At 58.3% G+C, this 461,373-nt stretch carries 375 protein-coding genes, 4 tRNA genes and 12 pseudogenes (2 of these 391 running past the window's edge); 181 read left to right on the top strand and 210 right to left on the bottom strand.

The genetic code is table 11. From position 1 onward, the window contains the following. The 3 genes from ACZ89R_RS04080 to ACZ89R_RS04070 form a co-directional block, all read right to left on the bottom strand. Window positions 1-344, bottom strand: partial view of a helix-turn-helix transcriptional regulator gene (locus ACZ89R_RS04080; RefSeq protein WP_429546607.1) — the 5' portion only. It extends 160 nt beyond the left edge of the window; the window shows 344 of its 504 coding nt (coding positions 1-344); the start codon lies at window positions 342-344; its stop codon lies off the left edge, out of view. 142 nt (window positions 345-486) lie between these two features. Then, window positions 487-684 (bottom strand): hypothetical protein, encoded by a 198-nt coding sequence (locus ACZ89R_RS04075; RefSeq protein WP_223570258.1) that lies wholly within the window; start codon window positions 682-684, stop codon window positions 487-489. A 35-nt stretch (window positions 685-719) separates the two neighbouring features. Then, window positions 720-1,175, bottom strand: a complete 456-nt coding sequence (locus ACZ89R_RS04070) for a GNAT family N-acetyltransferase (protein WP_429546608.1) — start codon at window positions 1,173-1,175, stop codon at window positions 720-722. Between the two features lie 187 nt (window positions 1,176-1,362). Here ACZ89R_RS04070 and ACZ89R_RS04065 point away from each other — a divergent pair, with 187 nt between their 5' ends. The 4 genes from ACZ89R_RS04065 to istB all read left to right on the top strand — a co-directional run bounded on the left by ACZ89R_RS04065 (window position 1,363) and on the right by istB (window position 4,846). Then, window positions 1,363-1,851 (top strand): P-loop nucleotide/nucleoside kinase family protein, encoded by a 489-nt coding sequence (locus ACZ89R_RS04065; RefSeq protein ID WP_429546609.1) that lies wholly within the window; start codon window positions 1,363-1,365, stop codon window positions 1,849-1,851. After that, window positions 1,844-2,266, top strand: coding sequence for a MarR family winged helix-turn-helix transcriptional regulator (locus tag ACZ89R_RS04060; protein WP_429546610.1), 423 nt, complete (start codon window positions 1,844-1,846; stop codon window positions 2,264-2,266). The genes ACZ89R_RS04065 and ACZ89R_RS04060 overlap by 8 nt, the downstream gene beginning before the upstream one ends. Window positions 2,267-2,561: 295 nt before the next feature. Then, entirely contained in the window at window positions 2,562-4,076 is a 1,515-nt protein-coding gene (istA, locus tag ACZ89R_RS04055) for an IS21 family transposase (RefSeq protein WP_429545484.1), read from the top strand. A gap of 20 nt (window positions 4,077-4,096) precedes the next feature. Continuing rightward, window positions 4,097-4,846 (top strand): IS21-like element ISPsy14 family helper ATPase IstB, encoded by a 750-nt coding sequence (istB, locus tag ACZ89R_RS04050; RefSeq protein WP_429545483.1) that lies wholly within the window; start codon window positions 4,097-4,099, stop codon window positions 4,844-4,846. Between the two features lie 207 nt (window positions 4,847-5,053). Here the strand turns inward: istB and tssI are convergent, their stop codons facing one another. Next, window positions 5,054-6,607, bottom strand: coding sequence for a type VI secretion system tip protein TssI/VgrG (tssI, locus tag ACZ89R_RS04045; protein WP_429546611.1), 1,554 nt, complete (start codon window positions 6,605-6,607; stop codon window positions 5,054-5,056). Here tssI and ACZ89R_RS04040 point away from each other — a divergent pair. Then, window positions 6,600-6,804: pseudogene (locus ACZ89R_RS04040) on the top strand (helix-turn-helix domain-containing protein); the annotation flags it as partial. The gene tssI and the pseudogene ACZ89R_RS04040 overlap by 8 nt on opposite strands. Before the next feature lie 211 nt (window positions 6,805-7,015). Here the strand turns inward: ACZ89R_RS04040 and ACZ89R_RS04035 are convergent. Continuing rightward, window positions 7,016-8,119 (bottom strand): polyamine ABC transporter substrate-binding protein, encoded by a 1,104-nt coding sequence (locus tag ACZ89R_RS04035; RefSeq protein ID WP_429546612.1) that lies wholly within the window; start codon window positions 8,117-8,119, stop codon window positions 7,016-7,018. 134 nt (window positions 8,120-8,253) lie between these two features. On the opposite strand from ACZ89R_RS04035, the gene ACZ89R_RS04030 reads away from it, so the two are divergent. The 3 genes from ACZ89R_RS04030 (at window position 8,254) to ACZ89R_RS04020 (ending at window position 11,205) form a co-directional block, all read left to right on the top strand. After that, window positions 8,254-9,045, top strand: coding sequence for a response regulator transcription factor (locus ACZ89R_RS04030; RefSeq protein ID WP_429546613.1), 792 nt, complete (start codon window positions 8,254-8,256; stop codon window positions 9,043-9,045). 320 nt (window positions 9,046-9,365) lie between these two features. Further along, window positions 9,366-10,064 carry a hypothetical protein gene (locus tag ACZ89R_RS04025; protein ID WP_008075467.1) on the top strand — a complete coding sequence of 233 codons (699 nt, stop codon included), beginning with the start codon at window positions 9,366-9,368 and terminating at the stop codon, window positions 10,062-10,064. Window positions 10,065-10,425: 361 nt separating this feature from the next. Then, complete coding sequence (locus tag ACZ89R_RS04020) at window positions 10,426-11,205, top strand: SDR family NAD(P)-dependent oxidoreductase (RefSeq protein WP_429546614.1); 780 nt, start codon at window positions 10,426-10,428, stop codon at window positions 11,203-11,205. Window positions 11,206-11,435: 230 nt separating this feature from the next. On the opposite strand, the gene ACZ89R_RS04015 is transcribed toward ACZ89R_RS04020, so the two are convergent. Then, window positions 11,436-11,735, bottom strand: coding sequence for an alpha/beta fold hydrolase (locus ACZ89R_RS04015; RefSeq protein WP_429546615.1), 300 nt, complete (start codon window positions 11,733-11,735; stop codon window positions 11,436-11,438). A 29-nt stretch (window positions 11,736-11,764) separates the two neighbouring features. Further along, window positions 11,765-12,049, bottom strand: coding sequence for an alpha/beta fold hydrolase (locus ACZ89R_RS04010; protein ID WP_429546616.1), 285 nt, complete (start codon window positions 12,047-12,049; stop codon window positions 11,765-11,767). A gap of 165 nt (window positions 12,050-12,214) precedes the next feature. On the opposite strand from ACZ89R_RS04010, the pseudogene ACZ89R_RS04005 reads away from it, so the two are divergent. Beyond that, a pseudogene (locus tag ACZ89R_RS04005) lies at window positions 12,215-12,424 on the top strand (IS66 family transposase); the annotation flags it as partial. A 38-nt stretch (window positions 12,425-12,462) separates the two neighbouring features. On the opposite strand, the gene ACZ89R_RS04000 reads toward ACZ89R_RS04005, so the two are convergent. Then, a complete protein-coding gene (locus ACZ89R_RS04000) occupies window positions 12,463-12,945 on the bottom strand; it encodes a GNAT family N-acetyltransferase (RefSeq protein ID WP_032830703.1) in 483 nt (160 codons plus the stop codon). Window positions 12,946-13,288: 343 nt separating this feature from the next. Then, window positions 13,289-13,678 (bottom strand): MerR family transcriptional regulator, encoded by a 390-nt coding sequence (locus ACZ89R_RS03995; RefSeq protein ID WP_429546617.1) that lies wholly within the window; start codon window positions 13,676-13,678, stop codon window positions 13,289-13,291. Between the two features lie 74 nt (window positions 13,679-13,752). Here ACZ89R_RS03995 and ACZ89R_RS03990 point away from each other — a divergent pair, with 74 nt between their 5' ends. The 3 genes from ACZ89R_RS03990 to ACZ89R_RS03980 all read left to right on the top strand — a co-directional run bounded on the left by ACZ89R_RS03990 (window position 13,753) and on the right by ACZ89R_RS03980 (window position 16,211). Further along, window positions 13,753-14,832 (top strand): SDR family oxidoreductase, encoded by a 1,080-nt coding sequence (locus ACZ89R_RS03990; RefSeq protein WP_429546618.1) that lies wholly within the window; start codon window positions 13,753-13,755, stop codon window positions 14,830-14,832. Between the two features lie 167 nt (window positions 14,833-14,999). Continuing rightward, complete coding sequence (locus ACZ89R_RS03985; protein ID WP_008075485.1) at window positions 15,000-15,899, top strand: DMT family transporter; 900 nt, start codon at window positions 15,000-15,002, stop codon at window positions 15,897-15,899. A gap of 33 nt (window positions 15,900-15,932) precedes the next feature. Beyond that, entirely contained in the window at window positions 15,933-16,211 is a 279-nt protein-coding gene (locus ACZ89R_RS03980) for an NIPSNAP family protein (protein ID WP_429546619.1), read from the top strand. 215 nt (window positions 16,212-16,426) lie between these two features. On the opposite strand, the gene ACZ89R_RS03975 is transcribed toward ACZ89R_RS03980, so the two are convergent. Next, a complete protein-coding gene (locus ACZ89R_RS03975; protein WP_256348550.1) occupies window positions 16,427-16,825 on the bottom strand; it encodes a hypothetical protein in 399 nt (132 codons plus the stop codon). A 399-nt stretch (window positions 16,826-17,224) separates the two neighbouring features. On the opposite strand from ACZ89R_RS03975, the gene ACZ89R_RS03970 reads away from it, so the two are divergent. After that, window positions 17,225-17,989: a tetratricopeptide repeat protein gene (locus ACZ89R_RS03970; RefSeq protein WP_429546620.1), complete on the top strand. Its 765-nt coding sequence runs from the start codon at window positions 17,225-17,227 to the stop codon at window positions 17,987-17,989. A 174-nt stretch (window positions 17,990-18,163) separates the two neighbouring features. Further along, on the top strand, window positions 18,164-18,937 hold the full coding sequence (locus ACZ89R_RS03965) for a nuclease-related domain-containing protein (RefSeq protein ID WP_429546621.1): 774 nt from the start codon (window positions 18,164-18,166) through the stop codon (window positions 18,935-18,937). Between the two features lie 162 nt (window positions 18,938-19,099). On the opposite strand, the gene ACZ89R_RS03960 is transcribed toward ACZ89R_RS03965, so the two are convergent. Beyond that, window positions 19,100-19,762, bottom strand: a complete 663-nt coding sequence (locus tag ACZ89R_RS03960) for an NADPH-dependent F420 reductase (RefSeq protein ID WP_427624708.1) — start codon at window positions 19,760-19,762, stop codon at window positions 19,100-19,102. A gap of 100 nt (window positions 19,763-19,862) precedes the next feature. On the opposite strand from ACZ89R_RS03960, the gene ACZ89R_RS03955 reads away from it, so the two are divergent. Then, window positions 19,863-20,759: a LysR family transcriptional regulator gene (locus ACZ89R_RS03955; RefSeq protein WP_401171038.1), complete on the top strand. Its 897-nt coding sequence runs from the start codon at window positions 19,863-19,865 to the stop codon at window positions 20,757-20,759. 451 nt (window positions 20,760-21,210) lie between these two features. Here the strand turns inward: ACZ89R_RS03955 and ACZ89R_RS03950 are convergent, their stop codons facing one another. Beyond that, a complete protein-coding gene (locus ACZ89R_RS03950; protein WP_429546622.1) occupies window positions 21,211-21,588 on the bottom strand; it encodes a c-type cytochrome in 378 nt (125 codons plus the stop codon). A 439-nt stretch (window positions 21,589-22,027) separates the two neighbouring features. Further along, a complete protein-coding gene (locus ACZ89R_RS03945; RefSeq protein WP_429546623.1) occupies window positions 22,028-22,357 on the bottom strand; it encodes a GFA family protein in 330 nt (109 codons plus the stop codon). A gap of 26 nt (window positions 22,358-22,383) precedes the next feature. Between ACZ89R_RS03945 and ACZ89R_RS03940 the strand changes: the two genes are divergently transcribed. Continuing rightward, on the top strand, window positions 22,384-22,605 hold the full coding sequence (locus ACZ89R_RS03940; protein WP_429547910.1) for a helix-turn-helix domain-containing protein: 222 nt from the start codon (window positions 22,384-22,386) through the stop codon (window positions 22,603-22,605). A 276-nt stretch (window positions 22,606-22,881) separates the two neighbouring features. Here the strand turns inward: ACZ89R_RS03940 and ACZ89R_RS03935 are convergent, their stop codons facing one another. The 7 genes from ACZ89R_RS03935 to ACZ89R_RS03905 form a co-directional block, all read right to left on the bottom strand. Continuing rightward, a complete protein-coding gene (locus ACZ89R_RS03935; RefSeq protein WP_429546624.1) occupies window positions 22,882-23,409 on the bottom strand; it encodes a hypothetical protein in 528 nt (175 codons plus the stop codon). A gap of 864 nt (window positions 23,410-24,273) precedes the next feature. Further along, window positions 24,274-25,731, bottom strand: coding sequence for an aldehyde dehydrogenase family protein (locus ACZ89R_RS03930; RefSeq protein WP_429546625.1), 1,458 nt, complete (start codon window positions 25,729-25,731; stop codon window positions 24,274-24,276). A gap of 153 nt (window positions 25,732-25,884) precedes the next feature. Continuing rightward, window positions 25,885-26,112: a twin-arginine translocase TatA/TatE family subunit gene (gene tatA / locus ACZ89R_RS03925; protein WP_429547911.1), complete on the bottom strand. Its 228-nt coding sequence runs from the start codon at window positions 26,110-26,112 to the stop codon at window positions 25,885-25,887. Between the two features lie 125 nt (window positions 26,113-26,237). Continuing rightward, entirely contained in the window at window positions 26,238-26,948 is a 711-nt protein-coding gene (locus ACZ89R_RS03920; RefSeq protein ID WP_429546626.1) for a cupin domain-containing protein, read from the bottom strand. Between the two features lie 52 nt (window positions 26,949-27,000). Then, the gene (locus tag ACZ89R_RS03915) at window positions 27,001-27,846 is read right to left on the bottom strand and encodes a GNAT family N-acetyltransferase (RefSeq protein ID WP_429546627.1); all 846 of its coding nucleotides are present in this window, start codon (window positions 27,844-27,846) and stop codon (window positions 27,001-27,003) included. 337 nt (window positions 27,847-28,183) lie between these two features. Beyond that, window positions 28,184-29,524, bottom strand: a complete 1,341-nt coding sequence (locus ACZ89R_RS03910) for an OprD family porin (protein WP_429546628.1) — start codon at window positions 29,522-29,524, stop codon at window positions 28,184-28,186. A gap of 584 nt (window positions 29,525-30,108) precedes the next feature. Further along, a complete protein-coding gene (locus ACZ89R_RS03905; RefSeq protein ID WP_429547912.1) occupies window positions 30,109-31,434 on the bottom strand; it encodes an NAD(P)/FAD-dependent oxidoreductase in 1,326 nt (441 codons plus the stop codon). A 514-nt stretch (window positions 31,435-31,948) separates the two neighbouring features. Between ACZ89R_RS03905 and ACZ89R_RS03900 the strand changes: the two genes are divergently transcribed. From ACZ89R_RS03900 to ACZ89R_RS03785, 24 genes and pseudogenes are all read left to right on the top strand, one after another. After that, a complete protein-coding gene (locus tag ACZ89R_RS03900) occupies window positions 31,949-32,938 on the top strand; it encodes an ornithine cyclodeaminase family protein (RefSeq protein ID WP_429546629.1) in 990 nt (329 codons plus the stop codon). Between the two features lie 26 nt (window positions 32,939-32,964). After that, the gene (locus ACZ89R_RS03895) at window positions 32,965-33,936 is read left to right on the top strand and encodes a threonine/serine dehydratase (RefSeq protein ID WP_429546630.1); all 972 of its coding nucleotides are present in this window, start codon (window positions 32,965-32,967) and stop codon (window positions 33,934-33,936) included. Window positions 33,937-34,365: 429 nt separating this feature from the next. Next, entirely contained in the window at window positions 34,366-35,070 is a 705-nt protein-coding gene (locus ACZ89R_RS03890) for a haloacid dehalogenase type II (RefSeq protein ID WP_429546631.1), read from the top strand. Continuing rightward, window positions 35,070-36,119, top strand: a complete 1,050-nt coding sequence (locus tag ACZ89R_RS03885; protein ID WP_429546632.1) for a phosphotransferase — start codon at window positions 35,070-35,072, stop codon at window positions 36,117-36,119. Before ACZ89R_RS03890 ends, ACZ89R_RS03885 begins: the two co-directional genes overlap by 1 nt. Before the next feature lie 10 nt (window positions 36,120-36,129). Then, entirely contained in the window at window positions 36,130-37,473 is a 1,344-nt protein-coding gene (locus ACZ89R_RS03880; protein WP_429546633.1) for an aspartate aminotransferase family protein, read from the top strand. 37 nt (window positions 37,474-37,510) lie between these two features. Then, the gene (locus tag ACZ89R_RS03875) at window positions 37,511-38,014 is read left to right on the top strand and encodes an Lrp/AsnC family transcriptional regulator (protein WP_429546634.1); all 504 of its coding nucleotides are present in this window, start codon (window positions 37,511-37,513) and stop codon (window positions 38,012-38,014) included. A gap of 219 nt (window positions 38,015-38,233) precedes the next feature. After that, on the top strand, window positions 38,234-38,902 hold the full coding sequence (locus tag ACZ89R_RS03870) for a haloacid dehalogenase type II (protein WP_429546635.1): 669 nt from the start codon (window positions 38,234-38,236) through the stop codon (window positions 38,900-38,902). Between the two features lie 115 nt (window positions 38,903-39,017). Next, complete coding sequence (locus tag ACZ89R_RS03865; protein ID WP_429546636.1) at window positions 39,018-40,775, top strand: dihydroxy-acid dehydratase; 1,758 nt, start codon at window positions 39,018-39,020, stop codon at window positions 40,773-40,775. An 8-nt stretch (window positions 40,776-40,783) separates the two neighbouring features. Beyond that, a complete protein-coding gene (locus tag ACZ89R_RS03860) occupies window positions 40,784-41,710 on the top strand; it encodes a 2-hydroxyacid dehydrogenase (protein ID WP_429546637.1) in 927 nt (308 codons plus the stop codon). A 525-nt stretch (window positions 41,711-42,235) separates the two neighbouring features. Beyond that, window positions 42,236-42,904: a haloacid dehalogenase type II gene (locus ACZ89R_RS03855; RefSeq protein WP_429546635.1), complete on the top strand. Its 669-nt coding sequence runs from the start codon at window positions 42,236-42,238 to the stop codon at window positions 42,902-42,904. Between the two features lie 38 nt (window positions 42,905-42,942). Next, window positions 42,943-44,217, top strand: a complete 1,275-nt coding sequence (locus ACZ89R_RS03850) for an NAD(P)/FAD-dependent oxidoreductase (RefSeq protein ID WP_429546638.1) — start codon at window positions 42,943-42,945, stop codon at window positions 44,215-44,217. 148 nt (window positions 44,218-44,365) lie between these two features. Next, entirely contained in the window at window positions 44,366-46,021 is a 1,656-nt protein-coding gene (locus tag ACZ89R_RS03845) for an ABC transporter substrate-binding protein (protein ID WP_429546639.1), read from the top strand. Between the two features lie 82 nt (window positions 46,022-46,103). Continuing rightward, on the top strand, window positions 46,104-47,057 hold the full coding sequence (locus tag ACZ89R_RS03840) for an ABC transporter permease (RefSeq protein WP_429546640.1): 954 nt from the start codon (window positions 46,104-46,106) through the stop codon (window positions 47,055-47,057). Further along, window positions 47,054-47,959 carry an ABC transporter permease gene (locus ACZ89R_RS03835; protein ID WP_429546641.1) on the top strand — a complete coding sequence of 302 codons (906 nt, stop codon included), beginning with the start codon at window positions 47,054-47,056 and terminating at the stop codon, window positions 47,957-47,959. The genes ACZ89R_RS03840 and ACZ89R_RS03835 overlap by 4 nt, the downstream gene beginning before the upstream one ends. Before the next feature lies 1 nt (window position 47,960). Further along, window positions 47,961-49,793 (top strand): ABC transporter ATP-binding protein, encoded by a 1,833-nt coding sequence (locus ACZ89R_RS03830; RefSeq protein WP_429546642.1) that lies wholly within the window; start codon window positions 47,961-47,963, stop codon window positions 49,791-49,793. Further along, the gene (locus ACZ89R_RS03825; protein ID WP_429546643.1) at window positions 49,790-50,098 is read left to right on the top strand and encodes a (2Fe-2S)-binding protein; all 309 of its coding nucleotides are present in this window, start codon (window positions 49,790-49,792) and stop codon (window positions 50,096-50,098) included. The genes ACZ89R_RS03830 and ACZ89R_RS03825 overlap by 4 nt, the downstream gene beginning before the upstream one ends. After that, window positions 50,080-51,504, top strand: coding sequence for an FAD/NAD(P)-dependent oxidoreductase (locus tag ACZ89R_RS03820; protein WP_429546644.1), 1,425 nt, complete (start codon window positions 50,080-50,082; stop codon window positions 51,502-51,504). Before ACZ89R_RS03825 ends, ACZ89R_RS03820 begins: the two co-directional genes overlap by 19 nt. After that, window positions 51,501-52,655: an NAD(P)/FAD-dependent oxidoreductase gene (locus ACZ89R_RS03815; RefSeq protein ID WP_429546645.1), complete on the top strand. Its 1,155-nt coding sequence runs from the start codon at window positions 51,501-51,503 to the stop codon at window positions 52,653-52,655. Before ACZ89R_RS03820 ends, ACZ89R_RS03815 begins: the two co-directional genes overlap by 4 nt. Next, the gene (argE, locus tag ACZ89R_RS03810) at window positions 52,652-53,809 is read left to right on the top strand and encodes an acetylornithine deacetylase (protein ID WP_429546646.1); all 1,158 of its coding nucleotides are present in this window, start codon (window positions 52,652-52,654) and stop codon (window positions 53,807-53,809) included. The genes ACZ89R_RS03815 and argE overlap by 4 nt, the downstream gene beginning before the upstream one ends. A 198-nt stretch (window positions 53,810-54,007) precedes the next feature. Continuing rightward, window positions 54,008-55,192 (top strand): annotated as a pseudogene (locus tag ACZ89R_RS03805) (nitrate- and nitrite sensing domain-containing protein); the annotation flags it as partial. After that, window positions 55,187-56,050, top strand: a complete 864-nt coding sequence (locus ACZ89R_RS03800) for a methyl-accepting chemotaxis protein (RefSeq protein ID WP_476241489.1) — start codon at window positions 55,187-55,189, stop codon at window positions 56,048-56,050. The pseudogene ACZ89R_RS03805 and the gene ACZ89R_RS03800, both read left to right, overlap by 6 nt. A gap of 188 nt (window positions 56,051-56,238) precedes the next feature. Continuing rightward, the gene (locus ACZ89R_RS03795; protein ID WP_429546648.1) at window positions 56,239-57,696 is read left to right on the top strand and encodes an NAD-dependent succinate-semialdehyde dehydrogenase; all 1,458 of its coding nucleotides are present in this window, start codon (window positions 56,239-56,241) and stop codon (window positions 57,694-57,696) included. 53 nt (window positions 57,697-57,749) lie between these two features. After that, on the top strand, window positions 57,750-58,829 hold the full coding sequence (locus tag ACZ89R_RS03790; protein ID WP_429546649.1) for a tartrate dehydrogenase: 1,080 nt from the start codon (window positions 57,750-57,752) through the stop codon (window positions 58,827-58,829). 74 nt (window positions 58,830-58,903) lie between these two features. Continuing rightward, window positions 58,904-59,749: a substrate-binding periplasmic protein gene (locus tag ACZ89R_RS03785; protein ID WP_429546650.1), complete on the top strand. Its 846-nt coding sequence runs from the start codon at window positions 58,904-58,906 to the stop codon at window positions 59,747-59,749. A gap of 106 nt (window positions 59,750-59,855) precedes the next feature. On the opposite strand, the gene ACZ89R_RS03780 is transcribed toward ACZ89R_RS03785, so the two are convergent. Beyond that, window positions 59,856-60,782: a 2-hydroxyacid dehydrogenase gene (locus tag ACZ89R_RS03780; protein WP_429546651.1), complete on the bottom strand. Its 927-nt coding sequence runs from the start codon at window positions 60,780-60,782 to the stop codon at window positions 59,856-59,858. Between the two features lie 282 nt (window positions 60,783-61,064). Here ACZ89R_RS03780 and gabT point away from each other — a divergent pair, with 282 nt between their 5' ends. The 5 genes from gabT to acs all read left to right on the top strand — a co-directional run bounded on the left by gabT (window position 61,065) and on the right by acs (window position 68,293). Next, window positions 61,065-62,360 carry a 4-aminobutyrate--2-oxoglutarate transaminase gene (gene gabT, locus ACZ89R_RS03775; RefSeq protein WP_429546652.1) on the top strand — a complete coding sequence of 432 codons (1,296 nt, stop codon included), beginning with the start codon at window positions 61,065-61,067 and terminating at the stop codon, window positions 62,358-62,360. 102 nt (window positions 62,361-62,462) lie between these two features. Then, entirely contained in the window at window positions 62,463-63,116 is a 654-nt protein-coding gene (locus tag ACZ89R_RS03770; protein ID WP_429546653.1) for an HAD family hydrolase, read from the top strand. A gap of 41 nt (window positions 63,117-63,157) precedes the next feature. Next, window positions 63,158-63,646: an Lrp/AsnC family transcriptional regulator gene (locus ACZ89R_RS03765; protein ID WP_429546654.1), complete on the top strand. Its 489-nt coding sequence runs from the start codon at window positions 63,158-63,160 to the stop codon at window positions 63,644-63,646. Window positions 63,647-64,133: 487 nt separating this feature from the next. Continuing rightward, the gene (locus ACZ89R_RS03760) at window positions 64,134-66,257 is read left to right on the top strand and encodes a TonB-dependent siderophore receptor (protein WP_429546655.1); all 2,124 of its coding nucleotides are present in this window, start codon (window positions 64,134-64,136) and stop codon (window positions 66,255-66,257) included. Window positions 66,258-66,337: 80 nt separating this feature from the next. After that, a complete protein-coding gene (acs, locus tag ACZ89R_RS03755; protein WP_429546656.1) occupies window positions 66,338-68,293 on the top strand; it encodes an acetate--CoA ligase in 1,956 nt (651 codons plus the stop codon). Between the two features lie 570 nt (window positions 68,294-68,863). Here acs and ACZ89R_RS03750 read toward each other — a convergent pair. The 3 genes from ACZ89R_RS03750 to ACZ89R_RS03740 all read right to left on the bottom strand — a co-directional run bounded on the left by ACZ89R_RS03750 (window position 68,864) and on the right by ACZ89R_RS03740 (window position 70,888). Further along, complete coding sequence (locus tag ACZ89R_RS03750) at window positions 68,864-69,265, bottom strand: GFA family protein (protein ID WP_429546657.1); 402 nt, start codon at window positions 69,263-69,265, stop codon at window positions 68,864-68,866. 45 nt (window positions 69,266-69,310) lie between these two features. Next, window positions 69,311-69,742 carry a hypothetical protein gene (locus tag ACZ89R_RS03745; protein WP_429546658.1) on the bottom strand — a complete coding sequence of 144 codons (432 nt, stop codon included), beginning with the start codon at window positions 69,740-69,742 and terminating at the stop codon, window positions 69,311-69,313. Between the two features lie 591 nt (window positions 69,743-70,333). Beyond that, window positions 70,334-70,888 carry a TetR/AcrR family transcriptional regulator gene (locus ACZ89R_RS03740; protein WP_429546659.1) on the bottom strand — a complete coding sequence of 185 codons (555 nt, stop codon included), beginning with the start codon at window positions 70,886-70,888 and terminating at the stop codon, window positions 70,334-70,336. Between the two features lie 126 nt (window positions 70,889-71,014). On the opposite strand from ACZ89R_RS03740, the gene ACZ89R_RS03735 reads away from it, so the two are divergent. After that, window positions 71,015-71,653 carry a DJ-1/PfpI family protein gene (locus ACZ89R_RS03735; protein WP_429546660.1) on the top strand — a complete coding sequence of 213 codons (639 nt, stop codon included), beginning with the start codon at window positions 71,015-71,017 and terminating at the stop codon, window positions 71,651-71,653. 397 nt (window positions 71,654-72,050) lie between these two features. Then, the gene (locus ACZ89R_RS03730; RefSeq protein ID WP_429546661.1) at window positions 72,051-72,581 is read left to right on the top strand and encodes a DUF2867 domain-containing protein; all 531 of its coding nucleotides are present in this window, start codon (window positions 72,051-72,053) and stop codon (window positions 72,579-72,581) included. Between the two features lie 303 nt (window positions 72,582-72,884). On the opposite strand, the gene ACZ89R_RS03725 is transcribed toward ACZ89R_RS03730, so the two are convergent. Then, the gene (locus ACZ89R_RS03725) at window positions 72,885-73,574 is read right to left on the bottom strand and encodes an SOS response-associated peptidase family protein (protein ID WP_429546662.1); all 690 of its coding nucleotides are present in this window, start codon (window positions 73,572-73,574) and stop codon (window positions 72,885-72,887) included. A gap of 430 nt (window positions 73,575-74,004) precedes the next feature. Here ACZ89R_RS03725 and gabP point away from each other — a divergent pair, with 430 nt between their 5' ends. The 4 genes from gabP (at window position 74,005) to ACZ89R_RS03705 (ending at window position 79,215) form a co-directional block, all read left to right on the top strand. After that, the gene (gene gabP, locus ACZ89R_RS03720; RefSeq protein ID WP_429546663.1) at window positions 74,005-75,411 is read left to right on the top strand and encodes a GABA permease; all 1,407 of its coding nucleotides are present in this window, start codon (window positions 74,005-74,007) and stop codon (window positions 75,409-75,411) included. A gap of 112 nt (window positions 75,412-75,523) precedes the next feature. Continuing rightward, complete coding sequence (gene gbdR / locus ACZ89R_RS03715) at window positions 75,524-76,615, top strand: choline metabolism transcriptional regulator GbdR (RefSeq protein ID WP_429546664.1); 1,092 nt, start codon at window positions 75,524-75,526, stop codon at window positions 76,613-76,615. Between the two features lie 239 nt (window positions 76,616-76,854). After that, window positions 76,855-77,952 (top strand): carboxynorspermidine decarboxylase, encoded by a 1,098-nt coding sequence (gene nspC / locus ACZ89R_RS03710; protein WP_429546665.1) that lies wholly within the window; start codon window positions 76,855-76,857, stop codon window positions 77,950-77,952. A gap of 27 nt (window positions 77,953-77,979) precedes the next feature. After that, a complete protein-coding gene (locus ACZ89R_RS03705) occupies window positions 77,980-79,215 on the top strand; it encodes a saccharopine dehydrogenase family protein (RefSeq protein ID WP_033036557.1) in 1,236 nt (411 codons plus the stop codon). 121 nt (window positions 79,216-79,336) lie between these two features. Here the strand turns inward: ACZ89R_RS03705 and ACZ89R_RS03700 are convergent, their stop codons facing one another. From ACZ89R_RS03700 to ACZ89R_RS03690, 3 genes are read right to left on the bottom strand one after another with little or no spacing between them, the layout of a single operon-like run. Then, entirely contained in the window at window positions 79,337-79,990 is a 654-nt protein-coding gene (locus ACZ89R_RS03700) for a TetR/AcrR family transcriptional regulator (RefSeq protein ID WP_123494919.1), read from the bottom strand. After that, window positions 79,977-80,828: a 3-hydroxybutyryl-CoA dehydrogenase gene (locus ACZ89R_RS03695; RefSeq protein ID WP_429546666.1), complete on the bottom strand. Its 852-nt coding sequence runs from the start codon at window positions 80,826-80,828 to the stop codon at window positions 79,977-79,979. Before ACZ89R_RS03695 ends, ACZ89R_RS03700 begins: the two co-directional genes overlap by 14 nt. A gap of 13 nt (window positions 80,829-80,841) precedes the next feature. Next, a complete protein-coding gene (locus tag ACZ89R_RS03690; protein WP_095631998.1) occupies window positions 80,842-82,026 on the bottom strand; it encodes an acetyl-CoA C-acyltransferase family protein in 1,185 nt (394 codons plus the stop codon). Window positions 82,027-82,157: 131 nt separating this feature from the next. Here ACZ89R_RS03690 and ACZ89R_RS03685 point away from each other — a divergent pair. Then, window positions 82,158-83,182 (top strand): annotated as a pseudogene (locus ACZ89R_RS03685) (AraC family transcriptional regulator). A gap of 127 nt (window positions 83,183-83,309) precedes the next feature. Here the strand turns inward: ACZ89R_RS03685 and ACZ89R_RS03680 are convergent. Then, window positions 83,310-84,236 carry a LysR family transcriptional regulator gene (locus tag ACZ89R_RS03680; protein WP_429546667.1) on the bottom strand — a complete coding sequence of 309 codons (927 nt, stop codon included), beginning with the start codon at window positions 84,234-84,236 and terminating at the stop codon, window positions 83,310-83,312. 128 nt (window positions 84,237-84,364) lie between these two features. On the opposite strand from ACZ89R_RS03680, the gene ACZ89R_RS03675 reads away from it, so the two are divergent. Beyond that, a complete protein-coding gene (locus ACZ89R_RS03675) occupies window positions 84,365-84,628 on the top strand; it encodes a DUF2798 domain-containing protein (RefSeq protein WP_429546668.1) in 264 nt (87 codons plus the stop codon). 520 nt (window positions 84,629-85,148) lie between these two features. Further along, window positions 85,149-86,552: an MFS transporter gene (locus ACZ89R_RS03670; protein ID WP_429546669.1), complete on the top strand. Its 1,404-nt coding sequence runs from the start codon at window positions 85,149-85,151 to the stop codon at window positions 86,550-86,552. Window positions 86,553-86,812: 260 nt separating this feature from the next. Here the strand turns inward: ACZ89R_RS03670 and ACZ89R_RS03665 are convergent, their stop codons facing one another. Further along, window positions 86,813-87,061, bottom strand: a complete 249-nt coding sequence (locus ACZ89R_RS03665; RefSeq protein WP_429378250.1) for a hypothetical protein — start codon at window positions 87,059-87,061, stop codon at window positions 86,813-86,815. Here ACZ89R_RS03665 and ACZ89R_RS03660 point away from each other — a divergent pair. From ACZ89R_RS03660 to ACZ89R_RS03645, 4 genes are all read left to right on the top strand, one after another. Continuing rightward, window positions 86,961-88,742 (top strand): type I secretion system permease/ATPase, encoded by a 1,782-nt coding sequence (locus tag ACZ89R_RS03660; protein WP_123494912.1) that lies wholly within the window; start codon window positions 86,961-86,963, stop codon window positions 88,740-88,742. The genes ACZ89R_RS03665 and ACZ89R_RS03660 overlap by 101 nt on opposite strands. After that, window positions 88,723-90,036, top strand: coding sequence for an HlyD family type I secretion periplasmic adaptor subunit (locus tag ACZ89R_RS03655; RefSeq protein ID WP_429546670.1), 1,314 nt, complete (start codon window positions 88,723-88,725; stop codon window positions 90,034-90,036). The genes ACZ89R_RS03660 and ACZ89R_RS03655 overlap by 20 nt, the downstream gene beginning before the upstream one ends. Before the next feature lie 2 nt (window positions 90,037-90,038). Beyond that, window positions 90,039-91,418 carry a TolC family outer membrane protein gene (locus tag ACZ89R_RS03650; RefSeq protein WP_123494909.1) on the top strand — a complete coding sequence of 460 codons (1,380 nt, stop codon included), beginning with the start codon at window positions 90,039-90,041 and terminating at the stop codon, window positions 91,416-91,418. 538 nt (window positions 91,419-91,956) lie between these two features. Next, the gene (locus tag ACZ89R_RS03645; protein ID WP_123494908.1) at window positions 91,957-92,700 is read left to right on the top strand and encodes a response regulator transcription factor; all 744 of its coding nucleotides are present in this window, start codon (window positions 91,957-91,959) and stop codon (window positions 92,698-92,700) included. A 127-nt stretch (window positions 92,701-92,827) separates the two neighbouring features. Here ACZ89R_RS03645 and ACZ89R_RS03640 read toward each other — a convergent pair whose 3' ends face one another. The 10 genes from ACZ89R_RS03640 to ACZ89R_RS03595 form a co-directional block, all read right to left on the bottom strand. After that, entirely contained in the window at window positions 92,828-98,776 is a 5,949-nt protein-coding gene (locus tag ACZ89R_RS03640; protein WP_429546671.1) for a DUF5801 repeats-in-toxin domain-containing protein, read from the bottom strand. 245 nt (window positions 98,777-99,021) lie between these two features. Continuing rightward, the gene (locus ACZ89R_RS03635) at window positions 99,022-101,763 is read right to left on the bottom strand and encodes a DUF5801 repeats-in-toxin domain-containing protein (protein WP_429546672.1); all 2,742 of its coding nucleotides are present in this window, start codon (window positions 101,761-101,763) and stop codon (window positions 99,022-99,024) included. Window positions 101,764-102,068: 305 nt separating this feature from the next. After that, window positions 102,069-106,364, bottom strand: coding sequence for a beta strand repeat-containing protein (locus ACZ89R_RS03630; protein WP_429546673.1), 4,296 nt, complete (start codon window positions 106,362-106,364; stop codon window positions 102,069-102,071). Window positions 106,365-106,843: 479 nt separating this feature from the next. Beyond that, window positions 106,844-114,217: a beta strand repeat-containing protein gene (locus ACZ89R_RS03625; protein WP_429546674.1), complete on the bottom strand. Its 7,374-nt coding sequence runs from the start codon at window positions 114,215-114,217 to the stop codon at window positions 106,844-106,846. A 298-nt stretch (window positions 114,218-114,515) separates the two neighbouring features. Continuing rightward, complete coding sequence (locus tag ACZ89R_RS03620; RefSeq protein ID WP_123494905.1) at window positions 114,516-115,508, bottom strand: LacI family DNA-binding transcriptional regulator; 993 nt, start codon at window positions 115,506-115,508, stop codon at window positions 114,516-114,518. A gap of 75 nt (window positions 115,509-115,583) precedes the next feature. Next, complete coding sequence (locus ACZ89R_RS03615; protein ID WP_429546675.1) at window positions 115,584-117,086, bottom strand: glycoside hydrolase family 32 protein; 1,503 nt, start codon at window positions 117,084-117,086, stop codon at window positions 115,584-115,586. Continuing rightward, a complete protein-coding gene (locus ACZ89R_RS03610; protein WP_429546676.1) occupies window positions 117,083-118,228 on the bottom strand; it encodes an ABC transporter ATP-binding protein in 1,146 nt (381 codons plus the stop codon). The genes ACZ89R_RS03615 and ACZ89R_RS03610 overlap by 4 nt, the downstream gene beginning before the upstream one ends. A 27-nt stretch (window positions 118,229-118,255) precedes the next feature. Continuing rightward, on the bottom strand, window positions 118,256-119,098 hold the full coding sequence (locus tag ACZ89R_RS03605; protein WP_123494902.1) for a carbohydrate ABC transporter permease: 843 nt from the start codon (window positions 119,096-119,098) through the stop codon (window positions 118,256-118,258). Beyond that, entirely contained in the window at window positions 119,095-120,057 is a 963-nt protein-coding gene (locus tag ACZ89R_RS03600) for a carbohydrate ABC transporter permease (protein ID WP_123494900.1), read from the bottom strand. Before ACZ89R_RS03600 ends, ACZ89R_RS03605 begins: the two co-directional genes overlap by 4 nt. 21 nt (window positions 120,058-120,078) lie before the next feature. Continuing rightward, complete coding sequence (locus ACZ89R_RS03595) at window positions 120,079-121,353, bottom strand: ABC transporter substrate-binding protein (protein ID WP_429546677.1); 1,275 nt, start codon at window positions 121,351-121,353, stop codon at window positions 120,079-120,081. A 168-nt stretch (window positions 121,354-121,521) separates the two neighbouring features. Here ACZ89R_RS03595 and ACZ89R_RS03590 point away from each other — a divergent pair, with 168 nt between their 5' ends. Beyond that, window positions 121,522-123,087: a carbohydrate porin gene (locus tag ACZ89R_RS03590; protein ID WP_429546678.1), complete on the top strand. Its 1,566-nt coding sequence runs from the start codon at window positions 121,522-121,524 to the stop codon at window positions 123,085-123,087. A gap of 136 nt (window positions 123,088-123,223) precedes the next feature. Here the strand turns inward: ACZ89R_RS03590 and ACZ89R_RS03585 are convergent, their stop codons facing one another. The 3 genes from ACZ89R_RS03585 to ACZ89R_RS03575 all read right to left on the bottom strand — a co-directional run bounded on the left by ACZ89R_RS03585 (window position 123,224) and on the right by ACZ89R_RS03575 (window position 128,558). Next, a complete protein-coding gene (locus ACZ89R_RS03585) occupies window positions 123,224-125,188 on the bottom strand; it encodes a preprotein translocase subunit YajC (RefSeq protein WP_429547913.1) in 1,965 nt (654 codons plus the stop codon). Between the two features lie 182 nt (window positions 125,189-125,370). Beyond that, the gene (locus tag ACZ89R_RS03580; protein WP_429546679.1) at window positions 125,371-127,110 is read right to left on the bottom strand and encodes a dipeptidase; all 1,740 of its coding nucleotides are present in this window, start codon (window positions 127,108-127,110) and stop codon (window positions 125,371-125,373) included. Between the two features lie 335 nt (window positions 127,111-127,445). Further along, on the bottom strand, window positions 127,446-128,558 hold the full coding sequence (locus ACZ89R_RS03575) for a CapA family protein (RefSeq protein ID WP_429546680.1): 1,113 nt from the start codon (window positions 128,556-128,558) through the stop codon (window positions 127,446-127,448). Window positions 128,559-128,710: 152 nt separating this feature from the next. Between ACZ89R_RS03575 and ACZ89R_RS03570 the strand changes: the two genes are divergently transcribed. After that, a tRNA-Gln gene (locus tag ACZ89R_RS03570) sits at window positions 128,711-128,785 on the top strand. A 199-nt stretch (window positions 128,786-128,984) separates the two neighbouring features. Here ACZ89R_RS03570 and ACZ89R_RS03565 read toward each other — a convergent pair. Continuing rightward, the gene (locus ACZ89R_RS03565; protein WP_429546681.1) at window positions 128,985-130,985 is read right to left on the bottom strand and encodes a peptidase U32 family protein; all 2,001 of its coding nucleotides are present in this window, start codon (window positions 130,983-130,985) and stop codon (window positions 128,985-128,987) included. A 109-nt stretch (window positions 130,986-131,094) separates the two neighbouring features. Continuing rightward, window positions 131,095-132,981, bottom strand: coding sequence for a sigma-54-dependent Fis family transcriptional regulator (locus tag ACZ89R_RS03560; RefSeq protein ID WP_429546682.1), 1,887 nt, complete (start codon window positions 132,979-132,981; stop codon window positions 131,095-131,097). Window positions 132,982-133,355: 374 nt separating this feature from the next. Between ACZ89R_RS03560 and ACZ89R_RS03555 the strand changes: the two genes are divergently transcribed. From ACZ89R_RS03555 to ACZ89R_RS03495, 13 genes are all read left to right on the top strand, one after another. Then, a complete protein-coding gene (locus tag ACZ89R_RS03555; RefSeq protein ID WP_429546683.1) occupies window positions 133,356-134,414 on the top strand; it encodes an ATP-NAD kinase family protein in 1,059 nt (352 codons plus the stop codon). Window positions 134,415-134,447: 33 nt separating this feature from the next. Beyond that, the gene (locus ACZ89R_RS03550; protein ID WP_429546684.1) at window positions 134,448-135,425 is read left to right on the top strand and encodes a thiamine pyrophosphate-dependent dehydrogenase E1 component subunit alpha; all 978 of its coding nucleotides are present in this window, start codon (window positions 134,448-134,450) and stop codon (window positions 135,423-135,425) included. 33 nt (window positions 135,426-135,458) lie between these two features. Next, window positions 135,459-136,478 carry an alpha-ketoacid dehydrogenase subunit beta gene (locus ACZ89R_RS03545; RefSeq protein WP_429546685.1) on the top strand — a complete coding sequence of 340 codons (1,020 nt, stop codon included), beginning with the start codon at window positions 135,459-135,461 and terminating at the stop codon, window positions 136,476-136,478. Continuing rightward, window positions 136,475-137,587 carry an acetoin dehydrogenase dihydrolipoyllysine-residue acetyltransferase subunit gene (locus ACZ89R_RS03540; protein ID WP_429546686.1) on the top strand — a complete coding sequence of 371 codons (1,113 nt, stop codon included), beginning with the start codon at window positions 136,475-136,477 and terminating at the stop codon, window positions 137,585-137,587. The genes ACZ89R_RS03545 and ACZ89R_RS03540 overlap by 4 nt, the downstream gene beginning before the upstream one ends. Window positions 137,588-137,676: 89 nt before the next feature. After that, window positions 137,677-138,741 (top strand): 2,3-butanediol dehydrogenase, encoded by a 1,065-nt coding sequence (locus tag ACZ89R_RS03535; RefSeq protein ID WP_429547914.1) that lies wholly within the window; start codon window positions 137,677-137,679, stop codon window positions 138,739-138,741. Window positions 138,742-138,955: 214 nt separating this feature from the next. After that, window positions 138,956-139,453 carry a Csu type fimbrial protein gene (locus tag ACZ89R_RS03530; RefSeq protein WP_429546687.1) on the top strand — a complete coding sequence of 166 codons (498 nt, stop codon included), beginning with the start codon at window positions 138,956-138,958 and terminating at the stop codon, window positions 139,451-139,453. Between the two features lie 192 nt (window positions 139,454-139,645). Next, window positions 139,646-140,146, top strand: coding sequence for a Csu type fimbrial protein (locus ACZ89R_RS03525; protein ID WP_192344530.1), 501 nt, complete (start codon window positions 139,646-139,648; stop codon window positions 140,144-140,146). Window positions 140,147-140,256: 110 nt separating this feature from the next. Further along, window positions 140,257-140,790 (top strand): Csu type fimbrial protein, encoded by a 534-nt coding sequence (locus ACZ89R_RS03520; RefSeq protein WP_429546688.1) that lies wholly within the window; start codon window positions 140,257-140,259, stop codon window positions 140,788-140,790. A gap of 18 nt (window positions 140,791-140,808) precedes the next feature. Beyond that, window positions 140,809-141,342 (top strand): Csu type fimbrial protein, encoded by a 534-nt coding sequence (locus ACZ89R_RS03515; RefSeq protein ID WP_429546689.1) that lies wholly within the window; start codon window positions 140,809-140,811, stop codon window positions 141,340-141,342. Continuing rightward, window positions 141,342-141,839, top strand: coding sequence for a Csu type fimbrial protein (locus ACZ89R_RS03510; protein ID WP_429546690.1), 498 nt, complete (start codon window positions 141,342-141,344; stop codon window positions 141,837-141,839). Before ACZ89R_RS03515 ends, ACZ89R_RS03510 begins: the two co-directional genes overlap by 1 nt. 30 nt (window positions 141,840-141,869) lie before the next feature. Further along, window positions 141,870-142,658, top strand: coding sequence for a fimbrial biogenesis chaperone (locus ACZ89R_RS03505; RefSeq protein ID WP_429546691.1), 789 nt, complete (start codon window positions 141,870-141,872; stop codon window positions 142,656-142,658). Window positions 142,659-142,876: 218 nt separating this feature from the next. Continuing rightward, the gene (locus tag ACZ89R_RS03500; RefSeq protein WP_429547915.1) at window positions 142,877-145,234 is read left to right on the top strand and encodes a fimbria/pilus outer membrane usher protein; all 2,358 of its coding nucleotides are present in this window, start codon (window positions 142,877-142,879) and stop codon (window positions 145,232-145,234) included. A gap of 72 nt (window positions 145,235-145,306) precedes the next feature. Beyond that, complete coding sequence (locus ACZ89R_RS03495) at window positions 145,307-146,254, top strand: Csu type fimbrial protein (RefSeq protein WP_429546692.1); 948 nt, start codon at window positions 145,307-145,309, stop codon at window positions 146,252-146,254. Window positions 146,255-146,330: 76 nt separating this feature from the next. Here the strand turns inward: ACZ89R_RS03495 and ACZ89R_RS03490 are convergent, their stop codons facing one another. Genes ACZ89R_RS03490 through ACZ89R_RS03465 form a run of 6 tightly spaced genes read right to left on the bottom strand, consistent with a single transcriptional unit; the run spans window position 146,331 to window position 152,519 of the window. Then, a complete protein-coding gene (locus ACZ89R_RS03490) occupies window positions 146,331-147,845 on the bottom strand; it encodes an ABC transporter substrate-binding protein (RefSeq protein WP_429546693.1) in 1,515 nt (504 codons plus the stop codon). A gap of 33 nt (window positions 147,846-147,878) precedes the next feature. Beyond that, window positions 147,879-148,850, bottom strand: coding sequence for an ABC transporter ATP-binding protein (locus ACZ89R_RS03485; RefSeq protein ID WP_429546694.1), 972 nt, complete (start codon window positions 148,848-148,850; stop codon window positions 147,879-147,881). After that, the gene (locus tag ACZ89R_RS03480) at window positions 148,847-149,833 is read right to left on the bottom strand and encodes an ABC transporter ATP-binding protein (RefSeq protein ID WP_429546695.1); all 987 of its coding nucleotides are present in this window, start codon (window positions 149,831-149,833) and stop codon (window positions 148,847-148,849) included. The genes ACZ89R_RS03485 and ACZ89R_RS03480 overlap by 4 nt, the downstream gene beginning before the upstream one ends. Then, window positions 149,830-150,684: an ABC transporter permease gene (locus tag ACZ89R_RS03475; protein ID WP_429546696.1), complete on the bottom strand. Its 855-nt coding sequence runs from the start codon at window positions 150,682-150,684 to the stop codon at window positions 149,830-149,832. The genes ACZ89R_RS03480 and ACZ89R_RS03475 overlap by 4 nt, the downstream gene beginning before the upstream one ends. Further along, the gene (locus tag ACZ89R_RS03470; protein WP_429546697.1) at window positions 150,681-151,628 is read right to left on the bottom strand and encodes an ABC transporter permease; all 948 of its coding nucleotides are present in this window, start codon (window positions 151,626-151,628) and stop codon (window positions 150,681-150,683) included. The genes ACZ89R_RS03475 and ACZ89R_RS03470 overlap by 4 nt, the downstream gene beginning before the upstream one ends. Before the next feature lie 3 nt (window positions 151,629-151,631). Then, on the bottom strand, window positions 151,632-152,519 hold the full coding sequence (locus tag ACZ89R_RS03465; protein ID WP_429546698.1) for a proline iminopeptidase-family hydrolase: 888 nt from the start codon (window positions 152,517-152,519) through the stop codon (window positions 151,632-151,634). Between the two features lie 180 nt (window positions 152,520-152,699). On the opposite strand from ACZ89R_RS03465, the gene ACZ89R_RS03460 reads away from it, so the two are divergent. Continuing rightward, on the top strand, window positions 152,700-153,458 hold the full coding sequence (locus ACZ89R_RS03460) for a LuxR family transcriptional regulator (protein WP_123494874.1): 759 nt from the start codon (window positions 152,700-152,702) through the stop codon (window positions 153,456-153,458). A 93-nt stretch (window positions 153,459-153,551) separates the two neighbouring features. Beyond that, window positions 153,552-154,496, top strand: a complete 945-nt coding sequence (locus tag ACZ89R_RS03455) for a proline iminopeptidase-family hydrolase (RefSeq protein ID WP_192344539.1) — start codon at window positions 153,552-153,554, stop codon at window positions 154,494-154,496. A gap of 120 nt (window positions 154,497-154,616) precedes the next feature. Here ACZ89R_RS03455 and ACZ89R_RS03450 read toward each other — a convergent pair whose 3' ends face one another. The 19 genes from ACZ89R_RS03450 to rfaH all read right to left on the bottom strand — a co-directional run bounded on the left by ACZ89R_RS03450 (window position 154,617) and on the right by rfaH (window position 177,148). After that, a complete protein-coding gene (locus tag ACZ89R_RS03450; protein WP_429546699.1) occupies window positions 154,617-155,408 on the bottom strand; it encodes an ABC transporter ATP-binding protein in 792 nt (263 codons plus the stop codon). 65 nt (window positions 155,409-155,473) lie between these two features. Next, window positions 155,474-156,325 carry a nitrate ABC transporter permease gene (gene ntrB / locus ACZ89R_RS03445; protein ID WP_123494872.1) on the bottom strand — a complete coding sequence of 284 codons (852 nt, stop codon included), beginning with the start codon at window positions 156,323-156,325 and terminating at the stop codon, window positions 155,474-155,476. Between the two features lie 15 nt (window positions 156,326-156,340). After that, window positions 156,341-157,627 (bottom strand): CmpA/NrtA family ABC transporter substrate-binding protein, encoded by a 1,287-nt coding sequence (locus ACZ89R_RS03440; protein ID WP_218395050.1) that lies wholly within the window; start codon window positions 157,625-157,627, stop codon window positions 156,341-156,343. Window positions 157,628-157,984: 357 nt separating this feature from the next. After that, window positions 157,985-158,632, bottom strand: a complete 648-nt coding sequence (locus ACZ89R_RS03435; protein WP_429546700.1) for a hypothetical protein — start codon at window positions 158,630-158,632, stop codon at window positions 157,985-157,987. Then, on the bottom strand, window positions 158,629-159,195 hold the full coding sequence (locus ACZ89R_RS03430) for a methyl-accepting chemotaxis protein (protein WP_476241488.1): 567 nt from the start codon (window positions 159,193-159,195) through the stop codon (window positions 158,629-158,631). Before ACZ89R_RS03430 ends, ACZ89R_RS03435 begins: the two co-directional genes overlap by 4 nt. A 973-nt stretch (window positions 159,196-160,168) precedes the next feature. Further along, the gene (locus ACZ89R_RS03425) at window positions 160,169-160,474 is read right to left on the bottom strand and encodes a hypothetical protein (protein WP_429546702.1); all 306 of its coding nucleotides are present in this window, start codon (window positions 160,472-160,474) and stop codon (window positions 160,169-160,171) included. Between the two features lie 101 nt (window positions 160,475-160,575). Then, window positions 160,576-162,048 (bottom strand): LamG domain-containing protein; glycoside hydrolase family 16 protein, encoded by a 1,473-nt coding sequence (locus ACZ89R_RS03420; RefSeq protein ID WP_429546703.1) that lies wholly within the window; start codon window positions 162,046-162,048, stop codon window positions 160,576-160,578. Then, window positions 162,045-163,109 carry a UDP-glucose 4-epimerase GalE gene (gene galE / locus ACZ89R_RS03415; RefSeq protein WP_429546704.1) on the bottom strand — a complete coding sequence of 355 codons (1,065 nt, stop codon included), beginning with the start codon at window positions 163,107-163,109 and terminating at the stop codon, window positions 162,045-162,047. The genes ACZ89R_RS03420 and galE overlap by 4 nt, the downstream gene beginning before the upstream one ends. Before the next feature lie 83 nt (window positions 163,110-163,192). Continuing rightward, a complete protein-coding gene (locus ACZ89R_RS03410; protein ID WP_429546705.1) occupies window positions 163,193-164,611 on the bottom strand; it encodes an oligosaccharide flippase family protein in 1,419 nt (472 codons plus the stop codon). A 13-nt stretch (window positions 164,612-164,624) separates the two neighbouring features. Then, on the bottom strand, window positions 164,625-165,578 hold the full coding sequence (locus ACZ89R_RS03405) for a glycosyltransferase family 2 protein (RefSeq protein WP_429546706.1): 954 nt from the start codon (window positions 165,576-165,578) through the stop codon (window positions 164,625-164,627). 16 nt (window positions 165,579-165,594) lie between these two features. Then, entirely contained in the window at window positions 165,595-166,908 is a 1,314-nt protein-coding gene (locus ACZ89R_RS03400) for an O-antigen ligase family protein (protein ID WP_429546707.1), read from the bottom strand. Window positions 166,909-167,967: 1,059 nt separating this feature from the next. After that, complete coding sequence (locus ACZ89R_RS03395) at window positions 167,968-169,074, bottom strand: glycosyltransferase (RefSeq protein WP_429546708.1); 1,107 nt, start codon at window positions 169,072-169,074, stop codon at window positions 167,968-167,970. After that, the gene (locus ACZ89R_RS03390; protein WP_429546709.1) at window positions 169,071-170,150 is read right to left on the bottom strand and encodes a glycosyltransferase; all 1,080 of its coding nucleotides are present in this window, start codon (window positions 170,148-170,150) and stop codon (window positions 169,071-169,073) included. Before ACZ89R_RS03390 ends, ACZ89R_RS03395 begins: the two co-directional genes overlap by 4 nt. A 23-nt stretch (window positions 170,151-170,173) precedes the next feature. Continuing rightward, window positions 170,174-170,881: a WecB/TagA/CpsF family glycosyltransferase gene (locus tag ACZ89R_RS03385; RefSeq protein WP_429546710.1), complete on the bottom strand. Its 708-nt coding sequence runs from the start codon at window positions 170,879-170,881 to the stop codon at window positions 170,174-170,176. 29 nt (window positions 170,882-170,910) lie between these two features. Then, window positions 170,911-172,302 carry an undecaprenyl-phosphate glucose phosphotransferase gene (locus tag ACZ89R_RS03380; protein ID WP_429546711.1) on the bottom strand — a complete coding sequence of 464 codons (1,392 nt, stop codon included), beginning with the start codon at window positions 172,300-172,302 and terminating at the stop codon, window positions 170,911-170,913. A gap of 144 nt (window positions 172,303-172,446) precedes the next feature. Beyond that, window positions 172,447-174,693: a GumC family protein gene (locus ACZ89R_RS03375; RefSeq protein ID WP_429546712.1), complete on the bottom strand. Its 2,247-nt coding sequence runs from the start codon at window positions 174,691-174,693 to the stop codon at window positions 172,447-172,449. A 2-nt stretch (window positions 174,694-174,695) separates the two neighbouring features. Next, window positions 174,696-175,229 (bottom strand): polysaccharide biosynthesis/export family protein, encoded by a 534-nt coding sequence (locus tag ACZ89R_RS03370; protein ID WP_401170893.1) that lies wholly within the window; start codon window positions 175,227-175,229, stop codon window positions 174,696-174,698. A 17-nt stretch (window positions 175,230-175,246) separates the two neighbouring features. Then, window positions 175,247-176,401 carry an outer membrane beta-barrel protein gene (locus ACZ89R_RS03365; RefSeq protein ID WP_429546713.1) on the bottom strand — a complete coding sequence of 385 codons (1,155 nt, stop codon included), beginning with the start codon at window positions 176,399-176,401 and terminating at the stop codon, window positions 175,247-175,249. 225 nt (window positions 176,402-176,626) lie between these two features. Continuing rightward, window positions 176,627-177,148 (bottom strand): transcription/translation regulatory transformer protein RfaH, encoded by a 522-nt coding sequence (gene rfaH / locus ACZ89R_RS03360; RefSeq protein ID WP_429547916.1) that lies wholly within the window; start codon window positions 177,146-177,148, stop codon window positions 176,627-176,629. Window positions 177,149-177,873: 725 nt separating this feature from the next. Between rfaH and ACZ89R_RS03355 the strand changes: the two genes are divergently transcribed. The 8 genes from ACZ89R_RS03355 to otnI all read left to right on the top strand — a co-directional run bounded on the left by ACZ89R_RS03355 (window position 177,874) and on the right by otnI (window position 188,830). Then, window positions 177,874-180,000 carry a TonB-dependent siderophore receptor gene (locus ACZ89R_RS03355; RefSeq protein ID WP_429546714.1) on the top strand — a complete coding sequence of 709 codons (2,127 nt, stop codon included), beginning with the start codon at window positions 177,874-177,876 and terminating at the stop codon, window positions 179,998-180,000. Between the two features lie 120 nt (window positions 180,001-180,120). After that, window positions 180,121-182,244 carry a TonB-dependent siderophore receptor gene (locus ACZ89R_RS03350; protein ID WP_429546715.1) on the top strand — a complete coding sequence of 708 codons (2,124 nt, stop codon included), beginning with the start codon at window positions 180,121-180,123 and terminating at the stop codon, window positions 182,242-182,244. A 535-nt stretch (window positions 182,245-182,779) separates the two neighbouring features. After that, complete coding sequence (locus ACZ89R_RS03345; RefSeq protein ID WP_063343794.1) at window positions 182,780-183,484, top strand: FadR/GntR family transcriptional regulator; 705 nt, start codon at window positions 182,780-182,782, stop codon at window positions 183,482-183,484. 41 nt (window positions 183,485-183,525) lie between these two features. Next, on the top strand, window positions 183,526-184,431 hold the full coding sequence (ltnD, locus tag ACZ89R_RS03340) for an L-threonate dehydrogenase (RefSeq protein WP_429546716.1): 906 nt from the start codon (window positions 183,526-183,528) through the stop codon (window positions 184,429-184,431). A gap of 10 nt (window positions 184,432-184,441) precedes the next feature. Further along, window positions 184,442-185,734 (top strand): 3-oxo-tetronate kinase, encoded by a 1,293-nt coding sequence (otnK, locus tag ACZ89R_RS03335; protein WP_429546717.1) that lies wholly within the window; start codon window positions 184,442-184,444, stop codon window positions 185,732-185,734. A gap of 8 nt (window positions 185,735-185,742) precedes the next feature. Beyond that, complete coding sequence (gene otnC / locus ACZ89R_RS03330; RefSeq protein ID WP_185022088.1) at window positions 185,743-186,381, top strand: 3-oxo-tetronate 4-phosphate decarboxylase; 639 nt, start codon at window positions 185,743-185,745, stop codon at window positions 186,379-186,381. A gap of 184 nt (window positions 186,382-186,565) precedes the next feature. Next, window positions 186,566-188,026 carry a GntP family transporter gene (locus ACZ89R_RS03325; RefSeq protein WP_007906158.1) on the top strand — a complete coding sequence of 487 codons (1,461 nt, stop codon included), beginning with the start codon at window positions 186,566-186,568 and terminating at the stop codon, window positions 188,024-188,026. A 21-nt stretch (window positions 188,027-188,047) separates the two neighbouring features. Beyond that, window positions 188,048-188,830, top strand: coding sequence for a 2-oxo-tetronate isomerase (gene otnI / locus ACZ89R_RS03320; RefSeq protein ID WP_429546718.1), 783 nt, complete (start codon window positions 188,048-188,050; stop codon window positions 188,828-188,830). A gap of 4 nt (window positions 188,831-188,834) precedes the next feature. Here the strand turns inward: otnI and ACZ89R_RS03315 are convergent, their stop codons facing one another. From ACZ89R_RS03315 to ACZ89R_RS03300, 4 genes are all read right to left on the bottom strand, one after another. Further along, window positions 188,835-189,653 (bottom strand): DeoR/GlpR family DNA-binding transcription regulator, encoded by an 819-nt coding sequence (locus ACZ89R_RS03315; protein WP_429546719.1) that lies wholly within the window; start codon window positions 189,651-189,653, stop codon window positions 188,835-188,837. 90 nt (window positions 189,654-189,743) lie between these two features. Further along, a complete protein-coding gene (locus ACZ89R_RS03310) occupies window positions 189,744-190,508 on the bottom strand; it encodes a substrate-binding periplasmic protein (protein WP_429547917.1) in 765 nt (254 codons plus the stop codon). Window positions 190,509-190,637: 129 nt separating this feature from the next. Next, on the bottom strand, window positions 190,638-191,543 hold the full coding sequence (locus tag ACZ89R_RS03305) for an alpha/beta hydrolase (protein WP_429546720.1): 906 nt from the start codon (window positions 191,541-191,543) through the stop codon (window positions 190,638-190,640). A 131-nt stretch (window positions 191,544-191,674) separates the two neighbouring features. Then, window positions 191,675-193,450 (bottom strand): sigma 54-interacting transcriptional regulator, encoded by a 1,776-nt coding sequence (locus ACZ89R_RS03300; protein WP_429546721.1) that lies wholly within the window; start codon window positions 193,448-193,450, stop codon window positions 191,675-191,677. 286 nt (window positions 193,451-193,736) lie between these two features. Here ACZ89R_RS03300 and ACZ89R_RS03295 point away from each other — a divergent pair, with 286 nt between their 5' ends. From ACZ89R_RS03295 to ACZ89R_RS03270, 6 genes are all read left to right on the top strand, one after another. After that, a complete protein-coding gene (locus ACZ89R_RS03295; RefSeq protein ID WP_429546722.1) occupies window positions 193,737-195,212 on the top strand; it encodes a benzaldehyde dehydrogenase in 1,476 nt (491 codons plus the stop codon). A 59-nt stretch (window positions 195,213-195,271) separates the two neighbouring features. Next, window positions 195,272-196,039, top strand: a complete 768-nt coding sequence (locus ACZ89R_RS03290) for a coniferyl-alcohol dehydrogenase (RefSeq protein WP_429546723.1) — start codon at window positions 195,272-195,274, stop codon at window positions 196,037-196,039. Between the two features lie 101 nt (window positions 196,040-196,140). Then, window positions 196,141-197,790, top strand: coding sequence for a DUF1302 domain-containing protein (locus ACZ89R_RS03285; protein ID WP_429546724.1), 1,650 nt, complete (start codon window positions 196,141-196,143; stop codon window positions 197,788-197,790). Between the two features lie 15 nt (window positions 197,791-197,805). Further along, window positions 197,806-199,167 (top strand): DUF1329 domain-containing protein, encoded by a 1,362-nt coding sequence (locus tag ACZ89R_RS03280; RefSeq protein WP_429543244.1) that lies wholly within the window; start codon window positions 197,806-197,808, stop codon window positions 199,165-199,167. A gap of 69 nt (window positions 199,168-199,236) precedes the next feature. Next, a complete protein-coding gene (locus ACZ89R_RS03275) occupies window positions 199,237-200,340 on the top strand; it encodes a WD40/YVTN/BNR-like repeat-containing protein (RefSeq protein ID WP_429546725.1) in 1,104 nt (367 codons plus the stop codon). Window positions 200,341-200,392: 52 nt separating this feature from the next. After that, complete coding sequence (locus ACZ89R_RS03270) at window positions 200,393-202,816, top strand: efflux RND transporter permease subunit (RefSeq protein WP_429546726.1); 2,424 nt, start codon at window positions 200,393-200,395, stop codon at window positions 202,814-202,816. Between the two features lie 74 nt (window positions 202,817-202,890). Here ACZ89R_RS03270 and mhpT read toward each other — a convergent pair whose 3' ends face one another. After that, entirely contained in the window at window positions 202,891-204,108 is a 1,218-nt protein-coding gene (gene mhpT / locus ACZ89R_RS03265) for a 3-(3-hydroxy-phenyl)propionate transporter MhpT (protein WP_429546727.1), read from the bottom strand. 334 nt (window positions 204,109-204,442) lie between these two features. Between mhpT and ACZ89R_RS03260 the strand changes: the two genes are divergently transcribed. Next, window positions 204,443-205,753 (top strand): OprD family porin, encoded by a 1,311-nt coding sequence (locus tag ACZ89R_RS03260; protein WP_429546728.1) that lies wholly within the window; start codon window positions 204,443-204,445, stop codon window positions 205,751-205,753. A 58-nt stretch (window positions 205,754-205,811) separates the two neighbouring features. Here the strand turns inward: ACZ89R_RS03260 and ACZ89R_RS03255 are convergent, their stop codons facing one another. After that, on the bottom strand, window positions 205,812-206,300 hold the full coding sequence (locus ACZ89R_RS03255; RefSeq protein WP_429546729.1) for a MarR family winged helix-turn-helix transcriptional regulator: 489 nt from the start codon (window positions 206,298-206,300) through the stop codon (window positions 205,812-205,814). 212 nt (window positions 206,301-206,512) lie between these two features. Between ACZ89R_RS03255 and ACZ89R_RS03250 the strand changes: the two genes are divergently transcribed. From ACZ89R_RS03250 to ACZ89R_RS03230, 5 genes are all read left to right on the top strand, one after another. Beyond that, window positions 206,513-207,343, top strand: coding sequence for a p-hydroxycinnamoyl CoA hydratase/lyase (locus ACZ89R_RS03250; protein WP_007895816.1), 831 nt, complete (start codon window positions 206,513-206,515; stop codon window positions 207,341-207,343). Window positions 207,344-207,471: 128 nt separating this feature from the next. Beyond that, window positions 207,472-208,920 carry an aldehyde dehydrogenase gene (locus tag ACZ89R_RS03245; RefSeq protein ID WP_429546730.1) on the top strand — a complete coding sequence of 483 codons (1,449 nt, stop codon included), beginning with the start codon at window positions 207,472-207,474 and terminating at the stop codon, window positions 208,918-208,920. A gap of 155 nt (window positions 208,921-209,075) precedes the next feature. Continuing rightward, a complete protein-coding gene (locus tag ACZ89R_RS03240) occupies window positions 209,076-210,959 on the top strand; it encodes a feruloyl-CoA synthase (protein ID WP_429546731.1) in 1,884 nt (627 codons plus the stop codon). Continuing rightward, a complete protein-coding gene (locus ACZ89R_RS03235) occupies window positions 210,956-212,197 on the top strand; it encodes a thiolase family protein (protein ID WP_429546732.1) in 1,242 nt (413 codons plus the stop codon). The genes ACZ89R_RS03240 and ACZ89R_RS03235 overlap by 4 nt, the downstream gene beginning before the upstream one ends. 93 nt (window positions 212,198-212,290) lie before the next feature. Further along, window positions 212,291-213,004 carry a GntR family transcriptional regulator gene (locus tag ACZ89R_RS03230; RefSeq protein ID WP_007895809.1) on the top strand — a complete coding sequence of 238 codons (714 nt, stop codon included), beginning with the start codon at window positions 212,291-212,293 and terminating at the stop codon, window positions 213,002-213,004. An 11-nt stretch (window positions 213,005-213,015) separates the two neighbouring features. On the opposite strand, the gene ACZ89R_RS03225 is transcribed toward ACZ89R_RS03230, so the two are convergent. The 7 genes from ACZ89R_RS03225 to ACZ89R_RS03195 form a co-directional block, all read right to left on the bottom strand. After that, complete coding sequence (locus ACZ89R_RS03225) at window positions 213,016-213,966, bottom strand: PDR/VanB family oxidoreductase (RefSeq protein WP_429546733.1); 951 nt, start codon at window positions 213,964-213,966, stop codon at window positions 213,016-213,018. Next, window positions 213,963-215,009: a Rieske 2Fe-2S domain-containing protein gene (locus ACZ89R_RS03220; RefSeq protein ID WP_429546734.1), complete on the bottom strand. Its 1,047-nt coding sequence runs from the start codon at window positions 215,007-215,009 to the stop codon at window positions 213,963-213,965. Before ACZ89R_RS03220 ends, ACZ89R_RS03225 begins: the two co-directional genes overlap by 4 nt. Window positions 215,010-215,207: 198 nt before the next feature. Then, window positions 215,208-216,431: a DUF3422 domain-containing protein gene (locus ACZ89R_RS03215; protein WP_429546735.1), complete on the bottom strand. Its 1,224-nt coding sequence runs from the start codon at window positions 216,429-216,431 to the stop codon at window positions 215,208-215,210. Between the two features lie 201 nt (window positions 216,432-216,632). Continuing rightward, on the bottom strand, window positions 216,633-217,847 hold the full coding sequence (locus ACZ89R_RS03210; RefSeq protein ID WP_429546736.1) for a pyridoxal phosphate-dependent aminotransferase: 1,215 nt from the start codon (window positions 217,845-217,847) through the stop codon (window positions 216,633-216,635). Next, a complete protein-coding gene (locus tag ACZ89R_RS03205; protein WP_123494801.1) occupies window positions 217,844-218,482 on the bottom strand; it encodes an RraA family protein in 639 nt (212 codons plus the stop codon). Before ACZ89R_RS03205 ends, ACZ89R_RS03210 begins: the two co-directional genes overlap by 4 nt. Then, window positions 218,482-219,144, bottom strand: coding sequence for an RraA family protein (locus tag ACZ89R_RS03200; RefSeq protein WP_429546737.1), 663 nt, complete (start codon window positions 219,142-219,144; stop codon window positions 218,482-218,484). Before ACZ89R_RS03200 ends, ACZ89R_RS03205 begins: the two co-directional genes overlap by 1 nt. Next, window positions 219,144-219,809 (bottom strand): RraA family protein, encoded by a 666-nt coding sequence (locus ACZ89R_RS03195; protein ID WP_429546738.1) that lies wholly within the window; start codon window positions 219,807-219,809, stop codon window positions 219,144-219,146. Before ACZ89R_RS03195 ends, ACZ89R_RS03200 begins: the two co-directional genes overlap by 1 nt. Window positions 219,810-219,914: 105 nt before the next feature. Between ACZ89R_RS03195 and ACZ89R_RS03190 the strand changes: the two genes are divergently transcribed. The 4 genes from ACZ89R_RS03190 (at window position 219,915) to ACZ89R_RS03175 (ending at window position 223,674) form a co-directional block, all read left to right on the top strand. Further along, entirely contained in the window at window positions 219,915-220,808 is an 894-nt protein-coding gene (locus ACZ89R_RS03190) for a LysR family transcriptional regulator (RefSeq protein WP_429546739.1), read from the top strand. A 198-nt stretch (window positions 220,809-221,006) separates the two neighbouring features. Continuing rightward, window positions 221,007-221,825 carry an alpha/beta fold hydrolase gene (locus tag ACZ89R_RS03185; RefSeq protein WP_429546740.1) on the top strand — a complete coding sequence of 273 codons (819 nt, stop codon included), beginning with the start codon at window positions 221,007-221,009 and terminating at the stop codon, window positions 221,823-221,825. Window positions 221,826-222,000: 175 nt separating this feature from the next. Next, window positions 222,001-222,888: a universal stress protein gene (locus ACZ89R_RS03180; protein WP_429546741.1), complete on the top strand. Its 888-nt coding sequence runs from the start codon at window positions 222,001-222,003 to the stop codon at window positions 222,886-222,888. A gap of 81 nt (window positions 222,889-222,969) precedes the next feature. Beyond that, on the top strand, window positions 222,970-223,674 hold the full coding sequence (locus ACZ89R_RS03175) for a phosphoribosyltransferase (protein ID WP_192344575.1): 705 nt from the start codon (window positions 222,970-222,972) through the stop codon (window positions 223,672-223,674). 36 nt (window positions 223,675-223,710) lie between these two features. On the opposite strand, the gene ACZ89R_RS03170 is transcribed toward ACZ89R_RS03175, so the two are convergent. Continuing rightward, the gene (locus tag ACZ89R_RS03170; RefSeq protein WP_429546742.1) at window positions 223,711-225,135 is read right to left on the bottom strand and encodes a homospermidine synthase; all 1,425 of its coding nucleotides are present in this window, start codon (window positions 225,133-225,135) and stop codon (window positions 223,711-223,713) included. A gap of 242 nt (window positions 225,136-225,377) precedes the next feature. Between ACZ89R_RS03170 and ACZ89R_RS03165 the strand changes: the two genes are divergently transcribed. Then, entirely contained in the window at window positions 225,378-225,704 is a 327-nt protein-coding gene (locus ACZ89R_RS03165) for a hypothetical protein (protein WP_123494792.1), read from the top strand. Here the strand turns inward: ACZ89R_RS03165 and ACZ89R_RS03160 are convergent. Beyond that, window positions 225,701-227,896 (bottom strand): TonB-dependent siderophore receptor, encoded by a 2,196-nt coding sequence (locus ACZ89R_RS03160; protein ID WP_429546743.1) that lies wholly within the window; start codon window positions 227,894-227,896, stop codon window positions 225,701-225,703. The genes ACZ89R_RS03165 and ACZ89R_RS03160 overlap by 4 nt on opposite strands. 241 nt (window positions 227,897-228,137) lie before the next feature. After that, the gene (locus tag ACZ89R_RS03155) at window positions 228,138-229,040 is read right to left on the bottom strand and encodes a LysR family transcriptional regulator (protein WP_429546744.1); all 903 of its coding nucleotides are present in this window, start codon (window positions 229,038-229,040) and stop codon (window positions 228,138-228,140) included. Between the two features lie 106 nt (window positions 229,041-229,146). Between ACZ89R_RS03155 and ACZ89R_RS03150 the strand changes: the two genes are divergently transcribed. Then, the gene (locus ACZ89R_RS03150; RefSeq protein ID WP_429546745.1) at window positions 229,147-230,544 is read left to right on the top strand and encodes an MFS transporter; all 1,398 of its coding nucleotides are present in this window, start codon (window positions 229,147-229,149) and stop codon (window positions 230,542-230,544) included. Continuing rightward, window positions 230,541-231,815 (top strand): glucarate dehydratase family protein, encoded by a 1,275-nt coding sequence (locus ACZ89R_RS03145; RefSeq protein ID WP_429546746.1) that lies wholly within the window; start codon window positions 230,541-230,543, stop codon window positions 231,813-231,815. Before ACZ89R_RS03150 ends, ACZ89R_RS03145 begins: the two co-directional genes overlap by 4 nt. Before the next feature lie 81 nt (window positions 231,816-231,896). Here the strand turns inward: ACZ89R_RS03145 and ACZ89R_RS03140 are convergent, their stop codons facing one another. Then, window positions 231,897-232,577 carry a glutathione S-transferase family protein gene (locus ACZ89R_RS03140; RefSeq protein WP_429546747.1) on the bottom strand — a complete coding sequence of 227 codons (681 nt, stop codon included), beginning with the start codon at window positions 232,575-232,577 and terminating at the stop codon, window positions 231,897-231,899. Window positions 232,578-232,884: 307 nt separating this feature from the next. On the opposite strand from ACZ89R_RS03140, the gene ACZ89R_RS03135 reads away from it, so the two are divergent. Further along, a complete protein-coding gene (locus ACZ89R_RS03135) occupies window positions 232,885-233,802 on the top strand; it encodes an alpha/beta fold hydrolase (protein ID WP_192344582.1) in 918 nt (305 codons plus the stop codon). Here ACZ89R_RS03135 and ACZ89R_RS03130 read toward each other — a convergent pair. From ACZ89R_RS03130 to ACZ89R_RS03115, 4 genes are read right to left on the bottom strand one after another with little or no spacing between them, the layout of a single operon-like run. Next, window positions 233,779-234,243 (bottom strand): response regulator, encoded by a 465-nt coding sequence (locus tag ACZ89R_RS03130; protein ID WP_007901111.1) that lies wholly within the window; start codon window positions 234,241-234,243, stop codon window positions 233,779-233,781. The genes ACZ89R_RS03135 and ACZ89R_RS03130 overlap by 24 nt on opposite strands. Next, on the bottom strand, window positions 234,240-236,567 hold the full coding sequence (locus ACZ89R_RS03125) for an ATP-binding protein (protein ID WP_429546748.1): 2,328 nt from the start codon (window positions 236,565-236,567) through the stop codon (window positions 234,240-234,242). The genes ACZ89R_RS03130 and ACZ89R_RS03125 overlap by 4 nt, the downstream gene beginning before the upstream one ends. After that, window positions 236,564-237,217: a response regulator gene (locus tag ACZ89R_RS03120; protein ID WP_192344584.1), complete on the bottom strand. Its 654-nt coding sequence runs from the start codon at window positions 237,215-237,217 to the stop codon at window positions 236,564-236,566. Before ACZ89R_RS03120 ends, ACZ89R_RS03125 begins: the two co-directional genes overlap by 4 nt. Further along, window positions 237,214-238,398: a sensor histidine kinase gene (locus ACZ89R_RS03115; RefSeq protein ID WP_429546749.1), complete on the bottom strand. Its 1,185-nt coding sequence runs from the start codon at window positions 238,396-238,398 to the stop codon at window positions 237,214-237,216. The genes ACZ89R_RS03120 and ACZ89R_RS03115 overlap by 4 nt, the downstream gene beginning before the upstream one ends. Window positions 238,399-238,566: 168 nt before the next feature. Here ACZ89R_RS03115 and ACZ89R_RS03110 point away from each other — a divergent pair, with 168 nt between their 5' ends. Beyond that, complete coding sequence (locus ACZ89R_RS03110) at window positions 238,567-239,085, top strand: SgcJ/EcaC family oxidoreductase (RefSeq protein ID WP_192344586.1); 519 nt, start codon at window positions 238,567-238,569, stop codon at window positions 239,083-239,085. Between the two features lie 98 nt (window positions 239,086-239,183). On the opposite strand, the gene ACZ89R_RS03105 is transcribed toward ACZ89R_RS03110, so the two are convergent. The 5 genes from ACZ89R_RS03105 to ACZ89R_RS03085 form a co-directional block, all read right to left on the bottom strand. Next, a complete protein-coding gene (locus ACZ89R_RS03105) occupies window positions 239,184-240,152 on the bottom strand; it encodes a bifunctional 5,10-methylenetetrahydrofolate dehydrogenase/5,10-methenyltetrahydrofolate cyclohydrolase (protein ID WP_256348544.1) in 969 nt (322 codons plus the stop codon). A 205-nt stretch (window positions 240,153-240,357) separates the two neighbouring features. Beyond that, complete coding sequence (locus ACZ89R_RS03100) at window positions 240,358-241,329, bottom strand: TerC family protein (RefSeq protein ID WP_429546750.1); 972 nt, start codon at window positions 241,327-241,329, stop codon at window positions 240,358-240,360. A gap of 184 nt (window positions 241,330-241,513) precedes the next feature. Beyond that, window positions 241,514-241,987 (bottom strand): copper chaperone PCu(A)C, encoded by a 474-nt coding sequence (locus ACZ89R_RS03095; RefSeq protein ID WP_429546751.1) that lies wholly within the window; start codon window positions 241,985-241,987, stop codon window positions 241,514-241,516. After that, entirely contained in the window at window positions 241,987-242,592 is a 606-nt protein-coding gene (locus ACZ89R_RS03090; protein WP_007901123.1) for an SCO family protein, read from the bottom strand. The genes ACZ89R_RS03095 and ACZ89R_RS03090 overlap by 1 nt, the downstream gene beginning before the upstream one ends. Before the next feature lie 278 nt (window positions 242,593-242,870). After that, on the bottom strand, window positions 242,871-243,230 hold the full coding sequence (locus ACZ89R_RS03085) for a DUF6124 family protein (RefSeq protein WP_429546752.1): 360 nt from the start codon (window positions 243,228-243,230) through the stop codon (window positions 242,871-242,873). Between the two features lie 871 nt (window positions 243,231-244,101). Between ACZ89R_RS03085 and nirB the strand changes: the two genes are divergently transcribed. From nirB to ACZ89R_RS03070, 3 genes are read left to right on the top strand one after another with little or no spacing between them, the layout of a single operon-like run. Then, on the top strand, window positions 244,102-246,663 hold the full coding sequence (gene nirB, locus ACZ89R_RS03080; protein WP_429546753.1) for a nitrite reductase large subunit NirB: 2,562 nt from the start codon (window positions 244,102-244,104) through the stop codon (window positions 246,661-246,663). Further along, entirely contained in the window at window positions 246,663-247,049 is a 387-nt protein-coding gene (gene nirD, locus ACZ89R_RS03075) for a nitrite reductase small subunit NirD (protein WP_123358847.1), read from the top strand. Before nirB ends, nirD begins: the two co-directional genes overlap by 1 nt. 31 nt (window positions 247,050-247,080) lie before the next feature. Then, window positions 247,081-247,521: a CBS domain-containing protein gene (locus ACZ89R_RS03070; protein WP_008071340.1), complete on the top strand. Its 441-nt coding sequence runs from the start codon at window positions 247,081-247,083 to the stop codon at window positions 247,519-247,521. Between the two features lie 86 nt (window positions 247,522-247,607). On the opposite strand, the gene ACZ89R_RS03065 is transcribed toward ACZ89R_RS03070, so the two are convergent. Together ACZ89R_RS03065 and ACZ89R_RS03060 are read right to left on the bottom strand one after the other, a co-directional pair. Beyond that, window positions 247,608-248,381, bottom strand: coding sequence for an L-iditol 2-dehydrogenase (locus ACZ89R_RS03065; protein WP_429546754.1), 774 nt, complete (start codon window positions 248,379-248,381; stop codon window positions 247,608-247,610). Between the two features lie 179 nt (window positions 248,382-248,560). Then, window positions 248,561-249,871: an ABC transporter substrate-binding protein gene (locus ACZ89R_RS03060; RefSeq protein WP_429546755.1), complete on the bottom strand. Its 1,311-nt coding sequence runs from the start codon at window positions 249,869-249,871 to the stop codon at window positions 248,561-248,563. Between the two features lie 323 nt (window positions 249,872-250,194). Here ACZ89R_RS03060 and ACZ89R_RS03055 point away from each other — a divergent pair, with 323 nt between their 5' ends. From ACZ89R_RS03055 to ACZ89R_RS03010, 10 genes are all read left to right on the top strand, one after another. Further along, window positions 250,195-251,100 (top strand): helix-turn-helix domain-containing protein, encoded by a 906-nt coding sequence (locus ACZ89R_RS03055; protein WP_429546756.1) that lies wholly within the window; start codon window positions 250,195-250,197, stop codon window positions 251,098-251,100. Window positions 251,101-251,464: 364 nt separating this feature from the next. Beyond that, window positions 251,465-251,538: transfer RNA gene (locus ACZ89R_RS03050), tRNA-Cys, on the top strand. A 195-nt stretch (window positions 251,539-251,733) separates the two neighbouring features. Further along, window positions 251,734-251,820, top strand: a tRNA-Leu gene (locus tag ACZ89R_RS03045). A 160-nt stretch (window positions 251,821-251,980) separates the two neighbouring features. Then, window positions 251,981-253,303 carry a tyrosine-type recombinase/integrase gene (locus ACZ89R_RS03040; RefSeq protein WP_429546757.1) on the top strand — a complete coding sequence of 441 codons (1,323 nt, stop codon included), beginning with the start codon at window positions 251,981-251,983 and terminating at the stop codon, window positions 253,301-253,303. Continuing rightward, window positions 253,291-253,956: a hypothetical protein gene (locus ACZ89R_RS03035; RefSeq protein ID WP_429546758.1), complete on the top strand. Its 666-nt coding sequence runs from the start codon at window positions 253,291-253,293 to the stop codon at window positions 253,954-253,956. Before ACZ89R_RS03040 ends, ACZ89R_RS03035 begins: the two co-directional genes overlap by 13 nt. A 72-nt stretch (window positions 253,957-254,028) precedes the next feature. After that, window positions 254,029-254,250 (top strand): helix-turn-helix transcriptional regulator, encoded by a 222-nt coding sequence (locus tag ACZ89R_RS03030; RefSeq protein WP_429546759.1) that lies wholly within the window; start codon window positions 254,029-254,031, stop codon window positions 254,248-254,250. A 265-nt stretch (window positions 254,251-254,515) separates the two neighbouring features. After that, window positions 254,516-254,908 carry a virulence-associated protein E gene (locus tag ACZ89R_RS03025; RefSeq protein WP_429546760.1) on the top strand — a complete coding sequence of 131 codons (393 nt, stop codon included), beginning with the start codon at window positions 254,516-254,518 and terminating at the stop codon, window positions 254,906-254,908. Further along, window positions 254,905-256,017 (top strand): AAA family ATPase, encoded by a 1,113-nt coding sequence (locus ACZ89R_RS03020; RefSeq protein ID WP_429546761.1) that lies wholly within the window; start codon window positions 254,905-254,907, stop codon window positions 256,015-256,017. The genes ACZ89R_RS03025 and ACZ89R_RS03020 overlap by 4 nt, the downstream gene beginning before the upstream one ends. A gap of 443 nt (window positions 256,018-256,460) precedes the next feature. Continuing rightward, window positions 256,461-256,856 (top strand): hypothetical protein, encoded by a 396-nt coding sequence (locus tag ACZ89R_RS03015; RefSeq protein WP_429546762.1) that lies wholly within the window; start codon window positions 256,461-256,463, stop codon window positions 256,854-256,856. Between the two features lie 440 nt (window positions 256,857-257,296). Then, window positions 257,297-258,727 carry an IS1182 family transposase gene (locus ACZ89R_RS03010; RefSeq protein WP_429545981.1) on the top strand — a complete coding sequence of 477 codons (1,431 nt, stop codon included), beginning with the start codon at window positions 257,297-257,299 and terminating at the stop codon, window positions 258,725-258,727. Window positions 258,728-258,955: 228 nt separating this feature from the next. On the opposite strand, the gene ACZ89R_RS03005 is transcribed toward ACZ89R_RS03010, so the two are convergent. The 15 genes from ACZ89R_RS03005 to ACZ89R_RS02935 form a co-directional block, all read right to left on the bottom strand. Then, window positions 258,956-259,816 (bottom strand): hypothetical protein, encoded by an 861-nt coding sequence (locus ACZ89R_RS03005; protein WP_429546763.1) that lies wholly within the window; start codon window positions 259,814-259,816, stop codon window positions 258,956-258,958. After that, window positions 259,813-261,390, bottom strand: a complete 1,578-nt coding sequence (locus ACZ89R_RS03000) for an AAA family ATPase (protein ID WP_429546764.1) — start codon at window positions 261,388-261,390, stop codon at window positions 259,813-259,815. Before ACZ89R_RS03000 ends, ACZ89R_RS03005 begins: the two co-directional genes overlap by 4 nt. Before the next feature lie 282 nt (window positions 261,391-261,672). Next, window positions 261,673-262,698 (bottom strand): restriction endonuclease, encoded by a 1,026-nt coding sequence (locus ACZ89R_RS02995; RefSeq protein WP_429546765.1) that lies wholly within the window; start codon window positions 262,696-262,698, stop codon window positions 261,673-261,675. Window positions 262,699-262,878: 180 nt separating this feature from the next. Further along, on the bottom strand, window positions 262,879-263,589 hold the full coding sequence (locus ACZ89R_RS02990) for a hypothetical protein (protein WP_429546766.1): 711 nt from the start codon (window positions 263,587-263,589) through the stop codon (window positions 262,879-262,881). A 477-nt stretch (window positions 263,590-264,066) separates the two neighbouring features. After that, complete coding sequence (locus ACZ89R_RS02985; RefSeq protein ID WP_429546767.1) at window positions 264,067-264,339, bottom strand: hypothetical protein; 273 nt, start codon at window positions 264,337-264,339, stop codon at window positions 264,067-264,069. Then, the gene (locus tag ACZ89R_RS02980; protein WP_429546768.1) at window positions 264,339-264,614 is read right to left on the bottom strand and encodes a hypothetical protein; all 276 of its coding nucleotides are present in this window, start codon (window positions 264,612-264,614) and stop codon (window positions 264,339-264,341) included. The genes ACZ89R_RS02985 and ACZ89R_RS02980 overlap by 1 nt, the downstream gene beginning before the upstream one ends. A gap of 1,005 nt (window positions 264,615-265,619) precedes the next feature. Continuing rightward, window positions 265,620-266,045 (bottom strand): hypothetical protein, encoded by a 426-nt coding sequence (locus ACZ89R_RS02975; RefSeq protein WP_123494769.1) that lies wholly within the window; start codon window positions 266,043-266,045, stop codon window positions 265,620-265,622. A gap of 46 nt (window positions 266,046-266,091) precedes the next feature. Then, complete coding sequence (locus ACZ89R_RS02970; RefSeq protein ID WP_008012834.1) at window positions 266,092-266,376, bottom strand: hypothetical protein; 285 nt, start codon at window positions 266,374-266,376, stop codon at window positions 266,092-266,094. 312 nt (window positions 266,377-266,688) lie between these two features. Continuing rightward, window positions 266,689-266,919, bottom strand: coding sequence for a hypothetical protein (locus ACZ89R_RS02965; protein WP_008012835.1), 231 nt, complete (start codon window positions 266,917-266,919; stop codon window positions 266,689-266,691). 130 nt (window positions 266,920-267,049) lie between these two features. Beyond that, on the bottom strand, window positions 267,050-267,307 hold the full coding sequence (locus ACZ89R_RS02960; RefSeq protein ID WP_007900018.1) for a hypothetical protein: 258 nt from the start codon (window positions 267,305-267,307) through the stop codon (window positions 267,050-267,052). 69 nt (window positions 267,308-267,376) lie between these two features. After that, window positions 267,377-268,414, bottom strand: coding sequence for a DNA topoisomerase IB (locus ACZ89R_RS02955; RefSeq protein ID WP_429546769.1), 1,038 nt, complete (start codon window positions 268,412-268,414; stop codon window positions 267,377-267,379). Window positions 268,415-268,489: 75 nt separating this feature from the next. Continuing rightward, window positions 268,490-269,569, bottom strand: a complete 1,080-nt coding sequence (gene modC / locus ACZ89R_RS02950) for a molybdenum ABC transporter ATP-binding protein (protein WP_429546770.1) — start codon at window positions 269,567-269,569, stop codon at window positions 268,490-268,492. Window positions 269,570-269,572: 3 nt separating this feature from the next. After that, complete coding sequence (gene modB / locus ACZ89R_RS02945; RefSeq protein WP_429546771.1) at window positions 269,573-270,253, bottom strand: molybdate ABC transporter permease subunit; 681 nt, start codon at window positions 270,251-270,253, stop codon at window positions 269,573-269,575. Further along, on the bottom strand, window positions 270,254-271,012 hold the full coding sequence (modA, locus tag ACZ89R_RS02940; protein ID WP_429546772.1) for a molybdate ABC transporter substrate-binding protein: 759 nt from the start codon (window positions 271,010-271,012) through the stop codon (window positions 270,254-270,256). Between the two features lie 229 nt (window positions 271,013-271,241). Continuing rightward, window positions 271,242-272,306 carry an NAD(P)H-dependent flavin oxidoreductase gene (locus ACZ89R_RS02935; RefSeq protein ID WP_429546773.1) on the bottom strand — a complete coding sequence of 355 codons (1,065 nt, stop codon included), beginning with the start codon at window positions 272,304-272,306 and terminating at the stop codon, window positions 271,242-271,244. A gap of 160 nt (window positions 272,307-272,466) precedes the next feature. Between ACZ89R_RS02935 and acuI the strand changes: the two genes are divergently transcribed. Together acuI and ACZ89R_RS02925 are read left to right on the top strand one after the other, a co-directional pair. After that, window positions 272,467-273,450: an acrylyl-CoA reductase (NADPH) gene (gene acuI, locus ACZ89R_RS02930; RefSeq protein ID WP_429546774.1), complete on the top strand. Its 984-nt coding sequence runs from the start codon at window positions 272,467-272,469 to the stop codon at window positions 273,448-273,450. 53 nt (window positions 273,451-273,503) lie between these two features. Further along, window positions 273,504-273,992 (top strand): GyrI-like domain-containing protein, encoded by a 489-nt coding sequence (locus ACZ89R_RS02925; protein WP_429546775.1) that lies wholly within the window; start codon window positions 273,504-273,506, stop codon window positions 273,990-273,992. Here ACZ89R_RS02925 and ada read toward each other — a convergent pair. The 5 genes from ada to ACZ89R_RS02900 form a co-directional block, all read right to left on the bottom strand. Continuing rightward, window positions 273,956-275,029 (bottom strand): bifunctional DNA-binding transcriptional regulator/O6-methylguanine-DNA methyltransferase Ada, encoded by a 1,074-nt coding sequence (gene ada / locus ACZ89R_RS02920; protein WP_429546776.1) that lies wholly within the window; start codon window positions 275,027-275,029, stop codon window positions 273,956-273,958. The genes ACZ89R_RS02925 and ada overlap by 37 nt on opposite strands. 87 nt (window positions 275,030-275,116) lie before the next feature. Further along, the gene (gene alkB / locus ACZ89R_RS02915) at window positions 275,117-275,797 is read right to left on the bottom strand and encodes a DNA oxidative demethylase AlkB (protein ID WP_429546777.1); all 681 of its coding nucleotides are present in this window, start codon (window positions 275,795-275,797) and stop codon (window positions 275,117-275,119) included. Beyond that, the gene (locus ACZ89R_RS02910) at window positions 275,787-276,497 is read right to left on the bottom strand and encodes a 2OG-Fe(II) oxygenase (RefSeq protein ID WP_429546778.1); all 711 of its coding nucleotides are present in this window, start codon (window positions 276,495-276,497) and stop codon (window positions 275,787-275,789) included. The genes alkB and ACZ89R_RS02910 overlap by 11 nt, the downstream gene beginning before the upstream one ends. A 126-nt stretch (window positions 276,498-276,623) precedes the next feature. Then, window positions 276,624-276,794, bottom strand: a complete 171-nt coding sequence (locus tag ACZ89R_RS02905) for a hypothetical protein (RefSeq protein WP_162130638.1) — start codon at window positions 276,792-276,794, stop codon at window positions 276,624-276,626. Between the two features lie 28 nt (window positions 276,795-276,822). Next, window positions 276,823-277,125 carry a DUF1883 domain-containing protein gene (locus ACZ89R_RS02900; protein WP_007900033.1) on the bottom strand — a complete coding sequence of 101 codons (303 nt, stop codon included), beginning with the start codon at window positions 277,123-277,125 and terminating at the stop codon, window positions 276,823-276,825. A 212-nt stretch (window positions 277,126-277,337) separates the two neighbouring features. Here ACZ89R_RS02900 and ACZ89R_RS02895 point away from each other — a divergent pair, with 212 nt between their 5' ends. Both ACZ89R_RS02895 and ACZ89R_RS02890 read left to right on the top strand, forming a co-directional pair. Then, on the top strand, window positions 277,338-277,694 hold the full coding sequence (locus tag ACZ89R_RS02895) for a hypothetical protein (protein WP_123494758.1): 357 nt from the start codon (window positions 277,338-277,340) through the stop codon (window positions 277,692-277,694). A gap of 72 nt (window positions 277,695-277,766) precedes the next feature. Further along, window positions 277,767-277,997, top strand: a complete 231-nt coding sequence (locus ACZ89R_RS02890; RefSeq protein WP_007935641.1) for a hypothetical protein — start codon at window positions 277,767-277,769, stop codon at window positions 277,995-277,997. A 23-nt stretch (window positions 277,998-278,020) separates the two neighbouring features. Here ACZ89R_RS02890 and ACZ89R_RS02885 read toward each other — a convergent pair whose 3' ends face one another. Further along, window positions 278,021-278,302, bottom strand: coding sequence for a hypothetical protein (locus tag ACZ89R_RS02885; protein ID WP_192344603.1), 282 nt, complete (start codon window positions 278,300-278,302; stop codon window positions 278,021-278,023). A 139-nt stretch (window positions 278,303-278,441) separates the two neighbouring features. Further along, on the bottom strand, window positions 278,442-278,630 hold the full coding sequence (locus tag ACZ89R_RS02880; RefSeq protein WP_007900038.1) for a hypothetical protein: 189 nt from the start codon (window positions 278,628-278,630) through the stop codon (window positions 278,442-278,444). 280 nt (window positions 278,631-278,910) lie between these two features. Here ACZ89R_RS02880 and galU point away from each other — a divergent pair, with 280 nt between their 5' ends. Beyond that, the gene (gene galU / locus ACZ89R_RS02875) at window positions 278,911-279,750 is read left to right on the top strand and encodes a UTP--glucose-1-phosphate uridylyltransferase GalU (RefSeq protein ID WP_007900040.1); all 840 of its coding nucleotides are present in this window, start codon (window positions 278,911-278,913) and stop codon (window positions 279,748-279,750) included. Window positions 279,751-279,879: 129 nt separating this feature from the next. Then, a complete protein-coding gene (gorA, locus tag ACZ89R_RS02870) occupies window positions 279,880-281,238 on the top strand; it encodes a glutathione-disulfide reductase (RefSeq protein WP_429546779.1) in 1,359 nt (452 codons plus the stop codon). Here the strand turns inward: gorA and ACZ89R_RS02865 are convergent. Next, window positions 281,235-282,254 carry a DNA-binding protein gene (locus tag ACZ89R_RS02865; RefSeq protein ID WP_429546780.1) on the bottom strand — a complete coding sequence of 340 codons (1,020 nt, stop codon included), beginning with the start codon at window positions 282,252-282,254 and terminating at the stop codon, window positions 281,235-281,237. The two genes, gorA and ACZ89R_RS02865, sit on opposite strands and share 4 nt — an antisense overlap. A gap of 178 nt (window positions 282,255-282,432) precedes the next feature. On the opposite strand from ACZ89R_RS02865, the gene ACZ89R_RS02860 reads away from it, so the two are divergent. The 3 genes from ACZ89R_RS02860 to ahpF all read left to right on the top strand — a co-directional run bounded on the left by ACZ89R_RS02860 (window position 282,433) and on the right by ahpF (window position 285,761). Further along, window positions 282,433-283,371, top strand: coding sequence for a site-specific integrase (locus ACZ89R_RS02860; protein WP_123494755.1), 939 nt, complete (start codon window positions 282,433-282,435; stop codon window positions 283,369-283,371). A 138-nt stretch (window positions 283,372-283,509) separates the two neighbouring features. Next, entirely contained in the window at window positions 283,510-284,073 is a 564-nt protein-coding gene (ahpC, locus tag ACZ89R_RS02855) for an alkyl hydroperoxide reductase subunit C (protein WP_007900047.1), read from the top strand. 125 nt (window positions 284,074-284,198) lie between these two features. Next, window positions 284,199-285,761 carry an alkyl hydroperoxide reductase subunit F gene (gene ahpF, locus ACZ89R_RS02850; RefSeq protein ID WP_401170768.1) on the top strand — a complete coding sequence of 521 codons (1,563 nt, stop codon included), beginning with the start codon at window positions 284,199-284,201 and terminating at the stop codon, window positions 285,759-285,761. Between the two features lie 142 nt (window positions 285,762-285,903). Here ahpF and gloA read toward each other — a convergent pair whose 3' ends face one another. Then, window positions 285,904-286,425: a lactoylglutathione lyase gene (gloA, locus tag ACZ89R_RS02845; protein ID WP_429546781.1), complete on the bottom strand. Its 522-nt coding sequence runs from the start codon at window positions 286,423-286,425 to the stop codon at window positions 285,904-285,906. A gap of 156 nt (window positions 286,426-286,581) precedes the next feature. Here gloA and ACZ89R_RS02840 point away from each other — a divergent pair, with 156 nt between their 5' ends. After that, entirely contained in the window at window positions 286,582-287,085 is a 504-nt protein-coding gene (locus ACZ89R_RS02840; protein WP_404943006.1) for a DUF4946 domain-containing protein, read from the top strand. Between the two features lie 172 nt (window positions 287,086-287,257). On the opposite strand, the gene ACZ89R_RS02835 is transcribed toward ACZ89R_RS02840, so the two are convergent. The 3 genes from ACZ89R_RS02835 to ACZ89R_RS02825 form a co-directional block, all read right to left on the bottom strand. Further along, complete coding sequence (locus ACZ89R_RS02835) at window positions 287,258-287,623, bottom strand: histone-like nucleoid-structuring protein, MvaT/MvaU family (protein WP_008075430.1); 366 nt, start codon at window positions 287,621-287,623, stop codon at window positions 287,258-287,260. A gap of 233 nt (window positions 287,624-287,856) precedes the next feature. Beyond that, a complete protein-coding gene (locus tag ACZ89R_RS02830; protein WP_429546782.1) occupies window positions 287,857-289,392 on the bottom strand; it encodes an EAL domain-containing protein in 1,536 nt (511 codons plus the stop codon). Between the two features lie 103 nt (window positions 289,393-289,495). Continuing rightward, window positions 289,496-290,368, bottom strand: a complete 873-nt coding sequence (locus tag ACZ89R_RS02825) for a LysR family transcriptional regulator (RefSeq protein WP_429546783.1) — start codon at window positions 290,366-290,368, stop codon at window positions 289,496-289,498. 78 nt (window positions 290,369-290,446) lie between these two features. On the opposite strand from ACZ89R_RS02825, the gene ACZ89R_RS02820 reads away from it, so the two are divergent. Together ACZ89R_RS02820 and hppD are read left to right on the top strand one after the other, a co-directional pair. Continuing rightward, the gene (locus tag ACZ89R_RS02820; RefSeq protein ID WP_429546784.1) at window positions 290,447-291,394 is read left to right on the top strand and encodes a DMT family transporter; all 948 of its coding nucleotides are present in this window, start codon (window positions 290,447-290,449) and stop codon (window positions 291,392-291,394) included. Between the two features lie 248 nt (window positions 291,395-291,642). Next, the gene (gene hppD / locus ACZ89R_RS02815) at window positions 291,643-292,719 is read left to right on the top strand and encodes a 4-hydroxyphenylpyruvate dioxygenase (RefSeq protein ID WP_429546785.1); all 1,077 of its coding nucleotides are present in this window, start codon (window positions 291,643-291,645) and stop codon (window positions 292,717-292,719) included. A 156-nt stretch (window positions 292,720-292,875) separates the two neighbouring features. Here the strand turns inward: hppD and rarD are convergent, their stop codons facing one another. The 3 genes from rarD to ACZ89R_RS02800 form a co-directional block, all read right to left on the bottom strand. Further along, the gene (gene rarD, locus ACZ89R_RS02810) at window positions 292,876-293,757 is read right to left on the bottom strand and encodes an EamA family transporter RarD (protein ID WP_429546786.1); all 882 of its coding nucleotides are present in this window, start codon (window positions 293,755-293,757) and stop codon (window positions 292,876-292,878) included. A 300-nt stretch (window positions 293,758-294,057) separates the two neighbouring features. Then, a complete protein-coding gene (locus ACZ89R_RS02805) occupies window positions 294,058-295,071 on the bottom strand; it encodes an aldo/keto reductase (RefSeq protein ID WP_429376416.1) in 1,014 nt (337 codons plus the stop codon). A gap of 342 nt (window positions 295,072-295,413) precedes the next feature. Beyond that, complete coding sequence (locus ACZ89R_RS02800; RefSeq protein ID WP_429546787.1) at window positions 295,414-296,724, bottom strand: MFS transporter; 1,311 nt, start codon at window positions 296,722-296,724, stop codon at window positions 295,414-295,416. A 169-nt stretch (window positions 296,725-296,893) separates the two neighbouring features. Between ACZ89R_RS02800 and ACZ89R_RS02795 the strand changes: the two genes are divergently transcribed. From ACZ89R_RS02795 to ACZ89R_RS02780, 4 genes are all read left to right on the top strand, one after another. Continuing rightward, the gene (locus tag ACZ89R_RS02795) at window positions 296,894-298,006 is read left to right on the top strand and encodes a sugar diacid recognition domain-containing protein (RefSeq protein WP_429546788.1); all 1,113 of its coding nucleotides are present in this window, start codon (window positions 296,894-296,896) and stop codon (window positions 298,004-298,006) included. Window positions 298,007-298,302: 296 nt separating this feature from the next. Next, window positions 298,303-299,445, top strand: a complete 1,143-nt coding sequence (locus tag ACZ89R_RS02790; protein WP_429546789.1) for a glycerate kinase — start codon at window positions 298,303-298,305, stop codon at window positions 299,443-299,445. Window positions 299,446-299,786: 341 nt separating this feature from the next. Next, a complete protein-coding gene (locus ACZ89R_RS02785; protein WP_429546790.1) occupies window positions 299,787-301,412 on the top strand; it encodes a methyl-accepting chemotaxis protein in 1,626 nt (541 codons plus the stop codon). A gap of 40 nt (window positions 301,413-301,452) precedes the next feature. Next, window positions 301,453-302,640, top strand: a complete 1,188-nt coding sequence (locus ACZ89R_RS02780) for a pyridoxal phosphate-dependent aminotransferase (RefSeq protein ID WP_063343735.1) — start codon at window positions 301,453-301,455, stop codon at window positions 302,638-302,640. Window positions 302,641-302,766: 126 nt separating this feature from the next. Here the strand turns inward: ACZ89R_RS02780 and ACZ89R_RS02775 are convergent, their stop codons facing one another. Next, entirely contained in the window at window positions 302,767-303,672 is a 906-nt protein-coding gene (locus tag ACZ89R_RS02775; RefSeq protein ID WP_429546791.1) for an amino acid ABC transporter substrate-binding protein, read from the bottom strand. 49 nt (window positions 303,673-303,721) lie between these two features. Further along, the gene (gene potE / locus ACZ89R_RS02770; protein WP_123494737.1) at window positions 303,722-305,062 is read right to left on the bottom strand and encodes a putrescine-ornithine antiporter; all 1,341 of its coding nucleotides are present in this window, start codon (window positions 305,060-305,062) and stop codon (window positions 303,722-303,724) included. 234 nt (window positions 305,063-305,296) lie between these two features. Here potE and ACZ89R_RS02765 point away from each other — a divergent pair, with 234 nt between their 5' ends. Then, window positions 305,297-305,662 carry a histone-like nucleoid-structuring protein, MvaT/MvaU family gene (locus ACZ89R_RS02765; protein ID WP_429546792.1) on the top strand — a complete coding sequence of 122 codons (366 nt, stop codon included), beginning with the start codon at window positions 305,297-305,299 and terminating at the stop codon, window positions 305,660-305,662. Window positions 305,663-305,773: 111 nt separating this feature from the next. Here ACZ89R_RS02765 and ACZ89R_RS02760 read toward each other — a convergent pair. Beyond that, a pseudogene (locus ACZ89R_RS02760) lies at window positions 305,774-306,975 on the bottom strand (MFS transporter). Window positions 306,976-307,061: 86 nt separating this feature from the next. Continuing rightward, window positions 307,062-308,021, bottom strand: a pseudogene (locus ACZ89R_RS02755) (alpha/beta hydrolase). A 331-nt stretch (window positions 308,022-308,352) separates the two neighbouring features. On the opposite strand from ACZ89R_RS02755, the gene ACZ89R_RS02750 reads away from it, so the two are divergent. The 3 genes from ACZ89R_RS02750 (at window position 308,353) to ACZ89R_RS02740 (ending at window position 311,379) form a co-directional block, all read left to right on the top strand. Then, a complete protein-coding gene (locus ACZ89R_RS02750; RefSeq protein ID WP_429546793.1) occupies window positions 308,353-309,270 on the top strand; it encodes an AraC family transcriptional regulator in 918 nt (305 codons plus the stop codon). A gap of 143 nt (window positions 309,271-309,413) precedes the next feature. Continuing rightward, a complete protein-coding gene (locus ACZ89R_RS02745; RefSeq protein WP_429546794.1) occupies window positions 309,414-309,938 on the top strand; it encodes a cupin domain-containing protein in 525 nt (174 codons plus the stop codon). Window positions 309,939-310,509: 571 nt separating this feature from the next. Next, window positions 310,510-311,379, top strand: a complete 870-nt coding sequence (locus tag ACZ89R_RS02740) for an integrase (protein WP_429546795.1) — start codon at window positions 310,510-310,512, stop codon at window positions 311,377-311,379. Window positions 311,380-311,719: 340 nt separating this feature from the next. Here ACZ89R_RS02740 and ACZ89R_RS02735 read toward each other — a convergent pair whose 3' ends face one another. Beyond that, window positions 311,720-312,223, bottom strand: a complete 504-nt coding sequence (locus ACZ89R_RS02735) for a hypothetical protein (protein WP_429546796.1) — start codon at window positions 312,221-312,223, stop codon at window positions 311,720-311,722. A gap of 1,083 nt (window positions 312,224-313,306) precedes the next feature. Between ACZ89R_RS02735 and ACZ89R_RS02730 the strand changes: the two genes are divergently transcribed. Both ACZ89R_RS02730 and ACZ89R_RS02725 read left to right on the top strand, forming a co-directional pair. Then, the gene (locus ACZ89R_RS02730; protein ID WP_429546797.1) at window positions 313,307-317,767 is read left to right on the top strand and encodes a tetratricopeptide repeat protein; all 4,461 of its coding nucleotides are present in this window, start codon (window positions 313,307-313,309) and stop codon (window positions 317,765-317,767) included. 116 nt (window positions 317,768-317,883) lie between these two features. Further along, complete coding sequence (locus tag ACZ89R_RS02725; protein ID WP_429546798.1) at window positions 317,884-319,179, top strand: ImmA/IrrE family metallo-endopeptidase; 1,296 nt, start codon at window positions 317,884-317,886, stop codon at window positions 319,177-319,179. Window positions 319,180-319,299: 120 nt separating this feature from the next. Here the strand turns inward: ACZ89R_RS02725 and ACZ89R_RS02720 are convergent, their stop codons facing one another. After that, window positions 319,300-319,719 (bottom strand): ImmA/IrrE family metallo-endopeptidase, encoded by a 420-nt coding sequence (locus ACZ89R_RS02720; protein ID WP_262409490.1) that lies wholly within the window; start codon window positions 319,717-319,719, stop codon window positions 319,300-319,302. 566 nt (window positions 319,720-320,285) lie between these two features. Between ACZ89R_RS02720 and ACZ89R_RS02715 the strand changes: the two genes are divergently transcribed. Further along, entirely contained in the window at window positions 320,286-320,879 is a 594-nt protein-coding gene (locus ACZ89R_RS02715) for an MFS transporter (protein WP_429546799.1), read from the top strand. An 82-nt stretch (window positions 320,880-320,961) separates the two neighbouring features. Here the strand turns inward: ACZ89R_RS02715 and ACZ89R_RS02710 are convergent, their stop codons facing one another. After that, window positions 320,962-321,345: an MFS transporter gene (locus ACZ89R_RS02710; protein WP_429546800.1), complete on the bottom strand. Its 384-nt coding sequence runs from the start codon at window positions 321,343-321,345 to the stop codon at window positions 320,962-320,964. 190 nt (window positions 321,346-321,535) lie between these two features. Here ACZ89R_RS02710 and ACZ89R_RS02705 point away from each other — a divergent pair, with 190 nt between their 5' ends. The 8 genes from ACZ89R_RS02705 (at window position 321,536) to ACZ89R_RS02670 (ending at window position 327,805) form a co-directional block, all read left to right on the top strand. Continuing rightward, window positions 321,536-322,216 (top strand): DUF3313 domain-containing protein, encoded by a 681-nt coding sequence (locus ACZ89R_RS02705; RefSeq protein WP_429544284.1) that lies wholly within the window; start codon window positions 321,536-321,538, stop codon window positions 322,214-322,216. Window positions 322,217-322,378: 162 nt separating this feature from the next. After that, window positions 322,379-322,840, top strand: coding sequence for a hypothetical protein (locus tag ACZ89R_RS02700; protein ID WP_095630491.1), 462 nt, complete (start codon window positions 322,379-322,381; stop codon window positions 322,838-322,840). Window positions 322,841-323,212: 372 nt separating this feature from the next. After that, window positions 323,213-324,037, top strand: a complete 825-nt coding sequence (locus ACZ89R_RS02695) for a winged helix-turn-helix domain-containing protein (RefSeq protein ID WP_429543186.1) — start codon at window positions 323,213-323,215, stop codon at window positions 324,035-324,037. Beyond that, window positions 324,034-324,516 carry a hypothetical protein gene (locus ACZ89R_RS02690; protein ID WP_429543185.1) on the top strand — a complete coding sequence of 161 codons (483 nt, stop codon included), beginning with the start codon at window positions 324,034-324,036 and terminating at the stop codon, window positions 324,514-324,516. Before ACZ89R_RS02695 ends, ACZ89R_RS02690 begins: the two co-directional genes overlap by 4 nt. 287 nt (window positions 324,517-324,803) lie before the next feature. Further along, entirely contained in the window at window positions 324,804-325,130 is a 327-nt protein-coding gene (locus tag ACZ89R_RS02685; RefSeq protein ID WP_429543184.1) for a hypothetical protein, read from the top strand. Between the two features lie 57 nt (window positions 325,131-325,187). Then, entirely contained in the window at window positions 325,188-326,150 is a 963-nt protein-coding gene (locus ACZ89R_RS02680) for a helix-turn-helix domain-containing protein (RefSeq protein WP_429543183.1), read from the top strand. A 245-nt stretch (window positions 326,151-326,395) separates the two neighbouring features. Next, window positions 326,396-327,196, top strand: coding sequence for an EAL domain-containing protein (locus tag ACZ89R_RS02675; protein WP_429546801.1), 801 nt, complete (start codon window positions 326,396-326,398; stop codon window positions 327,194-327,196). Window positions 327,197-327,304: 108 nt separating this feature from the next. Then, window positions 327,305-327,805: an outer membrane beta-barrel protein gene (locus ACZ89R_RS02670; protein ID WP_429543181.1), complete on the top strand. Its 501-nt coding sequence runs from the start codon at window positions 327,305-327,307 to the stop codon at window positions 327,803-327,805. A 79-nt stretch (window positions 327,806-327,884) separates the two neighbouring features. On the opposite strand, the gene ACZ89R_RS02665 is transcribed toward ACZ89R_RS02670, so the two are convergent. Next, window positions 327,885-328,526: a dTMP kinase gene (locus ACZ89R_RS02665; protein WP_429546802.1), complete on the bottom strand. Its 642-nt coding sequence runs from the start codon at window positions 328,524-328,526 to the stop codon at window positions 327,885-327,887. Window positions 328,527-328,933: 407 nt separating this feature from the next. Between ACZ89R_RS02665 and ACZ89R_RS02660 the strand changes: the two genes are divergently transcribed. Next, the gene (locus ACZ89R_RS02660) at window positions 328,934-333,766 is read left to right on the top strand and encodes a M10 family metallopeptidase C-terminal domain-containing protein (protein WP_429546803.1); all 4,833 of its coding nucleotides are present in this window, start codon (window positions 328,934-328,936) and stop codon (window positions 333,764-333,766) included. Window positions 333,767-333,827: 61 nt separating this feature from the next. Here ACZ89R_RS02660 and ACZ89R_RS02655 read toward each other — a convergent pair whose 3' ends face one another. From ACZ89R_RS02655 to ACZ89R_RS02635, 5 genes and pseudogenes are all read right to left on the bottom strand, one after another. Beyond that, window positions 333,828-334,715, bottom strand: coding sequence for a DUF2950 domain-containing protein (locus ACZ89R_RS02655; protein WP_429546804.1), 888 nt, complete (start codon window positions 334,713-334,715; stop codon window positions 333,828-333,830). Window positions 334,716-334,741: 26 nt separating this feature from the next. Continuing rightward, window positions 334,742-336,214, bottom strand: a complete 1,473-nt coding sequence (locus ACZ89R_RS02650) for a DUF3300 domain-containing protein (RefSeq protein ID WP_429546805.1) — start codon at window positions 336,212-336,214, stop codon at window positions 334,742-334,744. A gap of 28 nt (window positions 336,215-336,242) precedes the next feature. Continuing rightward, window positions 336,243-336,317: pseudogene (locus tag ACZ89R_RS02645) on the bottom strand (hypothetical protein); the annotation flags it as partial. 46 nt (window positions 336,318-336,363) lie between these two features. Next, a complete protein-coding gene (locus tag ACZ89R_RS02640) occupies window positions 336,364-336,819 on the bottom strand; it encodes a hypothetical protein (protein ID WP_429376438.1) in 456 nt (151 codons plus the stop codon). A gap of 174 nt (window positions 336,820-336,993) precedes the next feature. Next, on the bottom strand, window positions 336,994-338,751 hold the full coding sequence (locus ACZ89R_RS02635) for an alpha/beta fold hydrolase (RefSeq protein ID WP_429546806.1): 1,758 nt from the start codon (window positions 338,749-338,751) through the stop codon (window positions 336,994-336,996). A 178-nt stretch (window positions 338,752-338,929) separates the two neighbouring features. Here ACZ89R_RS02635 and ACZ89R_RS02630 point away from each other — a divergent pair, with 178 nt between their 5' ends. Then, window positions 338,930-339,934, top strand: a complete 1,005-nt coding sequence (locus tag ACZ89R_RS02630) for an AraC family transcriptional regulator (protein ID WP_429546807.1) — start codon at window positions 338,930-338,932, stop codon at window positions 339,932-339,934. Between the two features lie 86 nt (window positions 339,935-340,020). After that, complete coding sequence (locus ACZ89R_RS02625) at window positions 340,021-340,674, top strand: MliC family protein (protein ID WP_429546808.1); 654 nt, start codon at window positions 340,021-340,023, stop codon at window positions 340,672-340,674. A gap of 9 nt (window positions 340,675-340,683) precedes the next feature. Here ACZ89R_RS02625 and ACZ89R_RS02620 read toward each other — a convergent pair whose 3' ends face one another. From ACZ89R_RS02620 to ACZ89R_RS02610, 3 genes are all read right to left on the bottom strand, one after another. Continuing rightward, a complete protein-coding gene (locus ACZ89R_RS02620) occupies window positions 340,684-341,826 on the bottom strand; it encodes a patatin-like phospholipase family protein (RefSeq protein WP_429546809.1) in 1,143 nt (380 codons plus the stop codon). Window positions 341,827-342,063: 237 nt separating this feature from the next. Next, the gene (locus ACZ89R_RS02615; protein WP_074876618.1) at window positions 342,064-342,699 is read right to left on the bottom strand and encodes a response regulator transcription factor; all 636 of its coding nucleotides are present in this window, start codon (window positions 342,697-342,699) and stop codon (window positions 342,064-342,066) included. Window positions 342,700-342,703: 4 nt separating this feature from the next. Next, a complete protein-coding gene (locus ACZ89R_RS02610; protein WP_429546810.1) occupies window positions 342,704-344,980 on the bottom strand; it encodes a PAS domain-containing sensor histidine kinase in 2,277 nt (758 codons plus the stop codon). A 230-nt stretch (window positions 344,981-345,210) separates the two neighbouring features. Here ACZ89R_RS02610 and ACZ89R_RS02605 point away from each other — a divergent pair, with 230 nt between their 5' ends. The 6 genes from ACZ89R_RS02605 (at window position 345,211) to phaR (ending at window position 352,882) form a co-directional block, all read left to right on the top strand. Then, the gene (locus ACZ89R_RS02605; RefSeq protein WP_192344637.1) at window positions 345,211-346,833 is read left to right on the top strand and encodes an acyl-CoA synthetase; all 1,623 of its coding nucleotides are present in this window, start codon (window positions 345,211-345,213) and stop codon (window positions 346,831-346,833) included. 122 nt (window positions 346,834-346,955) lie between these two features. Then, a complete protein-coding gene (locus ACZ89R_RS02600) occupies window positions 346,956-347,282 on the top strand; it encodes a DUF485 domain-containing protein (protein WP_008146418.1) in 327 nt (108 codons plus the stop codon). Further along, window positions 347,282-348,952, top strand: coding sequence for a cation acetate symporter (locus ACZ89R_RS02595; RefSeq protein ID WP_429546811.1), 1,671 nt, complete (start codon window positions 347,282-347,284; stop codon window positions 348,950-348,952). The genes ACZ89R_RS02600 and ACZ89R_RS02595 overlap by 1 nt, the downstream gene beginning before the upstream one ends. A 64-nt stretch (window positions 348,953-349,016) precedes the next feature. After that, entirely contained in the window at window positions 349,017-350,789 is a 1,773-nt protein-coding gene (locus ACZ89R_RS02590; RefSeq protein ID WP_429546812.1) for an acyl-CoA dehydrogenase C-terminal domain-containing protein, read from the top strand. A 128-nt stretch (window positions 350,790-350,917) separates the two neighbouring features. Continuing rightward, window positions 350,918-352,186, top strand: coding sequence for an OprD family porin (locus ACZ89R_RS02585; RefSeq protein ID WP_429546813.1), 1,269 nt, complete (start codon window positions 350,918-350,920; stop codon window positions 352,184-352,186). Between the two features lie 147 nt (window positions 352,187-352,333). After that, on the top strand, window positions 352,334-352,882 hold the full coding sequence (phaR, locus tag ACZ89R_RS02580) for a polyhydroxyalkanoate synthesis repressor PhaR (RefSeq protein WP_429546814.1): 549 nt from the start codon (window positions 352,334-352,336) through the stop codon (window positions 352,880-352,882). Between the two features lie 35 nt (window positions 352,883-352,917). Here the strand turns inward: phaR and phaP are convergent, their stop codons facing one another. Beyond that, window positions 352,918-353,487 (bottom strand): TIGR01841 family phasin, encoded by a 570-nt coding sequence (gene phaP, locus ACZ89R_RS02575; protein WP_050682011.1) that lies wholly within the window; start codon window positions 353,485-353,487, stop codon window positions 352,918-352,920. A gap of 255 nt (window positions 353,488-353,742) precedes the next feature. Between phaP and ACZ89R_RS02570 the strand changes: the two genes are divergently transcribed. Beyond that, window positions 353,743-356,208, top strand: coding sequence for a DUF3141 domain-containing protein (locus ACZ89R_RS02570; protein WP_429546815.1), 2,466 nt, complete (start codon window positions 353,743-353,745; stop codon window positions 356,206-356,208). Between the two features lie 25 nt (window positions 356,209-356,233). Here the strand turns inward: ACZ89R_RS02570 and ACZ89R_RS02565 are convergent, their stop codons facing one another. Continuing rightward, window positions 356,234-357,271, bottom strand: coding sequence for an AraC family transcriptional regulator (locus tag ACZ89R_RS02565; protein ID WP_427623917.1), 1,038 nt, complete (start codon window positions 357,269-357,271; stop codon window positions 356,234-356,236). A gap of 257 nt (window positions 357,272-357,528) precedes the next feature. Between ACZ89R_RS02565 and phbB the strand changes: the two genes are divergently transcribed. From phbB to phaC, 3 genes are all read left to right on the top strand, one after another. Continuing rightward, window positions 357,529-358,275, top strand: a complete 747-nt coding sequence (gene phbB, locus ACZ89R_RS02560) for an acetoacetyl-CoA reductase (protein WP_192344645.1) — start codon at window positions 357,529-357,531, stop codon at window positions 358,273-358,275. Between the two features lie 57 nt (window positions 358,276-358,332). Next, window positions 358,333-359,511, top strand: coding sequence for an acetyl-CoA C-acetyltransferase (locus ACZ89R_RS02555; protein WP_429546816.1), 1,179 nt, complete (start codon window positions 358,333-358,335; stop codon window positions 359,509-359,511). A gap of 87 nt (window positions 359,512-359,598) precedes the next feature. Next, window positions 359,599-361,299 (top strand): class I poly(R)-hydroxyalkanoic acid synthase, encoded by a 1,701-nt coding sequence (gene phaC, locus ACZ89R_RS02550; RefSeq protein ID WP_429546817.1) that lies wholly within the window; start codon window positions 359,599-359,601, stop codon window positions 361,297-361,299. A gap of 116 nt (window positions 361,300-361,415) precedes the next feature. Here the strand turns inward: phaC and ACZ89R_RS02545 are convergent, their stop codons facing one another. Both ACZ89R_RS02545 and ACZ89R_RS02540 read right to left on the bottom strand, forming a co-directional pair. Further along, window positions 361,416-361,757: a hypothetical protein gene (locus tag ACZ89R_RS02545; protein ID WP_429546818.1), complete on the bottom strand. Its 342-nt coding sequence runs from the start codon at window positions 361,755-361,757 to the stop codon at window positions 361,416-361,418. 146 nt (window positions 361,758-361,903) lie between these two features. After that, on the bottom strand, window positions 361,904-362,308 hold the full coding sequence (locus ACZ89R_RS02540) for a RidA family protein (protein WP_429546819.1): 405 nt from the start codon (window positions 362,306-362,308) through the stop codon (window positions 361,904-361,906). 144 nt (window positions 362,309-362,452) lie between these two features. Between ACZ89R_RS02540 and ACZ89R_RS02535 the strand changes: the two genes are divergently transcribed. Next, on the top strand, window positions 362,453-363,379 hold the full coding sequence (locus ACZ89R_RS02535) for a LysR family transcriptional regulator (protein ID WP_429546820.1): 927 nt from the start codon (window positions 362,453-362,455) through the stop codon (window positions 363,377-363,379). Window positions 363,380-363,449: 70 nt separating this feature from the next. Here ACZ89R_RS02535 and ACZ89R_RS02530 read toward each other — a convergent pair whose 3' ends face one another. Then, window positions 363,450-363,749, bottom strand: a complete 300-nt coding sequence (locus ACZ89R_RS02530; protein ID WP_429546821.1) for a con-10 family general stress protein — start codon at window positions 363,747-363,749, stop codon at window positions 363,450-363,452. A gap of 290 nt (window positions 363,750-364,039) precedes the next feature. Between ACZ89R_RS02530 and ACZ89R_RS02525 the strand changes: the two genes are divergently transcribed. Then, complete coding sequence (locus ACZ89R_RS02525) at window positions 364,040-364,597, top strand: ATP-dependent Clp protease proteolytic subunit (RefSeq protein WP_123494699.1); 558 nt, start codon at window positions 364,040-364,042, stop codon at window positions 364,595-364,597. 32 nt (window positions 364,598-364,629) lie between these two features. On the opposite strand, the gene ACZ89R_RS02520 is transcribed toward ACZ89R_RS02525, so the two are convergent. The 4 genes from ACZ89R_RS02520 to ACZ89R_RS02505 all read right to left on the bottom strand — a co-directional run bounded on the left by ACZ89R_RS02520 (window position 364,630) and on the right by ACZ89R_RS02505 (window position 366,913). Beyond that, entirely contained in the window at window positions 364,630-364,914 is a 285-nt protein-coding gene (locus ACZ89R_RS02520; RefSeq protein ID WP_429546822.1) for a hypothetical protein, read from the bottom strand. A gap of 93 nt (window positions 364,915-365,007) precedes the next feature. Beyond that, a complete protein-coding gene (locus tag ACZ89R_RS02515; protein ID WP_429546823.1) occupies window positions 365,008-365,832 on the bottom strand; it encodes a DUF3618 domain-containing protein in 825 nt (274 codons plus the stop codon). Continuing rightward, window positions 365,829-366,272, bottom strand: coding sequence for a phage holin family protein (locus tag ACZ89R_RS02510; RefSeq protein ID WP_123494695.1), 444 nt, complete (start codon window positions 366,270-366,272; stop codon window positions 365,829-365,831). The genes ACZ89R_RS02515 and ACZ89R_RS02510 overlap by 4 nt, the downstream gene beginning before the upstream one ends. Continuing rightward, window positions 366,272-366,913 (bottom strand): hypothetical protein, encoded by a 642-nt coding sequence (locus ACZ89R_RS02505; protein ID WP_429546824.1) that lies wholly within the window; start codon window positions 366,911-366,913, stop codon window positions 366,272-366,274. Before ACZ89R_RS02505 ends, ACZ89R_RS02510 begins: the two co-directional genes overlap by 1 nt. Before the next feature lie 362 nt (window positions 366,914-367,275). Between ACZ89R_RS02505 and ACZ89R_RS02500 the strand changes: the two genes are divergently transcribed. Continuing rightward, complete coding sequence (locus ACZ89R_RS02500) at window positions 367,276-367,707, top strand: nuclear transport factor 2 family protein (protein WP_192344654.1); 432 nt, start codon at window positions 367,276-367,278, stop codon at window positions 367,705-367,707. Window positions 367,708-367,895: 188 nt separating this feature from the next. On the opposite strand, the gene ACZ89R_RS02495 is transcribed toward ACZ89R_RS02500, so the two are convergent. From ACZ89R_RS02495 to fdnG, 11 genes are all read right to left on the bottom strand, one after another. Beyond that, window positions 367,896-369,404, bottom strand: coding sequence for a tripartite tricarboxylate transporter permease (locus ACZ89R_RS02495; protein WP_123494692.1), 1,509 nt, complete (start codon window positions 369,402-369,404; stop codon window positions 367,896-367,898). Between the two features lie 24 nt (window positions 369,405-369,428). After that, on the bottom strand, window positions 369,429-369,920 hold the full coding sequence (locus ACZ89R_RS02490) for a tripartite tricarboxylate transporter TctB family protein (RefSeq protein WP_429546825.1): 492 nt from the start codon (window positions 369,918-369,920) through the stop codon (window positions 369,429-369,431). 1 nt (window position 369,921) lies between these two features. Beyond that, window positions 369,922-370,887 carry a tripartite tricarboxylate transporter substrate binding protein gene (locus ACZ89R_RS02485; protein ID WP_429546826.1) on the bottom strand — a complete coding sequence of 322 codons (966 nt, stop codon included), beginning with the start codon at window positions 370,885-370,887 and terminating at the stop codon, window positions 369,922-369,924. Between the two features lie 228 nt (window positions 370,888-371,115). Continuing rightward, window positions 371,116-371,211 (bottom strand) — tRNA-Sec (locus tag ACZ89R_RS02480). Between the two features lie 6 nt (window positions 371,212-371,217). After that, entirely contained in the window at window positions 371,218-373,137 is a 1,920-nt protein-coding gene (gene selB, locus ACZ89R_RS02475; RefSeq protein WP_429547919.1) for a selenocysteine-specific translation elongation factor, read from the bottom strand. Further along, entirely contained in the window at window positions 373,134-374,564 is a 1,431-nt protein-coding gene (gene selA / locus ACZ89R_RS02470; protein WP_429546827.1) for an L-seryl-tRNA(Sec) selenium transferase, read from the bottom strand. The genes selB and selA overlap by 4 nt, the downstream gene beginning before the upstream one ends. A gap of 115 nt (window positions 374,565-374,679) precedes the next feature. Further along, window positions 374,680-377,004 (bottom strand): hypothetical protein, encoded by a 2,325-nt coding sequence (locus tag ACZ89R_RS02465; RefSeq protein ID WP_429546828.1) that lies wholly within the window; start codon window positions 377,002-377,004, stop codon window positions 374,680-374,682. 344 nt (window positions 377,005-377,348) lie between these two features. After that, window positions 377,349-378,275 (bottom strand): formate dehydrogenase accessory protein FdhE, encoded by a 927-nt coding sequence (gene fdhE / locus ACZ89R_RS02460; RefSeq protein ID WP_429546829.1) that lies wholly within the window; start codon window positions 378,273-378,275, stop codon window positions 377,349-377,351. A gap of 4 nt (window positions 378,276-378,279) precedes the next feature. Beyond that, window positions 378,280-378,933 (bottom strand): formate dehydrogenase subunit gamma, encoded by a 654-nt coding sequence (locus tag ACZ89R_RS02455; protein WP_429546830.1) that lies wholly within the window; start codon window positions 378,931-378,933, stop codon window positions 378,280-378,282. Next, window positions 378,930-379,874, bottom strand: coding sequence for a formate dehydrogenase subunit beta (gene fdxH, locus ACZ89R_RS02450; RefSeq protein WP_429546831.1), 945 nt, complete (start codon window positions 379,872-379,874; stop codon window positions 378,930-378,932). The genes ACZ89R_RS02455 and fdxH overlap by 4 nt, the downstream gene beginning before the upstream one ends. Beyond that, a complete protein-coding gene (gene fdnG / locus ACZ89R_RS02445) occupies window positions 379,875-382,940 on the bottom strand; it encodes a formate dehydrogenase-N subunit alpha (RefSeq protein WP_429546832.1) in 3,066 nt (1,021 codons plus the stop codon). Window positions 382,941-383,384: 444 nt separating this feature from the next. Here fdnG and ACZ89R_RS02440 point away from each other — a divergent pair, with 444 nt between their 5' ends. Continuing rightward, the gene (locus tag ACZ89R_RS02440; protein WP_429546833.1) at window positions 383,385-384,539 is read left to right on the top strand and encodes a MalY/PatB family protein; all 1,155 of its coding nucleotides are present in this window, start codon (window positions 383,385-383,387) and stop codon (window positions 384,537-384,539) included. Window positions 384,540-384,617: 78 nt separating this feature from the next. Here the strand turns inward: ACZ89R_RS02440 and trbK are convergent, their stop codons facing one another. Continuing rightward, window positions 384,618-384,791 carry an entry exclusion lipoprotein TrbK gene (trbK, locus tag ACZ89R_RS02435; protein ID WP_429546834.1) on the bottom strand — a complete coding sequence of 58 codons (174 nt, stop codon included), beginning with the start codon at window positions 384,789-384,791 and terminating at the stop codon, window positions 384,618-384,620. A 195-nt stretch (window positions 384,792-384,986) separates the two neighbouring features. On the opposite strand from trbK, the gene ACZ89R_RS02430 reads away from it, so the two are divergent. Beyond that, window positions 384,987-385,844, top strand: coding sequence for an SDR family oxidoreductase (locus tag ACZ89R_RS02430; protein WP_429546835.1), 858 nt, complete (start codon window positions 384,987-384,989; stop codon window positions 385,842-385,844). A gap of 128 nt (window positions 385,845-385,972) precedes the next feature. Here the strand turns inward: ACZ89R_RS02430 and ACZ89R_RS02425 are convergent, their stop codons facing one another. The 3 genes from ACZ89R_RS02425 to ACZ89R_RS02415 are packed head-to-tail and all read right to left on the bottom strand — an operon-like array spanning window position 385,973 to window position 387,454. Then, window positions 385,973-386,419: a DUF421 domain-containing protein gene (locus ACZ89R_RS02425; protein WP_429546836.1), complete on the bottom strand. Its 447-nt coding sequence runs from the start codon at window positions 386,417-386,419 to the stop codon at window positions 385,973-385,975. Between the two features lie 7 nt (window positions 386,420-386,426). Then, a complete protein-coding gene (locus tag ACZ89R_RS02420; RefSeq protein WP_429546837.1) occupies window positions 386,427-386,945 on the bottom strand; it encodes a hypothetical protein in 519 nt (172 codons plus the stop codon). Further along, window positions 386,942-387,454, bottom strand: coding sequence for a CinA family protein (locus ACZ89R_RS02415; protein WP_007902338.1), 513 nt, complete (start codon window positions 387,452-387,454; stop codon window positions 386,942-386,944). Before ACZ89R_RS02415 ends, ACZ89R_RS02420 begins: the two co-directional genes overlap by 4 nt. Window positions 387,455-387,626: 172 nt before the next feature. On the opposite strand from ACZ89R_RS02415, the gene ACZ89R_RS02410 reads away from it, so the two are divergent. The 3 genes from ACZ89R_RS02410 (at window position 387,627) to ACZ89R_RS02400 (ending at window position 390,340) form a co-directional block, all read left to right on the top strand. Next, window positions 387,627-388,238: a Yip1 family protein gene (locus ACZ89R_RS02410; protein WP_429543159.1), complete on the top strand. Its 612-nt coding sequence runs from the start codon at window positions 387,627-387,629 to the stop codon at window positions 388,236-388,238. 55 nt (window positions 388,239-388,293) lie between these two features. Continuing rightward, window positions 388,294-389,640 (top strand): cation:proton antiporter, encoded by a 1,347-nt coding sequence (locus ACZ89R_RS02405; protein ID WP_123494675.1) that lies wholly within the window; start codon window positions 388,294-388,296, stop codon window positions 389,638-389,640. A 223-nt stretch (window positions 389,641-389,863) separates the two neighbouring features. Continuing rightward, window positions 389,864-390,340: a hemerythrin domain-containing protein gene (locus tag ACZ89R_RS02400; protein WP_192344671.1), complete on the top strand. Its 477-nt coding sequence runs from the start codon at window positions 389,864-389,866 to the stop codon at window positions 390,338-390,340. Between the two features lie 133 nt (window positions 390,341-390,473). Here the strand turns inward: ACZ89R_RS02400 and ACZ89R_RS02395 are convergent, their stop codons facing one another. From ACZ89R_RS02395 to ACZ89R_RS02385, 3 genes are all read right to left on the bottom strand, one after another. Continuing rightward, window positions 390,474-392,396: a hybrid sensor histidine kinase/response regulator gene (locus tag ACZ89R_RS02395; protein WP_123494673.1), complete on the bottom strand. Its 1,923-nt coding sequence runs from the start codon at window positions 392,394-392,396 to the stop codon at window positions 390,474-390,476. Between the two features lie 99 nt (window positions 392,397-392,495). Continuing rightward, entirely contained in the window at window positions 392,496-394,763 is a 2,268-nt protein-coding gene (locus ACZ89R_RS02390; protein WP_429546838.1) for an ATP-dependent DNA helicase, read from the bottom strand. Further along, a complete protein-coding gene (locus tag ACZ89R_RS02385; RefSeq protein WP_123494671.1) occupies window positions 394,760-396,427 on the bottom strand; it encodes a VRR-NUC domain-containing protein in 1,668 nt (555 codons plus the stop codon). The genes ACZ89R_RS02390 and ACZ89R_RS02385 overlap by 4 nt, the downstream gene beginning before the upstream one ends. Before the next feature lie 208 nt (window positions 396,428-396,635). On the opposite strand from ACZ89R_RS02385, the gene ACZ89R_RS02380 reads away from it, so the two are divergent. Beyond that, window positions 396,636-396,860 carry a YgdI/YgdR family lipoprotein gene (locus ACZ89R_RS02380; protein ID WP_123494670.1) on the top strand — a complete coding sequence of 75 codons (225 nt, stop codon included), beginning with the start codon at window positions 396,636-396,638 and terminating at the stop codon, window positions 396,858-396,860. A 162-nt stretch (window positions 396,861-397,022) separates the two neighbouring features. Here the strand turns inward: ACZ89R_RS02380 and ACZ89R_RS02375 are convergent, their stop codons facing one another. From ACZ89R_RS02375 to ACZ89R_RS02315, 13 genes and pseudogenes are all read right to left on the bottom strand, one after another. Next, window positions 397,023-398,228: an acetyltransferase domain-containing protein gene (locus ACZ89R_RS02375; RefSeq protein WP_429376493.1), complete on the bottom strand. Its 1,206-nt coding sequence runs from the start codon at window positions 398,226-398,228 to the stop codon at window positions 397,023-397,025. Between the two features lie 74 nt (window positions 398,229-398,302). Beyond that, a complete protein-coding gene (locus tag ACZ89R_RS02370) occupies window positions 398,303-398,668 on the bottom strand; it encodes a hypothetical protein (protein WP_123494668.1) in 366 nt (121 codons plus the stop codon). Between the two features lie 282 nt (window positions 398,669-398,950). Further along, on the bottom strand, window positions 398,951-400,804 hold the full coding sequence (locus ACZ89R_RS02365; protein ID WP_429546839.1) for a polyurethane esterase: 1,854 nt from the start codon (window positions 400,802-400,804) through the stop codon (window positions 398,951-398,953). A 97-nt stretch (window positions 400,805-400,901) separates the two neighbouring features. Beyond that, window positions 400,902-402,614: a polyurethane esterase gene (locus tag ACZ89R_RS02360; protein ID WP_429546840.1), complete on the bottom strand. Its 1,713-nt coding sequence runs from the start codon at window positions 402,612-402,614 to the stop codon at window positions 400,902-400,904. A gap of 23 nt (window positions 402,615-402,637) precedes the next feature. Next, a complete protein-coding gene (locus tag ACZ89R_RS02355) occupies window positions 402,638-405,685 on the bottom strand; it encodes an autotransporter domain-containing protein (RefSeq protein WP_429546841.1) in 3,048 nt (1,015 codons plus the stop codon). 308 nt (window positions 405,686-405,993) lie between these two features. After that, window positions 405,994-408,951, bottom strand: a complete 2,958-nt coding sequence (gene eprS / locus ACZ89R_RS02350) for an autotransporter serine peptidase EprS (protein ID WP_429547920.1) — start codon at window positions 408,949-408,951, stop codon at window positions 405,994-405,996. Between the two features lie 146 nt (window positions 408,952-409,097). Further along, window positions 409,098-410,462 carry a TolC family outer membrane protein gene (locus tag ACZ89R_RS02345; RefSeq protein WP_429546842.1) on the bottom strand — a complete coding sequence of 455 codons (1,365 nt, stop codon included), beginning with the start codon at window positions 410,460-410,462 and terminating at the stop codon, window positions 409,098-409,100. 2 nt (window positions 410,463-410,464) lie between these two features. Then, window positions 410,465-411,814 (bottom strand): HlyD family type I secretion periplasmic adaptor subunit, encoded by a 1,350-nt coding sequence (locus ACZ89R_RS02340; protein ID WP_429546843.1) that lies wholly within the window; start codon window positions 411,812-411,814, stop codon window positions 410,465-410,467. Then, window positions 411,811-413,598: a type I secretion system permease/ATPase gene (locus ACZ89R_RS02335; RefSeq protein ID WP_429546844.1), complete on the bottom strand. Its 1,788-nt coding sequence runs from the start codon at window positions 413,596-413,598 to the stop codon at window positions 411,811-411,813. The genes ACZ89R_RS02340 and ACZ89R_RS02335 overlap by 4 nt, the downstream gene beginning before the upstream one ends. 212 nt (window positions 413,599-413,810) lie before the next feature. Next, window positions 413,811-414,233, bottom strand: coding sequence for an AprI/Inh family metalloprotease inhibitor (locus tag ACZ89R_RS02330; protein WP_429546845.1), 423 nt, complete (start codon window positions 414,231-414,233; stop codon window positions 413,811-413,813). A 97-nt stretch (window positions 414,234-414,330) separates the two neighbouring features. Beyond that, window positions 414,331-415,788, bottom strand: coding sequence for a serralysin family metalloprotease (locus ACZ89R_RS02325; RefSeq protein WP_429543149.1), 1,458 nt, complete (start codon window positions 415,786-415,788; stop codon window positions 414,331-414,333). A 381-nt stretch (window positions 415,789-416,169) separates the two neighbouring features. After that, entirely contained in the window at window positions 416,170-417,576 is a 1,407-nt protein-coding gene (locus tag ACZ89R_RS02320; RefSeq protein WP_429546846.1) for an NAD(P)/FAD-dependent oxidoreductase, read from the bottom strand. 53 nt (window positions 417,577-417,629) lie between these two features. Beyond that, window positions 417,630-417,761 (bottom strand): annotated as a pseudogene (locus ACZ89R_RS02315) (DUF4440 domain-containing protein); the annotation flags it as partial. Window positions 417,762-417,984: 223 nt separating this feature from the next. On the opposite strand from ACZ89R_RS02315, the gene ACZ89R_RS02310 reads away from it, so the two are divergent. Then, complete coding sequence (locus ACZ89R_RS02310) at window positions 417,985-418,260, top strand: DUF1652 domain-containing protein (protein ID WP_429546847.1); 276 nt, start codon at window positions 417,985-417,987, stop codon at window positions 418,258-418,260. A 66-nt stretch (window positions 418,261-418,326) separates the two neighbouring features. Here ACZ89R_RS02310 and ACZ89R_RS02305 read toward each other — a convergent pair whose 3' ends face one another. The 3 genes from ACZ89R_RS02305 to ACZ89R_RS02295 form a co-directional block, all read right to left on the bottom strand. Next, on the bottom strand, window positions 418,327-419,508 hold the full coding sequence (locus ACZ89R_RS02305) for a cystathionine gamma-synthase (RefSeq protein ID WP_429546848.1): 1,182 nt from the start codon (window positions 419,506-419,508) through the stop codon (window positions 418,327-418,329). Continuing rightward, window positions 419,505-420,881, bottom strand: a complete 1,377-nt coding sequence (locus ACZ89R_RS02300; RefSeq protein WP_429546849.1) for a pyridoxal-phosphate dependent enzyme — start codon at window positions 420,879-420,881, stop codon at window positions 419,505-419,507. Before ACZ89R_RS02300 ends, ACZ89R_RS02305 begins: the two co-directional genes overlap by 4 nt. A gap of 303 nt (window positions 420,882-421,184) precedes the next feature. Beyond that, a complete protein-coding gene (locus ACZ89R_RS02295) occupies window positions 421,185-423,659 on the bottom strand; it encodes a UvrD-helicase domain-containing protein (RefSeq protein ID WP_429546850.1) in 2,475 nt (824 codons plus the stop codon). A 279-nt stretch (window positions 423,660-423,938) separates the two neighbouring features. Between ACZ89R_RS02295 and ACZ89R_RS02290 the strand changes: the two genes are divergently transcribed. Then, window positions 423,939-424,634 carry a pirin family protein gene (locus ACZ89R_RS02290; protein WP_123494653.1) on the top strand — a complete coding sequence of 232 codons (696 nt, stop codon included), beginning with the start codon at window positions 423,939-423,941 and terminating at the stop codon, window positions 424,632-424,634. 204 nt (window positions 424,635-424,838) lie between these two features. Here ACZ89R_RS02290 and pgm read toward each other — a convergent pair whose 3' ends face one another. The 4 genes from pgm to ACZ89R_RS02270 all read right to left on the bottom strand — a co-directional run bounded on the left by pgm (window position 424,839) and on the right by ACZ89R_RS02270 (window position 431,144). After that, window positions 424,839-426,485: a phosphoglucomutase (alpha-D-glucose-1,6-bisphosphate-dependent) gene (pgm, locus tag ACZ89R_RS02285; RefSeq protein ID WP_008006056.1), complete on the bottom strand. Its 1,647-nt coding sequence runs from the start codon at window positions 426,483-426,485 to the stop codon at window positions 424,839-424,841. Window positions 426,486-426,595: 110 nt separating this feature from the next. After that, window positions 426,596-427,996 (bottom strand): aminotransferase-like domain-containing protein, encoded by a 1,401-nt coding sequence (locus ACZ89R_RS02280; RefSeq protein WP_429546851.1) that lies wholly within the window; start codon window positions 427,994-427,996, stop codon window positions 426,596-426,598. A gap of 67 nt (window positions 427,997-428,063) precedes the next feature. After that, the gene (locus ACZ89R_RS02275; RefSeq protein WP_429546852.1) at window positions 428,064-429,554 is read right to left on the bottom strand and encodes a hypothetical protein; all 1,491 of its coding nucleotides are present in this window, start codon (window positions 429,552-429,554) and stop codon (window positions 428,064-428,066) included. Between the two features lie 567 nt (window positions 429,555-430,121). Further along, on the bottom strand, window positions 430,122-431,144 hold the full coding sequence (locus tag ACZ89R_RS02270; RefSeq protein ID WP_429546853.1) for a zinc-dependent alcohol dehydrogenase family protein: 1,023 nt from the start codon (window positions 431,142-431,144) through the stop codon (window positions 430,122-430,124). A 269-nt stretch (window positions 431,145-431,413) separates the two neighbouring features. Between ACZ89R_RS02270 and ACZ89R_RS02265 the strand changes: the two genes are divergently transcribed. Beyond that, on the top strand, window positions 431,414-432,328 hold the full coding sequence (locus ACZ89R_RS02265; RefSeq protein WP_095631404.1) for a LysR family transcriptional regulator: 915 nt from the start codon (window positions 431,414-431,416) through the stop codon (window positions 432,326-432,328). Window positions 432,329-432,447: 119 nt separating this feature from the next. Here the strand turns inward: ACZ89R_RS02265 and ACZ89R_RS02260 are convergent, their stop codons facing one another. The 5 genes from ACZ89R_RS02260 to ACZ89R_RS02240 form a co-directional block, all read right to left on the bottom strand. Further along, complete coding sequence (locus ACZ89R_RS02260; protein ID WP_429546854.1) at window positions 432,448-434,058, bottom strand: gamma-glutamyltransferase family protein; 1,611 nt, start codon at window positions 434,056-434,058, stop codon at window positions 432,448-432,450. An 84-nt stretch (window positions 434,059-434,142) separates the two neighbouring features. Then, on the bottom strand, window positions 434,143-434,922 hold the full coding sequence (locus tag ACZ89R_RS02255; RefSeq protein WP_429546855.1) for an amino acid ABC transporter ATP-binding protein: 780 nt from the start codon (window positions 434,920-434,922) through the stop codon (window positions 434,143-434,145). 2 nt (window positions 434,923-434,924) lie between these two features. Then, complete coding sequence (locus tag ACZ89R_RS02250; protein ID WP_429543140.1) at window positions 434,925-435,698, bottom strand: amino acid ABC transporter permease; 774 nt, start codon at window positions 435,696-435,698, stop codon at window positions 434,925-434,927. 12 nt (window positions 435,699-435,710) lie between these two features. Then, window positions 435,711-436,517, bottom strand: coding sequence for an ABC transporter substrate-binding protein (locus ACZ89R_RS02245; protein WP_429546856.1), 807 nt, complete (start codon window positions 436,515-436,517; stop codon window positions 435,711-435,713). Window positions 436,518-436,589: 72 nt separating this feature from the next. Next, complete coding sequence (locus ACZ89R_RS02240; RefSeq protein ID WP_123496903.1) at window positions 436,590-437,258, bottom strand: GntR family transcriptional regulator; 669 nt, start codon at window positions 437,256-437,258, stop codon at window positions 436,590-436,592. 360 nt (window positions 437,259-437,618) lie between these two features. Here ACZ89R_RS02240 and ACZ89R_RS02235 point away from each other — a divergent pair, with 360 nt between their 5' ends. Further along, the gene (locus tag ACZ89R_RS02235) at window positions 437,619-438,230 is read left to right on the top strand and encodes a TetR/AcrR family transcriptional regulator (RefSeq protein WP_123496905.1); all 612 of its coding nucleotides are present in this window, start codon (window positions 437,619-437,621) and stop codon (window positions 438,228-438,230) included. 89 nt (window positions 438,231-438,319) lie between these two features. Beyond that, window positions 438,320-439,273: an aldo/keto reductase gene (locus tag ACZ89R_RS02230; protein ID WP_429546857.1), complete on the top strand. Its 954-nt coding sequence runs from the start codon at window positions 438,320-438,322 to the stop codon at window positions 439,271-439,273. 62 nt (window positions 439,274-439,335) lie between these two features. Here the strand turns inward: ACZ89R_RS02230 and ACZ89R_RS02225 are convergent, their stop codons facing one another. The 6 genes and pseudogenes from ACZ89R_RS02225 to ACZ89R_RS02200 form a co-directional block, all read right to left on the bottom strand. After that, on the bottom strand, window positions 439,336-440,091 hold the full coding sequence (locus ACZ89R_RS02225; protein WP_429441288.1) for a methyl-accepting chemotaxis protein: 756 nt from the start codon (window positions 440,089-440,091) through the stop codon (window positions 439,336-439,338). Between the two features lie 102 nt (window positions 440,092-440,193). After that, window positions 440,194-441,186 (bottom strand): annotated as a pseudogene (locus tag ACZ89R_RS02220) (PDC sensor domain-containing protein); the annotation flags it as partial. Window positions 441,187-441,628: 442 nt separating this feature from the next. After that, window positions 441,629-441,889, bottom strand: coding sequence for a DUF3237 family protein (locus ACZ89R_RS02215; RefSeq protein WP_429546858.1), 261 nt, complete (start codon window positions 441,887-441,889; stop codon window positions 441,629-441,631). 48 nt (window positions 441,890-441,937) lie between these two features. After that, window positions 441,938-443,041, bottom strand: coding sequence for a polyamine ABC transporter substrate-binding protein (locus tag ACZ89R_RS02210; RefSeq protein WP_429546859.1), 1,104 nt, complete (start codon window positions 443,039-443,041; stop codon window positions 441,938-441,940). A 38-nt stretch (window positions 443,042-443,079) separates the two neighbouring features. Beyond that, the gene (locus tag ACZ89R_RS02205) at window positions 443,080-444,417 is read right to left on the bottom strand and encodes an alginate export family protein (RefSeq protein ID WP_429546860.1); all 1,338 of its coding nucleotides are present in this window, start codon (window positions 444,415-444,417) and stop codon (window positions 443,080-443,082) included. Between the two features lie 118 nt (window positions 444,418-444,535). Then, entirely contained in the window at window positions 444,536-445,798 is a 1,263-nt protein-coding gene (locus ACZ89R_RS02200) for a serine hydrolase domain-containing protein (RefSeq protein ID WP_429546861.1), read from the bottom strand. A gap of 285 nt (window positions 445,799-446,083) precedes the next feature. On the opposite strand from ACZ89R_RS02200, the pseudogene ACZ89R_RS02195 reads away from it, so the two are divergent. Continuing rightward, window positions 446,084-446,199: pseudogene (locus ACZ89R_RS02195) on the top strand (transposase); the annotation flags it as partial. Between the two features lie 287 nt (window positions 446,200-446,486). Here ACZ89R_RS02195 and ACZ89R_RS02190 read toward each other — a convergent pair. From ACZ89R_RS02190 to ACZ89R_RS02180, 3 genes are all read right to left on the bottom strand, one after another. Further along, window positions 446,487-447,854, bottom strand: coding sequence for a glutamine synthetase family protein (locus tag ACZ89R_RS02190; RefSeq protein ID WP_429546862.1), 1,368 nt, complete (start codon window positions 447,852-447,854; stop codon window positions 446,487-446,489). Between the two features lie 70 nt (window positions 447,855-447,924). Continuing rightward, the gene (locus ACZ89R_RS02185; RefSeq protein ID WP_429546863.1) at window positions 447,925-449,325 is read right to left on the bottom strand and encodes an aspartate aminotransferase family protein; all 1,401 of its coding nucleotides are present in this window, start codon (window positions 449,323-449,325) and stop codon (window positions 447,925-447,927) included. A gap of 284 nt (window positions 449,326-449,609) precedes the next feature. Beyond that, window positions 449,610-450,395, bottom strand: coding sequence for an SDR family NAD(P)-dependent oxidoreductase (locus ACZ89R_RS02180; protein ID WP_429546864.1), 786 nt, complete (start codon window positions 450,393-450,395; stop codon window positions 449,610-449,612). 97 nt (window positions 450,396-450,492) lie between these two features. Between ACZ89R_RS02180 and ACZ89R_RS02175 the strand changes: the two genes are divergently transcribed. Further along, window positions 450,493-451,398: a LysR family transcriptional regulator gene (locus tag ACZ89R_RS02175; protein WP_429546865.1), complete on the top strand. Its 906-nt coding sequence runs from the start codon at window positions 450,493-450,495 to the stop codon at window positions 451,396-451,398. 60 nt (window positions 451,399-451,458) lie between these two features. Beyond that, window positions 451,459-451,641, top strand: a pseudogene (locus ACZ89R_RS02170) (IS256 family transposase); the annotation flags it as partial. Window positions 451,642-451,908: 267 nt separating this feature from the next. Here the strand turns inward: ACZ89R_RS02170 and ACZ89R_RS02165 are convergent. Continuing rightward, window positions 451,909-452,052, bottom strand: a pseudogene (locus ACZ89R_RS02165) (transposase domain-containing protein); the annotation flags it as partial. 570 nt (window positions 452,053-452,622) lie between these two features. On the opposite strand from ACZ89R_RS02165, the gene ACZ89R_RS02160 reads away from it, so the two are divergent. Further along, on the top strand, window positions 452,623-453,354 hold the full coding sequence (locus ACZ89R_RS02160) for a helix-turn-helix transcriptional regulator (RefSeq protein WP_429546866.1): 732 nt from the start codon (window positions 452,623-452,625) through the stop codon (window positions 453,352-453,354). Window positions 453,355-453,485: 131 nt separating this feature from the next. On the opposite strand, the gene ACZ89R_RS02155 is transcribed toward ACZ89R_RS02160, so the two are convergent. After that, window positions 453,486-454,097 (bottom strand): LysE family translocator, encoded by a 612-nt coding sequence (locus ACZ89R_RS02155; protein WP_429546867.1) that lies wholly within the window; start codon window positions 454,095-454,097, stop codon window positions 453,486-453,488. A gap of 424 nt (window positions 454,098-454,521) precedes the next feature. On the opposite strand from ACZ89R_RS02155, the gene ACZ89R_RS02150 reads away from it, so the two are divergent. Together ACZ89R_RS02150 and ACZ89R_RS02145 are read left to right on the top strand one after the other, a co-directional pair. Beyond that, entirely contained in the window at window positions 454,522-455,211 is a 690-nt protein-coding gene (locus ACZ89R_RS02150; protein ID WP_429546868.1) for an acyl-homoserine-lactone synthase, read from the top strand. A 146-nt stretch (window positions 455,212-455,357) separates the two neighbouring features. Further along, a complete protein-coding gene (locus ACZ89R_RS02145) occupies window positions 455,358-456,221 on the top strand; it encodes a helix-turn-helix domain-containing protein (protein WP_429546869.1) in 864 nt (287 codons plus the stop codon). Window positions 456,222-456,289: 68 nt separating this feature from the next. Here ACZ89R_RS02145 and ACZ89R_RS02140 read toward each other — a convergent pair whose 3' ends face one another. The 3 genes in view from ACZ89R_RS02140 to ACZ89R_RS02130 are tightly spaced (at most 8 nt apart) and all read right to left on the bottom strand, a layout consistent with a single transcriptional unit that may run on beyond the window. Further along, the gene (locus ACZ89R_RS02140) at window positions 456,290-459,364 is read right to left on the bottom strand and encodes an efflux RND transporter permease subunit (RefSeq protein ID WP_429546870.1); all 3,075 of its coding nucleotides are present in this window, start codon (window positions 459,362-459,364) and stop codon (window positions 456,290-456,292) included. Then, window positions 459,361-460,455, bottom strand: coding sequence for an efflux RND transporter periplasmic adaptor subunit (locus ACZ89R_RS02135; RefSeq protein WP_429546871.1), 1,095 nt, complete (start codon window positions 460,453-460,455; stop codon window positions 459,361-459,363). Before ACZ89R_RS02135 ends, ACZ89R_RS02140 begins: the two co-directional genes overlap by 4 nt. Before the next feature lie 8 nt (window positions 460,456-460,463). Beyond that, window positions 460,464-461,373, bottom strand: the 3' portion of a protein-coding gene (locus tag ACZ89R_RS02130) for an efflux transporter outer membrane subunit (RefSeq protein WP_429546872.1). 521 nt of this gene lie beyond the right edge of the window; the window shows 910 of its 1,431 coding nt (coding positions 522-1,431); its start codon lies off the right edge, out of view; its stop codon occupies window positions 460,464-460,466.

The raw sequence follows: 461,373 nt of genomic DNA, 5'->3' as shown, positions 1-461,373 counted from the left end.
CCTTCCAGGCGGCTGAAGGTGCGGGTGAAATGCGAGTGGTCCGCAAAACCGCATTCATAGACCACCTCGGTAATCGGTATTGAGGTGATTAGCAGGGTTTTGGCTTTTTTGATCTTCATCCTCATCAGCCAGCCTTGAGGCGAGTAGCCAGTAACCTTTTTAAATGCCCGGGAAAAATGGCTGCGTGACAGGTTGCAGTGTTCGGCAATATCGCCGATGCGCACGCAGCTGCTCATGTCACGCAGCATCAGTTCCTTGGCGCGGCGCTCCTGCCAGTTGGACAGGGCACCCAGCGGTCGCGCAAGGGTACGTGGGATGTCTGAATCTACCGTTTGCGGGTTCATGGCAGCTCTCCTGATCGTTCAGGAAAGTCTGTCCGCCGACGACATTTAAAGTCCTTAAGCAAACCTTAAGAGTTATGAAACACTGCGCCCAATATCTATTCAGTGTGTTTTCACACGGCCTGGACCCGTAGCAGTCATCACCTCACCCCCCACTGGTATGGATGAGCAAGGCTATAAAAATCACGAAAGGTGCGAACAGCACCAAGCCGCCGACGGCGACTGCCCAACCCCAGGCAAAACCGCTTTCTCCCTTGAAACGACCGCCACTGAGCAAGCCAAGCACGTAAACGCCAATCCGATGAGCCAACATGTTGATCAAGATATCAAAGATGAAATCCATTTTTTGATCCTAGCGTTTCCTTGGACGCTGTAGCGCTACAGGTCCAATGTCTTCGCCATGATGATCGTGCGCTCTGATTCGTGAAACTCGTCCCGGATTTTTTTAAAGCCAAGTGAAGCATAAAAGCCTTCTGCGGTGATTGAAGAGGGAACACGTAGCAGGTTCAGGCCTGCATTTATGGCGATCGATTGAATCCTCTCCACCAGGTGTCTTCCGATCCCTTTCCTTTGATAGGTCGGATCGACAAACACGCTTCGGACAACGTCCTGATCAAGACTTGCAGTTGCGACGATATGACTGTCGACTATTGCTACGAGTACCTGACGCTGAGACAACAATTGAAGAATTGCCGGGGGAGAAAAGCTTTGCGTCACTTGATCGATGATCTTGGATGAGTAGTCCTGAGCATTGGACTCGCGGAGGGTTTTGATGATCGTTCGACTGATAGCCGGGGCGTCTGCGTTTATAGCGATTCGAATCAGGTAATCCACCAAGGTAGCTCCTTCCGTGTAATCGCTTGATCCTAGAAGGATTAGGCTTCACTGACCAAAACAAAAGGCGCAATAGCGGTTGTTGGTCGGATAGCGACGGTCAAACATCGACCGTCACTGTGGATTGACAACGCCAGTCTGATGTCCAGATACTGTACAAGTAAAGTACTTGGACGCAAGGTGACAGATGAACGCCGTACACATTGTTTCTGGCCCACTCGGGGCCGGTAAGTCGACACTAGCTCGGCAGATAACGGCCGAGCTAAACGCTGTCAGCTTCTCTATTGATGAATGGATGCAGCGTCTATACGGCCCGGATCTGCCTCAGCCCCTTAGCCTGGAATGGGTGCTTCCCCGTGTTAGACGTTGCGAGGCGCAAATATGGGAAACGTGCGTGCAGGTTCTAGCGTCGGGCAAGGATGTGGTGCTGGATCAAGGCTTTATGACGAAAGCAGACCGCACTCAAATCCGACTGCAGGCTCACAACGCGGGCTATGAGGTGCTTAGCCACTTCGTAAATGCCGATAAGCCGCTACGCCGTGAGCGCGTGTTGCAACGGAACCTGGAAAAAGGCGCGGGGTATTCGTTCGAAATAACAGCCCAAATGTTCGAAGCAATGGATGCACGCTTTGAACACCCATCCCCATCCGAACTGAAGGAGTGTTGCAATGTCTGACCACAAACCGGGTGCGGAAGGCACTTCGCCCTCAACACTTGAACGCTATATCCGTATATCCCGGGCATACACTGCCGCCACTCGGCGTATCGACGCCAAACTCTCTGCCGTGCATGGGTTGAGCTTTAGCGACTTCATGATTTTGCATCATCTTAAACTAGCCCATGGCGGCAGGCTTCGTCGTGCAGATTTGGCAGAGTGCATGGGCTTAACCGCGTCAGCCGTAACCAAATCCCTTCTGCCCTTGGAAAAAATAGGTTGGGTATCTCGCCAAAGCGATCCGCGCGATGCGCGCGTTGGTTATGCGTGCTTAACCCCCGCGGGCGCGCAGCTCGTTGACGACGCGGAGTTGACTGCAGAGAGCTCGTGCCAGGAGGCTTACCAAGCCATTTTTGGCGAGATGACAGGCGCTTGAATGTACTCGCCTACAACCTGAAACGGCTCATGAAAATCATCGGCACCACTGGCTTGATAAAGTCTTTAACGGCGTAAAAACCAATATTTTTACCATCCAAAAGGACTCCAAGAGTGCGGATTCCACGGCCATCCGGCCACCTATTCCATGAACATCCGGCCACTGATTCCACGGTGATCCGGCCACCCATTCCACGCTCATCCGGCCACCCTTAAGGCAGGCAGCAACGCAGGATTAATTCACTACCATCGACCTCTTTTATCGAAGCAGAGAGGTCGTCGTGGAGCGGTTATCCATGCGTAAGATTCGAGAAGTGCTACGTCTCAAATTCGAGGTCGGCCTATCTGCCCGCCAGGTCGCTATCAGCTTGCAAGTAGGTCGAGCTAGCGTCGGTGAGTACCTCAATCGCTTTGCTGCCAGCGGCCTGACCTGGCCCTCTGCGCTGACTGACGCCGAGTTGCAACGGCATCTTTTTCCGCCGCCGCCCGCTGTCCCCAGTGATCAACGTCCGGTACCAGACTGGGCTCATGTCCACGCCGAGTTGCGCCGCCCCGGCGTAACGCTGGCTTTGCTTTGGCAGGAATATCGACTCGCTCACCCGCAAGGCTTCCAGTACAGCTGGTTCTGCGAGCACTACCGCCTCTGGGCCGCCAAGGTCGACGTGGTCATGCGCCAGGAACATCGAGCTGGCGAGAAGCTGTTCGTCGATTACGCCGGACAGACCGCGCCGGTCATCGACCGGCGAACCGGAGAGATCCGTCAGGCCCAGATCTTCGTCGCCGTGCTGGGGGCATCGAGCTACACCTTTGCCGAAGCCACCTGGTCGCAGAAACTGCCCGACTGGCTGGGCTCACACGTCCGATGTTTTGCCTTTCTCGGCGGTACGTCGCAGATCCTGGTGCCCGATAATCTGCGCAGCGGCGTCACCAAAGCGCACCGTTACGAGCCGGATATCAACCCCAGCTACCGCGACTTGGCCGAGCATTACGGCATCGCCGTATTACCTGCTCGCTCACGAAAACCCAAGGACAAAGCCAAGGTAGAAGTCGGCGTGCAAGTGGTCGAGCGCTGGATATTGGCGGTCTTGCGCAACCGCCAGTTCTTCTCGCTGGGCGAACTCAACACGGCGATCGGCGTGCTGCTGGAGCGGCTCAACAACAAGCCCTTCAAAAAGCTGCCCGGCTCACGCCGATCAGCCTTCGAAAGCATCGACCAACCGGCACTGCAAGCGCTGCCGGAACGCCCATACATCTACGCGGAATGGAAAAAAGTGCGAGTCCATATCGACTACCACGTCGAGGTCGATGGCCACTTTTACTCGGTACCGTACCAGTTGGTGAAGCACCAACTCGAAGTGCGGCTGACCGAGAAGACCGTCGAGTGCTTCCACGCCAACCAGCGCGTGGCCAGCCATCTGCGCTCGCAGCACAAAGGTCGCCACACCACCCAAACCGAGCACATGCCCAAGAGCCACCGAGAACATGCAGAGTGGACGCCGCAACGGTTGATCCGCTGGGCGGAGCAAACTGGGCCCAACACTGCTGGCGTCATCGCCTACATCCTCGAACGCCGAATCCACCCGCAGCAGGGCTTCCGCGCCTGCCTGGGCATCCTGCGCCTGAGCAAACAGCACGGCGAAGAGCGGCTGGAAGCCGCTTGTCAGCGTGCGCTGGCACTGGGCGCGTGCAGTTACAAAAGCCTCGAATCGATCCTGCGCCAAGGGCTGGAACGGCTGCCGCTGGCCCAGCAAAACCTGCCGCTGTTGCCCGACGAACACATCAACCTGCGCGGCCCCGGCTACTACCACTGACCTGAAAAAGGAGCTTCGAAATGCTACCGAATCCGACCTTGGACAAGCTGCAAACCCTTCGCCTGCACGGCATGATCAAGGCGCTTGGCGAACAACATGCGACACCGGACATCAACGATCTCAGCTTCGATGAACGCCTGGGCTTGATGGTCGACCGGGAGCTAACCGAGCGTGAAAATGCGCGCCTGAGCACTCGTCTCAAAGCCGCCCGACTGCGCCACAACGCTTGCCTGGAAGACATCGATTACCGCAGCCCGCGTGGCCTGGACAAGTCCATGATCCTGCAACTGGGCAGCGGCCAGTGGCTGCGCGATGGCTTGAACCTGATCATCGGCGGCCCGACCGGTGTAGGCAAAACCTGGCTCGCCTGCGCGCTGGCCCACAAGGCCTGCCGGGACGGCTACAGCGTGCGCTACTTGCGTCTGCCGCGCCTGATGGAGGAACTGGGCCTGGCCCACGGAGACGGTCGCTTCGCCAAATTAATGGCCGGCTATGCCAAGACCGACCTGCTGATCTTGGACGACTGGGGCCTAGCGCCGTTTACCGCTGCACAAAGGCGCGACATGCTTGAACTGCTGGACGACCGTTACGGCAACCGCTCGACGCTGGTGACAAGCCAGATGCCGGTGGACAAATGGCACGCGCTGATCGGCGATCCGACCTTGGGCGATGCGATCCTCGACAGGCTGGTGCACAACGCTTATCGGATCGAACTGAAGGGTGAATCGATGCGCAGGCGCGCAACGAAATTGACGGCGGCAGGGGCTTAAGACTAACAATGCAAACCTGCGTCGCTGCGCTCCGACTGCCTGGCCGGATGAGCGTGGAACAGGTGGCCGGATGTTGGTGGGCTGGGTGGCCGGATGGCATGGAATGCGCACTCCAAGAGTCAGCTGAGCCATTTCAACTGTTCTTGGAAACGACAGCCACTGATGCGACAGCTACATGCCACCCTCGACCATTCCACTCGTTTGCGGTTAGCAACAACACAGGCAACCGCTGATCAGCGGTTGATCGGGGTCGTTTTCGAGAAATGTGACCATGACTTCCATTCCCGTTCGGGGGGACGTAATTTCACAACTCCAATTGGAGGCCCCCCCCAGCCAACAACTACTTTTGTCGTCAAATCTACCTTCGCGGTCCCAGGGGAGCTTGACCTTGACCCTTCCGAGGCGCCGATCACACTGGATCTCCTCGTCTTCCAGAGCGATGACCACAGCGGTCTGGTTGCTTGGCACCTGAGGTTTCATGTGAGCCAAAGGCGGACGATAGAACACGTCCCACGGAAGAACAATAAAGCGGTTGCGGTAACCCTGATGAAAGTCATCCTCGTTGTCAGTGTTGCCACTGGCGACGTTCTCACTCAATACTTGTGGTTGCTTGCCTTCGTGGATGACCTGAGTCAGTAGCCATAGGTCGTTCCACTCTTGGCGCGGGTGGCCTGAGATTTCCAGAACATGGCCGCTGACTAACCGCGTCTGGTCACCTTGCCCTTCAGCTTGACGATAAGCAGCGTGGCGGCGCTCCATAGCACGCAGAGTTATCTGCTTGCCGTGCTCATGACCTGTGAAACGCTCCAGCTTGTCATCGTTTTCGATGTCTAGGTGTTGCTCGTTTCTCCCTAGGCGAAAGGTCGACTCCAACTGCAAACGCTGTTGCTCAAAATCATAGTCACTGTGCGAGATACGACTGGTGAGGGGCCCCAGACGCAGGTTGAAGCGCTTGATCAGTGGCTCGTTGGCCACCATATCGCTCTCTTGTCTATAAGCAGTGGGTTGCCCAATCTTGGGAAAAACCGCTTGGTCATCGCCAAAGACCAGCACGTGGCCTTGAGCGCTGTGTTGGAAGTGGAAGTGGATACCCTCTTCTTCGCACAAGCGCTGAATAAAGTGCAAATCCGTTTCGTCGTACTGGGTACAGTAGTCACGCTCGGGATAGGTCGACCCCAGATAAAACCGATAAGAGTCGCCCAAGATCCCATGCTCTTCCAGTATCAATGCGACGATTTTCGGCACTGAGAACTGTTGATAGATCCTCTGGTTGATGCGGTGGCGCAAGTAGGACAGGTGCGGTACGAGGGTCAGGTTGTAGCGCGTCAAACGCTGACCATTACCGCTTTGAGCGATGTGATAGACCCGTCCATGAATGCCGTTGACCTGCGTGTCGAAGTTCAGAAAAGCCTCTTTGTCGAAGAGGCTTTCGAGATCCAGGTCAGACCGCTCGCTAACAAGCTCCACGTTGAAGAAGTAAGGCCTGCTGATCGCCTCCTCTCCGGTGAATGCGAGCACTTGAAAATCGTGCTCAAAACCGTCGATTGTCAAACTGAAATGCGTCTGATTGGCTGGGCTGAACATCCGTTGTTCTCTTCTTCCACAAGGTGTTGAATTGACGCTGTCGCAGACAGCAATGTCAGGAAGCTGGGTAAATCCAGCCCCAGGGCAAGAACCTATAGCCGGGAGGGGCTTAGCAGCCACTTTTAAAAACAGCTGCGCGAATGCCGTTACGAGCAATAGAGCAAGGGCCATCAGCATCGGCAGCTTCCGACGCCAACTCCAACGCGAGGGGTTCTCCTTCCAGGAACTGGGGGTGAAGTGCGCGAGACTATCGCCTTCGAGTGTCTGCGCAATAACGATTGAGTATCCTGTCCATTGCTGAAAAAGCCGGATTCCGCGAGGAGAGTGCGTTTCACCGGGCTTTTAAACAATGGACCGGAGAGAGCTCTGGGTAATACTGGGAAAAATGGAGTACAGGCACTAACCCACTAGCTCAGCACTCCCTATATATCGGCGTTTGTGTCTTACTTTCCGGACATAAATTGCCTCAACCTGCTGCCCGCCCCAGGCTCACGTCTATGGCCAGGACGAAAGGCTAATGATGTGGCGGCGGGCATCGATCTTCTTAAAATTTACATAGAGCAGCAGGCGACAAATCAAGTCAGATTACATGCCACTCTTCACTTTGGTCCAAATCCGTGTGCGGATTCGCTCTAACTTCAATGGCAGTGGCTCAAGTGGAACAAATGTAGCAATAGTCTTTTTGTCTGGATAAATCCAAAGATTGTCTCGCAGCTTCTGTTCGACAAACTCAGTGGCATCTTTATTGGCGTTAGGATATAGAGTGTGATTTGAGGTCTTGGCAATAATTTTTGGTTGTAGCATATAATTAATAAACGCCATGCCTTCCTTTGGGTGGGGAGCGTCTTTTAGTAGAACCAGATTTTCCGACCAGACCAGCGCCCCTTCGCGAGGAAGGCTGTAGGTAATCTTGCGTCCAGTGTTGGCCTTCTCGTTTATGGCCTGTGCAGCAAGGGCACCATTAGCCCATCCCACAACTGCACAAATATTGCCGTCGGCCAGATCAGCGTCAATTCTGGATGAATCGAAATAGAGGACGTAAGGACGGATTTTTAACAGCAGGGCTTGAGCTTTCTGGTAATCATCCGGATTCCTACTGTTGCTGGGGAGCCCAAGGTAATGCAAAGCAATCGAAATGATCTCACTTGGAGAGTCGAGCATTGCCACACCACACGACTGGAGCTTACTGATGTTTTCTTCTTTGAAGATCAAATCCCAGCTATTCACCGGAGCATTATCACCCAATGCCGCTTTGACTTTGTCAACGTTATAGCCAATGCCGGTGGTGCCCCATAAATAGGGCACAGCATAGCGATTACCAGGATCATTGATCGCGACCTGGGACAAGATATCAGGATCGATATGTGAAAAATTACTCAGTTGATCACGATCCAGCGGCTGAAGTACTCCCGCCTGGATCAGGCTTGGCAACACATTGGAGGTAGCCACAACCACGTCATACCCCGTGCGCCCAGCCATTATCTTGCTCTGCATGATTTCGGCGCTGTCGAACGCATCCATATGCACTCTGGTGCCGGTTTCCTGCTCGAACTCCTTTGGGGTCTCCGGTGCGATAAACCCGAACCAGTTATACAGATACAACCCAGGCTCTACAGCCCCCACTGATGTGCTTATCCCTACACAGAGAAGCGAGGCTGAAAAAACGGTTCGCAAATGTGATTTTCTCATGCAACATCCTTGTCAAGGCGATGTGCCCTCATGGCCATCGTAAGCTCTGATAGTGAATATACCGGGCATTACCGAATAGTAAATACCTACGAATACTTACCTCTGGCCTACGAATAACCCTAAAGGGGTAGAAAATGCCGTTCGACCTTCATAGCCTGGCTTGGCACCGCTCGATTGGAAAGCTGATCATGCAGTTGAACCGTCCAGAATTCTGGAGTTCACTTGTTCGTATATTGAATGAATATGTGCAAATCGATAATTGGGTTGTATTGATTTTTAGCAATCAACAAGTGCGAGTTGTTAGTCTTCCTGAGATAGCAGATGCGGAAGAGATAGACGCGTTCACTCATCGCTATGTGAAGGGGCTTTATCTGCTGGATCCATTTTATATAGCTAATCGAGAAAACCCACAGAGCGGTTTCTTTCATCTGCTGGATATTGCGCCGGAGTACTTTCTTGAGACTGAGTATTACCATCAATATTTTGCACGATATATTTCTGTGGATGAGGCGCAGTACAATGTTCAGCTCGACTCCGATAGAACGTTATGCATTTCTTTTGGTAGCAAAGTCCGTTTTAATCAAGAGCAAATAACAATGCTTGATATTATCAAGCCATGGGTGACTGCATTAATGCATCAGCGCATGTGCTTTGAAATTGACGTAGAGAAAAATCTCACCGAACCACCTCTATGGCCAGAAACGATTGCCCAGCTTGGCACGCAAATAACAGCGCGCGAAAGTGATGTGCTCAGATTATTGCTTAGTGGCTTCTCCAATAAAGAGATCGCCGGAAAACTTTCCCTCTCAGTAGAAACGATAAAGGTTCACCGCCGCAATATTTACGCCAAATTAAACATCAAGTCACAATCCGAGCTATTTGCCCGATTTTTTATGCCAAGACAGGATATTTTTCCTACAAGTTGAAACCGGCGTTTTAGTCTGGGCATTACCTCTAAATGGGGTCACAGCTTCAGGTACGAACCTGGCCTGACCACAACTTCATCTGTCTGGTCATTGCGAGGCAGTTCCTGAGTTGACTCATCATACCAACGGTACTGCCTCTAATCCCGGTGGTGGTCGTGCCTGAGTTCAGGCGATCTGAAAATCCGACTGTTTTCAACAGAGTCGGCCGAATGATGCCTGCTGCCGCAATAGCATTCGCGATCAGCACTTCTCATTTACCCTTCAGAATTTCCTGCCGGTGACGACAAACTCCGCACATTCCTTTGGGTCGTGAGTTGTTCATGAAGAAGATTGCTGTCCTGATGTTTGCCGTTCTTTTCCTTGCCGGATGTGCCAACCAGAAATTCAAGCCCGAATACCGTACCCAGATCCACACGGTAAAGATTCTCCCGGTTGCATGGAAGCCCAAGGAAATGAGTTACATGGGACGTGAACAGGCATGGGGCGCTGCATTGGGCGCAGGTGTCGGTGCTGGAGTAGGGATGGCAGCTGGTGCATCGAACCTGACCAAGGCTGCTTTGGGAGGGGCTGGATTTGCCGCAGGTCTGAAGGCAGGTGACCTGGCTTCGATGTCGACGGTTGATGCGATTCTGTACAACATGGAAACAGCGGATATCAATCTGGGCGAGTTGGTCAAAAAGAGTTTCGAGGAGCAATTGACCGCCACCGGCCGTTTCAAGATCGTGGGTGAAAACGAACCGGCCGATGCGCAGATCGAATTGACCGTCCTTAACTGGGGTTTCGCACTGACTCAAGGCTTCAGCAGTGTGGTCTACCCGACGATTGCCGTGAGCGCTGTCATGAAACGCGGCGAGGAACTAATCTGGCAGCGCAATGAACCGATCACCGCATTCAACGGCGCCAATACCTATGGCTATACGCCGTTGCGCTATCGCACTGAACCGGAGTTGCTGCGTACTGCGTTGACGGGCGTTTCGCAAATCGTAGATAGCTATCTGGTCAAAAACTTGAACGAGTGATCGCCGGTCTGATTGCATCCATGTTCAAGTGTTTTATCGCCTGACGGATTATCGGCAGCTTTAATCGCGTGGAGATAGGGAAGAACCAGTTCGCTCTGAGATACGGATAGCCGTTGCAGGTCAGCCAGTGTCATCGGGATATCCTTGTGTCATGCGTTCGTTGTTGCGTGTGGAGCCTGAGTAGTTCATGAGGTAAAGGCCTACTCGACTGAGCGCGCATACAGGCTATCAATGCATCACAGTATCGTCAGCTTCTGGCCGAATGCTGCCGCTCACAATCCTTAGTGCATCGATGCGGGCGGCTAGCGTCTAGTCTGGACTGTCAGACAGTACTTCCTGTGTAACCCTGTGGAGCATTGCAATGTTCAAAAACTGGAGTGGTCAGGTCGCATTGGTCAGTGGAGCTGGCAGCGAACATGGGATTGGTCTCGCCATCGCGCGACGGCTTGGGGACTCGGGCGCAAAGCTGATCATCACCGGCAGCAGTGCCCGTATCCATGATCGCGTCGCGCAACTGACCGCGGCAGGTTATGAGGTGCAAGGACGCGCTGCAGATCTCACTCAGCCGGCTCAGGTCGTCGAACTGGTGACTTGGGCGGAATCGCTATGGGGGCGAATCGATGTACTCGTGAACAACGCTGGTATGGCGATTCAGGGTGAAGCCGAAACGTTTTCTGAAGTGGCCAACATGAGCGTCGATATATGGAACACTTCGATTGCCCGTAATCTGACCACTGTATTTTTGCTGACCCGCGCTGTATTGCCGGGGATGCAGAATCGTCGTTACGGACGCATCGTCCATATCAGTTCTACGACCGGCACCCGCGTCAGCAACCCTGGCGAGGCCGCGTATGCGGCGGCGAAAGCGGGGATTGTGGGGATGAACATGAGCTTGGCGCTGGAAGTCGCACCATATGGTATCACCGTGAACTCTGTTGCCCCTGGGTGGATCGCAACGCAGTCCAGCACACCTGAGGAAGTGATCGCAGCGCAGTATGTTCCCGTCGGGCGTGCCGGTAGACCAGAGGAGGTCGCTGCGGCGGTAGCTTTTCTTGCTTCTCCAGAGTCCAGCTACATTACGGGCGAGCTTCTCGTGGTCGACGGGGGCAACTGCCTCTCTGAGAACAAAAGCCCCCGTTGAGGGCAGGGGAGCTTAAGTCTGCAGTTTGAGGAAGCGATATTTGAATACCGGCGCCGCCAAGTAAAAAGATGTGAAAGGCTAGTGTGCTTTGATTTTTTTTTCATCTCTACGCGGTTTGCGCAGAGTATCCGGCGAGGTTAGAGCGATATGCCTAAGGTTGTTTGTCCACCAGGTCTTGAAACGCACGGTGTCGCACAATCAGTCCGACGCGATGGCAACAAGTGTTCCGCTTACCAGCAGGCCAGATGTCTCTCGATCAACCTCGCCACTTCGGCTGCGTGAGTAAAGCCCAGATTGTGATCGGCGCCAGGGAAAACGTGTAGTTCAGCACGAGGTAACAGTTGAGCAAGGCGCTGGCCGACGCGAATGGGGCTGATCGGATCAGAATCTCCCCAGAGGAGCAGGACTGGCATGCGCAACTCGATCAACCGGAGCGTGAGGTCGGTGCGGTCGTCGAGAAACCAACTCGGCAGTGTCGGGTTGGTGGCAGCAAAATCCGGGCGCCAGTCATGCGCGCCCAGAGCAGACATATTCACCCCGCCAGAGGTGACGGTCAGCGTCAGGTGCTGATCAGTTCAGGGCGTTCAAGCGCTGCAAGCACAGCGACTATGCCGCCCATGGACTGTGCCTCCAGCGCTGTGGGCCGGTCGATCTTGGCCAGCACGCGAGCCACCAGATCATGCATGCCAGTCACGCTAGGCAATGGCGGAGTGTCTCCAAAGCCGGGCCAGCCGATATGGACATGCTGCGCAGGGTGGGCCAAGCGCTCAGCAACCGGATGCCAAAACCGGGTGTTACCTGAGGCTCCGGGCAGGAAGAGGAGTTTGGCGGGGGATGCGATCACAGGTTCGGTCCTTGAAGGTGGGATTGAAAGAGTCAGCAGGAGGAAAAAATGGATGCCACGAGGTTCGATGATCACTTCGGAACGAGAGCCGCCGGTAGTGAAGGGCAACCCGCGACCCAAAGCGGACATCATGTGTCTAGCAAATCTGGAGCAATTCACTGATGTGAAAATCAAATCCGGCCATGGGCTTCCGGGCGTTCAAACTGGCTATTCGCCGGCTCCTTACGCAGCGGCAAACGAGCGGCGGCGATCATGAGCTTGATCCAGTCTGAGCGGCTGAATGGTCATGATCTGAAGGATGTTCTCACGCGCCTGCCGACGCAGCGGGCGAATGAGATTACCGACCTACTGCCCTACAGGTGTATGCCCATCTAACGGTGCAACCTCTGACGGGGCACCGTATCAAGATTTGCCTAGTCGCCCAAATTAACGGCATTACCGTTAATCCGGACATAATAATTATCGAATTCACCGCTTTCGACGAACACAAAGCCATGGCGAGTGTAAAAACGATTTGAAGCGCTTTCCTTGAGAGCACCAACCTTGATGGGACGCCCGATCTCATCAGCCTCTCTGAAAATCTGAGTAAGAACTTCAGAACCGATTCCTGCTCCTTGAGCACTGGGTATCACATACAAGTGGTCAAGCAGAAGCTCGCTCTGATGGTCTTTGATAACGACAAAACCGACCAGATCACCTGATACTTCTATGCGGCGTGTGCTGTTAGCGTCGAACCCACCAAGAAATCGTTCGCGCGCACGATCTGGGTTAAATCGTCCAAGCCGCTCAAGGCTCTCGCGCATGGCCTCAATCCTGATGGCTACCAGATCTTCCAGGTCGTTATTGGAAGCTGCGCATAAAACGACAGCGGAGTTTTGATCAGCGGAGGCTGGCATAACAAGCACCCTAAACATGGCCGGTCAGTCATTATAGAAAACAGAATCCGCATAACCACTACTGCCTCGGTTTAATGGAGGCGATGGCTCCATATCAGCTTCAGGGGATGTGTTCGCCGGAGGCTTACTGCATATTTAAGGGGCGTGTTCACGCGACTGCCGATGCGGCGGCCGAGCGAGATTATCGAGTAGCTGTCGCGTAGACGGGCGCCCGTTTAACCACGCAAGGTCTGTTGGGCGGACGCTTACTGTCCAGGGCCAGGCCAGAAGGTTTTAGAAAATGCGTAATGGGGGCTTGAAACTGGAAGCAGGCTGCAGCTTCCGTTTTCTAGATGCTGACAGCTCAGTTTGAAGAGTTGTTCAGCTGCTGAAGCTCAAGTTGCTTGGCAGCACTGGCTTCGAGGTTTGCACGCTCTTCATCCAGATACCGATAAATGCTTTGGAGGTTGGCGATTTTCTGTTTGATCTCTGCCATCTTTTTTTCAATTAGCTTGGCGCCGTCAGCACAATCGATCAGCTTGTTCCGCTGCGCATCCAGAATCTCGCCTATTTCCCCCAGGGAAAACCCCATGCTTTGCGCACGCTGGATAAAGTCCAGATCCTGCAGAGTTTGCGCTGTGTAAACGCGATAATTGTTAGTTCGCCGCAGCGGTGAGATCAGGCCGATTTGCTCGTAGTAACGCAGCGTATGGCGGCTGGCGCCGCTGCGGGCCTCGAGTTCGCCGATTTTCATGAAAACACCGCTTGACTATAGAGTTGGGTCGATAGTTTACGCTTGATTTCTCACCTTAAACAAGGAGCAGGGAAATGAGCGTGGAGTGCTTTGTCACGGGGGGTACCGGCTTCGTCGGTCAACATTTGGTGGCGTACCTGAGTGCAAAAGGTCACACCATTCGGGTGTTGATGCGTCGCCCAGAGCGACTAGCTGCACTGCGGGAGCAAGTCGATAATTTGGGAGGGTGCGCAACCCTGGTATTTGCCGTAGCTGGCGATCTGGAACGGGACAACCTCGGGCTGAGTCTTGCTGACCGAGAAGTGCTACGGCACGCCAGAGTCATATTCCACCTGGGCGCCCACTTCGCATGGGGGCTTTCAGTGGAGCATTCTCGTGCGGTGAATGTGGAAGGGGCAAAGCGCGTGGCGCTGTTGGCGGCTGAGCAAAAAAGCCGTTTAGTGATGATCGGCGGCTACATGCTGAAAAATCATGAACATCTGCAACGCATCGGAATTGATCCTCGTCATCCGGAGTTGACGAATTGGCCTGCCGTCTACCGACATGTCGGTGGTTATGAGGGAAGCAAGCTGGAGGCGCATTTTGCGACCCTGGAGGTCATGTCCGCCAAGGGCGGGGAGATTACCGTTGTCCACCCTGCGACTGTCTGTGGCCACAGCCGCACGGGGCATATCCTTGACGGTCAGCCGCTGGTGGAGCTGATACGCAACCTTGTTCAGGGAAAGCTGACTGCAGTGCCCGGTACCGCCGAGCACTGGCTGCCACTGGTCACCGTGGATTACCTGGTTGAGCTGGTGGCAGTTTGTGCTTTTGATCCTGCCATGGTGGGCCAGGAACTGCTGGCGCTTGATGACCAAACTCCAAACTTGCGAGAACTCCTGATACAGGTGGCACAACCTTTGGGCTTAAAGTCTCCCAAGCATCACATTTCACTCCGATTGCTGAAGTTGCTACTGAGTATTCCTCCCGTCGCGTGGTTTTTGAATACAAAACCCGAAGCCTTGGACTTTATCCAGACCACTCGTTTTGATACAGCGGCGGTCGAGCAATTTGCCAACAGGCATGGAATAGCCAAACCGGATATACGTCAGTCTTTGCAGCACACTGCAGCGTTCGTCAACTCATATTGCATAGCCAAGGGCCAGGCCCTCTGACTTCTCCCTTGGCGGCGACAAGAAGGCGAATAGCATCCTACTGGGCGATCCAGCTTATGCCACAATAAATACTGGGGTTGGTGGGATCTTCGTATCCTCAAACTTTGCGCCGTCGATATAGGGCGGCATTCTATCGAACGACAATTCAGCGACAGGGATCGTCATCAATGCAATCTACTTTCAGCAAAGGCGTCATATTTGCACTCTCCGCTGCGGCACTGAATGCAACGATCGGTGTACTCAGCAAAATACTCATGAGTAATGGTTTCACCGCTAGCAGTGTCGCTGTCATCAAGACCGTACTGGGTTGCGTGCTGCTCTCGATCTTATTGTTTTTCCTCAAGCGCCCGGCGGCGTCGACCAAATGGACTCAGGCGGCTATCTGCGCATTCCTTGGGATCTTTGTGCTGTTCCATTTCGAAACGTCCGCCTATCGACACTACGCTGCGGCAGGTGTGGTGGTGGTGCTGATGGCCAGTGCCTCAATTTCCTCGATCATTCTGGGGCGCATTTTCCTCAAGGATGCCATCACCGCGAACGCTACCGTTGGTGCCGCACTGGCTATCGCTGGGATCTCGGTGATCTTCGGCGGCGACCTGCAGCAGGGCTTTACCCTGCAAGGTGCTGCGCTCGCCTCCATGGCCGGCTCCGGCTATGGGGCCTTTTCGGTTGCCATGAAGCGTATGGGGGTGTCTGGGGGGCTGCACTTCACCCGACAATTGTTGTTCTTTGGCAGCCTGTACTTGCTGATGCCGGCTGCGGCCGATGGTTTCGCGATGGGTGAGCTGTCGCCGCTGGCGATCGCCGCGCTGCTGGCGCTGGCCACGCTGCCGACAATCCTGGGCTTCTTCTGCACCACCAAAGCCATCGAGTATCTCAAGCCATCCCAAGTGCAAGCGCTGGAGCTGACCGAGCCACTGTTCGCCGCGCTGCTGGCGTTTGTGGCGCTCAACGAAGTACCGCGCGAAAGCCTGTACGCGGGAGCGGCACTGATCATCGTCGGCCTGTGTTTCTCCAATGAACTAATCCGCTTGGGTAGCAAAGCATCCGTCCCTTCGACCGAGTGAGCTATTTTCGGATCCTGATTACTTTAGCAATCAGTGGTTTTTAAGTGTTTTGAGCCTTTCGAAAACTATTCTCGTCATTGGATTCGTGTGGTGACTCGTATGGGAGGAAACCACCACGGCTACTTTCTCCCAGCCGAAGGCGCCAACAACATCGCTTACTGTCTATTCAGCTTTTCCAGCCTGGCAGATTATGAGCAGTACCGTAGGGAGGCCGGAGTTGATCCTGAGTGCGTTCAATTGGTGACGCAGGCTACCGAGCAAAAATTCATCCTGAGCTACGAGCGCAGTTTCCTTCGTCCCATTCTTGATTGAACTGACGTGTTTGCGGCCGCGCCAAGGAGGCTACTTTTGGCCCAGAGTGTGAAAAAACCCAGATACCGTATTGAAGTACGTGTTTCTACGTTAAATCTGCCGGCGTTCGTCAATGTGGGCGAGCACTGCTATTTCGGACCGATTTGAGTCTTGATTTTGCAGGCTGGCAGTATCGCCCCCGTGTTATTGCAGGTGGATTGTTCCGGGGCTTCGCACTAGCGACGATAATAACCGTGATCATCCTTGTAACGGTGCCGCATGGCTCGATCCTGGTGGCGTTCCCAATCACGATGGCGTTCAGCTTCCCGGCGGGCTTGCTCTCTACGCCACTGATCTCTGCGCCAGTCGTCTCGGCGCCAATTGTCCCTACGATCATGCCAACGGCCGTCATGCCAGTATCGGTCGTCATGGGCAAGCAACGGCCCTGGCTGCTTGCCGGCCATACTCGCCAAGGTCGGCCAAGGGTTGCCGGCGGCCTGAACAGGAGCCTGTACGGCTGGGGCTTCAGTTGCGAAAACAGGGGTTGAGGTTTTCATCTGTGTGGCTGATGCCGAGCCCACTGCCGCGAACGCGAACAGGCCGAAGAGCACCATCCGTGGGACATGGAATTTCATGAGCGAAGACAACCTCTGATTGACAATAGGGCGTGTGGCCATCTGGCGGTGGGAAGCCTGCTGGGAGGCGTGCTTACCTAGCGAATGTACCTATCCACATAGACCGATAAATAGGGAAAAGTTCTAGGGAGCCGTTGCTTAAATAGCCAACGTGTTCGACCACTTTTGAAGTTTGCTTTCTCGATGCTCACTTCTGGCCGTTCTCTGCTCTGCGCGAAGTGCAGCAATCGCTCATGCTTAGATGTTGGGCTGGTAAAAATGATGCTGGTTGCGACGGCCGTTGCTGCAGGAACTTCAGGGTATTGCCCAGGTCAATAGCGGCCCGGTATTGGATTGCCGAGCAGCGCTGTGGTCTGTTTTACGGCAGTGCCGTCCGAATTCACTCGAGTCCGCCCCCTGATGCCAACCAAGAGTTTTCTGCCGGGTCTCATTCTGGTGTCCTGCGCCGTCGCGTCGCTTTATTCGTTTGCTGCCGAGCGAAGAGCGCCCGCGCAAAGCAACAGCGCATCAACGACCCTGATCGAAACCGCCTCGCGGCAGTATGAAAATGGCCGACTGGATCAGGCCGCCGCCACGCTGGAGCGTGCCCTGCATATCCAGCCGAACAATCCCGCGACGCTGCATTACCTCGGTGTGTTGCGTCTTCAGCAGGGGCAGTACCAGCAGGCTGAAACCTTGGCGGTGCGCTCGAACATGCGGGTGGGTCGCAACGTCGAGTTGCGCAACCGCAACTTCCAATTGATCCAGGCGGCGCAGCAGGCCCAGTCTTCAGGTACCTCACCCAATGCCCAAAAGGATCTGGTCGCAGTACAGAAGGGGTTAACACAGGAGACCCAAAGGCGCCGCGAAGCGGAAATGGCGGTTGTTGAGCAATCCACTCAGAGCACTGGGCGCGACGCTGACAACTTCACTCGCGTAGAGGCAAATCGGGTTTCGGATGCACCGACGGCTGGCAGAGCCGGGCCCGAAGGACAATTGCAAATGGTTAATGTCGAGCCAGAGCCTGCGTACGGTGAGGTTGAGATTCCCCGCGGCCATATGCCACCTCCGGGTAAATGCCGTATCTGGTTTCCTGATCGTCCGCCGGGGCATCAGCCTGCACCGGGCAAATGCAAGAAGCTGCGATATCGGGTTCCATCAGGGGCCTACCTGGTGCGCGGTTGAGTTGCTGGTGTCCATTTTCGTTCCAGTTCTGACTGTCAAACCTGCTCTAAAACGTTTTTACACAGCAGGGCCGAAAGCAGACGCCAGTTACCTCACCTAAGCTAGAAAGGAACAAAAAGGGTGAAGGCGTGGCCTCATCCGGTGTACGGACACCCTCGCAACGCAAAGGAAGCGATGAATATTTTTGTGATGCTCCAGCCGCTGTTCGACATGCTGAAGTGGCTGCTGCCATTGTTGGTCCTAGTCATCATCATCAAGACACCCTGGTTCAAGGGCTGGTGCGGTGAGTTGCTGGTGCGGACATTCGCCCACTATGGGCTGGATAGCCAGGTCTACCGCCGGTTGCACAACATCACACTGGATACGCCCGATGGCACTACCCAGATCGATCATGTGTTCCTGTCGCCTTTTGGCATTTTCGTGCTGGAGACCAAAAATATGGGCGGCTGGATTTTCGGAGGTGAGCGCCAGGCCCAGTGGACACAACAGATCCTCCGGCATCGCCTCAGGTTCCAGAACCCGCTGCGGCAGAATTACAAGCACTTGAAGGTGCTAGAAGCGCTGCTCAGCGTTCCGCCCGAGCACATCCATTCTGTAATCGCCTTCGTCGGCGGCAGCAGCTTCAAGACCATCATGCCGGACAATGTCACCCAAGGCGTCAGCTGCATCCGCTATATCAAGTCCTTTCAGCTGCCTGTGTTTAGCGAAGCGCAGGTGAGTGTAATGGTGAAGGCACTGGAGAGCGGGAAGAGGGACAGTACGCTCACTACCCACTATGAGCATGTACAACGCCTGAAACAGCGAAATGACCCTTTGGCGAAACGCCGTTGCCCGCGTTGTGGAAGTGCTTTCGAAATTCGTATCCGTAATACAGGCGATAGAGCAGGAGAGCGATTCTGGAGCTGCAGCGCCTACCCAAAATGTCGAGCGAAACAGGATTTGGATTAGTCCTCCAGCTACTTCGTCCCGTGAAGACGCGAATGAGAGCAACTGGCTCGTCATCCGTTTCCCGGCAAAAGCGGCCGCTCACGAATCGCCCGTATCGACCCAAAGCTGACATTGCCCTCAGTCAGCTCCAAGTCTTCTCTCGATCCAGTAGGTTGTGGGTATTCAGCGACGCCACGCTCCCTCGGGCAATTCGACCTGCCGCTGGGCCGCAGCCAATGCAACCTTCAACCCCTCTTTATCCAGCGGTACGCAGTAGGCGGGTTTGGCCCGTTCGAATCGCCAGCTTTCATCAAGGCTGCCCGCATCTACCGCGTCGAATCCAATCTCATCCAGCAACGTGATCACCAGCGCTTTCGCCGCCAGGTCATCCGCCGCAATTGGTAGTGCACGCCGGTCGGGCGCCGCTTTCAGGCGCGAGTCCAGCAGCAGGTCCTGGGCGAGGATTGCATTGAACACCTTGACCACGCTGGAGCGGGGCAGATGCTCGGCGAGCAGGCGGCTGGTGGTGGTTTCGAATCGGTCGAGAGCGGCAATGTGACCGTCGCGTTCCGGGTAGTAATTGTTGGCATCCAGAACGGTTTTGCCCTCTAGCCACTTGGCCGGCACGCTTCGGTAATGCTCAAGAGGAATGGCCACGAGTACAACTTCGCCAAATTGTGCTGCGTCCTCGACAGTGCCGACCTGACTGCCAGGAATGCCGCTGAGCACGCTGCTCATGGTCCGTGGCCCACGTGAATTGCTGAGCATCGCCTCGTGTCCTGCCGCGATGACCAATTGCGCCACTGCACGTCCGATGAAGCCTGCCCCAATAATGCCGATACGCATGTCCTTGCTCCGTTGGTTAGTAAGAAGAAACTATGATGATTGCCAACCAGGAGCAGATAAATAATCATCGGCTACTTAGTCTCGTTACCAGGAGTGTTGAATGATGGATCGCCTGACGAGCATGGGGGCGTTTGTGATGGCGGCGGAATCCGGCTCCTATGCCAGCGCCGCCGAGCGATTGGGCCTGTCGCCGCAAATGGTGGCCAAGCATGTTGCCGCGCTTGAGCAACGTCTAGGTGCGCGGCTGCTGAACCGTACCACCCGACGCCAGAGCCTGACTGAGTTGGGCAGCGCTTACTACGAACGCTGCAAGCACATTTTGAGCGAAGCTCAGGCTGCCGACTCCCTTGCGCAGATCATGAATGACACCCCGCGTGGCAAACTGAAAATCAGCGCGCCCGTAACATTCGGCTCCTATAGCCTCATGCCGTTTGTGACGGAGTTTTTGCGTCAACACCCGGAGGTCGAAATTGATCTGCATTTGACCGATCGCTTCGTCGATCTGGTGGAAGAGGGGTACGAAGTGGCTTTCAGGATCGGCCCGTTGGTTACGTCCAGTTTGACCGCCAGGCCGTTGGCGCCTTATCGATTGGTAACCTGTGCGGCACCGAGCTATCTCACCGAACGTGGAGTGCCGCAAATTCCGGGTGATCTCAAGAGCCATGAGTGTCTGGGCTATTCCTATTGGTCCCGGCCGGCCGACCGCGAATGGGTATTGTGCAAAGGTTCCGCGGTTGAACGGGTACAGGTCGCCAGTCGGTTGCAGGTCAACGAGAGCAAAGCATTGCTGTCAGCAGCACTGGACGGGTTCGGGATTGTCCTTGGCCCCGAAGACTTTCTTGAGCCGGCATTGCGCAGCGGCGAGTTAGTTCGAGTATTAGCTGATTACCAGGCCCCAAGCCGACAAATGCATTTGCTCTACACGGCCAATCGTCAGAGAACCGCTAAACTGCGACGTTTTATCGACGCTGCGCTCGCCCGCTTTGGTGCTCCTTGAGCAGGCTTTTGAGTTGTCTCAGCCGCATTGACCTGTGACTGATCTCGGTCGCAGGCTACTGCTTTATTGACTGTCTGCTTTTGGCCGATTCTGTTGAAAAAGTCGGTCCTTCCAGACTGCCCGCATACGGACTACTGAAAAACGCCTTTTTGCTCGCAGCCACGCGAAATCTGAGCCCGGAATCTTCTACTCAAAGTAAAGATTTCAATCTTAAGCGTGTACTTTTCTAGCATGGAAATCATGGCCGATTTTTTCAACAGAATCGGCCGTTACTCGCCTGTCACGACCGCAGCCGACTGATGCTGGATGCGAAGAGCCGCCCGAGCTTGTATTAATCCGAGATTGTTCATTAGCGTGCCCGCAAGAGGTCGACTGGCTCACCGGCATTGCCCCACAAGCCCTCAAACCTGAAATGGCTTTTAGATTTCGTGCCTACCTCTGATCTCAAAAATCATCGATTTTTTGAGATCACACCACCCATGTATTCATTTAAATCGCGCAGATCTTTAATCCTCCATGAGTACGGCGATAGCTTTACACCATTCTCTCGCAAAGTTTTTGGAATCAAGTCTCCATTTGGACGAAGTATTATCGATGATACAATTACACCCGGATAATCATTTAATCGTTTTTTGAAAGCGGATGTTGTTAGATTAGGTGTAGGAGGGTTGCTTTTATTAGCCAATGGTCCGGTTGCTTTGAGATCTATTCCGTGGCACATGGTGCATCGCTGTAAATAGAGATTTTTTCCATTAACATTATCCGCGAAGGATAGTGATGTTTGAATTAGCGATAAAATTCCTAGCGAAACGATGAGTAATATTTTCATTGTTTTTATCTTCCTTGATGGGATCAGCGTCGACTGGACGCGATTTTGTGCGCGGGAAAGATATCAGCCATCGTGTCGGCACACACAGTAATTTCTGATGCCCATTGAATCAACTCGTTTTCCAGGCGCATCCCGGTGACCGCTTCTGGCCGGACAGCGACCGCCACTTATTGTGACTGATCCACCCTTGTCCTCCCTCAATATGGAGGACAAGCCATGAACACTATCGCTACATACAGCCGCCCGAATAGTCAAAGCGTGGATGGCAGCCATTGGGCTTTGAGAGCAGTTCAACTCTTGCTTGGGCATACGAAGCTTGGAGTACCGTCAGATACCTAGGAATCGAAGTCGATGATGCCCTGGAATGGCAGAACAGACGGAAGTCTGACCACCCATCGCGACGGTCGACGCTAGGCCGTCGCTATCCGACCCGAAGCAGTCAGTCGACCAGGGGACATAATTTGAATGGCGTGTACCAGTGGACTGCGGCGTCGACATAAACATGTTTTTGTTTTTGAGGCATGAAGGGCGTGTCGAGCGTGCCCAATGCTATCGAAACCCAGTCAGCAAATTCGCCTTGAGATTGTGACCAGAATAACGTCGAACCACAGTGCGCGCAGAACTCGCGTAACACCGTCTCTGAGGAAGCATAGGTTTTGATGCTAGTGACGCCACCAAGTATCCGTAGCGTGTTGCGGGGAACGCTGCCGTACGAAGCGAATGCTGCTGCGTGACCTTTGCGACATTGGCTGCAATGACAATGACTCACAACTTTTGGGGGCGTGAGGCTTGAAAATGGGGTTGTCGCAGGAGACGTTAGCCCCCAGCCAAGCGTATGTAAGCGACGTTGAGAATGGAAAAAAAAGCCCATCAATCGAAAAGGTTGAAGATCTCGCGAAGGCCTTAGGCATCCACCCAGTTACACTTTTGGCAAAAAGTTACTTGCTGGAGGGGGAAGATATCACCGCCTTTTTGAAGTGTGTTGAGTTGGAGCTTAATAACCTGGCTTCAAGCTGACCAAGGGTTCTGGAATTATTACCGATCTTGGTGATGATCAATAAAAACCGCCGGATTATGCACTGAGGCTCTTGACTACCGCTGTTGCGCAAAATTGAAGCTGTCCACATTCCATGAAATGTGGACAGCTTCAAATGAAGGCTGGAGAAATAGTCAACTGATTTGAGAGATGGGAATCCCTGAGGGCTGCCCCTCCAAGGTTCCGAATCAATCTATGGGGTGGCATCGGCGGTAACGAACGCTTGACCTTCGCACCTATTTCACCCGTGCGGGATACTATGGGGTTGCCTGAAACTCACCTTCGGCAAACCAGTTGCTTTCCTTGATTCTAGCCAGTGCCGCTGCAGGGTCAGACGACCAAAGTACAAGGGCGAGCGAATCCTGGGCGCGACTGCAGGTTACGTAAAGCAGCCGCAAGGTGCGGTCGATAGTCGTCTCTTTGCCCAGTTCTACGTTCTCTTTGTCCCGCTTGCTATGCTCCACACTACCAAAAATCTTGTCGTAGGAAATAAGGAAACCACCAGCAAGGGCGTCATCCATCACAACCATGACGTGCATAAACTCGGAACCCTCGACCACCTGATGCGTTGCAAGAACTGAATTCCCGGCGAGGTAAGTTCGGTACAATCTAAGGTGACTCCAAGGTGCGGCAAACAGCGCACACCACCCGCGCCGCATCCTGGCCTGTTTGGATTCCTCCTCCCCTCGACCCGCTGCCGGAAGGGGTAGCGACTTGTCGGCATAAGCTTCCGAGAGGCGATGATCGATTTCAAATAAGTTTGCGCTCAAGACCGGAGTGAGCACTTCCTTTTGTCGCTGATGCGGAATTGATCCTGCTGCCGGCGTAACGCTGACCCAGCAGCAATCAGCTCATAGTCAGCACCGATAATGCTTTACGAAGCAGAAGCTTGGGTCAGTGAAATTTCGTTAGTTGGGTCAATTCAGCGTCGGCGTAAACAGCCTGAGCAATCCCCGCAGTTCGTCGAGGGTGTCTATCTGCTGAAGAGGTCATTGGTGGTGAACGAAGCGTCTGACGTAGGGCCGAACGATTTAGGGCATCTGTTCCTCCATCCCCGGGGCTACCGGCAAATGACCTGATGGCGTCGAACGACGCCAGCAAGCAGAACGCCGATACGCACGGTCAAGCCTTGGTCAGTCCTTGAAACGGGGCCTGCCGAAGGGGCAGGCTTGACTGGGCGCTGACAATTCGGCAAGAGTCGGGAGCTGACCGCGTTGCGCAAGCGAGTTGAGAAGGTGAACTCCTGACGTCGTTTGCTTTTCGACGCTCGCCTATGAAGGCCCGCCAAAGATTGACAGGCCTTTTGTTGCCTCTATTACTGAACGGTCAGTAAGACTTTTCGTGAACATCTAACATGATCTGTCGTTTAACTGTGGTCGATGTAATCTGTTCATAGATGTTTCGACAAACCCAGAGTGTGTACAGACAGCGTTGATGCGTTCCAGATCGCGGGCGATGTGGTCCCTCCATTTAACGTGGGTTTCACTCACCGGGCGGAAGGATCGATGATTTAGAACGTGAGGCCACCGCGTTTACGCATTGGTACGGTTGGTGCCTAAATCATCGCTACCTTTTGTTTTGCGCTACAAAGCGCTAGCCGATTGGACTGACTTAGAACAGCGAAACGAGTCTAAGGTGCGAAGAGGATTTTAAAGTGGTACGGAAAATCCAATGATCGCCTTGGTTTCCAGATATTCCTCGAAACCGTAAACACCATACTCTCGACCATTGCCAGAACGCTTGTACCCGCCGAAGGGGGCCATTGGATCCCAGGCTGGGTAATTCAAATGCACTTGCCCTGCGCGTATACGTGAGGCGACCGCGCGTGCAAGATCCAGGTTCTGAGACTGAACATGAGCACCCAGCCCATACACGGTGTCGTTTGCGATTTCGACAGCTTCATCGACGGTTTCATAAGGAATGATGCACAGCACTGGACCGAAAATTTCTTCCTGCGCGATCCGCATGGCCGAATCAACCTCCGAGAACACAGTCGGTCGGGCGTAGAAGCCTTTTTCATAACCTTGAGCGCGACCTGGTCCACCGCAAACCAATTTTGCGCCTTCTTTCAGGCCCGTCTCGATCATTGCCTGGACTCGATTGAACTGGGCCTCGTTGGCGATGGGGCCAAGCACGGTATCCTCCGAGCACGGATCGCCGACAATGATCGCATTGGCGGTTGCGGCAGCCACCGCTTCAACCTGCGCCAGTCTGTCCTTGGGTACGATCATTCTTGTCGGGGCGCTGCAGGACTGTCCGACGTTGCGAAACGCCGACATCACCCCTAGGGGCACGGCTTTGGCAAAGTCGGCGTCGGGAAGCAGAATATTCGGAGACTTGCCTCCCAGTTCCTGGGTGACTCGCTTGACTGTATGCGCGGCCGCCTGCGCAACCAGCGCGCCTGCGCGGTTTGATCCGGTGATCGAAATCATATCGATGTCAGGATGCGCAGACATCGCTGCGCCGACCTCGTGGCCACTGCCATTCACCAAATTAAAAACACCTGGTGGAAGGCCCGCGTCGTGGACCAATTGTGCGAACAGAAGAGCGCTCAAAGGCGAAAGTTCGCTTGGTTTAAGGACCACGGTGCATCCGGCCGCGATGGCCGGGGCGACCTTCGCAGTGATTTGATAAAGCGGCCAGTTCCATGGAGTTATGAGACCACAGACGCCAATTGGCTCGCGCTCAATCGCGGTCCCACCTTGAACCGTCTGAAAGCGATAAGTGGACAGCAGATCGCGGGCGACCCGAACGTGTTCAGCGGCGAGAGGAACCTGCATTGCCCGGGCGGAGCTGATGGCAGCGCCCATTTCGTGCGATAGAGTCTGCGCCAGCAGTTCTTTCCGCTCGAGCATCAGCTCATGGAGCTTTCCCAAGACAAGCGCACGCGCCTGAGGAGGAGTAGTGGACCAGCCCGCAAACGCTGCTCGCGCCGCCGCAACCGCACGGTCGACGTCTGCAGAGGTGCCTTGTGCGACTTCGGCAACAATCTCCTCGGTAGCCGGATTGATTACTGGCAGCGTGGCCGCATTACTCGGAACCGACCAGCCCCCATTGATGTAAAGCTGTCGGGCGGTTTGCGGGTCAATCAAAAATGGGGTTGTCATCCAACGGGCTCCTATAGAGCGGTACCGGCAATACCAGCAACAGAATCGTGATGCCATTTACTGTCAGCGAATCTGCCGGGATGTGCTGTTGTTCAAGTTGGCTAAGGAAACCAATGTCTATGTCGAACCAACTTCAAGTAGATGTAGCTGGGTTCAGCGCTTTTTCGTCGGTTCTTCCAACATGTGCGATTGAGCGCCGGTAGCCTGGCGCGCGGGCTCGTCGATGGCTGACTTGTCGTCGTTTTCCATGGACTTACGGAACCCCTTTATCGTGTCACCGATATCCGAGCCCAAACCCTTCAGGCGTTTGGTACCGAACAGCATGATCACGATCAATAGAATGATCAGGAACTTCCAGATACTGATGCCGCCTATTCCCATGATGTGCTCTCCGAAGTAAGTGGTCATCCCTGGCGAAACGCTATTCACCGAGTGCGTCGCGTGCCCGGCCGATACGAATGGCGCCTGCAGAATGATGGTTTGCAGGCACCAGCTACTTTTCGCGTTTATTTAACGGCGTAGAGCTTGCGAACGTAGACCGTGCTCTTCCAGGCGCAAGGCACGCCTTTGGGCACGAATACTGTATCGCCGGTGTTGACCGTCAATTCACTCCCGTCCGCCGCCTGCAGGGTGACGCGGCCTTCGATTAAGTGCATCAGCTCATGCAGCTTGTGCGGGCGCCCCCGGCGCGTGTAAGGCGTTGAGTCCCAGACACCAATGTTCAGCTTGGTCGGTTCTTCAATGAACATATTGTTCGAGCGGCATTGTGGCGCAGGGCTGAGCAGAATCGCGGCGTCCAGCCCCTGGGAAGGCGACAGCGCGGCGAGCGGGTTGAGTTCAGTGAGTCCGGGACTGCGTTCATCGATGCTCTGGATATCGGCGCAGAATGCCCAACGGGAATTCGCGTGTGCTTCGACCTGAAGCTGCGAACCACGGCCGATCACGGCGCTGGCACCTGGGCCCAGTTCCAGCGTGCTGCCCAGGCTCTGCAGGATGACTCGTCCGGAATGGACCACGATCATTTCGGAGTAAGGATAATCATCGATGCTGAATTGTCCGCTGGCTTCGACCAGGCCGGCTGCGATTTCCGGACTTGCATAGGCCGTTTTTCGCTGCGCGCCGAAAGGATCCCCTGCACCCAAAGGTCCACGAGTAAATATTGTCGAGACAGGGTTGCCGTCGGCGCGTGCCAGCAGCACTGTGGTGGGTTCTGACATCAGGGTTCTCCATGTAGAGGTAGGTCAAGAAGCAGGATGTGTGCGTTGGTGGTCAGCCCATCGCTTGGGTTACCAGGGCGAATTGACTAACGCCGCCGGCAGACTGAGGTGGGGTTCCGCGGGCCATTTGCGCGACTTTGTCGACCTGTTTCAAACCCGCTGTTTCGAGCCAATCGGACAGGCCGCAATCGGCCGGTATATCAATGCGTACGAACGTATCCGGCACTTGCGCCAGCAAGGCTCCGATCAGGTGTTTGGCCTGATCGGCCGTCTGCGCGATGACCGGGCCGACACAATAACCGCGGCCGAAGGAGCGCAGGATCGCGAAGGCGCACAGCTGACCGTCGCGCTCGATACCGACGGCGTGCTCGGTGACATCGAGCAATACGTTGAGTACGGCTTCCCGGTCCAGTCCGCTGCCGGCGTTGGCCAGTTCGAGTTGGCGCGCCCGATCGGACACGGTCAAAGGGCGAGACCGTTCGTTCACTGGCAGGGCAGGGCTATCGCTGGCTTGTGCCAGGCCCTGATGTTGTTGGATAAGACCGAACTCGACAAATCCCTGGCTGATGTACAGCGGGGCACCGGCCAATGTGGCGTTGAGGATGGCGGTGCGTGGCGTGCACGCTTCGAGCGCCAGCTCCATCAGTTTGCGACCAATGCCCTGGCCCTGGTAATCGTCGCTGACGATGACCAGGCCGATGGTGGCGAACGCCCCCTGGGGACACGTGAATGCGGTACCGATCAAGTGCTCGCCGTCTTCGGCGACGAAGCCTTCAGCGATGCGCTGCAACATGGCCCAATCTTCCAGGCGATGCGGCCACTTCAATCGGACCGACAAGGCGTGGGCCGCAGGCACATCGGCACTGGTCATTGGGCGGTAGCGAAGCGAGACGGACATGGCATATCTCCGTTAATGGGCTTGTCGGTGTGAAATTTTCACCGACGATAAGGCTTGTATCCCACTTGCGATGGGACCTGACAAGGGGTTGGAGTCAATTCGGCAGATTCACCAAGCGACCGCTCCAGGAGCCCAATTTTTGACTTAAACGGGGCTCGCTATCGGCAATAAATACTTGCCTGTTTTTTCCAGATGGAGGCAACGAAAGGGTCTTTGGCAAGATCACCAAGAATGAAAAAAGGCGCCGAAAGGGCGCCTCAAGGCTAAGGGAACGTGGAGAAAGCCTTAAAGAAAACCGACCGGCCCGAAGAAGGAAAAGCCGACCGGGGGAATACCGTTACAGGATGCTCAGTGGATACTCGATGATCAGGCGCACTTCGTCCACGTCGCTCTCATACGAGCTTGCGCGATGGGTGGCCTGGCGCACGCGGAAGGACAAATCCTTGGCCGAGCCCGACTGGACCACGTATTTGGCTTCAATGTTGCGCTCCCATTCCTTCTCGTCGTCAGCACCGGTACGGTAATAGGCCCCCGAGGGATCGGCCTTGGTGAAATCGATCTGGTCGCCCTTGATGTAGCGGGTCATAAACGTCAGGCCCGGCACGCCGAAGCTGGCCATGTCAATGTCGTACCGAATCTGAACGGACCGTTCGTTCGGGCTGTTGAAATCTGAGTACTGCACAGAGTTGGCCAACCAGATGGAATCGACACCGATATAGTCGAAGGTCTCGTCACCATCAATCTTCTGATAGGCCAGGCTGACTTTGTGCGGGCCGTAAGTGTAAGCGGCCTTGGCGGACCAGCTGGTGGTGTCGATCTTGCCGGCGCGAGCCTCGCCTTCATCGTTGGTCTTGTAGGCAAGCAAACCGAAGTTCAATGATTGCTTTTCGGCCAGCGGGATGGTGTAGGAAGCGCTGCCGAAGTACTGGCGCCAGACCTCTTCGGCACGACTGGTGTAGGCCATCAGGCGGAGGTTGTCGCTGACCTTGTAGGAGCCGCCGAGGAAGTCGACGCTGTCGGCTTCGACACCTGCGTAGCTGGTGGTCAGCTTGTCATTGGAATTGGTCGAATTTCTACCGTTGTATGCGGTGAAGTGACCGGCTTCGAGGAAAAGATCATCGAACTCTTTGCTCGACAGCTGGAAACCAGTGGCTACCTCCGGCAGCAAGCGGTTGTCCCCCATGGCGAAAACCGGTGCGGTCGGCCGCTGTTCGCCGAACTTCAGCACAGTGGAGGAAACACGTACCTTCACTGCTCCGCCAATCTCACCGTATGAGTCCGGCACATTGGCGTCGGAAGTTTTATTGTTACTGATGGGCAGCAGCCCGTTGCCGACCCGGCCCCGACCAGTATCAAGTTTGACCCCGCCGTAAGCGAAGGCATCAGTACCGAAGCCGATGGTGCCTTGAGTGAAGCCTGAGGCGAAGTTCAGCATTGCACCCTGCGCCCACTCTTCTCGGTAGCCGTTGCGCTCGCTGGCTGGCTTGGCGCCATTGGTGCCCTGGCTGTTACTGCCGCCGTTGCGCAAGTCGCGGTTCATGTAGAAGTTACGGTTGAGCAGACTCAGGCTGCTGTCCTCGATAAAACCTTTAGCTTCCTCCTGCTGGCTAGCGATCGCCAGTTGCGAGGCCGTGGCGGTGACCGCCAGGAAAAGGCAGCTGTGTTTCACGACGTTCATGGGGTGCTCCATTGAATTTTTATTAGGTGTCGTTGCCCCTGCAGCGGACAACGCTTTTGCGGCAGACCGGTGAACTGCCCCAGGGCAAATCCGAGGATGTGACTCATCGTCGGCAATGCCTCATGGCGTCAGCGAACCGCACTCGATGCCCTGGCGGCGGTGGCTGTATCGCAGCTGCTGCTAGGCCTGACAAGAGGCCAAAACCAATTCGGTAGATTGCATAAAAAATGGCAAACCAGACCGCATCTACGGCTCAAATCGGGACCAAAGTCGGCAGCAAATATCGACTGAATTTTTAGGGGCGCACCCCTGACAATCACCACAAAGAACGGCAATTGGGTAGGTATGGGAACAAAATGTATGGGCGAGTTTTTCTTCAGGCATCGTCTAGGCGACCGATCTGCTTTTCGCAGCTGGAGGTGTCTCGAAGTCTTACCGCGTTACAAGCGGTAGCTATCCGGAAAACGGTTGGCGCGAAGAAGGGGAGGCTGCGGACGGAACTTCCAGAATGACGTCCGTCCCCATCAGTAGTGCGATGGAAAAAAGGCGGAAGCTAGCTCCCGCCAAACAACGAAGAAGTAGGTTCAGAAATCAGAAACCTTGCCCCAAACCCCTTTGTTCAAACGGGCAAGCGTGTATTGGGTGTGGTCTACAAATGGCGTCGTACCCGTCACCAGTTCGGCAATGAGCCGCCCGGCACCAGGGCCGATGCCGAAGCCGTGACCCGAAAAGCCGGCGGCGAGAATGAAACCGGGCAAGTTTTGCGCTTCGTCGATGACCGGGACACCGTCGGGTGTGCTGTCGATATAGCCTGCCCAACCAGCCTGAACGGGCACGCTACCCAACGCGGGCAACAGGCGCCTTGCTCGTGCAAGGGTTTCCCTCAGGATTGCCTCTGACGGGCGAGGGTCGAGGATACGAACGCGCTCCATCGGTGTAGGTCGGTCGAGCGCCCACTTGCGCAGTGTCTCGTGTCCGTACTGCCAACCCTGCAGGTCGCCGGGAGAGAGCATTTGCCAACGCTTGGCGAACATCGGAAGGAAGTAGGGGGAGAACCGAAGTTGCTGAGGCGTCGGGTCCACGCAGGCCCGTCCGGAAATGGCCAGAGTATAGCCGCCATCCCCACGCCGCGTGACAGTCACGTTGCTGGTATGAAGCGCATCGGGAAGTCCTTTGGCACCTGGCATGACTGACAGGATGCTCGATCGCACTGACGCCTGCGGAAAGCGTATGCCGAGCTGAGCACAAAAGGAGGAGGCCCAGGCACCGCCTGCCATAATTACCTGACGGGTTTTGATCGTACCCTTTTCAGTAATGACCCCCGACACCCGCCCAGCTTCGGTCTCGACGCCGCGTGCGGCACAGAATTGGTGTATCGAACCGCCATGTTTGAGTACACCCTTAGCAATCAGCGGTGCCGCCCGCGACGGATCGGCAATGCCATCGGACGGCGAAAAAACCCCTCCCAACCAGGGCTTGCCCGTTGCCGCGCCGCGTTGCGTGGCTTCGGCGCTGCTCAGCATATGCGTCGTAACCCCTTGGGTAAGCGCAAAATCGCGCCATTTCGCCCAACCATCCAGTTCGGCCTGGTTATCCGAAAGATAGAACAAACCGCAGCGACGAAAACCGAGGTCTTCGTCAAGGTCGGCAGTAATCTCTTCCCAGAGCGCGAGGCTTTTGGTCGATAACGGCAGTTCACGTGCGTCGCGATTCTGCTGGCGGCACCAGCCCCAGTTGCGGCTGGACTGCTCGGCGCCTATGCGGCCCTTCTCGATGACAGCGACATTCATACCCTGACGGGCCATGAAATAGGCGGCACATACACCGATGATACCGCCGCCGATGACGACAGCATCGGCACTTTTCGGCAGCTCCGGTGTGGACGCAATGGTGATCAAGGGAGCCGGCATTCTAGTCTCCAGGCCTTTAAAGTAAGTGTGTACGGATTGCGCCGTTTCGTAATTTCGGATGTAGTCGATACGCAACGGTCGAGCGGGCGGCGCGTGTTTCAGTCCGGTCATGGGCCACTTTGCGTTGGTCTCATAATAGTCCGCGCGGTCCGAAGTGGACTGTTGTATTGAGGGCGTGTGATCGCAGAATCGGGCGTTTTCGAAGGTGCCCTCGGAAGTTTCTGCTGCTGTAGACGGAGCATACAACGCACTAAAACTCAGCCTGATCGCGGATGGTTTGCCCTCACCCATGATGCCTCTCAGGGGAGACGACGGTGCAAGTGACGTTAACTATTCACCCAGGCTCAACCTACCGGGACATGGCGTTATATTTCGCTGCTGGCGGTAGAAAATTATCGAAAAAATCGCGTATGCAGGGCGGATTCGGAGTTTTCTGCTGGGTGCTCGGTACCATACTTAGGTGTAGATAAACCGGTAATGCGCTGCCGCAGGCCGTCACCCGAGAGGTCATGTAATGAAAACACTGCTGCTAAAAAAAGAAGAAGTAAGCAGATTGATATCCATGAGGGAAGTCATCGGTACTGTAGAAGAGGCCTATAAAGCCTTTAACAGTAATCAAGTGGAACAGCCTGACTATATAGGGATCCATCTTCCACCCCCTCGGGGGGAAATTGACTTCAAACTTGGCTACTACAAAGCCAATGAAGTGATCTCAATGAAAGCCTCTTCTGGAGGGTTCAACGATAATCCAACAGTCTATGGCGTGCCGAGCGGGATGGGTACCATTCTGCTGTTCGATGCCAAGAGCTGCGCGTTGATTTGCGTCATGGATGGAAGTTTGATCACTGGCCTCAGAACGGGTGCAGCCGGAGCGGTTTCAGTAAAAGCGCTGGCAAGAAAGAACTCGAGAAAAGTGACCTCTATCGGCACGGGCAATCAGGCAAGAATGCAAATCCGGGCAATCAATGAAGTAATGAACATTGAGGAAATCCATGCATGGGACAATTTTCCGGATACGCTGGCCAAATATAAGACGGATATCGAAGGTGAGTTTGGTATCCCCGTCATCATGGCCCGTTCAAAAAAGGAAGCGGTTGAGCAGGCGGACATTTTGATTACTACGACCCGTGGCACAGGGTCGCTAGTAGAAGCGGAGTGGGTAAAGCCAGGTACTCACATTGTTGCAATTGGTACAGACCAGCAAGGCAAGCAAGAACTGGACCCTGAAATTTTCAGGCATGCAAAAATTGTCAACGATTCAACGGGGCAGTGCATAGAAAAAGGCGAGACCTGGCACCCATTGAATAAAAAGATCATTACCCAAAACGATATTCATGGAGAAATCGGCGAGATACTGCTGGGTAATAAGCCGGGGAGAGAAAATGACGAAGAAATTACCATCTTCGACTCCACGGGGATGGCCATACAAGACAACACTACAGCCGAAAAAATATACAGCAATGCCTTGGACAATGGCGTTGGGGCTTTCTTTGAATTTTGTTGAATGCATTCACTAGAAGGATAATCACTGTGCGTAACTACCCGACCATTCAGGATATTCGAGAAGCCCAGGAACGGCTGAAGCCCCACATCAAACACACACCGTTGCTGCGAGCGGAAAAAATAGAGAAGGCCATCGGCTGCCAACTCTACCTTAAGCCTGAAACCTTGCAGATCACGGGTGCCTTTAAGATTCGCGGAGCTTTGAACAAGGCGCTGTCGCTTTCCAAGGAAGAGATCGCAAACGGCATCATTGCCACGTCTTCGGGAAACCATGCCCAAGGGCTCGCTTACGCCGCCAGAATGCTGGGTGTAAAAGCATTTTTAGTACTTCCGGTAACCGCGCGACAAATCAAGATCGAGAACACAAAAGCCCTTGGCGCAGAAGTCATCCTTTTCGATGGTGATACGGCTGCGAGATGGAAGAGGGTGTGTGAAATAGCTGAAGAAAACAAATACGCCGTTGTGCATGCTTTCGAAGACCCTGTGGTAATGGCAGGTCAGGGAACGATAGGCTGTGAAATATTGGAAGATCTGCAGGATGTCGACACGGTCATCATTCCTATGGGCGGTGGCGGGCTTATTTCAGGAATCGCCACCGCCATCAAGGAAACGAAACCATCTGTTCGTGTTATCGGCGCAGAGCCTGCCTTGACACCGAAGTATTATCATAGCCGGATAAATAAAGAGCGGACATCGCTTCCTTTGAAAGATACGATTGCGGACGGTCTGAGAATAAGTGTTCCAGGTCAAAACCCGTACCCCATCATCGAGAAGTATGTCGACGAAATCGTCCTGGTTGAAGACGAACATATCATCGAGGGTATGCGTGCTCTTGCCAAAGATGCGAAATTGATAGCTGAACCGGCCGCCTCAATTGGTATTGGTGCACTGTTGGCTGGCAGCATAAAAGTCCGACCGGATGAAAAGGTTTGCGTGGTGTTGTCTGGCGGCAATTGGGACCTGTGTGACCTTGCCGAAATATACAAAGCTGACGAGTAATCGCTCACAGCTGATAGTAATGTGGACTATCGGTGACTATTCGCTGATTAACGCCCTTCCTGGATGGAAGGGCGTTTTTGTTTGTGCTGAATAAAGTTGACTCTGACGACTGGCACGGTCTGGCAACCCTCTAAAAAACTGGCATCATCCTGCAAAACACCCTATTGGCGCGCAACACAACAATCTCAATTGCGTCCTCTGGGCGCTGCATCCTATCGCACCTAATCTGAAAGCAGAGCCTGGTCCAGCCTGATAACCGGACCCTGGACGATAATGCTGCCCATTAAAGATTGCCGCAGATTATGTCAGGCATGCTCCAGATGTAAAAGGAATCTGCCCGAGTTGCCAGGTGATTAAGCATTTCCGTCGATTTGATACCCATAGACTAATAATCAGCAACCTTTCATCAATAGAGCGGAGATCGACCCAATGACTCATAAACCGAAATTCATCAGCTTTGACTGTTATGGAACTCTCATCAACTTTGAAATGGGGCCGACTGCAAAGTTGCTTTTCGAAGACCGTGTTTCGCGTGATCGGATGCCGGCTTTCCTGGATAGTTTTCGATTCTATCGTCTCGATGAAGTATTAGGAGAGTGGAAGCCATTTTTTGATGTCGTGGAAAGCTCCATTCAAAGGACATGCAAGAAACATGGTGTCGAATATCGTCCATCCGATGCGCTCGCATTGTACGAGGCCGTTCCGACTTGGCAGCCTCACCCCAACGTAGTCGAGACCCTGCAAGCAATTGCTCCGCATATACCGCTGGTCATTCTTTCGAACTCGATGGTCGATCTGATTCCGCATAGTGTCGCCCACCTCAAAGCACCCTTCCATGCGGTTTATACGGCCGAGGAGGCTCGCGCTTACAAGCCAAGGGGGCAGATGTTCGAATATATGTTCGATCAACTCGGCTGTGGGCCCGAGCAAATGATGCATGTCTCGTCGAGCTTTCGCTATGACCTCATGACAGCGTCAGACTTCGGCTTCATGGCCAAGGCTTTCATCGATCGCGGTCATGAACCCGCGTGCGACGGCTATGGTGTCAACAGGTTGACTGATATTCGCCAACTTCCCGGTTTACTTGGCCACGATTGTCTTGCCCAAGATGCTATGAGGAAACGGGGCGCGTGATGACGGCGAATGATTCGATGGAGACGGCGGCGTTGAGCACGGCGGCCCCCAGCCTTACCTTGGAAGAGGTAAGCGCCTTGGTCTGTCGTCTCTATGGTATCAATGGAAGCGTTAAATCACTGGTGGGCGAGCGCGACCAGAACTGTTGCATAGAGACCGGGGATGGCATGCGGTACGTGTTCAAGATCAGCAACTCATCCGAGCCGGTTTCGGTCGTGGATTTTCAGGTTGCTGCGCTTGAGCACATTGCCCATGTAGCGCCCGACCTACCGGTTCCCCGCGTGGTACGGACATTGGATGGAGGTACGCGCGACTCCGTGAGACTCACCAACGGGGTCCAAACCACGGTGCGGATGCTGACCTATCTCGAAGGCGTCCAGATTCGTGAGACTCCGCGGACAACTGCGCAGTGTCGGGCAATGGGCGGCGTACTGGCCAGGTTGAACCTCGCGCTGCGCGATTTCGCGCATCCTGCGGCGACGCACGATCTACTCTGGAACGTTTCCACAGCACACCGGCTGGCAGCAAAGCTTGATGCCATCGTGGACCCCCCGCGTCGCTCGCTGGCGGAGTTATTCATGGCTCGCTTCAACGAGTATGTGCTACAGCGGTTAGCCTCGGTGAGGTCGCAGGTGATCCATAATGATTACCACCTCTACAACGTGCTTGTTGACCCCCACGATCATGAGCGAGTCGTCGGGATCATCGACTTCGGCGACATGCTGCATGCGCCGCTAGTCGGTGAGGTTGCGACGGCGGCCGCTTTCCACATGACTGGCAACGCCGATCCCTTCGAGGGACCGTCTCAGTTTGTAGGGGCCTATCATGCGACGCTGCCGCTTAGCAACGAAGAACAGGAAATCGTTGCCGACCTCATGGCGACACGCCATCTGATCACTGCATTGATTTCGGAGTGGCGTGCCAAGCGTTATCCAGAAAATCGCGCCTACATCATGCGTCACAACCCTGCTGCTTGGGAGGCTTTGTCTCAGATGGCCGCTCTTTCCCGAGCTGAGGTGCGCGACCGACTACTGACCGATGTACGATAAGGATTAGCCAATGAAAAGCACGACTGACCTAAACATGGTCAACGCTTATATTCCCGGACGCGCCAACCTCGCGCCCGTTACCGCGGCGATGATCGAGCGGCGCGACGCGCTGCTCGGCCCGGCCTATCGCCTCATGTACGAACATCCCCTGCACATAGTGGGTGGCGAAGGCGTGTGGTTGATTGACCCGGAAGGTCGCCGTTATCTGGATGCATACAACAACGTGGCCTCACTTGGACATTGTCACCCGGCCGTGACCGAGGCGATATGCAAGCAAGTGCGTACCCTTGCCACCAATACCCGGTACCTGCACGACACCATTCTGGAGCTGGCAGAACGTTTGATCGCGACAGTGCCTGAGACCGAGCTTGCGCACCTCATGCTGACCTGTACGGGAAGCGAGGCAAACGATCTTGCTTATCGTATTGCTCAAGTTCGTACGGGAGGCACGGGTGTAATCGTGACTGAAACCGCTTATCACGGCTTCACCGATGCGGTGTCGAAATTTTCGCCATCTCTCGGTGTAACGGTCGATCTTGGTGCGCACGTTCGCATAGTGCCGGCGCCGCGCCTTTATCATGCCGAGGGTGCCGACCTTCCCCAACGCTTCACCCGGAATGTAGAGGCGGCGATCGCCGACCTTCAGCGTCATGGCATCAAGCCGGCGGCACTGATCGTCGATTCGCTGTTCACTAGCGACGGCATACTTCCTGAGCCAGCGGGCTTGTTAAAAGGCGCTGTCGAGGCGATCAAGCGGGCCGGCGGCCTGTTCATCGCCGATGAGGTCCAGCCTGGCTTCGGAAGGACGGGAGAGCATATGTGGGGCTTTCAACGTCACGGCGTCATACCTGACATCGTCACCCTAGGTAAGCCGATGGGCAATGGGCAACCTATCGCGGGGTTGCTGGCCACCGCTGACGCGCTGGCGAAGTTCGGTAAGGATTCGAGGTACTTCAACACCTTTGCCGGCAACACCGTATCGTGCGCGGCTGCCCTGGCAGTGTTGGACACGATCGAAAAAGAAGGTCTGGTGGAGCATGCCGCCAAGGTCGGGAAAATTCTGCGCGACGGCATTTCGGCACTTGCTAACCGGCACGAGGCTATCGGCGATGTGCGCGGCGCAGGCATGTTCGTTGGCGTTGAGTTGGTCTCGGATCGCGTAACGCGAGCACCGGCCCGCGATCTCACCACCCGTGTAGTGAACCGAATGCGCGAGATGGGCGTCCTGCTCAGTGCCTGTGGTATGGGGCACAATGTGCTGAAGATTCGACCGCCGCTGGTGTTGTCAGCGGAGGAAGCCCATATAGTCATCAATACGCTCGACGAAGCGCTAACCGCAGCGCAATCTGCTTAGGGTGGTAACCGGCCCAGGCATTGAAGGTGATCGACTTATGCAAACTTCAGCTCCCCTCGACCAGTTCGATATCAAGATTCTTGAGCATCTCCAGCGTGAGGGGCGTTGTTCCAATGTAGATTTGTCCGCGAACATTGCCCTCAGTGAAAGCCCGTGCCTTCTGCGAACGAAACGGCTTCAGGATACCGGCGTTATCCAGGGCTACCATGCGAGGATTGCATTGGAAAAACTGGGCGGCCACGTCACGGTCTTTTCCGAGGTGACTATCAGCAGTCAGCGACCTCGGGACTTCCGTAAATTCGAAGCAGGGATCGGCAAATACCAGGAGATTGTCGAGTGCTACAACGTGAGTGGTGGTTACGATTACCTTCTGAAAATCGTCACGCCTGGTATTTCCTACTTCCAGGCGCTGATGGATCGCCTGCTCGAGGATGATATCGGAATCGAGAAGTTCGCCAGCCGAATAGTACTGCGCCAACCGCTCGATCAACGCGGATATCCCCTGAGTATCATCGCATCCGGTAAACCAGGTTGGGGTTGATGTGACGATGCGGGCGCACAGGTGCGTAGCGCGCCGCAAAGTCTGTTGCGGGTAGGTTTAAAAACGGCGGTTTGTGTCGAGCATTGGGCGCTTTAAGCGTCATGTGCTGGGTTGGCGGTGCTGTAATGAAGCTGTGACTGCAACGCATTAGGCGCTCCTTCAAGCGCTGGGAAAATGCTTGGCAGAACACGACTTCAACGAACCTTCAGGACTACCCAAATGAGCATCATGCGCCCCAAGTACATCACTTTCGACTGTTACGGCACGCTGACCAACTTCCAGATGGGCCCGCTGACCCGCGAGCTGTTCGCTGATCGCGTTGCCCCTGAGCAGATGGACCAGTTCGTGAAGGATTTCACCGCTTATCGCCTGGATCAGGTGATGGGTGACTGGCGGCCATATGATGAAATCCTCGATACCGCCATGTCGCGCCTGTGCAAGCGCTGGGGTATCGAATATCGCGGCGAAGGGCAGCTTTACTACAACGCCGTGCCGACCTGGGGTCCGCATCCCGACGTGACCGCCGGCCTGGCGAAAATCGCCGACAAGATCCCGCTGGTGATCTTCTCCAATGCGATGGACGAACAGATCATGTCCAACGTCGACAAGCTGGGGGTGCCTTTCCACAAGGTCTACACCGCCCAACAGGCCCAGGCCTACAAACCGCGCCTGCAAGCCTTCGAATTCATGCTCGACAACCTTGGCTGCGGTCCGGAAGACGTGCTGCACGTGTCTTCCAGCTTCCGCTACGACCTGATGCCGGCCGAAGACATGAAGATCAAGAACAAGGCCTTCGTCGCTCGCGGTCACGAACAGCCGGGTAACGCCTGCTACAGCTACCGTCAGATCGCGGATATCGGCGGACTGGCCGGACTGGTCGGCCTCTGAGAAACATTCACCGCACCGCCTCGTTAAGAGGCGGTGCGTCGCTGTGCCGTATCCACGGCATGCGAAAAAAACTGTCTCATCAATCATTCCGAACATAGGCCCAGAAGGTGACCTCATGAGCGATAACGAAACAAAAGACGGTCGGCCGCTCCGTAGCGCGCGCTGGTTTCGCAAGGATGACCTGCCTGGCTTCGTGCATCGTTCGACCTTGTCGACCGCCGGCTGGAGCCGAGAAGACCTGATGGAGCGCCCCGTCGTCGGCATTCTGAACACCTGGTCCGAGATCAATCCGTGCAATCTCAATCTGCGCACGCTTGCCGAAGAGGTGAAAGTCGGGATTCTCGAGGCGGGCGGAATCCCGTTCGAAGTCCCGTTGATGTCAATCAGCGAAAACATCATCAAGCCGACGTCCTTCCCGTTTCGAAATTTGCTCGCAATGGAAGCCGAGGAGACCATTCGCGGCTATCCCTTCGATGCAGTGGTACTGCTCGGCGGATGTGACAAGACACAGCCAGCCCTCCTGATGGGGGCCGCAAGCGCGGGTGTTCCGTTCATATTCCTTGCCAGCGGCCCGGCGACCCCCCGCTCGGCGACTGGTGGCAATCTGGCGAACGCTACTGGTGTCTGGCGTCTGGTCGACCAGCTGCGTGCCGGTGAGCGCACCGAAGGAGATTTCGCTGCGTTCGAGCGTAGCGTGATGGGGACCGCCGGTCATTGCGCGGAGATGGGTACCGCTTCTTCGATGGCGGTCATCTGTGAGGCCCTTGGAGTGTCGCTGCCTGGCAGCAGCCTGGTTCCGGCAGTCGATCGACGTCGTCATCAGATCGCCCGCGAAGTGGGACGTCGTAGCGTCCGCATGGCCGGCGATGGCAATCCCCGCCCGAATGAAGTGCTCGATGCGCGAGCCTTCGACAATGCCATTACCTTGCTGTGCGCGGTAGGAGGATCGACCAACGTCATCATCCACCTTTTGGCACTCGCCGGCCGCGTCGGCGTGCCGCTGACGCTGGAGCGTTTCGACGAAATCGCAAGGCGTGTGCCGCTGATCGCCAACGTCCAGCCCGCCGGCGAACACCTGACTGAAAGACTCATGGCCGCAGGTGGAGTACCGGCTCTGCTTAAAGTCCTCGAGCCTTTACTGCATCTTGATGCACGCACCGTCGATGGCCGCACGGTCGGCGAAATACTCGAGACGGCCGAGGTTTTCGATAGCGACGTGATCCGTCCTTTGGACAGACCGGTCAAGCCTGGCGAGACGATGGTGGTGGTCAAGGGCAACCTGGCGCCGGACGGGGCGGTGATGAAGACCTGTGCGGCAGATCCCAAGCTTTTCCGACATCGCGGCCGGGCTGTGGTGTTCGAAGACGTGCAGACGATCGCCGACCAGATTGACAACCCTGCACTTGGCATTGACGAGAACAGCGTGCTGATTCTGCGCAATGCCGGGCCTGTGGGCGCGGCGATGCCGGAGTGGGGCATGCTGCCCCTGCCGCGGCATCTGATGGAACGCGGCGTATGCGACATGCTGCGCATCTCGGATGCTCGAATGAGTGGCACTGCTTATGGTGCCGCTGTGCTGCATGTTTCTCCAGAGGCTGCGATCGGCGGTCCGCTGGCCTTGGTTCGAGACGGGGATATCATCGAGCTCGATGTTGGGGCGCGGCGACTGGAGCTTTGCGTCGAACCGCAAGAGCTCGAACGTCGGCGCCAGGAATGGCAGCCGCCTCTCTCCCAGCACGTACGTGGCTACCGAAATCTATACAACCAACACATCGAGCAGGCTCATCTGGGCTGCGACTTCGATTTTCTCCGTGGCGCAAACGAAGAAACCCTTCCTGAAGGGCTCTTCGACGGCTGGGTAGGAGGCTGGTAGGACCTGATATGAGCATTCTTTATAGATCTGATGCCCCGCGCGCGGCCGCGTGGGCGCGTTATTTTGCCGAGTACGCACCCGACCTCGATTTTCGGGTCTGGCCCGATGCAGGCAACCTTGACGAGGTCGAATATCTTATCGCCTGGCAGGCGCCAGCGGAGTTCATCGCCATGCTGCCTGGGCTGAAGGTGTTCTTCTCATCCGGAGCTGGAGTCGACCATGTCGATTTTTCCGCGCTGCCCGAGCACGTCCCCATTGTCAGGATGGTCGAGCCAGGGATCATCAATGGCATGGTGGAATATGTGAGCCTTGCAGCTCTGGCGCTGCATCGTGACTTTTTCGACTATGTAGCGGCGAAGGCGGTACGCGTCTGGAATCCGCTGGAAGTACCCTCTGCCTCGGCCCGCACGATCGGTGTGATGGGTATGGGCGCCTTGGGGCGTGCCGTGCTGGAGCGGCTGGCAAGCTATGGCTTCGACCTGCGTGGCTGGAACCGCTCGCTGCGTGAAATGGACGGCGTGGAAAGTTTCGCAGGCCCGGACCAGTTGCAACCCTTTCTTTCGGGGTGCGATGTGCTGGTCTGCCTGTTGCCACTGACTCCTGCCACCCGGGGTATTCTGAACCGCGAATTGTTTTCGCTACTGCCTGTCGGTACTGCGCTGGTCAATGTCGGGCGAGGTCCGCATCTTGTCGATAAGGATCTGCTCGAAGCGTTGGATACGGGACAACTATCGCGCGTTATTCTCGACGTGACCGATCCTGAACCCCTGCCTGCAGAGCACCCTTTCTGGGCCCATCCGCGAATATTCCTGACGCCTCACGTGGCGAGCATGACGCAGCCCGAATCGGCTGCGCCAATCTTGCTGGAGAATGTTCGCAAACACCAACGGGGGGAGCCGCTCCTGGACGTTATTGATCGCTCTCGCGGCTATTGAGGCGGGCGATCCAATTTGGGGCCGAGACAGCGGATAAGGATATACCTGTAGATTGGAATGCTCCCGATTTCACCCGCTACTGCGATAGTCGGGGGTGTGTCTTTGTCCTGGCTGCGGGAAGTGCCTCCAGGAGGCTGGAAGAAGAGGGTAACGGAACCCCTTGAGGCGTTGGTGCGGATGACCGCAGAAAATGCCGTCGAAGCCGGCGTGCAAGACAGTCATGACTAAAACGGGCGTTTCCTTCGGGGCGCCCGTTTGACGTTTATGCCTTGAAGCACCTTCTTCCAACGTCATGTTTTAGAGCGGATTCTACAGGCGGTCCGGGACGTTCAGGGGAGCATCAGGTCTGCATCTGGCCTGCTATGGAGGGCTCCGCAAAGTCTGCTGGAGGCGGCAGATAAAACGGTGGTTTATGTCGGATGGCTCGCGCTTTTAACGTCATATGCTGGCTTCTTGGTGCTGTAATGAAGGTGTGTTGCTGCGACGTATCGTCGCCCCAATCTACGAATCTTCAGGACTATCCAAATGAGCATCATGCGCCCCAAGTACATCACCTTCGACTGTTACGGCACGCTGACCAACTTCCAGATGGGCCCGCTGACCCGCGAGCTGTTCGCTGATCGCGTTGCCCCTGAGCAGATGGACCAGTTCGTGAAGGATTTCACCGCTTATCGCCTGGATCAGGTGATGGGTGACTGGCGGCCATATGATGAAATCCTCGATACCGCCATGTCGCGCCTGTGCAAGCGCTGGGGTATCGAATATCGCGGCGAAGGGCAGCTTTACTACAACGCCGTGCCGACCTGGGGTCCGCATCCCGACGTGACCGCCGGCCTGGCGAAAATCGCCGACAAGATCCCGCTGGTGATCTTCTCCAATGCGATGGACGAACAGATCATGTCCAACGTCGACAAGCTGGGGGTGCCTTTCCACAAGGTCTACACCGCCCAACAGGCCCAGGCCTACAAACCGCGCCTGCAAGCCTTCGAATTCATGCTCGACAACCTTGGCTGCGGTCCGGAAGACGTGCTGCACGTGTCTTCCAGCTTCCGCTACGACCTGATGCCGGCCGAAGACATGAAGATCAAGAACAAGGCCTTCGTCGCTCGCGGTCACGAACAGCCGGGTAACGCTTGCTACAGCTACCGTCAGATCGCGGATATCGGCGGACTGGCCGGACTGGTCGGTCTCTGATCCTTAACGGTCGGTTTTCAAGGCGCAAGGGGTTGCACATGCACAGTGAATCTTACTGGCTCGATACCGCACCGGTGTTCACCGGGGCTCAGACTGGCGCGCTGCCGGCGCGAGTCGACGTTGTAGTCGTCGGCGGCGGTTTTACCGGTCTATCGGCGGCCCGGGCGCTGGCCCTTAAGGGCGCGAGTGTAGCGGTACTGGAGGCTGGCCGGGTGGTCGGCGAGGCGTCAGGGCGTAACGGTGGGCATTGCAACACCGGTGTTGCCCAGGATTACGGCAGCCTGGTCGCCAGCCTCGGGGCCGAGCAGGCCCGCGCCTATTACCGTGCGTATGAAAGCGCGGTAAAGAGTGTGGTTACGCTAGTAGAGGAGGAGGGGATCGCTTGCGATATGCGGCGCAGCGGCAAGCTCAAGCTGGCTGCCAAACCCCAGCATTACGAGGGGTTGGCGAGGACCTGCGAGATCATCCGTCGCGAAGTGGACGCTGAGGTCGAGCTGCTGTCCGCCGAACAGGCCCGAGCCGAAGTCGACTCGGCCCAGTTCCACGGTGGTCTTCTCCAGCGCAACGGCGTGCAGATGCATGTTGGCCGCTTTGGCGTTGGTCTGGCTGAAGTGGCGGCGCGGCACGGTGCACTTATCTACCAGCAGACCACCGTGCAGGGCTGGAAGGCCGAGGCCGGTGGCTATAGGGTCGATACCAGTCGAGGCAGCCTGCACGCCGGGCAAGTACTGATGGCCACCGGCGCAAGCCAGCACGGCGGCCTGGGTTGGTACCGTCGTCGAATAGTACCGGTGGGCAGCTTCATCGTGACCACCGAGGTTCTACCCAAGACATTGGTCGAACGCCTGTTGCCGCAACAGCGTTCATACGTCACCAGCCGCATGATCGGTAATTACTTCCGGATTACCCCGGACAACCGTCTGCTGTTCGGTGGTCGGGCCCGCTTCGCAATGTCCGGAGGAAGCTCCGACGCGAAGAGCGGCAAGATCCTGCACGCGGCGATGGTGCAAATGTTTCCGCAGTTGGCCCAAGTGAAAATCGACTACTGCTGGGGGGGATTGGTGGATATGACCTCCGACCGCCTGCCACGCGCCGGTCAACATGGAGGTGTCTACCACTCCATGGGCTACAGCGGCCACGGGGTGCAAATGTCGGTGCATATGGGCCAGGTCATGGCCGAGGTCATGGACGGCAAGGCCGACGCCAACCCTTGGGGTGAACTGGATTGGCCGGCGATTCCGGGACATTTCGGCAAGCCCTGGTTCTTGCCGGCAGTGGGCCTCTATTACCGGCTGCAGGATTATTTGCATTGAAGCTGTCTGGTGTCCGCGTGCAGTGGCGTGCACGGACATCGTTGCTCGAACTACTGAGTTTGTTGCTTGACCGTCGTTTGCGTTAACAGGTCGCTCAGGCTTGACCGTGAGCATTTGAGCCTTCTCATTATCGACAGGTAGAACCGATATGACTGACAACCAGAATAAAACGGACTCCCCACTGATCACCGGCGAACAAAGCCTGCGTGTCTTTGAGGGACTCAATCGGGGCATGTCACGCCGTGATGCGTTGCGTATGCTGGGCATGGCCGGGGTGGCCGTTGCAGGTGCCAGCAGTCTGTTTGGCCCGGCCGGCAAGTTGTTCGCCGCGGAGGCTGGCGCGACAGCTGGCGCGACGGGTAAAGGCAAACGGGGCGGACGCATCAAGGTCGCCAGTTCGACCAGCTCGACTGCCGACACGCTGGACCCGGCAAAAGGCTCCAACTACACCGATTACTGCCGTCACAACATGTTCTATAACGGCCTGACCACGTTGGATGATGCACTGGTACCGCGCATGGCCCTGGCGGAATCGTTTGATACCACTGACGCGACTTCATGGACAATCAAGTTGCGCAAGGATGTCGTCTTTCACGACGGTAAGCCGTTCACCTCAGCTGATGTTGTCTATTCGCTGAATCGTCACAAGAACCCGCAGGTCGGCTCCAAAGCGCTGACCACCGCGCAACAGTTGGATGAAGTGAAAGCCACCGGGCCGGATGAGGTGCTGATTCGCTTGACCAGCCCGAACGCCGACCTGCCGGCCATTCTCGCCACTACGCATTTTCTCATCGTGCGTGACGGGACCACTGATTTTACTACTGCTAACGGGACCGGTCCTTTCAAATGTAAGGAGTTCCAGCCGGGTGTGCGCTCGATCGGTGCACGCAACGATAGCTACTGGAAGCCGGGTCTGCCGTACTTGGACGAAATCGAGTTTTTCTCGATCCCGGACGAGGCCGCCCGGATCAGTGCCTTGCTCGCTGGCGACGTGGACCTCATCAACCCGGTCAACCCTCGTTCGACTTCGCGCATCCTGGAGAGTACCAAGGTGGCGCTGATGGAGTCCCGAACCGGTGGTTATACCAATCTGGTGATGCGCGATGAGCTTGGCCCTGGCCAGAATCCGGACTTCGTCTTGGCGATGAAGTATCTGCTGGACCGTAAACAGATCAATCGTGCCGCCTTCCGTGGCTACGGCGCCATTGCCAATGACCAGCCCATCGCCTCGAGTAACCGCTACTACTTCGCCGGCCTGCCGCAGCGCCAGTTCGACCCAGAGAAGGCCAAGTTCCACCTGCAGAAGTCCGGCATGGCCGGTCGCACTCTGCCTTTGGTAGCTTCCGAAGCTGCTACCGGTTCGTTGGACATCGCCCAGTTATTGCAGCTTTCGGCTCAGCAGATCGGACTCAAGTTCGACATCAAGCGGGTGCCGGCGGATGGCTACTGGTCCAATCATTGGATGAAGCATCCACTGGGTTTCGGAAACATCGGTGCGCGACCAACCGCTGACTTGATGTTCAGCCTGTTTTACCAGTCCAGCGCCAGCATGAACGAGTCGGGATGGAAAAATGAGCAATTCGACCAATTGCTCGTCGCTGCACGCGGGGAGACCGACGATGCCAAACGCAAGCAGATGTACGCCGATATGCAGGTGCTGGTGCATGAAAAATGCGGGATCGGTATCCCGCAATTCACCAGCAGTCTCGATGGGCACAATGCCAAGTTGAAAGGTCTGGTTCCTCATCCACTCGGTGGATTGATGGGTTACATGTTTGCCGAACACGTATGGCTGGATGCCTGAGCGAATAGTGCAACGATTGCTCAATAACCAAGGCGCGCCTGCGGGTCGATGCAGGCGTCGTCATCAAGTGAAGGTATCCATTATGAACAGCACTATTGCGCGCCTGGTTTCCAGTCGGTTGGCTGTAGGCGTGCTTACGCTGCTTATCGTATCGCTCGTGGTGTTTTTTCTTACCAGCCTGTTGCCGGGTGACGCGGTCCAGGAACAGCTCGGTCAGGACGCAACGCCGGAAGCGGTGGCAGCAATGCGCACGTTATTAGGCCTGGACCAACCCGTGTACCTAAGGTACGTGCATTGGCTCGGCGGGTTGATTACCGGCAATCCCGGGGTTTCTTTGGTCAATGGCATGCCGGTCGACGAAATGATCGCGAGCCGTCTGCCCAACACCCTGCGCCTGGCATCGATCGCTGCGCTGGTCTCGGTGCCGTTGGCCCTGACGATAGGCATTTTGTCAGCGATGTACCGCGGCTCAATTTTTGACCGCTACAGCAACATGCTGGCGGTTTTCGCCGTCTCCGTGCCGGAGTTCCTGATTGCCACCGTCGCGGTACTGATCTTCGCGGTCAAGCTGGGTTGGCTGTCGGCCCTGTCACGTGACGTTGAGGTCGAGTCCTTCGGGCAACTGGTGCGCGTCTACGCAATGCCCGTGCTGACTCTGTGCTGTGTATTGGTAGCGCAGATGGCACGTATGACGCGGGCTGCGCTGATCGACCAGTTGAGCAGTCCCTATGTCGAAATGGCGGTGCTCAAGGGCGCGCGACCGATACGGGTGGTGCTTCGTCATGCGCTGCCCAATGCAATCGGACCGATCGCCAACGCCATCGCACTCAGCCTTTCGTACCTGCTGGGTGGTGTCGTCATCGTCGAGTCGATCTTCAATTACCCGGGAATCGCGACCCTGATGGTAAACGGTGTAGTCACTCGTGACATGCCGCTGGTTCAGGCGTGCGTAATGTTGTTTTGCCTGGGTTTCCTGGTGCTGGTACTGCTGGCCGACCTCTGTGCAATTCTGTCCAACCCGAGGCTGCGCAAATGAAACTTGATATAACTCCCCCAAAGCCGGGCGCAGGGAACGGCATCAATCAGGATGGACTGAAACAGACTGTTGCGCTCCCTCATCGTCGTCGGCTCAAGTTGACTCTGGGCGGCTTTATCGGCTTGCTGATCGTGAGCTTCTGGGCGCTGATGGCCATCGCCGGCCCACTGTTGGCACCCTACGATGCCAACGCCATGGCCAGCGAAGGCTTCTTTGGCCCGCTCAGCCGGCAATTTCCGTTGGGCACCGACTACCTGGGTCGGGACATCCTCAGCCGGTTATTGCATGGCGCACCCTACACTATCGGCGTCGCGTTGGCGGCGACCGTGCTCGCCTGCACGGCGGGCGTGGTGCTTGGGCTGGTGGCGGCTGCCTCCGGTGGTTGGGTCGACGCACTCATATGCCGTACCGAAGATGCATTGATCTCCATCCCGAACAAGATTTTCGCTCTGTTGATGGTGGCCTCGTTCGGCTCCTCCGTGCCGTTGCTGTTGTTCATGGCCGCATTTGCCTACATGCCGGGCTCTTTCCGTATTGCACGTGCGGTGGCGGTTAACGTCATGACCATGGACTTCGTCCGGGTCGCTCGCACTCGGGGTGAGGCCATGCCCTACATCATCTTCATCGAGGTGCTGCCGAACATGCTTCGTCCGGTGCTGACCGATTTTGGCCTGCGCTTTGTGTACGTGGTGCTGCTGCTGAGTGCGATGAGCTTCCTTGGACTGGGCATACAACCGCCGGACGCGGATTGGGGCTCTCTGGTGCGAGAAAACATCCAGGGGCTGGAGGAGGGGGCTCCGGCCGTATTGGTGCCGGCGCTTGCCATCGCCACCCTGACCATGGGGGTCAACTTGCTCATCGACAGCTTCGGCGGTCGATCCAAGCGCGGGACGGAGAAGTGAAATGAACGAAATCGTCAAGGTAAGTGGCCTGCGCGTGGCCGCGCGCAATGAAGAGGGCGTCGACGTACCGATCGTACACGGTGCGGATTTCAGCCTGAACAAGGGCGAAGTACTGGCGCTGATCGGTGAGTCCGGTTCCGGCAAAAGCACCATAGCGCTGTCACTGATGGGTTACGCCCGCAGTGGCTGCTGCATCGTAGGTGGCTCGGTACGCATCGGCGATGTGGATGTGCTCAAACTGTCGAATGCCGAACTTGCAAAGCTGCGCGGGCGCACTGTGGCTTATATCGCACAGAGCGCGGCGGCGGCATTCAATCCATCCAAGTGCATCATGGATCAAGTGATTGAAAGCGCGTTAATCCATGGCACGCTGCCGCGGCACGAGGCGCAGGCCAAGGCCGTCGGGTTGTTTCGGGCGCTGGCGTTGCCGGACCCTGAGGGCATAGGTGCGCGCTATCCGCATCAGGTCTCGGGTGGCCAACTGCAACGGTTGATGGCGGCGATGGCGCTGATCACTGATCCGGCACTGGTGATCCTCGACGAGCCGACCACGGCGCTGGACGTCACCACACAGATCGAAGTGTTGCGGGCTTTCAAGCAGGTGGTTCGTGAGCTAGGTACAACAGCCGTATACGTCTCGCACGATCTGGCGGTGGTGGCGCAGATGGCCGACCGTATCGTAGTGCTGCGCAATGGTCAGATTCAGGAAAACAGCAGCACCGAGCAGATTCTGATAGAACCCGAACATCCCTACACCCGTAGCCTGCTGTCGGCGATGAAACCGTCGGCGACCCGGGGCACGGTTGATAAAGGCGAGGCCCCTTCGGGTAATGATCTGCTGCTCGACGTCAGAGGCCTGGAGATTTGCTATGGCGTCAAAAAGGTCCTGCAGGATGTGGATCTGCAGGTTCGTAGAGGTTCGGCAGTCGGTGTGATCGGCGAGTCGGGATCAGGGAAAACCACTCTCGCTCAGGCAATCGCCGGCTTGGCGGAGCCGTCAGCCGGGCGGATCCTGCTGGACGGCCAGCCGCTCAGCAAAACGCTGGCCGGTCGCACCCGCGAGCAGTTCCGACGTGTTCAGTTCGTATTCCAGAATGCCGATACCGCGCTGAATCCTCGCCACAGCATCGAAGAGATCCTGGGCCGGCCGTTGCGGTTCTACCACGGGATGAAGGGCGCGCAACGTCAGCGTCGAGTAGCCGAGCTACTGGAGTTGGTGCAACTGCCGGCAAGCATCGCGCAGCGCCGCCCTGGCGAGTTGTCCGGCGGGCAGAAACAGAGGGTCAACCTCGCGCGGGCGCTCGCCGCGGAGCCGGATCTGATCCTCTGTGACGAAGTGACCTCGGCACTGGATACCGTGGTAGGCGCGGCGATCCTCGAACTGTTGCGTGACCTGCGTCGCGATCTGGGTGTTTCCTACCTCTTCATCAGCCACGACATCTCGACCGTCCGCGCGCTGTGTGACGACGTTGTGGTGATGTATAGCGGTCACAAGGTCGAGACGGGAGACTGTGAGTCGTTCGTCCAGGTGCCATTCCATCCCTATACCAACCTGTTGATCAATTCGGTGCCGGAGCTGCGCCAGGGTTGGTTAGAAGGCTGCAATGCCTCTCACGGCGACCTGCCGTCGATCGGGGCGCTCGACACAACGGCGCACCTGTGCCCGTTTCTGAACCGTTGTCCGGTGCGCATTGATGGGCTTTGCAATCGCAGCGCGCCGCCACGACGAAGCATCGCTGGCGGTAGCGAGGTGCTTTGCCATCACGACAGTGCCGAACTGCTCATGGCACAGCAAGGATCAAACAGCATGAAATTAGTGGGGACCTACGCATGAACGCGCGTTTCGTACGTTTGGCCGAAAAGCAGCGGGCAAGGGTCAGGTTGATGGTCGATGGCGAACCCATCGAGGCGTTGGAGGGCGACACCCTGATGGTTGCGTTATTGACCCGGGTGTCGGCCCTACGCCAGTCAGAATTCGATCCGGGCCGACGCGCCGGCTTCTGCCTGATGGGTGCTTGCCAGGACTGCTGGGTCTGGACCCGCAGCGGCGAGCGTCTGCGCGCTTGCTCCAACGAGGTCCGCGAAGGGCTGGATATCGTAACCATACAACCGGAGGCTACATGGCCATTGCGCGGCTGAAAGGTCTTAACAAGGATGATGTACGCGTCGTGATTGTCGGTGCTGGCCCGGCCGGCACGCGTTGTGCCGAAACCCTCGTGGCGGCAGGCATCCGGCCGATTGTACTGGACGAAAACCGCCGCGACGGCGGCCAGATCTATCGTCGACAGCCAGAGGCTTTTGTCCGCGACTATCCCGAACTGTACGGTAGCGAGGCGGACAAAGCCAAGGCTCTCCACGACAGCTTCGACCGCTTGCGCGGGCAGGTCGATTATCGGCCCGATACATTGGTGTGGAGCATGAGTCCTTGGAAACTGTGCTGCGTCAGCCAGGGCAAGCACACGACGGTAGATTACGATGCGCTGATTCTCTGTACGGGGGCCACCGACCGCTTGATGCCGGTAGCCGGCTGGCAGTTGGCGGGTTGTTATAGCCTGGGCGGTGCGCAGATCGCCCTGAAGGCGCAGGCGGTTGCCATCGGCCGCCGGGTGGTGTTCATGGGCAGCGGGCCGTTGCTTTACCTGGTCGCCAGCCAGTACCTGAAGGCCGGTGCGGAGGTAGCCGCGGTGCTCGACACCTCGCCGCTGCGCAAGCGCCTATTCGCCTTGCCCAAACTGCTGGCTCGGCCAAGGATGCTGTTCACCGGCTTGCAGTTGCTGGCCAAACTCTTTCTGGCGGGTATCCCGGTGCGTCTGGGTGTCGAGCCGCAACAGCTAGTGGGCGAAGCGAGCACAGGCGTCAGCGCCGTGCGTGTGCGCACCGCAGGCGGCGAAAACCTGCAGATCGACTGCGATGCAGTCGCCCTTGGCTATCACTTGCGCCCGGAAACCCAGTTGGCCGACCTCGCCGGTTGCCGTATGCGCTTTCATGCGCCTTCGCAACAGTGGGTGCTGGATACCGATGAAGACGGTCGCACCTCGGTCGAGGGGGTATACGCCGCCGGCGACGGTACGCGAATCCGCGGTGCTGACGCCGCCGAGCACGCCGGACGTCTCGCTGCCATGGCGTTGTTGCAGGACCTGCGGCAACCCGTATGCACCGAGGCGCAGTCCCGGCAGCGATGTGCCTTGGCAGCGATGGAACAGTTCAGCCAGGGCCTCTACCAGGCCTTTCCCTGGCCTGCGGCCCAAGCCGAGACGTTGCCTGACGGGGCGATCGTCTGCCGTTGCGAGATGATCACTGCCGGCGAGCTGCGCGATGCGGTACGTGAGAAGGGCGCCTGTGAGGTCAATCGGGCCAAGGCCTTCAGTCGTGTCGGCATGGGCCGCTGCCAGGGCCGCTACTGCTCGCAGGCCGGCGCCGAGGTGATCGCCGCGGCGGCTGGCGTCCCAGTCGAGCAGGTCGGCCGTCAGCGCGGTCAGGCACCGGTCAAGCCGCTGTCGATGCTGACCGAAGAAATCAAGTCAGTCGTTGAGGTATCGCCGTGAGCGTTGAACAAATTGATGTACTGATCGTGGGCGGTGGCCTGATGGGCGCGGCCTCGGCATTCTTCCTGCGTCAGCGCGGTCGCTCGGTGGTGCTTCTGGAGCGCGACATGATCGGCCAGTACGCCAGCGGGGTGAATTTCGGCAACGTCCGTCGCCAAGGTCGATTCCTCGGCCAGCTGGAGCTGGCCAACCGCTCCTTTGCGCTGTGGAAGCGCCTACCGGAGTTGATCGACGACGATCTGGAGTTCGTCGCCAGCGGTCAGATGCGAGTGTGCTACCGCGAGGAGCAGATTGCTGAGCTGGAGGCCTATGCGGCTGCCCCCGAAGCGCGGGAGCTGGATCTGAAAATCTATCGCGGTCGAGAGCTGCATGAGCGCTTCCCGTTCCTCGGGCCGGAGGTCAAGGGCGGCTCCTATGCGCCGCACGACGGCCACGCCAACCCACGCCTCGCCGCACCGGCCTTCGCCCGCGCCGCGCGGCGCGCAGGCGCTCGCATCGAGGAACGTACCGAGGTGACGCAGGTACAGAAGGTTGGCGGGCAGTTCCTGGTGGAGACCGCCGATGGCCGCCGGTACCGCGCCGAGCAGCTGCTGATCACCGCCGGCGCTTGGGGCGAGAAGCTTTCCGCGCAGTTCGGCGAGCCGGTGCCGCTGATTGCCAAGGGGCCGCAAATGTCGGTCACCGAGCCGGTACCCTACGCGCTGAAAACGGTGATCGGCGTATACACCAAGCACCCCGAGGAAGTGCTGTATTTCCGCCAGATCCCCCGCGGCAACATCATCATCGGTGGCTGTCACCACACCCAGCCGGACATGCTCAACCGCCGCGCCCACTTCGATCCGCAGAGCCTGCTCAAGCAGATGCAGCAGATGTGCCGGCTCGCGCCGCAGATGACCAACCTGAACATCATTCGTACCTGGAGCGGGATCGAGGGCTACGTCGCGGACTCTTTGCCGGTGATGGGCCCCAGCGACCAGGTGGATGGGCTCTATTACGCCTTCGGCTTCAGCGGCCACGGCTTCCAGCTCGGCCCTGGCGTCGGCGATGTGATGGCCGAGCTGATCAGTACCGGTAGCACCAGTACCCATATCACTCCCTTTCACATCAGTCGATTCGCCAGTTCGGCTGAGCCGAGGAGCAAAGCATCATGAGAGGGCGGGCGCTGGAAATATTCAAGCGACTGATCGCCTTCGAGACCGTTTCCTCGGAATCGAACCTTGCGCTGATCGAGTATGTCCGCACGCTGCTGGCGAGCAAGGGCATCGAGTCGTTGATCGTCAAGGACGAAAGTGGCCGCAAGGCCAACCTGTTCGCCAGCGTTGGCCCGCGCGATCTGCCGGGCGTGCTGTTGTCCGGACACACCGATGTGGTGCCTGCAGCCGGCCAGGCCTGGAGCGTGCCAGCGTTTCAGGCGACACTGAAGGACCAGCGGATTTACGGCCGAGGCAGCTGCGACATGAAGGGCTTTATTGCCTTGGCGATCGACGCCATGCTCGAAGCAGCTGACTGCTCGTTGAGCCGCCCGTTGCAACTGGCGCTGTCCCATGACGAGGAAATCGGCTGCGTCGGCGTACGCCGGCTACTCGATGTGCTGCACTTGGCTCCGTTGCGACCGATGCTGTGCATCGTCGGCGAGCCCACCAATATGCAGTTCGTGCTCGGGCACAAGGGCAAGGGTTCCTACCGCGCTTTGTGCCGGGGGCAGGAAGCCCACTCATCTCTGGCCCCCCGGTCGATCAATGCCATTCATCTGGCTTGCGACTTTATCGCCACGCTGCGCGAGGGCCAACGGCGCCTGCAACAGCACGGCGCGCATGACGCAGATTACGACGTACCCTACAGCACCGTGCACGTCGGGCAGATCGCAGGGGGCAAGGCGCTGAATATCGTGCCGAACCTGTGCAGCCTGGATTTCGAAGTGCGCAATTTGCCCGCCGACGACCTGGATCAGTTTCTTGCGCAGATGCAAGAACAGGCCGAGCAGATCGTTCGTGAGGCCAAGCTGTTGTCCGGCGCAGCCGATATCGAAATCGAGACGCTGAACGTTTATCCCGGCTTGGATACCCATCCCAGCGTGGAAGCTGTGCGTTTGCTGAAGAACTTCGCACCTGCGGATACCGGCAGCGCAAAAGTTTCCTTCGGCACTGAGGGTGGCTTGTTCAGCCAGCGCCTGAATGTACCGGTGGTGGTCTGCGGACCGGGTTCCATCGAGCAGGCACACAAGCCAGACGAATTCGTCGCGTTGAGCCAGATGCAGGCCGCAGAGCGCTTTCTCGATGGGCTACTGGGCTCGCTGAGGCTGTAACGTCAGTCTCTCGTGTGGCCCTTGCGAATCCGAAAGGGCCATTTCGCATGATTACTCTTCACCCGATACCCCTTGGATGGTCAGTCGCATGTTCGCCTGAGCAAGAGTGCGTGCGCCTTCCCAGAGCCAAGCCTTGACCGAATAACCAAAAAAAACGGGACTCTCGCGAGTCTCCGACAACACTCCGGGAGTCCGTCCATGAAAGCCCTCGAGCGTCTTTCCTTCTCCACCAAGTTTGTCTTGCTCGGTCTTCTGGTTATTGCCCTGATTGCAGTGCCAAGCACCCTATACGTGCTTGGCGCGCTGCAGACGGGCCGCCAGGCAGATCGGGAAGTGCAGGGACTTGCGCCGGTGCACGCGCTTTTGCATCTGGTTGCGCTGACCCAGCAACATCGCGATCTGGTCGCGGCGGTGCTCGGCGGCGCCGACTCCCTCCAGCAGCCCCGCCTGGTCAAGCGAACGGAGCTACAGCGTGCTTTCGAGGCAAGTGAGCTGGCGCTGCAGACGGCGCAGGTCAAACCGGATCTTCTGACCGCCTGGCGTCAGGTGCGCGAGCAATGGCAAGCACTCTCCGATCAGGTCGATAAAGACTCCGTCAAAGCCAGGCAGAGTCTGCAACTGCATTCGCAACTGATCGCCTCTATTTTGCTGATTGAGGATGCCCTGCTTGATCATTTCGAGCTGGCGCTGGATCCGATGCTGGAAACCTACTCGTTGATGTACGCCGCGCTGATCGAGATGCCACAGACCGCCGAGCTGTTCGGTCAATTACGCGGTTTCGGTGGCCTGTATCTCGCGCAGGGGCGAATCATGCCCGAACAACAAGGCGCCTTGATGGGGCTCACCGCCCAGGCTCAGTCCAGCCTCGACAGGATGAGTCGGGCCTTCACCAAGGCTGTTACCACCGATCCTGCGCTTGCGTCGGTGCTGGAACCACCTCTGGCGGCGTTGCGCCTCCAGATCGAACAGGTCCTGGCATTGACTGACAAACAGCTGGTCGCGGCCGTCGAAATGGATCTATCTGCCGATGGCGGCTACGGCGTGAAACTGAGTTATCCGGTCACGGATTACCTGGCTGCATATGCTCGTCCCATCGGCGCGCTACAGGCACTCGGAGATAGCGCCTTGACGAAGCTGGGTGACGCGCTGACCGCGAGGCGCGACAGCTATCGCCAAGACACTGTGTGGATGTCTGTCGGTTTGCTGGCGCTGCTGTTGGTTGGCGGCACTTTAGCCATCCTGATCGTACTGCGTCTGCTCGAACAGCTGGGTATCGCCATGGTGGCGGCGGAGCGAATCGCCAAGGGCGATCTGACCCACACACTCGCTATCAGCGGCAAAGATGAAGCTGCACGTTTGCTGCAGGCGCTGCAGTGCATGCAAACGGACCTGCGAGGGACCGTCACTCAGGTGGTGAGCTCAGCCGAACAACTGAGCTCGACTTCCCAGGCATTGAGCACTGTGACCGAAGACGCCAGTCAGGGATTGCAACGGCAGAGCGAGGAGCTCGACCAAGCCGTTACAGCCGTTACCGAGTTGACCTGCGCCATCGAAGAAGTAGCGCGCAATGCTGCTTCGGCCTCCCTGGTGTCCCAGGCAGCCGATCAACGTGCTCGACAGGGCGAAGACAGTGTCATCCGGACTGTCGGTGCCATCGAGTCGTTGACTGGCGATATGGCTCATACCGCTGATGCGTTGCAGAGCCTGGCAGCCCAGATAGGTGATATCGGCTCGGTGCTGGATGTGATTCGAGGCATCGCCGAACAAACCAATCTGCTGGCGTTGAATGCCGCGATCGAGGCGGCCCGGGCGGGAGAAAGCGGCCGCGGTTTCGCCGTGGTGGCCGATGAGGTGCGAGGCTTGGCTCAAAGGACCCAGGCCTCCACTCTGGAAATAGAAACCATCATCGGCTCGGTACAGCAAGGCAGCCGTACTGCCCTGAGCGCCATGCACAGCAGCAATGAAAAAACCCGCGACACCCTGGGGCTCGCGCGTGCAGCGGGCACCGCACTCAATGCCATCGTCGAGGCTATCGGCCAGATCAACGCCCGCAATTTAAGTATTGCCAGCGCTACAGAGGAGCAATCCCAGGTCGCCCGTGAAGTCGATAGCAATCTTTTGAATATACGTGATGTGTGCGCTCGAACATCTGCTGGAGCTCGGCAGACCCGGGTTTCCAGCCAGGAACTCGCCAGCCTGGCCAGCGAGTTGAGTGGGAGGGTCGGTCACTTCAACGTCTGAACCCCAGTTCGTGCTCGCTGGAATCGTGCGAGTGCATTCGCTCTTTACATCAGCCATGGCATCCGCCTCGGTAGAGCCTGCTGCCATCAGCTGATATTCAGCAGCCAACGCTGCAGCCGCGATGCTTTCAGCATCCTGGCCTGTGGCGTCTGAATAGACTGAAGGCTGTCTCGGAACAGGACTCGATCATGCTCAAGAATCGTTTGCAAGACCCCAGCCTTCTGGCAGAACTCGCGTACATCAACGGCCAATGGGTGGGTGCCGATAACGCCGCCACCCTGGATATCATTGATCCCGCCACGGGCGAATGCCTGGCCAGGGTTCCGGCCATGCAAGGCGCGCAAACTCGTCTGGCCATCGAAGCTGCCGAGCGCGCATGGCCAGCCTGGCGCGCTCGACCTGCAGCTGAGCGCGCGGCGCTATTGGAGCGTTGGTATCAAGCCATGCTCGATAATCTCGACGACCTGGCGTTGATCATGACCTGCGAGCAAGGCAAGCCGCTCAACGAAGCCAAGGGCGAGATCCGTTATGGTGCCAGCTTCGTCAAATGGTTTGCCGAGGAAGCACGGCGGGTTTATGGCGAGACCATTCCAGCCCCCAGCGGCGACCGTCGTCTGCTGACCCTGAAGCAACCGGTCGGCGTCTGCGCTGCAATCACGCCGTGGAATTTCCCCAACGCGATGATTACTCGCAAATGCGCACCGGCCCTGGCCGCCGGCTGTCCGGTCATCGTCAAGCCGTCGGACTTGACGCCGCTTTCAGCTCTGGCGCTCGCGGTGCTGGCCGAGCGTGTCGGGATCCCGGCCGGCGTGTTCAACGTTGTGACTGGCATGCCCAAGGGCATTGGCGAAGAGCTGACCAGCAACCCGACAGTACGCAAGATATCCTTCACCGGCTCGACTGCCGTGGGCAGCTTGTTGATGCGTCAGAGTGCCGATCAGATCAAGCGCCTCAGCCTGGAGCTGGGCGGCAACGCGCCCTTCGTCGTGTTCGACGATGCGGATCTGGAACAGGCAGTGACCGGCATCATGCAAAGCAAATTCCGGAACGCAGGACAGACTTGCGTCTGCGCTAACCGGATCCTCGTGCAGGACGGGATCTACGAGCGTTTCGCTCAGCGGCTGGTGGAGGAGGTGGGCAAGCTCAAGGTCGGCAATGGCCTGGAGGCTGACGTAACCATAGGCCCGTTGATCAATGCAGCGGCGGTTAGCAAGGTAGCCCGGCATATCGACGATGCCCTGGGCAATGGTGCTCGCTTGCTCTGTGGCGCCATTCCCACAGGGGACGACCAGTTCGTCCAGCCGACGGTGCTTGCCGACGCCCATGCCGGGATGTTGCTGGCTAACGAAGAAACCTTCGGCCCGGTCGCACCGCTGATGCGCTTCAGCACTGAAGAAGAAGCGCTGTCCCTGGCCAATGCCACACCTTATGGCCTGGGTGCCTATTTCTTCACCCAGGACCTGCGCCGTTCCTGGCGCTTCGGTGAGGCGCTGGAGTTCGGCATGATCGGCCTCAATACCGGGCTGATTTCCATGGAAGTAGCCCCCTTTGGCGGCGTCAAGCAGTCCGGCCTGGGCCGTGAGGGCTCAAAATATGGCCTGGACGAGTACTTGGAAGTCAAAGCATTCCATATCGGTGGACTGTAAGGCGACTCCTCTTTGTACAGACTTGATTGACGCGAATCCGCGAAGGTAATGACATGAGCAAGACATTCAAAATCGCCGCGATTGCCGGCGATGGTATCGGCAAGGAAGTACTGCCCGAGGGGCTGCGGGTGCTGGAGCAGGCTGCACGCAAGTGGGATCTGGACTTGAGCATCGAAGTGCTCGACTGGGCTCACTGCGATTACTACCTGGAACACGGGCAAATGATGCCCACCGATTGGTTCGAACAACTCAAAGGCTTCGATGCCATCTACTTCGGTGCGGTAGGCTGGCCGGACAAGGTCCCGGACCATATTTCCCTGTGGGGCTCGCTGCTCAAGTTCCGTCGCGATTTTGACCAGTATGTGAACATCCGCCCGGTGCGCCTGTTTCCCGGCGTTCCATGTCCGTTGGCCGGTCGCGAGCCTGGTGACATCGATTTCGTGGTGATACGCGAGAACACCGAAGGCGAATATTCCTCGGTAGGTGGCAAGATGTTTGAAGGCAGCGAACATGAGTTCGTGCTGCAAGAGTCGGTATTCACCCGGCGCGGTGTGGATCGGATTCTCAAGTTCGCCTTCGACCTGGCGCAGACCCGGCCGCGTAAGCATTTGACCGCTGCGACCAAGTCCAATGGCATTTCCATCAGCATGCCCTACTGGGACGAGCGCACCGCGCTGATGGCCGAGCGGTACCCGGACGTCAGTTGGGACAAGCAGCACATCGACATTCTCTGTGCGCGCTTCGTGCTGCAGCCGGATCGTTTCGATGTAGTCGTGGCCTCGAACCTGTTCGGCGATATCCTTTCCGATCTCGGCCCGGCCTGCGCCGGCACCATCGGAATCGCTCCCTCAGCCAACATCGATCCCGAGCGACGGTTCCCGTCGTTATTTGAGCCGGTGCACGGCTCGGCCCCGGACATTTTCGGCCGCAACATTGCCAATCCGATCGCCATGATCTGGTCCGGCGCTTTGATGCTGGACTTCCTCGGCGAGGGCGATGAGCGCTACCGTGCCGCCCATGACGGCATTCTCAAAGCCATCGAGCAGGTTATCGCAGAGGGGCCAATTACCCCGGATCTGGGCGGACAAGGCTCGACCCAAGATGTCGGCAAGGCGATTGTCGAGGCACTCTAGACCGGTTAAAAAAATCGCGCATCACCCTTTTGCCCGCTCACACTGCGGGCTTTTTTCTTGGCCGGAAGGTTGCCGTGACTAGATTGTCGATCTTGCTTTTGGCTTGCGTTTGGCACGCCAAGAGCTGGGCAGGCGCACCGATAGATGTGGTCATTCTTTGCGATGCCGGATACCCACCCTACAGCTACGTCGAGGGCGACGAGGCGAAGGGGATCTACACCGACATTCTACGCATGGCCTTTACCCGTATGCCTGACTATCGCGTGCAGATTCGGCCTGTACCCTGGGCGCGAGGCCTGAGGGAATTGTCGCAGGGACGCGCCTTGGCTCTTTATCCGCCATATCGCCGTCCCGATGAACGACCGTGGATGGATTACTCACGCCCCATCGTGCGGGAGACACTGGTTGTTTTTATGCGCACCGAAGTGGCTCGGACGCTTGAGCAGGAACGCTTTCCGCAAGCCTACGGCGGTTTACGCATCGGCCAGAACAGAGGGTTCATAAACATCGTCGATCAGGATTACCAGAGCATGCTGGCCAAGGGCGAGCTGCGACAGATCTATTCCAAGGACAACCGCACCAACCTGGCGATGCTCTATCGCGGGCGACTGGATGCCTACATCAATGACCGCCGAGCCGTTCTTTGGGAGCTGGAGCAGATGCGGCGCGACGGCGTTTTTGATCAAGACTCTCTCAACTGGATAGCCGAAGGGCCCTGGCTCTCAGGCGAAGAGGGGTACCTGGGTTATACCCGCATTAATACGTCGGCCTATCCATACAAAGACGACTTCAAAAAACGCCTTGATGCGATCCTCTCCGATCTAGAGCGGGAGGGCGTCATCTATCGCATCGTGAAGCGTTACGATGCGTTTTATCCTCTTGACCTGCGGGCAGCGGGTATTCAAGGGGTTAGCCAGTAAGTCCTTGGGTCATTCGCGCTTCGCCAACAACGCGTTAAAAGCCGTACTGGCTTTTAGCTGAGGACAACGCCCAATCTCGCTCGAGAAACGTATCCTGGAAACAGGGCTAGTAGCCCTGTTTACGGTCAACTTGGCCGAGCATGGGATCTCCACGCTGATGTCGGCGGATATTCTCCAGCAGCACATCAAACGCGCTTTCCGGCTGGGTCATTGCGGCAATATGCGGGGTCAGGAGGATTTGCGGGTGCTGCCAGAATGGATGGTCGGGCGGCGCTGGTTCTTCGCGTAATACGTCTAGAACCGCTGCACTCAGCTGACCGCTGGCCAAGGCCTCCAGCAGATCTTCCTCAATCAGGTGCCTGCCTCGACCCATATTGACCAGCGCGGCACCTTTGGGCAGGTACTGGAATAGATGACGGTTAAGAATCCCCTCAGTCTGCTTGATGAGCGGCAAGGCGCAGAGCAGGATGCCGCATTGACTGAGGAATGCCGGCAACTGCTCCGCCCCGGCAAAGCAGTCTACGCCGGGCATGCAATGCCGGCTGCGCGCCCATCCAGACAAGCTGAACCCATACGGTTGCAACGTCGCGAGTATCTGCCGGGCTTGTAAACCCAGGCCCATGACCCCGACGCGGCGTTTGGATGCGGGTAGCAGTCGATGGGCTTGCCAGCTTTTTTCGGCCTGTTGCTGACGATAGCGCAGCATATCCCGGTGCACGCTGAGCACGGCGAAACTGGCGTATTCGCACATGCCCTGGGTAATGCCAGGATCAAGCAAGCGCACCACCGGCAAACTCGCTGGCAAACGGCTCAGGTCGAGCTGATCGACGCCAGCCGATAGCGCGAACAGCACTTGCAGGTTTGGCAGTAACGTTTCGAGATCGTCCGGGGCCTGCCAGGCCGCCAGGTAGCGAATATCCTGCGGATCGCCGAGCTCTGGCCAGGCGCGCCATTCAATATCCGGTGCCCGTTCAGCGAACAGGGTTTTCCAGTGTTCGCCGCGCACCGGGTCGGCTTTATAGAGCAGGGTCATGGGCGTTTCCTCTCATGAAAGGAGAATGGGAGCATGCCCGAACAGCGGAGCAGAATTGGTCGAAATGCCTGGTTTGAATTGATCTGTGCAGTTGTATTGCGTCGCAAATTGGCAGATTGCATGGGGCCACCGGTGGCTGATGGATTCTGCCGTTTTCCGGGGTGAAAACAGTCGAACCGAACTTCTCAGCGGGCAAGTTCGGCTTAGAGCATTGCGTCAAAGGCTTAACCTAGAACACATCGCAGCCGCCTCCTGGTTGCCTGGCTCACAATGGGAGATGCCATGAATAGCAAATGCGAAGAAACCCCTTATCTGCTCCAGCAGCGTGACCAGTTCGTGCCACGCGGGTTGGTTACTGCTCACCCACTGGTCATCGACCGAGCCCTAGGGGCCGAAGTATGGGATGTGAGTGGTAGGCGTTACCTGGACTTCGTCGGTGGCATCGGTGTAATGAATATCGGCCACAATCACCCGAAGGTTGTAGCGGCGGTGCAGGCGCAGATGCAGAAGGTCACCCATGCCTGTTTCCAGGTGGTTGCCTACCAACCTTATCTCGATCTGGTGCAGCGTTTGTGCGGACTGGTTAGCGGCTCGAGCGGCATTGCGCACAAGGCGGCACTTTTCACCTCAGGTGCGGAAGCCGTGGAGAACGCCGTCAAGATTGCCCGCGCTCATACCAAGCGTCCGGCTGTTATTTCCTTTCGTGGCGGCTTCCACGGCCGGACGTTGCTCGGCACGACCCTGACCGGTATGAGCCAGCCCTACAAGCAAAATTTCGGCGTGGCACCCGAGGTCTTTCATACTCCTTATCCGAATGCTTATCGCGGCTTCACCAGCGAAATGGCGCTGCAGGCACTGAATGACCTGTTTGCCACGCAGGTGTCGCCCGAGCGGGTAGCCGCAATCATCATTGAGCCGGTTCAGGGCGACGGTGGTTTCCTTACCGCACCGCCCGAATTCCTCCAGGCGTTGAGAGCGTTGACCGAACAGCATGGCATCGTGTTGATCGCGGATGAAGTGCAGACTGGTTTCGGCCGTACCGGTACATGGTTCGGTTTTCAGCATTCCGGAATTCAGCCGGATCTGGTCACCGTAGCCAAGAGCCTGGCGGCCGGAATGCCGATCTCGGGTGTGGTTGGTCGCGCAGAGATCATGGATGCCCCAGCTCCAGGCGGCCTGGGCGGTACATACGGCGGCAACGCGCTGGCTTGTGCGGCTGCGCTGGCGGTGATCGAGACCTACGAGCAGGAACAATTGCTGGCGCGCGGCAAGAAGCTGGGCGAACGTTTGCATAAGGGCCTCCTGCGTTTGCAGGCGCGTTTTCCCCAAATTGGTGACGTGCGCGGTACCGGTTTCATGCTGGCGATTGAGCTGGTCAAGGACGATGCTGGCGGCAGCCCGGATCCGGAGTTGAATCAGCAAGTGATTGATGAGGCTCGTAAGGGTGGCCTGCTGGTAATCAAGTGTGGCGTTTACCGCAACGTACTGCGTTTCCTGGCGCCTCTGGTAGCCGAAGAGGCGCAGGTCGACGAAGCGTTGGACATTCTCGAAGGGGCGTTATCACGCGTTTTGAGCTGATGTCTGATCTCGGTCGGCATATTCGATGTAGGGAGAGGGATGCCGACCGAGGATTCTAATGAGTATCCATTCATGAAATACCTTCATGGGAGGCTTTAGGCCATGGAATTGACTGACTACCGCGCGCTGCTGATTGATTGCGATGAGGTCCTGTTTGATCGCAACTCTGGCATCTGGACGGCCTTGCAACCGCTGCTCGAGAATTATCCAGATACACTGACTAGAGAAGAGGTGTTGGCTGACTATGATCAGGTGATACGCGGCCTCAATCCTCTGTTCTCCAAACTGGGGTTCAGTGGTTTGCAGTGTTTTGCACATCGCCAGTTGGCCGAGCGCCTGGGACTCGATGCCAGTTGGGAGGAGGGCATGAGGTTCGCCCGTTCCGTTAGCGACTGGTCACTTTATGAGGACGCACCAGGCGCGATGTTGTACCTGCGCAAGTTTTACCGGCTGCTGATATACGGGGATCGTGACAATGCAGATCGCGAGGCATTCTGTGAACGATTGGGAATCACATCTGAAGATTTTCTGTCACCGACCAGCAAACCGCTGGAGGATCAAGCGTGGCTATTGGCAAATGACCTTGATCCGAAGGAGATTCTGCTAGTATGCGGTTCAGCTGACCTGTCTTCGGCAAGTGGCTTGTGCCTGATCCAACGTGGTTGCAGCGAGCCGCGTACAACGAGTCCGGCGGACTTTTACATCGACAGCATGGCGGATTTGGTAACGCAGCATCAACAATCTCTCAGGCGTTGATACTGACAGAATGATTGCATAGAACAATCACGAGGTATGCGATGGAAGGTTTAATCAAGCTTGACAGGATTGACATCAATATTCTGGTAGAGCTGCAGAAGGATGGCCGCATTACCAATGTCAGTCTTGCCGATGCGGTAGGCCTATCGGCCAGCCCTTGTCTACAGCGTGTCAAGCGGCTCGAGTCTGCCGGGTATATTTCCGGGTACAACGCACACCTCAACCTGGCCAAGATCACTGAGTCGGTGACGGTTTTCACAGAAATCACGCTGCACGACCACAAGCGCGAAGATTTCGCCAAGTTTGAGTCCAATATTCGCTTAGTTGATGAGGTGCTCGAGTGTCACTTGATCAGTGGCGGCTATGATTATCTCGCTCGCTTCATGACTCGAAGCATTCCGCACTATCAAGAAGTGATGGAGGGACTATTGGATAAGAATATCGGTATCGCCAAGTACTTTAGTTACATCGTTATAAAATCGCCGGTACTCAAGGATGGTGTTCCGTTGCGTAAGTTGCTGCATCGCTGACGGAGGATGACCTGGCGGTGGTCCGTCGCATAACTTTATTGAGATACTTAATTGTGAGCTCATTTGTCGTCAAGACAATGCGGTTCTTATGAAGTGAAGAAACCTTATTTGGCATATCTAATCATCTCAAGGCTTGCAGCTTCAGCCAATCGTGGCTTGATCGGTTCCTGTGTGCATCGGTCAGCGCGGGGCACTGCGGCGGTGTGGATTTTGCGCGCACGTTGGTTTAGTCACGAGCACTTACGCGCTTAAAGAGATGCGTATGCGCGATTTTTTTGACTATCTAATGCGTCTCCTACCTAGAAGTATTAGACAGTGATCGAGGTATTTTCGATGGCACATGTTTGCCTCTAATGATTTGACTAACGTTCATTAAATTTTTGATTAATTTGATATACAAGTTACCTGATAAGAATGGGAATTGATAGCATTCACCTGATTCCAACCGGCTCTTTGTGTGCCCGGTAACTTCTCAAAGGATATGTTCATGCGTCGAACTCTCGTATCTGCGTGTGTGATTCAGGCTATCTTCCAACTTACATGGGCTGAACAGGCAACTTATAATGGCGGGGCTCTAGAGCTGCAAGCGCTCAACATCAGTGGCATGTTTGATGAGCAGCCCCAAGGTCCAGTACAAGGCTACCGGGCGACCCGTTCGACCAGCGCGACCCGCACCGACACCTCGATCCATGAAGCCCCGCAGTCCATCACGGTAGTGCCAAAGGATGTGGTCGAGGACATCAGCGCCACCCGATTGCAGGACGCTCTCGATTACGCCGGCGGCGTGGGACGGGCCAATAATTTCGGCGGCCAGGGACTGACCACCTTTACCGTTCGCGGTTTTACCACCGGTGAGTTCTACCGCAATGGTTTCCCGATCAACCGCGGCTATCCGAACATGCCCGATGCCAACACCATCGAACGCCTCGAAGTGCTGCGCGGGCCGGCGACCATGCTCTATGGCCGTGGCGACCCGGGCGGTACTTTCAACGTCATCTCCAAGCAGCCATTGGCGCAATCCACCGTGACTCTGGGTAGCCAGCTCGACGATCAGGGCATGCAGCGCGGAACCCTGGACGCCAGTGGCCCGCTGGACGAAGAAGGCCGTCTGGCCTATCGCCTGAATGTGGTGGGCGAGGGCGGCGACACCTTCCGCGATCATGTCGAAACCGAGCGCTACGGCGTAACGCCGGTGCTGAGCTGGCAGGCCACCGACGACACCAAGGTGATCTTCGAGGGCGATTTCATGCGCAACAATCACCCGCTGGATCGCGGCCTGACCCGCTACCCCAATCAGATTGGCACCGCATCTCGCGACACCTTCTGGGGCGAAAAAGACGTCGGCAAATTGCACAACGACAACAACATGGCGCAGCTGCGTTTCGAGCACATTCTTAGTGATAACTGGACCCTGGGCGGTGGCTTCCAGTGGTTCGAGGGCACCCTCCAGGGCAATGCGGTCGAAGGCAACGGTGCCGCTGCGGATGGCCGCACCCTGGGCCGCAACTTCAACTACCGCAAGCTGGAATGGACGGACAAGGACACCCAGCTCAACCTCACCGGGCATTTCACCGGGGGCGGTTTCGATCACACCCTGCTGACCGGCGTCGAGTACGAGGATTACGACTACAAGTCGATCATCCAGCGCTCCAGCGGCGCGGTCAGTGCCTACCCGATCGACATCTTCGATCCGGTGTATGGCCAGCCGCGTCCGGCCCCGACCCGCACTCCGACCGACGACAAGGAAAACCTCAAGACCTACGCCGCCTTCATCCAGGATCAGGTCGAATTGACCGAGCGCCTGAAACTGCTGGCCGGCGCACGCTTCGAGCGTTTCGAACATGACTACCAAACCTTCGTCCCGGGCGGCAGAAGCTGGCAGGCCAGTGACAACGCGGTGACTCCGCGCCTTGGCCTCACCTATGACCTGACCGACACCGTCGCGATCTACGCCGATACCGCGCGCTCGTTCAAACCCAACATCGGCGCCAGCCGCGAGGGTGGTGGGTTCGAGCCGGAGAAGGGCAAGTCTTGGGAGCTGGGTATCAAATGGGAAGCGCTGGACAGCCAGCTCAGCGTCGATGCGGCGATCTACCAGATCGAAAAGCGTAACGTGCTGACGACCGACCCGGTGGACTCGACCTCCAGCGTCGCGGCCGGTGAAGTGCGCAGCCGTGGCTTCGACCTCAACGTCGCCGGCAACCTGACCCCGCAATGGCGGGTGATCGGTGGCTACGCGTACGTCGATGCCGAAGTGACCAAGGACAACGTCATCAAGTCCGGCACGCGCCTGCTGAACATCCCGCAGAACAGCTTCAGCCTGCTCAATGTCTACGAGTTTCAGGATGGTGCTTTGAAAGGGCTGGGACTTGGGGCGGGCGTGAAATACGTCGACGAACGTGCGGGGCAGACCTCCAATACGGCGTTTTCGATGGGCAGCTACACCGTTGTCGACCTGCTGAGTTACTACAAGATCAACGAGAAGATCAGGCTGAACCTGGATGTGAAGAACCTGGGTGACGAGGATTACGAGGAAGGCGCCTTCGGCAACGTATACGCCTATCCGGGGGCGCCGAGAACGGTGCAGGTCGGGATTTCCTACACCCTCTAAACACCGTATTGCGGCTAACTGAACACTTTTATTCAGTGCAAACATTCAACAAACAAGACTATTCCACCGAGGTAAGAAAGATGAGTGCGGCTTCTTTGTATCCCGTTCGTCCCGAGGTTCTAGCCAACACGCTGACTGACGAGGCCACCTATAAGGCCATGTACCAGCAGTCGGTCGTCAACCCGGACGGCTTCTGGCGTGAACAAGCCAAGCGCCTCGACTGGATCAAGCCTTTCACCACGGTGAAGCAGACGTCCTTCGACGATCACCACGTCGACATCAAATGGTTCGCCGACGGCACGCTGAACGTTTCCTACAACTGCCTCGACCGTCATCTGGCCGAGCGCGGCGATCAAATCGCGATCATTTGGGAAGGGGATGACCCTGCCGAAAGCCGCAACATCACTTACCGCGAGCTGCACGAACAAGTCTGCAAGTTCGCCAACGCCTTGCGCGGCCAGGATGTGCACCGCGGCGACGTGGTGACGATCTATATGCCGATGATCCCCGAAGCCGTGGTCGCCATGCTGGCCTGTACCCGGATCGGCGCGATTCACTCGGTAGTGTTCGGCGGTTTCTCGCCGGAAGCCCTGGCGGGTCGCATCATCGACTGCCGCTCGAAAGTGGTGATCACCGCTGACGAAGGCATTCGTGCCGGCAAGAAAATTCCGCTGAAGACCAACGTCGACGACGCGCTGACCAACCCGGAAACCAGCAGCATCCAAAAAGTCATCGTGTGCAAGCGTACCGGTGGCAACATCAAGTGGAACCAGCATCGCGACATCTGGTACGAAGACCTGATGAAAGTGGCGGGCAGTGTGTGCGCGCCGAAAGAGATGGGCGCCGAAGAAGCGCTGTTCATCCTTTATACCTCCGGTTCCACCGGCAAGCCGAAGGGCGTGCAGCACACCACTGGCGGTTACCTGCTGTATGCGGCGATGACCCACGAGCGTGTATTCGACTACCGTCCGGGCGAAATCTACTGGTGCACCGCCGATGTCGGTTGGGTCACCGGCCACACTTATATCGTCTACGGCCCGCTGGCCAACGGCGCGACCACGCTGCTGTTCGAAGGCGTGCCGAACTACCCGGACATCACCCGGGTGGCGAAGATCGTCGACAAGCACAAGGTCAACATCCTCTACACCGCACCGACCGCGATCCGCGCAATGATGGCGTCGGGCACCGCCGCTGTAGAAGGCGCCGATGGCAGCAGCCTGCGTCTGTTGGGTTCGGTCGGGGAGCCGATTAACCCGGAAGCGTGGGATTGGTACTACAAGAATGTCGGTCAATCCCGTTGCCCGATCGTCGATACCTGGTGGCAGACCGAAACCGGCGCGACCCTGATGAGCCCGTTACCGGGCGCTCATGGCCTGAAACCTGGCTCTGCGGCACGGCCGTTCTTCGGCGTGGTGCCGGCGCTGGTGGACAACCTGGGCAACATCATCGAAGGCGTTGCCGAGGGCAACCTGGTGATTCTGGATTCGTGGCCAGGCCAGGCGCGCACGCTGTATCGCGACCATGATCGCTTCGTCGACACCTACTTCAAGACCTTCCGTGGCATGTATTTCACCGGTGACGGTGCGCGTCGTGACGCAGACGGTTACTACTGGATCACCGGTCGCGTGGATGACGTGCTTAACGTATCCGGCCACCGCATGGGCACCGCCGAGATCGAAAGCGCGATGGTCGCTCACCCGAAAGTCGCCGAAGCGGCGGTGGTTGGTGTGCCGCATGACATCAAGGGCCAAGGCATTTATGTCTATGTCACGTTGAATGCTGGCGAAGAGCCGAGCGAGCAATTGCGCCTGGAGTTGAAAAACTGGGTGCGCAAGGAAATTGGTCCGATTGCTTCGCCGGATGTGATTCAGTGGGCGCCGGGGCTGCCGAAAACCCGTTCGGGCAAGATCATGCGGCGGATTCTGCGCAAGATTGCCAGCTCCGAATATGACCAGTTAGGTGATATCTCCACTCTTGCAGATCCTAACGTAGTACTGAGTCTGGTCAATACGCATCGAAGTATGAATGCTGCCTGATCACTTAGATCTAAACTATGCCCCACCGGTTGGAGTTGAAGCATGTTGGCTCGACGTCGTGTCACTGAGACGCCATGACTTGAATGGGCAATGGCACTTTTCTTAATGCGGCTAAGGTGCGCATTGGATTGATTCCTCCGTTCGGCCGAGGCTAATTCAGCCTCAGCAATAAGTTAGAAGTCCAGGGGGACGCCGGTGCAAGCGCGCGGCGCTTTGGCGCACGGGTTTGGCTGGGTGATGCTGTATGGCGGTATTGCTGCGTGGGTGCTAGTGGCGGCGAGTTGCCTGGTCTTTCGTTCGAGCAAAGCCGTTCATTCTCAGCTGTGACTGTAATTCGAAGGACCGCTTTTGGCCGATTCTGTTGAAAAAGTCGGTTTGCCCAAAATGCTCGAATATTGATGGGTGAAAACACCTCTTTTGCACGCTGCTGCGTGAAATCCGAGATCTGCTAAAAGCAAGGTTTTCAATCTAAGGCGCGTACGTTTCTGCCGTGGAAACCAAGCCGGACTTGTTCAATAGAATCGGCCGTTTGTTGCCTGTCGCGACCGGCTGAAAAACGAGCCGAAACAGTCAGTCGACGCGGGGACATAATTTGGATGGTGTGTACCAGTGGACTGCGGCGTCGACATAAACATGTTTTTGTTTTTGAGGCATGAAGGGCGTGTCGAGCGTGCCCAATGCTATCGAAACCCAGTCGGAAAATTCGCCTTGAGATCGTGACCAGAATAACGTCGAACCACAGTGCGCGCAGAACTCGCGTAACACCGCCTCTGAGGAAGCATAGGTTTTGATACTGGTGGCGCCGCCAAGTATCCGTAGCGCGTTGCGGGGAACGCTGCCGTACGAAGCGAATGCTGCTGCGTGACCTTTGCGACACTGGCTGCAATGACAATGACTCACTGCTTTTGGTGGAGTGAGCAACTCGTATCTGAATGCTGCGCATAGGCAGCTTCCTTGGTGTACCTCTGTCATGCGCCCACCAGTGAAAGTGAAAACACACCAGCTTAACCATCTCTATTAAGACAGTCGACTGACTCCACGCCAGCCCAAATAGATGAGGGGCAGCCAAAGCAGGACACCAAGGCTCATGAGCAACAAGAATGGACGCGGTTCAAACTCAAAAGCGGCGTGCACCGCAAACATTGGTACAAACACCACCTGATAGGGAAGATTAAGTGCAACTTTTGCAAGCGGCCAAGCAAAAAAACCTCGGCATTCCACGTAGGGCAGCAACGCATCTGTTCGATAGCAGCCATGCTCAAGATGGCCCACTTCCCCAAAGGTTGGCAGCAGCATAAGGGCCAAAAAGGCGCCGACAAGAATTGCCAGATATGCAAGGCACGCGATAAGAAGGATCTGGCGCATTCTCAACCTAACGGGAGTAACGTCCTGGCCCATTGGTCCAGGGATTTCTCGTCCTTGCCGATCGAGAGGATCTTTATCTGACATGACCTTCTCCTTAAGAATTTTTGCCTTATCTCCGTGGCGTGGGTACATCGCTACTACTGCACTGTGTGCCTAGACAGTGTCCGCTTCTGGCCCAGAGTGTGTAAAAACGATGAGATCAGATTTGCAACAGACCGACTATAACTATTCAAACAAGGCGGCATACGGTAATGCTATGAACCTGCTCATCGATTTTGTGTTCAACACCATATGATATTGGGTGGGGTTCTGGATGCTTAAGACCGTTACGCTCGGACGCTTCACTGGAAAAAGTAGCTTCTGGTTTGGATTGGTCTGTGCGTTTGGGGCATTGGTTTTGCTATCACCATTCATAATCTTCATAGCTTTGAAAATTATGGCAAGTGATGGATAGATATCTGTCCTATGCAGAATGCGTTTCGGGCGCAGCGGGTCAAGGCAAGTCTGCGAGACATTGCTATGATTCCGCCTCGACGACTAGTCAGTGATACCAATCCGGTACGCGTAGTCGATGTCTTCGTCGGCTGCAGATGGGTAGCGACGTCCCGCCCCCAAACACATTTGCAGTGGCACGCGACCTCTATTTATTCAGTCACCCAATTTTTAGCTCATGACTTAGGCCCGCCACGGTGGAAGAGCTCCTTCGAAAAGTGAAAAGGCTCGATGCAGGAAACTGTTGAAGCGAGCGGCATCACGCCGCAGCCCTGCCTGTTGACCACCAATCAGGCACAGATGGGCCACCTGACCAATCACTTCTGCTTCGCCTGGCATATGGACCAAGCGGCGGCACGTCCGTATCGCGAAGTCCAGTCGTGTTGTGTCAACACGCTGCTGAAACTCGCCTACCAACGGATCGTGCAGCGACCAGGCTCGGATGGAAACTTCCCGTCCAGGTTGTTTCTCAGCGGCGATACTCAAGTAGCGTTTCAAGGTTTCGCCCGCGCTACGACCCTGCGCCGCATAAGCGAGCATGCGCTCCGTGTAGTCTTCTTCCCAAGCGGCCAGCAAGGTGCGGACAAAGTCTTCGCGATTGCGGAAATGGTGATAGAACGATCCGCGGGTCACATTCAATCGGCGCGATAGACTCTCGGCCGAAACGCCAACATGCCCTATTTGGTCGAGGGCCTCAAAACCAGCCGCGATCCAATGGTTACGAGTTAGTTTTCTCACCAGTTATTTCGCCCCATATTTAGCGCCATACAGACTGTGTATGGTGCGCAACCGATTGATACGCTGCGAACACCAGCAAAGATGGCCGTTGCGTTTTGCACGCCAGCACTTTTCATGGAGCTCGCCTTGAAGAAAATCGTCCTGGTTGCTTTCGACCAATTCACTGATATCGACCTATTCCTGATGTGGGACATTTTAGGCCGCAACACTGAAGACTGGCACGTCCGAATATTGGGTTCCAGCTCTATCGTGCGATCGGCGCACGGCCTGCCTGTTTCGGTGCACGGTCCGCTTTCCGAGGCCAATAGTGCCGACGCGGTATTGTTCGTCAGCGGCAAGGAAGGGATACCCGCTGCACTTGCCGCCCCAGATTTCCTGCCGTCGTTTGAACTTGACTCCAGACGCCAGCGAATCGGTTCCATATGCGCCGGAGCTTTCATTCTCGAACGGCTTGGGCTGCTCAGCGGCCAAGCAACTACACACCCGGATGCACGATCGGGCTTGCAGGCTCTGGGACTTGAGTCCATGAACCAGCCTCTTGTATGCCAGGGGAACGTTGCAACCGCTGGCGGATGCCTTTCGGCGCTCTATCTGGTGGGATGGCTGGTTGAATCCTGGTTCGATGTCGTCAAGCGCCGTGCAACGTTGCTCCCTGTTCTGCCAGCTGGGCAGCAAGAAGTCTATGATGCCTTGATCGGGCTCAGTATCCGACAAGGAGAAGTTGGCGCTCAACAACATCCAGTTAATCCATGCGTGCTCAGCTAGGTTCTGGACCTCATCAAGGCGTGGACATTGATTATCCGGACGGCACATTGCCACGACCCATGCGAGCTCCGCTCCTGGTGCGCTACTGCGCCTGGAACCTGAAGTCGCCGTGAACCCCACACTTGAATACGTACCTGATAGCCTAAGCAGGCGTACCGCAATAATGGAAAAAGCCGCTTGTACAGCGAGATTCCTCCACTATGCAGATACCTCGTCTGCTTGGGAATGAGCAGTGAGCGCGGTTGTCCCTGTCCGGCTTGAAAGTCGGTAACCGTCGCTTCCAAGCTAGACAAGCACTTACAGGGCGACAAGGAGCGTTATACGACAAACCATCGCAACAAGAAACGCGACATGGCATGTCGTCTAATTAGTAGTTAGAACTCAGGAGAGATCCCCGATGCCCCGAGAATTTGAGCTCATTATGTCCGTGCCAGTCCCTTCGAGGTCCGGCATCACCCACCTTTACAAGTCGATGAACCTAGCGGACGCTTTTGCGATTCGGCTCCCTGCGGGCACATCTAGCAACCCAGATTTGCTAGCTCGATTCATCCTTTCCCACCAGCCATCCTGGATCGGATGGCTCATGAAAGTTCGAGACACTATCGTTGTCTGTTTTGGTCTCAAGACAGCCAAACATTTGGCATCACTTGCTAATCGGATTGGAATCTTCAAGGTCTACAGCACGAACCAGACTGAAATCGTGTTGGGAGAGGACGACAAGCACCTCGACTTCCGGATATCGATCCTATGTTCGGGAGAGGCTGAGCCAGAAGGCAGTCGCCAACTCGTTTTTTCAACCGTGGTCCAGTGCCACAACCGTCTAGGCCGGGCGTACATCTTCGTTATTGCCCCATTTCACCGCTTGGTCGTTAAGGCCAGTCTCCTTCGTGCAGCGCGCGTCGGTTGGCCTCTGGCTACCTGCCCCTGAGGCTGAGAGCGCTGTGTGCACCCTGAGGTCTAACCCTTCCATCGAAAGGCTGTTCTGGCAAGCCTGGCCAAGTCTCTCATGTCAAACGTTAGGCCTCTAAGATTCATGGCCCACGCAAGGAAGACGGACAAGGCACCGTACAAGTTGATCTGAGCTTCCTTAAAGAAAGATGGAGGATGTAGTTGATGGCTGATTTTGCGGTGTTTTTGTTAGGTCGTCTTACCACTTTGGCTGCGGCGAGCATGGCGCGTTGGATGAGCTGATTTAGCTTCCAACACTGCTACTTCTATAAACAGCAGGAACTCAGATAAGCGGATCACTGGGATTGATCAGGCCGCTTTGCTGATTGCGGATATTACCGATAGCGCGGTCGACCTTGAACCACTCGAAAGCCTCCGGCGGTTCCCACTGTAATAGCATTATTTGCTCCGCGCGCTTTTCCGAGGTTGCTGGGCTCAGCCATTCCCGCGACAGTTCGGGATTGAGCGTTACTGGCTGCCAGTCGTGTATATCCACCACGCCGCCCTTGCTGTCGGCGCTGATGAACACGAAGCCGTCATGCGCTTCCGGTGCATGCTCGGCGGTGGGGTACTGGCCTATCGCGGTGCAGAAGATTGGAGCGCGATCCTTGCGCCGGATCAGATAAGGCTGTGTTTTCGCTCCACCTTCGTCCACCCATTCAAACCAGTTGTCGATCGCGATGATCGCCCGATGCGGCCATATCGTTCTGAAGAATGGATTATGGGCAACTCCGTCTACTCGGACCTTGATCGGCGCGGCATGCTCCATTGCCCAGCGTGGCCGCCATCCCCAGCGCACCCTGTCGGCTCGCATAAACTGACCTTCCTGGTGGAAGAGGGCGAGCTGAGCGGATGGAGCGACGTTGTAGAGCTCTAAAGGCTGGTCTCCTGCATAGTTGATCAATGCGTTTGGAATGTTGAGCGCCGCGACAAAGTCATGAATGCCTCGGTACTGGGAAAGACGTCCGCACATAGTTGGAAGCCTCCGGTTGTGTTTTCAGCGTAGTCCAGAAGCTGGCGGCTTGATGAGGAAACCTTGTCTCAGTGTCGACCCGAACATCGGTTTGGGGTGTGGCGCGCACTGAGCCATAGGCCGATTCCTATATTGCTGAGTGGCAATGGCCAGCTTCGGTCTCTTTTTTTCGGGTAATGCACCACACGCGATACGCGCAACGCGTGTCGAAATCAGACTCGTAAGTGGCGCACTCGGGCTACTGGCTTCCAAGTCAAGACGCGTAAGGTGGCGCGTCACTTCATGGTCGGGTGCGGCTGTGATGCTTGATTTAGAAACTCCGGAGCGTTGAGGTGCGCCGCGTTCGAGACGCGGCAACAGGGAAAAATGATGATCGCCTGACCCTCAGTCAGTACGCCTAACGTCGATCACCAGAGAACAAAAAAAAACAATGAATAACCTGAACTCCAGAGATTCGAACGGTCAGTTGGCGCAGGGTTTCAAGCCGCGTCACGTCACAATGCTTTCCATCGCGGGGATTATCGGCGCAGGTTTGTTTGTTGGCTCCGGACATGCCATCGCTGCGGCGGGGCCGGCGGTATTGCTGGCTTATCTGTTTTCCGGCCTTTTGGTCGTTCTGGTCATGCGCATGCTGGGCGAAATGGCGGTTGCCAACCCGGACACCGGATCTTTCTCTACCTACGCCGACCAGGCAATCGGGCGTTGGGCTGGCTTCACCATCGGCTGGCTCTATTGGTGGTTCTGGGTGCTGGTGATACCCATCGAGGCGCTCGCGGCCGGGCATGTATTGAACCAATGGTTCCCGCAGATCGATACCTGGTTGTTTGCCTTGACGTCGATCATCCTGTTGGTCGTCACTAACCTGTTCAGCGTGTCCAAATACGGCGAGTTCGAATTCTGGTTTGCGATGGCCAAGGTCGTGGCGATCATCGGCTTTATCGGTCTTGGTTTTGCGGTGTTGATGGGTTGGATTCCTGAGCGCGAAGCCAGCGGGTTGAGTCGACTCATGGAGGAACATGGCGGTTTCGCGCCCAACGGTTTGTCTGCGGTTGTCGGGGCATTCATCACCATCATGTTCAGCTTCATCGGTACAGAAGCGGTGACCATTGCCGCTGCCGAATCCAGCAACCCGGCGCAGAACATCGCCAAAGCCACACGCTCGGTGATCTGGCGGATCGGGGTGTTCTACCTGCTGTCCATTTTCGTGGTCATTTCCGTGGTGCCCTGGAATGATCCGTTGCTGGCGTCGGTGGGCTCTTACCAGCGAGCGCTGGAGCTGATGAACATTCCCCACGCCAAGTTAATGGTAGATGTGGTGGTGTTGATTGCCGTGGCCAGCTGCATGAACTCGTCGATCTATATTGCCTCGCGCATGTTGTTTTCTCTGGGCAAGCGCGGTGATGCACCGAAGCCGCTGAAGGTGACGTCGTCGTGTGGCGTGCCGAGGGCTGCAGTGATCGCCAGCACCGTACTGGGAGCCGGCGTGACCTTGTTCAGCTACTTCATGCCCGCCGGACTGTTTCAGTTTCTGCTCGCCAGCTCCGGCGCCATTGCCTTGCTGGTGTACCTGGTTATCGCAGTGTCGCAACTGCGCATGCGCAAGATTCTGCTTCGGCAGAATGTCACGCTGACCTTCAAAATGTGGTTGTTCCCCTGGCTCACCTGGTTGGTCATCGCCTTCATCTGCGCAGCGTTGGCGGTGATGATGGTGACGCCCGAGCACCGTATGGAAGTTTCTTCGACCATCGGTCTGGCGCTGGTGATTTCCTTTATCGGCCTTGTGACCGCGCGTCAGCATGGGCAGCCGCGCAGTGCAGTGTCGGCGGAAAGTGCATAGCAGCTATATCAGCATAAACCTGCTTGCGATCTTTTCAGTGCGCCAGCAGTGGCGGGGCGGTTAACGCCGCCAGCACCACGGGCCATTGCCGCTCACTGCGAGAAAAACATCGATGGCATACAACAACTCCAAGGCCATTCCTCTGCAAACCATTGGTTTTTTGCTGCTGGACCAGTTCACGCTGATCTCTTTGGCATCTGCCATTGAGCCTCTGCGAATGGCCAATCAGTTGACCGGACAAGAGCTGTACCGCTGGCACACCTTCAGCTTGGGGGGCGAGCGGGTGTGGGCGAGCGATGGCATGCCGATCACTCCGGATGCGGCGATCAATAACGCACCGATACTGGATACCGTGATCGTCTGCGGTGGCATTGGCATTCAAAGCGCGGTGACCCGGGAGCACGTTACCTGGTTGCGAGCCCAGGCGCGGCGCGCGAAGCGGATAGGGGGCGTGTGCACAGGGAGTTGGGCCTTGGCCCAGGCAGGCTTGCTCGATGGCTTCGATTGCAGCGTGCACTGGGAGTTTCTGGCGGCCATGCAGGAAGCTTTTCCGCGAGTGAACCTCAGCTCCAGTCTATTCACCCTTGACCGAGACCGCTTCACCAGCTCCGGTGGCACCGCGCCAATGGACATGATGCTGCACCTGATCAGTCGCGATCATGGTCATGAACTGTCAGCGGCCATCTCCGACATGTTCGTCTATGAGCGAATCCGCAACGAACAAGATCATCAACGCGTGCCCCTTAAACACATGCTCGGTACCCACCAACCGAAATTGCAGGAAATCGTCGCCTTGATGGAGGCCAATCTGGAAGAGCCGATCGACCTCGACGAACTGGCGAACTATGTCAGTTTGTCCCGTCGACAGCTGGAGCGGTTATTCCAGAAATACCTGCATTCCTCCCCATCACGCTACTACCTCAAGCTGCGTCTGATCCGCGCTCGTCAGTTACTCAAGCAAACGCCGATTTCGATAGTAGAGTTGTCGGTGGTGTGTGGCTTTGTGTCCACACCCCATTTTTCAAAGTGCTATCGCGAGTATTTCGGCATTCCACCCAGCGATGAGCGCTTGGCGACGCAAACGCAACCGCAAGTGACATCAAGGCCGGTTGTACAGGCATTGCCAATGGCAAGGCCGATGAGTTTGCTGGATCAGGCTCGTGATGAATCAACGTTCGCCAGTATCAAAATTCTGAAACCCTGAACGATCCGGTACGCAATAAAGTCAGCATCTGAAACCGAAATAGCGTCGATACTTCCCGAGCGATGAAGTACTGCATTGTGTTCGAGAAAGCAGCCGCCGTTTGAGCTGCCGCTGACGCTGGTTTCTCTGGATCCAATCAAGGACGGCTCGGCAAACTGCGCTCTCTGCTCTTTCGATAAGTTGCCAGTGAAGGCACAATGCGCATCCTTTTTTTGGCTGGCCTTGCCGGAGGCCTCGAAATGATCAAGACGCCGTACTACCTCATCGACAAACAAAAGCTGCTGGCGAACATGCAGAAGATCGCTTATGTGCGCGAACAGTCCGGGGCCAAGGCCCTGCTGGCACTCAAGTGCTTCGCCACCTGGTCGGTGTTCGACCTGATGCAGCAATACATGGACGGCACTACGTCGTCGTCGCTCTACGAGCTCAAGCTCGGTCGACAGAAGTTCGCTGGCGAGACCCATGCCTACAGCGTGGCCTGGGCCGACGACGAGATCGAGGAGATGCTCGACAACTGCGACAAGATCATCTTCAACTCCATCGGCCAGCTGCAGCGCTACGCCGAGGCTTCAGCCGGCAAGGTGCGCGGTCTGCGGGTCAATCCGCAGGTGAGCAGCTCGGATTACCTGCTGGCCGATCCGGCGCGGCCGTTCAGCCGTCTGGGTGAGTGGGATCCGGTGAAGATCGAGCAAGTCATCGAGCAAATCTCGGGTTTCATGTTCCACAACAACTGCGAGAACGCCGACTTCGGCCTGTTCGACCAAATGTTGAGCACCATCGAAGAGCGGTTCGGCCATCTGCTGCACAAGGTCGACTGGGTCAGCCTGGGCGGCGGCATTCACTTCACCGGTGAAGGCTACGCGATCGACGAGTTCTGCGCGCGGCTCAAGGCCTTCTCGCAGAAATACGGCGTGCAGGTCTACCTGGAGCCGGGCGAAGCCGCCATTACTCAGAGCGCCTCGCTGGAAGTCACCGTGCTCGACACTCTCTACAATGGCAAGCACCTGGCCGTCGTGGACAGCTCCATCGAGGCGCATATGCTCGATCTGCTGATCTATCGCCTGAATGCCAAGCTGGCGCCCAGCGCGGGCGAACACACCTACATGGTGTGCGGCAAATCCTGCCTGGCCGGCGACATTTTCGGCGAGTATCAATTTGATCGTCCCTTGGCCATCGGTGATCGGCTGTCGTTCGTCGACGCGGCGGGTTACACCATGGTCAAGAAGAACTGGTTCAACGGCCTGAAAATGCCGTCCATCGTAGTGAAACAACTCGACGGTAGTGTCGAGGTGGTTCGTGAGTTTGGTTTCAACGACTACATGTCCAGCCTTTCGTAAGCTGGCAGAGAAGGAGAGAGAGAAAAATTGAAGAAGAACGTGCTTATCATTGGTGCAGGAGGTGTCGCCAAGGTGGTGGCCCACAAGTGCGCGCAGCACAACGATGAACTCGGTCGTATTGCTATCGCGTCGCGCAACATCTCCAAATGCCAGGCCATCATCGATAGCGTCAAGGCCAAGGGCAGCCTCAAAGAGCCCGCTGACATCAAAGCCTTCTCGCTGAACGCTATGGATGTCGAGGCGACCAAGGCGCTGATCCGCGAAACCGGATCGCAGATCGTCATCAACGTTGGTTCTGCCTTCCTCAACATGTCGGTGCTGCGTGCCTGCATCGATACCGGCGTGGCCTACCTGGACACCGCCATTCACGAAGAACCGGGCAAAATCTGCGAGACGCCGCCCTGGTACGGCAACTACGAGTGGAAGCACCTCGAGGAATGCAAAGAGAAGAACATCACCGCCATCCTCGGTGTGGGCTTCGACCCGGGTGTGGTCAACGCCTATGCAGCGTTGGCGCAACAACAGTATTTCGACCGTATTGATTCGATCGATATTCTCGACGTCAATGCCGGTTCCCATGGCAAGTATTTCGCCACCAATTTCGATCCGGAAATCAACTTCCGCGAATTCACCGGACAAGTGTGGAGCTGGCAGAACAGTCAGTGGACCAGCAACACGATGTTCGAAGTCAAACGCACCGATGACCTGCCAGTCGTAGGGGCGCAGAACCTGTACCTGACCGGCCACGATGAAGTGCACTCCCTGTCCAAGAACCTCGGCGTGCCCAACGTGCGTTTCTGGATGAGCTTTGGCGAGCACTACATCAATGTGTTCACCGTACTCAAGAACCTCGGCCTGCTCTCCGAGCAACCGGTCAAAACCGCTGAAGGCCTGGAAGTCGTGCCGCTGAAAGTGGTCAAGGCCGTGCTCCCTGATCCGAGCTCGCTGGCGCCCGGCTACACCGGCAAGACCTGCATCGGTGACCTGGTCAAAGGCACCAAGGATGGCCAGCCGCGCGAAGTGTTCATCTACAACGTCGCCGACCACGAAGAGGCCTTTGCCGAAACCGACAGCCAGGGCATTTCCTATACCGCTGGCGTGCCACCTGTGGCGGCCGCCCTGTTGGTCGCCCGTGGCGAATGGGATGTGCAACGCATGGCCAACGTCGAGGAGCTACCGGCCGAGCCGTTCCTCAAGGCGCTGGATGTGATGGGTCTGCCGACCCGCATCAAGGACGAGAATGGAGACCGTCCCTGGAGCTGAAACGCCTGAGGCGTGCGAAATACAGGTGAATCTTGTCTTTCGCTCCAAACACAAAAACGCCGCTCATTGAGCGGCGTTTTTGTTTGTGCGTCATCTGTTGTGCCAATCCCGGTGCGGGATTTTATTGCATGGGCTCTTGCGACCGTGGATACACGTCCTGTTTTTTGATCACACTGGCCAGGCGCGGCTTATCACCTGGCGCCAGTAATCGCTCGATGGCACCACTCACCATGTTTTCCAGCAGATTATCGCGCTCTTGTTCATCCAGCGAATAGTGCGTCAGCCAACTGGGCGCGCTGTTGAGCAGGGCGGCAATGGCATGACCGACGGCCAACACGCCCTGTTCACTGAACCGGGGGCGGATGCGCAGTATCAGCAGCAACTTGCGTTCGTACTGCTCGCGCAGCTGCCGGACCCGTTGCTGCTGCTCTTCATTCAGGCAGCCGCTGTCGCGCTCCACCAGACGAAAATGCCAGGGCATTTCCTGATGTAGATTCAGGTGCGCGCGAATCAATTGATTGAGTCTGTCGCGTTTTGCCGGGGCCGTTTGTTCGATGCGCCCCAAAGTGGCCAGCAGCTCTTCGTAAAACTCCTCAATCAGGTCGAGCAGCAGGTGCTGCTTGCTGGGGTAATGGTGATACAGCGAGCCTGGAGCGAGCCCCAGGCAGGTCGCGAGCTCACGCATGCCGACTTGACCGAAACCCTTGCTGGCAAAGAGCTCCAGCACCTTGTCCCGGTATTCGGCGAAGCGTGAGCACCGCTCAGGCATAGGCATGGAAGCCACGCCCCGTTTTGCGTCCCAGGTAACCGGCGGCGACCATTTCCTTGAGCAGCGGAGCGGGGCGGTATTTGCTGTCGTTGAAGCCGTCATAGAAGGCTTCAAGGATTGCCAGCACGGTGTCCAGGCCAATCAGGTCCGCCAACGCCAGCGGGCCGATCGGCTGATTGCAGCCCAGGCGCATGCCGGCATCGATGTCGTCGACGCTGGCCAGGCCTTCCTGAAACACCAGGATCGCTTCATTGATCATCGGCACCAGAATCCGGTTGACCACGAAACCCGGACGGTTGCCGGCGGTGATCGCGGTTTTACCGAGTGTGGTCGCCATGTCCAGCGCCAGGGCGTGGGTGGCATCGCTGGTTTGCAGGCCACGAATCACTTCGATCAGGCCCATCACCGGCACCGGATTGAAAAAGTGCAGACCGATGAAACGTTCAGGCTGGCTCACGCTGGCGGCGAGCTGGGTAATGGACAGCGACGACGTGTTGGAGGCGATCACGCAGTCAGCGCTGACTTGCGCGGCGATTTGTTGCAGCAAGCGCAGTTTCAGGTCGAGGTTTTCGGTGGCGGCTTCGATCACCAGTTGCACGTTTTGCAGGCTGTTGTAGTCGGTGCTGGTGCGAATCTTGTCGAGGGCAGCGAGCTTTTGCTCAGGCGTCAGCGTGTTTTTGGCGACCTGCCGATCAAGGTTTTTATCGACGGTCACAATTGCCTTTTGCAAGGCACTCTCGGCAATGTCGATCAAAGTCACGTTGAAACCGGCCAGGGCGCAGACTTGCGCGATGCCATTGCCCATGGTGCCGGCGCCGATGACGCCAATGTTCTGAAGATTCATGCGCATGTCCTTATCAAACCCGCTCGAACAACACGGCGATGCCTTGGCCGCCGCCGATGCACATGGTCGCCAGGGCATAACGGCCTTGGCAGCGATGCAGTTCGTGAATCGCTTTGGTGGCGATGATCGCGCCAGTGGCGCCCACCGGATGGCCCAGCGAGATGCCCGAACCGTTGGGGTTGACCTTCTGTGGATCGAAGCCCAGTTCTTGCGCTACGGCACAGGCTTGGGCCGCGAAGGCTTCGTTGGACTCGATCACATCAAGGTCGGCAACGGTCAGGCCGGCGCGCTTGAGCACCAGGCGGGTGGCGGGAATCGGTCCCAGTCCCATCATCGACGGTTCAACGCCTGCGTGGGCATAACCGACCAGTCGGGCCATAGGCTTGAGGCCTTGTTCCTGAACAGTCTGGCCCGTGGCCATGATCAGTGCGCCGGCACCATCATTGAGGCCGGACGCGTTGCCGGCGGTGACGCTACCGTCCTTTTTGAAGGCGGGTTTCATACGGCTCAATTGCTCGGCATTGACCTCGGCCCGCACATGCTCATCCGTCGCAAACGTAACCGTTCCTTTGCGGGTTTCAATTTCGATCGGCACGATCTGCCCGGCAAAACGCCCTTCGGCAATCGCCCGGGCAGCACGCTGCTGGCTGAGCAGCGCCAATTCATCCTGGGCCTGACGCGTGATGCCATAGTGCTCGGCGATATTTTCAGCGGTGATACCCATGTGGAAACCGGCAAACGGGTCTTGCAGTACCCCAAGCATGTAGTCGATGGCCTGCATGTCGCCCATGCGTGCGCCCCAGCGCGCCTGCGGCAACAAGTACGCGCCTCGGCTCATGGACTCGACGCCGCCTGCCAGTGCAGCGCCCGCATCCCCCAGCATCAAACTTTGCGCGGCACTGACAATCGCCTGCAAACCCGAACCGCACAGGCGGTTGACGTTGAAGGCAGGCGTCTCTTTCGTCAGGCCGGCATTGATCGCTACGGCGCGGGAGATGTAGGCATCGCGTGCCTCGGTCGGGATCACATGTCCCATCACGGCATGGCCGATGTGCTCGGGCGCCAGGCCTGAACGTTCGATGGCGGCGCGGCAAACGTCGGTTGCCAACTGAATAGGCGGCACATCCTTGAGTGAACCGCCAAAACTGCCGATGGCAGAACGGACGGCGCTCACTACAAAAATATCGGAATGGTTCATGTTGGCTCTCTGAATAGGTCTTTTTTGTTGGGCACGAGTCTAGAATCAGCAGCGCCACTGGCCTATGCCAAAACTGTTCAAGGGTGATGGCGTTTTTTGCCATATTCAGATGTGACGAGAGAGGCATTCAAATGCGGGAAACGGATTCGGTGGCGGTTTACTTCATGTACCCCATGATCCATGCACTACGTGAAGAACCGCAGCGTCTGCGGTCAGTGCTTGAACAAGTGGGAATTGATCCGCACTGATGGACCAGCCGACGGCACGGGTGCCGGCCACGGCTTTCGCCGCGTTGTGGCTGGTGCAGATTCGAGAGTTGAACGACGAATTTTTCCAGTTGGACTCCCATGGAATGCCGCCGGGCAGTTTTGCCTTGATCTGTCGGGCATTGATTCAGGAGCCAACGCTGGAAAAAGCCATGCGTCAGTGCCTGGCCAATTTCGCCCTGTTCCTGAGTGATTTTCGCGGCACGTTGAGCGTGCGTGGCAAGCGTGCGGTCATCAGCTTGCAGACCCGTGCGCAGAACAGCGAGGTCAGTCGGTTGGGCGAAGAAACGTTTCTGGTGTTGATGATCAGCCTGCTGTGCTGGCTGGGTGGGCGGCGCATTCCGATCGATCGTGCGGACTTTCGTCATCAGCGTTTGTCGCTGCGTGATGATGCCATGCTCTGGGGGCCCAACCTGACCTTTGGCACCGAACGCACTGAAATCGAGTTTGCCAGTCACTACCTGCGCCTGCCGGTGATTCAAGACCTTGCTTCGCTGAAAGTGTTTTTACGCACCGCACCGCAATGGCTGGTGATCCGCTTCCGCAACCAGCATGGGCTGACCTCGCAGGTTCATCAGCGTCTGCGCCACAGTCATTACAGCGAATGGCCGACCTTACAAGCCTTCGCCCTGGAACAGCACCTGAGCCCCAGCACCTTTCGCCGCAAACTGGGACGTGAAGGCTGTTCGTATCAGGAGATCAAGGATGAAGTGCGGCGCGCGGTGGCGTTTGAACGGTTGCGCCAGAGCAAGGCGAGCATCAGCGATATTGCCGAGCAGTTGGGGTTTCAGGAGCCGAGCGCGTTTCATCGTGCGTTCAAGAAGTGGACAGGGGAGAGCCCGGGACGGTATCGGGCGCGGTTTCAGGCATCGGAGGCAACTGATTCATGAACTGCGCTCAGCAGTCCATGCGGATTTTTGATCTTAATCGATGTGCTCAGGGCTTGTAGCATGCCTATCAAGAGGTCAGCTTTCAAAGTCCTGTTTTTTAGTGCCGAGCGGCGCAAGGGAAGAGCGCTCAGGCGAGAACATGCGATTGGCTTTGCATCGCTCGTTCAAGAAAGTCGATGAACGCGCGCACCTTTGCATTCAAAGCCGATCGCTCGGTGACGCAGGCATAGATATGCATCGGCTCAGGCTCCGCGCAAGCTGCGTTGCGACTGCCCGGCTCGAACAACGGTAGAAGTCGGCCGCTGTCTATCAGTGGCTGAGCGATAAAGCTCGCCAGACGTGCGATCCCGCCGCCGTTTACAGCAATCTGCGCGATAGTGTCGATGTCATCGCAGATGAAGCCCGGGTTGACTTTGGCCTCGAAGCGGCTGCCGTTGAGTACAAATGTCCAGGGCAGAAAACGACCATCAGTTGGATAGCGAAAGACAAGGCAAGTGTGTTGCTTCAGTTCCTCAGGTGTTGTCGGTATGCCCGCGCGGTCGAGATACGCGGGCGCCGCGCAGAAAACGAAAGGAAACGAAGCGATTCGCCGGACAATGAGCTGATCGTTCAGCTGCGCTTCGATGCGGATACTGACGTCGACGCCCTCCAGCCGATGATCAACGCTGCGATCCGTATTGATCAGTTCGATGTCGATGCGCGGATAGGCGTCCTTGAACGCGGGCATTAATGGCGCGAGTACATGCCGACCAAATGCCGCGGTGGTGGCGATGCAAAGCGGCCCCTGCGGTGTGGTGGCGACCGTGGCAGCTTGCGAGGCCAGATCGATATCGCCCGGGATGTGACGCACTTTCTCGAAATAGCGAGTGCCGCTTTCGGTGAGCGCCATACTTCGGGTTGTACGAGAGAGCAGGCGCACGCCCAAGTGGGCTTCGAGTCGCGTGATGCTCTGGCTGACCGCTGCGGCGCTCATGCCTTGGGCACGGGCCGCCGCCGCGATGCTGCCGTTTTCTACCACACGGATATAGGTATTGATCAAACCAAGAATATCCATCGGGCCCTCATACTCGATTCGTTGATGTTGCTTAAGAAAGATTCAAGCGCAACGCGTCTACCGGCGCGTTTGGCAGCTTGCTAGGTTAGCCGCTCTTTCGCCACTCAAGATTGACAAGGCTTAAATCGATGTCCGACAGAACAGCTAAAAATACCGTGCGTTTTCGCTTGCCTAAACATGCCACGCCTTACGTCTTTGCTCTTTACATGGCAACGATCATGGCGTTTCTCATGTGTCTCGTCATTACCCTAACGGAATTCGGAATAGGTGAACATTACATGGAAAATGTGATGAATGCGTACCGGGTGGCAATGCCTTCGGCATTCATCTGCGTGCTCGTCGTGCGCCCATTGGTTGCCCGACTTGTAGCGTGGACCGTGCAGGGGCACTGAGGGAAAGTCACTGCCATAAGGAGGTTGAGCGCAAGTGATCGTATGACTATGGTTGAACCCGGTACCTTGCCGTCATACCGGGAAATTGAAGGTCCATCGGCCAGCGTTCCCCTGGTTCTCTTGATTTAATCCTGATATTGGCCGGTGTCTCTTTGAGACAGACGGCCATTTTTCAGATTGACAGCGGGGTAGGGGTATCGATATAAAAAGCCAAGTTGTACGACGACAGACGATAAATCGGCTGCTCAACCCTTAACAATAAAAAAGTGTCGGCCCCTATCATGAACTCAGCCTGTTTTCCCACCTCCCTAAACGCCCCTTCCAAAAATGCAATCCTGGCTGCCGGCATCTGCGCGCAGCACTCCGATTGCACGTGCATCGTTGCACCAGTTAATCGCAAACACCCAGAAGTCTGAATGGCCTTGGCGCGGACCCATCGCATTGTGGCGATGCTCTACGACCCATTGATCTCGCTTAAAACCGAGACTTCATCACCCTAATCCAACAATAAAGTGATGCCATGAATCTGAACGAGCCCATCAACGCTCAGCGAATCGGCCAGGCCGTCGGCAACTATCGCTGGACTATCTGCGCGCTGTTGTTCTTTGCCACTACCGTCAATTACCTCGACCGCCAGGTATTGAGCCTGTTGGCGCCGGATCTATCGACGCAATTTGGCTGGAGCAATAGCGATTACGCCAACATCGCCTCTGTTTTCCAGTTTGTGTACGCGATTTCCATGCTGTTCGCCGGTCGCGTGGTCGACAAGATCGGCACCAAGACCGCCTATGTGGTAGCGATCTGCATCTGGTCGACCGGCGCGGTCATGCACGCCTTTGCGGAGCCGATGGGTGAGGGGATAGGTGCCGTGAGCAGTACGCTCGGCATTGCGATGATTCCGGTTTCGATCGCAGGCTTCATGGTGTCGCGCGCCGTGCTGGCGATAGGCGAAGCGGGCAACTTCCCGATCGCAATCAAGGCCACCGCAGAGTACTTCCCGAAGAAAGAGCGTTCCTTTGCCACCGGCATTTTCAATTCCGGTGCCAATGTGGGCGCGATCCTGGCGCCGATCTGCGTGCCGCTGATCGCCGGTCTGTGGGGCTGGGAAGCGGCTTTCATCGTGATCGGTATGTTGGGCTTCGTTTGGGTGGGCGTATGGATTGCGCTGTACGAGAAGCCGGAGCAGCAAAAACGCCTCTCGGCGCAGGAACTGGCCTACATCCGCAGCGACCAGGTCGTGCAGGCGGTCACTCGCCCGGTACCGGGTGTTGCCGACAAAAAAGTATCCTGGTTCAAATTGCTGACCTACCGCCAGACGTGGGCTTTTGCTTTCGGTAAATTCATGACCGACGGCGTGTGGTGGTTCTTCCTGTTTTGGCTTCCCACCTATTTGTCGGCGCAATACGGCATGAAAGGCCAGGCCATCGTGATGCCGCTGGCCGTGCTGTACAGCATGACCATGATCGGCAGTATCGGCGGCGGCTGGTTCCCCAGCTATTTCATGTCACGCGGCGACGCGCCGTATGACGGTCGCATGAAAGCCATGCTGGTGATCGCATTCTTTCCGTTGCTGGTGTTACTGGCGCAGCCATTGGGTTACATCAGTTTCTGGGTGCCGGTGCTGCTGATTGGCGTGGGCGCGTCGGCGCACCAGGCATGGTCGTGCAACATTTTCACCACGGTGTCTGACATGTTTCCGCAAAAATCCATCGCTTCGGTGGTCGGTATCGGCGGTTTGGCAGGTGGCTTGGGCGGCGTAGTGATGACCAAAATCGGCGGTTGGGTGATCGATCACTACAAACTGATCGGCGATATTCATACCGGCTACATGATCATGTTTGCCATCTGCGCCTTGGCCTATCTGGTGGCATGGAGCGTCATGAAGGCGCTGGTACCACGCCATAAGGAAATCACCGATCTGTAAACGGCTGGCACCCGTCAGCCAGCGAGGGATACGCACTGCGACGCATTTTGTCGCAGTGCGTGACTTGACCGCCTTCCTCTGAGCCTGCGCCACTCATGTGAACAGGTTGATCGGGTCGACGAAGTCCGGCCTGTCGGTGCCGACTATCGGATTGCCATAAGCGAAGGAGGGCGCACGACGCGCTTGCCTGGCAATCCGCTATTTGGTCAATAACCTGCCCCAGAAACCTCTCTCCAGCCCGTGATAAGGGCGACAGCTCGTCATGGCGCATCCTGTCCCTCGTCGCAGATACCTTGCGCTCCTCGCCGCCGGGTCGCTGCAAGGGGGAGGCGCTCCGGCCGATTGCTACACACAGTCGTTCGGCATGATCTAAGCTCCAGAAGATGGTTTTTGCGAGCAGGGGTTTCAATGCGAAGCACACCTGAAAACAGCCTGAAAAATGCGTTGAAAGCCTGTAGAGATAGCTTTATTTCTGTTGGTTTTTTCAGCTTTTTCATCAACGCGCTCATGCTCGTGCCCACCTTCTATATGCTTCAGGTGTATGGGCGAGTGATGGCCAGCGGAAGCCTGACAACCCTGGCAATGCTGACGCTGATCATGACCGGGCTGATCATCACGCTCGGCTCCCTGGAATGGATCCGTTCGCGCATCATGGTTCGGGTCAGTACCCGACTGGATGTGTTGCTGAGTCGCCAGGTCTATAAGGCCAGTTTCAAACGGGCGCTGGACAGCGGTGGTATGGATGCCTCGGCCCAGTCGCTCAACGACCTGACAGGTTTGAGACAGTTTCTCTCCGGTAATGGTTTGTTCGCCTTTTTCGATGCGCCCTGGTTGCCTATCTACATCGCTGTGATGTTCATGTTTCACCCCTGGTTTGGCTGGGTAGCGACGGGCAGTGCACTGCTGTTGTTATTGCTCGCGTTTATCAATGAGAGGCTGACGGGGCCGACGCTGGCTCAGGCGAACAAGGAACATATCGGCGCGACGCTCTACACCACGAAAAATCTGCGCAACGCTGAAGTCATCGAGTCCATGGGCATGCTTGAAACCCTGATGGATCGTTGGGGGCATCGGCAAAGAAATGTTCTGTTGCTACAGGCCCAAGCCAGCGATAGAGGTGCCATCGTCAGCACGCTGTCCAGGACGTTCCGGATCCTGGTGCAATCATTGATCCTGGGGCTGGGGGCGTACCTGGCCGTGGATCATCAAGTGGGGGCAGGCTTGGTGTTTGCCGGGGCCGTGCTGCTAGGGCGTGCATTGGCCCCCATCGATCTGATCATCGGCAGTTGGAGAGGCTTTATTGCGGCTCGCTCGCAATACGGCCGTCTCAACGACATCCTCGACAAACAACAGGCTCAGCCCGAGCGTATGTCATTGCCTGCGCCTCAGGGGCACGTGCAGGTAGAGAATCTGGTGGTTGCGGCACCTGGTTCGAGAACCCCGATCATCAACAACATGAGTTTCAACGTACCTGCCGGCTGCGTTGTCGGCATCATCGGTCCCAGTGCCGCGGGCAAATCGACCCTGGCCAGGGCGTTGATGGGGGTATGGGCACCGCTGCATGGCGTGGTCCGGCTCGATGGCGCGGACATCAGCGCGTGGGATAAAGATGAACTTGGACCGTATATAGGTTACTTGCCCCAGGACATTGAGCTGTTCGAAGGCAGCATCAGCGAGAACATTGCCCGCTTCGCCGAGGTCGACTCGGTAAAAGTCATTCAGGCTGCCAGGACCGCTGGCGTTCACGAAATGATTTTGCAGTTGCCCGATGGCTACGACACCGTCATTGGCAGTGAGGGCCTCACGCTGTCCGGAGGGCAGCGCCAGCGCATTGGACTGGCCCGCGCCCTGTATGGCAGCCCGCGCCTGATTATTCTCGACGAGCCCAACTCCAACCTTGACGAAGTCGGCGATCGCGCCCTGGTGGCAGCCATCCAGCAGATCAAACAGAGCGGCGCGACCCTGTTTGTCATTACCCACCGAACCAACATCGTGTCGCAACTGGACCGGCTCATGGTGATGAACGCAGGGGCTATCAGTCTCTACGGGCCACGCGAGCAAGTGCTCGCCGAACTCGCGCAGAAACAGCAGGCACAAAAGCACGCCATGTCGGCAGGCGCCACCATGGCTTCGGTCAAAACCAGCAAGGGCGATGCCGATGAACCCTACGATGCCCAGTCGTCAAATTGAAAGCTTCGCCGGCCTGCCGATATCTGATCGTAAAGCACGCCGCCTGGGCATTGGTATTATCGGGGTGACCTTCGGCCTGTTCGGCACCTGGGCGGCGCTCGCGCCCCTGGACGGTGCCGCTTTCGCGCCGGGGGTGGTCACCGTGCAGACTTACCGCAAAACGGTCCAGCATCCTGAAGGCGGCATCGTCAAAGAGGTACTGGTCCATGACGGTGACATCGTCAAACGTGGTGATCCGCTGATCATTCTTGATGATGCCCAGTTGCGCTTCGAATACGAGATAAGCCGAGGTCAGTTGGTCGCAACCAGAGCCATGGAGGCAAGACTCAGGGCCGAGCGCGACACACTGTCGGCGATCAGCTTTGGCGAGATAGCCGATCCAGACAGTCTGCGCGGAGTGGAGGCGCGCCAGGGCGAGACCCAGGTATTCAACGCCCGGCAGGGCTCGCGGCTGGGTCAGATCTCGGTGTTGCGCGAGCGCATTGGCCAGTTGAGTCAACAGATCAAGGGACTGGAGTCGATGATTGCTGCCAAGGTTCATCTGGAGAAATCCTACAGCGGTGAAATCGTTGAATTGACCGACCTGCTCAAGCAAGGGTTCGTTGACAAACAACGTCTGCTGGATCAGGAACGCAAGCTGGGGATGCTCAGGTCGGAGGTGGCTGATCACCGGTCCGCTATTAACAAGACCCGTCTGCAGATCAACGAAACACAGCTGCAGATTCTGCAAATCGACAAGGATTTCAATACCGAGGTGGTCAAGGAGCTGGCCGAGGTTCAGACCCGGATGTACGACCTGCAAGAGAAGACCTCGTCCCTGGAAGACCGGCTCAGTCGTATCGTCATCCGCGCACCCGACGCAGGCATGGTGATTGGCATGACCGTGCACACCGTTGGTGGTGTGGTGAGCCCGGCAACGCCGCTGCTGGATATCGTTCCATCGGTTTCCGAGCTGGTCATAGAGGCCCAGGTAGCACCAGTGGATATTGATCGTGTCGCCATCGGCAAGCGTGCCGATATCCGTTTCGGCGCGTTCAATAGCTCGACCACGCCGGTGATCGAAGGCGTGGTCAGTAGCGTATCGGCTGACCGGCTGGTCAACGAAAAGGCCGGGACGGCCTATTACCTGGCGCGGGTGCGGGTAACCGAGGAGGGCGTGCGCACCTTGGGTGAGCGCAAGTTGTTGCCGGGGATGCCGGCGGACGTATTAATCATCACCGGGCAACGCACGTTGTTGCAGTACTTGATGCAGCCGGCTCGCGATGCCATGGCTCAATCGATGATCGAGGAATAACCATGAGCGCGTCGGCAGTGTTGCTGGGCGGTGTGTTCACGCTTGCAGCGGGTGCTGCCCTGGCGCAAACCATTGCGGCCACGCCTGCCGGGGTCAGTGCCTCGACGTTTTCCACCGACCTCATGCAGTTGTACCGTGAGTCGAGGCTGGAAGATCCGCGGGTATTGGCCTCCTATGCGCAAGCGCAGGCGGGCAAGGAACATCAGCGCGAGGCTATGGGGGCGCTGTTCCCCCAGGTATCGCTCAACGCCGGGACGAATCGGATTCATCAGGAGAGCGACCTGGTCCAGCAAAGTTACGATAGCGAAAACTACAGTCTGGTGCTGCGTCAGTACCTCTACAACAAGACCGCGTGGGAGAACTACCAAAAATTCAAAAGCCTGGCCAGGCAGTCCGAATCGCAAGCGCTGGATGCCCAGGCCGAGGCCACAGTGGACTTGGCGCAGCGTTACTTCACTGCGTTGGCGGCCGAAGATGAACTGGAGTTGGTGAGGGCGGAGCGTCGAACCACGCAAAAGAGTCTGGACCGGGTCAATGCGTTGTACGAAAAGCAGTTGGCAATGATTACTGATCAGCTCGACCTCAAGGCCCGGGTCGATTTGCTGGCGGCGCAGGAGCTGGATGCCCAGAACCAGGCCAGTATCAGTCGTGAGGCACTGGCGGAGATCGTCGGCCGTCCGGTCAAGGAGAAGCTCAACCGGATTCGCGATGACGTGCAACTACGGGTTTCGGCGCAGAGTCTGGAATCCTGGGTGCGCGAGGGTATAGCGCTAAACCCGGCGCTCAAGGCCAACGAGAGCGGTGTGGAAGCCGCGGGCGCAGCCTTGCGCAGCGGCAAGGGCGGGCACTATCCGACCCTGAGCCTTACGCTGAGCGCGCAGCAGACCAACGAGGGCTACAACAACGCCCTGGCGCCGCGCACCGACAGTTATGTCGCCGGTATTGGCGTGCAGGTGCCGCTGTACAGCGGCGGTTCGACCTCGGCGCGGGTCCGTGGGCTTTACCAGGATCAGATTACCGCCGAGCAGGAACTGGAAGCGATCCGGCGCCGGGTGGTCAAGGAGATCACCAGCGCTTACCTGACCGCCAATTCGAGCGGAGAAAAGATCAGTGCGAGCCGAAACGCCCTGGCCTCGGCACAGCTGTCCAGAGTGGCGGCAGAGAAAGCGCTCGATTACGGAATGGTCAATGCCGTCGATGTACTGACCACCGTACGCAACGAATTCCGGGCGCGTCGTGACCTGCTCAAGACGCAATACGAATTCGTCACGAATGTCCTCACGCTCAATCGTTGGGCGGGAAAGCTGCCTGCCGAAAGTGTCGAAAGCGTTAATGGCTGGTTGAGCTCCGGCAGTTCCAGCCAAAACTTCACATCCCCCTGATCCTGCCGCAACACCTACTGTCTCGCCGATAAATTGACGCCAATATCGCGGTTACACCTGTGTGCGAACCATTTGTCGGTTAATTGACGATTTCGATCGCGGTCAGACCTTGATCGCTGGTCGGCCAAGGTAAGCCTAAGATATTAATTATAAAGGGATAAATGAGCGCTTTTGACAGCGGCCGGGCTACCCGCATGAGGCGTGAGTCGACGACTGGCGGATGGGCGTGCTGGCAGTGTGCTGGTCTGGCCTAGACTCAGTTGAACAGATCGAGGGAGCACGTCATCACGCGCAAGTTATTGATGATTATTCCTATTTATGTTACCTCGATGGCTTTGCCCGGCTTTCGGAAACGCCCGCAACCCCTGCTTGTGAAGCCAGTGGAAGGGGCCCAAAAAAAAGAATACCCGGGCAGGCACCGTTAAGGCCTGTCGGCGTTCGCCTCTGCCCTTCGATCACGGTGGGCAGGTAAGCGAGCTGCTGATTCAGGAAGGCCAAGGGAGGGAGGTCATTAATTCTTCAAGGGAGTCAGGAAAATATGACGACCCACAAAAAAACAATACGTGTGATGCTGATCGATTGTCGTCCCCTCGTTCTCATGGGTCTTCAAGACTTGATCAATGCCAGGAAGCCTCAGATGGAAGTGAGCGGCCAGGCCACCACCTATACCAATGCGCTGGATCTTGCCGATCAATTGCGCCCCAATGTGATTTTTTTCAGTTTTTTTCCAGATGCGTTGAACCCTTTGGAAGTCGTTGCGGGACTCACCCGCAACGCCGAAATGAAAGTGCTGGTGCTCAAGGGTTTGTACGAAGCCATCCCCGTTGCCCAGGCAATAGAGGCGGGCGCACGGGGCATCGTGCTGGCGGAAGACCCGACGGAATCGATCATCCAGGCCATCATCACAGTCCATCATCGCGACACCGGACTGGATAGAGCCTGGGCCGGTGGGCTTTCCGGCTATGCCGCGACCGGGAATATCCATTTGAAATGCAATCTGGAGCAGGCAAAACAGGCGCGGCTGACGCTACGCGAGAGGGAATTGATTCGCGCCATTGTCGGGGATCCGTCCGCCAAATACATGAGCATCGCCGGGCGTCTGGGCATCAGTGAGCACACCGTGCACAACCACCTCAGCAACATCTATCAAAAGCTTGATCTGATCAACCGCATCGATTTGCTGATGTATGCGCTGAAGCACGGGCTCACCAACAACGAAAAACCACCCGAGTCCACGTGGGTGGAACTGGATTTGGTTTCACGTCAAAAAAAGACGTTTTGACACCCGTGGGCGCGTCTGCCGCAGGGTGCTGGGGTTGATACGAGCATGCGGATCTGAATATTGGAACTGACAAAAGAATGCGAGGGTGGTTTGCGCCACCCTCGCATTTTTTTACTACGCGCGTTTCTCAGACGCTGCCGTAAACAATGTCGCTACTCAGAAGATCGACCCCGACCAAGGTGATGGTCGTGACTTGTCCGCCCGTTTCAGCAACCGTCACGATGCTGTCGGCGCCGGTGTTGTCGATCGATTGGACAACCGCACTCTGGTCGCCGTTGAGTACCAGTGTGTCTCGCAGGCTTGCGTTCGCATCGAAGCCGGTAACCTGGTACAGGTTCTCATCGACCGACAAATCGACGTTGAAGGCATCACGTTCACCGCCCGTGCCCGCCAGCGAGAAGTCGAAGGTGCCGGACAGGTCGTTGGCGAACAGGTTGGCGTCGAACGTACTCGTCGCCGAGTCCCCATCCTTGTCGGTCAGCGTCGCGTTGAACGTCAGCTGGACATCGCTGGCCAGGCTCTCGCTCTCCTGAATGAACTGGATCGTCGGGATCTTGATCTCGCCTCGGGCCATCGTGAGCTGAACAGCGTCAATCAGATTCGTGCCATCGCTCTCAATGAGGAAGGATACCTGTCCGCCTGCCTCCGGAGTCAGGGTGTTCACTTCGATGAGGTTCGAGAACGTGCCGTCCTCGTAGAAGGCCCTGTAGTACAGGTCCTCGGTCGCCGTGTTGTAACCTCCCACGGAGTTGTCGATGAAGACCCTCATGCCCGTCAGCAAGCTCTCCGGATTGACGACGAAACTTTCATCGGCAGCGCCGATTGCCGCCAGGTTGTCTCCCTGGAACAGGTTATTGGCGACGCCGATGCCGGCGGTGCTGACGTTCATGGCCCTCGGGTCGATGTACGAGGGCAGGGGGTCGGTTTGTAGCGTGGTTTCGGTGGGGTCGGGTTCTCCGAGCCCGATACCGGTCAGGATGTCCGCAGTCGACGCAAGTGCCTTCGCGGAAAAGAACACAACCTCCTCAGATGGCGAAGGAATAGTCGGCGGATCCTGCTCTGGAATTAACAATGTGCGCACGGGATCCGGGCCTCCGGCACCGAGCGCGCCATCGGCAGTGCTGAGCACGATCTCCGAACTGAAGCCTTGCACCAGATCCAGTGCATAGCGGCCATCGGCATAGGCGGTCAGCGTGTAGTCGACGCTGGTGTCCGCCGTTGCGGCGTTGTTGTCGAAATCACCGGTTAACGTCCCTGCGAATTGGTACGCGCCATTGCCGTCCGGTGAGGGCGACTGCTCGGTGAGCGTGGCGGTCCCGGTGGTGGTCGTGTTGTCTGGCCTGACGAGGGTGAACTGGCTATTCACCGAGATATCCAGACCAGCCGCACCCAGCCCGTCGGCGCCCGCCGAATGGTCCCAGAAGCCGAATTGCGGCAGGACACTACCGGTACCGATCAGGTTGCCGAATGCAAGTGACGGGCCGTCGTCCTTGAACACCAGGTTCTGCCCGATGTTGAGCGTCGCCTGAGCGCTGTCGCCGTCCTTGTCAGTGATGGTTGCCGTCAGCGTCACCAGATTGTCCGCCGATAGCGTCGTCGAATCATCGGGATCGGTGGCGTCGGGATGCACCACGGCGCGCAGCTGATCGAGGGTGACGTCACCGTTGGCGGCGACGCTGACCGTGAACACCAGCAGGTTGGTGGTGGCCGTGCGGCCTTGCACCACGCCACCGTTAAGCGACAGGTTCACTGCCTCGCCGGTGGCCGTATCCGTCAGCCCGGAAGGACCGGCGGTCATGCCCAACGCATAGGTCAGGGTGCCGGCGCCATCAGCGCCAAACGCGGAGCTGAAGTTGGCGGTAAAGCTCTGGGTGGCGTCGGTTGCCAGCACCGTTTCGTCTACTGTCAGTATTGGCTCGGTGCCGGTGGTGTGGATGCTCGGTCCATCGTCCTCGAACACCAGATTCTGGCCGATGTTGAGGGTCGCCTGGGCACTGTCGCCGTCCTTGTCAGTGATGGTTGCCGTCAGCGTTACCAGATCGTCCGAGCTCAGGCTCGTCGCATCATCCGGATCGGTGGCATCGGGATGCACCACGGCGCGCAGCTGGTCGAGGGTGACGTCACCGTTGGCGGCGACGCTGACCGTGAACACCAGCAGGTTGGTGGTGGCTGTGCGGCCTTCGACTATACCGCCGTTAAGCGACAGGTTGACTGCCTCGCCGGTGGCCGTATCCGTCAGCCCGGAAGGACCGGCGGTCATGCCCAACGCATAGGTCAGGGTGCCGGCGCCATCAGCGCCAAACGCCGAGCTGAAGTTGGCGGTGAAGCTCTGGGTGGCATCGGTCGCCAGTACCGTTTCGTCTACCGTCAGCGTTGGCTCGTCACCGGTGGTGGTGATGCTTGGCCCGTCGTCCTCGAACACCAGGTTCTGGCCGATGTTGAGGGTCGCCTGGGCACTGTCACCGTCCTTGTCGGTGATGGTGGCCGTCAGCGTCACCAGATCGTCCGAGCTCAGGCTCGTCGCATCATCGGGATCGGTAGCATCGGGATGCACCACGGCGCGCAGCTGGTCGAGGGTGACGTCACCATTGGCGGCGACGCTGACCGTGAACACCAGCAGGTTGGTGGTGGCCGTGCGGCCTTCGACCACGGCGCCGTTGAGCGACAGGTTGACCGCTTCGCCGGTGGCCGTATCAGTCAGCCCCGAAGGGCCTGCCGTGACGCCCAGCGCATAGGTCAATGTGCCGGCGCCATCAGCGCCAAACGCCGAGCTGAAGTTGGCGGTAAAGCTCTGGGTGGCGTCGGTCGTCAACACCGTTTCGTCTACCGTCAGCGTTGGCTCGTCACCGGTGGTGCTGATGCTTGGTCCATCGTCCTCGAACACCAGGTTCTGGCCGATGTTGAGGGTTGCCTGGGCACTGTCACCGTCCTTGTCGGTGATGGTTGCCGTCAGCGTCACCAGATCGTCCGAGCTCAGGCTCGTCGCATCATCGGGATCGGTAGCATCGGGATGCACCACGGCGCGCAGCTGGTCGAGGGTGACGTCACCGTTGGCGGCGACGCTGACCGTGAACACCAGCAGGTTGGTGGTGGCCGTGCGGCCTTCGACCACGGCGCCGTTGAGCGACAGGTTGACTGCCTCGCCGGTGGCCGTATCCGTCAGCCCGGAAGGACCGGCGGTCATGCCCAACGCATAGGTCAGGGTGCCGGCGCCATCAGCGCCAAACGCCGAGCTGAAGTTGGCGGTGAAGCTCTGGGTGGCATCGGTCGCCAGTACCGTTTCGTCTACCGTCAGCGTTGGCTCGTCACCGGTGGTGGTGATGCTTGGCCCGTCGTCCTCGAACACCAGGTTCTGGCCGATGTTGAGGGTCGCCTGGGCACTGTCACCGTCCTTGTCGGTGATGGTGGCCGTCAGCGTCACCAGATCGTCCGAGCTCAGGCTCGTCGCATCATCGGGATCAGTGGCATCGGGATGCACCACCGCGCGCAGCTGGTCGAGGGTGACGTCACCATTGGCGGCGACGCTGACCGTGAACACCAGCAGGTTGGTGGTGGCCGTGCGGCCTTCGACCACGGCGCCGTTGAGCGACAGGTTGACCGCTTCGCCGGTGGCCGTGTCGGTCAGCCCCGAAGGGCCTGCCGTGACGCCCAGCGCATAGGTCAGCGTACCAGCGCCATCAGCGCCAAACGCGGAGCTGAAGTTGGCGGTGAAGCTCTGGGTGGCGTCGGTCGCCAGTACGGTTTCATCTACCGTCAGCGTTGGCTCGTCACCGGTGGTGCTGATGCTTGGTCCATCGTCCTCGAACACCAGGTTCTGGCCGATGTTGAGGGTTGCCTGGGCACTGTCACCGTCCTTGTCGGTGATGGTTGCCGTCAGCGTCACCAGATCGTCCGAGCTCAGGCTCGTCGCATCATCGGGATCAGTGGCATCGGGATGCACCACCGCGCGCAGCTGGTCGAGGGTGACGTCACCGTTGGCGGCGACGCTGACCGTGAACACCAGCAGGTTGGTGGTGGCCGTGCGGCCTTCGACCACGGCGCCGTTGAGCGACAGGTTGACCGCTTCGCCGGTGGCCGTATCAGTCAGCCCCGAAGGGCCTGCCGTGACGCCCAGCGCATAGGTCAGCGTACCAGCGCCATCAGCGCCAAACGCGGAGCTGAAGTTGGCGGTGAAGCTCTGGGTGGCGTCGGTCGCCAGTACGGTTTCATCTACCGTCAGCGTTGGCTCGTCACCGGTGGTGCTGATGCTTGGTCCATCGTCCTCGAACACCAGGTTCTGGCCGATGTTGAGGGTTGCCTGGGCACTGTCACCGTCCTTGTCGGTGATGGTTGCCGTCAGCGTCACCAGATCGTCCGAGCTCAGGCTCGTCGCATCATCGGGATCAGTGGCATCGGGATGCACCACCGCGCGCAGCTGGTCGAGGGTGACGTCACCGTTGGCGGCGACGCTGACCGTGAACACCAGCAGGTTGGTGGTGGCCGTGCGGCCTTCGACCACGGCGCCGTTGAGCGACAGGTTGACCGCTTCGCCGGTGGCGGTGTCGGTCAGCCCCGAAGGGCCTGCCGTCGCGCCCAGCGCATAGGTCAGCGTGCCAGCGCCATCAGCGCCAAACGCGGAGCTGAAGTTGGCGGTAAAGCTCTGGGTGGCGTCGGTTGTCAGAACCGTTTCGTCTACTGTCAGTATTGGCTCCGTGCCGGTGGCGCTGACGCTTGGTCCGTCATCCTCGAAGATCATCTTGGAGCCGATTTCGGCGATCGTAGTAGAGGTATCGCGCAGCGTGAAGCCACCGATATCAAAATCGGCGTGGTTATCGCCCCTGGCGTCGAGGGCCGCCCCGTTCTCGATGAGCACGCGGTTGTGGTCCGACGTTGTGGTGTATTCAATCTGGTAACCGGCCAGAACGCCGGTGATGGTTGCAACCCCACCAGTGAAGGTGATGGCAATGGACGGATCATTCACCGAACCGTCTGAATTCTCGATCACCTGCCCGGTGCTGATGTTGGTGACGAGCACATTGGTGATGGCAACCGCCGTATCACCTGTATAGCCGTTGACGAAGTTCACGCCAGGTTCAACAGCGGTGTTGAATGCGCTGATTTTGACCACCGCAGTCTTGCCGCCTTGCAACTGCACGACGTCGAAACTGGCCGACGTCGAATTGAAGACCCCGGTAAAGTCGATGTTGGATTCAACATCTGCTTCGGTCTGACTCAGGTTGGGAACGGTCACATCCTGCCTGGCGCCCGTGACGAACGTAAAGCGGATGCCTTCCTGTTCCGTAATCATCTGGTTGTTGGTGCCGATGGTGGTCGGGCCACCACCCTGGCTGGTATTGATCGTGTCGCCAGTGTTGATATTGGCGCCGCTCGATTGGTCTGCGGGGTTCTTGCCGGTGGCGATGATGGTGGTATCGGTGATCCGCACGACACCATCGACCGTTTCAGTTGTCGGGTTCGCTTTCGTGAACATCAAAAAGAGGTTCTGACCGGAGGGCGCACCGGCGAGACTGAATCCCTGGTCCTGGGTAGCTCCGATGAACACCTTATCCAGCAGATTGAGCGAATCATCGGGGTTTGTAGCATCTGGGTGCTTGAGCGGTTGGTATTCCACGGTCCAGATCTTGCCGCCGGTGACCGGCGATCCGGTTTCTTCAATGTAGGCAGCGAACACGATCGCGCCATCTGCGCCCCCGGCTCGGCCCAGAAGAATGTTGTTGTTCGTATCGGTATAGAGAAGGATGCTGGTGCCATCGAGGGTATCCAGTCCACTGTCCAGACCATCGAGTGGTGCACCAGCGCTGTCGACGAAGCTGATGTCGCTAGTGCTTCCTCCACCGGTGATAGTGAACGCATTGGTGCCCGTGTTGCCCGCGGCACCGGTATAGCCACTCAAGGCCGCACCCGTTGCGGTACCGGCTCCAAGTGCGGTCAAGCGGGTAGAGAAGGAAGCGGGCAGGGATGCCACAAGAATGTCGTTGTCGTCAGCGTCTCCTGCAGGGGTTGGCGTGGCGGTGGCGTTCTGTAACCCGGCCGTCTCGTCCAGCACAACGTCCTCGCCTGTGATTGCAATAGCCATGATTTTTCTCCCGAGCAATTGCGGTCATTGAGGTCTGACCATTGACCTCTACAACTATGACTAAGCGCCGGAAATTGCGCATCGGCCGAAACTCCCAAGTGGGATGGGAGTTTCGGCCTAGTCGTCCTCGTTGGTGGTCTGTCGCAGGGCGCCCAGGTTGATGCGAGCGTGCGGATCGCCTATTGGAAGTGCAAAAAAATGCGAGGGTGGCTTGCGCCACCCTCGCATCCTTTCACGCGCGTTTCTCAGACGCTGCCGTAAACAATGTCGCTACTCAGAAGATCGACCCCGACCAAGGTGATGGTCGTGACTTGTCCGCCCGTTTCGGTGACCGACACAATGCTGTCTGCGCCAGTGTTGTCGATCTGGACAACCGCGTTCTGGTCGCCGTTGAGCACCAGCGTATCTCGCAGGTCTGCGCCCGCATCGAAGCCGGTGACCTGGTACAGGTTCTCGGTGAATGACAAATCGACGTTGAAGGCATCCTGCTCACCGCCCGTGCCCACCAGCGTGTAGTCGAAAGATCCGGTCAAGTCGTTGGCGAACAGGTTGGCATCGAACGTACTCGTCGCCGAGTCCCCATCCCTGTCCGTCACCGTCGCGTTGAATGTCAGCTGGATATCACTGGCCAGGCTCTCGGTCTCCTGAATGAACTCGATCACCGGGATCTTGATCGTGCCCAGGCCCATCGTGAGCTGAACAGCGTCGATCAGCGTCGCGTCCGCCTTCTCGATGACGAAGGACGTCTGTCCTCCGGCTTCCGAGGTCAGATCAGCGGCAAGAACCTTCGTCGGCGAACCCGACGTGGTGCCGTCCGCGTAGTAGATCGTGTAATACAACTCTTCCGTTGCCGGGTTGTACCCTTGCACCGAGTTGTCGATGAATACTTTCATGCTCGACAACAAAGACTCGGGGTTGATGACGAAACTCTCGTCACCGGCGTTGATGCCTGCTGTCGTGTTTCCATCCAGGTTGTTGTTGGCGATGCCAATGCCGGAGGTGCTGACGTTCATGTTCGCGGTGCCGATAAACGCAAACCCGCCGGCTTCTACCTGCGCTTCGGTGAGGTCGGGCGCTCCTGGCCCGATGGCGGAAAATATGTCGCTTGAGGAAGTGGTCGCGTTAACACCAAAAAAGACAATCTCCTCGGATGGCGAAGGAATAGTAGGCGGCTTTTGCGACGGGATTAACAAGGTGCGCACTGGATCCGGGCCGCCGGCACTGAGCGAGCCGTCGGCACTGCTGAGCACGACTGTCGAACTGAAGCCTTGCACTAGATCCAGTACATAGCTGCCATCGGCCAAGGCACTCAGCGTGTAGTCGATGGTGGTATCCGCCGTGGCGGCGTTGTTGTCGAAATCGCCGGTCAACGTCCCGGCGAATTGGTACGCGCCATTGCCGTCTGGTGAGGGCGACTGCTCGGTGAGCGTGGCGGTTCCGGTTGTGGTGGTGTTGTCTGGCCTGACGAGGGTGAACGAGCTATTCACCGAAATATCCAGACCGTTCGCATCCAGCCCGTCGGCGCCGGCCGAATTACTCCAATATCCGGTTTGTGGCAGGACGCTGCCAGTGCCGATCAAGTTGCCAAAAGCGAGTGCTGGGCCGTCATCTTCGAAAAGCATCTTGGAGCCGATTTCTTCGGTCGTAACAGCGGTTTGGAGCAATGTGAAACCACCGATATCAAAATCGGCGTGGGTATTGCCCCTGGCATCGAGGGCCGCGCCGTTCTCGATGAGCACCCGGTTATGATCCGCCGTCGTGGTGTATTCAATCTGATAGCCGGCTTTAACGCCGGTGATGGTTGCAACCCCTCCAGAAAAAGTGATGTTAATGCTCGGATCATCCACCGAGCCGTCTGAATTCTCGATTACCTGCCCGGTGCTGATGTTGGTGACGAGCACATTGGTGATGGCAACCGGCGTGTCATTTGCATAGCCGTCGATGAAGTTCGTGCCAGATTCAACAGCGGTGCTGAATGCGCTGATTTTTACCACAGCACTCTTGCCGCTTTGCAGCTGTACGACGTCGAAATTGGCCTTCTTCGCATTGACGACGTCGGTAAAGTCGATGTTGGCTTCAACATCTGCTTCGTTCTGATCCAGGTTAGGAATGGTCACATCCTGCCTGGCACCGGTGACGAACGAATAACGGATGCCTTCCTGTTCCGTAATCATCTGGCTGTTGGTGCCGAAGGTGGTCGGGCCACCCGCCTGGCTGGTATTGATCGTGTCGCCAGTGTTTATATTGACATCGTCGGCCGTGCTTATAGGGTCAGGCCCAGATTGATTCGCCGGATCCTTGCCGGTGGCGATGATGGTGGGATCCGTGATCCGCACGACACCATTGACAGTTTCAGTTGCCGGGTCCGCCGTCGTGAACATCAGGAAGAGGTTCTGACCGGAAGGCGCATTGGCCAGACTGAATTCCAGGTCCTGACTGGTTCCGACGAATACCTTATCCAGCAGATTGAGCGAATCATCGGGGTTCGTACCATCTGGATGCTTGAGCGGTTGGTACTCCACGGTCCAGATCTTGCCACCGGTGACCGGCGATCCGGTTTCTTCAATATAGGCAGCGAACACGATCGCGCCGGTTGCGCTCCCGGCTCGGCCCAGAAGGATGTTGTTGTTCGTATCTGTATAGAGAAGGATGCTGGTGCCATCGAGGGTATCGAGTCCGCTGTCCACGCCATCAAGCGGTGCGCCAGCGCTGTCGACGAAGCTGATATCGGTAATGGTTGCTCCGTCGGTGACGGTGAACGCCTCACTGCCCGTGTCGCCCACGTCACCGGTATAGCCACTCAAGGCCGCACCCGTTGCGGTACCGGCATTCAGTTCGGTCAAACGGGTTGAGAAGTCCGAGGGCAGGGACGCCACCAGAATGTCGTTGTCGTCAGCGTCTCCCGCAGGGCTTGGCGTGGCGGTGGCGTTCTGTAAACCGGCCGTTTCGTCCAGCGTAACGTCCACGCCGGTGATTCCAATAGCCATGGTTTTTCTCCCGAGCAATTGCGGTCATCGAGGCCTGACCGTTGACCTATCGCTGCAACTATGGCTAAGCGCCGGGGATCGCGCATCGGCCGATACTCCCAAGCGGGATGGGAGTTTCAGACTACCTGGATGGGGGAACAGCACGAGGGCGTTAAGGAACGGTGCCGCCTATTCCGTTTGTGAATGAGGACATGCCGCAAGGCTCGCAGTGGCCATAAAAAACGGCCTGGCCCCTTGCGGGAGCCAGGCCGTGTACCTGCAGCGGTTTTCAGACAATGTCAGTGCTTGCGATGTCGGTCACCGGATCAAAGCACCAAATCTGTCGGTGCCAAGTTAGTCACTCCCACCAGTTCGACCACGACAGGATTTTCGATATCAATCGTCTGTACAGCGGTGAAATCGCTATCGCTATCGACGACCTTGAAATCCAGCGTTAGATCAAGGGTAGCGGGTACAGTCGTGGTGGTGGAGAAACCAGCATCGATGATCTTCAGCGGATTCGTACTCGTATCCTCCGCAATCGTGTTTCCAGGCCCGACGAGACCAACGACCGGCTGTGCGGCAGTGCTGCTTGCGCCATCGGCACCGACATCGCGATTCAGATTTATCGCGCTGCCCGTAAGGCCAGCATCATTCGAAAGAATCTGAATACCCTTGATGAGCCAGTTATCACCGGTCTGAATGTTGAAGTCATTACTTTCAACAATCAATAGAGCATCATTATTGTCCAGGAACGGGTCGTTCGGATCGGCTAGGTCGTTGACGATAAGGGCCTGGTACTTGGTTCCAACAAGATCGGCGTTGTTTGTATCGTTCTCGTACACATCGCCTTGGTCGACGTAGATGGCCCGTGTTGTAGTGATGGAGGGATCATCTGCATCAGCAAGACTGACTATAAGCAAAAGATCATCGCTTTCAGTCTCATAGCCATCGAACTTGATAAAGAAATCGGTCGCGTAACTAAAATTGTCGGCGCCCAGATCTCCTTTCGGATCAGTCTGGAAGAAATTGATGTTGGCCGCTTCACCTGCCTGGATCGTATTTCCGGAGACGCCCAGAGCAGTGCTGGACAAGGTTACAGGGGCCTGCGTGCCGCTCACCAGCTCACCCGCCGTCACAACAGTATTGCCGCCGGCACTAAGGGGGGACTCGAAGCCCGTGATCTGGATGAAGAAACCTTCACCAAGCTTCCCGGTAGCCACAGGTGATGGGCCACTGGAAGGGCTCGTGCCATCCACGTCATACGTTTCGTATCCAGTGCCTTCGCCCAGCGTGACGTCTTGCGTCGTTTGCAGCGCATCCATCTCGAAGGTGTAGGTGTCATTGACTTTGTCGAACACCAGCGTGCCTTCCACCAGTTCAGTCGCGGTGGCAGCATTGCGATCGTGATCGTATTCGAACGACACGTTAAACGTGGCAGCGGCGAGACTCTCTGAATCCCAAGTGACCGTTGGATCAACGATCGCAACATCGTTCGCCGTACCAGAGAGGGCGAGTTCGGCAAAATCACTGTCCGCTGCCGAAGAGTAGGTCGGCCCGCGCTGGTCCGCACCTATCGAGTAGGCGAAGTCACCCGAAAAGGTCCATGACGTCGCACCCAAAGTGGGATCGATATCCTGCACAGGGGCTGTCCCGATAACGGGGGTATCGTCGTCGACGTTGATCCCCAGCGTGCCGTCGGCCGTATCGCCATCACCATCGGTCACCCGGTAGCTGATGGTGAACGCCTGGTTGTTCTCGTTCAGACCCGCCGCATGAGCGATCGGATTGTTTTGCACCACCGAGTAGGCACCTGTTGCCGCAACCATCGTCAGGGTCAGCACCGTGGTCGTGCCCTGCTTGACCAACAAGCTGGTGCCATCGGCCACATAGGTGAAGCCTGTGGGTGCGCCGCTGGTCAGATAGGCCACCGTGCCGGCCCCGTCCTGACCAAAGTCGTGGCCCAGCGTGCCGCTTGCGTTAGCCGCGTTTACATCGTCGTCCGTACCGCCGGGATTGCCACCGGTTAGCGCATCGTCGTCGAGCAGCACCGTGCTGTTGGCTGACACCGTAGGCCCATCGTCGTCGAGGTTGATGTCGCCGCCGATACCGACGCTGTCGATGCTGGTGTCGCCGTCGCCGTCGGTCACCGTCACCACTGCGTTGATCAGGCCGGCCAGATTGACCTGATCGTCATGGGCCGCCGCCGAGCTGCCGGCGATAGGGTGCGTGAGCGAGACATACTGCGCCACTGCCACGTTGCCGTCCTGCAGCAGCGCAATCGCGAACGCCGCCGGATCGGCTCCCGTGACCGTGCCATTGGCTACGTCATAGCGGCCGATAATCAGATCGCCTTCCTTGAACAGCTTGATGTCCTTGCCATCGGTGGTGTTGAGCAGCGAGTCGGTGCCGTCGCCGCCCACAATCGCCAGTGACAACACTTTCGTCGCACCCTCCTGGTCCTGGCCAAAGCTGCTGAGCGCCGTAGTGGCCAAAGGCGTGGTGCTGATCGCGAACTCCGCTGGACTCAAGTCCGTGCCCTTGTTCAGCACTTCCGTGTCGAACAGCGCCAGAACTGCCGCCGCATCGCTGTCGTTATCCTGGTTGCCTGCCGTCTCGTCGATTGTTACTGAACCGCCGCCATCGGCCACGTCCGCGCTCGGCCCGTCGTCGTCGAAGTTGATGTCGTCGCCGATGCCGACGCTATCGGTGCTGGTGTCGCCGTCGCCGTCGGTCACCGTCACCACCGCATTGACCAGGCCGGCCAGATCGACCCGGTCGTCATGATCCGCTGCCGAACTACCGGCGACAGGGTGCGTGAGCGAGACATACTGCGCCACCGCCACGTTGCCGTCCTGTTGCAGTGCAATCGCAAACGCCGCCGGATCATCCGCCGTGACCGTGCCATTGGCCACGTCATAGCGGCCGACAATCAGATTGCCTTCCTTGAACAGCTTGATGTCCTTGCCATCGGTGGTGTTGAGCAACGAGTCGGTGCCATCACCGCCCACAATCGCCAGCGACAGCACTTTCGTCCCGCCCGCGGCGTCCTGGCCAAAGCTGCTGAGTGTTGTGGTGGCCAAAGGCGTGGTGCTGATCGCGAACTCGGTTGGATTCAAGTCCGTGCCTTTGTTCGTTACTTCTGTGTCGAACAGTGCGAGAACCGCTGCCAGGTCGCTGTCGTTATCCTGGTTACCAGCCGTCTCGTCGATCGTCACCACGCCGCCGCCATCAACCACGTCCGCGCTAGGACCATCGTCGTCGAAGATCATCTTGGAACCGATTTCGATGGCCGAGGTACTGGTCTGCAGCACCTCAAAGCCGCCGATGTCGAAGTCGGCGTGCGTCTTGTCGCTGTTCTTGGCGGTCAGTAACCCGGCGTTCTCGATCAGCACACGGTTGTGGTCGGTCGCCGTGCCGTAGGTGATCTGCGAATCGGTCGGAATGCCGGTGATCAGCACCGTGCCGTCGGCGTTGTAGGTGATGACGGCGCTGCTGATAGTGACACCCGCGAACGTCTTCACGGTAACACTGCCAACGGTGATATCGACCTTTTCGGTGCCGTCGTCGGCGTAGCTGTCGATGAAGTTGACGCCGCTCTGCGACCCGTTGAGGTCGTTGTCGACGTTCTTGAAGGCGGTGAGCAAGATCTTCGCGGTCGTGCCACCCGTCTCCTGCACGACCTGGAAGGTCGCGGCGCGGGCGCCGAAGTACTGGGTGAAGTCGATGTTCGCTTCGATACCTGCTTCGCCTGGGCTCAGGTTGGGGATCGTGACGTCCGCCCTGGCACCAGTGACGAAGCTGAAACGCAGGCCTTCCTGTTCGGTGATCGCCTGATTGTTGGTGCCCAGGGTCGTGTTGCCGCCGCCCTGGCTGCTATTGACCGTGTCGGCGCTAGTGATGGCAGCGTCGCTTGCCGACTGATTCAGCGGATTCTTGCCGGTGACGATGATCGAGACACCGGGAATCCGCCCGTCCACATCGGCCGTCGCGCCCTCGGTGGTGAACATCAGGAATAACTGCTGGCCAGATGGTGCCCCGGCCAGGCTAAAATTCGCGTCCTGAGTGGCTCCGATGAAAACCTTACCGGCCAGATTGAGCGAATCATCGGCGTTCGTCACAACTGGATGCTTGAGCGGTTGGTACTCAACGGTCCAGATCTTGCCGCCGGTGACCGGCGATCCAGTTTCTTCGATGTAGGCTGCGAACACGATCGCGCCAGTTGGCCCCCCGGCTCGGCCCAGAAGAATGTTGTTGTTCGTGTCCGTATAGAGAAGGATGCTGGTGCCATCGAGGGTATCCAGCCCGCTATCCAGGCCATTGAGCGGTGCGCCTTCACTGTCGACGAAGCTGATATCGGTAATGCCTGCTCCGGGGTCAGATGTGAGGGTGAACGCATTGCTGCCCGTGTCGTTTACGTCACCGGTATAGCCACTTAAGGCCGCACCCGTTGCGGTCCCGGCACCCAGTGCGGTCAAACGGGTAGCGAAGGTCGAGGGCAGGGAGGCCACCAGAATGTCATTGTCGTCAGCGTCTCCCGTAGGGGTGGGCGTGGCGGTGGCATTCTGCAAACCGGACGTTTCGTCCAGCGAAACGTTCACGCCGGTGATTCCAATAGCCATGATTTTTCTCCAGAGCAATTGCGGTCATCTTGGCCTGACCGTTGACCATTGGCCGCAACTATGGATAAGCGCCGGCTATTGCGCATCGGCCGATACTCCCAAGCGGGGTGGGAGTTTCAGACTACTTGGAAGGGGGAGACGGGATGAGGACGCGAAGGAGCGGCGCGATGAGTACTGGGTCCATGGATCAACCATAAGCGCTGATCAGAGAGGGTGTTGGGGACTCGATTCCGTTTGGCCGCCGACATTGGATACCGGGAGGTAGACCGGAAATGGAAAGCCCCGCTGCCCTGTGGGCCGCGAGGCTAACCAATAAACACCTCCTGAAGAAGTCATGCAAATTAAGGGGGCAGACGAAGTCTCCCGGTGCAACTTCGGTTGCAAGATTGACACCGACCAATACGATCACCGTGGTCGCCAGCATTACCGCGCGAGACAGGTTTTACATCCTGTCGCGCGCGTGTACTCTTCTTGGTGGATCAAAGCACCAAATCTGTCGGTGCCAAGTTAGTTAATCCCACCAGTTCGATCACGACAGGATTTTCGATATCAATCGTCTGTACAGCGGTGAAATCGCTATCGCTATCGACGACCTTGAAATCCAGCGTTAGATCAAGGGTAGCGGGTGTAGTCGTGGTGGTGGAGAAACCAGCATCGATGATCTTCAGCGGATTCGTACTCGTATCCTCCGCAATCGTGTTTCCAGGCCCGACGAGACCACTGACCGGCTGCGCGGAAGTGCTGCTTGCGCCATCGGCACCGACATTGCGATTCAGATTTATCGCGCTGCCCGTAAGGCCAGCATCATTCGAAAGAATCTGAATACCCTTGATGAGCCAGTTATCACCGGTCTGAATGTTGAAGTCATTACTTTCAACAATCAACAGAGCATCATTATTGTCCAGGAACGGGTCGTTCGGATCGGTTAGGTCATCGAGGATAAGGGCCTCGTACTTGGTTCCAACAAGATCGGTGTTGACCGTATCGCTCTCGTACACATCGCCCTGGTCGACGTAGATGGCCCGTGTTGTAGTGATGGAGGGATCATCTGCATCAGCAAGACTGACTATAAGCAAAAGATCATCGCTTTCAGTCTCGTAGCCATCGAACTTGATAAAGAAATCGGTCGCGTAACTAAAATCGTCGGCGCCCAGATCTCCTTTCGGATCAGTCTGGAAGAAGTTGATGTTGGCCGCTTCACCTGCCTGGATCGTATTTCCGGAGACGCCCAGAGCAGTGCTGGACAAGGTTACAGGGGCCTGCGTGCCGCTCACCAGCTCACCCGCCGCCACGGCAGTATTGCCGCCGGCACTAAGGGGGGCCTCGAAGCCCGTGATCTGGATGTAGAAACCTTCCCCAAGCTTCCCGGTAGCCACAGGTGATGGGCCACTGGAAGGGCTCGTGCCACCCACGTCATACGTTTCGTATCCAGTGCCTTCGCCCAGCGTGACGTCTTGCGTCGTTTGCAGCGCATCCATCTCGAAGGTGTAGGTGTCATTGACTTTGTCGAACACCAGCGTGCCTTCCACCAGTTCAGTCGCGGTGGCAGCATTGCGATCGTGATCGTATTCGAACGACACGTTAAACGTGGCAGCGTTGAGATTCTCCGAATCCCAGGTGACCGTTGGATCAACGATCGCAACATCGTTCGCCGTACCAGAGAGGGCGAGTTCGGCAAAATCGCTGTCCGCTGCCGAAGAGTAGGTCGGCCCGCGCTGGTCCGCACCTAGCGAGTAGACGAAGTCACCCGAAAAGGTCCATGACGTCGCACCTAAAGTGGGATCGACATCCTGCACAGGGGCGGTCCCTATAACGGGCGTGTCGTCGTCGACGGTGATGACCAGTTTGTCGGCCGCGGTCGTCACCGTGTCGCCGTCCTTGTCGGTGGCTTGCAGCAGCGAGCCCAGGTTGATGGTGATGTCGTTCTCGTCGTTGCCAGCCGCGTGATCCAGCGGCTTGAGCAGCGTGAAGGTGTAGGCACCCGCTGTGGTGAGGCTGAACGTGAACACGTCGGCACCGGCTACGCCGGCCTTGGCGGTGAGCGTGCCGCCCGCGACGCTGTACACCAGCGCCACCCCGCCCGAGTTCAGCACCGGCAAGCCGCTGGTATCACTCGACAAGGCATAGCTCAGCGGCGTGTCGGCGCCGGACTGGAAGATACCGGTCACGCTGCCGCTGGCCGTGGTCGCCTCGCCAGCCGCGTCGCCCGTACCACCGGCAATGCCATTGGCCAGGCCGTCCTCGTCGACGGTTCCCGTTGCGGCAGTGCCGGTCGCCGTCGGCGTGTCGTCGTCGACGGTGATAACCAGTTTGTCGGCCGCGGCTGTCACCGTGTCACCGTCCTTGTCGGTGGCTTGCAGCAGCGAGCCCAGGTTGAGGGTGATGTCGTTCTCGTTGTTGCCAGCCGCGTGATCCAGCGGCTTGAGCAGCGTGAAGGTGTAGGCACCCGCTGTGGTGAGGCTGAACGTGAACACGTCGGCACCGGCTACGCCGGCCTTGGCGGTGAGCGTGCCGCCCGCGACGCTGTACACCAGCGCCACTCCGCCCGAGTTCAGCACCGGCAAGCCGCTGGTATCACTCGACAAGGCATAGCTCAGCGGCGTGTCGGCGCCGGACTGGAAGATACCGGTCACGCTGCCGCTGGCCGTGGTCGCCTCGCCAGCCGCGTCGCCCGTACCCCCGGCAATGCCGTTGGCCAGGCCGTCCTCGTCGACGGTTCCCGTCACGGCAGTACCGGTCGCCGTCGGCGTGTCGTCGTCGACGGTGATGACCAGTTTGTCGGCCGCGGCTGTCACCGTGTCACCGTCCTTGTCGGTGGCCTGCAGCAGCGAGCCCAGGTTGAGGGTGATGTCGTTCTCGTTGTTACCTGCCGCGTGATCCAGCGGCTTGAGCAGCGTGAAGGTGTAGGCACCCGCTGCGGTGAGGCTGAAGGTGAACACGTCGGTCGCGCCGGCCGTGGCGGTGAGCGTGCCGCCCGCGACGCTGTACACCAGCGCCACCCCGCCCGAGCTCAGCGCCGGCAAGCCGCTGGTGTTACTCGACAAGGCATAGCTCAGCGGCGTGTCGGCGCCGGACTGGAAGATACCGGTCACGCTGCCGCTGGCCGTGGTCGCCTCGCCAGCCACGTCGCCCGTACCACCGGCAATGCCATTGGCCAGGCCGTCCTCGTCGACGGTTCCCGTTGCGGCAGTGCCGGTCGCCGTCGGCGTGTCGTCGTCGACGGTGATAACCAGTTTGTCGGCCGCGGCTGTCACCGTGTCACCGTCCTTGTCGGTGGCTTGCAGCAGCGAGCCCAGGTTGAGGGTGATGTCGTTCTCGTTGTTGCCAGCCGCGTGATCCAGCGGCTTGAGCAGCGTGAAGGTGTAGGCACCCGCTGCGGTGAGGCTGAACGTGAACACGTCGGCACCGGCTATGCCGGCCGTGGCGGTGAGCGTGCCGCCCACGACGCTGTACACCAGCGCCACCCCGCCCGAGCTCAGCGCCGGCAAGCCGCTGGTGTTACTCGACAAGGCATAGGTCAGCGGCGTGTCGGCACCGGACTGGAAGATGCCGGTCACGCTGCCGCTGGCGGTGGTCGCCTCGCCGGTCACGTCGCCCGTGCCACCGGCAATGCCATTGGCCAGGCCGTCCTCGTCGACGGTTCCCGTTGCGGCGGTCCCGGTCGCGGTCGGCGTGTCGTCGTCGACGGTGATGACCAGTTTCTCGGCCGCGGCTGTCACCGTGTCACCGTCTTTGTCGGTGGCTTGCAGCAGCGACCCCAGGTTGAGGGTGATGTCGTTCTCGTTGTTGCCAGCCGCGTGATCCAGCGGCTTGAGCAGCGTGAAGGTGTAGGCACCCGCTGCGGTGAGGCTGAACGTGAACACGTCGGCACCGGCTATGCCGGCCGTGGCGGTGAGCGTGCCGCCCGCGACGCTGTACACCAGCGCCACTCCGCCCGAGTTCAGCGCCGGCAAGCCGCTGGTATCACTCAACAAGGCATAGCTCAGCGGCGTGTCGGCACCGGACTGGAAGATGCCGGTCACGCTGCCGCTGGCGGTGGTCGCCTCGCCAGCCGCGTCGCCCGTGCCACCGGCAATGCCATTGGCCAGGCCGTCTTCGTCGACGGTTCCCGTTGCGGCGGTACCGGCCGCGGTCGGCGTGTCGTCGTCGACGGTGATGACCAGTTTCTCGGCCGCGGCCGTCACCGTGTCGCCGTCCTTGTCGGTGGCTTGCAGCAGCGACCCCAGGTTGAGGGTGATGTCGTTCTCGTTGTTACCGGCCGCGTGATCCAGCGGCTTGAGCAGCGTGAAGGTGTAGGCACCCGCTGTGGTGAGGCTGAAGGTGAACACGTCGGTCGCGCCGGCCGTGGCGGTGAGCGTGCCGCCCACGACGCTGTACACCAGCGCCACCCCGCCCGAGCTCAGCGCCGGCAAGCCGCTGGTGTTACTCGACAAGGCATAGCTCAGCGGCGTGTCGGCGCCGGACTGGAAGATACCGGTCACGCTGCCGCTGGCCGTGGTCGCCTCGCCAGCCACGTCGCCCGTACCACCGGCAATGCCATTGGCCAGGCCGTCCTCGTCGACGGTTCCCGTTGCGGCAGTGCCGGTCGCCGTCGGCGTGTCGTCGTCGACGGTGATAACCAGTTTGTCGGCCGCGGCTGTCACCGTGTCACCGTCCTTGTCGGTGGCTTGCAGCAGCGAGCCCAGGTTGAGGGTGATGTCGTTCTCGTTGTTGCCAGCCGCGTGATCCAGCGGCTTGAGCAGCGTGAAGGTGTAGGCACCCGCTGCGGTGAGGCTGAACGTGAACACGTCGGCACCGGCTATGCCGGCCGTGGCGGTGAGCGTGCCGCCCACGACGCTGTACACCAGCGCCACCCCGCCCGAGCTCAGCGCCGGCAAGCCGCTGGTGTTACTCGACAAGGCATAGGTCACCGGCGTGTCGGCACCGGACTGGAAGATGCCGGTCACGCTGCCGCTGGCGGTGGTCGCCTCGCCGGTCACGTCGCCCGTGCCACCGGCAATGCCATTGGCCAGGCCGTCCTCGTCGACGGTTCCCGTTGCGGCGGTCCCGGTCGCGGTCGGCGTGTCGTCGTCGACGGTGATGACCAGTTTCTCGGCCGCGGCTGTCACCGTGTCACCGTCTTTGTCGGTGGCTTGCAGCAGCGACCCCAGGTTGAGGGTGATGTCGTTCTCGTTGTTGCCAGCCGCGTGATCCAGCGGCTTGAGCAGCGTGAAGGTGTAGGCACCCGCTGCGGTGAGGCTGAACGTGAACACGTCGGCACCGGCTATGCCGGCCTTGGCGGTGAGCGTGCCGCCCACGACGCTGTACACCAGCGCCACCCCGCCCGAGCTCAGCGCCGGCAAGCCGCTGGTGTTACTCGACAAGGCATAGCTCAGCGGCGTGTCGGCGCCGGACTGGAAGATGCCGGTCACGCTGCCGCTGGCCGTGGTCGCCTCGCCAGCCGCGTCGCCCGTACCGCCGGCAATGCCATTGGCCAGGCCGTCTTCGTCGACGGTTCCCGTTGCGGCGGTACCGGTCGCCGTCGGCGTGTCGTCGTCGACGGTGATGACCAGTTTGTCGGCCGCGGTCGTCACCGTGTCGCCGTCCTTGTCGGTGGCTTGCAGCAACGAGCCCAGGTTGATGGTGATGTCGTTCTCGTTGTTACCTGCCGCGTGATCCAGCGGTTTGAGCAGCGTGAAGGTGTAGGCACCCGCTGCGGTGAGGCTGAAGGTGAACACATCGGTCGCGCCGGCCGTGGCGGTGAGCGTGTTGCCCACGACGCTGTACACCAGCGCCACCCCGCCCGAGCTCAGCGCCGGCAAGCCGCTGGTATCACTCGACAAGGCATAGCTCAGCGGCGTGTCGGCGCCGGACTGGAAGATGCCGGTCACGCTGCCGCTGGCCGTGGTCGCCTCGCCAGCCGCGTCGCCCGTACCGCCGGCAATGCCATTGGCCAGGCCGTCCTCGTCGACGGTTCCCGTCAAGGCGGTTCCGGTCGCCGTCGGCGTGTCATCGTCGACGGTGATGACCAGTTTTTCGGCCGCGGCTGTCACCGTGTCACCGTCCTTGTCGGTGGCCTGCAGCAGCGAGCCCAGGTTGAGGGTGATGTCGTTCTCGTTGTTACCGGCCGCGTGATCCAGTGGCTTGAGCAGCGTGAAGGTGTAGGCACCCGCTGCGGTGAGGCTGAACGTGAAGACGTCGGCACCGGCTACGCCGGCCTTGGCGGTGAGCGTGCCGCCCGCGACGCTGTACACCAGCGCCACCCCGCCCGAGCTCAGCGCCGGCAAGCCGCTGGTGTTACTCGACAAGGCATAGCTCAGCGGCGTGTCGGCGCCGGACTGGAAGATACCGGTCACGCTGCCGCTGGCCGTGGTCGCCTCGCCAGCCACGTCGCCCGTACCCCCGGCAATGCCATTGGCCAGGCCGTCCTCGTCGACGGTTCCCGTTGCGGCAGTGCCGGTCGCCGTCGGCCCGTCGTCCTCGAAGATCATCTTGGAGCCGATTTCGGTTTTCGAAATGGAGGCCTGGACCAGCGTGAAACCACCGATATCAAAATCGGCATGGGCAGTGCCCTTGGCATCGAGGGCCGCTCCGTTCTCGATGAGCACGCGGTTGTGATCCGACGTTGTGGTGTATTCAATCTGATAGCCGGCTTTAACGCCGGTGATGGTTGCAACCCCACCGGAAAAGGTGATCAAAATGGTCGAATCATTCACCGATCCGTTTGAATTCTCGATCACCACCCCGGCGCTGTTGAAGACGCGAACATTGGTGATGGCAACCGGCGTATCACCCGCATAGCCGTCGATGAAAGCCGCTCCAGATTCAACAGCGGTGCTGAATGCGCTGATTTTTACCACAGCACTCTTGCCGCTTTGCAACTGCACCACATCGAAATTGGCCATCTTCGCATTGAAGACGCCGGTAAAGTCGATGTTGGATTCAACATCTGCTTCGTTCTGATCCAGGTTAGGAATGGTCATATCCTGCCTGGCACCTGTGACGAACGAATAACGGATGCCTTCCTGTTCCGTAATCATCTGGCTGTTGGTGCCGAAGGTGGTAGGGCCACCCGCCTGGCTGGTATTGATCGTGTCGCCAGTCGTTATACTGGCGCCAGTTGACTGATTCGCCGGATCTTTGCCGGTGGCGATGATGACGGGATCCGTGATCCGCACGACACCATCGACCGTTGCAGTTGCCGGGTTCGCTTTGGTGAACATCAGGAACAGGTTCTGCCCGGAGGGGGCATTGGCCAAATTGAATTCCAGGTCCTGACTGGCTCCGATGAACACCTTATTCAGCAGATTGAGCGAATCATCGGCGTTCGTAGCATCTGGATGCTTGAGCGGTTGGTACTCCACGGTCCAGATCTTGCCGCCCGAGACCGGCGATCCGGTTTCTTCAATATAGGCAGCGAACACGATCGCGCCGGTCGAGCCACCGGCCCGGCCCAGAACGATGTTGTCGTTGTTCGCATCCGTGTAGAGAAGGATGCTGGTGCCATTGAGGGTATCCAGGCCGCTGTCCACGCCATTGAGCGGTACGCCATTGCTGTCGACGAAGCTGATATTGGTAATAGTGGCTCCGGGGTCCGCGGTGACGGTGAACGCATTGCTGCCCGTATTGCCCACGGCACCGGTATAGCCACTCAACGCTGCCCCCGTTGCGGTCCCGGCACCCAGTGCGGTCAAACGGGTAGCGAAGGTCGAGGGCAGGGAGGTCACCAGAATGTCGTTGTCGTCAGCGTCTCCCGTAGGGGTTGGCGTGGCGGTGGCGTTCTGCAAACCGGACGTTTCGTCCAGCGAAACGTTCGCGCCGCTCGCCACGACGCTCATAGCGTTCGTCAGCAATGAATTTTGCTCAATTGTCATGACTTTTTCCTGGGTAATTGCGGTCATCAAGGCCTGACCGTTGACCATTGGTCGCAACTATGGATAAGCGCCGAGGATCGCGCATCGGCGGATACTCCCAGAAGGGCTGGGAGTTTCGGACTACTCGGGAGGGGGAGGTGGGATGAGGCGTGAGGGCGCGGCGTGGCAGCGATCAGGAACAAAACGTCATCATGCTGGGGGAATTGGCGGTGAATCGAATGCTGGATAACTTCGTTCCGCCCAAGTAAACACTCAGCCCTTTACCGAGCGCTGGCCCTCGGTAAAGGGTTTTGATAACTCACAACGACGTTCTGATTACCAATGGACAATCAACCGGCTGGGCACCCTCTACCTCAAGGGCCTCGATCAGGTGCCGGGCCGCATTGCGACCGATCTCGTAGTACGGCAATTGCACCGTGGTCAGCGGCGGTATGAACAGTTCGGCGATGCCGATCATGTTGTCATAGCCGAGCACGGCGACATCGGCGGGAATTTTCAGGCCTCGGCCCAACAACAACTGATAGGCACAAAAGGCAATCCGGTCGTTGCCACAGATCAGGATGTCGAATTGCGGGCGACCCTCGATGATGTGCCGGTCGAGGATGGCTGCGGTTTCACCATAGGCATCATGATCGGAAAGGTCGTATTGCAGAAGTGCCTCAGGCGCAAGGCCAAATGCCTGGCAGGCACGCTGCAGGCCTTTTTGTCGTAGGCCCCAGGCCAGGCTCTGTTTGGGCAGATTGATACACAGAGGGCGCCGATAGCCTTGGCTCAACGCGTGATGTACGGCTCGATACTGCCCCGTTTCGTCATCTGGCACATAACTGACCAGGCGACTGTCATCTGCCAGGCAATTGGCGAGCACCAGGGGTTTGCTCTTCAAGCGTTCGGGAATGCATACCTGGCGAAACCCCATGGCGCTGAAGATCAACCCGTCGGGACGGTGCGACAGCATCAGGTCAATGTTCTGGTCGGTTGGCGGGTTGCTCAACAGGTTGAGGATGAACACATTCCAGCCCGCCTGCTGCGCGGTCTGTTCGATGGACAGCAGCAACTCGACCGCGAACGGTGTGGTCGCGGTGTCCAGTGCGAACACCCCGATGGTGCGCGACTGGAGGTTGTCGCCGCGCATCTTGCGCGCCGACAGGCTCGGTACGAATTGCAGTTCGTCAATGGCGCGACGCACCCGCTGAAGGGTTTCGGGGCTCAGTTTTTCCGGATTATTGAGCGCTCGAGAAACCGTCATCAGGGACACGCCGGCCAGCTGTGCAACGTCTTTCACTGAAGTCATGCGAGGCGAGGCCGGTCAGGTTGACGCAGGATCATGACACAGGGCCCGGGTTTCTCGCGACTCGAATGACGCCGCTCACAGCCATCCCGAGGCCAGGGGCCACGCCTTGGGAATCGAGACACGGCCGCCACTCCCATTGGCAAACAGCTTCACGCCCAGGCTGTCGGGTCGCGGATAGAACCGACTGCTGAGGCTGAAGCGCCCGTTTTCGTCGAACACCTCGATGGACGAGCGATCGAGAAATACGCGCAGTTCCAGTCGCTCTTGTGTCGGGTCAATCGCCACGCTGCGCTGACCGGTGACTTGCGCACCCGCGCGGCTGCGGTCAAGCACCAGACGCTGCAGCGACGCATCGTAATAAAGCAGGGTTTCTTCATGGTCATCGTCGCTGCAACGCAAGGCGATTCCGAGGTGGCCGTTGGTGCAGCCACGCAAATCCAGATGCACATGGATTTCGAGCATCTCGCCATTCACTTCCGGCACGCACCGGGTTCCCGAACCCTCCCACCAAGGCACGCCCGGCAATGGCGCCATGCGCAGAGCGGTGAGCTCCCGTGCCGGGTACACGCAAAGGCGATCGGCGTGCAGTTCAAGTTCGCGCGGCACACCGAGCATGCCGCACCAGTGATGGGCCTGGCTCGGCATCGGGCTTTCCCACATGTCGAGCCACGCCCATACAAGGCGGCGGCCATCGGCGGCCAGAAGCGTTTGCGCGGCATAGAAATCGTGGCCGTTATCCAGCTCGATAAAAGGCCCGCCGGTGAAGTGCCATTCACTGTCGAGTCGGCCCACCCGATAACCGGTCTGGTATTTGTTGAGCCGATCGTAACCCTGGGGCTGCATGCCCTGAGGGGAGTAGAGCAGCACATCGCGTCCGTTCAGCCGGAACAGATCCGGGCACTCCCACATATAGCCATCACCCTCGTTGCCGCTGGCTACATAATCGAGGAACTCCCAGGTGTGCAGATCCGTGGAACGGTATAGCGGCAGCAGCGGTTTATCGCCCAGACGTGCGCCGGCAATCAGGTACCAGCCGTCATCCTCCTGCCATACCTTGGGGTCGCGAAAGTGCATGATCGAATCGTGCGGCGCGGTCTCGATGACGGCGCCATGCTTGACGAACCGGATGCCGTCGCTGCTGGTGGCCAGGCACTGGACTTGACGGATCGAGCGCTCGTCACCCACGTCCCCCAGCCAGGTGTGCCCCGTGTAGATCAGTGCCAGGGTATCGCCACACACCACCGCGCTGCCGGAAAAACAACCGTCTCGGTCGAAGTCATCGCCGGGCGCCAGTGCAATGGGCAGATGCTGCCAATGGACCAGATCGGCGCTCTTGGCATGCCCCCAATACATCGGGCCCCATTTCGCGTTGAAGGGGTGGTGTTGATAGAACACGTGGTATTCGCCACGAAAGTACACCACCCCGTTAGGGTCATTCATCCAGCCCACCGGGGGGGCAAGATGATAACCGGGACGATAGTCATCGATGACGCGAGACAGGCCATCACTCAGCGCATGTTGCGCAAGCTCAATTGCAGCGGACATTGGAACACTCATGGAATTCAAAGACACAGTCATAGGGCGCTTGCTCGTGCCGAGCGCAGAGGGACGCCAGCCGGCAGCGTTTCAATGGCGTGTGGGTGACGGCTCAAGGCCGCGCCGTCGGCGTCGAACAGGTGCAGGTTGTCGATGTCCAGTTGCAGCTCAACCCGATCGCCCGCTTGCCATCCGGCGCTGACCTCGCAACGACAGATCAGTGGCTCGTCCTGACCTGTCTCGAGGTGCACATAGGTTTCGCTGCCCAGGTATTCGACCGCGGTCACCACGACGCCGGCGGTTCCATCCGCCGCTTTGAGCGACACGTGTTCCGGACGAATCCCCAGAGTCAGCTGCGTGCCTGCCGCCAGCTTCGAGCTGTCGAAGGGCAGGGATGTGATACCCCAAACGAGGGTATCGACCAGGCTGGTTTCGCCTGGCGTCTGCAGGCGCGCCGACAGAAAATTCATTCTGGGCGAACCGAGAAAACCGGCGACAAAGCGGCTGGCCGGGCGCTCATAGAGTTCGCGCGGTGAGCCGACCTGTTCTACGCGACCACCATTGAGCACGACAATTTTGTCGGCCAGGGTCATCGCTTCAACCTGATCATGGGTGACGTAGATCATCGTCGAGCCGAGCCGATCATGCAGTCGGGCAATTTCGTTGCGCATCTGCACTCGCAAGGAGGCATCCAGGTTGGAGAGCGGTTCGTCGAACAACAAAATGTCCGGTTCCCGCGCCATGGCTCTGCCCATGGCCACACGCTGACGCTGCCCACCGGACAGTTCCTTCGGCTTACGTTGCAGCAGTTTGTCCAACTGCAGGATTTGCGCAGTCTTCAGCACGCGCTCGCGCAGGCTGGTCTTCTCCGTCTTGGCCAGTTTGAGACCAAAACTGATGTTGTCGTAGACGCTCATGTGCGGGTACAGCGCATAAGACTGAAACACCATGCCGACGCCACGCTCGCGCGGCTCCAGGTCGTTGACCCGACGCCCGTCGATCAGCAGGTCGCCGCCGCAGATCGAATCCAGGCCGGCGATCAGTCGCAGCAGGGTCGATTTTCCGCAGCCCGAAGGGCCAACGAATACAACGAATTCACCCGCCGCGATTTCCAGGCTGACGTCGCGAAGAATCCGCATGCCGCCCAATTGCTTGTTTACATTGTCCAGTTTCAATTTGATCACGATGCTGTTCCTTGTCTTTGTTGGGCATCAACCCTTTAACGCGCCGGCAGTGAGACCGGAAACGATTCGGCGCTGGAAGATCAGCACCAGAATCACCAGTGGGACGGTGACCACCACCGAGGCGGCCATCAACAACCCCCAAGGCAACTCATGGGGGCTGCCGCCGGAAATCAAGGCGATGGCGACCGGCACCGTGCGTTGGGTGTCGGTGAGGGTGAAGGTCAGGGCAAACAGGAACTCGTTCCACGCGGCGATGAAAGCCAATAAGCCAGTGGTGACCAGTGCAGGCCAGAGCAGCGGCAACAGCACACGGGTCAGCGTGACCCAGGGTGAGGCGCCATCCATGATTGCCGCTTCTTCCAGTTCATGGGGCAGTTGCCCCATAAACGTGGTCAGCACCCAGACGGTGAAGGGCAGGGTGAAAATCGTGTAGCTGAGGATCAACGCCCAGGAGGTGTTGTACAGGCCCAGGGCGCGGATCACTTCGAACAGCCCCGACAGCACCGCGACCTGAGGAAACATCGACACGCCAAGGACCATCATCAAGACCGTGCCACGTCCTCGAAACTTCACCCGGCCCAAGGCATAGGCGGCGGTCAGGCTGAGGAACAGCGCCAGTGTCACCACGCACAGCGCAACCACCAGCGAGTTGCCGATCGCCCGCAGGAATGAGGCTTGATTGAGCACCGCCGCGTAATTGGAGAAATCGGGGTTGTCGATCCAGTAACTCACCTCGAACAAGGCGCTGGACGGCTTCAGCGACGTCACGATGGCGTAGTAGAAAGGGAAGACCGCATACAGCAGCAACACCCCGATCAGACACCAGAATCCGAGGCGCAACAGGGCTTTTTTCAGTAGGCGCAGGTTCATGACCGGACCTCCAGTTGACGGCGTCCGAGGTAGAGATAAAGCAGGGCGATGACCGCAACCACCAGAAACAGTAGTGTCGAGGCCGCGCTGCCGTAACCGACGTCCTGGAACTCCACCAGGTGCTGGCGGGCATACACCGACATGCTCATGGTGCTCGATGAGTTCGAGGTCAGCACATAGATCACGTCGAATACCCGCAGCGAGTCGAGGATGCGGAAGATCGCCGCCACCAGCAGTGCGGGCATCAGCAGGGGGAGCGTGACACGCCAGAACACCTTCAGCGGATGAATACCATCGACCCTGGCGGCTTCGTAGCAATCGCTTGGCAACATCTGCAAGGCGGCCAACATCAGCAGCGTGACAAAAGGCACGGTCTTCCAGACGTCGACGATGATCACCGCCCACATCGACAGATCCGCATCGGCCGTCCAGGCCAGAGGGGCGTCAATCAGGCCCAGGCTCAGCATCAGGTGATTGATGATGCCGAACTGGTCGTTAAGCATCCATGACCAGATCTTCGCCGAAACAATGGTCGGAATCGCCCAGGGAATCAGAATCAACGCACGCACCAGAGCACGTCCGGTGAACTTGATGTTCAGCAGCAACGCCACCAGCAGCCCCAGTACGACTTCCAGTCCCACCGACACCACGGTGAAATACAAGGTGTTGCGCACCGCGTTCCACCATTGCGGGTCGACCAGAATGCCCGACCAGCTGGAACCGTTGTGGAACAGATAATTGCCAAAGCCTATGAAGGTTCCGCCACTGGTGTCCGCTAGGTTGGCGTCGGTCAGGCTGAACCAGAATGTGCGCAGTAGCGGCCAGGCTGCCACCAGGGCCAGACACAGCAACATCGGCGTCAGAAACAGCCAGGCGGCGCGCACTCGGCGACGTTGTACGGGCGTTTCCCTGGTGAGCAGCAGCTCATCACAGGGGGCATGGGTAGAAGAGACAGACATGGTGATTTCCTTCCTTGTGGCTTACCAGTTCCGGCGTTTGATGCGCGTGAGTTCGCTTTCCAGTTCCGCCAGCGCCTGATCGACAGGCAACTCGCCCGCCAGCACGCCATGCACTCGATCGAAGAACGCATTGGAGACCCGTGGATAGCGATCGGCGGTGATGGAGGCGGGACGCATGACCCCATCGTTGAGAATGCTGTGCAGCTGAGCGTAATAAGGCATGGCCGCGAGCAGTTCGGGGTCTTGATACAGCGACTCGATAACCGGGTTATAGGCGCCTATCAGGGCACGATGTTTTTGCTCTTGGGCACTGGTCAGGTAGCTCACCAGTTCTGCGGCCAGTTTTGGATGGGCGCTGTAACGCGATACCGCCAGGCCCCAGCCACCGAGGGTGGATGCATGGGTGCCGGTCTCGCCGCCACGGGGCAGGGGAGCGACCCCGACCTTGTCTTTTACGGCACTGTCCTGACCTTGGACCAGGGCCCAGACATACGGCCAGTTACGCATGAACAGCGCATTGCCCGACTGGAATACGCCCCGGCCTTCCTCCTCGGTGTAATTGAGTACGCCGCGCGGGGAGATATCGCCTACCCAGCTTTTCGCCAGGGTCAGCGCTGTTCTTGAGGCCTGACTGTTGACCACAATGTCGCCTTGTGAATTGACCAGTCCGCCTTGCGGTTGACTGCTGATCCACTCCAGTGCATTGCACGTCAGGCCCTCGTAGGCGCGCCCCTGAAAAATGTAGCCCCAGGCATTAGGGTTTCCGGCGGTGCGCTCAGCCTGTTGAATAGTTTTGGCGGTAGCGGTCATTTCCTCCCAGGTCCGGGGAACCTGCTGGTTGTACTTCTCCAGCAAGTCCTTGCGGTAATACAGCAGGCCCGAGTCGGTGAACCACGGCATTGTCACCAGCCGTCCGTTTACGGTGGCGTTATCCACCTGTGCCTGGAAATAGCCTTGGGTCGCGTTGGCGGGAAGCACCTCGCGCAGATCCAGCAAATGTTTGGCCAACATCCCCGGCCACACCATATCGATTTGAATGATGTCGATGTCGCTGGACTGCGCACTGAGGATCTGTTGGTAGAACGACAATCGCTCGGTGGCCGAGTTAGGCGTGGAAACCACCTCGACGTTGTTGCCGGTCTGTTTCGACCACGCCTGGACAGCCTCTTTGCAGAGTTGTAACTCCGCACCTACCGCCCCACACGAGATCGTCAAATCGGCTGCGCTCGAGAGGGATGGAAGCCCGGCGCAGAGGGTAAGCAGTGCTGCTGGAAGAAGAGATTTGAGGTGTTTCATAAAGCCCTCTTTATTTTTGTTTTTAGAAAAGTTAACGTTAACATCGCCAAATGTAGCAGCGTATTTGCGATGAGGCATCCTTTTTTTCGTGGATTTTGACAATTAACAATTCACGAAAAAAAGGTCGGTCGCAGGACAGAAAAATAAAAACAAAACAGGAAATCCCCCATGCAGAAAGCATCAAGCTGGCTACTCGCAGGCGTACTCGGCACCTCGGCGGCCACCTCTCAGGCCGCGACCCTGGAACAACGAATGGCCGCGTTTGAAGCGCGTGCCGCCGCTGCGGAAAAGCGCGCCGCCGCAGCCGAGCAGCAAACCCAGGCACTCGCCAGGGAATTGCAGCAGATCAAACTGGCGACTCCCGCCTTGCAGCCGGCGGCGTCTACTGCAGCCGCCACTGCGGCGCCTACTTTGGACACTCGACTGGCAAAACTCGAAGCCCGTCAGCAAAGCATGGAAAAGCAAGACAGTAGCGGACACCTGACTGACGGTTTCAGCTTCAAGGGCTACGCCCGCTCCGGATTGCTGATCAACGATGGGCTGGGTGGTGGTCGTGGCGGCCCTTATACAACGCCTGCCGGTTCAGTCGGTGGTGCCGTCGGGCGACTCGGTAACGAAGACGACACCTACATGCGCATAGACCTGTCGAAAGAACTCTATGCGCAGAACGGCACCCGTTCCAAATTCACCGTGTCCATCGCCGACGGTGTGGAAAGCTCCAACGACTGGACCGCCGACGAGAGCAATCTGAACGTGCGTCAGGTGTTCACCGAGCTCGATCATCTCGCCGCCTTCAAGGGCAATTCAGTGTTCGAGAACTCCACCCTGTGGGCTGGCAAACGATTCGACAGAGACAACTTCGATATCCACTGGCTGGACTCGGACGTGGTCTTTCTGGCCGGCACCGGGGGTGGTATCTACGATGTGCAGATGAACAAGGACTGGCGCTCGAATTATTCCTTGATGGGGCGTAACTATGGGGATTTCAGTGAGGGCGGTGTCAATGCCGATGTGGAAAGCTACATCCTGACCTCCAACCAGTTCTTCGATAATGGTCAGTGGCAGTGGATGTTCAATGGCATTGGCTCAAAGAAAAACGACTTTGCCACTCGCACCAATGAAGCGGGCCTGACGCCTGCGGATTCCGGCTTGCACAGCATGCTGGCCAATCATCAGAAAAACTTTTTCGGCCGCGAAGGCTTCTTTAAAACAGCGCTGCTCTACGGGCAAGGCCTGGGGGCAGAGGTCAAGAACATCGGTTCGGACGGCGAACTGATCGACGACGCCCGGGCTCTGCGTCTGGCGCTTTACGGCGAGACACCCATTGCACCGGGTTGGCGCATCGGCCCCAGCTTGTTGGCCGAACAGAGCAAGGACAGGTACGTCAAGGGTGACGACTACCGCTGGATGACGTTGAACGTGCGGTTGGCCAATGAAATCAACAGCAATTTCGAGATGGCCTACGAGATGAGTTGGCAAACCATGGACCTCGACCCCAAGGGCTACCTGCAACGTAATGCGGTCGATGGTAACTTCTGGAAATTCACGATTGCCCCGACATTCAAACCTGACGTTGGAGACCTGCTCACACGCCCTGAATTGCGAGTTTTCGCAAGCCTGATGAACTGGTCTTCGGATCTGGACGGATACAGTTCCACAGACAACTTCGGCAAGTCGGACTTCAACGCCGGCGGTGTATGGCAGTACGGCATACAGATGGAAACCTGGTTCTGATATCTGCTTCCTCTGCGACAGGCCGAACCTGTAGGAGCCAGCGGTGCGGCGATCCGACTTGCCGGCGAAAGCGTCCTTGAGTGCGCCTTCGCCGGCAAGTCGGATCGCCGCACCGCTGGCTCCTACGAAAAGCGGTTTACTTACGTTGAATCACGATGGGCGACTCGATCAGTTGCAGTTCGAGCGCACCCGAGGCTGGCACGAATCGCGGGCCAGTGCTTTCAGGCGTTGCCCGCAACCTCCAGGTGCGCTGCACCTTCGCCAGTTTGGCGACTCCCGATCCCAGGGACCAGCGCCGGCAGACCTTCTCCAGCTTGAGTGGGTAAATGGTCAGTTGGTCGCCTTTGAAGTGCATGCGCAGGAAACACTTGTGGTCGGCGATGCACTGCGAGGAAAAAACCGCCTCGCTATGTAGCCCCCAAAAGGTATTACCCATCACCATCCAGGCGCCGAACAACAGGCCTCCCAAACTGCCGCCGAGCACCAGCGTTTCCGCCAGGAACAACACAACCTGGTGCAGGTTTTCTACCTCCAACTGCAGGTAGTGGATATTGACACGGCCCATCAGCCACAGCAGTCCGATCGCCAGTCCCAGATGAAGGACTCCGTGAACAGCTCCAATGGCATAGGCGAGCTTTCGGGTGCGCTTGACCCCGGCGGCTGAGAACACGGCGCAACCCAGCACAATGATCACGGCGAACATCACCGATGAAGGACTGTGTGACAAGACCAGGAGCAGATGTCGCCAGACTTCGCTGATGTTGGGAATAGACGCTTGGAGGTCAGACAACACGTCCATCAGGCTGCGGTTGCCTCGTGCCAGGTGGGGCACCGTGCTGGCGCTTTGTACCATCCAGTCAAACAGTAGGTACAAGATGGCCAGCATGGCGCAGAACGAGAAATTGCGGGTAGGTAGCCGCCATGCCCGATTACGCAGTTGCTCGGAGGTCTTTTTGGCCGGGTAGACCGCCGCCAGTTCGTAGTGCTGCCGGGTTCCGCCAACGTTGATCGGCTTGGGCGGATCGGGAAGGTGATGGGTGGCATTCAAGAAGGCGCCACCGCCTCCGCAGGTGATGCGCTGCGGCGCCTGGGTGCCCGCTTGTGGCTGGTAGCGTGCGTAGTGGTGTGAGTCTCCGGCCAAGACTACCGCGAGGTGGTCACCCAAGAGTTCCTCGATCTCGCGCAGGCTGCGAAAGCGCGGCGTCTGGGTTTCGATCGAGGGCAAGGCCTTGCTGTCCTCCCGTGCCAGCCGCTCGGCCTCGTCCACCCAACTCGGCTCGGGTGTGCAGAGGATTACGCGATCGCCTGGTTGCAATTTGGCGTGCATCTGCTGGAAGTATTGCTTCTGCTGGCGGTCGATCATGGATTCAAACTGCAGATCCAGGCCCCAGACCCACCAGCCATTGGGCAACTGCAGCACGTAGTAACCGGTGCGCTGGCGGGTGTCCCAGGCGCCGATGGGCTTCTGCTCGCAAAACAGTTGGGAGAAACCGCGCAGACCGTCATACCAATCATGGTTGCCAGGCGTCGCCAATATCCACGGCGCACCCGGCTGCCGTACGGGCTGGGCCTGGTCACCAGGGCGCTCCTTGGGTACCGGCGCGGGAAATGCGGCGCGGAAGGGATCAAGGAAACGGGTGCGATATCCGTTGCCGGCCGGTGTGGGATAGACCTGATCGCCGCCGAGCAGCAGCACGTCGCCGCGCGGCAGTGAGAGCTGGTATTCCGGCAACTCGACAGCATGGCTGACACACAGCGCCATCGAGTAGGTAGAGTCCCAGCCATCGCCGGTATCGGCCAGATAATCGATCCACACGTCACCGTCGGCAACTACCTGGATAGGCGGGTTAGAGTCCCGGGGGTTGAGCATCGCCAGCACTTCGCGTGGGTCTGCGAAAGCTCCCATCGTGGTGGCGACAGCCGTTTGTAAGCCCGTGCGCATCAGCTGCAACGGGCCTAGCCAGTTGACCATCGCCTCCTGGGTGTAAAGCTCGATGCGGCTATTGAGCGTGGGAGATTGGGTGGAACGGGTCATGGCGAGGGGCGAAGTGTGCGGCGTGTGCGCCTCTCCAGCGCGAAACTCAATCGAATGCTCCTTCATCATCCAGCCTCCATTGCTGTAACGAGTTCAGGTACCTCAAAAGGGTGATCTTTTGTCGGTCGATTCAGAATAGGTCAGTTATGCGATGGTTGCCGATGGATCCTGTCGACTAGGCATGGAAGGCCATCCAGCCTCAGTTGCATAAAAATGGACCCGCCAGAATAGCGGGTCCGAAAGGGGGATCAGAGTTTTGGCATCTGCCCGATGCGCCCGAACATTTCGGTCACGATCTGCAGGTCCAGCAGGAACTGGTCGACGGTCTTGAACTCGTTGTCGTTGTGGCCGGTGTACTTGACCTCGGGCCTGGCCAGGCCGAACTGCACGCCATTAGGCAACTCATGGACCGAAGTGGCGCCGGCAGAGGTGCCGAATTTGTGTTCCATGCCGAGGTTTTCGCTGGCCACGGCCAGCAGGGCCTTGACCCATTCACCCTCAGGGTTGCGGTGCATCGGCTCGGCGATCGAGTAGTCAAAGGCCGCCGCAATGTGGGTCTTCTTGCTCCAGACGCCAAGCTTGTCGGCGATTTCTGTCTTGAGCACTTCCGGGGATTTGCCCTTGGGCACCCGCAGGTTGACCGCGAGCTTGAAGGCTTTTTCATCCATCCCGACGTAGGTCAGGGATGCGGTCAGCGGTCCCATGAAGTCATCGGAAAAGCCGACCCCCAATTTGCCACCCAGGTAGTCCAGTCCCCAGTTGTCGGCGGCGTAGCGGGCGGCGTCGGTCATGTGGTTGTGCTTGAGCGCGACCTTCCCGTCGAGGCTGTTGATGAAGTCCAGCATCCTTGCCACCGGGTTGACGCCTGATTCGGGTTCGGAGGAATGGGCGGAAACGCCGGTGACTGTCAGTTTGGCGTCCTTGCCGACGACCTTGGCGCTCACCTCGAAGTTGCCGCCATTATGCTTGGCATAATCGCTACCTGCTTTCTGCAGGCTGGCGGCCAATTCGGCGGGCTTGGCAGTCACCAGGGTGGCGACCGAAGTCGATGGAATCTGGTTGGTTGCCAAGCCGCCCGTCATTGCAGTGATTTCGGCGCCTTTGCCCTCTGCGGCGCGCCGAGGAAAACTGGCCATGACGGTGCCATAGCCTTTCTCGGCAATCACCACCGGATAGCCGCCATCCAGCGCCAGGTTGTAGTTGGGCGTCGGGTTGTGTTCGAAGTAATAGGGGATGGCGTCGCCGGTGGTTTCTTCGGTGGTGTCTACCAGCAGCTTGAAATTCCTCGCCAGCGGCAGCTTCTCTTCCTTGATGATCTTCATGGCGTAGAGCGCCACCACGATACCGTTCTTGTCATCCTCGGTGCCGCGGCCATACAGGCGGTCACCGACCAGAGTGACCTTGAACGGGTCGAGTCGGGTGCCGTCTTTCAGGACCCAGTTCTCCGGCGTTACGGGCACCACATCGGCATGCGCGTGAATGCCTACCACTTCGTCGCCATTGCCTGCGAGGGAGATTTCATAGACGCGGTTGTCGATGTTGCGAAAACTCAGGTTGAACGCTTGGGCAAGGCCCTTGAGCTTGTCGGCGATCTTGATGAATTCGGGATTGTCGTGCTGGGCAACGCCGTCCACGCGGAAGGTCGGAATTGCCACCAGCTCGCGCAGGGTCTCGGTGGCCGCGTTGCCGTATTTCACCCGTGCATAGAGGCCAAGCAAGCGATGGATCTCGTTCTGTTGTTCAGCGGTAAGCGGCTTGTTGCCCTGGAAGGCACTGATTGCCGGGCCGAGATCGCTGGTGTGGGCAAGGTCGCTCTTGGCCAGGCGTCCCAGGAATTGCCTGAAATCGGTGACCGATGTGTCACTGAAGGTCTTGAGGATGGCCGCGCTCTGTTGCGGGGTGATGTTGGCGTGCGCTGACGTGGTGAACGACGAAAGGCTGGCCAGCATCAGGGTTGTCGCGACCAGGTGCTTGAGTGAAAAATCCATTGTTGGGGGCATTCCTTTGCAGGCAGGTTGTAAGAAATATCTGGTCGATGAGTCAGAAACATTTCCAAACTAACACCACAAGGGAGTGGTACGGGAGTCCCTGGAGGGGGATCTGTCGCACAAAAATGCAAAAGCGACGCAGAAACGAAAAAAACCGGGAAGGTTCCCTAGGCTGTTCATTCAAGAAAGTCTTGAGTCAGTAGAAACCCCTGTGGCGAGGGAGCTTGCTCCCGCTTGAGTGCGTAGCACTCACAAAAATCGGCGATTGTTGTCAGATTTTTGGGGCCGCTCCGCAGCCCAGCGCGAGCAAGCTCGCTCGCCACAAAAGTAGGGTTCTACCAACACAACTCGAAGGCATTTTTCGCGCCCGGTTGGATGCTGCTGCCCAAGCGTGCGCACTCGCGAAAAAGGGTATCGTGCAGCCATTGACGGTCATCCCCTTCGGCACGACAGATGCGAAAGCCACGCAAGTGAGTGGGGATCAGGTCCAGCGACTGCAGGTGCCCGTTCGGGTCCAGCGAGGCAAAGTACAGAAACCCCAAGTCGCCGCGAAAGGCTATGTGACCTTCGATGCCTTCGTAATCGTTCAGCAGATCACCGCAGCCATAGAGAATCAGGCGTTCGCGGTATACCTCGATGCCCTTAATGTGGTGTGAGGAATGCCCGTGCACCAGGTCAACTCCGGCTTCGTCGATTAAGGCATGGGCGAACCGGACCTGTTCGCGCGGGATATCAAAACCCCAGTTGCCGCCCCAATGAATGGAGACGACCACCAGGTCCCGCGGTTTTTTGTCCTGGAGTATCCGTTCGGCCACAGGGCGCAGGCTGTGCATCGACAGATCCTCCAGGCGCGCAACACCCGCGCGCCTATCCGTGGCGGCCCAGTCCGGCGGTATGCCACTGTCAGGTGCGCCGAGGCCATACACCAGCAAGCGTCGCCCGCCAGGCTGCGGCAGCACGGCGGGCGCTTCGGCAGATAGCCTGTCGTGCCCGGCGCCGGCGCTGCACATGCCGTTGCTCGACAAGGTATCCAGCGTATCGGCCAGGCCGGTTGCTCCCCAGTCCAACACATGGTTGTTGGCCAGCACGCAGCAGTCGATGCCGGCTGCGCTAATGGCCGGGAAGTTCTCCGGGCTCATGCGGTAATTGATGCCTTTTGGCTCCGGTCGTCCGCGGCGCGACACCGCTGTTTCCAGATTGATGATGCGTGCGTGTGGCTGGCGACGTTCGAACTCATCCAATGCAGCGCCCCAGACATAAGTGAAATCGACGGGGAGGGGAATCGGGCCATTGAGTCTTTCTGCCAGCCGGACGTAAACGCCGGCACTCTTGACGTAGTCTTCGTAAAGCCGCGGATCGCCAGGATGTGGCAGTACTGCGTCGATGCCACGGGCGGTCATGACATCGCCGGCGAGAAACAGCTTCAGTGTATCGGTAACCGCCGCCATGGCACCCTCCAGCATCAAGAGTAAGCATCTGTTTTAAAACAAATATATTTTTGTGTTGGCCTTCCCAGACGAAGAGAAAGTTGATAAATTGCCGCCCGTTCTTGCAGCGGCCCTTACAGGGCTTGTCGCGCAAGGGCACTCGCTACAGATACAGGGGCGTCGCCAAGCGGTAAGGCAGCAGGTTTTGATCCTGCCATGCGTTGGTTCGAATCCAGCCGCCCCTGCCATTTTCCTGATACTCATCCAAGTATGGCCCCGCCGGCAGGCAGTGCGGGAGTCCTGGAGAGTCGTCATACAGAAAACGCCAACGCCGATCCGGCCTGGCGTTTTTTTATGCCTGTAAATCCCTCTAGGTGACGTCTTTGACGTTCAGCCGTCTTGCGAGTGCAACGAGCGCGGCGCCGTAGCGGCGCGCTCGCCAGTCACTCAGTGGGGCGCGCGAGGGATGGTCTTGAGCAGCTCTTCAGGGCTGATGTGGCCGACGACCTGCTGGACCACGCTGCCCGGTTGCGGCAGGTCAAGGATGTGCCCCTTCATCTTGCCGATCACGTGCATCTCGCAAGGCTTGCAGTCGAACTTCAGCGTCAGCACCTCATCACCATGCACCAGTTGCATCGGCGCGACTTTGGTACGCACGCCGGTGACGCCCTTGGCCTGCTTGGGGCAGAGGTTGAAGGAGAAACGCAGGCAGTGCTTGGTGATCATCACCGGCACCTCGCCGGTCTCCTCGTGAGCCTCATAGGCCGCGTCGATCAGCTTGACGCCGTGGCGGTGATAGAAGTCGCGCGCTTTCTGGTTGTAGACGTTGGCCAGGAACGACAGGTGCGACTCCGGGTACACCGGTGGCGGCTCGGTCTCGGCCTTGCGACCACCACGAGGGTGGGCTTTGATGCGGGCCGCGGTCAGCGCTTCGATGACTTCGCGGCGCAAGGCCTTGAGCTGCGAGTTGGGAATGAAATACGCCTGCGGTGCATCCAGTTCGATAGCCGTGGCGTGGTACTGAGTAGTGCCCAGTTGGCCGAGCAGGTCGTGCAATTGCTCCAGCGCCTGTTCCGGCTTGTTGGCCAGACCGAATGGACCGTCCAGGGCGACACTGGCGCTGACACCTTCCTCGCTGGTGGCTGTCAGTTCCAGGCGATCCTCACGCAGGCGAGCGATCCAGGCAACACCGATCCGGCGCTCGGCGGAGGTCTTGAGCAGGGCCTGGTGCCAGTTGTGGTCGAGGTTGCGGCTCAGCGGGTGATTCGGTCGCAACTGGTGCAACCCGTTTGGCATCTCATTGGGCTCCACACGATAGCGGTAGCGCTTTTCCCCGTCCTCTTCGAACTCGCCCTTCGGCTCGGCGATGTTGGTACGCCAGCCCACGACTTCACGCTTGACCAGCACATTGAGGCCGTCGCCGTTGGACAGCGGTTCGTGGGTGACCACCAGCAGATCGCGCTTGCCGACTTTCTCCACCACGCCCACTGGCAGGCCGGTGAAGGTCGGTGTGTCGAAGGCGCCGATGTCGATCTTGCGGTCGCTGACGAAGTAGTCGGTGCTGCCACGGTGGAAGGTTTTGTCCGGATCGGGCACGAAGAAGTGCGCGGTGCGGCCGCTGGACGCGCGGGCCAGGTCCGGGCGGTCTTCGAGGACATCGTCCAGGCGCTGGCGATACCAGGCGGTGATGTTCTTCACATAGCCCATGTCTTTGTAGCGACCCTCGATCTTGAACGAGCGCACGCCGGCTTCCACCAGCGCGCGGATGTTGGCGCTCTGGTTGTTGTCCTTCATCGACAGCAGGTATTTTTCGTAAGCGATTACACCGCCTTTTTCGTCCTTGAGGGTGTAGGGCAGGCGGCAAGCCTGGGAGCAGTCGCCTCGGTTGGCGCTCCGACCGGTCTGCGCATGGGAAATATTGCACTGGCCGGAGAACGCCACGCACAGCGCGCCGTGGATGAAGAATTCGATCGCCGCATCGGTTTCGTCGGCGATGGCGCGGATCTCCTGGAGGTTCAGCTCGCGGGCCAGTACCAGTTGAGAGAAGCCGGCCTGGTCGAGGAACTTCGCCCGCGCCAGGGTGCGGATGTCGGTCTGGGTGCTGGCATGCAGCTCGATCGGCGGAATGTCCAGCTCCATCACGCCCAGGTCCTGGACGATCAGCGCGTCGACGCCGGCGTCGTACAACTGGTGGATCAGCTTACGGGCCGGCTCCAGCTCGTTGTCGTGCAGGATCGTGTTGATGGTGGTGAACACCCGGGCGTGGTAGCGACGGGCGAATTCCACCAATTGGGCGATATCGCTCACCTCGTTACAGGCGTTGTGGCGGGCGCCGAAACTCGGACCCCCGATGTACACGGCGTCGGCGCCATGCAGGATGGCCTCGCGGGCGATGGCCACGTCGCGGGCGGGGCTGAGCAGTTCCAGGTGATGTTTGGGCAGGGACATATTTTTTAGTCTGGCTTGTCACGGTCAAGGTGCGCATTGTAGCGGCGAAATGTTTGATCGGCACCCACAGGCCCCTCCGCTGACGAGCGGCAGCCGGATGAAACTGTGGTCAGCCTCTGCCAGGCATGTCGATGTCATGTTGATGCACCCGTCGATACAGCGTTGCCCGTGAGATGCCCAAGGCCTTGGCCGCGGCGGTGGGTTTCCAGCGATGACGCACGAGGGCATCGATGAGTGCCTGGCGTTCCGGACTGGCGCAGCGTTCCACGGTGTCAGCTGAAGCCGGATCATTGAGTCGATGGCCGAGCAGTTGCTCAGGTAAGTCACTCAATAGAATCAAATGGGTCTCGCACACCGCACAGGCGTAACGCAGCACATGCCGCAGCTCGCGCACATTTCCCGGCCAGCGATAGCCGAGCAGGCATTCCAGCGCGGCGCTTCCCAGTTGCACCGCTATCCCACAGGCCGACGATTCTTCTTCGAGTATCCGGTTGATCAAGGCCAGCCGATCGCTGCGCTCGCGCAACGGCGGTAACTGGAATCGCGCGCCTCTGAGGCGAAAGTACAGGTCCTCGCGAAACTCCCCAGAGGTCACCAGCGCTTCCAGATCGCGGTGGCTCGCGCAGACGACCTGAATGTCTATCGCTTTGCTTCGTGACGCTCCCAGGGGAGCCACTTCGCCCTCGGCTAAAACCCGCAACAGGCGGGTTTGCAGGGGCAGGGGCATGTCACCGATTTCATCGAGAAACAGAGTGCCCCCATCGGCCTTTTCCAGCAGCCCTTGCATGCCTTTGCTCGAGGCACCGGTGAAAGCGCCGGCCACATAACCGAACAGCTCGCTTTCGATCAGGTTTTCGGGAATCGCTGCGCAGTTCACCGCGATAAAAGGTCGCTCACGGCGCAGGCTGGCCTGGTGCAGCTGTCGGGCGAAAACTTCCTTGCCAGAACCGGTTTCCCCCTGGATCAGCACCGGTAGATTGCGGTCTTTGACCCGCACCGCAAGGCGCAGGCTTTCTTCCAGTCGCGGGTCGAGCTCGGCGGGTGACAGCACCCGGCGCGCCGGGGTGCGTTTGACCCGCCGTGGCGCGTTGAGTCGTCCATGCAAGGCGTGGCGGCCACCCTGGCAGTGAAACAGGCAAAGCGATTCGTCCCTGGCCCGATGCAATAACTGCTGATCGAACACTTGGTCGATGTGTTCCGGCAGTTGACCAAAGCTGTGCGACAGCCACTGCCGCGCCGCAGGGTTCAGCGCCTGCAGTCGTCCGTCATCGTCCCAGGCGAGCAGGTAATCGGGTTGGCTGTCGACGTATCCCGGGCTGTTGTGAGCCCGCAGCACCCAGTAGCCCTGGGCACTGCTCATGAAAAACGCCTGTTCTATTTCCCGCGCGCTCTGCACCACCATCTGCCGGATCAGGTGTTGCGAACGGCGGTCGTCCGCAGAGCGCACCGCGGACACATCAAGCACTCCGAGCAGTTCGCCCCGAGGGTCGAAGACGGGAGCAGCAGAGCAGGTGAGTCCGATAAAAGCGGCGCGGAAGTGATCTCGCTTATGCACCGTGACCGGTGTTCGTGCGGTCAGCACCGCGGCCACGCCACAGGTGCCTTCCTCACCTTCTGACCAGCAGGTGCCCAGGTACAGGCCGGCTTTGCGGCAGTCATTTCGGATAGTGCTTTCCACGCGGTAGTCGATGGTCTGGCCCTGGGCATCGGTAAGCAATACGCAGTAATCGGCATCGCGCACGCGACCATGGAGGCGGGCGACTTCTTCGCTGGCGATGCGCAGGAACAGTTCAGAGCGTTCTTGACACTCCTGCAGCACGTTCTGCGAAAGGATCCGTGGCCCTTGTAATGAGCCGGGGTCCAGATGGTGTTGCTCCATGGAGCGGCGCCAGGAGTCCAATATCAAGTCCGGCATAGGCAGTTGCGGCAGGTGCGCCGCGTTCTTCAAAACACGGCTGACGCAATCCACGTGCGCCTTCGAGTGGGCGGAAAGCATTTAAGGTCTCCGGTTCGATGTTCTTTTAGTTGTGCGGCCATTAAGCGCCGTTCAGGAACGCTCGACAAGCATCGGTTCACTCATGGCGACGGTGAGACGCAACGTCTCAAGGTCTCACCACAAACCCGTGCTGGCTGACATGGGACGTCTCAATCGAGCGTGATTCCAACCCTCATGGGCTCAAGTCGGAGCCGCTCTGGAACAGGCATCTTGGCGCTTTTTTGCAAATCTGGCACCGGCCTTGCTCTAGCCCCTGAAACGTAGCCCCTGCAACCTAGTCCCAGCAACCAGTGCGCTGCCAACCCAATAATAAAAAAGAGGTGCCCTATGTCTTCCTGCCGAGGCCTTTTCCCTGTTCTACCTGTGGTGCTGGCATGAGTCGCTTGCCATTGACCGTCGGCATCATTGCCAACCCGGCGTCCGGCCGGGATGTACGGCGCCTGACGGCGAATGCCGGGTTGTTTTCCAGCACCGACAAGGTCTCGGTGATCCAGCGGCTGCTGGCAGCTTTTGGTGCCACCGGTGTCGAGCGGGTGCTGATGCCCACCGACATGACCGGCATCGCCGCTGCGGTGTTGAAGAACAGTCATGGCCGCCAGGCGCGTGACAGCCACTGGCCCACCCTGGAGTTCCTCGACCTTACCTTGCGCCAGAGCGTGGCGGACACTCGCCAGGCTGCGCGCTGGATGGCTGAACGCGGCGTGTCGCTGATCGCCGTACTCGGCGGTGACGGTACCCACAAAGCGGTGGCTGCAGAAGTCGGCGACATTCCACTGCTGACGCTGTCGACGGGGACCAACAATGCCTTCCCGGAACTGCGTGAGGCCACCAGTGCCGGGCTGGCCGGCGGGTTATTCGCCAGCGGGCGGATTCCACCCGAAATCGCTTTACGCCGTAATAAGCGCCTGTTGGTGCGGATTGCGAACCGCGACCTGTGCGAAGTGGCCTTGGTGGACGTGGCGGTGTCCTCGCTGCCGTTTATCGGTGCCCGCGCCATCAGCCGTGGGATCGATCTGGCGGAGGTGTTTGTAACCTTCGCCGAACCTCAGTCCATTGGCCTTTCGGCGCTCTGTGGCTTGTGGTTTCCGGTATCGCGCCAAGCCCCCAATGGCGCCTGGATGCGCCTTGATCCGCACTCTTGCGAAGTTTTGCTGGTGCCACTGGCCCCCGGCCTGTTGCAAGGCTGCGGCGTGCTCGCCGCCGCCAACCTTGAACCCGGCGTTGCCCATCGTCTGTGCCTGACCAGCGGCACCCTGGCTCTGGATGGCGAGCGGGAAATCGAATTCAACGCCCATGACTTACCCACCGTTACCCTCGATGCCGGCGGTCCGCTGAGCATCGATGTCAATGCGGCCCTGGCCTATGCAGCGCGAGAGCGGCTGCTGGCCATCGGCCGTGAACATCCGCAACACCCTTTGAACCTTGCACCTTGAAACCTGAGCCTCAAGACAACCTGGAGAATAAAAATGTCGACACAGCTGACCGCTGATCAATTGCTGCATGCCTATCGGGTGATGCGCACCATCCGCGTCTTTGAAGAGCGCTTGCACGTGGAGTTCGCCACCGGCGAGATTCCCGGTTTCGTCCATCTTTATGCCGGCGAAGAGGCCTCGGCCGCCGGTGTCATGGCTCACCTGGGGGATGATGATTGCATCGCCTCCAACCACCGTGGCCACGGTCATTGCATCGCCAAGGGCGTTGATGTGTACGGGATGATGGCCGAGATCTACGGCAAGAAAACCGGGGTTTGTCAGGGCAAGGGCGGCTCCATGCACATTGCCGATTTCGAGAAGGGCATGCTCGGCGCCAATGGCATCGTCGGCGCCGGCGCACCGCTGGTTGTGGGCGCAGCTCTGGCCGCCCGACTCAAAGGTACCGACAGCGTCGCGGTGGTGTTCTTCGGCGACGGCGGCTCCAATGAAGGTGCGGTGTTCGAAGCAATGAACATGGCTTCGGTGTGGAACCTGCCGTGCCTGTTCGTTGCCGAGAACAATGGTTATGCCGAGGCCACGGCCTCCAACTGGTCTGTGGCGTGCGATCACATCGCCGACCGCGCGGCCGGCTTCGGCATGCCCGGGGTCACCGTCGACGGTTTCGATTTTTTCGCTGTTCACGAAGCCGCCGGTGCCGCCGTGGAACGGGCTCGAGCGGGTGAAGGACCGTCGCTGATCGAGGTCAAGCTCACCCGCTATTACGGTCACTTCGAGGGCGACGCCCAGACCTACCGGGCACCGGACGAGGTCAAGTATTTCCGCGAGCACAACGACTGCCTGATGCAGTTTCGCGAACGCACCACCCGGACCGGTTTGATTAATGCCAGCCAGTTGGACCAGATCGATAGCGAAGTGGACCTGCTGATCGAAAATGCCGTGCGCACGGCCAAGTCCGACCCCAAGCCGAGTGCGGCCGACCTGCTGACCGACGTCTACGTTTCCTATCCCTGAACGCCCCCTATAACAAGAATCGAGACCTTCATCATGGCGAGAAAAATCAGTTATCAGCAGGCAATCAATGAAGCTCTGGCCCAGGAAATGCGCCGCGATCCCACCGTGTTCATCATGGGGGAAGACGTCGCTGGCGGTGCCGGTGCTCCCGGTGAAAACGACGCCTGGGGTGGGGTGCTGGGCGTGACCAAGGGCCTCTATCACCAATTCCCCGGACGCGTGCTGGACACGCCGCTGTCTGAGTTGGGTTATGTCGGTGCCGCGGTAGGCGCAGCGACCTGCGGTGTACGCCCGGTGTGTGAATTGATGTTTGTCGACTTTGCCGGTTGCTGCCTGGACCAAATCCTCAATCAGGCGGCCAAGTTTCGCTACATGTTCGGTGGCAAGGCCTCCACTCCGTTGGTGATTCGCACCATGGTCGGCGCGGGTCTGCGGGCAGCGGCCCAACACTCGCAAATGCTCACATCGCTGTGGACCCACATCCCCGGGCTGAAAGTCGTCTGCCCGTCGTCCCCTAATGACGCCAAGGGCCTGTTGATCCAGGCTATCCGCGACAACGACCCGGTGATCTTCTGCGAACACAAACTGCTCTACAGCATGCAGGGAGAGGTACCGGAAGAGCTCTATACCATTCCGTTCGGGGAAGCCAACTTCCTGCGCGATGGCAAGGACGTGACGCTGGTCTCCTATGGGCGCACGGTCAATACGGCGATGGACGCAGCCCGCAGCCTGGCCGCGCGAGGCATTGACTGCGAGGTCATCGACTTGCGCACTACCAGCCCGCTGGACGAAGACAGCATTCTCGAAAGCGTGGAAAAGACCGGGCGCCTGGTGGTGATCGACGAAGCCAACCCGCGCTGTTCCATGGCCACTGACATCTCGGCCCTGGTGGCGCAAAAAGCGTTCGCCTCGCTCAAGGCGCCCATCGAGATGGTGACTGCGCCGCACACACCGGTGCCATTCTCCGATGCCCTGGAAGACCTCTATATCCCTGATGCGGCGAAGATCGAAAATGCCGTGCTCAAGTTGATCGAGTGGAGCAAGCGTTCATGAGCCAGATCCATACCCTGACGATGCCCAAGTGGGGCTTGTCCATGACAGAAGGCCGGGTCGATGTCTGGCTCAAGGAGGAGGGCCAGGCGATCGCCAAGGGCGATGAAGTGCTCGATGTGGAAACCGACAAAATTTCCAGCAGCGTCGAGGCGCCGTTTTCCGGTGTGCTGCGTCGGCAGATCGCGCGCCAGGATGAAACCCTTGCGGTCGGTGCGTTGCTCGGCATCGTGGTCGACGGCGAAGCCAGCGAGGCCGAAATCGATGCGGTGATCGAGCAGTTTCAGGCCGCGTTCGTACCGGGCGACGGAGCCGAGGAAGACAGTGGGCCGAAGCCGCAGAAGGTCGAACTGGACGGGCGGCTGATCCGTTACTTCGAGCGCGGCGAAGGCGGGGTGCCGTTGCTGCTGGTGCATGGGTTTGGCGGTGATCTGAACAATTGGATGTTCAATCATGAAGCATTGGCTGCCGAGCGCCGGGTGATTGCTCTGGATCTGCCGGGCCATGGCGAGTCGACCAAACAGCTGGAGCACGGAAACCTGGATGAACTGAGCGGCGTGGTGCTGGCATTGCTCGATCACCTGGACATTCCCGTAGCGCATCTGGTGGGGCACTCCATGGGCGGCGCGGTATCGCTGAATACCGCGCGTCTGGCTCCACAACGGGTACGTTCCCTGACCTTGATCGGCAGCGCCGGTCTGGGCGCGGACATCAACGGCGGTTATCTGCAAGGTTTTGTCGAGGCGGCCAGCCGCAATGCCCTCAAGCCACAGCTGGTGCAACTGTTCTCCGACCCCGAACTGGTCAATCGGCAGATGCTCGAAGACATGCTCAAGTACAAGCGCCTGGAAGGGGTGGACGCGGCCCTGCGCCAGCTGGTTTCGGGATTGTTCAAAGAAGGACGGCAACAGTTCGATCTGCGCGGCGTGGTGCAAGAAAGCCGGCAGCCGGTGTTGCTGATCTGGGGCAGTGACGACGCGATCATTCCTGCGACCCACAGTGCCGGCCTGACAGCCCGGATCGAAATCCTGCCGGGCCAGGCGCACATGGTGCAGATGGAAGCGGCCGAGCAGGTCAACCGGCTGATTCTGGATTTTGTGCAACAACACTGATGCTCCCATGGCGACCTTTTGCGGGTCGCCAAGGCCAACGACTTCAAGGAGATTCCAACATGAGCCTTTCAATTGATCCGACCCGCCGCATGCGTGCCGCTGTCTGGCATGGCCGTCACGATATCCGTGTCGAAGACGTTCCACTGCCCGTGTCGCCACCTGCGGGCTGGGTCCAGATTCGCGTGCAATGGTGCGGTATTTGCGGCTCCGACCTGCACGAATACGTGGCCGGGCCAGTGTTCATCCCGGTGGATGCGCCACACCCGCTGACCGGTATCAAGGGGCAGTGCATTCTCGGTCATGAGTTCTGTGGCGAGATCGTCGAAATCGGCGCCGGTGTTGAGGGGTTCAGTGTGGGCGAGCCGGTGGCAGCCGATGCATGTCAGCACTGTGGCACCTGCTATTACTGCACCCATGGGTTGTACAACATTTGCGAGAACCTGGCCTTCACCGGGCTGATGAACAACGGTGCATTCGCCGAGTTGGTCAACGTGCCGGCCAATCTGCTGTACAAGTTGCCGGCCAACTTTCCCGCCGAGGCCGGGGCGCTGATCGAACCGCTGGCCGTGGGCATGCACGCGGTAAAAAAGGCCGGGAGTGTACTGGGGAAAAATGTAGTGGTGGTTGGCGCGGGAACCATCGGCCTGTGCACCATCATGTGTGCCAAGGCTGCTGGTGCGGCCCAGGTCATCGCCCTGGAAATGTCGGGAGCGCGCAAGGCCAAGGCTCTGGAGGTTGGGGCGAGCCATGTGCTAGACCCCAATGAATGTGACGCTCTGGCAGAGGTGCGGCGGCTGACCGGCGGACTTGGGGCGGATGTCAGCTTCGAATGCATCGGCAACAAACACACGGCCAAGCTCGCTATCGACCTCATCCGCAAGGCCGGCATGTGCGTGTTGGTGGGCATCTTCGAGGAACCCAGCGAGTTCAATTTCTTCGAGTTGGTCGCCACCGAAAAACAGGTGCTGGGTGCGCTCGCCTACAACGGCGAGTTCGCTGACGTGATTGCTTTTATCGCTGATGGCCGGCTGGACATCACACCCCTGGTAACCGGGCGCATTCAGCTGGAACAGATCGTCGGGCAGGGCTTTGAGGAATTGGTTAACAACAAGGAACATAACGTGAAAATCATCGTTTCACCCGCTCGGCTCTGAGGCCACCTGAAGCGTGCGGCCACGAAACATCCGTGAGAGGCCCACTCTGGACTACGCTTTGGAGTCCAGGCTGGACGATCAGGTTCTTTCAGAACTTTGAAAAAACCTGATCGTCCGCCAAGTACTACAGGGAGTTATCGCCATTACGTTTTTGCATTGCACGCAATCCTCCTCACTTCCTCTTTGGGTTAGTAATGACACTCAGAAGATTCGCATGCAGCGCGATAGAGGCATTCTCGCCCGTGTCGGCATCCTGAGCGTTTTTACCCTCAGCCTGCTGCCCACTCTGGCCATTTCAGCGACCTCCACTGCGACCTTCACCGTCTCCGCAAGCATTGTGGCCGGCTGCGGCATCACCGCCTCTCCTTTGGCTTTCGGTGCCTATACAGGTGTGCAAGCCGATGCTGAGTCCAGTCTGTCGGTCAACTGCACCAACACGACTGCCTATAGTGTGGGCCTCGGTGCCGGGACGAGCGGCGGCACCGCGACCGCCCGGCAGATGTCCGGCACTCCGGCAGGCATCCTGTTTTATGCGCTGTACTCGGACGTCACGCGGGCGACCAATTGGGGCGACACCGGTGGCACCGGGCTCATCACTGGAACCGGCAGTGGCTCCGTTCAGGTGATCCCTGTCTATGGTCGAGTAGCGGCGGGGCAGCTTAGTCCGCCAGGCACCTATGCCGACACAATGACGGCCACCGTCACCTTTTGACCTTAAAGACTGTGGTCAAGCACGGTTCCTTCCTTCAGAAATCCTGCCGATGCCCTGATACACACCCAATATGCCCCTTCGTCGCAAAGGTGCGGATGTGACGTGTTGTTTCCCACTTGGATGCTAACCTCAGCCTGCGAATAACCCCTTAAAGGGAATGGGAATTTGAATGGGCTCGGGGTTTTGGCGGTCATGAGCACGATGCTCAGTACGACAGCATTGGCGGCGCAGCTTCAGGTTGAGGTCCGGGTCAATGTGCAGCGCGGTTGCCAGTTGGTTGGCCAACAGCGTGAAGCGGGTATCGAGCAATTGGGCGTCCTCGACTTCGGCACCACTGCCCGCCTGGACGATCCTTCAGGGCCATTGAGTGCAGCATTGCTTGACACACGCCTGCCACGCCTGGAATGCAATCCCGATACCCCTTACCAATTACAGGTCGACGGCGGACTGCATGGCGGCGTCGGCGAGGTCCGTTATCTGGCGGGTAGTGCAGAGCACAGCAAACCCATTCCTTATCGCCTCTATCAAGACGCCGCACGGCAGATTCCGCTGCCGGTGAATGTGCTCTTGAGTGGGCGGGTGCCGGATTCAGGTACGGTGGATTTGCCTCTGTATGGCCGTATCGAACGGTTGGCCGAGATCCCCCGCGTCAGCCGTTATTCCGATCTCTTGAAAGTGACCGTGAGCTGGTAGCAGGCATTGAGTGACACCTGTCCGATGGATTCGGGCAGTACAAGGAAACGTCGTTCGCAAATGGACGGCCACTGTTTGAATCCTGATGGAACTGGGATCGGTGCAAGACGATGAAAAGTTGGGTGGTGATGACCCTTGGCACAGTTTTACTACTGGCCGAGGAGGCGCAAGCGGCGATCAGCGGGCAGATTGATGCGCGGCTGATCATCATCGCCAGTTGTGCAGTGACCAATGACATAACCAACCGCGTCGGCAGTCCAGTCGGTGATGTCGGCCTGTTGGATTTCGGCTCGCAAGGTCCGACCTGGACCAACCCGATCAATGCCAACCTGAGCGATGCCGGCAACGGCACGCTGGAAGTCTCTTGCAACTCTTCGGTGACCGGTTTCACGGTGACCATCGATGGCGGCACCCATGGCGACGGCACCACGCGGCGCCTGAGCAATGGTACCCAGACCATCCCTTATCGATTGTTCCTCGATGCTTCCGGTGGCGACAGCTACAGCATCGGGCAACAACGCAATTTCGCTGTAACCAATGGTGGCCAGGTACCAATCCCGGTATTTGGCTCGGTGGTCGCGAATACCGGCGCGGTTCCGGCAGGGGTCTATACCGACACCTTGACGGTCACGCTGGATTGGTAAACCCAGAGGATGGACATCATGCATACGCTCGTATCAAGGATTGGATTTTCAGTGCTCATTCTAGCGCTGGCCAGCAGCGCTCAGGCAGCCACGACGACCGGCCAGTTCACTTCCAGCATGACGCTCAGTAGCAGCTGTCAGATCAACGGTGCCGGCGGAACCAGCGGGGTGAATTTCGGTACGCTGGACTTCGGTTCCACCGGCAGTTTGTTTACTACAGCAAACGGGGAGGTGCTCGCTGGCGGCGGTGGCGCGCTGTCAATCCTGTGCTCCAGTGGCACCTTACCGACTGTCACAGTCGGTGCCGGCAACAATGATGGCGGATCTGTCGGCGGCACTCGCGCACTGACCGATGGTGGCACCAACTTCGTGCCTTACGACTTGTACACCGACTCCGGTCGTACGCAGGTCTTGGCGATCGGCGGGGTGATCGCACTTGCAGAAAGTACCGGGGTGGCGCAGACGGTGAATATCTACGGCAAGGCCGTGGGCAAGGCCGGCTTGCCCGCAGGCACCTACTCGGATTCTGTCGCCGTTGAATTGACTTTCTAGTGCAATGGAGTCCTGCCGCGCTGATCCTGATCGGCGCGACTGGTTTACCTCTGCCGCTGGCGGCGGGCACCAGTCAGAGTTTTCAGGTCAGCGCGACAGTGACAGCGGCATGTCTGGTGATGGGCGGGGTTTCCACTTACGGCAACCTCGATTTCGGCACTCAATCGGCGTTGGCGACCAACACTGTTCAAGTGCAATTGAGCGACGGCGTGCAGTTGCAATGCACGCCGGGCGTGAGCCTGAACATGAGCGTCGATGGCGGCCAGTACAACAGCAACGGGCGACACCTGCAGCTTGATGACGGCAGTGCCCGTATGGCCTATCAATTATTCAGTGACGCGGCCTTCAGTGAGAGCCTGGGCATCGGTCAGAGCGTGGCCGTGGCCTACAGCGATGCGAACAACATCCGATTGCCTATCTACGCACAAGTACAGTTACCGGGTGATCGGCCCGGAGGAATTTATAGCGACGTGCTGCAGGTGCAGCTGTCGTGGTAGCTCGGTAGTTCGGGCATAAGGAGCAGGCATATGTATTCACCTTTGCGCAGATTACCAGCCGCGCGTTGCGCTGTGCTGGCAATGGCATTGCTGGGCGGGGTCAAGGTGCAGGCGGCCAGTTCGGTGTTGATCTGGCCGATTGATCCGGTGCTGGAGGCCGATCAACAAGCGAGTGCGTTGTGGCTGGAAAATCGCGGCAACGAGACGGCGAATCTGCAGATCCGCGTGTTTGCCTGGAGCCAGAGTGGTTTCAGCGATCAGTATCAAAACCAGCGCGATGTCATTGGCAGCCCGCCGGTTGCGAAAATCGAACCCGGGCAGAAGCAACTCGTACGCCTGACCCGTACCCGCGATGTACCGCCGGGGCAGGAATTGGCCTATCGCATCATTATCGATGAAATTCCCGCGGCCAGACCCGTGACGGCTGAAGACGGAAAAACCGCTGCCGCCATCCGGTTTCAAATGCGCTATTCGGTGCCGCTGTTTGCCTACGGCGCCGGTCTGTGGAGCAAGGAAGACATGACCCGTAAACGCGACCCCAAAGGCGCCGGGGCGCCTGATCTGAGCTGGCGCAAAGTGGCGGTCGATGGCCGTTCCTACGTGGAAGTGCGCAATCAGGGCGCGGTGCATGCCCGGTTGACCGATGTTGCGTTCAAGCAGGGCGGTCAGACACGGCCGCTGGTTGAGGGACTGCTCGGTTATGTGCTGCCGGGGGCGATCATGCGGTGGCCGACACCGGAGCCGATCAGTGCGGATCAGGTCTTGCAAGTGCGGGTCAATGGTGCGCCGCAGGTTCAGAATATTGCGCCGGGGCAGTGATAGCCCGGTGATAGGAACAGTGTGACGAGGGCGCTTGCTCTCGCTCGGCTGCGAAGCAGTCGTAAAAATCTGCAGCCGCGTTCTACCCGATAAAACGATATCGCTGATTTTAGGGCCGCTCCGCGACCCAGCGGGGGTAAGCCCCCTCATCACAAGTGTTGTGCGCACCTCTTGATCGCCACAGTAAGGAAATGTCCATTGACGGACGTAAAGCGGTGATGAGCCAGGATTGGGCTCGCAGTATCAAGCGTCCGCTGTGGGCCGCGATTGGCCTCTACTGTCTGGTATTCGCCCACCACGGCCTGGGGGCAGAGCTGCCGCCAGCGCCCAGCGGCATGGCGGCGATTGCCGACGCGCAATTGTTTCTGGAACTGATCGTCAATCAAATGGAGACCGGGCGTGTGGTGGCAGTGGAGCAGCGCGGCGGGCGCTTCTTTGTGCCGGTCGCGGCGTTACGCGAAATCGGTATGAAATTGCCGCAAGCACTCAACGCTGAGGTCGCCCTCGACAGTCTGCAAGGTTTGACAAGTGACTATGACAGTCAGGGGCAGCGGCTTTTGTTGACCGTCCCGCCGGACTGGTTGCCGGAGCAATTTGTCGGCAACCAAGAGGCGTATCCGCGCACCGCGGCGTTGAGCAGTTTTGGCGCCTTGCTCAACTACGACTTGTACCTCAATGACACCGACGACAGCGCCACCTACCTTGCAGCCTGGAACGAGGTGCGACTATTTGACAGTTGGGGCACGCTGTCCAACACCGGGCAATACCGGCGCACGATTTCCGGAATCAGTAACGACACACTGAACAATGGTTATCGGCGTTACGACACCACCTGGCGTTATTCCGATGATGAACGCCTGCTGACTTACGAGGCGGGCGACCTGATCAGTGGTGCCTTGCCCTGGAGCAGTTCGGTGCGCCTGGGCGGTGTGCAAGTGTCACGCGATTTCGGCGTGCGTCCGGACCTTGTGACCTACCCGTTGCCGCAGTTCGCCGGGGAAGCGGCGGTACCTTCATCGGTTGACCTGTTCATCAACGGCTACAAGTCCAGCAGCGCCGAGTTGCAGCCCGGTCCCTACACGCTGACCAACGTTCCGTTCATCAACGGTGCGGGCGAAGCAGTGGTGGTCACGACCGATGCCCTCGGTCGACAGGTCTCGACCACCGTGCCGTTTTATGTCACCAGCAACCTGCTGCAAAAAGGCCTGATGGATTTCTCGGTGGCCGCCGGTACCCTGCGTCGTGACTTCGGGATCCGCGATTTCGGTTACGGTCCGGGTGTGACCTCCGGCAGCCTGCGTTACGGTCTGAACGACAGTCTGACCCTCGAAACCCATGCCGAAGCCTCGGACGCGCTGGCCCTTGGTGGCGTTGGCGGCAACCTGCGCGTGGGCAATTTCGGCGTGCTCAACACGGCGATCAGTCAAAGCCGGTTCGACGGCAATAGCGGTCAGCAAGTCAGCCTCGGTTATCAATACAGCAGTCAGCACTACAGCGTTGCCTATCAGCGTATGCAGCGCCGCGACCAGTACGCCGACCTGACCGTGGTCGACAGCCCCTATGTCAGCCTCAGCCAGCGCAGCGAGCAGTTGACCCTGAGCGTCAGTCTCAACGGCTGGGGCAGCCTTGGCGCAGGCTACTTCGATGTGCGAGCGGCGGATGATTCGCGCACCCGGTTACTCAATCTGACCTGGAGCAAGCCACTGTGGCGCAATACCAGTTTTTACGTGTCGGCCAATCGTGAGATCGGCGACAGCGACTGGGCGATGCAGGCGCAACTGGTTATCCCGTTCGACCTGCGTGGCACTCTGAGCATGAGTGGCGAGCGCAGCAAGACCGGCATAAACCGCCAGCGCGTCAATTACAGTCGCGCGGTGCCTAGTGCAGGCGGCGTGGGCTTCAACCTCGGTTATGCCCACGACGAAGGCCCGGATTATCGCCAGGCCGACCTGACCTGGCGCCTGCAGTCGGTGCAATTGCAGGCAGGGATTTACGGCAGCAGTGACGCCGAGACTCGCTGGGCCGATGCCAGCGGCTCGCTGGTGTGGATGGACCATCAAGTGTTCGTTGCCAATCGTATCGATGATGCTTTCGTCGTGGTCAGCACGGGTGGCTTTGCCGATATCCCGGTGCGTTACGAAAATCAACGGGTGGGCCAGACGGATAAGAACGGTCATCTGCTGGTGCCATGGAGCAGCGCCTATTACCGCGGCAAATATGAAATCGACCCACTGAATTTGCCGACCAATGTGCAGAGTTCGAATGTTGAACAACGAGTCGCGGTGCGCCGTGGCAGTGGTTACCTGCTGGAGTTTCCACTGAGTCGGATCATTGCCGCGAGTGTTGTGTTGGTGGACGCGCAGCAGCACCCATTGCCCTTGGGCAGCGGCGTGCGGCACGAGCAGAGCGGGACGCACGCCGTGGTCGGTTGGGACGGGCTGGTTTATCTGGAAAACCTGGAAGAGCACAACAGTTTGCAGGTGACCTTGGACGATGGCCGGACTTGCCAGGCGCAGTTCACGCTGGACATGCAACAGGACCAGGTGCCGTTGATCGGGCCGCTGCTATGCCAATGAAACCGCATTGATTAGAACAGGGAGGTGGGTGTGCAATTTTCTGATGGATGGCCGGGTAGAGTGATCAGGCTGATGGCGATTTTTCTGCCGTGTCAGGCCGATGCCTTGTGCGAGGTGGCCAGTACTTCACCGGCGGGTTTTGGCTCGCTCAGTTCGATCGCGGTGCGTACCACTTTGCAAACCAGTTCCACCACCCATGCCGGTTTGAGTTGCACCGGTTCGTTGGTATCGCCGTTGGCCAGCGATGATCATTTTTACGTCACCATTACATCGGCAACCGCAGGGGTGGTCGGGCCAACCAGTGATGTGATTGGTTACACACTGTTTGCCAACAACAGCAGCAGCTATCCGATCACTCGCGGCGTAGCGTTCGATTTCGCCCGACACTCGATCATCGATGACCTCGGCCTGCTTTCCAATCCAACGGTTGCCAAGGCTGTACCGATCTATCTGAATACGATCATCGGCAGCAACGTGGCGGCCGGGATTTACTCTGAAACCCTCAACATTTTCTGGAGTTGGGATTATTGCCATGACTATGGTGGCGGTGGCAGCTGTCAGGGGCGAGACATCAACAGCGGTTCCACGAGTCTGACTGTCAATATGACCGTGGACAACGATTGCACGATCACTGCGCCGAACATCAGCTTTGGCAGCGCCTCGGCAATCAGCTCCTTCTCCACCGTCACTGGCCAGACGATCAACCTGGTCTGCACCAAGGGCAGTGCCTACACGGTGGGGCTGGACGATGGTCAGCATGCTATCGGCGTGGGCGGGCGCAGGCGGATGATCTCGGGCAGCAATTACTTGGATTACGACATTTTCAAGAGTGCCGGAAGCACTCGTTGGGGCAGTGTCAGCACGGCGCGTCGCACAAGTTCCGATGCCGAGGTCAACCCCGGCAACGGCTTGGGCACTGGCAGTCAGATCTTCAACTACAACGCCAAAATCTACCTCGACCAGAGCACGCCGCCACCGGGAACCTACATGGACAGTGTGGTGCTGGATGTGGGGTTCTAGTACGAGCTTCCAGGCATAAAAAAGGACCTCTGAAAAGAGGTCCTTTTGTTTTTCCATGCTTCAGCGCAACGATTACTCAGTTCTTCACCGTTTCCTCAAGAGAGAAGCGCCCCAGTGGATTCTGCTGGAAGTTTTCGATGTTCTTGCGCGAAATGTTGATGTAAGGGCTGTAGTAAAGGTCGATCCAGTTGACGTCATTTTTGGCGATCTTCTGCAGGTCGACGTACATCTGTTCACGCTTGGCCGGGGCCGCTTCAATGCGGGCAGCCGATACCAGATCCTTGACCTTGTCGTTCTTGTAGCGGGTCATGTAGTTCATGTTGGTGTCGTGGCCCAGAACGAAGGTGGTCTTCTGGTCCGGGTCGAGTATGTCGTTGGTCCAATACATCACGGACAGGTCGTAGTCACCGTCGACCAGCATCTGCCAGCTCTGGGTGGGGTCAACTTTTTGCAGGGTGGCGGTCACACCGACAGCCGCCAGTTGCTGCTGAACCAGCACGGCAATCTGTTCATCGGCTTCGTTGCCGGCGTTGACCACGTAATTCAGCTTCATGCCCGCTGCGCCGGCATCGCTCAGCATCTGCTTGGCTTTTGCCGGGTCGAATGGACGCTTCAAGTTGTTGGCGTAGTGGTAAAGCGAGCCCTTGGGAATGTAGGAGTAAGCCTCCTGGCCATGGCCGAAAGTGACGGTATCGACCACCGATTTTTTGTTGATCGCCATGTCCAGCGCCTGACGTACTTCAGGCTTGCTCAGCAAGCCGTGCTCATGGTTGATCAACAGATGATCTTCCCGAGTGGAAGGGTCGGAGTGGATGGTCAGGTTGGGGTCCTTGCGCAGCGCATCGACTCGCGAAAACGGTACGAAGATCGCGGAGTCCAGCTCACCTGCCTGCACCTTGAGCATCCGGGTATTGTCGTCGGGAATGGAAATCCACTCCACGCCATCCAGGCTGACCTTGTCGGCCTGCCAGAAGTGCGGGTTCTTCTCCAGCTTCACGCGATCACCGCGCAGCCACTCTTTGACAAAAAATGCCCCTGACACCACAGGCTCCTGGGCATAGGCATCTTCGCCCATGCGGGTCATGGCCTTCTGCGAGAGCACCGACACGGTCGGCGAGGCCAATTGCGAGAGGAACGGTACCGACGGGGTGGTCAGGGTGACGACCAGGGTCTGCGGATCGGCCGCTTTCGCCGTGTCGATCAGTTTGTAGGCATCGCTCCACAGCGAGGCCTTGTTATCACGAGTGCGCAACAGACTGAATGCCGCATCATCGGCCGTGATCGGCGAGCCGTCGGAGAATTTCGCCGCGCGCATTTTGAAGGTGTAGGTCAGGCCATCGTCGGAGACTTTCCAGCTTTCAGCCAGGCCAGGTTCCATCTTGCTGCCGGCCTTGTCGACCCGGATCAGCGTGTCGTAGACATTGGAAAACACCCAGGTATCGCGGTTTTGCGCGCTTTTGATCGGGTCGAACGTGGTGCTTTCTTCACGGCAACCGATGGTGAGTACACCCGCCGCCTGGGCAATGCCGCTGGCAAGGGTGCAAGCGGTCAATGTGGCTGCGGCGAGCAATTTCAAATGCCTGGATCTCATGGTCAAACTCCTTCTTGATGAGTACGTGGTTTTTTAGAACAAAGGCTCCTCGAGCACGCAGTCGTAACGGCGAACGTCGAGTTGACGGGTAGGGGGCGCCACCTGGCTACAAGTGGCACGAACGTAGCGACAGCGCGGGTGAAAGGCGCAGCCGGATGGCAACTGCAAAGGGCTGGGCGGTTCACCGGGCAAAGGGTCGGTGGGTAGCGCTCGGGCCGGATCGATTTCTGGAATCGACTGGATCAGCGCGGCGGTATAGGGATGTCGCGGGGAGCGAAATACGTCCTCCACGGGGCCTTCTTCGACGATCTTGCCCAGGTACATCACCGCCACCCGATCACAGAGTCGGCGAACGATCGCCAGATCATGGGCAATGAACACAATCGCCAGGTTCATGCGCTGACGCAGCTCCAGCAGCAGATTGATGATCTGCCCCTGGATGGACACGTCCAGCGCCGCGACGCATTCATCGGCGACGATCAGGCGCGGCTCCACGGCCAGCGCACGGGCGATCCCGACACGCTGGCATTGGCCGCCGCTCAAGGCGTGCGGTTTGCGTGTGGCTAATTCCGGGCGCAGACCGACCAGGGTCAGCAGTTCATCGACACGGTCGGCAATCAGCGATTCCGGCACCTTGCGTTGTACCCGGAGCACTTCTGCCAGGGTCTGGCCGATGCTCAGGCGTGGGTTGAGGGCGGCATAAGGGTCTTGGAAAACCATCGCCGTCTCATGACGCAGCCGCTCGATGTCGACTTTCCCTGCGTGGGCCATGTCGATGCCGTCGAACAGCACCTGCCCGGCGTAAATCTCGTTAAGGTGCAGGATCGCCCGCCCCAGGCTGCTTTTACCGCTGCCCGACTCGCCGACCAGGCCGAGCGTCTCTCCGGCCGAGAGGGTCAGCGAAACGCCGTTGACCGCTGTCAGCCATTGCCGGTTCATGCCCAGCAAACCAGTGCCTGGCGCGGCGAAGCGCACATGCAAATCCTTGACCTTGAGCAGGGTCATGAGCGGTCTCCGGCGGCCAAGGGGTAATGGCAAGCGATGCGGTGTCCATGGCTGACCGGCTGCAAACCCGGCATCAGTGTTGTGCATCGGTTACCGATTTGTTGGCAACGCGGATTGAAGCGGCAACCCTGGGGCAGGGCGTCGAGCAGGGGCGGTTGCCCGGCGATGGTTTTGAGCAATGCGTGACCGTGGCTGGTGGCCGGCTGGCAGTCGATCAACCCCGCGGTGTAAGGGTGGCGTGGATGGGCCAGCACCTCGTGCTTGTTGCCGTGCTCGCACAAGCGTCCGGCGTACATCACCGCAATCGAGTCGCAGGTCTGCGCAACGACCCCCAGGTCATGGGTGATCATGATGATCGACAGGCCACGCTGGTCACGAAGATCCAACAGCAGGCGCAGGATCTGCGCTTGCACCGTGACGTCGAGGGCGGTGGTCGGTTCGTCGGCGATCAGCACGTTCGGGTTGCAACCCAGTGCCACGGCGATCATCGCTCGCTGGCGCATGCCGCCGGAAAATTCGTGAGGGTAACTGTCAACCCGCCGCTGCGGATCGGGAATGCCCACTTGCCGGAGTACGTCGATGGCTTGAGCGCGGGCTTCACGCTTGCTGGCGCCTTGGTGTAGACGAATACCTTCGCCAATCTGATCGCCGATGCGCATTAACGGGTCGAGATGGCTGCTGGGGTTCTGGAAAATCATCCCCAATTGACGTCCACGCATGCGGCGCATGCCGGCCTCGTCCAGGTGCAGCAGATTTTCCCCGGCCAGTTGCACGGCGGTGCCTTCGACACGCAGGTTCGGCGACGGCAACAGTCTCATTAAACCGCGACAAGCCAGGGTCTTGCCGGAGCCGCTTTCCCCCACCAGTCCAAGCACTTCACCCTCGGCCAGGTCAAAGGACAAGCGATCCACCAGCGTCACCTCGTGCTCACCCTTGCGGGCGATAACGCTGAGCTCTTCGACCTTCAGCACAGGCGCACTCATGAGCGTTCACCCAAGTGTTCGGCAACAGCGTCGGCCAGCAGGCTGAAGCCCATGGCCAGGGTGACGATCGCCAATCCCGGAAAGGTGCAGATCCACCAGGCGGAGGTAATGAAACTCTGGCCTTCGGCGACCATCGTGCCCCACTCGGCAGTCGGTGGTTGAACCCCGAGGCCGAGGTAACTGACCGCCGCGCCGTTGAGCAATACCAGTACCGCATCTGACATGGAAAACACGATCGAACCGAACATCGCGTTCGGCAGCAGGTGCCTGAACAGAATGCGCCCATGGCCGAAGCCGAGGCTTTTGGCGGCCAGGGCAAAATCGTTTTCCTTGAGGATCAGGATCTGCGAGCGGATCAAGCGTGCGTAGGACACCCAGCCCACCAGTGCCATGGCGATATAGAAACTCATCAGGCCGGGACCGAGGATCGCCATGATCGCCAGCATCAACACCAGGAACGGGAAGGCCAGGATGATATCGATCAGGCGCATACAGAACGTGTCGAAACGCCCGCCGATGTAGCCGGACAAAGCCCCGACACACGTGCCGATCAGAAACGGGAAAATCACCCCGATGACCGCCAGTTGCAAGTCGATGCGGGCCGACCAGATCACTCGGGACAAGACGTCGCGGCCAAAATTGTCAGTGCCGAACGGATGGGCCAGATGGGGCGCCAGCAAGCGAATATCAGTGTTCTGGGCGATCGGATCGAAGGGCGCGATCCAGGGCGCGAAGATCGCCAGCACCAGCCAACCGAGCAGGATTGTCAGGCCCAATCCCATTGCCAGTCGAGGGTTGCGCAAACCCAGGCGCAGGTTCAGTCGGGGGACCGTCGTTGCCTGGCTGCTCATCGGATTTTCACCCGTGGATCGATGGCGATTGTCACCACGTCGGCGAGAAAGTTTACCGCCACAGTGGCGCAGGCCAGCACCATCGCCACGCCCTGGACCACCATATAGTCACGGGTGAAGATGCCTCGGACCAGTAACTGGCCGATCCCTGGAATGGCGAACAGACTCTCGATGACCACCGTGCCGCTGATCAGCCAGCCGATGTTCACCGCCAGCAGGTTGACGGCGGGTACGAGCGAGTTGGGCAGCACATGGCGACGAAACACCACGTTTTCGGGCAGGCCGCGAGCCCGGGCTGCCGTGACATGGTCGGCTTGCAACTCCATCAGCATGCTTGCCCTCAGGTTACGTATCAATACCGCCGATAACGCCAGGGCAATGGTCAGGCAGGGCAGGACCATGTGGTGCAGTTTGTCCGGCCAGGAACGGCCGTAGCCGGAAACCGGAAACCAGCCCAGTTGTACGCTGAAGAGCAGGATCAACATGATCCCCAGCCAAAATGCCGGCATGCCGAGGCCGGCGGTGGTGAACAGGCGGATCAGGTTGTCGCCCCAACCGCCCTTGTTACGGGCCGCAACGGTGGCCAGCGGCACCGCGATCAACATGGCCAGCAGCACGCTGCCCAGCACCAGAAACAACGTGGGCTCGATGCGCGTGCTGATCAGCTTCAAGGCATCGACCTTGTACAGCAATGACTGGCCGAGGTCGCCATTGAACAGGTTTTTCAGGAAGTAGAAGTACTGCATCCACAGCGGTTGATCGAGGCCGAACTGAGCGCGAACCCTGAGCAGCCCCTCCGGCGTACTGCGCGAGCCGAGCAGGGCGCGCGCCGGGTCGCCGGGTATCGAGCGCACCAGCACAAACGTGATGAGACTGATGCCGAACAGCACCGGCAGCAGCTGCAGGGGGCGTGAGAGGATGAAACGGTAACGCGACAGATTCATCGACTAACCTCGGTGCCGCTGGAGGAAATCCAGTAACACCGGAAAGTAGGCGTGAGGTTCTTCGTAGAAGGGCATGTGGCTGCTGTTGGGGAACACATGCAGTGCCGCATTCTTGAGCGCCATTTTCATGCGCATGGCACAGGCTGGCGTCAGTTCGTCGTGCTGGCCGGTGGTAATCAATACCGGCATGGTGAAGTCCGCCATTTCCTGGAGACGGTTCCAGTTTTTCAGATTGCCGACGTAGAGAAACTCGTTTGGCCCCTGCATGGTTGTGTAGGGCCCCATGTTCCAGTCGCCCAAAGAGCGTGTGACCGGTGCCGGCCACTCATCCAGGCGGCAGACGTGGCGATAGTTGAGGAGGGTGATTGCCGCTTGGTATTGAGGATGATCGAGGGTGCCCATGGCTTCATGGCGCTGCATCATGGCCACGGTTTCGCTGCCAAGCGCACCACGCAGACGCTCCAGTTCCTGAGACAGGTGCGGGATATCGCCTACGGTATTTTCCAGAATCAGGGTTTTGAGTGCATGAGGGTGGTAAATGGCATATTCGATCGCCAGCCAGCCGCCCCAGGAGTGCCCCAGCAAATGCACCCGGCCCAGGTCGAGGGCCTGCCGGACGGTTTCCACCTCAGCGACATAACGGGAAATATCCCACAGGGATGGGTCTTGAGGTCTGTCAGATGCGCCGGTGCCGAGTTGGTCGAAGGCGACCACGCGCAACCCCTTGTCCTTGAGCCAGCCATGGGCGTCACGCAGATAATCGCAGGGAAGCCCCGGGCCTCCATTGAGGCACAGCAGGACCTCATCGCCCTCGCCAAAGCTATAAACCACCAGATTGTGGCCATCGACCTCGACGTTATAGTGCTGGTCCGGCTCGATTTCACGCCACATCGCAATTCTCCCTTTATGATGCTGACCGGTTCGGAGGCTAACTAAATGGCCTACCTTACTGAGTAAGTCTTGCGCCCAAAAGCTAGTATTTCTAATAGGTTTTGTCTGGCAGTCCCTCGCCGAGGCATGGCATTCTACGTGCTGAATTTCAGGATTGAAATTAATTAGGGAGGGCAATGGATGCAGACGAAGCTATCAGACCTCAATCCCCGTCTGTTGTCGGGCAAGAGCCTGGATGAGCAGATGGACAACGCCTTGCTGTTGGCCCAGGAGCTGGGCTTCGATGCGTTGGTGTACGACTACAGCCCGGTGCCGCTGGACCATGAAGGCAAGTTGATCACGCCCTCGGTGCTCAAACTGCGCAACACGCCAGCCGATTGGCATGCGCGTTGGTGTGCAGAGGGTTACTACCAGATCGACCCTGTCCAGCAGGTAGCACTCAATTGTGTTTCACCCTTTGTCTGGTCTTACAAACCCGGGACTGACACCCTGCTGGAGCCGGTCATCAGTCAGTGCCATGCGCCAGTGGTGAATTATCTGGAAGACGCGCAGATGACCTGTGGTGTGTCGGTCCCGATTCATCTGCCCAGAGGCGGCTTCGCCTCCTTGACCGGGCTGCGTACCAGCAGCAGCAGTGTCCTGTGCGATGCCCGGCGGACCCTCGCCGATTTCAGCCTGATTTCCCATGCCTTGCAGGAAGCGGCCTATCCGTTGCTTGGCAAGGAGGCTCACACGCCTCCCGTTCATCTGACCAAACGTGAACGCGAGTGCCTTAAATGGGCGGCTGAGGGGCTGACCGCCGCCGAGATTGCCAACCAACTGAATCGTTCATTGGCCACCATCAGCCTCCATCTGACCTCGGCCATGCATAAACTCGGGGCCAAGAATCGGGTCCAGGCCGTGGTGCGGGCCACCCACTATCGATTGCTCGATAGCTGAAACAGGGCAAAAACCTATCTATTTCTCTAGTTATTTTGAAGGTCTGATCCCGCTATCGTGTGCCGTACGGTTTTTCAGGGGCGGCACGAAGAAATGGAATCTATCGGAATACGCGAAGGCTTCGCACCTTTTGGTCCTTATCAGACCTGGTATCGCGTCACAGGTCACTTTGACGGCAAGAACACGCCGCTGGTGATTTTGCATGGCGGTCCAGGCTGCACGCATGATTACGTCGATGCCTATAAGGACATCGCCGCGAGTGGGCGGGCGGTGGTGCATTACGATCAATTGGGTAACGGTCGCTCGACCCACCTGCCGGAAAAAGACACCTCGTTCTGGAACGTAGCGCTGTTTCTCGAGGAGCTGGACAACCTGCTGGATCATCTCGGTATCAGCGACAATTACGCACTCCTGGGGCAATCCTGGGGCGGCATGCTCGCCAGCGAACACGCGGTACGGCAACCTGCGGGACTACGGGCCTTGATCCTCGCTAATTCCCCGTCGGACATGCGCGTCTGGGTTCAGGAAGCCAACCGTTTACGTCAACTGCTGCCTGCCGGTGTCCATGAAACTTTGCTTGAGTACGAACGGGCAGGGGATTTTCAAGCGGTCGCCTATCAGGACGCTTCGAGGGTTTTTTACGACAACCATGTGTGTCGCGTCATTCCCTGGCCCGAAGAAGTCGCGCGCACGTTTGCTCAGGTCGATGCCGATCCCACCGTTTACCATGCCATGAGCGGGCCGACGGAGTTTCATGTGATAGGCAGCCTGAAAGACTGGACCATCGTCGACCGTTTGCCGCAGGTCAACGTGCCGACGCTGGTGATCTCAGGTCGCTACGATGAAGCAACACCGACGGTGGTCAGACCCTTTTTGCAGCAGATCCCGAATGTTCGTTGGGCGTTGTTCGAGAACTCCAGCCATATGCCCCATGTCGAGGAGCGGGTCGGCTGCATGGGGACGGTGGTGAGGTTCCTGGATGAGTGCTTGAACGGGGCGATGGCTGGCGATCGCAAGCTTGAAGAGCTCCCACTCTGACCCGTGTCTTTCCTGTTCCGTGGCATGAAGAATCCACCGTCGCTGACGAGCACACCTCGACTGTTGGATTCCGCTGCCAGGGTCATATCGGTCACGGCCACCCCCAAACTTGTTTCGTTTTCAAGCCGCCGGCATTTGCTGGCGGTGGTAGAGGAACTCGAGGACTGTCGTGCGATAGCGGTGGTACTCGGGGTCGTTGGCCAGTGCCAGGCGATTGCGCGGTTTTGCCAGGCCAACGCTAAGGATCTCACCGACGGTGGCCGCCGGCCCGTTGGTCATCATCACGATGCGGTCAGAGAGCAACACGGCCTCATCGACATCATGGGTGACCATCACCACGGTGCTCTGAGTGGCGGCAACGATACGCAGTAGCTCGTCCTGAAGGTGCGCGCGGGTGAGGGCGTCGAGCGCGCCGAAGGGTTCGTCCATCAGCAGTATTTTCGGCTCCATGGCCAGCGCGCGAGCGATGCCGACACGCTGCTTCATGCCCCCGGAAATCTCGCTGGGATGCTTGTGCATGGCATGCTCAAGACCGACCATTGCCAGCGCCGCCTCGGTACGCGCCTTCAGTGCGGCCTTGTTTTCGCGTTTGCCGAATACCTTTTCCACGGCCAGGTGCACGTTACCGAAGCAAGTCAGCCAGGGCAGCAGGCTGTGGTTTTGAAACACCACTGCGCGCTCAGGGCCGGGACCGTCGATCTCGCGACCGTTGCATATCAAGCCGCCGCCATTGGCTTCAAGCAGACCGGCGATCAGGTTCAGCACCGTGGATTTGCCACAGCCTGAATGGCCGATCAACGAGACGAACTCGCCACGAGCGATGCTCAGGTTGACGTTGCTGAGGGCCTGGAAGCGGCCTTTTTTGGTGTCGAAGTGCTTGCTGACCTGGGTCAGCTCGACGAATTTAGTCATCTCGGTTCTCCTGCATCGGGTAAGCGTCAGGTGCGGGCAACCCAAACACCCGCGCGGGCGTCGGTTCAGTTGGTGTAGTCGAAGCGTTTGGCGATCCACAACAGGCCCTGCTCGAGCAGCAGACCGACCAGACCGACGATGATGATGGCGATGAGAATGTGCTCGACGTTGAGGTTGTTCCATTCGTCCCACACCCAGAAGCCCAGACCGACACCGCCGGTGAGCATTTCTGCGGCGACGATCACGAGCCATGCCACGCCGATGGACAGGCGAATACCGGTCATCAGATGCGGCAGCACCGAAGGAAACAGGATGTGGGTGAACACCTTCCACTCGCTGAGCTTGAGCACTCGCGCGACGTTCAAGTAGTCCTGCGGCACGCTGGCGACCCCTGCGGCGGTGTTGAGAATGATCGGCCAGATCGAGCTGATGAAAATCACCCAGATCGATGCCGGGCCGGCGGCCTTGAACACCAGCAGGCCGATCGGCAACCACGCCAGCGGCGAGACCGGACGTAGCAGGCTGATGATCGGCGCGAACATGCCGCCGAGGAAGGCGAAGCGGCCGATGGCGAAGCCCAGCGGAATACCGAGCAGGGCGGCGAGGCCGAAGCCGATGCCGACCCGGCCAAGGGAGGCCAGTACGTTCCAGCCAATGCCCATGTCGTTTGGACCGTTGTCGTAGAAGGGGGCGCTGAACAGCTCCAGGGCTGAATACCAAGTAGCGAGCGGGCCGGGCAGGCCCTCACTGCGTGCGGCTATAAACGCCCAGACGGCGAGAAACAGGGCGATACCCAATGCTGGGGCAATGCCATCCCTGGCGCGTTGACGCAACCCGCTCAGGAGGGGAGAGCGACGCTCTGGCTGGGTACTCGCCGTAGTGGTGGGCGGCGCTGGCAACTTGAGGGGGGCGTTCATGGCGGGTTACTCCGGTCAGGCTTTGATGGTGAAGGAGTTGGCATAGGCGGCCGGATTGGAGCCGTCCCAGACCTTGCCGTCGATCAGGGTGCTACTGCGCAGCGGACTGCCCGGTACAGTCAGGCCAAGTTGGCTGGCAGCTTCGCCGTAGAGTTTTGTCTGGTTGATAGACTTGGCCACACCGGCGTAGTCCACATCTTCCTTGAGCAGGCCCCAGCGACGGAACTGGGTGAGGAACCACATACCGTCCGACAGGTAGGGATAGTTGACGCTGCCATCCTTGCAGAAGGACATCGCATGCTCGTCCGTCCATTGGTTGCCTGACCCGTCGTCGTAGTGGCCGAGGAAGCGTTGTTCGATCACTTCGACGGGCGCATTCACGTAGGCCTTGCCGGCAATCAGTTGGGCGGTGCTTTTTTTGTTCTCTACGCTGGCCTCGATGAACCGGCTGGCGTCGAGCACCGCCATGGTCAGCGCCCGGGCGGTGTTGGGGTACTGCTCGACGAAGGCACGGGTGGTGCCAAGGATTTTCTCCGGGTGATCGGGCCAGAGTTTCTGGGTGGTAACGGCGGTGAAGCCGATGTTGTCGGCAATCGCCCGGGCTCCCCAGGGCTCGCCGACACAGAAGCCGTCCATGTTGCCCACGCGCATGTTGGCTACCATCTGTGGCGGTGGCACCACGATGGTCTTCACATCGGTCAGCGGGTTAATGCCGAGGCTGGCAAGCCAGTAATTGAGCCACATGGCATGGGTGCCGGTGGGGAACGTCTGGGCGAAGGTCAGTGGCGTGCCGCCTTGCTTGACCTTGGCTGCCAGTTGCTCGCCATTGGTCACGCCCGCTTGTTGCAGCTGTTTGGAGAGGGTGATCGCCTGGCCGTTCTGGTTCAGTCCCATGAGCATGGCCATATCTCTCTGCGGCCCGCCGATGCCCAGTTGCACGCCATAGATCAGGCCGTAGAGCACATGGGCAGCATCCAGTTCGCCGTTGAGCAGTTTGTCGCGCACACCGGCCCAGGACGCCTCTTTGCTCGGCGTGATAGTAAGGCCGTATTTTTCGCCGAAACCCTGGGTTGCCGCCACCACGACTGATGCGCAGTCGGTGAGGGGAATGAAACCGACCTTCAGTGCAGCTTTCTCCGGCGCGTCGCTGCCGGCAGCCCAGACTGCGCTGCGCAGAAAGCCCGGCACGACAACATCGAGGGCGGCGATCCCGGCGACAGTGCCTGCCGTCACCAGGGATTGCTTCAGGAAGGTGCGCCGGCCGGGGTGTACCGGATGTTGCGAGTCACGCTCATCAGTCATAACCACATCCTTTTTTTAGGGGCAAAAAAAAACGGCGTGCGCCAGGCACCCTCGATAGAGGGACCTGACGGACGCCGTTGTCCGGAAAGTGCAGCACGCCGCCATTGGCGTGCCGCATGAGTCTGTTAGTCAGTAGTAGCAAAGGGCTTGCCAAGTTTATGTCCGAGTTTTTTTATGCGAAAAAAATCAATTGGTACAAAGGCTTGAAGTGGTTTTGTGATGTTTTCTAAAAAGATATCGAAGGGGGTGTAGAGCCGGGGGAGAGCGAAGCACTGATCGCTTTTTGGGCAGCTTGGGTGCGAGGTGAACTAAAACAGCTCTCCTGCGCACCGTTGCGAAGTCGAATGGAGGTAAGCCTCAGCCCAGATCCCGGCGGATGGCGTCGAGGCGCTCGTCGAGCAATGGGGTGAGCAGGGCGTAGCACTGCGCCGGGGAGATGGACACTGTCGTTGTACCGATCAGGCAGCGTTGCAGTCGTTCGAGAGCGTTGTGCAGCGAGCGGGGGGCATGCCTGAGCAAGCGCTCGTGCAGGTACTGCAATTGAACAAGCATTTGCAGTGGGCAATTCTGATGGGCGGCGGCGCGCACCGACAGGCCGCGCAGCCGCCCCAGGTCTTCCAGCTCCCAACAGCGCTCGGCGATGCTCGGGGGCTGCAGATTAAGCGCGCAGCGCCGCAGTTCGAGGTTCTGGATGGCGCCGAGCAAGTCTTGCAGCAACCGGCAATGGCCCTCGAAATCCTCAGGTTCGCGGCGTAATGCGTTCCAGGCCTGGCACTGTGCGCTATACGGCCATTCTTTCCAGCGTTGGTCGAGCGAATGACCCAGTGCCTGGCAACGTTGCTGTGCCTCGCGGGTGGTCTGTCCGCCGAGACCGCGATGCTGCTGCAGGCCTTGCAACAGGTGGAGACCCAGCAAAAGCATCTGTCTGAGTCCCGCGTCGTTTTGTGGCAGACGGGTTCGTCGGGATTGCCCACCATCGAGTGCGGCGGCGAATTGTAGGTTCATGGGCGGTTTCCGACGGTGAGCTGGTTGAGATAATGGGTCAGGTCGTGCAGCGCATGGGTCCGCGTACTCTGCTCTTGCACCGCGGCATTGACCTGTTGCAACTGTTCGCTGAGGTCATGATTGGCTTGCTGGTGCTCGCTAAGCGCCTGCTGCATGGCGCCGAGGTGTTGCAGATTGATCTGGCTATGTTGAGCCAGGTCGTCGAGGTTGGCGGCGAGTTGCTCGCTCTGTTGGCTACCGGCTGTCAGCAGGCCGCGGTGTTCCTTGACCTCACCATCTACTTGGCGCACGGCCATGGCGATCGCCGTCGCGGCTGTGGTGATTTCATGGGTAGCCCGGTCCGTGGCTTGGGCCAGGCTGCGGACCTCATCGGCGACCACGGCGAAACCGCGACCGTGCTCGCCGGCACGGGCCGCCTCGATGGAGGCATTGAGTGCCAACAACTGGGTCTGTTTGGCCAGTGCCTGAATGCTATTGACAGTGCTTTCTACTGCGCTAGTGCGCTGAAGCAATGCTTCCACGGCGTGTGCGGTATTGCCCAGGCTGTGCTGAATGGCGCGCATGCTGTCACCCACTGAGCGCGCCTCCAGACAACCGGTTTCGCTCATAGTATGGGCGTTGGCGAAGGCTGCCAGCGCGCCCTGGGCCAAGGCATCAATGCTGTGTAAGGTCTGATCGATTTGCTCGCTGGCGGCGGCGATCATGGCGATTCGTTGGCTCTGTTCCTCACCTTGGTCGCGGGCCTGTTGAGACATTTGCTCCAGCGCACGACTGGCGAACTGTACTTCGCTGCGCAAGCGTTCGTTGTTGCGCAGTTGCATGCTGGCGGCCACCAGTAGCGTCGCTGGGTCGGCATCCCGGGAGCTGCGCAGCAGCTGTGCAAGTTCAGTGTCCCAGAATATCTGTAGATGGCGTTGATGACGCTCACGAAGATGCCACGCGCCCCCCAGATAGAGGACGCCAGGTATCAGGGTCAGTGCGCTTGCTGGCTGTTCGGCGAGGGCGAGACCGCAGGCGCCGAGGGCCAACCCGAGTGGTAACCAGAGGCCGATCCTGGTGCGTTCGAGCAGGGCCATGCCAGGGTCGAACAATGACCGCAGTGCAATGCCACCAGGGCGTGACTTGCCAACACCGCTGTGTGCAGGCGCGATGGCGTGACCCTGGGGGAGCATTCCTTGAGCAGGCATGAGGATTTCCTTTTATGCCGGGGTGAAAGCAAAAACGGCGCACGCCCACCTGTCGCAATGCGCAGGGGAGCGGACGCCGTTGTCCGTGATGTTTGCGAAGCCATCGTCGTTGATGGCTCAAGCCTGATCAGACCTAAGCAAGTTGTTTGCCAGCCGTGCCATCGACAACTTGTCAGCCTGTCGCTCTTGCAATGGGAGGGGGTCCATTCGATGGCGATAGGGCTACGAAGGCAGAAAAGGCGATCAACGCACCAGTCGCGGGAATTTCCGAGCCGCAGTGCTCTGTTCTGGTTCGCGCAGGGCGTTACAGCATGTTGGCCAGAATGGTCGATCCGGCATCCCTGACAGGTCAGATTTCGTCGTCATCCCTCAGCTGAAACTGTGGCTCATGCATTGAGTTCTGCGCAGAGAAGAGATGGACAGGGTATTCAGCCATGATTAATCGCAAGTGCTCGATAGCTTCCAGGTATTTAAGATCGGCCTGCCGTCTTTTCCTCTGATACTGGGTGAACTTTTCCGCGTCCATGTTGGGCTGATCGAGAAGATCAAGGGCGGCGTGGCTCAAGTGATAGGCGTCGCTGAACAGTTGTTTGTTACGTTCAAGCGCCAGATTCAGGCAGGCTATCGCTTGATCGGAAGTCATCGTACCGTTCATTGCTGCGACCTCTTTTATAGGTGTGTCCCAGGATTTGGGGTGATGCCGGGCGCCGTTGAAAAGCGCTTGGGGCCTTTCAAGAAAACCCGGCCGAGTTGCGACTATCTACCGCGACGCCACACCTTGAGGTAGTCCACGCTGAAGGTGGAGGGCAGGTCGGCGTCGTCGACTACGCCGAACCACTGCCACATGGCCTCGCTGTCAAAGTTGATCTGCATCGGGAAAAACCAGTGGGTGTTCTTTGCCTCGCGTACAAGGACGCCGTCGACGTACCAGCGCAACGTGTCGGGCTGCCAGTCAAAACCGTAGACATGGAAGTCGCTGGCGAGCCGCCAAGGGCTGATCCAGTTGCTGCCATCGCTCAAATGCTCGGTGCTGTGCGGCGTGGCCCAAACGTGGGCGTTCATGTTGTACATACGGTCGAAGGAGGCGTTTTTGGTTTTGCCGCCGATTTCGAAGATGTCGATTTCCGTGGCGTTATCGGCAAGCCCGGTCCATGCAAGCCAGAAGGCGCTGGAACCTGCCGAGTCCATCGGTTTGGCCCGGGCTTCGTAGTAGCCGTAAAAACTGCGCTCGATCGTGCGCACCATCGCCGAGCTATAGCCTTCATAGCCGAGTCGTACGTATTTTTGCGGCAAGGTGTCCTTGCGAAATACGATGTTCAGATGGCCATCGCTCAAGTAGGCATTGTCCGGCTTGAACAGCGCCGGCTTACGCCCGAGCGATTCAGTGCCCTTGGCATTGTTGACGTGCCAGCGACTGGCGTTAAGGGTCGCGCCATCGAAGTCGTCGGAGAATCGTGTGTCCAGCATCCACTGGCCGGCATTGCCCTGATCGGACAGCGGCAGTCCGGTGTTGGTCCGTTCCGGTACCTTTCCCAGCGGGCCGACGCGGGTCCAGGAATTGGCAGCCTTGGGAAGGGCGACGGACCACTTGTTCGCCAGGTACTGAAAGACGCGCTGCCGTTCCTCCAGGGAGGCGAGGTGCCGGTCGTACATCAGTATTTCGGCGATGTCGCCGCGCAAATGTTCGACGCTGCCGACTACGTTGCGCCCCACCGCATACGGGCCGATGGGCACGTCGTTAAATTCCAGGACGAAGAGGGTCGGATCGTAGGCGGTGCGCTGTTGCACGCTGATCGCGAAGTTCGGTGGCACGTTGTCGTTATCGGCGATTATCGGGCGCGAACTGAACAGTCGCTGCCAGGTCTCGCCGCCGCTTTGCTCGTTTAGTCTGCGTGAAACGATCAAAAGGGTAACAGGGCCTTTTGCCGTACGAATGGCCTTGCCAAGGAAGGCTGAAGTACCACTCAAGCGCACCACCGGATGGCCATTCATGGCGTTCTCCACACGCTGCGGGAGTGCGGCGTCTGCGCCATTGTCGACGGTAACGTCATTGGCTTCGCCGGACTTGTCGTGCCACCGCAGGAGGTGGTTCTGGGCATCGAGGGTCATTTTCGACGCGTCGGCGGCGTCGAGCCACAGCACCAGGCCGTTGGCCAGCGGCGGGGGAGTGCCACCCGACGCGTTGCAAACGACCGATAGCAGGGCCGCCAAAAGAATGAACCTGCTCATATCCATTGCTTCAACGCAGTCGATGCCGCCAATCCGGGTTGGGAGTGGTACCCATGCGGGTTACACAATTGCCATCGCCAGGTGTCGATGATCATTTGCATCAGGTCGCGCTGTGCGTACCAGCCTAGATCACGCCCTGCCTTGGTGGGGTCGGCCCAGCATTCGGCGATATCGCCGTCGCGGCGCGGTGCGAACCGGAAGGGGATGGTAATACCGGTAATGTTCTCGAAGCTGTGGATGATCTGCAGCACGCTATGGCCAATGCCTGTTCCCAGGTTCCAGACGTGGATGCCGTTGGTGTTCTGCAACGCCCGCAACGCTTTGAGATGGCCATCGGCAACGTCGAGCACATGGACGTAATCGCGCACGCACGTTCCGTCGACTGTGGGGTAGTCGCTGCCGTACACCATGAGTTCGGGCACTTGCCTCATCGCGACCCGTGTCAGGCAAGGCAGCAGGTTGTTGGGCCTGCCATTGGGGTTTTCTCCGATCAGCCCGCTTGCGTGAGCACCAATGGGGTTGAAGTAGCGCAGCACCGCAATGCTCCATTGCGGATCGGACAGGCACAGGTCGGTGAGCAACTCTTCGATCAGCAGCTTGGTGCGGCCGTAGGGATTGATCGGTTTGCCGGCGCCCATGTCTTCGATGAGCGGTATCTGCCGGGGGGCGCCATACACAGTGGCCGACGAGCTGAACACCAGTTTGAAGACCTCAGACCGGGCCATCGCATGGCAGAGGTTGAGCGTGCCAACCACGTTGTTGGCGTAATAATCCAGCGGCTTGCGAACGCTTTCCTCCACGGACTTGAGACCGGCAAAGTGCACTACGGCATCGATGTTGTAGCGGCTGAAGATATCGTCGAGCAGATGGCTATCGCGAATATCGCCTTCAATGAAATCGACTCGCTTGCGAGTCAGATACTCCAGGCGCGTGAGCGATTCGCGGCAGCTGTTACACAGGTTATCGAGGACCAGCACCTGTCGACCGGCGTCAATCAGGGTCAGGATGGTATGGGAGCCGATGTATCCGGCCCCGCCGGTAATCAACGTGGTTTTGTGCATGATGAGGCGTTCCTGTCACAAGGAAATTGCACGAGTCAGGAGAATGGGGTCCGGGAAGGGAAAAGGTTGTCGGGTGCGTCCTCTCAGCGGATGGTGAAAACCGATTTGAATTCTTGCGGCCAGCGCGGATGCATCACGCTATACGCCACGGCATAACTCAGCGCGCCAACCACGATGCTGCAGATCAGGTGCAAGTAGCCCTGAACACCCAGGCGGGAAGAAACCATCAGGACGATCGCTGCCATGACGAACGAAGCAATCACGCTGCGATAGTTGGTTTCGAAAAATCGCCGCCAGCCATAGCCGATTGCACTGTTCAACCCGCGGATTTGCAGTGGCGTGATGATCGCCATCCGGACCAGCAGGGCGAGGGCGGCGGCCATGCCGCCATAGAGGCTGCCGAAGCCATAGACCAGCGCCAGTGCCAATACGGTGGTTGCCACTTCGGCCTTGATGGTCAGGTGGCTGCAATTGACCGCGACCAGTGCGGTCGTGGCGTACATGGCGGTATTACCGATGGCTGCCGTGCACGCAAGCACTTGCAGCAGCACAATGGCCTCGGTCCATTTGGCGCCGAAGATCAACAGGATCAGGTCGTGCGCCGTGAGTGCGATGCCGATGAACAGGGGCGTCAGCAGAAAACAGCTGACGGCGGTCGAGTCGCTGATGATCGCGCGCAACCGCGATGGATCGGCGCTGCGTCGGGCAAACACCGGCAGCGCATAGCTGATCAGGCCGTGATAGATCGCCGTGCGCGGCAGATCGATGATGCGCATCGCCATGTTGAACATGCCAACCGCGTTGGTGCCGGCCGTCATGCCCAGGATGACGGTGACCCCGCGCTGTAGCGTTTGCGAACTCAGCGCGTTGACGGCAACCGGTGCGCCGGCCCTTAACAGTTCGCGCAAGAGCGGGCCGTCAATGTAAAAGGCAATGCGGCGCGGCTCTGCGCGCATCAATACGATAATGGACACGAACTCCATGATCAGTGCCTGAGCAATGACCGCCCAGGCACCCAATCCCCAGAGCGCGACAGCGATGCCGCCCACGCCACCACACACCTTGCCCAGCAGCGTGCGTGAGGCCAGCATCCTGAAGTTGCCGCTACGGCGCATTTGCGCCACATAGACCCGCGCCATCATGGTGAACAGGATTTTTACCGAGGCCACCGCCGTCATCCATTGCAGCATCGGGTGAGGCGTATACAGAATCGCCGCGCCCGAGATGACGACGATGGACGCCAGGCTGACGAGTACCGACGCCCAGAAGGCTGTGGCGATGTGTTTGTCTTCCAGCCGCTCGAGTCGTACCAAAGGGTCTTCCAGAACCGAGGAATACATCATGCCGATCAACTCGACGATGGCAATGATGACCGTGCCCACACCCAACTCTGTGGGCGACAGCAGCCTGGCATACGCGACAAAGGTAATCATCGACAGGAAAATCAGGCCGAATTTCTCGGTGAAAATCCAGATCAATTTAACCAGACGGTGATTGGCCATGGCGGATACCGGCTCAATGAGCGGTGGTTGACGCAACTGCCTTGCGCAATGACTGGACGCATGCATAGAGCAAGCGCAAGGTCGGTTTGCCGTTCCTGAAGATCAGCGTTTGCCAGGAGTACTCCAGCATTCGCCGGTACACATCGATCACCTGGGCATGCTCGCCTCTGCGGGAAAACAGTTCGAGAAAGTCGGAGTGGCTGCCCAGCGCGAAATCGATCCGTTGCTGCTTGCTCAGCTGCGGGCCAAAGTGGGCGAGAAATGCTTCGATGAACCTGATCTTGTACGGGTAGTACCTTGTCGGTTGCGCGGTCATGTTGCCGCTGTTGACCATGCGCTGCAGCAGCACCTCTGGCACCGTGTGAACCTCCCAGTGTTCGGCGATCCGGGTCCACATGAAGCGGTCTTCGGAGTAACGCAGGCTGGGATTGAAGCCGCCGAGTTGCACGATCACATCACGTCTGGCCATCGCGGAGGACACGCCATTGAGGACGTTGGCGCGGATGAAATCGTCGAAATGCCTACCGTTTTTTTGCCGGTTTTCCAGTATTCGCGTACCGTCGCTGTAGTCGTTGTGCACGTAGCAATCTATCAGCGCCACCGGCCGTCCCTGACGACTCAGTTCCTCAAACAGTGCCAGTTGTCGCTCCAGCTTTTGCGGATACCATCTGTCATCGGCATCCAGAAACGCTACATAGGTCTCTTCAGTGTGCTGCAGTCCGTGGTTGCGGGCACTGGCCTGGCCTTCGTTGGCTTGATGCAACAGCGTCAGGCGAAACGGCGCCGCGAAGTCCTTGACGCGTTGTGGTCCATCATCGGTGGAACCATCGTCGATGACGATGACGTGATCGGGCAGTCGGGTTTGCCCGGCCACGGACGCCAGTGTTTGCTCGATGCTGTCGGCGCCGTTGTACATCGCGATCACGACGCATACCGTAGGGCGTGAAGAGGGGGCTTGGTCTGGCATGGTTATTTTCCTTCTGTTACGCATTGGCTGAGTCGCGTGGTAATGCCTTGCCAGGCGGACGCTGACCCAGAGTTGGCCGTGACAACTCGGGGTATGTCGCGTGGTGATGCCGCAAGGACAGGGCGAGGACGCAGAACACCAGAAACTCTGCGCAGCGGTAGTTGGGAACGACATACGCCACATAGTTGGTGAGCATGAACGCTCCGATGATGATCATAGCGCTGGCGTGAAACCGCGCCGACTGATCCGCTACCACGGCCCGGTAGTGTTTGATCAACGCCTCGATCAGCATAAGGATCAGCGCTGTCAGCTGGATGACACCGCCGTTGAGCAAGGTCTCCATGTAGCCGCTGTGGGCATTGCCGATGTAACCCCAGCGGTTGATGAATGCCTCGGCGCCCGGGCTGGACCAGAAAGCGCCGAAGCCGTAACCCTTGAGGAATTCAGCGTCGATCAGCGGTGTGAGCAAATCCCAGATCAGCGTGCGGTCGGTGAGTGATGTGTCACGCCCCATCAGCTCCAGCAGCAGGGTGTAATTGCCGTATAGAAACAGGCAGATCAGCACATAGATGAATGTGGTAGCGAGGAATGCTGTCAGTGAGCGGTTGATGTGCAAGCGAATCAGCGTGAGGAAGTACCAATAGCTCACGGTGCCGGCAACAATCAGTGCGATTGCCGTGGCAGATTGGGCCAGCGCAATCGCGATCAGCGAGAATAATGAGTAGACGATGGCCCAGGGATTGCGCTGACGGATCATCGGCAGCAGTAACAGAATGGCGATCGCGTTGATCCGGGCAGCGGCATTTTTCTCCGGGAAAATTCCCTTGAACGCACCGTCACGAATGCCACCATCAATGAAGACGATGTCGGGCCTTACCAGCGCGAATATCAAACCGAACAGCGCTATTGCGCCGATGGTGCAGCCGAGCATGAAAGCGATTTTCTCGAGGCTGTAGTTGTAGGCAATGAAACCTGCAAAGAACACCACGCTGATCAGCGCCACAAACCGTTTGAAACTCAACATCGGGTCGTAGGACCAACTGATCGATACGGCCAGGCTAAGCATGAATATCAGCAGGAAGGTGTTGTTCCTGTAAAAGCTTTTGCTGATGAAGACCTTGTTGCGGATGAAGAAGAACAGCGGAACCAGCAGGGTGATCAGGCCGCAGATCTGGTTGACCACGTTGCCTTCGAGGTCTTTTTCGGCGGCACCCAGATTCGACGTATCGGCCAACCCGAAGAAAAAACCGATGACCTGGGTATAGAACAACACGCCGAACAATGTGAAAGCGTCGCGCAGGGTGGTGTACCTGACTTCCAGTTTGTTCATGACGATTGGCTCCCTAGGGGGCGTTCTCAATTAGTTTCCCCGCCGCGTTGTCGTGTTAGAACGGCATGGGTATCTACATATCTCTTGGGCTTTTGTAGGAGCGAGGCTTGCCCGCGAAGGCTGCATGCCAGGCGGCTTGTTTTTTGATGGTGTACATATCCATTGCTGCGGTAACGGCCACTTATGGTTTAGTTTTTACAACGAGTCACTTTGGAAAAGCCCCAAAGTAACCAAAGGGCTTCTGCCCCGCCATTCGGTGCCTCGCCTAGGCTCGGCATGCCCTCACTCCGGCATTGCTCCGGGGGCCCGCCGCCATCGGCCATCCATGGCCGGGGGCGGCTACCGCGGCATCCTTGCCGCGGTGCCCCCTACGCAATGCCTGCGTTCGGCCTCTGGGAAAGGGGCAGCAGATCAAAATCAAAAGCCAAGACCAAGGCCAAAGCAACGGCAACGGCAACGGCAACGGCAACGGCAAGATCAACAGCATCGCGAGCAGGCTCGCTCCCACAGTTGGACTGGGTACATCCGGGAGATATTGGTCGGCTGTCAGGTCGCCTTCGCAGGCAAGCCAGCTCCCACAGGGATGATGTGCATCTGCAAGAGATTGGTCGGCTGGCAGGCCGCCATCGCAGCGATGCGGCGACCCGACAAGCCAGCCTTCACAAAACATCAGAGCCCAGCAGCCTTGCCTTTCACCACTCAACAGGCCGAGCGTTAGCTCGCCTGCAGCTTTTGATCTTGATGCACCGCCCCCTCGAGAGGCCGAGTGGAGGTTCTGCGCAGTGGGCAACCCGGCATGGATGCCGGGTTAGCCGCGCACGGCCATGGATGGCCAATCGCGGCGGGCCCACGGAGCGGGACCGGAGCGAGGGCATGCCGAGCCTGGGCGAGGCACCGAACGAAAGGGGCAGAAGCGCTTTGGTTACTTTGGCGCTTTTCCAAAGTGACCCGCTGTAAGAGCGGAACCAATAGCCGCCATGACCGCAGCAACGGATATGTACCCCTCAAAATCGGCCTTCCCCTGCACAGCACCAGCACCAGCCCCCGCGCGGAACTAGTTCAAAACGCCCCTAGCAAGGCATCGAGATAGGTCTTGGCCGCGCAGGCACTCACGAAACGGGCAGCGGCATCGATGCGCGCCTGGCGGTTTGCATCACGCGGCAACGTCAGTTCCACGTTGATCGCCCGGGCCAGTGCGTCAGGGTCGTCGACCGCCACCAGCGGGGCGATCGCGCCATTGTCGAGAATCTCTTGCGGGCCATAGGGGCAGCGGGTCGATACCACCGGGGTGCCCGTGGACAGGGCCTCGATCAGCGCGTTGGGACTGCCCTCGAAACGCGACGACAGCACAAAGCAATCGGCCGCTGCCACCTCGGCCAATGGATCGCTGGTATAGCCCGGCAGATCGAAGCGGTCGGCCACGCCCAGGGCAATGGCCTGCTCGAGCAACTCGGCTCTGAGCGCGCCTTCGCCGAAAATGATCAATCGAACACTGTGATCGGCTAATCGGGCAAAGGCATCGAGCAATACGTCAAAACCTTTTTGCTGTGCCAGGCGACCTACAGCGACAATCACCGGGGCGGTTTTTTTTGACAGCCAACGATGGTTTGGACGTCCCGGCGCCTTGTCGCGAAAATCGTTGTCGAGCACCGGGTTGTCAGCGATGGTGACATCCTGCGGGCGCGTGATGGTGGTGTCGACCAGGTCCTGAGCAACACCGCGCGAGACGCAGATCACCGGATTGGGAATGAGCCGATACAGCAGTGGTGCTAACAGATAGGCGATACGCACCATCAGCGCGGGATTGACGTGTCTGTCATGGGAAAACGCGTTGCGTTCGCTGACATGCAGGCGCGCCAGCGTACCTGACAGCGCAGCCGCGGCGATGGCTACGACATTGACATGGGTAAGGGCGGCCAGTTGTGCGTCAAAGCGATTGTGGCGAAGAAAGCGTGCCAGCGCCGGCACGGCTCTGGAGCTGCGCGCACTGTGCAACTGCACCTGTTTGACCCGAGGGTCGAGGCACACCGAGTTCACACCCGTGCCGGTGAGCATCAACAAGGTCACGTCATTGCCTGCGTCAGTCAGCGCACCGGCGAGGCGCGCCATCATTTTTTCAGCGCCGCCCCCGCTCAAGTCCTGCAGAATAATCAGCAGTCTTTTCATTGATTCCAAACCTGGTAGTACGCTTGCGCGGCATGTTGACTGGTGTACTGCCGGACGGCTTCAGCGGCCATTTCTCCGCGTGGCGTCGCCTGGCTGTGCGAGATCAGGCTGCGCAGCATCCCTTCGGCCAGCGCCGGTACATCATTGACCTTGACCAGATCGCCAAGGCGGCCGTTATCAAGCAGTTCCCGGGGCCCGGTTTCACAGTCGCAGGCCAACACAGGGGTGCCCAGCGCCAGGGCTTCGATCAGCACGGTCGGCAAGCCCTCATGAAACGAACTCAGGATCAGCAGTCTTGCCTGTCTGATAAAAGGGTAGGGATTGCTCAGGAAACCGGTGAAATGCACACGGTCCTCGATGCCCAGGCGGCAGGCCTGTGAGGTCAGCGCGGCGTGTTGCGGGCCATCGCCGATGATCACCAGATCCGGTAGCGCAGCACGGCGCAAGGCCAGGGCATAGGCATCGAGCAGCAGGTGGAAACCTTTCGGTTCTATCAGCCGTCCCACTGCCAGCCAGAACTGCGCCGGCAAACCGGTGGACATGGGCGTCTGTGCGGCACTGAGCAGTTGTTCGGTGACCACAGCATTGGGGCAATAACGAATGCGTTCGCGACCCCAGGGCACCAGGTCAGAGAGGGACTGGCGCAAGCCGTTGGAAACCGTCACTACCTGGCCGTTGCCGCAGAGGTACAACGCATAGAGCAGGCGCAGGGTGGCGGGGCTGATTTTTTGTTCACCGCAATCCAGTGCTGCATGACGGCTATAGATGACCTTGCAGGGGCTACCCAAGGTGGCAAACCAGGTGCAGAGGTTGGCTTGTTCTTTGGCGGCAATGAGGTGAGTCACTTGTTCGCGACGAATGATCCGGCGCAGCAATACGATGGACTTGAACAGGCCGACAATTCCATTGCCGCCGCCATTGAGCGTGGCCGTTCCTTCATCGTCTGGCGTGTCGCCATTCATGACGAAATAACTGACACGCTGACCATCTTTCAGAAACTGTCTGGCCAGGCGTTGCTGGACACGCTCGAGGCCACCATCGGGCTTGAAGTCCTTGAGGGTGAACAGGATATGCATGGTCGTGGCTCGGTACTGGATGTTCAGGGATAAGTGATATTGATGGTCACTTTTCGCCGGATGATCATCATCAACAGATGAACAAAATTGGTCGGGTAATCGATCAGGTAACGTTTGATGGTGTGCGGTTCGCGGTACATCCGATAGAACGCGCGCAGATGCAGGCGGTTGATCAGTTCAGGGTAATAATCATCCGTCGCCGTGGCTTCTTGGCGAATGAAACCGCCACAGGTGAATGCCACACCGTTGAAGCCGGCACGCAGGGCATCCTGCTCGAACTGTTCCTGAAACCCGGCGCCCAGGCCTACGATCAGGATGTTCGCTTCACTGCGGCAGATGTCTGCCAGGATGCACGCGGCCTGCGCTGCATCGAAATAGCCATTGTGATGCCCGGCAATCATCAGCGCCGGATAGCGAGCCCTGATCTTATCGAGGAACAGGTCCAGTTCGGCTTGCCGGGCACCGACAAAATAGAGGCGCTTGCCGTGATTCTCGGCATAACTGAACACAGAATCGGCGATGGACGTGAAGTCGAAGCTGACCCGGCCGATCGTGCGCCCGGTGATGCGCGACATGAAGGTCGACATCAGCATGCCGTCGCAAAAATAGGCGATGGAAGTCGGGGGGCGGTCGAGCAGACCGCCGATGGACGCAAAATTGATGAAGGAAAATGCCTTGTTGGCGTCCAGCAGATTGGGTGCGTAATGCCCGATTAATTCCAGGTCGATCATTGGCTGGGCCTCAGGGTCAACCGACCCTATTAATAGATGTCTTTTGAGAACAACGTAAAAGGCGTCTTGACCAGAATCTTGATGTCCAGCCACAGCGACCATTGGTTGATGTAGTTGAGGTCCTGAGCGACGCGCTGCTGCATTTTTTCCAGCGTCTGGGTTTCACCTCGATGCCCGGTGATCTGGGCCAGTCCGGTGATGCCCGGCTTGAGGCGATGACGGGCCATGTAGGCGCGGACTTTGCCGGTGTAGTAAATGTTGTGCGTGACGGCGTGCGGTCGCGGGCCGACCAGGGCCATTTCGCCGAAGAGCACGTTGAACAGTTGTGGTAGTTCATCAATGGAACCACGGCGCAAAAAGCGCCCAAGCGGAGTGATGCGCTCATCATCGCGGGTGGCCTGACGCACTTCGTTGTCGTCGTGCACACGCATCGTCCGGAACTTCCAGACCTTGATCACCTCAGCGTTGCAGCCGTAGCGATTTTGTTTGAACAGCACCGGGCCGGGCGAAGACAGCTTCACGGCGGCCGCCACGATCAGCAGCAAGGGGCTGAGCACGATAATGGACACGGCGGCCAGGCTACGTTCGAACAGTTCTTTGCAGAGCAGGCTGCCGGGGTGCGAACTGATCAGGCTTTCATTGAGGTAGATGGCGGGCATTCGCTCTATTTCCGAGATCGAATGATTGAGCAGCACCATGCTGCCGAAATCCGGGATCCAGACCACGTCGACATTCATGTCCAGAAGATCGATATACAGCGCCTCGATGATGGCGGCTTGTGCCATCGGCAAAACGATATAGACGCGGCGTACGTGCAGGCGGGTGATGATTTCGCGAACCTCGTCGATACGCCCCAGCAGCGGCAGAATGCTCGGGGCCGGGCCGGTATGGTCGGCGGTTGCGATAAAACCCAGCAGCGGTACGCGATTGCGCCTGGACAGTTTTCTGGCCAGCGTATGTGCGGTCGGACAGGTCCCGATGATCACCGCACGGCGCTCATTGCACAGCCTTTGCGAATACAGTCGGGCCAGGTAATGCAGGGGCAAAAAGCTCGCCGCCTGGATCAGGTAGCCCAATACGGCCCAGACGATGATCACCTGACGGGAGAAAATCACGCTGGTCTGGGTGACGAAGGCAATGCTGATCAGCACGGCCAGCAAGATCATCCAGGCCGCCAGCAACCGTGCGAGCCCTGACAACCACTCATGACGCTTGTGATAAACCTGCATGACGCTGTAGATCGGCACCGAACCGAGCACAGTGAGAATCATCAGCACACGGTATTCACTGGTCAGGCTGCCAACGCGCCAATACACCAGCAACATCAGCAGCAGGTTGACCAGAGTGAGCGCGCACAGCCATTGGCCCCAGAAGGTCAGACCTCGGCGTCGCGTCATTTGAGCGGTGTAGAGCGATGTCATCGGCGTAACCTCCGGGCATGGGTTGGACATCGGCGCCAAAAATTGCACGCCCTCGTTCCCGCACGCTGGTATAGCTCGACTGGGATGAAGCAGTTTTTAGTAGATGTTTGAAGGGGACTACGGGGGTGAGGCAGGCGCAAGGTTCTACCTGGACAGGTAGTCATAGTTCTGGAACGTATCGGAATGGCTGTAGCCTTGTTTGCGGGCCTTGCTCAGGTCAACCTGGTTAAGCACCACACCAAACACCGGCGCATGGCTCTGCTGCAGGTTCGCAAGGCACTTTTGTACCTCGCTGACAGGCGTGCTTTCGGCCTTGATTACGTAGATCACCGCGTCCGAATGCTTGGCCAGCAACAGTGCATCGCTGACCATTTGTGCCGGCGGGGAATCGATGATGATGCGTTGATACCGCGACTTCAGCGCCTCAAGCATAGGGGCCAGGCGCGTCGAACCCAGCAGATCCAGCGGTGGCGGCGACAGTTTTCCGGCCGGCAACATGTCGAGGTTGCCGACAGAACGGATACAGTCCTCGAGCCGCGCAGTGCCCGCCAGGACGTTGGCCAATCCCGGGCTGTCTGCCGGGAAATCGAAGTTGAGCGAAAGGCTGGGTCTGCGCATATCGGCGTCGATCAACAGGACACGCTCCAGCTTGGCAAGTGAATAGGCCAGGTTGTTGGCGATGGTGCTTTTGCCTTCTTCGGCCATGGTCGAGGCCACAAGTACCACCTGTGACGGCATGTCGCCGCCGTGCAGCATCAACCAGGTGCGCAGGTTGCGAATGGTCTCGCAAAAGCGCGGATGGTCGTTGTCGTCGAACAGTCGCGCCAGTTGCCGGCGGCTTTTCCTCGTGACCAGCGGCACGACGCTGAGCAGGGGAACGTCAAGCGTACTTTCAATGGCTTCGTCGCTCTTGAAGGTTTTGTTCAGGGTTTCGGACAGCAATGCCAGCGCTACCCCGATCAACGCAGCCACGACAGCGACAATCGCCAGAATCAGTTTTTTACGCGGCTTGCTGGGTTCCAGAGGAATAATTGCAGGGTCGACGATGCGCGCCTTGGTGGAGTCCATGTCTGAGGTGGCCGCGGTTTCTTTCAGACGGGTGATAAAGGTCTCATACAGCGCGCGGCTGCTGTCGACTTCACGCTGGAACTCACGCAGTTGAAACTCCTTGCGCGAAATATTCTGTAGCTGCGCCTTGTTGCTGTTGAATGATTTGCGCAGTGAGTTTTCATTGGCTTGTGATAGCTGATATTCACGCTCGATTCCGGCAACCACCTGCTGAACCTGCAGGCGCAAACTGTCGGTAGCCGTCCGCAACTCGGCACGGGCGGCAGCAAGGGTCGGATGTTTTGGACCGTAGCGCCCGGACAGCTCCTCGACCTTGGCTTGGGCCTTGGCCTGTTGCGCCTGGAATTTCTGCACCAAAGGGTTACTCAAGACAGCCGGAACACTGGAAAGCTTGCTCAGGTCGCCATTGCTCAGGGCCTGTACCTGGCGGAACTGGCTCTCGGCTTCTGCCAGATTGCGACGGGCATCGATCATGCGGTTGCCGGTCATTTCCAGTTCATTGGCGCTGATGGTGGCGACACCACCGACGTCGACCAGGCCTTGTGCTTCCCGGTAACCCTGAAGTTTGTCTTCGGCCCTGCGCAGGTTGTTGCGCAACTCGATCAGGCGTGAGTTCATCCAGCTGGTGTTGGTCAGCGAGGACTTCAGGCTGTTATCGAGCTGGCTGTCGATGAAGCCTTGGGCAATTGCATTGGCAGTAGCGGCCGCCAAACCAGGGTCAGGCAGCTCCACCTCTATTTTGATCAACTGGCTCTTGCCGACGAACTTGACGCTGGTGTGCCGCATGAGATTCTGCGTGACCTGATTGAAGACCTCTGCCTCAGAGGGCACCACCGGCATCGGCGTCAAACGGCCCAGTACTGGCAGCCATTGGCCAAGTTCAAGCGTTGCCAACCATTTGCGCGGCGCAAACCATGACTGCGGTTGCTGGCGTGGATCAGTCACCGGGTGCGTGGTCAGGTTCAGCTTTCTGACTGCCCGCTCAGCGAGATCGCGCGATTGCAGGAGCGCCAATTGTGTCTGCAAATAATCGACGGTACCGGCGCTCGAATCCGTGACTTGCTGGAAGGCCAACAGCGGTGGCGTTTTCTCTTTGATCAGCAACGTGGTGCTGCCGATGTACTGCGAGGGAATGAACGACAGCGTAACCATCGCCAACACACAGCCAAACAGGACCCACCAGCAGATTTTCCAATGGGCGCGCCAGATCACCCTCCAGTATTTGAGCAGGTCAATGGTGTCCTTTTCCTCGCTGTACTGCTGATGTTGCGGCACACGCGGCTGGATCGGACGTTCTACATATAGGCTAGGGCTGTTGTCCATGATTAGAAAAAGCCTTGTGCAATGGAGATGGTGTCACCGGGGCCGATGGCAGTGCTGCGCGTGATGTTGTCGGTCAGCGGTGGGGAGCCATCGCCTCGCACGATGGTCACCCGTTTGATCGAGGCTCGTTCGGTCAGGCCGCCGCCCAGGGCGATGGCTTTCTCCAGCGTCAGCCCGGGTTCGAACGGATAGCTGCCGGGTTTCTGTACCTCTCCATTGATGTAGAACGAGCGGTAGGCGATCAGGTTGAGGCTGACCTTGGGGTCGACCAGATAACCTTGCTTGAGCCCATCGACGATGAGCTTTTCTACCTGCTGGGGCGTGAGTCCCTTGGCGGCAATGTCACCCAGAAATGGATAGGAAAACATTCCGGCATCGTTGAGACGGATTTTTTCGAAGCTCAGATCCCGCTCACCGAACACAGTGATACGCAATACATCGCCGGCTGCCAGTTTGTACTGGGCACCGGTGTCTGCTGCAAACGTCACGGGCAACAGCCACGGCACGAACAACAAGCCAAGCATTCGCGAGTTCATGGGGAAAACCTCTTCTCTTAGAGACTTACGTTGAAGCTGAGCAAGAAGATGTTGCGTTCAAAACTCTGATTGTCGACATCGGAGTCATCATTGCGGTAGCGATAGCCCAGCTCGATATCCAGCCAGCGGCGCATTGCGTATTCCACGGCGAGGTTGTAGTCACGAAGGTCGTCGGTGCGGTCCTGTCCTTCGTACTCGTAACGGCCAAGGCCGACTTCGGCCACTGTGGTGATGCGTTCGGTCCAGCCATGACGCCAGCCGACCAGCGCCGTGGTGGTCTTGACGGCATCAGCACCGTCGTCGCCCTCGGCCATGGCCTGGCGGGCAACAAAGAAGAAGGTCGAATAGGTGCGTGGTTTCCAGCGCAGATCCACTTGCCAGGTCGGGTTGCTGAGGTCATCGACATCGCTGTCGTCGAAGTTCTTGCGCTCATAACCAACACGGACTTTGCCGGTGGTGCGTGCGGTGAAATCCCATTCGGCACCGGCGAGGACCGCATCGGATGTGCTGTTGAGACGGCTGTTGGACTCGTAATCAAAGACGGTATGGTCGTATTCCAGTAATCCACGTGTATTGCTGCCAATGCGGTGGTACCACGTCGTGGTCAGGCCAGTGGTATCGCGCTCTTTGTCGTCGTTGATGCCACCTGAATTGTCGTAGCGAAGTTGGGCGTAACTGGCGCCCAGATCAATCTGATTGGCAGCGCTCCTGGCGCCGTAGGTATAGAGACCGTTGACGCGGTTACTGCGAATCTTGTCATTGATGCCATCGACAGCGGTCGACGTTGTACGCTCATATTTACGTGCTTCCGCATCAAGTTTCAGTCGATGGCGGTCGGTGAATTCCATGATGCTATTGAGGCGCAAGCGTTGCGCCGTATTCGAGGCATCCGAGTCGTCATGATAAATGTACCGGGTAGGCTGCCAGATGAGTCGGGTAGCACTGTTGCGGTCTTCAGCCTTGAGTTCGAAAGTGGGCGCCACTTTTGTAACCATCGAAGATTGCGCCCGCTCCAGTTCGCGGAAGTTGTCATCATAACTTTCTGAAAACAGCAGGGTAGGGGTGAAGTCGAACCCATAAATATCAATGGACTGGGGATCAAGACTCCAGGCCGTTCCGGGACACAAATAGATCATGAACAGTGCGAAAGGGCCGCGGGTCTTGAGAGTCATATCATTGCTCCAAGGGGTGAGTTCAATGACTATAGACCGGAAAAACAGTGGGTGAATCGTGGCTGTGTAATGCCGGTGGCAATCAATAATTAATTGGTTAGGATGGGTGTATAAGTTTAATTGTGGTTGCGCTAAATAGTTCGTAAGGTGCTGGCAATAACAGGCCTTGATTTGAATTTCGCAGTTTGTTGTAAGGTGCACAAGTTAGAGGCGACAATGATTTGTTTATAGACAAGGCCGAGGTCGCGCAAGGTCAGTTAATGGCACGCGGACCTGATGTTCTCTATTCAAAAAGTGAAGAAGTATCATGACTCGTTCATCACCTAACATGCTCAGGAAAATACCTTCCAGTGTCGACAGTGGTCCTCGGGTTATTTGCAGCGTTTCCCCAGGTTTGAACGGTTGAGAGGCGTGCATTACGGGTGGTTTAAAACACCGGGCCCGCAGATGCTCGATGACATCGTCCGGGACGATTGCCGGGCCGTGATTGAAGTCGACGAGGCGGCTGACACCGCGGGTAGAACGCAGGGGCGCCCATTTGTCGTCACGGCTCAGCTGAATGAAAAGATACCCCGGGAAGAGCGGTTCAAGCGATTGATGGGGTTTGCCATGAAGCAGGCGCTCGCTAATAATTTGCGGACAAAATATAACGTAGTTTTGTCGCAATAGATTGATTTGTGCCCGTTCATCCTGACGCGGCTTGCACTGCAAAAGATACCAATTGGAATCTTGGGTACTCGTCAGCATTCTGGCAAGCTCCGGAATATGGGTTAAGCATGCCTGTTCACGCATCAGCAATGCCACTGCCCCTCCGATGAACGCTTTAGAGTAGGTGGAATTGCGAAAGTGTTAAGTCACTGGAACAGGTGTATCAATAATGAAGCATGTCATGTACAAGTAACGATAATAAAGCCAGGTCAATAATCTGGCGCGAGCGCCGCTTAGTGCAGGAAGTTCTCTTTGTCGGACTGCGCTAGAGCAGGGTTCTGGATCGAAAAGTGTAAACGTTACTTAACGCTATCAATGATATCGCTGTGTCATCAGAGGAAGGTGCTCTTTGCGACGGCCAAAGCTACCGCAGGGTCCGAACTCTCGGTCCTTTGAAAAACAAGCACTTTCGATCGTGAACTTAAACGCAAGGGGTGACGTACATCTATTAATGGAATTACATCGTTTGTTATACGTCGACCCAGTTAGGTATCGACCACTCCAGACGGCCTGTCAAATGTCACTAGTCAAAAATATAGCCTTCTGTCCAATAATCTATTAGTAAGCTTCAACCTATTGTTTTGACAGGTTGTTTTTTGACACGCACAGACTTTCCTTGCTGGAGTGGACACCGGCAGACAACACACAAAAACCTCTCGATGTGGCGGATCAAGAGCGGGCAGATGGCCGTCAAGGGTATTTACTGAAAATAGATCGCACAATACAATGAGAATCGTTACTACTAACTCATCGAGTGCGACGTCTTGAGCCAGCCACACCCCTTTGCCCGCCGCAAGATCTTCATGAAACACGCGTTGCCGACGCTATCCTGCGTCATGTTTGCCAGTCCTCTGTGGGCACAGGCACCCCTCGAACTGCCGACCACGGATATTCAGGCAAGCCGCGTGAGCCAGGACACGAGCTACACCACCTCTCAAGCCAGCACCGCGAGCAAAAGCAATGTGCCGATCAAGGAAGAGGCGCAATCGGTCAATGTGGTCACCCAACAGACCCTGGCTGACTATCAGGTGCGCTCGCTGGACGACGCGATGAAGTTTGTCAGTGGTGTCAGCCAGGGCAATACCTTGGGTAACTCGCGGGACTCCCTGGTCAAGCGCGGTTTTGGCACCAACGACGACGGCTCGATCCTGCGCGATGGCGTGCGTTCCAATATGGGCCACAACTTCAGCGCCACCACGGATCGTGTGGAAGTGCTCAAAGGGCCTGCTTCAATGCTGTACGGCGCGTTGGAGCCCGGCGGATTGATCAACGTGATCAGCAAGAAACCTGAATACACCCAGAGCACAACGCTCAGCGGCTCGGCCTATAGCGAAGGCGGCGGCACCCTGGCCGTGGACACCACCGGGCCTTTGGGAGACACGGGCCTGGCCTATCGCCTGATTGCCGAACGCGGCCATGAGGATTATTGGCGCAACTATGGCGTGAACGAGAGCACCCTGGTCGCGCCATCGCTGAGCTGGACTGGTGATCGCGCCAGCCTGACCTTGAGCTATGAATACAACGATTATTCCAGCCCCTTCGACCGTGGCACCGTATTCACCAACGGTCATCCGGCGGACATCGACTACGACAAGCGTCTCGACGAACGCTGGGCGAAAAGCGTCGGTATCCGTGAGGTGGCCACCGCGCGTTTCGAATATCAGCTCAGTGACGACTGGAAAACCCGCGTCACCTACGGCTGGAACAACGACCGCTACAGCCTCTCGATTGCCCAGCCGAATGCGTTGACCGGCAACAATCTGCGACGTGCTGCCAACGGTGCTCACTACGATGATGAGACCCGGTACGCCAGTTGGGATTTCATTGGCCAGCAGGAGCTGTTCGGCCAACGCCATGACCTGCTGATCGGCGCGGATAACGAAGTGTCCGACCAGTTCCGTGGCAAAACCTACCGCAATACACCGCGGTCAGGCTTCGACATCACCGCGCCGGTTTACGGGCGTTTGGCCGAGCCCAGTCTGGTCAGTGCCACGCAAAGTGATCTGAGCAACCAGCTGACCTCAAGCTCCGTGTACTTCAAGGATAACTGGCACCTCGATGACCGCTGGATCCTGGTCCTTGGCGGTCGTCAGCAACATTACGATCAGTACAGCGATCAGGGCCGAGGCAGCAGCTATACCGTCAACCGCGACGATAATGGCGACGCCTTCGTGCCGTTTCTGGGCCTGGTCTACAAAGCCACCGATACCTTGTCGCTGTATGGCAACTACAGCCGTTCGTTCAAGCCCAATACCGAAGTCGACGACGCCGGCCACACCTTCGATCCGGAGGAGGGCCGCAGCTACGAGGTCGGTGCAAAGTACGATCCGCTGCCGGGGCTGAACATCAACCTTGCGCTGTTCGACATCGTCAAGAAAAACGTCGTGACCAGCCAGTCGATCGGTGGCGTCAGCCTTTCGGAGGCGGCGGGCAAGGTCGGTTCACAGGGCCTGGAGCTGGACATCACCGGGCGTGTGGCCGAGCGCTGGGACCTGATCGGCACCTACGCCTACACCCACACGGAAATCCTCGACGATCCGGATGACGAAGGTCATCGCCTTGCCGATGCGCCCAAGCACACCGCGAGCCTGTACCTCACCCATCACCTGAACATTCCTGCGGAATTCGGGGCCTGGCATACCGGCGCTGGCGCACGTTACATCGGCGAGCGCGCGGCCAACAACGCCAACGATTTCTGGCTGAGCAGCTACACCGTGGCCGATGCCTTCGTGCGTTGGGAAGCGCCGATGTTCGGCTACAAGACTTCGCTGCAATTCAACGTCGACAACCTGTTCGACAAACAGTACTACCCGTCCTCTACCGGCACCCAACTGGCAGTCAATGTCGGCGAACCGCGTACGGCACGCCTGAGCGCCAGTGTGACGTTCTGATCCTTTTGCATTGAGACGCCCCCGTTTCGCTGGTTTTGTACCGGTCGGAACGGGGGGGCGCCTCACTCTTTATTCGCCGGGCTCCTGATGTGCCCGGCATCTTCTTAAGGTTGTATGTCGATGCGTCGAACTCTCGTTTCTCTGTGTGTAATCCAAGCCATTTCCCAGACCACTTGGGCTGACCAGGCACCGACTGATCCTGCGTCAATAGAGTTACAAGCGATCGACATCAACGGCACATTCGAAGAGTCGGCCCAGGGCCCGGTTCAAGGGTATCGAGCGACTCGTTCGGCCAGTGCGACGCGCACCGACACTCCGATTCATGAAACCCCCCAATCGATCAGCGTGGTCACCCGGGATGTCGTGGAAGACCTCGGCGCCACCCGCCTGCAAGACGCTCTCGATTACGCCGGTGGCGTGGGCCGTGCGAACAATTTCGGTGGCCAGGGCCTGACCACTTTCACTGTGCGTGGCTTTACCACCGGTGAGTTCTACCGCAACGGTTTCCCGATCAACCGCGGTTATCCGAACATGCCCGACGCCAATACCATCGAGCGTCTGGAGGTCCTGCGCGGGCCAGCCACCACGCTCTACGGCCGTGGCGACCCAGGCGGCACCTTCAACGTGGTGTCCAAACAGCCCCTGACCGAGCGCACCGTCACCCTGGGCAGTCAGCTCAATGATCAGGGCATGCGTCGCGCAACGATGGATGCCTCAGGGCCGCTGGACGATGAAGGGCGACTGGCCTACCGGCTGAACGTGATAGGCGAGGGTGGCGACACCTTCCGTGATCACGTTGAAAACGAGCGTTATGGTGTGGCGCCGGTCCTCGGTTGGCAGGTCAACGACACTACCCGTATCACCTTCGAAGGCGATTTCATGCGCAACAACGCGCCGCTCGATCGGGGTGTGACCCGCTATCGCAATCAGATCGGCGTCGCGTCGCGGGATACTTTTTTCGGTGAGAAGGATATCGGCAAGCTGCACAACGACAACAACATGGCGCAACTGCGTTTCGAACATTTCCTGAACGACAACTGGACTTTGGGCGGCGGCACGCAATTTCTCGACGGCAGCCTGCAAGGCAATGCCATCGAAGGCAACGGGGTCGCTGCCGACGGCGGAACGTTGGGACGCAACTTCAATTACCGCAAACTGGAATGGCGTGACCGCGATGTGCAGTTGAACCTGACCGGGCATTTATCCACGGCCGGATTCGACCACACGTTGCTTACGGGCATCGAGTATGAGGATTACGATTACAAGTCGATCATCCGTCGTTCCAGTGGGGCGGTGAGTGCCTACCCGATCGATATTTTTGATCCGGTCTATGGCCAGCCGCGTCCAGCGCTGACCCGCACCACCACCAATGATCAGGAAAACCTCAAGACCTATGCCGCTTTCGTGCAAGATCAGGTAACGCTGACCGAGCGCTTGAAAGTCTTGGCAGGCGTACGTTTCGAACGCTTCGAACATGATTACGACAACAACCTCGTCAACGGTGTGAGCTGGACCAACAGCGACAACGCTGTCACCCCGCGCCTGGGGCTGATCTACGACTTGACCCCGACCGTGGCGATCTATGCCGACACGGCGCGGTCCTTCAAGCCCAACAGCGGTGCCAGTCGAACGGGCGGCGGCTTCAAACCTGAAGAAGGCAAATCCTACGAGGTGGGCGTCAAATGGCAGGCCCTTGATCGTCAGCTAAGCGTGGATGCCGCGGTGTATCAGATCGAAAAGCGCAACGTCCTGACGACGGACCCAGTGGACTCGACCTTTAGTGTTGCGGCGGGTGAAGTTCGTAGCCGTGGCTTTGATCTGAACGTGGCCGGCAACCTCACGCCAGAGTGGCGCATGATCGGTGGCTACGCCTACGTGGATGCCGAAGTCACCCAGGATAACGTGCTGAAGTCAGGCACCCGCCTGGTGAACATTCCGCGCAACAGTTTCAGCCTGCTGAACGTCTACGAGTTTCAGGACGGTGGCCTCAAAGGACTGGGCCTGGGGCTGGGCGCCAAGTATGTCGACGAGCGCGCCGGCCAGACCGCGGCCAATGCCTTCTCCATGGATAGCTACGAGGTGTTTGACCTGCTCAGCTTTTACAAAGTCAACGAGCACCTGCGGCTTAACCTCGACCTGAAGAATGTGTTCGACAGTCACTACGATGAAGGCGCCTTTGGCAACGTTTACGCTTATCCGGGCGCGCCGAGAACCGTGCAGATGGGAATTTCATATACCTTGTAAAGAGGGCTTTTCCGGGCTGTTGCCTGGAGGGCGCACTTTTATAAAGCTCCACATGAACAACCTGCACCAGTCGGAGGCGGCGTAATCAACGTTCGCCTCCGACCGTTTTCAGTGTCGGAAATGGTTGCCCTGATCATCCGCTTTTCCAGCGACGTTGGCTCACCCCTGTCTGCACTCGCAGCCCTCGGTCAATGACGATCGATTGGGAATGAACTGTGGCGAGGGGGCTTGCCCCCGTTTGAGCGCGTAGCGCTCACAAAATCTTTGGTACACCAGAGATTCCAGGGCTGCTTCGCAGCCCAACGGGGGCAAGCCCCCTCGCCACAGGGCATTACTCAAAACGCCCACCGACTCATTCCTCGATAACAAACACTCCTGCCAGTTGGATCCCACTGAGCAGTGGTTGCCCGTTCCTTCAGCTTGCATGTTAAAAAATGTTATTTTAAAAAAAGACTTCACATAATCCGATCATTGGAGGATTATCTGCTCAACCTGTATGACAACCTGATAACAAGACAAAAACAGGATGGCTACGATGTTCGACAAGGTCCCGACTCACGTGCTGAGTGACAGCGTCGCTCAACAGTTGCTGGACAAGATTGACAGCGGTGTGTTCGCCACCGGCAGCAAACTGCCCAGTGAAGCCATGCTCTCGGAAGCCTTCGGTGTCAGTCGCACCGTAGTCCGCGAAGCCATCTCCCGTCTCAAGAACGAAGGCGTGCTGCAGCCTCAACAAGGGCGCGGCATCTTCGTTACCGCCAACGCCAATATCCGCCCGCTGCGTATCGATTACGCCGAAGCCAATCTGCCCGGCAGTGTCTTTCACCTGTTGGCGCTGCGACGTGCCATCGAGGCTGAAATCGCCAGCGAGGCGGCGCTCAATCGCAGCGAGGCCGATCTGGTGCAGATTGACGAGGCGCTGGCACGCATCGACGAAGAGGTGGATGAAGGGCAGGACGGTGTGCGCGCCGACGTGGCTTTTCACCGCGCCATCGCTCAAGCCACGGGCAATCCCTACTTTCTCAAGACCCTGGAATTCGTCAGTCAGTACCTGGAGGCCGCCACCCGCATCACCCGCACCAACGAGGCGGGCAGGGCGGATTTCTCCCGTCAGGTGCATGAAGAACACCAGGCGATCGTGGCGGCCATTCGGCTGCGCGATCCGCTCGCCGCCGGGCATGCCGCCCGTGCCCATATCTACAACGCGGCCCGCCGCCTGCGCCTTGCCGGCGTGGAATAGGCCGCTGTTTTCCTCGTAAGCCGGTAACTAAGGAGTACCCCATGAATAACAAGAATGTCGGTGTTGTCGGTCTGGGCGCGATGGGCCTGGGCATTGCCCGCTCACTGTTGCGCAGCGGCTTTAATGTGCATGCCTGCGATGTGCGTGCCGCGGTGACGGAGCAGTTCGCCAGCGAGGGTGGTGTGGCGTGTGCTTCACCCGCGCACATGGCAGCTGAGTGCGACGTGATCATTACCGTGGTGGTGAATGCCGAGCAGACCGAAACCGTGTTGTTTGGCGAGGGTGGTGCCGTCGCTGCGTTGCGCTCTGGCAGCCTGGTGATCGGTTGCGCCACCGTCGCGCCGACCTACGCCGTGGACCTGGGCCAGCGCCTGACCGCGCAAGGTTTGCTGTATCTGGATGCGCCGATTTCCGGTGGCGCGGCCAAGGCGGCTGCCGGTGAAATGACCATGATGACGTCTGGCCCGGCCGATGCTTATGCCAAGGCCGAAGCAGTCCTTGCAGGCATGGCCGGCAAGGTCTATCGCCTGGGTGACGCCCATGGTCTGGGCTCGAAGGTCAAGATCATCAACCAGTTGCTCGCCGGGGTGCACATCGCTGCGTCTGCCGAAGCCATGGCGCTGGGCCTGCGTGAAGGTGTCGATGCCGATGCGCTGTACGAAGTGATCACCCACAGCGCTGGCAATTCCTGGATGTTCGAAAACCGTGTGCCGCACATTCTCAAGGCCGATTACACACCGTTGTCCGCGGTGGATATTTTCGTCAAGGACCTGGGCCTGGTGCTGGATACCGCACGGGCCAGCAAATTCCCGCTGCCGTTGTCGGCCACCGCCCACCAGATGTTCATGCAGGCTTCCAGCGCCGGTTTCGGTCGTGAAGACGACTCGGCGGTGATCAAGATTTTCCCTGGCATCGAGTTGCCGACTGCCAAGACTGAGCCGGTTTGAGGAACGCCCAATGAACACAACCACTGCACGCCCTTTGCTGGGTTGCATCGCCGACGATTTCACCGGCGCCACGGACCTTGCCAACATGCTGGTACGCGGCGGTATGCGCACCGTGCAAAGCATCGGCATTCCGAGCAGTGAAGTGGCTGCCGGGCTTGATGCCGATGCGATTGTCATCGCACTGAAGTCGCGCACCATTCCCGTCGCCGAAGCGGTCGAGCAGTCCCTCGCGGCGCTGGCCTGGCTGCGTGAGCAAGGCTGCGAGCAGATCTTTTTCAAATATTGCTCGACGTTTGATTCCACCGCAGCCGGCAGCATCGGCCAGGTCAGCGAAGCGCTGCTGGCGGCGTTGGGTAGCGATTTCACCTTGGCGTGCCCGGCGTTTCCGGAAAATGGCCGGACGATCTTTCGCGGCCACCTGTTTGTGCAGGATCAACTGCTCAGCGAGTCGGGCATGCAGCATCACCCGCTGACGCCGATGACCGATGCCAACCTGGTTCGGGTGTTGCAAACGCAGACCGGTCTGAACGTCGGCCTGTTGCGCTACGACACCATTGCTCAAGGGGTTGAGCAGGTGCGTGAGCGCATCGCAGAACTGCGGGCTCAAGGTGTCGGCATGGCGATTGCTGATGCCTTGTCCGACCGCGATCTGTACACCCTCGGGACTGCCTGCGCTGATTTGCCGTTGCTGACCGGTGGTTCGGGGCTTGCATTGGGCTTGCCGGAAAACTTCCGTCGCGCCGGCAAACTGCGTGACCTCGACGCCTCGAAACTCCCGGCAGTATCGGGCGGTGAAGTGGTGTTGGCCGGCAGCGCTTCGATCGCGACCAATGGGCAAGTGGCGGCCTGGCTCGAAGCCGGTCGGCCAGCGCTGCGGATCGATCCGTTGGCCCTGGCTGCCGGGGAACCGGTAGTTGCCCAGGCTTTGGCCTTTGCCCGTGATAGCGAACAAACCGTATTGATCTACGCCACCAGCACCCCGGACGAAGTGAAGGCGGTGCAACAGCAACTCGGCGTCGAACGGGCCGGTACCTTGGTGGAGAATGCGTTGGGTGAGATCGCTCAGGGCCTGCGCCGGAGCGGCGTACGGCGCTTCGTGATCGCTGGCGGTGAAACCTCGGGCGCCGTGGTTCAGGCGCTGGGTGTGCAGCTGCTGCAGATCGGCGCGCAGATCGATCCGGGCGTGCCGGCCACCGTCAGCAGCACCAATGATCCTCTGGCCCTGGCACTCAAATCGGGCAACTTCGGTGGCCGGGATTTCTTCAGCAAAGCCTTGAAGCAACTGGCCGGGGATGTGCAATGAACGGTGCAGTGAGTAATGAAAATGCCCTGCGCGAAGAAATCTGCCAGGTTGGTCGCAGCCTTTATGAGCGCGGTTACACCGTTGGCAGCGCCGGCAATATCAGCGCGCGTCTGGATGACGGCTGGTTGATCACACCGACCGATGTCTGCCTCGGCCGCCTCGACCCGGCGACCATCGCCAAGGTCAATCTGGCCGGCGAATGGGTGTCCGGTGACAAGCCCTCAAAGACATTGGCGCTGCATCGCCAGGTCTACGACCGTAATCCGAGCGTCGGTGGCGTGGTGCATACCCATTCCACCCATCTGGTGGCGTTGACGCTGGCCGGTGTCTGGCAGCCGGACAACATCCTGCCGCCGCTGACGCCGTATCAGGTGATGAAAGTCGGGCCTGTCCCGTTGATTGGTTACCAGCGGCCCGGCTCGCCGAAGGTGGCCGAACAGGTCGCGCAATGGGCCAACCGCGTTCGCGGCGTGATGCTGGAACGGTTGGGGCCGGTGGTCTGGGAGAGTTCGGTCTCCAGAGCCAGTTACGCCCTGGAAGAACTCGAGGAAACCGCGCGGCTGTGGCTGATGAGCAATCCCAAACCCGAACCGCTCGATCAGGCAGCACTGGATGAGTTGCGAGTGACCTTCGGCGCGCACTGGTAGAGCCCTGATTTTTTAACACGACAGATCGATAAGGCAGGCCCTGATCGGAAGACGCACAGCGGCTCCCCACGCCCCCGGCTTGCCTGAAAAATACAATAACAAGAGGACATCCAGGCATGACTCACCTTCACTGCGACATTTTCAGAACAACCCTTTCGTTCACTCGATGTGGAGGGCTTGTGAAATGAGCCCGTTAATCCTGATGGTTACCGCGGGGCTAGGGATCGCTCTGTTGTTGTTTCTGGTGCTCAAGTACAAGTTTCAGCCCTTCGTGGCCTTGATGCTGGTGAGCATTCTGGTGGCGCTGGTGGCCGGGGTGAAACCGGCCGATCTGGTCGCCACCATCGAAGGCGGCATGGGCAAGACCCTGGGCCATATCGCGATCATCATTGCCTTGGGCGCGATGATCGGGCGAATCATCGAACTCTCTGGCGGTGCCGAGGCGCTGGCCAAAACGTTGATTACCCGATTCGGCAACCGCCGCACGCCACTGGCGCTGACGATTGCCGGCTTCATGGTCGGGGTGCCGGTGTTTTTCGAGGTCGGCGTGATCATCCTGATGCCGCTGGCCTATGGCGTCGCTCGTAGTGCGCGTAAGCCGCTGTTGGTGTTCGCGCTGCCAATGTGCGCCGCATTGTTGACCGTCCACGCCTTTCTGCCGCCACATCCGGGGGCGGTGGCCGCCGCCAGCCAATTGGGTGCCGACCTCGGTCGCGTGTTGATGTTCGGTCTGCCAATCACTGCGTTCCTCTGCTATGTCGGCTACCGCGTGGCCGGGCGCATGACCCGTCGGGTGTACCCGATGACCGACGATATTCGTGCCGAGGTCTATGGCCCCCATGTCACCAACGAGGACCTGGCCGCCTGGTCCAATGGCAACGACAAGAGTCCTGAACGAGCGGCCGTGGCCGCGTCTCACATGGGCCTGGAAGAAGCCACCAGCAGCATCGTCTCCAAACTGCCGCCGGCACCGCCACCGGGTTTTGGCCTGATCGTCAGTCTGATTGTGTTGCCGATCATTCTGATTTTGCTGGGAACGTTGTCCACCTCGTTGCTGCCTGCCGACTCGGTTCTGCGCGGCATCATGACCGTGCTCGGCGCGCCGCTGGTGGCGCTGCTGATCGATACTTTGCTGTGTGCCTGGTTGCTGGGTTCGCGTCGGGGCTGGAGTCGTACTCAGGTGTCTGACGTGATCGGCTCGGCCTTGCCTGGCGTGGCCATGGTGATTTTGATTGCCGGTGCTGGCGGTGTGTTCGGCAAGGTGTTGGTCGATACCGGAATCGGCGCGGTGGTCTCCGATATGCTGCGTACCACCGGTCTACCGGTGCTCGCGCTGGGCTTTCTGCTGACCATGCTGTTGCGTGCGGTTCAGGGGTCGACCACGGTGGCGCTAGTGACCACCGCCGGCATTATCAGCCCGCTGATCGCTACCCTCGATCTCACGGCGAATCACATGGCACTGTTGTGCCTGGCCATGGGCGGTGGCGGGTTGGCCATGTCCCACATCAATGATGCAGGTTACTGGATCTTCACCAAATTGTCCGGGCTGAACGTGGCCGACGGCTTGCGCACCTGGACCGTGTTGACCACCTTGCTCGGCACGTTGGGTTTCGGTATTACCTTGTTGATCTGGCCGTTTGTCTAACCTTCTATCCAAGGAGCCACCATGCCTCGTTTTGCCGCCAACCTCAGCATGCTCTATCCGGAACATGAATTTCTGGACCGCTTCGCCGCCGCTGCCGCCGATGGTTTCGAAGCCGTGGAATACCTGTTTCCCTACGACTACAGCACCCAGGAACTCAAACAGCGTTTGAACGATAACGGCCTGGTTCAGGCCCTGTTCAACGCACCGCCCGGCGATTGGGCGACGGGCGAGCGGGGCACGGTGTCGTTGCCCGGGCGGGAGAGTGAATTTCGTAGCGGTTTCGATCGCGCGCTGGAGTACGCCGCGGTGCTGGGCAACTCACGCATCCATGTGATGGCTGGCTTGCTGCCGTCGGAAACAGATCGCCCACGGCATCACGGCGTGTACCTGGAGAACCTGGCTTACGCCACCGCGCAGGCTGCCAAGGCTGGCATCACGGTGCTGCTGGAACCGATCAATACGCGGGACATGCCGGGCTTTTTTCTCAATCGCCAGGATCAGGCCCAGGCCATCTGCAAGGAAGTGGGCGCCACTAACCTGAAGGTTCAGTTCGACTGCTACCACTGCCAGATCGTCGAAGGGGACCTGGCCACTAAACTGCGTCGGGATTTCGACGGCATCGGCCATATCCAGATCGCCGGCGTGCCGGATCGACATGAACCGGACCTGGGCGAAGTCAACTATCCCTACCTGTTCGAGCTGATCGACCAGTTGGGTTATGACGGCTGGGTAGGGTGCGAATACCGGCCGCGTGGTAACACATCGGCCGGTTTGCAATGGCTGCGTGACTGGAAGGCGCGCTAACGCCTTACACGTTGTTATCGCTGGGCAATAGCAGTTCGACACCCTGCTTGCGGATGCTATCGGCCGCGGCAGGGGTCAGCGCGTCGTCGCTGAGGATGATGTCGAACTGCTCGAGTCCGGCGATCCTGTACATGCTGAATGTGCCGTACTTCGAACTGCTCGCCACCAGCACCACTTGCGAGGCCGATTGCATCGCGACCTGCTTGACCTCCACCTTCAGCGCCGAAGGCGTGGTAAGGCCGCGACGCAAATCCCAGGAACTGGTGGAGATAAACGCGATATCGGTGACGATCTGCCGCAAGGTGGCCACCGCCAGACCGCCCACGCACGATTGATTGGAGTGATCCAGTTGCCCGCCAGTGTTAATCACCGTGACATGGGGCGCATCGATCAGCGCCTGGACAATCCCGAAGTCGTTGGTCACCACGGTCATGCCCGACAGCGCCTTGATATACGGGACGATCTCCAGCGTACTCGTGCCCGCATCCAGATAAATCGTCATATCGGCATGCAGTAACCGTGCGGCGAGCTTGGCCATCGCCTGCTTCTGCGGCAACTCGACCACCGCTTTGAACTGATGGCTGGGCTCGCTATGGAGCTGGCTGGCGATTCGCACGCCACCGGTAACCGAGTAAGCACGGCCTTCCTGTTCAAGCAGCGCGATATCGCGGCGAATGGTCATGTGCGAACAGTCGAACATCTCCATCAACTGATGAACGCTCAGCACCTGATGCTTGCGCAACTGGCGCAGCATCAATTCACGGCGCTGTTCAGGGATCATCGGTGCGCCGCTTTCGGCGGCGATGTCCTTTTGACTAGGCATTCGGGCTCCAGAATGAGATATCCGCAGACAAGGAACGCGGGACGAACATAATAACGAATCTGCGGTGAAGGGACGAGTTGTTGCGGATCGTTATGGCGACAAATAGCTGCGTTGTATACGCGCCAAGGTGCCGTCATCGCGAAGCTTTTCAACCGCCTCGCGCAGGTCTTGCACCAGTTGAGCGGAGCAAAGCCTGGAGCAAGCCAGATAGAGCTCCGCGCTGCTCATGACCGGGCTCATGAACAGTTTGCGTTCAGACATCTTCGACCAGATGTATCGACTCTCGGGAACACCGTTGAACCAGGCATCAATGCGACCTTTCAAGAGCATCTGCGCGGGGTTGTCGCCAATGGTCAGGGGGTATATCTGCTCGTCGCTGAAGCCTTGTGCACGCAGGATTTCCTCCTGTGCACTACCGAGGCCGACGCCGATCACCCGGTAGGTTTTTTTCGCTTGCGCGAAGCTGCTCACCGGCCGGTCGAGGCTGAAAAAAGCGCGCTCCATGGGCATGATCGACGCGATCCAGGTGAAGTGATCTTCGCGTTCAGGCGTGCGAGATAAGGGGGCTATCAGACGATCCTGCTTCTCGCTGACGTGTTTTTGTGATCGGGCCCAGGGAAGCCCATGGACATGAGCGACATAACCAGCGTTGGCAACGGCCGCCAGGACGGCTTCTCCGACCATTCCGTGGCCTTTGGAGCCATCGACAACCGTCAGTGGCGGAGCGTCAGGGATATACAGTTCGAGCGGCAAGGGAGCGCCACACGCGTTATAGGCAATCAGCAGCGATCCCGACAGAAAAAATCTGCAAAGTGCTTTTGCGTAGGCATTTAATACCCATGAGCTTGCGCTCATGGTTGATAGTTCAGGCATTGAACGTAGAAGGGCGCCACAAGTCACCAGTGGATCACAAGGGGGGATGAGTCTACCGGCCGTTGTTTATTATTGGATACGGTCCGCCCCGCATTCTACGCAAACTTGAGGTCAGGTCACATCTTCCCCCAGGTGCCGAAGGAGGAAGGCGCTGATCTGGTCCAGTGCCCGGCGGGCTTCTTCGAGTTGATCGCTCATGGTCTGGAAGACATGAATCATTCCCGGCCAGACGTCCAGGTGTACCGCCACTTCGGCGCTGGCCAGGCGGCTGGCGAGCCGGGTTGAATCATCCAGCAGGCATTCCCGGCTGCCCACCTGGATCAGCACTGGCGGTAGACCCTGAAGGTCGCCGTATAGGGGGGAGGCCAGCGGATTCAGTGGCTCGGCGCCCTGCAGATAGGTGTCGGCCATAATGGTCTTGCCAGCAAGCGGGCCGAGCAATGGATCTCGAGCCTTCTGCAAATTCCACGACTCTCCGGTCTGAGCCATGTCCACCCAAGGCGACATCACTACCGCAGCCGCGGGCAGCGGCAAACCAGCGGCCTTGGCAGCCAGCATCAGAGCCATGCACAGACCGCCGCCGGCACTGTCGCCGGCCAGCACCAGGTGTTCGGCGTTCACACCGTTTTCGAGGAGTGCACGGTAGACATCCAGAGCGTCCTCTACGGCGGCCGGGAAAGGGTGTTCCGGGGCCAGGCGGTAATCGATGCACAGGGTACGAATTCGGCTGCGGGCTGCCAATTGGCTGGTGAGCGGGCGATAGGCCTGGGCACTGCCGAACGAGTAGCCTCCGCCATGCAGATACAACAACACGAAGTCAGGCCGGGCATCTGTGGGAATGGCCCAAAGCCCGCTGACGCTGGCCAGATTGGCGGCCTCAAAGGTCACGCCCTCGGCACAGGAAGCACTGCCGAAGAGTCGTTCGGCCTGTTGACGTTGTTGATCGATAGTCAGCGAGCCGAGGGGGGGCAGTTGGCTGAGTTGTTCGATGAGGCCGTCGATATTGTTGTGGGCCATGTGGTTTCCTGATCTTTGTACCGCGATGGGATGGGATGGGTTCTTCCGTCAAACAAGTTAACTTTCAATATAGTTAATGTTGATAACTATATTGGCAAGTTAATTTCGTTTCATCCACAGCTCGGCCTGCATCAGGCTGATGCCTGTCGGTACTTCTTCAGTCGGTAGGCAAACTGCGCACGACTTAATCCCAGCAGTCGCGCGGCGGCGGCCAGGTTGCCTTCACTCTTTTGCAGCGCTTCGTCGATCAAGCGCGACTCCAGACCTTCAATGGAGAAGCCGTGTTCCAGACGAGCCAGAGTTTCCAGCAAGGCTGGACGAGGTTGCATGCTGGCGGGGCTCGGGTCAGTGGCTGCGAGGCTGCCATTGCCGTCCAGAGAGTACGCCTCCTGCGGCATCGGTTCGTTACGAAACAGGTGAACCAGATCGATGGCTTGACCGTCCTCGCTGGCGATCAGACCACGCTCCACCAGGTTTTGCAGTTCCCGCACATTGCCGGGGAAGTCATAGCGCAACAACACCTTGAGCGCGCGCATGGTCAGCCCGGCCGGCTTGCGCGCGTAGGCCTGGCAGTAGCGCCGCAGGAACGCGTTGACCAGCAACGGAATGTCGTCACGACGTTCGCGCAGTGGCGGCAACGTGATGGGGTAAACGTTCAGGCGGTAGAACAGGTCCTCGCGAAAGTCTCCGGCCGCCACGGCTTTGCGCAGGTCGACATTGGTTGCCGCCACCACCCGGACATCGATCTTGATCGGCTGGCTGCCACCGATGCGTTCGATCTCACGCTCTTGCAATGCACGCAGCAGCTTGCCCTGTCCGGGCAGGCTGAGGCTGGCGATTTCATCGAGAAACAGGGTGCCCCCGTGAGCCCGTTCGAAGCGTCCAGGGCGCGAATGAGTCGCGCCGGTATAGGCACCGCGTTCGACGCCGAACAGTTCTGCCTCAATCAGATTGTCCGGGATCGCGGCGCAGTTGAGGGCCACGAACGGCGCTTGATGGCGTGGGCTGAACTGGTGCAACTGACGGGCGAACAATTCCTTGCCGACTCCGGACTCGCCGCTGAACAGCACCGTGGCTGGCGTTGGCGCAACCCGCTGCAAGGCGAGGGTCGCGGCGTTGAAGGCGGCGCTGGCCCCAATGGGTTTTGGCCCGCCGGGCATTTCGCTGTCGTCGTCCTGGGGCGAGGGCGCCGGGGCTGGACGCTGCTTGGGGGCGACGCTGGAAGGCGTGGCGGTGAGATAACTCAGGTCCTGTTCGACATCGCCCCATTGCTCGGCAGTCTTGCCGATCACCCGGCAGCTCTCATGGCCCATGCCCCGGCACTCGGTCTCACGGAAGATCACCAGGCGGCCGAACAGTCCGCTGACATAACCGATGGCATAGCCCAGTTCGGTCCAACACACCGGATCCTGGCCGATCCCGTAGGCGGCGATATGCTCGTCGGCCTCGCAGGAGTGGTGCCAGAGGAATTCACCCTCGTAAAAGCCTGAGTCGGCGTCGAATTTGAAGTGCAGGGGTTCAACCTTGGTCATGCCTTCGAGTGTGTGCAGGCGCGTGCCGGCCGAGAAAACCGCCGCGGCATCGGCGTCTGGCCAGCGCTCGCGGATCAATCGCGCATCACGTGCGCCGGACAGATAGCCGGTGCGGGTAAACAGACCGCGGGTCTGTTCCAGTCCCTGGCGCTCGATAATCTCCCGCCGCAGCGCGCCGAAGGATGAACTGTGCAATAGCAGCATGCGCTGGTCGTTGAGCCAGATGCGCCCGTCGACAGGGGAAAAGAACAGGCATTCGGTCAACTCGGCCAAGGTCGGTGAGTTGCCCTCGGTCAGTTGAGTGCTGTCTCCTCGGGGGGAGAAATGTTCCTCCTGCACCGCGAGATGAGGAAGCAGCGAATGGGGATTATTCATTGTTATATGCCCCTGAGCGAGTCCACTGATCGAAATGATCAATTAGCAAAACAGTTATTAAACATAACTTTATCATTTGGACAAGTGGCCGGGTGTCGACCGGGCGCCAAACGGCTTGCCCTATTCATCAGTGCTCCCCTCAAACCTTCAGGCCAGAGCCGTCGCCACTTAAAACGCGTGGCAATGGAGGAAGTCGGCACAGCCCTTGCTCTAGTGCTTTCACGACGCTGCATCGTTCTCGCGAGGCGCGTCAGGCAATTACAAACACAAGAGCCGGGAGACCGAAATGTCGGTAAGTGAACCATCTGATTTTCTGCGGGACGAGCTGTGGTGCGAACGCATCTTCAATGGCGACTGGATACGTCCATTGGGCGGCGTGAACAGAGTCATCGAGCCGGCCACCGGCGAGGTACTGACCGTCACCGGTTTAGCCGATGCGGCGGACATCGCGTTTGCCACCCTGACTGCCGCCCGTGTTCAACCGGCCTGGGCGGCATTGGGGCCACGGGAACGCGCAGAGATCTTTCGCAAAGCCGCAGACCTGGCCCAGCAACATTTTGCCGAACTGGCGCTGTACATCGCCCGGGAAAGCGGCGGCAGCCTGTTCAAGGGTGAACATGAGGTTCGCGAGGCGATCGTCTTGCTGCATCAGGCCGCCGGTCTGCTGTCGCAACCCCATGGTGTGGTTCTCCCAAGTGAAGCGGGGCGTTTGTCCTATGCACGGCGGTTGCCCCATGGCGTGGTCGGGGTGATCTCGCCGTTCAACTTTCCCCTGGTGCTCTCCCTGCGTTCGGTGGCACCGGCGCTGGCGGCTGGTAATGCGGTGGTGCTCAAGCCCGATCCGCATACCCCAGTCAGTGGCGGTTTCATCATTGCCCGGTTGTTTGAGGCGGCCGGTTTGCCAAAAGGGTTGCTGCAGGTTTTGCCGGGCGCAGCCGTGGCCGGTGAGGCCCTGTGCCGCGACCCGCATGTTCGGATGATCGCGTTCACCGGTTCGACTGCAGCCGGACGCAAGGTCGCGGAGGTGGCTGGCCGTCATCTGAAAAAAGTCGCCCTGGAGTTGGGCGGCAAGAACTCGTTGATCGTGCTCGAAGATGCCGATCTTGAGTTGGCGGCGAGCAATGCCGCCTGGGGAGCCTGGCTGCATCAGGGGCAAATCTGCATGGCCACCGGACGCATCCTGGCCCATGAATCGATCGCTGAGGAACTGGTCCGCCGGCTGGCAGAGAAAGCCCGGGCAATCACGGTCGGCAATGCCGCTCGTGGCGAGGCGGTATTGGGGCCTTTGATCAACAAACGACAGTTGCAACGGGTGCATGAAATCGTCACGGAGAGTGTGACTGCCGGCGCAACACTGGAAGCCGGCGGCGAGTTTGAACAGCTGTTCTACCAACCCACGGTGCTTTCCGGCGTGCGCCCGGGCATGCGCGCATTCGACGAGGAAATCTTCGGCCCGGTCGCCACGGTGGTGAGTTTTGCCAGCGACGATGAGGCCATCGACCTGGCCAACCGCACCGAGTATGGCTTGTCCGCGGGGATCATTTCGCCTTCGGTCGGGCACGCGATGGCGATTGGTGAGCAACTCAATTGCGGTCTGCTGCACATCAACGATCAGACGGTGGCCGACGAGTGCATCAACCCGTTCGGTGGGCGCGGCAGCTCGGGAAATGGCGGCAGCGTGGGCGGCCCGGCCGACTGGGACGAATACACCCAATGGCAGTGGGTGACGGTCAAGGATAAGGCGCCACGCTACCCGTTCTGACGGACAGGACCAGACCGACGAGGTCGGGCGAGTACACAAAAATAATAAGAGGACTCAACATGAAACTCGACAACAAGATTGTGCTGGTGACCGGGGTCTCCTCGGGTATCGGCGCCGCTACTGCAAGCCTGCTGCGCGCCCACGGCGCCCACGTGATTGGCGTCGATCTGAAGGCCCCGCACATGACCCTGGATGGTTTTGTTCAGGGCGATCTGAGCCGTGCCGAGAACATCGACCGGCTCCTGCCGCAGTTACCGGCACGGATCGACAGCCTGTGCAATATCGCCGGGGTACCGGGCACTGCGAACCCGCAATTGCTGGCGCAGGTCAACTACCTGGGGTTGCGTCACCTGAGTCAGGCATTGCTGCCGCGCATCACCGCTGGCGGCAGCATCGTCAATATCGCCTCGATCCTCGGCGCCGAGTGGCCATTACGCCTGGAGCAGCACAAGGCGCTCGCACGCATCGAAGGTTTCGCCGCCGCGCAAGCCTGGCTGGCCGAGCACCCGGTACCGGACGCGACCTGCTACCAGTATTTCAAGGAAGCCTTGATCGTCTGGAATTACCTGCAGGCCCAGCCCTGGTTTCTTGAACATTCAGTGCGCATGAACAGCGTGGCGCCGGGCCCGGTCTTCACGCCCATCCTCGGCGACTTCGTGAGCATGCTCGGTGAAGCACGAACCCAGGCCGATGCCCATCGCATGAAACGCCCCGGTTATGCCGATGAGGTGGCGGCGGTGATCGCTTTCCTGTGTGCCGACGAGTCGCGCTGGATCAACGGCGTGAACCTGGCAGTCGATGGCGGATTGGCCTCCACCTACATCTGAAACGCACACCTGTAGACAGCGGCGCAAGCCGCTAACTGAGCGTGTCGGATGGCGCCATGCGTGCAAAGCCATGCCAAAAATAAAAATAATGAGGAGCGTCCATGGACAACGTTAAACGTTGCTTTCGTTTCAAGCATTGCACCCTGTTTCTGGCGTTATGCAGTGCAGGCGTGATGATCGAAAGGGCCGAGGCCATGCAAATGGACCTGGGGGATTCGGACTGGAAACTGCGTTGGGACAACACCATCAAGTACAGCCAGGCCTGGCGTCTGCAAGGTCAGGACAGCCGATTGGTCAACGCACCGACCGCCAATGGCCTGTACCCCTCGATCCAGAGTCAGGGCGATAAAAACTTCAGCCGCGGACTGGTCTCCAACCGGCTGGATCTGTTTTCTGAAATGGACCTCAGCCGGCAAAACTATGGGCTGCGTGTGAGCGGCGCGGCCTGGTACGACGATATCTACAACCAGGACACCGACAGCAGCGAGCAACCGCATTTCCTCAGCGAAACCCGCGAGCTCCACGGTCGCGACGCGGAAATTCTCGACGCCTTCGTGTTCCTGCGCGGTGACCTCGGTGAAGATTCCCAGGGCGTGGTGCGTCTGGGCCGGCACAGCCTGATTTACGGTGAAAGCCTGTTCTACGGTGGCAACGGCATCGCCAATGCCCAGGGGCCGACCGATGTAGTCAAGTTGCTCAGCGTGCCGGGAACCCAGTTCAAGGAAATCCTGCGCCCGGTCAATCAAATCTCCGGGCAGTTGCAGATCAACCCGCAGTTGTCGGTGGGCGCTTACTACCAGTTCGAGTGGGAGCGTTCCAATCTGCCCGGCGCCGGCAGCTACCTGAGCGATGCCGATGCCATCGGTTATGGCAGCGGTTCCCTGCGCGAAGTGTTCGGCAACGACACGGTGAATGGCGGCGATCTGAAACCGCGAAATTCGGGGCAGGGCGGCATGCAGATTCGCTTCAAACCGACCGGAACGGAACTGGAGCTGGGTTTCTACGCCGCGCAGTATCACGACAAAGCCCCGATCGGCCTGTACGCCTACCTCGACGGTGCGGCCGCGGCAGCCACCGGGCTGCCGATCCTGAGTTCCTATCGTCAGGTCTACGCCGAAGATATCAAGACTACCGGCGTCAGCTTCTCCACTGCCTATGGGCCGTTCAACTTTGCCGGTGAAACCTCCGTGCGCTGGAATGCGCCACTGGTGAGCAACCTGCAAGTGGTGACCCCAGGCATGGAGGCCGATGGCGGCGATGACTCACTGTTTGCCCGGGGCAAAACCGCTCACGCCAACCTGTCGGCAATTTACCTGCTATCGCCTGGTGCTTTTTGGGATGGCGGCTCGGCACTGGCCGAACTGGCGTGGAACCGCACTCTGAGTGTCACCGAGAACGCCGCGGCCCTGGATTCCAACACCACCCGCGATGCCACTGCGTTGCGGGTATTGATGGAGCCTGCGTACTTCCAGGTTGTCGACGGGATCGACCTGACCGTGCCGATCGGCATGGGCGTGGTGCTCGACGGGCGTTCTTCGGCCGTCAACAAGTCGGGCTTTGGCAATACCCATGCAGGCGACTGGAGTGTCGGGCTCAAGGCCACGTATCTGCAGCGCTGGGATGTCGGCCTGAACTACGTGAACTTCTTCGGTGCGCCGAAAGCCGGGCTGCGCGAGGACGGTAATTTCAGTTACGGGCAGTCGCTGGCCGACCGTGACTTCGTCTCGCTCTACGTGAAAACCTCATTCTAATAAGGTGGATTCGCCATGCAGAACAACGCTTTCCTGAACACTTGCGTCCTCACCCTAGCCCTTGCCGGCATCAGTCTGGCGCAGGCAGCGGTGTCGCCTGAACAGGCTGCACGTTTGAAGTCTGAACTGACGCCCCTTGGCGGCGAGCGCGCCGGCAATGCCGATGGCAGCATCCCGGCCTGGGACGGCGGCTACACCAAGGTCGCGCCGGGCTACAAACCGGGTGACAAACGTGCCGATCCATTCGCCAGCGAGAAACCGCTGTATTCGATCAAGGCCTCGAACATGGAGCAGTACGCCAGCGGATTGGCCGAAGGCACCAAGCTCCTGCTGAAGAAATACCCGGACTATCGCCTGGACGTATACCCGACCCATCGCTCGGCGGCGGCCCCGCAATGGGTGTATGACAACACCGGCAAGAATGCCACCCGTGCCACGCTGGATGTGGACACCGAGAAAGTCAGCAGCGCCTATGGCGGCATTCCGTTCCCGATCCCGGACAACGGCGCGCAAGTGCTGTGGAACTACCGGTTGTCCTGGCAGGGCGGCGAGACCATCAGCGCACCTTTTGATACCTGGCTGATGACCGCCGGTGGCAAGAAGGTCCAGGCAACCCGAGCCCTGTTCAGCTATCAGTTTCCCTACTACTCCGAAAGCGGCAGCCTGGAAAATTTTGCCGGCAAGTACCAGATTGGCAAACTGCTGACCGAACTCCCGTCATCCAAGGCCGGCGAAGGCCTGATGACCCATTGGGACATGGACCCGGCCAACCGTGCGGCCTGGCAGTATCTGGTCGGCCAGCGCCGGGTACGCCGAGCGCCAAACATCGCCTACGACACCCCGGACTTCGTCACCTCTGGCGTCGGTCTGTTTGACGAAGCGTTCATGCTGTTCGGGCCTACCGACCGCTACGATCTCAAGCTTGCGGGCAAGAAAGAACTGATCGTCCCCTACAACAATAACCGCGCCGGCTTGGCCAAGAGCGACGACCTGGTCAAACAGAACTTCCTCAATCCTGATCTGGTGCGCTGGGAGAAGCATCGGGTCTGGGTGGTCGAGGCCACGCTCAAATCCGGCAAGCGCCATGTGGTGCCGCATCGGACCTACTACGTCGACGAGGACTCCTGGCAGATCCTGATGGTCGACGGGTATGACGCTCAGGGCAAACTGGGTCGGCAGATGTATTCGCTGACGCTGTTGGCACCGGACTTGCCGGCGCTCACTGCGCAAGTCATGTGGGGCAGCTACAACCTCGATACCGGCGCCTACTTCCTTAACTCTTCGAGCAACGATCTGGCGGTCCAGTACCAGACGATCGCAAAACCTTCGGCTTCCTTTTACACACCGGATGCCATGGCCAACGAAAACATGCGTTGAACTATGGAGCGCCGTGACGAGCGAAAAACTCGTCGCGGTCGCTGGCGATTTTCCAGGCGGGATAAAGACATGAACGTTGAAAAAATCTTTGCGAGTTTCGGTCTGCGATGGAGTGCCTGCGCGCTGGCGTTGTGTCTGTTGGCGAGCACGTCCATGGTTGCACAGGCCGCGACGTTTGCTGTGCTACAGCAGCCGGCACTGCCGACCGCCAAGGCCGCGCGCGCGGTATTGCTTGGGTTGGCCCGGGCTGGCGAGCGTCTGGTGGCGGTCGGCGAGCGAGGCATCGTGTTGCTCTCGGATGACTCTGGAATGACTTGGCGCCAGGCCCGTGTGCCGGTCAGCGTCAGCCTGACCGCGGTGCAATTTGTCGATGCCGAGCAGGGCTGGGCGGTCGGTCATCTGGGGGTGGTGTTGCACACCGAGGACAGTGGCGAAACCTGGCACAAGCAACTCGACGGTGAGCGTGCCGCCGCGCTGGCGGTGCAGGCCGCGGAGCGCGATGCCCATCAGCCGGGCGGCGCCAGCAACCTTGCGCAGGCACGGCAGATGCTGGATGACGGGCCGGATAAACCGTTTCTCGACCTGTACTTCAGTGACCGCCTGCATGGCTACATCGTTGGCGCCTACAACCAGATCTATCGCACCGACGACGGCGGGCGAAGCTGGCGGCCGTGGATGCAGCATGTGGACAATCCGCAGGGCCTGAATCTTTATGGCATTCGCGCTTCGGGTAACAACCTGCTGCTGGTAGGAGAGCGCGGTCTGTTGTTGCGTTCGACCGATGCCGGGCATTCGTTCCAGCCTCTGAAATCACCTTATGAAGGCAGCTTCTTCGGTCTGCTTGGCACCCGAGCAGGAGCGTTGATTGCCTATGGATTGCGCGGCAACGCCTGGTGGTCCGAGGACCGTGGCAGCAGTTGGCGACGCCTCGACACCGGCATCGAATCAACACTGGCGACCGCCATCGAGCTGCGTGACGGCAGCCTGCTGTTGGCCAGTCAGAGCGGTGAACTTTTGTTCAGCCATGACCAGGGTCGCAGCTTCGACAAGCGCCAGAGCCGCAGCGGCGGGACGGTCGCTGCCGTGCAACAGACAGCCGACGGCAGTCTGGCCAGCGTCGGCTTGAGTGGCGTGGCCACTGATCAGGATCCGCGGGCCTCCGCCAAACCTTGAAACTTCACGGTGTAGCGCTATCGGGCCATGGCCCGTGCAACAGGAGTCAGACTTGAAAGACGACAAAACCCAAACCGTGATCGGCCGCCTGGAAGACTTCGACCAGGCGTCGGGCAACTTCGCCGAGCGAATGATCTTCAACCATCGACCGTTGGTGATCCTGCTGTGTCTGCTGGTGACGCTGGTGCTCGGTTGGCAAGCCACGCGCATCGGTATCAACGCCAGTTATGAGAAGACCATCCCTACGGGGCACCCCTATGTCGCCAACTTCCTGGAGAATCGCAGCGAGTTGAGCGGTCTGGGCAACTCGTTGCGGATTGCCGTGGAGGTCAAGCAGGGCAGCATCTTCACCAAGGATTACCTCGACACCCTGGCCAGGCTCAACGACGAGCTTTATCTGCTGCCGGGTGTCGACCGCCCCTACATGAAGTCGTTGTGGACCCCGACCACGCGCTGGACCGCCGTGACCGAGGAGGGGCTCGATGGCGGCACCGTGATCCCCGACGATTACGATGGCTCGGCGACCAGCATCGAGCAGGTGCGGACCAACGTCGCCCGTTCCGGTGAGGTCGGCCAATTGGTCGCCGGCAACTTCAAGTCCAGCGTGATCTTCGTGCCGTTGCTCGAAGTCAGTCCGCAGACCGGCAAAGCCCTGGACTACGGCGAGTTCTCCCGGCAGCTGGAGGCGCTGCGGGACAAGTACCAGACCGATGAACTGCGCATCCACATCACCGGGTTCACCAAAATCGTTGGCGATCTGATCGAGGGGCTGACCCAGGTCTTGTTGTTCTTCGTGATGGCCGTAGTGGTGACCGTGGTGGTGCTTTTCGGTTACACCCGCTGCGCGCGCAGCACCCTGGTGGTTGTGACCTGTTCGCTGGTGGCCGTGCTCTGGCAGATGGGCCTGCTCGCGATACTTGGGTTTGAGCTGGACCCGTACTCGGCGCTGGTGCCGTTTCTGGTGTTTGCCATCGGCATGAGCCATGGCGCGCAGAAGATGAACGGTATCATGCAGGACGTCGGTCGTGGCACCCACCGGGTAGTGGCCGCGCGTTATACCTTTCGCCGACTGTTTGCCGCCGGGATGACCGCTTTGCTCTGCGATGCGGTGGGCTTCGCCGTATTGCTGCTGATCAACATCCGGGTGATTCAGGACCTGGCGATCACCGCCAGCCTCGGCGTGGCGGTGCTGATCTTCACCAATCTGATTCTGCTGCCGATCCTGCTCAGCTATATCGGTGTCAGCCCGGCAGCGGCGCAACGCAGCCTGAGTTCGGAAACCGCCGAGCTGCAAGCACAGATCAAGCATCCGTTGTGGCGTGTGCTCGATTTGTTCACCCAGCGGCGCTGGGCCATTGGCGCCATGCTGGGCGGCCTACTGCTGGCAGCATTCGGTTTTGCCGTGAGCCTGAACCTGAAAATCGGCGATCTCGATCCTGGCGCCCCGGAGTTGCGCGCCGACTCGCGCTACAACCGCGACGCGCTGTTCATGACCCAAAACTATGCGGCCAGTTCCGATATTTTCGTGATCATGATCAAGACGCCGGAAGATCAGTGCACGCGCTACGCCAGCCTGTCTGCGGTGGACGCGTTGGCCTGGCAACTGGAGCAATTGCCTGGCGTGGAGTCGACCACTTCAATGGCAGCGCTGAGCAAGATCGCCACGGCCGGCTACAACGAAGGCAACTTCAAGTGGTATGAGCTGATCCCCAATGACGGCGCGCTGGGTGCGGTGCAGACTCGTGCACCGCGGGAGCTGTTCAATCAGGGCTGTTCGATGCTGTCGCTGTACGTTTACCTGTCCGATCACAAGGCCGATACCCTGAATCGGGTGGTGGAGGCGAGCGAAGCCTTCATCGCTGCGCATCAGGTGCCAGAGGTCAAATTCATGCTGGCCGCCGGCAGCGCCGGCATCGAAGCCGCGACCAATATCGTGGTGAAAAAATCCATGCACGAGATGCTGTTCTGGGTCTATGGCGCGGTCAGCCTGCTTTGCCTGCTGACCTTCCGTAGCTGGCGTGCAACCCTTTGCGCGATGCTGCCGCTGATGCTCACCTCGATTCTTTGCGAGGCGCTGATGGTGGGGCTGGGCATGGGAGTAAAAGTGGCGACACTGCCGGTCATCGCGCTCGGCGTGGGCATCGGCATCGACTATGCGCTCTATGTGTTGAGCGTGATCCTGGCTCGAATGCGTGCCGGTGACACTCTGGCACAGGCCTATTACCAGGCGCTGTTGTTCACCGGCAAAGTGGTATTACTGACCGGCATGACACTGGCGGTCGCGGTATCGACGTGGGCCTTCTCGCCGATCAAATTCCAGGCCGACATGGGCATCCTGCTGGCCTTCATGTTCCTGGTGAACATGCTCGGTGCCTTGATCCTGCTGCCGGCACTGGCCTGGATGCTGCTGCCGCAGAAGGTCTTCGCAAAAAAGCCTGAGGCGAGCGTGCTTGTGGAGTGGGTCAAGGAGAGCTGAAGGGCTCGGCACGCCGGACCCTGTGGGAGCAGGCTTGCTCGCTCCCACAGGTCTCGCGTTTTAACTGACGGGAATCAGGCCTTGGCCTTTTCCATCGATACAGTTAGTGGGACCGAACGGGCAATCACGCTGATGATGGTCAGCGCTGCAATCACCAACCCGGGTGAGGTCGCCAGCAACACCCCGGTGGTGCCGGCCCCGGCCGCCAGAATCTGCCCAGCGGCCAAGGGCCCGGCCACTGACCCCAGGCGCCCGATGGCCACTGCCGCGCCGACGCCGGTGGCACGCACCGAGGTTGGGTACGACGGCGGTGCCAGCGCGTAAAGCACCAGTTGCGCAGCCATCACAAACAACCCTGCGGCAAACCCGGCGATGCCCATCGGGACAATGCCCGCCGACAGGCCGACCCCGGCCAGCGCCACCAGCAATCCGGTATAGACAAACAGCACCACCTTGATGCCGTTGCAGCGATCCAGCAGCAGTCCGCCGAGCAGGGAGCCGAGGGCGCCGCCGATATTGAACAGCATCTGCACCAGGCCCGCCTGGGGTTTGCTGAAGCCCTGTTCCAGCAGCAGTGATGGCAGCCAGTTCAGCAACATGTACATCACGGTCAAGGTGAAGAAGTAACTCAGCCACAACGCCAGGGTGACGCGAGCCCGGCCTTCGCCGAACAGTGCCTGGCCGGTTGATGCGCGCGCCACATTGACGGTCGCTTGTTGCTGGCGAAAGGCGCTGGACTCGGGCAGCAACAGGATCATCAGCGGCACCACCAGCAACGGCGCGAGACCGCCGATGATGAAGGTCGCCTGCCAATGATCGGTGAACAGCATGGCGACCACCGCCGCCAGTGCTCCACCCAATGGCACGCCGGCATACATGATGCTGATGGCGGTACCTCGGCGTTGCTCTCCCACGGCTTCGGCGCACAGGGCGATCAGGTTGGGCAGGGCGGCGCCCAGGCCCAGGCCGGTCATGAAACGCGCCAACAGCAGGCTGGAGAAAGTACTGACGTAGGCAGTGCTGAGCGAGAACACGCCGAACAGCAGCACCGCTGCGATGAGGATTTTCTTGCGACCAATGCGATCGGCAATCCAGCCGCCGAAGAAGGCGCCCGGCAGCAAACCGATGATGCCGGCACTGAACACCCAGCCCATCATTTTCGGGTCCAGGGCAAAGGTCTGGCGCAAGCCCGCGGCAGCAGTGCCGGCAGCTTGCAGGTCGAAGCCTTCAATCAGTGCAACGATAAAACACAGGGCGATGGTCAGCGTCGTACGACGTGATGGGGTGTCCATGGCGAACCTCATTATTGTTTTTGTGGGTGTGCTGACGGGTGAGCGCGAGCCTGCTCGCCTAAAGCGGTGACAGGTTGAAATTAAGATTAACAAAGATAACTAAAAAATGAACGGTCAAGGATATTCGCTATAAAATGTCATTAATTCCATATAAATCAATGTCATGACGTATGACTGAAGATTGATCTAAAAAATAGATAATAATATTAATGTTCGTTTATCGGTCATTGTGGATTGACGCCACCCTCAGCTCTTTCCATTCTCTGGCCTGAGATTCCTGGGGCAACCCTGGCGATCCCGTTCAAAAAACAACAACAATAAGTGGACATCGAACATGCCAACGCTCCCTTGGAACGCCCTTGCGGCGACTTCAGCCTTACCTGTTCGCGCACCCCGCCTGGTCCTGCTGGGCTTGAGTGTGATTGCCACCCCGGCGCTGGCCGAAGGCTTTATTGACGACAGCCACGGCACCTTGACCTTGCGCAATTACTACCTGGACCGGGACTACAAGGATGACGGGGCGAAAACCGCGACCAGGGAATGGGCTCAGGGTTTCATCATGAATGTGGAGTCGGGCTTTACCCCGGGGGCTGTCGGCTTCGGCCTGGATGCCCGCGGGCTGATGGGGGTGAAGCTGGACTCGTCGCCGGACCGCAGCGGCACCGAGTTGCTGCCGGTATCCCGCAGCGACAAACGGGCGGCGGACGAGTATTCGCGCCTGGCCATGACCGCCAAGATGCGTTTTGCCCAGACCACGGTTAAAACCGGTGATGTGTCGATCTTCCTGCCGTTCGCTTTCGCCAGCCCGTCGCGGCTGTTGCCGCAGACTTTTCGCGGCACCACCCTAAGCTCAAAGGACATCGACGGGCTGACCCTCAATACCGGCTACATCGATCGCATCAACAAGCGTGATTCCACGGACTACCAGCCGATGAGCATCGCCTCGCCGAACCGGCGTTTCAACGGCGCGGCCACTTCATCGCACATGGCCTATGTCGGCGGCGATTATCAGGTGAACAAGGACCTCAGTCTGCGTGCCTATCACGCCGAAGTGGCAGACCTGTACCAGCAGAACACCCTGGCCTTGCTGCACAATCTGCAGGTGGGCGAGGGTACGCTGACCACCGATCTGCGCAGCTTTTTCAGCGATGAGGATGGCAGCGCCAAGGCCGGCAAGGTGGACAACCGAAACCTTTCGGCGCTGTTCGGCTATCGCTTCGGCGGCCATCGCCTGAGCCTGGGCTATATGCACGCCAGTGGAGATACAGCAACGCCTTATGTGTCAGGCACCGAGTTGATGGGCATGAGTGAACTGACCATGAGTTCGGACTTCCTCAATGCCAAGGAACGGACTTGGCAGGCGATGTACGACTATGACTTTGCCGCCGCCGGGGTGCCTGGGCTGAAGAGCCGGCTACGTTATGTGCGCGGTGACCATATCGAGCTGACGGCACTGAATGCCGACGATCGCAAGGAGCGAGAGTTCCAGATGGAACTGGGGTATGTCATCCAGAGTGGCCCGCTGAAGAACGTCGGGCTGATGGCGCGTAAGTCGATCTATCGCAATGACTTCCCCGCCGGCGCGGCATTTCGCGATGAAAACCAAACCCGCTTTCTGGTGCTCTACACCGTACCGATCTGGTAAGTCGTTTTACCTGCCACGAGGCCGGCCGCTCCCCCAGGAACGCGCCGGCGTTGGCGTTTCAGGCTTGATAGACCTTCTTCAGCAGCCTGAGCAGTTCTTCGCGTTCCTGGCTGTCGAGGTTGGACGTTGCATCCAGGTCGCTCTCGGCCGCGATCAGTTTCAGCTCCTTGAGCAGGGCCTCGCCGGTCTTGCTGAGAAAAATTCCATAGGAGCGCTTGTCCGGTTTGCAGCGCACCCGCACCGCCAGTGCCCGGCTTTCCAGTTTGTTCAGCAGCGGCACCACTTGCGGTGGCTCGATGGTCAAAGCCTTGGCCAGATCGGCCTGCATCAGCCCGGGATTCTGGTCGATGATCGCCAGGGCCGAGAACTGCGCCGGTCGCAAGTCATGGGCCGAGAGTCGACCAATGAGGTTCTGGAACAGTTTCAGCTGCGCCCGGCGCATGGCGTAACCGATCAGATCGTCCAGGGCGGAATCCAGCGGCACCTGGGTTTCGGTGCTGTCGGCAGGGGCCTCGGGGGCGGCGGCAATCTTGGAAGACTTGGCCATTGCAGGGTGAATCCTCAGGCTGGCGGTTAAGAAGACTATCTAGTTTGCCGAGATTGGCCGGGGATAGCCATGACCTCTTTCAGATCTCTGGGCGTTGCGCTTGTTTTAGGGACAAAAAATATTCTGTTAATTTGATTAATAGTTAATTGACATAACTAATATTGGGGTTTAGTTTTTACCCATCGTCAAGCCAAGAACAAGAGAGCAACGCCATGAGCAATTACGAAGGTCGCTGGACAACCGTCAAGGTCGAGATCGAGGAGGGCATCGCCTGGGTCATTCTCAACCGCCCGGAAAAACGCAACGCCATGAGCCCGACATTGAACCGCGAGATGATCGACGTTCTGGAAACCCTGGAGCAGGATCCGGACGCCGGTGTGCTGGTACTGACCGGTGCTGGCGAAGCCTGGACTGCAGGCATGGACCTCAAGGAATACTTCCGCGAAGTGGACGCCGGCCCGGAAATCCTTCAGGAAAAAATTCGTCGCGAAGCCTCTCAATGGCAATGGAAACTGCTGCGTATGTATGCCAAGCCAACCATCGCCATGGTTAACGGTTGGTGCTTCGGTGGCGGTTTCAGCCCGCTGGTGGCCTGCGACCTGGCGATCTGCGCCGATGAAGCGACCTTCGGCCTGTCGGAAATCAACTGGGGCATCCCGCCAGGCAACCTGGTGAGCAAGGCCATGGCCGACACCGTGGGCCATCGCCAGTCGCTGTACTACATCATGACCGGCAAGACCTTTGGCGGGCAGAAAGCCGCCGAGATGGGCCTGGTCAACGAGAGCGTACCCCTGGCGCAACTGCGTGAAGTGACGATCGAGCTGGCGCGTAACCTGCTGGAGAAAAACCCGGTGGTGCTGCGGGCGGCCAAGCATGGCTTCAAACGTTGCCGCGAACTGACTTGGGAGCAGAACGAAGATTACCTCTACGCCAAGCTAGATCAGTCGCGCCTGCTGGACACCGAAGGTGGCCGCGAGCAGGGCATGAAGCAGTTCCTCGACGACAAGAGCATCAAGCCCGGTTTGCAGGCTTACAAGCGCTGAACCCCGGCATTGAATCAGGGCGAGCTGGCCGGGCGATCGAGCGTCTGCCAGCTGTTTGCCCCGGCGCCCAGGCGCTACTGTGAGCCCCTCGAACGTATTCCCGATAAAGACAATAAAGAGGAATCACCATGCTGGACGTGCCCCTGCTGATCGGCGGCCAGTCGTGCCCCGCCCGAGACGGACGAACCTTCGAACGGCGTAATCCGGTGACCGGCGAAGTCGTGTCACGGGTTGCCGCCGCCACCCTGGAAGATGCCGACGCCGCCGTGGCCGCGGCCAAAGCGGCATTTCCGACCTGGGCGGCCCTCGCCCCCAATGAACGACGCACTCGGTTGTTGCGTGCGGCCGAGCAGTTGCAGGCCCGCAGCGCGGAATTCATCGCGGCAGCCGGCGAGACCGGCGCCATGGCCAACTGGTACGGTTTCAATGTGCACCTGGCGTCGAACATGCTGCGTGAAGCGGCGTGCATGACCACTCAGATCACCGGCGAAGTCATTCCCTCCGATGTGCCCGGCAGCTTCGCCATGGCCTTGCGTCAACCCTGCGGCGTGGTGCTGGGTATCGCGCCCTGGAACGCCCCGGTGATCCTCGCTACCCGCGCCATCGCCATGCCGTTGGCCTGCGGCAACACCGTGGTGCTAAAGGCGTCGGAACTGAGCCCGGCGGTGCACCGGCTGATTGGTCAGGTGTTGCAGGACGCAGGCCTCGGTGATGGCGTGGTCAACGTCATCAGCAACGCGCCTCAGGATGCAGCGGCAATTGTCGAGCGGCTGATCGCCAACCCTGCGGTGCGTCGGGTCAACTTCACCGGCTCGACCCATGTCGGGCGCATCGTCGGTGAACTGTCGGCGCGTCATCTCAAACCGGCGTTGCTGGAACTGGGTGGCAAGGCGCCGTTCCTGGTGTTGGAGGATGCCGACCTGGACGCAGCGGTGGAGGCTGCGGCCTTCGGCGCCTTCTTTAATCAGGGGCAGATCTGTATGTCCACCGAGCGCCTGATCGTCGATGCCAAAGTGGCCGATGCCTTTGTCGCCAAACTCGCGGCGAAGATCGCCACTTTGCCCGCCGGCAACCCCAACGCCGAAGGTGCGGTGCTCGGTTCACTGGTTGACAGCAGCGCCGGTGAACGCATCAAACTGTTGATCGACGATGCCCTCAACAAGGGAGCAACCCTGGTCACGGGCGGCCAGCTTGCGGGCAGCATTCTGCAGCCGACCTTGCTCGACGGCGTCACCGATGCCATGCGCCTGTACCGCGAAGAGTCCTTCGGCCCGGTGGCGGTGGTGGTGCGTGGCGAGGGCGATGAAGCACTGCTGCGCCTGGCCAACGATTCCGAGTTCGGCTTGTCGGCGGCGATCTTCAGCCGCGACACCGGCCGTGCTCTGGCCCTGGCCCAGCGAGTCGAGTCGGGCATCTGCCATATCAACGGCCCGACCGTGCACGACGAGGCGCAGATGCCCTTCGGCGGGGTCAAGTCCAGCGGCTATGGCAGTTTTGGCGGCAAGGCGTCTATCGAGCATTTCACCCAGTTACGCTGGGTGACCTTGCAGAACGGCCCGCGGCACTACCCGATCTGAGCATCCGCCGCACCGTCGGGCAAGCGAACGCTTGAGAGCAATCGTTGCCCGTGTGCAGGCAGACATAACAATAAAGAGGCTGCAGCCACTGGCTGCCATGCCCCGGTTGAACGCATTTCTGCGAGCCGGTGCGTGCCTTGATGGAGAGCAAGCACGTGAGTTCCGAATTCAGATCGCCACCCCAGACCGAAGCCAACGCGCCGCGCTATCGCCAGGTGTCCATCGGTCATCCTGCGGTCGAGGTCAGCGAAGAGCAGGGCATCCTGCATATGCGCTCCCTGGAACCCTTGGCCAAGTTGCCTGTACGTTTGCTGGATCGCCTGGTGCATTGGGCCCATGTGCGCCCGCAACAGACCTTTATCGCTGCTCGCCAGAACGGCGGCGACTGGCGCCGCGTGAGTTACGCCGAGATGCTGACCAGCGTCCGCGCCATTGCCCAAGGCCTGCTCGGTTATGGGCTTTCGGCGGAACGACCGCTGGCGATTCTCTCGGGCAACGACATCGAGCATTTACAGATTGCCTTGGGCGCGATGTATGCCGGGATTTCTTACTGCCCGGTTTCTCCTGCCTATTCGCTGTTGTCCCAGGATTTCGCCAAGCTGCGACATGTCTGCAATCTGCTGCAACCGGGCCTGGTGTTCGTCAGCGACGCTGCGGCCTATCAGCGGGCGATCGATGCGGTGCTGCCGGTTGAAACGCCGCTGATCACCGTGCGCGGTAAAATTCCTGGCCGCCATCAGGCGAGCTTTGCCAGCCTGCTGGAACAACCCGGCAGTGCCGAGGCCGATTGCGCTTTCGCGGCTACCGGGCCGGACAGCATCGCCAAGTTCCTGTTTACCTCAGGCTCCACCAAATTGCCAAAGGCAGTGATCACCACCCAGCGCATGCTCTGCGCCAACCAGCAGATGCTGTTGCAGACTTTTCCGGTGTTCGGCGAAGAACCTCCGGTGCTGGTGGACTGGCTGCCGTGGAATCACACCTTCGGCGGCAGCCACAACGTCGGGATCGTGCTGTACAACGGCGGCACTTTTTATCTGGACGACGGCAAGCCGACCGTCCAGGGTTTTGCTGAAACACTGCGCAACCTCAAGGAAATATCGCCCACCGCGTACCTCACCGTGCCCAAAGGCTGGGAAGAACTGGTCAACGCGCTGGAGCAGGATAGCGAGTTGCGTGAATGTTTCTTCTCGCGCATCAAGCTGTTCTTTTTCGCCGCCGCCGGTTTGTCCCAGCGCGTTTGGGATCGCCTGGACCGGGTCGCCGAACAGCATTGTGGCGAACGCATTCGCATGATGGCCGGGCTCGGCATGACTGAGGCGGCACCGTCCTGCACGTTCACCACCGGGCCATTGTCCATGGCCGGCTACATCGGCCTGCCGGCACCCGGTTGCGAAGTGCGGCTGGTGCCGGTGGACGGCAAGCTGGAGGGGCGTTTTCGCGGGCCGCACATCATGCCGGGTTACTGGCGTGCGCCACAGCAGACCGCCGAAGTGTTCGACGAGCAGGGCTTCTACTGTTCCGGCGACGCATTGAAACTGGCCGACGCCCGCGATCCACAACTGGGGCTGATGTTCGACGGGCGCATTGCCGAGGACTTCAAACTGAGCTCCGGCGTGTTTGTCAGCGTCGGCCCGTTGCGCAATCGCGCAGTGCTTGAAGGCTCGCCCTATGTTCAGGACCTGGTGGTGGCCGCGCCGGACCGCGAGTGCCTGGGTGCGCTGGTCTTTCCCCGTCTTTACGAATGCCGGCGTCTGGCCGGTTTGAGTGCGCACGCCAGCGATGCCGAAGTCCTGGCCAGCACGCCGGTGCGAGAATGGTTCGGCGATTGGCTGCAACGGCTCAACCGCGACGCCACCGGGAATGCCAGCCGCCTGGAATGGATCGCGCTGCTCGACGAACCCGCCTCCATCGACCGCGGTGAAATCACCGACAAGGGCTCGATCAACCAGCGCGCGGTGTTGCAGTGGCGCGCCGACAAGGTCGAGGCGCTGTATCGCGGCGAAGAACCTTCCATCTTGCGTGCCGGACCTCTGCCGTGAGCGGTGCGGGGCAGTATTCGTGCTTTGGCGATGTGGCCATTTTCGAAGCACTGCGCACGCCTTGGGTCGATCTCGGCGGCGCCTTGGCCCAGGTTTCGCCGATCGACTTGGGGATCAAGGTCGGGCGCGAGGTGCTGGCCCGCGCCGCTATTGATCCATCGTTGGTCGATAGCGTGTTGGCCGGCTCCATGGCTCAGGCCAGTTTTGATGCTTACCTGCTGCCTCGGCATATCGGCCTTTACAGTGGCGTGCCGCAAGAGACACCGGCGCTGGGTGTGCAGCGCATCTGCGCCACCGGTTTCGAACTCTTGCGGCAGGCCGCCAGGCAACTGGATGACGGCGTGCAGTTGGCGCTGTGCGTGGCGGCTGAATCCATGTCGCGCAACCCGATTGCCGCCTATACCCACCGCAGCGGTTTCCGGCTCGGTGCGGGCGTGGAATTCAAGGACTTTCTCTGGGAAGCCCTCTACGACCCGGCCCCGGGCGGAGACATGATCACCACCGCCGACAACCTGGCCCGGCGGCACGGCCTGAGCCGCGAAGAGGTGGATCGCTATGCCCTCGACAGCCATCAACTCGCGCTGCAGGCCCAGGCTGACGGCTGGTTTGAACCGGAGCTGGTGGCGCTCGGCAATGAGCGCTTTGAACTGGCCAGCTATCAGCCACGCAGTATCCAGTTGCCACGGGGCGTGGACCGCGTCACGCGTGATAGCCACCCGCGACCCACCGATCTGGACGCCTTGGGCCGGTTGCGGGCGGTGCATGCCGGCGGTGTGCAAACGGCCGGCAACAGTTGCGCGGTGGTCGATGGCGCGGCGGCCGCGCTGGTGGGGCGAGCGTCTGCCGCCCGACGTCCGGTATTGGCCCATTTGCTGGCCAGTGCCGTGGTAGGCGTGGCACCGGAATTCATGGGGATAGGGCCAGTGCCAGCCATCCAGCTGCTTCTGCAACGCAGCGGTTTGGCCCTTGGTGACATCGGATTGCTGGAAATCAATGAGGCCCAGGCCGCTCAGGTATTGGCTGTGGCCCAGGCGCTTGAACTGGACGGTGATCGGCTCAACCGGCGGGGCGGCTCGATTGCCTTGGGACATCCTTTGGCCGCCACGGGTTTGCGCCTGGTGCTGACCCTGGCCAGGCAATTGCGCGAGGGCAATCTGCGCTATGGCATCGCCGCCGCGTGTGTCGGTGGCGGGCAGGGCATGGCTCTGCTGATCGAAAACCCGGCGTATCAAGGCTGAAGCAAAACCCCGAGGTCTTTGCTGCAGTCAGCCCAATCCTTGCGTCACTGTCTTGCGTTACTATGCAGACCCACCTTTCTGGAAGTTGCCTGGATGAGTAAGCCCGGTCAAACGGTGCTGGTCGCGTTGCGCAAAATGATCGCCTCAGGCGAACTGGCGGCTGGCGAGCGCTTGATGGAAATTCCCACCGCAGAGTTGTTTGGTGTCTCGCGAATGCCGGTGCGCATGGCCTTCCGCACACTGGAGCAGGAAGGCTTGCTGGTGCGCTTTGGCGGGCGCGGGTTTCAGGTGCGTTCGGTCAGCCCCGATGACATTGCCGGTGCGGTTGAAGTGCGGGGTGTACTCGAAGGCCTGGCGGCGCGTCAGACCGCCGAGCGCGGGCTATCGGACGAGGCCCGGGCGACCCTTGAACAGTGCCTGATGCAAGGTGATCAACTGTTCGACAAGGGGTTTGTGACCATCGAGGACCTGGAGGTCTATCACGACCTCAACATGCGTTTTCACGAAGTGATTGTCGAAGGCAGCCACAACCCGGCGATCGCCGACGCACTGGCGCGCAACGATCATTTGCCCTTCGCTTCGGTTACAGCCCTGGCAGTGGACCGCAACGACATGGTCCGGGAATACCGACGCTTCAACTACGCCCACATGCAACACCATTCGGTGTTCGATGCCCTGGTCAACCGCCAGGGCGCACGTGCCGAAGCGATCATGCGCGAGCACGCCAACGCCACGTTGCGTTATGCCGAGATATTCGGCTCGGCGACGGCCGAAGAGCGGATGAAGGTCATCCTCCGCTCGGAATAGGCGCGACTCTTTCAGATATCCAGCACCAGCAGCGGCGTTTTCGAGCGCGAGCAGCAAGGGGTGAACTGGTCGTTGCAGGCCTGTTCATCCTCGGTGAGGAACAGGTCACGGTGTTCCGGCACGCCCTCCAGCACCCGAGTCAGGCAGGTGCCACAGATGCCCTGTTCGCAAGAAATGGCGATCTCGATGCCCTGATTTTGCAGCACCTGCACCACGCTCTTGTCGGCCGGCACCTCGAAGACCTGGCCGCTGCTGGCGACCTTGATCGAGAAACTGCCATCGGCGCCAGTGTCAACGGGGCTGGCGGCGAAGTACTCGCGATGCAGGCATTGCTCCTGCCAGCCTTTGGCCTTGGCCGTGTCCAACACGTGCTGCATAAAACCGCCGGGGCCACACACATATAAATGCACATCGTTCTGAGGTGTGGCCAGGACCTTGGCCGCGTCCAGCGCGGTGTCGGGTTCCTGATCGAAATGCAGGAACACCCGGTCTGCAAAAGCCGAGTGTTGCAGGCGTTCGACAAAGGCCGCGCGCTCTCGCGAACGGGCGCAGTAGTGCAACTCGAAATCCGCGCCGCTGTGGGCCAGGCGCTCGGCCATGCACAGGATCGGGGTAATGCCGATACCGCCGGCGAAGAGCAGGCTGCGCCGGGCCTCATGCGCCAATGGAAACAGATTGCGTGGCTCGCTGATAGACAGCCGCGTGCCGGGGTGGATCTGCTCGTGCATGGCCAGTGAACCACCGCGAGAGGTCGGATCCTTGAGCACGCCAATCAGGTAGCGATGGCGTTCTTCAGGGTGGTTGCACAGGGAATATTGCCGGATCAAGCCGCCGGGCAGATGCACATCGATATGGGCACCGGCGCTGAAGGTCGGCAGCGGTTGATCATCGAGGCTGGCCAGCTCGTAGCTGCAGATGTCCTGGGCTTCGTTGTTGCGGGATACCACCAGGACTTCGATCATGCCATTGACTCCTGCAGCGTTTGTTCCTGGCCGATCAGGCGTTCCAGAACTCGGCGCGACTGCACGCCGCCGGCGTCGATATTGAGCTTGAGCAAGTTGCGCTGGGGATGGCTGAGCAGGTTCTGTTGCTGGCGTTCGAGCATCTCCAGGTCCTCGCTGAAAATCTTGCCCTGACCCTCGCGAATGCTCGCGGTCAAGGCTTCATCCTGCGGGTTGAAATTGCGTGCCATGCCCCAGAAGTACCAGATAGAGGTTTCGGTTTGCGGCGTGATGAAGTCGACGACGATGCTCGACGCCTTGAACTGTTGGGGGGCGTGATAACCGCCTTTGCCGGCATGGGCTACGCCGACTTCGATCAGCACATGGCTGGGCGGGGTGAAGCGGCAGATCTGCCAGCGGTCCACCGGCACATCGTCGGCCAGATTGTTGCCGCGCAGGGCCATGCGCCAGAAAGGCGGGGCCATGATGTTTTCCATGTGCCGGGCGGTGACCACCTCGTCGCCGTCAACCGTGGTCACCGGCGGTGCTTCGTCGATTTCCTTTTGTCCGATGCTGGACGCGTGAACGTAGGTTTCGTGAGTCAGGTCCATCAGGTTGTCGATCATCAGGCGATAGTCGCACTGGATGTGGAACAGGCCGCCGCCATAGGCCCACTCATCGCTGACCGCCCATTCCAGATGATGGATCAGCGCCGGGTCGGCCAACGCCTGATCGCCGGGCCAGACCCAGACAAATCCATAACGCTCGACCACGGCGAATGTCTTGTTGCACGGAAAGCCGCGAACCCGCTGCCCGGGCATTTCCACGGTCTTGCCGTCGCAGCCCATCACCAGGCCGTGATAGCCGCATACCAGGTTGCCGTTTTCCACATAGCCCAAAGACAGCGGTGCGCCGCGATGAGGGCAGAAGTCTTCGACAGCCGCCACCTTGCCTTCATGCCCGCGGTAGAAAACCATCTTTTCACCACAGATCTGACGGCCTAGCGGCTTGTCGGCAATTTCATCGGGCGTACAGGCGACGTACCAGGTGTTCTTGGGGTACATGGAGATTCTCCAAGGCTGTTTTTTGTTATTTAGTGGATCCATTAATGTTGATTTATAGCGTGTTTGTCAAACTAATTCTGTTTGTTAACGATTTTATGGATCCATTGGCGTGGTTGTAGCCCTCTGCCAAGCCAGCCGGATCCGTAGCGGATCATCCCGGATGTCAGCTTCGGAATCGGTCGATTCTGGTGCCGCGTATCAATGCTCTTTGGCTTTCCTGATCCTGATCAAGATAAACAGCAGGACGCAGAGCGCGAGCGGAGTCATGGCCAGCAGAGCGTCTCTCGCGGAAATGTCCGCGCCCATGACGTGCAGCCCCGAGTAGAACAGCTTGAACAGGCTCAACAAATAATAGGTGATGGCGATAATCGACAAGCCTTCGACGGCGCGCTGGATTTTGATTTGAGTATCGGCGCGAGCGTTCAGGCTCCTCAGGATTTCCGAGTTCTGTTCTTCCATTTCGACCTGGACACGGGCCTGCAACAAGTCCCCGAGGTTGGCCACGCTTTCAGCCAGTTGCTCCAGGCGCTGTTCGGTGACGGCGCAGTATCTGACCGTGGGTTTGAAGCGCCTTTCGATGAAGATACCCAGTCGCTGGCAATCACCCACATGACTTTCGCGCAGTTCACCCAGGCGTTCGAAAACCAGCTGTGCATAGGCTTGGGTGGCGCTGAAGCGGTGTCGGGTTTTTGCGCTGCTGCTGACCACTTGCGCCGACAGGTTGGCAATATCGGTCAGCAACGCTTTCGCATTTCCGGTATCGGGGCCGGCGTTACGTTCCGAAAGGTTGACCAGGGTCTTGTCGAAGACGTTGAGCTGAGTGCTCAGGGCTTTCGCGGTGATGAGGGAAAGCGAAGCCATCATTCGGTAGGTTTCGATTTCCAGCAGGCGGCGGATCATCCGTCCCAGGCGATAGGCATTCAGGCGTTTGTTAATGAAAAGAAAACGGTTGGTGCCATCCTCGCTCAGGCGAAAGTCGCTCCAGACCGTCGCATCGCCACCGCCGATGCAAGAGCCGCTGGGATCCTTGAATCCATAAACGGACAGATCGCCGGAAAAAGACGTATCGGTGCGCACCACAATCTGCACAGCGTTGATCACGTGCTGCATGAAAGGCTCGACCCGGTCCATCAAGGCCCTGGGTGGCGGGCTCCAGCATGGCTCGTGACTGGAGGAGGGCACCACCAGCGTCAGCGTCAGGAACTCTGCGTGCCGTTCCCACTTCAAGGCATGGCCCTCCAGCTCGGTGATGCCCTGGGCTGCATCCGGGTCGACGGGGTCGGGGCAGCAGCGACTCAGCAAGGTGTCGCACTGCCCGTCATTCGCCAGAAACGCCAGATGAAACACATGGGCGGGCTCGTCGAAATACAGAGAAGGGCGCGCGTGCAACTCGTTGTGCAGGATCAGTCTTTGCGGATGCATGCTGTTTGGGCCATGTTGGAGTTGTTTGTTCTTGGGACTGGGTGCCCCATTCTTGAGTCACAAACAAAACCGGCGATCGACCAATGCCAGTCAGCCATGCGCAGTACATGTGGGAGCAGGCTTGCTCGCGAAGACGGTGGCACAGTCAACATTGATGTCGCCTGACACACCGCTTTCGCGAGCAAGCCCGCTCCCACAGGTTTAGCGCAACGCTACACAGAACGCACGAATGGCCTCGCAGGCCTGGCGCAATGAAGCGTCATCCAGCGCATAGGCAATGCGAATATAGGGGCCAAGACCAAATGCACTGCCATGCACCACCGCCACGTCCGCTTCGTCGAGCAGCGCATGGGCGACATCTTCGTCGGTGTGCAGCACTCGACCGGCGGGCGAGGTGCGGCCGATCAGCCCCGCACAAGAGACGAACGCATAGAACGCACCCGCCGGGCTCACGCATTCCAGTCCCGGCGTGTCGTTCAGTAGCGTCACCATCAAATCGCGACGAGCCTGGAAAGCGGCACGGCTTTCGCGGATGAAGTCTTTCGGCCCCTCCAGCGCGGCGAGTGCGGCTTGCTGCGAAACCGAGCTCGCGCCCGAGGTCTGCTGGCCCTGCAGCTTTTCCATGGCCTCCAGCAACCAGCGCGGCCCGGTGGCAAAACCGATGCGCCAACCGGTCATGGCGTAGGCCTTGGAGACACCGTTCATGGTCAGGGTTCGCGGCGCCAGTCGTGGCTCCACCTGGGCCAGGGTGTAGAACGCTTGATCGTCGAAGATCAGGTGTTCATAGATATCATCGGCCAGAATCAGCACGTGGGGGTGGTCCAGCAACACAGCCGCCAGGGCACGAAGTTCCGTCTCGCTGTACACCGCGCCGGTCGGGTTGGACGGCGAATTTAGAATTAACCAACGGGTTTGCGGGGTGATCGCGGCAGCCAGTGCCCAGGGCGTCAGTTTGAAACCCGTACCGGCATCGCACATGACGATCCGCGCTTCACCGCCGCACAGTTGCACCATTTCCGGGTAACTGACCCAGTACGGCGCCGGCACGATGACCTGGTCGCCCTCGTTGAGGGTGGCGGCCAGGGCGTTGTAGATCACCTGTTTGCCACCGTTGCAAACCAGCGTGTCTTGCCAGCTCACGTCCAGACCATTTTCGCGGCGGAACTTGGCCGCCACCGCTTCTCGAAACGAGCGCACACCGGCGACCTGGGTATAGCGGGTGTGGCCGTGTTCGATGGCGTAAATGGCCGCCTCACGCACATGTTTGGGGGTATCGAAATCGGGCTCGCCGGCACACAGCGAAATGATCTTCGCCCCTTGTACCCGGCGTTCCGCCACTCGATCCATGATCCGATAAGTCGCCGAGGGCTGTGCGCTGGCCAGGCGTTGGTTGAGGCGCTGAATGTCGATGCTCATGCCCGGGTTCTCCAGTCTGTCAGGTTCATCAGTTCCAGGGTCGAGCGGCCTTCGGTCAGTGCCTGCATCATTTGCGCTTCCTTGTTCGCGCGCGCTTCGCCTTCTGCAAGGGTACGTGCCGCATCGGCCTTGGGGATGATGACCACGCCGTCATCGTCAGCCACCACCAGGTCGCCCTGTGCCACGAAAGCACCATTGAAATTGAACGGTTGTCCCACCGAGGGGGCGCAGGCCTTGACCGTGCCTTTGACCGAGATACCACGGGCAAATACCGGGAACTGGCGTTTCTTCAGCGCCGCGATATCGCGTACGCCGCCATCGATTACCAAACCAACCACGCCCGCCGCTTCGGCCGCCACGGTGAGCACCTCGCCCCAGTAACCGGCGATGAAGCCACCCGTACCCACGACCAGTACGCTGCCACGGGGCACGCGTTCCATCGCCAGATGCAGGGCCAGGTTATCGCCCGGCGAACATTCCAGCGGGTAGGCGGGGGCGGCGATAAAGGCGCCGTCCCAGATCGGGCGGATCGCACTGTCAACCGCGCAGGGCAGATGGGACGCTTCATACAGCGTCGAGGTGCCCAGTACTTTTGCCCGCGCGCGAAAATCCGGGGGGAAGGGGAGCGTGGTCATCAGACTTTCCTCTGCAGGTTGTGGTAACCCAATGCAGCACGGGCTTCCTTGAGGGTTTTGCCTTGGGTGATCAGGGCGCGAATGTCGGCTTCGACCGATTCGATCTGGCGGGCACATGCCGCCACTTCAGCGGCACGGGCGCGAGGCACGATTACCACGCCGTTGGCATCGGCGACCACGATGTCACGGGAGCAGACCCGTGCCGTGCCGATGGACACCGGCTGGTTGACCGACTGCACTTGCACGCGGTCTTTGCCAGTACGCATGAAGCGACCTTTGCTGAAGATCGGGTAGCCATCACCCAGCGCCTTGTTCACATCACGGCACACCCCGTCGATGACCGTGGCGGCGATCTGTCGAGTGCCGGCGTACTGGGTCATGATGTCGCCCCAAACGGTGCAGTCGGTACGGCTGCCGTTGTCGATCACCACCACGTCGCCGGGTGCGACGTCTTCGATGAAATCACCCACCGTGCCCGGTGGGACACTGGCCGAGACGTACTGCACGGTGAACGCCGGTCCGACGATGACCTTGCGGTAATTGTCCAGCGGCGCCACGCCGAGGCATTGTCCAGGCAGGCCAAGTTTGTCCAGCGCGTCGGAGACGCCAGGAGTGTCGAGGCCTTCAAACAAGGCGACCAGGGTTTGATCTTCAAGATTCATCAGGCGTGCTCCACGCGAATCGCTTCGAACTGGGTGTCGTGCATCACCTCGGCCACCGAGCGGCCGCTGCGCACGGCCTCGACCATGCTGTCCTGACGGCGGGCGATGCGCTCGCCAAGATCGATGACCTTTTCGATATGGGTTTGGGGGACGAATACGGTTCCGCAGGTATCGGCAATGACATAGTCATCCTCGCTGACATCGACACCGGCCACCTTGATCGTCACCGCCGCATCAATCTGCACCACACGGTTGCGCGCACTGATCATGGTGACCCCACGGCCATAAACCGGGTAACCAATCGCTTCGCTGCCGTCGATGTCGCGGCTGAAACCGTCGATCACCGTGCCGCGTACGTGCTTGCCGGCCGCCGCGTTGGCGAGGATGTCGCCCCAGCAGGAAATACCTTCGATACCGCCGGCGATCACCAGCACGCGATCGTCGCTGTCGATCTGTTCCACCACTGGGGTAATCAGGTGCACGGTGGGGACGTTGTCGGATTTTGGCGCCAGCAAGACGGTACTGGCGCGGCCGACGATCTTCGGGCAGTTCCACAGCGGGCGTAGCCCCACGGTGGCGCCCGGCAGGCCGAGGAAGTCGAGCGCATCGGAGACCGTGTTGGTATCCAGCGCCGCCAAGCGATCCAGCAAACTTTTATTGATCATGGGAAAGCCCCAGTGGTGACGGAGGCGCCCAGTGTCAGCGAGACAATTTGATAGGTATATTACTAATCACAGAAGCGTTACATACGTTAAACCTATGGATTAACCATGATCAATTTCCGCTTGATTCGTCACCTCTGGTTGTTCCTGGCCGTTGCCGAAGAACAGAATTTCGGCCGCGCCGCCAAACGCTTGGGAATGTCCCAGCCACCGTTAAGCGAGCAGATTCAGGTGCTGGAGCAGGCGCTCAAGGTCAAGCTGTTCGACCGCTCGCGGCGGGGAGCGAAACTGACCCCGGTAGGCGCCGCGATCCTGCCGGCGGTGCGCAAGTTCGCCGAGCAACTGGAGCGCCTGGAACTGGCCGTGGAGGAGGCAGTGGCGGGGCAGTCGGGGATGTTGACTGTCGGCGCGATTTCCACGGCGATGTTCGATGTGTTGCCCGGGTTGATCGAGCAGCTGAAGGTCGATTACCCGCACCTCACCGTGTCCGTGCGGGAGATCGACAGCGTCGAAGCCGTGCCTGCGCTGGAAGCCGGGGACATCGACCTGGCCTTCGCCCGTCTGGACGGCGACCTGGGCGCTTCGATCAAGTCGCTGCCACTGACCGAGGATCGTCTGGTCGTGGCTTTGCCCAGCGATCACCCATTGGCTTCGCGCAAGCGCATCAGCCTGTCGAGCCTGGCCACCGAGCCCCTGGTGATGTTTTCCCGAAAGGTCAGCCCGGTGTACTTCGACAATCTGATCGCGACCTGCCGCGCCAGTGGATTTTCCCCGCGCGTGCTGCATGAAGTGCGCTCCGTCGCGTCGCAAATCGCTTTCGTCAGTTGTGGACAAGGCATCGCCCTGGTGCCGGCGTCGCTGAAAAAACTGGCCCCCGATAATGTGGTGTTACGACCACTGAGCCAGCCGCTCAATGTGGTGACCACTGCGGTGGCCTGGAATGCCGATCGGCCCAATCCGCTGGTGGAGGAGGTGGTCGCCCGGCTCCAAAAAACAGTTTGATAGGTTTGACCTATGACGGTATTCCCGAATGAGGAATTTACAGAAGGCCCGATCCCCGCGAAATTGACGGCCTGCTGTGGCGAGGGAGCTTGCTCCCGCTTGAGTGCGCAGCACTCACAAAAAACAGGCAATGTTTGTCAGATTTCCGGGGCCGCTATGCAGCCGGCGGTCACCCTTTTCGCTCAAGGAATCCATCACGTGTCCAAACCCGAAACCTTCACTCAAGCGCACATCCCTCTGACGGTGGAGGGCGTCCGGCTGAACATCGCCACCCTTCACCGCGACGGTGTCCTGGCGCCGATTGTGTTCCTGCATGGGTTTGGCTCGACCAAGGAAGACTACGCCGACGTCGTGCAGCAGGCCGCCTTCGCCGGTCATCCTTTCATCGCTTATGACGCACCGGGTTGCGGGGAAAGCCAGTGCGGCGACCTTTCGCGGATTTCCATCCCTTTTCTGCTGAAGACCGCGTTGCAGGTGCTGGAGCATTTCGGTATCGAACGCTTTCATCTGGTCGGCCATTCCATGGGCGGACTGACCGCACTGATGCTGGCTCATCAATGCCCGGACCGGGTACTCAGCTTCGTCGACATCGAGGGCAACATCGCCCCGGAGGACTGCTTCCTCAGCCGGCAGATCGTCGATTACCCGGCGGACGATCCCGAGGTGTTTTTCGCCGCCTTCATCGAACGCGCCCGACACGCCCCGGCTTATGCCAGTGCGCTTTATTCCGCAAGCTTGCGGCACAAGGTTCGTGCCGGAGCGGTACGCGGGATCTTCGAGTCGATGGTCGATCTTTCCGACAACGCCGACTTGATGGGCAAGTTCCTCGGCCTGCCATGCCCGCGCATGTTCATGTACGGTGAGCAGAACGCTTCATTGTCCTATCTGCCGCATATCCAGGCCCAAGGCGTGCGGTTGGCGCCGATTGCGCAGTGCGGGCATTTCCCCATGTATTCCAACCCGATCGCGATGTGGCAGCAGATTGCCGATTTTCAGGCGAACGGCCATCGCGAATGAGTCTGGCATGAGATGCACAGCAGCGTTGTGAACTATTCTTCTCAAGTGGCCCTTTCAATGCCTCATTCAAGGGAGTTGATATAAATCAACGCTTAAGAGGCTTTAAGGGACGAATCTGGGCCTGATGCTGGATTCTCGAGCCGGCGTCGAGAATCAACCTGTCTGGAGTCTGCCCATGAGCCAGTATCAACGGTTATTACTGATCATCAACCCGCTGCTGCGCCATTCTCCTGCGATAAACCATGGCGCTGCCCTGGCCAAGGCCAGCGGGGCGAGCTTGCACATTGCCGGCCTGATCCCCTCGTTGGATATTCTGTCGCTGCTCGAAGAAGGCGACCGCAAAATGGCTCGGGCAACCTACCTGCAGGAGCACCGCGACTGGCTCGATGAACAAGCGGAAAAGATGCGAGGCCGGGGGATCGAGGTGACAACCGAAGTCGCATGGGCTGACAACATGCGCCAGGACATCCTTGACCATGTCACGCAAATGCAACCCGATCTGTTGATCAAGCAAGTGCAGCATGAGCCGGTGCTCAAGCGCGCGTTCTTCACGCCGCTGGATTGGCGTTTATTGCGCCATTGTCCGGTCCCGGTTTATCTGGTGGGGAGTGAATGCCATGCCTTGCCGCAGAAGGTGGTAGCCGCGGTTGACGTGTCAGACACCGAACCTTCGAACAGTGAACTCAATGACCGGATCATCTTGCAGGCATCGGGCCTTGCGCTGCAGTGCAATGCCGAGTTGCATCTGCTGTACGCGTGTGACATTTCGGCGGCTTTTCTGGCAGATCTGGGCGGCGGTCTGACGCTCTCGGAGCTGACCAGGGAGTTGCGCAACGACCTGGAAGCGTCATTTCTCAAGCTGGCCGCCCGATTTGGTGTACCCCCTGAGAGTCGGCATTTCATTATGGGGCAACCGGTCTCGGTGTTGAGTGAGTTCGCCCACGTGCATCAAGTGGATGTGGTAGTGATGGGCAGAGCTCAATACCGTGGCCTGGAGCGGCTGCTCGGCAGCACCACCGAACATATTCTGTATCAGGTGCCTTGCAGCATTCTGGCGGTCTAGGGGCGGGCGCCCCGATCGGAATAATGGCCGCCGTCAAACGAACGCCCGTGTTTGGGGCTCCCGCCCCAGGGAGGTTTTCAAATGACTAGTCCTTCATTGCAAACCATCTTGCATGACCGGGTTGATGCCGGCCGAGGCCTGGTGGAGCCGTTGCTCAAATACGCTAAAAGAGCCGATGTCATCGTTCTCGCCTTACCCCGTGGCGGCGTTCCGGTGGCCTATGAAGTCGCCACGGCCCTGGAGGTTCGCCTGGACCTGATGCTGGTGCGCAAGTTGGGAGTACCGACCCACCAGGAGTTCGCCATGGGCGCAATTGCCAGTGGCGGCATACAAATCGTCAACGAAGATGCGCTGCGGGCTAACGGTATTGATCAACGCACGCTCGATGCCGTGGTTGCAAAGGAAACGCAGGAGTTGTTGCGTCGCGAGCAGCTATACCGGGCATCACGTGCACCTGTGGCGCTCAAGGATCAGGTGGTGATTCTGATTGATGACGGCCTGGCGACAGGCGCCACGATGATGGCTGCGATACAGGCCGCGCGCCTGCAAGCGCCATCGCGCATCGTCGTTGCCGTGCCGGTGGCACCGGTTGAGACGGCAGAGGCGCTGCGCGATGAAGTGGACGAACTGATTTGCCCGCTCATCCCCGACTGGATGATCTCGATCGGGCATTGGTACACGGATTTTTCGCAGACATCGGACGAAGAGGTCATCGATCTTCTGCACCGGGCCTGGCAACGAGAGTCCGGTTCGGGCGACTCATTTCAGAACGGTTCCGGTATTTGAGCCGTTGCCTGGCGTGGAGTAAACCACGTCAGGCTTTCAAGTGATCCTGACGTTCACGAATTGCCACGGATCGGATTCATCGGTCTGCTCGGGCATCAGTGAGTGACGTCCGGTAAGCGGCGTCCAGTCGGAATAAATGCCTTCTACCTTGCCAAGGTAAGGCATGCAGATCTGCAGAATCTCCCTGAAGGGCAATTCATCCGGTTCGACAATGCCACGTTGCGGATTGCGAATGGCCCAGATCACGCCGGCCAGCACTCCCGCCGTCACTTGCAGGCTGGTGGCGCTGTTATGGGGGCAGAGTGTCCGGGCTTGCTGGATCGATAAGCGCGAGCCATACCAATAGCTGTTGCTGGCATGCCCCATCAGCAGCACGCCGAGTTCTTCATCGCCATCAAGGATGTCGTCATCGAGCAGGCGTTGGCGGGTCTGGGGTTTCCAGTTGCGCTCGGCGAGTTCATGCACCGAGAGCAAAGCATCGTCACAGGGCCGATAAGCGTAGTGGACCGTCGGCCGGTAAGTCGGCTGCCTTCCCTGGCCAAGGGTCAGGTAGTCGGCAATCGACAGGGCTTCGTTGTGGGTCACGAGCAGCCCATGGGTTGGCCCCGTCGAGGGCGTCCAGGTTCGAACCCGCGTCGAGGCACCGGGACGTTGCAGATAGATCCCGGCCTGGCACCCGAAGGCGTGGTAATAGCCATCCTCGGGCAGCGCTTTCTCATGGCTGCCCCAACCCAACTCCGCCGGTTGGCTGCCTTCACTGATGAAACCGTCCACGGACCAGGTGTTGACGAACTCATCGGCGATTTTGTGTTGCGATGAAAACTGCGAATCGCGTTCGGCAATGTGGATGCAGCGGATATTCAGTCGGCTGGCCAGCTGCGCCCATTCTTCGCGAGTAGTGGGCTGGGGCGTTGTGTCACCCAAGTCCTCAGCGAGGTTGACCAGTGCCTGCTTGATCAGGTGGGACACCAGCCCCGGATTGGCCCCGTGAGTCAAGACAGCGGTGGACAAACCTTGCGCACTTTCCCTGCGAAGCTGAAGTGCCGCCTCCCTCAATGCATAGTTGGATCTTTCGGACAGGGATTTGTCGGGATCGGTATAACCGCCTTCCCACGGCTCGATACAGGTGTCCAGATACAGCACGCCTTTACGCTGGGCGAACTGAATCAGCGACAGGCTCGAAACCCCCACCGAGAGGTTGAGCAGGAAATCGCCAGCGCTCAACAGAGGGTCCAGCACCGCCTCGTAATTGCTCTGGTCCAGTTGCCCGGCTTGGTGGGCGACGCCAAATTCCTGCGCGAGCAAGCGTCCATCGTCATCGGGGCTGAGGATCAACAGTCGCTGCGGTTCAAGTTCAAGATGGCGCAACAGCAGCGCAAGTACGCCTTTTCCGATACAGCCAGAGCCGATCATCACCAACCTGGCATCAAAGGGCTGAATGACATGCTCAAGATCTGACATCGATAGCCTCCACCGGCTGACCGCGCGCTCGCCGCAAATGACCTGTCGATAACCACGACGCTCTCAAACTAGAGACTGCAAGGCTCAGTTAAAGCTCAAAAAAGTTTCGGACACCGTCAAGGAGATTCTGCTATGCCGATCGAGACCAAAAAAACAGATGAGAATGAGGCGAACTGCTGGCCCACCGATTTCCGTTTCGTTGTCAAACTTGCTTTCTTTTCAGAAGGTTAGGCATTGGCGATATGCGGACTTTGGTATGGATGGCTGTGACGTTTGCCCTGATGCTCTCGCTTGAGGCTCAGGCAAAGGACCTGAGCAAGAACAGTCGTTTCGTCTGCAGTTGGGGCTCGGACATAGCCGCAGACGCGCAAGCGGCGAAGCTTTCCGGTTTCACGCTTTACGGGGCACGCAAGAAACTGCAATCGAGAAAATTCCCCCGGCCGTGGATGCGCATGACGGCCATGGGGATTACCGAACAAACCTATAACAGTGCCTCACGTCTCAAGCCTGCTGCTATCAAGCAAACGTATTACGAGCAATGCATCCGGCATGAGTTGGCCCGACGCTAGAAGTTGATCGAGGCGCTCAGCCGCGCGGTGAGTGGGGCGCCCTGGAACAGGTAGCCATCGCCCATGTATTCACCGGCGTCGCGCCAGTAGCGTTTGTCGAACAGGTTGTCCACGGTCAGGCGGAACACGGTGTCGTATCCGTCGATGCGAGTGCTGTAGCGGCTGCCGATGTTGAAGATGGCATAGGCACCGGTCTGCACTTCACCTTGGCGGTTGGCGTACTTGCTGGCGCTGTACTGCACTCCGCCGAGCAGCGCCAGGCCATCGAACCAGGGCAGGGCATAGTCGCCGTAGAGGTTGGCGCGCAGGGTCGGAACATTGATTGCCTGGTGACCTTCATAAGCTGGCGTGCCGCTGTCGGTGACCCGCGCGCGGATCGCCGCGACACTGGCGGCGATCTGCAGGCGCTGGCTGGCCCAGCCATTGGCCGAGAGCTCCAGACCGGTGTTCTTCTGTTCGCCCTGTTGGGTGAACGTGAACGTACCGTCGTCATTCGGTCGCGAGTACTGGTAGGCCTGTCGGATCTGGAACAGCGCCGCGGCCAGACTGATGCGCTGCCAGTCGTATTTGATCCCTGCCTCGATTTGTCGCGATACGGTGGGCGCGAGGATTTCATAGGCATTGGTGGTGAACCACGCTGCTTCGCCGCCCAGGGACAGGCCCTTGCTGTAGCGGGTGTACAGCGACAGGTTTTGCACCGGCTTGTAGATCAGCGCGGCCTGGGGCAGGAACTCATAGCGTTGGGTGTGCCGGGTAGTCTCGCCCTGGCTGTCGAAGGTCTCTTCATCCAGGCGCACTTCGCGCCCGCCCAGCACTGCCTGCCATTGCTCGTTGAAACTGATCCGGTCATTGAAGAACAGCCCGTACTGGCGGCTGTCCAGGCGCCGGTAGGAATCGTTGAGCGGGCCATCGTAAGGGGCAAAATCCGCCGGTTCGCTGTTGATGTTGGCGCTACCGATCATCTGATTGATGGCATCGCGTTTGTCCCCCACGCGGCGGAACGCGCTAGTCCCGACGCTGAGTTCGTGGCCCAGGCCACCGGTTTCGAAGTGGCCGCTGAGGGCAGCCTGCACTTCATCGTTGCGGCGGGTATCGTCGGGGCTGCGGAAATCGTAAATGTCGTAGTCGCCCTCGGGGCTGAAGTAGTTCGGCACCGCCGCGCCGGCGCAACTGGCGGAGCCGTAGCAGCCCCACGCGAACGAGCTGTAGTCATCGATCACCACCCGGCTGCGCGAGGCGCTGAGGTTGCCTTTCCACTGGTCGCTGAAGCGGTATTCGAAATTACCGTTGAGGTTCAGCGCATCGGTGGTGACCGGCTTCGAACCGCTCTGGTGTGCCAGCAGCTTCTTCGGCGAGGCGTGGTGCGGCAGGCTGGAACCGCCGAGCAGTTGATAGCCTGGTGCAGAGCGCTGTTCCTTGGTCTGGTACTCGGCGTCCAGTTGCAGCAGCGCATTGGGGCTGATGTTCCAGTCGAAGGCCAGCGAGGCGAAATCGCGCTGGCCATTGGTGTGTTCGACGTAGGAATGCAGGTCTTCGTGGGCCAGGTTAGCGCGCAGGCCGAACTGCTGCTCGCTGCCGAACCATCCACCGACGTCGGTCGCCAGGTAACCACTGCCGCGATCGTCGGTGGAGACGGTGACCGAGCGCACGTCGCCAGGCCGTTTGGTCACGTAGTTGACCAATCCGCCGGGCTCGCTGGCACCGCTTTGCAAACCGGAAAGGCCCTTGAGCAACTCCACCTGCTGTTTGTTCTCCAGCCCGACATTCTGCTCGCCAGTGATGGTGCGGCCGTTGATCTTGTAGCTGCTGGCGGAGTTGAGGGAGAAGCCCCGCACGACGAAGTTTTCGTAGTAGCCGACCGGCGCGTAGCTTTCACCCACCGAGGCGTCGTTGCGCAGTACTTCGCTGAGCAGGCGGGCCTGCTGATCCTTGATCATCGCCTCGTTGACCACCGAAATCGAGGCCGGCGTATCGAGCAATGGCGCCGCCTCGAAACCACCGACCGAAGCGCTGTCGGCCTGATAGCCGGAAGTATCTTCGCCGGTGACGGTCACCGCCGGCAGTTCGGTCGCGGCGGCCCAGGCCGAAGGCACGGCGCTGGACAGCAGCAGGCCCAAGCCCAGGTTCAGGGGATTGAGCGCGAACCGCGGGGCGGCCACTCCCTGGCGGGAGGTCCGGTAAAGCCTATTCATGAAAAATCCTCGACGACTGCGGGTCCGGGTTTGGCGAGTCTTAGCCTGCGGCTCACGCTTGAAAGCGGGGCATCATACAAGAGGAGCGATCATGAAATGAAAATGTCATCGCGACGATCACCGGGTAATTGCAGGAGCCGCCGCAGGCTGGGATCTTTTGACCTTGGCGTTTGTTCAGGCAACGAGTCGCCTGTTGGAAAGATCAAAAGATCGCAGCCTGCGGCAGCTCCTACGGGGGGCCTCACAACCCCCAGCCATCCCTCACAGCCTTACGAATGCCCTCCAGCAACATCGCAAACGCCGGGTTGTCGTTGTTCTCACGCCAGATCAAATGCAGTTCACTTTGTACGCCTTCGCCCAGATCGATATCGCGAAACACCACGTTCTTGAACACAACACTGGTGGCGCAGCGAGGTACCAGGGCCAGGCCCATTCCGGCGTTGACCAGGGCCAGGATAGTCAGGGACGAGCCGAGCCACTGCACATATTCCGGGGCGACGCGGGCCGAGCGGAGCATGCCGGTCAGCAGTTCGTTGAACGGCGGGTACGCCGCATGGGAGTACATCAGGAAGGGTTGAGCGTCCAGATCGTTGACGGACACGGTGTTAGCGCTGGCCAGCCGATGGTTGTGGGGGACGGCCAATACGAAAGGTTCACGCACCAGGCATTCGGTGGCATAGCCTGGCTCAAGCAACGGTGCGCGAACGATGCCCAGATCGATACGGCGGGCGCGAAGGGCTTCGTGTTGCTGGTAGGTGTTCATCTCCGACAGATCGATTTTGACTTGAGGCTGTTTGAGCCGCGCTTCCGCGATGACCTTGGGCAGGAACTCGTAAACCGCGCTACCGACGAAGCTGATATTGACCGTACCGATGTCCCCTTCGGCGAAGCGCCGAGCGGTTACGGCGGCTTGCTGAGCGCGCTCCAGCAGGTTCTGTGCCTCGATAAAAAAGGCGCGGCCTGCGGCGGTCAAGGCGACGCTGCGCGTACTGCGGGTGAACAACTCGACGCCCAGGTGATGTTCCAACAGTTGAATCTGGCGACTCAGAGGTGGTTGGGTCATGTTCAACCGTTCGGCAGCCCGGCGGAAGTTCAGTTCGGTGGCCACGGTGGTGAAACAGCGCAGTTGCGTCAGTTCGAACATTGATCTAATCCAGGTATCAATCGAGTGCCAAGTTAGATTAGACGGGATCAATAGGCACGTCCATGATCGGTTCTCCCTTAAAAAAACAATGAACGGGAGTCGCCCCTTGAATACCCATAAGAGTCCGCCGGACCCGACCGTCCTCGCCCGAGCAGCGACCAAGGTCAAGCGTCACGTACTACCGCTGTTCGTGGTGATGTTCATCGTCAACTACATCGACCGGGTCAATATCGGCTTCGTGCGCAGCCACCTGGAAACCGACCTGGGCATTGGCGCCGCGGCCTATGGCTTGGGTGCCGGGCTGTTTTTCATCGGTTATGCCATCTTCGAAGTGCCTTCCAATATGTTGCTGCAACGCTACGGTGCCCGCGCCTGGCTGACGCGCATCATGTTCACCTGGGGCGCGGCGGCGATGGCCATGGCCTTCGTGCGCGGCGAAACCAGCTTTTATGTGCTGCGCTTCATTCTCGGCGCCGCCGAAGCGGGTTTTTTCCCCGGCATCATTTATTACTTCACCCAATGGCTACCGTCGACCGAGCGCGGCAAAGCCATGGCGATCTTCCTGAGCGGCTCAGCCATTGCCTCGGTGATTTCCGGGCCGGTATCCGGCGCGCTGCTGCACGTCAGCGGTCTCAGCCTGCATGGCTGGCAGTGGATGTTCCTGATTGAAGGCTTTGCTTCCATCGTGCTCTGTGGGTTTGTCTGGTTCTGGCTGCAATCCCATCCACGCGAGGCGAAATGGCTGAGCGCCGAAGAAAGGGATGCACTGGTAAGCGCCATTGACCTGGAACAGCAGGCTCGCGAAGCCGTGCAGACAGTTAAACCGTCGATGTTCAAATTGCTCGCCGATCGGCAGATCGCCCTGTTCTGCTTTATCTACTTTTCCATCGCCCTGACGATTTATGGCGCCACGTTCTGGCTGCCCAGCATGATCAAGAAGATGGGCAACCTCGGCGACTTCCAGGTCGGCCTGTTCAACTCGATCCCGTGGATCATCTCCATTCTGGCGATGTATGGCTTCGCTGCCATGGCCAGTAAATGGAAATACCAACAGGCCTGGGTGGCCGTGACATTGGTGATTGCCGCGTTCGGCATGTTCATGTCAACCACCGGCGGGCCGATCTTTGCCTTCGTCGCCATCTGTTTTGCGGCCATTGGTTTCAAGGCGGCTTCGGCTTTGTTCTGGCCAATTCCCCAGGGCTATCTGGATGCGCGTATCGCTGCGGCAGTGCTGGCTTTGATCAACTCCATCGGCAATCTCGGCGGTTTCGTGGCGCCGACCGCGTTCGGTTTCCTGGAGCAGACCACCGGCTCCATCGAAGGCGGTTTGTACGGCCTGGCGGCGACTTCGCTGGTCGCGGCCGTGGTGATCTTTTTTGCCCGTACTGCACCGCGTGGCGACACGCGCAGCTCGCTCACCGGTAAACCGGTCGACGCCGCAGCCGCAAAAAATTCTGTCAGTCATCAAGCCTTGAATACCGAGCCAAAGGGAGCTGCCTCTTGAAAATCAAACGCGTTACCGTCACCCCCATCGCCTTTCGCGATCCGCCGCTGCTCAATGCCAGCGGTATTCACGAACCCTTCGCGCTGCGCTCGATCATCGAGATCGAGAGCGACAATGGCTACATCGGTTTGGGCGAAAGCTACGGCGACGCCCCGGCACTGGCGATTCAACAGCAATTGCAAAGTCAGCTGATCGGTCTCGATCCGTTCAACCTCAATCAGTTGCGCGCCATCGTGCAGGCCACCGTGGCGGCGAACAAAGCCCAGAGCATCGCCGGTGCGGAACTGGCGCCTGGCTCTCACGCCAGCAAAGCGGTGAGCAACGCGTATTCGGCGTTTGAAGTGGCGTTTCTCGATCTACAGGCGCATTCCCTGAACGTGCCGCTGGTGGACCTGCTGGGCGGGGCGATTCGTGATGAAGTGCCGTTTAGCGCCTATCTGTTCTTCAAGTACGCGCAACACATCGATTCACCGTACAAACCGGATAGCTGGGGCGAGGCGCTGAACGAAGAGCAGATCGTCGCCCAGGCCAGGCGCATGATCGAGGCCTACGGTTTCAAGAGCATCAAACTCAAGGCTGGGGCACTGCCGCCGGAGCACGAAGTGTCGTGCATCAAGGCGCTGAAAAAGGCCTTTCCCGGTTACCCGTTGCGCATCGATCCGAACGGCAACTGGTCGCTGGAAACTTCGATTCGCATGGCAGAGCTGCTGGGTGATGACCTGCAATATTACGAAGACCCGACACCGGGCCTCGACGGCATGGCCGAATTGCACAAACGTACCGGTCTGCCGCTGGCGACCAATATGGTGGTCACGGATTTTGATGAGTTTCGCCGCAGTGTGGCCCTGAACAGCGTGCAGATCGTGCTCGCCGACCATCATTACTGGGGTGGGCTGCGGGACACCCAGGCGTTGGCGAAAATGTGCGACACCTTCGGCCTTGGCGTGTCTATGCACTCCAATTCGCACCTGGGCATCAGCCTGATGGCCATGGCACATGTCGCCGCTTCCGTGCCCAATCTCGATTACGCCTGCGACACTCATTACCCCTGGCAGGAACCGGACGAAGAGGTGATCAAGGGCGGCAAGCTATCCATCGTCGATGGCTGCGTGAAAATCACCCGTGCGCCTGGGTTGGGTCTTGAGCTGGATCGCGATCAATTGGGCAAGCTGCATGATCAATACCTGAGCTGCGGCATTCGTCAGCGCGATGACGTGAAACAGATGCAGCGTTACAAGCCGGAGTGGAAGACGATCAAACCGCGTTTTTGATCGTTCATTCCCGAACAAATCGGTGACTGTCCTTCGCGCTTCGTACCGACTGGTATCAGGCGCGAAGCCTATGGACGCGGATCATGCGTTGTCCGGCGCCTGGCGAAACCGCTGCTCGAGGGCCTCCGCAAACGGATAGAACGAAAACCACGGCTGGGCTTCATCGATCACCCGTTGAAATGATGGTCTTTGTACCAACCTCTCGAAATAGGCACGCAAGTGGCCGTAGTCATCGGGAAATGGCACGAGCGTCCTGGCATAGAAAAGTGCCGGGGCAGCGGCGCAATCGGCCATGCTGAACGCCGGGCTGGCCACCCAGATTCTGGAGGCCATCCGGCGTTCAAGCATGCCGTAGGCCGTTTTCAGCATGGATCGCTCTTTGGTCAAATCACCGTTGGTCGCCTGTAGCCGATCGCTGACAATCTGTTGCATCGGCACTTGTACATAATGGTCGAAAAAGCGATCCCATAATCGGACTTCCAGCGCAGTCTCCCAATCGTCTGGAACCAGATTGCGCGTGCCTGGAAATCGTCTATCCAGGTACTCGATGATGATGCTGGACTCCGGCAGATTCAGCTGATGAACAGAGTCAAAAATTACTGGGAACTTTCCGATTGGCCACAATGCCTGAAGTTCTGCGCTGTCGGCAGGGTCACCGAGATCGATGATTCTTCTCTCGAATTCGGTGCCGTTTTCGTAGAGCGCGATGAGTACTTTGTGACAGAACGACGCCAGTGGATGGTAGTAAAGCGTCAGCGACATCTTTCAACTCCTCATTTGACGTGAGGGGGCGAGAGCCCTGGAACTGATGAAGGTGGGGGCAATGAATAATCATAGGCGGATGTTGGCGATGCGTCAGGGCCGCCACTTTCAAGCGTGCGTACTTGCACACGGGAAAATCCCTGCTTTACTGTGAACCACTGGTCGGTTTGTGACTTGTTGGTCATAGCGTTCATCTTAGCGCCCTTGTACCGTTGTCGCTGGTTTGTGCTGTCAGGCTTGCCCGGAGGAAGCCGGACGGTCAATCAAGCTGTGTGTCTGATCCAATTTGTTCAAGGAATAGAATGAAATGACGTTGAAAACTGCGATCGTCCAGATTGGTAAGAAGTACAGGGTTTATACCGAGCATTACCTCAACGCCACCGCCGACAAGACCATTATTCTGGTCAACGGCTCGCTGGCAACGACCGCATCTTTTGCCCAAACGGTGCGCTACCTGCGGCCACGCTTCAATGTAGTCCTCTACGATCAGCCCTACGCCGGTCAATCGAAACAACACAACCAGCATGACCAACCGATCCGCAAGGAAGACGAAGCCGAAATATTGCTGGAGTTGATCGAGCACTTTCGGGCGCAGCATGTGCTGTCCTTTTCCTGGGGCGGCGCGGCGACTTTGCTGGCGCTGGCCCAGCACCCACAACGAATCGAAAAAGCGGTGATCAGTTCATTCGCGGCGCGAATCAATACGCCGATGCGCGATTATCTGGAGAGTGGCCGGCACTTCCTCCAGGCCTGTGATCGGCGCAATGTGGGGCGCTTGATCAACAGCACGATTGGCAAGCATCTGCCGTCGCTGTTCAAGCGTTTCAACGAACGCCATGTCAGCAGCCTTGACGAACATGAATACCGGCAGATGCATTTTCACGTCAACGAAGTGCTGACTCAGGACACTCATTGCTACGTTTCCTGTGCCGATGCCATCGAAGTTCCGCTGCTGTTTATCAACGGCGAACGGGATGAGTACACCTCGGTGGAAGACGCCCGTCTTTTCGCAACTCATTCCCGTCAGGCTCAGTTTCAGACCATCAAGAACGCCGGGCACTTCCTCGATATGGAACACCCGACGGCCTGGAATGACACCCAGCAGGCCTTGCTGGGCTTTCTACAACCGGTCGCCAAAATACCGAGCCAACCCCGTGACCTGACTTTCAGTAGCAAAGCGTCAGTGATTCCGCCCCTTCAGTCAGCTAACTGGGTGCGGCTTTAACTGGCGCAGCAACTCGATCTGATCCGCCGGGACCAAAGTACGCAAGGCTTTATACAGCGCGCGGGTTTCGAGCAGGTTCCAGACGCGCAGCATGGTTTCCAGGGCGTCCAGTGGCTTGCTGATGAAGTCTTTGGCGCCCAGGGCCAGCGCGCGCAGGCGGGTATCGCGGGTGGCGTCGGCGGTGAGCACGAGGATTGGCAGGTATTCGCCGGTCGGGATGCGCCGGTTGAGTTGTTCCAGTACGGCAAAGCCGTCGAACTCCGGCATGTGCAGGTCGAGAATTACCAGGTCAGGCTCGAAGCTGTTGAACAGGTCCAGGGTTCGCAGCGGCTGGGTACTGCTCAGTACATTGGTCAGCCCTTCGCGGACAAGCAACTGCTCCATCAAGTCGAGGTTGGGCCGCTGGTCGTCGATGATCAGAATGCGCAGGTCGGTGTTCACACAGGCTCCGGTAGATGCTGGTCAAGATGGGCGAGGAATGAAGGGATGTTAATCGGCTTGGTCAGCACCGCCGTCGCTCCCGCCTCCAGCAAGGCCAGATGCGTGAGGTCGCTGGCATCGGCGGTGATCATCAGCACGGGAATGGCACGGGTGACGGACGACTGACGCAAGCGTCGCAGCACATTGAAACCATCCAGATCCGGCAGCGCCACGTCGAGCAAAATCAGCTGCGGCGCATGTTGACGGGCCAGGTCCAGACCCATTTGCCCCTGCATGCTTGAAAGCAACTGGATGTGCGGCCGACGTTGCAGCAGGGTTTCGATCAGGGCCAGGCTCGAGAGATTGTCTTCGATGCACAGGACTTTGCCCTGGTAATCGGGAGCGGCGAGGGCGGCCGTGACCGCGGGGTGACTGATTCGTGCAACCGGTGGCTCGGTAATTGGCTGTAGGCGCACGAAAGGCAATTCCAGGGTGAAACTTGCGCCTTCGCCGGGCTGGCTTTTGACGGTCAGGCTGCCGTTCATCATTTCCAGCAGACTCTTGCTCAAGGCCAGGCCCAGGCCGGTGCCTTCCACGTTCGGATCAGTCTCCAGACGCTCGAACGGCTTGAACAGTTGCTCCAGTCGATCGGCCGCAATGCCCTTGCCGGTGTCGCAGACCGACACGGCAATTCGCTGTTGAATAACCCTGACGTCGATGTGCACCTGGCCCTGGGGCCGGTTGTATTTGATCGCGTTGGACAGCAGGTTGAGCAGCACCTGAACCAGACGTTGCCGATCGGCGACGATTCCGCTGTCGGCGGCCAGCATCGGTAACTCGACCAGTTGAATGCCGGCGTCGCAGGCCATGGGGGAAACCAGTGTCAAGGCTTCTTGCAGCACCACCGCCAAGGGCACGGCTTCAACATTCAGCGGCAGGCGCCCGGCTTCGATCTTGGCGATGTCCAACACCTCGTTGATCAGGGTCAGCAGGTGTTGTCCGGCCCGCAGGATATGACCGATCTGTGCCCGCTGCCCCTTGGGTGAGTCCATGTCCAACAGTTGTGCGAAGCCGAGAATGGAGTTGAGCGGGGTACGCAGTTCGTGGCTCATGCGCGACAGGAACTCGCTTTTGGCGCGGCTGGCGCGTTCGGCTTCTTCCCGTGCGGTGCTCAGTGCTATCTCGGCCACGCGGCGATCGGTGATGTCGCGGGTGATCTTGGAGAATCCGCGCAAGGCGCCACTGCTGTCGTATTGCGCGGTAATCACCACGCTGGCCCAGAAGCGGCTGCCATCCTTGCGGCAACGCCAGGCCTCTTCCATGTAATGACCGTCGCGAGTGGCCTCGCGCAGCGCCATGTCTGGATGCTGCGGGCATTCTTGCGACAGATAAAACACCGAAAAATGCTGGCCGACGATTTCCTGTTCGGTGTAGCCCTTGATCCGCTCGGCGCCCGCATTCCAACTGGTGACGAAGCCCTGTGTGTCGAGGGCGAAAATACCGTAGTCCTTCACCCCGTCGATGATCAGCCGCAGGCGCTCTTCGTTGTCGCGCAACGCCCGTTCACGTTCGGCCAGCAACAGCCCGGCTTCGACCAGGCGCGTGCCCAATTGACCAATCTCATCGTTCTCCGGCGGTTGCGGCAGTAACGGCTGACCGAGTGCCAGTCGTTGTGCGTTGCCCTGGACCTGTTTGACCCGGGCGACGATGCCCTTGGACAGGAACAGTACCGCCACAATGGCGCCAAACAACCCGCACGCCGCAGCCAGCAGGGTGGAGAACAACAACCGCTGTCGAGTGGAGGCAGCGGCCGCGGTGCGCTCGGCCAGCAACGTATCCTCGAGGGTGCGCATGGCGCTGATGCGTTCACGCAATTCGTCGAGGATGTGCTTGTTGTTGATCAGGATGGTGGTAATCGACTCGGGTGTGGCGCTGCGATCGTCGAGCAGTTCAACCAGACCCTCGACCTTGGTCTCGATCAACGGGGTGATCGCCTCCAGATGTTTGCGCACCCGCTCATCGCGAACGTTGCTGTCGAGCCGTCGCAGGGCTGATTCGATCAAGGGCTTGGCTTGCCGATAACCCGGCAGGAAATCCTCGCGGCGGGTCAGCAGATAGCCGCGCACGCTGGCGGCGGCCTCGGCGAGCAGGGTGTGCACGGCCTGAATGTCGCCTTGCACCAGCAGCACGCGGCGTACGTCCTCTTCCGCGCGCGCGGTCTGACGCTCGGTGATGTAGATCAGCACCAGCGAGAGCAACAGGATTACCAACGGCAGGGAAATCACCACGAGGGCTTTGCCGCGTAATGGCAGATCGGCCCAGCGTCGAGCATTTGAAACCTTCATGACTGGGTCACCAGCCCCAGGGCCATGCCACGAACGGCCGCCTGGGTTCGGTCGGCGGCGCCGAGTTTACCGATGACCCGTTCCACGTGGGCTTTGGCCGTGCCCGTGGTGATACCGAGCTCTTCGCCAATTTCACGATTGCTGAAGCCGCTGGCTACCAACCCGAGGACCTGGCGTTCGCGGGCGGTCAAGGTTTCGGCAGGCGCGGCGCCGCTGGCGTTGCGCTCGGTCATGCGCCGCAGCAGACGGGCGCTGACCGCGCTGTTGAGGGCTTCCTCGCCCGCGGCGACGCGTTGCAGGGCGTCAATCACTTCATTACGGCTGGCGTCTTTGAGCAGGTAACCCACGGCACCGGCATTCATCGCCGCTTCCAGGTGATCCGGGCTGTCGTCCATGGTGAAGATCACCACTTTCAGGGCCGGCAGGCGCTGCTGAAGAATCCGCGCCGCGCCCAACCCATTGAGCACGGGCATGCGAATGTCGAGGATGACGATGTCGGGCAGCAAGCGCTCACAAACGTCCACCGCTTCCTGACCATCGCGGGCCTGGCCGACCACTTCGAATTGCGGATGGCCCGCCAGCAGCGCGACGAAGCCGGTTCGGGTGACCTCATGATCGTCCGCCAAAACCAGACGTAAAACTTCAGTCATTGAGCTGTTCCATTGAGGTCGGAGGGTACGGTTGCACGCAGTTGCGTCCCGCCATGCACATGGCTGACGCAAGTGAAATCGCCGCCCAGCAGGCTTGCGCGTTCCTTCATCGCCGCGAGCCCCAGGTGCCGGGCGCCGCAGGTGTCGAGCCGTTGTTCCATGGCAAAACCTTTGCCGTTGTCGTCCAGCCGTAGCGAGGCCAGTCCTTCGTGCAGTTCCAGCGCAAGGACGACATGGCTGGCCTGCGCATGTTTGAGAATGTTGTTAATGCCTTCCTGGGCAATCCGGAACAGGGCGATCTCCACCTGGCTGGGCAAACGTGCTTCGCAACGCGTGCTCCAGTTCACTTTGATCCCGGCGTCACGCAGGCGATCCGCTTCTTTGTCGACCGCCTTCAGCAAGCCAAAGTCGTCGAGTACCGTCGGGCGCAGGCCGCTGATCAGTTGCCGGCCTTCACCGACACAGTGCTGGGCCAGTGCAAGAATCGTCTGTAAATCTGCGCTGAGTTCGTCGGGTAGTGGCGGGCAGCGGCCGGCAAAACCTTGCAGGCGCTGATGCAGCCCGGCGAGGGTTTGCGCCAGGCCGTCGTGCAAGTCGTAAGCCATGCGTTTGCGTTCGTCTTCCTGTGCCCTGAACAGCCTGTGGACCAGATCGGACATGGTGCGCTCGCGGGCCACCAGTGCATCCAGCAACCGCTGGTTTTCCAGATGCGCGGCCAGCAGGGTGGCGAGCAATTGCAGGGATTCGATGTCCTCGGTGTCCGGTGCACTGATGCTGACACTGTTGGCCAGCACCAACGCACCGAAGGCCGCGCCATCGCCGCCGCGCAAAGGCACCCGCAGCACATTGGGCAGAACCGCGCTCGGCTGTTCCTGCCATTGCGGGGAGCACATCGCCGTATCGGCGAGACGCTCGAGGCTGTGTAAACGATCACGGCTACCGTGACTGGCGGTGGTCTTGACCTGCGCATCCACGTCCCATTCCAGCAGTAACGCGTGGTCCATCGCGAGGAAGGCACAGGCCCGTTGCAACACCCGTTGACGCATGGCCTCTGGGGCCAGTTGCGTCAGTTCCTGGCCGGTATCCACCAGCAGCCGCAGCCGCGCCGCGCGACTTTGCGATTGCCGATACTGGGTGCGAATGGCCAGGGCGCTACCGGGGTCATGATCAGGGTTTTGCATGGGCGGATTCCGGCGGGCACGCCCGTTCGGGCTGGGGCGTCATTAAACCTTGTTGACGGGGCAGGGCGCTATCTGCCGAATGGCATAGGCAAATGACTCCGGTTGGCCGATGGCGGGCGACGTTCCGAGCGGCACAGTGTGGCCATCGACCACCATTGGAATAGCGCAATGAAATTCAAGACCTCAACCATCGCCCTGTTGTTCGCCCTGACCACCCCGTTGGCCCAGGCATTGGAGGCAGTGCCTTACGTCTACAGCAGCGTGGCCGAACAGCCCGGTAACGTGAAGGATCGTGAAATCGCCGCGCTGTTTGATCAATGGAATAGCGCATTGAAGAGCGGCAATGTTCAGAGCGTGGTCGACCTGTACGCGCCGAACGCCGTGCTGCAGCCGACGGTTTCCAACAAAGTGCGCACCACGCCGGCACAGATCAAGGACTACTTCGATCACTTCATGGCGCTCAAGCCGGTGGGCCAGATCAACTTCCGTGAGATCCGTCCATTGGGCGCCAATGTGGCGATGGACAGTGGCGTCTACACCTTTACCTTGACCGAGGCCGATGGCAAGACTCGTCAGGTGCAGGCGCGCTACACCTTCGTCTATGAACAAGTGGGCGGGCAGTGGAAGATTCTCAACCACCACTCTTCGGCGATGCCGCAAGCGCAGGTGCTGCACGCCGGGAAATAACTACGTCTTCGAGTAACCCGCTTTTCGTAGGAGCCAGGCTTGTCGGCGAAGGCGATCTGAAGGACGCCTTCGCCGGCAAGCCTGGCTCCTACATGTGCTCAGTTCAGCGCCAGGTCGTCCGCAGGTTGCTGTCCGCGGGCTTGGGCGGCGAGTTGCAACTGGCAGGCGATCAGGGTGTTTTTCAGCAGATAGGCAATGGTCATCGGCCCGACGCCACCCGGCACCGGGGTGATCGCCCGCGCGACGGTGCGGGCGCTGGCATAGTCAACATCGCCCACCAGACGATCGCCGGATTCGCTGGCGATGCGGTTGATGCCGACATCGATGACCACCGCACCGGGCTTGAGCCAACTGGCGTCGATCAACTCTGGCCGACCCACCGCCGCAACCACGATATCCGCCAGCCGGCACAACGCCGGGGCGTCGACGCTACGCGAATGCACCACGCTGACCGAACAATTGGCCTGCAACAACAAGGTCGCCATCGGTTTGCCGACAATGTTCGAACGGCCGATGACCACCGCGTGCAAGCCGCTCAAGTCATCACCGCAGGTCTCGTGCAGCAGGCGCATGCAGCCACTGGGCGTGCACGGAGTCAGGACCTCCATGCCTTGCACCAGCCCACCGACGTTTTCCCGATGAAAACCGTCGACGTCCTTGATCGGGTCGATGGCCTGAATCACCGCCTGTTCGTCGATAGCGGCGGGCAAGGGCAGTTGCACCAGGATGCCGGTCACCGAGGCATCGGCGTTGAGTTGCGCAATCAGTTCCAGTACCTGGGTCTGGCTGGCGGTTTCCGGCAGGCGGTATTCAAGGGAGCGGATACCGACTTCCTTGGCGCGCAGCAGTTTGTTGCGCACATAAACGTGGCTGGCCGGGTCGTCACCGACCAACAGGACCGCAAGGGCGGGATAGATTTGCTGGCCGGCCAGGGCCAGAACCTCCTCCCGGACCTCGTCGAGAACCTGGGCAGAAATGGCTTTGCCGTCGATATCGCGGGCCAGTGGTGGGGTACTGCTGATCAAATGCGTCACCGTCGTCTTGATTGAAAGGGGTGAAGTGATCATCAAGGCGTCTTCGCGCGCCGATGATCCATCAGAGACATGCAGGCAGGGACGCACAGGCTACCAGTTGAGGGCAGGCCAATACCACCGCAACACCGAAAGATAAGACCGGCAGGGGATCGTGGGCAATCTGTAGGAGCTGCCGAAGGCTGCGATCTTTTGATCTTGATCTTCGTTATCGATAAATGATCGCAGCCTTCGGCAGCGCCTACAGGGAGCGCATTTGATCCTCCTTGCGGGTCAAGATCAAACTCAACAGCACCGAAGTCAGAATGATCCCGCCGACAACGGCCAGCGACCATTCAACCGGCATGTGAAGCCACGGCATCAGCGTCATCTTGGTGCCGATGAACACCAGCACGATCGCCAAACCGTATTTGAGCAGGTGGAAGCGGTCAGCCATGTCGGCCAGCAAAAAGTACAGGGCGCGCAGGCCCATGATCGCGAAGATGTTCGAGGTGAACACAATGAACGGGTCGGTGGTAATGGCGAAGATTGCCGGGATGCTGTCGACCGCAAACATCAGATCGCTGGCCTCGATCAGCACCAGCACCAGAAACATTGGCGTCGCCCAGTGCCGACCCTCTTTCATCACAAAAAAGCGATCGCCACGAAACTCGTCGGTGACGCGCAGATGGCTGTGTATCCAGCGCAATAAGGGGTTTTTATTGAGGTCAGGCTGCTGGTGGGCGAATACCAGCATCTTGATCCCGGTGATGATCAGGAACACACCGAACGCATACAACAACCACGCGAACTGTGACACCAGCCACACACCGGCGAGAATCATCACCCCACGCATCACGATGGCCCCGAGCACACCGTACAACAACACTCGACGCTGTAACTCCGCAGGTACGGCGAAGTAGCTGAAAATCATCACGAAGACAAACATGTTGTCGATCGACAGCGACTGTTCGATCAAATAGCCCGTGAAGAATTCCAGGGTTTTACGTCGCGCAATCTCCGGCCCGAACTCGCCATTCAAGTACCACCAGAGCAATCCGGCGAAGATCAGCGTTAGCGCGCACCACGCAATCACCCAGGACGAGGCCTCGCGCACCGATACCCGATGCGCCTTGCGCCCGCCGAAAACAAACAGATCCAAAGCCAGCATGGCGATGACGAAGGCAATGAAGGTGACCCACATCCAGAGTTCACCGATGTTCAGGGGTTGCATGTCGTTCTCCCTGTCTGGACTTATTCTGGAGTCGACGGAGTCATGCTAACGGGGAGATTGCAGCGAAGAAAAATCGAATATTCCTTACCAATAATTCGTTATTTACGAAGTGTCGCAGATAATTCTCAGCGCGAGCCGAACACCACCGCAACAGTGGCGTTCAGACGGGCCGGGATTGAGTCTCTCAATGCATCTTGCTGTGATCCTGCATGCCGAGCGCCCGAGTCTCGGCGTCAACCTTGATCGTCTCTTTTTCGCCCTTGGCATTTTCCACGGTCAGGGTCAGAGGCACTTTGTCGCCTTCCTTAACCTGAGTCGTCAGGTCCATCAGCATGATGTGGTAGCCATGGGGATCAAAGCTCACCGGTTTGCCGGCCGGCAGCGCGACGGACTCGGCCTGGCTCATGCTCATCACATCGTCTTTCATGCTGGATTGGTGAATTTGCACGGTGTTGGCGACCGGCGACTGCACGCTGAGCAGTTTGCTGTCGCTGTCGGCCTGCAGGGTCATGAAGGCGCCGGTCGAATGCTGGCCGGCCACCGTCGCGCGAACCCAAGCGTCGTTCACCTGGGTTTGGGCGCACACCTGCCAGGCCATGCCGATCAGGAAAAGGCCCAGGGTCAGCTGTTTAATACGTGGTGCGTAGATCGAAGTCATCAGCAGACCTCCATGACGGTGAGCAGGTCTTCTGCACACTCTTGAGCGGTAAGGGACGCGGACAGTCCCAGGCGCAAAGTGCCTCGGGAGTCGAAAACGAAGCTGGTCGCGGTGTGGGAGAGGGTATAGGTCGAGCCGCTCGGGATCTTTTCAAAGAACACACCGAACTCCTTGGCGGTGGCGGCGGTTTCTTCCAGCGTACCGTACAGCGCCTCGAAACTTGGATCGAAGGCTTTGACGTAGGCGTCGAGCATTTGCGGCGTATCGCGTTCGGGGTCCAGGGTGATGAAGATCACTTGCAGGCGTTCGCCATCGCGGCCCATCAGTTTTTTCGCTTGTGCCGCACGGGCCAGCGTCGTCGGGCAGACCGCCGGACATTGGGTGAAACCGAAAAAAACCATCGGCATCAGGCCACGGTAGCTGCCCAGCATCCGGTACTCGCCTTGGGCGTCCTTGAGTTTGAAGGTACGCCCCATGATCTTGTCGCTGAGGTCCTTGCCGTACTTGAACGACAGCTTGCTGCTGTCATCGCAGCCGGCGAGCAGGCCAAGGCTCAACAGGCTCATGCCTTGCAGGACCGTGCGACGGGTATACAACGTACTCATGGAAAAAAGCATCCTGTGTAGCGACCGGGAATCTACAGTGGCTGATCAATCAGACGAAAAAAAGCGCACGGATGTTAACAAACTGTTGCGCTATGGCGCTCAATCGATGGCCCGCCGGTCATGCGCCAAAAGGTCGCGGCTTCGGGATACGCTACTGGGAACAAACACCGAGAAACCTGTGGCGAGGGAGCTTGCTCCCGCTGGGGCGCGCAGCGGCCCCAAAAAAGGATCACTGCACAACCCTGCGTCAGTAACTCACTCACCACAACAGCCCATGCCTACTCAGGCGTATTAATGTGATCCAGCACCCGGTTCGCCGTGATCTCCGCCACCATGATGCTGTTTGAAATGCCCAGCAGGGCGTGACGCGACTCACCCTCCAGATGATCCACCAACTGATGGACCATCACATCGACCGAGGCCAGTGTCTCGACCAAAAAAACCGCCAAGGTTTCGGTAGTCGCCTCTGGGGCCACGACAAACAGCTTGCTGGGTTTACGCGCGGTGGCTTTGATGTCGGCATTCGACGGGAAGTGGAAGTTCAGAGCCCGCTCGGCGGCCTCATTGAGCTTCTTTGAATCGGGCTCGTATGGAGACACCGAATCGATGTCCGGTGGGTTAGGCGTAACTTTGAACATAAGCTGGCTTCTCTGATTGGGTGCCACCCTCCTGCGACTAAACGAGAGGGAGGCAGCTGTGCGCAGGTTAGTCGACCGGGGAAGCTAGCAAAGCCGGCGCGCCCGAAGGCGCCCTGCGCACAACCACCATCAAGTGCAGGCATGGGAACGCCTGACTGACAAGAGCTTGTGCACCTTGCTTGTAACCCCGGGCGACTAAACCCGATCACTGATGGGCAGTGACGCGAATCAAGTTACCGAGCAACCCCAAGGCGCACAAGCCGGCGGATTCTGGCGTAAGCGTAGGCAACGGCGCAAGATCTTGTAGCTTTCAGGAAGTAACCTTGATGGCGCTTAAACAGGCTCCTTTAATCGATGTTGAATGATCTGGCGCGCACTTCCTACACGCGGTGAAAACCTCGAAAAAAACCGCTACATGCACTTTTATAAAGCGCGATGCCATAAAAACGTGCACCCGCCGCGAGCGGAGCACCGGGTTTTTCTCCTCTGCCAGTGGCCACATCCGCTGTTGCCAACGATCCACGCAACCCCTTCTGAAAGACCGTCCTCCCCCGCCAGAACACGCCTATCCCACGGTCGCCAAGCCTATTCGCCGATTGTAAGCCGTGAGGTTTTCAGCGCGAGTGAAGTATCAAGCGGCAGACTGGCACAAAGGCTGCATTGATCCCCTCAGGTCCATCGAAAACAGATGGGCAGCCCACTCGGTCAACGATGATCGAGCGGCCGAGCAGGTCGTGGGCAACATCGGTGGATCCGGCGAAGGCGCCAGGTCGAACACCGCGAAGAACAGGCAAAGACGCCTGAAACCGAGAGGTTTCAGGCGTTTTTTTTTGCTTTTTTAACCGTGATTGGCTTTGGCTGGGTGCTTACTATGAATTCCAATGTTGCCGCGTTGAACAAACTGCAAACACTGATCGTGATCGGCAATGGCATGGTCGGACATCATTGTGTCGAGCAGCTCATCGAGCGCGGCGCCCTTGACCACTATCGCCTGCATGTCTTCAGCGAAGAGCCGATGCGCGCCTACGACCGGGTGCATCTGTCCGAGTATTTCGGCGGTCGCGATGCCGAGTCGCTGGCCCTGGGCGAAGCCTCCCTGTACCAGACGCCGGGCGTCACTCTGCATTTGGGCGTGCCGGTGCTGGAAATCGATCGAGCGCGACGCCAGGTGATTACCGCACAAGGTTGCGTCGCGTACGACAAATTGGTTCTGGCCACCGGCTCTTATCCTTTCGTACCGCCTATTGAAGGTGCAGAAGGCGACTCGCGCCTGGTCTATCGCACCCTCGAAGACCTCGACGCGATTCGTGCCGCGGCGGCCAATGCCCGGCGCGGCGTAGTAGTCGGCGGTGGCCTGCTTGGCCTGGAAGCCGCCAACGCCCTGAAAAGCCTGGGCCTGGAAGCGCATGTGGTGGAATTTGCCCCGCGTCTGATGCCGGTGCAGCTGGACGAGCAGGGTGGCCTGGCGCTGAAGGCGCAGATCGAGCGGCTCGGTGTGGGTGTGCACTTGTCCCGTGGCACACAGTCGATCAGTGCCGGCGAGCAGTACCGCTACCGGATGAATTTTGCCAATGACGAATTTCTTGAAGCCGACCTGATCGTGTTCTCCGCCGGCATCCGCGCGCAAGACGCGCTGGCCCGCCAATGTGCGCTGGACATCGGTCCCCGTGGCGGCGTGGTGATTGATGACCAATGCCTGACCAGCGATCCGAACATCTACGCCATCGGCGAGTGTGCGGCCTGGAATGGCAGCCTCTTCGGTCTGGTCGCTCCCGGTTATCAAATGGCCCGTGGCGTCGCGACGCTGCTGTGCAATCAAGTGGCGGAGCCATTCCAGGGCGCCGACATGTCGACCAAGCTCAAACTGCTTGGCGTGGATGTCGGCTCCATCGGCGATGCCCATGCACAGACGCCGGGTGCGCGCAGCTACCAGTTCATCGATGAAGCGACAGCCAGCTACCGTCGCCTGGTGGTGGATGCTGACAGCAAGCGCGTGCTCGGCGCGGTGCTGGTCGGCGACAACAGCTATTACGACACCCTGCTGCAATACATGCAGAACGGCATTGCCTTGCCGTCGGAACCGGCCAGCCTGATTCTGCCATCGTCCACCGGCGCGCCAACCCTGGGCCCGGGCGCGCTGCCCGAGTCGGCGACCGTTTGCTCGTGCCATAACGTCACCAAGGGCTCGATCTGCTCGGCCATCGACGGTGGCTGCACCGACCTGGGCCTGCTCAAGTCGCAGACCAAGGCTTGCACCGGTTGCGGTGGTTGCGCGGGGCTGCTCAAGCAAGTATTCGAACATGAATTGATTGCCCGTGGCGTCAGTGTCGACAAGAGCCTGTGCGAACACTTCGCCTACACCCGTCAGGAGCTTTATGCGCTGGTGCGGGTAGAAGGGGTGATCACCTTCGAAGAACTGCTGGCCAAGCACGGTCGCGGCCACACCGGTTGCGACGTGTGCAAACCGGCAGTGGGCTCGATCCTCGCCTCGTGCTGGAACCAGCCGATCATGGACGCCTCGCTGGTGCCGTTGCAGGACACCAACGACACCTTCATGGCCAACATGCAGAAAAACGGCACTTATTCGGTGGTGCCGCGCATCGCCGGGGGCGAGATCACCGCCGACAAGCTGATCGCGATTGGCGTGGTGGCGAAGAAATACGACCTCTACACCAAAATCACCGGCGGCCAGCGGATCGACCTGTTCGGCGCGCAGTTGCATCAGTTGCCGGACATTTGGTCCGAGTTGATTGAGGCCGGTTTCGAAACCGGGCATGCCTACGGCAAATCGACCCGCACGGTGAAGTCTTGCGTCGGCAGCACCTGGTGCCGTTACGGCGTGCAGGACAGCGTGAAAATGGCGCTGACCCTCGAGGATCGCTACAAAGGCCTGCGCTCGCCGCACAAGCTCAAGTTCGCCGTCTCCGGCTGCACCCGTGAATGTGCCGAGGCGCAAAGCAAAGACGTGGGCGTGATCGCCACCGAAAACGGCTGGAACCTCTATGTGGCTGGTAACGGCGGTATGCGTCCGCGTCATGCCGAGCTGTTCGCCACTGACCTGGACGATGAAACCCTGATCCGTTACATCGACCGGTTCCTGATGTTCTACATCCGCACCGCCGATAAATTGCAGCGCACCTCGGTCTGGCGCGAAAGCCTGGAGGGCGGCCTGGATTACCTCAAGGACGTGGTCATCAACGACAGCCTGGGGCTCGGCGCAGAACTCGAATCGCAGATGCAACTGGTGGTCAACCGCTACGAATGCGAATGGGCCAACGCCCTCAAAGACCCGGAAAAACTCAAGCGCTTCCGCACCTTCGTCAACGATCAACGCCCGGACCCGGACATCCATTTTGTTCAGGAACGCGGTCAACGCCGGCCGATCATGGCCGCCGAACTCAACCTTATCCCTTTCACCGAGGAGAATGCCTGATGAGTCAGTCCAATACCCAGCGTGTCAACGCCCTTGCCACGGCGGCCAATGCTCAGGCGTGGCAGGCGGTGTGCAGCCAGCAGGATCTGGTCAGCAACTCCGGCGTCGTGGTCTGGCTCGACGGCGCGCAGGTGGCGCTGTTCTACCTGCCGCAGGCCGAAGGTCGCACCCTCTACGCCATCGACAACCATGATCCGCAATCCGGCGCGAACGTCATCGGCCGCGGACTGATCGGCAGCCTCAAGGGTGATCTGGTGGTGGCGTCGCCGATCTACAAGCAGCATTTCCGTCTCGAAGACGGCAGTTGCCTGGAGTACCCGGAGCAGCGCCTGCGGGTGTGGCCGGTGCGCCTGAACGCCGGAGTCGTGGAAGTCGCGGCGGCTTGATTGCTGCCCTGAACCGTATCGGAGAACGTTGATGAAGACAGCCGCACAGTTGCTCAAACTGAAAGTCGTGCAAAACCAGCAGGTGCACAGCATCGCGCCGGATCAGATGGTCCTCGACGCCCTGAAAATGATGGCCGAGAAGAACGTCGGCGCGTTGCCCGTCATTGAAGACGGACAGGTGGTCGGCGTCATCAGCGAGCGCGACTATGCACGCAAAGTGGTTCTACAGGGCCGTTCTTCGGTCGGTACACCGGTGCGCGAGATCATGAGCGCGCCGGTGGTGACCGCCGACAGTCAGCAGAGCATCGAACGCTGCATGGCGGTCATGACCGACAGTCATTTGCGCCATCTGCCGGTTCTGGAGAGCGGCGAACTGATCGGGCTGTTGTCGATTGGCGATCTGGTGAAGGAAGCCATCGTCGAGCAGGCGGATTTGATTCGGCAACTGGAGCACTACATTCGCGGGCATTGAGGGCCGGACGGGAACGAGCAGGCCATGTCTACGGTGCAGTAGACATGGCCTGTTCGGTACGGGCTTTAATTCGGGTTCGATGCTCGTCAGCTCATCCAGTTGCCGCCATCGACGTTATAGGTTTGCGCCACGACATACTCACTCTCGTTTGATGCCAGGAAGATCGCCATGCCGACAAGATCGTCTGCCGTGCCCATGCGTCCGTAGGGCACTTCCTGACCCGCCAGCCTTTTCTTTTCCCCAAGCGGCCGGTTCTCATATTTGGCGAACAGCGCATCGACGCCATCCCAATGCTCACCATCCACCACGCCCGGTGCGATGGCATTCACGTTAATGTTATGGGGAATGAGATTGAGACCGGCCGATTGCGTGAGGCTGATCACCGCCGCTTTGGTCGCGCAATACACCGCGACAAGCGCTTCACCGCGTCGACCGGCCTGACTGGCCATATTGATGATTCTGCCGCCATGGCCCTGGCGGATCATCTGTTTGGCCGCGGCCTGCAGGGTGAACAGGGTGCCGGACACGTTGATCGAAAACAGCCGTTCGTAGCTCTCGCGAGAAATTTCCGTAATCGGTGCGAGATCAAACAGGGCCGCGTTGTTGATCAGGATATCGAGCTTGCCTGCGGTGGCGATGACCGCTGCGATAGCGCCGTCGATTGACTGCTGATCGGTCACGTCCATCTCGACCGCATAGGCATTCGGCCCCAGCTCGGCCGCAGTGGCTTGCGCGCGTTCCAAGTTGATGTCTGCGATCGCGACCGTAGCGCCTTCGCGGATACAGGCTTGCGCGAACGTTCTTCCGATGCCTCTGGCAGAACCGGTGATAAGGGCGCTTTTTCCTTCCAAACGTTTCATTTTTCCCATCCATTCATTAGAGCTATAGAGAGACGCCCCCGTTGAGGGCATTAAATGCGGTCGTCAGTCTGCGATGAACCCTGTGGGAGCGAGCCTGCTCGCGATGGCGGCGTCTCAGGCTGTATCAATGTTGAATATGCCGGCCTCATCGCGAGCAGGCTCGCTCCCACACGGATTACCTACTTGGGATAACCAGCGCGTTTCATCTCGCGTTCGGTGGTTTGCTGGGCCGAGGCCAGAGCCTGCTCAACCGGCATCTGCCCGGTGAGCGCCGCAGACAGCAGCTTGCCGACCGACGTGCCGATGGCCTGGAATTCAGGAATGGTCACGTACTGGATACCGACATAAGGCACGGGTTGGACTGACGGGTGTGCAGGGTCGGCGTTCTGCATCATTTTCAGCGTGACAGCGGCGAAGGGTGCAGCCTGCAAATAAGCGTTGCTGTAGGTGGACATGCGAGTGCCCGGCGGTACGTTGGTGATGCCATCCTTATCGGCGACCAGTTGGATGTAGTCCTTGGAGGTCGCCCAGGTCACAAAGGCTTTGGCGGCTTCCTTGTGTTTGGATGTCGCAGGGATGGCCAGCGACCAGGCATAGAGCCAGGACGAGCCCTTGTCGGTGACCTGCGTGGGGGCCGCGACGAAGCCGACCTTATCGGCGACCTTGCTTTGGGTTGTGTCGGTGATGAAGGAGCCGGCGACGCTGGCATCGACCCAGATCGCGCATTTGCCGCTGTTGAACAGGGCCAGCGTCTCGTTGAAACCATTGCTCGAAACACCCGGCGGGCCGTACTGCTTGAGGGTGTTGACGTAGAAGTTCGCGGCGGCGGTCCATTCCGGCCCAGTGAGTTGCGGCTGCCACTGCTCGTTGAACCAGCGCGCGCCAAAAGCGTTGGACATGGTGGTCAGCAGCGCCATGTTTTCACCCCAACCAGCCTTGCCGCGCAGGCACATTCCATACTGCTCTCTGTCCGGCTGGTGCAACTTGCCGGCGAACTCACCGAGCTGCGTCCAGGTCGGGTGCTCGGGCATGCTCAGGCCGGCGTTCTTGAACAAATCGGTTCGGTAATAGGTGATGGTACTTTCGCCATAAAACGGCAGGGCATAGAGCGTGTCGTTGACCGACAGTCCCTGACGAACCGAGGGAAAAATATCCTCAAGGTCATAGCTGGCGGGCAGATCCTTTATCGGTTCCAGCCAATGCTTGGCGCCCCACAGCGGTGTTTCGTACGTGCCGATGGTGAGCACGTCGAATTGACCGCCCTGAGTGGCAATGTCAGTGGTCAGGCGCTGACGCAACACGTTCTCTTCAAGCACCACCCAGTTGAGCTTCACGTCCGGATGCTGCTGTTCGAATGTTTTGGACAGCCGCTGCATGCGGATCATGTCGCTGTTGTTCACAGTGGCGATGGTCACCGTTTCGGCAGCCTGGCAGAGCAGGGCAGAGGACAGGCCGGCGGATAGAAAAAACGCGCTTGGGATGATCTTCATCGTGTTCTCCGCTCTGCGCCTTGGGCGGCAGAGGCACTTATTGTTGTTGTAATCCACGGTGCGAGTCATAGCCGCAACGGGATGACCACAGGATTACAGCAACCCAAGTGGTGAACAAATGAACGGCATACACCGCACTGATACTTTTTTAACCGGGCAGGACGGTGGAAAAAAAGTATCAGTGACCGCCACACAGGGCGCTAGGCTTGCTGTCTGCTTAGTGTGAATCTGATAACAGCGCCGTGGAGTTTCGAATCTCTTTCGATTCGTCCCGGCTTCGCGGTAGCCTTGATAAAACCAACAAAAATGGAATCGCCAGGGTGATGAACCATCACGTAACCGCAGACAAGCCGCCCGCGCTTGAAGTCATTCTGAACGAGCCCCAGCACAGCTTTCGTTGGTACGAGCATGACTATCCCTTCGACCTTGCGCGTTGGAATCATCATCCGGAATTCGAGATCCACCTGATCCGCGAAGGCAGTGGTCGGCTATTGGCGGGTGACTACATCGGCCTGTTCGAGGCCGGCCACGTCGCCCTGATCGGTCCAGGCCTGCCTCACGACTGGATCAGCGACCTGGGCAAAGGGGAGGTGATAGCCGGCCGCGACGTCGTGTTGCAATTCGATGGTCAGATGCTGATGCAGCTGCGCGACAAGGTTCCTGAACTCAGCGAATTGCAAAGCCTGTTTCGTCAGGCGGCCCAGGGCATCCAGTTTCATGGCGTGACCCGTAAAAAAGCGGCCCGACTGCTGGAAGAAATCGGTCAGTGCCAAGGATTACAGAGGTTGTGCCTGTTCCTGTCGTTGCTGCAGTTGTTGGCATCGGCCCCCGACACCGAGCGACAGACGCTCGCCAGCCTGCAATATGCGCCGATGCTCGACGCATTGACGGCCCAGCGCATGAGTATTGTCTTCGACTACATCCTCAACGATCTCGCGGATGAGCTGCGGATGTCCGTCATCGCCCAGCGCCTGGACATGAACGAGCCGGCCTTCTCCAAATTCTTCAAGCGCGCCACTGGCCATACCTTCGTCGACCTGACACGCAAACTGCGGGTCCAGCGCGCCTGCCGTTTGCTGGCGCAAAGCAGTTTCAGCGTTGCAGATATCTGCTTTGAAGTAGGTTATGCCAACCTGTCGAATTTCAATCGACACTTCCGCCATGAAATGCAGGAAACTCCCAGTCAGTATCGGCAGCGGTTGCAACGGGTGGTGGCGGTCAGTCATTAAAGGGCACAAGATCAAAAGATCGCAGCCTTCGGCAGCGCCCACAGGCGCGTAGGAGCTGCCGAAGGCTGCGATCTTTTTGAGGCACAAAAGCCGACACTCATCTTGCGATAGGCAGCGTTTTTTTGCGGCGCTGAAGTGTTAGGCTCGAAAGCGACCGGGTGACCGGGTATTGGCGATAGCGTATCTCGAATTATTTTCTCCCAGTTCTTGACATGCCTTTCGAACCAGTCCAGAATTGCGTCCATTCCTGCTTAGGGAGCACGAAAACCCCTTAGATTTCAAAGGGTTGGATACTAGATTAGAATCTTGTTTCCAGATACGAGTTTACACGTTTGATGTTGTGCTACTGACATCAGATGTTTGAGGCCGAATAGCAAAATGGTTATGCAGTGGATTGCAAATCCACCTACGCCGGTTCGATTCCGACTTCGGCCTCCACTTTAAACGAGCTCCGTAGATCCATGATCTACGGAGCTTTTTTATTTTCGCAGTCCTGCAAGATTTAGTCTTGAAAAGGATCTTTGTGAACTTGCTTCACCGGGGCGGGATGTATATATTTCCCCCTCTGTTGCACAAGCATAAGAACTGCCAGATTGTTATTGGTCAGTCTTCAGACCGCTTTATCGCGCTACCGCCCGAATGGCGAAACTGGTAGACGCATGGGACTTAAAATCCCCCGCTCGTAAGGGCGTGCCGGTTCGATTCCGGCTTCGGGCACCAATAGTATGATTTCAGATGTTCCCGTAAACATCTGAAACCTAGAGAAACCGGCCTTGTAGCCGGTTTTTTTGTGTCTGAATATCCCCGTATGTTCCTGTACAGCCCCACGATTTAGGTATACGTTTAGGTATATATCGGTTCGATATCGAGGCGTATACCTATGGCGCGCACCGTAACCCCCCTTACTGACCCCAAATGCGAGGCCGCCAAACCCCGCGCAAAGGACTACACCCTGTTCGACGGGCAAGGGCTTTTTTTGCTTGTAAGGGCCACCGGCACCAAGGTCTGGCGCTTCAAGTATAAAAAGCCCAGCGGTAAGCCTGGTCTGGCAACGTTCGGCAACTACCCGGCTCTCGGTCTGAAAGCCGCCCGCGCGCGTCGAGCCGATGCACTCGAGTTGCTGGCGCATGGCCAAGACCCCATCGAGAGCGCTAAGCAAGCAAAGATCGAGGCGGCCAATGAGGCGGGGAACACCTTTGAGGCGCTGGCCCTGGAATGGCACGCCAGCATGGCCGGCAAATGGTCGAAGGATCATGCGGTCAGGGTGCTGAAAGAGATTGAGGTTGATCTTTTCCCCATGCTGGGCAAACGCCCCGTATCCGACCTGAAAACCCGCGACCTGCTGGCCTGTCTGAAGACGGTAGAGAAGCGCGGCGCGCTTGATGTGGTTGGGCGACTGCGTCAGCGCATCGCCGGAATCATGCGAATCGCCGTTCAGCGCAATTTCATCGAATACAACCCGGCGCTTGATCTGGTGGGGGGGACTGCCACCCGCAAGACCAAACACCGCCCGGCCTTGCCCCTTCAGCGGTTGCCGGAGTTGTTGCAACGCTGCGAGGCTGACACCGGACGACCGCTTACCTGTCTTGCTGTAAGCCTTGCACTACTGGTGTTCATTCGTTCTAGTGAGCTGCGCTTTGCCCGCTGGTCTGAGTTCGACTTTACCCAGAGCATGTGGACGATTCCCGGCAAACGGGCGCCAATCGAGGGCGTCAAGAGGTCGCACCGAGGAGCCAAGATGGGGACTGAGCACCTTGTCCCGTTGGCACGCCAGACGCTTGAGGTGCTGGAACAGATACGCCGGCTGAGCGGTCGTTTTGAGCTGGTGCTGCCAGGAGATCACCACCACTGGCGGCCAATGTCGGAGAACACCGTAAACAAGTCACTGCGCCGCATGGGGTACGACACCAAGATAGAGGTTTGCGGGCACGGTTTCCGCACTATGGCCTGTTCCGCGTTGGTCGAGTCCGGCCTATGGTCGCGTGACGCGGTCGAACGGCAAATGAGCCACCAAGAGCGCAACGGCGTGCGCGCGGCCTATATCCACAAGGCTGAGCACCTGGAAGAGCGTCGGCTGATGATGACGTGGTGGGCTGACTACCTGGACGCCAACCGGGAAAAGCACATCACGCCCTATGATTTTGCACACCGGAATACCGATGTGGTGAGCGTGGAGAGGGGGCTACAAGCATGGCAACAATAAGGGGCAAGCGATCAAAGGCACTTCCAGTATTCGACAATAAACCCGAGTGGGGTACAGGTGATTTGGTCGATGAAAGCCTGTCTGATGCTGCGCAGACAATTATTGCTGACCTGGCCGGACATCACGACGGCGATCTTCAGGAATGGTTCAAGCAAAGGCTTGGGTCCTACAGAGCGGTCATCCGCGAAACGGAAAAAGGACCCGCGCGCCACGAAGAAATTCGACATGTGCGGCAGGTGCAACTTCATCTTCAGGAAATGTTACGGGGGCTAAACAATCTCCCTCCTTTCGCCGAAGGTTACATCAACGACGCCTGCTGGCGTCGCCATGGGTGCTTTTTCAGCGGTGGCTTGCTTTCTGATCTTATGGCGAAGGCTGCCATGGTGTCCGATGTGTTGGACATTACCGAGCAGAAGTTGGAGGCGGCTCCAACTATTCGTGGCGTGAAGCCGAAGTATCCGCGAGATGATTTGTTGGCTGATACCGCGGACAAGCTGCGGCAGTCGTCCTTAACGAAGATGACCAAGCGCAGAGCTGCAGCGCTCGCCCGAGCGCTTCTCGTTGCCGCAGGGGTCGAGGTGCCAGAGGATATTGTCGAAATCGAAAAACTGATCAGGCGTGTAAAAAAAGGGGGGAAAAAAGCCTCTAACTAATCTCTTTTGAGCACTGCGACAGCAATCGGGGGTTCAACAAAAATGGCTCCGTACCGATACGGAGGCGCTCAAATGCAACCAGTAACAATTCCCCCGAAAGCTCTTATCCGTCAGCCAGCGCTCTGTCAATGGCTGGACCTGTCCCGCTCCGGCCTAGACAAACTCCGCAAGAAAGACCCGACCTTCCCGAAGCCGATCAAAGACGGCGACACCCGCCAGGCTGCTGCGTATTACGTCGTGGCTGAGGTGGATGCATGGCTGCGCGCCAAGATCGAAGCGAGGGATGCAGAATGAAAATGGCCGCCTTAGCGAAGAAAAATGGCCTCGAAGTAATGCCGGCTCAGTCAAATCGAAAAGCGCGCTCGATTGCCCGGTCGGCAAACCTTCGCACAGCTGTCTCCAAATCTCCGTTCGGAGCACCGCCCTTGAAGCACGGCGCTACGCGCAACTCGTCCGCACTTCGCAATCGCGCCACTGACTTGCTCCGCAACGAGCATGCCGTCGGCCTACAGCCCCCCTTGGTCCTGATCTCCCTTTGCTGGCTTTGCGAGGTACAGCAATGATGCCCGCCGACAAGCTGTTGCCGCGTCTAAATAAGGTGCGCACCCTTAAACCAAGCCAATGGGTTGCCTGCTGCCCAGCTCATGATGACCGCAATCCGAGCCTGAAGATCACGGAAACAGGGGACGGCACGCTACTGCTGAAATGCTGGGCTGGCTGCTCGGCGGCGCAAATCGTCACGGCTATCAGCCTGGAGATACGCGACCTGTTTCCTGATGGCGGCCAGCGCTCCTCCCGAAGAGGGCCCAGTCCTGCGGCAGTTGAGCACGAGCGTTACATCGTCGCGATTGGCCTGTCCCTGCAAGCTCGAGGCGAGAAGCTGCCAAAGTCAGATCTAGACCGCTTGGAGTTGGCACGTCGCCGTCTGGCTCAATGGGAGGAGCGTGTATGAATGCAAAGGCACAAGACCGTTATGGCGACCAGTGGGCCGAGGTTGACCAGCGTCTGTCCAGCACAACGCCGTTCCGGTTCATCGCCGCCTGCGACATGCCGGTGAAGCCAGTCGCGTGGCTAGTTCGCGAATACATCGAGGAAGATGCGCTTGCTGTAGTGTATGGCCCACCCGGCAAGGGCAAATCCTTCCTGGCCTTGGATGTGTCGTGCTGCATCGCTATGGGTATCCCGTTCCACGGGCATGATGTGAAGCAGGGAGCAGTGTTCTACATTGCGGGCGAAGGCCACAATGGGCTGGCGCGACGCCTGCGAGCATGGGCACAGCACAATGGCGCCGACATGCCGGCACTGTTATTCGTGTCCGACGCCCCTACCGATCTATCCAGCGCCACCAACGTGGCGAAGGTAGCTGAGTCGGTTCAACAACTCGCAGACGCAACCGGCGAAGCCCCGGCTCTGATCGTTATCGACACGATGGCCCGCAACTTCGGCGGTGACGAAAACAGCGCAACGGAAGTTGGGCAGTTTGTGCGCAATGCCGACGTGCTACGCCGACACTGGAAGGCTACTGTGCTGATCGTCCACCACAGCGGTAAGGATGGGGAAAAGGGCGCGCGTGGGTCGTCCGCCCTGAAGGGGGCTGCTGATGCCGAGTACGAAGTCAGTCGGAGCGATGTAGACAAACTGATCCGACTGACCCCGCGCAAGATGAAGGACGCAGAGGAGCCGCCGCCGCTCGCCTTCGAGCTAGTGGGGGTGTCGGTGCGCGACGATAGCGGAAGTTTGGTTGGCGGCGCGGCGTTGAAGTTGACTGAGTACACCGCACCTGTTCCTGCGACGAAGCCGCAGGGGAAGAACCAGCAGAAGGCCTTGGACGTCCTGAACCAGATGTGGGGGGAGGTCGCCACGCGGCTTGCCAAGCAGGGCCGAGAAGATGATCCGATCAACATCCTGTTCGATGACTGGAAGGCGCGCTGCGAGGTTGTCGGGCTGGATCGCAACCGCGCCAAAGAGGCGTGTGAAGGCTTGCAGAAGCGTGGAATAGTTGAACGGGACGGACCGCATGTCCTGGTAACTGAGTCTGTCCGAAGAAAACGAAACCCTTAGGGATTTCGGACTATTCGGACGCTTACAAGCCTGTACCTTTCGGGCATATCAGACAGGAGTCGGATGTGTATCGAACGGGAGTCGGACAGGCCTATGAATTACCCGATCTCGAGGAATTTTGACTATGGCCGCCTTGGACTGTTTGCGTCGGGCCCGCCTGTCGGTCGAAGCCAACGGCGAAAACGTGTGTTGGCGCCCCGTCGAGCACATCTGCCCGGCTAGAAGCGGCCAATGGACAAGCTGTCCGGCATGTCGCCAGCATTGTTTGATTTGCCGCCTACACTGACCTAGCAGTTTGGCCTTGCCATCCGCGTCGTGTTTCTCCTCGGATAGTGTCGCGCTCACCGTGACCACCTCAGGAAAACAAGGGCTTACAGGACGATAAACAACGTTTTACGACATAACGGTCGACTAATAATAGTTAGAGAATAAAGGAGAGTTTCATGATGACCGAATTTGAAGACATCAAGATCGTGTCGTTGGACGATAAAGCATCCTACAAGAGCGACCCAAGTTCGGCGCTGATGCACGTTGTCCTTAGTCTTTCTGCCTCGGCTCCATATGAATGGTCAAATTACTTCAATCAACGTTGGCTGCAACAGTCCTACCATATGAAACGCAACGCTTCTGTGTCAGGCAAGCGCCTTGAAATTTATTGTGTGCCTGATGAACTGCAAAATGTTCACATTCCTGAACTAAATAAGGTAATTGGTGAGACAAACGATGCCTATCGGCTACAATTAGCGGATGGGCAACAAAAAGCAGCCGCACAGGTGGCGGCAGAAGCTGCGGAACAAGAAAAGCTCGCGTCAATCAAGGCCGGCCTGAAGTTCGATTAGTTTGCTCTCTAACAAACGGTTCAAGGCCGTTCGCTTCGCTCACTCGGGACAGGCTGAAACCCTATAAATCAAGCTTCGCCCAAAGAGCTAGAAGACTTGTTGAATAGCATGGCTAATTGAGAAGTTTGAATCGCCCGGTTTTCCTAGACGACTTTAAGCGTCAGCTTTGGGTCCAGGCTGTGTGAAAACGCATGCGCCGTTTTGAAGTCTGCGTTGCTACGTAAAATCTGTCGGCGTTTGCTTGGTCAGCCAGACCTAAAATTTGCATAGGAACGCGATTTTTGTTCCGATTCTGACTGTCAAACTTGCTCTAAAACGTTTTCACACAGCCTAGGTCGATTGCAGCCCTTAGCAACAGGCCACTTTCGGCCCAGAGTGTGTAAAAACGCTTTCTTGAACCCTTGCTATGATTTCTGGGGATTTCATCGCAAGGATCGCCCATGAAGCGCTTTATCCAAGGTGAACATCGAGGCCAAAGCACCTTACTTCCCGAAAGCCTCGACGACTACGTCAGCGATACCAATCCGGTGCGCATAGTCGACGTCTTCGTCGATGAACTCGACTTGGTCAATCTGGGTTTTGACGGTGCTATTCCTGCTGACACAGGCCGGCCTGCTTACCACCCCGCAATCCTGCTGAAGATCTATATCTACGGTTATCTCAACCGCATCCAGTCGAGCCGACGTTTGGAGCGAGAGGCCCAACGCAACGTCGAGCTGATGTGGCTAACCGGGCGTTTGATGCCTGATTTCAAGACCATTGCCAACTTCCGGAAAGACAACAGCAAGGCCATCCGAGGCGTCTGTCGCCAGTTCGTTGTGCTGTGTCAGCAGTTGGGACTGTTCGGAGAAAATCTGGTCGCCATCGATGGCAGTAAATTCAAAGCAGTCAACAACCGCGACCGCAATTTCACCAGCGCCAAACTGAAGCGGCGAATGGAAGAAATTGAATCGAGCATCAGCCGTTACCTGGCGGCACTCGATGCTGCCGATCGGCAAGAACCCACAGCTTCCGAGCCCAGCGCCGTGCGGCTAGAAGAGAAAATCGCCAAGCTGAAGACGCAAATGAAGGAGCTTCAAGCGATCGAAATCCAGCTCAACGAATCCCCGGATAAACAGGTCTCACTGACCGATCCAGACGCCCGTTCCATGATGACGCGTGGCACTGGAATCGTCGGCTACAACGTGCAGACAGCGGTCGATACCAAGAACCATTTGATCGTTGCGCATGAGGTGACCAACGTCGGTTCCGACCGCGATCAACTCAGCTCGATGGCCAAGGAGGCCCGCGAGGCGATGGCGTCGGATACGTTGTCGGTGGTGGCTGATCGAGGTTACTTCAAAAGCGAACAAATCCTCGCTTGTCACGATGCCGGTATCACCGCCTATGTGCCCAAGCCGATGACCTCTGGAGCCAAGGCTGACGGGCGTTTCAATAACGATGTCTTCATCTATGACGCGGCAAAAAACGAATACATTTGTCCCGCTGGCGAGGCGCTGATCTGGCACTACTCCTACGTTGAAAAAGGCCTGAAGTTGCATCGTTACTGGAGTTCAAAATGCCAGGGCTGCGCGTTGAAGTCGCAATGCACTCCGAGCACAGAACGACGAGTTCGACGCTGGGAGCATGAAGCCGTATTGGAGGAAATGCAGCTTCGGCTGAGCAAAGCGCCTGAGATGATGCGAGTCCGAAAACGGACTGTTGAGCATCCCTTCGGGACGCTCAAACAATGGATGGGAGCTACGCACTTCCTGACCCGAAAGCTGGCCGGGGTGAGTGCTGAGATGAGCTTGAATGTTCTCGCCTACAACATGAAACGGGTGATGAAAATCATGGGTGCTAACGGTTTGATGAAGGCGCTGTCGGCATAAAAAGGCTGATTTTGGCCCATCCCAGAGGCTGTAAAAACAGCGTTGACGTGTTCCAGGTCGCGACTGATGCAATACGCAGCATTTGCCATGTGATCGTTCAGCCACGAACGTCAATGACCCAAGACGATGAGGCCTTGAGCGTTTTTACACACTCTGGGCCAATTGCGGCCATACCAATTGTACCGCTTCAGCAGCGAACCTCTTACCCCTGTTGGCAAAAACGCAGCTTCATTCTGCAAAATGCAACATCAACGCCTGATAGAGTCCGCGCTGCCAGTGATTCGGAAACTGAGCCTCAGATACCCCAGAAGCCAAGATTGTCTCGCAAATTACTTGGTTGGTAAGTCCGTGCAGCTTAAGCGATCTAACTTGCGACATTATCGTCCCTAAATTCTGTGCTGCCTTAACTGCATACCGTCGCCCTAAGTTAAAGTCGTCAAAGTGTTTTTTAGCCCTGCGCCTATCTGTTTCAGCCCAACCGGCAGGAGCACTTACAAAATACTCGAATTCGCCAGGCTCACCCCTTCCGCCATCTTCATATCGCGCAAAAATCCATTGATCAAGGAAGAATCTCTCTTGATCCAAGTACGGCTGTATCACTTGATGATCTGCTTGTGTCGCAAACACAGCAGCTTTTCCATCCATGTTACAATCTCTGCAGGATGGAACCAAATTGCTCGGCAGGATCGAGAACTGCGGAAAATGTGACTTCGGCAAGAAGTGATCCAGGTTTCTAGGAGTGCCTATGCCACCGCAAAATGGACAGCTCTCCTTAGCAGAATTTAATAATTTATCATATATCTCTCGCGCGGGTTTTTCTTCAGGGACGAAATATGTCTCATACAATTTTACGAAGTCAGATTTGGTCAGATCATTGAGTACAATAGGATTCGGGTTGTCGCGAAGATCCACAGGGTCCAGTAAATAAAGCTCCCCATTGCGAGAGCCAGCCAGATATCGCTCGCCCTCAGCGAGCAAATTAACTTTCACCTCTTCCACACTGCGTTTAAAAGCGGCGTTACCGGTGATCCCCGTGATACAGATTTCAATCGCCTGCTCAAATGAAAGTGGCTCAGTTAGGCGCATCATGATGCAAGTCCTTTATCTCGGCTAGAGACAAGCGCCCTTAGGATAGCCTTGCCCTCGAAGCCGAGCTGGCCACTATAATCTTGGATTATCTCTTCATAAGTTTTCCCAGACCTAACGGATATCGCTAATAAGTCATGAAATCCTGAGCGCTCTACCTCTAGATTGAAAACCTCCGTAGTTAACACCCCAACATTTTCGGCAAATGTTTCAACTTTAGGGCGGTCAGTGAGGATATTCTTACCAACTCTATGGATTATCCAAGCGCAGGATCTCGGAATCTCCTGTAATACCACTGGCGAATGTGTCGCTATGATAGAAACGCCATTCTGATCATGAAGTAAATCAGCTAGAGCACGTATAAAGGCGGATAATAACGGAGGGTGTAAGTGACTTTCCGGCTCATCTAAAAGAACCAGAGTTTTTTCTTCTACTGTTGCAACAAGACGAGTGATGGTGAGCAAAACTATTGCATGGCCGGAACTCATTTTTGAAAGATAGGGGGAAGCTTTAGCGAGATAAGCCTCCTTGAAAATCTCTGAGTCGGATTGCTCTGTAGCTGCTAGGCTGGCTCGAACCCCTCTATAAACCGATTCTAACTGCTCGAGTCGCATTAACGAAAAATTTTCATCTGATCCTAATTTCTCGATAGCGCTTAACCACCGTTGGGTTTTAGCGCTATTGTTAAAGCACCAACTTAGCGCTTTTATGCAGTCGTTTCTTAACTCCGGAATCGTTCTGAGCCGTTCTTCTTCATCTCTACTCTTAAGGCCAATGTAAAAATAGCATGTTCCTTTCGCTGGATCGGACTGTTCCTTAGGCGGCGTAAATGGGTCAAACGCACTAAAGGAAACTGAGACGAGGCTACTAAAGTAGTCGGATTCAATTTTTTGCCCCCATTTACCGTAAAAGTCACCGACGTTTACCTCGTTTGCCTCTCCTGTTATTGCACCGATCATTCCGTTTAATAGTGTGGTTTTACCAACGCCGTTTCGACCGATTACGGCGTGAATATTCGTACTTGGTTTAGCGTCGATCGTGACGTTAAAATTCATGTTGATACTGCCGAAATCATCCGTCTCTGGCGTAGCATAACGGAAACTAAATCCGGTCAGTTCTGCTTTACCGTCGAGCACGCGTGCAAACTGTCCCTTCACAACAGACAAACTGTACTCTCGCAAAAGCGATGTGCCTAATACCTCTTCGTTGCTAATGTCATCAATAAGTTCTGGCCGGGAAACGATATCTCTCAAAGCGTACAGGATTTCCTTGCGCAGACTTTGATCAAGCTTATGCATCGACTTATAAAAATCTACACCTTGCCCCAATGAGAAAAAAACTTCGGGCAATTTCTCGAACTTTTCGGATAATTTTGAATAGGTAGTGGTACTGGTGGTCTGCCCTTTAAAACCAATCTTTACACGACCGATTTCCCAAAGCGCACCAGCCTGATCATAAAGACTCATATAAAACATTGTGACAAACGAAAAGTCATTCCAGTTGTCTTTTTCCAAGTAAACAGTGCTTTTACCTTGACTAGGCTTACGAGTACCTACTGGCAGAATAACAAACTCCATTTAGCACTTTCTCCTAATAGTAAATTTACAGTTCGGCCTTGATCCAGTTTCATCTAGCCTCATATGAACGGCGCCCCGGTCTCTGGTGGATACATCAGTGAAGTCGAGGTGAATTGAAAACTCTGGCGGCATCGTACTCCGAACCCAAGATGAAGAACCTACAGCGTACTCTGAGTCGCCCAAATGGGGCCAGTGGATCGCCCTCGATTTCCGGAATCTTCAGACTGGTTGCTTTTGCCAATTACTTTCCTTGATGAGTGTCAGCTATGGGTAGAAATGGGATTAATAGCGGATTATTCCCGTACCTGGCGTGCGCAACAGTTCCAGCCACGTCTTAACGGCATCACGCTCCACAACCTGAATTGGATAACCCCGCGCTGAGATCGTAGAAAGCGCGCCAGAGCTAAGGGTGGACGTGGTGACGATCACCCCATACTCTGCTCCTTCGTACTGCACGTCCGCGCTGAGCCCCTTGATGACCACCTTCTCGACCTTCGCCTTCTGGCGCTTGCACTGCACCAGATAGAGCGGCTTTGCGCTGCCTTCCTTGGTACTGGGCCTCCATACGCGCACGTCGACACCGTCGTCGTTGCTGCCAGGGCCCAGGTCGACCCGAAACCCTTCCCGCTCGAAGAACTCGGCAGTCAGCTCCTCAAACTTACGCCAATGCATCTCAGGTAGCCGGTCGGCATTGCTCGATAAGTAATCGATGTACCGCTGGTCGATGAACCGACCCTTTTCTGGCTGCTGGTCCGAAGCCGAGAACAGATGGGCTAAAGCTATCGGGCTCACCCATTCGGTAGTCCGAACGCTCCCCCATGGATAGACACGCTGGACAAGGCAGCCCCATTGCAGATATTCATAAGCCATAACTAGGCCTTTGCCACCCAGTTCAGCCTTGCAGCGTGTGAGAAATGGTTCCGGATCAATAAGCCTTGGCAGATTTGGGTCAGCTGCCGCCGCCATGATCCGTCCACCGATTTCCTTGTGATGGAGTGCGAGCATTGCTTTGTGAGTAGCGAACAGTTCCGGGTGATTCTTGTACTTGTGGTACATCCAAATGCCCGAGTGATCACCTGTGTATTCGACCTCTGTGTAGCCGATTCGGTAGAGCAGCCGGTAGTAAATCTGCTCGTATTCTTCCGAGCGTAAGCGAACCCCACAGGTATCTGAGCGAATAACCAGGTCTGCTAGCGACCCGCCAAGGTGATCGCAAATCTCAATAGTGGATAGCGCCAGTCCAGACTTGTAGCCAGCGAGATAAGACAATGTTTCAGGAAGTCCGCCTGGGGAGAAACTCACAGCCATTGCCGCCTCATCCATCCTGAGTGTTTGATGCCGGAGAGTAACATGGCCATGCGCTACGCCATGAATTACGCTCTAAAGGCCGCTTTGGGTCGTTATCTGGCTGCATCTCTGCCGCCTACTGGTCAAGTCGGACGCAAGTGATGGTCAGCACACCGGGTGGAGTCAGTGACGGCAGAAGGACTAGTTCACCTCGTACGCATTACTCGGCTCAGTCGGATTGGTCAGGATTACTTTGCCCCAACGATGATTGAGGAGTGGAAAGGTTCGGAACTCCTTCTTTTCTTCATCACTTAGCCCATGGCTAATATAATCCAGAAGAACAAGCCACCATACTTTGTACTTTTGGCGATAAGGCGCGATCTTTTCTTCTTTCTCAGTGATCACGATTACCAAGTTACGGTAGAGCTCGGACAAGACAAATCCGCCAGCATCAAGGTCAATTACAGAGCCCAGCCGAAATGTTGAAGGAAAGAGCTGGCCCGCTCGCTTGAGGTCAATTTGCACGGTAGGTGTGACCTGAATCTTTCGCGGAAGACACTCTGGCTCCCGAAGGAATTCCTCAAGAGCGCGCCGAATTTTCGGTGCAAGCCTTCCCCATGGCTGCAAAGGGCGACTAATTTTCAAACGGACAAACCATGACTCCTGAGGTGGAGTGGAGCCGATCGTATCCAAGAGTTTTTCTATGCCTTGCCAGATCGGAATGGACAATTCCTCTAAGCCTTGCTTTTTCCCCGACTTAATGACGTGGTTTTGATTAAGGCGGCGTACTTCGACAGCGATACTTCCGTTGATAAGGAAGTCAGGTGGAACTTTTCCATCAGGCTCGTGAACTACATTCTTGTAGCCAAGCGAGTTAAGGTACTGCTTAGCGAGGATTTCGTCCTGATTCATAAAAGTATCTCCCTTGAGCCACCATAGACAGAAATCGTACCATTCTGCTCGATCAATTCCGACATCAGACCAAGCATAGCTATTCATTGGCCATCGCTCTGCCCACCTGCAGCTCTTGGCCGGTTTCTGCCTGGCGTCACCGGCAGCTTCGGATCGAAAACTCCCCTTCGCGAAAGGCGGCAATCTGCCAAAAGCGGTCACTTTGAAAGCCATGCGTAGCTTTACTAAAATGTGCTCGCACGGCCCTGGCCCTCCAGCTTCGACTTAGCCTTCTCGTCCCACTACTTTTCGCCGGTGTGGTGTGGAGGCCGTCAAACTTGTCGGCCTGCTCGATGTAGTTGGATTGCCCATTGTCACGGGCGAGCACGCACTGGCTGCGGTTGGGGCGGGCAGCGGAAACAGGGGGGTAGCGGCGGATACGGCGGGTTGGAACAGCCCCTCCCTGTCGATGTCAGGGAGGTCAATAGGGTGAGGAAATCAGCACTTGGTCTGTTGCGGCTCTTGGGTGTCTTGGGCCCTCACCGCGGATTCGTGTTTAACGCGTTTAGCCGCATTGCGCATGCGCCGCATCGAGCTTCTATTAACCACGACGATTCTATATTCGCCTTCCATCTCGGCCTTCTTGGTGGCCTTCTTACCCAAGACTTCGAATTCCCGCGCAATGGCACGGGCAGCTCCGATCAACGGAGCAAAAAACATCCGCGGGGTCTCTTTGGCCGCGTTGACGAACTCTTGCTTTAACGTTGTCATTATTTACCTACCTCTCGTGCGATCTCCCGCACAAAGACAAACGCTGCGCCTAACAACATCACCACATAGCAGAACATGTCAACGTAAAACGTTAAATGCTCAACAATCGTAAGCACAGTGATGATGGTAGCATCTGTACCGTTAGACTCCAGTAAATGCACAAGTTTCTGCAATCCGAATGCTGCAATGGCCACAATGCAAAAGATCGTAGTACCAACAAAAATGTGCGCCGCCAAGTGGCTGGCGGGCGTCAGCAGCCCTTTTACGTCACTCAACTGCATATCCTCGTCGAAATCAGCAGAGCGTAGTCGACTTTATCGACGAGCGGGAGGCCACAATGACGCCAAATGCGACTTTCGCCCGCCGCGATTAACCATTATCCCCAATTTATCCTTCCAGCTCTCTTTCGGCGGTGCCTTGACCTTGCAGGGCGGACCACCAGCGATAGCATCTGGTCGATCCAAAATGCCTTCCCGAACGATCATCGACGAGTGTCCGCTATGGGGCGTTCTCGGCCAATCACCAAAGCAGGCGCTGACCACGGATGGAAATCGCCTCTATGCAGGTAATTCGAGGTCCGGCGCAGGGCCATATACAGCAGGGCGTGGCGGATTGGTCGCTGCTCCGTAACTCGCCACCAGGCAACGTAACCTAGACAGTTGGTACTGCTCCATAAAGCCATTAGGGAGGGGGAGGTCAAAAGTCTGGAGCTTTCGCCTCAAAGACCGGTCCCTGTCCGTTTCAACCATAAATTCGTAGTTTTTTTGGCAAATCGCCGTCTTGGGCGAGCATGAGGGATTGCCGGGAGGTGCTGCGTCAAAAGTATGAGCGTTCGCAGTATCAGCCCCCGCACCCAAACTATTTTCCATCTCTTCAAAATTTGCATTCCTAACTACCATCCCTAAACGGGGAGAGCGATGAAGATCACAAGCGCCCCCGGCGACTGCGAAACCGGGGGGAGGGCGTCGGCACGATAGGTGACTGGCTGGAGGCAGAGAAGACGAGGGTACTTCCCGTTTTAGGTATACGTTTAGGTATACATGACGAACTTAAGAGTAGAGAAGTCCATCAATTTAGCGGTCTTTAGGTGGTATGTTCGACCCCGGCTTCGGCACCATATTTATCAAAGGCCTGCATGAGGTTTCTCATGCAGGCCTTTGTCGTTTCTGCCTCTCAATTTTTGACAGGCCTATCGTTAACACCCATCACTTAAGAAATTCAGCCGCGATGCTCGCTATCTCGCCTGTATCGACCCTGAGTACCTTCAGCTCATAAAACAGCTACTTCTGCGTCCATTTCCCACCACCGGTTTCGCAATCGATCTTGGCCTGCGGCAGGTTCTCGATGCTGTAGTAATACGTGATGACCTGGGCATTGTCGGGAATGTTCAGTGGTTTGCTGTTCTTGTCCTTGCTTATCGACTGAGGGTTGGCCAGCGCCTCTGCAGTCAAAGTGCCCAGGCAGGTGGCCCGATAGTGATCGCCGCACTGTGCGACTTTTTTCTTGGTGTTGGTCAGCATTTCCTTGCTCTCATTGCTGCAGGACCAGTCAATAGAGTCCACAGGCATGCCTTCGTATTCATAGCAGGAGTGTGTTTCGATCACGGGGACCGAAGGGCTTTGGGATCGGGTTTTGACGTCGCACCCTTGTGCCATCGCCAGCCCGGGGCACAGGCAGACGATCAGAAGCAGAAGAAGTCTGTTCATCGGTATTTTCTCTCATCTAGCGCCCCATGGAGGGTCAGGGAGTCAGCTACACAAATGGCTGGCCGGTAAAACCACGCGGTAATCTTTGCAAACCGGGCATTTCGATCAGCCGCTGGGTCCAGGCTGCGCGCCAGTCATTGGCGGTGTGGGTTGCTTTGGCCTTGCGTGCGGCGCGACGGGCAGCGTTGCGTTCGGCTTTGCGTGCTTCTTTGAACGCATCGGTGTTTCGGCAGCTTCGGCATTTCACCCGGGTCAGTATGCTGCTTGACGTCAGGTTGCTGCCTTTGTGTCCGCAGGCCAGGTGCCCGCCGACTTTGAAGTGAGTGACCATGGGGTATCTCCTTCGTGATGTGTAATCGTTCGACAGACGGGCGAGGGCGTTCGTTCGCTATACAACAGGCAAAAAAAAGGCCCGCATGCGGGCGGGCCAGGGGGATTTCTTGAAAGGAGTGGATGCACTGTAGGGGATGAGTTGTGAAGGCCGTGTGAAATGGGAAAAGACACAAACAAAAAAAATCCCGGCAAATTTGGCCGGGTGGGTGTGTAGCGCATGATGGGCAGGCAGGTATAAGCCTGGTGACGATTGTCACCGTTCAGGTGCCCTGAAGGGGGCTTTGTGCATGGCTCAAGTACTGGGGTCGACTCATCTGAACCGAGGCAGCGGCGGCTCTACAGGTTTGAGTGAAGACAGCGCGCTGCGAATCTGCGGCGTGTCTTTCTCGATGTCATTCAGACGATCGCGAATCCTGAGGGCTGTCGGATGCCCCCCTTGATTATCAACCCAGTCGGCGATTTCCTTGCAGGCAGCGGCAAGGCGCGCCTGACGGGAGTCAAGCAGGGTAAGCAGGGTGGTGATGGACTCTTTCTCGGACATGACATACACCTCCGTTCAAAGAAATCGGGTAAAGGGCAACAAAAAGCCCGCGGGGAGCGAGCTTTCTGCCGATGGGTCGCTGATCCTTCAGCACCTCTAAGTATAGACCCGGAAATAAAACAGGCCAGCTTCAGGCCTGCCGGGACTTCGGCGAGCTGACCGCGTTAAGCCGCCGACATTCGCGCGCGGCGTCCTCTTCAAGATCAAAGCCGTCACCGATGAAGCCGCGAGTGCGGGTATCGGTAATGCGATACCAGACGGCAGCATCGGGTGGCGGGTGATCGGGTTCTCCGGCCCGGCGGCCATGAATGATGATCTTGTTGCAGCGTTTCACAACGAAAATGTCTTCCATGGCGTCACCGAAGCTATTCGTATTCAGATCAAGCATAGAAGCCCTTTGCAATCACGCAAAAAAAGGACAGGTCAGTTCGTCGGTTTAGTTCGCCTCGAAGAGGTCTTAGGGTGTTTCAGCCGTCTCGATAAGCTTCTCCAGAAGCACAGCCAACGCGACTTCTTCTGCCCTCAACCTTTTACGTCCTCTTGATCGCGGCAGTTTGGATAATGCGCCCTGCATGAAACCATCGACGACCGCCGGATGGATGTAGCACTTGCGGCAAACCGCCGGAGTGTTGCCCAACTGCCGGGCGACGTTCTTGACCATTTCCACCACATGCCGCTTCGCGTCGGCTTCCGATTCCCACTGCAACTCGCGCAGCACCGCCAATGCCAATGCACTGCCGGCCCAAGTGCGGTAGTCCTTGGCGGTGAAATCGGCGCCGGTCAGCGTCTGCAAGTAGGCGTTGACGTCGGAGGAACTGATGGTGTGCCGCTCGCCGTTTTCGTCCAGATACTGAAAGAGGTTTTGCCCGGGGATTTCCAGGCAGCGCTTGATGATCCGCGCCAGGCGCCGGTCTTTTACGGTGATCTGGTGCTCGATGCCGCTCTTGCCGCGAAACTGGAACACAATCGCGCTGCCGTTGACCTCGACATGCCGGTTGCGCAGGGTCGTCAGGCCATATGAGCGGTTGTCCCGGGCGTACTGCGTGTTACCGACCCGGATCAGCGTCGCATCGAGCAAGGTAATCACAGTGGCCATGACCTTGTCGCGGCTGAAGCCGGGGGCCGCCAGCAGCGCCTCCAGTTGTTTGCGCAGTTTCGGCAGGGCCAGGCCGAAGTCCCGCAAGCGCGAGTATTTGTCGGCATCGCGCACTTCTCGCCAGCGCGGGTGATAACGGTATTGCTTGCGACCGCGAGCGTCACGGCCGGTGGCTTGCAGATGGCCGCGCGGGTCGGGGCAAATCCACACGTCGGTGTAGGCGGGCGGCACCGCGAGTGCATTGATGCGTTTGATTTCATCCGGATCGGTAATGCGTTGCCCCGACGGGTCGAAGTAGCAAAACTTGCCGCGCAGGAGTTTGCGGGTGATGCCGGGCTGGCTGTCATCGACGTAATGCAGGTCGGGCGGCAGAACATCGGGCAACGCGGTATCTGGCATGGCGGGCAATCCTGGGCGACGAATCATGGGGCGTTAAGCCGTTGACCGCGCGCCATCGTCGGGGTGCCGACGGATTCAGGCCAGCACCGCCACCGCTTTGATTTGCGCCCAGAGTTGCTGTCCGGGGTGCAGGCTCAACTGATCCCGGGAATAGCGGGTGATTCGCGCCAGTAGCGGTGTGCCGGCCGCGTTCAGGCGGATCAGTACGTGAGCGGCGTTATCGGCACCGATTTCACTGATCACCGTGACCGGCAGGCGATTGAGAATGCTGCTTTGCTCGACGCCTTGCAGGCTCAGGCTGACATCCCGCGCCTGGACCTTGCAGCGCAGTGCCTGGCCCTCGGCCATCGGTGAATGGGTGACCCGAATGCTCAGGTCCGTGTTGGGCAACTGCAAGGTCAACAACTGATAGTCAGCGTCATAGGCGCTGACATGCCCTTCGATCACCACGCCGGCATCGTCGCCCAGCGCCAGCGGCAGATCGAGCCGGGCCAGGGTTTCGCCGATGGCGCCGCTGGCCAAAGCCTTGCCGTTGCTGAGCAGAACGAGGTGGTCGGCGAGCCGCGCGACTTCATCCTGGGAGTGGCTGACGTACAGCACGGGGATGTCTAGCTCATCGTGCAGCCGTTGCAGATACGGCAGGATTTCGTTCTTACGCTGGGTATCGAGTGCCGCCAGCGGTTCGTCCATCAGCAGTAGTTTCGGGCTGGTGAGCAGGGCGCGAGCGATGCCGATCCGCTGGCGCTCCCCGCCAGAAAGGTTCTGCGGATCACGGTCCAGCAAATGGCCGATCCCCAGTAACTCAGTGGCATGGGCCATGTCGACCCGGCGCTGTTGGCGAGGGATGCGCTTGAGGCCGAACTCAAGATTGCCCCGCACCGACAAATGTGGAAACAGGCTGGCTTCCTGGAAAACGTAACCCAGGGCGCGTTTATGCGGTGGTACGAATATCCCTTTGTCGCTGTCTTCCCAGACCTCATCGTTGACCTGAATAAAACCCTGCTCGGCCCGTTCCAGACCGGCGATGCAGCGCAGGCAGGTGGTTTTTCCCGAGCCGGAATGGCCGTAAAGCGCGGTCACTCCGCGGCCGGGCAGTTGCAGGTCCACATCCAGGGAGAAGCCCGAATAATTCAGTTCCAAGCGCGCATGAATCATCGATCAGCTCCAGACCGCTTTGGTTTTACGACTGGAGTAGAGCGCCAGCAATACTGCAAACGAGAACACCAGCATCGCCCCGGCCAGCCAATGAGCCTGGGCGTATTCCATGGCTTCGACGTGATCGTAGATCTGCACCGAGACCACGCGGGTTTTGTCGGGAATGTTGCCACCGATCATCAGTACAACGCCGAACTCGCCGACGGTATGGGCAAAACCGAGAATGGCCGCGGTGATGAAACCGGGGCGGGCCAGCGGCACAATCACGCTGAAGAACGTGTCCCAGGGATTGGCGCGCAAGGTTGCAGCCACTTCCAATGGGCGAGTGCCAATGGCAGAAAAAGCATTTTGCAGCGGCTGGACCACGAACGGCATCGAGTACAGCACCGAGCCGATCACCAACCCCGCAAAACTGAAGGTCAGCGTGCCGAGCCCCAGCGATTGGGTGAAGTGGCCGACCCACCCGTTAGGGCCGAGCGCCAGCAACAAATAAAAGCCGATCACCGTGGGCGGCAGCACCAAGGGCAGGGCGACGATCGCCCCGATCGGGCCGCGCAGCCAGGAGCGGGTGCGCGACAGCCATAACGCAATCGGAGTGCCGATGACCAACAGGATCACGGTCGTCAGGGACGCCAGTTTCAGGGTCAGCCAGATAGCTGAATAATCGGCACTCGATAGCGTCATTTAGAGTTGGTAACCGTAGGATTTGATGACAGCAGCGGCTTTCGGACCTTTGAGGTAGTCAACCAGCGCCTTGGCGGCCGGGTTGTCCTTGCCCTTATTGAGGATTACCGCGTCTTGTTTGATCGGGTCATGCAGATCGGCCGGAACGATCCAGGCCGAACCGCTGGTGACTTTGCCGTCTTTGTAGATCTGCGACAAGGCCACAAAACCGAGTTCGGCGTTGCCGGTGGAGACGAACTGGTACGCCTGAGTGATGTTTTGGCCTTCGACGATCTTGTCTTTGACCTTGTCGGTCAGGCCCTGCCTGGCCAGCACTTGAGTGGCAGCCAGGCCATACGGGGCGGCTTTCGGGTTGGCGATGGACAGATGCTGATATTGATTGTCGCTCAGCACCTTGCCCTTGGCGTCGACATAACCGTCCTTGGCCGACCACAGCGCCAGGGTGCCGATGGCGTAGGTGAAGCGCGAGCCTTTGACCGTGTCGCCTTCGGCTTCAAGTTTTTTCGGGGTGGTGTCGTCTGCCGAGAGGAACACTTCGAACGGCGCGCCGTTCTTGATCTGGGTATAGAACTGGCCGGTTGCACCAAAGGAGGTGACCAGTTTGTGCCCGGTGTCTTTCTCGAAATCGGCCTCGATGGCCTGGATCGGCGCGGTGAAGTTGGCAGCGACGGCGACTTGGACTTCATCCGCCTGGGCAGACCCGAAAGTGAACACGGTGAGCAGGCACGCGGGGGCAATACGTGAGGCACAAATGATCATGGAGCGGCTCCGTGGCAGGCGAGTGAAACGCTATATAGCAGAATATATAGCGAATTGCCTGTAAACGGAACTTGTCGGATGCAGAGTGGAGGTTTGGCACCGGATTTGTGGCGAGGGAGCTTGCTCCCGCTGGGTCGCGAAGCGGCCCCAAAAGCTTCACGACTGCTTCGCAGCCGAACGGGAGCAAGCTCCCTCGCCACAGGCAAGCCCGCTCCCACAGGTTTTGCGTCTAGCGGTGAGTCAATTTGGCCAACGCCTCATCCGCCAACCGCCGGGTCAGCTCTGCCGAAGTCATTTCAACCCCCAACGTAAACGCCTGCCCAGCCCAAAGATTGCTGAAGTCCGCTTCCCCTTTGGCCCGCAACGGCATCAGCGCACCGCCCGCCAATGGGAAGGCCGGCGCTTTGTCACACATGGGCCCCAGTTCTCGCATCACCCGATTGAGAATCCCGCGCGCCGGGCGCCCGGTGAAAATGTTGGTCACCGCCGTCTCGCTTTCCTTGGCCGTGCGCAACGCCTTGTGGTGAGACGCGCTGACCTTGGCCTCCGGCGTGAACAAATAAGCCGTACCCACCTGGACCGCCGAAGCGCCCAGCAGAAAAGCCGCCGCCACGCCCCGTGCATCTCCAATCCCGCCCGCCGCAATTACCGGCACGCTCACCGCATCGACGATTTGTGGCACCAGGGCAAAGGTCCCTACCTGGCTGCTCAGGTCATCACTGAGGAACATCCCCCGGTGACCGCCGGCCTCGTAACCCATGGCGATGATCGCGTCGCAACCATGCTGTTCCAGCCAGATGGCCTCTTCGACGGTAGTCGCCGAAGAGAGAATTTTCGCCCCGGTAGCTTTTACCCGATCCAGCAGGGACTTTTCCGGCAGGCCGAAGTGAAAACTCACCACTTCAGGACGAAATTCTTCGATCACTTCGCAGGCCGCATGATCGAACGGTGCGCGATTGGACACTGGCGTCGGCGCGTTGAAGTCGACACCCAATTCCCGGTAATACGGTTCCAGCAGATTCTTCCAGTCCCGGGCGCGTTGCTCATCGGGTGGCGGAGGTTGATGGCAAAAGAAATTGACGTTGAGCGGGCGCCGGGTGTGTTGGCGAATCGTTTTCAGCTCCTCGCGCAATTGCTCGATGCTCAGCATTGCCGCGGGCATCGAGCCCAGGCCGCCAGCGTTGCTCACCGCAATCACCATGGCCGACGTCGTCGCGCCGGCCAAGGGGCCCTGGATGATTGGCAGTTCGATCCCGAGCAGGTCAAGAATGCGGGTGTCTGGCCATTGACTCATGTGCAGTGTTCTCCGACGTCGGTAGAAGCGAATTTGTATCAGTAATGACTGACGCAAGGCCAGTCGAGTTTGAGGATTGGCTTAAAGTCGGCTGCGGCGATGTGTTTTCATGTGTTATTTCAACAGCACGACAACTGAGCGATTCCATCGGGAGGCAGTGATGTTCAAAGGTATTTTGATCGACAAGGACGACAACGGTTACCGGGCCACGCTGCAAGAGATCAGTGATGATCAATTGCCTGAAGGCGATGTGACCGTGCGCGTGGCGTACAGCACGCTGAACTTCAAGGATGGCCTGGCGATCACGGGCAGCAGCCCGGTGGTGCGAAAATTCCCGATGGTACCGGGGATCGATCTGGCGGGCACTGTCGAAGTCAGCGCTCATCCGGACTACAAGGTCGGTGATCAAGTCCTGCTTAACGGCTGGGGTGTGGGCGAAGGACACTGGGGTGGATTGGCGCAGAAAGCTCGCCTGAATGGCGACTGGCTGATCCCGTTGCCCAAAGCCTTCACCGCCGCGCAAGCGATGGCCATTGGCACGGCCGGCTATACGGCGATGCTGAGCATCCTGGCGCTGGAGCACAACGGCGTGAACCCCGATCAAGGCGAAGTGCTGGTGACAGGCGCCAACGGTGGCGTAGGCAGTTTCGCCATCGCGCTGCTGAGCAAGCTCGGCTATCGCGTGGTGGCATCCACCGGTCGTACCTCCGAGCACGACTATCTCAAGCAATTGGGCGCCAGCGAAATCATCGATCGCGCCACGTTGTCGGAGCCGGGCAAACCGTTGGCCAAGGAGCGTTGGGCGGCGGTGATCGACTCGGTCGGTAGCCACACGCTGGCCAACGCTTGCGCCAGCACTCGGGCCAACGGCACGGTCGCTGCCTGCGGTCTGGCACAAGGCATGGACTTTCCAGCCTCCGTCGCGCCGTTCATTTTGCGCGGTGTGACCCTGGCCGGCATCAACAGTGTGACCCAACCCAAAGCCAAGCGGATACTGGCCTGGAATCGCCTGGCCAAGGATCTGGATTTCACCTTGCTGCCGCTGATCAGTCACGAAATCGGCTTGAGTGAAGCCATCGACGCGGCGCCGCGCTTGCTCGCCGGCCAATTGCGCGGTCGGGTGGTGGTTGACGTCAATCGTTGATCGTCTCGGTGCCAATCAAACAGACAAATTGTAGAAACAAGGAAATAGCGACAATGGATGTAAAGCTGCGTGAAGTGCTGCCCTTTAGCGTCTCTGGGTTGCAGGTGCGAACTCTCAATGCCGCAGAACAGCAGCCAGATACCGCGCGTATCGGCCCTATGTGGGAACAGTTTTTCGTTGAGGACGTTTTCGACAAGATCGCCCACAAACAGCCGGACTCGTTTATGTACGGCGTCTATTCCAACTACGAATCCGATGCTTCAGGCCACTTCGATGTAACCGCGGGTGCGGCGGTTACCGCGCCCTCCGAGGACTTTGCGCAGATTCAGGTTGAGGGTGGCGATTACCTGGTGTTCAGCGCCAAAGGGCCGATGCCCGACAGCGTCATCCAGACGTGGGGCCTGGTCTGGGCCTACTTCGAGGATAACCCGCAGGTTCGCCGCAAGTTCGCCACGGACTTCGAGGTCTACACCGGTCCGGAGACCGTGGCGGTCTATATCGGCATTCAGGACTCAGCCACGTTTTCGCGTTCCAGCAACTGACGCTTGCGCTCCACACCCCAGCGATAGCCCGACAGGTTGCCGTCGCTGCGCACCACGCGATGGCAAGGGATTGCCACCGCCAGGCTGTTCGCGCCGCAGGCCTGGGCCACGGCGCGTACGGCCTTGGGGGCGCCGATGCGCTGAGCGATATCGGCGTAACTGGCGGTGCTGCCGGCGGGAATCTCCCGCAGCGCTTGCCACACCCGTTCCTGAAACGCCGTGCCGCGTACATCCAGCGGCAAGTCCAGGCCGAGGGCCGGGGCTTCGATAAAACCCACCACTTTGGCGATCAACTGCTCGAACTCATGATCGGCGCCAATCAGGTTGGCGCGCCGAAACTTGTCCTGCAGGTCACAGACCAATTGATGCGGGTCGTCCCCCAAAAGAATCGCGCAGACGCCGCGTTCACTTTGCGCCACCAGAATCGCTCCCAGAGAACACTGGCCGACGGCAAAACGAATGTCGTTGTTCTGCCCGGCCGCACGGTAATCGCCAGGTTTCATGCCCAGCACTTGATCGGCGGCCTCATAGAAACGGCTGTTGGAGTTGAATCCGGCGTCATACAGCGCGTCGGTGACCGTGCCGCCGTCCGTCAGGCGCTCGCGAACCTTGCGTGAACGATGGGCCGTGGCGTAGCCCTTGGGCGTCAGGCCGGTGATGGCCTTGAACACGCGATGGAAGTGGAAACTGCTCAGGCCGGCTGCGTCCGCCAGTTCATTCAGCGCCGGTAACGTCTCGGCGGATTCGATGTGGCGGCATGCGGCGGCCACGGTCGTGGCGTGTTGTGCGGCGACATCGCTTTGATCTTTCGCAGCCCGTTTGCTGGGGCGATAACCCGCTGCCTGAGCTTGCTCGGCGGTGTCGAAGAATTCGACATTCTGCGGTTTCGGCAAACGCGCCAGGCTGCTGGGGCGGCAGTAGATGCCGGTGGTTTTCACTGCATACACAAACTGCCCGTCGGCGCGGGGATCGCGTGCGACCACAGCAGCCCAGCGAGGATCGTTTTCGGTGGCGATATTTTTCGAATGAGTTGTCATGGCTTCATGTCCGTTGACCCGTTTCATGCAGATTAACCAGCCGGCAGAGACGCCACACTCCGGGTCTTGCGGTCGAATTCAACGGTTTCATCCCGCGGTACGGAAGGTGAAGTTGATCCGTTGTTCGCCCAACTGAGGGTGATAACCCTCCTTGATCGGCAATACGCCGTGATAACGCAAACGGTCGACGCCGCCCCAGACCACAATATCGCCATGCAACAGCGGCACGCGTTGGCTTTTGGCGCTGCGTTCGAAGCCACCGAACAGGAACGTCGCCGGCAACCCCAAGGACACCGACACAATGGGTGCCGCGTAGGAGCCTTCGTTTTTGTCCTGATGCAACGACATCCTGGCACCGGGAATATAGCGGTTGATCAGGCAGGAATCCGGTACGAAATCCATAAAGCCTGCCTCTCGCGCCGTCGCTTGCGCCAGCTCGAAAAACACCTCAGGCATTTCAGGCCATGGCGCGCCGGTCTGCGGATTGTTACGGGTGTATTTGTAGCCGCTGCGGTCGGTCGTCCAGCCCCAGGTGCCGCAACTGCTCAACGCCACTGACATGGTAAAGCCGCCGGGCGTGACCATCTGCCGAAAAGGGGCTGCTGCCAGAACCGCCTCTAGTGCCGGCAGCAACCGGTCGAGCCAAGGCAGGGCGAAGCCTCTAAGAACGAAGGATTGTTCGCCAATCTGCTCGCGCCTGGACGGCTGCTCGGGTTCTGTATCGGCAAACAGATCAAAAGTGATCGGGCTCATGGGGTCATAACGCATCGTGAAAGATGATTCCAAGGGTATGCCGTTTTCCACTGTGCAGGCGACTCACGCCATGACGCATGGTTACTCGGTAATAGCCGCGAACACCTTTTACCGGACGCTGATTCACGGCAAAAATCAACGCGTCGCCTTTCTTCAGACCGATGACTTGCGGGCGCGACTGCATCCTCGGACGTTGTTCAGTCAGCACAAACTCACCGCCGGTAAAGTTTTCCCCCGGTTCTGACAGAAGAATCGCCACTTGCAGCGGAAAGACGTGTTCGCCGTACAGATCCTGATGCAAACAGTTGTAGTCCTGCGGCCCATATTGCAGCAACAAAGGTGTCGGGCGTTCCTGACCCGCAGCATGACAGCGCTGCAAAAATGCTTCGTGGGATTCGGGGAAACGGGTCGGCAGATCCATCGATTCGTACCAGCGATTGGCGATTGGAACCAGTCGAGGGTAGAGCGCGCTACGCAACCGGGCCACCGGATCCGGCAACGGGTACTTGAAGTACTTGTACTCGCCCCGGCCAAAACCGTGGCGAGCCATCACCACTTTGGAGCGAAAGGGCTCGGGCCGGTCGTACAGGGCGCTTATTTCATCGCAGGTCTGATGGCCTAAAAACGACCGGATTAGCGCGCAGCCATCCTGATCGAGTTGCTGCGCAAGCGTGATCCAGTCGAGGGCATCGTTATGAATCGGGTCGGTAAACAAGGTTCTGACTCCTTGACCAAAAGGTCGAGGCGGCCAGTTTAGTGAGCGTGGCGGGAGTGGGCACTCCGGCGCTTGCGGTCGAATTCGAAAGGGGAGCAGACGTCCATGTTGTCGCTCCAGATCGCTTTACAGCGCTTTGCTCACGCTGATCTCGCTGATGACATCTTCAGTCTGACCATGAATGACGTCGAGTGCAGCCTTGGCTTCTGCTTCCGTGCCATTTTCCAGCTGGGCGAATTCGAAGCGGCGCTCGCCATTGAGTTTGTATTTGATGACGTACTTGGTCGTCTGGGCCACGGTCATACCTGCCTGTTTTGGTGTGGGCTCAGCTCAGTTTCGAGCTGGAGCGGCGGATAATCTTGATCGAGTGCGTCAGGGTCGGTTTGCGGGTCACGCTGATCGGCCGGCGATTGACCGTGTCGATGGTGATGTTCCAGAAACCGGTGCTTGGCGCTGTGATGCGGGCCGGGAAGGTGTCGAATGCGCCGCCGTGGTAAGTATGACGGCCGCCATTCTTGAAACTGCGGAAGTTGGCGTCGTTCATCAAGCGGATGTTGCACATTTGGGAGCACTGGATGACGACGATGTCGTCTTCGTTGAGGTGCTCGCGCTGGTGGATAAATTTCATGAGGCGCCTCCAGAAGGGCTTTTTCTACAAAATCAAAACGATAGCATGGGCGATTGGCGCAGTTTATCAGCCCGAACAGGTTATTATCCGGCTCTCGAGGTGCGCTTTGACAATTAAAAACAGTTATACGGAATTCTATGAGCGATAAACGCAGTGAGCCTCGGAGAAAACCAGCATTTGTGCTGTCGGAAGGTCTTTATCGGAGGTTCTGTATGAAGTGGGGAGTTCTGGTCGGGCCGTTGGCGTTGGCAGTGGGTGGATGTGCGAGTGTCTCGGACATCAATGAGACACTGCCCACCATGAGCGTGATATCAGGCAAGAATCCCCATGAGTACGCCCAATGCCTGGTCGAAAAGCTCGCCGATAGCCGTGGAGCCCTGCAAGTCGAACCGCACAAGGAAGGCGTGCGAGTTATCGTGCCGCAAAAGTTCTCGTCGGGGCCGGCCGCCGTATTTGAAATTGAAGACCGCTCTGGCGGCAGCAGCATCAAGCTGCATGAGCGCATCTCCAATGTGCCATTGCGCCCATGGGATGTACGCAATGCCGCCACCGCATGCATATCCGGCTGATAAACTACCCCCAGTCAGCATCGATGCCGCCAAAGTCGCGCTTTGACGGCATTGTCATTTCTGGAGTTGAGCATGAAGCGAGAGCAGGTGCGGGAGCGCCATGCAGAGGGTCATATCTCTGCCACCCACGTGATTCAGAACCCGGCGAATCCGGGGGAGTGGATCGTGTTTTTCAAGAAAAGCGCCGGGCGCAGTTTTTTCCTGGTGGATGACAACGATGAAGTCGAGTCTTTCAGTCGTCTCGACGATTTGATCGAGACCGTGCGCGGGCTCGGGATCAAATTCGCCGAAATTCATATGTAGGGCAGGGGGAGCCCATTGGAGCCCTACTTGCAGACCACTACCACACTGCGGTTCTTGTAGTTGCCGATGTCCGCGCCCAGGGTCTTGTCGCTTTCCTGGGGCGAAGGTGTGCCGTCGGTACCGACAATCCGATAACCGGTGCCAGCGCAAGAGGCATCGGCTTTTTCGTAGCAGGTGGCCCAGTCGTTGGCTTTCCCGGAGCAGTCGATACTCAGGCCTTGTTCGCCATTTTTCAGGTAAGTCGTTTCGGACGTGGCGCAGCCGCTCAGGGCCAGAACTGCAATCAGTGGCAAAAATTTATTCATGTCGTGGTGGTCGTCAGTGATGGTGGCTAAAAGCTGTGACAGCGGCTGCATCGAAAGGTTATAGCGAATGGCCACTTCGTTGCGGACAATCACAAAAAAGCCCTGCGCAAAGGCAGGGCTACGTCGTGTCAGGTTCAGCTCAAGGCTTGTCCTTGCCGCGCCGCTTGGGGCCTGCGGGTTGATCCTGCAACACCGATGCCACTTCAATCGCCAACGCTTCTGTAGGGAACGGCCCGGCAATGTTTTCGCCGCCGACGCTGTCTACCCACCACTGGCCGTCTTTCGCCTGGTTGATCAGGTACCCATTAACACTTTTTGCTGCCGACATCTATCTGCCTCGTTGGCTGGTTCAATCGCACAATGATAGCGCCAAATGCCCTCAACGGGTGCCTATGGTGTAGGGTAGGGCGGATTGTCTTTCGGATGATGGCCGCGCAGATCTGCCGATCTCTGCTATCTATAAGAGGTTGTGCAATGTATCTGCGGAACTATCCATCAGAATATTTCTCTATGATGGCATCGGTTAGCCAGTGCAGGGCATTGTAAGGTGCCCGCCGCCTGATTAGACTGCGCCGAAACTCGAACACACAGCCCTTTCAAGGACTTATATGATCAAGAAATGCTTGTTCCCAGCAGCCGGTTACGGTACTCGCTTCCTGCCAGCGACTAAAGCCATGCCCAAAGAAATGCTGCCGGTGGTAAACAAGCCACTGATCCAGTACGGCGTCGAAGAAGCACTGGACGCCGGGTTGACCGAAATCTCCATCGTCACCGGTCGCGGCAAGCGTGCTCTGGAAGACCACTTCGACATCAGCTACGAGCTGGAAAACCAGATCAAGGGCACCGACAAAGAGAAGTACCTGGTCGGTATCCGCAAGCTGCTCGACGAGTGCTCGTTCTCCTACACTCGCCAGACCGAAATGAAAGGCTTGGGCCACGCGATTCTGACGGGTCGTCCGCTGATCGGCGACGAACCGTTCGCCGTGGTACTGGCGGATGACTTGTGCGTAAACCTGGAAGGCGACGGCGTACTGACCCAGATGGTCAAGCTGTACAAGCAGTTCCGCTGCTCGATCGTTGCCATTCAGGAAGTCGACCCGCAAGAAACTCACAAGTACGGCGTGATTGCCGGTGAGATGATCCGCGACGACATCTACCGCGTTCACAGCATGGTTGAAAAACCAAAGCCTGAAGATGCGCCGTCGAACCTGGCGATCATCGGCCGTTACATCCTGACTCCGGACATCTTCGACCTGATCGAACAAACCGAGCCAGGCAAGGGCGGCGAAATCCAGATCACCGACGCCCTGATGAAGCAGGCACAAAACGGCTGCGTCATGGCCTACAAGTTCAAAGGCAAGCGTTTCGACTGCGGTGGCGCCGAAGGCTACATCGACGCGACCAACTTCTGCTTCGAGAACTTCTACAAGACTGGCAAGGCTTACTGATAGCGCCTGAGCTGCTTGTACTGAAAAGCCACCTTCGGGTGGCTTTTTCATTTTCCGGCCCCACATAGTTTGCAACGCTTGCCCAAAGGCCGCTCGCAGGTATGCTGGTGGCCTGCCGAGGAGATAGAAATGGCCTACGATTTTGACCTGTATGTGATTGGCGCCGGTTCCGGCGGTGTGCGGGCTGCGCGGTTTGCGGCTGGTTTCGGCGCGAGAGTCGCCGTGGCCGAGAGCCGCTATCTGGGCGGTACGTGTGTGAACGTCGGCTGCGTGCCGAAGAAATTGCTGGTCTACGGTGCGCACTTCGCCGAAGACTTCGAGCAGTCGCAAGGTTTTGGCTGGGCCCCGGGTGAGGCGAAGTTCGACTGGGCGACGCTGATCGCCAACAAGGATCGCGAGATCAATCGCCTGAACGGCATCTATCGCAATCTGCTGGTCAACAGCGGTGTGATCTTGCATGAAGGCCACGCAAAAATCGTCGATCCGCATACCGTCGAGTTCGATGGCAAACGCTACACCGCCAAAAACATCCTGATCGCTACCGGTGGCTGGCCGCAGATCCCGGAGATTCCGGGGCACGAGCACGCGATCAGTTCCAACCAGGCGTTCTTCCTTAAAGAGCTGCCAAAGCGCGTTCTGGTGGTCGGTGGTGGTTACATTGCGGTGGAGTTTGCCGGGATTTTCCACGGGCTGGGTGCCGAGACCACGCTGCTGTATCGCGGTGATCTGTTCCTGCGTGGCTTCGATGGTGCGGTGCGCAAGCATTTGCAGGAAGAGCTGACCAAGCGCGGCATGGACCTGCAATTCAATGCCGACATCGAGCGCATCGACAAGCAAGCCGATGGCAGCCTGACAGCCACGCTCAAGGACGGTCGTAAGCTGGAGGCGGATTGCGTGTTCTACGCCACCGGTCGGCGTCCGATGCTCGACAATCTGGGGTTGGAAAACACTGGCGTCAAACTCGACAAGAAAGGTTTTGTCGAGGTCGATGAGCAGTATCAAACCGCAGAGCCATCTATCCTGGCTCTGGGCGATGTGATCGGGCGAGTACAGCTCACGCCGGTCGCGCTCGCGGAAGGCATGGCCGTGGCGCGGCGTTTGTTCAAGCCCGAGCAATATCGCCCGGTGGATTACAAGATGATCCCGACCGCCGTGTTCAGCTTGCCTAACATCGGCACTGTCGGCCTGACCGAAGAAGAGGCGCGGGAGGCCGGGCACGATGTGGTGATCTTCGAAAGCCGTTTCCGGCCGATGAAGCTGACCCTGACTGAATGCCAGGAACGCACCTTGATGAAGTTGGTGGTGGACGCCAAGACCGACAAGGTCCTGGGCTGCCACATGGTCGGCCCGGAAGCCGGTGAGATCGTTCAGGGGTTGGCAATTGCCTTGAAGGCCGGCGCGACCAAGCGTGACTTCGACGAAACCATCGGCGTGCATCCGACTGCCGCCGAAGAGTTCGTCACCATGCGCACGCCAGTCGCGAGTTAATCGTCCTTACGCGGCGCTGATGCGTCTGGCCCTGCCGCAACGACAGCGGCCAGTCGCGCGCTTTCATCGAGGCTTGCCTGCAACTTGATCAGTTCAACTTCCAGCGCTTTGTTGATGTGCGACTGCTCGTCGATGTTCTGCTTGAGTGACTGGCTTTCCAGCATGGCAATGCGCAAGCGTTCCTGGAGGAGGGTGCGTTCGCTGTCGATACGGTTGACCTGTTCCAGCAGCTGATCCTGCCGGCTATTGGTGTGCTTGAGTTGCTCTTGCGACAGGCTCAACTCTCGCAGTGTTCCGCGGTTTTCCGTCAGTAAGCGCTCGTTGTCGCGATGCAGTTGGGTGATTTCATCCTGGCGAACCAGTGCGCTTTGCTGCGCCTGACGCAACTCCATCTGAATCTGCTGAACCTGCCCTTCGTGGCGTCGCTGTTCCTGCTCGCGCTGGTCTTTGACGGCATTGCGGTAGTGTTCCAGCGCCTCACGAGCGTGCAGGTGCTTTTCTTCCAGCGAGCGGATCTGCTCGTCCTTGTCTTGCAAGCGTAATTCGAAATCTGCCAGCGCCTGGTTCAATCCGGCGTTGCGGGTTTGTTCGCTTTGCAGCATGGAGCGGGTGTCATGCAGTTCTGCTGATTCCTGGGTCAGTGCCAGGCTTTGAATTTCGTATTGCTGGTGCAGTTCGGTATTGGCCTCGCGGGCCTCATGCAGTTGGGTTTCCAGCTCTTTTCGTTGTTGCTCGAACTGCGCGCGCGCCTGGTCGATGGGCTCTTGCGCCTGTTCTTTCAGGCGTTGCGCCAGGCGCGACACCAAGCTTGTCAGCTCATCGTCGATAGGCTCGGAAGGTGCTTGGGCGGGTTCGGTGCCGTCATCGAGTTCCTTCATATAGCGATGGATTGTGGTTTTTGAACCGGTATTGCCCATCTCGATCCGCACCGCGTCGATGCTTGGGTGTTCGCCCCGGGCGAGGATTGCTGAGCGCGCCGCTTGCACCAGTGCCTTGTTTACGCCGCCACGTGCCATGTGTTCTCCTACGATTTGATACTGTGGTACGTACCACTTATATACGCAATGTACCATGATTCGATTAAAGTTAGAATTTTATGATTTATCATACGGGATATACTGGTATTACCCCGTGTGATGAGCTGTAATCCGGGTTTTCGCCCGCCAGAGCGGTACGTTTTCGAGAACTGAGCCCATGACTGAACTGGATCGCTACCTGCAAGCCGCCACGCGCGACAACACCCGTCGCAGCTATCGCGCGGCCATCGAGCACTTCGAAGTCAGTTGGGGCGGGTTTCTGCCAGCGACCAGTGACAGCGTGGCGCGCTATCTCGTGGCGCACGCAGGCGTGCTGTCGATCAATACCTTGAAGTTGCGCTTGTCCGCGCTGGCCCAGTGGCACAACAGTCAGGGGTTCGCCGATCCCACCAAGGCACCCGTGGTGCGCAAGGTGTTCAAGGGCATTCGCGCGCTGCACCCGGCGCAGGAGAAGCAGGCCGAGCCGTTGCAGCTTCAGCATCTGGAGCAAGTGGTGGCCTGGCTGGAGCAGGAAGCACAAACCGCCAAGGCGCAGGGCGATCAACCGGGTTTGCTACGGGCCAGGCGCGACACGGCGCTGATCCTTCTGGGCTTCTGGCGCGGTTTCCGTAGCGATGAATTGTGTCGCGTGCAGATCGAGCATGTCCAGGCCAGCGCCGGCTCAGGCATTACCCTCTACCTGCCTCGCAGCAAGAGCGACCGCGAGAACCTCGGTCAGACGTACCAGACGCCAGCCTTGCAGCGTTTGTGTCCGGTGCAGGCCTATATCCAATGGATCACTGACGCCGCGCTGGTCCGCGGGCCGGTATTTCGGGGTATCGACCGCTGGGGCCATTTGAGCGAGGAGGGCTTGCATGCCAACAGCGTGATCCCGTTGTTGCGCCAGGCCCTGGAGCGCGCCGGTATTGCGGCCGAGCACTACACCAGTCACTCCTTGCGTCGTGGGTTTGCCACTTGGGCTCATCAGAGCGGTTGGGATTTGAAGTCGTTGATGAGTTACGTGGGCTGGAAGGATATGAAGTCCGCCATGCGCTATGTTGAATCCAGCCCGTTTATCGGGATGACCCGCATCGCTGAAAAGCCATTGGCGCTGTAGATCACGTGTTCTTCTATTAATACTGTCGGCTAATAGCGAAAACCAATCAGCAACATCAGGTTTGCCAATGAGCCAATCGGCGATCGACTGGGTAGGATTCACCCCATCAACTTCTTAACCCCTGACGGAGAGTCAACGATGCCTATCATCAACAGCCAAGTTAAACCGTTCAAAGCTGACGCCTTTAAAAATGGCGACTTCGTAAAAGTGTCGGACGCTGACCTGAAAGGCAAGTGGTCTGTCGTGTTCTTCTACCCAGCTGACTTCACCTTCGTCTGCCCGACCGAACTGGAAGACCTGGCTGACAACTACGCCGAGTTCCAGAAACTGGGCGTCGAAATCTACAGCGTTTCCACCGATACCCACTTTGCTCACGCTGCCTGGCACAACACTTCGCCAGCGATCGGCAAGATCCAGTACACCATGATCGGCGACCCGACTCACGCTATCTCCCGCAACTTCGACGTACTGATCGAAGAAGCTGGTCTGGCTGACCGTGGCACCTTCGTGATCAACCCTGAAGGCCAGGTCAAAATCGTTGAGCTGAACGACGGCGGTGTAGGCCGTGATGCTTCCGAGCTGCTGCGCAAAATCAAGGCTGCTCAGTACGTCGCCGCTCACCCAGGCCAGGTTTGCCCAGCCAAGTGGAAAGAAGGCGAGGCCACTCTGGCTCCGTCCCTGGACCTGGTCGGCAAGATCTAAGTCTGTGACGCGCTTCATCAGGGCGGAACTCCGCACCTCCTAAGTAAGCTGCACCGCCCTCAAAAACGCCCGGGCGAGATTCGCTCGGGCGTTTTTTTTCGACACGAATAAAGGAAATCGCCCGTATGTTGGACGCCACTCTTAAAGCCCAGTTGAAATCGTACCTGGAACGGGTCACCCAGCCGATCGAGATCGTTGCATCCCTCGATGACGGTGCGAAATCCCAGGAAATGCTCGCATTACTCAAAGACGTTGCCAGTCTTTCTACCCAGATTACGTTGCTCGACAGCGGTGACGATGCACGTAAGCCATCGTTCTCGATCAACCGCCCGGGGGCCGATATCAGCCTGCGTTTCGCCGGTATCCCGATGGGCCACGAATTCACGTCCTTGGTGCTGGCCCTGCTGCAAGTCGGCGGCCACCCCTCGAAGGCCAGTATCGAAGTGATCGAACAGATCCGCTCGCTCAAAGGCGAGTTCAACTTCGAGACTTACTTCTCGCTGTCCTGCCAGAACTGCCCGGACGTGGTCCAGGCGTTGAACCTGATGGCCGTGCTGAACCCGAACATCCGTCACGTCGCTATCGATGGCGCGCTGTTTCAGGCTGAAGTCGACGAGCGTCAGATCATGGCCGTGCCAAGCATCTACCTGAATGGCGTCAACTTCGGCCAGGGCCGTATGGGCCTGGAAGAGATCCTCGCCAAGATCGACACCAGCGGCATCGAGCGCCAGGCCGAGAAAATCAGCGCCAAAGAAGCCTTTGATGTACTGGTTGTCGGCGGTGGCCCGGCCGGTGCTTCGGCGGCGATCTACGCTGCTCGTAAAGGCATTCGCACCGGTGTGGCGGCAGAACGTTTTGGTGGGCAGGTGCTCGACACCATGGCCATCGAGAACTTCATCTCGGTGCAGGAAACCGAAGGGCCGAAACTGGCCGTGGCGCTGGAAGAACACGTCAAGCAGTACGACGTGGACATCATGAACCTGCAACGCGCCGACAAGCTGGTGCCAGGCAAAAATGGCGCGTTGCACGAAATCCATTTCGCCAGTGGTGCGTCCTTGAAAGCCAAGACCGTGATTTTGGCGACCGGCGCCCGGTGGCGTGAAATGAACGTTCCCGGTGAGCAGCAATACCGCAACAAGGGCGTGGCGTACTGCCCGCACTGTGACGGTCCGCTGTTCAAAGGCAAGCGTGTGGCGGTGATTGGCGGCGGTAACTCCGGCGTCGAAGCGGCCATCGACCTGGCCGGTATCGTGTCCCACGTGACTCTGCTGGAGTTCGACGTACAACTGCGCGCCGATGCGGTATTGCAGCGCAAGTTGCACAGCCTGCCGAACGTTACTGTTATCACCAGTGCGCAAACCACTGAAGTGACTGGCGATGGTCAAAAGGTCAATGGCCTGCGCTACAAGGATCGTCAGTCGGACGAGTTGCGCACTGTCGAGCTGGAAGGGATCTTCGTGCAGATCGGTCTGCTGCCTAACACTGATTGGCTCAAAGGCACCATCGAGCTGTCGCCGCGCGGCGAGATCATTGTCGATGCCCGTGGTGAAACGTCGATGCCCGGCGTGTTCGCGGCCGGTGACGTGACCACCGTGCCATACAAGCAGATCGTGATTGCGGTGGGCGAGGGCGCCAAGGCTTCCCTGAGCGCATTCGATCACTTGATCCGCACCTCGGCGCCTGCATAAACGCCGACGCTGAAAATACAAAACCCCATGAGTGATCATGGGGTTTTTTGTGGGTGGATCAAAAAGATCGCAGCCTGCAGCAGCTCCTACAGAATGGAGTCTGGCTTGGCTTTTGTAGGAGCTGCCGCAGGCTGCGATCTTTTTACAGCGGTGCCGGCTGAATAATTTCTACCCAGTAACCATCCGGGTCCTTTATGAAGGCCAGGCTCTTCATGCGGCCGTCGTTCAGGCGTTTCTGGAAATCGCAGCCAAGCGCTTCGAAGCGCTCGCAGGCGGCACGAATGTCCGGTACCGAAATGCAGATATGGCCGAAGCCGCGTGGGTCGGTGTTGCCATTGTGGTAGGCGAAATCCGCGTCGTTTTCGGTGCCGTGGTTATGGGTCAGCTCGAGAATGCCGGGGATCGATTTCATCCACTCGGTGCGAGCCGCGGCATCGGCCGGGATTTGGTTTTTATCGACCAGCGCCAGGAAATACAGACTGAACTCGGCTTCCGGGAAATCGCGTTTTTCCACCAGCGAGAAACCCAGGATGCGGGTGTAGAAATCCAGCGACTGGGTGATGTCCTTGACCCGCAGCATGGTGTGGTTGAAGACGAACTTCTGGGTGGCGGTGTCGGGTTGGGCGGTCACACCGGGAAATGTATTGAGTTCGTGCAGGCTCATGGGGCCCTCCGGAAAATCCAAGAATGGTCACAATGATACGCAAGGGCTCCGGCATCGCCAAACCAAAACCGCAGGCTTGCCTGACAGCCGGGTGAGGCTCAGACTTTACGGCTCAATTCGTGAGTGTTCATTGCAATGACCCGATTCTGTCAATCGATGTTCGTCCTGATGTGTCTGCTTTCAGGTGTTACCCCCGTTTATGCAGAGGCTCCGGTCGTGATTTGGCCAAGCGGATGGACTGTCGAGGCTATTTCGCAAGATGAGACTAAACCGCAGGTATCCCGGCAACGCGCGGTAAAAAACGATCAGGACGGTACGCCGGTGATGGTGATGGAGTTGACCATGACTCAGGTAGAAAGTGGTCATCAGGTGAACCTGGAAGGCGTGCTGCTGGAAATGCGCAAGTCGGTGCAAAAGGACTTTTTTCAGAGTGGGTATCAGAGCGTTTGCACTAAAATTCACCCGACTACCTTAAGCCGGCTATCGGCGCTGGAAACTACCTGCACGATTACGCAGAACGGTCGACATGTGCTGTCTCAAACATTGGTCGCTGCGGTAGACGCCGATAAGGCCTATGTTCTTTCTTATGCGGGGCAGGCAGAGGTTTACAAGGCAAGTCAGGACGACATAGCAGCGGCTCGAAACAGCTTGAAACTTTAGTTTAAGGTTTGCGTATCAGTAGATTTCAGCGGGTTCGGAGTTTTTAGATAGCCAAAGGGATTAAGCATAAAGTTGGACGATATGTAACGAGTTGATCGGCGACTTTCGTTGCATTTAGACGCTGTCTATGAAAAAGCCCTGCAATGCAGGGCTTTTTTATGATCGCGAGTGTTTAGCCTCGCAGCCAGGAATCAACGGTGGCAGCACCGTATTGTTCCTTCCAGGCTTTCAGGCCGCGATGATTGCCGCCCTTGGTTTCAATCAGTTCACCGGTGTGCGGGTTCTGATACACCTTGACCACGCGAGCGCGGCGGGTTTTAGGCGCTGCTGCCTGCTGCAGGCCGGATTTTGCCGGGTTTGGATCGAGGATGGCGATGATGTCGCGCAAGCTCTTGCCGTAGGTTTTCATCAGCCCCTGGAGCTTTTCTTCGAATTCGATTTCTTTCTTGAGCCCGGCATCGTTCTTCAGCGATTCCAACTGCTTGAGCTGTTCTTGAAGGGCCTTTTCAGCTGCACGGAATTCAGCGAGTCTGGACAATATCTTTACTCCAATAGTGTGTTTGGCTGATACCAACCGCAAACAAAGCTATAAGCCAAGAGCCTTGAAGCGACTCGGTGATAATGGCGCACCTGCCAGTTCTGCACAGGCATGAAAAATTGTAGTAGTTAATTGGCCAAGAGTAAATCCTGACTTTTTCTTCATGTAACAAGAGTAGTCTTTTGATTCAATTTGGTGCGCATCTTCATGGCTTCGCCCCTTAGGGCGGTTAGTTAACGATCACTTAATGCTCTAATGAATTCCGCGCCGGGCATCGGCCGACCAAACAGATAACCCTGCAGGAAGTTCACGCCGTGGACCGTCAGATAGTCACTCTGTTCTACGGTTTCCACGCCTTCGGCGACAATACCCAGATCGAGTTTGGCCGACAGTTCGATGATGCTGTCCAAAATGTGTCGGGACAGGGCGTCAACGCCAATCATGGCGACAAAGCTCTGATCGATTTTCAGAAAGTCCACATTGAATTGACGCAAATAACCCAGACTTGAGTGACCCGTTCCGAAGTCATCGATCGCGATCATCACGCCCAACTCGTGAAGCTGCTCGAACAATTGCAAGGTGATGGCTGTCGGCTCGATGAGTTCGCGTTCGGTCAGCTCCAGCACCAGGTTGATGCTGCCCGGGGCGAAAGCACCGAGGAATTCGCGACAGTCCTCGACCAGTTCCAGATCCCGGCAATGACTGGCGGTAATGTTGATGCCAATGTGAAACGGCCTGTCGAACGAGGTCGACAGGGGAGCCAGCAATGCGCAGGTCTGTCGCATCAAGGAGCGAGTCATCGGCACGATCAGCCCGGAATGTTCGGCAAACGGGATGAACAGATCAGGGCGTACCAGGCCTTCCTTGGGATGTTTCCAGCGCATCAATACTTCGGTGCCGGACCACTGCTTATTGTCGCCGTGCACCACGGGCTGAAAATAAGGAATGAACTCTGCTGCCTCCAGCGCCCGCTGCATTTCACGGCTCGGCGACATCGAGCGTTTCTGCAGCACATGTCCGATCGAGCCGGACACCAAACCGAAGAACATCAACAGACTGAACAGCGGCGGGTACTCACTGCGCATGTAACGCCAGGTTTCTCCTTCGGGAAAACCTGCGGCTACGGTAAAGGCATAACGCGAGGACGCCAGCGTGTTTTGCGCCACAGGCAAGGCGGGCAGCGCATCGTCGTGGACCTTGCCGTCGGCCGACAACCAGTGAGGACCGACTTGCAACAACAATAATGTTTTGCGACCGATCAGGCGCAGCACATTACTCAGGTGATAACCGTCCAGCGTGGTCAATGCGCCCTGGTTTCCTTCGCTCAGCCGATACACCAACAACGCGGTATTGGGCGTGACCGGGTTGCCGTTCATGAGCCATAGCTTGCCTTGGGTGTAATCGCCGGGATTGATTTTTTCCTGATATTCACCGAACAACGAACTGCAATAGAGGTTGGTGTTCCATACAAGATTGGTCGAGCGCACGAATGGTCGGCGGGTGACTTGTTCGCGTAAGGCCAGTTTGACGTCATTGCAATTCTGGCCGGCCAGCGGCAATAGCTCTTGCGCCGCTTGGGCGGTGTTGTCGAGCATCAGCTCGAATTGGCGAACGGCTTCTTCGCCAGTCAGTCCGGTACTTTGCTTGAGCGTACGTTCAGCTTGCAGATAGAGAATGGCGACTCCCAGCAACACCGGAAGCAACCCGCTCAAAACAGTCACAGCGAACCGGGTGCTACGCTTGCGGCGACTTTTGACGTTCAGTGGCATTCGCAAATCCATCGCGATAAAAGAGGGCACTCAAAGACTGGCAGGGCGACACGCCTCCCAGACGATTTCAGCCATGATAGTTGGCCGACAGCATTTATGCCGTTCAATGATCATTCAGGCTCGAAGCCAGTTTGATAAAGGCCAGCGTCGCAGGTGATGACTGACGCTTATCGAGCACCGCCAGCCCGACTTGGCGGCTGATCGACGGTGACAGCGGTTTTTTCACGTAGCGGTTGTCGTTGTCGTCAGGCAAAGAGCCTTCGGCGACAACGGTCAGGGCATCGCCACGACCGACGGTGTCCAGCGTGCTGAGCAACTGCGAGCAGCGATACCGAATATTCGGCGTCAACCGCGCCGCATTAAATAGGCGCGATACCAGTCCCGAAGAGCCGGCTTCGGTCAGCACAAAAGGGTCGTGGCATAAATCGCTCAAGCTCAAACTGTCGCGACCGGCGAGCGCATGGTCGGCAGGCAGCAGCGCGACCATCTGGTCTTCGATCAGACTAAAAGTGTCGAAACGCTCCTGAGGCAACACCACGAAGCCGATATCGATACGCCGTTCTTCCAGCCACTGGATCACCTGGCGATCTGGCCCTTCGTCGATGTGAACCTCGATGCCCGGGTGTGCGGCGCAGTAATGCTGCAGGATTTTCGGCAGCAGTTTGATCGATGAAGTCGGGCCGAACGAGCCGATGCGCAGGGTGCCGCGTTTCATCCCGCGGGCATCCGCCGCTTCCTGGCGCAACGTGTTGGCCAGCCCGAGCATCGCCCGAGCGCGCAGTAACAGCTGCTGGCCGATGTCACTCAGCTCGACCTGGGACTGATGCCGACGCAGCAGTTCTACACCCAGTTCCTGTTCCAGCGACTTGAGCGCGTGGGACACCGCGGATTGGGAAATCTCCAAACGATGGGCCGCCGCCGTGAAGCCGCGCAGTTCGGCCACCAGGGAGAAAATCTCGAGTTGCGTCAGGGTCATGAGTGTTTACTCATTTTACGATGATCTGGCATTAGTCGAATGATACGCCATGTGCCCGATATCTGATGGTGGAGACTTATGACTACGTGTGAACAAACCCTGGCGAAAACTTCCGATGCACCGGTTTATCTGAAACTGGCAGCAGTCACCATGATCTGGGGCGGGACGTTCGTCGCCGGGCGATTTCTGGCCGACAGCCTCAGTCCGTTATTGGCCGCGAGCCTGCGGTTCTTGCTGGCGAGCGTGGCGTTGCTGCTGTTTCTGCTGTTGGCGCGGGTGCCTTTGGTGCGCCCCAGCCCTCGGCAATGGCTGCAACTGACGCTGCTGGGTTTTTTCGGGATTTTCTTCTACAACCTGTGCTTCTTTTATGGGCTGCATTACATCAACGCGTCACGGGCGTCGTTGATCGTGGCGTTGAATCCGGCTGTGATCGGCCTGGCGTCATGGCTATTGTTCAAGGAGCGACTGAGTGGGGCGAAAGTGTTCGGTATTGCGATCTGCATTGCCGGCGCCAGCCTGGTGATCGTCAGCCGCAATCCGCAGTTACTGGCCGGTGGTACTGATGCCTGGATCGGCGATCTGTTGATCTTCGGCTGCGTGCTCGGCTGGGGCATTTATTCTCTGTTCTCCAAAGGCCTGAATCAAACGTTGGGGCCGGTGCAGACGGTGACGTACTCGATTTTGCTGGGCACGCTGATGCTCTGGGTGACTAGCGCTGTGCGTGGTGAACTGAGTGTCTTGGCGCTGGCTGAACTCGGCACGCAACAATGGTTGAGCCTGCTGTACCTGGGCATACTGGGTTCGGCATTGGCCTATATTGGTTATTACGACGGTATCCGCAAAATCGGTGCGACGCGTTCGGGTGTGTTCATCGCCTTGAACCCGCTGACTGCCGTTCTGTTTGGCGCATTGTTGCTGGGTGAGCAATTGACACTGGTGATGTGCCTGGGCGGCGGGCTGATCCTGGCGGGGATTTTTCTGTGCAACAAACCGCTTGCGCACGCTACAAAAAGGGGGATTTTATAAGAAGGCGGACAAACTGATTTACGCTGTGTAGAATCGGTTTACGCATATAAGAATAATCGTCTTCTGGCAGCAGAAGCCTCGCCCGCAAGAGCCTTGGGTCGACAATGAAGAGTTTTGGGTTTCAATTGATCTACGGTGACTTCCTCGCCCGCAGCGTGCGGGGCATCTCCTGCGCGCCACCCGCCGGTCTCAGCATTGCTAGCAACTAACGATCCGTTAATTGACAAGAAAATGATGAGGCGCCAACCATGGCAGATTTATACGAAAACCCAATGGGCCTGATGGGCTTTGAGTTCATCGAATTCGCATCGCCGACCCCTAACACCCTGGAGCCGATCTTCCAGATCATGGGCTTCACCAAGGTCGCGACCCACCGTTCCAAAGACGTGCACCTGTATCGCCAGGGCCAGATCAACCTGATCCTCAACAACGAACCCAACAGCGTGGCGTCGTACTTCGCGGCCGAGCATGGCCCGTCGGTGTGCGGCATGGCGTTCCGCGTCAAGGATTCGCAAAAAGCCTACAAGCGTGCCCTGGAACTCGGTGCCCAGCCGATCCATATCGAAACCGGTCCGATGGAGCTGCACCTGCCGGCGATCAAAGGCATTGGCGGCGCGCCGCTGTACCTGATTGACCGTTTCGGCGAAGGCAGTTCGATCTATGACATCGACTTCGTGTTCATCGATGGCGTTGACCGCAACCCGGTCGGAGCCGGCCTGAAGATCATCGATCACCTGACCCACAACGTGTATCGCGGTCGCATGGCTTACTGGGCCAACTTCTACGAGAAGCTGTTCAACTTCCGTGAAATCCGCTATTTCGACATCAAAGGCGAATACACCGGCCTGACCTCCAAGGCCATGACCGCGCCGGACGGCATGATCCGTATCCCGCTGAATGAAGAGTCGTCCAAGGGCGCCGGGCAGATTGAAGAGTTCCTGATGCAGTTCAACGGTGAGGGCATCCAGCACGTGGCCTTCCTCAGCGATGACCTGATCAAGACCTGGGATCACCTGAAAAGTATCGGCATGCGCTTCATGACGCCGCCGCCGGACACCTACTACGAAATGCTCGAAGGCCGTTTGCCGAACCACGGCGAGCCGGTCAACGAATTGCAAGCGCGGGGCATTTTGCTGGACGGTTCGTCCGAGTCGGGCGACAAGCGTCTGCTGCTGCAGATCTTCTCGGAAACCCTGATGGGCCCGGTGTTCTTCGAATTCATCCAGCGTAAAGGCGACGATGGCTTCGGCGAGGGCAACTTCAAGGCACTGTTCGAATCCATCGAGCGTGACCAGGTTCGTCGGGGTGTGCTCTCTACCGATTAACCCGGTTCAGGCGTGAAAAAGCCCGGTTTTTGACCGGGCTTTTTTTTAGATCAAAAGATCGCAGCCTTCGGCAGCTCCTACAAGTGGTTGTTCATCCGCAAACATTGCGGCGAACACGGTCAATGTAGGAGCTGCCGAAGGCTGCGATCTTTTGCGTTATGGGCGTCGATGACGCATCAGATGCTTGAACCCTTCAAACACCAACACCACCACCGCCAACCAGATCGGAATATAGGTCAGCCATTCGCCGGCCTTGATGCTTTCCCCCAGCAGCAACGCAACGCCGAGCAACAGCACCGGCTCGACGTAACTCAACAACCCGAACAGGCTGAACGGCAGCAACCGACTGGCAATGATGTAGACCACCAGCGCCGAAGCACTGATCACCCCGAGTATCGGGATCAACAGCGACAGCCACGGATGTTGATCAAACACGCCGAAACCTTGCTCGCCGCCCTGCACGAACCAGAACGCCACCGGCAGCATCAACGCCATGTCCAGCCAGAGCCCGCCAAGGTTGTCGGTCGCCAGGCGTTTGCGCAGGATGAAATAGATCGGATAGCCGACCACCACCAGCAAGGTCGCCCAGGAAAAACCACCCACCTGATACAACTCGTTGAGCACGCCAAGGCTGGCGAAGAACACGGCGATTTTCTGCAGATAGGAAAGACGCTCGCCATAGGCGATTCGCCCAGTCAGGACCATGGACAGCGGCAACAGGAAATACCCCAGCGACACGTCGAGGCTATAACCGTTGAGCGGTGCCCACATGAACAACCAGAGTTGCAGACCCAGCAGCACTGCGGAGCCAACCAGCCCGACAATCAGCTTCGGCTTGCCAGCCAGCCGCCGAACAATCTCGACCACGCGCTTCCACTCACCGGACACCACCATGAACACCGTCATGCACGGCGCGGTCAGCAGCATCCGCCAACCGAAGATTTCTACGCCACTCAAGGGGGAGAGCAGCGAAGTGTAGTAATACATGACGGCAAACAGCATCGAGGCTGTAACCGATAGAGCGATACCTTTAGACAAACTGTCCTCGCGGGTTGAAGGTCAAACGGGGCGCGCAGGATACGTGGTTTTTGTGTTGAATATTGGCCGAGTGATCAATATTTACAACATCCTGGCTGATCCTCAGCCAAAGCATAGTCAGCAGACCGACACTCAACCTGTGGGAGCTGGTTTGCCTGCGAAGAGGCCGGTACATCCAACAGCCCTGGTGACGGACCCACCGCTATCGCGGGCAAGCCCGCTCCCACAGTGACCGTGACCGCCAACAAATCTTGTGATCGACTCAGAACCCTGTGGGAGCGGGCTTGCTCGCGATTAATCTCAAGCCGTACGTGGTTTACGTCCCGGCACAAAATGGCTCACGTCATTGAACCCCGGCGTCGAGGCGTGCCCCGGTGTCACCAGCGAATCAATAAACGCCTCGTCCTCAGCCGTGATCTTCACCGCCTGCGCCTTGGTGTACGCATCCCACTGTTCTTCAGTGCGCGGCCCGACGATGGCCGAAGTCACAGCGCCATTGTTCAGTACCCAGGCAATCGCGAACTCGACGATGCCCACGCCACGACCCTGCGTGTATTCCTGGATCTGTTGGGCAATGCGTAACGACTCCACCCGCCATTCGGTTTCCAGGATGCGTTTGTCCTGACGACCCGCGCGGCTGTTGGCGTCCGGTGTCACGTCGGGCGCGTACTTGCCGCTGAGCACACCACGCGCCAGCGGGCTGTATGGCACCACACCGAGGCCATAGTTTTGCGCGGCAGTGATCTGCTCGGTTTCCGCCTGACGGTTGACGATGTTGTACAGCGGCTGGCTGATGACCGGCCTGTCGACACCGAGTTTGTCGGCGATGCGGATGACTTCGGCAATACGCCAGCCACGGTAATTTGACAGGCCCCAGTAGCGGATCTTGCCCTGGCGGATCAAATCGCCAATGGCGGACACCGTGACGTCCAGCGGCGTGTTGTGGTCTTCGCGGTGCAGGTAATAGATGTCCAGATAATCGGTGCCCAACCGCGTCAGGCTGGCGTCGATGCCATTGAACAGATGCTTGCGGCTCAGGCCGCTGCGGTTCGGCATACCGTCCACTGGTCCGAAGCCGACCTTGGTGGCCAGTACCCATTCCTGCCGCCGACTGGCGATCGCTTCGCCGACGATCTCTTCGGAACGGCCGTTGGTGTACACGTCCGCAGTGTCGATGAAGTTGATGCCCTGGTCCCAGGCCTTGTCGATGATTCGCAGGGAATCTTCGGTGCTGGTCTGCTCGCCGAACATCATGGTGCCCAATGTGAGGGTCGACACCTGTAAACCCGAATGACCCAGCGTGCGATAGCTCATGACGAAATCCTTTTACCGGTCAGAAAGCCCTAATCAAATACCAGAACCGTGACTGGGAGCAATCGGAATTATCAGGCCTGATTACTGTTTGGACCGGGGACATCGTGGACCTGTGGCGAGGGGCTTGCCCCCGTTGGGTCGCGAAGCGGCCCCGGCATTTCAAAGTTAAACCGCATGTAATGGGTTTACGACTGCTTCGCAGCCGAACGGGGTGATGCGGCACTCCGACAAGCCCCCTCGCCACAAAAAGCAAAAAGATCGCAGGCTGCGCCAGTTCCTACAGGGTGTACATCATTCCCGTGTAGGAGCTGGCGCAGCCTGCGATCTTTTGATCTTGCCCTTTTAAACCCGCAACGTCCGCGTCATGCGCAGCGCCAGCAAACTCCCACAAATAATCACACCCGCCAGCAGATACAGCGCCGCATCAGTCGACCCGGTGCTGTCCTTGACCCAACCCACCAGGTACGGACTAAGAAAACCCGCCATCTGCCCCATGGAGTTGATCAACGCCAACCCACCGGCAGCCGCGCCCGCGCTGAGCATTGCGGTCGGCACGGGCCAGAACATCGGCAGGCCGGTGAGGGCGCCCATGGTGGCGATGGTCAGCCCGAGAATGGCGATGGCCGGGTTAGCGGCGAAGTTCACCGCAATCAACAGACCCACCGCGCCCATCAGCATCGGCACCACCAAGTGCCAGCGGCGTTCTTTGCGCAAATCAGCGGAACGACCGACCATCAACATAAACACCGCCGCCAGCAGGTACGGAATCGCACTGAGCCAACCGATCACCAGGTTATCGCTGAAACCCAGATTCTTGATGATCGACGGCAACCAGAAGTTGATCGCGTAGACACCGCTCTGGATGCAGAAATAAATCAGGCCGAAGGCCCAGATCGCTGGGTTCTTGAACACCGCCAGCAGGGAATCAGTGGCGGTTTTCGGTTTGCTGGCCAGGTCTTGCGCGTGATCGGCCTCAAGCACCGAACGCTCGTAAGGGGTCAGCCACTTGGCGTTGGCGTAACTGTCGCTGAGCAGGAAGTAGGCGAGGGCGCCGAGGATCACCGTCGGAATGCCTTGCAGCAGGAACATCCACTGCCAGCCCGCCAAACCGGCTTGGCCTGCGCCGAAGTGGTTGAGGATCCAGCCAGAAAACGGGCTGCCGAGCAAGCCGGACACAGGGATCGCCGACATGAACAACGCCATGATGCGACCACGACGGAACGTCGGGAACCATTGCGAGAGGTAAAGCACCACGCCCGGGAAGAACCCGGCTTCGGCCGCACCGGTAAACAGGCGCAGGGTGTAGAACTCGGTCGGGGTGGTGACGAACAACAGGCAAGTCGACAGCGTGCCCCAAGTGATCATCATCAGCGCGATCCAGCGTCGCGGGCCGAATTTGGTCAGGGCCAGGTTGCTCGGTACGCCGCACAATACGTAGCCGATGAAGAAGATCCCGGCGCCGAGGCCGTACACGGTTTCGCTAAATTTCAGTGCGTCGAGCATCTGCAGCTTGGCGAACCCGACGTTCACCCGATCGAGGTAATTGAACAGGTAGCAGATGAAGATGAAGGGGATCAAGCGCAGGGTAATACGTTTGTAAACGGCGTTTTTGTCGTCAGCGGTGGCCAGGGTAGCTGCGGCGCTCTGTGACATGGCGGGCTCTCTCTTTATTATGATTTTTTGCGATGCAAGGGTAACGTTGATCGCCCAGTGAGTCTCGGCCACCCCTTGGGTGGTTGTCTTTGTGCCTGCGCACAGGGTTTATGACCAAGGGCTGTGCGGGTGAACAACCCGTTCCATCACGTTTTCAAGGAACCGCGCTATGTTCGAACTCGATCACGACCTGGCCCAGGACATCGTCGACCGGGCGATGGCCATCCTGCCGTACAACGTCAACGTCATGGACAGTCAGGGACTGATTCTCGGCAGCGGCGAGCCAGAGCGCATCAACACCCGCCACGAAGGCGCGCAACTGGTGTTGGCCAACGGGCGCGTGGTGGAGATCGACGCGCAAACAGCGATTCACCTCAAAGGCGTGCAACCGGGCATCAACCTGCCGCTGTTGCTCGATCAGCGTTTGATTGGTGTGCTGGGCATTACCGGCGAACCCGAGCAATTGCGCACCTACGCCGAGCTGGTGCGCATGACCGCCGAGATGCTGGTGGGCCAGCGCAATCAGCAGGCCGAGCAGCAATGGCGGCGCCAGCGTTGCGATGATCTGCTGGCGCTGCTGCTCAGCGAGGCGGGGGATTCGCCGCGGTTGCTGGATGAAGCTCAGCAACTGGGGCTCAAACCGCAATTGACGCGGGTGCCGTATCTGTTCGAGTTGGGCCTGGAACACGGTCCGGGCCAGACCGTCGAAGCGCTCAGCGCCTGGTTGATGTCGCGCTACCCGGACAGTTGGTGCGTGAGTTCGGCCAAGTCTTCGTTGCTATGGTGCCGACCGGCGACGCCTGCGATCGAAAATGATCGGCTGCTGGAGAAGCTCGATGGCCTCGGCTGGAATATTTTGCGCATTGCCGTGGGAGGGCAGGCCGATGGCTTGTCTGGATTGCGCCGTTGCTATCGTCGGGTCGGTGATTTGCTGGCCTACGGGCGTGATGTGTTGCCGCATTCGCGCTTGTTGACGCTGAATCGTTATCGGCTGCCGGTAATGCTCTGGCGGCATCGCAATGATGATGCCCTGGATGAACTGCTGCGGCCGCTGCGCAAAGTCATCGCCAAGGATGGCAACGGCCAATTGCTGGCGACCCTGCGCAGTTGGTGCGAACACGACGGCCAGAGCCAGGCCTGCGCCGATGCCTTGGGCATCCATCGCAACAGTTTGCGTTACCGCATGGAGCGGATCGCCGAAATCAGCGGCGTCGATCCGCTGAAGCTGGATGGAATGCTCGCGCTTTACCTTGGCGTCCAGCTCCTGCCCCAAACCGACTGACACACACAATCCCCCGGGTCGATCACGCACATTCATTCGCACACGTTCAAATGTAGGAGCTGGCGAAGCCTGCGATCTTTTGATCTTGATCTTCAGTGCGCCGCAAAAGAGCAAAATCAAAAGATCGCAGCCTTTGGCAGCTCCTACGGGGGATCGTGTGTATCAGGTCGATCACAGGGGTAGCGCAGTGAGTTTTGTGAAAATGAACAATAATCCTCATGCCCGTTTGTGCAGCGGACCGGCGTTATTGTTCATGGCGGCTGGCAGCATGGGCGCATTGAAACTGGAGAATTCGCATGAAAATCGTCATCGCCCCCGATTCGTTCAAGGACAGCCTGAGTGCCCAAGGTGTGGCCGAGGCCATTGCGCTGGGGTTGGCGGAAGTCTGGCCGGATGCACACTTGATCAAGTGCCCGATGGCTGATGGCGGGGAAGGCACGGTCGAATCGATTCTGGCCGCATGCGACGGCGAACTGCGCCGTACCCATGTTCGCGGACCGCTGGGTGCCACGGTCGATGCCGCGTGGGGCTGGTTGCCACAGAGTCACACCGCGATCATCGAAATGGCCGAGGCCAGTGGCCTGCAACTGGTTGCGCCGAACCTGCGCGATGCCTGCACCAGCAGCACCTACGGCACCGGTGAATTGATCCGCGCCGCGCTGGATGCCGGCGCGCAACGGGTGATCCTGGCGATTGGCGGCAGCGCCACCAACGACGGCGGCGCCGGGGCGATGCAGGCCTTGGGTGTGAAACTGCTGGACGCACAGGACCAAACCCTGGTGCCGGGTGGCCTGGCCCTGGCGCAATTGGCCCGCCTCGATCTGAGTGAGATAGATCCGCGTCTGGCCAAGGTGCGCTTCGACATCGCCGCCGACGTCAATAACCCGCTGTGCGGCCCTCATGGAGCCTCAGCGATTTTCGGCCCGCAGAAAGGTGCGTCGCCTGAACAGGTCGAGCAACTGGATCAGGCCCTCGAGCACTTTGCCGAACTCTGCGCACATGCTTTGGACAAGGACGTGCGCGACGAACCGGGCAGCGGCGCGGCGGGCGGTCTGGGGTTTGCCGCCAAGGCGTTTCTCGGTGCGCAATTTCAGGCCGGGGTGGAAGTGGTCGCCGAATTGGTGGGGCTGGCCGAGGCGGTCAAAGGCGCCGACCTGGTGATCACCGGTGAAGGTCGTTTCGATGCCCAGACGTTGCGCGGCAAAACCCCGTTTGGCGTGGCGCGCATCGCACGCCAGCACGGCGTGCCGGTCATCGCCATCGCCGGCACCTTGGGCGAGGGGTATCAGGCGCTGTACGAGCATGGCATCGATGCGGCCTTTGCCTTGGCCAGCGGACCGATGACATTGGAACAGGCCTGCGCTGAAGCACCGCGTTTGTTGCGTGATCGCGCCCGTGATATTGCGCGGGTGTGGCGGGTGGCGGCCCGCAAGGCCTGACTCAATCTTCAGCAGAAAAAAATCCTTGTGGGAGCGGGCTTGCCCGCGAAGCGGTGTGTCAGGCACCACCAATGTTGACTGTGCCGCCGCCTTCGCGGGCAAGCCCGCTCCCACAGGTTCTGCATTTAAGCTAACGAGTGTTTCACCGCTGAAACACTCCTGCCTCCCTCGAAAAATATTTCTCCTGCCCCTGCAAAAAACCTCAACCCCGGCCGATACAGCTAACAGGCGCACAAACCTATTACAACAGTGGCGCCAAACTGAAAGGTGCGCGCGCCGTCGCCCGCCCGAACAGTGATCCCCGCAAGGATGCTCGCCGCCTCAATTACCGAGATCATCCTATGTCACTGCGTAATCTGAAAATCGCGCCTCGAGCTTTCCTGGGTTTCGCCTTCATAGCCTTGCTAGTGATCGTGCTGGGTGTGTTTGCGGTGAACCGCATGTCGATCATTCGCCAGGCCTCTGTCGATATGGAAATGACACAGTTACCCAGCATCGGGTTTCTGGGTAACGTGACAGAAAACGTCCTGCGGCTGCGGATTCTCTCGTTCCGCGTACTGGTCAACCGTGATCCGGCGGCGTTGCAGGAAGCCCAGACCCGCATCGGCGTGCTCGTCGACAAGGTGCGCAGCGCCCAAGCCAGCTATGCCGCCTTGCCGGCCGGCCCTGAAGAAGCCGCGCTGTACAAAACCTTCGCGACAACCCTCGACAACTACATGCAGGCCCAGAGCCAAATGCTGGAACTGTCGCGGCAGAACAAACTGGAGGAGATGCGCGCCCTGATCAATACCCGGATCAAGGAAGGCACCGATCAGATGGGCGAGCAACTGAACAAACTGGTGGCGCTCAACGCCGCCGATGCCAAAGCCGCGTCGGCCAAGGCGGGTGAGCACTACAGCGAAGCCTTTATCGGCATTGTGACGGTGGCGGTGATGGCTTCGTTGCTGACCGTGCTGCTGGCCTGGCTGTTGACCCGCAGCATCCTCACACCGCTGAACCGTGCGGTGCTCGCGGCCGAAACCATTGCTGGCGGCAACCTGAGCAAGGTCATCGAAGTAGACGGCAATGACGAACCGGCGCGTTTGCTCGGCGCCTTGTCCGCCATGCAGATCAACCTGCGCAAAACCATCGAACAGATCGCCGGCTCCGCGACGCAACTAGGCGCCGCCGCGGAAGAACTCAGCACCGTGACGCAAGAAGCGTCCCGTGGCCTGCAACAACAAAACAACGAAATCGAACAGGCCGCCACCGCCGTCAACGAAATGACCGCCGCCGTGGAAGAAGTGGCGCGCAACGCGGTATCGACCTCCGAAGCCTCGAACCAGTCGACCCAAGCGGCCCGCGAAGGTCGTGACCGGGTGGTGGAAACCGTCGATGCGATCCAGACCATGACCCACGACGTGCAAAACACCGCGTTGATGATCGAGGGCCTGGCGGCTCAGGGCCGGGACATTGGCAAAGTGCTGGACGTGATTCGTGCCATCGCCGAACAGACCAACCTGCTGGCCCTCAACGCCGCGATCGAAGCGGCCCGTGCCGGGGAAGCCGGGCGTGGCTTTGCGGTGGTGGCGGACGAGGTCCGGGCGTTGGCCCATCGCACCGCGCAGTCGACCCAGGAAATCGAGAAGATGGTCGCCGGCATCCAGAACGGCACCGGTGAAGCGGTCTCATCGATGCAGCAAAGCAATCAGCGCACCCAAAGCACTCTGGAAATGGCTCGTGCGGCGGGTATCGCCCTGGAGCAGATCACCCAATCGATTCAACTGATCAATGAGCGCAACCTGGTGATCGCCAGCGCCTCGGAAGAACAGGCTCAGGTGTCCCGTGAAGTCGACCGCAATCTGGTGAACATTCGCGACCTGGCCACTCAGTCCGCCGCCGGTGCCAACCAGACCAGTGCAGCCACCCACGAACTGTCGCGATTGGCGGTTGATTTGAATGCGATGGTGGCGCGTTTCGTGATTTGAGATAGGGTTGAAACTGGAACTCGCGCGTTAGGAGAAGTACATGCGCTATTCAGCCTTGACCCAACGAATCGATGGTGACGGAGCCGCAGCCTGGAAGATTCATGATCGAGCGCTGGAATTGCGCGAGCAGGGCGTCGACGTGTTGCTGCTTTCCATTGGCGACCCGGATTTCGACACGCCGCTGCCGATCATTCACGCCGCCATCGATAGCCTGTTGGCGGGTGACACCCATTACTCGGATGTACGCGGCACCCGCACACTGCGCAGTAGCATCGCCAGCCGTCATCAGCGGCGCAGCGGCCAATTGGTGGATGCCGACCATGTGATCGTACTGCCTGGCGCGCAGTGCGCGGTGTATTCGGTTGCCCAATGCCTGCTCGACCCTGGCGATGAAGTGATCGTCGCCGAACCGATGTATGTGACCTATGAAGGCGTGTTCGGTGCCTGCGGAGCCAGCGTGGTGCCGGTGGCGGTACGTCCGGAAAATGGCTTTCGGGTTGAACCGGCGGATGTCGCGGCGCTGATCACCTCAAAAACCCGCGTCATTTTGCTCAACAGCCCGAATAATCCCTCAGGCGCCAGTCTGTCGTTAAAAAGCTGGAAGGCGCTGGCGGCGCTGTGCGTGCAGCATGACCTCTGGCTGATCAGCGACGAGGTCTACAGCGACCTGTTGTTTGAGGGCGAGCACATCAGCCCGGCCAGTCTGCCGGGCATGGCCGAGCGCACCGCGACGATCAACAGTCTGTCCAAATCCCATGCCATGACCGGCTGGCGGGTGGGCTGGATGATCGGCCCGAAACCGTTGGCTGAACATTTGATGCATCTGTCGCTGTGCATGCTGTTCGGCCTTCCGGATTTCGTCCAGAACGCCGCGCAAGTCGCGCTCGATAAAGACTTGCCGGAAGTGGCACTGATGCGCGAGGAATATCGCCAGCGTCGCGATCTGGTGTGCGCAAGGCTAAGCGGTTGCCCGGGTATCCGGCCGATCAAACCGGATGGCGGGATGTTCGTGATGGTCGATGTGCGCCAGACCGGGCTCGGTGCGCAAGATTTTGCCGAGCGTTTGCTGGAAGGGTACGGTGTGTCGGTGCTGGCGGGCGAAGCCTTCGGGCCGAGCGCGGCGGGGCATATTCGCATTGGCCTGGTGGTAGATCAGGCGAGGCTGGCGGATGCATGCCAGCGGATTGCATCGTGTGCGGCGCAGTTGCTGCAGGTGCGACGGGCCTGATCGATTTGTGTTGAGTTTGATGGCCTCTTCGCGGGCAAGTCTCGCTCCTACGGGTTTTTTTGACGTTCACAAAACCCTGTGGAGCGGGCTTGCCCGCGATGGCTGTTGTACTTTTCAGGATTGCCTCTACGGTATCGCATAGACCTTGAACAGCTTTTTGTCCGTGTCGGTAATGCCTTCCAGGTAGGTGTCGTATGCCTGCTCGATCTCGCCCGATCGATACATTTCACTCAGCGCGGTGTCGACCAGCAAACGGAAATCTTCATCGTCTCGATCCACCGCCATTGCAGTCGGCGAGTACTCAAATATTCGATCCAGCAGGACCAGATTCCCTGCGGAATAGTGATTGGCGAGGAGATTCTTCAGCATCATGCGTTCGGCGAAGAAGGCATCAGCTTTGCCTTCGGCGACCAGTTTGAGGCCCGCTTCAGTGTTCTCGACTGTGACCAGGGTGGCTACCACCCCGAGTAATCGCATCTGTTGACGGATCCATGCCTCGGTGACGCCACCTGCGGTGGCGGCATAGGTTTGGTTGGCCAGCCCATGATTGATGGTCGCACGCCAGGTCGGTCCGGTATGGGCTACTTTGCCATTAAGTACATTGAGCAACGCCTCAGGCGCTTCCTGGCGCACCACTGCCGAGAGGCCGGCGGTGTAGATCGGAACCGAGAAGCTCACACGCTTGCGTCGCGCCAATGTGGGGGGCGTCGGCGTACAGAGGATGTCGATCTCGCCCGAGCTCACGGCACTCATCTCGTCGTTGACGGAGACGGGGCGGTAACGTACCTGCATCGCGGGCAAACCCAGTTCGGTCTTGATTTTGTCGGCAACCTTCAGACAAAGCTCGATCGCATAACCGCTGGCTTTGTCACCTTCCTGGACGCTAAAAGGTGCGAAGTCCGGCAGGTAACCAAGGGTGAAGGTATTGCTCGCCTGCACGCGTTCAAGGGTATTGGCACCAGCCAGTACCGGCACCAGTGTGAGCAGGCAGACGAACAGCAAGTTAGTGGCTTTGATCAGTTGTACGTTCATATCCTTGGCGCCCCGCATTCGGATGTCTGTGCTGTCTTGACGATTACAGCTAAGGATTGCCGGCCCTGGTCTGAGCGGTTGGAGACGCATCGACAAAACGCTTGGAGAGGAAGCCATAAAGCAGGTAGCCGAATGTAAGGACAATGAGTCCACCGAAAACGGCATCTTTGCCGCAGGCATAAAGGGCGTACAACGAATAGGCCACGGCGATCAGTAATAGCGTCGTGTTGCGGGTGTAGACCCCTGTACTGACTTTGGCTTTGTACATCATGACCAGCAGGCCGGTGGCGGCTGTCACGTATGGGATCAGGTTGGTCACTGCTGCCAGGCTGACGAGCTTTCCGAACTGGGCGCTGGCATTGGGCGAGATGGTCGACAGTGCCATCAAGGTCTGCAAGACGCCGCAGACGATCATGCCGACAATGGGCGCGTTCTGTGTGCTGACCTTGCTGAACAGTTTCGGAAACATCCCTTGGTCAGCGGTCATCTTGGCCGTTTGCGCCAGGGTGAACTGCCAGCCCAGCAGCGAACCAACACAGGCCATCACCGCCAGCGCCATGACAATGTTGCCGACCGTGGGGGTGAACATATGTGCATAGACGAGCGCGAAGGGCGCCGAAGAGTTGGCCAGTTCGGCATTGGGGATGATGCCCTGGATGACCGTAGTCGACAGCACATAGACCACTGCCGCACCCAGCGTGCCGAACAGGCAGGCCAACGGTACAGTGCGCTTGGGATCTTCCACTGCATCGCAGGCCTGTGCCGCCGACTCCATGCCAAGAAAAGCCCACAGAGTAAGGGGAATAGCCTTACTGATGGCGTCGGAGATCGGCAGGTTGTTCGGATTCCAGGCGGCAATCAGCACATCGGGCTTGAACCAGAACCAACCGATGATGCTCAAGCCTGCCACCGGGATGATCACCCCCCACACGGTAATCGCGCCGATCTTGCCGGTGATACCGGGGCCACCGAAGTTGGCCACGGTGGTCAACCAGAGCAGGCCAACCGTACCGATAAACAGAGGAATGGCGCCACTGCCCAGCCAGGGCACGAACGATGTCATGTAACCCACCGCAGAGATGGCGACGGCCACGTTGGCGATGCCCAGCGAGAGAAAGTACAGGTACGAACAGAGGAAGAAGCCTGATTTGGCGTGCGCCTCTTCGGTGTAGGCAGACAACCCGCCTGAGCGCAGGCAGTAAATGCCGCACTGTGAAAAGCAGTAAGCGATGGCCATCGAACCGACGGCAGTGACGATCCATGACAGCAACGAAACAGCCCCGAGTTGGGCCATGCTCGTCGGCAACATGATGATGCCCGACCCCATCATGTTCACCGTCACCAGAGTGGTGAGCCCCATGAGGCTCATTTTCTTGTTTGAGTCGGCCATCGGAAACTCCTTGATCTGCTCAACACATTGACCATAGCCCTGATTGCCATGCTCAAGGTCGGGAAATAGCCCATCGAACAGATTTATCGCCAGTTAGTCTCATCGAAGATGGCTTTTGGGGTTCTGAACAGCAAAAAGAAATGGCCGACAGGGTGTGACTCCATTGTAGGGGGGACTTTTCTTTAGCTGGCTCTGTCACATGTACATACATACAAAACAGATATGAGGTTTTACATGTCCAAGCTTGCAGAGTTCCGTGAACTAGAAAAACATCTGGCTAAACAGCTCCAGGTGCTCGAGGCACTGAAAGGTGATGCAGGCCTTCAAAAGGAAATTGATTTCGAAAAGAAGCTGCGTGATTTGCTAGCCAAATACGGCTATAGCCTGAAAGACGTGATCAATCTTCTTGAGCCACAAACTGGTCGTCGCGCATCAGTAACCGCGCCGAAATCCGGCACACGCAAGCCGCGCCAGGTGAAGATCTACAAAAATCCAAACACTGGCGAAGTCGTCGAGACCAAAGGCGGCAACCAGAAGACACTGAGGGAATGGAAATCCAAATTCGGCTCTGCCACTGTCGAGTCCTGGCTGACCAAGTGAGTTTGATTTGTAGGAGCCAGGCTTGCCGCACCGCTGGCTCCTACATGTCCGATCCATCGTCACTTTCTCACCCGAAACCACAAGATACGCCTTGGCGTGTCTTGTGGTATTTCAAGCGATGCTCGTCGCGGCAAGAGGCTCCCGCGATGCTGCGCGTGCAGCCAGGAAGGCAAAAACGGCCGCCACGCCCAGCACAGTGGCGCTCAACTCGAAGGTCGCTCGATAGCCGCTCAAGTCAAAGACCAGCCCGCCAACGGTTGCGCCAGACGCAATTGCCAGTTGGATGATCGCCACCATTAAGCCGCCTCCCGCTTCAGCAGCGTCTGGCAACGTTCTCGCCAGCCATGTCCACCATCCCACGGGCGCAGCAGTCGCAACCAGTCCCCAGAGGCCAAGCAAAACAGTCGTGGTAGCCGCCGAGCTACCGAATGAAACAAGCGCCAGTGCAATCACCGCCATCAAGATCGGGATGACGATGAGGGTTCGATGCAGGCCATTTTTCAAGAACGCTTCAATCAGGAAGGTTCCTGCGAGGCCTGCAATACCCCCTGGACGAGCAACATCAACGACAGCATGGAAACACTGACGTGCGTGACCGTTTCAAGAAACGGACGCAAATAGGTAAACAGCATGAACTGGCCCATGAAAAACACGCTGACCGCCACCATGCCTAACGCGACCGGCGTGCGTTTCATCAACTTGAAGACGTTGCCAGTGCCTGAACCGCTTTGCGATTTCATCGGTGGAAGGCTTAACAACAGCCATACACAAGCGACTATCGCGACTGGGATGACGCACAAGAATGCACCGCGCCAGCCAATCAGGGCGCCGAGAAAACTGCCCAGTGGCGCTGCAATAACCGTCGCCAAAGCGTTACCGCCGTTGACGATGGCCATTGCGCGAGTGATCTGGTTATCAGGCACCAGGCGCATGGCGGTTGCCGCCGACAATGACCAGAATCCACCTATCGCAACACCGATCAGCGCGCGGCCGGTCATGAACACCCAGTAGTTCGGGGCGAACACGACCACTGTTCCAGAAAGGATCATAAGCAGTGTCAGTGAAAGGAGCAGCGGTTTGCGGTCAACCCGCGCAGCCACCGATGCGATCAGAAGACTGGTGAACAAGGCAAACAGCCCCGAAACGGAGATTCCCTGGCCGGCTTGTCCCTCGGTGACGTGTAGATCTGCGGCAATCGGTGTCAGCAGGCTGACGGGCATGAACTCCGATGCCACCAGTACGAAGGCGGCGAGGGACATGGCGAATACGGCGCCCCATGATTTATGGGGCACAGGGAGGAGGTGATCAGTCATTGGTTGAATCCTGTATTGCGCGAAGCGTCGTAGCCCCGAGGACTAGGCTACGAGAGAAGTGATGCCCGGCCAGGGCACCGATCAGGCTACTTCAGGTTGCTTTTGAAGAACGTGGTCAACTTGGCGAATGGAATGAGGTTGACCCGGTCGTAAAGATCCACGTGTCCGGCATCTGGAATAATGAGCAACTCTTTAGGCTCGGCGGCCCGCTTGTAGGCGTCCTCACTGAACTCGCGTGAGTGTGCCTAGGCACCGGCAATGAACAGCAGCGGGCGAGGGGAGATAGTCTCGATGTCATTGAACGGATAGAAGTTCATGAACTTCACGTTGCTGGTCAGCGTCGGCATGGTGGTTGTCTGCGGCGATGCGCCGACCGGAGTGACTTCGCCTCGGTGGGTGCGATAAAAATCGTAGAACTCGTCACCCACGGCATTGCCGGTCAGTTTGAGCGGTGTGCCGCCGGTGTAGCGGATTTCGCCACCCTGGAATTCGGCATAGCGCTGCTCGGTGGCGTCGCGAATGATCTGCTGGCGTTGTTCCGCAGTCACTGCGTGTTTGAGACCGTTACGGTTGGCCGCACCCATGTCGTACATGCTGACGGTGGCGATGGCCTTCATACGCGGATCAATCTTGGCCGCACTGATAGCGAAGCTGCCACTGCCGCAGATGCCGAGGACGCCGATTCGCTCAGGATCGACAATTGGGTGAGTGCCGAGAAAGTCCACGGCGGCACTGAAGTCTTCTGCGTAAATATCGGGCGAGACGGCTTGGCGAGGTGCGCCCTCGCTCTCTCCCCAGAAGGACAAATCCAGGGACAGGGTGACAAATCCTTGTTCGGCCATTTTGGTGGCGTACACGTTCGCACTCTGCTCTTTCACCGCCCCCATTGGATGGCCGACAATGATGGCGGCGTTCCTGGATTTGGGGGCGAGGTCTTTCGGGGTGAACAGGTTGCCCGCTACCTTCATACCGTATTGATTCTTGAAGGTGACCTTTTCAACGGCCACTTTCTCGCTTTTGTAGAAGTTGTCCGCGCCGTTTGACATATCGGCTCCCATTGAAGAAAAAGAGGTAGCGAGAAGCCCCAGGGCAAGAAAAATTCCTTTCACCGGATTGTCCTTTCGATTGAGTTGTAGTTTGCTGGAGTGTTTTGACCCAGTGCTTAATCAGCCAACATGGCGTTGTCGATCACGAAGCAATACTTGACGTCATGGGAGATTCCTCAATGGGTTTGTCGGATGAACATTCTCCGGTTCTGCCCATACTCCCTGTAGTGCATTTCGCTGGATTACTTGCCTGATTCTATGAGTCTCTGTTTTTTTGCAGGACGGTCGTGAACTGGCGAGTTAGAGTTCAGCGAAGAGGTACTAGACGAACATGACGATCAAACACGGCACCGCACCGCAACAGACATCGCAGCAAGAAACGCTTGCGCAGATCATCGGCGCGCAGATCCCCAAACCAGGTGATTACGGAACGCCCATTACGGGCCTCGGCTTCTTCAGGCGCGAACATCCATCGCCGCCCGTCGTGTGCATGGTCGAGCCAAGCATCATCCTCGTCGCCCGGGGTGAGAAACAGCTCTGGGTAGGCGGCGAAGGCTACCCGTATGACACGTCGCGATTTCTGATCACCTCATTGGACTTGCCTGCCAATTCGCAAGTGCTGGCGGCAAGCCCGGAACAGCCATGCCTGGGACTCACTTTGAAGCTTGATCTGCACATGCTGGCTGAGCTGATAGCACAAAGTGACCTACCGCCAACCCGTGATCGATCAGTTGCGAAGGGGGTAGGAATTGGTTCAGTGACCCCTGCGATGCTGGCGTCATTCGAGCGCTTATTGGCACTGCTCGATGAGCCGGAGTCCATTCCTGTTCTGGCCCCCTTGATTCAACGCGAGATTCACTACCGTCTCTTGCAGAGTGATCAGGCGAGCCGGCTACGACAAATAACTTCTGTCGATGGCCAAGGTTATCGGATCGCCAAAGCCATCGATTGGCTGAAGTTGAATTACACCTCAGCGCTTCGCGTCGATGAACTTGCAGCCCGAGTGCAGATGAGCACTCCGACCTTTCACCACCACTTCCGTCAACTCACCACAATGAGCCCCTTGCAGTACCAGAAATGGCTGCGACTGAACGAGGCGAGGCGATTGATGCTCAATGAACACCAGGACGTATCCAGTGCGGCTTACAAGGTTGGATATGAAAGCCCGTCCCAGTTCAGCCGCGAATACAGCCGTCTGTTTGGCGTACCTCCCAAGCGGGATATTGCGGTGTTGCGAGGGCAGGGGTAGCTATAGAGTCAAGCTGACGAATTGCGTTTGCTCACGCTTTTAAACGCTATCGAGATAAAACGACTAAACAACCATTTAGCATAGTTATAATCTATCGAATAGATCTACATAATAGCTACAGTGCTTTAAGGAGGGCAATCCACATGACCAACAGTGAGTTCAACATTCAAATTCCCAACGCTGAAGCAGTCATCGCCGCATTGGCTCTGGAGCCTCACATGGAAGGCGGTTTCTACCGAAGAACCTTTCAATCTGATCACCACGCCATGGTCGAGATCAATGGTGGTCAACGTCACTTGATGACTTCAATTTATTACTTGCTGACCAAGGATTCGCCTATAGGGCATTTTCACTTGAATCAATCGGACATTGTTCATTACTACCATTTGGGAAACCCGATTCAGTACAGCCTGATTTTTCCAGACGGCGCGTTGAATACTGTGGTGATGGGCAGCGACGTTATCGCCGGGCAGTGTTTGCAGCTGCATGTACCTGGTGGCGTCTGGAAAGCTTCGCAACTGATGAATGGTTTAGCGGAATACGGTTTGATCAGTGAAGCGGTTTCACCAGGGTTTGATTTTGTAGATATGGAGATGGGTAATCGACAGAAGCTCAGAGAGCAGTTTCCCGAGCATTCAGAGCTGATTGGAAAGCTGACCCAAGGATGAGGGGCTTGGGTGAAATGAGGGCTTCAAAATCTGCGTGCAACCGGGCTAATCTTGAAACATAATGTTACGTGTAATGTATATTATGTTAAATGATGTGTCGGGGCGGAACTTCTACCAAAGTTGTCCATTTCCACTTACCCCCGGTCGCTTTTCCATAAAACTCCGTTTGCTGATAAATCAGCACTCTTAGCGCTCCATCCTCACACTTTCCATTAGGTCGATCTGTCACGAATCTCCGTTCCCGTATCTGTCGTGTTGGGGGTTGGCTAACGCCCATTACGTCTGCTAAACGTAATTCACCATTCAAAGATTTTAGCGCGCGGGTTCACCAATGACGCGGCCGTTCATCCCATTCCCCATTTTTCCTCCCTACAGCCACTGGCGGCCTGATCGCGAATCAAGTTTCGTTGTGAATCTTCAGGTTTTAGCTCGCTTAAGTCGAGTCGCCGAGTCATGTCAACCGTTCATTAGCATTTGGTACGCGTACCGGTTCGTCAATTGGATCGCTCACAACTGGAGCCCCCTGAACCCTCATCTGCAGTACAATAACTGCATCAAAGGCTTGGAAAAAATGCTCAATTGGAGCTTCGCGAATGATGTTTGCTTGCTTGATTGGACTCGCGCCGACTTTGAAAGCTACGCGGAAACTGTTCGAAGTCCAAGCAGCGCCTGGGCGACTTCTACTATACAACCTCGGTTCTTGTTCGACGCCGCTTTGGACTTTCAAGATTGCGCAATTAACCCGAACTGGAAACCATTCCAAAAAAACCGTACCGGTGAGTCCTTCGAGGAGATTGATAAGAATGTGTGGAACCGTGAGATCCGATGCGTTACGCAGTTCATGGATTTCTACCTAACGGAGGTATCCGCCAAACGTGAAAATGTAGCCTTGGCAAAGCTTGAATTCTTGATGTTCAAAACTTCTCAGGCTCGAGGCAGCATTTCGGATGAAGTGATGGAATGGATTCTCTCAACACTCCCCAGCCTTCCTTTGAGCACGCATCGCTCCAGCATGATTTCTATGTATTTGATGATCGCTAGACATTCAGGCAGGCCTCTATGGCAAGTGCTGGGTACTGCCTCAAGCCCTGGGCTTGTCGATCAATTCAGGCGAGATACAGATGGGACGTGGCTGGAGAGTCATCCCTCGAACGGCAGTTCTGTTCCGCTACCGGCGGCGTTTGGCCGGGCATTTGAACGATATCTTATCCATCTGAACATTGATGCCAGGCAACCGTTGCCTGCGGCGATCATGTTTCCTCGGGAGGATTCGGCTGACGGCCTCGGCGTGAAATCCTTCAGGCACATGATTTTTAGAATTAGAGAAAACCTAGCAGTTATGGCAATGGCATCGGACAGCCCAACTATTTCACAAGCCTCTCAAGATATCCGACGATTGACGGGAGCGTTGGTATCGAGTCGTTCGACGGATGGCGTCTAGGGGCTATTTTTGACTGATGATCCCTTGATGATCTGAAATTCTGCTTGTCGCTTCGCTTCATAGGACTTCCCCAGGCTGCCGACTTGCACTGCTAGGTGTTTGCCTAGAACTACGGCTCGTACCTCCGATCACCTCCATGCCCCTCGCGAGCGCCCTGCTCCTCTTAACTACAGCACATACACTGGTAGTTTGGAGCTACTTGCTACGATCCATAAATCTCTGCTCCCGTTCAAGTAAGCAATTTATTCATGATGATTGTCCTGTGGGATTCGCGACTCAGGAGGCTCAGCCATTAGTGCTTGGAATGCTGAGCACATGAGCATTTTCAATAGAATTAATACTAATTCTGCGGGAAGCGATGGCCGCGCTGACGCCACAGTTCACCAAACGGCGGTTTTTTAGGCGATGGTCGGGGTTTTCCGCGGAGGCGCAGTGATAGGGTCACAAATACGTCTGCCAAAAAGTAATCGATTTCGATCCTCCTAACTATTCTATTATCACTGGCTGGTTTTAGTTGCAAATCAAACTTTTTAAATGCTTTTGCGAAGATGGTATTACAGAACTCGGTCGAGCCGTCATCAATGGCGTAGTTTGGGATGTCAGCAAAGTGGTGTGGGATGGAATTCCGAGTATAGTTGATAGGCGTGGCTATCACTTGACGAACGTGAGTCTGAACGTTGTTCGTGACATGTGCTTCTTTAATTGAGAAACCGATAATATTTTTAGTTAAATTATCGACCGCGACTGTTATAATTGGTTTGTATGGGAGCTGATTTAGCTTATACGGTACATTATGTAGATGTATGCCACCGCTTAGTGGGGAAGCTTCATTTTTCTTATTCATTTTTGAATTTCCTCTATTGTACGAATTGAAAATATTTATTTCAGATTGCTAGCCTAGGATATTTCCCTGAAGAGTCAAGGTGCAGATCTTGACTTCATGGGCTTAGTAGAAATGCAAAAAAGTTAAATTAGGCCTCCAGCGCGCAATAAGGACGACTTCGTCCATTCTCGGTTTTTTTCAGTTGGCGCGTTGTCAATTTGTATTGATTGTTTTGTTGGGTGTGTTGAAAGTGCAATAAAATCAACAGGTTTGAATGATAGGCCGGCTGTCTGTTCTGCTGTCTATTTATAATCAATTGCCAGCCTGGCAATATTTGTAATTATAATTTCTCGATTAGGTCTTAAACAAGATAGATGTATTGTCAGAATTCCAGATTGGTTGTTGTGTTTTGGTTATTTCAGGAGTTTTTCATATAATATTTTAATATGTGTGATTCGTCGGTTATGGTTGGGCTCCAGAAGCATTTATCAATCGCAGCAACCTAGGTGCAATTTTAGATCTAGGGTACTAGGTTTGTTTCGGAGCGCTTTCACTGAGCCTAGTAATTGATGATGATCATTCAGCTCCCCGTCCTCGAACCTGACGAGCATAAGCTCACAGCAAAAGCACCGACTATCTCGCACACAAGTTGTCACAGACCTACGCTTTGAATAATGCAATCCATAGCGTCGCTCCACTTGTAGTTGCAGATGTCCAGCAATTGCATGCTCCCTAAGATTTTTGAAGGGCGCCCCGTAGTTCGGATACTGTGGTTCATCTCGGCGCATATCACTCTTGGTGTTGATTATCTGCTCGCCCGCTCGGTGATGGTTTCATTTCATGTTGAAATCGTCCCGAATTTGGCTGTCTTGAATTAGTCGCCCGCAAGGCGTTGGTTTTCACTCTGCGGGCTTCCCTCCTCAGGCGTGCTCGCTCCGCTGTTCACGTTTTTGGGTGGTCTTATCATGGAGTTTTAGACGGTGTCGGCGCTCGATACGCCCCTGCCCCAAGCGTCACGCTTCGTAATTTCTTGCGAATTCAACGCTACGCATGGCGCTGAATGATCGATAAGATAGGGCCCTCTATCAGTTGTGCGAGCCAGGTATGGCGAGGCCTCCAAAGGCAAAGGGACAGAAAGCTCCCACCCCTAAACCGAAACCCCAGCAGAAGAAGGTCGCAAGTCCTATTTCAACGGGCGGGCGCGGTGGTGCATTCGAGCAACGTGTGCAGGCGGTGCGGCTGCTCGCCATGTGCATGGGCATCCCGTGTGCGGGGTTGCGTGAAGGATTTGTCATCGTAGGGTTGCTGTTCCAAGGACGAGGATTTGACCACAACACTGACGACCTGGTTGTCCATGCGTCGTCGCTGAGCACCGGACAGAAAGCAACCATTAGAATGCAGATGAAGCGGTCACTCAAGGCGACTGCCAATGACGTTTTTACCGAAGCCATAGGGCTTGCGTGGCTCGATTTCATCAAGCCAACTTTTCAGCGTGGGCTGGACGACAATCTGATTGTCTACCATGTGTCCAGCTCGTCATCTATGGAAGGCGCGGTGGAGGTGGTCAGGCTGGCCTTGGCGTCTCTTTCACATGAATCCTGGTACAGCCGTGTGCATTCAGAGGGTCTGAGTAACGCTCGGAACCGGACTGCTTACGCCGCCATCAAGGCTGCAGCTGAGCAATACAATGAGGCCACGGTTAACGACGAAGACCTGCGCCAATTCGCGCTCCACCTGAAGTTCGTGCCCCACGACCTGGACTCGGATCGCACTCAGGAAGCCGGATACCAAAAGCAATTTATCGCCCAGGCATTGCCAAGCCGGGACAGCGGCGCGGTGTGGTCGCAGTTGCTGGCTGTGTGTGCTGAGCTCAATGGCACGGCCGGAGAAATCAATCTCTCTTCCGCTTCAGCCCATCTGGGTGAGCTTGCCAAGGAATTTCATACGGCCAAGCTGATACGCGAGAGTGTGCGGGCCTACCAAATGGGTACGATGCCTGTCAGCCATGAGCGCGCGTCAGAGCTTACCCCGCTGGCGGAATATCTCGCTCCCCTCCTCTCCGTTGGCCGCGCTGCCGGCAGCACACTGCTGACTGATGACCTCCCCATCGCAATCCAAGGGTCGGAAACTACATTTGCTACGCGCCAGCTCGACCGCATCAGCACGCTGCACAACGATCGCCGATACAAGGATGCCTTGACTCAGCTGGAACTCCTCGAGGACGAGCTGAACACGTTTGATATTCACCAGAAGGCCCGTTGGTATTTCCTTCGTGGGATGTGCTTCTGGCATCTTGGGGACGATCAGACCGCCTCGACAGATCTTGAGACAGCCGCAAACCTCTACGCCGACGATGAGCGTATTGCTTCGGGTCATGTCCGGGCTCAAATGCTTAAAAATGACGTGCAGGCTGCTCTTCAGGTTGGCCAGGCGGCACAGGCTCGCTTTCCGCAGTCGTATTCGGTATGGATCGCTTACACCAACGCAAGAGTCCTCAATAGAGAACAGCTAACTGAAGACGAGATCCCCGAAGCCTTTCGCGATAAGTCCGGGGCCTGGCAGATGGTGGCCAGTTCCAGGGCTGGCGCCGGGGACGATCTTGGTGCCGTCAACGCTATCAAGACAGCTTTGGAGCAGCCTGACAGTTCCATTTTCATCGTCGAAAACTATCTGCGTTTTGCCCTGCGACTCGCTACGGACAACCCGTTCCATGTGAACACGCGATCTCAGCCTCAGGATCGACGCGAGCTCATCATGGATGCCATGTCCAAGTTTGAGGATCGCGAGGGTGTGCTATGGGCCGAGCAAAGTCCTAGGACAAAGACTGACGTCGTGTTCCACCTCGCCTATGCGTATCTGCTATTGGGGCAGCCGGGTCAGGCGCTGGACATGATCGAGCAGGGAAGACAGCGCGGCGTCCCAGAACATGAGACATCGGCCCGAGTGGAGCTCGAGGCCCTTTGTGATTTGAATCGTGAAGGTGAAGCGGTTGAGCGCTTCTGCGATCGCCTTGATCAGCTTCCTGATGACGCACTGGTGATCTTCGGCCAAGCATGCTTGGTTGCGGGTAAAGAGCCCATGCTCGAGTCTGCCTATGGTACTCAGGTGCAGCGGCCTGTCACGGATGAGTCGGCGAAAGTACTGCGGATACTCCGCCACATGCACTGGGAATTGTTGCTACGTCAGCAACGTAATGATGCAGTTCAGCAGGAGCTTTCGCAGCTAGGTGTCACTCCCCAGAACTGCAATATTACCGATGGGGTTTTCGCTGCTCGGGCCTTCATCGATAACGAAGCAGTGCGCCAGGCATTCGAGAATCGTGTGGCTGAACTCGCACCGCAGAGCAGCGATTTGCTGGAACTGTCCATGGCATCGCAGTGGATGCTCCATGCACGCCGTCACGATGACGCTATCGCAATGCTCGAACGCGTGCTTCCCCGCGACTCGTTCACTCCACTGCACGTTGATCTTCTTCACGCCTACGCCCTAACTGATCAGCGTGCGAAGGTTCGAGATCTGCTGGAGTCGCTTCCTGGTGAATGGCGCCAGTCTGCAGATGTCCGAAACGTGGCTTTGAACGTTTACGGGAACGCCGGTGATTGGCCCAGGATGCGTGAAATCGCAGAGATGATCGTTTCTGAGAGCCCCCTTGATGCCAGTGCATGGTTGTTGGTGATCCAGGTTTTAGCCAACATAAACCCTGAGCAGATGGACGCGTGCATAGCCACGCTTCCTGTCTTTCTCGAAGGCTCCGCTCAGGATCAATTGAAACTTGCTAACGCAGAGATCAGTCGGGGGATGCATGATCGAGGCATCGCCCGCATTTACCGCACCATGCGAGTGAACTCGGGCAATCTTGAGGCTGCGGCCGGTCACATCTCACTCATGGTCATGGCATCCGGCACGGTGGACTCTTTCCTCACCAACCCAGTTGAGGTCGCTTGTGGTACGTCAGTCGAACTCGAAGACAGCAACGGCGGCAGCGGTTACGTTTCAATAGATTTTGACATTGACCCACCTCTCTCGCCGACCGCGGAGTTCATCGCTGCGGACTCCGCGCAGGCTGTCGCGCTTATTGGTCTCGAAGTTGGCGAAACCACAACAATCTGCAGCTTGATAGGAGAGCAGACGCTCAAGGTTAAGCGGATAGTGACCATTCACCGACGTTTGCTCGACCTGTCATATGGGCAGGTCTCAAGCGCGGTCGTTCCGAGCAAAAGTTTAGTCGCCATGACCATCCCCACGAGTGAGGATGGTGAGCTGGATTTCTCCTTCTTCATCGAGCAAATCGAACGAAAAAACACACAGGGCCTTAACACAATTGGGCTCTACAGCCAGCACATGGCCACGCTTGGGCTGATCGCACAGATGCTCGGTGTGGATGTGATCGATCTCGTCAGAGGCTGGCCCGATGAGGGGCCATTGCTGGAGGTCTCGATGGGTGTGGGCCAGATCCATGATGAGTTCCCGGTTATCGCTGCCTCCGATCACTCTTGGGTGGTAGATCTTCCCATGCTGGTAGAGCTTGCGACGCTTGGAATGCTCGATGTACTGGAGCACATCCCCAGCCTGTATGTAGCCGCGGCCACCAAGCAGGCAATCGAAACGAAGATAGAGTCGTCTTCGCGATTTCACAAAGGAGGGACGCTCTTCTCACGCGATGGGCAACTCGGCATGCAGGAGCAGACAGAGGAAAATTGGCATCGGGAGCGTGCCTTTCTCGACTCAATCCGTGCCGCTATTGATGAGTATTGTGACGTGGTACCGGCATATGGCCCACCCACACTGCCGGCACAGATGCATACGCTCAAAGACATTCTGGGTGAAGGCGAGTATGCAACCCTGCTTGTTTGCCTGGAATATGGCGGTGGGCTGCTGTCGTTAGACGCCCGCCTCCGAGCTATAGCAGGACTCCTGGAGATCAAAGGAGCATCTCCTCAACTGCTACTGACGAATGAGCTGATTTCAGGGCGCTTGGTGCGTGCCGAGTACTCCCGGGCAGTTGTTCAAATGGTGATGACCAGGCGCAGCTTCATCTCGATCCAAGCTGCCGACCTTGTCACCATGATGGATCAGGGTGAAACGTTTGCAAACATAGGTATCAACCGGTTGCGGAGTTACTTGGCCGAGCCGAACCTAACGTTTGATACTGCTGTGCCCGTTATAGTCGACTTTGTCTGTCTGATGTTCCTGCAGGTGCGCTGTAACCTAGGTGTGATGCTGCAGCTGATTGAGTACTGTTTTGAACCGATGTTCCGCCACCCGAGCTGCCCTGACGATTTCCATAGGTTGGCGTACACACGGATCCTGCTCACGTTAGCCGGTGTAGAAATCAATTCCGTGGCCCGCAAAGCCATAGGGCACAGACTACATGTTGCGATGCAGCGCGCAGAGCGACCTAGCAGGCCGGTGACACTGGAAGCGAAGGTTTCCTTCGCTTATGCAGTCCCTTTCTGGGCGGTCGTGGTGCCCTCGCCGCTGGCTTCTATTCGGCTAAAAGCCCAAAATCCTGCACCGGCATCGGCTCAGAGCGATCATACAGCGGAAAGCAGGAAAGTGGATTAGCATTCATCATGCTGCAACCTGACAGGCAGCATGTTCCGCAGGAAATCACTTTCTCGAGCAACATCTATTCACGTACAACTGACTTTCTGATCCGTTAACCGGAGCCTGCTCTGCATATGAAAATTGAAGCGCTCAGCACCTATGCCAAGGGCGACCGATTCGAGGAGCAAGTCTTTGAGTTCCTGTCTCGTGAGATCAATGAAGGTCGCTTTTATGTCTTCCGACCTGAGTGCTGCAAAATTTTCAGGAAGAAGGGCTACTACTCCCGCGACCGAGAAGACTTCATCATTTTTGACATTTCGGTCGAAGTGTTCCTGCCTGGCTTCGAGACCCCATCGTTGCTTGTGCTCATCGAATGCAAGAACTACAGCGGCAAAGTGCCTGTGGGGGACATCGAAGAATTTGGATCAAAGATCAGTCAAGTGGCCGGCTTCAATGCTAAGGGTATTTTTGCCTCCGCCAGCGCGTTTCAGTCCGGCACGTTCAACATTGCGCGGAATCGAGGCTTCGGTGTCTTGCGTTACTTCGATCAATCTGAGTTTAGATGGGAACTTCCTCGCGCCCTGTTAACCGGGGCGCTTAGCGCTAGAGCTCGTAAGCGCGCAGAGATCGAATACGCTCTAACCCAGGTGGATTTTCGGCCTACCGTTTATAGCGCCTATGCCGTAACTCCTGCCGGCTTTACGGATGGTTGGGACGGCATCTGGAAAGGCCTCGACTTGGAGAGTGCTTTTAAAAGGAACGACCTGAGTCTGATTCGTCAGCCCACGCTTATCACAGCACCTAGAGTCGCGTTCATTTCGCGGGACGGAATAGATCGCTTGGCGCAGCATGCTTTGAAATCCATTTCATACATCCGGGGAGAGGTCGATCTTACTAAGCTAGTGTCCAGGGAAGCTGATGTCAGTGGACTGTCCGTGAGCTTCATTGAGGACTCGGGCTCAGCCCTCGGCAGTATCACGTTCAACCCGCTTGAGATCAAAATCTTCGGGGCAGATAGCCAATCCCACTTGGCCCGATTCACACTCGCCCATGAGTTGGGGCATCACTTTCTAGGTCATAAACGCTACATGACACGAGAGGCCATCCGAGCGCAGGACATTGACCAGAGCCAGCTCATCACCATCCCTAAAGGGGAAGTCGAGCGGTTGGAGTGGCAAGCAAATACGTTTGCTTCGTGTCTCTTGATGCCTAAAGAGGACTTTCAGGCTGCGTTTGGGCTGTTACTACAGCATCTTGGCATCCGAAATCGCGGTCACGGGCATCTGTACTTAGACAGTCAGAGGGACAACGTCATCCAGTTTCATGCTGTGTGCAATTCTCTGAGCGAATATTTTAACGTTTCGAAGACAGCGATCCGATTGCGCATGAGGGCGTTGGAACTGCTGGTCGAGATTGGTCGGCAAGATTGATCTGCATCTCACGGAGAGTTTATGACGCATGGTCGGGCGGTTCCTGAGTGTACGGTTCTTTATCGCCCCGCCACTCTTTTGCACTCCGATCGATACCTAGCGCCTACTTCAAGCCCCCAGCTACGGCCAGCGTACTAAACCAAGCTCCTTGAGTCGTAACGCCATTGCCGAATCGGATACTCCAAACTGCGTAGCAAGCGATACGACGTTGAGGTTATTGAAGCGTTGGCACCGCGCCAGTGCCAGCTCTCGTTCCAAGGAGTCTGACGAGGCATACAACAAACCTTCGATGTTATGCGCATCGAGGTGATATGCGACCGTATCGTTAAAGTGAAGCTGGTCTCCACATAGAAATAGACGCCTGAAGCGGTCAGCGACCAGCTTCGCAGGCATCAAAAAACACGCTGCAAAGAAATCAGCCTCCCGTTCTTCAGGGTTTCGCGGCCCACCGACTGGACGGCCATCTAACGCCCGATCCCTATGCATAACCTCACCTTTATGTAGAGCGAGGTGGCCGATCTCATGAGCACCCGTGAACAGTTTTACCGTCGGAGAGAATTCTTGGGAGATGGCAATGCGGTTCGCTTGGCGATCAATCAGACCTGCAATCTTGGGGCCGGAGCCGCCTTGGATGAATTTGGGATCACCTAGATTCGGAAGTTCCCGATATTCAAAGCCGTAGGCTAGCGCCGCCTTCCTTGGATCACGCGCCTGAAGCGGGGGTGATATCTAGATCGCCCCACAGGTGATATCGGTCGCGCCAGAGCATGCGCAGCAGCTCGGATGCTTCTTGTTCGATACTTGGCGCGCCCATGTAAATCACCGCATGTAGTGGTCATAGCTTGATAATAACCCAATATGTAGGGTTTTCAAGTCCGTCGAACCTTCGGTGGTGGTGCTCGGTACACAGCTGCTAGTTTGCTTTACTCGAGCCAGCCGCTTCGATACTTGAATTATCTCGGGTTCCCAATCGAGTGCGGGTGTCGAGCTGTGTGAAAGCTGGCGGTAATGTGCTGTTCGCCAGCATCAAAGTGAGTCGCTGATGAGCCCACTGGAGCGCGGAGCATTCTTCATTAGGGCCCATCGGTTTGAGCGTGGCTTTGTTCATGGTCACTTCCTCGACGGTTTTGTGGGCGCTGTCTTTGACTTCTCTGATGCCGCGCTTTGCACTCGGCACCGTTTGCATATTTCTCTATGTCGGCGCCGAAGTCACGATTGGCAGCCTTATCACCGACTACCTCATGCTGCCGACAACCCTGGCCCTTCCCGCCGAAGCCGCAGGCAAGCATGTTGCCTTCTATTGGGGTGGCGCCCTGGTTGGCCGCTTTATCGGCTCGGCGCTGATGCGCACTTTCGCGCCCGGGAAACTGCTGGCCTTTGCCGCCACGGCAGTCATTGTGCTGTTGACGATCTCTGCCACCACACAGGGCGTTGTTGCCGGATGGTCGCTGCTGGCCGTCGGACTGTTCAACTCCATCATGTTTCCGACGATCTTTACCCTTGCGACCGCAGGGCTCGGTCATCGCGCGGCAGAAGGTTCGGGCCTGTTCTGTTGCGCCATTGTTGGCGGGGCATTTATTCCGCCATTGACAGGGTATGCGGCCGACCTCTCGACGCTCGCGATGGCATTGAGCGTGCCAGCAACCTGTTATGCCGGCATCGCAATCTACGGTTGGTATGCCCGCCCTCCGAAGCACTAGCATTCCCTGGCGCGCGGCTAGCCCGTTGGGCTTATTGCATGATTGCGCGATGGCCAGGCTTGAGACCAATGGCCCTGGCTAGTCAAACCACGGACAGACCGAGCAGCAGCAGTGTTAGGGGGAAAGAGCTCGCCCCCACATGCTCCAGCAACAAGCCACCAGCAATGCCATCTCCGGCCACTGCCAGATTGAAGATGGTGACCAGCATCGACTGCGCGACATCGGCGGTATCGGCAATGGCCGTCTGTAGCAGCGTGGGAGCACCACCGAACGTCAGCCCCCAGATCGCAACGCTGAGGAGCACAACGTTGGGAGAGCTGCTTGCCATTCCCAACACCAGCGCCACCATCGCGAAAACCGCCAGACTAAGAAGCGTCAGCACACGCAACCCACGACCCACCCACATGCCTGTGACCCCGATGCCAACGATTGCCAACACCCGAGATCTGGAGATCGATGAGGCCATCTAGGCCTGCCGCTTTGCCGCCAGTGCCTTCACCCACAGTGACGCTTTTAATAGTTTTTGAGGGTTATTGATTCGGATTATCCGGCCCTTGCCGGGCAATATCCGCCCCGCATCGACCGACGTGCAGGCGTCGGTACTGGGGCCAGGCAGGAACCTGAACAGTAACTTTCATTACTTGAGAACAGAACACATGAGCATGTCGAATAAATGGATTGTGGGGATTGCCTTGAGCTGCGTGTTTCAAGTCGGGTGTGTCTCGAAGGTGGCGCAAACAGAACAATATTCGGGCTTTCTGCCCAATTATCAGGGACTGGAAGAACAAACTACGCAGAGTGAACAGAAAGTGATGCGCTGGGTCGCGCCAGGGTTTGATCCCCATGCCTATTCCACTGTGGTGTTCACGGAGGTTGAGCTGTATCCAGCGCCCATACCCACCGCGCGCGTCAACCTGAAAACCCTGGATGATGTACAGATCATGGCCAGCGACAGTGTCCGAAATGCCTTGGTCCCCACCTATACGGTCGTCTCGAATGTGCAGAAGGCACCGGCCGATTCACGGACATTGATTCTGCAGGCGGCGATCACTCACGTCAGCGCCAACAACGAGGGCATGCATTGGTATGAGGCCGTACCGATCGCGGCTGTCGTCGGGGCCACACAAGCAGCCACCGGCCATCGTGATCAGACGGCCGAGTTGTATCTGGAAATGGACCTGATCGATGCCAAAACCGGTTTGCCGGTCGTCAAGGTGGTTCGCAAGGTGTTCGGCGAGACATTGGAAAATGCCAGTCAGCCAATAGCCGCCAATGACTTCAAAGTCGCATTCAAAACCGTGACGACCGACATGCAGGCCCTGCTTTCCAAGCAGTAGCTGACGCGGGATACCCCATGGCAACGTTGATTTGCCTGCCATCCATTGTCATGGTTTTGCACTGCGAGCAAACGGGCATGGGGTTTCGGAACGGCGGTCACGCCGCGTATCTCTGAACAATCTGTCAGGCCCGATGATGTCGCCTGGCGAGAGTCCGACTTGATGAAAATATCGACCCTTACCTTATCGGCCTGTCTATTGCTCGCCAGCTCTGGTGCCTTGGCCGTAACGCTGGTTCCACTCAAAAACCAGACTTCCCAGAGCATTCAGCAAGACACCAGTGCCTGCCAGGCGCAAGCCAATGCTCAATTTCCGACCCAGAATACAGTGCCTTCCGGAGGTCGGATAAAAGGCGCCACCACAGCCGCGATCGCCGGCGCCACTGCTGCGCAGGTGCGCGGCCGGCAACATGACGACGTTTATGACCAGATCGACGACGATATCAAGCAGGATTATCGCCAGAACCGTGCGCGCAGTGCCGCTGCGGCCGGCGTGGTGGTCGGCGCCTCAAGACAACGTCAGGAGCGCAGACAGAATCTTGCCGCCACCGAGCAGAACATCACCGCCAACAACTCCGTGTACAGCAGTTGCCTGCAACAGCGTGGCTACAACGTTTTGCCTTGATCCAACTGACTGCCTCGCCCTCCCCTGAATTTATTTCACTCCCCTTCCTTTCCATCCTGCCCTGGCGGCAGGACTAAACCGATTCATATTTACGCAAGGCATGCATGGCCCTGTCTTGCAGTTTTCGGATAGCGCGAGGTGCTCATATCAAGCATTATGACCGCCCCCGATTGAAACCCCGTGGATTACCCTTGCTTGACGCCAGTGACATTTCCGAGAGCTATTCCAGCATCGTCTGCAAAACCTGATTGCACTTTCCGCGCTTGCCCGCAAATAGCCGCTCATTCTCCCCCGACAAGCATGTATTGCGTCTAACTCAGCCTCTCAAACCGTCTCTATACTCAGCCAGAACCAACTGAACGGAGGATTTCCATGCGCTACGCCTTCAAGTTGAAAAATGGTGCCATGGCCCTTTTCGACCCAGATACCGCCTTGCTTTCCATCACGACACCCTATGGCGATGTTCAAACCTCCACGATAGGTAGAGCTGAATCGCGTCTACTGGATCTGCTGCTTATGGAGCCCGGTCAGACCAAAAGCCGTGAGGAGATTACCGACTACGCCTGGAATGACCGCGTCGTCGCCGCCGGCAGTTTGAACCAGGCCGTTTTCTCACTTCGAAACATTCTTAACGACAGTCGAGATCACGAAATCTTGATGACGGTTCCTCGAAGAGGATATTGCTTCAATCGTCAATATGTAGTCGATGCCCAAGCAGCCTTGCCGATGCCAGCAGATGAAGCGGTGCAACCTTGCGCGCCCGTCATTGAAGAACTACCGCCAAGTGGGCGTGATGATGATCTTCCGCGACTTTCAGAAAAAACCAAAAAATCAAATTACATAACAAAAGCCCATTTGATCGGCTATTTCCTGACCTTGGGAGTATGCGTTTACACAGGGTTCCACTCTGGCTTCGACACACCCAAAATAGAAATTTCCAGCGTAAAACAGAACGATCTGTTCATCCATGCTGTAGGCCACACGGTCGCTGAGACTCAATCACTGAGGGATCTTTCGGCCAAACAGATCCAACAGTCCTCGCCCCATTTAAAAGGTCAGGTCTGGTTGAATCTCTATAAAACAAATTATTCCGTTTCGTGCGTCCGCCCGGACTCAAGCACAGCAAACTTACAATTAAGTAGCGCTCAAAAAGACCTCGCACTGATGATCCGGCAATGTCTGGAGGCAACCCTATGAAGCTGACAACACCTTCAATGACTCACTGGATAGTGCTTGGAATCATCAACGCCGCTTGCATTTTTTCCTTGCTTTATTCGCCATCTTATTACATGGAAAACATCAGTTATCAGACCCTCACCCGACAATGGCTCGAAGACTTGAATCAGCTCAACACTGAGGAGTATCTGACTATCGGGCACGGCCGACTAACACAAACCTCTCTGGAAAACCTGAACGGAAAAATTCGTAACGCCACCATCACTGCAAATGTTATCCGGGAAAGCAATCATCACGTCCAGATAAAAATCAACAACGTTAAGTTGAGCCAGGACAACGAGTTATTCGCCATTGAAAAGACCCCCGATCTATTTTTCAGGCGCCAGTATGCTCTGCAGGAAGGCGCCGTTCTCAACTATGAGCTCATACCTGTCACCGATGACAACGCCGTATGTTTTTATGTGCACGAAACCGGCCGCTTGCGTTGCATGAGTCACTAAACCTTCATTCAGACAATAAAAATAATAATTACTGATTTGGATCAAATCCCCCTCCCCCTTCAAAATCCTCCCGCTTTGATGATTTTTCCTGGCTGCTTTGCCTTCACGGCCGGTAGAGGCGCCTTCTCGCGCCTTCAGCAAATCGGCTGGCCGATTGATGATTGAAAATATGAGTTTTTGACTTTGACAAGCCCCTCGGGGGCGAGACTATTCACAGGCCGCGCCGTGACAGTCATGTGGCGGGCACTTTGCTCTTATTGAAAATTCATCAACAAGGAAGCTCGTCAATGCGGCTAAAAAACTTTGCCACCGTATCATTTGGTGTATTGCTTTCACTCAAGGCCATGGCTGGATACAAGGAGCTTTATAGCGTCGACCTGGCGCCTATTGAAAGCAACAAGAAGAAACTTGACGATGAAAGCTCCAGTTACAGGATTTGCACAAGCTATCGTGTCAATGATTATTTTGCCTATGATGCGGCGGCCATCGGCGGCCAACAAACAGCAATCTTTGGTTCGAAAATAGCGCCGTGCAAACTTCAAAGCCTGTTGGATCTACCATTGAGCGATGCGTATGTATTTTCAGCGGCGCTGGAACTCACGCCGACTCATTGACATAGAAGTCTGAACAATGGCTTGGCACTACCTATTAGCTGAAGAGCGTTAAACTCCATGAGCACAATAATTCCTGACGAAGTTTTTCATGTAACGCCCATTGCCGCAAATAAACCCGATAGAATTATCGGCCAGTGGACAGTCCGCCTGATTTCGGCAGAGCATGAGGCAAGTATTCGACAGTTTAAGCTCGTTGACAGTCTGACTCTCCAATGCAGCCGACTGGAGTTCGATTCAGTTGTCACCCTGGACAGCTCTGTTCCTCAAGGCTTTATAACCATTGCCATTTCGCATACGCCCATTGGCCGACCCTCTGTCAACAATCATGAACTGCGGCCTAATGAAGTCATCGTGCTGTATAGCGGTGAGCCCGTACAGTACACCTGCGAACCGAATGAAACTCTTTATACGCTGACCACGACACTGGAGCACTATACACAATGCATCGATAATCACTCAGTTATCGATGTGCTCGCCCATCGAAAAAACCAAAGCTTCCAGGTTGCAAACTTCAAATTAATGCAGTCTGCCATTCAGGTCGTCAACGCTTGTTTTACAGACATCAATGGCGCCGCCGAAAAACAGCGCAGGCGCTCAGAAATATCAGACTTTGAAAGCGTGTTATTGATTTCACTCCTGCGCGCGTTGACACCCGCTGGTCGCGCCACACTTAATATCCCGTCAAGAAGAATAGTCGCGACAGAAGCAATGAATTACATCCATGAAAACCTTAACAAAGCGCTGAGCATGAAGTCATTGGTAAAACAACTTGAAACCACCACTCGCAGCTTACATCTTGGTTTCGTCGAAACGTTCGGCACCTCACCCATTGCGTACATTAGAAATCTCAGACTCGCCAACGCCCGCCGAGATTTGATCCGTCACACTTGGCCTACGGTTACCGAAACTGCCATGTATTGGAATTTTCACCATTTAGGCCGGTTTTCCAAGGCCTATCAGAGTGCCTATGGAGAAATACCTTCGGAAACCGCAAGGCGCAACGCAGAAAAACCGGTTTAAAGATTAACCTTCGAAAAAATAACAATTAATATTTCTAATTTTCCACATTAATGGCCTACATTGCTTGCTAAATAGCCAGGAGAACAAACATGCGCTATCGATTAAATTCATTACCGCTCAAGCATAAAATCTTCTTTTGCATTGTCGCCTATTTGGGCGGTGTCGCGTTGGCCTGGCTGATGAACAGTTAAAAATTCGCCTCTGGTCAGATCCCGCTTAGTCAAATCATGTTTTTCGGAGTTTTTATGATTGCCGCGTATAGAGCCTTACTTAAAACTTACCCATCAGCTTTATGCGCAACGGCTGCAATGGCTTTAATTGCATGGTTTCTTGCCGATCATTACGCAGACAGACTTTTTGGGCAGGGTTTGAGTAAAACCCATGAGTGGAATGACTTGAAATGGACGCTATTCATTGCCCTGGCCTTCATATTGGAAGCAGTGCTTTACCTTTCATGGAGGGTGCTTAGGTATTACACCTCGACCGTCGTTCAGCTTCGCAAGGCAATCAGGGCGGACAAACTGGACGTGCACTACCAACCTATCGTTGATTCGAGGAAGGGATATCTGGTCGGCGCCGAATCACATTCTCGCTGGCGCCCTAAAGGCGCCGCCATTGTGGCAGATGCCTTCATCTCAGCGGCAGAGAAGTCCGAACTGATCTGCGAACTCACTCGCTCGGTCATGCGCCGTGTTGCGGAGGATTACAGCACCTATCTTTGGGCATGCAAGGATTTCTTCATCACCATCAATCTTACCGCCCACGACCTGCTCGACCAGACCTTTCCCGACTTTGTGGCCGGCATCATGACGACATACAACATACCGCCGTCCGCCATCGTTTTTGAAATCAACGATAGTGCCTTGTTAAATCACAAAGGAGCAGCGACTCAGTTGCACAGGCTTCGAGTGTATGGACATCGTATTGCTATGGGTAACGTTGGCACCAGCTCTTTCAGACACGCTTTCAATGAACCGGCACTCCCTGTACATGCCTTGGCCAGGCGGTATTTCCAATGTCCGGCGAACATCAGATGCTTACAGTGACTGAATATTACTCATCAATATCAATCAATGACTTCTATTAATCCTCGCGACTACGCACATTCGGCAAACACCTCACAATCGACAACCTGTAGAAGGACAACACTTCATATGCTACTTCGAAACCTTGGCTTCGTTTCTCTACTTTCATTGCTATCCTTTCAAGCATTTGCGGATGACAAAGGTTTGTATCTTGGTGCTGGCGTCAGCAATATTGAAACCGACAAATCAAGTCTGAGCGATGAAGATTCCAGTTATAAGGTTTTTGCAGGCTATCGCCTCAACGGCTATCTGGCCTTCGAGGGCGCCTTCGTTGATCTTGGCCAATTCGAGGACAAGAATCTTGATTTCGATGGAAAATCGGTGCAAGCCAGTGCGCATGTCGGCTTCCCACTGGGAGAGCGGGTGCGAATTTTCGGTAGTGTCGGTGCTCATGCCTGGGATGCTGACGGCAACGCCAGCGATGATGACACCGGCGTGGACTTGACCTACGGGGCGGGCGTTGAAGTGGATGTGTTTCGCAATATCGGCGTCCGCGCTGAGTATGAAATATTGGAGGTCGGCAACATCAACCTGAATCAAACAACGGCCTCTGCATTCATTCTTTGGTAACGCCTGCTTCAATTGAGCGGCCTTAAAGGTCGCTCAACGCGCCCCTTGAAGCATCACCGGTTCAGCCACCCGTGCACCTTCAATCAACGCCAGACAACGGCGCAGCCAACTTCGCCTGGACGCTATAGATCTCAGAAACCACCTGCATCGTTGCCTCTTCGATCGTTCCTTCATTGCGGCATAAAACCCAGCCGTGATCTGCGATCGCTCGCTCGAACGCCTTGGTACAAGCGACCTGTTCTTCCAGCTTATGGATCACCGTACTGCTCAGCCCACGCCCTCGTGCCGCTGCCCTAGCCCATGAAATTTCAGCTGTGGTGACAACCCCGACATGCAGGTCTGGCACTTGCACGTTTCGATCCATGTTCAACTTTAGAATCTCTGCAAACGGGACTATCCGGCGAAACGCGGCGTCAGACGGGTACCAGCGATCGATCAGGATGATGCTGCCTGGTGGCTGTTTAGCCAGTACGTGCCGGGAAATCCAGGTACGGCTATCAGCAAAACGCGCACAAACTTCCAACTCCAAATCCCGGGTGGGATTCCTGACGAGTCTGTTCACCAGGGCCATTGTTTCACCCCTATAGGGATCGCTTTTTTTCTCGCAAAGTCGGATCACCTTTTTGTTGTCTGCCCTCAGTACTTTCGTAACGGCCTCCAACAGTGTGGTTTTGCCGGCGCCCTTGGGCCCATCCAGAGAAACAAACAGCGAACGATTCATTCTTCACATAACAATTGGTATACGGTTTTTGTTGCCCTGTTCGCTCGCTGCAATCGCTTGGCGCGACTGTGCCGAATCGAGTGGAGGGTCCATGAACAGACATTGCTGAACACTCTAACCTAATCCAGGGTCTCGCACGCGCCGTGTCCGTCATCTCAACGCGGCCTGAACCACCCTCTCCGCGTACCAGCTGCCACAGGCAGATCACTCGCCAGGCACGCGTCAACAGAACGTTATTTTTTCTAAACACCTAAAAACCATTCGCAACCGCTAATCAGTTACTCCGGTTTTTTGACGCTTACCCGATACGCGGTCACAACTTTTGCCCTCCGCTGGGTCATAACACGGTGGCTGTCGATGGAATATTGGCATTCAACGAGTTTTTTGCCCGATACGGAGATAAACTCATGATTTTCAATGTACAAAATTTTGGCGCCAAAGGAGATGGCATCACAGACGACACAGCGGCGATACAAAGTGCGATTGATGCAGCGGCCGCCGCAGGCGGTGGGCAGGTGTATCTGCCGACCGGAACTTATATCGTTTCGGGAGGTGAAGAACCCTCCGACGGTTGCCTGATGCTCAAGAGCAACGTCTACCTGTACGGCGACGGCATGGGCGCAACCACCGTCAAGGTGGTTGACGGCTCCGACACCAAGATCACGGGGGTCATCCGCTCCGCCTATGGCGAGGAAACCCACGACTTCGGCGTCAGCAACCTCACCATCGACGGCAACCGTGACAGCACCACGGGCAAGATCGACGGTTGGTTCAACGGTTACATACCTGGCGAAGCAGGCTACGACTCCAACGTTACCCTCGACAGCGTCGAGATCAAGGATTGCTCCGGGTACGGTTTCGACCCCCACGAGCAGACTGTCAACATGGTCATCAAGAACAGCGTGTCCCATGGCAACGGCCTGGACGGCTTCGTGGCTGACTTCCTCAGCTATAGCACCTTCGAAAACAACATCGCCTACGACAACGACCGCCACGGTTTCAACATCGTCACCAGCACCCACGATTTCACACTCACCAACAACGTCGCCTACGACAACGGCGGCAATGGCATCGTGATCCAGCGCGGCAGCGAGGACATCCCCTCCCCCAGCAACATCACCATCACCGGTGGCGAGGTGTACGGCAACGGCGCCGAAGGGGTGCTGATCAAAATGTCCAGCGAGGTGACGGTCAGCGGCGTCGATATTCACGACAACGCCAGCGCCGGGATTCGCATTTACGGCAGTAACCACGTCGAGGTCATCGACAACACGCTCACCAACAACTCCCTGGGCAACCCCGTACCGGAAATCATCATCCAGTCCTACAACGACACCCTGGGCGTGTCCGGCAAGTACTTCAACGGCAGCGATAACACGATCCAGGGCAACATCATCACCGGCAGCAACCTGTCGACCTACGGCGTCGCCGAACGCAACGAAGACGGCACTGATCGCAACGCCATCATCGGCAACACCATCAGCCACACCAGCAACGGTGCCACGCTGATCTATGGCGACGGCAGCTACGTCAGCGCCACGGTGCCGATGACCACCGTGCAAGGCACGGCTGGCAACGACACTCTGTTGGGCAGTGCTGCCAGCGAGATTTTCTACGGCGTTGCCGGCAACGACACCATCAATGGCGGTGCCGGTGGCGACATTCTGGTGGGTGGTGCAGGTATCGACAAACTCACCGGCGGTACGGGCGCCGATACGTTCCGTTTCGTCGCTCAGTCCGACAGTTACCGCAACGCAACCACAAGCTTCGATGACACCATCACCGACTTCGACGTCACCCAGGACAAGATTGACCTCGCCGGCCTCGGTTTCACCGGCCTGGGCGATGGCCATGGCGGCACCCTGCAGGTCAGCTACAGCGCCAGCAGCGACCGCACTTACATCAAGGACTACGACGCCGACGCCAGCGGCAATCGCTTCGAACTGATCCTCTCGGGTAACCTGGCCAGCACCCTGACGGCCAATAACTTCATCTTCAATCGGGTGATCACCGGCACCAGCGGCAGCGACTCGCTGCTGGGTAGCGATTCTGCCGACACCCTCCTCGGCCTGGCGGGCAACGACAGCCTCAATGGTGGCGCGGGCGATGACAAGCTCGACGGCGGCGCAGGCATGGACACCCTCACCGGTGGCACCGGGGCGGACATCTTTGTGTTCTCCAATCGCTTGGACAGTTACCGCAACTACAACACTGGCGGCGCCAACCTTGGCGACCTGATCACCGATTTCGATATCACCGCCGACAAGATCGACCTCTCGGCCATGGGTTTCACCGGCCTGGGGGATGGCAAGAACAACACCGTGTATGTGGTGCTCAACAGTGCCGGCACCAAGACTTACATCAAGTCCTTGACCGCCGACGCCAATGGCAACCGCTTCGAAGTGGCTTTGGAGGGCAACTACCTCAACACGCTGACCAGCGCCAATTTCGTCTTTGCCACTTCGCCAACGGTCAACCATGCGCCGGTGGTGGCAACGGCGTTGCTGGATCAGAACGCGACCGAAAACACCCCGTTTAGCTACGCGGTGCCGGCCACCAGTTTTACCGATCCGGATAACGACAGCCTCAGCTACACCGCAACCCTGGCCGATGGCAGCGCCCTGCCCGCGTGGCTGGGCTTCAATGCCACCAACCTGACCTTCACCGGCACGCCAACCAGCACCGCGTCCGGCAATTACAACGTGCTGGTCAAAGCCACGGACCCGGCCGGTGCATCGGTCAGCGATAGCTTCGCCCTGGTCGTGGCCGATGCCCCCGCCAACACCATCACCGGCACCAACAACGCCGAAACCCTCAACGGCACGGCGGGTGCGGACCTGATCCTCGGCCTCGGTGGCAACGACACCATCAAGGCCGGCACCGGCGCGGACATCGTCGATGGCGGCGCCGGACGCGATTCGCTGTACGGCGGCGACGGTGCCGACATTTTCCGCTATACCAACGTGCTCGACAGCTACCGCGACTACGACACCGGCGGTGTCACGGTCACCGACACGATTTATGACTTCACCATAGGCGTCGACAAGATCGATGTTTCGGGCCCGGGCTTTGTAGGCCTCGGCGATGGCCGCAATGGCACGTTGTACATCACCCTCAACGCGGCCGGCGACAAGACCTACATCAAGTCCGCCGTAGCGGATGCCGATGGCAATCGTTTTGAAATCGCCCTCAGCGGCAACTACCTCAACACCCTGACCGCCAGCGACTTCGTGTTCGGCGAGAGCGTCCAGCAGGACATCCTCTACCTACCCACCCTCGGCCAATCCAATGCGCGCCTTCTGCGCATGACGGAGGATGACAATCAGTCCGGCACCTCGATGCTGGTCAACGACCTGGACCGCTACACCCCCTATGACGTGCGCAGCCAGTTCACCGATGCCAATGGCAACAGCATCGACATCGCGGTGGGCGGCAGCACGGTTACAGGCTTGTCGACCCTCAGCGCCGAGGAACTCAAGTTGTGCTGGTGGCTGACCGACACCAACCAACCTGGCGCTGCGCTGTTGCGCGCCGTGACGCTGCTGCGCGACCAGCTCACCGAACTGCAATCCATCGATAACGTCACCATGGGCATCGTTTGGGGCCAGGGCGAGGAAGCCGCCCAGGAGATCGCTCGCGCCACGGACAAAGCAGCGGCAGCAGCGGCCTACAAGGCTGCGACACTGAAGGTGTTTGATTACCTGCATGCCCAATTCGGCAACTTCAGCGTGTACATGATGGAAACCGGTCACTACGAGCAGGACGCGGCGCGTGCCCGTGGTTATTCGGAAGAGAAAATCGCCTCCATCGTCGAGGGGGTTGGCTATGTCCGCGCCGCCCAGGAAGCCATCGCCGCCGAGCGCGCCGACGTCAAGCTGGCGGTGGACTACACCGACCTGCCCTTGCGCCACGAAGTCGATCCGCAGGCGTATCCCGACGACGTCTGGCACCTGCACGAGGAGTCGGCGGAGATCGTCGGCCAGCGCCTGGCCGACTACATTGCCAATGACCTTGGCTTGCAAGGCAATCCCAACGACAACAACAGCGTGCAGGACATTTTCGACAACGCTCAGAACATGATTTCCGGTACCGACCAGGCGGATACCCTGGTGGGCAGCTCGGGCAACGACACGCTGGATGGCAAACTGGGCGCCGACACCATGACCGGTGGCGATGGCAACGACATTTATGTGGTCGATAACGCGTCCGACCGCGTGGTGGAAACCAACACCTCGACCTCGCAGATCGATACGGTGCAGGCCTCGGTCAGCTGGACCCTAGGTGCCAACCTCGAGAACCTGGTGCTCACCGGTGTGTCGGCCATCAACGGCACCGGCAATGAGCGGCACAACTTCATCACCGGCAATGCCGCCAATAACGTGCTTAATGGTGCCGCAGGGGACGACAGCATGAGCGGCGGCGATGGCAACGACACCTACTATGTCGATAACGCCAACGACACCGTGATCGAGATCAACAGCAATGCGGTGCCTGGAGGGGTCGACAGTGTGCACAGCAGCTTGGCGGCCTATACCCTCGCTAACAACGTTGAGCATCTGTATATCGATAGCACTGGCGCCGCCAATGGCACGGGCAACGCGCTGGACAACACGTTGTTCGCCGGCGCCGGGAACAACGTGCTGGATGGGCGCGATGGCAATGACACGGTGTCCTTTGAACGCGCCTTGTCCGGCGTCACCGTAAACCTCTCGACATCAGCGCAACAAAACACCGTGAGTTCCGGACTCGACACCTTGAAATCCTTCGAAAACCTGACGGGAAGCGCCTACGCCGACACGCTGTCGGGCAACAGCGCCGCAAACGTTCTGAACGGTGGTGCGGGCAACGATGCGCTGGTGGGCGGTTCGGGCAACGACCGGCTGATCGGCGGTGCCGGCACCGACAACCTCACCGCTGGCACTGGCGCGGATACCTACGCGTTTGGTGCGCTGTCGGACATGGGCATCGGGGCTTTGCGCGATGTGATCAACGGATTCAAGAGCACCGAGGGCGATCTTCTGGATTTCACCGGCCTGGACGCCAACCCGCTGACCACCGCTGTCGACGCCTTCACCTTCGTCGGCAGCAATGCCTTTGACCCTGCCGACGCCACCGGCCAACTGCGCTTTGCCGATGGCATTCTTTACGGCAGTGTCGATGCCGACGCCACGCCGGAGTTCGAAATCCAGTTGGTAGGCGTCCAGGAGTTGCACGCCAGCGATTTCACAGTCTTGGGTTAGGCTCACATCCCCGGGAGCGGGGCTTGCCCGCTCCCAAAGGGATTTGCAGTCCCAGGCAGATCTATTCCTGCCCCACGGTAACCACCTTCCAACTGTCATCTGGATCAAAGCGCTTCATCGACTGCGCCAACTGGTCACCACCGGGTCCCAAGTCTTTTTCGAACACCTGCCCTTCATGACTGATCATGAAACTCATCACCCCGGTGTCAGCGTATTTCGCCGGCCAGGCGATCAGTGCAAAACCACGGCTCATCTCGTCACCGATGAGGTAGCTATAGGCGCCGCCCGGGGCCGAAGGACCTTGGCCATCAAGGATGCGGAAGTGATAGCCCTGCCAGTCTTCGCCGGCAATGGTTTTGCCGAACAAAGGCCCCAACGGGCTGATCTGACCGCTATCGTCGTCCTCCCAATAGAGGCCGTCGTGTTTGCCGGCGGTGCTGAAGATTTTTTGCGCGTAGGCGAGTGCGCCGTCCCCGTCATGATCCACTGATGCATACTCCATCTGGACGTCATGATAAGTCAGCACTGATTGCACCGCGGCGAGTTCGTTGCGGCCAATTCGACGTGCACGGACTTCGGCGCTGCCGGCGTCGATGTCGAAGCGCCAACCGTTCGCGGCTTTTATCATGGGGATAGGCAGTGTCCAGTGGTCACTGCCAACCGACAGGACCGCCTTGCGATCGCTGGTTTTTTCAATGGCGTGTTGCTCGCGATACTGCTTCAAAAACGCATCCACATCACTGCGCTGCACGCCTTCGCGCGGGATGAAACTGCGCCATTCATTACCCAGCAAATCGGTCAGGCGGGCCTGATCGGCGTATTCCGTACCCAGTGCTTCGACGAACGCCTGGGCCGCCATTTCCGGGGTTGGAAATGCCTGCTGTGCCGTAACGATGCACGACCACGTCAAGCCGGCAGCGATCGCCATGACATGAAGGCGCAAGCCCATGAGTGCCTTCACTCGAGCATTGTTTTTCAACGACGGCCCCCCCTTTGACGCGCTGGTGGATTGGACGGCCGACTGACCTGATGGCCGGCTGGACGCGAGGCACTGGGGCGCCGGGCGGATGCCTGGCTGGCCTGGCCACGACTGGCTTGTGCGTTGGCCTGGGACGGTGAGCGCACGCCGGCGAATGCATTGTTGCGCGCACTGCCCGCACTGCCCGTACTGGCAGCCGGCCGTTTTTGCGCCGTCTGGCGCCCTTGCAAATCGCCCTGCCCGCGCTGATTTACCTGAGCGGACTGTTTCCTGGGTTGCTGATTTTCCCGAGTACTTCTGGCAGTGCCCTGGCTCCTGTCAGACACCTTCGGTCTGTCGGTACCGGCTTGCATCCGATTGCCGGGCGCAGTTGCAGACTGGGCTTTGCGCGCCGAATCACGGGCTTCGCGGTTGCTGGTGGCAGGTCGCTCGATACCGTGCTTGTCCATTGAACCACGGGCTTTTTCACGAGCCTGGGCTCGCTGGGCATTGTCCCCTCGATAGGCTTCACGCTGACGGGCACCGTCCAGTTGTCGGCCGTACTGTTCGCGGCTCTTACTGTCTCGGTAGGGAACGCCATCGCGATGAACAGCGTTGTGCTGCCACTTGTTCTGATTCTTAGTGATCTGGTTGTTGCGATTGATGTTGTTGTAGCGGTCGACGTCAATGTCGATGTCGTTGTTGCCCCAGTCACATTCACCCCATAACGAGCCGATGATAGCCACACCGGTACCAAAGGCCAGTCCGGCCATCAATGCCGAACCGGGGTAATAGGCCGGCGGCGGTGGATAGTACACGGGAGGCGATGCCGGATAAGGCCAGGTGCCGTAGGTTGTTGTCGGGTTATAACTGGGTACGTAAACCACCTGCGGATCGGAGGGCTGAATGATGATCGTGGAGGTGCTGCTGGCCGGAGCCGGAGCCGAAGCTGCCGGAGCCGCAGCCGCCTGCACCGTCACGTTCTGATATTGGTTGCTCTGCAGGTTGCCTGCTGCCTGGGCCTGATGACGCAAGCGTTGCACACCCCCCATGACATCGTCGGGCTGCGCCAGGAAGGCATCACCCAGGCGTTGCACCCAGACGGGATCCTGTCCCAGCGTTGCCATGACTTGTGGGAAAGCAACCAGCGCCTGCACGCTCGGATCCCAGGGCTGGTTGGCCACTTGTTTGACCGCATCATCGCCTTTGGCGTCCGGGTGTGCTTTAGACCAGGTGACCGCTTCGGCGATTTCCCCGGGGTACGTGGTGGCCATCAGCACCTGGGCCAGCAGTGGGTCCGGGTAAAGCGCAATAGGAGCCAGCATTTGATCCAGCTGCTCCTGGGTAAACACGGCATCTTTGGCCGCCGCGGTGACGGGCACTGTATCGACAGTGCTTGGGGGCGCGCTCGCATCCAATGGCTGCGCCAGGCAGGAAGATCCGCTCAAAAACAATACAGCTGACACTGCGTAGAACAATGGAATGCGCATTGCACCCCCTCTGTGGTCAGGCAGGCTTGAGCGCCTTGATCGTTCCGCCCTTCCCTGCACCGTCGCGCCCGTCAAAGACGATACAGATCTTCATGCTCTTGGCTTTCTTCAAGCCTTTAACGCAAGTTCAAGAAGTCTTTAACGCAAGTTCAAGGGGTGATCTGATAGCCCCGTTGCTGCATGCAACTGTTGTAGGCGGAAGCAGTAGCCGCCGGTTCTGCCCGGCGATCCTGACGACGATCCTGACGTTGCCGAGATCCACCTACAACCGCACCTGCCACCGCCGCATCCTTGGCCTGGTTCTGTCGATATTCCTGTTTAACGTCGTCGTCTACCTTGTCATAAAGCTCGTCATGCTGACGACCGCGCGCTCCGGCAACCGCTGCACCGGCTACTGCGCCAGTAGCGGCACCACGGGCACGTCCACCTGATTCAGGCGTTGTGCTGGTGCTTGCTGCGTTCCCGGCTTGAGCCTGGCATGAACTGATGTCCTGCTGAATCAATTCGGGGGACTGCCCTTTGAGCGGCGTTACGGTCTCGGCTGAAGCGCAAAGGCAGAATACCGAGACAATCGTAGCCACGCAGGGGGGGATGGATTTCTTCATAAAGCCTCCACTGCTATCAGTGTGCTTTGGATCTTTGAGTCTAGTTCAGCGTTTGGCGACTAACCCTGGAACAATGTTCTTAGAGTGCAACTTCTAATTCCTTTTGTACTTGTGCACCCCTCGAACTGGTGTGGGTAGTTTTGAGCACTGACTTACACCGCAATATAGCCAGTCTCAACGCTCCAGGACGTAATGGCCCGGGGCTGCATACAACGGCGGATATTTGCGTGAGCCCAGTTTGCGCGATGCTGGCCGGCTAGCGCCCGACCGGTGCTCAATCCACTGCCGCCAATGCGGCCACCAACTGCCGGTGTGGCTCTCACCTGCGTCTTGCAGCCAGCTTTCCGGATCTGATGCAGTTGCATTGGCGGCGTAGAAATACGACTTTGGGTTGCCCGGTGGATTGATCAAGCTCTGTAGATGGCCGGCATTGGAGAGGACGAAGGTGCTGTCCTCGCCGAACAATCGGGCGGTGCCGTAGCAGCCCTGCCACGGTGTGATGTGATCGGTGGTGCCGCCGATCACATAGGCACCGACCTTGATCTTGCTCATGTCGATCGACTCGCCGGCGATCTGCAGTGCCCCCGGGTTGCTATAGGGATTGTGCTGGGCCAGATCGAGGTAGTCGGCATGCAGCTTTGCCGGTAGCCGCGTGGAGTCGTTGTTCCATGCCAGAATGTCGAATGCCGGCGGCTTGTTGCCCAACAGGTAGTTGTTGACCCAATAATTCCAGATCAGGTCGTTGGGTCGCATCCAGGCGAACATGCGCGCAATGTCCTGGCCGCTGAGTGTTCCCTTGCACTGCGAACTGGTCTTCGCCGCGCGCAGTACCGCCGGCGTGGCAAACAGGCCGATGGCGGTGTCACCGCAGAGCGCGGGCATATCGAGCACGCACACCGCCCAACTGGTGTTCGCCACCTTGGCGCCTTCACCGCGCGCCGCCAGCCAGCCGAGATAGGCCGCGAGCGTCAGGCCACCCGAACAGGAACCCCACATGTTGACATCCGCGCTACCGGTGATTTGCCGCGCGACGTCCACTGCCTGGTCAAGGCACAGTGCGTATTCAGACAAGCCCCAGTCGCGGTGCATGCTGGTCGGGTTGCGCCAGCTGACGACGAACAGTTGTATACCGCTGTCCTGTATCCATTTGATCAGACTCTTGTCGGGTGACAAGTCAATGGCGTAGTACTTGTTGATCTGCGGCGGTGACATGACCAACGGGCGGGCATGTACATTTTTCGTGGTTGGGGCGAATTGCAGCAGTTCGAACATCTCGGTGCGCAACACCACCTCGCCCTTCGCCGTGGCGACATTTTCTCCCACCTTGAACGGCGCGCTGTCCACCTGCATCGGCATCCCGCCGTTGTGGCGCAGGTCCCGGGAGAACTGCCCGATCCCTTTGACAAGGCTCATGCCGCCCGTATCGAGCAACTTGCGCAACGCGGCGGGATTGGTCAGCAGCAGGTTGCTCGGCGCCAGTGCATCAAACAACTGTGCAGCAATGAACCGGGCACGGCCCTTTTCTCTGGAATCGAGATTGGCCTCATCGATAAAACGGCTCAGCTCGTCATTGCCAGCCAGGTAGCTCTGCAACAGGCCGCGCAACAAGGCATTGGATTGCCAGGCCGGATCGCAAAAACGTTTGTCTTTGGGATTCGGTGCCACGCTGGAGCTGCCGGCGACAATATTGCCCAGTTCCTTGAAGAAACTGCCAACATGCCGCGCGGCCTTGACTGGCGTCTTGCCCACGGCCTTGAACAGGGAACCGGAGGCGCTAAGCAGATCGACCGGGCGCACCCTGAGCAATGGCGTAGCAACCTGTGCTGTCTTGACCGCTAACTCCTGTTTCTGCTGCTCTTGAAGAGCTTTTGGCGCGCGGCGACGTTTGGCAGGCGTATCCGTTGATCGAGTGATACGAGGTGTTTTATTCATAGCCATTCTCTTGTTTTTGTACACAAGCCTTGAGGGCAACGAGCAATCCCCACCTGACGATGCAGGCACGATGGGACGTGACGCAGTGTCGCGCAGCTGCCGGCGTTCACCTTGACTTTGCGGGACATCCACCTGCTAAGCTGATAAATCGCTGTCCCGGATTGAGAAGTCATCATTCATGAGTGGCCTTGTTCGCAGTGCCAGCTTGACCAACTACGCTGAAACAGCCCGATTGCTACACGTCGATTACCTGCAGCAATTGCGCCTTGTCGGCCTCGATCCCCGATGCCTGCTTCAACCAGACTTGAAGATTCCCAACGAAGCTGTAGCACGCCTGCTCGAAAATTCGGCGCGTGAAGCGGGTGTGGACGATTTTGGCTTGCGCATGGCCGAAACCCGCAAGCTCTCCAATCTGGGGCCTCTGGCGCTGCTGTGGCGGGACGAACAGACGATCCGTTCGGCCATGGAAGCGTTCCGCGACTTCCTTTTCCTCCACAATCAGGGGCTGGTGTTGAATATCGAGGAGAGTGGCGGCGTGGTGGTTTTGCGCATGGAACAGGTCACGGTGGGAAACCTGCCGGTGCGTCAGGCGATGGAACTGTCAGTGGGGGTGACCCACCGCCTGCTGAAAACCTTGCTGGGAAACCACTGGCACCCTTCAATGGTTTGCTTTCGTCACGCAGCGCCGATGGACGACAGTCGACACCGCCGCATATTCGCCACCTCCGTGCAGTTCAATAGTCTGATGGATGGCATCGTTTGCCGCAGTACCGATCTGGACAAGGCACTGCCCAGTGCCGATCCGGACAGGGCCCGTTATGTTCATCAGTATCTGGACAGTATCCGCGAAGAATCCAAAACAGCTTTACTTGAAAAGGTGCGCCAGATGATCTGGACAGTGCTGCCCACGGGCCATTGCTCGGTGGAACAAGTGGCGGCCAATTTGGGATGGGACAGGCGAACACTGCATCGCAAGCTTGCGCAGGAGGGCGAAACATTTTCCTCGCTGCTGGATCAGGTGCGTGCAGAGTTGGCAATGCGTCACTTGGCACATTCCAATCAACGTTTGAGTGAGATCGCCGGGGTTCTGGGGTTTTCCGAACTTAGCGCCTTCTCCCGCTGGTTCAGCCGGCACTTCGATTGCAGTCCATCAACCTGGCGCGCTCGCCAGTCCAATCTGTAATACAGCCTTATACTGCGATACACCCAATGCGAACAAATGACTGTTCAACGGATCAATAGATCCCACAGCAATCCGGGTATCAGGTAATGAATCAGCCCAACATGAAAACGCTCACCTGTCTGTTCGCTGCCAGCGTGTGCGCGGCGACGAGCACCTGTGCAAATGCTTCGCCCATCTTCCACACCAGTTTCGACTGCGCCACAGCAACGGCGTCGGTCGAAAAGCTGATTTGTCGCGACCCACAACTGATGCAGATGGATATCGAACTGACGCGTCTTTATCGCCTGGCGCTCACGGACGATCATTCAGTACCGCGTCCGGACAAAATCATGATCGACCAGCAATTCTGGATCGACGCCCGCAATCAGTGTGCCTCCGACCCTGCGCCCAAGGCATGCACAATCCGAAGTTATGCCGAGCGCGCGCATCAGCTACGCCAAGGTTCGGCCATTGTGAGAACCAAGGATCCAGACAGACTCACTGAAGGCCCCCTGGCGTTTCGGTGTACAGGGCTTAACGCGCTGCTTGCCGCCACTTTCTTTAACACGCAGCCTGGTGTCGTGTACCTGAAATGGGCGAACAGCTCGATCACTCTGAGTCAGGTGCAGAATGATTCGGCAACCCAATACACCGGCAAGGATTCCCAAGGGAACTACAGCTTCTGGCAAAACGGCAACGCGGTGCTTTTCCAGAAGCCAGGCTCAGGGGAAATGAGTTGTACGGCCGAGCCGATCGGCTGAGACCGTCTCTCACGTACTCGGCGATTTATGCCACGGATAGCCTTTGGCGCTGAGTTCAAAGGCGTATTTGAACAAGCGCTTCATGTACTCGCCATCGAATTTATGGAGGCGAGAAATGCGGAAGTCGGAGCCGATGTACGCCAGATTGAAGTCCGCCCCATCCTGCTGGGCAATTCGGTAAATTCGGTCCAGATCGCTGATCCCTTGAGTCTGGATCAATGCGCTGATGGCACGACCGCCAATGCTCAAGGTTCGGCGCTTCGTTCCGGACCATTGCAGTTCCAGTTTGCCGTTGCGAATCACATAGAAATGCCGTTCACGCCGCAAACGCGCCCCGGGCACCTGGTTCAGCGCCATCACGGTGCCGGGTGGGTAAAGGAACACCTGCGTAAGGACACCTCCGTCCACGTGCATTTCCTGAAACGGGTGGCCGTCAACGTCCACATCAATCATGACGGGTGAGACGGCACCGGGAATACTCATCGACGCGACCATGATGTTGCGAAACAGCTCGAGCGCTCCCGGTGCCTGGCTGGAGGCAATAGCGCCCATGTTCCAGGTGACCGGGCGCCCTGAATCAAGGTCGGTGGTACCGATCATCAGGAGCCGTCCCTTGGCGTATTCCGAGGCGATCGCCGCAAGAGTCTCGGCAGTGACGTGCTGTGCAATGAGCCGCGACAGTGGCTTGCTGTGTGCCATGCCATCGCTGGTAAGACGGGTCAGCAAATTGCGCGCATGGAAAATGTCTTTTGGGCCGACTGCATTGCAGATTCGCACAATGACATCGTCGTACTGGGGCCCCAGGTAGGCAAACGGGGCGACCAGGGCGCCAGCGCTAATACCGGTGACGACTTTGAATACAGGTCGAGTCCCATGCAGGGTCCATCCCGCAATGATGCCCCCGGCGAATGTGCCAGCGTCACCGCCACCCGAAACGGCCAGCAAATTTGCCCTCGGCAGGATGTCATTCGGTAGCCCTGCGCGGGCGAGAGCCTCAGCCTCTCGAAGGTTGGCCTGGCTCACATCCCGAATGAACGGCGTCAGGTCCTGGTCCAGCCAGTAGCGAGCATCTGGAATGTCCGGGATCAGCGCTTTTTCCGTTAACGTTGGCGGCACCGCATCACGGCGTTGCAGGCATGCTTGACGCAACATGTTCAGGGTTGAGGCGCCAGGTCTGAGCGGGAATGGTTTCAACACGCCTCCTCCGGCCTCTGCAATTGACAGCGCCCGTCACGCACACTCGACACACCCCATGACCAGTCTCAATGGCGAGTGGCCTGAACATCTTTCATGCTAGCGCAAGCAAAGGCAGTCATGAGGTTGGCGGGACGTCCGGTCTGTCCTGCGGCTGATCCTCCCCCCATGGACAATCATTAGGAACGCCAGCAATCACCGCAGCTTCAGCGGATCGACCAGTTCAGCGGCGATGGCCATGCCCACCAGGTCCGGCAAGGTATTGGCCTGCATGCGTTTCATCACCCGCGAACGATACAGATCGACGGTTTTCGCACTGACGCCCAGTTGCTCGGCGATCTCGCGGGTGGTGTAACCCTGGACCAGCGGCAGCAAGACATCGCGCTCCCGTGGGGTCAGTGTCAGCAAGCGCGCCTGCAAGGCTTCGTGCCCCTGATTGCCCGAGCGGTTTGCCGCGCAGTTGCTGAGCGCCTGTTGCACGCTGTCCAGCAGCAATTGTTCGTTGTAGGGCTTCTCGATGAAGTCATGGGCGCCCGCCTTGAAGGCGCGAACCACGATCGGCACATCTGCGTGCCCGCTGACGAAAATGATCGGCAGGTTCAGCTCACGTGCGCGCATTTCTTCCTGCACGTTCAAACCGCCCATGCCGGGCATACGAACATCGAGCAGCACGCAGGCATCAAGACTGGCATCACAGGCATTGAGAAACGCCACGCCACTGGTAAACGGCAAGGCTTTGAGCCCTACCGACTCCAACAACCAGACGGTTGAATCGAGCATGCCTTGGTCATCGTCGACCACATACACCACGTGCTCCGTCACACCTGCCATTACGTTATTCCTGTTGTTGTTTTGTTGGGCCGGCCAGCGGCAAACGGCAGCACATCAGCAACCCGACAGGTTGGCGTCGGGCCTGTAACTCGCCACCAAAACCTTCGATGATGCTGCGGCTCATGGACAAGCCGAGCCCCAGGCCATCGGCCTTGCTGGTATAGAACGGGGTAAATATCTGCTCCAGTTCAGGCTCGCTGACGCCTGGCCCCTGGTCTTGCACACTGATTTCCACGGTTGCACCAGCGCCCTGCCCCGCAGCCATCACGATCAGCGAGGGTTGCCCCGGATGTTGTTCGCGGTTGGCATCGATGGCATTTCGCAGGAGATTGAGCAGGACCTGCTCCAGCAGCACTCGGTCGGCATAAATCGGCGGCAGATTATCCGGTAGGCGATCCTCGATTGTCACTTGGCAATTGCTCGCCTCCCAGGCACATAAACGCACGGCCTCGCGGGCGACGTCGGTGAAATTCAAGGCCTGCATCCGGCGTTGCCCCTTGCGCAGAAACGCCCGCAAACGTCTGATCACTTCTGAAGCATGCGTGGCGTGATGGGTAATGCGCTCCAGGCCTTGCGCCACTCGGGCGGCAGCCTGGGGATTGGAATCCAGCGTCTGTAAATAGCGCTGGCTGGCATTGGCGTAATTGACCACCGCCGCCAATGGCTGGTTGATTTCGTGAGCGATGCCCGAGGCCAATTCACCCAGGGTGACCAACCGCGCGGTGTGCGCCAGTTCGTCCTGATGGCGGCGCTGTTGCACTTCACGTAGTTCACGCTCGGTCATGTCCCGCGCCACCAACGAGTAATAGCGCTCGCCACCGGCCGATCGGTGCGCCAGCAGCACCAGCGACACCGGCACCGAAGTGCCGCCCCCCGGTGGCTGCAATCGCGCGTCGGTGCTCCAGACACCGTCGCGTTCGGCGCTGCTCCAGCCATCTCGCTGCAGACGTGCCAGGTCGCTGCTGGCGAACAGTTCCGCCAGGGCCGGCATCGGTTGTTGCTCGTCGATCCCGAGGATGCGCCGCGCCGCTGGATTGAGGTAAGTGACTTGCCCCTCGGGGTCGATGAACAACACAGGATCGGTGTTGGCCTCGACGACTTCCGCCAGGCGCCGCTTGTTCTCCTCGGCGTGCACCCGGGCGGTAATGTCCCGGGACACGCTGACCACTTCCACCACCGCCCCGGTATAGGTCTCACGAATCGCCCGGCTGGCGGTTTCAAACCACAGGTAATGCCCATCCCGATGGCGAATCCGATAGGTCATCGTGTGATAACCGTCCTGCTCCAGGGCATCCCGCGCGCGCTGCACCAGGCTGGCCAGGTCCTGACCATGGAACAAGCCTTGGGCCATTTGCCCGCGCAACTCCTCCGGCCAGTAGCCGAGTAATGTCCAGGACGCCGGCGAGGCGTCGAGAAAGCGCCCGTCGGGTGTATGCCTGGAAATCAGGTCGGTGGTGTTTTCAATGATCAGCCGGTACAGCCGCCGTGCCGTGGCCGCTTCACGCTCGGCCAGCACTTGTGCCGTGGCATCGCGACACCGGGCGAGCACACGGTTGTCCTGGGGATCGGGGATAAACGTCCAGATCAGGATCTGCGCTTCGAACTGGGCTTCGACCCCTTCGATGGCGCGTTGCTGGTCCAGGCAGGCGCGTACCAGCACCCGGTGATTGACCGGCAGAAAACCCAGCACATCGGTCAGCGGCTTTTCAGCGAGCAGTGCCAACAGCGCGGCATTGAACTCCAGCGGTCGGCCCTGGGCATCGAGCAACAGACTCGGCTGTGGATCGTGACCCAACAGCGGCGAGCCGCGCAGCATGCCGTTGACGCTGCTCAGCAAGGTCGTCAGCAAGTCCTGCACCCAACCCAGCCAATCGAGGCTCACGCCCTCACACACTTCCACCAGCAACAAACCCGCCTGCCCCGGTTGCAACGCCAGATCAAACACCTGGCCATGGCTGATAGCCGCACGACGCAGTCGGCCGGCCAGCCAACAATCGATTTGACGTACTTGAGCCAGATCCAGCCGCCCCGCTTCGGCCAGCCGATCAAACAGCCGCTGATCGCTGGCCAGCGAAGGGTCGCCCAGCCCCGGTGGAAAATGCTGGGCGGCGCCCTCGTGGCTGTAAATCCGCGCATTGGCTTGCCAACTCAGATAAACCGCCCGGCGCACCTCGGGGCAATCCTGCAGCGCACGGCACAACGCATCGGCCCGGGCGGCCAGAGACACACCCTCGCGCTGCAGGCGCAACCAGCTGTGCAATCGAACGGGAGTCAGGGTCATCACAGGTCCGCTTCGTTGGGGAAGCCAAGGATATACCGGCCTTGGCGATGTCACTGTATTCATTTAGATCCGCAAGAATCAAATATAGTACATATACTATATGACGTAGGTTGTACTTCCATATCGCTAGCTGAATGTTATATAAAGCAGGCCGGACATAAAAGGCGACTTCAGCGGCTACGCTGCAAGGTCACCTATAGAGCTAACAATCAGCCACCGAGTACCCGTACATGTCGATCTATGAACAAGGGCTAGGCCCTGCGGCTGTCAACCATATTGCCTTGTCTCCGCTCAGCTTCATCGAGCGCACCGCCAGCGTTTACCCACACTATCCCGCCGTCATCCATGGCTCGATCCGCCGCACCTGGGCGCAGACCTACACCCGCTGCCGCCGTCTCGCCTCGGCGCTGGCCGGTCGCGGCATCGGCAAGAACGACACGGTGGCGGTGATGTTGCCCAACATTCCCGAGATGCTCGAAGTGCATTTCGGCGTGCCGATGATCGGCGCGGTGCTCAACCCGCTCAATGTGCGTCTGGATGCCGAAGCCATTGCCTTCATGCTGCAGCATGGCGAAGCCAAGGTGCTGATTACCGACCGTGAGTTCCATGATGTGATTCACGCGGCGATCGGCATGCTGGACCACCCGCCATTGGTCATCGACGTTAATGATCTGGAATACGGCGAAGGCCAGGCTGTCAGCGAGCTGGACTATGAAGCGCTGTTGGCCGAAGGCGACCCTGCTTTCGCCTGGCAGTGGCCCGATGATGAATGGCAAGCCATCTCGCTGAATTACACTTCCGGCACCACCGGCAACCCCAAAGGCGTGGTTTACCACCATCGCGGTGCTTACCTGAACTCATTGGGCAACCAGATGACCTGGGCCATGGGTAACCATCCGGTGTACCTCTGGACCTTGCCGATGTTCCATTGCAACGGTTGGTGCTACCCGTGGATCATCACCGCCATGGCCGGTGTGCATGTGTTTCTGCGCCGCGTCGATCCACAGAAAATCCTCACGCTGATCCGCGAGCATCAGGTCACCCATCTGTGCGCTGCGCCGATCGTGCTCAATGCCTTGGTCAACATGCCGGAATCAGCTAAAGCGGCGATCGATCACCCGGTCAACGCGATGGTCGCCGGTGCCGCGCCACCGGCCAAAGTGATCGGTGCCGTGGAACAAATGGGCATCAAGGTCACCCACGTCTATGGCCTGACCGAAACCTATGGTCCGGTGACACTCTGCGCCTGGCATGCCGAATGGGATGAGTTGCCGCTGGACGAACGGGCGCAAATCAAATCCCGTCAGGGCGTGCGCTACCCGACGCTCGAAGGCGTGATGGTTGGCGATTCGAAGACGCTGGAGCCGACCCCGCGAGACGGTCAGACCATCGGTGAGATCTTCATGCGTGGCAACACCGTGATGAAGGGCTACCTGAAGAACCCGACCGCTACAGCCGAAGCGTTCGACGGCGGCTGGTTCCACACCGGCGACTTGGCGGTGTGTCATCCGAATGGTTATGTCGAGATCAAGGATCGACTCAAGGACATCATCATTTCCGGCGGCGAGAACATTTCCACCATCGAACTGGAAGGTGTGCTGTATCGCCATCCAGCCGTCATGGAAGCGGCCGTCGTCGCCCGTCCCGATGAGAAATGGGGCGAAACGCCCTGTGCCTTTATCACATTGAAGGCTGATCACCAGGACGTTCGCGAGGCTGACATCATCAGTTTCTGCCGCGAACACCTGGCCGGTTTCAAAGTCCCGCGCACGGTGATTTTCACCCTGCTGCCGAAGACTTCAACCGGCAAGATCCAGAAGTACGTTCTGCGCGACAGGGCCAAAGCGCTCTAACCGAATCGACGTCGTACCCACCAGGCGGCAGGTGTTTTACCTGCCGCTTCGGGCTCGTGCAGGCTGAATTTGGCCCTGCCCCTGACCTACACACTGATAACAAAAACAATGTGGAGCCACCCATGATCGACATTCATTCAACCGATACCCAACGCTGTGAACGCATTCGGTCCAACCCGAAATTCCTTCAGTTGGTGAGCAGCCGTTCGCGCCTGGCCTGGTCGCTGAGTGCTGCCGTGCTGGGCACTTACTACGCGTTCATGCTGGTGGTGGCGTTTGCCCCGCAGTGGCTGCATGCACCGCTCGCCGAGCATCGGATGTTGACCCTGGGCATGCCGGTTGGCGCGGCGATCATCATTTTTTCCTGGCTACTTACCGGTTGGTACGTCTACAGCGCCAACACCCGCTTCGACGCACTGGGCGCGGCCATTCTCGAGGAGAGCAAGTAATGAACCTGCTACGTAAACTTCTCCTTGCCGCTGCCGGGCTGTTGCCGGCCTCCGTCGTGCTGGCTGCACCCGCGCTGGGTGCGGTGGAAAAACAACCGCTCAACCTGCATGCGATCGGCATGTTCTTCGTCTTCGTGCTGGGCACGCTGGCCATCACCTGGTGGGCCGCGCGGCAAACCAAATCCACGTCGGACTTCTACACCGCAGGCGGTGGCATCACCGGGTTCCAGAACGGTCTGGCGATTGCCGGCGACTACATGTCCGCCGCCACGCTACTGGGGCTGTCCAGCCTGGTGTTCGCAAAGGGCTACGACGGCTTCATCTATACCATCGGTTTCTTCGTCGGCTGGCCGATCATCACCTTCCTGATGGCTGAGCGCCTGCGCAACCTGGGGCGCTACACCTTTGCCGACATCGTGTCCTATCGCCTGGACCAGAACAAAGTGCGGATCTTCGCCGCCTTCGGTTCACTGACGGTGGTGTGTTGCTACCTGATCGTGCAAATGGTCGGTGCGGGTCAGTTGATCAAGTTGCTGTTTGGCCTCGACTACCCGGTAGCCGTGGTGATCGTCGGCGCGCTGATGCTGGTGTATGTGATTTTCGGCGGCATGATCGCCACCACCTGGGTGCAGATCATCAAGGCCGTGTTGCTGCTGGCTGGCGGCACGACCCTGGCGTTGATGGCCATGTCGCAATTCGGCTTCAGCTACGAAACCCTGGCCAGCAAAGCCGTCGAAGCCCATGCCAGTGGCTGGAACATCATGGGCCCCGGCTCGATGCTCGCCGACCCGATCAACACCGCTTCGATGTCGCTGGGCCTGGTGTTCGGGATTGCCGGCCTGCCGCACATTCTGATGCGTTTCTTCACCGTGCCTAACGCCAAGGAAGCACGCAAATCGGTGTTCTACGCCACCGGTTTCATTGGCTTCTTCTTCCTGGTGGTATGCACCCTGGGCTTCGCCGCGATGGTGATCATCGGCACCGACCCGCAGTACTACGTCAATGGCGAAGTCGGCGGCACCTTGATTGGTGGCGGCAACATGGTCGCCATGCACTTGGCCAAAGCGGTCGGTGGCAATCTGTTCTTCGGTTTTCTCTCGGCCGTGGCCTTCGCCACCATCCTTGCGGTGGTCTCCGGGCTGGCCCTGGCCGGTGCTTCGGCGATTTCCCATGACCTCTACGCCACGGTGTTCAAGAAGGGCAAAGCCAGCGAGAAACAGGAAATGCGCGTGACCCGCATGGCCACCGTGGGCCTTGGCATCATCGCGATTCTGCTGGGCATTCTGTTCGAGAAGATGAACGTCGCGTTCCTGGTGGGCCTGACCTTCGGCATCGCTGCGTCGACCAACTTCCCGGTGCTGATCATGGCCATGTACTGGAAAGGCTTGACCACCAAAGGCGCAATCATCGGCGGTTTCGCCGGGCTGATCTGCGCGCTGGTCCTGGTGATCCTCTCGCCTGCCGTCTGGGTCACCGTGCTCGGCCATGCACAGGCGATCTTCCCGTACGACCACCCGGCACTGTTCTCCATGCCACTGGCGTTCCTTGTGATCGTCGTGGTGTCGAAACTCGATCGCAGCGTGCGGGCCGACAAGGAGCGTGACGCTTACGCCGACCAGTTCGTTCGCGCCCAGACCGGCCTCGGTGCCGCCAGCGCTTGCGCTCATTGATTGAAAGGGCACGGCCTGCTCCAGCGGCGCCGTGCCCATCGCACACCCTTTTGAGGTTCACGTTATGCCCGAATTCAACGCCCCGCTGCGCGACATGCGCTTTGTGCTGCATGAAGTGTTCGATGCCCCGGCCTTGTGGGCACGTCTGCCGGCCCTGGCCGACAGTGTCGACTCCGCCACCGCCGACGCCATTCTTGAGGAGGCGGCCAAAGTTACCTCGCACCTGATTGCGCCGTTGAATCGCAGTGGCGACGAGGAAGGCGCCCAGTGGGCCGACGGCCAGGTCAGCACGCCGATCGGTTTCAAACAGGCTTATGCCACCTACATCGAAGGCGGCTGGGTGGGCCTGTCCGGCAACGCCGATTTTGGCGGCATGGGCATGCCGAAGATGCTCGCCGTGCAGTTCGAAGAAATGCTCTACGGTGCCAACTCCAGCTTCGCCCTGTATTCGGCGTTGAGTTCCGGTGCCTGCCTGGCGCTGGATGCCCATGCCAGTGACACCCTGAAAAACCTCTACCTGCCGCCGATGTACGAAGGTCGCTGGGCCGGCTCCATGTGCCTGACCGAAGCCCACGCCGGCACCGACCTGGGGATTATCCGCACCCGCGCCGAACCACAGGCCGACGGCAGCTTCAGCATCACCGGCAGCAAGATCTTCATCACCGGTGGCGATCAGGACCTGACCGAAAACATTGTCCATCTGGTGCTGGCCAAACTGCCGGACGCACCGGCGGGGCCGAAAGGCATCTCACTGTTCGTCGTGCCCAAAGTGCTGGTCAATGCAGACGGCTCCCTCGGCGATGCCAATGCCGTGAGTTGCGGCTCGATCGAACACAAGATGGGCATCAAGGCCTCGGCCACCTGCGTGATGAACTTCGACGGCGCCAGCGGCTGGCTGGTCGGCGAAGCCAACAAAGGCCTGGCGGCGATGTTCACCATGATGAACTACGAGCGCTTGTCCATCGGCATTCAGGGCATTGGCTGCGCCGAAGCGTCCTATCAGAGCGCCGTCGCCTATGCACGTGAACGGGTTCAGAGCCGCGCGCCGACCGGTGCCATTGCTCCGGACAAAGTGGCTGACCCGATCATCGTCCACCCCGATGTGCGCCGTATGCTGCTGAGCATGAAAGCCATGACCGAAGGCGGCCGCGCGTTCGCCAGTTATGTCGGCCAGCAACTCGATCTGGCGAAGTTTTCCGATGACGTCCAGGAACGGGACAACGCGCAAACCCTGGTTGCGCTGCTGACGCCGGTGGCCAAGGCGTTCTTCACCGACACCGGCCTGGAAAGCTGCATCAACGGCCAGCAAGTGTTCGGCGGCCATGGCTACATCCGCGAATGGGGCCAGGAACAATTGGTCCGTGACGTGCGCATCGCGCAGATCTACGAAGGCACCAACGGCATTCAGGCCCTGGACTTGCTTGGACGCAAAGTGCTCGCCGATAAGGGCTCCGCGCTGCGCCAGTTCACCGGTGAGATCCGTCATTTCGCCCATCAGCCCGACGCGCCCTACTCCGCTCAACTGTTCGATGCCGTGCAGCGTCTGGAAGACCTGAGCGACTGGCTGCAGGACCAGGCCGCGACCAATCGCAACGAAGTCGGCGCTGCTTCGGTGGAGTATTTGCACCTGTTCGGTTACGTCGCCTACGCCTGGCTCTGGGCGCGCATGGCACAGGTTGCCAAGCAAAAGCTGCCCGAAGATGCAGGGTTTTATGGCGCGAAAATCGCCACCGCCGACTTCTATATTCACCGCTTGCTGCCGCGCATTTTGAGCCTGGAGCAATCCATCCGCGCGGGCAGTGCCTCGTTGTTTGGCCTGAGCGCCGAACAGTTCTAACGATTGAACCGCACGCGGCGCCACGCTCCTCTCTTTTTGGCGTTCGCGTTTTTTATTGATAAGTCCTCGCCCACCTGGCGAGGGCCGCGGGACCTGTCTTTCCATAATAAAAACAAAGGGGCTTCACCATGGACCGCAACACCCGCATCCTCGCTACCCGATTATTGCTGGCCGGCGGCGTCATCAGCCTCTCGGCCCCCGCCGCTGCTGACTTTGTCAAAGACAGCAAGGCCAGCCTGGAGCTGCGTAACTTCTATTTCAACCGTGACTATCGCCAGGACAACGCCGCCCAATCCAAACAAGAGGAATGGGCGCAAGGTTTCCTGCTGCGCTATGAATCGGGATTCACCGACGGTTTGATCGGTGTCGGCTTCGATGCCATCGGTCTGGTCGGCGTCAAGCTCGATTCCAGCCCTGATCGCGCAGGCTCCGGCCTGCTCAAACGTCACCGCGACACGAGCAAAGGTGCACAGGACGAGTACGGCGAACTGGGTCTGACCGCCAAAGTGCGTGCCTCGAAAAGCACGCTGAAACTCGGCACGCTGTTGCCGAAACTGCCGACGGTACTGGCCAACGATTCACGGCTGTTGCCACAGACCTTCAAGGGCGGTCAGTTGACCTCGCTGGAACTCGAAGGCCTGACGGTTGATGCCGGGCGACTGACGCAAGTCAATCAGCGCGACTCCTCGGACTACGAGGACATGGGCATCACCCGCACCGGCGCCAAGGGCATCACCACACGTCATCTCGATAGCGACAGCTTCGATTTCGCCAGCCTGAACTACAAATGGACCAGCAACCTCACCACCGGCTACAGCTACGGTCACCTCGACAATTTCTACAGCCAGCACCTGGTCAACTTGACCTACGTGTTGCCCGTGACGACGGGGCAGTCGCTGAAGACGGATCTGCGCTTTGCCCGTTCAACGGATGATGGCGGCAGCAATGTCGATAACAATGCGATTGGCGCGATGTTCACCTACAACCTCGGCGGGCATGGGTTGGGCCTGGGTTACCAAGGCATGAGCGGCGACACCGGCTACGCCTACGTCAACGGCACCGATGCATTCCTGGTGAACTTCGTGCAGATCGGCGACTTCGCCAGCAAGGATGAAAAGTCCTGGCAGGCGCGCTACGACTACAACTTTGCGGCCATTGGCATTCCGGGCCTGACCTTCATGACCCGTTACCTCACCGGCGACAATATCGATCTGGGCGGCAATCGCCCGGAAGGCAAGGAATGGGAACGTGATACCGACATTGGTTATGTCGTGCAGAGCGGGCCGTTGAAGAATGTCGGGGTGAAGTGGCGTAACGCGACGGTGCGCTCGACCCACTTCGGCAGCGACCTGGATGAAAACCGCCTGATCGTCAGCTACACCTTGCCGATCTGGTAAGCACCACAATGATCGTTCCCACGCTCTGCGTGGGAATGCCTCAATGGACGCTCTGCGTCCGCTCTTGGGACGCGGAGCGTCCCGGGCTGCATTCCCACGCAGAGCGTGGGAACGATCATCCTCGGCAGTGGGCCAGAGTAGGTTAAGATGCCTGCAAACCAGGCCCGCCGCGAGACGCCCCGCATGACTGATACCACCCCACGCCTGATCAAGAAGTACCCCAATCGCCGACTGTATGACACCCACACCAGCAGTCATCTGACGCTGGCGGACATACGCCAGTTGGTGGTCGACAAAATTGCTTTTCAGGTGGTCGATGCCAAGAGCGGCGAGGATCTGACGCGCAGCATCTTGCTGCAAGTGATTCTGGAAGCCGAAAGCGGCGGTGAGCCGATCTTCACCAGCGAGATGCTGATGGGGATTATCCAGTTCTACGGCCCTTATCAGGGCGTACTCGGCAGTTACCTGGACAAGAGCATTCAGACCGTAATCGACATCCAGTCCCAGACCGGTGCGCAATCATCCGAGGCCTGGAGCGCCTTCATGCATCAGCAAGCGCCGGTGATGCAGGATTTGATGAGGCAATATGTCGACCAGTCCAAGGCGCTGTACCTGAACACCCAGAACCTGTTCGGCATGTTCGGCGGCAAGCCCGGTGCCGATGGCGGAACGAAAAAAAATGGCGATGGGGAATAAACCCATCGCCATTGGTACCGCTGGCCTGACGTGACTTACTTGTTACCGCTGTTAGGCTTGGCGCTAGCTTCCGGGGCAGCTTTAGTGCCCGCGGCAGTCGCTGCATCGAAACCACTCTGAGCCACATCGGCAGCCTGTTTTACGGCTTTCTGTGCGCTTTCGAACACAGTGCCGGCATTCGCCAGGCCCGACTTGAACGCGGCCACAACAGGCTCGGAGCCGGCCGGTGCATTCTTGCTGATCGTTTCAACGAACTCATGCAGCTGCTGGGTGCCCGCTTCGACCTGACTCGAGGTCAATTTGGCGATGTCCGACTGAGTACCCACGATCAATGCTTGCACCTGACGATTGAACTCGGCCAGGCGTTCGGTTTGCGCACTCGGCTGGGTGAAAGAAGCCTGCAGCTCGGCGAAGCCTTGTGGATCACGGACGGCCAGCAGCTTGCGAACACCTTCGAAGTGCTCTTCGGTGGAGTCGCGCAGTGCCTTGAACTGCAACTGGCTGAGCTGTTCAACGCTGGCGAACACTTTGCCGCTGATTTGCTGCAAAAGGTCGAGGTTGGCTTTCTGAGCGGTTTGCAGTTTTTCCGAATTGAAAAAAGACATGCTTGAATCTCCTGGTACTGGAAGGCCCTGATGAGCCTGAGGACGCGATAGCGATCCGGCCAGTCATCGCGTTAGCCTTAATATTGCAGTGCACAAAACTATTTGGCAACGCCTATTTTTGTGCGGTGCAAAATAAACGTTGCTAACGCCCTCCTTATTCGCTGTAGACTCCTGCTCATCGAACGGCCCGCCTTGCCCTCTTTAATTAAAGGGTTCAGATGCGCAGGTTCCCATGCATAGCAGCAGGAGATCACCATGGGTCAGGAAGTAAATATTGCGCTGCAAGATGAAGAGCGTAGCGACCCCGCCGGCTTGTTCGAACACCTTACTCATCTACAACGCCTCAATACCCACAACGTCCTCGACGCCGTGCAGAAGCGCCAGGCAAAAACCTTCGCGCCATTAAGCCTTGGGCAACTCAGACAACCGACACCGGCTGACTGGCAGGAATACTTCACTGACCTTGGCCAGCGCAGCGTGCTGTTCTGGGACACCTTGCGTCAGCGCGGCGACAACACCCTGGCCCACGAACGCGCCGGGTATCCGCTGCTGCTCAAGTTCAATCATGAAACGCTGGTCGCTGGTGAAGACCTGCCTCGTGCGGTCAACTATTCGTTGTTGCAAATCCTCGGCGGCCCGGGGCAACAGATCGACAGCAAAAAACAGCCCGTGATCATCATTGACCCCCGCGGCGGTCACGGCTCGGGGATCGGCGGTTTCAAACAGGACTCGGTTATCGGTGAAAGCCTGAGAGCCGGCCATCCCACCTACTTCATCGCCTTCAGTCACTCGCCACGCCCAGGGCAAACCCTTGCCGATATCACAGACGCCCAGGCACGGTTCATCGAGGTCGTCAGCGCTCGGCATCCGGACAGCGCCAAACCTGTCGTCATTGGTAACTGCCAAGCGGGCTGGGCGTTAATGGGCCTGGCGGCCACTCGGCCAGAGTTGCCGGGGCTGATCATCGTCAACGGTGCGCCGTTGTCGTACTGGGCCGGCGTCAATGGCCACAATCCGATGCGCTACACCGGCGGTTTGCTGGGCGGTGGCTGGATGGCACGCCTGGGAAGCGACCTCGGTAATGACCGCTTCGACGGCACCTGGCTGGTGAGCAATTTCGAAAACCTGGACCCGGCCAATACCTGGTGGGGCAAGTACTACCACCTGTTCAGTGAAGTCGACAGCGAGGCCGCACGCTTTCTGGATTTCGAACGCTGGTGGGGCAGCCCGACCCTGCTCAATAGCGAAGAAATCGAGATGATTGTCGACGACCTGTTCATCGGTAATCAGCTGTCCGGTGGCCTGGGGCGCAAGAGCAGCGGGCTTGACCTCAAATTGATCGAAGTGCCGGTGGTGGTGTTCTGTTCCTATGACGACAACATCACCTCCCCGCAGCAAGCGCTGGACTGGATCACCGACGTCTATCCCAGCGATCTCGCGTTGCAAAATGCCGGACGCACCATCGTTTACCTGCGACATGCGAGCATTGGTCACCTGGGCATCTTCGTGTCCGGTGACGTGGCGCGGCGTGAGCACCGTGAGTTACTGGGTGCGGTCGATGCGATCAATGCGCTGCCATCCGGGCTCTATGAAATGCTGATCGAAGACCTGCCGGAGCACTCGGCGACGCCGTATGCCGTGCGTTTCGAGCCCCGGCGTATCGCCGACATTCATGGCAAAGTGAAGCCGCCCCGTGATGACGATCGCGAATTCGCACTGGTGCAGCGCGCATCCGCCATCAACAACAACGTGTACGACGAATTCATACGCCCATGGTTGCGCCAGCTGATCAACGAACCGAGCGCCGAACTGCTGCGCCGCGCGCACCCTTTCCATCAGCAGCAAGTGGCCTGGAGCAGTTTGAACCCGGCGCTGTGGTGGCTGGCTGGCAGTGCCGCCCAAGTGAGCAAGGATCGTTACCCCGCCAGCCAGAACAATCCGTTGCTGCTCTGGCAAGAACTGTTTTCCAACCAGGTGCAGGACGCCTTGAACGGCTATCGGGACCTGCGTGATGCGGCTCACGAAATGTGTTTCTACGGCGTGTATGGCGTGCTCAATAGCCTCGCTGGCAATGCACCCGGGCGAAATCTGCAGGAACACGCCAAGCAGCACGACCAGGTTCTGACCGCGCGCCTGCAGGATGCCCTGCCCCTTGGCGGTCTGATGGAAGCCTTGATACGGATCCTGTTCCTGCTGGGCCGCGACAGCGACGAACCGGGCAAGGAAAGCGTCGAGAAATTGATCCTGCAACTGCAGGTGCTGCTCCAGGACTACAGTGCCAAGCCGCTTGATCTGCGCGAAACCCTGCGCCTGCAAAAACTGCTGGTCGCCACCCACCCGCAAGAAAGCCTGCACAGCCTGCCCTTGATGCTGATTGAGGCCCAAGAGCGCCAACAAGTGCTGGCGGCCGTCGCCAATTTGCTGCCGGAACTGCTGACCAGCGGCGCAAACAACCCATGCTGGAGTGAGCTGCACACACTACTCGACGTTCCGCTGCCAGGTTTCAGCCTGACCCAACCACCTGGTGCGGCCGACGCCATCGAAGTGAAAGTGCCGGCGATAACGCCAGAGCCGATCAAGCAAGCCATCCCGGTGCTCATTCCTGAGCCGATCAAGCAGAAAATCCCCGCAGTGACCCCACACCCCATCGCCAAGGTGGCGAGTCCGGTGCGCAAACCTGCCAAGGGCAAGAAAGCCGTAAAAAAACCTCCGATGAAATAGCGCTGAACGCTGACGGGAGGCGGTGTCAGACCGGCGCGGCTTCCTCGATTGCCAACGATTCATCGGCCCGATACTGACCGGGTGTCATGCCAAACCAGCGGCTACAGGCTTTGTTGAAGCTGCTGTGATCATGAAAACCAAGGAGATACGCGACATGCTTCATGTTGAAGTGAGAATGGCGCAGGTAGAAGTCGGCCAATTGCCGGCGCACAGCGTTCTGCACGTCCTTGAATTGCGTCCCTTCCTTTTCCAGCGCGCGTTGCAGTGTGCGCTTGCTGACGTTCAATGCCGCCGCGATCGACTCCATATCGCATTGCCCCTGGCCCTGACTCAAGCGCTCGGTAATCAGCGCGCGAATCCTGCCGACGATGCAAAAACCAAACAGCAGATCCAGTTGCGCCTCGGCAAAACTGTCATGCAGCACCGCCAGCGCTTCGTTGGCCATGCTCAACGGACGCAGCAGCTCCTGCCCATCAAACAAAATGCTGTCGTAAGCCGCGTCGAAACGCAGGTCGCAGCCAAACAACCGTCGATGCTCGGAGGTGTCTTCAGGTTCGGGATAGGTGAACTCCACACTCAAGGGTTGCGGTGAGTGACCGCCCGCCAGCTTACGGCAGAAGCCCAGCAACGAAGCCAGCGCCGCATCGGTGTACTGGCGAGGCTTGACCGAACCTTTTTGGTGATGATCGAGGCCGGAAAGTCGGTAACTCTGGAGTTCCGATGTAAAGAAAAGGCTGAATCCGGTGCCAATCAACGGACTGAAACGGACCAGGCGCTCAAGGGCTTTTTTCAGATTCAGGCTGGACATCATGGTGTAGCCGACGATCTGAAAGCTACCGGGGTGGAAACTTCCATAGGCCTTCAAGCCGATGTCCGGATCGCCCGAGGCCTGAGCGGCCAGATCCCATAATCGATAAATCGCCCTTCGCTCGCAAAACGCTCCTGGTTTGTTCGCAAGCTTCATGTCTAGTCCAGCCTCCCGACACAGACTGGCAACATCCAGTCCTTGAGCCGAGAGCGTATTTACCAGCACGCTGGCATAGCCTGAACTCATTCTATACATGGCGTCCTCAATGACCTGTGGAACCGAACATCCTGTCCGGAGCCATAACTGATCTGCGATGAATCAAAGACTAACGGGTTCTTCAGTGGCCAATATTGATCCCAGTATAGGTAACTGGCGTTTTTCGCCACCCGTCATTGACCGGGGCATGGCACCGTTGGACACCAGACAGTCACCTCTCAACACTTCCGCACGCCCGGTCAATACCGAACAATCCCCCCATCTTGCAACGCAAAACAAAGAAAGGAAGGGATTGTATGAAGTCGCTTGGTCGTATTGCGTTGGTCACGGGTGGTATGGGTGGGATTGGCACTGCGATAAGCCAACGCCTGTACAAGGAAGGATTCAAGGTCATCGTCGGCTGCAGCTCGGATTCCGCCCGCAAGAACGAATGGATAGCGACCCAACTGGCGGCGGGTTATGAGTTCGAATGCATCTTCGGCGACATCACCGATTGGGAATCGACCCGCAAGGCCTTCGAGATGGCACGAGAGCAATTCGGCCCGATCGATGTGCTAGTCAATAATGCCGGCATCACTCGGGATGCCTCCTTTCGCAAACTCACTCCAGAAGACTGGAACGCGGTGATCGGGACCAACCTCAGCGGCCTGTTCAACACCACCAAACAGGTGATTGAAGGCATGTTGGCCAAGGGTTGGGGTCGGGTCATCAACATCTCATCGATCAACGGTCAGCGCGGCCAGTTCGGCCAGACCAATTACAGCGCGGCCAAAGCCGGTATCCATGGCTTCACCATGGCTCTGGCCCGGGAAGTCTCGGGCAAGGGCGTGACCGTCAATACCGTTTCGCCCGGCTACATCCAGACCAGCATGACCGCGGCCATCCGCCCGGACATTCTCGACACCATGATCGCTGCCACACCGGTGGGGCGCCTTGGTCAGCCCGAAGAAATCGCCTCGATCGTCGCCTGGCTGGCGTCCGATGAATCGGCCTACAGCACTGGTGCCGACTTCTCGGTCAACGGCGGCATGAACATGCAGTAAGCCTGTCAGGGCATGGATGCCCTGCTCCCGCTCGACAGAATCCTAATGAGGTCATGCATGAACGAAGTCGTAATCGTTGCCGCTACTCGCACCGCCATTGGCAGTTTTCAAGGTTCACTGTCCGCCATTCCAGCTACCGAATTGGGTGCGGCGGTGATTCGTCGCCTGCTCGAACAGACCGGGATCGACGCTGCGCAGGTTGATGAAGTCATCCTCGGCCAGGTGCTGACGGCAGGCTCCGGGCAAAACCCGGCACGCCAGACCGCGATCAAGGCCGGCCTGCCCCATACCACCCCTGCCCTGACCCTGAACAAAGTCTGCGGTTCAGGCCTCAAGGCGGTCCAGCTTGCGGTTCAGGCGATCCGTTGCGGCGACGCCGAACTGGTGATTGCCGGCGGTCAGGAAAACATGAGCCTGGCGCCCTATGTTCTGCCCAAGGCGCGCACCGGTCTGCGCCTGGGTCATGCGCAACTGCAAGACAGCGTGATTCAGGATGGTTTGTGGGATGCCTTCAACGACTACCACATGGGCATCACTGCCGAGAATCTGGCGAATCAATACAGCATCAGTCGCGAAGATCAGGACGCCTTCGCCGCGACCTCGCAACAGAAAGCCGCCGCGGCCATCGAGGCGGGTTACTTCAAGGGTGAAATCACCCCGATCCTCATTCCCCAGCGCAAGGGCGAGCCGCTGGTCTTCGACACCGACGAACAGCCGCGTCCGGACAGCACGCTCCAGGCACTGGGCAACCTCAAACCCGCGTTCCAGAAAAACGGCAGCGTCACCGCGGGCAACTCGTCGACCCTCAATGACGGCGCCGCCGTGTTGATGCTGGCCAGCGCCGCCAAGGCCCTCGCTCTGGGCTTGCCGGTACTTGCGCGCATCAAGGCCTATGCCAGCGCCGGGGTGGACCCGTCGATCATGGGCATCGGTCCGGTGCCCGCTACCCGTCTGGTCTTGACCAAAGCCGGCTGGAGCCTGGACGACCTGGACCTTGTCGAAGCCAACGAAGCGTTCGCCGCGCAGTCACTGGCCGTCGGCAAGGAACTGGGCTGGGACATGAACAAGGTCAATGTCAACGGTGGCGCCATTGCCCTCGGTCATCCGATCGGCGCATCAGGCGCGCGGATTCTGGTGTCGCTGGTACATGAACTGATTCGTCGCGATGGCAAAAAAGGTCTGGCCACCTTGTGCATCGGTGGCGGCCAGGGCGTCAGCCTGGTCATCGAGCGTTAGAAACACAGGCTGAGTTGTCAGACGCGGCGCCGACGTCCGGCGCCGCGTTTTTTTCCGTCCGGTTTATTCAAGTGGGCAAGGAGTTCCATGGACAACGCGCATACCTTAAACACACTCTGGTCGGGCCAGGTTCCGTTCATTGCGTCCTTTGCAGTGCAACAATTAAGGCTTTGGGTCAGCACCAATCCCTGGTTTACCGGGCAGGACTACAACGCCTGGTTCGAGCTGCCACGCGAAACTTTGGACAGCCTCCAATCAGACTATCAGCAACAATGGTGTGAACTCGGCCAGCGTCTGTTGACCGGTCAGCCCTTCAGCTTCGAAGATCGGCGTTTCGCCAGCGGCAACTGGAGCCAACCGCTGTTCGGTTCCCTCGCGGCGTTCTATCTGCTCAATGCCGGCTTTCTGCTGAAACTGCTCGATCAGCTGCCGATCGACGGCAAGAAACCGCGTCAACGCTTGCTCTATCTGGCGGAACAAGCCATCGCCGCCGGCGCGCCGAGCAATTTTCTGGCCAGTAACCCCGATGCACTGCAACGGGTCGTTGACACCCAAGGAAGCAGCCTGCTCACAGGCCTGATGCACCTGGCCAGCGACCTGCAGGAAGGCAAGATGCGCCAGTGCGACGCCGGCGCGTTCAAAGTGGGCGTCGACCTGGCAAACACCCCCGGCGAAGTGGTCTTCGAGAACGAACTCTTCCAGCTCATCCAGTACTATCCGCAAAGCGAAACCCAGTACCGGCGCCCGGTATTTATTGTTCCGCCGTCAATCAACAAGTACTACATCCTCGACCTGCGCCCCGACAATTCGATGGTTCGCCACCTGTTGCAGCAAGGCCACCCGGTGTTTCTGATGTCGTGGCGCAACTTCGACCAGGAACATGCCGGCACCACCTGGGATGACCTGATTGAAACCGGGATTATCAAAGGCCTGCAGCTGACCCGTGAAATCAGCGGCGAGCAACGGCCCAATTGCGTGGGATTCTGCATTGGGGGCACGTTGTTGAGCTCGGCGCTGGCCGTATTGGCGGCCCGTGGCGACAAAGAGATCGCCAGCGTGAGCCTGCTGACCACCTTCCTCGACTACCTCGATACCGGCCCCATCGACATCTTCGTCGACGAGCAATTGGTGGCTTATCGCGAGCGCACCATCGGCGGCCTCAACGGCCCCATCGGCCTGTTCAAGGGCGAGGACATGGGCAATACATTCTCGTTGCTGCGCCCCAATGACTTGTGGTGGAACTACAACGTCGACAAATACCTCAAGGGGCAAAAATCGATACCCCTTGACCTGCTGTTCTGGAACAACGACAGCACCAACCTGCCCGGGCCGATGTACTGCTGGTACCTGCGCCATACTTACCTGCAGAACGATCTGAAATCCGGCGAGCTGGATTGCTGCGGGGTCAAGCTGGACCTGCGCGCCATCGATGCCCCGGCGTACATCCTCGCCACCCATGACGACCACATCGTGCCATGGAAAAGCGCCTACGCCAGCACCGAGCTACTGTCTGGAACCAAGCGTTTCGTGCTCGGCGCCTCAGGGCATATCGCGGGGGTGATCAACCCACCGGCCAAGGAAAAACGCCATTACTGGACCAACAATCGCGTCACCAAAAACCCTGAAACCTGGTTCAAGAATGCCCAGCAGCATCCGGGCAGCTGGTGGAATGACTGGTTCGTCTGGCTGGCCGAACACGCCGGGGAACGCCAGCCTTCAGTGCTGAGCACGGGGAACGCAAAATACCCGGCACTTGAGTCGGCGCCGGGGCGTTATGTGATGCAATGAGATGAACCCCGTCCGGGTAAATAGGCAAAAAAAAGTCCCGTGACCGAATGAGGCACGGGACAAAAAATGGGTTGGTTGCGGCCAACCAAAGGAGCATTTTTAAAAGCGGTTACCGGTTACAGGCATTCCTGCGCAGCACGTTCGAAACTCGAAGGCATGAAGTTCGATGCCAGCAAGTGGCGCTCATACAAAAACACCTTGCCGCCATTCGGGGCTTTGTAGGCTTCGAGAACGTTGTCTGCCGCGACTTTGCTCGGCACCACGATCCGGTAGCTGCGCTGGGTTTGCGAGACGGTCGGGTTCAGTGCGCGGCCCTGCAACTTCGGTATCACGCAGTCGGCGTACTCGGCAGGTGTTTTTTTCGTCTGGAAGGTCTGCGTCGGGTCGTTCGGCGCGGAGGCGCAACCGGCCAGCAGCAAGGAGGCGAAAGCCATGACAGGAACAAATAAAGGGCGCATCGGTGAAGTCCTGAAGATAAAAAGTCTGGTTCATTGAGCAGCGTCTTCGATGGGGGCGATTTTCCGCCTTTGCCCAACAAACCAGAACTTGCGTTTCTCGATTGTCACTATTACTTGAACCGATAGTTGCGCGGCGCTATCGCGGGTCAGCTCTTGATGGATTCAGGAAGCTTGGCGATCACCTTGATCTCGAACTCAAAGCCATACAGCCACGTGACCCCGACAGCAGTTAACGTCGGGTGCGGTGCGTTACCCCAGAACTCCGGCACAACCTTCCAGATCGTTTCGAACTTCTCTTGCGGATCGACGATGAAGACCGTTATGTCAATCACGTCGTCGAAGGTGCAACCGGCAGATCCCAGGATCGCGTTCAGATTGTTAAACGCTAGCCGAACCTGGGTCTCCAGGTCGGGCTCGGGTGAGCCGTCTTCGGTACTACCGACTTGCCCCGAAACGAATAAAAAGCCATTGGACCGGATAGCCGGCGAATAGCGATTGCGCTCATAAAGCGCTTGGCGCCCGGGCGGAAAAACAACATCACGCTTGGTCATACAGTGCCTCCTTCAACGGATCAAAGCCGACCCGCAATTAATGATGAAAGAGACTTTAAGGACTTGTGCCTGCCCGATAAACGAGCAACTGTAGCCATCACTGTTTGTAAAACCCAAACAATCCAATAGATATCCGGGGCAGAAATGGACCGTTTCGATGCGATGCTGGCATTTGCTCGGGTGGTGGAAACGGGCAGCTTCACCAAGGCGGCCGAAACACTGCATATGAGCAAGACGACTGTGACGCAACTGGTGCAGCAGTTGGAGGCCCGGTTACGCGTCAAATTACTCAACCGCACAACGCGCAAGGTCAACGTAACGGCCGACGGCGCCGTCTATTACGAGCGCGTCGTACGTTTGTTGGCCGACATGGACGATGCCGAGACTAGCCTGTCCAGCGCCTCTGCCCTGCCCCGGGGCCGGCTGCGAGTGGATGTGCCCAGCCCGTTGGCCAGCATGATTCTGGTGCCGGCGTTGCCTGCGTTTCATGCTCGATATCCTGACATCCAGATCGACATGGGTGTCAGCGATCGCATCGTGGACATGATCGATGAGCATGTAGATTGCGTTGTGCGCGGCGGCGAACTAACCGATCAGTCTCTGATGGCCCGGCGAGTAGGCGAGCTCCAGCTTGGAGTTTATGCGGCACCGAGCTACCTGGAACGCCTCGGTACGCCGTCGCATCCGCAAGAGCTGGAAGATTCGCATCATCGTGTCGTCGGTTTCCTGTGGGCACGCACAGGCAAAGCCGTGCCTTATGCCATGCGCAGCAACAGCGAGAGCGTCCATATCAAGGGGCGCTACGTGCTGGCGGTCGACGATGGCAATGCCTACATCGCCGCCGGTCTGGCCGGCCTCGGAGTTCTTTGGCTGCCAGACTACATGTCCAAAACCTACGAAGCACGCGGCGAGTTGGTCCGTTTGTTCGAGGATTGGCGCCTCGATCCGATGCCGATCTACGTGGCCTTTGCGCCGAACCGGCATATCAGCTTCAAATTGCGCGTATTCATTGATTGGGTCGCTGAGTTGATGGCACAACATGCGCCTATCACGGACCGGCATGATTCGTGACGCGACAGGAATCTGACCTGGATAAAACCAAGCCCCGCCATAAGCGGGGCTTGGTGTATTTCACTCGGCATCAGGGTTTACGCCCGCCTCCGGGATTTTGCCCTCCTCCTTTTTTGCCTGCGTCAGATGCCTTCTCTCTGTCTTCGACAAAGTTTCCTGGGCGTCCTCCTCCCTGTCCGCTGCCAGGACGATTGGTATCGCTGGATTGACGGCCCCCTGAGGCCTGTCCACCTTTTTTGCCGGCATCGGAGGTGCGTTGCGGATCGTTCATCATACCGCCGCCCGACTCCCCGCCTTTTCTACCGGCTTCGGAGGCTTTTCCAGGGGGATTGGCAAAATTGCCTGGGTTCTTGTTTCCGGTGTTAGCCATTTCCGTTCTCCTCATTGTTATTCACGAGCCTTCGTCGTCGGCTCGTCTAATTCCGAGGTTTGCTGCGATTGAAAGTTTGAACTGATCTGTCGTTCTTGCGACAAGCGGATTGGGACGATTAGTTCCAGAAAACTCCTGATGCGGCGACTAATGGGGGTGAGTAAAACGAGTATAAAAGTAGGGTCCGCTTATACAAATTGATGAAAGAAAAGCGCGTTGAGGTCTGGCATCATTCAAGCAGTTACGCTGAGCTGTCAGCTCTCTAATTTATCCTGTGTGGAGGTACGTCGATGACAGAGCACATCGTCCACTTTCATTGCCAGATTGATCAGGGCACGATGGAACGCTTCAGGGACTGCTGCCTCGACGCCATCGACCAGGGCGCCTCCTCCTTGCTGCTGAATCTCTCCACCAGCGGCGGCAGCACCAACTTCGGCTTCGCCCTCTACACCTTCCTCAAATCCCTGCCGGTGCCGCTGTGCGCGATCAATGCCGGCAACATCGAGTCGATGGGTATCATCATGTACCTGGCCGCCGGCCGACGGATCACCGCGCCCCATTCGCGGTTTCTGATTCACCCAATGAATTGGTACTTCCCCCAAAGCTCAGTCGACCATCAACGCCTGCGCGAATACCTCTTGAGCCTGGATAACGACCTCGCGCGTTATGTGCAAATCTTTGCCCTGGAAACCGCCAACGCAGATACCAAACTGGACATTTTTCATTGCCTTTCAGCGGAAGAGAAGGTCATTGCGGCGCATGAATCCCTGGCCTACGGAATCGCCCACGAAATGCATCAGATGGTGTTTGCCGATAACGTCAAACACTGGAAAATCAGTGGCGGCTGACGCACGTTCGAACCGGCCCCGATACCGATACGTCAGGTGCCCGGAATGGGGTGGATATCCAGGGTCATTCCGTCACTCAATGTGAGTTTCAAATCCTTGATAATGCCGGCCACACGGTCCTTGAAAACCGGCTCGCCTTCGGGATCAAGTACATCGTAGATAAAGCGATTGCCCTCAAGCCAGCCGATGGCCGTTTGCAGTTCGGGGGTGAGGTAATACTTGCCATCCAGAAAAAAACCGGCAAACGGTTCGACCCTTTCGCGGTTCTCGATTTCGTAGCGCATACCTGGGGTCATGCCTGTGGATTCATCAATCATGATGCGTACCTCGTCATGGTTGTTTCAAGGCGCCGATAAACCGGCTCGACGGGACGTCTGTGCCTCAGACCTCCCGTCGAGCCCAGATACCAGTCAAGAAGTTCCCAGCCCACGGGACAGATCGGCCGGGGTTTCGGACGCGGTCTTGCGCATCTCGCCCGTTTCTCCCGCGATTGCCTCGTGGGGCTCTGTGGTTTCCATCACCTTTTCGCGCACCGCCTCATAGCCCTCCCGTGCTTGCTGTTTGACCTTGCCGGTGAGGCTTGCGCTGGTCCTGCCCAGATAACGGCGCTCCGTTGCGGTGGTAGGTAGCGCCGCGCCCAGTAACGCTCCCACCGCGATACCCATCGCCGCCATCAGCAGTGGTTGCTCCTTGAGCAGATGATTGAACTGGTCGCCCATTTCATGAGTCCTGCGCGCCAGACGATCACTGGTGCCATGGACGGCGTGACTGAGGTGATCGGTCTTTGCATGCAGGCTATCGCTCAGGTGCGCGGCCTTACCCTTGACTGCCTGATAGCTGTTCTTGAGCGAATCAGTGGTGTTGTGCAGACGCTGTCGGGCGCTGTCCATGCCATCGACGAGCCCTTCGGCCAAGTCATCGGCCCAGTCGACATCCGGCTCGACGCGATATTCCCGGGGCGTTGGCGGGCGATTCTGGCTCATCATCAACCACATCAGGCCGACCGAGGTCAGCACCGCGGGCACGGGGTTGTTGCGTACACTGGTGCCCAGGTTGGTCAGGAAGGTCGAGCCGTTGCTTTGCATCATCAGCAGCGCCTGATCGAACATCTGGCCAGGGGTAAACTTGCTTTCCAGCGCGTCGACGATATGCCCGATGTTCTCCCGTTGCGCATCGATTTCACGCTCGATGGTTTCCGGGCTCTTGGCCGCTTCGGTTTCGAATTCTCGCTTCATGACACTTTCCTCCGCAGGGCTTCCTGGTCTTTATTCAGCGCGTCCAGGGTGCGATCAGGCTTGAAGTGGGAAGGCTCGAATTGTTTTTTGCCTGCCTGCAGCATCACGAACCCGATGACCATCACCACGACGCCAACAATCAGCGCAGCCAGCCAGGGCGCCATCACCAGGCTCAAGGCATAGACCACCGCCATCAGCACAATGATGAACCCGGCGAGCAGCACAATGGCGCCGCCGGCGACCCCGGCAATCCCTGCTTTCAACGTCGTCAGGCTGGCTTGCAATTCCACCTTGGCCAACGCCAGCTCCTTGGTGAATAACGCCGGTACTTCCCGAGTCAACTGCCGCAATAAACCGACCACGGAAGCGTCATGATCAGCCGTCGTGACAGACGGTGTGACGGGTGGTGTGGGTTGCAGTTCTGGATCGTTTCTGTTCATCACCGTTCTCCTGTGAAGGGGCTGGCCCCCGGCATTGAGGAACTATCGCCACGATGGTCGGGCGCGCTAGGCGAGGACGGCGTGATGTCAGTGGCCAAGCCGGGAGACAAATCGCCTGCGGATGGCATTGATGTTTCATAAAGTCCTTGCGAGCCATCGCCACTGAACGTGGGTGTGCTGCTTTGGGCTGCGAACTCACGGTCGGTCGTTGTCGACAGGGTCGCCGTGCCCGCTTTCAGGAACCGCGACAGACCGAACCCCACCGCGATGCTGCCGACAATGAATAACCCCGGATTGTCCCGCGCCAGATCAGCGCCATCGTGCAGAAGCTCTTCGGCACTTTTGCTGCGCAGTTTTCCCGCCAGGCTGCTCATGCTCTCGGCCATGTCCGCCAGGTAATCGGACATCCCAAACGTATCGTTCGTCCGGATCTCGGAAACGACTGACTGGGCGCCTCTGGCCAATGCTTCAATCTGGTCCGCTGCAGTATCGCGGTATTGGCCGAACTGCTCATCGGCCTGATGCCGCGCACCGCCTATCGCTTCGGTAACCTCCTCCTTTAAATGCTGAAAGTTTTGTTCGGAGCCTGCGGGATCCCGAGGGGCATCCGGTTGTCCGGTTCTGCTGTCTGGAATAGTCATGTCATCCCTCGCCTTCGTAATGAACACGTCAGGAAGTGCCCGCGGTATGTCCGCGGTGGTGCTTCATTGCAGATGACGAGGGTGTCTGGCGGGGAGTTCCAAGCAGATGATGAAGTGATAAAAAACGCGCTCGCGGGAGCGGAACCCTGTGGGAGCGAGCCTGCTCGCGATAGCGTCATGTCAGTCGATATCTTCGTTGCCTGACACTCCGCTATCGCGAGCAGGCTCGCTCCCCCAGGGTTGCGTTTTATTCACTGGTATTGGGTGGCTGCATCTCGTAACAAAAACCTGCTAAGTTGTACGATGACAGACGATACACCTATCTCTCGTCTGTCATCTCCATAACAACAAGGAAAATACCCATGAAAAAAACGAAATTGCTTATCGGCTTCTTGTGCCTCTTCAGCGGCTATGTGATGGCAGCCCCCTCCTCGGGCGAAAAGGATGTCGCCGTAGCGGTAGACCATCTGACTCAAGCGATGCTGCACAAGGACATTCCCCAGCTGAATGCGCTCACCGCTGAAAACCTCACCTACGGCCATTCCAGCGGGAAAATCCAGGACAAGAAAGCGTTCATCGCCGACATCGAGACCGGAAAAAGCGCTTTCAAGACACTGGAGATGCAGGGCCAGACCATCACACTCTCAGGTGATGTGGCGTTGGTCCGGCATCATTTTTCGGCACAAGCCATCAAGGGTGAAGAGATCGTTCCGACGGAAATCGAGAACTTCCAGATCTGGCAGAAACAGAAAGGCAAATGGCTACTGGTCGGACGACAAGCGTTTCGTTTCTGAAATTGAGGGTGTCGATGATCGTTCCCACGCTCTGCGTGGGAATGCAGCCCGGGACGCTCCGCGTCCCTTCCGGAGCCGAACGCGGAGCGTCCGTTGAGGCATTCCCACGCGGAGCATGGGAACGATCTACGTGGGGATTCTTGAGCTGCTCCTAGGGCAAAGCATCATCAAACCGGCTCGCGAAGCCCTCAATCATCCTCATGCAATTTGATGCCGCGTTTGTGCAGCACGTACGGAACCAGCAACACCAACAGCGTCAGCACCAGAAGCGAGGCCGCGATGGGTTGCGTCACAAATATCATCCAGTCGCCCTGGCTGATTGATAACGCGTTGCGCAGTTGTTTTTCCGCCATCGGGCCCAGCAGCATGCCGACGATCACCGGTGCGACGGGGAAATCGAAACGGCGCATCAACACCCCCGCCCAGCCGATGCCCAGCATCAGAAACAGGTCGAACGTCGAGTGGCGCATGCCGTATACGCCGATGGTCGCGAACACCAGAATGCCGGCGTTCAGGTACGGTCGTGGAATCTGCAAGAGTTTGACCCACAGGCCCACCAACGGCAGGTTCAGCACCAGCAGGATGGCATTGCCGATGTACAGCGAGGCCACCAGCGTCCAGACCAGTTCACCCGAGGTCTGGAACAGCAGCGGCCCCGGTTGCAGGTTGTAGTTCTGGAACGCGGCCAACAAGATCGCCGCCGTGGCGGAGGTCGGGATGCCCAGGGTCAGCAATGGCACCAGAGAACCGGTCGCGCTCGCGTTGTTGGCCGCCTCCGGCCCGGCGACACCTTCGATAGCGCCCTCGCCTTTGCTGGCGGCAAACTCTTTCGGGTACTTGCTGAGTTTGCGTTCGGTTGAATAAGACAGGAACGTCGGAATTTCCGCGCCACCGGCCGGAATCGACCCGAAGGGAAAACCGATCAAGGTGCCCCGCAGCCACGCGGGGATCGAGCGTTTCCAGTCGGCGCGGGTCATCCACAATGAGGTCAGGCGATGTCGGCTGCCCGTTTCTTCCTTTTGGTAGAGCACGCTATACAAGGCCTCACCGACGGCAAACAAGCCGACCGCCACCAGCACCACTTCGATGCCATCGACCAGTTCGGGCACCTCCATGGTGTAGCGGGCAATGCCCGAGGTCGAGTCCAGGCCGATCAAGCCGATGGTCAGCCCGATGCCCAACGAGACGAAACCGCGCAACATCGATGCACCGAGCACCGCCGACACAGTGGTGAAAGCCAGCACCAGAATCGCGAAATACTCCGCCGGCCCGAACTTCAGCGCCAACGTCGCAACAAGGGGGGCGAACAAGGTCAGCAAAATTGTCGCGATGGTACCGGCCACAAATGAACCGATAGCGGCCGTCGCCAAGGCCGGGCCTGCCCGCCCGTTGCGCGCCATGAGGTTGCCTTCCAGGGCCGTGACCATGGAGGATGATTCCCCTGGTGTGTTGAGCAGAATCGAGGTAGTAGAGCCGCCAAACTGAGCACCGTAATAGATGCCGGCGAACATGATCAGCGCGCCGGTAGGATCGACCTTGGCGGTGATCGGCAGCAGCAAGGCGACGGTCAGCGCCGGCCCGATTCCCGGCAAAACACCGATCGCGGTACCCAGCAGACAGCCAATAAAACCCCACATCAGATTGATCGGTGCCAACGCGGCACCGAAGCCGGTTGCCAGACTCGAGAGTATGTCCACCTTGTCGACCTCCTACGGCCCGGATCAGATCCAGGCGTTGACCAGGGGCGGCAGGGAAACCCCTAGCCCGGCGGTGAAAAGCCAGTAAATCGGCAGCGTCAGGGTGATGCCGATGGCCAAGTCCCGCACCGGGCTACGACTGCCAAACCCCCGTGCCGAACAGGTAAACAGCAGTGCCGCCGCCAATACGAAGCCGATGTAGGTAATGAGCAAGGCGACCCCTACAAGACCCGCCGTGACCCAGGTCGCGCCGAGCTTGCCGCCGGGCTGAGCCTGGGTGGTTTCGTGATCGTCGCCAAGGTTGCGAAAACCACCGGTGAGCGCCTGATAGCACATCAACAGACCGACGACGCCCAGAAACGCCGCGACGGCGTAGGGATAGACGTAGGCCGCCATGATGACGAACCCCATCTCGGGAGGAAACCGCGAGGCGCCGATCGCCAATACCGCGCTGATGGCGACGACACCTAAGCCAATCGCCAGTTGGGCCGGCATGACTCTCCAGCGCCCGGCCATCTCAAAGCAGCCCGACCTTGACCAGCATCGCGCGCAGACGCCCGTGCTCTTCTTCGACAAATTTGCCGAAGTCATCCCCGGTCAGAATGCTCGGTGACCATGCATTGGTTTTTACGTTTTCTTGCCAGACAGTGCTTTTGGTGGCGGTCAGGACGGCTTCGGTCAGTTCTTTGCGCTGTTCAGGCGTCAGGCCCGCTGCGCCGTAAACGCCACGCCAGTTGCCGATCGTCACGTCATAGCCACTTTCTTTGAGCGTCGGCGCATCGATGCCTTCAACGCGGTTGGGCGCGCCGATGGCGAGTAAGCGGAACTGTTTGGACTGGACGTATTTGGCAAGCTCGGCGTAGCCGCCAGTGATCACCGTGATATGGCCACCCAGCACCGCAGCGACGACTTCACCGCCACCCGCGAAGGCGACGTAATTCACCTGGTTGACGGGAACGTCCATTTTGCTCGCCAGTTCGGCGATGCCAATGTGGTCGATCGACCCCTTGGAGCCGCCACCCCATTTGATACTGGCCGGTTTGGCTTTGAAGTCTTTGAGCAAGTCGTCCAGGGTTTTGTACGGGGAGTCGTCACGCACGGCAATCACGTTGTATTCGGTAAACAGCCGGGCGATCGGCGTCACGTCCTTCAAGGTGATTTGCGGTTTGTTCTGCTCGATGGCTGCGACCATGATCGCGCCGACCACAATCAGGGCATTGACGTCACCCTTGGTGCCGTTGGCAAATTGCGCCAAGCCCAGGGTCCCACCGGCGCCGCCCTTGTTCTCGAAGGTAGCGGACTTTGCTGTTTTCGCCTCGACCATGGCTTTGCCCAGGACCCGTGCGGTCTGGTCATAACCGCCACCGACCGAACCCGGGGCCATGAACTTGACGGTATCCAACGCAAAAACCGGTGATGCGAGCGCGGCGGCGGTAACTAAAACGGCGAGGTTGCTGCTGAATCGACGGGCCAATGCAAACATGAGTCGTCTCCGGATAGCTGTTCTTGTTGTTTTCGATCAGGGAAGAGCCCCTGTTCGTTGAACATGCGTCTGGAATAAGCGTAGGTCATAGTTGTGTTTGTTGGCGTGTTTTCCCTAATGCCAGTCAGCGGAGCCTGTGGGAGCGAGCCCTGTGGCGAGGGGGCTTGCCCCCTCGCCACAGGGCTCGCTCCCACAGGGATTGCGCGCCTGTCCCTGTGTTCTACCAAATGGCGGAAGGCAGCCGGAGTCGAACCTGCCCGGGAACGGATGCCGTCCCCAACCGGGTTTGAAGCCCGGCCGCGCCACCGGGCGCGATTGCCTTCCTTGAACTCAACTTGTTGCCGGTTGAGCCAGTGCATTGTCGAGCCGAATGTGGCGTCGGTCGCCAAAGCGTCGGGTCAGGCCGATTCGGTCGAAGTACTCCAGAATCTGAATGCTGCGCTTGCGCCCCAGGCCCACGGCATCGCGAAACGCGGAGACCTGTATCACCGGGTCATCGCTGGCCAGTTGCACCAGCATAGCCGCCAATCGACGCACCAGCGTCTCGGTATAAAACAAGTCACGAACCACTTGATGCACCAGACCCAGCCGCGCCATCTTGCGCAGCAGCAGGCGCACGGCAGCCTCTTCATGGCCCGTCGCTTTAGCCAGATCACGCACCCACGGCGGATCGAAACCCGCCTGCTCGAACAACGGCTGTAATTGTTGCCACAGGGTTTCGTCATCCTCGCTCAAACGCACTTGATGGTCCGGCAAATGCAGCCACGGACCGCTGGCGACGATCGCTCCGCTGGCCAGTAATTCGTCGAGCAGACTGATAAAGGTCGGCCGCTCCAGCGCGGTGCCGGCGAAGCGACGCAGGCGATCCCTGTCCGGTCCCATTTGATCCGGTTCCAGTTGATGAAAACGTGCGAGGTGTTCCAGCAGCGGCGCTTTCAGGGCTTCCCAGCGCACCGCGCTGAACAGCAACGGCCCTTGCCGCGTATCGATCAAGCGCACGTCTTCGGGCAGCTCCCAAGTTTCGCGCGGACGGTTGAACTGGCGCTCCAGGCGTTGCGGATCGAGCCCGGTGTCGCTGTTGGCCAGCAGCGTCGGTAGTGCTTCTTCCAGGCTGTGGGTGGTGGCAAGCGTTTGCAGCTGCGCCAATCGTTCGGGGCTGCGGCGGTGTCGGGCCGGGGCGAACGGGTCGAGCACCCGGCCACCGCCGAGGGTGCGTTGGGCGCTTTGATCGCGCAGGATCAAGCGGTCGCCCTTCACCGCCAGCACCGGCGCGTTCACCAACAGTTGCGCGAACATCTGCTGCCCCGGTGCCAGGCTGGCGCCCTCCAGCAACGCCACTCGCCCGGTCACGTCCTGAGTGCCGAGGTGCATGTGCACTGGCTGAAAGTGCTCGAAACTTCGCCCTTCGCTGGCCAGCAAGGTCATCTCGATATCCAGACGCTGGGTCGGCGCATGCAGCCATTCGGCCAACAGCCAGTGGCCACGGTGAATCTGCTCCAGGGCCAGACGCTCGGCACTCAGGTTCAGTGCGACTCGCTGCCCGGCCATGGCGATGTCAGCCGCCTGATTCTGCGCATGCAGGCTTCGCACCCGCACGGGTTTGCCCAGCGGACTCAACATCAGCGTATCGCCCACGGTCACTTGGCCAGACAATGCGGTGCCGGTCACCACGATCCCGGCGCCGGCCACACTGAAAGCCCGATCAATCGCCAGGCGAAAACCGCCGCTGACACTGCGTTGAAGCACCTCATGTTGCGCACTCAGCAAGGCTTGACGCAGTGTCTCGATACCCTCGCCGGTCACACTCGACAGGGCAATTTGCGGCGCGTCGGCATAAGGTCCGGGTGCGAGCAATGCTTCGATCTGTTCCCGGACGGCTTGCACACGAGCAGGATCGACGCGGTCGCATTTGGTGATTGCAATCAGAGCCCGAGGGATGCCCAGCAACTCGACGATCGCCAAATGTTCGCGGGTCTGCGGCATGACACCGTCATCGGCCGCTACCACCAACAACACCAGATCAATGCCCTGCGCCCCGGCCAGCATGTTGTGGGTGAAGCGCTCATGACCGGGCACGTCGATAAAACCGGTCAGCGCGGCGCCCGGTTCCAGCTCCGCGTAGATATAGCCGAGGTCGATGGTCATGCCACGTTCGCGTTCTTCCCGGCGACGGTCGCCGGCCTGGCCGGTCAGTGCCTGGAGCAAGGAGGTTTTACCGTGATCGATGTGCCCCGCCGTGCCGACAATCACCCGTCCCGACCCTCCTCCTGCAATTGATCGAGTTGGGCCAACCATGCGGCCTCGTCATCCAGTTGGCGCAGGTCCAGCCAAAGCGCATCGCCGTCGATGCGCCCCAGCACGGGAATCGGTAACCGACGAAACGCGGCCTCCAGCCCCAGCAATCGCCGCCCACGCAGACGCTTGGAAACGTTGGGCCGCAGGCATAACGCGGCGCTGGGCAGTCGAGCCACCGGTTGGCTGCCGCTGCCGATCATACCCAGCGCCGGCACCGCGCTGACGCTCCAGCCGTCACCCAACACCTGCGCCAGTGACGGTTGCAGGCGTTCGGCCTGGGCATGAATGTCGGCCTGAGGTCGGGTCAGCAGGCGCAGACTCGGCAGGCGTTCGGCCAGCCGATCAGGATCGCGGTACAGCGCCAATACGGCTTCGAGAGCGGCCAGGGTCAGTTTGTCGACCCGCAGTGCGCGCTTGAGCGGGTTCTTTTTGATCTTCGCGATCAGGTCTTTGCGGCCGACAATCAGTCCGCCCTGGGGACCGCCGAGTAATTTATCGCCGCTGAAAGTAACGATGTCCGCGCCATCGAGCAGCGCCTGACGCACCGTCGGTTCGGCGGGCAGGCCCCAGCGAGTCAGGTCCAGCAGGCTGCCGCTACCCAGGTCCTCCAGCAGCGGCAGCCCGTGACGGTGAGCCAGCTCCGCCAATTCAGCCGTCGGCACCCGGGCGGTGAAACCTTCGATGGAATAGTTGCTCGCATGTACGCGCATCACCAGGCCACTGCGCGGACCGATGGCGGCCTCGTAATCGCGGGCATGGGTGCGGTTGGTGGTGCCCACTTCGTGCAGCCGCACCCCGGCGCGAGCCATGATGTCGGGAATGCGGAAGGCGCCGCCGATTTCGATCAGTTCACCACGGGAAATGATGCCTTCCTTGCGCGCGCCCAGGCTGTTGAGCGTCAGCAATACGGCGGCGGCGTTGTTGTTGACCACGGTCACCGCTTCGGCGCCGGTCAGCTCGCGGACCAGGCCTTCGATCAGGTCGTCCCGATCGCCGCGCTTGCCGCTGTGCAGGTCGAATTCCAGATTGAGCGGATAGCGGGCGGCGAGTTGAACGGCTTCGATAGCAGACTCCGGCAACAACGCTCGACCGAGGTTGGTGTGTAGCACCGTGCCGGTGAGGTTGAACACCCGCCGCACCTGACTGCGATGCTGGATCGCCAGACGCTCGCCTGCCCTGCCCGCCAATACGTCGGGGGCGATTTCAACGGCATCGAGTTCACCCTTGAGCACCGGTTCGCGCAAGTCATCGAGCAGTTTCCGCAAACCCGCCAGCAGCGCGTCACGCCCGTAACGCTCGGCCAGTGGTTGGCAGGCGGGATGGCGCAGCAAGCTGTCGATGGAGGGCAGCCGCAAGGTGTGGCTGGCGGAGGTTGCAGACATCAGAGGCTCCCGGAAGCGAATGACCGTCGCGTCTGAGTGTAGCCGCTGAGTTCACGGGGCCACCGAACCTTACGCAGCGACGTCCTCCTATGCGGAGGACGTCGGCGATAGCGCATCAGGGACGGTAGATACTGGCCTGAATGGCGCCGGGATACCTGTCGAACCCACCCTCGTTGCACAGCGGGGTCGACAGCTGGTAATCGCCCGCGGTCGAGCTGTGGGCGGTGGTCACATTACCGGCCTCGAACACAGAGTAGTCCTGGTTGGCCTGGAACGAGGCGACAGGCTTGTTGAAGTCGATGCCCCGCGAGGGATCGAAGATGGAGATCTTGAGCTGCACGCCCGCGCGAAACACTCCCGAGGCCTCGACCAAAACCGTCTGGTAGGGATAAAGGTTCTGCGACGCCGGCCCGATGCTATTGCCAGCCTCACAAAGCGAGGTGACCACCAGCATGTTCGGGCTCAGGTTGGTGAGCGCGATCACCAGGTAGTTGGCATCATTGCCATCGAAGGTATAGGGCAGCGTCCTCGCGAATGCCCAACCGTTCCTGCCGTTGTAGAAGTCGTCTTTCGAGCCGCCGTTTTCCCACACCTGGCTCAGCGCGGCTTGATCCGGATAGATCGACCAGTCCGTCGAGTCGGCGATCCAGTACTTGAAATACCCTCCACTGGCATTGGATGCGATGTACTGCGCATAGGCAGGTACGCCGTCGATGGGGTCGTTGTTGACGTCCAGGTACTGGTAGATCTGGAACTTGGCCGGAAGCAGCATCTGCATCACCGACAGCACATAACCCGGCTTCGCATCTATCACCATCTGCCCGGTGGAGCCGGCGTTCCAGAACAATCCATCGGGCGCGGTGGAAGCGATTAGCGTATACGCCGTCTGCAGCTTGGCACCGTCGGTCAGGATGCTTTGCTCCATCGTGTCGAACGTGGTCTGCAACCCTTCGAAGGTACTGCTCAACTGCCCCCACAAGTCGGCATAGGCGACCTGGAACAGGCTGGGGGAAACACTCGGACTCTGAGCGGCGACCGCCACGTTGATACCGCTCTGGATCACGTTGGCCGCGACGGCGAAATAGTTGACGTCGCCTTCCATCGTCTCGGCCGACAGCACTGTGTAGATCACACCCGAGAGTACGGCCAGGATGACCCCGCCAATGTTGGTCTTGTCGCCGTTTTCAAAGCCGGCAACCTGGCCCAGTTCGGAGAGCAGCGCGCCCTTGTCCTCGAAGAGTTGGGTGTGGAAATCGTTGTAGCAGCTGAACAGGTTGTTCACGCCGATCGCCGCGCTCAGTTCCAACGTGAGCTGGGCCACCACGGGTTGCCAGGCATCCGACGCAAAGGCGCTGTAGTCCAGGCCGCTCATGTCCTGCTGGTACGCGCCCAGCGCGCTGGCCTCGTTGGTGTACTGCTCGCGCAGGATCAGTCCGGGCTGGTCGTTCATGATCGCCAGTTGGCTATTGATCCAGTCGTAGACGGGCTGCTGCTCGGGCGGGAATGGCGCAAAGGCAGGGTCGGACGCCGGCAGGGCCATGATAATGTCCAGCGGGCAGGTAGGCACGAAGTACCACTGCGCCGGGGTTTCGCAGTTCTGCACTTGCACCGTCCCGCCCGACATGGCGGCGCACAGATACTGGGTCGAGCCGCTGTTCTGGATGGAAACCGGCCCCAGCCCGGCGTCCCAGAGCCAGGTCTGCTCGACAGGCACGGGAACCACCTGTGTCGTGTTGAGGGCCGCGTTACTCCCCGTGTCCTGGCTCAGCACCTGGCCGCCGAGCAGACCGCTGAGTAGCCGCCCGTCCGCCGTGATTTGCCAGATCTGGTCGAGCGATCCGGCCACGAAGCGTTTCAGCATGATGCCCCTCTCGTCAGCGGTGAGCACATTGGGCACCCCTTTAACCGGGGCGACCAGACTGTTTTGCACACTCACCCAACGAGCCAGCGGCCACACCTGGAGGTGGTTGCTGGTCGAAGCCCAGCAAGGCTCGCCCAGCGTGTTGTATAAAACTAGGTTGCCGTCGGTCTGCAAGCGCAGTTCCTGTGGCTCGATGCCATTGGTGTCGGACTTCCATGCCACGCCGCCGTTGGCGTCGTACAAGACCAGATTGCCGTCGGTCTGGACATCGAAGCGCGCGCCGGTAGTGGTCCCCGTTTGCCACAGTGCGCTGCCGGTGAACGAACCGCCGCTCGCCAACTGGCCCGCGACCACCTGGTAAAGCACCAGGTTGCCATCGGTCCGCAACAGCAGCACGTAAGTATTGTCGGGGCAGGCCACCCATTGGCCAGGCAGCATCTGTGTACCGGGTAGAATATTGCCGTCGTCGGCCTGGACGGGCTCGCCGAGCGGAACTTTGAGGAAACGGCTGGACTGGATGTCAGCCACCGCATCGCTGGCGGCCGACATTATTTGCGATGCATCGGTCACGATGTTCATCTTGATCTCCTTTTCACCGTTGTGTGGAAACTTGCGTTCCTTGTCACATGGCGCGAGGGCGATTCCTGCTGTACTGGCGTGGCTGTGCCAACACAAATACCGCGTGTCAGGCACTCGCTTCTGATGCGCGGCGGCAAAGAGGGGGGAAGTTCCACCGGATGGCGGTCGTGACCTATCACACGCGACATGGCGTGGGGTGGGTAGCCTGGCAAAACAACACGCTCCAGCCCGGGCGTGTGTGAAACTTCTTTTCCTGGCAGCAATCAGCGTAGCCGGGCTGGGAAAATCGGCCAGTAAATGTCATCCGCCGCCGTTACCAGCAGGAAACCTGGCCCCGCCGCAAGTTACGATTCGTCGGGGGCCAGCATCAGATTCGGCGACAGGCGCTGGTAGCCTTCCTGCTCCAGGCGCATGTCTAGCATCAGGCTGGACAGGTCTGCCGAGAGCGCTTCGGCTTCGGCATCGTTTTCCAGGTAGATCAGTTTCAGGTAGCTGTTGCAGCCGGGGCAGACTTCCGCCCGCAACGGTGCCTGATTGGCAGCGTGACGGTCATCCTCAAAGCTGACGTATTGAAGCCCCTTGCTCTGTTCGCAGTACACGCATTTGACCCGCACCGCATGCCATTCGCAGGCGCACAACGAGCACACCAGATAACGCAAACCGTTGTATTTGCCCCGATGACGAATCACCCCGGCCATCGCCGGCGAACCGCAGGCCGGACATTGGCTGAGGCTGTCGCCGCGTTTGAGTTCAAGGTTGGGTGTGCTCAGCAACCAATGGCTCCAGGCCGCTTGCAGCGCTGCACCGAGGAACGGCACCAGTTCTGCCGGCAGCATTGAATACTGGCCGCTGACCAAGGCAATCGCCCAGGCTTTGAGCAGCCCCGGGTTGGCACTGCGCAACGTCGCCACGGCGTTTTCTACCGCAGCGTTTGGCGGTGGCTGATAACGTTGCAACATGGCTTCAAGATACGGCAACCAAATGTTTTCGCGCACCAGACTGTCGGCGGCAAACGGTGGCAAGCCATGTTCCATGCACACCCGCAGGCGTTCGGGATCGGGCATGGTCGTCACGGGCGGATCGTCCATCAGGTGCTGCTGAACGTGGCACAGCCCCGCGATCAAGCGCAGATAGTCCGCCATGGGATGCCCATCGGCCAGGCGTTCCAGACGCAGCGCGCGCAAGGTGAACAGGTTGTTCGGTGGCAGGTACAGAAACGGCGGTGAACTCGCCGCCGCTTCTATCTGCCCAGGCTCGAGGATCGTGGCCAAGGGGTCATCCTTTTTTGCTGATCGGTCGCTCAGGCGTCTCGTCTCGGGTCACTTCCTGGTACCAGAGCTCATGGTGTCTTCTCGCCCAGGCGCGGCTGACCCGGCCACGCACCATGGCGTGGACCGAGCCGCGAATCCAGATACCGGCATAGACGTGGACGATGATGCTCAGCACCAGGATGAAGCCCGCCAGTGCATGCAGCAGCATCGCCCAGCGAATACCGGTGATGCCGAAGTACGCGCTGAACCAGGCACGCCAGATCACCAGGCCGCTGAACAACAGCACCAGCATGCAGATCAGCAACACCCAGAACAGCAGCTTCTGCGCCGGGTTGTACTTGCCGATCGGCGGCACGCCCTCCTCTTCGTTACGCATGACAGTCCCGACGCGCCTGAGCCACAACCGGTCGTTGGCGCTGAAATAATTCGCCCGCCAGAAGCTGAACACCAGGCCGAGGAACAGCACAAACATCGCCACGCCCATGTACGGATGCAGAATGCGCGTCCACGAACCGCCGCCAAACAGGTTGCTGAGCCAGAACAATCCCGGATGGAACAAGGCCAGCCCCGATAGGGCGGCCGCGAGAAACAGAATCGCCACCAGCCAGTGATTGGTGCGCTGGTTGGCGGTGTAGCGCAGGATCGGTTTGTCGTTCATGGCCTGTCCTCCCCGCCGGGTTTCGTCGGATCAAAGGTGTGCACCGATGGGTCGAATTCATGCACTGCCGGGTCGAAGGTGACTGGATGTTCGTCCTCCTCGACCAGTTGTGGGCCGACACGCACGTAATGGAAGAACCCGGCCAGCAACGCCGCGCCCATGGCCAGCAACGCCAGGGGTTTGCTCAGGCCTTTCCACAGGTCCACCAGCGGGCTGATCGCCGGGTGATCCGGTAACCCGGCATACAACCTGGGCGTGTCGGCATGGTGCAGCACATACATGACGTGGGTGCCGCCGACGCCCTCGGGGTCATACAAACCGGCGTTTTCGAAACCGCGGCTCTTGAGGTCGACGATACGTTCGGCCGCGTGTTCTTTCATGTCTTCCTTGCTGCCGAAAACGATGGCGCCGGTCGGGCAGGTTTTTACGCAAGCCGGTTCCAGCCCCACCGCCACCCGGTCCGAGCACAGCGTGCATTTATAAGCCTTGTGATCCTTTTGCGAGATGCGCGGAATGTTGAACGGGCAACCGGTGATGCAATAGCCGCAGCCGATGCAGTGGTCCTGATCGAAATCGACGATACCGTTGGCGTGCTTGATGATCGCCCCCGGGCTCGGGCACGCCGCCAGGCAGCCGGGCTCGGCGCAGTGCATGCAGCCGTCTTTGCGAATCAGCCATTCGAGGTTGCCGGCGTCGGTTTCATGCTCGGTGAAGCGCATCAAGGTCCAAGTGTCTGCGCTGAGGTCTTGAGGGTTGTCGTAAGTGCCGAGGTTGTGACCAACGTCGTCGCGCAACTCGTTCCATTCCGAGCAGGCGACCTGGCAGGCCTTGCAGCCAATGCACTTGGTGGTGTCGATCAGCTTGGCCACTTCCTCTTGCGTGCGCACCGAGGGCGGCATCGTGGTGGTGGCCGAACGGGCGATGATGTCTTGGCTGGCCATTTAGACTTTCTCCACGTTGACCAGGAATGACTTGGATTCCGGGGTCTGTGTGTTGCCATCGCCGAGGAACGGCACCAGGGTGTTGGTCAGGTAACCGTGACGGGTGGCGCCGGTGAAGCCCCAGTGCAACGGGATACCGATCTGATGCACCACCTGATTGTTGACCTGCAGCGGACGAATCCGCTTGGTCACCACTGCCACCGCTTCGATATGCCCGCGCTTGGAGCTGACCCGCACCCGGTCACCGGCAGCAATGCCTTTCTCCTTGGCCAGCACCTCGCCGATTTCGACAAACTGCTCAGGTTGGGTCACGGCATTGATCGGACAATGCTTGGTCCAGAAGTGGAAGTGTTCAGTCAGCCGGTAGCTGGTCGCCGCATAAGGGAAGTCCTTGGCCTGCCCGAGGGTGTCCCAGACGGAATCGAAGACCCGTCCGGCCGGGTTGCTGGTCGCCTGCTTGTTGTTGGGGTGCATCGGATTGATGCCAATGGGCGTCTCGAACGGTTCATAGTGTTCCGGGAACGGTCCTTCGTTCATCTTGTCGAGGGCGAAAAAACGCGCCACGCCTTCGGGGTTCATGATGAACGGGTTCATCCCGGCTTCCGGCGGCACATCGGCCTTGTAGTCGGGCACATCGGTGCCGGCCCAGACCTTGCCGTTCCACCACACCAGCCGTTTGTTGGCGTCCCACGGTTTGCCTTGAGGGTCGCAAGAGGCGCGGTTGTAGAGAATCCGGCGATTCGCCGGCCAGGCCCAGGCCCAGCCCAGGTTCTGCTTCATGCCGAAAGGATCGCTGTTGTCACGCCGGGCCATGTTGTTGCCCTGCTCGGTCCAGCTGCCGCAGAAGATCCAGCACCCGGATGCCGTGCTGCCATCGTCCTTGAGTTGGCCAAAGCCCGACAACTGCTGACCAGCTTTGACCACCGCGCCCGAGGCGTCAGTGACATCGGCGACGGCGTAGCCGTTGAATTCCCGGGCCAGCTCTTCCGGCGTCGGATCATCCGGTACCTTGTAGGGCCAGTCGAGCTTGAGGATCGGCTCGGCCCAGGCACCGCCATTGGCCTGATAACGCTTGCGCAGGCGCAAGAACAACTCGGCCATGATCTTCACGTCCGTGCGCGCCTGCCCCGGGCCATCGGCACCCTTCCAGTGCCATTGCAGCCAGCGACCGCTGTTGACCAGCGAACCGTTTTCTTCGGCGAAACAGGTGGTGGGCAGACGGATGACTTCGGTCTGGATCTCGGCCGTTTGCACATCGTTGTAAGGACCGGCGTTGCGCCAGAACTCCGAAGTTTCGGTGGCCAGTGGGTCCATCACCACCAGCCACTTGAGTTTGGCCAGCGCCTTCATCACCCGGTTCTTGTCCGGCAACGCGGCGATCGGGTTGAAGCCCTGGCACATGTAGCCATTGACCTCGCCCTTGCCCATCATGTCGAACATTTTCAGGATGTCGTAGCCGGGGATGTCCAGTTTCGGCAGCCAGTCGTAGCCCCAATGATTCTCGGCGGTGGCATTGGCGCCGTACCAGGCTTTCATCAGGCTGACGTGGAACTTGCCGTAGTTCTGCCAGTAAGACATCTGCCCGGGGCGCAACGGCTTGAGTGCGCGCTTGGCGATGTAGGCGTTGTAGTCCTGTTCGGCCTCGGACGGCAGGGTCAGGTAACCGGGTAGCAGGTTGGACAGCAAGCCCAGGTCGGTCAGGCCCTGGATGTTGGAGTGCCCGCGCAGGGCATTGACGCCCCCGCCCGGCATGCCGACGTTGCCCAGCAGCAGTTGCACCATGGCCGCGCTGCGGATCATCTGCGAACCAGTCGAATGCTGGGTCCAGCCTAACGCATAGAGAATCGTCATGGTTTTGCCCGGTTGCGAGCAGGTGGCGATCTCTTCCCAGATTTTCTGCATGGCATCCGTGGGCATGCCGCAGACCTGACTGGCCAGCTCCAGGGTGTAGCGGCTGTAATGTTGTTTCATTAATTGGTAGACGCAACGTGGGTCTTGCAAGGTCGGGTCGACTTTAGCGAAACCGTCCTCGCCGATTTCATAGCCCCAACCAGACTTGTCGGTGTAGATGCGCTTGCTCGCGTCGTAACCGCTGAACAAGCCGTCCTCGAAACCGTAGTTGGCCTTGACGATGAACGACACGTCCGTATAGGCGCGCACGTATTCGTGCTGGATCTTGTCTTCGGTCAGCAGGTAATTGATCAGCCCGCCCATGAAGGCGATGTCGGTGCCGGTGCGGATCGGCGCGTAATAGTCGGCCACCGAGGCGGTACGGGTGAAACGCGGGTCGACCACAATCAGCCGCGCCTTGTTATGGGCTTTGGCTTCGGTCACCCATTTGAAACCGCAAGGGTGCGCTTCTGCTGCGTTGCCACCCATCACCAGAACCAGATTCGCGTTAGCGATATCGGTCCAGTGGTTGGTCATGGCACCACGGCCATACGTCGGGGCAAGACTTGCCACCGTCGGGCCATGTCAGACACGAGCCTGGTTATCGAACCCCAGCATGCCGAGACTACGAATCACCTTGTGGGTGATGTAACCCGCTTCGTTGGACGATGCCGATGCCGCGAGGAAACCGGTGCTCAGCCAGCGATTCACCGTTTGCCCCTTGGCGTTCTTCTCGATGAAGTGAGCGTCGCGGTCGGCCTTCATCAGGTCGGCGATGCGATCCAGCGCTTCATCCCAGGAGATGCGCGTCCATTCCGTGGTGCCGGGCTTGCGCACCTGCGGGTACTGGAGACGGCTGGGGCTATGAATGAAATCGAGCAGGCCTGCGCCTTTGGGGCAGAGGGTGCCGCGATTGACGGGGTGGTCGGCATCGCCTTCGATGTGGATGATGCTCTGGGCGACATTCTTCGCGTTGTCACCCTGGCTGTACATGATCAAGCCGCAACCGACCGAGCAGTACGGGCAGGTGTTGCGGGTTTCATGGGTGTGGGCGAGCTTGAAATGACGCACTTGTTCGGCGAAAGCGGGCGTCGGGGCCATGCCCAGCGCGCCGAGGCTTGAGCCCGCAAGGCCGAGACCAGCGACCTTGAAGAACTGACGACGGTTGAGGTCCATCGTGCACTCCTGATCAGGTGGAAACCCGGTGCATTGGCCGGGTTTTTCTGGACGATCACGGTGACGGCAACGGAACTACCGCCAATTTAAACTGTAGACAATGCTGTTTTGTGCTGTGTGAAAACCGACAGTCGGGTACCCGCAAGCCAGTAGGCACACAGTTGAGGGAGCGAGCCTGCTCGCGATGGCAGAGTGTCAGGCGACATCGATATTGAATGTAAGGGCCTCATCGCGAGCAGGCTCGCTCCCACAGGGGATTTGGGCCCTGCACGATATTTGTGGTGGCGGTAATCAAACTGTGGGAGCGAGCCTGCTCGCGATGGCAGAGTGTCAGGCGACATCGATATTGAATGTAAGAGCCTCATCGCGAGCAGGCTCGCTCCCACAGAGGTTGGCGCTTATCATGGCCACCGGATTAACCCCCTGCCTTTTATGAGACTGAGCATGACTTTCGATTTTGATCAGGTGTTCGACCGCCATGGCACCGGCAGTACCAAATGGAGCCGCTACCCGGCCGACGTGTTGCCGATGTGGGTCGCCGACATGGACTTTGCCGCGCCACCAGCGATCATTCAGGCGCTGCAAAAACGCCTGGAACACCCGATGCTCGGTTACAGCGTGGCTCAGGATGACTTGCGTGACGCCATCGTCGCCGACCTGTGGAGCAAGTACGCCTGGCGCGTGCAACCTCAGGAGCTGATATTCCTGCCGGGTATCGAGTCGGGGTTCAACATGGCCCTGCATGCGCTGGTTCAGCCGCAGCAGAACGTGGTCGTGCAGACGCCAAACTACCCGCCGCTGCGCCATGCGCCGGGCCACTGGCAGTTGAACAAAGTCGAACTGGATTTCGACGCGTTGGCCGATGGCACCTATGCCACGCCACTCGATTCCTTGCGCGAAGCGCTGCAAGGGGGCGGCGCGCTGCTGCTGAGCAACCCGCATAACCCGCTGGGCAAGGTCTTCCCGCGTGAGGAGCTGCAAGCGGTCGCCGACATTTGCCTGGAGCAGGATGCCTGGATCATCTCCGACGAAATCCACTCCGAGTTGTGCTTCGACGGCCGCGTACACATTCCGACCGCCTCGCTCAGCCCGCAGATCGCCAAGCGCACGATCACCCTGATGTCGGCGAGCAAGGCTTACAACATCGCCGGTTTGAAGACTGCGTTCATGATCATTCAGGACGCGGCACTGCGTCATCGGGTCAACAGCGCTCGCTGCGGCATGGTCGACAGCGTCAACCCGCTGGGCCTGGAAGCCACCCGCGTCGCCTACAGCGAAGGCGGCCCGTGGTTGACCGAGCTCATGGCCTACCTGCAAAGCAATCGGGATTATCTGGTGGAGGCGGTTCGTACGCGGTTGCCGGGTGTGACCATGAACATCCCTCAGGGCACTTACCTGGCATGGCTCGACTGCACGGCGCTGGGGCTGGATAACCCGCAGCAGTTTTTCCTTGAACAGGCCAAGGTCGGGCTGAGCGCAGGGCTGGATTTCGGCGATCACGCCCGGCAGTTCGTGCGTCTGAACTTCGGCTGCCCGCGGGCGCTGCTGGAAGAAGGGATCGCGCGGATGGAGCGTAGTTTGCGTAACCGCCAAGCCTGACGCCCCAGGTTGACACCGAAAACCCGATGCCTGTGCATCGGGTTTTTTATGGGCGATAGGCGCAGCATCGAATCCTGTTCAAGGCGTTATGCGCTCCAAGCAAGCCTTGATGAAGGCTTCCCGCTTCTGATCGTCCGGCAGCTTCATGAAGTTTTTCGGCTCGCAATTTTTCTCGTTCACATCGTATTTGTTTTCGCAGCCAGCGAGGCATGCCAACGAGAGTGTCAGTGCAACGAGCGATTGGGTGTTCATGAGCAATTCCTCATCGAGTTTCTTGCATCGCATTGAGCCTAACTCATGAGTTGAGTGTATGCAGGAACAACGAGCTCTCCTCCTGCGCTAAACCCGTCGCAAGTCCAACCGAACTCAAGTCAAAAGACCGGGGTCAACCCTCAACGAGCGCTGGTACCGCTTGAATCTTTTGCCTTGAACAGAGGAGATTTCCCGATGACTGACTATCCAAAACCACCCTTTCCGAAACAAAACCAGCCAGTCCCCGGAGTCCAGATGAAAATGGACCCTTACCCGGATTGTGGCGAGCAGAGCTACAAGGGTTCGGGTCGGCTGGAGGGCAAGATTGCCCTGATCACCGGTGCCGACAGCGGCATCGGCCGTGCAGTGGCGATTGCATTCGCCCGGGAAGGCGCGGATGTGGTGGTTGCCTACTTGAATGAAACTGAAGATGCGCAGGAAACCGCACGTTGGGTCGAGCAGGCCGGTCGTCAATGCCTGCTGCTGCCCGGCGATGTGGCGCAGAAAGCGCACTGCCAGGCGCTAGTGGATAAAACGGTGGAGCGCTTTGGCCGGATCGACATTCTGGTCAACAACGCCGCATTCCAGATGACCCACGAAAACATCGAAGACATCCCGGACGAAGAATGGGTGATGACCTTCGATGTGAACATCACGGCCATGTTCAGGCTCTGTCAGGCCGCGTTGAAACACATGAAGCCTGGCAGTTCGATCATCAACACCAGTTCGGTCAACTCCGACATGCCCAAGCCGACATTGCTGGCCTACGCGACCACCAAGGGCGCGATTGCCAACTTTTCCGCCGGCCTGGCACAGATGTTGGGACCAAAGAACATCCGGGTAAACAGCGTGGCGCCGGGGCCGATCTGGACGCCGTTGATCGTATCGACCATGCCCGAGGAAGACGTGCAAAACTTCGGCTCGCAAACCCCGCTCGGCCGCCCCGGCCAACCGGTGGAAGTCGCGCCGATCTATGTGCTGCTGGCCTCGGATGAAGCCAGCTACATCACCGGGCAACGGTATGGCGTTACCGGCGGCAAACCGATGCTTTGACGCAACTGGCATGACCTGCGTTCGGCCCGTAGGAGCTGCCGAAGGCCGCGATCTTTTGATCTTGCTTTCGCTGACATCAAAGTCAAAAGATCGCAGCCTTCGGCAGCTCCTACGGGGATCGCGGTGAGTCAGGGCTCTTGAGCAATCACCGAAATCTTGCCATTGCGCTCGATGATGGCGAATTTGATCTGCTCAAGGGTTTCAATGCCCTGGCTCGATCGCGCAGCCTCCATGACATCCGCTTCCACCAGTCGCGCATGGCGCAGGCGCTCGTGCAGGATCTTGCCGTTTTCGACAATGATCGTCGGCCCGCCATCAATCAGCCGTTGCACCCATTGCGAGCGCTGTTTGAGCAGTGAAAGGCCGACGTCAATGGCAATCAGCGTAACGATCACCAGCACCGAATTGGTCAGTGAAAAATCATTGCCCAGCAGCGCTTGTTGGGTCGCCTCGCCGATGATCATCAGCAGTACGAAATCAAACGTCGTCAGTTCGGCCAGCGAACGCCGACCGGCAATTTTGAACAGCACCATTAACGCCAGGTACATCACGGCCGCGCGCAATACCGAATCCATAAGTCACCTAAGGGAAAATGAATTGATCCACCTTGACGGGGGCTGCACCGGGCGAGGCGATATGGCTGCGAAACAGGCCCAGCCCCTCGCCACGCAAAGTCAGGTAAAGACTCGCCTGCCCTTGCGCGTCCGTTTGTACCCACAGTTTCATGCCCTGCTCGCCACTGAGTGCACGCACAGGTTCCGGTTGGAGGGTTTCGATTTCGAAGCCCTCCAGCAGTTTCCCGGTCAGTTCCAGTTCAACCGTGGCATCCGGCCGGCCGATCACACTGATCTTCATCGGATTGGTCGAGCCATGACGGTGGAACATCTCGTACTCCACCCGTACCTTGCCATCGCTGCCGTGAACGTCTTGGGAGCTGAGCGGGCCACGGGAAAACAAGCCGAGCAACGCCAACACCACCAGCAGCACCATCACGTACCAGCCCCAGCGCTCGAATCGCCAGACCTTTACCTGATAGGCCATGTCTTCGTGCACCGGGTAATCACGGCTGTGATGCTCGTCGCGGCGCGATTCGTCGTTCATGGTGTGACCTGGCCTTGTTCACCGGCCAATGCACGTTGATGAAAAAACGACACCCGCTTCAAGGCATGTTCGGCGGCCAGTAACTGGACCCGGCTGCGCGACCCGAAAAACCGGTGCTGGTGAGTGAATACGCGCTTCCCTCTCTCGGTCTGGTACGCCCAGGCAAAACAGACGGTGCCGGCGGGAATCCCGTCGATATCCTCCGGTCCCAAAATGCCGGTGGTTGCTACCGCGACATTGGCGGGGCTGTCACGCAATGCTCCCAAGGCCATTTCGCACGCCACTTCGCAACTGGTCAGGTTGAAGGTTTTGATCGTATCGGGGCTGACGTTAAGCAATCGCTGCTTGGCTTCGGAGGAATAAACCACATAGCCGCTCTCGATCAGGTCCCCGCTGTTCGGCACCTCGGCCAGTAAAGTTACGATTTTTCCAGCGGTACAGGATTCGGCCGTCGTCAGTCGCAAGTCGTGTTGCCGCAAATATTCGACGACGGATTGGCTGACGTTCATGACCAGGCACCCAGACAAGAGGAACTGCTCGGTTGACCTTCGCCGTTTGTAAACATTCCCTCCAGCCGACCGCTCTTGAGGCACCCGATAAAAAATGAACCCCCGGCGATGGATGCACCTCAATACTTTTAGGGGACCCCTATGCCGGGCCGCTCGCTATCTGGAGGTCGACATGTCCGCACCCTTGGTCAGGCTGTTCACTCAGCCCAATTTCGTCTGGACAGATATTCGTAAAGAAGAGGAAGCGAATCCGCGCCATTACCTCGCTCATTTACTGCTGCTCGCCTTGATTCCCGCCGTGTGCCTGTTTATCGGGACCACCTACGTCGGCTGGAGCCTGGCCGAAAACGAAACGGTCAAACTCAGTGCCGCCAGCGCCCTGCAACTCTGTGGGCTGCTGTACCTGAGCATCATCGTCGGCGTGGTGCTGATGGGGCTGTTCATCCGCTGGATGTCGCGCACCTTCGACTCACGCCCCACCGTCAATCAGTGCATCGGTTTTGCCGCCTACACCGTCACTCCGTTCTTCCTTGCAGGTATTGCCGGGCTCTATCCGAGTCGCTGGCTGGCGATCACCGTGCTGGGGGCCGCCTCCCTCTATTCAACGTTTCTGCTGTTCGTCGGTTTGCCGATCTTCATGCACGAGCGCAAGGAGCAAGGTCTGCTGAATGCGGCGAGCGTATGGGGCGTCGGGCTATTGGTGCTGGTGACTATTTTGGTGGAGATGATTCTGCTCTGGTTCAACTACCTGGGACCTGAGTACGTGCGCGTGACTGGCATTTGATTTTCCTGAGTCCGCCATCCGCCGGCGATCGGCGGTACACCTCCGAGAACCGGGCATGAGCTTTATTGTATGGGTGGCGGTGTTGGGTGCGGTGCTGCTGACCCTGGCACTGACCTCGTCCTATCTGCGCTGGATGCCGGTGACCACGTCGGCGGTGTGCCTGGCGCTGGGCGTGGCGATCGGTCCGGGTGGCCTGGGCTTGTTGAAGCTGGACATCAAGGACGCGGCGATCTGGATGGAGCACCTGACGGAAGTCGCGGTGCTCTTTTCGCTGTTTGTCTGCGGACTCAAATTGCGCCTGCCGCTGAAGGATCTTCGATGGCGGGTGGCGTTCGGCCTGGCGGGACCGGTGATGATCTTGACCATCATTGGCGTCTGCCTGCTACTGCATTACGGTTTTGCCCTGGCGTGGGGGCCGTCGTTGCTGATCGGGGCGATTCTGGCCCCCACCGATCCGGTACTGGCCTCGCTGGTGCAAGTCAACGACGCCAGGGATTACGACTCGGTGCGTTTCGGGCTCTCCGGTGAAGCGGGCCTCAACGACGGCATCGCCTTCCCTTTCGTGATCCTCGGCTTGCTATTTGTGCAACAGAGCGGCAACAGCGACGCCTGGCTCACTGAGTGGGCATTGAAAAGTGTGCTGTGGGCCGTGCCGGTCGGTTTGTTGACCGGTTACTGGATGGGCCACGGCATCGGTCGCTTGACCTTGTCGATGCGCATCCGCAATGCCGACAGCACCATTTCTCCCAACGATTACCTGACCCTGGCCCTGATCGCCCTCGCTTATGTCGCGGCCGAAGCGATCCATGGCTATGGCTTTCTGTCGGTATTCGCCGCCGGCCTGGGGTTGCGACAAGCCGAAGTCAAATCCACCGGCGACGCACGGATCCCCGCCGAGCATCTGGTGCAACCGGTGGTCGGCCACCAGAACGTCGAACCTGAGGCTGCCGTCCACGGCGACGTGGCGAATCTGCCAGAAACCCAAGTCGCGGCGGGCATCATGATGGGCGACATGCTGGCATTCGGTAGCCTGGTGGAACGGGCCATGGAAGTGTTTCTGGTCACCCTGCTGGGCGTGGTGCTGGTGGGCCATTGGGATTGGCGAGCATTGGTGGTTGCACTGGTGTTGTTCTGTGCCATTCGCCCCTTGTGTGTATGGCTCATGCCGTGGGGGCGCTTGCTGGACGGTCGCCAGCGGCTGTTGATCGGCTGGTTCGGGATTCGCGGGATCGGGAGCTTTTATTACCTGTTCTACGCCTTGAATCACGACCTCGGTCCGGCGGCAGCGACGCTGTGCACTGACCTGACGTTGTCGGTAGTGGCGCTCAGCATTCTGGCGCATGGCATCAGTACTCAACCGATGCTGGCCCGTTATGAGCGGCGCAATAAACCGGACGCCTGACACCTTCTCAGGCGAGGCAATCGTTCGGTCAACCTGCATTGAACAGCAACGGATATTCATGCAGGTTGCACGACAAACGCCGTTTCAAGTCGATTTCAACCCACTGTTTTCACTGGCTTTTTATTGGATATTGAAACAGGCACGGGAAATGCTCCAACAGTGTGAGCGATAACGGCAGGAAGACCGTTTGCGCCTGACCTGTGACTAAACGAGAGGTTTGACCATGAACGCCATTGACCTGTTGAAAGCCGACCATGAACGCGTGAAAGGCATCCTGGCCCAGTTGAGCGAGTCCACCGAGCGTGGGGTTAAAAAGCGCACCGAGTTGCTGGCCAAACTGGAAATGGAAATCAAGATCCATACCCGTCTGGAAGAGGACGTCTTGTACCCGGCCTATAAAAAAGCCGGGGGCAAAGAACAGGATGTGATGTATTACGAAGCCAAGGAAGAACATCGCACCGTCGATACGCTGGTGCTTCCGGACCTGAAAACCACTGACCCCTCCACTCTCGAATTTGCCGGTCGCGTGAAAGTGGTCAAGGAGCTGCTGGAACATCACATTGAAGAAGAGGAAAAGGAAATGTTTCCTCAGGCCAAAAAACTGCTGGGCAAAACGACACTCGACGAATTGGGTGCAGAAATGGAAAGCCTGAAAGCACGCTACAAAAAAGAACTGGGCGCGCCCAATCTCGCTGCTTGAGAGGTTGGCGAATAGCAAAGGCCCGGCGAATGACGGGCCTTTGATTAATTTGAGTCATAAGTGTGCCAGCGAAAGTCTGTTGGTTGCATTCGCCTGTAGCAGCTGCTACTGGCAGACCTGGGCATGGCGACTATCACTTCATCGCCAAGGCAATGACTTCCACCAGATTAAGTTGGGTAAAGGGCTTGGACAGGCGTGGAAGTCTGGCTGCGAAGCCTTCCAGGCGCTCCGCATAACCGGTGGCGAGGATGATCGGCAGGTGCGGCCTTATCACCCGAATAGCCTGTGCCAATTGCGCGCCACTCATCTTGGGCATGACCATGTCCGTAATGACCAGGTCAACGTCGTGCTCGCTGTCGAACAGCTCCAGTGCCTGTGCGCCGGACGCTGCACTGATCACCCGATGGCCCAGGTCCTCAAGCAACAGGCTGGTACTGGTCAACACCAGACTGTCGTCGTCCACCACCAACACACACAGACGAGGCACTCGCGACATGGCGGCCTCTTCAATAGCGGGTTCGGTGGTCGAGTCGGCTAGCGCAACGGGTAACCAGAGTTCGGCAGTGGTGCCGACGTCCTTCTGGCTTTTGAGGATGAAGCGTCCACCCAGTTGTTCAGTAAACCCGTGAACCATCGACAACCCCAGGCCTGTGCCTTTGCCGACGCCTTTCGTGGTAAAGAAAGGGTCCATTGCCGACGCCAGGGTAGCGTCATCCATGCCCTCCCCTATATCCGTGACACTCAGGCAGACATAGCGGCCTGGCGTCAGGGCGAGTTTCGCCTGATCGCAGATCTCTTCTGTCTGTGCACTGATGACAAGTTTCCCACCGTCGGGCATGGCATCACGGGCGTTGGTCGCCAGATTAAGCACCGCCAGTTCGAGCTGATTGACGTCGGCCATCACCGGTTCAAGTCCAGGCGCAAAGCGGGTTTCTATGCTCACCGCAGGCCCCAGAGAGCTGCGCAACAGCCCGGTAATCCCCTCTATCAGTACTGGTATCTCAACGGATTCGGTCTTGAGTTCCTGACGCCTGGCAAACGCCAGCATGCGCTGGGTCAGGGAAACGCCGCGCAAGGCGCCTTGGGTGGCATTGTCGAGCAAACGGGTAATTCTCGGGTCGTCCGCCGCACGTTTGCGAACGACCTCCAGATTGCCAAGGATAACGGTCAGCAGATTATTGAAGTCGTGGGCAATCCCCCCGCTGAGTTGACCGATGGCCTGCATCTTTTGCGCCTGAAACAACGCTTCGCGGGTTTTCTCAAGCGCTTGCTGGGCTTGGGTCACCTCGGTGATGTCCCGAGTGATCTTGGCAAACCCCAGCAACGTGCCGGTTTCGCCCCAAATCGGGTCGACCACGACATGCGCGAAAAACCGCGTACCGTCCTTGCGCACGCGCCAGGCCTTGTTTTCGAATCGCCCCTCGCGTGTAGCGATCTCCAGCGCACGCTGGGGTTCACCGGCTTCGCGGTCTTCAGGGGTGTAAAACATCGAGAAATGCTGGCCGATAACTTCTTCGGGCCGGTAGCCCTTGATTCGCTGAGCCCCCAGATTCCAGTTGGTCAGGCGTCCATCCGGGGCGAGCATGTAGATGGCGTAGTCGGTGACGCTCTGCACCAGCAGCCGGAACTGCTGCTCACTTTGCTTGAGGGTTTCTTCGGCCATTTTGCGGTCGGTCAAATCCCGGGTGATCTTGGCAAAACCCAACAACTTGCCCGACGGATCGAGAATGGGATCGATGATGACGTGGGACCAGAAATGCGTGCCGTCCTTGCGAACCCGCCAGCCTTCGCCCTCGAAACGCCCTTCGTGAATGGCGGTATCAAGGGCGCGCTGAGGCAAACCGGCCTTGCGGTCCTCTTCGGTATAGAAACGCGAGAAATGCTGGCCGAGAATTTCCGCTTCCTCATACCCTTTGAAACGCTTGGCGCCAGCGTTCCAACTGGTGATGATGCCATCGGGGTCAATCATGTAGATCGCGTAGTCGACCACGGCATCAATCAGCAGACGAAAACGCATCTCCTCGATGGCATTGGTCTTGGTCCGGTCATCGCTCATGGATCCCTGTCCTTATTGTTGTTCTTCTGGAGTATGCGACAAACCGCTCGTTTGGAAATTCAAAAAAACCAATACGTGATGAGGACACTACTCAACAGGCTAAAAAGGCGCCGATTTCATCGACCACCAGCACGGCAGCAATTGCTTGACCTTGCTCTCGCCAAACCGGTCATCGATCAGCATCACCACCCCTTGATCCTGCTGAGTGCGGATCACCCGCCCCGCCGCTTGCACGACTTTCTGCACGCCAGGAAACAGGTAGGTGTAGTCATACCCGGCACCGAAAATCGCCGCCATGCGCTGTTTCATCTGTTCGTTGACCGGATTGAGTTGCGCCAGCCCCAAAGTGGCAATGAATGCACCAATCAATCGCGCGCCGGGGAGATCGATGCCTTCGCCGAATGCTCCACCCAGTACCGCGAAGCCGACGCCCTGACCATGGACGGTGAATTGATCGAGAAAGGCCTGACGCGGCCCTTCCCCCATTCCCCGGGACTGCGACCACAGCGTGATGTGCGGATGCCGCTCGGCCAGCAACTGTGCCACTTGCTGCAAATAATCGAAGCTGCTGAAAAACGCCAGGTAATTACCGGGGCGCTGGGTGAACTGTTTGGCGATCAGTTCGACGATGGGTTCAAGGGACGCCTGTCGGTGGACAAAGCGGGTCGAAATCTGGCTGACGATGTGCACTTGCAACTGTTCGGCGCTGAACGGCGACTCCACATCAATCCAGACTGTATTCGCCGGTGTACCCAGCAAGTCGGCGTAGTAATGCCGAGGGCTCAGGGTGGCGGAAAACAGTACAGCGCTACGCGCAGCAGTCAGGCGCGGGCGAATGAAAGCGGCGGGCACCACATTGCGCAGGCACAGTTGCGACAGGTTGCGCTTGCGCTCGAGGTCACGTTTGCTGATGTCGAACAGGAAATGTTCATCGAACAGTTCAGCCACACGGCCGAATTGCAGCATGTCGAAGTAAAAATTCTGCAACCCGCTGTCCAGGCCCTGAGGGTGATCATTCAGGTAGTCGCCGATGCTCGCGCAGCATAAGGACAGCGCCTGAAGCAGTTTTTCCGGGGCTTTGTCGTAGGCCTGATAGGGACTGAGTTGCTGATCATGCAAGGCGTTCCATTCGCGATTGACCCGCTGCAAGGATCTCTTCAGTGTCTCGGGCGCGTTTTTTCGCACGCTGTTCAACGTCGCCTGATCAAGGCTGGCGCTGTACATCTGCCGGCCGCGCTCCACCAGATTGTGGGCTTCGTCCACCAGCACCGCGACTTTCCAGTTATTGGCCTGGGCCAGCCCGAACAGCAGCGCACTGAAGTCGAAATAGTAGTTGTAGTCGGCGACTACCACGTCCGCCCAGCGGGCCATTTCCTGGCTCAGGTAGTAGGGACAAACGTCATGCTGCAGGGCAACCTCGCGCAAGGCGCTCTGGTTCAGCAGACTCAATTGGCTGGCGGCCTGACGCGCGGCCGGCAAACGATCATAAAAACCCTGGGCCAACGGGCAGGACTCGCCATGGCAGGCCTTGTCCGGGTGCTCGCAAACCTTGTCCCGGGCGATCATTTCGAGAACTCGCAAGGGTGGAGCATCGGCACTGTCGAGGATGACCTGCGCGGCGTCCAGCGCCAATTTGCGCCCCGGAGTTTTCGCTGTGAGAAAGAACACCTTGTCCAATTGCTGTGGCGCCAAGGCCTTGAGCATCGGGAACAGCGTGCCAACGGTCTTGCCGATGCCGGTCGGTGCCTGGGCCATCAGGCACTGACCGGTGCTGACCGCCTTGAACACCGACTCGGCCAGGTGCCGTTGCCCGGGACGAAAGTCGGCATGGGGAAATGCCAGCTGTTGCGCCGCCAGATTGCGTCCTTCGCGATGGGCCATTTCCTGTTCGGCCCAGTGCAGGAACAACCCGCAATGGTGTTCGAAGAACAGCTGTAGTTCGGCGGCGCTGAAGGCCTCGGCCAGGCAGGTTTCCTTTTCGCTGACGATATCGAAGTACACCAGCGCCAGATTAATCTGCTCCAACTGCAGTTTCTGGCACATCAACGCGCCGTAGATCTTCGCCTGCGCCCAGTGCAACTGCCGGTGATTGGCCGGTTGCTTGCTCAGGTCGCCACGGTAGGTTTTAACTTCTTCGAGGCAGTTTTGCACCGGATCGTAGCCGTCCGCCCGGCCCTTCACCGTCAAGGTTCGATACTGGCCCTCCAGCGCGACTTCATTCTGGTAACCCTCGCTACGCCGTGAGGCTACGGTGCGATGCCCAACGATGCCTTCCAGTGCGGTTGGCGACGGGGTAAAGCGCAGATCGAGGTCGCCGACCTTGGCGGTGAATTCACACAGCGCCCGCACCGCAATGCTGTAGCTCACGCGCCCTGCTCCGCCCATTGCACGTAGCACACGGCGATCGGCATCTGGTGCTCGTGACAGAATTCCAGCCAACGCAATTGATTGTCTTGTAGCCGATCGCCGGGGCCTTTGACTTCGATCATCCGGTAGGTTTTGTCTTGCGGCCAAAACTGGATCAAGTCCGGCATGCCGGCGCGGTTGGCCTTGATGTCGAGCAGCAGGCGATTGAACCAGTGCTTGAGGTGTTCGGCGGGCAGACAGTCGAGCGCCTGCTCCAGCAGTTCCTCGCTCAGCGCCCCCCAGAATACGAACGGTGATTGCACGCCCCACTTGGCGCTGTAACGCTCGCGCACGGTTTGCACATAACGCCCGTCATCGAGTTCCGCGAGGCAGGCCTGGAACAGATCCACGCGCCGCGCATGAAAATCTTCGTTCAGCAGGTCCACCGGACCGCGCTGGAACGGGTGAAAAAACGCCCCCGGCAACGGCGCGAAGATCGCCGGCCAGCACAGCAACCCGAACAGTGAGTTGATCAGGCTGTTCTCGACGTAATGCACCGGCGCCGAATCGTCCGCCAGGTGTGCCTGAACGTAAGACTCCACCGACAACGCCGGATCGTGCCGGGGCAGTTGCAGGTCCAGACGCTGCATGGCCCGAGGGGGTGGCCGCTTGATCGGCGGCCCGCCCAGTTTGCGCCGCAGTCTGGGCAGCACACGCGATAGATGCTGATGCTCGGCAGCGCTTTCAGGGGCTTGCTCGGCGTGGATGGCCAGGTCCATCGCCAGTTGGTATTCAGCACAGCGCTCCAGCACGCGAATCAACCGCAGACGCGCGCCGGGGTAGGCGCATTGGCGGTAGAGGTTCAGGGCAGTGGAAAAATCCGCGACGCGCTCGCAGTGCTGACCGATCTGGAACAGCAACTTGCCCCGACGTTTTTGCAGCCAGGGATTGTCGAACTGCAGCCCGTTGATCAGCTCGACAATCGCCGCCACGTCTTCACCGGCCTCGAAACGCTGCTGGCAGCTGTGCAGAAACAGGCAGGCATCGACGTCCTCGCGACTGCGCAAGCCGCGGGACTCGGCGCAGAACTCGACTTTTTCGTAGGTAAAGATGCCCAGGTCGGCCAGCACGAATTCCGACCAGTCCTGGTAAAGATTGCCGAAGAACATCAGCCGCAATCGGTCGCACAGGCCCATGACCGTCAGGCTGAACAATCGATCATTCAGTGCCGGACACCATTGGGCAAAACTGTGTGCTTCGGGAAACTGCTCGCTCAGGGCCGGCAGCCAATCAGTCTTTTTGCCTTTGGGCTGATCGATGGCGCCGCCAAGGCACTGGAGAATCTCGGCCTTGAGCAACACCTCGAACAAGTCCTCGATGTGCAATGGCGACTGCTCATCGATCCAGCCCGATGCCAGCAACGGCGCCGCAGCGTTGTCGATGTCGCCGATCTCGACGTAACTCAGTTTGCCGGCCCTGAAATGCACACCCTTGCGCATCACCAGTCTGACCAGCAAGGCTTGGGACTCGCGGGGCAATCGATTGAAGTCGCGGATGAAATCCTGTTCCTCGAGGCTCAATACATCGGCATAACGATGTTCAAGCCAATCAAGCACTTGCATGAAGTTGTTCAAGTAATAGAACGGATCATCGAGAGGATTTACAATCACGGGCAATAGGGCCATGGCAAACGAGTACTGGTTATGCGTACAGATACCAGCTATGCCCCACCCGGTGCAAACGGAAAAGGATCAGTGGCGACGCTATCCGACAATTTTCGGGTGACCATCGAACTTTCTGCCATTCCATCGCACCAACCGCGTTAGAGGCACAGTGACGATTGACCTCAAGCGAGGCGTTCGCGCTGTTTTTATTGAGTAAGGAGAGGTGTGTATGAAGATCAAGACTCTGGGTTTGCCCTTGGCGGTAGCGGCCTTTCTGGCCCTGGCCGGTTGCTCGACGCCAACGGTTGTTACCCTGCAGAACGGAACTCAGTATTTGACCAAGGACATGCCGAATACCAAAACCGAGGACGGTTTCTTTGAGTTTGAAGATATTTCCGGGGCGAAGGTGAAAGTCCGGGCCGATGACGTGGCCACGGTTCGCAAGGAAGACTGATCTTCTGAACGGGCTAAACGACGAATATCCTGTGGGAGCGTGGCTTGCCCGCGAAAAATTCATCGCGGTTTGTCAGGTATTACGCGTCATCGTTCTTCGCGGGCAAGCCACGCTCCCACAGGTTCTTCGTCGCTCAAACTTCCCGGCGGACGCAGTCTTTGATCAGAGATATTTGAGAATCGCGATGTCGCGACGGCGCTGTTTGAGGTTGGCGAACCAGCGCGTCGGGAAGAACAGCAACACCCCGAGGATCACGCTCCATAGCCAAACCATAGGCAGGTTGTCGAAGCCGTAATAAGTGCCCTGATTGGTGCCCCAGATCGCGACGGCCATCAAGTACATCGCCTTGAGCACGTACAGGTGCAGCAAATAGAAGAACATCGGCGCACCGCCGTAGATCGCCAAGGTCGCGGTGGACCAGCGATCCTGAGCTTTCTCGAACAACGCCAAAAGAATCAATCCCAGACCAAGCGTCGGCATCAGGAACATCAGCGATGGCGGGTACTTCTTCGCGCTCAGGAAACTCATGAACGTGCGCAGCGACTCACCGGTTTGCACCCAAGGCTTCTCGCCATAAACATTCAAGTAGCGGATGAACACGAAGGCCACCAGCAGGCCGCAGCCGACTTTCAGCAACCGCGAAATCCGCTCCGCTGGTTCCATGTCCTTGCCGAACCATGGCCCGATGGCCCAGCCCAGCAGAATCACCCCGATCCACGGCAACACCGGATACGTGGTGCGAGCCCGGGTGAACTCGGTGATGTCGATGAACACTCGCTGATGCAGGATCGACCACGGCACGTAGAACGGCGACTCCGGCCCCACGGTCACGCCATCGAGCAAGTTGTGCCCGGCGACAATCGCCACCCCGAGCACGATCAACCAGCCGCGCTTGAAGTGCAGCAACCCGGCGAGCACGATCATGCAGATGCCGATGCACCAGATCACTTGCAACCACAACGTCTTGGGCGGGAACTCGGCGTTCCACGCAAAGCAGACGAATGTGAGCTCCAGGAAGACCAGGAACAGCCCGCGCTTGAGCAGGAACACCGACGTCTCGCTGGCCGTGTGTTTCTGGCTGTAGAGCCAGGCCGACAAACCGGTGAGGAAGATGAACACCGGGGCGCAGAGGGTGCTCAGCAGTCGGGTGAAGAACAGGTCCGGGGTCACGCTCAAGGCGTCGATCGGGTCGGTCACCTGGCGGTGCAGCAAAAAGGTTTCCCGCACATGGTCGACCAGCATGCAGAGCATGACAAAGCCGCGCAGGGCATCGATGGCGAGCATCCGGGTGTTGGTTTTTGCAGCGCTGCAAGCAAGCGCAGAAGAAACACTTCCCGCCTGCCCCGCCACGCTTGTGGATAGGGTCATATCAGTCACTCATGTCGTGGTCAGTGGGCTCAGCCCTGTTGCTTCAGCCTGGTAACGCCCGTTGCGGTTATTGCTCAGTGAATCCCTGGAATGCTGTTATCGCAGGAAAAGGACTGCCCTCCTTTCAGCATCAGTCGTTCCTGCATCCGCTGGCAACGCTCCCGTTCCTGCTGCATCGAACGATCTATACTGATATTGCCGGTTTTCTCCGGTTGTTTACCGTCGCCCAGGCGCACTGTCACCCAGGGCTGTTCCGGCTGGATTTGAAAGCGGGTTTTTTCTTCGATGGGTTTGGCGGTTTCGATCGCGGCCGGTTCTGGCAGTTGATCGGAGGTGACCCCGTAACGGGTCAGAATCGAGCTTTGAGGCAGTTCTGCGGCGGCGGTTGCCGATATAAAGGCCAGCGCCAGCCCGAAGGTGTACCTCTTGCTGTTACTCACGTTGCAAAATCTCCTGTACTCAAGGGCGGCATGCAGCTCATGCGTTATAGTATAACGTGCATGTGGACTGATTGTTTAGTGCCAGATTTCTGTTGGTGCAGGTATTGAAGTTCGAGAGTGACCGGTGGGTCACTTAGACAGGCAGGTTTACCGCGTTATCGTTCATCGCGGGCAAGCCCGCTCCCACAGGGATTTGATGCGGACACAGATTTTGTGAACATCACCAACCACTGTGGGAGCGGGCTTGCCCGCGATAGGGCCCTGACAGGCGCCCTGCTACCCTCAGGCGATCACAATCGCGCTACCGGCCAAACTGTCCAGCCCGACACCCACCAGAGTCACCGAATCACTGCCAAACGTCAGCAACGTATCCTGCCCCACCGCCGTGGCATGGGCCCGGTAGTCATCGTTCGGCGCAACGCCCTGAATGCCGAGGAACACCAGTTTGTCGTTGGCTTGATAACCCACCACCCGATCCTGGCCAAACGCGCCGCTGAACAGGAACGTATCGACCCCGCCACCCGACTCCATCAGGTCATTACCCGCCCCGCCGACAAACACGTCGTTGCCGGTGCTGCCGAGCAAATGGTCGTTGCCATCGAAGCCAAACATCCAGTCGCCGGTTGCGTGCGCATTGAGGGTGTCGGCGCCGGTCGTGCCCTTCACGCTTGAGGCGTACTGGGTCAGGTTGCTGCCGGTCACAAGGCCATTGCCGGTGACGCTGTGGGTCACGTCATCCTTGAACCCCCCCCAGAGAAAACCCGGTTCCTTGGTGACGATGCTGCCGATGTCGCGAGTGATGCTGATGCCGCCATTGGCGTCGCGCACGTACAGGTTGCCGGCACCGTCATTGGCGAAGACAAAGTTCTTCACTGACTCCTGCAGGTCCAGCACGTTGCTGCCCTTGCCGCCCAACAGAATGTTGTAGCCACCACCATCGCGGAAGATGTCGTTGCCGTCGCGGCCTTCCAGATAGTCGTTACCCTTGCCGCCCTGGATCAGGTCATTGCCATCGCTGCCGATGATGAAGGTGCTGCCTTTGTGGGTTTCGGCGTTGCGGTTCAAGTCCTGGACCCAGGTGTTGCTGCGAGCCGGGTCCGAGAGGTTGGCGACGATGATGGTCGAGTCTTTGCTGGTCAGGTCGTAGAACTGCGACTCCAGCACGCGGGTCATGCCGTCGCCGTAACCGGTGGGCAAGTGTGAAATCCAGGTGGGAATGTTGAGGATCGAATACGGCAACACGTTCCACGCCGTCGAGGCGTAGTGGTCGTTGAAGCTGACGATGTTATCGGTCGTCGAATCCTTCGCGGCATCGTGCACGCCTACCGAGGCCAGGTTGAACGACGAGCCATCGAGGGCGCGGAACACCGGGTCGTTTTCATAACCGATGTTCAGCACTTTGTCGCTGCTGCTTTGGGTCGGTGAGGCGTAGGCGATGTAGTTGGAATCCTGGTAAAAACCGGACCACTTATCGCTGCTCAAGTCCGCCAGGCTGTTGACCGCCAACCCTCCGAGGCTGTGGCCGCTGACCAGCACGTCCTTGCCCGACAGCCCATTGGCCTGGGCAAATGCTGCAACGTCACCGAGCAGATTGCCGAAGGCTTCGCCCGCGTAGTTTTTTGCGTAATCCTTAGGCCCCAACGCCGCCATCAGATCGTTGATCACGTCGCCGATGGAATCACCTATCTGGATTTCTCGCGGGCCGCTGGTGCCGCGAAAAGCGATGCCGATTTCGGTGAGATGACCCTGGGCGTCGTACTTGCCGAGGATCTCCACTTGGGCGCTGGTGTAACCGTCCTTCTCGCCGAAGAAGGTTCCGCGAGCGTCGGTCTTGCCGTCATAGCCCAATTGCGCGGCGGTGATCGGCGTCCAGCCGGCTTTTTGCACGGCTTCGAGAGCAGCCTTTTCCGAATCGGGGTTCCAGGGAATGCCGGGAATGACGCCCTGGGAATCGGTACCGCCGATCAGCGCGGTGACCAGGGTTGCCGGCAAGCCCAGGCCGAAGCCGTTTTGCTGGTAACCGGTGGCAAAACCGTTGTCGAGGTTGTGATAGGAATACAGCGTGATCGCCATGGCGTCGCTGAACAACGCCTTGGAGTCTGCTGTGCCGAAGTTTTTGTAGTCATACACACCCATTGGTATTGCCTCTCTCTTTGTTGGAATTGTCAGAGATAGCTCACAACCAGGACGCCTCACTGACGAGGCGCCCCGGAGCATTTAGTGCATGCAGCCTTTACGCGAAGGTAATTCCCGAAGCCGAGAGATTATCCAGACCCACGCCCACCAGCGTTACGGCGTAATCGCCAATCTTGAGCACAGTGTCGTTGCCGGCCTGGGTCGCGTGCTGGGCGTAGTCATAACCCTGCCCCGCGCCCTGGACGCCCATGAACACCAGTTTGTCGCTGCCCTGGTAGCCATTGATCGCGTCGAAGCCGAAGGCGCCGCTGAACAGGAAGGTGTTGTTGCCGCCCCCCGAGGCCTGCATCACGTCATTGCCCGCGCCACCGACGAAGGTCACGTGGTTTTTGTCGCTGCGCAGCAGGTCGTCACCAGCGTTGCCGAACAGCCAGTCACCGTCGACACTGGCCACCAGCGTGTTGCCATTCCCATCCCCATAGCCATCGCCATTGAGCGAGTGGTTGTAGTGGGTCAGTTCGGTGCCGTTGAGCAAACCGTTGGCGGTGACGTTGTAGGTCACCTCCTTGCTGCCCCACCACGAGCCCGATTCCTTGCTCACCAGCGCGCCAATATCGCGGGTCAGGCTGATGCCGCCGTAGGCGTCGCGCACGTACAGCGTGCCGTCGCCATCGTTGGCAAAGCTGAAGTTCTGCAACGGCTTCTGCAGCTCGAAGGTGTTGCTGCCCTTGCCGCCCAGCAGCAGGTTGTAGCCACCGTCATCGCGGAACCGGTCGTTACCGTCTCGGCCTTCGATGAAGTCATTGCCCGCGCCGCCCTTGAGCCAGTCATTACTGTCAGTGCCGATGATGAAGGTGCTGCCGGTGTGCGGCTCGCCGCTACGGCCCAGGTCCTCGACCCAGATGCTGCCTCGGGACGATTCCGACAGGTTCGACACGATCAGCGTCGAGTCTTTGTCGGTGAGGTCGTAGAAGCGCGAGTCGATCACCCGGTTCAAGCCGTCGGCATAGCCCAACGAACCGTGGGCCGACCAGTTCAACGGATTGAGAATGCTGAATGGCACCAGGTTCTGCGCGGTGGAGGCGTATTGGTCATTGAAGTTGACGATGTTGTTGGTCGCCGACGCCTGATGACCGTCGTGCTTGCCCAGCGAGCCACTGCTGAAGGTGGTGCCGTCGAGCACTCGAAACACCGGGTCATTCTCATAGCCGATGTTCAGCACGTTATTGCCGGTGGCGCTTTGGGTCGGCGAGGCGAAGGCGATGTAGTTGGCGTCCTTGAAAAAACCGCCCCAATTATTGCCGCTCAACTCCGCCAGGCTGTTGACCCCTAACCCGCCAAGGCTATGCCCGCTGACCAGCACGTCCTTGGCACTCAAGCCGTGGGCGATGGCGAACGCGGCGACGTCCTTGAGCAAAGTGTCGAAGGCGTTTTTCGCGTAGTTCGTCGCGTAATCCACCGGACCGACCGCGGCCAGCAGGTTGTTTTTCATGTCGCCGAAGGTGTCGCTGTACCCCAGGCCACCGGTACCACGGAAGGCGATACCGATGCCGATCAGCTTGCCTGCCCCGTCGTATTTTCCGAGCACTTCGGCTTCGGCGCTGGTGAAGCCGTCCTTCTCGCCATAGAAAGTGCCTTGCGCCCCGACGTTGCCCTGATAGCCCAACGCTGCCGCGCCAATCGGCGCCCAAGCAGTTGCCGGCAGTGGCTGGCCGGTTGGCGTGTACGCGTAGAGCGTCAGCGCGATCGCGTCGGAGTACAGCGCTTTGCCGGCTTCACTGCCGGCATTTTTGTAATCAAACAGTCCCATGTGCTTGCTTCCTTTGCATCAAATCAGAACTGCCAGTCCAGGGTCAGGCCCACGCCGTGGTCTTTTTCCCGGGAGCCGAGCAGCCCGTTGTAATCCAGGCTCAAACGGGTATCGCGGCCCAGCGCCAATCCGGCACGGGCACCGACCACCGCGGCATTGCGGTCCATGGACACGCTTTGCACGCTGAACGCGGTGTTGCCGTTGACGAAGGCCAAGTGGTCTTCGGAACGGGTGTTGCTCAGGTTGTGCTGCCAGCCGAGCGTGCCGGACAGTTCCAGCTGTCGCTGGTCGGACAGCGCAATGGCTTTGCTCGCCCGCAAGCCAAGGGTCGAAAGCACCACGTCGCGGTTGTTTTCACCGCCCTTGAGTGCGGCGGCGTCACCTTTTTCGCTGAAGCTTTCAGTGTTCAAGTGCACGTAGGCCAGATTGACGAATGGCTCCAGAGCGATCGGTTGCAGATCCAGGCGATACGCCGCTTCGGTGAACAGTTGCGCGGAGGTCGCATCGCGTTTGGATTTCTGCTTGCCGCTGACACCGTTAAATTGCAGGTCACGTTTGACGTCGATGCGATGCCAGCTGTAAGCGCCACCGACGCTCAGGCGCAACGCGTCGATTTCATGGCCCAGGTACGCACCCAAGTGGTAGCTGTCGACCGAGGCCGACGAATGTGTGCCATCGCCCATGCTCAATGAACTGTCGCTATAACCGGTGACGAAACCCAGTCGGGTTTCTTCAGTGATCAAGCCATCGACACCGGCCAGCAGCCCGCCGATGGAGCTGTTGGAACTGGCGTTGTCATGCCCGCCATCGCTCTTGCCCCAGGCGCCGAGCACTTTGAGCCAGGCGTTGCTGCGGTCATCGGTGGGTGCCCCGGCGTCGAACAAATCATGCTCACGCAGACGCTCGCCGACCGCATCGCGCAGGTAACGACTGTCGTTGATCAGCAGCGTGCCGATTGCCGGATGAATCTCACCGGAGAGTTGCTGGAACGCTTGTTGTGCGACAGCGGCGGTCGGCGACAGCAGCAAGGTTTCGTAGAGCGGATTGCCTGCGCCCAATTGCTCGGCGGCAGCGGCCACGGCGCGTTGGTTCGGGGTTTGGCCAACGCCGGTGAAGGAGGTCGCATTGCGCACCACCGCCAGTTGAATGCCGCCAGCCGAGTAATCGAGAGTGCCGCCGAGGAACAGGTAGTCCGGCACCACCGCACCGAAGCGCCCTTCGATCCCACCGGCCGCTTGCAGAATGTTGTACTGATTGCCGAGCAGGGATTTCGCTTCGCTGGTGGTCAGCAATGTCGGGCTGTTTTCCAGGGACAGGCTGACGGTTGCGCCCTCGATGATCGCCTTGCCGCCGGCAATGATCTGGTCGCTGCTGGTGGGCGACAGCTCTACGGCGTAGGTCGAGCCAGGCTCGAAAGTCACGTCGCCCGCCACCTGCAAGGTGCCGATGGAGTTGCCAGGCGCCACGGTACCGCCGCTTTTCGCGGTCAGCGCCGCGATGCTGCCGTTACCGCCGAGGATCCCGCTGTCATTGACGGTGACGGCTGACAGCAGCGAACCGTTGATCGCCAATCGGCCCTGATTGACCAGGGTCGGGCCGGCGTAGGTGTTGGCGCCGGTCAGCACCAGCGTGCCGATGCCCTGCTTGGTCAGGCCGCCATGGCCGGAAATGTCGTTGCGCCAGACGTCGAGCCCGCAATGCACGTCATTGCATAAGCGCTCGGTGGGTTTGCCGGCGTCGATGATCGCGCCGATGCCCGGCAAGTCCGCGACAAACTGGCTGGAGCCGTAGGCGCCGTCGATGCGGAATTCCTCGGGAATGTCCTGCTCGGTCACGAACATCGCCGGGCCATCGATGCCTTTGCGCAGGTTGATCATGCCCCAGCCGTACAGCGAGTCGACGCCGGGTGCGCCGAGGTCGGTGGCGGTGGTGCGCAGCACGCTGGCGACTTGCGCGCCGGTCATGTACGGGAAGCGTTCCATCAATACCGCCACCGCGCCTGCAACGTGCGGCGCCGCCATGGAGGTGCCGTTGTAATTGGCGTAGCCGGTGGTCAGATCATCGGCATTGGTGCCGCTGATGATCGAGCTGTAGATGCGGCTGCCCGGTGCCGACACGCAGAAACTCGCGGTGTAGCCGCAGCGTGACGAAAACGTACTGATGTTGTAAGGGTCGGGGCTGCTGGTATCCGGATTTCTCTGCAACGCGGCGACGGTCATCCAGTTCGGCGCGATCTCCGGGACGAAGTAACCGAGGCCGGCGATGGCGTCCGGGTTGTTGAGGTTGTAGTCGTTGCCGGCGGCGAAGATCGTCACGATGCCACTGCGGGCCGCCGCGATGGCGCCGTCGTAGGCACCACCGGGTTTGGTCCCGAGCAAGGTCTGGATCTCGTTGAACTGCAGTTGCGCGTCTTGCACGGTGAAGTGCGGGTACGCCGGGTCGCGGCCACCGAGGTCGAAGCGATCCGTGATGCCGATGCCCCAGCTGTTGTTGATGATTCGCGCGCCGCTGGCGATCAGGGCATCCCAACCGGCCTTGTACACTGCGCCGTCGTTGCCGCGAATAATGCCGTCTTCCGGGCCCGGGTCGCCGTTGTCGGCGCTGATGATTTGCGCACCAAAGGCGACGCCGTGCATCGGCCCGCCATCGCGACTGCCCGCAGCGATCCCGCCAACGTGGGTGCCGTGGGCACCGAGTTTGCCGTTGGAGCCCACCGAGGGCGAACCGTCATACAGAAAGGCATCCCCTGCTTTGACCGGAATATACGGGTCGGTATATTCGCGGATGCCGCTGGTGACCAGCGTGATCACTTTATTGGCCCCGGAAAACTCCGGGTGCAAGGCGTAAACCGGTTGATCGAAAATCCCCAGCTTCACGCCTTTACCGGTGTAACCGGCGGCGTAGGCCTCCTGAGCATTGATCGCCCCCAGCCCCCAATCGGCGTTGAACTCTGTGTTGCGCCAGCTATCGGGATCGCCTGTCCTGCCGTTTTCCACGTAGGGCGCCGCGTGTGCGGTGCCCAGGGTGGCCAATGCGCAGAGCAAGGCAAGGTTGTTGTACTTGTTATTCATCGAGCTACCGTCCTTAGTTGTGTTGCAAAAATCCTTGTGGCCAGGGGGCAAGCCTCAATTCCTGTCAGTTACGGTTTTTAGAGAGAAACATCGCACCTGTGGCGAGGGAGCTTGCTCCCGCTGGGGCGCGTAGCGGCCCCGAATCTGCCACCGCGCAGACCCAGTCAGAACACAGGCGCCTGTTTTGCGACTGCTTCGCAGCCGAGCGGGAGCAAGCTCCCTCGCCACAATGGATCTTCAGCGTCCAAATCTCCGTCAACTGACTGGTATTAGGGCAGGCCTTCTTGCCATAACCAGTGTTTAGCGCATTAAAACTGCCAATTGAGACTCAGCCCGACGCCGTGGCTCTTCTCGCGGCTGGCCAGTTGGCCGGTGTAATCGAGGTTCAACCGAACATCCCGGCTCAAGGCCAGGCTGGCATGGGCGCCCACCAGCGCTGCATCGCGAACCAGTGGCGAGCTTTGCACCACGAACGGAGTGCCACCGCTGGCGAACGCCAGGTGTTCCTCGGAATCGGTGTGGCTCAGGTTGTGTTGCCAGCCGAGGCTGCCGCTCAGGTCCAGTTGTTGCTGACCGGACAGCGTCACTGTTTTCAGTGCGCGTACGCCCAGGGTGCTGAGCACCGCGTCACGCCGGTCGCCGCTGCTTTTGAGCGCCGCGGCGTCACCTTTTTCGGTGAAGCCCTCAGTGTCGAGGTGCACGTAAGTCAGGTTGGCGAATGGCTCCAAGGCCAGTGCTTGCAGGTTCAAGCGATAAGCCGCTTCGCCGAACACCTGGGTGGTCCCGGCATCGACCTTGGCTTTCTGTTTGGCGCTGACGTCGCCGTATTGCAGGTCACGTTTGACGTCGGCTCGATGCCAGCTGTAGGCACCGCCGGCACTCAAACGCCAGGCGCCCAGTTCATGGCCGGCATAGGCGCCCAGGTGATAGCTATCGACTTGTGCTGATGAATGAGTTTCGGAGCCCATGCTGACCGAGCTGTCGCTATAACCGGCGACCAGGCCGACACGGGTTTCGTCATCGACAGCGCCATCGACACCGGCCAACAAACCGCCAATCGACGTGGTGTAGCCGGCGGTATCGTGACTGTCATCGGTCTTGCCCCAGGCGCCCAATGCCTTGATCCAGCCGTTGTTTCGGGAACTGTTGGCGTTGTTGAGACGCTCACCCACTGCGTCGCGCAGATAACGGCTGTCATTGATCAACACCGAGCCCAGCGCCGGGTAGATTTCCCCCGACAACTGCTGGAAGGCCTGTTGCGCCGAACTCGCGGTCGGCGACAGCAGCAGGCTTTCGTAGACGGCGTTACCCGCGCCAAGCCCTTCCACAACCGCCGCGACGGAACGCTGATTCGGCGTTTGGCCGACGCTGGCGAAGGTCGTGGCGTTGCGCTCAATACTCAGCTGAATACCAGTCGCGGCGTAATCGAGGCTGCCGCCGATGAACAGATAATTGGGCAGCACCGCGCCGAACTGGCCTTCAATGCCGTCGGCCGCTTGCAGGATGTTGTACTGATGGCCCAGCAGGCTTTGCACTTGTTGGGTGCTGAGCAAGGTCGGGCTGTTTTCCAGGGACAGGCTCACGGTGGCGCCGCTGATCGTGGCCGTACCGCCGGCAATAATCTGGTCGCTGCGGGTGGGTGACAGTTCGACGGCATAAGTCGAACCCGCTGCAAACGTCACATCGCCGCTGACGTGCAACGTACCGATGGAATTACCGGGCGCCACGGTGCCGCCGGCATTGGCGGTCAACGCAGCGATTCGTCCGTTACCGCCGAGGGTGCCGCTGTCATTGACAGTCACCGCCGACGTCAGCGAGCCGTTCACCGCCAGCAAACCGCCGTTGACCGTGGTCGGGCCGCGATAAGTGTTGTCACCGGTCAGCATCAACCGCCCGGCACCGGACTTGATCAGGCTGCCTTCGTAGATTCGATTGGCGGCGGCGGAATCACGAGCCATGCCCACCGCGTAATCGGTTTGATCCTGCTGACTGGCGCCGGCCGCGATACCGTTCTCCCAGCCCTTGTCCTTCAACGTCTGTTGCCAGGCGCTGCGTTCGGCGGTGTCTTCGGCTTGACGCTGAATCAACGCCTTGTCGGTAATGCCGTTGCTCCAGACATCGCTTTGCCCTGCCCCCAGATTGGCGTCGAACGACCCGAGCAATTGCCCCGGCCCGCGCATCGCCCGTTCGAGGTTGGCCACCCCCCAACCGATGCGCGTACTCGGTGCCTCGGTGATCGAACCGTCGAGCTGGGTCGCGGTGGTCAGCAATACCTCCAGCGCCTGCTGATTGCTCATGTACGGATAGCGTTCCATCACCAGCGCCAGTGCCCCGGTGGCATGCGGTGCGGCCATGGAGGTGCCGGACTTGATCGCGTAACCGCCACCGGGAATGGTGCTGTCGACCTTCGCGCCCGGCGTGGTGATACACCAATATTTGGCGATCCCGCACTGGTTGTATTTCTGCTGATTGCTTTGATCCAGCCCCGACACGGCCAGCCAGTGGCCCTCCAGGTCTGGCTGAAAATACGGCAAGGCCGAACGCACGCTGGCATTCGGGTAGCCGCTGTTGCCGGCGCTGAACACGTTGATCACGCCGCGCCGCGAAACGTCGGCGGCGGCATCGAGCCAGGTGACTTTGTTCCAGTGCTGGGAGTAGGCAGCGTGCAGATCGTCGAGGGTTCGGTAGCTGACATCCCGCGGTTGGCTGCCCCAGCTGTTGTTGATCGCGCGTACACCGGCATCTGCCAGGGCGTTATAGACTGCGGTGAAGTAGCGCGGGTCGGGGCTGGGGCCGAACAGGAAACTGTCGTTCTTGTTGGTGTTGCCGACGTAGATTTGCGCGTTGTACGCCACGCCGTGCATGCCAGTGCCATCCCGGGAAGCGCCCATGGTGCCGGTGACGTGGGTGCCGTGAGAGTCGTTGTTGGTGTTGAGCGTGCCGTCGACGTTAAATGCTGAGCCGTCGACATAGCTGCCGCTGGCCGTCACCGCGTGATAACGGTCTGCGGCAAATTCGGGATGGCTGGAATCGAAACCGGAATCCAGTGCGCCGATTTTCACGCCCTTGCCGGTGATGCCGGCGGCATAGGCTTGATCGGCCTGCATGCGCGCCAGTCCCCAATCGCGCTGGAACTCTGCCGAGCGCCAACTGGTGGGGTCGCCGAGGGTGCCGGTTTCCAGGTAAAGCGCCTGGGCTGGGCCTGGTACTGATGAAATCAGGAGCAATAGCGTGCCGACCGACATCGGCTTGATCTGTACGTCCATGTGCATGACATCTCGCTTTTCTTGTTTTTGTAGGAGCTGCCGCAGGCTGCGATCTTTTAGCGTCAGCAAGACGCCGCAAAAGATCAAAAGCTCAAAAGATCGCAGCCTTCGGCAGCTCCTACGGGGATATGCGATCTTCCTTGGTCTTACTGGGTCCTTGGGCCCTGGCCGAAGGCCTCATCCACCTTGGCCAAGTCCTGGTCGCTCAAGGTTCCGGCGTAGTAATGCAATTTGGTCCAGGCCATCAAATAGTCGTAGCGCGCCTGGGCCAGATCCCGGCGGGTGGTAAACAGTTGTTGTTCGGCGTTCAGCGCATCGAGGTTGACCCGTTCGCCGCCCAAAATGCTTTGCTTGGTCGACACCACCAGCGCTTCGGCCGACACCAATGCCTTCTGATAAGCCCGCAATTTATTGACCCCCGACAGGCAGGCGCTGAACTGGCGGCGCAACTGGATCAAGGTTTCCCGGGTCTTGCCATCCAGTTCGTACTCGGCCTGTTCCATGGTGCGGCTGGCCTGCCGGGTCGAGGCCGAGACCCCACCACCGGCATACAGCGGCACATTGACTTCAATGCCGATGGTGTTGGTGTCATAACGCTGGTTATAGGTGTTGCCGCTTTCCGATTCGTTCTGGCGCACCGAGGCATAGGCGCTGACTTTTGGCAGATGACCGGCGCGGTTGCGTTCCACTTCGTAGCGCGCCACTTCCACCGCCTGGCGCTGGGAGGCCAGGTTCGGGTTATTGGCCACCGCCATCTCGTGCCAGGTGTCGTAATTGGCCGGTTGCAGGGTGAAGGTCTGGAAGTTCTGATCCAGTGGCGTCAGGTCGCTAATGTCGATGGCCGGCACGCCAATCAGTGCGCCCAGCTCACGCAAGGATGCATCCTGTTCATCCCGCGCCTCGATTTCCTCGGCGGTCGCCAGTTCATAACGTGACTCGGCTTCGAGGATATCGGTGCGCGTGCCTTCGCCTTGGCGGAACATCTGCTCGTTCTGCTGAAACTGCTGCTCAAAGGCTTTTTTCTTGGCCCGCGCGATGTCGATCTGGTCCTGAGCGAACAGTGCCTTGGTGTAATTCTCCAGCACGCGAACCAGCAGTTCCTGGCTCTTGCCGCGAAAGTTTTCGTCAGCGAACAGCGATTGCGCCACGCCTTTGCGGTACGCCGCATAAGCCTCGTAATCGAGCAGCGGCTGTTGCAGGGTCAAGGTCGAGCCGTAACTGCTGTAGTTGCGGTCCTCGGTGAAGTCTGGTCTCCCCTCATTAATTTGAGTGACCTTGGAGGTGTTACGCCCCTTGTTGTAGTTGTAACCGATCCTGGGTAGCAGCCCGGCGCGGCCGATGGCGCGGTTTTCAAGGCCCGCGTCACGCTCCTTGATGGCGCCGAGAAACACCGGATCATTGCGTAACGCTTGCTCATAAATGTCGAACGGCCCCATGGCCATCGCGCTGTTGCACGTCAGCAACGCCAGGGTCGCTGCGAGCAGGGAAAGCTTATTCATACAGCCGAACATCCTTATTCCTCGGTCAACGCGGAGCCTGCCCGGTCGAGCAGCGGTTTGAACAAATAGTTGAGGAGTGAACGTTCACCGGTACGCACGAACATTTCCGCCGGCATGCCCGGCTTGATCACCAGACCGTTGAGTTTTTCCATGGCTTGGTCACTGACGCTGCTGCGCAGCACGTAGTACGGCACACCGGTTTTCTCATCGACCATCTGGTCGGCGGAGATCAGGCTGACTTCGCCGGGGACTCGCGGGGTACGGCTCTGGTTGAACGCGGTGAACAGAATGTCCACCGGCAAGTGCGTGCCGACCTTGTCGATCAGGTTGATCGGCAAGTGCCCTTCCACTTCCAGGCGGGTACCTTGCGGGACGATCTCCAGCAGCGTGTCGCCCTGACGCACCACCGCGCCTTCGGTGTGAACCCCAAGGTTGACGGCGATGCCGTCGGCGGTGGCGATGATTTCGCTGTGTTGCAGGTCGAAGCCGGCGGAAGTCAGTTGCTCTTCCAGGGTCACGCTTTTGAGTTGCGCGTCGGCCAGTTGGCTGCGGACTTCCTTCTGGTATTCCTCGCTGTGCTGTTGCAGTTTCAGCCGGGACTCAAGGATGCCCTGCTCCACCTGGCCGCTTTCGCCGGTGTTTTCTGCCAGCTGTTGCTGCACTTGCGACAACTGACGCTGGTAATCCATCAAGCGGTTGCGCGGGATGTAGCCGTTGTCCGCCAAGGGCTGAAGATTGCTCAGCTGTTGTTGCAGGGAACTGGCCTGGGCCGTCAGGTCGGTGCGCGCACGGCGCATGCCGGCCAGTTGCGCGCTGGCGCCTTCGATGTTCGCGCGCAGGGCCGCTTGCTCACGGGAAAAGGCTTCGCGACGGCTGCTGAATAATTGCCGTTGGCCTTCAAGCACCAGGGCCAGGCGCGGGTCAGGATCGTTGCTCAGTTCGGCGGGGAAACTCACCTGCTTGAGATTGTCCCGTTCGCTCTGCCAGCGCGCCAGGCTCGCCCACGCCATGCGGTACTGCGCTTGCAGCGATTGCACGTCGGCCGCGACCTGAGTCTGGTCGAGACGGAACAACGGCTGGCCTTGCTTCACCACCTGCCCTTCGCGCACCAGAATCTGGCTGACCACACCGCTGCTCATCGATTGCACGGCTTTGCGCTTGCCCGAGACCACCACGGTTCCCTGCACCGGAATGCCTTGATCGAGCGGCGCGAGGCTCGCCCAGGTGAAAAAACTGCCGGCACCGACAATCGCCAGAATCCAGCCCATCCGGGCGAAGAAACGTGCGTCGCGCTCAGGGCGTTCAGCGATGTAGTCGTGTTCCATCGTCGCTTCGCTGTCGTCGTTCATGCGTGTGCTGCTCATACACCCGAATTCCTTGTCGTGGGCTGATACTGCCGGCTCATGCTGAGCCCGCCCGGTGCCTGCGCAGGTTTTTCACGTTGCTGTTCCTGGGCGCCTGACGGGTTACCGGCAAGCGCCTTGAGCACCTCCTGGCTTGGGCCGAAGGCCTGCAAGCGACCTTCGTTGAGCACCAGCAATTTGTCGGCCTGGGCCAGGGCCGAAGAGCGATGGGTAACCAGAATCACGCTGGTGCCCTGGACTTTCATTTGCGCGATAGCGCCGGCCAATGCCGCTTCGCCGACAGTGTCGAGGTTGGAGTTCGGTTCATCCAGCACCACCAGACTCGGGTGGCCATACAGCGCACGAGCCAGGGCCACACGTTGTTTCTGGCCGCCGGACAAACCGCTGCCGTCCTCGCCCAGCACGGTGTCGTAGCCCTGCGGCATGCGCAGAATCAGTTCATGAACGCCGGCCTGTTGCGCGGCTTCGACGACTTTTTGCGGATCCGCCTCACGGAATCGGGCGATGTTCTCGGCGATGCTGCCGCTGAACAGTTCGATGTCCTGGGGCAGATAACCGATGTAAGGGCCGAGGTCGTCGCGGTTCCAGCGATGAATGTCCGCGCCATCGAGCCGCACCGTGCCACCGAGCGCCGGCCAGACGCCGACCAGCACTCGGGCCAGGGTCGATTTACCCGAGCCGGAAGCGCCGAGCACGCCCAGCACTTCCCCGGCGCCCAGGTTGAAATTGACCATGTGCAAGGTCGCTGCCCGTTGCCCCGGCGGGCCGGCGCTGACTTGCTCGAAGGTGATCTGGCCTTTCGGCGCCGGCAGCGCCATGGCCTCGTCAGTCGGCGGGTAGGCTTGCAGCAAGGCGTCGAGACGGCGGTAAGCGAGTTTTGCGCCGCTCCACTGTTTCCATACAGCGATCAACTGATCGATGGGGCTCAGTACCCGGCCCATCAAGATGGAACCGGCGATCATCATCCCGGCGGTCATGTCACCCTGAATCACCAGCAAGGCGCCCAGCCCCAGCACCAGGGATTGCAGGCACAGGCGCAGGGTTTTGCTCAGGGAGCTAATAACGGCGCCGGTGTCACTGGCCTGATTCTGCAAGCCGAGAAAACGCGAATGCACTTGAAACCAGCGCTTGCGCAAGACACCGAGCATGCCCATGGCCTGAATGGTTTCGGCGTTATGCAGGTGACTGGTGGCCAGTTGGCTGGATCTTTGGGAAAACCCCGCGGCTTCGCCCAAGGGCTTTTTGGTCATGGCCTCGTTGAGGCAGGCCAGCCCGATCAGCAGTACCGCGCCCGCGGTGGCCAATACGCCGAGCCAGACGTTGAACAGAAAGATCACAAACAGATACACCGGAAACCACGGTGCGTCGAAGAAGGCAAACAGCGCCGGGCCGGTGACGAATTGGCGAATATGGGTCAAGTCGCCCAGGGATTGCCCCGCGTTGCCCTCGCCCTTGAACAGGTTGCGCTCGAAAGCGGCTTGATACACCCGCAGGTTGAAGCGGCGCTCCAGTTGGCTGCCGATACGGATGACAATGAAGCTGCGCACGATCTCCAGCAAACCGATAAAAGCGAAGAACCCGACCACCATCAACGACAACATTGCCAAGGTAGTTTCGTTTTGCGAAGACAGTACCCGGTCATAGACCTGCAGCATATAAATCGACGGGACCAACATCAGCACATTAATCAGTGCGGTAAAACACCCGACGCTGATCAGGATGCTCTTATAGTCGCCCAGTGCCTTGAATAACGGTGCGGTGGCCGGGCTCTTCGCCATCTTCATTGGTTTTTCCTGAGGTATTAATCCTCGCCTTACTTGACGAGGTTCCAATTAACTGTCCGCACATGGGTCGAGACATTCTTTTGCCGGTGACCGCTTACACACTAATAGCAACTCTTTGGGTTCTTCAAAGAATTCCTGTTATTGATCGGCTGCTTATAACGGCAATAACAAGCTTTATATTCAGCGCCTGGTGCCTGTCCGACATTTTTCACTTAATGCGCAGTGCGCTCGAGCGTAATGATCAGACCTGACTTCAAGGTGCTTTTATAAAGCCCCTCACGCTGTCGGCTGAAAAACACAATTCTTGAGCCTTCTCTACCGGTCACGGCAATGCCATCCGGTTCCGGGAACCAGCCAATCGCCGAATCGTTCAGCCAGGCGCCGAGGCAGTCGGCTCCCTCACCCAGGGTCTGGTTCAATTTGAGCTCGATCGAGCAAACATTCGACGGTTTGTCCTGCAGCGCCTGGGACTCGGGCGAGTCTTGCGCGGTGTTCAAGGTGGCCTGCCATTTCCCGGCGAGTTCCGACGGGTCGGCTAATTTCAGACTGCTTGCCATGGCTACCTCTCCAAGAAACATCATCAGCGTCGCCAACAGCCACGCGGTTGCTTTGTAGGTAAAAGCGTTCTGGATCATAGGGCGTTTTACTCTGGGTTGTAGCCTTACTCATAACACTTGCCGTTCAAGGGACAGAGAGCGGCGCGTCAAGCGCCGCCCTCCTTTTTGCCTTGAATCAGGCCACGATGTCCGAGAACGCCGCCTGGCCAACGGTGCTGACCAGGAAGTCAGCCACTCCGTGCCCGGAGAAGTCCACCGACAACAGGCTGTTACCGCCCGAACTGGTCAACACTGCATCGCCTGCCGCACCGGTGAACGAGTTCACGAAATGCAGGCCCGCGCCGTTGGTGATGCCGGTCAGGTCGATCTTGTCCAGGCCACTGACAAAGTCGAGGATCTGGTCGACCGCGCCTGGCGTGGAGTCGCTGCTGGCCGCGAACACAAAAGTGTCCGAACCCGAACCGCCCCACAGTTTGTCCGAACCGCCCGCGCCGAAGAGGATGTCGTTGCCGGCACCGCCCTTCAGCTCGTTGGCCACGCTGTTACCGATCAGCAGGTCGCTACCCGAACCGCCAATCGCGTTTTCGACGGTGACGCCCTTGGCAATGGACACGTTGCCTACCATGCCGCCAACGTCGGAGAACGAGGCTTCATTGAGGTTGATCTTCTGGTTTTGGGTAAAACCGGAGAAATCCAGGGTGTCCTTACCGCCCGCATCCCAGACCGAGAACACCACTTTGTCCGACGACGAAGACGCGCTCAGGAAATCGCGACCGGCGTTGGAGTTGAAGCCGTAGGTGGTATCACCGGTACGGGTGGTGGTGTTGGCACCGTAGAGTTTCTGGATGGCGGCGATATCGTCCATCAGCGGGCCGGACGCATAGGCTTCCACACCACTTTTGCTGAAGTTCTGGTCGGTATTGCTCTCGCTCCAGTAACTCATGACGCTGTAACCGCGGGTGTCTTCGCCGTAGGTCGCGTCGTTGTAGGTCGGCGCGCCTTCACCGGCGTTGTAGTCGCCAGGGTGAGCCAGGCCCAGGGAATGACCGATTTCGTGGGTCAGTGTCTGACGACCGTAGTTGTTCAGGTCCGGTGTCTTGTTGACGTTATAGCCACTGCCCGTCAGATACCACGAAGTACCGTCATAACCCGCACCGGTGCCAGGCAGGTAGGCGAATGCTGCGGCGCCATCCTGACCACCACTGTAGTTGCCGAAGGTCATATGACCGTCACCGCCGAAGGACTTCTCGGTGAAGGTGACATTGGCCACGTCGGCCCAGGATTGCATGGCGAGTGCGGCCTGTGCTTTCTGTTGCGCGCTGAACTGACTGAACCCGGTGATGCCGTGCTTGTTCATGGTGCTCGACGAGGCCGAGGTCAGGAACGTGTAGGTGAGTTCGATTTTGCCGCTGCCGTCCTTGTCCTGGTAGGCAGCGCCGTCGCGCAGCAGCTGGGTAGCAGCCTCGTCGACGGAGAAGGAGGGTTTGCCATTGACCGTGAGATTGCCACCCCGATCATACTGATGGCTGAAACTATCGATCTGGTTGTAGGCGGAACTGGGTGCAGCCAGCGCTTGCAATGGCGCAAAGGCCTGTTCGGCAAGATCAATAGCGTTGTCTTTTACTTTCGACATAAACACACTTCCTTGTTTAGCAATGGAACAGTTTTTGTCCGATACGACAATCTCTGGCGAGATCGTCCTATCACTCGCCCAATGAAGGCGTATAAAAACTGACACAATTCGAAATCAAACGTCTACATTTTTTTTGACGTCAAATTGAGTGGTTCCGGCGAACTCCAGTAAACAGTGCGTGTGCTGTCGAAATATAGTTTGTAGTTGAAGATTTTGGCCGGATTGTCCGACAATCTGCTATCTAAATATTAAATATGAGTAAGTTGTTTTTCTGTAGATGAGTTCTCACTTTTTCGGATTTATTAATATAAGTGCCAGTGGATTGCCATCAACCAAATTAAACGATCGGTTAGTTGTAGTTGTGGCCTGCCGTTGCCCCGCTCAGTGCATGAACCCTTCCATGAACCCCGCGACCCGGCTGGCCAGTTTGCGACGCCAGGGCGCGGTAGTCGGGTTGGCCAGGGTCTGGTCTTCGTGGACGAAGCTGCGGATGATCGCGTTGTAGCCCAACCAGCGGCAGGGCTCGGGCTCCCAGGCTTTGAGCGCGTCGAGACCACCCTGAGCAATGACCCACGGCTGGCGGACCAACTCGGTGTCGCGCTGAAGAATCAGGTCGGCCAGCGTTCGCCCGCCGAGGTTGCTGGCACCGACGCCCTCCCCGCCATAACCGCCGGACAAGGCGATGCCGCTGGCCTGATCGCAGAGCATGTGCGGCTTGAAGCGCCGGGACATACCCAGGTTGCCACCCCAGGCATGGGTAATTCGGACGTTCTTGAGCTGCGGAAAAAGTTCGCTGAACAGGTAGCGCCGCAACTCCACTTCGCTGCTGGTCAAGTCGAAGTCATGGCGCAACTTGCCAGCAAATTGATAGCCACCACGGGCACCGAACACCAAGCGGTTATCCGCCGTGCGCTGGCCATAGGTGACTTGTCGGCTGCTTTCACTAAAGGCCTGACCGTGGCTGAGGCCGATTTCGTCCCAGATCGCGGCGGACAGCGGCTCGGTCGCCACCAGCAAACTCTGCACCGGTAATTGATAACGGCCCAACGGTGGCAATGTGGCCGCATACCCTTCTACCGCCGGCACGATCCAATGGCTGCGGACTTGGGCCTTGGCCGTACGCAAACTGCCCGACTGCCATTGAATGACCGGGCTGTTCTCATAGATGTTGACCCCCATGCGCCCCACCGTCCGTGCCAGACCTCGGACCAACTTTGCCGGGTGAATGGTTGCGACGTGCGGTGCATAGATACCGCCATAGGGTTTGGCAATTCTGATCTGTTGCGCCAATTGTTCGGGACCGAGCCAACGGTAGTCGCTTTCGGTCAGTCCTTGGTGGTAGAGCGTGTCCAGATAGTGGCGCAGGCTGGCTTCCTGCTCTGGATAACGCGCAGCACAGTAAAGCACCCCGCCTTTGCGATAATCGCCGTCGATACCTTCTCGTTCGAGGACGATCTCAACTTCATCTGGGATACCATGCAGCAGTTCGAAAGAGGCGCGGCGCTGTTCGGCCGGTAAATCGGCGAGTAAGCGATCTTCACCCAGCAGATTGCCCATCAGCCAACCGCCGTTACGGCCCGAAGCACCAAAACCGGCGGTTTGGGCTTCGACGATGGCAATGTCCAGCTCCGGTGCCAGGCGCTTGAGGTAGTACGCGGTCCAGAGCCCGGTGTACCCGGCGCCAATAATGGCCACGTCGACGTCCAGATCCTGCTCCAGAGCCGGGCGTGCCAGCAATGGCTCGTCGAGTTGATCCATCCACAAACTGATCGTGCGCCACGCCGACATGCAAGACTCCGCTGCTCAAAACTTCGATGGTGTCGATCCTGGGGCGCGGGTCTGTCCAGATCCCGGTGTTTCCAGCGCAGGTGGTAACGCATCAGTGGCCTGGTTTGCAACGGGCCATCATCGGCGTGCGTAAAAGACTCGACGAGAAAAAACCGAGCTTGCCGAAGTTCTCGCCAGGCTTCAATGGCCTCCGTGGAATGCTCCGGCAATACGGGCCTCTGGTCGATAAATCCGTGTCTCGTGATCTGCATCAAAAAAAATGAACCAATCGCTAAACGGACTGAAAAAATCCACATGATTTTCACATCTGAATGCTACTTTTAAAGACAGTCACCGGTTGAGCCATTGAAGGTTCTTCCCTCCTAACATGAGCTAAAGGAAGCGCTCGATGAATAAGGTGGGCAACACATGAATAAAGGTTCCTTCAGCAAAGTCACTTTTCCAAATGCCTGCCAGCTGATGCGCTGGCATTTTCACCCCATGGGTTTCGAAGCGACCATGGATGCGCCGGGCAGTATGGTTGCCCGTCTGTTCGACCGCGCCAGTGGTGAAACCATGATCGCCATTGCCGGCATTCCTTGCGCAACGGTCATGAATGCGGCGGATGTAGAACGAATTATCGAAGCTGTTGAAGATGAGCTGGAGACCTTCATTCCGCCGGAGGCCCTCAGGAGTTATGCCTGAACGACCAGCGTTTCACAAAACATGTGGGAGCGGCCTGTGGCGAGCCCGCTCCCACATTGATTGCGTTTAACCGATCCGCATCAACGCCTGCGCCAGATCGGCGCGCAGGTCTTCGACATCCTCAACACCCACTGACAAACGCACCAGCGCATCGCCGATGCCGAGTTGTGCCCGGGTTTCGACGGGGATGCTGGCATGGGTCATGATCGCCGGGTGCTCGATCAGGCTTTCCACCCCGCCCAGGCTCTCGGCCAGGGCGAAAATCCGCACACTCTCAAGGAAACGTTTGGCACCCGCCAAGTCGCAGTTCAGATCAAGGGAAATCATGCCGCCGAATCCACGCATCTGCCGCCGCGCCAGTTCGTGCTGCGGGTGCGATGGCAGGCCTGGATAGTAAACGCGTGCCACCTGCGGCTGACGCTCCAGCCATTGCGCCAGCTCCAGTGCGTTGCTGCAGTGGCGTTCCATGCGCAGCGCCAGGGTCTTCACGCCGCGTAATGTGAGAAAGGCGTCGAACGGCCCGGCGATAGCCCCCACTGCGTTCTGCAGAAAACCCAGCCGCTCGGCCAGTTCTGCGTTTTGCCCGACTACCGCGATGCCGCCGATCACGTCGGAGTGACCGTTCAGGTACTTGGTCGTCGAGTGCAGCACGATATCGAAACCCAACTCCAACGGCCGCTGTATCCACGGGCTGGCGAAGGTATTGTCGGCCACACAGATGATGCCTCGCTGACGACAGATACGCGCGACGGCGGCGAGATCCGTGAGGCTCAGTAAAGGATTGCTCGGCGTCTCGACCCAGACCATCCGCGTGTCGTCCTGCAGCGCCGCTTCGAAGGCCGCCAGATCGGTCAGATCGACAAAACTGAAACGATGCCCGGCACTGCGCCGGCGCACCTTGTCGAACAGCCGGAATGTACCGCCGTACAGGTCATTGCCGGAGACGATATGGGCGCCGACGTCGAGCAGTTCGAGCACGTTGGCGATCGCCGCCAGCCCGGAAGCGAAGGCGAAGGCCCGAGTGCCGCCCTCGAGGTCCGCCACGCAACGCTCCAAGGCGAAGCGCGTCGGATTGTGCGAACGCCCGTAATCGAAACCCTTATGCACACCGGGGCTCTGTTGCAGATAGGTGGAGTTGGCGTAGATCGGCGGCATCAGCGCCCCGGTGGAAGGGTCCGGTGTCTGTCCGGCATGGATCACACGGGTGGCGAAGGCACGTGGTTTGGCGGTTTCATCGTGCTGACTCATGCAAGGGATCTCCGCAAGTGATTGAGCATGTCGACGCGAGTAATCAGGCCGTGGAAGCCCGAAGTGTCGGCGATGATCGCCACCAACCCACGATCGAGCACCGCCTCCAGCTCAGCAAGACTGGCGCCGGGAGGCAGGGTTTCGAGCTTGTCGGTCATCGCGCTGGTCACGGTCATGCGAAAGTGCGTAGCGTCTTCGTGCACGCCAAACAGAATGTCGGACTCGTCGATGACCCCGACCAGCCGCTGCCCGTCCACCAGCACCGGCAGTTGCGAAACATCCGCCAGGCGCATGCGCTGGAACGCCGTGAGCAAGGTGTCGTCCGGGCCCACGCTGACCACCCGGCCATCCTCGAAGCGCCGCGCAATCAGATCACGCAAATCGCCGTAGCGCTTGCGCGCCAGCAGCCCTTGGTCGTTCATCCACTGGTCGTTATAGACCTTCGACAGGTAGCGGGTGCCGGTGTCGCAGACGAAACTGACCACCCGCTTCGGCTCGGTTTGCTCGCGGCAGTAACGCAGCGCCGCAGCGAGCAATGTACCGGTCGAAGAGCCGCCGAGAATGCCTTCGGCGCGCAGCAGTTGGCGGGCATGATCGAAGCTTTCCTCGTCGCTGATCGAATAAGCCTTACGCACACTGGACAGGTCGGCAATCGACGGAATGAAATCTTCGCCAATGCCCTCCACCGCCCAGGAACCGGGCGTACCCAAGGTGCCGCTGCGGCTGTATTCGGCCATCACCGAGCCGACCGGATCGGCCAACACCATTTCCAGATTCGGTTGTACACGCTGAAAGAAACGGGTCAACCCGGTCAACGTGCCGGCCGAACCGACGCCGACAACGATGGCATCCACATCATGCTGAGTCTGTGCCCAGATCTCCGGAGCGGTACTGCACTCATGGGCCAGCGGGTTGGCCGGGTTGTTGAATTGATCGGCGAAGAAGGCGTCGGGAATGTCCCGCGCCAACCGCGCAGCGACGTCCTGGTAATAATCGGGATGACCTTTGCCGACATCGGAACGGGTGATGTGCACTTCGGCGCCCATGGCCTTGAGGTGCAGAACCTTCTCGGTGGACATCTTGTCCGGCACCACCAACACCACCCGATAACCCTTGGCCCGGCCGACCAGGGCCAGGCCCAAACCGGTGTTGCCGGCGGTGGCCTCGACGATGGTGCCACCGGGGCGCAGGCGGCCATCGCGCTCGGCGGTATCGATCATCGCCAGGCCGATGCGGTCCTTGATCGAACCGCCGGGGTTCTGTGATTCGAGTTTGAGAAACAGTGTGCATGGGCCGGTATCGAAACGGCTGACACGCACCAGGGGCGTATTGCCGATCAATTCGAGCACGGCAGGACGGGAGTCGTTCGGCATGTTCGTCACCTCGCTGCATGTATCCGCATTGGAAGGACAGCGACCTGCGGCGAATCATTGCGCGCCAGTCGCAAGCAAAGCCTCGCCTTGGACCATAGGCCGGGATTGCGCCCCCCGCAACTTTTCGCAGCCAGTCGGTACCTCCTCAGCCATGCCTGCCTTTGTGGCGAGCGAGCTTGCTCGCGCTGGGTCGCGTAGCGGCCCCAAAAATTCGACAAGCGCCCATTTTTTTGTGAGTGCTACGCACTCAAGCGGGAGCAAGCTCCCTCGCCACAGGTTTTCTGCTCAAGACTCTCTGAATGGTCAGGCAGACACTTTTCCCTGACGGTGATCAGCAAAGAACGCCTTGCCCTTGCCGATCCGGTCGGAGGCCTTGGGCATGTTCGCAGCCGAGGCATCCTGGCCATCGACATACCAGTAGCAATGGCTCACGGCCCGAGTGATGCCCACGTAGGCCAGTCGCAAGATCTCGTCTTTCTGTGCGCTGTCGTAAGCTTCGCTGTCGCCGGCCTTGCCGAGTCCGGCCATGCGATAGACCTGGTTCTTGTAGGGTGAACTGGTCAGGTGCTGACAATCGCCCAGCAGAAATACCGCATCAGCCTGCAGGCCTTTGGCGCTGTGGTAAGTCAGTTGTTTGAGCCGTCGAGCGTCGTACGGCAAGCTGGAATCCACATTAACTACAGACTGAATATGCTCTTCAATCAATGTCTTATCGCTGCTTTTTCGATAAAGCATCAAGATTGAATCGCCCTTTCCATAGTGCTCGATCAGACGCTGGGCCAAGCCTTGGTCATCCCGGTCGAGAATATTCACTGGCAGCAGCGCCTTGGGCTCACCGCTGGCCTTGGCCTTCTTGCCAGCGATCGCCGGTGCCGCGCGGACAATATGCTCCGCCGCGTCGATGATGTGCTGATGGCTACGGTAGTTGTCACTGAGCATCACTTTGGTCGTGCTCGGCGACGGGAATTCCTTGTTGAACTCCATGAAGTAAGTCGGCGAACTGCCGCGCCAGCCATAGATGGACTGCCAGTCATCACCGACACAAAGCAATGACGAACGTTGCGCGCCGCGCCCCACATGCATGGCCGGTCCGCGACTACGGATTTCCGCCAGGCTGGCGCGAATCCACGAAACGATCTGCGGTGACACGTCCTGAAACTCGTCAATCATCAAGTGCGACATGGGCCTGAGCAGCTCATCGCTCAGCAGCTTGAGATTCTCCGGTGAATGCTCACTGAACAAGGCGAACATCCGGTTGTAGGTCATCACCGGCGGCGATTGATCCAGCAGATGATCTTCCAGCGCTCGCCAGAACAGGCTCAAGGCCTCGAAGAAGAACCGGTCCGGGTCATCCTTGGCGAAGCTCATCTGACCCACGGCATTCGGTACATCCAGGCCGAGGTTTTCAATAAACCCGGCCGCCGCGACAAAACAGTCCAGCAACGGCGCGGAGCCGAGCTCGCCCTTGACCTTGTAATCGAAGCCCGGCCCGGCGCTGGCGTCCCCGGCAAGGGATGCCAAAACACGCTTTGAAGACTCATAACTGTCTAGCCATATCAATGGCTTACGACAGAAAGCTTGAAACAGGGTGCGCTTTACCGCCCATTCCGCGCGCACTGAAAGTTTGGCATTTGGACGGCTGACCTGGGGATTTTCCCGGGGATCGAAACCCAGCACCACCCAAGCGTCCAGCGTCGGAATGTAGCCGTGGCAATGAAAGGTCGAGCCGTTGATGTCGAAGGTCTGACGATTCGGTTCGATGCCCTTGATCGGCCAAGCGCCGGCGCGAAACCATAGGTCTTCGATTGTGTCGCACAGTTCTTCATCGCGCTTGGCGGCGAGTTCAGTCACCGCCATGCGCTTCTGCACGTCCGGGTGATCACGCTCCAGCTCCTTGAGCTGCAAGGCATGACGAGACAAAGGCTTGATCAACTCGCGGAAACGCTCATCGCGGGTGTGCAGGCTGTGATAGCAGGCGTTGAGTTGCTGGCGCTGGGCATCGTTGATGCGCAGGTCGAAGGGGTTGCTGTCGACCTCCTCATCGCCGCCTTGCACGCGGTGACTGAGGTTTTCGAACGCTTGCAGCCGCTCGAAACCCGGCAGGCTGCGAACCATCGGCAGGATGCGCGAGTGGAAAGTGCGCACCAGATCGCGCGCTTCTTTAAGGCTGATTCCCCGCCCCCAGACTGCAAACAGCTCGATCAGCTTATTGATGAAGTCCTTGCGCGATTCGCGGGTGAAGGTCACCACGGTCATCGAGCTCAATTCAAACCCCAAGTAATGGCTGAGCAGCAGAATTCGCAACACCAGGGTAGTCGATTTGCCCGCCCCCGCCCCGGCGATCACCGAGGTCGACGGTGTGTCGCTGAAAATCATCTTCCATTGGGCAGCGCTCGGCTGGGCATGCGCGGGCAACAGCCGCGCCACGTCGGCCTTCATGCGTTTCTTCAGCTCTGCACTCAATGGCAGCCGCCAATCGTCAAACAGATTGTCATCGACGTTGGGCGGTCGATGTTCGGTTGAGCGTGAGTCGCGAATCAACAGAACCTGCCGACCTTCCTCCAGCCCCTCGAGTTTGCCTTCCTTATAGCCGTAATCCACCCCGGCGCTGTGACCGCTGCGAAAACCGTCGGCTTGCCCGTGCAGCCAGGATGCACGGTGTTGCGCGCGCAGACGGGTAAGGCCGTGGCCAAAGAACCGGGCGGCCAGGCGCTTGAACAAAGGCATCTCAGCCAAAGGGCGAAGTTCAGGAGGAAGATCGGGGGTGTGTTGCGGCACGCGGACGGACTCCAGGGTGTGAGGCTGTTGAGGGCTATGGTGTCTGCATTTGCCGCTGAGTTCTAGTGAAATGCTTACAGGTCATTGGCTTATGCGATGAAGTGAAGGCTGGATGAGAATATTTCGAGGTTATTTGATATCAACTAATTCGATTGTATTGAGGCATTTTTTACGCTTTTTATCGATTGGTACCTGATAGATCATGCTCGCCATCAACCACTGGTTCTCGTCTGTGGCTCAGGCGCTCTGCCCCATGACGAACCTTTTCAGGAGACGATCATGCTTGAACTCAGACCCTTCAATTCGCTGGGCGGCGCGCACCATGGCTGGTTGGATGCCCATCACCACTTTTCGTTCGCCGAGTACCACGACCCCAAACGCATGAACTGGGGCAACCTGCGGGTATGGAACGACGATGTGATTGCCCCCGGCACCGGGTTCCCGCAACACCCACACCGGGATATGGAAATCATCACCTACGTTCGTGAAGGCGCGATTACTCACCAGGACAACCTCGGTAACAAGGGCCGCACCGAAGCGGGCGACGTTCAGGTCATGAGTGCTGGCACCGGGATCGCTCACAGTGAGTACAACCTGGAAGCGACCGAAACCCGGATCTTTCAGATCTGGATCATCCCCAACGAAGCCGGTTCGGCACCGTCGTGGGGTGCCAAGCCATTCCCCAAAGGCGAGCGCGAAGGTTTTGTGACCCTGGCCAGCGGCAAGGCCGGCGACGATCAAAGCCTGCACATTCGCGCCGATGCGCGCCTGGTGGCGGCGAATCTGAAGGCCGGGGAGTCTGCGGAGTATCACCTGGACAGCGGCCGTCGGGCTTATCTGGTTCCAGCCACTGGGGCCATTGAAGTCAATGGCTTGCGTGCACAAGCTCGAGACGGTGTCGCGATTGTCGATGAGCAGGTGTTGCGCGTAACCGCGATTGAGGACAGTGAGATTGTGTTGGTGGATGTGGCTTGATGCGGTAAATGCGGAAAAAAAAAGGGGCGACCGTTGATGGTTGCCCCTTTTTTCATTTTCATTTGTGGCGAGGGAGCTTGCTCCCGTCCGGCTGCGAAGCAGTCGTAATCCAACCGGCGAGGTGTACCTGTTACACCTCGCCAACCGATTTGGGGCCGCTTCGCGCCCCAGCGGGAGCAAGCTCCCTCGCCACAGGGCCCTCAATCACTTCGCAGAGATCGCGCCATCCACCAGTGTCTGAGCTTCTGCCACCAACTGCTTCAGGTGATCGTCGCTCACAAAGCTTTCCGCGTAGATCTTGTAGATGTCCTCAGTGCCCGACGGACGTGCCGCGAACCAACCGTTCTCGGTCATGACTTTCAGACCGCCAATGGCCTGGTCGTTGCCCGGTGCATGGCTGAGGATGCTCTGGATCGCTTCGCCCGCCAGTTGAGTGGAGGTGACCTGGTCTGGCGACAATTTGCTCAGCAGCGCTTTCTGCTCAGGGTTGGCCTTGGCATCGACCCGTACCGAGAACGGTTCGCCCAGTTCATCAGTCAACGCGCGATAAGCCTGACTTGGGTCACGCCCCGTGCGGGCAGTCATTTCAGCCGCCAGCAGCGCCGGAATCAAGCCATCCTTGTCGGTGCACCAGACACTGCCGTCCTTGCGCAGGAACGACGCGCCGGCGCTTTCTTCGCCACCAAATCCGAGGGAGCCGTCGAACAGGCCGTCGGCAAACCATTTGAAGCCAACCGGCACTTCGTACAGACGGCGGCCCAGGCGTTTGGCGACGCGATCGATCAAGCCACTGCTGACCACCGTTTTACCCACAGCCGCATCGGCACGCCACTGCGGACGGTTCTGGAACAGGTAATCGATCGACACCGCAAGGTAGTTATTGGGTGCCAGCAAACCACCGGACGGGGTCACGATGCCATGGCGGTCGTGATCCGGGTCACAGGCAAAGGCCACGTCGAAACGCTCTTTCAGACCGATCAAACCTTGCATGGCGTGGCTGGATGATGGATCCATACGAATCTGCCCGTCCCAATCGACGGTCATGAAACGGAATGTCGCATCAACCTGTTTATTCACCACCTCCAGGTCCAGGCGGTAATGCTCGGCAATCGCCGACCAGTAGCGCACCCCTGCTCCGCCCAGCGGATCGACACCCAGACGCAGCTTCGCATCGCGGATGGCGTCGAAGTCGATCACGTTGATCAGGTCAGCAACATAGGTGTTGAGGTAATCGTGACGATGGGTGGTGCTGGCCTTCAGGGCCTGCTCGTAGCTGATGCGTTTGACGCCGGCGAGTTTGGCCGCCAGCAGCTCGTTGGCCTTGGCTTCGATCCACTTGGTGATGTGGGTATCGGCCGGGCCGCCGTTGGTAGGGTTGTACTTGTAGCCACCGCTTTGTGGCGGGTTGTGAGACGGGGTGATGACGATGCCGTCTGCCAGGCCCGAAGTTCGACCACGGTTGTAGCAAAGAATCGCGTGGGAAATGGCCGGCGTCGGCGTGTACTCGTCGCCTTCGGCAATCATCACCGTCACGCCGTTTGCCGCCAGGACTTCCAGGGCGCTGGCACCGGCCGGCGTGGACAGCGCGTGGGTGTCGATCCCGACGAACAATGGACCGTCAATGCCCTGGGCTTCGCGGTACAGGCAGATCGCCTGGCTGATGGCCAGAACGTGCCATTCGTTGAAACTCAGATCGAACGAGCTACCTCGGTGTCCGGACGTGCCAAAGGCGACGCGTTGGGTAGAAATGGCTGCATCGGGCTGGCCGGTGTAATAGGCCGTTACCAGTCGCGGGATGTCGACCAACAGTTCTGCCGGTGCCGGTTTGCCCGCAAAAGGACTGAGTGTCATGCAAAACCTCTGAGAAAGAGTGGTTCGGGAATAGAGCGCAGTTTACTGACAGTTTGCTCCTGGCGCGATGTTATCGATTGTCAGGCTCCGAAGAGGGTTTGCGCCTCGGCTCAGTCGATCGATTCCAGGCGCAAGGCATCCGCCAACAGACCCAACGCATCGGCGAGGTCGTGGTGACCACCGAAGGTGTGACTCAGGCGCAAGTGCTGTCCGTGCAGGCCCTGCAGGCTGAACAGCTCCCCCGGCGCAATCACCACATGTTGCTTGAGCAAACGCTCGAACACTCGACGCACATCGACCTGGCGCAACGAACGAATCCAGATTGTCGCTCCGCCCCGGGGCTCAACGAAGTGCAACGCATCGGGCAGACGCTCTTCCAGCAACCGAGTCATCTGCACCATGCGTTCCTTGAGCAGTCGACGCAACACCAGCAGGTGTTGATCAATGCGTCCGTTGCTGTACAGCCGCGCAATAGCTTTCTGACGAATCAGTGACAAGCGAAACGCGCGCAGCAGAAAGTGCCGTTGCAATTCGGCGCGCAGCTGTCGCGACAGCAGATAGCCGAAGGGCGCCTCCGACCCGATGATTTTCTCGAATGTGGAGAACACGATCAGCCGATCCGGGTCCAGCAGATCACGAAGCCGCAGGCCGCTCGGCTCGAATTCGAGCTCGCCGTAACAATCGTTTTCCAGCACCCAACTGCCGTGTCGCTCCAGCAACTGTGCGGTGATTTGCCTGTTGCTGTCAGGCGCCACACTGCCCCGGGGCATATTCAGCCTCGATGAAAGCATCACCAGTCGCACCTGCTCAGTCTCAAGCAGCTGCTTCAACTGCTCAGGATCCAGGCCGCCATGGGCTTGCAGCGGCAGCTCGACCACCTGCACGTCCGCGTCTTGAAACAGGCGCAAAATAGCCCAGTCGCACGGTGATTCGACCACCACCACAGCATCCTTGAGGCCAAGGACGGCGATCAATATTTCCAGTACGCCACGCAGATCGGCGCCGATATAGACATCATCAGCATGCCAGCAACGGGTCGGCGAAGTGGTGTAGCGCGCTGCCAGGGCTGCGCGCAGCTCCAGCTCGCCGCAGGGTTGCGAAGACGGTTGCGGCTGGCGCGGATACTGGCGCAGCAGTTCTCTCTCCAGTAACAACAACGGGCTATCCAGGGGTTGTAATAACGCCGGTTCATCGGCGCTCAGCACCAGCATGCCGGGACGCCTGGCGTTGACGTAAACCGTTTCGAGCAGGTCCTTGCCACTACCGGGCATGCCGATTGAGGACACGGGGAGTGCGTAGTAGCCTGATTTGGCCACTGAATAGACGCGCCCTTCCTTTTCCAACAGCGAATAAGCGTACTGAATGGTCGAGATCGACACACTCAGGCGGTGCGCCAACTGCCGCAATGAAGGCAGGCGCACTTGCATGTCACTGCCCGGCTCATTGATCAGGTTAGTCAGGTAACGGTACACCGCCTGGTACGCAAAATCGGTATCTCGTGGTCCTTTCATGGGTAATGGCCGAACAGACTACGAACGTCGTGACGCATCCTTGCCGGATCCGTCGAACCAGTCACTTTCACCGGCCCGTCGACCATTCGCCAGACACCGTCGTTTCATTGCCAGGCTCCCCGACTTCAGCTTGCCCACCCACCTCGACGCTTTCCAGGCCGAGAGCCCTGCCCTCATCCCGAACCACCGGCCCCATGCGGTAAAGCGTACTGATCAGACTCACGGGCAACCCGCTGACATCGACCATCCATTGCAGAACCTGCTCGGGAGCCGGGCCGCCCTGCATCGCCCGGTGCAAGTCCGGCAACGCCACGAGCATGCCGGGATGGCACTGACGGAGAAAATGCTCAAGCGCCGCGCCGTTATCGACAAACGGGGCAAACAGTAGACACACCAGTTGAGCCTCGCTCAAACCAAGGCTCTTTTGTGCTTCAGCCGATGCCAATGCGCGCTGGTCGGTCATCGTCATCGGGTTGCCGAAGGTTTCCATGGCCTGTTCGCAAAAGCGCTCTGGAACATGTTTGCGGCGCATCATCACCAGCGCCCGCTGCAGGTACTCGCCAATGCCTTCCTCGTAGCTGCGACCCTGTACAAAGCACGCTTGCAAGCCACGAAGATGCGCGGATATCGACAAGCTGACGTAGCCGTTATCACTGAGCTGGGCCGACAACTCGTCAGGTTGAAACCCGAGGAAATCGGTGAGCAGTGGCCAGCGCTCTTCCAGGTTGCTGACCAGCATGTCGTGAATATCGATGAAGGTCGTGCGGCGACACGCTTCAAAACGTTCGGCGGGACGCCACGCCGCCTGGGCAGACTCAGGATAAAACTCGCGGTAGCAATCGCTGCCCAATTCATCGAGTCGCGCGAACAGACACTCGTAGCCCGTTTCGTGACGGTCCGGCGCCTTGAGCCCGGCCTTGGCCGCCGCACGATTCAACCCCTCGAGAAACTGCTTCTGTCGACGGGGTGTATCGCTACTGATCAATGCGTCGACACCCTGGTCCCAACGGGCGATTTGTCCGTAAAACTCGCCGGTCGCCAGATACCCGTCATCCCACAGATCAAGCGGCCCGTCCCAGACACGGCGGTGCCCGACCATCAGCAGATTGAGCCGATTCGACTCACGACCGGCTTCGGAGATCGGCGCCAGATGATTGAACGGCAGGACTTCGCGATTATCGACCATCAACACTTCGACCCGGGGATCGTCGTAGAGAAACAATGCACTGCAGCTGCGATGGATGTTTTCCAAGGCTGTCGAGGCCGCACCGTTCAAGCGCAAGGTCGCCACTCGCAGCTGAAATGTCGCCGGTGCCCGGCTGGCAATACTCAACTGCGCGGCACGCAGTAGCGCCAGGGTGTAGCAGCTGTCGCGGGACCCTGACTGGATCGACAGCACCTTGTAATCGCCGATACGCTCCAAACCTCCTGCGGACATCACCAGGCGCTGAATCAGCAATTGCAATGCCGTGCGTTCGGCGCGAGAGAAAAAACCCAGCAAGCGCTGCAGCATTTGCTGATAAACATAGTTCATTGCCTGATCATGGGTAGCGGTCATCATTATTTACCTGTGACTCAAAAGTGCGATGCCACGCAAGTAACGAGGTGTATTGCGCAACAGGTTGTTTGTCATGAATGGAGTGCCGGTGCTGTTATTCAAATGCTAGCACTTAAGCATTGTGTAATTATTTGAAATAATTGAACGCTACGGGTAACCCAGGGAGACCTATATCGGCGCGAGGCCCCGCAGAGCGGGTGCCTTGGGCTCCCACGGGTTTTCCTAGGAAATTTCCGACAGCGTCCCACAGACACTTAGCACAAGAAATAAAGAAAGAAGTTGCCCATGAATGTAAGACAACTGAGCGACGCCGCATTATTTGTTGAGCATATATTGCCGGCGCGCATTGAGGAGTTTCAGCCTGATACTCGGCCATGACTCTTTCCTTGAGATGAAAGTAATCATTCAATTATCAGGGCTTACATAATGATTAGAAGATACAGATCGAGAGCAAAAACCAGTTCAGTTGCTGAACCGGCCCACCGACAGATCGATGGCACGTCTCATTTGGGAGTGACTGCCAGCAGAAGAGTCCGTATTCGCACGGACTCTTGGCAGAGGAAGGGCTCAGGCAGGTTCGACCTGAAGGGCGACCCGTTCGCGACAGGGGCATTCGTCCATATAGCGGTGCGCTTCGACAAACTCGGAAAACGGGAAGACCCGGGTTTTGAGCGGCAGCAGCACGCGGTCGGCGGTCAGTTGGTTGATGTCACGCAGGGCACGCTGTAATGCGACCTGGTCCTGAATGATGCCCAGTTCCGGCTTGCCGGTGAAGTTACCGATGCAGTGCACGAAAAACTGAATGTTCTTCTGGAACGCCGCGCAGGCCGGGAACGGCGTCTGGTTACCTCCTTGCAGGCCATAGAGCACCAGGCTGCCCCGAGGGGCGAGCACATCGCCGAGCAGCGACATCTGCGGCCCGCCAAGGCCATCGAACACCACATCGACGCCGCGGTTATCAGTGATCTTGTTGATCTGCATCAGCAGATCCTGTTCTTCGGTGACGATGACTTTCTCGGCGCCCAGGGACAGCAGGTACTCACGCTCATCCGTGCTTTTGGTCGCAGCAATCACCCGCACACCAAGGGCTTTGCCCAGTTGCACGAACGACGGTCCGGCGCAGTGGCTGGCGTCGGTCACCAGGGCAAATTGCCCGGGTTTGACTCGCGCCAGGTCGGCATAGGCAAAATAAGCGATCAATAGCGGCGTGTAGTGAACGCTGGCTTCGATCGGGCTGAGCACGTCCGGGTAGCGGGTCAGCGCCGTGCGTGGCAGAACGATCTGTTCGCCGTAGACCGGATAGTCGTTGGGGCTTTCGGCCGGGAAGCTGGCGACTTTGTCGCCAACGGCCAAGTCATCGACACCTTCGCCGACCATCGTGACCACGCCGGCCATTTCATGACCCAGGCCCGAAGGCAGACGAGCATGGGACGATGCCAGGTTCTGGCGCCAGAGAATGTCATACCAGCTGATGCCTATCGCTTCGACGCGCACCTGCACTTCGCCCGGCGCAGGCAGAGCGGCCGCATGCTCTTCGCATTTGAGCACCTCGGCTGGACCAAACTTGTGAAAACGGATCGTGCGGGACATCGCAAACCTCGTCAAAGTAACCTCTAATGCCCTGAACTCTATCTGGGCTTTCTACCCAAGACCATCAGTGGCTATTAATAGTCGACATGCCTGTCATTGATTCCGCAGCGACGGCGACATCATCCAATGCCGTGAAAAACCGAAGCAGCCTTTCAGAAAAAACTGAATTACCCTGTGCAGAGTACCAGTCTTTCCCCGTAAGATTCATGCCGGCCATTGTTCTCATATGGCCGCTCACGTCAAGTTTGCTGACTCTGCCAGGACTCCAGATGAATCGTAATGACCTGCGTCGTGTCGACCTGAACCTGTTGATCGTTTTCGAAACACTGATGCACGAACGCAGCGTGACCCGCGCTGCGGAAAAACTGTTCCTCGGCCAGCCGGCCATCAGTGCGGCGCTCTCGCGCCTGCGCGGGCTGTTCGATGACCCGTTGTTCGTGCGTACCGGCCGCAGCATGGAGCCTTCCGCCCGAGCAGTGGAAATCTTCGCCCTGCTCTCGCCGGCCCTGGATTCGATTTCCACCGCGGTCAGTCGTGCGGCGGAATTCGACCCGGCGACCAGCACCGCGGTGTTCCGCATCGGCTTGTCGGATGATGTTGAATTCGCGCTGCTGCCAATGCTGCTCAAACGGCTGCGCGCGGAATCGCCGGGAATCGTGCTGGTGGTGCGTCGGGCCAACTACATCCTGATGCCGAGCCTGCTCGCCTCGGGCGAGATCTCCATTGGTGTCAGCTACACTGCTGACCTGCCGGCCAACGCCAAGCGCAAAGTGCTGCGCCGCAGCATGCCGAAACTGTTACGCGCCGACACGGTACCGGGACCGTTGAGCCTGGATGACTTCTGCGCCCGCCCCCATGCCTTGGTTTCGTTCGCGGGCGACCTGAGCGGCTTTATCGATGAAGAACTGGAGAAGCTGGGGCGCAAACGGCATGTGGTGCTGGCGGTGCCGCAGTTCAATGGGTTGAGCACACTGATCAGCGGGACTGATATCGTGGCCACTGTCCCGGATTACACCGCTGAAGCGTTGACTGCTGCCGGTGGCGTGCGGGCGGAAGATCCGCCGTTGCCGGTGCGCAGTTTTGAGCTGCACATGGCTTGGCGTGGGTCGCAGGATAATGATCCGGGGGAGCGGTGGTTACGGTCGCGGATTCAGATGTTCTTCGGGGACCCCGATAGTCTGTAACAGAATTCCACGGGCTATCAGACTCAAATCCCCGAAGTATCCGATCAAAAATAAAAATGCCAGTCAGCTTAACTGACTGGCATTAGACCGTAGTCTCTTTTTTTGTTTTAAGCGGCCGGCTACCACACGGCGATATGGGAATCGGCCCGCGGCTCGGTACCACCGCACAGCACACCGGTGTCCGGGTCACGGATGATAATCTGCCCTCGGCCATAGTTGATCAGGTCGCAATCAATCTGAATCTGGTGTCCGCGCCGTGCCAGCGAAGCGGCCAAGTCCCGAGACGCCCCGTGTTCGATGCCGACCTTCATATCCCCTAGCCATTGCCACCGCGGAGCGTCCAGCGCGGCTTGGGGGTTGAGACCGAAATCCACCAGATTCATGACCATCTGCACATGGCCTTGGGGCTGCATGTAGCCGCCCATGACGCCGAACGGCCCCACCGGTGCGTCACCTTTACTGATGAAACCGGGAATGATGGTGTGAAAGGTTTTTTTGCCCGGTGCCAGGCAGTTGGCATGGTCGGGGTCGAGACTGAATTCCTGTCCGCGGTTCTGCAAGGCGAGGCCGCTGTCTGGCAGCACTACACCGGAACCAAAGCCGTGGTAGTTGCTCTGGATGAAGGACACCATATTGCCCTCCGCATCCGCCGTGGCCAGGTACACCGTGCCGCTAGCGTGGGGATCGCCGGGATTGGGTTCGCACGCCTGATCAGTGATTTGTTCGCGACGTTGGCGGCTATAGGCATCGCTGAGAAGGTCAGCCACGGCCACACGCATGTGCAGTGGGTCAGTGATGTAATGAAGGCCGTCACTGTAGGCCAGCTTCATAGCTTCCAACTGACGATGCCAGGTCTGCTGGCTGTCTCGGTGATCGAAGTCAAAGCCCTGAAGGATTTTCAGGGTCATCAGGGCCACCAATCCTTGCCCGCTAGGGGGGATTTCCCACACGTCGTAGCCGCGGTAGTTGATGCTGATCGGATCTACCCATTGAGCGCGATAGTCCCGCAGGTCGCTGGCTCGCAGATAGCCGCCGGTGGCGCGGGAATGGGCATCCAGACGCTGAGCCAGATCGCCGCGATAGAGGCTTTCGCAAGCGCTGTTCGCCAACTCTTCCAACGTTCGGGCTTGCGACGGGTTACGGAATAACTCACCGGCCTTGGGTGCACGGCCATCGATGAGGAACGTGTCGAACCAGACGTCGAGCACCGGGTCTCGATGGGGGCTGAATTCATCCAGAGCAGTCTGCCATTGACGGGCGACCACCGGTGACAATGGGAAGCCCTCCTGGGCCAGGCTGATGGCGGGCTGCAACAACTCGGCAAAGGGCAGCTTGCCGAACCGTTTGGACAACTCCGCCCAGGCCGACGGGCAACCGGGCACCGTGACCGGCGTCCAGCCGTAGAGTGGCATCTGCTCGTGACCGCCAGCCTTGACTGCATCGATCGTCAGCGCTGTTGGCGCCTGGCCGTTGCCGTTCAACCCGTGCAATTGGCCCTTGCTCCAGACCAGGGCAAAGGCGTCGCCGCCCAAGCCGCAGCCAGTGGGTTCAACCACAGTAAGCGCTGCTGCCGTGGCAATCGCGGCATCAATCGCATTGCCGCCATTGCGCATGATCTCGATGCCGGCCTCAGCAGCCAGTGGCTGGGAAGCCGCGACCATGCCATGGCGGGCAAACACACTCTGACGTTGCGACGCATAGGGATATTCGTGGGCAGAAAATTTCAACATAGCAAAAGTTCTTCCAAACAAAGATTCACTAGCCGGAGGTGATCCGGTTTCATTACCCGGAGATAAAAGACCTGACTGAAAAGATCACAGCACGCGACTGAGAAAGGCCTGGGTCCGCGGGTGAGTCGGTCGACTGAAGATCTGCTCCGGCGGCCCCTGTTCGATCAGTTCACCCTGATCGAGGACCACCACGCGGTCAGCGACTTCTCGGGCAAAACCCATTTCATGAGTGACCACCACCATGGTCATGCCGTCATCGGCCAACTGCTTCATCACCTGCAGGACCTCGCCCACGGTTTCGGGATCCAGAGCGCTGGTAGGCTCATCAAACAGCATGGCCTGTGGCTTCATCGCCAACGCCCGAGCAATCGCCACGCGCTGCTGCTGTCCACCGGACAGCATCGAGGGGTAATGCATTGCCTTGTCCGCCAGACCGACACGGGCGAGCAAGCCCCGGGCCTGTTCCAACGCTTCGGCGCGTGGCACGCCTAGCACCTGGATCGGTGCCTCAATGATGTTTTCCAGCGCGGTCATGTGGGGGAACAGATTGAAACGCTGGAAGACCATGCCTATGTCCCGACGCTGGCGAGCGATGTTGCGCTCGGAGTCGCGCACCAGGCTGCCATCAGCGCGCTCGCGGTAACCCATGGAGCGACCGTTGACGCGAATGCGCCCACCCTGAATGTCTTCCAGCAGATTGATACAGCGAATAAAGGTGGTCTTGCCCGAGCCCGAAGCGCCGATCAACACCACCACTTCACCCCGCCGCACCTGCAAGGAAATCCCCTTGAGAATCTCCAGGTCGCCGAAGGACTTGTGAATGTCCAGGGCCTCGATGATCAGTTCTTCACTTTTGTGCGCCATGCTTAACGCCCCCTCAGCAATTTCAGCGTGCTGCGACCGAACATGCGACTACTAGCCGCTGGCGGTGCGGGTCGATCGGACTGTCCGAAACGCGCTTCCAACCAACGCTGGAAGAAGCCCCAGAGGGTGGTCAGCAGCAGGAAATAAATCGCCACCACCAGGTACAGTTCAAATACCCGGAATGTCGCCGACGTGACCATTTGCGTGCTCAGCAGCAACTCTTGCACGCCAATCACACTGACCAGCGTCGTATTCTTGAGCATCACGTTGAACTCGTTGCCCAATGGCGGAACGATGACCCGGAACGCCTGAGGCAGAACAATGCGCCGCATCAGTTTGTCGAAGGTCATGCCCAGCGAACGCCCAGCCTCGTACTGTCCTTTGTCCACGGCGCCAATCCCGGCACGAATGATCTCGGCCATGTAAGCGCCTTCGTTCAGACCTAGGGCGATAATCGCTGCCTGGATATTGCCCGGCACTACTAAACCGAACAGTTGCACGTCCTCAAATCGGAAGATCCCGCCGGCCGCCAATGCGGTGTACAGAAAGACGATCTGCACCAACAGCGGTGTGCCGCGCATCAGCCACACGTAAAACCGTACCGGAAGGTTGAGCAACGGGTTGCGCGACAGACGCATCAGCGCCGCCGCCAGTCCCAGTACACAGCCCAAGGCCATCGCCAACACACTGATCAGGCACGTCAGCCAGAGTCCGGTGAGGTACACCCCGCTGGGCTGCAACAGGTATTGCCAGAACACATCCCAATTGAAATTCATCGAGCGTTCGCCTCAGTCGAGTGTGTCGCTGGAAACATGCCATTTGCTCAGCAACTGCACGTAACTGCCGTCGCTGCGCATGTCACTGATGACCTGTTGTACCGCTGCAGTGAGCTGCGGATCATCCTTGCGAATGCCCAAGCCAGTGAGAATCCGGCTGAAGGCCGGCACCCCTTCCTCGAACAGATCGGGCGCCATGGCGGCGTAGTAACCGGCGGTTTCCACGGTCGTGCCGTAAGCGTCTACCTGACTGATGCGCAGCGCCTGAAAGGCGTCGGTGTCAGTGTTGTAAACCACCAGTTTCATTGGGGTCTTGCCAGCCTTGGTCAGCTTTTCGTTTTCGGCGTCCAGCAAGGTTTTGATCGTCGAGCCATTGAGCACTGCCACCTTGTGCCCGGACAGTCCTTCCAGGGTTTTGATGCCCTTGGGATTGCCTTTGGGAACGACCACTGCCTGACTGGAATACATGTAGTTGACGATGTCGATCACCTCCCGGCGTTCGGGCTTGTCGAACAGCTGATCAACGATCATGTCGCACTGCTGGGCGAGCAATGCCGGCAGCAACCCGGAGAAAGGAATGACCCGCCATTGCACCGGTTTGTTTCCCAACCGCTTGGCGATTTCCAGCCCCAGATCGACCGTCAGGCCCCTGGGTTTTTGCGCCTCATCGAAAGACACCAAAGGCGGTGAGTCCATGCCCGAGCAATACGTGAGTTTGTCGGCCTTTTGCAGTCGCTCCGGCACTTGGGGCGCGGAAACCGCCCACTGTGCACAGAGCCCGAGGGATACAGCGGCAAGTAACATATGGCGTTTATGCACGACGAGACACTCCAGTTGTTTAGTAACGGGGCAGTACTCAAAGTCAAAACACTGTCGGGTTTGAGCCCGATTCTATTTTTCCGATTGCAGAAACTGGATCAGCGCCGGCACCGTGCCCTCGATGTGCTCGCGCACTATCGCCTCGGCTCGGTCGACATCGCCTGAACGAATGGCATCGAGGATCACCGCGTGTTCCTGGCGAGCGCTCAAGGGTTTTTCGCTGTGTTGCAGCCAAAGGCGCATTGGCGCCTCAATTAGCGAATACAGCGCCGAGATCTGCTTCATCAGCCGAGGACGGCCGCTGAGGCTGCACAGGTACTCATGGAAGGAACGATGAAGTCTGACCCACTCGGCGCTTTCGTCGCGGTAGTCATCCATCTCGTCCAGCATGCGTTCCAAAGCCGCCAGCTGACGCTCGCCGATTTTCGCCACGGCCACGCGGATGGCCAGGCCCTCGAGGGCACTGCGCATTTCGAAGACTTCGTGCAACTCGTCGAAATCCAGACCACTGACAATGGCGCCGCGGTTGGGCCTCAGGGTCACCAGGCCTTGAGCATCAAGACGGCGAAAGGCTTCGCGCACTGGCATCCGGCTCATGCCGATTTCACTGGCGATATCCTCGGCGATCAGGCGGTCGCCTTTGCGGAAACGACCGCCGCAGATCGCTTCCAGCAAAAAGTTGTAAGCCTCCTCCTCGGCGGTCAGGGGCTGACGTTCAACGTAGGTGGGAGCGAATTGCATAAAGTCACCTTTTGCTTTTTTGTATCCAATTATCCATAGATTCAAAAAGGCAGAAACCGTGCCAGCCTGTTTAGAATTGCCTCAAGTTCTTAATTAGAAAGGAGTTCTGACTCAAAACCCGATGTTCTTTAGATCGGCGCGATACTCACCGTGTGCTACGAAATGGCCCAGCGCGCCCCAAATAGGTGAACAACGGTATCCAGGTAACAAATCATTTCTCCGAATGCCCTTCGAGGTCTTTTGCTCCCGCGAGAGAGTGCATTGCAGAAATTAGTGCTTTAAATGTTTTACTCGATTAAGTATTTTGAATGGATGATTGGGCGACATCCGCCCCCCTATTCATAGCGACAAGGATCACCTGTGAGCGGACTACGTGAACGTCAGAAAGTCGAACGACGCCAAGCCATCAGCAAGGCAGCCATCGAGCTGTTTGAGCGCCAGGGTTTCCAGAACACAACCATCGAACAAATTGCCAACCAGGCTGGGGTGTCAGCGCCCACGGTGTTCAAGTACTTCGGTAACAAACAGGAAATCATTCTGGAAATCCTGCACGACGCCGACCAACGTGCCATCAAGGACGCCCGCAGCCAGATGCCTGACATTGAGGATCCGGTCGATGCCATGTGTTACCTGGAGCGGCGGTTGACCGGTTACGCACTGGAGGTCATGCACCCCAGCCTCTGGCGTGAACTGCTGCCACTGATATTGTTTGGCGGCGACAACGGGCTGCCCAAAGGCTATCGCGCCATGAACGATGCACTCAGAACTGAAATCAGTGGGTTGCTCAGAGAGTTGCAGCAGGCCGGCAAACTTCGCGCCGACCTCGACGTCGACCTGGCCTCTTTCCTGTTGAACGACTATTCACACTTGCAGTTGTTCAGATTGGTCAACCAGGAGCAGCCGGATGTCGAGTCCCACTCCGCTCAGGTAAGGCACATCACCGAGTTGCTCTTTTACGGCATGCGGGCCTGAGAAAACACACAGATGCAATCACCTCGCGGGGTGTTTGGCTGAACGCCAGAAACCAGAGGACTGACTATTAACTCAAACGGCGGACCGGTATGAAAAAAGACTATTTGGGCAGTTCAACGATGGAGAGTTCACGCCTGGTGCTGGGCGGCAATGTCTTTGGCTGGACCGTCAACGAACAAGATTCGCTGAAGCTACTAGACGCAGCGTTTGAACTCGGCATCAACACCTTTGATACCGCAGACGCCTACTCCATCTGGGCCAGTGGCAATAGCGGCGGCGAGTCGGAAGCCATCATTGGCAAATGGCTGAGTCAGAACAGCCACCGACGCAGTGAAGTGAAGATCATCACCAAGGTCGGGGCCGAACTCTCGCCCCATCAGCAAGGGCTCTCGAAAGGCAGAATCCTGCAAGCCGTGGATGATTCGCTGCGTCGACTGCGAACCGATTACATCGATTTGTACTTCTCCCACTACCCGGATGCCTCGACAGCTCACGAGGAAACCCTGGAGACTTACAGCACGTTGATCGCCTGCGGCAAGGTTCGCTCGATCGGCGCATCCAACTACACCCTGGAAGATCTACAAGCCGCTAAATCCTCTGCCGATCGCCGCGCCCTGCCCCATTACGCCTGCCTTCAGGTGGAGTACAACCTCTATGATCGCCATGACTTCGAACAGCAGTTGCGTGCATTTGCCGTGGCCGAAGACTGTGAGGTCCTGACTTACTTCAGCCTGGCCTCGGGTTTCCTCAGTGGCAAATACAAAGGTCTGAATGACCTGACGCATAGTGCTCGCCGCGACGACCTGGAAAAGTACTTCGATGAGCGTGGGATGCGCATTTTGCACGTTCTGCATCAGGTGGCGCAGGAACAGCAGGTCTCACCTGCGGAAATCGCCCTGGCCTGGGTCATGCACCAACCCGGTATTACCTCTGCCATTGCGAGTGCCACCAACCTGGAGCAACTCAATAGCCTGGCGCGTTCGACGCAGTTGGTGCTGGATGCTCAAACCCTTGAACGACTGGACCTCGCCAGTCTCCTTTGAGACTTGCTGTACGCGATAGCCCAGGCAGGTGGCTGGCATGACCGGCCACAGTGTCCCTCACCTCAGGTCTTGAAACGCTCCAGCAAACGTCCTTGCTCTGTGGCCTGTCCACTGACATCGGCGATCTCCTGCGCCGATTCACGTGCACTGACCGTCAGGTCCTCGCTGAGCCGGCGGATGCGACCGACCGAACTATTGATCTGCTCCGACACCGCGCTCTGTTCTTCGGCAGCGCTGGCAATCTGGACGTTCATCTGAGCCACCCGACCTATGCCTTCACCAACGCCGTACAACGACTCGACTAACGCACCAAACAGCGCCGCCAGTTCTTGGCCGAGATTCTGATTCAGAGTCATCGAATGCACGACGACGACGGTATCTTGCTGCAGGTCTTCGATGATCGAGCGCGTTTCCTGGATCGAATCCTGAATACGACTGGACAGGTTGCGCACCTCATCGGCCACCACGGCAAACCCTCTTCCATATTCGCCAGCCCGTGCAGCCTCGATGGCTGCGTTGAGCGCCAGCAGGTTGGTCTGTTCGGCGATGTCGCGGATGATGTCGAGGACGCTGCCGATCTTTTCACTCTTGATGGATAGCTGGTTGACCTGGCGGTTGGCGTTGGCCAGGTCCTCGCCCTGACGAGCAACTATCCGGGTGGTTCTTTCGATCAGCCCGGTGCCGTCGTCGATGGTCTGCAAAATAGTCCCCGTCGCTTGCGATGCCGATGCGGTATTACGAGCTATCTCCTGCGCCGAAAGGTTCATCTGGTACATAGCCGTTGCGACTTGATCGATGTCCTGGCGTTGATGCTCCATGGTTTGCAAGTTGTCGGTGCTGTCTTGGGCAGATCTGGCCGCCGCCGCCCGCAACTCGGTCATAGAGTCCTTGAGCCGGATGACGATAGGCTGCAACACATCAAGAAAAGCGTTTAGCCCGCTGGCCACCCCGCCCAGTTCGTCGGCACGGGAGTAATCCAGGCGCTTGACCAGATCGCCCTCGCCACGGGCCAGATCGTCGGCCATCCGCGACATTGCCTGCAGTGGTCGCACGATGCTCCGGGACGCTAGCCAGATCACCACCAGTCCAAATACCGCCAGCGCCAAACCTATCAGCACTTCCTTTTGCACGGCAGCGAGCAGGTGCTCATTCATCGCTTCGTGCAACTTAAGCAGCGGTGCGAACATCTGCTCCGAGGGTAGCTTGACCACAATGCGCCAAGGCTCGGCCCCGGGAATGGGTGAGAACCTCTGATTGACGAGCAAATCCTGCAGCGGTCGTGATTGTCCTGGCAATAATGCGGAAGACTCCACGCCAGGTTCCTTGAATCGACCGCCCAGTGCATCCTTGTCCAGCGTACTGCCAGCAACCAGTCCAGAGGCGCTGACAATCCACACATCCCCAGCCTGCCCCGGCAAGCCTGCCTTGGCGGCCAGGGCTACGACCTGAATCTGGCTTAACTGAATGTCGATACCCAGCACCGCCACCACGCGACCGTGATCGATCACTGGCAGGGTCAGCGAGGTCATGAGTATCGGACTGCCAGAGGCATCATCGAGATAGGGATTCAGCAGACAAGGCTGCGTCGTTCGTAGTGGGCAGTCATACCAGATGCGGGATGCCTTGCCGTCGGCCATGGGCGTGTCGTCGACAATGCTCTTTTCTTGCACCGTGACTTGCTCCATCTTCCCGCCGCTCTGGCGAAACCAGACCGGTGCAAAACGCCCCAGCTCGTTGCTACCCAGTTCGCTCTGTCCGGCAAAGCGCGCGTCCTGCCCGTCGAAAGCATTGGGCTCGAAAGCGACATAAGTGCTGATAAACGTCGGATTGGCTTGCAAGCTGGCCTGCAACTGCCCGGTGATGTAGTTCCTGGCATGCTCTGGTGTCAGCGCCCCACCACGGCTCAGCGACATGATTCGCATGACCTCCGCTGATGAGGCTTCTGCGACGCGCAGGGCATCGCGGAAAAACACCTGGACGCCAGAGGACTGGAAACGAACGGACTCGGCCACGCGCGCCTCGATATTCTGGGTCAGGCTGGCAGAGGTCAGCCCCTCGGCACGCTGACTCAAGCCACTCATTTCATTGAGTGCGGTGCCGATCAGGGCTAAGGCCAACAGTGTCAGGCATAGCCCGACCAATACAATAATTCGGGCTCGTAAAGTGACAAACATGGTGAGTCTCCTGTGCCGAGCGGCCACACAAAAAAATGGCGACATGCCTGTCGCCGATCAGAAGAAGAGCCCGTCACACCTCCTTGCACTGCCTGTCATCCACACGCGTCCGACCGGCGATGCGCGCCAGCGACGAGGGTTAACAGAGGCCGTACTCAACAGCAGAGGTGAATCTCGGGCATCAATAGAAGCGATAGCAGCGAATCACTACCTGACTTGCGTTGGGGTAATGCACAGGGCGCACCAGGAAGAAATCCTCGCCCCCGGCCAGCACCTGACCATTGAAGTCCAGCCCTTGAAAATCCCCGCCCAGAATTGAGTAGTTGCAACGCATTCCATCTTCGCTCTCCCCCAACATCAGCCCATGGCCGATATCGACGCACAGGGTCAGCACCCGCTGCAGATTGGGAGCAGCGCCCATCAAATCCAATGGTTCAGCCATGGCAAACACTCCTGTGTGGCCCGGCGCAAAAGCACCGGGCCACGATGATCAGAAATTGGTCTTGATGCTGGTCCAGATGCGAGTGCGGATCCGCTCCATGGCTGGCGGCATGGGCCGTAAAGCGAACAGGGTTTTGCGCGCTTCGTCCGGCACATACATGTTGGGATTGTTACGGATGTCGGCGTTCACCAGCACGGTGGCATCCTTGTTCGGGTTGGGGTATCCGATCTTGTTGCTGATCCGGGCGATCACATCCGGGCGCAGGATGTAATTGATGAACTCGTAGGCCTCCTTGGTGTGGGGGGCGTTAACCGGCACCATCATCACGTCTGACCACATCGGCGCACCTTCCTTGGGTAACGCCATTTCAACCCTCACACCCTTGCCCGCGGCATCGGCCAGCTGTTTGGCCAGTGCCACGCCGCCCGACCAGCCCACAGCGACGCAGATGTCACCGTTGGCGAGGTCCATGCCGTAGCGCGACGAGTTGAAGTAGGTGACGTAAGGACGAATCTTCATCATTGCCGCCTGAGCCTGCGGGTAGTCCTCGCGTTTCTGGCTGTTGGGATCGAGACCCTTGTAGTGCAACGCGATGGGCAATATCTCGTTGGCTGCATCGAGAAAACCGACGCCACAACTGGCCAGCTTGCTGAGGTTCTCTTCCTTGAAAATCATGTCCCAGGTGTTCATCTGAACATTGGCGCCCAGAATCTGCTGGACCTTGTCGACGTTGTAGCCGATCAGCGTGGTGCCCCACAGGTAGGGCGCAGCGTAGCGGTTGCCGGTGTCACCCACCGACTCCAGGGATTTCATGAACTCCGGGTCCAGATGCTGCCAGTTCGGCAGTTGGCTGCGGTCCAGAGGCTGGACAGCACCCGCCGCGATCAAGTGACTCAGGTTGGTGCTGCCGGGGTAGACCACATCATAGCCAGAGTTGCCGGTTAGCAGTTTGGACACAAGGGTCTCGACGCTGTCGAACACGTCATAGATCGGACGGATCCCGGTTTCCTCCTGAAAGCTCTTGAGGATCTCCGGAGGCAAGTATTCGATCCAGTTATAGATGCGCACCGTGCGCTCTTCAGCCAGGGAAACGCCCGCCGTCAGCAACGACAGTGCAACGGACAACAGGGTGTTGCGTACATGCTTGTTCATGGTGAAACACTCCTACGCGGCCGCGGGGCTCGCGACACTTAATAGCGGTAGGTGAAGTACAGTTCCAGCGCGCTGAATTTCTGATCATCGCCGAATACTTGCTTGGCAGCGGCCAGCGGCTTGACCCAGTTATACGACAGTGACGTATAGAACGACGGAGTCGGCGTCCAGTCGAGGAAAACCACGCTCTCATCGGCAAAGCGCCGATCGCTGACGGGGGCGCCCATGTAGTTTTTCTCGTCCAGCCAGAACTGATAGTGAATCGCACCGAGGGTCAGCGTTGGGTTCAGGTGAGTTTTGAGTGAGAACTGCTGAACGTTTTCGTTGCTGTTGAACAACAGATAGTTACCAACAACATCCCCCACCAGCCAGGTGCCCCAATCTACGAAGCCTTTGCTCAGAGGGTCCCAGGCTTTCTGGCGATTGTCGGTGATGTTGTCATCGCCGGAAAAACTGGCGTAGCGATAGCCGATGACCGGCGTCAGAGGCAAGCTATTAAACGCGTAGTCTGCCTGGCCGTACCAAGCGTTGGCATCGTAATCGACACCCTCGCCGCTGCCTTTCTCCAGCGCGTATTCGGCGTTGAGCGTCAGGGCGGACACGCCTGGCAACTTGGCGTTGAGTGCCCTTACGTTGTACACCAGCATTCCGTCCCGGAATCGAGGGGCGGTGCTGCCCTTGGGGCCCAGCGCATGAACTTTCATCGCCATGGCACCCAGCGTAACCTGGTCGTCGAGGTTGTAATCCAGGTTCGCGCCCGTCATGCGGAAGTCACCCAGATCGTCGTCGGTTCGCAAGGTGAAGGCCTGGCTCTTCAATGCCCCATGATCCCAGGCGAGGATGGCCGAATCCTTGAAGGCGGTTCTGGGGCCAAGCCAGTAGGCGCCGTCCTTGAGCTGATCGAGGTTGCCGTCCATGACGATGAAGCCAGTACCAATCATGTAGTTCTGGCGCCCGGCAGTCAGTGTCCATTCCCCAGCGCGGAAACCACCGTAGAGTTCTTCGGCGGCCACATCACCGTCAGAGCTGCGCGTAAAGCCGCCGGCATCGCCATCGCCCAAGGTCGTCGCCGCCACGAGCGAGCCGCCGGCCAGCAGGCTGACGTCAGGCTGCAGCGAGTAGTCCAGCTTGATACCTGGCTTCACGTAGAACTCCTGCCAGTCAATTTCCGTGCCGCCATTTTTGCCGCTGCGCACATCGACGCGGCCACTGCCAAAGTTGACGTTGCTGGTGGAAATAGTCGCCCCCCCGGCGCTGAGATTGACCTCACCCTTGAGGTTGCCGTCCTCGAAGGTGTAGCCAGCCAACGCAACGTGGGTGATCAGGGGTGAGCCGAACGCTAAGAGCGCTCGAGAGAAACGCGTCATCGAAACCATATGAAGCTCCTGTGTGATTATTGTTGTTACAGGGCAGTGAAATGGCGGCGCAGTGCGCCGCCAACACCTGGCCGAGCCAGGCGAATAGGACGCAAATTTCTTGTATTTATGGGGCGTTTCAGTCGCTAAGGTGCGCAGCAATGGCACGCAGCATACGCACGCTGTCAGCATCGAATTGGCTGACGGCGTCGGTCAGCGATGACTGCTTGACGATCACCACACCGGACGGCTTGTCGACAAACAGGTATTGGCCGTGAATACCACCCGCCATAATCGCCTGGCTGTGATCGTTGAAGACGTACCACTGGCTGCGATAGGAAGCGCCGGGGGTCCAGTTGGAGAAGTCGGAGTCTTGGGCGTAGATCGCTGGATCGGCACCGGCGAAGAGACGTGCGACCGTCTCGGTCGACAGCAGTTGCAGTCCATCCTGGTGACCATCGTTGGCCAGCAGGCGGCCGAAACGCGCCATGTCACGCAAAGTGGCGCTGAAACCGGCACCGGCGACGCTGCGCCCCCAAGGGTCGGCCATAAAGTAGCCGTCACGCTCACACCCCAATTGGCTCCAGATTTCTTGCAGTAACTGATCGCAGGCCTTGCCCGAGGCGCGCTCCATGACCCAGGCCAAGGCTTCGGTAGTGGCGGTCACGTAATGAAAAAAGCCACCGTGGGTGCCGCGTTTTTTTAGAGACGGCAGGTACTGGTACAACGACTCGAACTGGGCGTATTGCGCAGGTGCAGGCTGAAAACCGCAGGCATAGCCGTATTGCGAACTCTCCGAGTTGGGGTCGTCATAGACTTCGCTGTAATCAATGCCCACGGCCATGTCAAACAGCTGGCGTACGGTGGCATCACCAAACGCGCTGCCCACCAACTCAGGCACGTAATACGCTGCGGGCAACGCTGGGTTGAGTAAACCGTCACAGACCAATTGCTCACCGAGAGTGCCGATCAGTGACTTGGTCACCGAGAACATGATGTGCCGGTCTCGAGGCTGCTGACCGTTGAAGTAGCGCTCGAACAGCACGGTGTCGCCCTGCACCACCAAAAATGCATCGGTCTGACTGGCCGCCAGGTGATCGATGACGCTAATTCCCAGACCACACTCACTGTCGAAGTGCAGCTCATCCAACGCTTGTGGAAATTCTTGCAAAGTACTGACTGGCCCGGAACCGGCCTGCACATCAATGGAGGGACGCAGACGCGCCAGATTACGAAAACCCCACTGACTGAACGGCGGGCGCATCCAATTGTTCCAGGTGACGCGGCGTTGCGGCTCTGCCGGGAAGCCCTGCATAAGCAAAGGCGCTTGGCACGCGTCGAATGACGATCCATTAGTCTCGATGTAAAGACTGGCCAGTGAAGGCACGGTGTTCTGATTCATCGGGTTGACCCTGAAAATGACTCTGCATTCGAGCAGATGCAGAGAAATAATTACCCGATATTTTAATTTAGTCAATAAAACATTTTTCTCGATTAAATTTAGCTAATCACTCAGCGCGGACCTACCCTCCTCTGATGTCGCGTGTCACCGCCCGGTAAGTGCGCAACTCCTGAAAGCGGCCTCAAATCCCGCCCTCGCCAGCAAGCCATTGAGTAGCACCCTTCCAATCGGCCAGGGTTTCGTAGACATCTCCAGGCCTTAAATTGAGCACAATCTGGAGGTGCCATGGGCAACCCGCGATATACCGAAGAATTCAAAACCCAGCGGTCAATCAAGTGACCGAAAAGAAACAGCCTGTAGCTGATGTAGCGGCGCGTCTTAGCGTGTCGACGCATAGCCTCTAGCCGAGAGCTTTTTCCAGCTTCTAAAACAGGAGCGTATAAGGCGGAAAATCTAAACCACGCGGCAAGATGCGCATGCGATCTGTGCCAGAGGCTGGCATGCCACAGCAGTTGCTGCGAACACTGGCTCGCCATGAGTCATAAGGCATCCAGTGCGCTCGCAATCGCCATCCTCCAACGATAACCCAGCGAAAATCGGGGGTTATACACCGGGCGGCCTCACTGTTAAACCGCCTGAGTCGTTGCCGTCAGCGATCCATCTTGTAGTCCCGCTGACAGACCAACACTCATGCGTGAGTGAGGTACCAGCGCCAGTCCTGCTCCCCTACTTCAGCGTTAAATTTACGGTACTCGCGCCACTTGATCGCCAGAAACACCTTTAGGAATTCGGCTCCCAGCGCCTCACTTGCCCAAGTTGAACGTTGCAACGCCTGCAACGCTGTAAGCCAGTCGGTGGGTAGAAATTCGGTCGCCTGCTCATAGCCATTGCCTTCAATCGCCGCGCCGGGATCGCTTTGATGTGTGATGCCGTAATGAATGCCCGCAAGTACTGCGGCGGCGGCGAGATAGGGGTTGGCATCAGCACCGCAAATGCGGTGTTCGATGTGCCGACTTATCGCGGGGCCGCCGGGCACGCGGAACGATACAGTACGATTGTTTACTCCCCAACTTTTGGCCAGCGGCGCATAACTGCCGGTCTGGAACCGGCGATATGAATTGGCATGGGGGCAAAATATAGCCAGCGAGTCAAACAAGGTCGCCATCATCCCGCCAATTGAGTGACGCAACAGCGGCGTACCCTGTGGGTCATCGCTCGCATACAGATTGTGACCCTGCTCGTCGGCCAGACTGACGTGCAAATGCATACCGCTACCGGCCTGATCGCTGAATGGCTTGGCCATGAAGCACGCTTGCAGTCCATGCTGATTGGCCACACCTTTGACCAAGCGTTTGTAACGTACGCCTTCATCAATTGCTTGGAGTGCGTCGAAACGATGCTCTAGAGTCAACTCGACTTGGCCTGGAGCATACTCGGAGATCGCAGTACGCACTGGCAGCCCTTGTAGCGCGCAAGCAGCATAGAGGTCATCAAGAAACGGTTGAAGCTGCTCTAATTCGTATATGCCATAAACCTGCGGTGCATGAGGGCGTTCGCCGTTGGTCTGCAACGCTGGCTGCGGCCGACCGTTGACATCGCGTTGCTGGTCCAGCAGGTAAAATTCCAATTCAACTGCCATTACCGGATGAAATCCATCGGCTCTCAGCCGCTCGATGGTATGCACCAGTACGTGTCGCGGGTCGGCCGGAGCGGCGGGAGTACCTTGGGTTGGGTGCATGCTGACCTGCACTTGGCCTGTGGGATTGGTGCGCCAAGGTTGCAAGGTCAAGCTTCCCGGTAAGGGGTAGGTCCAGCAATCGGCGTCAGCGACATCCCAGATCAAGCCTGTCTCGTCGACGTCTTCACCCTGTACGGTCAAGGCGAGAATGGAACTTGGCAGCGGCCGACCGTTTTCGTATATCGCCAGTAGTTCGTCGCGATGCAACAGTTTGCCCCGAGGAACGCCATTTGCGTCGATAAGAAACAACTCGATGCTCAGAACTTCAGGATGGGCGGCCAAATAATCTTCGGCCTGTTTTTTATCAGCAAATTGCATATCAATCCTCTTAGCACTCATTGAAGCGCCTTGGCAATATTTGAGAAAGGTGGAGTCTTCAGTTGACCAACTATTTAGGTATGACCCGAGCCCCAGGTATGACAAGCAGCGTGGTTAGCGCGTTATCCAACTCAACGAGCAGCCTGTCGATATCCGATGAACTTGTCTGTGGACAGCACAGGGTCATGTTGTGAAAAGGTGTGATCAGAATCCCACGATTGATGAGGTAGAGATGCAGAGCCATCTGTAGGCTGTCATGAAAAGCTGCCTCGGCTTGCGCCCCGGTTCTCGGCGGGGTGGCACAGAATTGAAACTCACACCGCGCCCCTAACTCTGTTACCGACCAATTTAGTTGGTGCTGCTTGAACAAGTAGCGAAATCCCTTAGCCAATCCTAATGCGAAGTGCAACATGTTCTGATAGGCAGACTCTGTCATGACCTCTTCGAGATTGGCTCGCATGCAACGCATCGCCAGCGCGTTGGCAGACAGCGTCGTTCCCATACCACTATGGCCATGCCCGCCGCTCTCTTCACTAACGGTCTTCTGCACGTCGTGCATTGCCAAAGCAACTTGCTCGGTAACGCCAAAGACAGCGCAGGGCACGCCACCTGCGATGGGTTTACCCACCACAAAAAAGTCGGGTTTCAAATCCCATTGGCGAGTGCATCCACCGATGCCGGTAGAAATAGTGTGGGTCTCATCAATGACCAGCAGGCTGCCATATTCAAGGGTCAACTCTCGACACTTTTGCATGAATCCCGGATCGGGCAGGACCATGCCTATGTTCGTCATCGCCGGCTCACACATCAGCGCGCAAACATCGCCCTGGGCTAAAGCAGCCTCTAGTGCGGCGACATCGTTGAAGGGGATAGATCGACTGTATTGGGTCAAGTCGTAGGCTTGACCCACAAGACCTGAACGGTGCACTGTTTTGCCCTCGCGGTACCGTACCATCACGTCATCCACCGTGCCGTGATAACAGCCGTCGAACACCAGCAACACATTGCGTTTGGTGATAGCTCGCGCCCAGCGCAGAACATAACGATTGGCGTCAGTAGCATTGGCGGTGACCTGCCAATAAGGCAGCCCAAATCGCTGAGCCAGCAACTCTGCGCAGACCACCGCGTCTTCGCCAGGAAGCATCGTCGTTAAGCCGTTATTCGCCTGCTCTGCGATGGCGCGGGCAATAGGGTCCGGCGAATGGCCAAACATAGTGCCTGTGTCGCCCAAGCAAAAATCAATGTACTCATGATCGTCAACATCTGTGAAACGTGCACCTTTGGCACGCTGGACGAAGAGCGGTGAAGGCATAGACCAATCGCTCATCCAGTGCATGGGAACACCATTGAACAGATTAGCCTTAGCACGCTTGCCCAACGCCATTGACGTTGGGTTATTTTCAATGAAGAGGGCACGCTCGGAGGCGGTAAAGGCAGCAATCGCTGATTCACTAATTCCACTGTTCGACATCATCAAAACCCTATGTTAATTATCAAATTAATTAAAAGTCGTTACCGTTCAGATAGGAAACAATCCATCGCCGTATTCATTCCCCCTATCAGTTTCTGAATGACGTATTAATGCTGCTCAGTGAACTTAACTATTATTTGATATATCGCGGTAATAGCCGCCACCCCACCTAGGATCATTCGTTGATCGCTAGAAAGCATTCAAAGTTAATAGCCAGCTTGAGTAGATCAAATTCTCTGTTTTTACTTTCGGCCAAAAGAGAATAAACCGTCCGTTTCCTGACCTCAGGCTTGAGGGGCTTTGTTCTCCACCAGACAGTTCCCGCCATCCACTACGATGACTTCACCCGTGATGTAACTGGATTCAGGAGACGCCAGAAATGCAACCGCCGCAGCCACTTCGCGAGGACTGCCTGCCCGCCCTATTGGGGTGAAGCGCCCCGCTTCTGCTTCAACGGGGGAGGTTGACCCCGTGGTGATCCAGCCGGGAGCAACGCTGTTTACGGTGACCCCCAGCTTGGCTACTTCAAGTGCAAGCCCCATGCTCATGCCAACCATCGCGGCCTTAGCGGCGCTATAAGCCGCTTCGCCCGGATTGCTGCACCTGGTGCCCGTGGTGGAACTGATATTGACAATGCGCCCGTAATTTCGCGCCCTCATACCGGGCAGAACCGCTCGGGTGAGAAGAAAAGCTGTAGTTAGGTTTCTTGCCAGTGAAACATTCCACTCACGCAAATCCATAGCTGCCAATTCCGAAAAAGGCTCTGGGCTTCCTTGCATGGACATACCCGCATTATTCACCAGAATATCGACCTTCCCCCAGACTGACTCTGCCCACATGCCGAATTCGCGCACCTGACTTTCTTCGGTGAGGTCAATTGGCCGGCCTTCAACTTCAAACCCTTCGAGGCGTAGCTCTTTAACCCGATCCGCGATGCGGTTGCTGCTGGCGGTGACGATCAACTTCGCCCCAGATGCACCTAGCCTGCGAGCGGTCGCCATACCAATACCTGCTTCACTTCCGGCACCACTGACAAGTGCCACATGCCCCCTAAAATCGGTATTTAACATGGTGGCCCCCACGTACTTAATTTGTAATAGGAGTGGAAATTAGGCTAATAAATCTGATAAATAAAGACGTTCATTATCAGAAAATTTGACAACCACAATGGCGTTTACCAGCGAGTCACTTAAAGTTTTCCTCTCGGTCGTGGACAGCGGCTCCTTTTCCGCCGCCGCACGAAAATTAGGCCGGGTACCCTCCGCTATCAACATGGCGGTGTCACAGCTTGAAGCAGAGCTGGATCTCTTGCTTTTTGACCGATCAACCCGCAAAGCCATTCCTACAGCAGCCGCCAAAGCACTTGAGCCCCAAGCAAGACAGGTCGCGAGCCAGTTAAACCTGCTGGACGCGCATGCCCTCCAGCTTCATCAGGGGTTGGAGGGGCGCTTGATCCTTGCGATGGCGCCGGAGCTGCAAACAGGCGTATGGAATCGCCCGCTGTCAATTATCGCCAGAGAGTTTCCTACGCTTGAAATCGAGATTCGCTCCGCTTCCCATCCGGAGGCGATTCGCATGCTCCATGAAGGGCGTGTGCAATTGGCGCTTGGATTTGAACGACCAGGGCTTGATGAGCGGGAGACGTTTCTTGAAGCGGGAAGCCAGTTGTTAGTAGCAGTTGCATCTCCAGATCATCCGGCGGCCGCCGGCAAGAAAAGCCCTTTAGGTGAAGAGCAACTGGCGACCATTCGACAGATCATAGTAGCTACTGGAGGACCTGCAGACTCTGACCCACGTGTTGTGCTGTCGCGGCGGATTTGGCTCAGCGACAGTTATCTGGCAACGCTGGATCTGGTGCAGCAAGGATTGGGCTGGGCTTATCTTCCACAACCGCTGGTACAACCTCTGATCACTTCGGGCGCATTGACGGAGGTGGTGTTTGACTACATGCCGAGTCAGATGCGGTTATGGGTCGATATCATCTGGGTAAAGAACCGACCTCTGGGGCTGGGAGCGAGTCGTTACCTGAGTCTGATGCGCGAAATTGTCGAGGGCGAGCCTCGTCGTGTTTGAGGAGTCAAGGGGGTGTCAGAAATTTTGTGTTCGGGCATAACATGAGAAAGAGGTGCATGTATGCCAACCAAGAAGAAACCCGAGTTGCGAGAGCTACCGAAATTCCCGAAAGAGCTGCTCGAGCAATTCACCGATGGACCGATGACCGCTGAAGCCATTGAGGACGCCTCTGCGGCGTAAAAGAAGGCTTTGATCGAGAGAGCCCTGAATGCTGAACTCGGTCACCACTTGGGCTATCCGCCGACACACAGTTCCAGCGTCTGCGCTACACTTGTTTGGGCTCGGCGCTTCCTGAGGCGGCTACGAAAGCCTGATTACCGTCGCCGATGCCACGGATCGCGACAGTGCTGCGGATCGTTCATTGAATCCGGTGTAGCGGTTGCAAATCGGGCTTGAGGATGTCGAGGCGTTGAGGACACAACAATGGCAACTACGATACTTCCTTCCTCTTGAACAAAGCGGAAGCGCCGATTCCGTGCAGGTGCGTCGGCTATTTGAAGTTTAAGATCCTTATCCGTCATTCTTGAGCGTTCTGGGTAAGCTCGACGTCCACCTATGCGGCAGCAACTGATCGATTTTACTCGCCCGCTGCGACGGCAGACGTGTAAGGACATCTTTCAAATAAGCATACGGATCATGCCCGTTGAGCCGCGCAATGGTCTCTTGAAAGACTTGGAGTAAGAACGACGCTGTGGCTGCATGAAATACCCGCTTAACTTAAATTTAAGTGCACACCATGTCCTGGTCTTACGGGGCTGGGTAGGTGACTTGGCCGGACGGGCCGTTGTGATCGTCCTAGTTATTCTTTCGTTTGTCGGTCTTGTATAGCCTTAGCTGCTAAGCACATCACTGAATCATCTGTTTGGTGCTAACAGCTTTTGAAGTGCCAGGGCGGAATACCCGAAGATGCCTCTGTGAGACGCCTCAAGCGTTGCACAAACGCAAAAAATGCCACTCGATTGAGTGGCGTTTTTTGTGAATCCAGGACTGAAAAACATGACTCCAACCTGGTTATTGTCTTCTTTGAAAACCCAGAGAGCTGAGACGATTCTGGTGCTGACTGCAATTGAAAAACATTCTTGTCATTATTCACGACCGATGATATAAATCGCATACACCCCAATTAACAGCAAGCCATATTTAAAGTAAATACCCTAATTAAAGTAAACAATCTAATAACAGTCAGCCCTGACAAATCAATATACGCTATCGAGCCCGCCAACCATGCCCAAGCTCATCTCAAGCCAAAGCATTTTCAGTTTAATCAAAGAGGTTGAGAACACCATCCCGGGTGCGAGCAAAGAAGAATACGTTGAAGTGCTGGGATGGATATTTGGCATATTGGGAATCCATAAATTCGCCTATGTTCACCTGGAGCCTACCCCTTTCGAAAGCTCAAAAATCTCCATTCACAGCAATTATCCGGCCGAATGGGTAGACACTTACCGGAAAAATGCTCTCTACAAGTCAGACCCTGTGATGGCGAACTCTGCTATTACATCAAGCCCCTTTTTCTGGGACGAAATTCCGGAAGCAACGGATAGCAACAGCGAAATATTCGAGCAATCGGCAACCTATGGGATCCAGCAAGGTTTCAGTATCCCTATCCATGAACCAGGTAGAGCGTTTGGTTCGGTTCATCTCACTTCAGAAGATAACGATCCTGATTTTTCACCCAATGTCCGATCGAACATGCTCATAATAAAAACCCTCAGCCTCCTTGCCCACCAGTATCGCCCGATAGAAATCAGTACCGAAAACCCCTTAAAACTGAGTCCCCGGGAAATCGAGTTCTTGCACTGGCTTTCCCTTGGAAAAAACTACAAGGAAATAGGCCTGATAATGAATATAACCGAACGAACGGTAAAATTTCACGCCAAGCAAATGACAGAAAAACTGGACTGCATTAATGTCAAACAAGCGATGATCAAAGCACTACAATTAAACCTCATTTAGCACTTATACTCCTCGCATCATTCAGCACCTACAACTGCCTACTTCCGGCACTTTGTCCCGTACTGCCATAGCACCCATCACCCAATGTTCCCACCTGGCGCTAAAATCAGGATAGACAGCGCCTCTAAGACTCAAGCAAATACCACTTGCGAAGCAATATTGAAAAGCATTCCGAATGCGAACAGGGCAATCACCACAGAGATTGCCCTGTTCACAAGCCGCCCGGAAACAACTGAATGCAACTTGCGCCCAAAGTAAGCTCCCGTTGCGACCCAGACGAGCCCGACTGGAAATATCACCATCGAAAACAATGATATGAATGACACATAACTGTCCATTGCCAAAAATGTTCCGACTGGCGCAACAAAAGACACAAAAAACAATCCTTTGGGATTTGTCAGCGTAGCCACAAAAAGCGCGGGTACTGAAATGCCCGCTGCCGTTGAAGACGCATTACCTTTTACCGAAAACCACAGCTTCAACGAAATATAAAATAGAAAACACACCGCGAAAATTTTTGTTGCAATAACAACCCACGAATAATCAGCGACAAGGAGATCGATGGAAATTCCCCACATCGTAATCTGGATGACATAAGCCAGCCATTCTGCAGCAATAAGCCTGAAAGAGTGCCCATTCAGTCCTCTACTTATTCCGGATTGCAGCAAAAGCGAATTGGTCGGTCCTGGAACCAGTAAGACAGTCAACAATGAAAGCGCAATATAATACATAAGTTCATCCATGCCAGAAGCCAAGGCGGCTTATATTTTTTGAAGGCAACTCAGTCCCTTCCCTAGGTATCTGATACCAGGACTGACAATCGTTTAGAGCGCTATCACACTGCAGAAAAAATCGCGGTTCCGACCACCCTGGCAAGGATTCCACGATATAAATAAATGCCCTTCTCATTGAAGAAAGCAAAAAGCTTGCGTCAGAAAATAACGCTCCCACACTTGTATTGCCATTTGATTACGTAGCATCCACCAACCCAAGTGACATTAAATCGCCACCCCACAACCCTCCTGCCACTGAAGTACAGAATCGCCAAAAATCCAAACATCCGATTAAACAACACATATATCAAACTCAATACTGTACTTTAGGACAGTTGCAATACTTTAGTGCAACGTTAACAGTAGACTTCCCACGCACAACCAAGAAAACCCAATGATGAATTCTTTTCCATGCACCTATCGGTTTTCCGATGTATGCACCAGTATCGGAAGCTACTCAAAGATCCCATCGAGAATCCTGGAACAAATACTTTTCATCCGTAAAATAGCGTTCATTGATAGAAAAAAATGGGACATTAAAAGCTATTGTGGTAGCGATTACGAATCGGATGAGTACGACAATTCCGATGCAATTTATATCTACTCTCATCATGGCGAATTAGTGACTGGTTGTGTTCGACTTCGCCCCTCCAGCAAGCCAACACTGATCTCCGGGGCATTAAGCTTCCTGCTGACAACAGGAAAGACCAGACCTCACTTAAAACATTGCTGGGAGGCAACAAGATTTGCACTATCGACCGACAAATCATCAAGCGGAAAACTAACTAAAGCCAACATAGATTTTCGCACGGCCGCTCTTTTTCTGTCAATGATAAAGTTCGCCACTCAACAAAGCGTGCACACATATGAAGTTGTCGTAGATACCATGATGGAAAAAATTCTAAGACGCTCCGGATGGGCAGTGGACAGACGAAATGTTGCATTGGGAACGAAGGGGGAAAAAATCATTTACGGCACTCTGGCGTGCACACCAACAACCTATGAAGAGGTACTCAAGAAAAATTCCATCAGCAGATCATCCATATATGATGACGCGCTCACCCAGTCGCTTATGACATGCTAAGCATCATCAGGCACATTCGATAGACTTCTGAACTCGAACTGAACAAACCTTAAACTGAAACATATCGTACACATTTTCCATATATACTGTATCGCGTCTTACCCAGACAAAAAACAATCCCCCTAACGTCATGACATGGAGAGCGGATGAACTTACAAAGATTATTCCCGCACGTTGGAAAAGTCATCGCCAGTACAGGCAGCCGTAATTTCCCTCGAATGTTGCACGATCTGATACTCACGGAACTACCTGTTGATGCAACGCATATTACGGAACAATGGATAGACGCAAGAAATGTTTCTGAACTGAGCACCTCAAGTATAGGATGCGTCGGTATGAGTAACAGTTGCATCGATGCCGTAATGGACACTCATACAGCAAAACCTTTTTTACTTGCCGATGATATTTTTTTCGAAGACGCCAAACCTGAGAAGCTGCCAGATTTCTCCTGCTGTTTGCTCGCGCGTGAACAGTCGGACAAAACGCCTCCCAGGGCGACAGCCCAATTGCATCTGACTTCCCGCAAAAACGGTCATCGATATGTCCTGTCCGTATACCGGTCCCCTCTTTCGCAAGGTTTTTCAGCGCAGGAATGTGCATTGCTGAAAGATTTTTCCTGTCTGTTGTTGCCAATGGTGGAGGAACACGTTGCTGCCCTGCTCCCATCGGACACGCCACGACAAGACAACGGTCTGGCACTTGAGGGACCGGAAAACGGCGGTATGGAAGCGTTGCGCCAGAGATTTGCCGATCGACTGCTTTTATCTGGACTGAGCTTGTCCTCCCGTGAAACCGAAGTGTGCGTTGGATTACTGGCGGGGCGCACGGCGCCTGAACTCGCCGAGCAGCTCAACCTGAGGGTCAATACGGTCGAGAGCTATCTCAAGCGCGCGGCGATAAAAATGGGTATTGGCGGACGCCGCTCGTTGATTCGCTGGATGCATTCGATGGATGCCAATCAATCTAATGCTGAATGCCCCCCCAGTACCGCCGTTCGACAAGCGGTCTGAACATTGCCCCCATGCTTGTCTGATCGTTGTCCAAGACAGGCTTGCGTCGGGGGCTCTTCCCCCCCCCCTCAGTTTTCATTCATCAATCCCTCGCCGGTCAGCACACGAGCGCGACGCTTGAACCACTGCAATATGTCGTCGACATAAGTGAAAATCACTGGAACCACCAACAGACTCAACAGTGTCGAGGTCAGCAGCCCACCAATCACCACCACGGCCATCGGCTGCCGAAAACTCGGGTCTTCACCTATCCCCATGGCGGTCGGCAGCATGCCGGCCCCCATGGCAATGGTGGTCATCAAAATCGGTCGGGCACGTTTGTGGCAGGCATCCACCAGAGCATCATATCGGCCCAGGCCATAATCGCGACGGGCCATGATGGCGTACTCCACCAACAGAATGGAGTTCTTCGTCACGATCCCCATCAGCATCAGCAAACCGATAACCGAAGGCATCGAAAAACTCAGGTTGCACACCAGCAGGGCCACCAGCGCGCCCCCCAGTGAGAGTGGCAACGCCGAGAGAATGGTGGCCGGTTGCAAGAAGTCGTGGAACAACAACACCAGCACCGAATAGATACAGAACACACCGATGACCATGGCCAGGCTGAAACTGCCGAACAGCTCCGTCATCAGCTGCAACTCGCCCTGCTCCACCAGTTTCACTTCGGATGGAAGATTCTGCATCACCGGAAATTGACTAATCTCGGCCATGACTTCGCCCAAAGTGCGCCCGTTGAGTTCGATAGACAGGGTGATGTTGCGCAAGCGGTCCAGACGAGTGATTTGCGCTGGCCCGCTGCCCATGTGTATTTCACCCAATGACGCCAGCGCGACCTGGCCGTCGCGACCGGTCACGCGCAATTGATTGATCGTATCAAGGTCACTGCGCAGCAACGGATCCATGCGCACTCGTACGTCCACTTGACGTTGCGATAAGTTGATTTTGCCCAGTGACGAGGAGTATTCGCCGTAGGTCGCCATGCGCAAGGTATCGGCGATATCCTGACTGGTAATGCCCTGCTCCGCCGCGCGGGCGAAATCGGGACGCATCTGAATTTCCGGTCGCTGCAAGGCCGCGCTGGAAGTGACATTCCCGATACCCCGGAGTTGGCGCAACTGCGGTTCAAGGGAACTGGCGGTGCGCTCCAGCAAATCGCCATCGTCACTGGCTAGCACGATATTCAACTTCTCTCCGCTGCCATCGCCCCCCACATTGACCCGTACCCCCGGGAGTGTGCGCAACACCTGACGCATCTTGGCTTCGACCTCGACCTGTTTGAGATCGCGCTCATTACGGGGCATCAGGTCCACGGTCAGGATGGCATCGCCGTTACCGGTGATATCGCTGGGCCCGGAGCCCGAGCTGTTGGGCGTTCCCACCGAGGCGAATACGTGTTTGACCTCATCAAGGGCGCGCAGGCTTTCACTGGCCTGCAGGGTTATTGCAGTGGTTTGTTCCAGCGTCGTTCCGGGTGGCAATTCCAGCAGAACTTTACTGCGAGCAGTGTCCTGGGCCGGCAGGAAACTGGTCGGCAACAACGGAATCAGCGCCAGCGAGCCCATAAAAAACATTCCAGCCAGAAGCATGGTGGTTTTACGTTGGGTCAAGGTCCAGTGGATCCAGTCCAGATAGCGCGTCATCAAGCCGCTGTCGTGTTCGGTATCCTTTCTGGCCCGGAGAAAATAGGCGGCCATCATCGGCGTCAGCACCCGCGCCACCAGCAAGGAAAACAGCAACGCAACCGAGGCGGTCACACCAAACTGGCGGAACAGTTTGCCGGCGACCCCCCCCATGAACGCGGTGGGCAGAAAGACCGCAACGAGGGTGACGGTAGTGGCGAGTACCGCCAGGCCTATTTCGTCCGCCGCCTCGGTGGCCGCCTCGAGCGGGGTTTTACCCATGCGCAAATGCCGGGCGATATTCTCGATCTCGACGATGGCATCGTCCACCAGCACACCAATGACCAGCGCCAATGCCAGCAGGGAAACGGTGTTGAGGGTAAACCCCGCCAAATACATCACGCCAAAGGTGGGAATGATCGACAACGGCAGTGCCGTGGCCACGATGAGTGTGGCGCGCCAGTCCCGCAGAAACCACCAGACCACCAGCACCGCCAACAGCATGCCTTCATATAGCAGGCTCATCGAACCGTGATAATTGTCGAGGACCGATTCCACCGTGTTACTGGCTTCGACGATCTGTACGTTGGGATGTTGCGCTGCAAACGTGACCATGGCCTTGCGCACGTCATCGGCCACGCCGATATCGGAAAACCCCAGCGAACGGATGACCTGAAAACCAATCACCGGCTTGCCGTCGCGAAAAGCACGACTACTGCGTTCGGCATGCGTGTCGCGAATCGTGGCCAGCTGACGCAACGCGAGCAGACGTCCGTCGCCACTCGGAATATCGATGGCACCGAGTGTGGCCGGGTCGTCAATGGCCCCCAGGGTACGCATTGCCTGCTGCCCACTGCCAAGATTGCCCTGACCGCCGGAGTTGTCCTTTTGCATCGCCCTCAATTGACTGGCCACGTCCGCAACGCGGATACCCAGACCCGCCATCACGGCCGGGTCGAGATTGACCTGGATCTCGCGGTCGACACCACCTACGCGCGCAACCAATGCCACGCCCGGAACTGACAGCAGTTTCTTGCTCAGCTCGTTATCGACGAACCACGACAGTGCCTCCTCATCCAGGCTGTCGGAATCGATGACATAGGTGAGCAGCGACGAGGCGCTGGTGGTCAGTCGGGAAACCGATGGTGTATCCAGGCTGGCCGGCAATTGCGGCATGGCGCTGTCGACCGCATTGCGTACTTCGTTCAGTGCCTCGTTGCCATCCTTGTCGACGGCAAAGCTGACACTGATGTTAACGGCACCGTCGCTGATGATAGTCGTCACATGTTTGAGCAAGCGCAGAGACGTGAGCTTATCCTCGATCTTGCGTGCCACTTCGGTTTCCAGTTGCTCAGGCGCCGCACCTTCGAGTGATGCGCTGATCACGACCACGGGCAAATCCATGTCCGGGAAATCCTGGATGCCCAGCCTTTCAAAGCCCAGCAGGCCGAAGAGGGTCAGCAGAATGAACAGCATGACGGCCGGAACCGGATGGCGGATCGAGAGCGCTGAAATATTCATGGCTGAGCAACCTGAGGCTGAACGAGGGTCACGCTCGCACCATCATTGAGGAAGGCACCGCCGGCACGCACGATACGGGCCGGCTCATTCAAACCGCTGAGAATTTCCACCGCCTGCTGAAGGCGTCTGCCCACCTCGACAGGCCGCTGCACAACGCGCATGTCATCGCCCAGGGTAAACACATAGCTGCGACCGTCACGCAGGATCACCGCCGTGTCCGGTACCGTGACGGCCTCGCGAGGTGCCAGTTCGATCTGGCCGCTGGCATACATGCCGGCCCGGGCGGCGCTGTCTTCCGGCAGGGAAACATAGACCAGGGCCCGGCTGGTTTTGTTGTTCAGTGTGGGCGAGACCAATCGCACCCGCCCTTCCAGGCTCTGGCTGCCGGGCAATATCAGACGGGCGATCTGACCGGTCTGCACGCGCGCCAGTTGGCGTGAGTCCAGCTCGGCTTGCCATTCGATGCGGCCTTCGCGGACCAGACGAAACAGCTCGTCACCCGCGGACAGCACCTTGCCGAGTAACGCCGTACGCGAGGAGATGATGCCATCGTCGACGGCAACGATACGCGTCTGCTTGAGCCTGATCCGGGTGGTTTGCAACTCGGCCCTGGCCCCCGCGAGGTCAGCCTTGGCGGTCGCCACTTTGATTCGATAGTCTTCGCGCTGCTGTTCTGACAATGCTCCGCCCTGACCAACGACTCGGGCGCGGCGATCGTTGGAGTTGGCCTGCTCCAGATTTGCCACGGCCTGGGCGACGACCGCCTGTTGTTTGCTTTCTTCGGCCAGCACGGTTTCCGAGGCGAGGGTGGCCAGCAATTGCCCTTTCTTGACCCGACTGCCGACATCGGCTTCAAGGCTGGCGATACGCAGACCGCTGGTCTCGGCATTGATGACCGCTTCCTGCCAGGGCGCCAGCGCACCGCTGGCAGACAGTAACTGCGGCCAGAGCTGGCGTCGCGCCTGGACAACCTCGACACTCAGGCTGCTAACGTTTGGGGCTGTCACAGCCGGCGGTTCAGACCCACGGCGCAAATAGATCAACACGATCACTACCGTGAGCACGGCCACTGCCAGCAAAATTTTACGCAACGTCGACCTCACACGCCTTCCCCGTTTGATGCCTGGTTTCGCGCTTGTGGTTGATGAGTCTGCCATCCACCTCCCAATGCCTTGTACAGCGCAATCCAGTAGCGCACTTGATCCTGCTGCAACGTGATTAATTCGATCTCGGACGTCAGGGCCAGACGGCGTGCGGTTTCGCGGTCCAGCAGGCTCACGCCGCCAGCCCGCCAGTTGCGGTCGATGGCCTCGAACGACTCGCGAAAACCTGCGGTGGAGCGCTCGACGTCGGACTCCCGACGCCGCGCGGCATCGAGACGCACCAACGATTGTTCGACTTCCATGACGCTGGTGCGCAATGTCTGGCGATAAACCGCGAAGGCTGCCTCGTAAGAAGCTTCGGCACCGTCCACCGCCGCACGGCGCTTGCCGCCATCGAACAGTGGAATTGACAAGACCGGACCCAGCGACCAGGAGCGGGTGCGCTCGCCCGCCGTGATCCCGACGGAAAACGTGCCGGAAAGACTCAGACTTGGCAGCCGATCAGCCTGGGCTACACCAATCTCGGCGTTTGCCGCCGCCAGCTCGCGCTCGCTGGACGCAAGGTCCGGGCGCTGGCGCAGCAGGTCGGCCGGGATCTGTCGTACGTTGAGTTCGGCAGGTTGCGGCAATTGTGCCGGTGAGTGGCCGAGCAACTCGATTAGCCGCCCTTCGACACCGCCCGTGAGTGCAACGAGACTTTTGAGCAGTACCTGACACTCACTCTGCTGACTGATCAGGGTCGCCGCGTTGCTGGCGGCACTGGCATCGGCCAGGGCTGCATCGGCGGACGAGGTGAAGCCCGCCTCGAATGACTGGCGCGTGATGCGCGCCGTATCCAGTTGCGATTGCGCCTGGTCGCTGTAGGCCAACACCAGTTTCTGACAGCCACGGTATTGCACGTAGTAG

Source organism: Pseudomonas sp. TE3728, assembly GCF_056279145.1.
Note: the sequence above shows the minus strand (reverse complement) of the source record. Positions and strands in the feature narration are given on the sequence as shown.

What these genes read in the sequence shown, in the direction of transcription:
- ACZ89R_RS03690 (WP_095631998.1), bottom strand. Translation starts at nt 82,026, where the DNA reads ATGAACCATTCCGATATTTTTGTAGTGAGCGCCGTCCGTTCTGCCATC.
- ACZ89R_RS03560 (WP_429546682.1), bottom strand. Translation starts at nt 132,981, where the DNA reads ATGCTTTCCGCCCACTCGAAGGCGCACGTGGATTGCGTCAGCCGTGTT.
- ACZ89R_RS03205 (WP_123494801.1), bottom strand. Translation starts at nt 218,482, where the DNA reads ATGACCACGCTCCCCTTCCCCCCGGATTTTCGCGCGCGGGCAAAAGTA.
- ACZ89R_RS03110 (WP_192344586.1), top strand. Translation starts at nt 238,567, where the DNA reads ATGAAATTCAAGACCTCAACCATCGCCCTGTTGTTCGCCCTGACCACC.
- ACZ89R_RS02900 (WP_007900033.1), bottom strand. Translation starts at nt 277,125, where the DNA reads ATGAAATTTATCCACCAGCGCGAGCACCTCAACGAAGACGACATCGTC.
- ACZ89R_RS03580 (WP_429546679.1), bottom strand. Translation starts at nt 127,110, where the DNA reads ATGGATTTTTCACTCAAGCACCTGGTCGCGACAACCCTGATGCTGGCC.
- ACZ89R_RS02205 (WP_429546860.1), bottom strand. Translation starts at nt 444,417, where the DNA reads ATGGTTTCGATGACGCGTTTCTCTCGAGCGCTCTTAGCGTTCGGCTCA.
- ACZ89R_RS02405 (WP_123494675.1), top strand. Translation starts at nt 388,294, where the DNA reads ATGAGCTTTATTGTATGGGTGGCGGTGTTGGGTGCGGTGCTGCTGACC.
- ACZ89R_RS02275 (WP_429546852.1), bottom strand. Translation starts at nt 429,554, where the DNA reads ATGACCGCTACCCATGATCAGGCAATGAACTATGTTTATCAGCAAATG.
- ACZ89R_RS02955 (WP_429546769.1), bottom strand. Translation starts at nt 268,414, where the DNA reads ATGCCAGATACCGCGTTGCCCGATGTTCTGCCGCCCGACCTGCATTAC.
- ACZ89R_RS02490 (WP_429546825.1), bottom strand. Translation starts at nt 369,920, where the DNA reads ATGGCCGGGCGCTGGAGAGTCATGCCGGCCCAACTGGCGATTGGCTTA.
- ACZ89R_RS03465 (WP_429546698.1), bottom strand. Translation starts at nt 152,519, where the DNA reads ATGTGGCGTGAAATCGAGCCGGACCAGCACTATAACGTCGAGGTCGAT.
- ACZ89R_RS02590 (WP_429546812.1), top strand. Translation starts at nt 349,017, where the DNA reads ATGCCCGAATTCAACGCCCCGCTGCGCGACATGCGCTTTGTGCTGCAT.
- ACZ89R_RS03195 (WP_429546738.1), bottom strand. Translation starts at nt 219,809, where the DNA reads ATGATCAATAAAAGTTTGCTGGATCGCTTGGCGGCGCTGGATACCAAC.
- ACZ89R_RS03845 (WP_429546639.1), top strand. Translation starts at nt 44,366, where the DNA reads ATGACTGACAACCAGAATAAAACGGACTCCCCACTGATCACCGGCGAA.
- ACZ89R_RS02750 (WP_429546793.1), top strand. Translation starts at nt 308,353, where the DNA reads ATGACGATCAAACACGGCACCGCACCGCAACAGACATCGCAGCAAGAA.
- ACZ89R_RS02400 (WP_192344671.1), top strand. Translation starts at nt 389,864, where the DNA reads ATGAACGCCATTGACCTGTTGAAAGCCGACCATGAACGCGTGAAAGGC.
- ACZ89R_RS03770 (WP_429546653.1), top strand. Translation starts at nt 62,463, where the DNA reads ATGGAATTGACTGACTACCGCGCGCTGCTGATTGATTGCGATGAGGTC.
- ACZ89R_RS02290 (WP_123494653.1), top strand. Translation starts at nt 423,939, where the DNA reads ATGCTTGAACTCAGACCCTTCAATTCGCTGGGCGGCGCGCACCATGGC.
- ACZ89R_RS02345 (WP_429546842.1), bottom strand. Translation starts at nt 410,462, where the DNA reads ATGTTCGGCTGTATGAATAAGCTTTCCCTGCTCGCAGCGACCCTGGCG.
- ACZ89R_RS02975 (WP_123494769.1), bottom strand. Translation starts at nt 266,045, where the DNA reads ATGAACAGACTTCTTCTGCTTCTGATCGTCTGCCTGTGCCCCGGGCTG.
- ntrB (WP_123494872.1), bottom strand. Translation starts at nt 156,325, where the DNA reads ATGAACGCCCCCCTCAAGTTGCCAGCGCCGCCCACCACTACGGCGAGT.
- ACZ89R_RS04025 (WP_008075467.1), top strand. Translation starts at nt 9,366, where the DNA reads ATGAAGAAGATTGCTGTCCTGATGTTTGCCGTTCTTTTCCTTGCCGGA.
- ACZ89R_RS03630 (WP_429546673.1), bottom strand. Translation starts at nt 106,364, where the DNA reads ATGGCTATTGGAATCACCGGCGTGAACGTTTCGCTGGACGAAACGTCC.
- fdxH (WP_429546831.1), bottom strand. Translation starts at nt 379,874, where the DNA reads ATGGCCAGCCAAGACATCATCGCCCGTTCGGCCACCACCACGATGCCG.
- ACZ89R_RS02925 (WP_429546775.1), top strand. Translation starts at nt 273,504, where the DNA reads ATGGATGTAAAGCTGCGTGAAGTGCTGCCCTTTAGCGTCTCTGGGTTG.
- ACZ89R_RS02180 (WP_429546864.1), bottom strand. Translation starts at nt 450,395, where the DNA reads ATGTTAAATACCGATTTTAGGGGGCATGTGGCACTTGTCAGTGGTGCC.
- ACZ89R_RS02625 (WP_429546808.1), top strand. Translation starts at nt 340,021, where the DNA reads ATGAATCAGCCCAACATGAAAACGCTCACCTGTCTGTTCGCTGCCAGC.
- eprS (WP_429547920.1), bottom strand. Translation starts at nt 408,951, where the DNA reads ATGGACGTACAGATCAAGCCGATGTCGGTCGGCACGCTATTGCTCCTG.
- ACZ89R_RS04000 (WP_032830703.1), bottom strand. Translation starts at nt 12,945, where the DNA reads ATGCCAGCCTCCGCTGATCAAAACTCCGCTGTCGTTTTATGCGCAGCT.
- ACZ89R_RS03365 (WP_429546713.1), bottom strand. Translation starts at nt 176,401, where the DNA reads ATGACTCTCAAGACCCGCGGCCCTTTCGCACTGTTCATGATCTATTTG.
- ACZ89R_RS03905 (WP_429547912.1), bottom strand. Translation starts at nt 31,434, where the DNA reads ATGCCGGCTCCCTTGATCACCATTGCGTCCACACCGGAGCTGCCGAAA.
- ACZ89R_RS03545 (WP_429546685.1), top strand. Translation starts at nt 135,459, where the DNA reads ATGGCGAGAAAAATCAGTTATCAGCAGGCAATCAATGAAGCTCTGGCC.
- ACZ89R_RS03500 (WP_429547915.1), top strand. Translation starts at nt 142,877, where the DNA reads ATGAGCCAGGATTGGGCTCGCAGTATCAAGCGTCCGCTGTGGGCCGCG.
- ACZ89R_RS02985 (WP_429546767.1), bottom strand. Translation starts at nt 264,339, where the DNA reads ATGACAACGTTAAAGCAAGAGTTCGTCAACGCGGCCAAAGAGACCCCG.
- ACZ89R_RS02485 (WP_429546826.1), bottom strand. Translation starts at nt 370,887, where the DNA reads ATGTTTGCATTGGCCCGTCGATTCAGCAGCAACCTCGCCGTTTTAGTT.
- ACZ89R_RS03315 (WP_429546719.1), bottom strand. Translation starts at nt 189,653, where the DNA reads ATGCCTAGTCAAAAGGACATCGCCGCCGAAAGCGGCGCACCGATGATC.
- ACZ89R_RS03525 (WP_192344530.1), top strand. Translation starts at nt 139,646, where the DNA reads ATGAGCACGATGCTCAGTACGACAGCATTGGCGGCGCAGCTTCAGGTT.
- ACZ89R_RS02800 (WP_429546787.1), bottom strand. Translation starts at nt 296,724, where the DNA reads ATGTCACAGAGCGCCGCAGCTACCCTGGCCACCGCTGACGACAAAAAC.
- ACZ89R_RS03940 (WP_429547910.1), top strand. Translation starts at nt 22,384, where the DNA reads ATGGGGTTGTCGCAGGAGACGTTAGCCCCCAGCCAAGCGTATGTAAGC.
- ACZ89R_RS02555 (WP_429546816.1), top strand. Translation starts at nt 358,333, where the DNA reads ATGAACGAAGTCGTAATCGTTGCCGCTACTCGCACCGCCATTGGCAGT.
- ACZ89R_RS03840 (WP_429546640.1), top strand. Translation starts at nt 46,104, where the DNA reads ATGAACAGCACTATTGCGCGCCTGGTTTCCAGTCGGTTGGCTGTAGGC.
- ACZ89R_RS03470 (WP_429546697.1), bottom strand. Translation starts at nt 151,628, where the DNA reads ATGAATCTGTCGCGTTACCGTTTCATCCTCTCACGCCCCCTGCAGCTG.
- ACZ89R_RS03300 (WP_429546721.1), bottom strand. Translation starts at nt 193,450, where the DNA reads ATGAATAATCCCCATTCGCTGCTTCCTCATCTCGCGGTGCAGGAGGAA.
- ACZ89R_RS02795 (WP_429546788.1), top strand. Translation starts at nt 296,894, where the DNA reads ATGTTCGAACTCGATCACGACCTGGCCCAGGACATCGTCGACCGGGCG.
- ACZ89R_RS03180 (WP_429546741.1), top strand. Translation starts at nt 222,001, where the DNA reads ATGAGCCAGTATCAACGGTTATTACTGATCATCAACCCGCTGCTGCGC.
- ACZ89R_RS04065 (WP_429546609.1), top strand. Translation starts at nt 1,363, where the DNA reads ATGAACGCCGTACACATTGTTTCTGGCCCACTCGGGGCCGGTAAGTCG.
- ACZ89R_RS02650 (WP_429546805.1), bottom strand. Translation starts at nt 336,214, where the DNA reads ATGCGCATTCCATTGTTCTACGCAGTGTCAGCTGTATTGTTTTTGAGC.
- ACZ89R_RS02640 (WP_429376438.1), bottom strand. Translation starts at nt 336,819, where the DNA reads ATGAAGAAATCCATCCCCCCCTGCGTGGCTACGATTGTCTCGGTATTC.
- ACZ89R_RS02965 (WP_008012835.1), bottom strand. Translation starts at nt 266,919, where the DNA reads ATGTCCGAGAAAGAGTCCATCACCACCCTGCTTACCCTGCTTGACTCC.
- ACZ89R_RS02510 (WP_123494695.1), bottom strand. Translation starts at nt 366,272, where the DNA reads ATGAACAGAAACGATCCAGAACTGCAACCCACACCACCCGTCACACCG.
- ACZ89R_RS02410 (WP_429543159.1), top strand. Translation starts at nt 387,627, where the DNA reads ATGTCCGCACCCTTGGTCAGGCTGTTCACTCAGCCCAATTTCGTCTGG.
- gorA (WP_429546779.1), top strand. Translation starts at nt 279,880, where the DNA reads ATGGCCTACGATTTTGACCTGTATGTGATTGGCGCCGGTTCCGGCGGT.
- ACZ89R_RS02970 (WP_008012834.1), bottom strand. Translation starts at nt 266,376, where the DNA reads ATGGTCACTCACTTCAAAGTCGGCGGGCACCTGGCCTGCGGACACAAA.
- ACZ89R_RS02780 (WP_063343735.1), top strand. Translation starts at nt 301,453, where the DNA reads ATGCGCTATTCAGCCTTGACCCAACGAATCGATGGTGACGGAGCCGCA.
- ACZ89R_RS03700 (WP_123494919.1), bottom strand. Translation starts at nt 79,990, where the DNA reads ATGCCTATGCCTGAGCGGTGCTCACGCTTCGCCGAATACCGGGACAAG.
- ACZ89R_RS02240 (WP_123496903.1), bottom strand. Translation starts at nt 437,258, where the DNA reads ATGCAATTCGCTCCCACCTACGTTGAACGTCAGCCCCTGACCGCCGAG.
- ACZ89R_RS03250 (WP_007895816.1), top strand. Translation starts at nt 206,513, where the DNA reads ATGAGCAATTACGAAGGTCGCTGGACAACCGTCAAGGTCGAGATCGAG.
- ACZ89R_RS02895 (WP_123494758.1), top strand. Translation starts at nt 277,338, where the DNA reads ATGAAGTGGGGAGTTCTGGTCGGGCCGTTGGCGTTGGCAGTGGGTGGA.
- ACZ89R_RS03575 (WP_429546680.1), bottom strand. Translation starts at nt 128,558, where the DNA reads ATGGCGGCGGTTACCGATACACTGAAGCTGTTTCTCGCCGGCGATGTC.
- ACZ89R_RS03175 (WP_192344575.1), top strand. Translation starts at nt 222,970, where the DNA reads ATGACTAGTCCTTCATTGCAAACCATCTTGCATGACCGGGTTGATGCC.
- gbdR (WP_429546664.1), top strand. Translation starts at nt 75,524, where the DNA reads ATGGCATACAACAACTCCAAGGCCATTCCTCTGCAAACCATTGGTTTT.
- ACZ89R_RS03880 (WP_429546633.1), top strand. Translation starts at nt 36,130, where the DNA reads ATGAAAAGCACGACTGACCTAAACATGGTCAACGCTTATATTCCCGGA.
- ACZ89R_RS03835 (WP_429546641.1), top strand. Translation starts at nt 47,054, where the DNA reads ATGAAACTTGATATAACTCCCCCAAAGCCGGGCGCAGGGAACGGCATC.
- ACZ89R_RS03965 (WP_429546621.1), top strand. Translation starts at nt 18,164, where the DNA reads ATGAATATTTTTGTGATGCTCCAGCCGCTGTTCGACATGCTGAAGTGG.
- ACZ89R_RS02935 (WP_429546773.1), bottom strand. Translation starts at nt 272,306, where the DNA reads ATGAGTCAATGGCCAGACACCCGCATTCTTGACCTGCTCGGGATCGAA.
- ACZ89R_RS03550 (WP_429546684.1), top strand. Translation starts at nt 134,448, where the DNA reads ATGTCGACACAGCTGACCGCTGATCAATTGCTGCATGCCTATCGGGTG.
- ACZ89R_RS03325 (WP_007906158.1), top strand. Translation starts at nt 186,566, where the DNA reads ATGAGCCCGTTAATCCTGATGGTTACCGCGGGGCTAGGGATCGCTCTG.
- ACZ89R_RS03290 (WP_429546723.1), top strand. Translation starts at nt 195,272, where the DNA reads ATGAAACTCGACAACAAGATTGTGCTGGTGACCGGGGTCTCCTCGGGT.
- phaP (WP_050682011.1), bottom strand. Translation starts at nt 353,487, where the DNA reads ATGTCTTTTTTCAATTCGGAAAAACTGCAAACCGCTCAGAAAGCCAAC.
- ACZ89R_RS02150 (WP_429546868.1), top strand. Translation starts at nt 454,522, where the DNA reads ATGATGAATTCTTTTCCATGCACCTATCGGTTTTCCGATGTATGCACC.
- ACZ89R_RS03495 (WP_429546692.1), top strand. Translation starts at nt 145,307, where the DNA reads ATGGCGATTTTTCTGCCGTGTCAGGCCGATGCCTTGTGCGAGGTGGCC.
- modC (WP_429546770.1), bottom strand. Translation starts at nt 269,569, where the DNA reads ATGATTCATGCGCGCTTGGAACTGAATTATTCGGGCTTCTCCCTGGAT.
- trbK (WP_429546834.1), bottom strand. Translation starts at nt 384,791, where the DNA reads ATGAACACCCAATCGCTCGTTGCACTGACACTCTCGTTGGCATGCCTC.
- ACZ89R_RS02365 (WP_429546839.1), bottom strand. Translation starts at nt 400,804, where the DNA reads ATGGGTGTGTATGACTACAAAAACTTCGGCACAGCAGACTCCAAGGCG.
- ACZ89R_RS03105 (WP_256348544.1), bottom strand. Translation starts at nt 240,152, where the DNA reads ATGATCACTTCACCCCTTTCAATCAAGACGACGGTGACGCATTTGATC.
- ACZ89R_RS03165 (WP_123494792.1), top strand. Translation starts at nt 225,378, where the DNA reads ATGCGGACTTTGGTATGGATGGCTGTGACGTTTGCCCTGATGCTCTCG.
- ACZ89R_RS03000 (WP_429546764.1), bottom strand. Translation starts at nt 261,390, where the DNA reads ATGGAGTTTGTTATTCTGCCAGTAGGTACTCGTAAGCCTAGTCAAGGT.
- ACZ89R_RS03490 (WP_429546693.1), bottom strand. Translation starts at nt 147,845, where the DNA reads ATGAGATCCAGGCATTTGAAATTGCTCGCCGCAGCCACATTGACCGCT.
- ACZ89R_RS03635 (WP_429546672.1), bottom strand. Translation starts at nt 101,763, where the DNA reads ATGGCTATTGGAATCACCGGCGTGGACGTTACGCTGGACGAAACGGCC.
- ACZ89R_RS03800 (WP_476241489.1), top strand. Translation starts at nt 55,187, where the DNA reads ATGCAAACGGACCTGCGAGGGACCGTCACTCAGGTGGTGAGCTCAGCC.
- ACZ89R_RS02360 (WP_429546840.1), bottom strand. Translation starts at nt 402,614, where the DNA reads ATGGGACTGTTTGATTACAAAAATGCCGGCAGTGAAGCCGGCAAAGCG.
- ACZ89R_RS02385 (WP_123494671.1), bottom strand. Translation starts at nt 396,427, where the DNA reads ATGGCCCTATTGCCCGTGATTGTAAATCCTCTCGATGATCCGTTCTAT.
- acs (WP_429546656.1), top strand. Translation starts at nt 66,338, where the DNA reads ATGAGTGCGGCTTCTTTGTATCCCGTTCGTCCCGAGGTTCTAGCCAAC.
- ACZ89R_RS02155 (WP_429546867.1), bottom strand. Translation starts at nt 454,097, where the DNA reads ATGGATGAACTTATGTATTATATTGCGCTTTCATTGTTGACTGTCTTA.
- ACZ89R_RS02830 (WP_429546782.1), bottom strand. Translation starts at nt 289,392, where the DNA reads ATGCCACTGAACGTCAAAAGTCGCCGCAAGCGTAGCACCCGGTTCGCT.
- ACZ89R_RS03765 (WP_429546654.1), top strand. Translation starts at nt 63,158, where the DNA reads ATGGAAGGTTTAATCAAGCTTGACAGGATTGACATCAATATTCTGGTA.
- ACZ89R_RS02455 (WP_429546830.1), bottom strand. Translation starts at nt 378,933, where the DNA reads ATGAACGACAAACCGATCCTGCGCTACACCGCCAACCAGCGCACCAAT.
- ACZ89R_RS02250 (WP_429543140.1), bottom strand. Translation starts at nt 435,698, where the DNA reads ATGAATTTCAATTGGGATGTGTTCTGGCAATACCTGTTGCAGCCCAGC.
- ACZ89R_RS03085 (WP_429546752.1), bottom strand. Translation starts at nt 243,230, where the DNA reads ATGTTCAAAGTTACGCCTAACCCACCGGACATCGATTCGGTGTCTCCA.
- ACZ89R_RS03305 (WP_429546720.1), bottom strand. Translation starts at nt 191,543, where the DNA reads ATGGCCCACAACAATATCGACGGCCTCATCGAACAACTCAGCCAACTG.
- ACZ89R_RS03615 (WP_429546675.1), bottom strand. Translation starts at nt 117,086, where the DNA reads ATGACTGTGTCTTTGAATTCCATGAGTGTTCCAATGTCCGCTGCAATT.
- ACZ89R_RS02300 (WP_429546849.1), bottom strand. Translation starts at nt 420,881, where the DNA reads ATGCCGAACGACTCCCGTCCTGCCGTGCTCGAATTGATCGGCAATACG.
- ACZ89R_RS02325 (WP_429543149.1), bottom strand. Translation starts at nt 415,788, where the DNA reads ATGTCGAAAGTAAAAGACAACGCTATTGATCTTGCCGAACAGGCCTTT.
- ACZ89R_RS03090 (WP_007901123.1), bottom strand. Translation starts at nt 242,592, where the DNA reads ATGAGTACGTTGTATACCCGTCGCACGGTCCTGCAAGGCATGAGCCTG.
- argE (WP_429546646.1), top strand. Translation starts at nt 52,652, where the DNA reads ATGAGAGGGCGGGCGCTGGAAATATTCAAGCGACTGATCGCCTTCGAG.
- ACZ89R_RS03995 (WP_429546617.1), bottom strand. Translation starts at nt 13,678, where the DNA reads ATGAAAATCGGCGAACTCGAGGCCCGCAGCGGCGCCAGCCGCCATACG.
- ACZ89R_RS03440 (WP_218395050.1), bottom strand. Translation starts at nt 157,627, where the DNA reads ATGACTGATGAGCGTGACTCGCAACATCCGGTACACCCCGGCCGGCGC.
- galU (WP_007900040.1), top strand. Translation starts at nt 278,911, where the DNA reads ATGATCAAGAAATGCTTGTTCCCAGCAGCCGGTTACGGTACTCGCTTC.
- ACZ89R_RS02675 (WP_429546801.1), top strand. Translation starts at nt 326,396, where the DNA reads ATGATTGCCGCGTATAGAGCCTTACTTAAAACTTACCCATCAGCTTTA.
- ACZ89R_RS03125 (WP_429546748.1), bottom strand. Translation starts at nt 236,567, where the DNA reads ATGAAGGTTTCAAATGCTCGACGCTGGGCCGATCTGCCATTACGCGGC.
- ACZ89R_RS02225 (WP_429441288.1), bottom strand. Translation starts at nt 440,091, where the DNA reads ATGGAGCATCAACGCCAGGACATCGATCAAGTCGCAACGGCTATGTAC.
- ACZ89R_RS03225 (WP_429546733.1), bottom strand. Translation starts at nt 213,966, where the DNA reads ATGATCGAAGTCCTGGTGGTATCCCGCAACAACGAAGCCCAGGACATC.
- ACZ89R_RS02280 (WP_429546851.1), bottom strand. Translation starts at nt 427,996, where the DNA reads ATGAAAGGACCACGAGATACCGATTTTGCGTACCAGGCGGTGTACCGT.
- ACZ89R_RS03645 (WP_123494908.1), top strand. Translation starts at nt 91,957, where the DNA reads ATGACGACCCACAAAAAAACAATACGTGTGATGCTGATCGATTGTCGT.
- ACZ89R_RS03585 (WP_429547913.1), bottom strand. Translation starts at nt 125,188, where the DNA reads ATGAAGGAGCATTCGATTGAGTTTCGCGCTGGAGAGGCGCACACGCCG.
- ACZ89R_RS02615 (WP_074876618.1), bottom strand. Translation starts at nt 342,699, where the DNA reads ATGGCAGGTGTGACGGAGCACGTGGTGTATGTGGTCGACGATGACCAA.
- ACZ89R_RS02570 (WP_429546815.1), top strand. Translation starts at nt 353,743, where the DNA reads ATGGGTCAGGAAGTAAATATTGCGCTGCAAGATGAAGAGCGTAGCGAC.
- ACZ89R_RS02440 (WP_429546833.1), top strand. Translation starts at nt 383,385, where the DNA reads ATGACTTTCGATTTTGATCAGGTGTTCGACCGCCATGGCACCGGCAGT.
- ACZ89R_RS03370 (WP_401170893.1), bottom strand. Translation starts at nt 175,229, where the DNA reads ATGAACTCGCGAATGCTTGGCTTGTTGTTCGTGCCGTGGCTGTTGCCC.
- ACZ89R_RS03410 (WP_429546705.1), bottom strand. Translation starts at nt 164,611, where the DNA reads ATGGCCAATCACCGTCTGGTTAAATTGATCTGGATTTTCACCGAGAAA.
- ACZ89R_RS03310 (WP_429547917.1), bottom strand. Translation starts at nt 190,508, where the DNA reads ATGAGCGCAAGCTCATGGGTATTAAATGCCTACGCAAAAGCACTTTGC.
- ACZ89R_RS03160 (WP_429546743.1), bottom strand. Translation starts at nt 227,896, where the DNA reads ATGAATAGGCTTTACCGGACCTCCCGCCAGGGAGTGGCCGCCCCGCGG.
- ACZ89R_RS03055 (WP_429546756.1), top strand. Translation starts at nt 250,195, where the DNA reads ATGAACCATCACGTAACCGCAGACAAGCCGCCCGCGCTTGAAGTCATT.
- ACZ89R_RS02505 (WP_429546824.1), bottom strand. Translation starts at nt 366,913, where the DNA reads ATGACTATTCCAGACAGCAGAACCGGACAACCGGATGCCCCTCGGGAT.
- ACZ89R_RS02310 (WP_429546847.1), top strand. Translation starts at nt 417,985, where the DNA reads ATGAATAAAGGTTCCTTCAGCAAAGTCACTTTTCCAAATGCCTGCCAG.
- pgm (WP_008006056.1), bottom strand. Translation starts at nt 426,485, where the DNA reads ATGACACTCAGTCCTTTTGCGGGCAAACCGGCACCGGCAGAACTGTTG.
- ACZ89R_RS02465 (WP_429546828.1), bottom strand. Translation starts at nt 377,004, where the DNA reads ATGAACATCGTGACCGATGCATCGCAAATAATGTCGGCCGCCAGCGAT.
- ACZ89R_RS03860 (WP_429546637.1), top strand. Translation starts at nt 40,784, where the DNA reads ATGAGCATTCTTTATAGATCTGATGCCCCGCGCGCGGCCGCGTGGGCG.
- ACZ89R_RS03230 (WP_007895809.1), top strand. Translation starts at nt 212,291, where the DNA reads ATGAGTAAGCCCGGTCAAACGGTGCTGGTCGCGTTGCGCAAAATGATC.
- ACZ89R_RS03455 (WP_192344539.1), top strand. Translation starts at nt 153,552, where the DNA reads ATGGAATCTATCGGAATACGCGAAGGCTTCGCACCTTTTGGTCCTTAT.
- ahpC (WP_007900047.1), top strand. Translation starts at nt 283,510, where the DNA reads ATGCCTATCATCAACAGCCAAGTTAAACCGTTCAAAGCTGACGCCTTT.
- ACZ89R_RS02995 (WP_429546765.1), bottom strand. Translation starts at nt 262,698, where the DNA reads ATGGCTGTGAGTTTCTCCCCAGGCGGACTTCCTGAAACATTGTCTTAT.
- gabP (WP_429546663.1), top strand. Translation starts at nt 74,005, where the DNA reads ATGAATAACCTGAACTCCAGAGATTCGAACGGTCAGTTGGCGCAGGGT.
- ACZ89R_RS03590 (WP_429546678.1), top strand. Translation starts at nt 121,522, where the DNA reads ATGCAGAAAGCATCAAGCTGGCTACTCGCAGGCGTACTCGGCACCTCG.
- ACZ89R_RS02530 (WP_429546821.1), bottom strand. Translation starts at nt 363,749, where the DNA reads ATGGCTAACACCGGAAACAAGAACCCAGGCAATTTTGCCAATCCCCCT.
- ACZ89R_RS02335 (WP_429546844.1), bottom strand. Translation starts at nt 413,598, where the DNA reads ATGAAGATGGCGAAGAGCCCGGCCACCGCACCGTTATTCAAGGCACTG.
- ACZ89R_RS03005 (WP_429546763.1), bottom strand. Translation starts at nt 259,816, where the DNA reads ATGATGCGCCTAACTGAGCCACTTTCATTTGAGCAGGCGATTGAAATC.
- istB (WP_429545483.1), top strand. Translation starts at nt 4,097, where the DNA reads ATGCTACCGAATCCGACCTTGGACAAGCTGCAAACCCTTCGCCTGCAC.
- ACZ89R_RS03900 (WP_429546629.1), top strand. Translation starts at nt 31,949, where the DNA reads ATGAAAACACTGCTGCTAAAAAAAGAAGAAGTAAGCAGATTGATATCC.
- ACZ89R_RS02260 (WP_429546854.1), bottom strand. Translation starts at nt 434,058, where the DNA reads ATGTTGAAATTTTCTGCCCACGAATATCCCTATGCGTCGCAACGTCAG.
- ACZ89R_RS03285 (WP_429546724.1), top strand. Translation starts at nt 196,141, where the DNA reads ATGGACAACGTTAAACGTTGCTTTCGTTTCAAGCATTGCACCCTGTTT.
- ACZ89R_RS03380 (WP_429546711.1), bottom strand. Translation starts at nt 172,302, where the DNA reads ATGACATCGCTCTACACCGCTCAAATGACGCGACGCCGAGGTCTGACC.
- ACZ89R_RS03790 (WP_429546649.1), top strand. Translation starts at nt 57,750, where the DNA reads ATGAGCAAGACATTCAAAATCGCCGCGATTGCCGGCGATGGTATCGGC.
- ACZ89R_RS02660 (WP_429546803.1), top strand. Translation starts at nt 328,934, where the DNA reads ATGATTTTCAATGTACAAAATTTTGGCGCCAAAGGAGATGGCATCACA.
- ACZ89R_RS03395 (WP_429546708.1), bottom strand. Translation starts at nt 169,074, where the DNA reads ATGAAAAGACTGCTGATTATTCTGCAGGACTTGAGCGGGGGCGGCGCT.
- ACZ89R_RS02520 (WP_429546822.1), bottom strand. Translation starts at nt 364,914, where the DNA reads ATGATTGATGAATCCACAGGCATGACCCCAGGTATGCGCTACGAAATC.
- ACZ89R_RS03750 (WP_429546657.1), bottom strand. Translation starts at nt 69,265, where the DNA reads ATGACAGAGGTACACCAAGGAAGCTGCCTATGCGCAGCATTCAGATAC.
- ACZ89R_RS02175 (WP_429546865.1), top strand. Translation starts at nt 450,493, where the DNA reads ATGGCGTTTACCAGCGAGTCACTTAAAGTTTTCCTCTCGGTCGTGGAC.
- ACZ89R_RS03625 (WP_429546674.1), bottom strand. Translation starts at nt 114,217, where the DNA reads ATGACAATTGAGCAAAATTCATTGCTGACGAACGCTATGAGCGTCGTG.
- ACZ89R_RS03600 (WP_123494900.1), bottom strand. Translation starts at nt 120,057, where the DNA reads ATGTCTGTCTCTTCTACCCATGCCCCCTGTGATGAGCTGCTGCTCACC.
- ACZ89R_RS03140 (WP_429546747.1), bottom strand. Translation starts at nt 232,577, where the DNA reads ATGTCGCTGACGCTTTACTACCATCCACTGGCGTCGTTCTGTCACAAA.
- ACZ89R_RS02890 (WP_007935641.1), top strand. Translation starts at nt 277,767, where the DNA reads ATGAAGCGAGAGCAGGTGCGGGAGCGCCATGCAGAGGGTCATATCTCT.
- ACZ89R_RS03915 (WP_429546627.1), bottom strand. Translation starts at nt 27,846, where the DNA reads ATGTCCGTCTCGCTTCGCTACCGCCCAATGACCAGTGCCGATGTGCCT.
- nirB (WP_429546753.1), top strand. Translation starts at nt 244,102, where the DNA reads ATGAATTCCAATGTTGCCGCGTTGAACAAACTGCAAACACTGATCGTG.
- galE (WP_429546704.1), bottom strand. Translation starts at nt 163,109, where the DNA reads ATGCACAAAACCACGTTGATTACCGGCGGGGCCGGATACATCGGCTCC.
- ACZ89R_RS03170 (WP_429546742.1), bottom strand. Translation starts at nt 225,135, where the DNA reads ATGTCAGATCTTGAGCATGTCATTCAGCCCTTTGATGCCAGGTTGGTG.
- ACZ89R_RS03650 (WP_123494909.1), top strand. Translation starts at nt 90,039, where the DNA reads ATGAGCGCGTCGGCAGTGTTGCTGGGCGGTGTGTTCACGCTTGCAGCG.
- ACZ89R_RS02160 (WP_429546866.1), top strand. Translation starts at nt 452,623, where the DNA reads ATGCCCAAGCTCATCTCAAGCCAAAGCATTTTCAGTTTAATCAAAGAG.
- ACZ89R_RS03100 (WP_429546750.1), bottom strand. Translation starts at nt 241,329, where the DNA reads ATGCAACCCCTGAACATCGGTGAACTCTGGATGTGGGTCACCTTCATT.
- phaC (WP_429546817.1), top strand. Translation starts at nt 359,599, where the DNA reads ATGGACAACGCGCATACCTTAAACACACTCTGGTCGGGCCAGGTTCCG.
- ACZ89R_RS03155 (WP_429546744.1), bottom strand. Translation starts at nt 229,040, where the DNA reads ATGTTCGAACTGACGCAACTGCGCTGTTTCACCACCGTGGCCACCGAA.
- otnK (WP_429546717.1), top strand. Translation starts at nt 184,442, where the DNA reads ATGAACACAACCACTGCACGCCCTTTGCTGGGTTGCATCGCCGACGAT.
- ACZ89R_RS03565 (WP_429546681.1), bottom strand. Translation starts at nt 130,985, where the DNA reads ATGTCCCTGCCCAAACATCACCTGGAACTGCTCAGCCCCGCCCGCGAC.
- ACZ89R_RS02395 (WP_123494673.1), bottom strand. Translation starts at nt 392,396, where the DNA reads ATGAGCGATGACCGGACCAAGACCAATGCCATCGAGGAGATGCGTTTT.
- ACZ89R_RS02430 (WP_429546835.1), top strand. Translation starts at nt 384,987, where the DNA reads ATGACTGACTATCCAAAACCACCCTTTCCGAAACAAAACCAGCCAGTC.
- nspC (WP_429546665.1), top strand. Translation starts at nt 76,855, where the DNA reads ATGATCAAGACGCCGTACTACCTCATCGACAAACAAAAGCTGCTGGCG.
- ACZ89R_RS03420 (WP_429546703.1), bottom strand. Translation starts at nt 162,048, where the DNA reads ATGAGCAGGTTCATTCTTTTGGCGGCCCTGCTATCGGTCGTTTGCAAC.
- ACZ89R_RS03030 (WP_429546759.1), top strand. Translation starts at nt 254,029, where the DNA reads ATGCAACCAGTAACAATTCCCCCGAAAGCTCTTATCCGTCAGCCAGCG.
- ACZ89R_RS03830 (WP_429546642.1), top strand. Translation starts at nt 47,961, where the DNA reads ATGAACGAAATCGTCAAGGTAAGTGGCCTGCGCGTGGCCGCGCGCAAT.
- ACZ89R_RS02685 (WP_429543184.1), top strand. Translation starts at nt 324,804, where the DNA reads ATGCGGCTAAAAAACTTTGCCACCGTATCATTTGGTGTATTGCTTTCA.
- nirD (WP_123358847.1), top strand. Translation starts at nt 246,663, where the DNA reads ATGAGTCAGTCCAATACCCAGCGTGTCAACGCCCTTGCCACGGCGGCC.
- ACZ89R_RS02655 (WP_429546804.1), bottom strand. Translation starts at nt 334,715, where the DNA reads ATGGGCTTGCGCCTTCATGTCATGGCGATCGCTGCCGGCTTGACGTGG.
- ACZ89R_RS02585 (WP_429546813.1), top strand. Translation starts at nt 350,918, where the DNA reads ATGGACCGCAACACCCGCATCCTCGCTACCCGATTATTGCTGGCCGGC.
- ACZ89R_RS04020 (WP_429546614.1), top strand. Translation starts at nt 10,426, where the DNA reads ATGTTCAAAAACTGGAGTGGTCAGGTCGCATTGGTCAGTGGAGCTGGC.
- ACZ89R_RS02375 (WP_429376493.1), bottom strand. Translation starts at nt 398,228, where the DNA reads ATGACCCTATCCACAAGCGTGGCGGGGCAGGCGGGAAGTGTTTCTTCT.
- ACZ89R_RS02610 (WP_429546810.1), bottom strand. Translation starts at nt 344,980, where the DNA reads ATGACCCTGACTCCCGTTCGATTGCACAGCTGGTTGCGCCTGCAGCGC.
- ACZ89R_RS02630 (WP_429546807.1), top strand. Translation starts at nt 338,930, where the DNA reads ATGAGTGGCCTTGTTCGCAGTGCCAGCTTGACCAACTACGCTGAAACA.
- ACZ89R_RS02880 (WP_007900038.1), bottom strand. Translation starts at nt 278,630, where the DNA reads ATGTCGGCAGCAAAAAGTGTTAATGGGTACCTGATCAACCAGGCGAAA.
- ACZ89R_RS03245 (WP_429546730.1), top strand. Translation starts at nt 207,472, where the DNA reads ATGCTGGACGTGCCCCTGCTGATCGGCGGCCAGTCGTGCCCCGCCCGA.
- ACZ89R_RS03220 (WP_429546734.1), bottom strand. Translation starts at nt 215,009, where the DNA reads ATGTACCCCAAGAACACCTGGTACGTCGCCTGTACGCCCGATGAAATT.
- ACZ89R_RS02790 (WP_429546789.1), top strand. Translation starts at nt 298,303, where the DNA reads ATGAAAATCGTCATCGCCCCCGATTCGTTCAAGGACAGCCTGAGTGCC.
- ACZ89R_RS03850 (WP_429546638.1), top strand. Translation starts at nt 42,943, where the DNA reads ATGCACAGTGAATCTTACTGGCTCGATACCGCACCGGTGTTCACCGGG.
- ACZ89R_RS03870 (WP_429546635.1), top strand. Translation starts at nt 38,234, where the DNA reads ATGAGCATCATGCGCCCCAAGTACATCACTTTCGACTGTTACGGCACG.
- ACZ89R_RS02700 (WP_095630491.1), top strand. Translation starts at nt 322,379, where the DNA reads ATGAAAATATCGACCCTTACCTTATCGGCCTGTCTATTGCTCGCCAGC.
- ACZ89R_RS03640 (WP_429546671.1), bottom strand. Translation starts at nt 98,776, where the DNA reads ATGGCTATTGCAATCACAGGCGAGGACGTTGTGCTGGACGAGACGGCC.
- ACZ89R_RS02805 (WP_429376416.1), bottom strand. Translation starts at nt 295,071, where the DNA reads ATGAGCTATCGCACGCTGGGTCATTCGGGTTTACAGGTGTCGACCCTC.
- ACZ89R_RS02320 (WP_429546846.1), bottom strand. Translation starts at nt 417,576, where the DNA reads ATGTCGGCGTGGCGCACGATCAGTTTGTGGATGGATCAACTCGACGAG.
- ACZ89R_RS03955 (WP_401171038.1), top strand. Translation starts at nt 19,863, where the DNA reads ATGATGGATCGCCTGACGAGCATGGGGGCGTTTGTGATGGCGGCGGAA.
- ACZ89R_RS03960 (WP_427624708.1), bottom strand. Translation starts at nt 19,762, where the DNA reads ATGCGTATCGGCATTATTGGGGCAGGCTTCATCGGACGTGCAGTGGCG.
- ACZ89R_RS02715 (WP_429546799.1), top strand. Translation starts at nt 320,286, where the DNA reads ATGGTCACTTCCTCGACGGTTTTGTGGGCGCTGTCTTTGACTTCTCTG.
- ACZ89R_RS03390 (WP_429546709.1), bottom strand. Translation starts at nt 170,150, where the DNA reads ATGCATATCCTGTTCACCCTCAAGGACTTCAAGCCCGATGGTGGCCTC.
- ACZ89R_RS03280 (WP_429543244.1), top strand. Translation starts at nt 197,806, where the DNA reads ATGCAGAACAACGCTTTCCTGAACACTTGCGTCCTCACCCTAGCCCTT.
- ACZ89R_RS02190 (WP_429546862.1), bottom strand. Translation starts at nt 447,854, where the DNA reads ATGCAATTTGCTGATAAAAAACAGGCCGAAGATTATTTGGCCGCCCAT.
- ACZ89R_RS02765 (WP_429546792.1), top strand. Translation starts at nt 305,297, where the DNA reads ATGTCCAAGCTTGCAGAGTTCCGTGAACTAGAAAAACATCTGGCTAAA.
- ACZ89R_RS02535 (WP_429546820.1), top strand. Translation starts at nt 362,453, where the DNA reads ATGGACCGTTTCGATGCGATGCTGGCATTTGCTCGGGTGGTGGAAACG.
- acuI (WP_429546774.1), top strand. Translation starts at nt 272,467, where the DNA reads ATGTTCAAAGGTATTTTGATCGACAAGGACGACAACGGTTACCGGGCC.
- ACZ89R_RS03605 (WP_123494902.1), bottom strand. Translation starts at nt 119,098, where the DNA reads ATGAACCTGCGCCTACTGAAAAAAGCCCTGTTGCGCCTCGGATTCTGG.
- ACZ89R_RS03350 (WP_429546715.1), top strand. Translation starts at nt 180,121, where the DNA reads ATGCGTCGAACTCTCGTTTCTCTGTGTGTAATCCAAGCCATTTCCCAG.
- ACZ89R_RS02210 (WP_429546859.1), bottom strand. Translation starts at nt 443,041, where the DNA reads ATGAACAAGCATGTACGCAACACCCTGTTGTCCGTTGCACTGTCGTTG.
- ACZ89R_RS02785 (WP_429546790.1), top strand. Translation starts at nt 299,787, where the DNA reads ATGTCACTGCGTAATCTGAAAATCGCGCCTCGAGCTTTCCTGGGTTTC.
- ACZ89R_RS02825 (WP_429546783.1), bottom strand. Translation starts at nt 290,368, where the DNA reads ATGACCCTGACGCAACTCGAGATTTTCTCCCTGGTGGCCGAACTGCGC.
- ACZ89R_RS02705 (WP_429544284.1), top strand. Translation starts at nt 321,536, where the DNA reads ATGAGCATGTCGAATAAATGGATTGTGGGGATTGCCTTGAGCTGCGTG.
- ACZ89R_RS03200 (WP_429546737.1), bottom strand. Translation starts at nt 219,144, where the DNA reads ATGAATCTTGAAGATCAAACCCTGGTCGCCTTGTTTGAAGGCCTCGAC.
- ACZ89R_RS03745 (WP_429546658.1), bottom strand. Translation starts at nt 69,742, where the DNA reads ATGTCAGATAAAGATCCTCTCGATCGGCAAGGACGAGAAATCCCTGGA.
- ACZ89R_RS02415 (WP_007902338.1), bottom strand. Translation starts at nt 387,454, where the DNA reads ATGAACGTCAGCCAATCCGTCGTCGAATATTTGCGGCAACACGACTTG.
- ACZ89R_RS03450 (WP_429546699.1), bottom strand. Translation starts at nt 155,408, where the DNA reads ATGACTAAATTCGTCGAGCTGACCCAGGTCAGCAAGCACTTCGACACC.
- ACZ89R_RS02270 (WP_429546853.1), bottom strand. Translation starts at nt 431,144, where the DNA reads ATGTCCCGCACGATCCGTTTTCACAAGTTTGGTCCAGCCGAGGTGCTC.
- ACZ89R_RS03670 (WP_429546669.1), top strand. Translation starts at nt 85,149, where the DNA reads ATGAATCTGAACGAGCCCATCAACGCTCAGCGAATCGGCCAGGCCGTC.
- ACZ89R_RS03780 (WP_429546651.1), bottom strand. Translation starts at nt 60,782, where the DNA reads ATGACCCTGCTCTATAAAGCCGACCCGGTGCGCGGCGAACACTGGAAA.
- rfaH (WP_429547916.1), bottom strand. Translation starts at nt 177,148, where the DNA reads ATGCTGACGAGTACCCAAGATTCCAATTGGTATCTTTTGCAGTGCAAG.
- ACZ89R_RS04030 (WP_429546613.1), top strand. Translation starts at nt 8,254, where the DNA reads ATGCCGTTCGACCTTCATAGCCTGGCTTGGCACCGCTCGATTGGAAAG.
- ACZ89R_RS02340 (WP_429546843.1), bottom strand. Translation starts at nt 411,814, where the DNA reads ATGAGCAGCACACGCATGAACGACGACAGCGAAGCGACGATGGAACAC.
- ACZ89R_RS02865 (WP_429546780.1), bottom strand. Translation starts at nt 282,254, where the DNA reads ATGGCACGTGGCGGCGTAAACAAGGCACTGGTGCAAGCGGCGCGCTCA.
- potE (WP_123494737.1), bottom strand. Translation starts at nt 305,062, where the DNA reads ATGGCCGACTCAAACAAGAAAATGAGCCTCATGGGGCTCACCACTCTG.
- ACZ89R_RS03065 (WP_429546754.1), bottom strand. Translation starts at nt 248,381, where the DNA reads ATGAAACGTTTGGAAGGAAAAAGCGCCCTTATCACCGGTTCTGCCAGA.
- ACZ89R_RS02265 (WP_095631404.1), top strand. Translation starts at nt 431,414, where the DNA reads ATGAATCGTAATGACCTGCGTCGTGTCGACCTGAACCTGTTGATCGTT.
- ACZ89R_RS02885 (WP_192344603.1), bottom strand. Translation starts at nt 278,302, where the DNA reads ATGAATAAATTTTTGCCACTGATTGCAGTTCTGGCCCTGAGCGGCTGC.
- hppD (WP_429546785.1), top strand. Translation starts at nt 291,643, where the DNA reads ATGGCAGATTTATACGAAAACCCAATGGGCCTGATGGGCTTTGAGTTC.
- selA (WP_429546827.1), bottom strand. Translation starts at nt 374,564, where the DNA reads ATGTCTGCAACCTCCGCCAGCCACACCTTGCGGCTGCCCTCCATCGAC.
- ACZ89R_RS03120 (WP_192344584.1), bottom strand. Translation starts at nt 237,217, where the DNA reads ATGACTGAAGTTTTACGTCTGGTTTTGGCGGACGATCATGAGGTCACC.
- ACZ89R_RS03885 (WP_429546632.1), top strand. Translation starts at nt 35,070, where the DNA reads ATGACGGCGAATGATTCGATGGAGACGGCGGCGTTGAGCACGGCGGCC.
- ACZ89R_RS03975 (WP_256348550.1), bottom strand. Translation starts at nt 16,825, where the DNA reads ATGAAATTCCATGTCCCACGGATGGTGCTCTTCGGCCTGTTCGCGTTC.
- ahpF (WP_401170768.1), top strand. Translation starts at nt 284,199, where the DNA reads ATGTTGGACGCCACTCTTAAAGCCCAGTTGAAATCGTACCTGGAACGG.
- ACZ89R_RS03015 (WP_429546762.1), top strand. Translation starts at nt 256,461, where the DNA reads ATGATGACCGAATTTGAAGACATCAAGATCGTGTCGTTGGACGATAAA.
- ACZ89R_RS02185 (WP_429546863.1), bottom strand. Translation starts at nt 449,325, where the DNA reads ATGTCGAACAGTGGAATTAGTGAATCAGCGATTGCTGCCTTTACCGCC.
- otnI (WP_429546718.1), top strand. Translation starts at nt 188,048, where the DNA reads ATGCCTCGTTTTGCCGCCAACCTCAGCATGCTCTATCCGGAACATGAA.
- ada (WP_429546776.1), bottom strand. Translation starts at nt 275,029, where the DNA reads ATGACAACTCATTCGAAAAATATCGCCACCGAAAACGATCCTCGCTGG.
- ACZ89R_RS03620 (WP_123494905.1), bottom strand. Translation starts at nt 115,508, where the DNA reads ATGACTTCAGTGAAAGACGTTGCACAGCTGGCCGGCGTGTCCCTGATG.
- ACZ89R_RS02255 (WP_429546855.1), bottom strand. Translation starts at nt 434,922, where the DNA reads ATGGCGCACAAAAGTGAAGAACTGATCATCGAGGCCCTGGACATTCAC.
- ACZ89R_RS02215 (WP_429546858.1), bottom strand. Translation starts at nt 441,889, where the DNA reads ATGGCTGAACCATTGGATTTGATGGGCGCTGCTCCCAATCTGCAGCGG.
- ACZ89R_RS03385 (WP_429546710.1), bottom strand. Translation starts at nt 170,881, where the DNA reads ATGATCGACCTGGAATTAATCGGGCATTACGCACCCAATCTGCTGGAC.
- ACZ89R_RS02600 (WP_008146418.1), top strand. Translation starts at nt 346,956, where the DNA reads ATGATCGACATTCATTCAACCGATACCCAACGCTGTGAACGCATTCGG.
- ACZ89R_RS03920 (WP_429546626.1), bottom strand. Translation starts at nt 26,948, where the DNA reads ATGTCAGAACCCACCACAGTGCTGCTGGCACGCGCCGACGGCAACCCT.
- ACZ89R_RS03215 (WP_429546735.1), bottom strand. Translation starts at nt 216,431, where the DNA reads ATGCATCCGCAAAGACTGATCCTGCACAACGAGTTGCACGCGCGCCCT.
- ACZ89R_RS03530 (WP_429546687.1), top strand. Translation starts at nt 138,956, where the DNA reads ATGCAGCGCGATAGAGGCATTCTCGCCCGTGTCGGCATCCTGAGCGTT.
- ACZ89R_RS02425 (WP_429546836.1), bottom strand. Translation starts at nt 386,419, where the DNA reads ATGGATTCGGTATTGCGCGCGGCCGTGATGTACCTGGCGTTAATGGTG.
- ACZ89R_RS03460 (WP_123494874.1), top strand. Translation starts at nt 152,700, where the DNA reads ATGCAGACGAAGCTATCAGACCTCAATCCCCGTCTGTTGTCGGGCAAG.
- ACZ89R_RS03010 (WP_429545981.1), top strand. Translation starts at nt 257,297, where the DNA reads ATGAAGCGCTTTATCCAAGGTGAACATCGAGGCCAAAGCACCTTACTT.
- ACZ89R_RS03875 (WP_429546634.1), top strand. Translation starts at nt 37,511, where the DNA reads ATGCAAACTTCAGCTCCCCTCGACCAGTTCGATATCAAGATTCTTGAG.
- ACZ89R_RS02545 (WP_429546818.1), bottom strand. Translation starts at nt 361,757, where the DNA reads ATGCGCCCTTTATTTGTTCCTGTCATGGCTTTCGCCTCCTTGCTGCTG.
- ACZ89R_RS03210 (WP_429546736.1), bottom strand. Translation starts at nt 217,847, where the DNA reads ATGAGCATCGACATTCAGCGCCTCAACCAACGCCTGGCCAGCGCACAG.
- ACZ89R_RS03070 (WP_008071340.1), top strand. Translation starts at nt 247,081, where the DNA reads ATGAAGACAGCCGCACAGTTGCTCAAACTGAAAGTCGTGCAAAACCAG.
- ACZ89R_RS03295 (WP_429546722.1), top strand. Translation starts at nt 193,737, where the DNA reads ATGTCGGTAAGTGAACCATCTGATTTTCTGCGGGACGAGCTGTGGTGC.
- ACZ89R_RS03855 (WP_429546635.1), top strand. Translation starts at nt 42,236, where the DNA reads ATGAGCATCATGCGCCCCAAGTACATCACCTTCGACTGTTACGGCACG.
- ACZ89R_RS03435 (WP_429546700.1), bottom strand. Translation starts at nt 158,632, where the DNA reads ATGAACCTACAATTCGCCGCCGCACTCGATGGTGGGCAATCCCGACGA.
- ltnD (WP_429546716.1), top strand. Translation starts at nt 183,526, where the DNA reads ATGAATAACAAGAATGTCGGTGTTGTCGGTCTGGGCGCGATGGGCCTG.
- ACZ89R_RS02695 (WP_429543186.1), top strand. Translation starts at nt 323,213, where the DNA reads ATGCGCTACGCCTTCAAGTTGAAAAATGGTGCCATGGCCCTTTTCGAC.
- ACZ89R_RS03865 (WP_429546636.1), top strand. Translation starts at nt 39,018, where the DNA reads ATGAGCGATAACGAAACAAAAGACGGTCGGCCGCTCCGTAGCGCGCGC.
- ACZ89R_RS02730 (WP_429546797.1), top strand. Translation starts at nt 313,307, where the DNA reads ATGGCGAGGCCTCCAAAGGCAAAGGGACAGAAAGCTCCCACCCCTAAA.
- ACZ89R_RS02380 (WP_123494670.1), top strand. Translation starts at nt 396,636, where the DNA reads ATGAAGATCAAGACTCTGGGTTTGCCCTTGGCGGTAGCGGCCTTTCTG.
- ACZ89R_RS03475 (WP_429546696.1), bottom strand. Translation starts at nt 150,684, where the DNA reads ATGAGCAGCCAGGCAACGACGGTCCCCCGACTGAACCTGCGCCTGGGT.
- ACZ89R_RS02670 (WP_429543181.1), top strand. Translation starts at nt 327,305, where the DNA reads ATGCTACTTCGAAACCTTGGCTTCGTTTCTCTACTTTCATTGCTATCC.
- ACZ89R_RS02200 (WP_429546861.1), bottom strand. Translation starts at nt 445,798, where the DNA reads ATGAATCAGAACACCGTGCCTTCACTGGCCAGTCTTTACATCGAGACT.
- ACZ89R_RS03555 (WP_429546683.1), top strand. Translation starts at nt 133,356, where the DNA reads ATGAGTCGCTTGCCATTGACCGTCGGCATCATTGCCAACCCGGCGTCC.
- ACZ89R_RS04060 (WP_429546610.1), top strand. Translation starts at nt 1,844, where the DNA reads ATGTCTGACCACAAACCGGGTGCGGAAGGCACTTCGCCCTCAACACTT.
- ACZ89R_RS03890 (WP_429546631.1), top strand. Translation starts at nt 34,366, where the DNA reads ATGACTCATAAACCGAAATTCATCAGCTTTGACTGTTATGGAACTCTC.
- ACZ89R_RS02330 (WP_429546845.1), bottom strand. Translation starts at nt 414,233, where the DNA reads ATGATCCAGAACGCTTTTACCTACAAAGCAACCGCGTGGCTGTTGGCG.
- ACZ89R_RS03060 (WP_429546755.1), bottom strand. Translation starts at nt 249,871, where the DNA reads ATGAAGATCATCCCAAGCGCGTTTTTTCTATCCGCCGGCCTGTCCTCT.
- ACZ89R_RS03190 (WP_429546739.1), top strand. Translation starts at nt 219,915, where the DNA reads ATGATCAATTTCCGCTTGATTCGTCACCTCTGGTTGTTCCTGGCCGTT.
- ACZ89R_RS03595 (WP_429546677.1), bottom strand. Translation starts at nt 121,353, where the DNA reads ATGAAACACCTCAAATCTCTTCTTCCAGCAGCACTGCTTACCCTCTGC.
- ACZ89R_RS02230 (WP_429546857.1), top strand. Translation starts at nt 438,320, where the DNA reads ATGAAAAAAGACTATTTGGGCAGTTCAACGATGGAGAGTTCACGCCTG.
- ACZ89R_RS02860 (WP_123494755.1), top strand. Translation starts at nt 282,433, where the DNA reads ATGACTGAACTGGATCGCTACCTGCAAGCCGCCACGCGCGACAACACC.
- ACZ89R_RS03115 (WP_429546749.1), bottom strand. Translation starts at nt 238,398, where the DNA reads ATGCAAAACCCTGATCATGACCCCGGTAGCGCCCTGGCCATTCGCACC.
- ACZ89R_RS03660 (WP_123494912.1), top strand. Translation starts at nt 86,961, where the DNA reads ATGCGAAGCACACCTGAAAACAGCCTGAAAAATGCGTTGAAAGCCTGT.
- ACZ89R_RS03430 (WP_476241488.1), bottom strand. Translation starts at nt 159,195, where the DNA reads ATGCGCGCCATTCAGCACAGCCTGGGCAATACCGCACACGCCGTGGAA.
- modA (WP_429546772.1), bottom strand. Translation starts at nt 271,012, where the DNA reads ATGATCATTTGTGCCTCACGTATTGCCCCCGCGTGCCTGCTCACCGTG.
- ACZ89R_RS03535 (WP_429547914.1), top strand. Translation starts at nt 137,677, where the DNA reads ATGCGTGCCGCTGTCTGGCATGGCCGTCACGATATCCGTGTCGAAGAC.
- ACZ89R_RS02145 (WP_429546869.1), top strand. Translation starts at nt 455,358, where the DNA reads ATGAACTTACAAAGATTATTCCCGCACGTTGGAAAAGTCATCGCCAGT.
- ACZ89R_RS02990 (WP_429546766.1), bottom strand. Translation starts at nt 263,589, where the DNA reads ATGAATCAGGACGAAATCCTCGCTAAGCAGTACCTTAACTCGCTTGGC.
- ACZ89R_RS02565 (WP_427623917.1), bottom strand. Translation starts at nt 357,271, where the DNA reads ATGTATAGAATGAGTTCAGGCTATGCCAGCGTGCTGGTAAATACGCTC.
- modB (WP_429546771.1), bottom strand. Translation starts at nt 270,253, where the DNA reads ATGACGCTATCGAGTGCCGATTATTCAGCTATCTGGCTGACCCTGAAA.
- ACZ89R_RS03275 (WP_429546725.1), top strand. Translation starts at nt 199,237, where the DNA reads ATGAACGTTGAAAAAATCTTTGCGAGTTTCGGTCTGCGATGGAGTGCC.
- ACZ89R_RS02740 (WP_429546795.1), top strand. Translation starts at nt 310,510, where the DNA reads ATGCTCAATTGGAGCTTCGCGAATGATGTTTGCTTGCTTGATTGGACT.
- tatA (WP_429547911.1), bottom strand. Translation starts at nt 26,112, where the DNA reads ATGGGAATAGGCGGCATCAGTATCTGGAAGTTCCTGATCATTCTATTG.
- ACZ89R_RS02665 (WP_429546802.1), bottom strand. Translation starts at nt 328,526, where the DNA reads ATGAATCGTTCGCTGTTTGTTTCTCTGGATGGGCCCAAGGGCGCCGGC.
- ACZ89R_RS03095 (WP_429546751.1), bottom strand. Translation starts at nt 241,987, where the DNA reads ATGACTTCGATCTACGCACCACGTATTAAACAGCTGACCCTGGGCCTT.
- ACZ89R_RS02140 (WP_429546870.1), bottom strand. Translation starts at nt 459,364, where the DNA reads ATGAATATTTCAGCGCTCTCGATCCGCCATCCGGTTCCGGCCGTCATG.
- ACZ89R_RS03020 (WP_429546761.1), top strand. Translation starts at nt 254,905, where the DNA reads ATGAATGCAAAGGCACAAGACCGTTATGGCGACCAGTGGGCCGAGGTT.
- ACZ89R_RS03025 (WP_429546760.1), top strand. Translation starts at nt 254,516, where the DNA reads ATGATGCCCGCCGACAAGCTGTTGCCGCGTCTAAATAAGGTGCGCACC.
- ACZ89R_RS03425 (WP_429546702.1), bottom strand. Translation starts at nt 160,474, where the DNA reads ATGAACGGTACGATGACTTCCGATCAAGCGATAGCCTGCCTGAATCTG.
- ACZ89R_RS04075 (WP_223570258.1), bottom strand. Translation starts at nt 684, where the DNA reads ATGGATTTCATCTTTGATATCTTGATCAACATGTTGGCTCATCGGATT.
- ACZ89R_RS03680 (WP_429546667.1), bottom strand. Translation starts at nt 84,236, where the DNA reads ATGGATATTCTTGGTTTGATCAATACCTATATCCGTGTGGTAGAAAAC.
- ACZ89R_RS03825 (WP_429546643.1), top strand. Translation starts at nt 49,790, where the DNA reads ATGAACGCGCGTTTCGTACGTTTGGCCGAAAAGCAGCGGGCAAGGGTC.
- ACZ89R_RS03485 (WP_429546694.1), bottom strand. Translation starts at nt 148,850, where the DNA reads ATGACCCTGCTCAAGGTCAAGGATTTGCATGTGCGCTTCGCCGCGCCA.
- tssI (WP_429546611.1), bottom strand. Translation starts at nt 6,607, where the DNA reads ATGCTGATGGCCCTTGCTCTATTGCTCGTAACGGCATTCGCGCAGCTG.
- ACZ89R_RS02710 (WP_429546800.1), bottom strand. Translation starts at nt 321,345, where the DNA reads ATGGCCTCATCGATCTCCAGATCTCGGGTGTTGGCAATCGTTGGCATC.
- istA (WP_429545484.1), top strand. Translation starts at nt 2,562, where the DNA reads ATGCGTAAGATTCGAGAAGTGCTACGTCTCAAATTCGAGGTCGGCCTA.
- ACZ89R_RS02540 (WP_429546819.1), bottom strand. Translation starts at nt 362,308, where the DNA reads ATGACCAAGCGTGATGTTGTTTTTCCGCCCGGGCGCCAAGCGCTTTAT.
- phaR (WP_429546814.1), top strand. Translation starts at nt 352,334, where the DNA reads ATGCCTGCAAACCAGGCCCGCCGCGAGACGCCCCGCATGACTGATACC.
- ACZ89R_RS02515 (WP_429546823.1), bottom strand. Translation starts at nt 365,832, where the DNA reads ATGAAGCGAGAATTCGAAACCGAAGCGGCCAAGAGCCCGGAAACCATC.
- ACZ89R_RS04035 (WP_429546612.1), bottom strand. Translation starts at nt 8,119, where the DNA reads ATGAGAAAATCACATTTGCGAACCGTTTTTTCAGCCTCGCTTCTCTGT.
- ACZ89R_RS02355 (WP_429546841.1), bottom strand. Translation starts at nt 405,685, where the DNA reads ATGAATAACAAGTACAACAACCTTGCCTTGCTCTGCGCATTGGCCACC.
- ACZ89R_RS02690 (WP_429543185.1), top strand. Translation starts at nt 324,034, where the DNA reads ATGAAGCTGACAACACCTTCAATGACTCACTGGATAGTGCTTGGAATC.
- ACZ89R_RS02605 (WP_192344637.1), top strand. Translation starts at nt 345,211, where the DNA reads ATGTCGATCTATGAACAAGGGCTAGGCCCTGCGGCTGTCAACCATATT.
- alkB (WP_429546777.1), bottom strand. Translation starts at nt 275,797, where the DNA reads ATGCGTTATGACCCCATGAGCCCGATCACTTTTGATCTGTTTGCCGAT.
- mhpT (WP_429546727.1), bottom strand. Translation starts at nt 204,108, where the DNA reads ATGGACACCCCATCACGTCGTACGACGCTGACCATCGCCCTGTGTTTT.
- ACZ89R_RS03665 (WP_429378250.1), bottom strand. Translation starts at nt 87,061, where the DNA reads ATGAGCGCGTTGATGAAAAAGCTGAAAAAACCAACAGAAATAAAGCTA.
- ACZ89R_RS03985 (WP_008075485.1), top strand. Translation starts at nt 15,000, where the DNA reads ATGCAATCTACTTTCAGCAAAGGCGTCATATTTGCACTCTCCGCTGCG.
- ACZ89R_RS03675 (WP_429546668.1), top strand. Translation starts at nt 84,365, where the DNA reads ATGTCCGACAGAACAGCTAAAAATACCGTGCGTTTTCGCTTGCCTAAA.
- ACZ89R_RS03480 (WP_429546695.1), bottom strand. Translation starts at nt 149,833, where the DNA reads ATGAGTGCGCCTGTGCTGAAGGTCGAAGAGCTCAGCGTTATCGCCCGC.
- ACZ89R_RS02500 (WP_192344654.1), top strand. Translation starts at nt 367,276, where the DNA reads ATGAAAAAAACGAAATTGCTTATCGGCTTCTTGTGCCTCTTCAGCGGC.
- ACZ89R_RS02305 (WP_429546848.1), bottom strand. Translation starts at nt 419,508, where the DNA reads ATGAGTCAGCACGATGAAACCGCCAAACCACGTGCCTTCGCCACCCGT.
- ACZ89R_RS02595 (WP_429546811.1), top strand. Translation starts at nt 347,282, where the DNA reads ATGAACCTGCTACGTAAACTTCTCCTTGCCGCTGCCGGGCTGTTGCCG.
- ACZ89R_RS03760 (WP_429546655.1), top strand. Translation starts at nt 64,134, where the DNA reads ATGCGTCGAACTCTCGTATCTGCGTGTGTGATTCAGGCTATCTTCCAA.
- ACZ89R_RS03655 (WP_429546670.1), top strand. Translation starts at nt 88,723, where the DNA reads ATGCCCAGTCGTCAAATTGAAAGCTTCGCCGGCCTGCCGATATCTGAT.
- ACZ89R_RS02680 (WP_429543183.1), top strand. Translation starts at nt 325,188, where the DNA reads ATGAGCACAATAATTCCTGACGAAGTTTTTCATGTAACGCCCATTGCC.
- ACZ89R_RS03725 (WP_429546662.1), bottom strand. Translation starts at nt 73,574, where the DNA reads ATGTGCGGACGTCTTTCCCAGTACCGAGGCATTCATGACTTTGTCGCG.
- ACZ89R_RS04015 (WP_429546615.1), bottom strand. Translation starts at nt 11,735, where the DNA reads ATGTCTGCTCTGGGCGCGCATGACTGGCGCCCGGATTTTGCTGCCACC.
- ACZ89R_RS03950 (WP_429546622.1), bottom strand. Translation starts at nt 21,588, where the DNA reads ATGAAAATATTACTCATCGTTTCGCTAGGAATTTTATCGCTAATTCAA.
- gabT (WP_429546652.1), top strand. Translation starts at nt 61,065, where the DNA reads ATGAATAGCAAATGCGAAGAAACCCCTTATCTGCTCCAGCAGCGTGAC.
- ACZ89R_RS02525 (WP_123494699.1), top strand. Translation starts at nt 364,040, where the DNA reads ATGACAGAGCACATCGTCCACTTTCATTGCCAGATTGATCAGGGCACG.
- ACZ89R_RS03505 (WP_429546691.1), top strand. Translation starts at nt 141,870, where the DNA reads ATGTATTCACCTTTGCGCAGATTACCAGCCGCGCGTTGCGCTGTGCTG.
- ACZ89R_RS03795 (WP_429546648.1), top strand. Translation starts at nt 56,239, where the DNA reads ATGCTCAAGAATCGTTTGCAAGACCCCAGCCTTCTGGCAGAACTCGCG.
- ACZ89R_RS03970 (WP_429546620.1), top strand. Translation starts at nt 17,225, where the DNA reads ATGCCAACCAAGAGTTTTCTGCCGGGTCTCATTCTGGTGTCCTGCGCC.
- ACZ89R_RS03345 (WP_063343794.1), top strand. Translation starts at nt 182,780, where the DNA reads ATGTTCGACAAGGTCCCGACTCACGTGCTGAGTGACAGCGTCGCTCAA.
- gloA (WP_429546781.1), bottom strand. Translation starts at nt 286,425, where the DNA reads ATGAGCCTGCACGAACTCAATACATTTCCCGGTGTGACCGCCCAACCC.
- ACZ89R_RS02620 (WP_429546809.1), bottom strand. Translation starts at nt 341,826, where the DNA reads ATGTTGCGTCAAGCATGCCTGCAACGCCGTGATGCGGTGCCGCCAACG.
- ACZ89R_RS02820 (WP_429546784.1), top strand. Translation starts at nt 290,447, where the DNA reads ATGACTACGTGTGAACAAACCCTGGCGAAAACTTCCGATGCACCGGTT.
- ACZ89R_RS03520 (WP_429546688.1), top strand. Translation starts at nt 140,257, where the DNA reads ATGAAAAGTTGGGTGGTGATGACCCTTGGCACAGTTTTACTACTGGCC.
- ACZ89R_RS03820 (WP_429546644.1), top strand. Translation starts at nt 50,080, where the DNA reads ATGGCCATTGCGCGGCTGAAAGGTCTTAACAAGGATGATGTACGCGTC.
- ACZ89R_RS03135 (WP_192344582.1), top strand. Translation starts at nt 232,885, where the DNA reads ATGACGTTGAAAACTGCGATCGTCCAGATTGGTAAGAAGTACAGGGTT.
- ACZ89R_RS03695 (WP_429546666.1), bottom strand. Translation starts at nt 80,828, where the DNA reads ATGAATCTTCAGAACATTGGCGTCATCGGCGCCGGCACCATGGGCAAT.
- ACZ89R_RS03540 (WP_429546686.1), top strand. Translation starts at nt 136,475, where the DNA reads ATGAGCCAGATCCATACCCTGACGATGCCCAAGTGGGGCTTGTCCATG.
- ACZ89R_RS03400 (WP_429546707.1), bottom strand. Translation starts at nt 166,908, where the DNA reads ATGAACAAACTGGAAGTCAGGTACACCACCCTGCGCGACGCTTTCACA.
- ACZ89R_RS03990 (WP_429546618.1), top strand. Translation starts at nt 13,753, where the DNA reads ATGAGCGTGGAGTGCTTTGTCACGGGGGGTACCGGCTTCGTCGGTCAA.
- ACZ89R_RS03515 (WP_429546689.1), top strand. Translation starts at nt 140,809, where the DNA reads ATGCATACGCTCGTATCAAGGATTGGATTTTCAGTGCTCATTCTAGCG.
- ACZ89R_RS02745 (WP_429546794.1), top strand. Translation starts at nt 309,414, where the DNA reads ATGACCAACAGTGAGTTCAACATTCAAATTCCCAACGCTGAAGCAGTC.
- ACZ89R_RS03910 (WP_429546628.1), bottom strand. Translation starts at nt 29,524, where the DNA reads ATGAACGTCGTGAAACACAGCTGCCTTTTCCTGGCGGTCACCGCCACG.
- ACZ89R_RS03040 (WP_429546757.1), top strand. Translation starts at nt 251,981, where the DNA reads ATGGCGCGCACCGTAACCCCCCTTACTGACCCCAAATGCGAGGCCGCC.
- ACZ89R_RS03375 (WP_429546712.1), bottom strand. Translation starts at nt 174,693, where the DNA reads ATGGACAACAGCCCTAGCCTATATGTAGAACGTCCGATCCAGCCGCGT.
- ACZ89R_RS02960 (WP_007900018.1), bottom strand. Translation starts at nt 267,307, where the DNA reads ATGCTTGATCTGAATACGAATAGCTTCGGTGACGCCATGGAAGACATT.
- ACZ89R_RS02725 (WP_429546798.1), top strand. Translation starts at nt 317,884, where the DNA reads ATGAAAATTGAAGCGCTCAGCACCTATGCCAAGGGCGACCGATTCGAG.
- ACZ89R_RS03260 (WP_429546728.1), top strand. Translation starts at nt 204,443, where the DNA reads ATGCCAACGCTCCCTTGGAACGCCCTTGCGGCGACTTCAGCCTTACCT.
- ACZ89R_RS03405 (WP_429546706.1), bottom strand. Translation starts at nt 165,578, where the DNA reads ATGCCAGACCAAGCCCCCTCTTCACGCCCTACGGTATGCGTCGTGATC.
- ACZ89R_RS02775 (WP_429546791.1), bottom strand. Translation starts at nt 303,672, where the DNA reads ATGAACGTACAACTGATCAAAGCCACTAACTTGCTGTTCGTCTGCCTG.
- ACZ89R_RS02735 (WP_429546796.1), bottom strand. Translation starts at nt 312,223, where the DNA reads ATGAATAAGAAAAATGAAGCTTCCCCACTAAGCGGTGGCATACATCTA.
- ACZ89R_RS02635 (WP_429546806.1), bottom strand. Translation starts at nt 338,751, where the DNA reads ATGAATAAAACACCTCGTATCACTCGATCAACGGATACGCCTGCCAAA.
- phbB (WP_192344645.1), top strand. Translation starts at nt 357,529, where the DNA reads ATGAAGTCGCTTGGTCGTATTGCGTTGGTCACGGGTGGTATGGGTGGG.
- ACZ89R_RS02840 (WP_404943006.1), top strand. Translation starts at nt 286,582, where the DNA reads ATGTTCGTCCTGATGTGTCTGCTTTCAGGTGTTACCCCCGTTTATGCA.
- ACZ89R_RS03255 (WP_429546729.1), bottom strand. Translation starts at nt 206,300, where the DNA reads ATGGCCAAGTCTTCCAAGATTGCCGCCGCCCCCGAGGCCCCTGCCGAC.
- ACZ89R_RS02420 (WP_429546837.1), bottom strand. Translation starts at nt 386,945, where the DNA reads ATGAACGACGAATCGCGCCGCGACGAGCATCACAGCCGTGATTACCCG.
- ACZ89R_RS03035 (WP_429546758.1), top strand. Translation starts at nt 253,291, where the DNA reads ATGGCAACAATAAGGGGCAAGCGATCAAAGGCACTTCCAGTATTCGAC.
- ACZ89R_RS03730 (WP_429546661.1), top strand. Translation starts at nt 72,051, where the DNA reads ATGCCCCGAGAATTTGAGCTCATTATGTCCGTGCCAGTCCCTTCGAGG.
- ACZ89R_RS03930 (WP_429546625.1), bottom strand. Translation starts at nt 25,731, where the DNA reads ATGACAACCCCATTTTTGATTGACCCGCAAACCGCCCGACAGCTTTAC.